Consider the following 456,715-nt stretch of genomic DNA (forward strand, 5'->3'; position numbering starts at 1 on the left):
CTATGGCGACATGGTCGAATACACCCAGCTTCGCCCGAACGAGCCGGTGCGGATCGAGTTCGAACGGGGAGGGCAGACGCTTTCGGTCGACACAGTGATCGGCGAGCGGCTCGAGAAGGACCGCTTCGGCAACGAATATCGCATCGGCCGGCTGGGCATCGGTCCCAGCGAGCCGGTCCATGAGTCCGTCGGGCTGCTCGAAGCGCCGATCGTCGGGCTCGATATGACCGGCGATGTCGTGCGGATGACGATCGACGGCCTGGGACAGATCATCACAGGTCGTCGTTCGGTGGCCGAACTCGGCGGGCCGCTCAAGATCGCCCAGGTTTCGGGCGAACGTCTCGCGATGGGACCTACAGAGTTTGTGTTCCTGATCGCGCTGATTTCGATTAATCTCGGATTCATCAACCTGTTGCCAGTCCCGGTGCTGGATGGCGGGCATCTTCTGTTCTACGCAGTAGAGGCCGTGCGCCGACGCCCGGTGGAGCCGCAGGTGATGGAATGGGCCTTCCGAGGCGGTCTGATCGCAATTCTTGCGCTGATGCTGCTGGTCACGTTGAATGATCTTGGCGGTTTCGGCGTGTGGAGGAACCTCGCCGGGTTGATCGGCTGATGCGGTTAAGGCAGGGGCGTACGTCCGGCGCCGCACGGGCAGCGGCAAAACTCGTAATCCGACTTTGGGGTGGGATGTGAATATCAAGGCAAATACTATCGGCGCACGCGCAACGGCGACGCTCCTGGCGGGCACAATGCTCTCGGGAATCGCGCATGCGCAGACCGCGCCCGCCCAGCCCGCGCCGACGGCTCCCGCCGCACCGACACAAGCGGCTCCTGCGACACCGGCACAAACGGTTCCCGTGGTGCCGGTGCCAGTGCAGGCGGCTCCCGTCCCTCCGCCGGCACAGGTGCGCACGATCCGCTCGCTGCGCGTGGAGGGCGCACAGCGCCTCGAGCCGGATACGGTGCTTTCCTACACCCGGTTGCGCACCGGCGAGACCTACACCAACGAGTCGGTCGACCAGGCGATCAAGGATCTGCTCGCGTCCGATCTGCTCGCGCAGGTGGAGATCGCAGGCGTAGAGACCGGCGATCTGGTAATCCGGATTCGCGAGAACCCGGTGATCAACCGCGTGATCTACGAGGGCAACAAGCGGCTCAAGCAGGACAAGATCAGCAAGGAAGTGAAGCTGGCGCCGCGTCAGATCTTCACGCGTACCGCGGTCCGCGCCGACGTGGCGCGCATCGTCGAGCTCTATCGCCGCCAGGGCCGCTTCGCCGCCACGGTCGAGCCCAAGATGGTGAGCCTCGATCAGAACCGCGTCGACGTGATCTTCGAGATCGACGAGGGGCCCAAGTCGAAGGTCCGCCAGATCAACATCATCGGCAACGAGATTTTCTCGGACGGCAAGCTGCGCGGCGAGATGGCGACCAAGACCTCCAGCCTGATGAACATCCTGAGCTCGAACACGAGCTATGACCAGGATCGCCTCGCCTATGACCAGCAGAAGCTGAAACAGTTCTATCTGACCGAGGGCTATGCCGATTTCCGCGTGATCAGCGCGATCGCCGAGCTGACGCCCGACAAGCGCGACTTCATCATCACCTACGTCGTCGAGGAAGGCCCGCGCTACAAGTTCGGCCCGGTCACCGTCGACAGCGCGATCCGTGACTTCGACGAGAAGCGCCTGGCCGCCGCGCTGCCGATCAAGGAAGGCGACTGGTACGACGCCAAGGCCGTCGAGGACACGATCGAGCAGCTGAGCGAGACTGCCGGAACCTTCGGCTATGCCTTCGCCGACGTGCGGCCGGAGTTCCAGCGCGATCGTGAGAACCTCACGATGTCGCTCGCCTTCAACATCGCCGAGACGAACCGCACCTATGTCGAGCGGATCGAGATCACCGGAAACCGCATCACCCAGGACAAGGTGATCCGCCGCGAGTTCCGCATCGCGGAAGGCGACGCCTTCAACACCTTCCTGGTCAAGCGCTCGCAGGACCGCATCAACAGCCTGGGCTATTTCCAGGACAAGTTCGAGATCGAGCGCAAGGAAGGCTCGACGCCCGACCGCATCGTGCTCGCGGCGAACGTCGAGGAGCGGCCCAGCGGCGAGCTGACGCTTTCGGCGGGCTTCTCGAGCCTCGAACGCTTCATCCTCCAGGCCGCGATCCGCCAGCGCAACTTCCGCGGCATGGGGCAGACGCTCTCGGCCTCGGTCGACTATTCGAGCTATTCGAAGTCGGTCGAGCTGGGCTTCACCGAGCCCTATCTGTTCGACAGCAATATCGCGCTCGGCGGCACGGTCTTCCGCCGCGACTACAACGCGTTCAACTATATCGGCAGCGATCGCAGCACGACCTACAGCCAGATCTCGACCGGCTTCCAGCTCGTCGCGGGCATGCCGCTCACCGAATATTGGACACTGTCGGGCCGCTACATCCTGACCCAGGATGACGTGACGCTCGACAGGTCGACCTTCTACACCGACACCAACGGCGACGGCATCCCCGATACCTGCGATCCCCTGCGGGCAGGCCGCTATTATTGCGAAGCGGTGGGCAATCGGCTGACTTCGCTGGTCGGCCTCTCGCTGATCTACGACAGCCTCAACAGCCGCCTGCGGCCGACCCGCGGCCAGCGCCTGAGCGTGGGCGTCGATTTCGCCGGGCTGGGCGGCGACGTGCGCTACCTGCGTGGTCGCGTCGACGGCGACAAATATTGGAACGTCGGCAGCGGCTTCATCTTCTCGGTCTCGGCCGAGGGCGGATATATCCATAGCCTGGAGGACGCGAGGACGCCGGGCAGCGATCCGGTGCGCATCACCGATCGCTTCTATCTGGGCGAGCCCCAGTTCCGCGGCTTCGACATCCGCGGCGTCGGCCCGCGCGTGCAGCGCATCGGCTATACCGGCGACCCCCGCGCAGGCACGCAGATGCTGATCACCGATCGCGACCAGATGATCGACGACGCGTTGGGCGGCAAGGCCTATTACCTCACCAAGGCCGAGCTCGAGATTCCGCTGGGCGCGGGCGCGGCCGAGATGGGTCTGCGGCCGTCGATCTTCGTCATGGCGGGTGCGCTGTTCGGCATCACCCAGCCGGCCAAGACGGTCGAGTTCGAGCAGCTCACCGACTCGAGCGGCAACCCGGTGTTCAATGCGGATGGCTCGCCGACGCTGCTCCCCAAGGACAATTTCATCAAGGACGCCGCGGGCAACCAGCTCTATCTCTATACCGATCCGACGACGCTCACGCAGTCGCTCACGCCTTGCCAGGTCGGCTTCGGCACGACATCGACCAGCTGCGTTGGCACCACGATCAACGCGATCGCCAACAACCCGACGTCGCCGTTCTTCGAGCGTTTCGTAGGCGACTCGGCAAAGCCGCGCCTTTCGATCGGCATCGGCGTCAATTGGAATTCGCCTTTCGGCCCTCTCCGCATCGACGTCGCCAGGGCGCTGATCACCGCGGAAGGCGACGATACCAAGCTCATCACTTTCAACGTAGGGACCCAGTTCTGATGATCACGAAGAAGCATCTTCTCCTGGCGCTGACGGCCGCTCCCGCGGCGCTCGCGCTTTCGATTCCTGTCCAGGCCCAGGTCGCCGGAATCGCCACCGCGAGCCCGACGCGCGTCGTTGCCGGCTCGAAGGCGTTCGCCGCCGCGCAGCAGCAAATCTCGACGACGTACAAGGCGGCGTTCGACCAGCTTGCGCAGCGTCGCCAGGCGCTCGCCAACGAGCTCAAGCCGCTGACCACGCAGCTCGACACCAACAAGGACGGCAATGTCTCCGACGCCGAGATCCAGGCCGCGGCGAACGCCAAGAACCCTGCGATCGACAAGATCCGCACTGCCCAGACCAATGCGCAGAACGACATCGCGCGGCTGGGCAACCCGGCGGCACGCGCCGAGCTGTTCGCGATCGAATCGGTGCTGCGCCAGTACGACGCCGCGCAGCTTCGCGTGATCAACGCGCGCAAGATCAACGTCGTGCTCTCGCCCGAGGCTTTCATGTACGCGCCCGATTCGGCCGACATCAGCCAGGCGATCACTGCGGAGATCGACAAGGTCGCGCCGACCGTGAGCATCCAGCCGCCGGCCGACTGGCAGCCTTCGCGCGACACGCTGGCGATCCAGCAGCAGCTTGCCCAGATCGCGCAGATGCGCGCCTATCAGCAGGCGGCCCAGCAGCAGCAGGGTCAGCCACAGCAGGGTCAGCAGCCGCCTGCGGCCGCGCCGGCGCAGCAGCCGGCAGCAAAGCCGGCGGAACCGCGTTGAGCGAGGAAGCTACGGGGGGCGCCGATATCGGGCCCCTCGACATCAAGCGCGTGATGGCGGCGCTGCCGCACCGATACCCGATGCTGCTCGTCGATCGCGTCGAGGAGCTGGTCCCGGACCAGCGAATCGTCGCGATCAAGGCGGTTTCGATGAACGAAGAGTTCTTCCAGGGGCATTTCCCCGGAAGGCCGATCATGCCCGGCGTGCTCCAGGTCGAAGCACTGGCGCAGGCTGCGGGCGTGCTCGCGGTGGAGAGCCTGGGCCTCGCCGGATCGGGCAAGCTCGTCTATTTCATGTCGATCGACGGCGTGAAGTTCCGCAAGCCCGTCGAGCCCGGCGTGCTGCTGCGGCTCGAGGTCGAGTTCGTCCAGAAGCGCGCGCGCGTCTGCAAGTTCGCGGGCCGGGCGCTGCTGAACGGTGAAGTCGCCACGGAGTGCGAGTTCACCGCGATGATCGCGGACCCACCCTCGGCCGGCTGAGCAGCACCGATCTTCTGGCCGGGCGCGGCCGAGGTTGCGCCGCGGCGCCCGCTCTGCTACGCGCCCGCGTCCGCTGCCGGTCGGAAACCGGCGGCATTTCCAAGGAATTTGACCGTGAAGAAAGACACGCATCCCGATTACCACATGATCAAGGTGCAGATGACCGACGGCACCGTGTTCGAGACTCGCTCCACCTGGGGCAAGGAAGGCGATCTGATGACGCTCGACATCGATCCGCTCGCCCACCCGGCCTGGATCGGCGGTCGCGGCCAGATGCTCGACCAGGGCGGCCAGGTCGCGCGCTTCAACAAGCGCTTCGGCGGCCTTTCGCTCGGCAAGAAGTAATCGGGCAGGGCCGCTCCGCTGCGAGCGGCGCCCTCGATACGCGAAAGAAGCGGGCCCTCCGGCAACGGAGCGGTCCGCTTCCTTTTTTGGATCTTTCTTTCCTATTCGATAGTTGCGTGATGGGCGCTAGTAAGTCATGCTGTGCGCCTTCGCTGAAGGGACCCAGTGATGCGCGCCGAGCCGTTCGCCTGCGCCATTTTGTTCGCGGTATCCCTCCCGGCACTCGCCGAGGAGCGCGATGGCGTTCCGATCAAGGCCGAAACGCGCGCGATCCTTCCCGAGGAAGTAGTGAGCCGCAAGGCGAGGGCTGCCCGGCCTGTGCCCTTCCAGCTTCCTGCCCGCGCAGTGCCGGCCGGGCGTCGCGCGCAGCCATTGCTCTCGACAGCGTCCGGCGCGACCGCGGCTTTCGACTTGCCGGCCGAAGGCGCGCCCTCGAGCAGACCCGCGGCCAACGCCGAGGGCGCGAGCCGCGCAGTGCGCGAAGCGCTCGACGATCACCGTAAGCCGCGTCAGCCGCGCTCGGTCTTCAGCACCGCGCTCGTGCTGCGCGTCGATGGAGATGGCGACAGCCCGTCGTTGAGCGTCGGCGGAGGCGGTGTGGCGAGCGCAGTCTGGGGCCTGTTTCCCCGCTGAGGAAGCGCGATCAGGCCGGAACGTAGCTCAGCCGGATCACATTCTCGTCGATCCGATCATGCGCCATCAGTCGGAGTGGCGGCCGGGGCCCGGCGAAATAGCGCGTGCCATGGCCGAGCACGACAGGGTGCAGGTAGATTCGATATTCATCGACCAGGCCGAGTTCGGTGAGGCTTCCCGCCAGGGTTGGGCCGGCAACTTCGATCTCTCCGTCACGCTCGGCCTTCAGCTGGCGGATCGCGTCCCCCAGATCGCCCTCGACAAGCGTGGCATTGGGGCCGACCGATTTCAACGTACGCGAGACGACCCATTTGTGCTGGCGCCGCCACGCCGCCGCGAAAGCGTGTTTGTCTGCATCCCACTCGGGATGATCCTCGTCCCAGTACTGCATGAGCTCATATACTTGACGGCCGTACACGCTGCCCGCCTGCTCCTGAGCCTCCTTGATGAAGTGGCGGAAGAGCGTGGGGCTCGGCCCAAACTCCATATGGTCGACATAGCCGTCCAGCGACTGGTTCATTCCGAACACGAGCTTGGCCATACCCGCTTCCTCTCCTCACGCGCGCGCGACGGGCTCCCCGGGCGGCGACATGGCGGGCCATGCCCGATGAAGATGAACACTACACCTAGTTTGTAGCGCTATGATAGGCGATTGGACTGGATTAGCCGTGAACCGTCTCGCTCCGCTCAAGCATGGCGACGAAATCGGCGATGCGCCTAGCGCGCGTCTCCGGCCTCTTTGCCGTGCTGATCCGGTAGAGGAGCGCATAGCGGTTCGCCCCTTTGAGGGTGGCGAAGAATGCGGCAGCTTCAGGAGAGACATCAAGCGCAGCCTGTAGATCGGGTGGCACTTGCGCGGTGCTCGCGGGCGCATAGGCCGCGTCCCATCTGCCGTCGGCCTTTGCCGCCTCTATTTCGGCCAAGCCGGCGGGGTGCATACGACCCTGCGCAATCAATTCCACAGCGCGCGTTCGGTTGACCTCAGACCATTTGCTTGCGCGCTTGCGCGGTGTGAATCGGACCAGCCAGTAAGCTTCGTCATACTTGTCGAGCTGACCGTCGATCCATCCGTGGCAGAGCGCCGCGTCGATTGCATCCGCTTTGGAAAGACTGGCGACCTTCGCGCTTTTCTTGGCAAGTTTCAGCCATAACCCTTTCGACGTTCTCGGCTCCGTCGCCAGCCAAGCGTCGAAGGCGTCCGGCTCCTCAAAGCCGATTATTGGCAGGCCCGATCGCATCTCCGCTTCCATCGGGCAGGACCATAATGCATCTGCCCTTTCCGGCAATGAGGTTGCGCTGTTCACTAAACGGCCGTTTGACGAACAATTGGTTCGCTGCTCGACGACGCGCGGTTGCGCGCGCTGAGAGACGCCGACGGCGCGCGACGGCACTTGGCGGAGAGGGTGGGATTCGAACCCACGGTGCGCTTGCACGCACGGCGGTTTTCAAGACCGCTGCCTTAAACCACTCGGCCACCTCTCCGCTGCATCTGCGCTATCGCGCCGAGCACGGCCCGCGCAAGGGGCATGCGCAGCAAAACCGCGCTCGGGCAGATTTTCTGGACCGGATGCCACGCAGGGGGTTCAGCCCCGGCTCCGGCTGTGGCACACCATCCGCATGTCGGTTTGGCGTCTCGCGTTTGGCAAGTTGGGGGCGATAGCGGTAACTCTGGCGGCGGCGTCGCCAGCCTGGGCTCCTGCGGTCGCGCAGGATGAAACCGGCTTCCAGGCCTATCTGCGCACGCTTGCGGCGCAGGCCCAGGCGCAGGGCGTATCGCGCCGCACGATCGACTCGGTGATCCCCACGCTCACCTACAACGCGCGCGTCGTCGAGCTCGACCGGCAGCAGCCCGAGACCAGGCCCAATGCGCCGATCCCCAGTTTCGAGCCCTATCGGCTGCGCCACGTCGATGCTTCGCGGATCACGCGCGGTAGGGCGGCCTATCAGCGCGTACGCCCGCAGCTCGCGCGGATCGAGCGCGAGACCGGCGTTCCCGAATCGATCATGGTCGCGATCTGGGGACACGAGACCAACTACGGCCGCATCATGGGCACCTTCGATTTGCCGCGCGCGCTGGCGAGCCTCGCCTATGAAGGGCGCCGCCGCGAGCTCTTCTCGAACGAGTTCATCGCGACGCTCAAGATGATCGATCGCGGCGTACCGCGACACAAGCTCGTCGGGAGCTGGGCCGGCGCGTTCGGCGGACCGCAGTTCCTGCCGAGCGTCTATCTGCGCCTCGCGGTCGACGGCGACGGCGACGGCATGGCCGATATCTGGACGAGCGAGACCGACACGCTCGCATCGATCGCCAACTACTTCGTCAACGCCGGTTGGCGCCCGGGGCAGCCCTGGGGCTTCGCAGTGACCGTGCCGGCCGGGCTCAACCGCAGCGCCCTGGCGAACCGCACCGTCGCGCCGCGCTGCCCGCGTGTTTACGAGCGTCACAGCGGCTGGAAGACGATGGCCGAATGGCGCGCGCTGGGCGTGGCGCCGCTCGACCGCCGCTGGCCCGCGGACAATGTCCTGGCGACGCTGATCGAGCCCGACGGGCCGGGAAAGAAGGGCTATCTGCTCACCGGCAATTATCGCGTGATCCTCGACTATAATTGCTCGAATTTCTACGCGCTATCGGTCGGGCTTCTGGCCGACGAAGTGGAGCGCTGAAGGCTTTCGCACGTCGGGCCTGCACAATCCCTTGCGAAACCTACTAATCGCTTCGTAAAGCAGGGTCAGGGCTCCCACACGCGCCAAGGCGCGGCGCAGGGGGGCATTGCCGTGAACTCGCGTAACCGGGGACCCCGAAGACCCATGAAGAAGCTGCTCGCCGCCTCGTTGCTCGCCATCGCCGTCGCTTTCCCGACGACCGCGGCCAATCCGCCGTTCGATACGCCGGCGCCGATCGCCTATATGGAAGACCTGTCCTCGGGCGCGGTCCTCTACGCCAAGGACGCCGATCGCCGCATCCCGCCCGCCTCGATGGCCAAGATGATGACGGTCTATGTCGCGTTCGATCTCATCAAGAAGGGCGACCTCAAGCTCGATCAGAAGTTTACCGTTCGCCCCGAAACCTGGCAGAAGTGGCACGGGCCCCAGGCGGGCTCGACCATGTTCCTGGAAACCGGCGAGCAGGTGAGCGTCAAGGACCTGCTCGACGGCATCGTGACGCTGTCGGGCAACGACGCCTGCGTGGTGCTGGCCGAGGGCATCGCCGGAACCGAGGAGGCCTTCGCCAACCTGATGAACCAGCAGGCGAAGAAGCTGGGGCTCGCCAACAGCCAGTTCGGCAATTCGAATGGCTGGCCCGATGAGGGCCGCACCTATGTGACTGCGCGCGACCTGGCGAAGCTCGCCAAGGCGACGATCCAGAATCATCCACAGCTCTACAAGCAATTCTACAGCCGCCACGATTACACCCGCACGCTCAGCGACGGGAAGGTGATCCGCCAGCAGAACCGCGATCCGCTGCTCGGCAAGGTCGCGGGCGCCGACGGGCTCAAGACCGGCCACACCGAAGAGGCCGGCTATGGCTTCACCGGATCGGCCGAGCAGAGCGGCCGCCGGCTGGTGATGGTGGTCGCCGGGCTCGACTCGTACAATGGCCGCGCCGCGGAATCGGTGCGCTTCATGGAATGGGGCTTCCGTGCGTGGAAGCCGCTGCCGATCGCGTCCAAGGGCCGCAAGATCGGCGACGTCGAAGTGCAGGGCGGCGGCGACGACAGCGTCGGCGTGATCGCGCCGCGCGACCTCAATGCCACCGTGCCCGCGGGCACTTCGCCCGAGATGCAGGGCAAGATCGTCTATCAGGGGCCGGTCAAGGCGCCGATCAAGGCCGGCGCACATATCGCCGATCTGGTCGTCGAGACTCCGGGGATGCCGACCCAGACGCTGCCGCTCATCGCCGAGAAGGACGTCGCTGAGGCAGGCTTCTTCCGCCGGATCTGGCTCGGCTTCTGGTCGCTGTTCGCGTGACCTTGAATCCTTCCCCGCCAGGGGAAGGTGGCAGCCGAAGGCTGACGGAGGGGGAGGATTCCCGAACCGTCGTGCTTCCGCCCCCTCCGCCGCGCCACGCGCGCCACCTCCCCGTGGCGGGGGAGGATTGGTACGGCCGCTCATGCGCCTGATCGGCAACGAACCCGCCCGCGAAGCGCTCGCGGCAGCCATGGCGAGCGGCGCCTTGCACCACGCCTGGCTCATCGCCGGGCCCGAAGGGGTGGGAAAGGGCAGTTTCGCCCGCGCCGCGGCGATGCGCATGCTCGCCGCGGCTGCCGAGCCCGACAAGCTCGCTCCCGGATGGGACGTTCCGGCCGACAGCCGCACCGCGCATCTGTTCGCGGCGGGCGCGCACCCCGACTATCGGGCGCTCGTCCGGCTGCCAAAGGATCCGGACAAGCCCGACGAGGCGTTGGCGCGATCGATCACCATTGCCCAGGTGCGAAGCCTCCAGCCGCTGTTCGCGACCAAGCCGTCGCTTTCCGAGCGGCGCGTGATCGTGATTGATTCGATCGACGATCTCGAACGTGGCGGCGCCAATGCGCTGCTCAAGAGCCTGGAGGAGCCGCCCGCGGGCACCATCTTCCTGCTGGTGAGCCACGCGCCGGGCCGGTTGCTGCCCACGATCCGCTCGCGCTGCCGGCTGCTGCGCTTCGAGCCGCTGACTGATGCGCAGGTCGGCGAGATCGTGCGCGGCGAGCTTCCAGAGGCTACGGCGAGCGAGATCGACGCGCTAGTGCGGGCAGGGGAGGGCTCGCCTGGCCGGGCGCTGCATTTCGCCGGGCTGGATCTGGCCGCACTCGAGGCGGAGATGGCGGCGCTCGCCGATAGCGGAGATCCTTCCAACGCGATCCGCGGCCGCCTCGCCAGGCTGCTCGGCGCCAAGGCGGCGCAGCCGCGCTATGAGGCGTTCCTGGAGCGTGCACCCAGCTTCATCGCCGAGCGGACGAGGAACCTGTCGGGCGAAGCGCTGCGCACCGCGCTCGACGCCTATGCCGCGGCGCGCGAGCTGGGCGGCGCGGCGATCGGGCTGTCGCTCGACGCGAGTGCGACGGTATTCGAGATGTCCGGCCTGATCGCCCGGCTCGCGCGGCGTTAGGCGGGGCCGTTCAGGCTCCCTTGCAATGTAGGATTTCGTCTGCTTGGCTTCGCGCGGCTTCGGCCCGCTCTTTCAAATCGCTGCCTTCGACTGCGCGTCGCACGCGCAATAATATTACGAGATCGAACGCGTTTCCGTGAAAAGAGTCAAAACTCGCCGGCACCGGCCTCCGGCTGGTGTCCGCAGGGGTGACGCGCCATCGCTGATCACCTAAAGCGCCCGCATGGCCGATCCCTTCTACATCACCACCGCGATCCATTATCCCAACGGCCGGCCGCATATCGGCCACGCCTATGAAATGATCGCCGCCGACGCGATCGCGCGCTTCCAGCGTCAGCACGGCCGCGACGTCTTCTTCCAGACCGGCACCGACGAGCATGGGCTGAAGATGGTGCAAACGGCGCGGGCACGCGGCGTGAGCGCGCGTGAACTTGCTGACGAAATGTCGAGCCATTTCCATGAAATGGCCGATAAACTTGATGTTTCGTGCGATCGCTTCATTCGCACTTCCGAGCCCGAGCATCATGCCGCCAGCCAGGCGATCTGGAGGGCGATGGCCGAGGCGGGCGATCTCTACCTCGACCGCTATGAGGGCTGGTATTCGGTGCGCGACGAAGCCTTCTACGAGGAGAAGGAACTGATCGAGGGGGAAGGGGGGCAGAAGCTCTCGCCCCAGGGCACGCCGGTCGAGTGGACCGCGGAGGAGACCTGGTTCTTCCGCCTCTCCAAATACCAGCAGCCGCTGCTCGATTTCTACGCCGCCAATCCGGACTTCATCCGCCCGGAGAGCCGCCGCAACGAGATCCTGCGCTTCGTTGAGGGCGGGCTGGTCGACCTTTCGGTGTCGCGCACCAGCTTCGACTGGGGCGTGCCGGTGCCCGACAGCCCGGGGCATGTGATGTATGTGTGGGTCGATGCGCTCACCAACTACATCACCGGTGCGGGCTATCCGAATGACCCGGAGCGCTTCGCGACCTGGTGGCCGGCGGATATCCATCTGATCGGCAAGGACATCGTCCGCTTCCACGCAGTCTATTGGCCGGCCTTCCTGATGTCGGCAAAGCTGCCTTTGCCGCGACAGGTCTTCGGCCACGGCTTCCTGCTCAACCGGGGCGAGAAGATGTCCAAGTCGGTGGGCAATGTCGTCGATCCGATGGCGCTCGCCGAACTCTATGGCGTCGATGCGCTCCGCTATTTCCTGCTGCGCGACGTGAGCTTCGGGCAGGACGGCACCTTCAGCGACGAAGCGATCGTCACCCGCGCCAACGCCGATCTCGCCAACAGCTTCGGCAACCTCGCCCAGCGCACGCTCGCCTTCATCGCCAAGAACTGCGACGGCCATGTCCCCGAGGGCCGCAGTGAGGAAGCGGACGCCGTGCTGCTGGCGGAAGTCGAGGTCGCCTGCGCGGCGTTCAGGGTGGCTTTCGAGGATCTTGCGCTGAGCCAGGGCGTGGAGGCGTGGATGGGCGGCGTGTTCGCGTGCAACCAGTATATCGATGCGCAGGCGCCCTGGGCACTGCGCAAGACCGATCCCGAGCGGATGAACGCCGTGCTGCGCACACTCGTCCGGGCGATCCGGCAACTGGCCGTCACGATCCTGCCGGTGATTCCGAGTTCTGCCTCGAAGCTGCTCGCCCAGCTGCCTTCGCAGGACGACGAAGACTTCCGCATCGCTCAGCCGACACCCATCTTCCCCAGGCTCGAACTCAAGGCGACGGAGGAAGCGTGAGACTGGCCGACAGCCATTGCCACCTGATCTACAAGGGGCTGGGCGAGCAGCAGCCGGAGGTGCTGGCGCGTGCTCGCGACGCCGGCGTGGTGGCGATGCTCAACATCTCGACGCGCGAGAACGAGTGGGACGATGTCATCGCCGTCGCCGAACGCGAGCCGGACGTCTGGGCATCGGTGGGCATCCACCCGCATGAGGCGGACCAGCATCCCGATGTGGACACCGCCAAGCTGGTCGAGCGCGCACAGCATCCGCGGGTGGTGGGCATCGGCGAGAGCGGGCTCGACTATTATTACGACCATAGCGACCGCGACCGGCAGCGCGCGAGCTTCCGCGCGCATCTGGCGGCATCGCGCGAGACGCAGCTTCCGATCATCGTCCATACCCGCGACGCCGAGGCCGACACCGCCGAGATATTGCGTGACGAAATGGGGAAGGGGGCCTTCCCCGGCGTGATCCATTGCTTCACCGCAAGCCGCGAGTTTGCCGAGATCGCGCTGGAACTCGGGCTCTACGTTTCGATCTCGGGAATCGTAACCTTCAAGAACGCCCGGGATCTACAGGAAACTGCGGCGAAACTGCCTCTCGACCGGCTGTTGATCGAGACCGACGCGCCTTTCCTTGCTCCCGTGCCGCACCGGGGCAAGACCGGCGAGCCGGCGTTTGTGGCGGACACCTGCCGCTTCCTCGCCGAACTGCGCGGCGAGGATCCCGAGGCGCTCGCCGAGGCAACGCGGCAGAATTTCCATAAGCTGTTCGCCAAGACGCTGGCGTGAAGATCCGGATCCTCGGATCGGGCACTTCGTCGGGGGTGCCGCGCATCGGCAACGACTGGGGCGACTGCGATCCCGCCGATCCGCGCAACCGCCGCACCCGCGCTTCGGTCCTGGTCTCGACCGACACGACGACGATACTGGTCGATACCAGCCCCGACATGCGCGAACAGCTGCTCGCCGCCGATGTGCGCGATGTCGATGCGGTGATCTGGACGCACGATCATGCCGATCACACCCACGGGATCGACGACCTGCGCCAGCTCATGCACTTGCGGGGAGGGGAGCCGGTGCGCGGCTTCGCGCGGCCGTTTACGCTCGAGCAGCTCCAGGTGAAATTCCATTATGCCTTCTTCGGCCGTGCGGGTTACCGGGCGACGATAGCGATTGCTCCGCTTCCCGATGTATTCGAGATCGGTGACATCCGTGTACGCGTGACGGACCAACCGCACGGCGGCATCACCTCGGCCGGGCTGCGCTTTGAGAACAACGGTAAAGCAGTAGGTTACTCAACAGATTTCAATGTGATGACGAACGAGATGCGCGAGCTCTATGCGGGGTTGGACGTGTGGGTGGTCGATGCGCTCCGCCGCGCGCCGCACCCCACACATCCGCATCTCGCCGACGTGCTGGGCTGGATTTCCGAATTCGGGCCCCGGCGTTCCGCACTTGTTCATATGGATCAATCCATGGATTATGCGACACTCGCCGCGGAGCTGCCGGCGGGCGTCGAGCCGGGCTATGACGGTCTGGAGATCACTGCATGAGCGAATGGCAGAGCATGGACCTGATCTGGCTGGTCGGGGTGCTCGTGCTGGTGGTGAGCGCCTTGTCGGTGCGGCGCCTGTCGCTGGGCCTCGTGGTCCGCTCGTTGGTGATCTGGGCGGCGATCATCCTGCTTGCCTTTCTCGCGGTCGCACATCGGCATGAGTTGAGCGCGCTCTTTGCTTCCGCGACAGCGAAGCTCGGGCTCGACGAGCAGCAGGTCGAGGGCCGCACGGTGCGCATCCGGATGAGCCCCGACGGGCATTTCTGGGCGCGCGTCACGCTCAACGGCGTCGAGCGGCGAATGCTGATCGACAGCGGGGCTACGATCACGGCCGTCTCCGATGCCACTGCCGCCGCAGCGGGCGTGAAGCCGAGCGGAGGGGTTCCGGCGATGATCGAGACTGCGAACGGCACCGTGGCGGCGCAACGCGGCCGTATCCAGCATCTGGCGATCGGGCCGCTCGAGACGGAAGATCTCGGCGTGGTGATATCGAGCAGCTTCGGCAACCTCGACGTGCTGGGAATGAACTTCCTATCGCGCCTGCACAGCTGGCGCGTTGAGAACAACACACTGGTGCTCGAACCGAAAGACGGAGCGCAGGACGACGGCAGCGATGCGACTACGTCGCCGTTGCCGGCAGAAGGCCGGAAGGACGGCCGTGGAGGCGGCAATCCCGGATGAGCATAGGATGCTGTTTCGCGACTTCTATTTAACATAATGCATATTATCGTTCTTACCGATTGTAAGCCCCAGATTGAAACGAGACGGCTCGACCATTTTGAAATGAGACTCGCCTCGTTCCGGCCCTTCGACCTGCATCCCGGATCTTGGACCGTCCAGAGCTGGAAAATTCCAGTTGATAATACTCCCGGTTGGAGCAACGCAGCTTTGGAAGACCCGCAGATCTTTGACTAGAGCATTGCCTATAGCTTCTCTGTCTGATTGATTTCCAAAATCAATAGGCCGTCCTAGCCCACTTACAACACTGTCAAGCACCCTGTTGTAGCTAGTGTCGCTATCACTGAGAGTTCCTGACATCCCTCTGGCCATTCCATTAAATGTGCCATTGATAGATGATACGATAGAAGCTCTCTCATTTGCGGGTAATGCATCTAACATTGATTGAACTTTTGATTGCTCTAAGCGAATAAGGAGAGCCGCAAGTTCCGGCCGAGGACCATCTTCTTCGACAAGGATCGCGGCGCCGAGCTTTTCCTGCGTGCCATCGGCGGGCGCTACGATCTGCTGCGCCCCGGCACCCCCTCCGGGCTCAACCCGCTCCAGATCGAAGACAGCCCTGCCAATCGCCAGTTCCTGATCGACTGGATCGCGCTGCTCGCAGGCAGCGCGGACATCGAAGAGACCGCGCAGATCAAGGATGCGATCGACGCCAATTTCGGCCAGCTGATCGAGCAGCGGCGCCTGCGCTACCTGGCCGAACTGTTCCGCGGCGGTCACCGCCCGCACGCCGCCGATCTCTGGTCGCGGCTCCGGCCCTGGTGGGGTGACGGCGAGCGCGCCTGGCTGTTCGACAATGCGCGCGACGAGACCGGCCTGACCGCAGAGACGGTCGGCTTCGACATGACGCAAATCCTCGATGAGGGGCGCCAAGTGGATTTTCGGCCCGCCTAGAGCCGACCTAGTCGGCTGTTCTCGTTGATAGCGATTTAGACCATGACCGGGCCCGCTGCTGTCGCAGCGGGTCCATTTGCCCACCCTACCCCGTTCAGTACCCGTGGAAGCCTCCATGCCACCACCGCCGCCAGCGCTTTGTATCCGCGCGTCGGTGGTGGCATGGAGGCGTCTCGAGGTTCTGCAACACGCGATGCTTCAGAGCCTCATCTCGAACTGGTTCAAAATGTCTCTTTTCAAACTGGCGCTAACACCGATTAAGGGGAGCACGAGAATGCGGTTGGACGGTACGGCGATGGCGGCGGTGGCACTCGTATCGACTGGAATCTCGTCCGCGATGGCGCAGGTGTGGCGGTCGGATCAGGGAGACGGCACATACCGCAATCCGGTCCTGTTCGCCGACTATCCCGATCCCGACATCATCCGGGTCGGCGAGGATTTCTATTTCGTCTCAACTACCTTCGTGAATTCCCCCGGCGTGGTGATCCTCCATTCGCGCGATTTGGTGAACTGGCGGTTGGCGACGCATGTCCAGCCGCGGCTGGACGGTAACCCGCGGTATGACCTGAAGGACGGCGGCGACTATCGCCGCGGCTTCTATGCCGCCAGCCTGCGACATCATCGCGGCATGTTCTACCTCACGGTGACACCCGTCGGCCAAAAGACGCGCATCTATCGCGCAAAGCATGTCACCGGTCCGTGGACCTACTCGGTCCTCGATCGGGAGGCATTCGACCCGGGGCTGTTCTTCGATGACGATGGCACGGGCTACATCGTCACGGCGGAGGGTTCCGACGGGACGGTGACGCTGCTGACTCTGACCGATGACTACAGCGCGGTTAGGGCCGCCAAGGTCGTCTATTACAATGAGGGTGCGGAAGGGTCGCATCTCATCAAGCGAGCAGGCTGGTATTATCTGTTCAACGCCATTCCCCGCCGGCTGTCGATGACGATCTCTCGCGCGCGCAGCTTGACCGGCCCATGGGAGACGCGGCCATCCATCAGCACGCGCGATCGGACCGGCGGCCACCAGGGAGCGCTGGTGGATCTTCCCGACGGCAGATGGTTCGGTTTCGTGATGTATGATGCCGGTCCGATCGGGCGGATGACCAACATCAGCCCCGTCCATTGGGTTGACGACTGGCCGGTCTGGGGCACGCCGGAAGCGCCAGGGCGGGTGCCCGATCGCGCCGCCAAGCCGATCCCGGGACAGCCTTTCGCCGAACCGGGCACGTCCGATGACTTCTCAAGTACCGTCCTTGGTCTGCAATGGCGCTGGAACCACAATCCCGATGACGACCGCTGGTCGCTTACCGCGCGTCCGGGATGGCTGAGGCTCCACGCCACGACGGCCGACAATATCTGGCTGGCCCGCAACACGCTGACGCAGAAGGCGCAAGGCCCAGCCTCCCGCGCGGTAGTGAAGCTCGATCTTGCAGGTATTCGACAGGGCGATGTTTGCGGCTTCGGTACCTTCGGCAAGATCAGCGCGCAGTTGTCCGTCCTTGGGCAGACGGGGACCGCCCGAGTACTGACGATGCGGGTCACCGATGCGACCGCGGATGGGCCCCAGGTCACCGTGCGCGAAGCCGCCGTTTCGATCGGGGGGACGCAGCTGTGGCTGCGTACCGATACCGATTTCGTGCGGAACATCGGTCGGGTCGCTTACAGCCTGGACGGGCAGCGCTGGCATGAGGTCGGGGGGCCCTTCCCGCTGGCCTTCGATTGGCGGACCGGTACCTTCCAGGGAGTGCAGCTCGCCATGTCCTGCTACAATCCACGACCAACCGCAGGGTATCTCGATGTGGACAGCTTCACTCTCACGGCGCTTCCAGCAGGCGGAGCACGCTGATCGTCGCACTTAGCCTGGCGCGACAGCCTCGGCATTGATGAAGAGCCTGACAATACGCCAACTGGGGCGGGTGCCAGTGCCGCACGCGAAGTCGACCTCCCCTACCCCCTCCCGGAGTTTAGAAGCACGCGTCGCTGAGCCATCCATGAGCTCGAGCGCGCGAAAGCGAACTACCATGACGCCCGGCTCCGCTGCGCCAAGCCTGCACATCTACGCGAGGATTTTAGCGCTTGCGAAATCTTTTGTGCAGCGCATCATGATCGCCGCACGAACGGAGGGTCGATGGCCTTTTTCGAGATGACCGATCGAGACGGTGCGGTGCGCCCCTGCTACGCCGAGGTGAAGCGCTGGATCGATGAGGTCGGCATCCAGGGCCTGGAAGCGCGGCTGAAGGAAGCCGAGACGATCTTCCGCCGGATCGGCATCACCTTCGCGGTTTATGGCGAGGGCGGCGACCCTGAGCGGCTTATTCCCTTCGATCTGCTGCCGCGCATCTTCTCCGCGGCCGAATGGCGTCTCCTGGATCGCGGCATCCGCCAGCGTGCACGAGCGCTCAACGCCTTCCTCTACGATGTATATCACCGCGGCGAGATCATCCGTGCCGGGATCATGCCCGGCGATCTGGTCTATCGCAACCGCGCCTTCGAGCCCCAGATGATCGGCTTCGATCCGCCAGGTGGAGTCTATAGCCATGTCGTTGGGATCGACATCATCCGCACTGGCGAGGCGGGTTTTCAGGTGCTCGAGGACAATTGTCGCACGCCGTCCGGCGTCAGCTACATGCTCGAGAACCGCGAGATCATGCAGCGCATGTTTCCGGCGCTGTTCGGCGCGACTCGTGTGGCACCGGTCGATTCCTACCCGAACGACTTGCTTGCCACGCTTAAGGAAGTCGCACCTGCCAAGGCCAGAGGCGATCCAACGGTCGTGGTGCTCACGCCGGGAGCGCTCAATTCGGCCTATTACGAGCACAGTTTCCTCGCCGATCTGATGGGCGTCGAGCTCGTCGAGCCGATGGATCTTTATGTTGATGACGACCGGGTGTGGATGAAAACCACCCAAGGACCGAAGCTTGTCGACGTGATCTACCGCCGCATCGACGATGATTATCTCGATCCCCTCGCCTTTCGGCCCGACTCGATGCTCGGCGTTCCCGGGCTGTTCGGCGCCTATCGCGCCGGCGGCGTCACGCTGTGCTCGGCCCCTGGAGCAGGGATCGCCGACGACAAGGCGATCTACCTCTTCGTCCCGGACATGATCCGCTTCTACCTGTCCGAGCAGCCGGTGCTCGAGAATGTGCCGACGTGGCGCTGCGCGATTCCCGGCGAATGCGCCTATGTGCTCGAGCATCTGAGCGAGTTGGTGGCCAAGGAAGTCCATGGCTCCGGTGGGTATGGCATGCTAATCGGCCCGCAGGCGACGCGCGCGGAGGTGGAAGCCTATGCCGAGCGAATCCGCGCCAACCCCGTGGATTTCATCGCACAGCCTACACTCGCGCTTTCCACTGCGCCGGTACTCGCCGGGGGCGTCGTCCCGCGCCATGTCGATTTCCGTCCCTATTGCCTGGTCGGAAAGCAGATGCGCCTCGCGCCGGGCGGCCTCACTCGCGTCGCACTCACCGAGGGCTCGCTCGTGGTCAATTCGTCACAAGGCGGCGGAGTCAAGGACACGTGGGTGCTGGATGAATAGAGGCGCTGGACGCGTGACATGCTGAGCCGCACCGCCGAGAATATCTTCTGGATGGCGCGCTACATCGAGCGGGCCGAAAGCACGGCGCGGCTGATCCAGATGGCACAGCGCATGGCGATCCTGCCTGGGCCGATCCACCGCGACGAGTGGCGTTCGGTGCTCCGGGTCACCGGCTGCGAGAATTTGGTGGACGGCGGGCGCAGCGTCGCCGAAGCCGATATCGTCCAACTGCTCCTGCTCGACGACAGCAACCCTTCGTCGATACGTTCCTGTCTGCTGCGCGCACGAAGCAATGGTCGCGCGGTGCGCACCGCGCTCACCCAGGATACTTGGGAGGCGCTCAACGAGGATTGGCGGCGGCTCGAGAGCCAGGATGTCGAGCGCGCGCGGCGCAACCTTCCCGAGTTGCTCGACTGGGTGAAGGTGCGTGCCTCCACCTTCAGAGGGGCGGTCGAGACCGGCCAGTTGCGCAACGAAGGGCATGATTTCCTGCGAATCGGCGGAGCGCTCGAGCGCGCGGAGATGACGCTTCGGCTGCTCGACGCCAAATATTATGTCCTGCTTCCCGACACCGCGGTGGTGGGCGGCGCGCGCGATCATTATCAATGGACCTCGGTGCTCCACGCGCTGTCGGCGGCGCGCGCCTATCACCATGTCTATGGCGGCGGTGACTATTCTCCCTGGCGGATCGCCGACCTGCTGATACTCAATCCCCAATTTCCGCGTTCGGTGTCGTTCTGCTTCGGCCAGATCGCATGGCACCTCGACCGACTCGCGCGCGTGCACGGGGCGCGCGGCGCGGCGCACGACACTGCCGGGATCATGCTCTCCGAGCTGCGCGGCCGCGAAAGCGGCGAGATCTTCGAAGGTGGCCTCCATGAGTTCGTCCAGAACGCGCTGATCGTTACCAACCAGCTGTCGCGAGAGATCGCGCAGGCCTATTGCTTCGGATGATGTTGCTGATCGTCCGCCATCTTACGCACATGCGGTATCCGCAGGGCGTCGCAGGGCTCGCGCTGCGACTCCGGCTGTTCCCGCAGAGCTTCGACGGCCAGCGTGTGATCGACTGGCAAGTCAGCGTTGACGGCCAGCTGATCGCGGCCACGATTCCAGGCGGCTATGGCGAGAACTTCGCCCAGTGGATCGATCGCGGCACGCGCGACGATCTGGAGATCGTCGCACAAGGGCAGGTCGAGACCGATGATCGGGCCGGGGTGGTGAAAGGTCTGCGTGGCATCTGCCCCCCGGCCCTCTTCTTGCGCGAGACCCCGCTCTCGCGCGCCGATGATGCAATCCGTGCGCTGGCCGAGGGTCTTGCGCTGGGTACCGGCGGGCTCGGCGGGCTCCACGCGCTCAGCCAGCGCGTGCGCGAGGCGATTCCCTATCTCTCCGGCGTTACCAGCAACGGCACTTCCGCCGCCGCCGCGCTCGCCGGCGAGGGAGGCGTGTGCCAGGACCATGCACATGTCTTCATAGCCGCGGCGCGCGCGTGCGGCATCCCTGCCCGCTACGTCGCCGGCTATCTGCTCGCGAGCGACGCGGCTCACCAGCAGCTCGAAACGCACGCTTGGGCGGAGGCGCACGTCGATGGCCTCGGCTGGGTCGGCTTCGACGTCACGAACGGCGTCTGCCCTACGGAGAATTACGTCCGCCTTTGCTCCGGGCTTGACGCCGACGACGCCGCCCCCGTACGCGGGATCGTCACCGGCGGCAGCGCCGGCTTCGTCTCGGCTGACGTCCGGATCGACCGCGGCGAAGGCGATATCGAAGTGATCCAGCAGCAACAGCAGCAATGACCCGGAGACGCATCTGACATGACTTACTGCGTCGCCGTCCGCGTCGCCGACGGGCTCGTGATGCTGTCGGACACGCGCACCAACGCCGGGGTCGACAACATCTCGCGCTTCGCCAAGATGTTCACTTGGGAAGTGTGCGACGAGCGCGCGATCGCGCTGATGACCTCGGGCAACCTCTCGATCACCCAGGGAGTGATCACTCGGCTGAACCAGGCAATCGAAAGGTCCGCCGAGGATCCCGGCGTCGAAACCATCCTCAACGCGGCGAGCATATACCGCGTCGCCGAGCTTGTGGGCGAGGCAATGCAGGGGCTGCAGGACCGGTATCGCCAGTCGATCCAGGCCGCCAGTGCCGGGGCCGACGCGACAATCCTCGTCGCCGGCCAGCGCAAGGGCGGGCCCCATGGTCTGTTCATGGTCTATTCTGCAGGCAACTTCGTCGAGGCGACGGAGGACACGACCTATTTCCAGATCGGCGAGCACAAATATGGCAAGCCGATCCTCGATCGCATCCTCGCGGTCGATACTCCTTTGGGCGAGGTAGTGAAGGCCGCGTGCATTTCGATGGATTCGACGCTGCGCTCGAACCTGTCGGTCGGCATGCCACTGGATCTCGCCGTGCTCCGCCGAGATGCCTTCTGCTTCGAGACGCGCCTGCGGATCGAGGCGGACGATCCCCGTTTCCAGGAGATCTCACAGCAATGGGGCGAGGCGTTACGCAGCGCCTTCGCCAGCCTGCCCGACATCGTCACCCCCTGAACGAATAGCTTTCGCCCGCGCCGAAGCCATCAGGCGCCGATCGCCGCAGGAAGGGCCTCTGCATAGCGCTTCACATCCTCTATCTTGCCGGTGGAAACGCGTGACCATTGCGCCCACTTGCCATAAGCGCCGCGAACCTGAATGCCCTTGGCCGCCATCGCCTTTTGCATGGCATTGGCATCAGGCACCTTCACATAAAGGAAGTTGGTCTGGCTCGGCAGGGCCTCGACGCCCGCCTTCTTCACGGCATTCAGGATGAGACCGCGCGCTTCGACGATGCGGTTCTTGGAGAAGCTCGTGAACGCGGTGTCGTTATAGGAGGCTATCGCCGCGGCAAGCCCTGCCGTATTGCCGCCGAAACTCATCTCATAGGAGCGGATCATCTTGATCGTCTCGGGCTGGCCGATGGCATAGCCGACGCGCAGTCCAGCCATGCCGTAAATCTTGGAGAAGGTACGGCAAACGACCAGATTCTGCCCCTCTTTCACGAGCGCCGCCACCGAGCTGTAATCCGGCCTGTCGGTCAGTTCCATATAGGCTTCGTCGACCAGCACCGTCGCTTTGGGACTCACAGCCCGGATGAATGCCCGCAATGCGTCGCCGTCGAGCAGTCGTCCGGTCGGGTTGTTCGGATTGCAGATGTGGACGAGCGCCACGTCAGGATCGACCGCGGCGGCCATGGCGTCGAGGTCCAGGTCCAAGTCCGGCTTCAGCGCCACCCGCTTGAGCTTCGCGCCCTTGGATTCAGCATAGAGCGCAGTGGTATCCCAGAACAGTTCGGGCGCGAGCGTGGCGCCCTTCGGCGCATAAGCGAGTGCGGCCGCGCTCAATATCTCGGTCGAGCCGCTTCCGATCGCGACATGATCAGGAGTCACGCCGAAACGTTCGGCGATCATGGAGATCAGCCGACGTGCTCCTCCGTCAGCGTAATAGCAGCCCTTGGTGGACCATTCGTTGATCGCCGCCAGAGCGCTGGGCGCCGGTCCATAGGGATTTTCGTTGCGCGAGAGCAACGCCACTCCTGCTGCGGGCCCGAACAACGGGGCCTCCGCGGTAGCGGCGGAAAGTCGCGGCGGAAAGGCGGCGCACGCCGCGGTTGCGGCACCCGCCGCGATCAGCCCACGTCTAGAAAGTGCAACCATGGCCGGTCCTCCTGTTTTACCCATGCAGTCCATTGCGGATCATGATGATCCCGATCGCGACGAGATAGATTCCGAAGATGCGCTTCAGCAGCGCCGGGCTCAGCGCGTGCGCGGCCGCGACGCCCCAGGGCGCCGAAATTAGCGTAGTCGATGTCACGATCAGTGCCGCCGGCACGTTGACAAAGCCCAGCGATCCATAGGGCAAGCCATGCGCACCCAGCCCGATCGCGATGAACCCGATTACGCCAGGGATCGCGATGATCGCCCCTATCCCTGACGCCGTGGCGATGGCCCGGTGAATCGACTTGCCGCACAGCGTCATGACGATGATGGCGATCGTGCCTCCCCCGATACCGAGCAGTGAGGAGAAGGCGCCCAGCCCGCCGGCGATCCCGACCCGGGCCGCGCCCACCGGCATTTCGCTCGCCAGTTGCCTTTGCCCCAGCAGCGGAAACAGGAAATGGAGCGCCATCAGGATCACGCCGGTTCCGAAGATGATTGCCAGACCTGGGCCAGGCACGCGAGACGCCAGCAGGACGCCCGCGCCCACCCCGGCGACGATCCACGGAGCCCAGCTCTTCAATATGCCGAAGTCCACGGCACCGCGCTTGGCGTGCGCATGGACCGATCGGATCGATGTGGCGACGATCGTCGCAAGCGATGTGCCGATGGCGACGTGCGCCAGCTCCGCTTTCTCGGCACCGAGCAGCGGCAGTACCGCGAACAGCGCCGGCACCACGACGAAGCCTCCGCCTATCCCGAACAATCCCCCCGCGAACCCAGCTGCGAGCCCCGCTGCAAGCATCGCCGCCAGCGGAACACTCCAGTCGAGGAGCGTGGACATCATGCATTGGGTCTCCGCCCGGAGGCGGCTCGGCAATCCTGCATGGAAATACCTCGGGACGAATGTGACGATTATGTGCCAACCCGTTACGGGCTTCGCCGGCATCCTTCCCAAAGGCGAGTATGCTGGTATTTCATTGCTGCGCAACATCTGATTGCGCAATTAACAAATACGCACGCCAGCTCCGTCGTTGCAATTATTGCAGTTGCGTGAAGATTTGGAGTATGAACGAATAACCGTTCTACTCGGCAAGACTGCGCCGCAGTGCGAAGCCGAGAACTGGAGCGGGATTCCCGATTGGCAGACAGCCGGTGCTGGCCGGCGCTGCAGGAAGTGGAGTCCGCTCTGAGCGAACGCATCGCGCCAACGATCCTGATGACGGATGCCTCCGTTCGGTCGGGGCTCGGCACGCCTACATCGACGCGATGGCCATATTGGTCGGCACGTCTCGAACGCCGCCTGTGGCGAAAACAGCACAAAGAACGAAAACCGTAAAAATTCGCAGCTCTCCACAATGAGAGAGTTGACGACGAACAAATCTACTTCATTCTCATAAAAATGTAACGAATCAAAATCGGAGTCGCAGATAGAAAATCATCTACGCAAAGAACTACCATCATTGTTCAACAGGGTTTTTGCGATTGTTGCTCGCAGGATATCTTAGCGCGAGCGATATTTAGGTAGATATACTTAAACTTTGGCGGACAGTCCAAGGAACTAGGGAGAGCAACCTGACGGCGACCCACTCTTGCCATGGGGAAAGCAGGAATGCCTCACCGTCCGACCTCGTTGATAGCCCTTGCCGTCGCCAGCATCTATTCGGCACCGGCGCTCGCCTCCTCGTCCGAGGATCCCACATCCGCAGTCACGGCCATTGCCGCCGATCCTGATCCAGCGACTGATCAGGGCCCTCAGGAGGAGGACCCGCCGTCGCAGCAGCAGGAAGTAGTTGTCATTGGTTCCCGCCGCACGGATCGAACGGTTGCCGAGAGTTCGGTTCCGATCGACGTGTTCTCCGAGGAGGTGCTCGAGAACCAGGCCTCGGGCGACATGAACCAGGTGCTGCGCAACCTGATGCCTTCGTTCAACGTCGGGCGCTTCGCCATCTCGGATGGTTCCACGTTCGTCCGCCCGCCGACGTTGCGCGGCCTGCCGCCCGACGAGATCCTCGTCCTTGTCAACGGCAAGCGCCGGCACCGCTCGGCGCTGGTTCAGCTGGGTGGCGGCAGCCTCGCCAGTGGCGCACAGGGGCCCGATCTTGCGCAGATCCCTACGATAGCAATCGACCGGATCGAGGTCCTGCGCGACGGTGCCGCCGCCCAATATGGCTCCGACGCGATCGCGGGCGTGATCAACTACAATTTGAAACGCGATCCAGGCTTCAAGGCGATCGCGCGCTATGGGCAATATTATGAAGGAGATGGTGAGAACTATCAGCTCGCTGCCAATGCCGGAGTCAAGCTCGGCGACAGCGGCTTTCTCAGCGTCAGCGGCGAATATCTGAACAGCGCGCAGACCAGCCGCGGCGGCCAGCGCTTCGGGGCCTATGCGCTCGGCGTTGCCCGGCCCGATTTGCTCCAGGGAATCCGAAATCCGGTACAGATTTTCGGCGATCCCGAGGTGGAGGCCTATCGCTTCTTCGCCAATAGCGCGATCGAGGCCGGGCCGGGCGAGTTCTACGTCTTCGGCAACTACGGCCATGCCGACCAGGCAGGTGACTTCAACTATCGCCAGTCGGTCACCGTCGCCCCGCCCTATCCAGCGGGGCTCGAGGATTGCAGCCGTGGCGCCTGCACCCGGAGCGGCGTGTTCAATACGATCTATCTCGATCGACTGCCCAACGGCACCTATGACGCCAACGGCGGCACCTTCAGCTACGCTTCGCTCTTCCCTTCGGGTTTCACGCCCCGGTTTATGGGGACGGTCACCGATTACTCGGCGGTTGGCGGCTATCGCGGCGCCTTCGAGATGGGGCTGACCTATGATCTCAGCGTCGGCTGGGGACGGAGCCAGATCGACTATTTCATGAACAACACGGTCAATCCATCGCTCGGCCCTGACTCTCCCACCGAATTCTTCCTCGGCTTCCTCCGCCAGACCGAGTTCAACATAAACCTCGACTTCACCATGCCGATCACGGTCGCCGGCGACACGCCGCTTACGCTCGCGTTCGGCGGCGAGCGGCGCGTCGAGGCGTACACGATCGGTCTCGGCGACGAGGCCGGCTATGCGATCGGGCCCTATGCCTTTCAGCAGCTTTCCAACGGATCGGTCGCCAGCCAGCCGATCGGCGCCAACGGCTTCCCTGGATATGGTCCCGATTCGGTCGTCCACGACAGTCGTGAGAGCTATGCTCTATATGTCGAGGCCGACGCCGATGCGACCGACGCGCTTACTCTCAGCTTCGCAGCGCGCTTCGAGCATTTCGAGGATTTCGGGGACACGCTGATCGGCAAGGTCACCGCGCGCTACGCATTTTCGGATGCCATCGCAATTCGCGGCGCCGCCAGCACTGGCTTCCGCGCGCCCACGCCCGGCCAACTCTTTACTACCAACGTCGCGACTCAGTTCCAAGGCTCGCAGCCGATCGAAACGGCGACCTATCCCGCCACCAATCCCGCGGCAGCTTTCTTCGGCGCCGAGGCGCTGGCCCCCGAAGAGTCGGCCAACCTCACCGCGGGCATGGTCCTCACCCCGGTGGACGGCCTCACGCTAACCGCTGATTACTACAACATCGAAGTCACCGACCGCATCGGCCTTTCGGGCAATTTCGACATCACCACCACGGCCCAGCGCGAAGCGCTGCGTGGGCTCGGCGTTGCGAACTGGGCTTCGCTCGGTCGCGTACGCTTCTTCACCAATGCCTTCGATACGCGAACCCAGGGCGTGGACCTGGTGGCCACATGGGTTGCAACCACGGGCTTCGGCCGGTTCAGCACCAGCGCGGCGTTCAACTGGAACGAGACCAAGGTCACTGATTTCGATCCCTCCATCATCTCGCGCGAGCGCAAGGGCGAGATCGAGAACCTCAATCCAAAATGGCGCGGCAACATCACCGAGACTTTCTCGTCGGGCGGGTTCGGACTCGTCGCGCGCGCCAACTATTATGGTCCGTTCACGTCCTATGCGACGACGGCAAACGGCGGCGATCTGCGTGTGGGGTCCGAATGGACCTTCGATCTCGAGGCGAGCTACGAGATTACCGAGAACTTCAAGCTCTCCGTCGGCGCCGAGAACCTCTTTGACAATTACCCCGATCTCAACATCCGCGCGCTCGGCGCTCCGAACTCCAACTGGTATCCGGTAACCGGCGCCACCGTCAGCGGTTCGCGCTACGTGGACGATTCGCCTTTCGGGTGGAACGGCGGCTTCTGGTACGCGCGGCTGGTCACCAGCTTCTAGTAGCTTCTCTCGCGCGCAAGGTGGCAGGGAGGATGCCGCCTTGCGCGTGGGATTGGCGGGCTAATGCTCGTTCAGGCTGGACAGCCTCAATTCCGCTTTGGCACCTCTACTGCATTGCCGGTGTAGCTGACCTCGGCGTCGAACGAATCCCCGGCCGCGGGCTTGCCGGCGGTGACCCATTTCACGCGAAGCGTACGCGTCGTGGGCATGCCCTGCCAGCCGGGGCCTTCGCGGCGGCCGAAGCGCACCGTTCCGGTCCGGTCATCGTAGCTGATCGGGATGCGCGAGAATGCACCCTCCTTATAGGCAGTCGACCGGCCGTCGTCCTCGTAGAGCGAGAAGCTGCCGTCGGCGCCGGTATAGACGACAACCGTCAGCGGCGCATCGCGGCGTTCGTCCACATATTGCGTGACCGGCCCCATCGGCACGATCGAGCCTGTACGCACGAAGAGCGGCATGTGCTCGAACGGCGCGTCCACCGTCGCCCTGGTGCCGCCGCGATAAACCCGGCCGGTGTCGAAGTCGTACCAGTCGCCATTGCCCGGGAAATAGACCGAGCGGCTGCGCGCCTTGTGTGCCGTTACTGGCGCGACGAGGAACGCCTTGCCGAACATATATTGGTCGTCGATCTTCCGCACCTGCGCATCAGCCGGGAAGTCGGCCGCGAGCGCGCGCATGATGCTGCCGTCCTTCATATAGGTGTCGGCGCCCAGCGTGTAGATATAGGGCATCAGCCGGTAGCGCAGCTCGGTGTAGCGGACCATCGAGGCGCGCATCGGCGAGCCCTCCGGGCTGATTTCGTAGATCTCGCGGTACGGGAACTCGCCGTGGCTGCGGAACAACGGACTGAACGCACCGAACTGGAACCAGCGCAGGTTGAGCTCGCGCCACTCCTCCAGGTCCGCAGCGGCCGGCGTCTTGGACGCGAAACGGTCCTCCAGCGCGAAGCCCCCGATGTCGTGCGTCCAGTTCGGGATGCCAGACATCGATGCATTGACGCCTGCCGAGATTTGCGCCCGGAAATCGAACCAGCGGCTGGCGATGTCGCCCGACCATATAGCCGCGCCGTAGCGCTGCAGCCCGGCAAAAGCAGAGCGCGTCAGAAGGAAGGGACGAACCGTCGGCTTGAACGCGGTCCAGCCATCATAGAAAGCCCGGGCGTTCAGCAGCGAATAGCTGTTGAAGAACTCGGCCGCCGGGCCCATCGCAGTGGGCCCCATGGTGTCGATCCGCTCCTCGATCGAGAGATTCGAGTGCATATCCGGTTCGGACGCGTCCGCCCACCAGGCATCGACTCCCAGCTTTGCCAGCCGATCCTCGATCTGCTTCCAGAAGATGCGGCGCCCCTCGGGCGAATAAGGATCGTAGAAGGTGTTGAGATAGCCCGGACCCACCCAATCCTTGTTCCCCTGGCGCAGATTGCCCTGATAGACCGCGCCCGCCGCGGCCAGTTCCTTGTAGGTATCGGTGGTCGGGTAGAATTTCGGCCAGACCGAGATCATGAAGTTCACATTGTCGGCATGGGCATCGGCGATCATCTTGGCCGGATCCGGAAAGCGCTCCGGATCGAAGCGGTGGCTGCCCCATTCCGGATCGCGCCAATAGCGCCAGTCGAGCACGATGTTGTCGAGCGGGATCTTGAGCTCGCGATATTTGTCGACCACCGCCGTCAGCTGGTCGGCAGTCTCGTAGCGCTGGCGCGACTGCCAAAAGCCATAGGCCCATTTGGGCAACATTTCGGACTTGCCGGTGATCTGACGATAGCCCGCGATCGCGCCGTCGATGCTGCCGCCCGGGATGAACCAATAGTCCTTGGCGCGGCCGACTTCGCTGGTGAACCAGATCGAGTGACGATCGGCATCTGGAAGCGGATCATTGTGGTAGAGCGCCATATAGCCGGCGTTCGGCTCCCACTCGATCCGGATCGCGACTGGCTTGCCCCCGGTCATCGGCAGATCGAAATTGGCGTACCAGGGATTCCAGTTCTGGCGCCAACGGTCGAGCACCAACTTCCCGTCGGCATAGAGTTTGAAATAGCTCGATGCGTAGAGCTGGAACTTGTGGGTGCCCGTGGCAGTCGACATCAGATCGCCAGTCCACACCACCGTCTGCTTCTGGACCGCATTACCTGCGGTATTCTGCCCGCCGGTCGCTGCGACCGTTTTCGCCTTCGCTGCCTCCGGCCAATTGGCCTGATCCTTGATGTACTGATAGTTGATCGTGGCTTCCTGACGGGTCAGCACCGGCTTGCCGTCGAGGAAATATTCGGCGCGCCATCCGGGCTTGCCGCCGCTCGTCACCTTCATGCCTTCGCCGACCATCCGATAGGGCTTGGGGTTGCCGAAGCGCGTGATCGAGTTGTTGTCCCAGAGCAGGCCGTAGCCGCGGGTGGACACGACGAACGGCACGCCGATGTCCATGTTGTGCTGGGCGAGCTCAACGTCCTCGCCGTTATAGTCCATCTGCGCATTCTGGTGCTGGCCCAGGCCGTGCAGCCCCTCGTCCGTCCCACGGTTGAACTGCTGCGAAACGCTCACATAGGGCTTGCCGTCGACACGGGTCGGCGCGAACTGGGCGGGTGCCGCCTCGGTCAGCAGCGGTTGACCAGCCGGATCGAGGAAGCGGACCTGGCCGGTGGCGAGGCTGATCTCGGCAGTCGCCTTGGCGGTCTTGACGCGCACCTGCCCTTGCGCCTCCGCGACGTCGAACGCGCCCGCAGCGGGTGGCTGGGCGACCATCAGACTCTCGGTGCGCGGGCCGCCGGCATCGCCCTTGGGCGTCGCCACGACGTGCATGATGCCGTCGCCATGCACCGTCAGCTCCAGGCTGGCCGCAGAACCGCTCGCAGGCGTGACCTTCACGCCCCCCTGGGTCCGCTCATAGGTTTGCGCATGCGCCGAAACCGTTGTGAGCCCGCTGCCAACCAGCAGCGCCACCGCAAATGCCTTCATCTTTTGCTCCAGTTCGTTTCTGCCAACATGCCCAGGATGATGCGTTGTCGGATCATTTGCCCTCCGCCGGATCGCCGTAAAACAAGCCGCGACCGTCGGTGCCAAGATAGACGCGGCCGGCCCGCCGGGGATCGCCCGAGATCACGCGGTAGCGCCCGCCCCAGCGATGCGCGTCGTCATCGATACGCGCCCAACTCTGCCCCAGATCGAGCGACCGCCAGACGCCGCGAACGCCGACCAGGGTGCCGACCGCGAACAGTGCGCCCTTGCCCAGCCCGAACAGCTCGACCGAGAGCGCTCCGCTCGCAGGCATGAAGGACGCCCCGCCATCGGTGCTGTGGAACAGCCGGTTGCCCGCCTGCAACCAGAGCGCGCCTTCCCGTCCGGGCTCAGCAAGCAACGCGCTCTGTGCCTCGCGGCCCTGCCGCCCGGCGGGCTTGAGGTCGGGCGGCAAGCCGCGCCCTTCCACCGGCGCAAAGCTCGCCGCTGCGTCGCGCGAGATGAGCAAGCGCCCGTTCGCCACGTCGACTGCATACCAGATATCCGGATTGACCTTGTCCGCCACCGCCCGCGTTCCGCCGGGCAGGCCACCGATCACCAACCAGCTTCGGCCTTTGTCGCGGGTAAGCTGTGGCACGGGCGTCGCCACCACCATGGTCGCGCCGTCTGCCGACACCGTGATCGGGTAGTCGCCGTTCAGATCTTCTCGCCGCGCGGGCTCGCCCATCGGCGGCACGTGCACCGGTGTCCAGGTTCGCCCGCCATCTTCCGATCGTCCGAGCGAAGCATCGCGGTGCCGATCGGCGTAGAGGCTGCCGCTGCGCACCAGCACATTCGGCGCGACGCCCGCATAGTCGAGATTGTTGGTGTTCGAGAGATACGGATTCACGAAACTCGGCTGCGGCGAGCGGTTCAGATCGTCATGGACGAAACCGGCCAGATCGCCAAAGCCTGAGATCAGCGGAGCACCGCCCGTCGGCGAGACCAGCGTGATGATCGCGGTCTGCTCGATGCCTTCCACCCAGGGCGCCCAGTCGACCGTGCCGGACTTGCGCAGCCCCCGCGTGGCATAGACGGTGGCGCCGGTCGTATAGACGACGTGGTTCGGATCGAAGGGGTCGATGGCGAGCCCCGAGATCCAATGGCCGAAGTCCGCGCCCTCGCCTTCGTGCAGCAGGAACGGAGTGGCGGAGACGTCGCGATGGCTGCGGGCCCCGACATCGTCCCAGCTCTGTCCGTCGTCGCGGCTGATCCACAGCGAGTCTCCGGCGCGATAGCGGTTGATCGTCGAGAGCGCGACGGTGCCCGGCGCCGAACGTGCCACTGCAACGCCGAAGAAGGCGCCCTCCGCACCGGTTTCGCGCCAGGCGGGCGGAGTCACGTCGCGCGCCCTCCCCTCCGGGCCATAGCGCCACACCGCGCCGGTCTTCACGCCACTCGGGCCGATGGCGCTGCCAAAGCCGACCCATAGCACGCCGCGCGTGTCGAGCACGCCCTTCGCCGCAAGCAGCTTCGGCCCTTCTACGGTTACCCAGCTCGCGCCGCCATCATCGGAGCGATAGACGGCTGCGGCACCGGGGTCGGCGACGCCGGCCCAAATGCGGCGCGAGGGCTGTCCGCGTATGCCGCCCGTCGGGTCGATCGCGACGAAGGAGACCCCACCATGCGTGGTCCGGCGCGCGGGCTTTTCGAGGCCCGCGACGGGAAACTGCGTCACCTTGCTCCAGGTCGCGCCGGCATCGTCGCTTCGCCACAATCCGTCGTGACGAGAGCCGAAGAACAGCCGCCGCGTATCGTTCGAGTCGACGGCGAGCCGCTCGCCCATGCCGCGGCCGTCCTCATTACCGCCCATGGCGAAAGGAACCGGCGTCACTCGCCACGTCCTGCCGCGATCGGCCGAACGCAGGATCGCCGCGGGCTGACCTGCGTTCATACCCGCGGCCATATAGACCACATCGGGGTCGCGCGGATCGGGCGCGATGCTCTCGATTCCCATATAGCTGGAGACGGCATTGTCGTCCTGCAGCGGAATCCAGCGCCGCGCCTTCGCGTCCCAGCGATACGCGCCGCCCATGTCGGTTCGCAGATAGGCCAGCCCGCGCTCGACCGGGCTGAACACGAGGTTGGGTGCGTATCCGCCGGCGCCGACCTTCACATTGGTCCAACGATACGGAGCCGCCTTCGGCCCAACCCTCTCCAGCGCTTGTGCATCGATCGCCCCGAGGGCGACCAGTGCGCCCGCGGCGGCCAGCATCCACGCTGTCACGAAGCCCGAACATTTCACAGTGAAGCCGCTCATGCCGCCCTGCTCGTCGGTGCCGCGCAGTGCCGCGCGATGAACTGCTCGTGCGTCGGCATGGCGGCTGCGGTCTTGCCGATCACGTCCCGGAGATGCGCCATGAAATGTCCGGTCTCCGTTGCCGGCAGGGCTGCGGCGAGTGGATCGAACCCTGCGGGCCGCAGTCGCTGCCCCAGCAGCACCGCGATCCAGCTATCCGGCGTGAAGAGTTCGCCCTGCTCGCGGAAGATGCGCGCATTGCCTGCCCAGAGCGCGAGCTTGGCAGCGAGAGAGGCTGGAATCTCCATCTCGCGGCAATGTTTCCAGAACGCGGAATCCGAACGCGACGTCGCATGATAGTGGAGGATGATGAAGTCGCGTACCTGCTCGTATTCGCGAAGCACCACGCGGTTATATTCGGCGATCTCGGCCGTATCGAAACCGCGATCCGGGAACAGCGTCATCAGCCGCACGATGCCCGATTGGATCAGGTGGATGCTGGTCGATTCGAGCGGCTCGAGGAAACCGCCCGCGAGCCCGATCGCAACGCAATTCTTCTCCCATAGTCGATCCCGTCGCCCCGCGATGAAGCGCAGTTGGCGAGGCTCGGCGAGCGCCTTCGCCTCTAGGCCGTCGAGGAGCATCTGCAGCGCCGCATCGTCGTCCAAATGTGCGCTCGAATAGACATGACCGTTGCCGACGCGATGCTGGAGCGGGAACCGCCAGCGCCAGCCGGCGGTTCCCGCGCTCGCCCGCGTATAGGGTGTGAGTGGTCCCTCGCGCTCGCTCGGAACGGCCCAGGCACGATCGCAGGGCAACCAGTGCTGCCAGCTCGTGAACGGCACTCCCAGCGTTTCGCCCAACAGCAGCGAGCGGAAACCGCTGCAATCGATGAAAAACTCGCCTTCGACGCGGTGCCCGTTGGCGAGTTGCACCGCCTGGATGAAGCCCGTCTTCGCATCCTGCTCGACCGAGGTGACGCGGCCATCGACGCGGACCACCCCATTCTCCTCGGCGAGCGAGCGGAGGAACCTGGCGTAGAGCCCGGCGTCGAAGTGAAACGCATAGGCTAGCGTCGAGAGCACCGCCTCGGGATTGACCACCGGCCGCGTGAAGCGGTCCAGCCGGGCCGCGACGGCCGAGAGGCAATAGTCGCTGATCGGGCCGGGATCGTCCGCGCCGCGGCCAAGGTTCGCCTGGCGCAGCCAGAGTTGATGGAAAGGCACGCCCGCCACGTCCCGGCCGTGGCTGCCGAACGGATGGATATATGCGTCGCCGATGTGGGCCCAGTCGCGGAACTCGATGCCCAGCTTGAACGTCGCCCCGGTCGCGCGGACGAACGCGTCTTCGTCGATGCCGAGCATGCGATTATAGTCGAGCAGCGTCGGGATCGTCGCCTCGCCCACGCCGACCGTGCCGATTTCTTCGGATTCCACCAGCGTCACCGAAACGCCGCCCACGACCAGCCGCGACAGCGCGGCCGCGGCCATCCAGCCCGCTGTGCCCCCACCGACAATGACGACCTTGGTGATGTTACGAGCGGGATCGATCATGCCGCTGCCGTCTTCGGGCCGAAACGGTGCTGCCTGGCATATTCCACCAGATCGCGGTTGGCCGGCAGGTTGGCAGCCGCATATTGGGCCTGGCGCCGGACCTCGGCAAAGGCGCGGCGCGCGTCGTCGTGGTAGCGCAGCGCCCCCGCCCGCCCGCTGAGGTCGGTTTTCCACCCCATGCCGTAGAGCACATATTGCCAGCTCGCCTCGGGGAAGATGTCCACGCCGGGATCGATGTCCAGTTCGTTGGGCGGACGGAAGCGCCAGCGATCGAGCATTTCGCGCAGGCTGTCGGGAACCGTCGCCTCTGCTGCATTGTCGCGCCAAAAGCCGGTGTCGCGACGAGCGGAGATGCAATAGTGCAGCTTGAGGAAATCGCGCGCCCGCTCGTAGCGGCGGCGCATGTTGGCGTTGAACTGGCGCGCCGAGGTCTCGTGCTCGCCGCTCCAGGGAAACAGATTGGCGATCAAGCCCGCGGCGACTTCCGCAAAGGCAATCCCCGTCGCCTCCAGCGGCTCGAAGAACCCGCTGGAAAGGCCGACCGCGACACAGTTCTTGTGCCAGTTGATCTCGCGGTATCCGGCGTCGAAGCGGAACTGGCGCACCTCGGCATTGCCGCCGGCGGGCCCCAGGTAGCGCCGCAGCGCCGTCTCGGCTTCCTCCTCGCTGCTGTGGTCCGAGGAATAGACATGGCCGATGCCGCGGCGCTGATCGAGACCGATGTCCCAGATCCAGCCTGCGTCCTGCGCCGTTGAGATAGTGAAGGACGCGATCGGATCGTGCGGGTCGGCGTAGGGCACCTGCGCGGCGATGGCGCGGTCGCAGAACAATATGTCGCGGCATGAGCGGAAGGGTATGCCGAGCGCCTTGCCGATCAGTTCGGCTCGGAAGCCTGTGCAGTCGATGTAGAGGTCGGCAGTCAGGGCGCCGTTGCGCTCGGTCTGCAGCTCGGCGATCGCGCCCTCGGCGTCGAGCCGCACCTCGCCTACCATGTCGATCAGGTGCCGCACGCCGTTCTTGACGGCCTGGTCGCGTAGCAAGCCCGCGAGCGCCACTGCGTCGAAGTGGAATGCGTAGTTGAGGGGGCCGACGTAGTCGGGATGCGTTGGCAGCTTGGGTGCCCGCCCCGCATCAGCCGTCTTCTTCTGCGGCGTGGCGACCTCGTCCCAATTCTCCGGGCCACCGAGTCCCAGCAGCCAATAGGGCAGCAACTCGATCCCGGTGCCGGTGTCCGCGACTTGGAACGGGTGCGAGAAATGATCGCGCGCGCCCTCCCCCGGCGCATCCCGCCAGCCGACGAACTTCACACCCTGCTTGAACGTAGCCCCGCACCGACGAACGAGTTCCGATTCGTCGACGCCGATCGTGGCGAGCGTCCGGCGGATGGTGGGGAACGTCCCCTCCCCCACACCGAGCACTCCGATCTCGCGCGATTCGACCAGGGTGATCGAAGCGCCTTCGGGGAGGTCAGCGCCCAGGCGCTTGGCCAGATAGCCGGCGGTCAGCCAGCCGGCCGTGCCGCCGCCAACGATCAGGACGCGCTTGCTCATGCGTACCCCATAAAGCGGGATGCCCGCCGGCGCACGGCCGGCGGGCACCAAAACTCAGAACGCCAGGTTGATCCCGGTGCTGATCCGCCGGTCGCTCTGGAACCAGCTGCGCCCGACCAGCTCGCCGCCCGGATAGCCGCCCATCACCGTGCGCTGGATCGAATTGGTCAGGTTGGTTCCCTGGATCCCGAACGAGAAGTTGTCGTTGACCTTGAACCGGATACCGGCGTCCAGCGAACCGTAGGCATCGCCGTAGACCGGCAGCGCGATCTGGATGGACTGGGTCGGTGCAGTTCCCGGCGCCGCATAGAAGCCGTAGCTCGGGTTGGTGCCGTTGCTGTTCGTCGACTGCAGATACCGCGACCGCCACGAATAGGCGATACGGGCGGAAATCGCCTTGCGCTCGTACAGCAGCGTCGCGTTGACGTTGTGCTTCGACAAGCCGACCAGCGGCGCATCATTGTGAATCACGCCGTTGATGTCGCGGTAGACGTCCCCGGGATTCTTGCTGTCGATGAAGGTGTAGTTGGCTTCGATGCCGAATCCGCTGAGCAGCCCGGGCAGCATGTCGAGGAAGGCGCGCCCGCCGATCTCGACGCCCTTGATCTCGGCCGCCTCCGACGAGTTGATATAGTCGGTCGCCGCTGCGGTGACCGTCTCGCTGGTCCCATCACCATATACCACCGTTACCTCGCGTTCGGTCAGCGAGAAGGTCGGGAGGTTCGTTATCCGTTTGTAGAAGGGCGCGATGTGGAATGCGGTGCCGGGCCGCGCATAATATTCGAACGACAGGTCGAAATTGCTCGACATCGCCGGCTTGAGCAGCGGATTGCCCGTGGACGCGGTAAAGTTGGTGAAGAACTCAGGCTCACCGGCGACGGGATTGTCGGTCGTCGCTACACCGACGGTTCCCGACGAGCGGAGTGCGTTGAAGGTCGGCAGGTCCATCGTGATGTTGAAGCCGGCGCGGATCTTCATCTTGTCCGTCGGCGCATAGTCGAAATTGATCGACGGAAGTACCCGCGTGAACTCCGCCTCGCCTCCGCGCGGCACCGCTGTGTCGGCCAGCGTCTGCTGCTGGCCATCGCGAATATAGGTCAGCGCATTCTGCTGGATGTAGCCGCTGCCTTCGTTGCGGATGTTGACGACGCGTACGCCGACATTGCCCGAGAGCCCTGGCGCATCAGTCGGGCCAAAGCGCGCCAACGCATAGCCTGCGATCGTGCGGGTCTTGTTGTCGACGCGGTCGATCGGAAGGATGAAGCCGGGCTGGCGAATGCCCGGCCGGCCGCCGTAGCCGGTGACCGGCAGCGGACCCGATGCAGAGCAGTTGGACTCGGTATCCACCGGGCAGAAACCCGCTGGCGGCGACGCAGTGAGCTGCTCGCGGTCGAAGCGCGAGGCGAGTTCCTCGGACGCGAACATCAGATTGCCGGGCAATGGGATCGCGCCGCGGAAGAAGTCCTTGAACGCATGATACTCGATGTCGCCCGGCGCCGCATTGGCATAGGTCAGCTGTGGATCGCCGTTCCAGCCGCGGCCGAGCGCCGCCCAGTTGTAGCCGTTGGCATAGTCGCGCTCGGTGCGCTCGGCGATGCGGCCGCCCGCCTTGATCGAGCGCAGGAAGCTGCCGTCGAACTCATATTCGAGATCGAGGTTCGCAGCGTCGAGGCGGCCCGTGTTGTCCTCGTTGTGCGGCATCGACGCCGACCAGAAATAATTCGCGGGATCGGCGAACGATGCCTGGGTTGCCGGCGACACGGTGATCTTCGGAAGATCGCCCGTCAGGTCCATGCCGAAGCTCTGGCCGAACGCGATGTCGCGGAAGATGTCGAGCCGGTCGTATTTCTGCGACGAATCCACGCGCTGCAGCGCAGCGCGGATCGACAGCGGGCCGTCCTCAGGCTCCCAGGCAAAGGAGAACGAATAGTCACGCGTGACTGTGTTGCTCTTCACGAAGCCCTTGTTGCCGCCGCTGTTCACGGGCGAAGCGCTGGGCAGGAAGGTCGATTGATCGCGATTGAACAGCGCATCTGTCCGCAGCAGCAATCCGTTCTCGTCGAATTCGCTGTTGGCCGGATCGACCGCAAGCGTCTGCGACGAGACCTGGGCGCCATAATCGCTCGACTGGCTCTTGTAGCGCGATTGGAAGAAGGTGCCGGTGAGAGTCAGCGAGTCCGAGGGCGCCCACTGCACCGCACCGTAGATGCCGTAGCGGCGGTACTGGAACGCTTCGTCGCCATAGGTGAAGCCGCCCGGAACATAATAGTCGCTGCCGTCGATCCGCGTCTTGAAATAGGGCTCGGTGCGGATGAACTGCGAGAGAGAGCTGAACTGGCTGTACGCGACGTCGGCAAGGATGCCGATGCGGCCGATGCCGGTTTCGAAGGTATCGGTCACCAGGATCGAACCGGCAGGGTCGGCCTTGTTCGCCATGTCGCCCACGCTGAGCTCGGCATTGGCCGCCACGTGGAAATCGCCGTTGAAGTCGAATGGCATCTTGGTGCGCAGATCGATCTGGCCACCCGTACCGCCTTCGATGAGGTCGGCCGTGGAGGCCTTGTAGACGTCGACGGCGGCCATCAGCTCGGGCGTGACGTCGCTCCAGAGCAGTGCCCGGCCGTTGTTGGCGCTGAAGATCTCGCGCCCGTTGAGGCGCGACGCGACGCCGGTGAGGCCGCGCACCTGCACGCCGGACCCTTGAACCGAGAAGTGATCGGGATCGCCCAGCGCGGCGAAGCGGACGATCGAGACGCCCGAAACACGCTGCAGCACTTCGGTGATGGAGTTGTCGGGCAGCTTGCCCGCATCGTCGGCGACCACTGAATTGATGATGGTTTCGCTGCGGCGCTTGCGCTCGTCCGCAGCCTCGAGTGCGGCGCGGCGACCGGTGACAACGATGTCATCATCGGGCGAAGCAACCTGCTGATCAACGGCTTCCTGTCCCGGGGCGGTAGCTTGGGTCGCATCGGGTGAGACCGCTTGCGCCCATGCGCTGCCGCTTGCGCCGGCGGCTAGGAGCGCGAGTATGGACACTCCAGCACGGGCGGTGATCAGGCTGCCATTGCGGGCACGCGTCGTCGACATTTTCGAGTTCATTCATCCTCCCCTACGCTGCGCGAAAGGCGCCAAGCTTCTGGAAACGCAGGATTCGAATGCCCTGCTAGCGCTAACATACAAGGAGGATTCGCAGGTCACAACTTTTTTGTAGGACTAATCCACATTCACTGTTGAAAATGAACCGATGAAATGGCGCGGCACTTGATCATTCTTGCTGCTAGGCCTGTGAAGAAAGCGGTTTCAGCAGCACTATTGCCGCTTGGAAATTAACTCAGACAACTTGAGTGTCGAGAGATGGTCCCCGCCTTCGCGTGCATCGCCGTCGTTGCCAACAGCAGCCGGTCCGCGCCGCCATATTAGTGGTGGTCGTTCGCGTGGGCAGATTGATAATCCAAATTGTTTGTTCTTTGGCTATGATAACTCCAAAGTAGACCATCATCGGTGGTGAATGGTGCGCTGTGGACGGCTGGATTACGCCGACTCGGCGCGGCGAACGGGAGAGGCAATCATGCACAGCTACACCGCGAATCGTCGCAGTTTCCTGGCCGGAACTGCAGCCCTCGGTACGACACTCTCTGCCGCCCCTCTTCACGCCGCGCCAATCGCCGGAGCTGCGACGCCCTCCCCTCCGGTGAATCGCTCGCCGCTCGCTCCCCAGCCCTTCTATCCCTTGCCGGTCGGAGCGATCCGTCCGGCCGGCTGGCTGCGTCGTCAGCTCGAGATCCAGGCCGCGGGCATGGGCGGCCGGATCGACGAGACCTGGCCCGATCTCGGCCCCGACAGCGGCTGGCTAGGCGGCAAGGGCGAGAGCTGGGAGCGCGGCCCCTATTTCCTGGACGGGCTCGTGCCGCTCGCATGGATGCTCGATTCCGCCCCCCTCAAGGCCAAGGCGCAGAAGTTCCTCGACTGGACGCTCGATAACGCTGCGCCCAGCGGCATGTTCGGGCCCCGCAGCAACGACGATTGGTGGCCGCGCATGGTGATGCTGAAAGTGCTCACCCAGTATCACGAGCTCACCGCCGACGCGCGCGTCATCCCGGTGATGACCGCCTATTTCCACCATCAGCTCGCCGAGATGCCGAAGCGGCCCTTGCGTGATTGGGGGCGCTTCCGCTGGCAGGACGAAGTCGTCCCGCTGCTCTGGCTCTACAATCGCACCGGCGATCCAAAGCTGCTCGAACTGGCGAGTCTGCTCAAGGATCAGGGTTTCGACTGGCAGGAGCTATTCGCTGGGGACTATCCCTATCGCGGGAAGACCGACAAGGTGGCAATCGGGCTCGACAAGCCCGATGTGCCCGGACAGATACCCAATGGATTGAAGGACCCGGCGCTTTCCGTCCACGGCGTCAACAATGCTCAGGGGCTCAAGGCCTCGCCGGTCTGGGCAGTCGTATCGGGCAAGAGTGAGGATCGCGAGGCGATCCATCGCCAGCTCGATACGCTCGATCGCTACCATGGCCTGCCGATCGGCATCTACGCTGCCGACGAGCACCTCGCCGGCCGCAGCCCCAGCCAGGGTGTCGAGCTCTGCGCGATCGTCGAAGCGATGTATTCGCTCGAGCTCGCGCTCGCGATCACCGGCGACGCCGCGCTCGGCGACCGGATCGAGCGGATCGCGTACAATGCGCTCCAGGCGACCTTCACCGATGATATGTGGGCACATCAATATGATCAGCAGCCCAACCAGATCCGCTGCGCGCATGAGAAGGGACCGTGGACGACCAATGGCCCCGAGGCGAACCTGTTCGGGCTCGAACCCAATTTCGGCTGCTGCACGGCCAATTTTCATCAGGGCTGGCCGAAGCTGGTCGCAAGCCTGTGGATGGCATCGGCTGAGGGTGGGCTCGCGGCGACTCTCTACGGCCCGTGCGAGGTGGCGACCACCGTTGCCGGCGTTCCCATCCGGCTGCGCGAGGAGACTGGCTATCCATTTCGCGAGCAGATCGTCATCCACGTCGATCCGGAGCGCCCCACTCGGTTCCCGATCGCGCTTCGCGTGCCGGGCTGGGCCACGGGCGCAAGCATCCGCGTCAACGGCGAGGCGATGCCCGACGGCAAACCCGGCGAGTTTGCCCGGATCGTTCGCGAATGGCGCGCAGGCGATCGTATCGAGCTTGCCTTCACGGCGCCGCCGCGACGCGTCTCGGCCCCCCATGGAAGTTACGTCGAGCAGGGGCCGCTCGTCTTCGTGCTGCCGATCGAAGAGAAATGGCAGAAGCTGCGCAAGCGGGGGCTGACGGCCGATTGGGCGGTGCTGCCGCAGAGCGAATGGCGATATGCGCTGGCAGATGGCGCCGCGATCCAGCGCCTGGAACGCCCGATAGGCCCAGTCCCCTTTTCCCGCCGCAGCCCGCCGGTGGTGCTGGTGACGCAGGGCTATCGCGTGACCAACTGGCCCGAGCAGGACAATGCCGCAGCCCCTCCGCCTGCGGAAGCGCACGTGGAGGGAGCACGCGAACGTCTGGTGCTGATGCCCTATGCCGCTCCCAAATTACGGATCACGGCATTTCCGCTGGCGAGTAGCAGCTGAGGCAGCGGGCGCTGGCGCCGTTGCGTCTCTTGGTGTGTTGTTCCTCTTTGCGAACCGTTCTGCCTGCGCTACAAGGCGCATTAATAATATATATTCAGGAGGGTGGCATGCACACGCGCCGGCGTCTGGGAGGGCTGGTGTGATCCGGGCCTGCGGTGTGATGACATCGACTGCCCCAGAGGCGGAGGCTCCGCCTCTGAAGCAGCCGGTGAGCCCGGCCAATGATACCGCAGATCGGTACCGTCCAGGAAGAAGGCCCGACAGCTCGGACGATGACCGTATGCGCGCGACGCTGGAAGCGTGGATGGCATCCCTCCCCCGCCATCGCCGGGCGTCCTGACCGATGGTTTTGGACAATATCGGCGCGTCGACCACGCGGACCGTCTCGTGGCGGCTGATGCCGCTGCTCGGCTTCGTCTATCTTATCGCCTATATCGACCGGCAGAACGTGTCCTACGCCAAGCTCCAGATGGCGGACGATTTGGGGATGAGCGAGGCGGTGTTCGGCCTTGGCGCGTCGCTCTTCTTCATCGGCTATTTCCTGTTCGAACTGCCCAGCAATCTGTTCCTCGCGCGGGTGGGCGCGCCGAAATGGTTCGCGCGGATCATGGTGAGCTGGGGGGCGGTCACCGTGCTCCTCGCGCTGACCCGCGATGCCACCACTTTCTATATCCTGCGCTTCCTGCTCGGCCTGGCCGAGGCGGGGCTGTTCCCTGGCGTGCTCTACGCATTGACGCTCTGGTATCCGCAGTCGCATCGTGCGCGGGCGGTGGGCATGTTCATGCTGGCCCAGCCGCTCGCCAATGCGACGGGCGCCACGATCGGGGGCGTCCTGCTCGACCTCGATGGCCTTTGGGGGCTCCACGGCTGGCAATGGCTGTTCGTCGTCACTGGCGTTCCCGCGGTGTTGATGGCGCCCGTGGTCCTCTGGCTGTTGCCGCGTGGCCCCGAAGTCGCGCCATGGCTCGCTCGGGAACAGAAGGCGTGGCTGGCGGACGAGCTCGGCCGCGAACGCGAAGCCGTGGCGCATCCGATTAGCGGCCATGCGCTACGCGCGGCGATCGATCCCCGCGTGCTGCTGCTTGCCCTCACCTTCATCGGCTTTCCGCTCGCCGCCTATGGCCTCAGCTATTGGCTGCCGACCGTGGTGCGCGACATGGGTGTCAGCAACACGGTCAATGGCCTGCTCAATGGCCTCCTTTGGCTGCTGGTCGGCGTGGCGCTGTGGCTGGTCCCGCGCGATGCCGCCCGGAGAAGCCACTCGCGCTGGCACGCCGTGGTGCCGCCGCTGATCGGGGCCGTCGCACTCGTCGCAAGCGTGCTGCTCCCGGGCGCGCCGCTCAAGTTCGCCGCGCTTGCGCTTGCGGCCTGCGCGATCTTCGCCGGGCAGCCGATCTTCTGGACGCTCCCTCCCCGCTTCCTGACCGGTGCCGGCGCGGCAGCCGGCTTCGCGGTCATCAACGCCACCGGCAACCTCGGCGGCTTCGTTGCGCAAGCTGTGGTGCCGCGCGTTGCGACTGCCACGGGCAATCCCTACGCGCCGATGCTGCTTCTCGCTGCCGGGCTGGTGGTGGTTGCCGCCGGCATCTTCCTGATCGAGCGGCGCCTTCCGGCGGGCGGACGAGGGCAGGTTTGATGCTCCCGCGATTTTTTGCGCCGGGCGGCTGGATTATTCTTCCCGGAATAGTCAGACATAATCGCGACGATTCACTGCAGGCCCGGGAAAGTCCGGGCAGGGCATCGCAGCATTGGAGAGGATGATGGCGCAACCAGTCGTGTCGCCAAATGTGACGACAACGGATTCGATTTCGAAGCGCGGCGTGGCCGCATACCGACCAGCGCTCACGCTGCTCGCCAGCCTGTTCTTCATGTGGGGGTTCATCACCGTCATCAACAACACGCTGCTGCCGCACCTGCGCAGCGTGTTCGACCTCAACTATACGCAGACGACCCTGATCGAGAGCGTGTGGTTCATCGCCTATTTCGTCGCGTCGATCCCTTCGGCAAAGCTGATCGAGCGGATCGGCTATCAGCGCTCGCTTGTCATCGGGCTTCTGATCATGGCTGCTGGCGCGCTCGGGATGATGCTGGCCGCGAGCTTGCCGTCCTATGGCGTCACGCTGGCGATGCTGTTCATCATCGCAAGTGGGATCACGCTGCTCCAGGTCGCAGCCAACCCCTATGTCGCGGTGATCGGCCCGCCGGAGACTGCTTCGTCGCGGCTCAATCTGGTCCAGGCGATGAACTCGGCGGGAACGATGCTCGCGCCGCTGTTCGGCGCCTATCTGATCCTCGGCCGCTCGAAGGGCGGCACGGCCGAGACCGGCACTGTCCTGACCCAGGCGGAGCGGCTCGCTGACGCGCAATCGGTGATTCTGCCCTATGGCCTGGTTGCTGTGGTGCTGGTGGTGCTCGCGATCGTCATCGCGCGTTTCCCCCTCCCATCGCTCGGATCGGCAACCAGCCGCGTCGCCAAAGAGGAACGCAAAAAGCATTCACTCTGGCGCCACCGTAATCTGGTGTTCGGCGTGCCGGCGATCTTCATCTATCTGATCGCCGAGATCGGTGTGGCCAACCTCTTCGTCAATTTCGTGGTCCAGCCGGACATCGCCAATGTCACAGCGGAGACAGCAGGCCGTTATCTCACCTTCCTCTGGGCCGGCATGATGGTGGGAAGGTTCGCGGGCTCCGCGCTGATGCAGCGTTTCGCCGCCGAGAGCGTGCTGGCAGCCTTTTCGATCGGTGCCTTCATCGTGATGTTAGTCACCGTCTTCACCAGCGGCCCCGTGGCCATGTGGTCGCTGATCCTGGTTGGACTGTTTCACTCGATCATGTTTCCCACGATCTTCACGCTCGGGATCAAGGGTCTCGGCCCGCTGACCGAGGAAGGCTCAGGGCTTTTGATCATGGCGATCGCCGGTGGTGCCCTGGTGGTGGTCCAGGGCTGGCTGGCGGACCGCTTCGGGCTTCAGCTCTCGTTCCTGCTGACGGCGGTCTGCGAACTCTACATCCTCTTCTATGCGCTGTGGGGCGCGAAGGTCACCGATCCTCTGCCCGAAGTGACGGCGGAGCCCTGAGCCTCCAAAACCGAAAGGCGCACTCCCGGGCAGCTGTAGGCACAGCGCCGGGAGTGCGCCTCGGAAGCGACTTATAGTTGGGATCAGGCGGCCAGTGCGGCGGCCCTCCCAGTGGCGCCCGTGAGCGCGACGCTCCCGCCACCCGCGCGGCGCCTGGTGCACCAATCGCGCAGCAGTTCCATGGAGGTATGGTCCACCGCCGAGCAGCGCGTGAAGTCGAGTACCACCGGAGCATCGTGGGGCACCGATTCCAGCCGGGCCGTCAGCTTCGGGAGCGTCACGAAGGTGGCAGCACCGTCCAGCGCGATAGTCCGGCCGCCCTCGCTCTCGCGCTCATCCACCTTCAGGCGCAGGCGCCGGAAGTGCGGGAGGAGTTCAAGGAGCGACAGCGCGATGCCTACGAGCACGCCGGTGAGTAGGTCCTCGGTCACCACCAGCAGGAGCGTGACCGCCCAGATTATCGCCGGAAGCGGCCCATAGTCCCTGAACAGGTGCTTGGCATGGCTGAAATTGACCAGCTTGGCGCCGGTGACGACGAGCACCGCGCCGAGCGCCGTCATCGGGATCTCGCGCAGCAGCCATGGAAGCAACGCTACGAAGGCGAGAATCCACGCGCCGTGAAGCATGGTCGAAAGCCGCGTGGTCGCGCCAGCCTGCACGTTGGCCGAGCTGCGAACGATCACGCCGGTCATCGGAAGCGAACCCGCCACACCGCACAGGAGATTGCCCACGCCCTGCGCCCGCAGTTCCTTGTTGTAGTTGGTGCGCACGCCGTCGTGCATGCGGTCGACTGCGGCGGCTGACAGCAGCGTCTCCGCGCTGGCGATGAACGCCACCGCGAGCGCGGCGGTCAGCACCGCGGGATCGAGCCAGCGCGCGAAGAAGCCGGTTCCCGGCAGCGTGATCGCGGAAGCAATGTTCTGGGGAACTTCTACTCGCGCGACGTTCACCCCCAGAGCATAGGCGATCGCGGTGCTTGCCACCACGCCGAGCAGCGCGCCAGGCACGAGCTTCATCGAGGTCGGGCGCAGCTTCTCCCAGCCGACCATGATCGCGATCGTCAGCACGCCGAGCAGAAGAGCGAGTTCGGTCGAGCGCATGTCGGAGGAAAGACCGAGCAGTCTTCCGGGCATCGCCATCAGATTCTCGAGCCCGTTAGAAAGCGGCTTGGCATCGAACAATACGTGGAACTGCCCAATGACGATCAGCACGCCGATGCCCGCGAGCATACCGTGGACAACGGCGGGCGAGATCGCGCGGAACCAGCCGCCGACCCGGAAGATGCCCGCCGCGACCTGAATGAGACCCGCGAGCACGAGGATCGGCCCAAGGCCGGAGATGCCCTGTTCACGGACCAGCTCGAAAACGATCACCGCCAGGCCAGCGGCGGGGCCGCTCACCTGAAGCGGCGAGCCCGCAAGCGCACCTACGACGAGGCCACCGACGATGCCGGTGACAAGGCCCTTCTCGGGCGGGACGCCCGAAGCGATCGCGATGCCCATGCAGAGCGGCATCGCGACAAGGAACACGACGATCGACGCCGCGAAATCCTTGACGATCCAGCCGCTCGCCTTGGTATCGGCGGCAGTCATTCCGCTGCCTCCAGTTTAGGCTGGTGCGCGAGGCGCGGCGCCGCGGCAAGCGCGACCGGGAGCGGACGCTCCTCGTTGATCGGGAAGAAGCGGCCGGTCTCACCGTCGAGCGCAAGTACTTCGCCGGCGCCGATGTCGAAGAACCAGCCGTGCAGCGCGATTTCGCCGCGCGCTATGCCCGCCGCCACCGCAGGGTGCGTGCGCAGATGGTTGAGCTGGGCGACGACATTCTCGAGGCTGATCGCCCGAACACGATCGGCGCTCTCCATTTCGGGATAGCTTTCGCTCACTACCTGCTCGGCGGCACAGCTGTGGCGCAGCCAGGCAGCGACGTTCGGCATTTTCTCCAGGCCCGCAGGGTTCGCAACCGCCTTCATCGCGCCGCAGTCGGAATGGCCACACACGATGATATCGTGGATGCCCAGCACCATCACGGCGTATTCGACCGTGGAGGTGACGCCGCCGTTCTGGTTGGCGTAAGGCGGCACGATGTTGCCCGCGTTGCGGCAAACGAACAGATCGCCGGGCTCGGCCTGCATTATATGTTCAGGAACGACGCGCGAATCGGCGCAGGAGATGATCAAAGCCTTGGGGCTCTGCCCGTGCGTCGCCAGCTTGGAATAGAGGTCGCTCTGGTTCGGAAACACTTGTTTCGCGAAGCCGTAGACACGTCCAATGAGCTCGTTCACGTTGCTTGCTCCATAACAGGACCGCGCAAGGGGGAGCGCGAGACCCGTCACAGGTAACGAGCGTGTTTTGCCGCAGCGCAGCGATAATGTAAGGAAGTATTGCTGCAGCGCCGAAGTGGTTCAGGCCGGCGGCAAGCGGATTTCGGCGCGAAGCCCGCCTTCCGGCCGGTTGGACAGGAGGAGCGTCGCCCCTTCCGCCTCGACTGCGCGCTTCACGATCGAAAGCCCGAGCCCGAGTCCCATCGTGTCACGCGCACGCGCATGATCGAGGCGGACGAACGGCTCGAGTACCTTGTCGAGCGCGTCTTCGGCAATACCCGGCCCGTCGTCCTCGATCCGGATTACCACTTCCCCTGCGCGCTCCTCGAGGCTGATCCATACATGTTTGCCATAGTGGAGGCCGTTCTCGACGAGATTGACCAGCGCACGCTTGAAGCCGACTGGTCGTAACTCACGTTCGAGATGCGCGGGCCCCGAATAGCGAACCTGCCGGTGACGGTCGCGGGCGTCGTCGGCAATCGTGGCGCAGATCACCGCCAGATCCACCGCCACTGGCGTCTCGCCGTTCGTTTCCCCGCCCAGATAGGCGAGCAGCGAGTCGATCATCGACTCCATTTCACCGATGTCGGCAGTCATCGCATCGACCGCGTCATTATCCCCCAGCGCATCGGCCCGGAGACGCAGCCGCGCCAGCGGCGTACGCATGTCATGACCGACCGCCGCCAGTGCCTGGGTACGATCCTCGATCAGCCGATGGATGCGCGCCTGCATGCGATTGAAGGCGGAGATCACGCGTCGCACCTCGCCCGGCCCTGCCTCCGGGACCACCTCCTGGTCCGCCGCTCCCACGCGTTCCGCAGCTTTCGCCAGTCGTCGCAGGGGCAAGAGCGTCTGTCGGACCAGCACACCGCCGATCAGGATGATCGCCACCGCAGGCGCGAGCGCGAGCAGGATACGCTCGGGCGAGAAGCTGAGATCATGGACCGGCTCGCGGGTTGTGAACCCCATCCAGCTACCGTCCGTGAGCGTGAGCCCGCCAGCGATAACCGCCTTGCGCGCCGGTCCGATCAGCCGCACACGCAGGTTGCTGGCCCGCAATGTCGGCTCCCAGTCGACGATCTGGCGATGGACTCGGTCGAGTGTGGCCGGAACCTGCAGCTTTGCAGGCAGGCCAGGACTCCACCAGATCTTGTAGCGGCTGGTCGTGAGGTCGACGGCCAGCGCACTGCGCTGATCGGACGGCTGCTCATCGAGCAGCTTGCGCGCGATCACCAGATGCTCCGCGAGCCGGCGGGCCTCGTCGTTGCGAACCGAGATCTGTTCCGCCCGCTCGTAGAAGAAGGTGCTCGCGCCGAATTCGATCAGGATCGCCAGCAGCAGGATCGCAAAGATTCGGCCGATCAGTCCGAGCGGCAGGCTCAGGACACGCTTCAAGTCCGCGTCACCGCAGCGCTGAGCATATAGCCGATGCCACGCACCGTAACGATCGGAGCCTCGACGCCGCCGCTCGAAAGCTTGCGGCGCAAGCGGCTCACGAGCACGTCGACGCTGCGGTCGGAGCTGTTGCCGAGGCGGGTGCGGGACAGCTCGATCAGCCGCTCGCGCGCAATCACGCGCCCGGCATGATCGCACAGGCTGACCAGCAGATCGAACTCGGCACCGGTGAGCTCCACCACGGCACCGCTCGGCGAAAGGAGTTGCCGACGCGGGAGATTGACCGTCCAGCCGTCGAAGCAGAGCATCCCTTGCGGTCGGTGTGCGCTTTCCTGTTCGTTGCCGCGCCGCCGGAGCACCGCCCGCACGCGGGCAATCAACTCGCGCGTGCCGAAGGGTTTGCTCAGATAATCGTCCGCGCCGAGTTCGAGCCCTACCACACGGTCGGTCTCACTGCCGCGTGCCGAGATGAAGATCACCGGAACCTGGCTCTTCTCGCGGATCATCCGGCACAGATCGATGCCGCTGGTCCCGGGCAGCATGATGTCGAGGATGATCAGGTCGACGGGGCCGTTCTCCAGCGCAAGCCACATCTCTGCACCCGTCGCGGCAGGGCGCACAGCGAAGCCGTGCTCCTGGAGCGCACGCGACGTGAGGGTCCGCAGTGGCGGATCGTCTTCGACCAGAACGATGGTGGGTGCTGTCATGCTGGACTGGTACTGGAACATTGGACACGAGCTAGGAGCGGTTTCAGCCCCTCGCAACGCTTGTACCGTAGCCGATAGCACCCGATGCACGCGAGCAACAATTTGTTACGAAGCCGGGCCGTCTCGCGAACACCGAATATCCCCGCTAATGCCACTGCCGAACACCGGCCATCACGAAGGATTTCCGCGCATGAGCATTGCCAACATCGATCGCCTGGTCTCGATCATGGCGCGGCTGCGCGATCCCGAGCGGGGCTGCGAATGGGACACGGTCCAGACCTTCGCCACGATCGCGCCCTACACGATCGAAGAAGCCTATGAGGTTGCTGACGCTTGCGAGCGCGGCGACATGGCCGAGCTCAAGGACGAGCTCGGCGATCTGCTGCTTCAAGTCGTGTTCCACAGCCGGATGGCGGAGGAAGCCGGTCACTTCGCGCTTCAAGATGTGATCGACGCGATCAGCGACAAGATGGAGCGCCGCCATCCCCATATCTTCCTCGGCGCGACCGAGGGCGGCCATGATCTTTGGGAGCAGATCAAGGCCGAGGAGCGTGGCGCAAAGGGCCATGAGAGCGCACTGGATGGAGTGGCGATCGGCCTTCCCGCCCTGCTCCGCGCCGGAAAGCTGCAGAAGCGCGCCGCCCGCACCGGATTCGACTGGCCCGATGCCGCTGGTCCGCGTGCCAAGATCGACGAGGAACTGGCTGAGGTTGAAGCGGCAAACTCCGATGCCGACCGTGAGGAGGAAATCGGCGATCTGCTGTTCGCGGTGGTCAATTGGGCGCGCAAGCTCGGTGTCGACGCCGAGGCCGCGCTCCGCGGCGCGAACACTAAATTCGAACACCGTTTCAAGATGATGGAAATAGAAGCTGACGACGGTTTCGAAGCGTTGGACCTCGAAGCCAAGGAAGCGCTGTGGCAGCGAGCCAAGAGCGTACTGGCCCAATGATCGGGATCGCGACAATAAGAGGTGCCGCGCTTGCGTTTGCGGCAATCCTGCTCGGCTCGACCGATCCGGCGACGGCTCGAACCGATGCCAAACTGACCGACACTCTCGCTGCCTGGAATGAGGACGAGCATCGCGATCTTCGCGCGGTGGTTGTCCTGCGGCACGGGCGGATCGTGGCTGAACGCTACTATGACGGCGAGAACGTCGACACGCTGCACGACGTCCGCTCAGCGGGGAAAAGCGTCACGGCACTGCTCGTCGGTATCGCGCGCGATCGCGGGCTGATCCGCAACGTCGGTGATGCGGTTGGCGCCTATTGGCCTGAGGCGCGCGGCAGCGCGATCGGGGACGTGAGCCTCGCAGACGTGCTGACGATGCGCTCCGGCTTGGCTGCCTTCGACGAGGATCCGGACTCCCCCGGTAATGAAGACAGACTCGACGCTGCGCCTGATCCGCTGGTCTTCACGCTGGGCGTCCCGCGCGCAGCTCTGCCGGGCAGTGTCTATCGCTACAATTCGCTCACCAGCTATGTCGCCGGCCTCGTAGTGACCAAAGCCGCGGGCCGCCCGATGGCCAATTTCGCGGACGAGGCGCTTTTCCGCCCGCTCGGCATAACTCGCTGGCGTTGGGCGTCCGATGCTGCAGGCATTACAAAGGGGCAAGGCAATTTGTGGCTCACTGCCCGCGGCTTTGCGGCGATCGGCCAGATGGTGCTGGGCGAAGGCGTTTATGGCGGCCACCGCGTGGTCAGCGCCGCTTGGCTGCGGGAGGCACTGACACCCAGAGTGACGATCTCCGGAAGCGATCCTTACGCCGATGGTTATGGCTACTTCTGGTACTCGAAGACCCACCGGGTCGGCGATGTTCCGGTGCCCGTGTCGTTCGCCTCAGGAAACGGCGGAAACAAGATCTATGTGATCCCGAGCAGGCATATGGTCATTGCGATTACCTCTAGCGCCTATGGCCAGGGCTATGGACAACGCCGATCCGAGGCCATCCTCAAGGCGCTGCTCGCTGCCGACGCCGGCCGCTAGCATCCTGTAGACGGTCAGCTCTGGCGCATCCCAAACCGCTCATAGTCGCGCGGGGCCATCCGCACTTCGTAGATCGCATTGTCGTCCTCGAGCCGCCGGTCGAGCACTTCGCCGTGCTGGTGAAGCCAGGCCGCTCCTGCCCCGTCGGCAGAGTCCAGCATGATCGTGTACCGCCTGTGGCCCTGGGTGAGCTTGGCGGCGACGGCGTCGATGAGCGCGTCCACACCCTCCCCGGTCACTGCCGAGATAGGCATCACGTCCGCGCGCCGCGCCGCCTCCTCCAGGACCTCCGCCCGGCGCTCCTGGTCGATCAGATCGATCTTGTTCCATGCCTCGAAGCGCGGAGTCGTCTCGGCCACACCGATCTCCCCCAGCACCTTCTCCACATCGGCACGCTGCGCCTCCGTGTCCGGGTGCGCAATGTCGCGGACGTGGATCAGCAGGTCAGCCGACACGACCTCTTCGAGCGTCGCCTTGAACGCAGCGACGAGCTGGGTTGGAAGCTCCGAGACGAAGCCCACCGTATCGGAGAGGATCGCCTTGTCGATGCCCGGCAGCGAGATCTGCCGCAGCGTCGGATCCAGCGTTGCGAAGAGCAGATTTTCCGCCATGACGTCAGCCCCGGTCAGGCGATTGAAAAGCGTGGATTTTCCGGCATTGGTATAGCCGACCAGCGCGATCACCGGCCATGGCGCGCGCTGGCGGCGGTCGCGGTGGAGCGTACGCGTGCGGCTCACCTGGTCGAGCTCCTTGCGCAGCCGCGCCATACGGTCGCGGATCAGCCGGCGGTCGGCCTCGATCTGCGTCTCGCCCGGACCGCCGAGGAAGCCGAAGCCGCCACGCTGGCGCTCGAGGTGAGTCCAGCTCCGCACGAGCCGGCCGGCCTGATAGTCGAGGTGCGCGAGCTCGACCTGGAGCCGGCCCTCGGCGGTGCGCGCGCGCTCGCCGAAAATCTCGAGGATCAATCCGGTGCGGTCGATCACCTTGCAGCCGAGCGCGGTCTCGAGGTTGCGCTGCTGCACGGGTGTGAGCGCCGCATCGAACACGGCAAGCTGAAGTTCCTCGTCGCGGACCGTCTCGGCCAGCGCCTCGACCTGGCCCGATCCGATCAGCGTTCCCGGTTTGGGCTGGCGCAGCTTGATGGCGACCTTCTCGCGCACGTCCACGCCGATCGCGGCGGCGAGGCCGGCGGTCTCTTCCAGGCGCGAGTCCGCGTCGCGCGAGCTGCCGCCCATCTCTGGATAGACGACGGCCGCCCTCGCCCCGCGCGCAAACTCGTCGGGATCGCGATCGAAACCCGTGCTCATGGACGCATCAATCGCCGTCGGAGGCGTTCGTTTCCTCGGCCAGGTTGAGCGGATGCGCAGGCTGGATCGTGGAGACGGCGTGCTTGTAGACCAGCTGCGCCATGCCTTCACGCTGGAGCAGCATGCAGAAGAGGTCGAACGCCGCGATCTGGCCCTGGAGCATGACGCCGTTCACCAGGAACATCGTCACATTCTCCTGCTGACGGCGTACTGCGTTCAGGAAAATCTCCTGCAATACCGGGTTCTTGGCCTGATGTTCTCCCACCGCTTCGATGAGCTGCTGGAGGTCCACCGGCCCCGACGGCATGATCGTGGAGATCGCATGCTTGTAGATGAGCTGCGACTGGCCATCGCGCCGCAGTAGCACCGAAAAATTGTCAAACCAGGTCACGATGCCTTGCAGCTTGACGCCCTTCACCAGGAACATCGTGACGGGCGCCTTCGAGCGCCGGAGTGAGTTGAGGAACAGGTCCTGGAGCGAGGTTTGCTTCTCTGCCATGCCTTTGCCTTCTATTCTTGGCGGGATCCTGTCCCGCGTCGCGCCGCTTTCCCGGCGTCGGAGTACCACGCCACCCCGGCGCGGATGGCCGGCATCTTAGGATTTCCGCGGCCGCGCGTCCAACCTATTCCTCGCGCGTATCGGTGATCCCGAGCAGCTTGAGCTTACGGTGCAGCGCCGAGCGCTCCATCCCGATGAAGTGCGCGGTGCGCGAAATGTTTCCCGAAAAACGCCGGATCTGGACACGCAGATACTCGCGCTCGAAGGTCTCGCGTGCTTCCTTGAGGGGCGTGCCCATGATTGCGCTCGCGCCCATGCCGTTGCCGAGATCGCCCTGTCGACCCAGCACTTCGGGAGGAAGCAGATCCAGGTCGATCCGGCCGATCCGGTCACCCGGCGCGAGGATCACCGTACGCTCGACCACGTTGCGCAGCTGGCGAACGTTGCCGGGCCATTCGTAGCTCTGGAGTGCGACCATCGCGTCGGGCGCGACCTCGGGCGTCGGTACGCGTCGTTCGCTCGCGTAATGGGCCACGAAATGCTCGACGAGGGCGGGAATGTCCTCGCGCCGTTCGGTGAGTGGCGGGATGTTCACCGGCACCACATTGAGCCGGTAATAGAGGTCCTCGCGGAAATGCCCCGCGGCGATTTCGGCCTGGAGATCGCGCGAGGTGGCTGAGACGACGCGCACGTCCACCTTCACCACGCGCGTGCCGCCGACCCGGTTGAAGCTCTGGTCGGTGAGCACGCGCAGGATCCGCGCCTGAGTCGCGATCGGCATGTCGGCGATCTCGTCGAGGAACAGCGTGCCGCCATGCGCCTGTTCGAACAGGCCCGGACGGACGAGATCCCCGCCCTCCTCCACGCCGAACAGCTCCTCCTCTACCCGCTCGGGCGTCATGCGCGCTGCACTGACGATCACGAAGGGCGCGGGAGAGCGTTGGCTCCAGCCGTGGAGAAGGCGTGCGGCGATCTCCTTGCCGACGCCGGGGCCGCCGGTGATCAGCACGCGGCTGCCCGTGGAGGCGACTCGCTTGAGCGTCGCGCGCACCGAATTGATCGCGCCGGAGGTGCCGGTGAGGTCAGCATCGCGCCCTGCCGAGGCACGGAGCGACGCGACTTCGCGCCGGAGCCGCTCGGTCTCGGTCGCGCGCTCGACCAGCAGAAGCAGCCGTTCGGCTTCGAAGGGCTTCTCGATGAAGTCCGAGGCGCCGCGCCGGATCGCCGCGACTGCGGTGTCGAGGTTACCATGGCCCGAGATCACCAGCACCGGTAGCGACGGATCGCGGCGCTTGATTTCGTCGAGCAGCTCGAGCCCGTCGAGGCGCGACCCGTGCAGCCAGACGTCGAGCAGGACCAGGCTGGGCCGGCGTTCGGCGATCGCCTCGAGCGCCGAATCGCTGTCGGCGGCGCCCCGCGTCGCATATCCCTCATCCTCGAGCACCCCCGCCACCAGCTCGCGAATGTCGCGCTCATCATCGACAACGAGGATATCGAGGCTCATTTCTTGGTTCCGGTTCTGGTCAGGGCGGCGGGCCGCGGCTCTTCTTCGGGTTGGCTGTCGCGCGCGGCCAGCGGGGCTAGCTGTTCGGTGTCGAAACAGAGCGTGACGATCGTCCCGCCGCCAGGCCGGTCGGCAAAACCGATCGTTCCGAAATGCTCCTCGACGATCTTCTTCACGATCGCGAGACCGAGGCCGGTACCGCGGCTGCGCGTGGTCATATAGGGCTCGACGATCCGATCGCGTTCCACGGGCAGGCCGATGCCGTTGTCTTCGACAGTCAGCAGGATGCGGCGTTCGTCCTCCACTTCGATCGTCATCACCACCTCGCCCTGCGGGAGCGCTTCCCCTTCCCCGCGCGCTTCGATCGCCTCGACGGCGTTCTTGACGACGTTGGTGAGCGCCTGGCCGATCTGGCGGCGGTCGCAGACGAGGCTCGGTATGGTTTCCGGCGCCTTGAGCTCGAAGCGGATCGTCGGATGCGCGACTTCGTGGAGAAAGAGCGCCTGCCGCGCGATATCGAACAGCGATTCCACCCGGAACAGCGGCTTGGGCATGCGCGCGAACGAAGAGAATTCGTCGACCATCCGTCGCAGATCGCCCACCTGGCGCACGATCGTCTCGGTGAGCTGCGCGAACACGCCTTCGCCGCCTTCGATCTGTTTCCCGTAACGCCGCTGGAGCCGTTCGGCGGCGAGCTGGATCGGAGTGAGCGGGTTCTTGATCTCGTGCGCGATCCGCCGCGCTACGTCCGACCATGCCGCGCGGCGCTGGTCGAGCAGCTGCTGGGTGATGTCGTCGAAGGTGAGGACCTTGCCCGCCTCGTCTGTGGTGATCTTCACCGCCAGCGTCCGCGCTTCGCCGCCGCTACCGATCTGGACAATCGACTCGCGCTCGGCACCGTCGAGCATTGCATCGAGCTCGGGTACGATATCCTCGAGCTTGCGGCCGACGGGATCGCCCCCTTCCTGACGCAGGAATGCGCGGGCCGATGCGTTCATCAGCCGCACGCGCCGCTCCGCATCGATCGAGATGACGCCCGCCGACACGCCGGACATCACTGCCTCGATCAGCGCGCTGCGGCTTTCGAGCTGGGCGTTCGCAGTGACGAGCGCGTTGCGCTGCGCCTCCAGCCGGCCGGTCATGCTGTTGAAGGCATTGCCGAGTGTACCGATCTCATCGAGCGTGTGCGGTTCGGGCACGCGTGCGCTAAGATCGCCCCCCGCGATGCGTCGAGCGGCTGTGACAAGCTGATCGACAGGACGCACCAGCCGATCCGCAACCGCGAGCGCGATCCAGGTGGCGATGCCAATGATCAACAGCGCCACGCCGAACAACAGCGCGTTGAACTGCAATTGCAGCGCCCGCGCTCGGGCACGCAATCCTTGGTAGTCGGCCACAACCTTACTCGCTGAGATACCCTGATTCCGTAGGAACTCAACGTCATTGGGAGTTGCCACGTACAGGAAAACGCCCCGCGTACGATCGACAGGTGTGACAACCCAAAGCACCTGCGCATCGAAATTGGAATAGACCTCGTCGTCCTTGAGGCTGAGCACCTGGCCAGTAACGCGTGATGCGAACGCGGTCGCTTCAGGCGCTTCATAGGCGTAGAGTACCTCGACGCGTTGGCCATCCACTGCTCGGAACAGCACCGACTGGAAGAGGTTGCGGTAGTAGGTCTGGCCGAGGAACTCCTCCTGGAACGCAGCGGACCGCTGCGGGAGCCCCGGGAATTTGTTGAGGAGATCGTCCGCCATGGTCCGCGCCTCCCCCGTCCAGCGCCTCAGCACCACGCGCTGACCCTCGCGTGCCAACTCCACCGTGGTATTGAATGCGCTCACCGCACGGTCCGAGCCCCATAGCTGGACGCCCGACTGAAACATCACCGAGGCTGCGATCACCGTCAGGACGATCGGCACGCTCGCCATCAAGGTGAACATCGCCACGAGCCGGACGTGCAGGCGACCGCCGCCCGCGAGTGCCGATTTCGACGCGCGATGGATTGCTATGCGTCGGCCGATCAGCACGATCAGGGCAACGAACGGCAAAAGGTTCGCCAGCAGCATAAGCGCTGCGTCCAGCGGGCTGAATAGCTGGTCGCGCGCGTTGGCGGCGCTGACGATAATGTAAGTCGCAATCGGCGTCCCAACTGCCAACGCCATTACGACGATTTCCAAGAGCCGGGCGCGCTTGGAAGAAAGATGCGCGGTCGGGCTTTCGAAGGATATCGTAGGCGTGATGCCGAACCGCCGCCGCTTGCGCGGTGCAGGTTCGGCAGTCTGCTCGGCTACGGCATCCATCGTTGCCGGGATACAACACAGACGTTGCCCGGAAAACACATAATATTCGTCAACCTGTCGCTATTCGGTACCGACCGGCCGGACGTCGCTCAAATCGATTCCCAGTGTATCAAGGCGCTTGCGCAGCGTATTCCGGTTGATGCCCAGCGCGCGTGCGGCGCGCAGCTGGTTATGGTGGTGCCGGGCGAGCATTGCCTCGATCAGCGGGCGCTCGACTTCGCCGATGATGCGATCGTAGATCGTGCCGTCGTCGAGGGCTTGTGGCTCTTCGATCGCGATGCGTTCGAGCCGGGCGCGCACGGCCGCCTCGATGCCGGCATCGCGAAAGGAAGGTTGTGCCGAGCTCGCCTCGCCCAGCGCGCGGCGGATCGTCTCTGCGTCGAGCCATTCGTCGCGCGAGAGTGCGGCGATGCGGCGCATGAGGTTCTCGAGCTCGCGCACGTTGCCGGGCCAGTCATAGCCCTTGAGAACGGCGATCGCGTCGCCATCCAGCTGCTTGTGCGGCAGGCCGGCCTCGGCAGCCCGGTCGAGGAAATGGCGCGCAAGCAACGGCACGTCCTCGCGCCGCTCGCGCAGCGCCGGCAACGTGACCGGCACGACGTTGAGCCGGTAGAACAGGTCCTCACGGAACTGGCCGGACTGGACGAGTTGGCTCAGGTCCTTGTTGGTCGCGGCCACGATCCGGACATCGGCCTTGATCGTACGCGCGCCACCCACGGTGGTGAACTCGCCGGACTGGAGCACGCGCAGCAGCCGTGTTTGTGCGTCCATCGGCATATCGCCGATCTCGTCGAGGAAGAGCGTGCCGCCTGCGGCCTGCTCGAACTTGCCTGCGACGCGCGCCGCCGCGCCGGTGAACGCGCCGCGCTCATGCCCGAACAGCTCGGCCTCGATCAGCTCGCGCGGGATCGCCGCCATATTGAGCGCCACGAAGGGCGCGCGGCGGCGTGGCCCCAGTTCGTGAATCGCCTTGGCAACCAGCTCCTTGCCCGTACCCGACTCGCCCGAAATCAGCACCGTCAGATCGTTGGAGACGACGCGGGCGATCACGCGATAGACTTCCTGCATCGCCGGCGAGCGGCCGATCAGTGAGGAGCCGCCCGAGGCTTCGGCAATCGGCAGGTCGGCAGGTTCACGGCGCCCGCGCGCCATCGCACCGCGTACTGCATGTGCCAGCACGTCGAGATCGAAAGGCTTGGGCAGATAGTCGAACGCGCCAACTTCGGTGGCGCGCACTGCGGTGGCCAGCGTGTTCTGTGCGGAGAAGACGATCACCGGCAAATGCGGATGATCGGCCGTGAGCGACGCCACCACATCGAGGCCGTTGCCGTCCGGAAGCACCACGTCGGTCACGAGCACGTCGGGGAGGCCGGCGTCGATTGCACGGCGCAGCTCGGCAATGCTCGCGGCCGTCGCGACGCGATGCCCCTCACGCTTGAGCGCGGCCGCGACCACGGTGCGGATCGCAGCGTCGTCGTCGACGATGAGTACTGAGCCGGTCATCCGGCCCTCGGCAGCAGGATGCGGAACACTGTCACTTCAGGCTCGCGCTCGCGGGCATATTGGACGATCCCGCCCATGTCGCGCACCAGCTTCTCGACCAGAGGCAGGCCGAGCCCCTTCCCCTCCGGCTTGCCGGAGACGAAAGGCTCGAACAGATGCTCGGCGATGTCGGCGGGCGCGCCCGGACCATTGTCCATCACGACGATCTCGATCGGCAGCGGTCGCCGCGGCCGCCCGGCGCCGGGGCTCACCGACATGCCGTGGCGATATGCCGTAGCGAGCGTGATCCGCGGCTGCGCGAGTCCTCCCAACGCTTCGGCAGCATTCTTGAGTAGGTTGAGCAGCACCTGGAGAAAGGCATCGGGATCGACCAGCACCGGCGGCAGCGAAGGATCGAACCGCTCTTCGATCACCATTCCGCGCGCAAATCCCGCGAGTGCTACCCGCCGCGCGTGGTCGAGCAGCGGGTAGACGTTGGTGGGGGCAAGCTTGAGCGGACGCGTGTCCGTGAAGTCCTGCATCCGATCGATCAGTGCCGCAATACGATCGACCTCGGTGGTGATGAGCTGCGTCAGCTCGGCATCCTCGCCGCTGCTGCGCAGCAGCTGGGCCGCGCCGCGAATCCCCGACAGAGGGTTCTTAATCTCGTGCGCGAGCATCGCCGCGGCTCCAACCGCAGCGCGCGCGCCCGCGGTGCGGTCGGCGCCCTGGGTCATCCGCCGCGCCTGAGGGGCGTGGTGAAGCGTCACGATCCGCCAGCCCGGACGATCCGCGATCTGGCTTTCGACGAAATCCACTCGGATGCGCGGGCCCCGGACTGCGGCAATCTCGATGTCGAACGCTGCGAAGCCGTGTCCGTCGCGGCGATCGGCATAATCGTCGGGCGGGAGCAGCACTGCATCATAGGGCTGCCCCGTCATCGCCTTTTCGCTGTGGTTGAGCAGCAGCTCGCAGGCGGCATTGGCGTGTGCGATGCGCCCATCGGGGTCGATCACGAGCACGGCGACGGGAAGCGCGGCGAACAGTTCGGCGAAGCTCGGACCCGCAGGCTCTGGTTTGAGGCGCTTCAGGCCGCCGCGCGCGAACGCCATGGCCCGTAGAATTCTGCGAGGAGATCGAGCACGCGGACCGGATCGGCGATCTGGTTCACCTTGTTGCGGAACTCGGCCGAGCCGGTGAGCCCCTTCGTGTACCAGCCGATGTGCTTGCGCATCATATTGACGCCGACCTCATTGCCATAATGCGCGAGAGTATCAACGTAATGTTCCGTAATAAGGCGATATTGTTCGTCGATCGAAGGATCAAGACGCTCGCCCTTGCCGGTGAGCGCGTCCATCACCTGGCGCAGGATCCAGGGCTTGCCATAGGCTCCGCGGCCGATCATCACGCCGTCCGCACCCGATTGGCGCAGCGCCTCGCGCGCGTCTTCCACTGTGCAGATGTCGCCGTTGGCGATCACCGGGATCGATACCGCGTCCTTCACCGTGCGGATGAAGCCCCAGTCCGCCGAGCCCTTGTACATCTGATTGCGGGTGCGGCCGTGGACGGTGATCATCTTCGCGCCGAGATCCTCGGCAATGCGCGCCAGCTCGGGCGCGTTGAGGCTGTCGTGGCACCACCCCATCCGCATCTTGACCGTGACAGGAACGCTGACCGCCTTGACGCAAGCCTCGATCAGCGACGCCGCGAGCTTGAGATCGCGCATCAGCGCCGAGCCGGCGTCGCCGCTGGTCACCTTGCGGACCGGGCAACCCATGTTGATGTCGACGATCGCGGCACCCCGATCTTCGCTGAGCTTGGCTGCCTCCGCCATCTCATGGGGCGTGCAGCCGACGAGCTGCATCGACACCGGGTCCTCGATCGGGTCCCACGCGAATTTCTGGATTGATTGGCGCGTCTCGCGGATCGCCGCCTGGCTCGCGACCATCTCCGTGACGTTGAGCCCCGAGCCGTAGCGGCGCACGACGCGGCGGAACGGCAGGTCCGTCACGCCCGTCATGGGCGCGAGCAGCACCGGCGCTTCGATCCGCACCGGACCGATCTGAATGGGGGCGAGTTCGCTCATGATCTGCCTGAAAAATAGGCATCGGCGCCTAGCCGCACAAGCGCCGATTGGCAAGGCAGGTGTTCCCCGCTAGGTCGCGCGGCCATGGGGCAGCCGAGAACCGCCGCACTGATCGTCGCCGCTGGACAGGGTATCCGCGCCAGCGGGGCCGTGCCCAAGCAGTTCGCGCCGCTTGCAGGCAAGCCGATGATCGCGCACAGCTATGACGTCCTGGCGTCGCACCCGGCAATCGACGAAGTGCTGGTGGTGATCGGTTCAGGCCAAGAGGCGGCGCTGGCAGCAGCCCTGGGCCCTGGGCGGTTCGTGCTCGGCGGAGCGACTCGCCGTGAGAGCGTGCGCAACGGGCTGGAAGCGTTGTCGGGCATAGACCGGGTGCTGATCCATGACGCCGCTCGTCCTTTCCTGTCCTCGACGATCATCGACGCGCTGATCGCAGCACTGGACACGCACGAGGGTGCCCTGCCCGCGCTCCCTGTCGCAGACACGCTGGCACGAGGAGGCGACACGCTGGGCGAGAATGTGCCTCGCGAAGGACTGATGCGCGTACAGACGCCGCAAGCTTTTCACCTTGAGACGCTCCTGATTGCCCACCACGCCTGGCCGGAGAACATGGAGGCGACCGACGACGCCCAGGTGGTACGCGCGCTGGGCCATGCAGTCGCGATCGTCGCTGGAGACCCCATGCTGGAAAAGATCACGCACCCCGCAGATTTCGCCGCCGCCGAGGCGCGGTATGCCGGGAACATGCGTGTGCGAACCGCCCAGGGGTTCGACGTGCATCGCTTCGGGGAGGGCGAGGAACTGTGGCTCGGCGGCATCCCGGTTCCCCATATCAAGCGGTTGTCCGGCCACAGCGATGCCGATGTGGCGCTTCATGCGATCACCGATGCGCTGCTCGGCACGATCGGCGCAGGCGACATCGGCATGCACTTCCCGCCGAGCGATCCGAAATGGCGCGGCGCCGCCTCTGCCCGCTTCCTCGAACATGCCGCGAGCCTCCTAGCAGCTCAGGGCGGAATCATCGACTTCATCGACCTCACGATCATCTGCGAAGCGCCCAAGATCAGTCCGCATCGCGTCGCGATCCGGGCGAGCATCGCCGCAATCCTCGGGCTTCCCGAATCCCGGATCAGCGTGAAGGCCACCACCACCGAGCGGCTGGGGTTCACCGGCCGCGGCGAGGGCATGGCCGCGCAGGCGATCGCGACGGTGCGCGTACCGGACGGCAACGGATGACTCGCATCCCGGAGCACATGATGGCAGAGGCCTGACCCCATGGACACGATTCTCCCGTCCCAGCTGGTCGACGCCGCACGCAAGGTCGTAGAGGCGAACCGCGCGATCGGCCGCCGAATCGCCGTTGCGGAGAGCTGCACCGGCGGCCTCGTCTCGGCCGCGATCACCGAAATCCCAGGCTCTTCGGACGTCTTCGACGCCGGGTTCGTCACCTATTCGAACGAAGCCAAGTCCGGCCTGCTCAAGGTGAGCACCGATGTGCTCGAAACCTTCGGCTCGGTGTCGATCGCCGTCGCCTGGAGCATGGCGCAGGGCGCACTCGCCAAGACCGAGGCGGACGTGACGGTGGCGATCACCGGAATCGCGGGTCCCGAGGGTGGCAGCGAGAAGAAGCCGGTCGGCACTGTGGTGTTCGCGCGCGCCGAGCGCGGCGCGGACCCCCAACACATCGTCGCCGACACACGCCAGCTCGCGGACACCGGCCGCGGCGGCGTTCGGCTTCAGGCGGCGCTGTGTGCGCTCGAGCTACTGATGCCCGGCGAGCCCGTGGCGGAGGAAGCGGTCAGCGAATCGCCGTAGAGCCGTGCGGCGCGCTCCTCGAACGCATTGATCATCTTGCGCAGCGCGCGATCGAACACCTGGCCAGCGAGCATCTCGAACACACGGTTCTTGAACGCGAAATCGACGCAGAAGTCCACCAGGCAGCCGCCCTTCCCGTCCGAACGGAACTTCCAGTCGTTGTTGAGGTGCTTGAGCGGCCCTTCGAGATAATCGACGCGGATGTGCCCCGGCCGCTGCTTCTCGACGCGCGACGTGAAGGTCTCGCGCAGTCCCTTGAACCCTACGATCATGTCCGCGACCATCTGGGTGTCGCTGTTAGACCGCACCCGGATCGCAGTCACCCAGGGCAGGAACTCGGGATAGCGCGCCACATCCGCCACCAGATCGAACATCTGCTCGGGCGTGTACGGTAGCGCCCGCGTTTCGGAATGCTTGGGCATCACGCCGTAGCCGTCGCCTTTGCCAGCTTGGCTTCGCGCGCTTCGCGCATCTTCTGAAAGTCGTCGCCGGCGTGGTAGCTCGAACGGGTGAGTGGCGAGGACGCGACCAGCAGGAAGCCCTTGGCGCGCGCGATCGCACCATAAGCCTGGAAGGCCTGGGGCGTGACGAACTCGGCTACCTTGGCGTGCTTGGGCGTCGGCTGGAGATACTGGCCCATGGTGAGGAAGTCGATGTCGGCCGAGCGCATGTCGTCCATCACCTGGTGCACCTCGAGCCGCTCCTCGCCGAGCCCGAGCATGATGCCCGACTTGGTGAAGATCGACGGATCGAGCTTCTTCACGGTCTCGAGCAGGCGGATCGACGCATAGTAGCGCGCCCCGGGACGGATCGTCGGGTAGAGCCGGGGGACGGTCTCGAGATTGTGGTTGTAGACGTCCGGCCGCGCCGCGACGATCATCTCGATCGCGGCCTCGTGCTTGTTGCGGAAATCAGGCGTCAGGATCTCGATCGTAGTGGTCGGGTTGGTGCGGCGGATCGCCTCGATCACCTTCACGAACTGCTTCGCGCCGCCATCGGGCAGGTCGTCGCGGTCGACCGAGGTAACGACGATGTGCTCCAGCCCCATCTGCGCACAGGCGTCGGCGACGTTCTGCGGCTCCATCGGGTCCACCGCGCGCGGCATCCCCGTCTTGACGTTGCAGAAGGCGCAGGCGCGCGTGCAGGTATCGCCCAGGATCATCACCGTCGCATGCTTCTTGGTCCAGCATTCGCCGATGTTGGGGCACGCGGCCTCCTCGCACACGGTGACGAGGTTCTTGGAACGCATCAGCGCACGCGTCTTCGCGAACCCTTCCGAAGTCGGCGCCTTGACGCGGATCCAGTCCGGCTTGCGGACGCGTTCGGGGCGGGGAAGCGGTGCCATCTCGTTCATGCAGCGCCAGATAGCGATCCGGCACTCGCGGCACAACAACCCGCGCGGCACTCGAGATTGCAGCGAACGAACGCAGTCGGGGGTTCGCAAATGCCACGGAAACAGTATGGAGCCGTCATGACCGAATTCAGCGACCTCCTCACCGGCTATCATCGCTTCCGCAGCAGCGGCTATCAGCACCAGCGCGAGCGCTGGACCGCGCTTTCCGAAGGCCAAGCGCCCAAGGTGATGGTGATTGCCTGTTCGGACAGCCGAGTCGATCCGGCGCAGATATTCGATACCTTGCCCGGCGAGATCTTCGTCGTGCGCAACATCGCCAATCTCGTCCCTCCCTTCGAACTCGGCGGAGGGCGCCACGGGGTGTCCGCCGCGCTCGAATTCGCTGTGACACAGCTCGAAGTGCCAGAGATCGTGGTGCTGGGCCATGGCGCCTGCGGCGGCGTCCATGCCGCACTCACGCGCCGTTTCCAGGGCAAGGCGCCCGGAGAGGGCGGGTTCATCGCCCACTGGGTCGACATGCTCGACGAAGCACGCGACCGCATCGTCGCCGAACATGGTGAGGGGGCCGAGGCAGTTCACGCGCTGGAGCTGGAAACGGTGCGCGTTTCGATCGCCAACCTGCGTACCTTCCCTTGCATCCCCGAACGTGAGGCGGCGGGAAAGCTCACCATCCACGGCGCCTATTTCGCGATCAGCGACGGCGTGCTCCACGTGATGGACGATAGCGGCAAGTTCGCCCCGGCCTTAGAGCCAAGTAGCCTATAGCTCGAGGGCCTTCTTCGCCACCTTCGCCACTTCAGGATCGAGCTCGGGCGGGTCTATCGGCACCTTGGCTTCCAGCGCATCTGCAATCGCTGTCAGCGCGGCGATGCGCGCCGACTTCTTGTTGTTACCGTCGATCACGATCCAGGGCGCGTGTTTCGTATCGGTACGTGCGAACATCTCGTGCATCGCGTCGAGATAGTCCGCGCGGCGGGCGCGGTTGCGGAAATCGTCCAGGCCTGTCTTCCAGCGCTTCCAAGGCTGTTCCAGCCGGTCGCGGAGCCGTTCGTCCTGCGTCTCCTGCGTCACATGAATGAACAGCTTGATCAGCGTCGCGCCATATTCGATGTGCTGCGCCTCGAAGGCGTTGATCTCGTCATAGCCGCGCTTCCATTCGTCCCTGGAGGCGTAGCCCTCAACGCGCTCGACGAGCACGCGGCCGTACCAGCTGCGATCGAACACCGCGATATTGTGCTGTGCGGGCAGCCGCCGCCAGAAGCGCCAGAGGAAGTGGTGGGCGCTTTCCTCGGGGGTAGGGGCCGCGATCGGCCATACCTCGAAATAGCGCGGGTCCCAATCCGCGGTCAGCCGCTTGATGATACCGCCCTTCCCCGCCGCGTCCCAGCCTTCGAACACGATGATCGCCCGCCGCTTGTGGATGATGTGTGCGGTCTGGATATGGCTCAGCCGCTTCTGCAGCTTTGCGAGCGCCTCGTCATAATCTCCATCGAACGGCTCGCCACTCTCATAATCCGAAAGGTCGATCGCCATGCGGGCCTCCTTCAGCGGGAAGATGCAATCAACCCGCTGCCGACCCGATTGGCAAGCGGCAGCCCGGCCTCCGCATCGGCGATGCTCCGCAGCGTGGTACGCGCGATCGCCTCCAGCGCCTCTTCGGTGAGGAATGCCTGGTGGCCGGTGATGAGGACGTTGGGAAAGGTCAGCAGCCGCTGGAAGACATCGTCGGAGATGATCTCGCTCGACAGGTCCTCGAAGAACAGGTCCGCCTCCTGTTCGTAGACGTCGAGCGCGACGGCAGCGACCTTGCGGCACTTCAGCCCCTCGATCAGCGCGGCCGTGTCGATCAGTGCACCGCGGCTGGTATTGACGACCGTCAGGCCGTCGCGCGCCGCCGTGATCGCTGCGGCATCGATCAGATGACGCGTCTCCGGCGTCAGCGGGCAATGGAGCGTGACGATCTCCGCCTCGGCGAGCAGCACCGCCCGCTCGACATAGCGGACGCCGATCCCCACGAGTTCCGGATCCGGAGTGAGGTCGTGCGCAAGCACCTCGCAGCCGAAGCCGAGCCTGAGCGCCCGCGCGACCAACGCGCCGATCTTGCCGGTACCGACCACACCTACGGTCCGACCGTGGAGATTGCGCCCGATCAGGCCATCGAGCGCGAAATTATTGTCGCGTACACGTGCCCAGGCGCGCGGGATCTGTCGCTCGACCGCAAGCAGCAGCCCGATCGTGAACTCGGCAACAGCATGCGGCGAATAGGTAGGCACGCGCACGACATCGATCCCCAGCCGTTCGGCCGCGGCAAGATCGACATTGTTGAACCCGGCGCACCGCAGCGCCACGACATGGGTACCGCCCTCGGCAAGCGTCTCCAGGACTTCCGAGTCTACGCGGTCGTTCACGAAGACGCACGCGGCGCCATACCCTGCCGCCAGCGGCGCCGTGGAAGTATCGAGGCGGGATTCGAAGAACTGAAGGTCGTGGCCGAACGCCTGGTTGGCGGCGCCGAGAAAGCGGCGATCATAGCCCTTGGTGCCGAACACGGCCACGCGCATACGCCTTCTCCGCAAGCTTGTTCCGCAATCGGATAGCGCGCCACCGGCGCCGCGTCAGCAGGCCACGACGTTCACTGCCAACCCGCCTTGCGCGGTTTCCTTGTATTTGGAGCGCATGTCCTCGCCGGTCTGGCGCATCGTCTCGATCACCGCGTCGAGGCTGACGATGTGGCTCCCGTCGCCGTGCATCGCCAGATAGGCGGCGTTGATCGCCTTGATCGCGCCCATCGTGTTGCGCTCGATGCAGGGGATCTGGACGAGTCCGCCGATCGGATCGCAGGTGAGCCCCAGATTGTGCTCCATGCCGATCTCGGCAGCATTTTCGATCTGGGCGTTGGTCGCGCCCAGCGCCGCCGCGAGCCCTGCGGCCGCCATCGAGCAGGCGACGCCCACCTCTCCCTGGCACCCCATCTCTGCAGCCGAGATCGACGCGCGCTTCTTGTAGAGGAAGCCGATCGCCGCCGCCGTGAGCAGGAAAGTGCGCGCGCCTGCTGGCGTGGGTGCGGCGCAGAAGGTCTCATAATAGCGCAGCACTGCGGGAATCACGCCTGCGGCCCCATTAGTGGGCGCTGTGACGACACGCCCGCCAGCGGCATTCTCCTCGTTCACGGCGAGTGCCCACAGGCTCACCCAGTCGAATACCAGCGAGGGATCGCTGCGCGGCCCGCGGGCTACCAGTCTGGTGTGGAGATCGCGCGCACGACGCTTGACCTTGAGCCCGCCGGGCAACTCCCCCTCGCCCCGGCAGCCGCGATCGATGCAGGCCGACATTGCCGCACGAAGCGAATCGAGAAAGGCGTCGGTCTCGGCGTCGTCGCGCCACGCGGATTCGTTGGCTCGAACGATGTCGGCGATCGACGCCCCCTGCCCCTCGGCGACGGCCAGCAGCTCGGCGGCGGAAGTGAAGGCGAAAGGCAGTTTGATATTGGTCTGCGGCGGCTCGCAGCTACCCTGAACCACGGCACCCCCGCCGATCGAATAGTAGAAGGTCTCCCAAGGCTCACCTTCCGCATAATGCGCGACGAAGCGCATCCCGTTGGGGTGCGAGGGCAGGAACTTGCCTTCATGGAAGATCAGGTTGCGGCCTTCGGCGAAAGGCACGGGCACCTGCCCGCCCAGCGCGAGCTGCTCTTCGGCGCGGATCGTCGCCACGATCGTCGACACGGCGTCAGGATCGACCGTTTCGGGCCGATGTCCAGTGAGGCCCAGCATCACCGCGGTATCGGTGGCATGGCCGCGTCCGGTCAGCGCGAGCGATCCGAACAACTCGCACGAAACCGCGGTCGGCACGCCACGGTCCAGCGCCGCCTCGGCGAAGGCGTGGGCTGCGCGCATCGGGCCCACCGTGTGCGAGCTCGACGGGCCGATGCCGATCGTGAACAGGTCGGCCAGTCCGATCGTAGCCTCCGCCCGGGCGCGGACTCGGGCGTTCGTATCGTCCAGCATCGTCTCTCCTGCCGCGGTTTCGCCGGTGCTGCTTTCCCTATTCGGCGGGAATCACACCCGGCGCCAGCCGGATATGGAGTTCCTTGAGCTGCTTGTCAGTCACCACCGACGGAGCACCCATCATCAGGTCTTCGGCCTTCTGCGTCATCGGGAAGGTGATGACCTCGCGGATATTGGGTTCGTCTGCCAGCAGCATCACGATACGGTCCACGCCCGGCGCCGAGCCCCCGTGCGGCGGCGCACCGAACTTGAAGGCATTGATCATGCCCGCGAAATTAGTGTCCACGTCCTGCTGCGTATAGCCGGCGATCTCGAACGCCTTGTACATGATCTCGGGCTTATGATTGCGGATCGCGCCCGACGACAGCTCGATGCCGTTGCAGACGATGTCGTACTGGTACGCAAGGATGTCGAGCGGGTCCTTGGTCTCCAGCGCCTCGAGCTCGCCCTGCGGCATGCTGAACGGATTGTGGCTGAAGTCGACCTTCTTCGCGTCCTCGTCATATTCGAACATCGGGAAATCGACGATCCAGCAGAATTCGAAGCGCTTCTTGTCGATCAGGTCGAGTTGCTCGGCCGCGCGAGTGCGCGCCAGGCCCGCCAGCTTGGCCGCCTGCGTTTCCTTGCCCGCGGCGAAGAAGATGCCGTCGTTGGGGCCAAGGCCCATCGCCTCCGCGATCGCCTTCATGCCCTCCTGCCCATGGTTGTTGGCGATCGGCCCGCCGAACACGCCATCCTTCTGGGTAGCATAGCCCAGGCCCGGGAAGCCCTCGGACTGCGCCCAGCTGTTCATGTCGTCGAAGAACTTGCGGCTCTTCTCGTGCGTGTTCGGCGCCGGAATCGCGCGGACGACGTCGCCACCCTCGACGATCGAGGCGAAGCGGCCGAAGCCCGAACCCTTGAAGAAGTCACTTACGTCAGTGATCAGCAGCGGATTGCGCAGGTCCGGCTTATCGTTGCCGTATTTGAGCATAGATTCCTTGTAGGGAATGCGCTTGAACGGCAACGCCGAGACGGAGCGCCCCATGCCTTCCCAGTCGGCGAACTCCTCGAACACGCCGTGCAGCACGGGCTCGATCGCTGCAAAAACATCGTCTTGCGTGACGAAGCTCATCTCAAAATCGAGCTGATAGAACTCGCCGGGGCTACGGTCTGCGCGTGCATCCTCGTCGCGGAAGCAAGGCGCGATCTGGAAATAGCGGTCGAAACCCGCGACCATCAGCAGCTGCTTGAACATCTGCGGCGCCTGCGGGAGCGCGTAGAACTTGCCGGGGTGCACGCGGCTCGGGACCAGATAATCTCGCGCGCCCTCGGGGCTGCTCGCGGTGAGGATCGGCGTCTGGAACTCGGTGAAGCCCTGATCGATCATCCGGCGGCGCAGCGAGGCGATCACCTGCGAACGCAGCATGATGTTCTTGTGGACCTTCTCGCGGCGCAGATCGAGAAAGCGGTAGCGCAGGCGGATGTCCTCGGGATATTCCTGATCGCCGAACACCGGCATCGGTAGTTCCTGGGCGTGGCTCTGGACCGTGACTTCTGCGGCGCGGACCTCGATCTCGCCGGTCGGCAGGTTCGGGTTCACCACGCTCGCGTCACGCGCGATCACCTTGCCGGTGACGGTGATCACCGCCTCGTTGCGCAGCGACTCGATCACCTGAAAGGCCGGGCCACTAACGTCGGTGACGATCTGCGTGATGCCGTAATGGTCCCGCAGGTCGATGAAGACCAGATCGCCATGGTCACGCTTGCGATGCACCCAGCCCGAGAGGCGGACTTCCTGACCGACATCTCCGGCGCGGAGCTCGGCGCAATTGTGCGTGCGATAGGCGTGCATGGGTTTCACTTTTTTGGTGAGTTTCAACAGACGCGTGCGCTTTCCCCTCACGCACTCTTTTGTCAACCCGAAGACAGGTATATGGCCCCCCGATGCACATCCATGGTCTGATCGAGGACAGCGCCGCCCTCGCCAATCTCTGCACTCGCCTCGCGCAATCCGACTTCGTCACGGTCGACACAGAATTCATGCGCGAGAACAGCTACTGGCCCGAGCTCTGCCTGATCCAGGTGGCGAACCAGGAGGAAGCCGCGGCGATCGACCCGATGGCCCCCGGCCTCGACCTCACGCCACTGCTCGAGCTGCTGGTCAACAATGAGGACGTGCTCAAGGTTTTCCACGCCGGCGGGCAGGATATCGAGATCGTCTACAATCTCACTGGGAAGACCCCTCACCCGCTGTTCGATACGCAGGTCGCGGCCATGGCGCTCGGCCAGGGCGAGCAGATCGGCTATTCCAACCTCGTCGACACCTATCTGGGCATCACCGTCGACAAGGGCGCGCGCTTCACCGACTGGAGCCGACGCCCGCTCGACAAGCGCCAGATCGATTACGCCATCTGCGACGTCACCTATCTCTCGCAGATATTCCCCAGAATGCTCGACAAGCTGATCAAGACCGGTCGCGGCGCCTGGCTCGATGAGGAAATGGAGCGGCTCGCCAACCCTGCCAACTACGTCAACGATCCCGATCTGGCCTGGCAGCGCGTGCGTGTGTCGAGCCGCAAGGCCGAGGTGCTTGGGCGCCTCAAGGCGCTCGCCCGTTGGCGCGAGCTCGAAGCGCAGGGCAAGGACCTGCCCCGCGGCCGCATCGTCAAGGACGAGACGCTGGCCGACCTGGCGGGCAACCCGCCGCGCAAGCAGGCGGACCTCGCGCGCGTGCGCGGGCTCTCTGCGGCCTGGGGCGGAAACGACATCGGTGCGCGGATGATGGCGGCGCTCGAGGCGGCGACGCCGATGTCGGCCGCCGAGATGCCCCCGCGCGACGAGCGCAAGCCCGGGCTCGGCAAGGACGGCGCGCTCGTCGCCGATCTGCTCAAGCTGCTGCTGAAGATCCGCGCCAAAGAGATCAACGTCGCGGCACGCCTGCTCGCGCGTTCGGAAGATCTGGAAGCCCTCGCCGCCGGCCAGCGCGATCGGCTGTCGATCCTTCAGGGTTGGCGCTTCGAGCAGTTCGGCAAGGATGCGCTGGCGCTGGTCGAGGGTCAGCTGGGGTTCACGGTTCGGGGCGGAAAGCTTAAGATGACTCGCACGGAGGAGCCGTCATGATCCGTATCGCCTTGCCGCTGATTGTCCTTGCCGCCGCTGGATGCCAGGAGGAACGCCCCGAACCTGCACCCCCCGCGCTGTCGGGTTCGTGCAAGAGCGAAGGCCTCGATTCGCTGATCGGAAAGACCCGCAGCGCAGAAAGCGAAGCCGAGGCGAAGCGGCTTTCGGGCGCGAAGACCTTCCGCTGGATCTCGCCCGGCATGGCAGTGACGATGGATTATCGCACCGATCGGCTGAATCTGGATCTCGATGCCCAGGGCAAGATCACGCGCGCACACTGCGGCTGAGCGGGCTCAGCCGTCCAGCACGGGCTCTCTGTCGAACGCGGCGGCAAGAGCCTTGTGGCGCTTCTCGACCGGTTCGCCATAGAGCGGCTCGTCGCGTTCCTCGATCACCAGCGTCACCGCATCTTCTTCCAGTACCAGCCGCGAGCGCTTGAGCGGCGCCGCCACACCGCCGCTCAGCCGCTGTCCCAGCCGGATCGCGAGCCCCCATCGCCGGGCGCGCTCGAGTGCCGCGGGATCGGCGAGCCTGGCAAGCGGATCGGGACACCCAACCCCACCGCCAAGCGCCGTGTAAAGCGCCTGGGCGAGCACGGCACGCCCAGCGGCGTCGATAGCCACCCAATTGCCATGAAGCGCAATCTCCATGCCTCGCTCGGCGCGGAACTCGGGATTTGCCCGCCAGCCCACATCCGCGAGCAGACAGGCCGCGTGCCGCAGCCGCGCAAGCTCGGCCGACTCGCCGGCGAAAAGCGGCGCGATCCACGCTTCCAGCAGATCGCCGTGCTCGGCGAAGCGCCCCAGCCGCTCACCCTCATCGCGTGCGGCGACGATCAGCGGATCCTCGCGGCGCTGCTTGGCGGTCAACCGTTGGAAAAGCAGCCCTTCCCGCAATCCATAGGCCGAAACCACTGCCCCGTTGCTGCCAAGGTGCTTGGCGACGCTGGCCAGTAGCGCAGTCGCATCGGGCAGCGTGGCAACGCGCGCGCTCGATACGTCGGGTATCGCCTTGAGCGCGCTGCGTGGCATCGTGTTCACCAGCTCGCGAAGCTCCGCGATCCGGGAGAGCGAGAGCGGATATTGGTGGACCACCGGCAGCGGATAGTCCGACTGGTGCATGTCGAGCCGGGCGAGCGCGCGCCACGACCCGCCCACCAGATAGAATGGCAGGTCCTTGCCTCGTCCCTTCCAGCCCGCCTCGTCGAGCAGCTTGCCGACGCGGCGATCCAGTGCGCCCTTCCCTTCCGCCCGGATCGCACCGATCCGCAGCACGCCCAGGGGAAAGGAAATGCGATCGGTGACGGTGCCCGCCACCACGCGCACCAGCTCCAGACTCCCGCCGCCGAGGTCGCCCACTATGCCATCGGCGTCCGGGATCCCGGAGAGCACGCCCATCCCGGCGGCCATAGCCTCTTCCTCGCCCGACAGCAGCTCGACCTCCAGTCCGAGTGCCGCCGCTGCTTCTATCAGCTTGTTGCCGTTCGAAGCATCACGCACCGCCGCGGTGGCTACCGTGCGCAATTCGCTCACCTGCATCTCTCGCGCCAGCAGCGCGAAGCGCGCCAGAGCGGCCCGGGCAGCAGCCAATGCACTCGGGTCAATCGCCCCGGTCTCGTTGAGCGCGCGGCCGAGGCCGGGCATCACCTTCTCGTTGAACAGGATCGCGGGAAGCCGCGCCGAGCCTTCGTAGACGACGAGGCGGACCGAGTTCGAACCGATGTCGATGATCGCGATGCGCGGCCGTGTCGGCGCGCCGGCGGTACGCGGCGCGCGTTCGAGCAGGGTCGCCATTTTCTCAGTCCTCCTTCTTGGGAGAACGCCGCCGCTTGAGCGACAGTTTCGGCACCGGCTTGCGCGCGTCGAGCGCGGCTCCCCGGCCCGACAGCGACGGATTGGTCATGAAGTAGCGATGAAGATTGAAGGACCGATCGCCGGGCTCGACGCGCACGTAGCGGCCATCGGGCTGAAGCAGCCAGCTCTGCTCGTTGTCGAGCAGGTTCGCGACCATCACCTGGTCCAGCACCTGATCGTGCACCGTCTTGTTAAGGATCGGCAGCATGAACTCGACGCGCCGATCAAAGTTGCGCGGCATCCAGTCCGCCGACGAGATGAACAGGCGCGCCCCGTCGCTGGGCAGGCCCTTGCCGTTGCCGAAAGCCCAGATGCGGCTGTGCTCGAGGAAACGCCCCACGATCGACTTGACCCGGATGTTCTCGCTCATCCCCGGCACACCCGGGCGCAGGCAGCAGATGCCGCGTATCACGAGGTCGATTTCGACCCCTGCCGTGCTCGCTTCATAGAGCTTCTCGATGATCGCCGGATCGACGATCGAATTCATCTTCGCCCAAACGGCTCCGGGGTGCCCCGCCCGTACATGGGCGATTTCGGCATCGATCATCTCCATCAGCTGTCTGCGAAGATCGCGCGGGCTGATGGCGAGGCATTCGAGACCGGCGGGTTCCACATAGCCCGTCACATAGTTGAAGATCTGAGTGGCATCGCGCCCGATTCGCGGGTCGGCGGTGAAGAAGCTGAGATCGGTGTAGATGCGGGCCGTGATCGGGTGGTAGTTGCCCGTCCCGAAATGACAGTAGGTGCGGTAGGCATTGCTCTCGCGCCGCACGACCATCGAGACCTTGGCGTGGGTCTTCCAGTCGATGAAGCCATAGACGACCTGGACGCCCGCACGCTCCAGCGCAGTAGCCCAATAGAGGTTCTGCTCCTCGTCGAAACGCGCCTTGAGCTCGACCACTGCGGTCACCGACTTGCCCGCCTCGGCCGCTGCAATCAGCGCATTGATAATGGCCGGCTGCTTGCCGGCGCGATAGAGCGTCTGCTTGATCGCCACCACGTCAGGGTCGGACGCCGCCTGCTGAAGGAAGGAGATGACGACGTCGAACGTCTCATACGGGTGATGGACGACGATGTCCTTGGCCCGGATCGCGGCGAAGCAATCGCCGCCATATTCGCGGATCCGCTCGGGAAAGCGCGCCGAGAAGGGCTGAAACTTGAGGTCGGGCCGGTCTTCGTCGACGAGCATCGCCAGATCGCCCACGCCCAGGAATCCACCGGTTTCGGTGAGCAGTGCTTCGCTGCCGCCCAACTCTTCCTTGAGCACCGCTTCGAGCGCAGGAGTGATCGATTCCTCCATTTCGAGGCGGATGACGCGCCCCCGCCGCCGCCGCTTGATCGCCGAACGGAAGGTGAGGACCAGATCCTCGGCCTCTTCCTCGATTTCGATATCGCTGTCGCGCAGCACGCGGAAAGCGGCGGACCCGCGCATTTCGTACCCGGGGAAGAGCAGGTTGGAGAAGTGCTTGAGCACCGTCTCCACCGCGACATAGCGGGCGGGCTTGCCTGGAAGCCGCACGAAGCGCGGCATCGTGGTGGGCAGCAGCACCAGCTCGCGGATCGGCGTGTGATCCGATTTGCGGACCAAGTCGAAGATCACGCTCGATCCCTGATTCGGAATGAACGGGAACGGATGCGCCGGATCGAGCGCCTGCGGCGTCAGGATCGGGAATATCTGCTCGCGGAAATGACTCTCCAGCCATTGCTCGGCCTCCCCCTCGATCGCGTCGGCGCCGAGCACATGGATATCCGCTTCGGCAAGCTCGGCGCGGATCGCGATCCACAGGCTCTGCTGCCCGTCTGCGAGCACCGCGGCCTCCTCCGAAATCGCCACGAGCTGCTGGCCGGGTGTCATCCCGTCCGCCGAACGCGCTTCGACCCGCTGGAGCTGCTGCCCCATCAGTCCGGCGACACGGACCATGAAGAATTCGTCGAAATTGGTGCCCGAGATCGAAAGGAAACGCAGCCGTTCGAGCAAGGGGTGCGCAGGGTTTGCCGCCTCCTCCATCACGCGGCGGTTGAAGGCGAGCCACGAAAGCTCGCGATTGAAGAAACGTTGCGCGGGTTCCTGCAATTGCGGCTCGATGGGCTGCTCGCTGCTGTTGGCTCGCTTGGTCATCGCACCCCGTCTTCGTCATTGTCGTTGATCAGGCCCGCTGCCGCCAAAGTGGACCGTACCACTGGGATCGACAATCGCGCGCCGGCATCGGGCTCGAGCGCGTCGGCGACCCGCAGGATCGCGACATGGCTGCGCTCGATCCGCTTCGCAATCCACGCGATCACATCGGGCTTCGCATGGAGTAGATGTTTGGCGAAGGCACGCTCGATCAGCTGTGGGATCAGCGCGTCGTCCGGAGGAAGGATCTCGAGCAGCGGCGAGGCGGCAAGGCGAGAGCGCAGGTCCGGCAGCCGCACATCCCATTGCGGCGGAGGCGCATCCGCCACGATCAGCAGCGGATGCCGCTCCTGCTGCGCACGGTTCCAGGCGTGAAAAATGTCAGGTTCGCGCACGCGCTCAGCATCGTCGATGATCGTGCCGCCGCTCTTGGCGGCGAAGATCCGCGCAAGCAGGCTGCGGCCCGACTTGCGCGGCCCCACGAGCAGCGCCGCCATCACTGGCCAGGTCGCCCAATGTTCCAGCTGGCGCACGGCACGCGCATTCGAATCGCTCACCAGAAATTCGGTCTCGCTCGCCTCGGGGAGTCCGAGCGGCAGACGAAGCTGGCTCATTGGGCTGCGGGGGCTTCCGCAGGCTGGGCGGCGGGAGTCGCGCCGCCGCGACGGATGCGCAGCACGCCGGGCCCTTCCTGCACCTGCCAGCCGCGCGCCTCCAGCGCAGCGCGGAGCGCGGGGATCGGTCCGTCATAGGAGACTCGCATGACCGAGATGCCGCCTAGCGCCAGGCTGGTCGTGGTCGCCGCCCGAACTCCCGGCACGCCACGGACCGATGCTTCGGAAGCAGTCAGAGCCGCCGCGCTCGGAGTCTCGATCTGTACCGTGTAGCTGGCGACCGCTGCCGAGGTTGCGTCGGGGATCGGGGTTGCAGCTGCGGCCGCCGCGGCGGCTGCCTCGGCCGCCCTCTCCGCCTCCGTCTTCGGCCTCGGCGGACGCATGGCGAGCAGCCGATCGGTGTTGAGCTGGCCGGTAGCCAGCGCATTCTGGAATGCCCGGTCGATCCGCTGGATTCCTGCGTCGAGCAGCGCGTCCAGCCCGTCGCCGTTGTCGACTCGCAGTGCGAAGCTCGTCACCGGCCGCCGGTCGGGCCCGTGGCTGCCCGAGAAGATTCCGACAATTGGGCCGCCGGGATAGTCTCGGCGGAGTTGCACTTCGGCGACAAGTACGTCGTTCGCGCCATATTGATCGAGCACGGTGCGCCACCAGTTGCGGCCGCGGCGCAGGATCTGGCCGGCGTTGACCAGCAGTGCGTCCGGACCGGTTCCGCGCAGCCGGACATAGTCGATCGTGCTGCCACCGCTGCGGAAGCGATTCCAGGCGCGCGCCCAGGCAGTCTCGCGCTCGAACACGCGCCCCACCCCGCCCGAGAATTCGAGCGGCACCAGCAGCATCGGCGGCGACTGGCTGACCGCAGTGGAGACGCCGAGGATCGATCCCGCCCTGACGCGATCGAACAGCACGCCGAGTCGCGCGACATAGCGCGTAGGGCCGATCTGCTCGCGTTCGACCACGATGCCGGTGACGAGCGAATCGAGCACCGAATCGGAGAGGCCGGACTTCTTGCCGGTGAGTCGCTGCGACAGCACCTCCCAGCCCTTGCGCTGCGCGATGCGCCAGCCGCCCTGACGCGCGGCATCGGCATTCTTGCCCTTCACATCGACTTCGACTCCGGAGATCTCGAAGCTTCCGGAAGGGTCGATCGGCACGGCGCTTCCGCCCGCGCTGCCCGATCCCTGCGCCATGACCATGCCTGCCGCGCCTGCAATCAGGAGCGCGCTGGTCAGCCCGGCGGTGAGGAAAATGCGTTTGCGGTGCATGCGGGCGCTCTTTTGGCGAAGCGGGCGTGGAAATCCAAGCGCGATCTGGCTAGGCGCACATCATGAGCGAACCCGAAGCCTATACTTACGCCCAGGCAGGCGTATCGATCGCAGCCGGAAACGCGCTGGTGCGCGCCATCGGCCCCCTCGCCAAATCGACTCGTCGTCCGGGCGCCGATGCCGATCTCGGCGGGTTCGGCGGGCTGTTCGATCTCAAGGCGGCGGGGTTCACCGATCCGCTGCTCGTCGCCGCCAACGACGGCGTCGGCACCAAGCTCAAGCTCGCGATCGAGCATGACGCGCACGACGGCGTCGGCGTCGATCTCGTCGCGATGTGCGCCAACGACCTGATCGTCCAGGGCGCCGAGCCGCTCTTCTTCCTCGACTATTACGCCAGCGGAAAGCTCGACAACAGCGTCGCCGAGCGCGTGATCGCTTCGATCGCCGAGGGTTGCCGCCAGGCCGGCTGCGCACTGATCGGCGGCGAGACCGCCGAGATGCCAGGCATGTACGCCGACGGCGACTATGATCTCGCCGGCTTCTGCGTGGGGGCGGTCGAGCGCGACAGACTGCTCGACGGGCGCGCGATCCGCCCGGACGACATATTGCTCGGCCTCGCCTCCACCGGCGTCCATTCCAACGGCTTCTCGCTCGTCCGCCGACTCGCCGCCGACAAGGGCTGGAAGCTCGACCGCCCGGCGCTGTTCGATCAGGATCGTCTCCTGATCGACGCGCTGATGACGCCGACGCGCATCTATGTGCGCAGCCTGTTGCCGCAGGTGCGCAAGGGCAGCATCCGCGGCCTCGCCCACATCACCGGCGGCGGCCTGCTCGAGAACATCCCGCGCGTGCTGCCCGAGGGCTGCCACGCCAAGGTCGATGCCGGTGCCTGGCCGCTGCCGCGGCTGATGGCCTTCCTGCAGGCGCAGGGGAACATCGAGCCCGAGGAAATGGCGCGCACGTTCAACTGCGGCGTCGGCATGGTCGCAGTGGTCGCGCCCGACCAGGCCGACGCAGTCGCGGCCGAGCTGGCGGAGGCCGGCGAAACCGTGTTCCGCATCGGCACGATCGAGGAAGGCACGCGCGGCTGCACCGTCTCCGGCGCTGCCGAAGTATGGAGCGCCCGTTCGGACTGGAGCGCGACGCATAATGGGTGAGGCTCTTGCGCTCCCCCTCCCGCTTGCGGGAGGGGGCCAGGGGGTGGACGCCCGACCTCTACGAGCGATCGGCGCCAGGATAGCGGGCGCCCACCCCCTTCCCCCTCCCGTAAGCGGGAGGGGGAAGAAGTGAAGAAGCGTCTCGGCATCCTCATCTCCGGCCGCGGATCGAACATGGCGGCACTGGTCGAAGCCTCGCGCGCGCCCGACTGCCCCTATGAGGTGGTGCTCGTCGCGAGCGACAAGCCCGAGGCCGCCGGTCTCGCCTGGGCCGCAGAGCAGGGCGTCCCCACCTTTGCGCAGAGCCCGAAGGGGATGCCCAAGGCCGAATATGAAGCGAAGATCGATTCCGCGCTGCGCGAAGCAGGCGCCGAGGCGATTGCGCTCGCCGGCTACATGCGCCTGCTCTCGGACGACTTCGTCGCGCGCTGGCGCGGCCGGATCCTCAACATCCACCCTTCGCTGCTCCCCCGATACAAGGGGCTCGATACGCATGCTCGCGCCATCGAAGCCGGCGACAGCCACGGCGGCGCATCGGTGCACATCGTCACCGAGGAGCTCGACGGTGGCGAGGTGCTCGGACAGGCCGAAGTCCCGATCTTGCCGGACGACACGCCTCAAAGCCTTGCCGAACGCGTGCTGAAGGAGGAACATCGGCTCTATCCACGGGTAGTAGCCGAGTTCCTATGCCGCTGAGTCCCGATCCCGATCCTGCCCTCGAACAGGTCCGCGCGCTTGCGCTGGCCTTGCCCGAGACCGAGGAGCGCATCAGCCACGGCCAGGCGACCTTCTTCGCCGCAGGCAAGATGTTCGCCCAGTTCCGCCACGATCATCATGGCGACGGGCAAACCATCGTTGCGGTTAAGACCGCCGACGCCGAGGAGGCCCGGATGCTGATCGAGGCGGCGCCGGACAACTATTCGCGCGTCGCCTATTTCCGCGCCGAATGGGTGGGTCTAGCGATCGGCACGCCGGATACCGACTGGGAACATGTCGGCGATCGGATCGCGCGCAGCTGGGAGCTCGCCGCACCGCGCCGCCTGCTCGAGGCCGGCGGCCGCTGAGGTCTGAAGTCCGCCCACCAAATTCTCCCTTCGCGGGGATATTTCCTGCCTTTGCCGGGTTGGAAATCCCAAGCTCCGCGCAGGGCCCTGCCATGATGCACTCTGCGCTAAAGGGAGAGCGCGATGCAGACCAGGATTTCGTCCGTAGCGCCGCAGCTGAGCGGCGGGGTCGCCACGGCGGAACAGGGAATGGTGATGCTCGACGGGCCGGACGGCGTCGCCATCTCAATGTCGCCGGAGGCAGCCGAGGCTACCGCCCGCAGCCTTCTCGTCGCCGCGGAGGAAGCGGCGAACCAGCGCGGCGCCGAGGCGCATCCGAGCTGACCCCCTTGCCCTTCCCCCACCCGCCCCGCGATAAGGGCGGGCAATGATCAAGGTCGCGAGCTACAATATGCGCAAGTCGATCGGCACCGATCGACGGCGGCGGCCCGAACGCACACTGCAAGTGCTCTGCGAGATCGACGCGGACGTGGTCGCCCTCCAGGAAGCGGATCGGCGCTTCGGCACGCGGGAGGCGGTGCTGACCGCCCATCTCCTCGGCGAGCACGGCGACTGGAAAGCGATACCGTTCGGAATGCGCGCGCGCTCGATGGGCTGGCACGGCAATGCGATGCTCGTGCGCAGGGACGCACAGATCCTTGGCTGCGAGGTGATCCACCTGCCCGCGCTAGAGCCCCGCGGCGCAGTGATGGCCGACATACGGGTGCGCGGCCAGATGCTGCGCATCGTCGGCATGCACCTCGATCTGTCGGGACTCTGGCGCCGTCGCCAGGCGCACGCGATCATCGCACATCTCGATTCGAGCGCAGAGCAGTTTCCCACCGTGCTGATGGGCGACCTAAACGAATGGAGCGCGCAGAGCGGCTGTCTGCGCGATTTCGCCCAGCATTTCGACTTTGCCGAAACCGGCAAGAGCTTCCACGCCCGCCGCCCGATGGCGCGGCTCGACCGGATCATGGCCACCCGCGACTTAAAGATCGCCGAAGCAGGCGTGCACGAGAGCCTGAGCGCGCGCACGGCATCGGATCACCTGCCCGTCTGGGCGACGGTCCAGCACGCCGGATGAGCGAAATCCGCGACAAGGAGCTGCGTCTCGCGCTGGTCTGCTACGGCGGGATCAGCCTAGCCATCTACATGCATGGCATCAGCAAGGAGATCTGGCGCCTCGCACGGGCGAGCTGCGCCGCTCGCGAGGGAGATCCTGCCGACGGCGTCTATCGCGAGCTTCTGGACGAAATTCGCGAGACCACCGGAATCAACGTGCGCGTGCTGGTGGACATCCTCTCCGGTGCGAGCGCAGGCGGGATCAACGCCATCTATCTCGCCCAGGCGATCAGCACCGGACAATCGCTCGACCCGCTCACGGAACTCTGGCTGCGGCATGGGGACGTAAAGGCGCTGCTCGATCCGCATCAAGCGCCCGCCCACCGTTTCCAGAAAATCTGGGCGACACCGATCGCCTGGGTCTTCGCCAACCGCAGCAAGACGATCGACCAGACGGTGGAGGCAGGCGCACGCGAGGAAGTGCGCCTCAAGCTCGAGCATTTCGTGCGTTCACGTTGGTTCGAGCCGCCGTTCGGCGGAAAGCGGCTGCTGCACACGCTGATCGATGCCTTCGATGCGATGGCGGAGGGACCGAGCTATCGGCGCCTGCTGCCGCCCGATCAGCCGCTGGACCTGTTCGTCACCGTCACCGATTTCCGCGGCCATGCGCAGACGCTGCGGCTCAATTCGCCCCCGCAGGTGAGCGAGACCGAGCACCGGCTGGTCTTCTCCTTCACCGATCACGGCAACGAGGAAGGGCTCGGCCATGCCGCCGGCCTCGCCTTCGCCGCGCGCGCGACATCGAGCTTTCCGGGCGCCTTTCCACCCTGCACCGTCGAGGAGCTCGACACTACGCTTGCCGAGCGCAAGCTGGACTGGCCCGGCCGTGACGCCTTCCTAGAACACATTCTCCCCGAGCAATGGGCCGGAAACCGCGCCGAGAAGGCGGTGCTGATCGACGGATCGGTCCTCGCCAACGCCCCCTTCCGGCCGGCGATGGAAGCACTGCGCGAGCGTCCGGCGCGACGCCAGGTCGATCGGCGCTTCGTGTTCATCGACCCCCAGCCGGGCCACCGCTTCGATTTCTATGGCAAGCCGCAGGAAAAGCCTGGCTTTTTCCAGACGATCATCGGCGCGCTGTCGGAGCTTCCGCGCCACCAGCCGATCCGCGACAATCTGGAAGCCATTGCCCGGCGATCGGACAAGATCGAGCGCATGCTTGCGATCGTCGCCGAGATCCGCGCCGAGGTGGAAACGCAGGTCGAGGCGCTGTTTGGCTATACGCTGTGGCTCGATTATCCGACGCCGAAGCGGCTCGCCGCATGGCGCCGCCGCGCCCAGGTAGTCGCGGCCGCCAAGGCAGGCTACGGCCATACCGCTTATGGCCTGCTCAAGGTCGACGGGACGATCGATCGCATCGCTCGGATGTTCTACGGGATCGGCGACCGTCACAGTCCCGAGCGGCTCCGGGAGATACGCGAAGCCGTGGCCCATGCCGTGCAGGCACGCGGCGCGGACCGGTTCGGCGCCACGCTGTCCCACGGCGCCACGCCGCAGACGCTCGACTTCCTGCGAACCCACGACCTGGGATTCCGCATCCGCCGCCTGCGGCTGCTCGCCCGGCGCCTCACCGAAATCGACCTGCCGAGCTCGCACGGCGAACTCATGCCGATGCGCGAAGCCATCTACGAATCGCTGGCCCCCTATCTCGAGCTCCAGCGATCGGACACCTTCGCCGATCTGCGCGAGGCGGTGCGCGCAATGACGGACGACGCCGGACCGCTGCTCGACCAGCTCGGCGAGCGCATGGGGCTGCGCGCGCTGGACGCAGCGACCGATGCGCGCCTCTCCGACGGCTTCAGCGCCTTGTCGAAGGAGCTGCGGCGTCCGATGCTGCTCGCGCATCTTGGTTTTCCATTCTTCGACATTGCCACCCTGCCGCTGCTCCAGGGTGAGGGGCTCGACGAGTTCGATCCAATCCGGGTCGACCGCATCGCCCCCGACGACGCCTCCGCGATCCGCTCGGGGGGCGCCAAGGAGACGCTCAAGGGCATTCAGTTCAACAGCTTCGGTGCCTTCTTCAGCCGCGCCTATCGCGAGAACGACTATCTCTGGGGCCGCCTCCACGGCGCGGACCGGCTGATCGATATCGTTCTTTCGACGCTCCCGCTCGAAGTGCGGCTGAGCGACGAACGCGTCGCCGCCATCAAGCGCCGCGCCTTCCATGCGATCCTCGACGAGGAGGAGCCCCGGCTCAAGGCAGTTCCCGGCCTGTTCAGGGAGCTGCGCGCGGAGATCGGCGAGCGCTGACCCGGCCATTGCGGTTCATGGGCCTGGACCCTAGAGTCGCTCGCGTCACGAACGGCCGGAAGGAGTAGGGATGCGGTTTCTAAAGGTGCTCGTCTGGCTTCTGCTCGGCGGCATCATCGCAGCCTTCGTCATCTATAATGGCGACGAGCGCGTCAGCATCCATCTCTGGGCCGGGCTGATCGCCGATGTCAGCCTCCCGCTGCTCCTGATCATCGTCTTCCTTGCCGGACTGCTGCCGCCGCTCGTCGCTTATCAGACGCTGCGCTGGCGGATGCGGCAGCGCTTCGCTAGCCTGGAGCGCGCGCTCGGCGACCTCCGCTCGGTCAACCCGCCCGCTCCCGCCGCCGAACAGCCCCCCGCAGCACCTGCCCCACCTGCCCCGCCGCTGTTCCCCGAGGCGCAGCCATGAGCTCGCCGATCTACGTCGCGCTCGACACTCCGGATTTCGAGCGCGCCCAGGCAATCGCCTCGCGGGTGCGCAATCATGTCGGGGGGATCAAGCTCGGGCTCGAGTTCTTCATGGCCAACGGGCGTCAGGGCGTGCGCGAGATGGCCGAGATTGGCCTGCCGATCTTCCTCGACCTCAAGTTCCACGACATCCCCAATACTGTCGCCAAGGCGATCCAGGCGCTGCGTCCGCTGGAGCCGTCGATCCTGACGGTTCACGCCGCCGGCGGCCGCGCGATGCTCGAGGATGCGAAGGCCGCAGCACCGATCGGCACCAAGGTCGTCGCAGTGACGATGCTCACCAGCCTCGACTCCAGCGATCTCGTCTCGGTCGGCCTAGGGCCCGATCCGCACGAGCAGGTGGTCCGCCTCGCCGAGCTGGCGAAGAGCGCGGGCGTGGATGGGATCGTCTGCTCGGGCGAGGAAGTCGCCATCGCCAAGAAAGCCTGGCACGACGGCTTCTTCGTCGTTCCTGGCGTGCGCCCTGCCAACGGCGCCGCCGGCGACCAGAAGCGCGTGGTCACTCCGCGCGCCGCGCTCGACGCGGGGGCATCGATCCTCGTCATCGGCCGCCCGATCACCCAGGCCGAGGACCCCGATCTCGCCGCCCGCGAAATCGAAGGCACGCTCTAGCTCGATGACACTCACTATCCGAACTGCCTCGCGGGATGATCTCCCGCGCCTCCATCCCGTGATCGAGCGCGCCTATCGCGGCGACGCGGCGCGCGGCGGCTGGACTCACGAAGCCGACCTGCTCGACGGCACACGCACCGACGCCGCGACGCTCGAAGCGATCGTGGACGATCCGCACCAGCGGCTGCTCATCGCCGAGCAGGATGGCCTCCCCGCCGGCTGTGTCCAGGTGACCGATCGCGGCGGCGGTCTCTGCTATCTGGGCCTGCTCTGCGTCGATCCGGCGCTGCAGGCGGGCGGCCTTGGCAAGCAGCTCATCGCTGCGGCGGAAGCAGCGGCGCGCGAGGACTTCGGCGCCACGCAGATGGAAATGACGGTAATCGACGTTCGCGCGGAGCTGATCGCTTATTACGAACGCCGCGGCTATCGCGTCTCGGGCGAGAAGCGCGATTTCCCGATCGCGCTCGACCCGCCCTTCTTCATGTCGGTACTGGTCAAGCCGCTCCGGTGATATAGGCCAGCGCTTCGCCCGCCTCGAACCCGGCTGCGAAAATGGCGATCGCCGAAAGGACCATCAGCAGCGCTTTCTCACCGCGGCTGCGGCGCTCGATAAAGCTGTACAGTTCGTTCATAATCCGCCTCCTCGCTCTCAGGTTACCTTCCTGGAGACGTTATCGGCAAGCGCACCGGTCGCACACCCCTATCGTCCTGTCGCTCGCCACGCTAAGCGCGACGCGATGGTCAGTGCCAAGATCTGCGGCCTTTCGACGCCGGAAACGCTCGATGCCGCCGTTCGCCACGGCGCAGCGCAGGTGGGTTTCGTCTTCTTCCCGCCCTCACCGCGAAGCCTGGGCTTCGATCGAGCTGCAGGACTGGCGGAGCGTGTGCCGGATATTGTCCGCAAGGTCGGCGTGTTCGTCGATCCCGACGACGCGCTGCTCGACGCGGCGATCGCCGCCGCGCGGCTCGATGCCGTCCAGCTCCACAAGACCGCGCCCGAGCGCATCGCTGTAATCCGGGCGCGCACCGGACGCGAGGTCTGGGCCGCGGTGCCGGTCAAGACGCGCGCCGATCTCGCCGCCGCCGCGAGCTTTGCGGGTGCGGCCGACCGCATCCTCTACGATGCAAAGACTCCAGAGGGCGCAGCGCTGCCCGGGGGCATGGGGCTGCGCTTCGACTGGACGCTGCTCCAGGCCCACCGACACCCGCTCCCCTGGGCGCTTTCCGGCGGGCTAGATCCGGCCAATGTCCCGGAGGCGATCCGCGTCACAGGCGCGACGATGGTCGATGTCTCGTCGGGGGTGGAGTCGGCGCCGGGCATCAAGGATGTGGACAAGATCGCCGCATTCCTTAAGGCGGTGAGCCTCTTATGACCGTGCCAAACTCCCTCCGCGCCCAGCCTGACGAGCGTGGGCATTTCGGCCAGTTCGGCGGCCGCTTCGTCGCCGAGACGCTGATGCCGCTGATCCTCGACCTCGAGCGCGAATATCGCGCGGCCAAGGCCGATCCCGCCTTCCAGGCGGAGTTCGACGATCTGCTCGAACATTATGTCGGCCGCCCCAGCCCGCTTTATTATGCCGAGCGGCTGACCGAGGCACTGCGCGAGAGCGCGCCCGCAGGGCATGGCGCCAAAATCTACTTCAAGCGCGAGGAACTGAACCACACCGGCGCACACAAGATCAACAACTGCATCGGCCAGATCCTGCTCGCCCGCCGCATGGGCAAGACGCGGATCATCGCCGAGACCGGCGCGGGCCAGCACGGCGTCGCCACCGCCACCGTCGCCGCGCGCTTCGGCCTGCCCTGCACGATCTTCATGGGCGCCAAGGACGTCGAGCGGCAGAAGCCCAACGTCTTCCGCATGAAGCTGCTCGGCGCCGAGGTGCATCCGGTCACTTCGGGCGCCCAGACGCTCAAGGACGCGATGAACGAGGCGCTGCGTGACTGGGTCGCCAACGTCCACGACACTTTCTACATCATTGGTACCGCCGCGGGCCCGCACCCTTATCCCGAGCTCGTCCGTGACTTCCAGAGCGTGATCGGCACCGAGACGCGCGCGCAGATCCTGAAAGCAGAGGGCCGTCTCCCCGACCTGCTGATCGCCGCGGTCGGCGGCGGATCGAACGCGATCGGGCTGTTCCACCCCTTCCTAGACGATCCTGACGTCGCGATGATCGGCGTCGAGGCAGCGGGCAAGGGTATCGACACCGGCGAGCATGCCGCGAGCCTCACCGGCGGCGCGCCCGGGATTCTCCATGGCAACCGCACCTATCTGCTCCAGGACGAGGACGGCCAGATCACCGAGGCACATTCGATCTCGGCGGGGCTCGACTATCCGGGTATCGGCCCCGAGCATAGCTGGCTCCACGAGAGCGGCCGCGTGGAATATGTGCCGATCACCGACACACAGGCGCTCGAAGCTTTCCAGCTCTGCTGCCGGCTGGAGGGGATCATCCCGGCACTCGAAAGCTCGCACGCACTCGCAGCTGTGCCTGCCAAGGCACGGGAAATACGGCAGGATCAGATCATCGTCGTCAACGTCTCCGGCCGCGGCGACAAGGACATCTTCACGGTCGCCGAAGCGCTGGGGGTGGAGCTGTGAGCGCGCTATATCTCTCCCCTCCCGCTTGCGAGAGGGGCCGGGGGTGGGCGCCCGCTCTCCACATGTCGATCGCTGGGAGGATGCCGGGCGCCCACCTCCCAGCCCCCTCCCGCTCGCGGGAGGGGGAGCGATGAGCCGCTTGTCCGTAGCCTTTGCGCATGCGGCCTCTGAGGGCCGCGCCGCACTCGTCACCTTCATCACCGCAGGCGACGGCCCCACCGCCGCAATCCTCGATGCGCTCGTCGCCGGCGGTGCCGACGTGATCGAGCTCGGCATGCCGTTCACCGATCCGATGGCCGACGGCCCCGCGATCCAGGCGGCGAACCTGCGCAGCCTCGGCGCCGGCACGCGCACCGCCGACGTGCTCGCGATCGCCGCTGCCTTCCGCCAGCGCCACCCGCACGTGCCGCTGGTATTGATGGGCTATGCCAATACGATGACGCGCCCGACACCCGCGGCCTTCGCGGCAAAAGCCGCCGAGGCAGGCGTGAACGGCATCATCTGCGTCGACATCCCCTCCGAGGAAGACGAGGAACTCGCCCCTTTCCGTGCGAACGGTCTCGACGTCATCCGCCTCGCCACCCCCACCACCGACGCCGCCCGCCTGCCCGCCGTGCTCGAAGGGGCGTCGGGCTTCCTCTACTATGTCTCGGTCGCCGGCATCACCGGCCTCCAGCAGGCCGCGCAGGCTTCGATCGAGGACGCCGTCGCCCGGCTCAAGGCCGCGACCGACCTCCCCGTTGCAGTCGGTTTCGGCGTGCGCACGCCCGAGCAGGCCGCCGCGATCGGCCGCGTCGCCGATGGCGTGGTGGTCGGTTCGGCAATCGTGGACCTGGTCGGCAAGCACGGCACGCAAGCGCCCGCCCACGTCCGCGCCTATATCCAATCCCTTTCCGCGGCGCTGACCGCCGCCCGCAAGGATGCTTTTGTGAAGGAGAATTGGGCATGAGCTGGATCAGCCGCGTCCGCAACGCCCTCGCCTATGTCACTACTCGGACCAACGAAACCCCCGACAACCTCTGGCACAAGTGCAAGGGATGCGGGACGATGGTGTTCACCAAGGAGCTGGAGGAGAACCTCCACGTCTGCCCGCATTGCGAGCATCACGAGCGGATCGGCCCGGCGCTGCGCTTCCAGTATCTGTTCGACGAGGGCAGCTACACCGTCCTGACCAGCCCGCGGGTCGTAGATGACCCGCTCAAGTTTCGCGACCAGAAGCCCTACCCCGCCCGGCTCAAGGCCGCGCGCGCTGCGACCGGCGAGCCCGATGCCTTCCTCAACGCGCGCGGTACGATCCTCGGCCGCACCGCGGTGATCGGCGTCCAGGACTTCGCCTTCATGGGCGGATCGATGGGCCAGGCCGTCGGCGAGGCGTTCATCGCCGGAGTCGAGGCGGCGATAGCGGCGCATGCGCCCTTTTGCGTCTTCACCGCATCGGGCGGCGCACGCATGCAGGAGGGCATATTGAGCCTGATGCAGATGCCGCGCACCACCGTCGCGATCGAGATGCTCCACGACGCCGGGCTGCCGTACATCGTCGTGCTCACCGATCCGACTTCGGGTGGCGTGATGGCCGCCTATGCGATGCTCGGCGACGTCCAGATTGCCGAGCCGCGCGCGACCCTCGCCTTCACCGGCCGGCGCGTGATCGAGAACACGATCCGCGAAAAGCTGCCCGACGATTTCCAGACCAGCGAATATTATCGCGACCACGGCCTGGTGGACATGGTCACGCACCGTAAGGAGCTCCGCGAGACCCTCGGCCAGCTCATCGGCCTGCTGTGCGCGGAGAAGAAGGCGGCGTGAGGCTTCTTCTCCCCCTCCCGCTAGCGGGAGGGGGCCGGGGGGTGGGCGCCCGGCCTGTATCAAGCAAGCCGCTTGTGGAGAGCGGGGGCCCACCCCGACCCCTCCCGCAAGCGGGAGGGGCTTAGTTTCCCATGCCCGATTTCGCCACCTCCACCAGCCCCACCGTCCAGCGCCAGCTGGACCGGCTCGCCGCGCTCTCGCCCGGCGCCGACATCCTCGGGCTCGAGCGCATCACCCGCCTGCTCGCGCGCGTCGGCGACCCGCACCTTCGCCTGCCGCCCGTGCTCCACGTCGCCGGCACCAACGGCAAGGGCTCGACCTGCGCCTTCCTCCGCGCCGCGATCGAGGCCGCGGGGCTCCGCGCGCACGTCTATTCGAGCCCGCACCTGGTCCGCTTCAACGAACGGATACGCCTCGCCGGGCAGCTGATCGACGACGCGCAGCTCGCCGTGTTGCTCGAAGAAGTGCTCGATGCAGGCGGAGACATTGGCGCGAGCTTCTTCGAAGTCACAACCGCCGCCGCCCTCCTCGCCTTCGCGCGCACCCCGGCGGACGCCTGTGTGGTCGAAGTCGGGCTCGGCGGCCGGCTCGACGCGACCAATGTCATCTCGTCTCCTGCGGCTACCGGGATCGCCCAGCTCGGCATCGATCACCAGGCGTTCCTGGGTGACAGCCTGGAAGCGATCGCCGCCGAAAAGGCGGGTATCGCCAAGCCCGGCGTGCCGCTCGTCACGATGCGCTACCCTGGGCCCATCGCCGCGGTCGTGGCTCAGGCCGCTCAATCAGCAGGCGCGCCGCTCTTCGTGCAGGATCAGGCTTGGCATTTCGAGGTCAAGGGCGACCGGCTCGAATACCGCGATTCCGCAGGCGAGCTCGTCACGCCGCTGCCCGCGCTCCACGGCTCGCATCAGCCCGCCAATCTCGCCCTCGCCGTTGCGATGCTGCGCCATCAGCGTGCACTTGCGATTTCCGATGCCGCGATTTCCGATGCGGCCAGCGCCGCGCGCTGGCCGGCGCGAATGCAGCGGCTTGATCCTGGCCCGCTAGTGCACCTGCTGCCGCCCGGTAGCGAAATCTGGCTGGACGGCGGCCACAACGCCAATGCCGCCGATGCAGTTGCCGCCGCGATCGCCGGGCTCGCGGGTTCGAGGCCGCTCCACGTCGTCCTCGGCATGCTCGACAACAAGGATGCCGGCGCAATGATCGCGCGCCTGGCACCGCTCGCACGGAGCCTCACCGGCGTTCCCGTGCCCGGCCACGGCTTCCACGCTCCGGCCCATCTCGCGCAACTGGCGGGCGCGATCGGCCGCGAGGCCCCCGATGTTCTCGCCGCGCTGGTGGCGATCGCTGCCAGGTCGCACGCCGCCGATCCTCCGGTGGTGCTCGTCTGCGGCTCGCTCTATCTCGCCGGTACGGTGCTGGAGGCGAACGGCGAGTTGCCCGACTGACGAGGTGATCCGATATATTGCGATTGACTCGCAATAGCGAACCCGCAAGACTTCTCTCCGTCACTGTTGCGGGAGTCGTCCATGTCCAATGCCAAGATCCTTGCCGCCGCGCTTCCTGCGCTCCAGCCCGACGATGCCGGCGCGCGGCTGCTGCTGTTCGGCATCCGGCAGATGGGCGCGAACGGACTTCATGATGCCTGTGCGGCGCACGCGTTCGTGACGGCGTTCGGAAAGGGTTTCCAGCGCCCGCTCGTGCTGTTGCGCGCGCTGATGGCGGAGATGTCTGCGGCAGCTGCGGGGCCGATCCAGATCGCGCCGTGGTGCTGCTCGCGGATGACCCGTGCCGAGGCGACCCTGCTCCAGGTGATCGGCCGAGCGCACGACAATCCCGTGGCGGCGGAGATGCTGCTTGCCGATCTGCTGGGCATCCGCGACGCGCGCAGCGTCGCCGCCACGGCACGCGCGCTCTCCGCAGCGTTCGCCGATCTGGCGCTCCCGCTCGACTAGTCCCGCTCGGGCGGCAGCTCGATCCCGACCAACTTCCACTCGATTCCGCGCAGCGCGAAGAGCAGCGCCCCGCCCTGCCCCTCACCACGCACCAGACGAAAGCGGCCGAGCGAATCGCGCCGCAGTTCCATCTTGCGCGCATCCAGCACCGCGGGGCGATCGCGCGCGGCGTCGACTGCGCCCGCCGCGAAGATCGCACGAATGCCCTCAGGCGTGATGCCGGCGTCGATGAGGCCGTCGGCAAGCCCGGTCGCCACCAGTGCGCCGAGCGCAGTGTCTCCGCCGACACCTGCCTGCGACGCGAAGCGCTCGCGAAGCTGGCTCTTCATGCTCTGGCGCACCGCCGGATAATCGACGTACGCCGACAGCGCCTCGGCGTCGCGAGCCTCGGCTGCCCTCTCCATCGCCCGCACCGCCAGATAAGGCGAACCCCAGAGCCAGCTCCCTGCAGCAACGACCGCGAGCAGCAGCAGGATGCCAAGCCAGCGGCGCATCAGCGCGCCGGCTCCTCGGCAACTGCACGCGCCTTGCGCACGCTCTCGACGACGAAGCCCTTCTTCCACAGCACCCAGAGCAGCAGCATGCCCGGGATCGCCACCACCGCGGTCATCACCCAGAAGCCCACCCAGCCGAGCTGCTCGGCCAGAATGCCCGCCGGGCTCGACAGCCAGGTTCGGCCTACGCCCGCCAGCGACGAGAGCAGCGCGAACTGAGTCGCGGTGTAGGCCAGGCTCGAAAGCCCCGAGAGGTAGGTCACGAAGATCGTCAGGCCCAGGCCGCTCGTCACCTGCTCGGTTGCGACCGCGATCGTGAGCCACAGCGTCGAATGGCCCTGGCTCGCGAGCACCGCGAAGGTGAGATTGCTCACCATCATCAGCGCGCCGGACACAAACAACGCACGGCCCATCCCCAGCCAGGCGAGCAGCGGCGCCGATAGCGCCGTGCCCACGATCAGGCCCCAGAAGCCGATCACCTTGTTGATCGCGATGAATTCGGTGTCGGAGAAGCCGAGCTCGACGATCATCGGATTGAGCATCGCCTGCCCCATCGCGTCGCCCAGCTTGTAGACCAGCACGAAGAGCAGGATCAGCGCCGCGCCGTGGCGCTGCAGGAACTCGCGGAACGGGCCGACCAGCGTCGTCTCCAGCCAGCGCCCGACGCCTTGCCACTGCTCGTTGCGGATCACCTGATCGTGCAGCCCCTTGCCCGCCCAGAGCGCCGCGAGCGCCCCCGGCAGCACGCAGAAGCCGGTGAGCCCATAGGCCATCGCCCATCCGAGCCCGAGCCCTTCGGACGAAGCGATCGCGATCGTCCCCACGCCGGCGAAAAATGCGCCGAGGCGATAGCCGAACTGATTGTTGGCCGTGCCGTGCGCCAGCTCATCCTCGGGCAGGATTTCGATGCGATAGGCGTCGATGATGATGTCCTGCGTGGCCCCCAGGAACGCAGTCGTGATCGCCCAGAAGGCGAATACGCCCAGGTGCAGCTCAGGCTGGCTCGCGCCGAGCATCCACACTGATGCGAAGAGCAGCGCCTGGACGAGGAACAGCCAGGCGCGTCGCTGCCCGAACAGGCCGGTCAGCACCGGCAGCCGCAGCCGGTCCACCAGCGGCGCCCATAGGAATTTGAGCGTGTAGGGCGTGGTCAGTCCGATCGCGAAGCCGATCGTCCGTTTCTCGATTCCCACCTTGGCGAGCCAGAAGGTCATCGTGCCGAGCAGCAGCGCGAGCGGAAAGCCGCTCGAGATACCGAGCAGCAGCGCCGCGATCGGCCGCGGGCGGAAATAGGGCGCCATCGTCGCGACGAATCCGCCCCGCGTCCCTTCTGCCAAGGTTCCTTCCGCCGCCATCCCTTGCTCCCGCTCGTGCTTCGCGCGACACTAGCCGAAAAGTTGCGGAGAGGAAGGATGAACGCGCGCACGCCGACCGAGGGCCAGCTCGCGCTGGCCGAAGCGCTCGCCCGCGGCGGATCGCGGGGCGAAGGCGCCATCGCGCATGTGGAGGCCGCCGCCTACACCAGTCCTGAACGCTATGCCGCCGAGCAGGCGCGGATCTTCGGCCGCGCACCGCTGGTGATCGCTCCCTCCGCGCTGCTCCCCGAGCCCAATATGGCCGTGCCGCACGACGGCTTCGGCAAGCCGCTGCTGATCGCGCGCGACCGGCATGGCCAGGCGCACGTCTTCCTCAACGTCTGCCGGCACCGGGGCACCCGGCTGGTTGAGGGCTGCCAGGCCGTGAAGGGGCCGCGCCTCGTCTGCCCCTATCACGCCTGGAGCTACGCGCTCGACGGTCACCTCCTCGGCCTTCCGCGGCCGGACAGCTTTCCCGGGCTCGACAAGTCCGAATACGGCCTCCGCCGCCTGCCCACGCACGAAGCCGGCGGGCTGATCTGGTTCGCCTTCGACGAAAGCGCCGACTTCGCCGAAGCCGACACGCTCGCGCAGGACTTCGAAGCCTTCGACCTCGCCGGCCAACATCTCTTCCGCCGCCGCACGCACGACGTGCGCGCCAACTGGAAGCTGATCATGGATGCCTTTCTGGAGGGCTATCACATCCAGCGCCTCCACGCCGGCACGATCGCGCCTTTCTTCAAGGACGGCATCTCGACCGCGGATGCGATCGGCCCGCACCAGCGATCGGCGGTGGGCCGCGAAGCCGCGCTTGCGGCGCTCTCGTCCGGAGACTGGGCGACGCTGCGGGCGGCGATCACCTACACCTACCAGATGTTTCCGGGTACCGTGCTCGTCGTCAGCCCCGACTACATCAACCTGATGGTGCTCATGCCCCAGACAACCGACCGCGTGCTTGTCGAGGATTTCATGCTGATCCCGGAAGCGCCTGCGACCGGAAAGGCACTCGCGCATTGGGAAAAGAGCTGGGAGCTGCTCGACGGCGGCGTGTTCGCGGCCGAGGATTTCCGCGCCTGCGAGCTCGGCCAGCAAGGCCTCGCCTCAGGCGCGATCGAGCGGGTGACGCTCGGCAGGCTCGAGCTCGGCATCCGCCAGTTCCACGATGCCGTCGAGGCGCATCTGCGCTGAACGACGGCTCAGGCCGGTGCGCCACCGAACAGGCTGAAGCTGCCGGGCAGCTTGCGCGGCCGCTTGCCTTCGATCACTGCCTCGATCGCCGTTATCGCCGCGAGCAGGTCGCGCTGGAGATAGGGTTTGGCTAGGCAGCCCACGGCGAACGCACGCGCGTCGCCCGGGCAGTCGCCCGTCACGAACAGCACACGGATGTCGCGTGCCCGTGCCGCCTGCGCCACCGTCACGCCGCTTCCGTCGGCCAGGTCGACGTCGACCAGCACCAGATCGACTGGGCCCTCCCCTTCGATCACGCGTAGCGCCTCCGCCACCGAATCCACTGTCGCAACGATCTCGAAGCCTTCGGAATGCAGGAAATGCTCGGTGTCGAACGCGATCAGCGGTTCGTCCTCGACTACGAGCACGCGCTGTATCCACCGCTTCTTTCGTCCGAAAAGCATCCGCTCGCCTCTCCCGGGAAGCCGCTCGCTCCCCTGTTTTTCGCCCTAACGCGCGAAACCCCTTCAGGCGCGCAATAATTTTTGCCCCCCGGGGCATAATCGCTATATCGCCGCGGTGCCCACCTCCAACCCCTCCAAGCCCGCGCGCGAGGCCCAGCGCATCGCAAAGCTGCTCGCCCGTGCCGGAATCGCGTCACGCCGCGAGATCGAGCGGATGATCGCCGAGGGGCGCATCGCGCTCGACGGCAGAGTCCTCGATACCCCCGCGACCCTGCTTACCTCGCTCCACGGCGTAACTGTGGACGGCAATCCCGTTGCCGCCCCCGCGCCCGCCCGGCTGTTCCGCTATCACAAGCCCGCCGGCCTGCTCACCACCGAGCGCGATCCGAAGGGCCGCCCGACGATCTACGATCGCCTGCCGCAGGGTCTGCCGCGGGTGATGCCGGTCGGCCGGCTCGACTTGAGCACGGAGGGGCTGCTGCTGCTCACCACCGACGGCGAGCTCAAGCGCGAGCTCGAGCTACCCGCCACTGGAGTCGAGCGCAGCTACCGCGCCCGCGCCTATGGCCAGGTCAGCCAGCCCCAGCTCGAGGAGCTGATGCTCGGCGTCGAGATCGAAGGCGTCCGCTACGGCCCGATCGACGCCAACATCGAGCGCCGCACCGGCGCCAACGTGTGGATCGAGCTGACGCTGACCGAGGGCAAAAACCGTGAGGTCCGCCGCGTGCTCGAATATCTCGGGCTCGAAGTGAACCGGCTGATCCGCACGCGCTACGGCCCCTTCTGGCTCGGCGATCTGCCACCTGGCGACGTCGACGAGATCCGCCAGCACGATCTGGTCACCTTCCGCACCGTGCTGTCCAAGCCCGGCGGCGGCAAGGCCGCGTCGAACCTGCAGTTCGCCGTGCGCGAGCGCGCTGTGGCGCCACCGCCCAAGGCCAAGCCGGTCGAGGAGCCCGATCGCCGCATGCGCCGGGCCCCGGTCAAACCCGCTCCCGCCGAACCGAAGCGACCGAGCTTCACCGCCCGCGCCACGCCCGCGGCGAAGCGCGCCGATCCCGCTCCCGTGGAAAGCAAGGGCCGGCGCGAGGCGCGCGGCACGGGCCGTGACACGCTCAAGCCGGTCAACCCGGCCCGGGCGGCGCGCGCCAAGGCGCACCGCGACGTACAGGGTCCGCGCGAAGGCGATCTCGTCGATCGGCCGCGCACGCCCCGGCCGCCGCACGGTCCGGCAGACGGCCGCGGCAAGCCCTCGCGGCCGGCACGCCCGCCGAGGACGCGGAAGTAATGCGCATCATCGCCGGCGAATGGCGCGGCCGCCCGCTCGTCGCGCCCAAGGGGGATACCACCCGCCCCACCGCCGATCGCACGCGCGAGGCGCTCTTCTCGATGCTCGCGTCGCGGCTCGGCAGCTTCGAAGGGCTCGCCGTCGCCGATCTTTTCGCCGGCTCGGGCGCGCTCGGGCTCGAGGCACTGTCGCGCGGCGCCGGCTCGTGCCTGTTCGTCGAGCAGGACCGGACCGCGCTCGATGCGCTCAAGGCCAATATCGCCAGGCTCGGCGCGAAGAATGCCGATGTCCGCCCCGGCTCGGTGCTGGTATTGGGCCCGGCGCCAAAGCCACTCGACCTGATCCTGATGGACCCGCCCTATGGCACCGGGGCGGGCGCAGTCGCACTCGACAAGCTGGCACGGCTCGGCTGGACCGGTCCCGGCACCTGGATCAGCATCGAGACTGCGCGCGACGAGACCCTCGAACCCGCGGGCTTCGAGGTCGACGTCAGCCGCGTCCACGGCAAGGCCCGGCTGACGCTCCTCCGCGCCGCCTGACTCGCTCAGCGGGGTAACAATGCCGCCGTCATCGGCCGCGGATCGAGGCGCGGGGCCTCCACTGGCTGCGCGGCGACAACCGGAATGCTCGCGACCGTTTCCTTGCCCGCGCTGCGCGCCAGCGCCTCAGCCAATCCGGCGAAGCTCAGGTCCGCACCGGTGAGCCGCCAGCGCGGCGCCGCCTGGATCGGGCGGCCGAACTTCGCGCCATCCTCGAACGCACGGTTGAACTGCTCCTCCAGGCCCGCACCGACGATCTCGCCGATCCGCCTGCCGGTGATCATCACTCCGCCCCAGGCGCAATGCGCTGTCACCGCATCGGTGAGGAAGCGGCCGACGTTGCCGGCAAGCACCGCCAGCCGGTCTGCCCGCGCGATCTCGGGAAAATGCTGCGTCCACAGCGGCGCCTCGACCGGAACGGTCAGCACCGTCTCCCACCGCGTCACCGGAACGCGCGGCTGGGCGAGCGCCTCCGCCAGCCGCCGATCGACCGCAGTCGCGGGCGCGAAGCCGCAATGGCCCATCTCGCTCTCGCTGATGCGCAAATTGCCCTCGCCGTCGGAATCGATCACCGCGAGCCCCACCCCGCGTTCGATGTTGACGATCAGCCAGCGATTGCGCGCAGCGAAGTCCGGCTTTCCGCCATGGCGCGAAACCGGGGCGAGCTGCATGCCGATGCCGCCCACCGCCGCCCAGCCCTTGGCCACGACATGGTTGATGATCGTCGGCGGCTTGCCCAGGATCGAGGCCAGCCCGGCGCGGCTGATCGTCCAGCGCCCGCGATGCAGCGAGATCGACTCGCCATAGGTCGCGCCATAGATCGCGATCGCCGCAGTCGCCTGCCACAGCGGCTGCCCGCTCTCGCTTTCGAAGCGCAGCATCGCCTCGATCAGCGTCGAAAATCGATCGAGCGGCCACAGCACCTCGTGCTGCACCAATCCGCTCGGCCCGATCCAGGCGAGGCGGACCTCCGCATCGTCGATCGCAACCGCAAGCCTGCGACTGTCCATTCCCCTCTCCCACCCTTCCAGTGATTGCGCCGGGGTGATGCGCCGGAGAGATTGAATTTCCCTTAGCAACCGGTGTCAGTGGCAGAAATCCGCCGCACTGGGATCAGCTCGCGATCATGTTCCTGCGCGAAACCAGCGCGAGCCCGACAAGGCTCAGCAGCCCCGCGCCGGCGAGATAATAGCCCACCAGCACCAGCCCGCCCTGCTGCACCAGCCCCTCGGCGATCAGCGGAGTCAGCCCGCCGCCGATAATCCCGCCTATGTTGAAGGTCACTGAGACGCCGGTATAGCGCACACGCGCCGGAAACAGGCTCGGCAGCCACCCGCCGAGCGGGCCGTAGACGAACCCCATGATGAACAGCGCGAAGGCGAGCCAGAAGAAGACCCGCGGCAGCGCTTCGGGCACCAGCAGCGCGGGCATCGCCAGCCCCACCACGACCGTGACCACGCAGCCGAATGCAAGCACCCGCGCCGCAGTGCTGCGATCGGCGCGATAGCCAGCGAGTCCGATCCCTGCGGCCATGAACAGGATCGCGATCAGCTCCGCGCCCAGGAACGCCTCGCGATCATAGCCGAGCGCCTTGGTCCCATATCCGATGATGAACACCGTCGAGATGTAGAAGAGCGCGAAGCAGGCGATCGTCCCCACCGTGCCGGCGAGCGTCGGCAGCCAATGGCCGCGCAGCAGCTCGCCGAGGGGAACGCGCGGCGGCGCCTCGGCTTCGCTCGCCGCGACGAAGGCAGGCGTCTCGGTCAGCCGCACGCGCACCCACAGGCCAAGCCCCACCAGCAGCGCGCTCGCCAGGAACGGCAGCCGCCATCCCCATTCGCGGAACTGGTCTTCGCTCAGCAGCGCGCCCAGGATCAGGAAGAAGCCGTTGGCGAAGATGAAGCCCACCGGCGCGCCCAGCGGCGGGAAGCTGCCGTAGCGATAGGCCCAGCCCTTCGGCGCATTCTCCACCGCGAGCAACGTCGCTCCGCCCCATTCGCCGCCCAACCCCAACCCCTGGCCGAAGCGCAGCAGCGTCAGCAGCACCGGCGCCACCACGCCGGCCATCGCATAGGTGGGCAGGAAGGCGATCAGCAGCGTCGAGATGCCCATCAGCATCAGCGATCCGACCAGCGTCGTCTTGCGCCCCATGCGATCGCCGAAATGGCCGAACACCACACCGCCCAGCGGGCGCGCGAAAAAGGCGACGCTGAAGCTCGCATAGGAGAAGAGCAGCCGCCATCCCTCCTCGATCCCGGCGAAGAACAGCGAAGGGAACACCAGCGCCGCCGCGGTCGCATAGATGTAGAAATCGTAGAACTCGACCGAAGTGCCCACCAGGCTCGCGAACAGGATGCGGCGGTGCGATGCAGGCGCAGATGCGGCGGTTGCAGCGGTCATTCAGGTCCCCTCTCCGCCGCTCTCCTAGCGAGGAAACCTGCCAAGCGGAATGGCCGCTGCAATCGTTCGAGAGGTTCGGTTCATCAGACGGGGCTGGAAAGCTTCATCAGCACCAGCCCGCCCACGATGAGCAATGCGGCAATCACGCGCATCGCCGTAACCGCCTCGCCCAGAATCGTGATGCCGACGATGAACGCCCCGACAGCGCCGATGCCCGTCCAGATGGTATAGGCCGTCCCGAGAGGGAGGGTTCGCATCGACCACGAAAGCAGACCGAAGCTCACGACCATCCCGACGACGGTGATGAGGCTCGGCCAAAGGCGCGAAAAGCCATACGACTGCTTCATCGCAGCCGCCCACACCACTTCGAAAAGTCCAGCGATAACAAGAATGATCCACGCCACAGCAGCCTCCATAAACGAGCTGCCGGGCCGTCCCGGTCTTGATAGCTGAAGGGCGGGAACGTGGTCGCCGCACCGAAAATATAGGGCACCAGCGCCGCGGATTCAACGCGGGCCAACTGCCACGCCAACGAGAGCGCGGCTCGAACGGCGTCGCTCCTCAGCTAAAACAACGTTACGCTGCCCGACGGGTAGAGGGGTAGCTATGGGCGCGGTGAACTTCGGAATACTGGTCGTGAGCGCCTTGACGACGGCGTTCGCGCTGGCGGCATGCGGCGGCGCGGATCGGTCCGCAACTCCTGCCGGCGTGGCGGAACGCACGACGATCGATTTCGCAAATGTCGCCAATTACTCGGCTCCAGCCCTCCCGGCCTATTTCGATCAGACCGTGACGGCGCTGGATAACAGCCCAGCCTCCAACATCATCGATGATCGGGTGGCGACGCTCGGGCGGGTGCTGTTCTACGATCTGCGATTGAGCACGAACGACAGGGCCTCATGTGCCTCCTGCCACCAGCAGGCGCTCGGCTTCACCGACTCGATGCGGTTCAGCAACGGGATCAGCGGCGCCGCGACCACCGACTTTCACGCGATGCGGCTCGGCAACCTTCGCTACTGGCAGCCCGGCTCCACCTTCTGGGATCGGCGCGCGGCGAGCGTGGAGGCGCAGGCGAGCCTTCCGATCCACAGCCTCGTCGAAATGGGCTGGGGCGGAGCCGCGGGAGGTTTCGATGCCCTGATCCTCAAGATGGGCAGGACCGGCTATTACCCGGATCTCTTCGCCTGGGCCTTCGGCGACAAGGCGATCACCGAGCCGCGCATCCAGCAGGCACTTGCTCAGTTCGTCCGCGCGATGATCTCGAGCTCGAGCCGCTGGGACGAAGGCTATGCAAAGGTCTTCTCGCCCACCGCCCCGAACCGCGCCCTCGACGTCGACCTGCCGAACTTCACGCCGCATGAAAATCGCGGGCGACACTTGTTCATGACGCGCATCGCCGAGGGTGGCGCCGGCTGCTCCTCCTGCCATCTTCCCCCGACCTTCGCTCTGGCAGCGAACGCGAAAAGCAACGGCCTGGATGCCGGCGAGACGCGCCTGTTCAAGGCTCCGTCGCTGCGCAATGTAGGCTTGACCGGCCCCTATATGCATGATGGTCGTTTCGAGACGCTGGCCGAGGTCGTCGCGTTCTACGACCACGGCATTCAAAGCGGCCCCGCGCTCGACGATCGCCTGCGGCGGGACGGCAGACCGCTGCGTCTGAACCTCAGCGCGGCCGATCGGGCAGCGCTGGTCGCCTTTTTGATGACCCTCAACGACCGCGCGCTCACGACCGATCCTCGCTTCAGCGACCCGTTCCGTCGCTGAAGCTCGGGAGCCTAAGCTCGAATCGAATAGAGCCTCGCGTTGCTGATCGCGATCACCGCGCCGTCCGCACCCACCAGCGTCGGCGTATAGGCCTGGCCGAGACCGGTGTTGAGCCTCAGGCTCTGTGTCAATGTGTTCGTCGTCAGGTCCCAGCGATACAGCACGCCGTCCTCGTTGTTCGCGAGGAGCGATCTTCGCAACGGGTCCGCGGCCATCGTATTGATGCACCATTCGCGGCGTCCCGCAGGGGAGACGCCGTCCGACGTGGGGCTCAGAATCGTCAGCACTTCGCGCATCACCTGGACGCTCGGCACAATGGGGTCCGCCTGGCTCGCCGTCGGGTCCAGCACGGCCATTCGGTTGCCCCCGTCGCCGGTGCCTACGCCGTAATAATTGTTGTATTTCTGCGCGAGCAGGTAAGTCGATGCGCCCGTATAGGATGGCACCATCGAAGCCGGGATCACGCTGGGCATCACGTCCCAGCCGAAGCTGCCCGGAACACCGGCCGGGTTGAGCAGCGAGTCGAACTGCAGCAGCCAGCCGCGGGCATTGTGCGTCGGGAACGTCGATTCCAGCACGCCGTAGAACACACGTCCGTCGGAGCCGATCACCGGCGAGGAGGTGCCATCGTCACTGACGCGCGCCGGCGTGAGCAGGTTCGGATCCGTCAGCACTGCCTTGCCGCGGGTCGCGAGCGTCACGCTGTCGAGTGCGAGCAGCAAGCCCGTTTGCACGGAGCCGGGCGCGCCCCTGTTCACCGCGATGTAAACCGTGCCGCCGTCGATCGAGATCGCGGGCGCGCAATTCATCGCCGGCTTCTGGATCGTGGGATCGCCTGCAGCGGTCGCCGCGCTGACCCAGGTGCCTGCGCCGTCCGGGGCGACACGCGCGATGCCACTGACCAGCCCTGCGGGATTGGTGCCGGTCACGTGAAAGCCGAAAAAGATGTTGCCCGTCGCGTCGGCCGTCAGCGGGGTGTTGATGAAGACGGTGGCGTCGAAGGCCGCGGGATTGGCGTTGTATGCGGCCGCACCGTAGAACAGATGCGGGGTGAAGGTGCCGCTGGCCGAATCGCCGTCGGTGCGCATCAGCAGCTTGCCGCCCGCTCCCGGCACATAGAGCCGCCCCTGCTGGGTGAGGAGCACGCTGTACGGCGGCAGCCAGTTGCGCGGAGGCATGACATAGTCGGTGGTGGTCTGCCAGATCAGCGCGCCTGTGGTGCCATCGCGGCCCTCGACGCGATACCCGCCGGTCGCAGCCGTCTTCACCGGGATCACCACCGTGTTGTTGGTCGTCACCACCGGCGATCCGTAATGCGTGAGCAGCGCACCGGAAGGCGTGTACTGCGGCGCAAGGTCGACTGCGGCCGACCAAGCGATGCGCCCGAGATCCTGCGACGCGATCGCGCTCACCGCCGTGTGCTGCGCATCGCGGCCGAAGCCGAACCACGCGGGTCCTGAAACCGGCGTGGGAGCCGGCGTTGGCGTGGGAGTGGGAGTTGGTGTCGGCGTCGGAGAAGGTGTGGGCGAACCGCCACCGCTGCTGCATGCGGCGGCGACGGCGGACGACGACAGCATTGCCAGCGCGCGGCGGCGCGAAAGGAGAGGCGAAGTCCGTGCATCGCCCGGAATAGAATGGTGGCTCATGGCCGCCAGCATACGCTACCGTTTGTCGCAATCCACTACCTGTAACGAACCCGTGCGCGCAGCCCCCCGTTCATCCCTCTGACAGTTTCGCTGTCGTAGCGAACGTCAACGCAACAGCGCCGGAAGAGGGAGAGTCGGGCGATGCGCGAGTCAGCGGGACGTCGGTTCGTGTTCGCAAGCCTGTTCGCCCTCGCGGCGGGTGCGCTGGTCGCGGTGTGGAACCCGGTCGATCATGTGAAGGCCGATCTGCGCGCCGACACCCAGGGCGTCCGCTTCAGCCTCGAGGTCGCGGCGAAGGCGATCGAGAGTTGCATCCGCAGCACCTGATCCAGCCGCAGCCTAGCGGCAGTGCGTCCGCGTGATCTTCACCACCTTGCCGCTCGCGTCCTTCTCCTCGTGCCGCCCGGGCTCGCAGGGCTTGGGGGTAGGTGCCTGGCTGGTGCGCCACGCCACCACCGCCGAGAAGATCGCGAGCGCCAGCACGAGCGCGAGGCGCAGCTTACGGTTCCGCCAGTTCATGCCGCCCCGTTAGGCGCTCCGCCGCCCGCCCGCAATCGCCTGCGCGGCCTCAGTCCATCCCCGGATAGGTCTGGAACTCGGGCAGCTCGTGCATCTGTGCCATCCAGGGCAGCCGCTCCTTGACCACGATATGCGCGCCCGGCGCGTTGCTGGCAGCATCGTCGAGCGTCCCCGACTGGATGTCGACGATCCCCGGCAGATAGGTCGGGTTGCGGTAGAAGAGCCCGGTGCCACACCGCCCGCAGAACTGGCGCACCGCGAGATCCGAGGATTTGTAGCTCTGCGGCTCGCCCTCGATCGTCACCTGCTCCTCCTTGAAGGCGATCCACCCCGCCATCGGGGCGCCGGACCAGCCGCGGCAATCGGTGCAATGGCACAGCGCATGGTGCTCGGGCGCTCCCTCCGCCGAATAGCGGATCGCGCCGCAGTGGCATTTGCCGGTGATCGCCATGGCCTCTTCTCCCTCTGTGATCCCTTTTTGTTCTATCTGGCTCCGGTCGCGCGGACAACCCCTTTTGTGTTGCCCTCCTCGCCTCCGTTCCCTACCTGTTCGCCGATGACTCTCCCTGCGGAATCCCAGGACGCACCCTATCTCCAGGGCCTCAACGCGCCCCAGCGCGAAGCCGTGCTCACCACCGAAGGCCCGGTGCTCGTCCTCGCCGGCGCCGGCACGGGCAAGACCGCCGCGCTCACCGCGCGCCTCGCCCACCTGCTCTGGACCCGCCGCGCCTATCCCAGCGAAATCCTCGCCGTCACCTTCACCAACAAGGCCGCACGCGAGATGCGCGAGCGCGTCGGCCGGCTCGTGGGGCAAGCGGTCGAGGGCGTGCCCTGGCTCGGCACCTTCCATGCGATCGGCGCGAAGATGCTCCGCCGCCACGCCGAGCTCGTCGGGCTCCAGTCCAACTTCACGATTCTCGACACCGACGACCAGCTCCGCCTGCTCAAGCAACTCATCACCGCCAACGATCTCGACGAAAAGCGCTGGCCCGCGCGCCAGCTCGCCGGGCTGATCGACCAGTGGAAGAACAAGGGCCTGAGCCCCGCCGACATCGATGCCGGCGAAAGCGAGGCCTATGCCAATGGCCGCGGCCAGTCGCTCTATGCGCAATATCAGGAGCGCCTGCGCACGCTCAACGCCTGCGACTTCGGCGACCTGCTCCTCCACATGCTGGTGATCCTCAAGACGCACCGCGATGTTTTGGAGAGCTATCAGAACCGCTTCCGCTATATTCTTGTCGACGAATATCAGGATACCAACAGCGTCCAGTATCTCTGGCTCCGCCTCCTCGCGCAGGAGCGCAAGAACATCTGCTGCGTCGGTGACGACGACCAGTCGATCTATTCGTGGCGTGGCGCGCAGGTCGAGAACATCCTCAAGTTCGAGAAGGATTTCCCCGGCGCCAAGGTGATCCGCCTCGAGCAGAATTACCGCAGCACGCCGCACATCCTCGCCGCCGCATCGGGCGTGATCGCCAACAACGGCGGCCGCCTCGGCAAGACCTTGTGGACCGAGAAGGACGCGGGCGAGAAGGTCAAGGTCCTCGGCGTCTGGGACGGGCCCGAGGAGGCGCGCCGCGTCGGCGAGGAGATCGAGAGCCTCCAGCGCGGCGGCCTCTCCCTCGACGACACCGCGATCCTCGTCCGCGCCCAGCACCAGACCCGCGAGTTCGAGGACCGGTTCATCGCGATCGGCCTCCCCTATCGCATCATCGGCGGCTTCCGCTTCTACGAGCGCCAGGAGATCCGCGACGCGCTCGCCTATCTGCGTGTCGTCGCCCAGCCGTCCGACGACCTCGCCTTCGAGCGCATCGTCAACGTCCCCAAGCGCGGCCTCGGCGACAAGGCCATCGCCAAGGTCCACCAGTTCGCCCGTGCGCAGGACCTTCCCCTCACCAGCGCCGGCGCGCGCATCCTCGATACCGATGAGCTCACCCCCCAGGCCCGCCGCAGCCTGGGCAATTTGATCGGTGACATCGCCCGCTGGCGCGCGATGGGCGACACCCTCCCCCACCCCGAGCTCGCGCGCATCATCCTCGACGAGAGCGGCTACACGGCGATGTGGCAGGCCGATCGCACCGCCGAAGCCGCGGGCCGGCTGGAGAACCTGGGCGAGCTCGTCCGCGCGATGGAGGAGTATGAAAGCCTCACGGCCTTCCTCGAGCATGTCTCCCTCGTGATGGACAACGAAGCGCAGGCCGACGAGCCCAAGGTGACGATCATGACGATCCACGCCGCCAAGGGGCTCGAGTTCGACACCGTGTTCCTCGCCGGCTGGGAGGAAGGCATCTTCCCCTCGCAGCGCGCGCTCGACGAAGGCGGGCTCGCCAGCCTGGAGGAGGAGCGCCGCCTCGCCTATGTCGCAATCACGCGTGCCCGCAGGCAGGCGACGATCCTCCACGCCGCCAACCGCCGCATCTACGGCCAATGGACGTCATCGCTCCCCAGCCGCTTCGTCGCCGAGCTGCCCCAGGAGCATGTCGAGAGCGAGACCACCATGTCGGGCGGCGAGAGCCTGTGGCGCGCCAACTGGTCCGAGCGCGCCGATCCCTTCGCCGATGTCGGCCGAGGCACCGGCCGCGGCCCCGGCTGGCAGCGCGCCGCGGGCGTCGACGCGAAGAACCCCGGCGGCAGCTTCACCCAGCGCACCTTCTCGCGCGAACCCGCCCGCGTGCTGGAGAGCCGCGCGTCTGCGGTGAGCTTCGGCGCCAAGCCCCGCGAGGACCTGTCATTGGGGATGCGCGTCTTCCACCAGAAGTTCGGCTACGGCGTGATCGCCGAGATCGAAGGCAACAAGCTCGAGATCGATTTTGAAGTGGCGGGGCGGAAGCGGGTTATGGATAGTTTTGTCACGGTGGGGTGAGTAAGAACGTCAATGCGAAAGGCCTGCCTTGATGCACTTCAAATTGGCGAAACCTATTTCCGCGTAGCCGAAGCACATATTCCTCCGGCACAATGGGTTCCGTGGGAGAACGCCTACAACTGGCGTTTCGTAGAAAAGCAGCCGCAGCAGGCGCTTTTGCAGAAGCTTGCACGGTCGATTACAGGGTTGAAGTGCATCGATTATCTTATAGCGAAGGGATTCTTGCAAGAAGTTGGACTTATGTTCCGCGTTCTCGATGAACTGTCGGAGGACATTTCATATATATCTCTCGCCATTGTGCATTCTAGATGGACGGATCAGCACGACGCGTACTTAGAATATTTTTGGCGTGAAGGAGAAGCTGACGGGCCTCCCCAGTTCGTCGGAAGAATATTCGAGCCTTCGTTCATCGTTGCGGTGGCCTAGATGACCCCTCAACTGCAGATCGAGCAGCTCGACAAATCCATCAGGCATATTCAGATTACATACACGGTCGGTCAGCGCCCATCATGGCTATGGTTCATGGACCACCACCGAAGTTTGACCTGGAAGGCATTACAGATCCTCTCGCCCGACGCGCCTACGTTGAGCAAGCGCCGAGCTATTTCTATAGAGTTCTGGTAAGCACATTCATGCTCATCAAGGTCTCGGCGCCGGTAGCGGTGGAGTCATGTTACCGTGACATCAAAGCCTGGGAGCAGGAAAACTCGGCACTGATCCTCTGAAATTATCAACCCACATTTGGCGGCACTGACATTATTCGATATCGTCACAGACATAGCCAGGAGCCCCGCCCCGCCATGGAACGCATCAACCTAGCCGACGCCAAGGCGCGCCTCAGCGAGATCGTCGATCGAGTCGAGGCGGGCGAGAGCATTGAGATCACCCGCCGCGGCAAGCCCGCCGCGCGGCTCGTGCCCCCGAAGAAGCAGCGCGAGCTCCGGCCAGTGGACGTCGAAGCACTCCGCAAGCTGCGCGAGACCATGCCCTATCAGCAGGAATCCGCGGCCGATCTCGTCCGCCGCATGCGCGACTCCGGCTATTGATGATCTATCTCGACGCGTCGCTCGCGGTCGCGCTGCTCACGCCCGAGGAACATAGCGAGCAGGCGGATGCATGGTTCGCGCGGCAGCCGGTTGGCTCGCTTTTCATCTCCGGCTGGGTCGTCACCGAAGTATCGAGCGCGCTCGCGCTCAAGGTCCGCAGCAACGCGCTCACGCTCGACAGGCGCGCAGCCGCGCTCGCGGCATGGAACGTGTTGCGCGAAGCCAGCTTCCTCACGCTCGCGGTCGAGGACGAGCATTTCGAGAAGGCTGCGCAGATCGCCGATCGCTATGATCTCGGCTTGCGTGGCGGCGATGCGCTGCACCTGGCGATCGCGCGCGACGCCGGGTGCCGGCTTGCAACCTTCGACAAGCGCATGGCGAATGCTGCGCTGGAGCTGGGCGTCCCCGTCGAGCGATTCTAGCGGCATCTTCCCGCCCCGACGCGCGTTACTCGCGAAACGCAAAGGGAAGACAAGCATGCTCACCATCACCCCCCTCTCCTCCCGCGCGATCGAGATCGTCGCCGAAGGCCGGTTCACCGCCGCCGATGTCGGACCCGCGCTCAATCGCCTCTGGGCGATCCTCGACGATATGCCCAAGCTCGACATCCTTGCCGATGTTCGCGGCTCGCCTTCGATCGCGCTTTCGGCGATCACCGAAGAATTGAAGCACCTCCCTAGCCTTTTCCGGCTGATCCGCCAGGTCGAGCGCGTCGCGATCGTCGCCGATGCGGGCTGGGTGCGCGCCGCGAGCCGGATCGAAAGCGCGCTGATCCCCGGCCTTCACTATGAAGTCTATGAGCGCCACGAAGCTGCGCACGCCCGCGAATGGCTGCTCCGCCACACCGATGTGGCGCACCCCTCGGCCTGAGGGCACCGCCCGCGTTCACGCAACTGCACCACGTCCCACGCGTTCTCCCGCCATGACCGACAAGCAAGCCCAGCCCAACAAGCCCGGCGGCGAGCTCAAGAAGGGCGGCGATCGCCCCGCCGAGGAGCTTCGCGCCGTCAAGAACCAGGCCAGCGTCTCGCCCGACGACTATCCCGAGGATGCCGACGGCAAGCCCGATTTCCGCAAGGATTGACCCGCACGCGCCGGCGTTCGTTGCCCCTTCCAATGTAGGATTTCGTCTGGGATAGACTCGTCGATGACCGAGTCGCCGCACCCCCGTGAGCCCTTCGCCGTCCCGAACGCTCCGCCCGAAGCCGAGGATGCCGATCTCCTCGCCTTCACGCCCGTTCCGCTGGGCCGTATCCAGCACAATGGCTGGTCGCCGCAGCGCCAGCGCAATTTCATTGCCGCGCTCGCTGCGATGGGCAGCGTGCTCCACGCCGCCCGCGCGGTGGGCATGACCAAGCAGTCCGCCTACAATCTCCGCAGCCGGCCCGGCGCGGAGAGCTTCGCGGCCGCGTGGAATCTGGCGCTCCATATGGGCTATGACGAGATGTTCGGGCACGCCATGGATCGCGCGCTCAACGGCGTCGTCACGCCGCGTTTCTACCGGGGCAAGCAGGTCGGCATGCGCCGCAGCTTCGACTATCGGCTCGCGTTCGCAGCACTCAACGGATCGCCGCCCCCACCCCTGCGTCCACGCAACAAAGTTGCGAGATGAATCGCGTTCTCGCCAAAAGAGTCAAAACTGGGTGCGCCCCCGTCAGGCCGCGGGCGGCTCCACCGCCATCAGCGTCTCGGCCTGGTACTTGTCGAGGCTGCGGTCGAACAGCGCGCTCACTGCGAATTCGCGTTCGAGCAAAGTCAGGTCCTTGAGGCCGTCGAGCTTGAAGCTCCCCACCTTCTCCTCGCGCGGGATCATTCCTTCGCGCGAAATGACCACGCCGTCGATGTAGAGCCCGCCGTTTCGGCCGTAGAGGATATGCGGCGCCAGGATCATCCGGGTGCGGTTGTACGTGATCGAGAGGCAGCGCAGGCGCACGATCGCCTCGAGCACGGTCGGGATCATCGTCTGGGGCGAAACGGGATCGGGTTCGAGGCTCAACTTCATCAATTCCATATGGCAACAATGCTGCATCGCAGCAAGACCGGCCGTAAACGCTTCCGGACCCGCTTGATCCCGCATCGGCCCGCGCGGCGCAAGATGGGGCTTCTCCCAGCCTCTATCCTCCCCCGCCAGAGGAAGGTGGCAGGCGCAGCCTGACGGAGGGGGAGGACGCAACGAACCAACAACCGCCTCCCCCAAATCTACGTTCAGCAAAGCTACAGCCGCCCTCGCCGAACACCAGCACGCCGGCCCATGGGCCCAGTAACCAGTCAGGAGCCATTCGATGAAGTCCCTCCTCCTCGCCGCGGCCGCTGCCGCCACCGTGGCCACCGCGATGCCCGCCGCAGCGCAGACGGCCTATCGCTACGAAAGCCGCTCGCAGGACGAGGAGGAGCGGTTCGAGGAGGCACAGCGCCGCTTCGATACCGAATATCGGGCATTCCAGGACGCGCTCGAACGCTATCGCCGCTATCAGGCCACCCGCATCGATGCGGGCGATGGCCGCTATGAAGAGCGCTACGACGATTCCGATTACGATCCGGCACGCGATTATCGTTCGGGCAATTATCAGGAGCGCGTGCTTGCGTCCGACGAGCGCGTCTATCGTGGCGACGACGGCCGCTATTACTGCCGCCGCAGCGACGGCACGACCGGTCTCATCGTCGGCGCGGCCGCCGGCGGGCTGTTCGGCAACGTGATCGCCGGGCGCCGGTCGAGCACGGTGGGAACGCTGCTCGGCGCGATCGCCGGCGGCGCGCTCGGCAGCCAGGTCGAGCGCAACCAGCAGCAGATCCGCTGCCGCTGATGGATGCAGGCCTGCGCGGGTTCAGCGGTCGGCGAGATAGGCGACCGACACGCGCAGGTCCACTTCCACGCCGTGGGCCGGGTAGCGGCGCTCGACCTTGCACCCGCCGATCAGGCCCATGTCGATCAGGCGCGTGCCGAAGCCGGTGTGGGTCGGCGGGGTGACCGGGGGGCCGCGATGCTCGCGCCAGCACAGCGCGAGCTCGTCGCCCCGCGGCGTCGGCTCGATCCGCCATTCGAGCTGGACCCGCCCCTCGGGCACCGAGAGCGCACCATATTTGGCCGCGTTGGTGGCAAGCTCGTGGAGGATGAGCGAGAGGCGCAGCGTGGCGGACGCGCCCAGCGCGACTTGGGGTCCCTTCACGTCGAAGCGGTCGCCGTGCATCGCGAGCAGCCCGTCGGCGAGCTCGCCCAGCGATGCGCTCTGCCAGCCGCCGCGGGCGAGCGCTTCATGCGCCTGCCCCATCGCGACGATCCGCTTCTCGAAGGTCTTGACCACCTCGCGGTCATCCAGCCCCTTGAGCGTTCGCCGCGCGAGCGACTGTACCATCGCCATGGTGTTCTTGAGCCGGTGGGCAAGCTCGTCGCGCAGCACCTCGCTCTCGCGGCGGGATCGGACGATTGCGGTGGTCTCCACCACCGTGTCGATCATCCCGCCCACCGTCCCATCGGCCAGTCGGACGGGGGAGTAGCAGAAGGTGAACCATGCCTTGTCGACCGCATCGCCGTCGCCCCGCGCCACGTCGAGCTCGAAATCCTCGAGGTAGGTCGCCTCTCCCGCAAGCGCACGCTCTACCATCGGGCCGATCAGCGGCCACGCCTCCTTCCAGATGTCTCGGAAGCTGTGGCCGAGCGACTCCGGCTTGCCGCCCAGAATCGGCAGGAAGGCATTGTTGGAGATGGTGGTAAGCCCCGGGCCCCAGACGAGCGCCATCGGAAAGTGCGATTCGAGGACGAGCGCCGCGGCAGTCTTGAGCTCCGGCGGCCAAGCGTCACGGGGACCTAGCGGCGTCGATGCCCAGTCGAAGGCACGCACCGCATCCCCCATTGTTCCCCCGCCAGGGGCGAACTGCGTCATCCTTGGCCCCCGTCCTGGCGGAGCGAGCCGCCAACTCGTTGAGTTTTATATTTGTTCGGCAATGTTGCATAGGTCCGATCCTAGGGGATGACACTAACCTGCATCGGTCATTCACCCTGATGATCGGGGGTGACAAACCCGATCCATGTTGCGTCCGCGGCGCAGCGGTGCCTAAGGCAGCGCCGATGGCCGCACATCCCTTCTCGGTTCCGAACTTCCGCGCCTATTGGATTGCCCGCCTCGCCGCCACGCTTGGCCAAATGGCAATGGTGATCGTGATCGGCTGGCAGGTCTACGACATCGCCCGCGCATCGATGGGCATCAAGGCCGCCGCCTTCCAGCTCGGGCTGATCGGCGTCGCCCAGTTCCTGCCGCTGCTGGCGTTGTCGCTCGTGGCAGGCTGGGTTGCAGACCGGGTTGATCGGCGCTGGATCGCGCGCGCCGCGCTCGCGCTCGAGGCGTTCTGTGCGCTGAGCCTCGCCTGGCTCACCTGGTCCGGCACCATCAGCCTTCCCGCGCTGTTCGGAATTGCCGCCTTGCTCGGCGTGGCGCGCGCCTTCGCCAGCCCCGCACTCCAGGCGCTAGCGCCCAATCTGGTGCCGAAGGAGATCCTTCCCACCGCAATCGCGCTCAGTGCGCTAGCTTGGCAGGCGGGCACGGTCGTAGGGCCGGCAATGGGCGGTTATCTCTACGCCGCCACAGCCTGGCTACCTTATGCCGTATCTGGCGGGCTCTTCGTGCTTTCATTTGTCATGCTGCTGCTGATCACGCCGGTGCCGCGGAGCGCTGCCAAGTTCCCCGGCAACCCCTGGTCGCAGATGGCCGACGGGCTGCGCTATGTGAAGCGCAATCGGCTGGTGTTCGGCGCGATCTCGCTCGATCTGTTCGCGGTGCTGCTCGGCGGCGCGACCGCGATGCTTCCGGTCTATGCGCGCGACATCCTCCACGTCGGCGCCGCTGGGCTCGGCCATCTGCGCGCCGCGCCGGCTCTAGGCGCCGTGGCGGTCGCGGTACTCTTCTCCTTCCGCCCGCTGAAACGCGAGGTAGGCAAGAAGATGCTGCTGGCGGTGGCGGCGTTCGGTCTGGCGACGGTGGTGTTCGGGGCGTCGGCGCCGCTGTTGCTGCCCATATTCGGTTCTGCGGCCGTCGGGCACGACCTCGCTCCTGCGGTGCTGGTATCGCTCGTCGCGCTCTTCGCACTGGGCGCTGCCGACATGGTCTCGGTCTACGTCCGCCAGTCGCTGATCCAGCTCTATACGCCGGACGAGATGCGCGGCCGCGTGGGCGCGGTCTCGACGCTGTTCGTCTCCGGCTCGAACGAGCTGGGCGAAGCGGAATCCGGCTTTCTGGCCGCGCTGATCGGGCCGGTGGCCGCGGTCGTCGGCGGCGGCATCGGCGCGATCCTTGTCACGATGCTATGGGCGAAGCTATTTCCTGAGCTCAGGCAGGCTCGCACCTTCGATCCTCCGGCCACACTCGAGTTCACGCCAAAGGAGACTTCGACATGAAGGCCAACACGATCCTGGAGACGATCGGCAACACGCCGCACATCCGGGTGCAGAAGCTATTCCCGGGCGCAGAGGTCTGGATCAAGTCCGAACGCTCCAATCCCGGCGGTTCGATCAAGGATCGTATCGCGCTCTCGATGGTCGAAGCGGCGGAGGCTTCGGGCCAGCTCCAGCCCGGCGGTACGATCGTCGAGCCCACCAGCGGCAACACCGGCGTGGGGCTCGCGATGGTCGCGGCGGTCAAGGGCTACAAGCTCGTCCTCGTCATGCCCGAGAGTATGTCGCTGGAGCGGCGCCGGCTGATGCTCGCCTATGGTGCCACATTCGACCTCACCCCGCGCGAAAAGGGGATGAAGGGCGCCATCGAACGCGCGATGGAACTGGTCGAGACTACGCCCGGCGCCTGGATGCCGCAGCAGTTCGAGAATCCCGCGAACGTCGAAGTCCATGTCCGCACGACGGCGCAAGAGATCCTGGACGATTTCCGCGACACTCCCATCGACGTCATCATCACTGGTGTCGGAACCGGAGGGCATATCACCGGCGTTTCGGAGATGCTGAAGAAGACCTGGCCAAACCTCAAGGTCTTCGCAGTCGAGCCCGAACTCTCGCCGGTCATCTCGGGCGGGCAGCCGGGACCGCATCCGATCCAGGGCATCGGCGCGGGCTTCGTGCCCAAGAACCTCCATACCGATGCGATCGACGGGGTGATCAAGGTCGGCGCGGACGTGGCGAAGGACATGGCGCGGCGCGCCGCCCGTGAGGAAGGCATGCTAGTGGGCATCAGCTCGGGTGCGACGCTCGCCGCGATCCTCCAGAAGCTGCCCGACCTGCCCGACGGGGTGCGCGTCCTCGGGTTCAACTATGACACGGGCGAGCGCTATCTGAGCGTTCCGGACTTCCTCCCGGAGAGTTGATCGCTCTGCCGCCGCCTCCCCGCCGAACCGACCGGGCGGGGACCGACCTCTCCATTGCGGCGTTCCGGCGCCGCAATGGTTCCCACGCGCATCCTTCTGCGTTAAGGGCGGCGACCCTCCCAAGGAGCCTTGCTTGCCCCTCGATCGTGCCTTTGTTTCCCGCATCTCGCGTCGCATCCGCCGGCTTGGCTGAGGCGAAGGCGGCACCATGTTGATGCAAGCGCCCAAGGTCGAAGTGCTGGCACCTGCGCCCGAGCCGCGGCGCGGGGCGGTGCTTCGGCTTCTGCTCGGCCTGATCGCACTCGCGGCGATCACCGTGCCGACGCTGATTGTGATCAATGCGCCGCGTCCCATAGTCCACAAGCGCCCGCCCGTGGTCATCTCCAAACGCGTCGTCCCCCAGGCCGAGCTGCCGCCGGTCGAGCCGCTCAAGCTCCAGGCCGTGGCACCCGAGGATGCGCGGGCGATCAACGCCGGCATTCCCTTCTCCACCGCACCCAATCCCGCAGCCCGTGCCTTCCGTCTGTACGGCAGCGGCGACAGTCAGGCGCGGGCAGTCGATTGCCTCGCTGCCGCCGTCTATTATGAGGCGGGCGATGATGCAGTGGGGCAGCGCGCGGTGGCCCAGGTGGTGATCAATCGAGTGCGCCACCCTGCCTTTCCCAAGACCGTGTGCGGTGTCGTCTTCCAGGGTGCCGAGCGCAGCACTGGCTGCCAGTTCACCTTTACCTGCGACGGCGCGATGCTGCGTTACGCCCCCAGCCCGGCTGTCTGGCAGAGAGCCCGGGATGTTGCCCGGCTGGCGCTGAACGGCTCGGTCTACAAGCCGGTGGGGCACGCGACGCACTATCACACCAACTGGGTGGTGCCCTATTGGAGCTCCAGCCTCGACAAGATCACCGCGGTGGACACCCACCTGTTCTTCCGCTGGGCAGGCTGGTGGGGAACCCCGCCGGCATTCAACCGCAGCTATGTGGCCTCTGAGCCCAATGTGCCCAAGATGGCGCGGCTGTCTCCGGCGCATCACGACGACGGCAGCACCGCGTTCGAAGCGCTCCAGGGCGACGGTTCGATCATCGACCCCGCGACCATTCCCGACAGCGCGGTGCCCCCGCCCGCCGGGACCGGACTCGACGCGAACCACTTTCTGGTCACGCTCGACCGCAAGATGAACCCGGATGCCTTTGCGGCGCTGGCGATCAAGACCTGCGGCGAACGGCTTTATTGCAAGTTCATGGCCTGGACCGATTCAGCACAGAAGCCTGCCAAGCTTCCTGCCACGCCGGCGCAGACGGCGGCGATGTCGTTCAGCTATCTGCGCGACACTGCCCAGGGCTATGCCAAGGCGCTGTGGAACTGCCAGCAGTTCAAGCGCCCTAGCCCGCTCCAGTGCATGCGCGTCCAGCCGCCTGTGGTGCAGCCGCTGATCGTCCCGAGCCCAACGCCTACGCCTGGCGCGGTGCCCGCCGCATCCGTAGGACCGGCGCCGCTGACGGGCGTCCGCCGCAAGGAAGCCCCAGTCGTCCTGACCCTTCCCGTCATCAAGCCAGCGCCTACCCCCGCCCCGCCGGCGGACCCCCGCTAGGCCGGCGCGTCACGCTGCCCGGAACATCTCCGGGTCCAGCGCCATCACGGTTTCGCTGCCAGCCTCGACCTTGCGGCGGAGCGCGCCGGCCTCGGGAAGGAAGCGTTCGGCGTAGAAGCGGGCGGTGACCAGCTTGGCTTCGAGGAACTTCGCGTTGTCACCGCCCTCGCCCAGCGCCCCGACCGCAGCGCTGGCCATGCGCAGCCACATGAGGCCGAGCGCCACCGTGCCGGTGAGCTGCATGTACGGATAGGCACCCGCGCCGACCTGGTTGGGGTTCTGGAAGCCGTTGGCCGCGAGCCACATCGTCGCGCCCTGCAGATGCCCTAGTGCCTTCTCCAGCGCCTCGGCGAAATCCTTGAGCTTCTCGTCGCCCTTAGCCGCGGCAACTTCTTCGCCGACCAGCTTGAAGAAAGCCTGGACGGCGCGGCCGCCGTTCATCGCGAGCTTACGCCCGACGAGGTCCATCGCCTGGACGCCGTTGGTGCCCTCGTAAATCATCGAGATGCGGGCATCGCGGACATACTGCTCCATGCCCCATTCGGCGATGTAGCCATGGCCGCCATAGACCTGCTGCGCGTCGGTCGCGACCTTGTAGCCGATATCGGTGCCGACGCCCTTGATGACCGGGGTGAGCAGTCCGACCAGATCGGCCGCGAGCTGGCGCTCCTCCTCGCTCGCGGCGGAATGTTCGAGATCGACCTGGAGCGCTCCCCACAGGCACAGCGCGCGCAAGCCTTCGGTCAGCGACTTGGCTTCCATCAGCATCCGGCGCACGTCGGGATGGACGAAGAGGGTATCGGCCTTCTCGCCGGGCTCGGCGGGCCCGGTGAGCGCGCGACCCTGGCGGCGGTCGCCGGCGTACTGGACGGCATTCTGGTACGCGGTCTCCCCGACTGCGAGCCCCTGAAGGCCCACGCCCAGCCGCGCCGCGTTCATCATGATGAACATCGCGGCGAGGCCCTTCATCTCCTCGCCGACGAGCCAGCCCTTCGCGCCGTCATAGTTCATGACGCAGGTCGAATTGCCGTGGATGCCCATCTTGTGCTCGATCGAGCCGCAGGAGACGGCGTTGCGCTCACCGAGCGAGCCGTCTTCGTTGACCAGGAACTTGGGGACCACGAACAGCGAAATGCCCTTGGTGCTCTCCGGCGCGCCGGGCGTCTTGGCGAGCACCAGATGAATGATGTTCTCGGTCAGGTCGTGCTCGCCGGAGGAGATGAAGATCTTGGTGCCGGTGATCGAATAGCTGCCGTCCGCCTGCGGCTCGGCGCGGGTGCGGATGAGGCCGAGATCGGTGCCGCATTGCGGCTCGGTGAGGTTCATCGTGCCGCCCCACTCGCCCGACACCATCTTGGGGACGTACTGCGCCTTCTGCTCCGCCGAGCCCTTGACCAGCAGCGCAGCGATCGCGCCGTGGGTGAGGCCCGGATACATGGCGAAAGCCATGTTGGCCGAGATCATATATTCCTGGAACGCCGTGGAGACGATGTGCGGCATCTCCTGCCCGCCGAACTCCGCCGGCGCGCTCAGCGTGCCCCAGCCGCTCTCGACGAACTGCCGGTACGCCTCCTTGAAGCCCGGAGGCGTGACGACGCTGCCATCGTCGCCCCGGGTGCAGCCATGCTGGTCTCCGACCTGGTTGAGCGGGAAAAGCACGTCGGCGACGAACTGGCCGCCCTGATCGAGCACGGCTTCCACGACATCGGGCGTCGCATTCTGGAAGCCCGGGAGATTGGCGTAGCGATCGAGCCCGATGACCCGATCCAGAATGAAGCGCGTGTCGCGGACGGGCGGAGTATATTGCGGCATTTCAGATCCTCATTGGACGTCGCGGCTTTTGATCAGCTCGACGAATTGCTGGAGCTCGGCGATCGCGGCATCGATGTCGCGCTTCTGGTTCTCGAGCAGTGCGATGCGATCGAGACAACGCTCGAGCGTCACCTGACGCTGCACACGGCGGCCGTCGCCGATGTCGTAGAGATCGATCATCTCCTTGATCTCGGCGAGGCTGAACCCGACACGCTTGCCGCGCAGGATCCAGGCAAGCCGGGCGCGATCGCGGTGCGAGTAGATGCGCTGCGTGCCGCGCCGCTCGGGCGAGATCAGCCCCTCATCCTCGTAGAAGCGGAGCGCGCGCGGGGTGACCGCAAATTCGGCGCAGAGATCGGTGATGGAAAAAGCGTCCTTGTCGGGACGCGCCTCGATTGGCGCCAGGGCCTCGACCGGAAAGGCAGTAGCGGACATGCTGCTTTCGTACTTTCCCTTTACGTGAACGTCAAGTAATTGACGCACCTACGCCGTAGCCCGGTCATCGAAGTTGCGAGCTGTTCGGTTGACTCCGTTGACTCGATATTGCGTTTTTTCGCCGAAGCGACAGGGAAGCGCCAGCGAAGCTACACTGACGCGCCACTTACGCGACACCAACGCGCCACCGACGCGCCACCCACGCTACAGTGAAGCGACGCCCACGCGCCACGCACGCTCCAGCCACGCGCCGCTGACGCTCCAGCTTCGCAACAACTACGCTCCGGCCGCGCGACGCCGATGCGGCCCGATGTGATCGAAGAGGATCTTGCTGCTTGCGCATATTCGAACGAAAGCAGAACAAATCCTATTTTGGAAGCCCTCTTCCAAGCCAATGCCAGCATCGAGCCAGCCAGTCCGCCCGCTAGCGGCCCGGCTCCTCACTGCGTTCGACACCGAGCATCAGCCGATCAGCCTGGCCAAGTGCAGGCATATCCCCGCAACGGAAGTCGCCAGGAGCGTCGTGATCACGCCGGCGCGCAACCCGATCACTGCGATAACCGCCCCCGCCGCGAGGGCCAGTGCCCAGGGATCGATGCTCGCGAGCACCGGCGCATCGAAGCCAATCGGTCCGAGGCGTATCGGCACCGTGGCGCGGAAGAGGGTGTGCAGCGCGAACCAGATCGCCAGATTGAGCACCACGCCAACCACCGCCGCGGTGATCGCCGAAAGCGCGCCCGATACCGCTGCGTTGCCGCGCAGCCGCTCGATGAACGGCGCACCGAAGAAGATCCACAGGAAGCAGGGCGTGAAGGTCACCCAGGTCGCCAGCAGGCCGCCGAGCGTCGCGGCGAGCAACGGATCGAGCCCCCCTGCGTCGCGATAGGCACCCAGGAAGCCGACGAACTGGAGCACCATGATCAGCGGCCCCGGAGTGGTCTCGGCCATTCCGAGCCCGTCGAGCATCTCCGTGGGTTGCAGCCAGTGGTAGTTCTCGACGGCTTGCTGCGCGACATAGGCGAGCACCGCATAGGCCCCGCCGAAGGTCACCACGGCCATCGTCGAGAAGAAGGTCGCGATGCGGCTGAACACGTGATCCGGCCCTAAGGTCACCACCAGCGCGACTACCGGCACCAGCCAGAGTGCCAGCCACAGCAAGGCCGTGCTCACCGTTGCGCGCCAGGTTGGGCGCGCGTGCGCGGGCAGCTCCTCTCCGAGCAGCGTATCGGCGTCCGCGACGATCGGCCCCTTGCCTGCACCATGTCCGCCGCCACCGCGAAAGGCAGCATGGCCTTTATGTCCGGCCCACCAGCCGATCAGCCCCGCCCCGAGCACGATCATCGGAAAGGGGACGCCGAGGAAGAAGATCAGCACGAAGGCGGCCACGGCCAGCGACCGGGCGGCGTTGGAGCGCAGCGCGCGGCTGCCTATCCGCACCACTGCCTGCAGCACCACTGCCAGCACCGCGGCCTTCAATCCGAAGAACAGCGCCGAGACGATCCCGAGCTTGCCGTAGAGGACATAGATCCAGCTGAGCGCCATGATCGAGATTGCGCCGGGCAGCACGAACAGCACACCCGCGAGGATGCCGCCCTTCGCGCGGTGCATCAGCCAGCCGACATAGGTGGCGAGCTGCTGCGCCTCTGGCCCCGGCAGGAGCATGCAATAGTTGAGCGCGTGGAGGAATCGCTGCTCGCCGATCCAGCGCTTCTCCTCGACCAGGATGCGGTGCATCACTGCGATCTGCCCGGCGGGGCCGCCGAACGAGAGCATTGCCACCCGTAGCCACACCCAGAAGGCCTGGCCGAGCGTCACCGGTTCGGGCCGCGTGGACGCGACCGCAGTATCCAGCGTCACGGTGCTCATGCCCGCACCTCGCGCGGCTTGTGCGAGGTCCAGTCGTGCGTCTCGCCGCGCGCGTCGCGGCACCAGCGATAGAGCGCGTCATAGACGAGCATGCCGGCATCGAGCTGCTCGAGATCGTCTGCGTACATGCGCGAAAGGCCGAGCGAGACCGCAAGCAGCCCCGCGGCCTCAGGCGCCAGCTCGGGCCGGGCGGTGTCCGCGCCGCGCACGACCGTGGCGAGATAGTCGATCGCAGGGAAGTCGCCGAGGCCGAACGCCTCGACCATGAGATCGAAAGTGCAGCGATCGCCGCGATGGCTCCAGAACACCGCGTCGTCGGCGACATCGAAAGCCGCCGCGTCGAGTTCCTTCGCTGTGCGAACCACATCGGCCGGCGGCACGTAGAGGAAGCGCGCGTTCGGATCGACGAAGCGCCGGATCAGCCACGGGCAGGCGATGCGATCGACCTTCGGCCGGGCGCGGGTGATCCAGAGCGTGCGGCCCTGTGCGTCCCGGCGCGGCAGCTTCGCGGTGTCGAGGAGCGGCAGCCCGGCAGCACGCCATGCCGCGTGCCCGCCCTCCAGGGCTTCGGCTGCGACTCCTTCGGTTCGGAGCCAGGCAGCTATGCCGTGCGCCGATGCCTGGCCGTCTTCATCGACGATGACGGCAGCGGAGCCGGCGAGCGCCGGTCCCCATTGCTCTACTGCCCTGGCGCTACGCTGGATGGCGCTTGGGATCAAATGAGGCATTTCGCCGGTCCGGACGTCGATCACGGCGGGCGACCCGGGAGTCCCGATCAGGCGTGCCAGCTTGTCAGGGGCGATACTGTTCAACGAGGGCATGAGGCGTCCTTCCATAAGAAGCAGGACGCGATTCTTTGGCTGTCGCCTCGTGGGGAGACCGCCGTCCCCATGCGAATAATAAGCATCGGCTTCAGGCGCGTGTCAATGGCGCGTTGAGGGTCAGCTTCCGCAGAGCCGGCGTCCGGCGGTGTCGCGCATCGCCCGGGCCTCGGCTGTCGATTCGCTCATCCGGGCGGCTTCGAGCCCGGCATAGGAGGCGCGACCGCGGCAGAAGGTTTTGCAGCCGTCCGGCAGCACGCCCGGGAAGCGGATATTGTCGCCGTCGAGGTGCGCGTCGAAGCTGCACGCCTCGCCGCTGCCGAAACGGACGCGGAGCCGGGCGCCGCTGCGGTGGAGCGTGCCGGTGGCGCTGCAGGCGATCCCGTCGCCGTAGTCGACATGCGCGCCGATCCGGTAGGCGTCGCCTTCGGGCACGATACACAGGCGATCAGCGTCACGGGCGTAGACGCCGGCGATGTCCCCCTCGGCAGGATCGCGGACGAGCCCGCGTTCTATCGCGGCGCTTTCGAGGTCCTGCGGCTGCTGCGCATTGCCCGGCGGCTGACCGCCCGAGCAGGCGGCGAGGAGCAGAGCTGCGAGCGGCGCCCCTGCCCTCATGCGTCGCGGACCAGCCTTCCATCTTCGATCCGGCGAAAGAAGCAGCTGCGCTCGCCGGTGTGGCAGGCGGGGCCGTGGGGCTCGACCTTGAGCCAGAGCGCGTCCTGATCGCAATCGATCCGCGCCTCGACCACGCGGAGCACATGGCCGGAGGTCTCGCCCTTCTTCCACAGGCGCGCGCGGCTGCGCGACCAGAAATGCGCTTCGCCGGTCTCGAGCGTTTTCGCCAGCGCCTCGGCATTCATGTGCGCGAGCATCAGCAGCTCGCCGGTGGCGGCATCGGTCGCGACCGCGGTGATCAGTCCGGCGGCGTCGTATTTGGGATCGAGGGCAAGCGTGCTATCGCGTTCGTCGGCCATCCGGCCGCTTTAGCCTGCCCACCACACCTGCGGAAGCCGTGGCTTGCCACAGCTTGCACATTGCCCCGCATCGGGCCATTGCCGCGCCGACTTTTGTTTATGACAACCCGGCGACAAATGCGCGCGGACGCACTATATGGCGCGCAAGAGTTCCCAACCCCTCGAGGGCTGATGCTTACCACGCACCCGTTCGATGACGACAAGCTGCACGAAGAGTGCGGCATTTTCGGAGTTTCCGGCTCCGAGGGCGCCGCCGCGCTCGTGGCGCTAGGGCTGCACGCGCTCCAGCACCGCGGGCAGGAGGCCGCCGGCATCACGAGCTGGGACGGACAACAGTTCCACACCCACCGCGCGATGGGCCATGTCGCGGGCAATTTCGACCGCGACGACGTGATCCGCGCGCTGCCGGGCACCACCGCCTGCGGCCATGTGCGCTATGCGACCACTGGCGGATCGGCGATCCGCAACGTCCAGCCCCTCTATGCCGAGTTGGCGAGCGGCGGCTTCGCGGTGGCGCACAACGGCAATATCTCCAACGCGATGCGGCTGCGGCGCGACCTCGTCCGCCGCGGCGCGATCTTCCAGTCGACTTCGGACACCGAGGTGATCATCCACCTCGTCGCCACCTCGCAGTATCGCACGCTGATCGATCGCTTCATCGATGCGCTCAAGCAGGTCGAGGGCGCCTATTCGCTGATCGTGATGACCCCCGAGGGCATGATCGCCTGCCGCGATCCGCTCGGGATCCGACCGCTGGTGATGGGCAAGCTCGACGATTCGGTGATCTTCGCGTCCGAGACGGTGGCGCTCGACGTGGTCGGTGCCGAATATGTCCGCGACGTCGAGCCGGGCGAGCTGGTGATCGTCAAGGGCACCGAGGTTTCGTCGCACAAGCCCTTCCCGCCGATGGCGGCGCGGCCGTGCATCTTCGAATATGTCTATTTCTCGCGCCCCGACTCGATCAACGAGAATCGCTCGGTCTATTCGGTGCGCAAGGCGATCGGCGCGCAGCTCGCGATCGAGTCGCCGGTCGAGGCTGACCTGGTCGTTCCCGTGCCCGATTCGGGCGTGCCGGCGGCGATCGGCTATGCCCAGCAGAGCGGCATCCCCTTCGAGCTGGGGATCATCCGCTCGCACTATGTGGGGCGCACCTTCATCCAGCCGGGCGACAAGGTCCGCCACCTGGGCGTCAAGCTCAAGCACAACGCCAACCGCGAGCTGATCCAGGGCAAGCGGATCGTGCTGATCGACGATTCGATCGTGCGCGGCACCACCAGCCTGAAGATCGTGCAGATGATGCGCGAGGCCGGCGCGGCGGAGGTGCATATGCGCATCGCCTCGCCGCCGACCCGCCACAGCTGCTTCTACGGCGTCGACACCCCCGAGCGCGCCAAGCTGCTGGCCGCCAAGCTGGACGTGAGCGGGATGACCGACTTCATCCATGCCGACAGCCTTTCGTTCGTGAGCATCGACGGGCTCTACAAAGCACTGGGCGAAGCGCGCCGCGCCGACATCCACCCGAAATATTGCGACGCCTGCTTCACCGGCGACTATCCCACCACGCTCACCGACCAGGACGAGCTCCAGCCGGTCGACCAGTTCGCGCTGCTGGAAGAGCGGATCGGCTGATCCAATCGTGAATTCCGTTCGGCCCCGGACCTGATCTGGGGTTGTCGAAGCATTGTTCTGCCTTATGGAGCGCGGGCAAGCTCAGGGCGAACGGAAGAAGGCGGATGACCAGCAAACCCCTCGACGGAAAGATCGCGCTCGTCACCGGCGCGAGCCGCGGCATCGGCGCCGCGACCGCCACCGTGCTGGGCGCGGCGGGCGCGCATGTGATCCTGACGGCGCGCACTGCCGGTGGGCTCGAGGAAATCGAGGAAGCGATCTTCGAGGCCGGCGGGTCGGCGACGATCGCGCCGATGGACCTGACCGAGAACGAAAGCGTGTCGCGCCTGGCGGGCGCCGTCGCCGAGCGCTGGCCCGCGCTCGACATGCTGGTGCTCAACGCCGCGGCGCTGGGCACGCTGAGCGCGGTACCGGCGATCGACTTCAAGGAGTTCGCCAAGGTGCTGACGCTCAACGTCACCGCCCAGGCGGCGATGCTCGCGGCGTTCGATCCGCTGCTCAAAGCGGCGAAGGAGGCGCGGGTGATCGGACTCACGTCCAGCGTGGGGCGGCAGCCGCGCGCCTATTGGGGCATGTATGGCGCGTCCAAGGCGGCATTCGAGAATCTGCTGCTCAGCTATGGCGAGGAAGTCCGCCACATCAGCGGCGTGCGCGTGAGGATCGTCGATCCCGGCGCGACGCGGACCAAGATGCGCGCGCGCGCCTATCCGGGCGAGGATCCGCAGAGCGTCAAGGCGCCCGAGGTGGTGGCCGAGCGGATCGCTGCGCTGATGGTCGCGGGGTTCGAGACGGGGCACTTCGAACGGGTCGAGTGAGGGCCTGCTCTCCCCTCCCCTAACCCCTCCCGCAAGCGGGAGGGGAACTCAGTTGGCCGCTGCCGCGAACAGCTTATCGAGGAACGCAGTCCGCGCGGCCGAATAGGCCTTGTCGGTCGCCTTGGGCGCAGCGGACGAGATGGCGATGACGGTGCGGGTCTTCGGATCTATGCGGATCGTCTGGCCGAAGATGCCCGATGCGCCAAAGCGGCCCTGCGGATAGGTCCACCATTGATAGCCATAGCCGTAACCCGGCTCGCCGATCGCGGCATGGCTGCGCGTGGCCTCGCGGAACCAGTCGGCCGGCACCACGCCCCTGCCTCCTTCGAGCGCGAACTGGCCGATGCGGGCATAGTCGCGCAGCGATACCGACAGGCAGCAGCCGCTGACTTCATGCCCCGAAGGATCGACCATCCAGAAGGCGTCGCGCTCCATGCCATAGGGCTGCCAGATCTTCTCGCTCAGGTACGTCGCCAGCGGCTTCTTCGTCGCGCGCATCACCAGCACGCCGATCAGATTGGTCTCGCCGGTCTTGTAGACCCATTTGCTGCCCGGCGCGGTCTCGCGCGGCAGCTTCTTCATGTAGAAGACGGTGGGGTCCTCGCCGCCAGGCACAGGCTCCAGGAACATGCGCGCCACGTCGGAGCGGGCATCGGTATAGTCCTCGTTCCACTTCACGCCCGAGGTCATCGTCAGCAGCTGCTCGATCGTGACCCCGTCATAGCCGCTGCCCGCCAGCTCGGGGATGTATCGGGTCACCGGATCGCCGAGCGACTTGATGAAGCCGTCCCTGATCGCTGCGCCGACCAGGCTGGAGGTGAAGGACTTGGCGACCGAGAAGCTGGTCCACCGGCCCTCGGGCCCGTAACCGCGGGCATAGCGCTCGAGCCGAACCTTGCCGTCCTGGATCACGATCAGCCCGGCAACGTTCTGCGCCTGTAGGAAGGCATCGATCTCGGCCGCATCCATGCCGAGAGGCTTGCCCTGCGGGAGCGCGCGTACCTTGCCGCCCGCCTTGACCACATGGCCGGGGAAGATCTTCTCCATGTGCGGAAAGTTCGCGTCGCGCTGCGCCTGGCTCCAGAAGAGCACCTCGGCGCCGACCTTGCGCAGCCCACTGGTGTCAGCGGGATCGATCTTCACTTCGGAGGAGGCAACTGCCTGCGCCGCCGCGGCACCTCCGGCGAATGTGCCCAGCGCGAGCGCGCCCGCGAGCAACCAAGCCTTGGCCATCTACCCCTCCCTGATCAGCGTGACTTGCAGCACGTCGATGCCGCCGCCCCGGAATCCACCCTCGCAATACATCAGATAATAGCGCCACAAGTCTATGAAGTTCGGATCGAATTGCGACGGCAACAAGCCTTGGTTCGCCGCGGCATCGAAGCTTTCGCGCCAGCGCCGCAGCGTCTCGGCATAATCGGCGCCGAACCGGACCTCGTCGCGCCAGGCGAGCCCGTTCGCGGCCGCCAGCTCGCGGAAGGCGCTCTCGGAGATCAGCAGGCCGCCGGGGAAGACATAGGCTTGGATGAAATCGACGTTCGACGCATAATCCTCGAACAGGGCATCGTCGAAGGTAATGATTTGCAGCGCGGCGCGGCCACCGGGTTTCAACGCGCGGGCGATCGCCGCGATGTAGGCCGGCCAATATTCCCGGCCCACGGCCTCCGCCATCTCGATGCTCGCCACCGCGTCATAGCTGCCGGCAACGTCGCGATAATCGGTGAGGCTGAAGCGACCCCCGGCGAGCCCGTCCGTGCGCGCCTCTACCCAGGCCTTCTGCTCGGTCGAGAGCGTGATGCCGTGCACCTTGCGGCCCGCGCGCAGCGCCAGCTCGGCGAAACTTCCCCAGCCGCAGCCGATCTCAAGGATCTCGTCGCCCACCCCTGTGCCGGTGCGATCGAGAATGGCCTGGAGCTTGGTATTCTGCGCGGTTTCGAGCGACTGGGCGGCATCGGCGAAGATCGCGCTCGAATAGGTCATGCCCGGATCGAGCCAGAGCCGGTAGAAATGGTTGCCGAGGTCATAGTGGAAGTGGATGTTGCGCCGCGCTCCCGAGCGGCTGTTGCGCCGGAGCCAATGGCCGAAGCGGCGGACCAGCAGCGAAAAGCCGCGGGCGCGCGCCTGCGGGGCGAGCGCCGCCCGGTTGCGGCTGAACAGCGCGAAGAGCTGGACCGGATCGGGGCTCGTCCACTCGCCTGCCGCCCAGGCCTCGTACCAGCCGGCCGAACCGCCGAGCGCGAGCCGGAGCAGCGCGCGCCAGCTGTGGAGGCGAACCACTGCCGCGGGCCCCGCGGCACGGCCGCCGAGAATGCGCGTCTCGCCCGTGGGAAGGCCAAGCTCGAGGCTGCCCTCGGCGATACCCCCGTCGATGCGATCGAGCTGGCGGTAGAAGACCCGCGCGAACAGCCCCAACAGGCCGCTTGCGCGCGCCTTTGGTTCCGCTCCCTGTTCCCGCGCCGGCGCGTTCATCCGGCCCTACATGCACGCGCCGAACGCCGGGGCAAGACCTATTGTCAGCCTATTGTCAGAGCGCGTGGGGCGCCTTGTCGACCATCCAGGTCTGCCCCTTGGCGACCAACTTCTGGAGATCGGGCGCCTTGCCTTCGCTCGCCGCCTTGTTCTGCGCGATGACTGCGCTCTCGAAGGTGGGCGCGGGATCGTCGTAGATCACGCCGAGCGTCATCGGGAACGGGCCGAACGGCATCTCGACCAGCATGTGCGCGATCGTCCGGTTGGTCTGGTCGTGAACCAGCACGCCCGAAGTGTCGCCGTCGACCACGTCCACCATCTTGAGCGTGAGTGTCGTCGTATCGAGTGCCAGTCCTCTGGCGCCGCCCGCGAACACCAGCGGCTTGCCGTGTTCAACCCAGAGCTGGTTGAGCGCTGCATTGGGCTTGGCAGCGAAGGGTTCGAACACTTCGTCGTTGTAGACGATGCAGTTCTGGAAAATCTCGACGAACGCCGCGCCCTGGTGGGCATGCGCGGCTTTGAGCACCGAAGGCAGGTTCTTGTGAACGTCGATCCCGCGTGCGACGAAGCGCGCGCCGCTGCCCAGTGCGAAGGCGCAGGGCTTGGCAGGGTGATCGACCGAGCCGAACGGCGTCGAGGGCGAGCGCGTACCTTCGCGGCTGGTGGGCGAATATTGGCCCTTGGTGAGACCGTAGATCTCATTGTTGAACAGCAGCACCTGGCAGTTCAGGTTGCGGCGGAGCAGGTGCATCGTGTGGTTGCCGCCGATCGACAGCGCGTCGCCGTCGCCGGTGATGATCCACACATCGAGATCGGGATTGGCCAGCTTGACACCCGTCGCCACCGCCGGCGCGCGGCCGTGGATCGTGTGGAAGCCGTAGGTTTCCATATAATAAGGGAACCGCGACGAGCAGCCGATGCCCGAGACGAACACGGTGTTCTCGGGCGTGGCGCCGATCTCTGGCATGGTGCGCTGCACGGCCTTGAGTACCGCATAGTCGCCGCAGCCGGGGCACCAGCGGACCTCCTGGTCTGTCTCCCAATCCTTGGGCGTGCTCGGCTTGATCGTCGTGATCTCGTTCATCGTCTCTTGCCTTCTACCCCTCTCCCATCGGGAGAGGGAGTTATGGATTCACCGCCTCCTGGCTCGGAAGCTGGCTGTCGTCGGATGGCAGTTCCTGATCGAAGTCGGCGCCGATATGCTCGGCGATCGCGGCCTCGATCTCGGCAATCCGGAAAGGCTGGCCCGAGACCTTGGTAAGCGACTTGGCATCGACGAGAAACTGGTCGCGCAGCACCGTCTTGAGCTGACCGGTGTTCATTTCCGGCACGAGGACATGCTCGTAACTCTTTAGCAGGTCGCCAAGATTCTTCGGCATCGGCCAGATGTGGCGGATATGGACATGGGCAACGTCAAACCCCTTGCGCCGCGCGCGGCGGACCGCCTGAGTGATCGGGCCATAGGTCGAGCCCCAGCCCACCACGACGAGCTTGCCGCCGGCCTGGCCCTGCTCGATCTGCTGATCGGGCACATCGATGCCGAGCACCTTGTCGCGCCGCGTGTCGGTCATCAGCTGGTGGTTCGCGGGCGAATAATCGATGTTGCCGGTGCCCGCCGCCTTCTCGATTCCGCCGATGCGGTGGAGCAAGCCGGGGGTGCCGGGCTTCACCCAGGGACGCGCGCCGCGCTCGTTGCGCGCGTAGGGCAGGAACTTCTCGCCTTCGGCCGGCACTTCGGTGTGATGCTTCACGGGAAAGGGCTGGTAGGTGCTCATATCGGGCACCTTCCACGGCTCTGCGGCATTCTGGAGATAGCCGTCGGTGAGGAGCATGACCGGAGTCATATATCGCGTGGCGATCCGCACCGCCTCAATCGCGACGTCGAAACAATCCGCGGCCGAGCGCGCGGCGAGCACGGGCAGCGGCGCATCGCCGTTACGCCCGTAGACCGCCTGATAGAGATCCGATTGCTCGGTCTTGGTCGGCAGCCCCGTCGAAGGGCCGCCGCGCTGCGCGTTGACGATGACGAGCGGCAACTCGGTCATGATCGCGAGCCCGATCGCCTCGCCCTTGAGCGCGATGCCCGGGCCCGACGAGCAGGTGACGCCAAGGCTTCCGGCATAGGAGGAGCCGAGCGCGGAAGCGACTGCGGCGATCTCATCCTCGGCCTGGAAGGTCGTGACGCGATATTCCTTGAAGCGCGAGAGCGCGTGGAGGATCGCCGACGCAGGCGTGATCGGATAGCCGCCGAAGAACATCGGCAGATCGGCGAGCTGCGCACCCGCGACGAGGCCGAGCGAGATCGCATCGGCGCCGGTGACGGTGCGATACAGCCCCGGCTCGGACGGGGCGGCGGGAACGCTGTGCTGGCTGATGCCCATCGCGCCGAGCTCGGCAGTCTCGCCATAGGCGTGGCCTGCGTTGAGCGCGGCAATGTTCGCCTCGGCCAGTTCGGGCGCCTTGGCGAACTTGGCCTTGAGCCAGTCGATCAGCGGCTGGCGGTCCCGGTCGAACATCCAGAGCGCCAGGCCGAGGGTCCACATGTTCTTGCAGCGCAGCGCTTCCTTGTTGCCGAGGCCGAAGGGCTTCACCGCATCGAGCGTGAGCTGCGAGATGTTGAGCTTGAGGAGCTGCCATTTGGCGAGACTGCCGTCCTCGAGCGGGTTCGACACGTATTTGGCCTTGTCGAGGTTACGCTGCGAGAACTCGCCTTCGTCGGCGATGATCAGGCCGCCGGGCTTCAGGGACTCGACGTTCACCTTGAGCGCGGCCGGGTTCATCGCGATCAGCACGTCGGGCTGATCGCCCGCGGTGTCGATCTGCGCCGAGCCGAAGTTGATCTGGAAGGCGGAGACGCCGAACAAGGTGCCCTGCGGCGCGCGGATCTCGGCCGGGAAATCGGGGAAGGTCGCCAGATCGTTGCCGGCGAGCGCGGTCGACAGCGTGAACTGGCCGCCGGTGAGCTGCATGCCGTCGCCGGAATCGCCCGCAAATCGGACGACTACGGCTTCGGGCTCGGGCTGGGCCGACGCCTCGCTCGGCGTGACCTCATGTGCAGCAGTGGCCATTAAACGATGATCCCGCGGTTTTTCCTTCGTGTCAGAGCGATCTACGCCTCGCGTGCACGCTTCCCAAGGTAGAAAATAACACCGTCTTTGCAACGCGCGCTTTGCCGCAAGGGTTGCCAGTCGCCGGTGACACGTCGCGAACGGGGAGCTAGGGAAGCGCCATGACCGACTTCGCCTCCCTGCCCTATCGTCCCTGCGCCGGCGTGATGCTGGTCAACCGTGAGGGCCGCGTGTTCGTGGGCCAGCGGCTGGATTCGAAGATCGAGGCCTGGCAGATGCCCCAGGGCGGGATCGATCCGGGCGAGGACCCGCTCGACGCGGCCTACCGCGAGCTGTGGGAGGAAACCGGCGTGGCACGCGAGCATGTCGAGCTGGTCGCCACGGCGCCCGACGAGCTGCAGTACGATCTCCCCGACGAGCTGATCGGCCAGGTGTGGAGGGGCAAATGGCGCGGCCAGCGGCAGCGGTGGTTCCTGTTCCGCTTTCTGGGCGAGGATAGTGACATCGATATCGCCACCGCCGAGCCCGAATTCCGCGCCTGGCGCTGGGCCGAGCCCGGCGATCTTCCCGAGCTGATCGTGCCGTTTAAGCGCGGCCTCTACCGCCAACTGCTCGACGTGTTTGCAGAACATCTCGACGCAGCTGCCTGAGGGCGCCCAGGCGGTTTCGACCCCCGCCCTTTTTGCGTCCCATTTATCGGATTAACGCCCCGCGATGCGTGCCCTGCTCCTTGCCCTGCCGCTGCTCCTGGCCAACACCGACCCGGAGCCCGTGATCCCGCCGGTGATCAAGACGATGCTCGATACCGCCATGGCATCGGGCAGCGAGGGTGACGTTGCGGTGATCGTGAAATACGCGAGGGAGGCCGATCCCGCGAGCGCGGACCTGGTGCAGAAGGTCGCGACCAACTGGCGCAACGATCGGTTCGCCAAGGCGCAGCGACGGATCCGCGAAGCCGATTTCTTCGATCTGGTGAAGGGCCGCGCCGAAGTGGGCGGATATCGGAGCACGGGCAACACCGACAACGTCGGCCTGAGCGCCGCGATCGACGTGAGGCGCGAGGCGCTCGAGTGGCGCCACAAGCTGCGCGTGCAGGCGGATTATCAGGAGAGCCTGGGCGAAGTGACGCGCGAACGCTACGTCGCCTCCTATGAGCCGAACTGGAAGTTTGACGATCGCGCATACCTCTACGGCGCCGCCCAATATGAAAGCGACCGCTTCTCGGGCTTCTACGATCGCGTCTCGCTGTCGAGCGGGGCCGGTTACAGCGCGATCAAGTCGCCGAGCATGACGCTCGATCTGGAGCTCGGGCCTGCGTATCGGCTGACACGATTCATCGACGAGCAGACCGAGAGCAACGTCGCCGCGCGCGGCAGTGTCGATTTCGGGTGGAAACTCTCGCCCACCATCTCGCTGACGCAGAACGCCTCGGCCTATCTGCAGGCAGCCAACAGCACGGTTTCGAGCCGTTCGGCGCTGCTCGCCAAGCTGTTCGGTCCCTTCTCGGCGCAATTCTCGTACACGCTCCAGTATGAAAGCACGCCGCCCGAGGGCCGCAAGACCACCGACACGACGAGCCGCGCGGCGCTGGTGGTGGATTTCTGAGGTAACGCGACCAAAGCCAAAAGCTATGGGACGTGCGCGGCGCGCGGGGTTCAACCGGGCGCACTTTGGCGCTACCAGCCCGTAATGACCGAGTTGACCCGAGACGAGCGCGCCGCCGTGGACCAGGTCGCCGCTGCGCCGATGCTCGCACGGACCGAGCAATGGGTCGCGATCAACAGCGGGACGCGAAATCTTGCGGGGCTTGCGCGCATGGCCGAAACGCTCGCCGATGCGTTCGCGGTGCTGCCGGGCGATCTTGCGCTGGTCGATCCCGAGCCGGTCGAGACAGTGACCGTGGACGGGCGCGTCGAATTGCTCGATCACGGGCGGCACCTGCACCTGACGGTGCGGCCGCAGGCGCCTGTGCAGATCCTGCTCACCGGCCACATGGACACGGTCTTCGGCGCCGACCACCCTTTCCAGCAAGGCCGCTGGCGCGAGGATGGCGCCCTCAATGCTCCAGGCGCAGCCGATATGAAGGGCGGGCTGGCGTTGATGCTCGCCGCGCTCGAAGCGCTCGAGGCGAACCCGATCGCGGGACGGCTGGGCTATGAGGTATTGATCAATTCGGACGAGGAGACGGGCTCGCTCTCTTCGCGCGGGCTGATCGCGCGGGCAGCGCAGGGCAAGCTCGCCGCGCTCACCTATGAGCCGGCTTTGCCCGACGGGACGCTGGCGGGTGCGCGCGGTGGGACGGGGAATTTCTCGCTGGCGGTGCGGGGGCGCAGTGCGCATGCCGGCCGTAATCCCGAGGAGGGCCGCAACGCGCTGGTCGCCGCCGCCGATCTGGCGGTGCGCCTCGCGCAGGCTAGGGCGCCGGGCCTCGCGGTCAACCCTGCGCGGATCGACGGTGGGGGCCCCAACAATGTCGTCCCCGAGCTCGCGATCCTGCGGGTCAACTTCCGGCCCAAGGACCAGCAGGCGATCGCAAACGCCCGCGCCGCGCTCGATGCCGCTGCGGCCGACGTCATGGCGTCGCACGAGGTGCAGGTTGAGGTCCACGGCAGCTTCAACCGCCCGCCCAAGCCGATCGACGAAGGCGCGGCGAAGCTGTTCGGAATCGTCAAGCAGGCAGGTGCCGACCTGGGCATTCCGGTCACCTGGCGCGACACGGGCGGGGTCTGCGACGGCAATAATATCGCGGCGTGCGGAGTCCCCGTCGTCGACACCATGGGCGCCCGCGGCGGCGCAATCCATTCAGCGGAGGAATTTCTGATCCCCGAATCGCTTCCCGAACGCGCGGCGCTTTCCGCGCTTACAATGCTCAGAATCGCCGAACGGGGGTGCCTGTGAGCTTCCGCATCCGCGCCGCGCGCGACGAGGATCTGCAGCCGCTCTACGAAATGGCCAAGCTCACCGGGGGCGGCTTCACCAACCTGCCGCCCGAGAAGGACGCGCTGCGCGCCAAGCTGCTGCGCAGCCACGCGGCTTTTTCACGCGAGACCGACGAGGAACTGATCGACGATCTGTTCGTGCTGATCCTGGAGAATGCCGAGACGGACGAAGTGCGCGGCACCTGCCAGATCTTCACGCGCGTGGGCCAGACCTGGCCTTTCTACAGCTATCGTATCGGCACGGTGACCAAGCACAGCCGCGAGCTCGAACGCACCTTCCGCGCCGAGATACTGAGCCTGGTCAACGATTTGGAGGGCTGCAGCGAAGTAGGCGGGCTGTTCCTCCACCCGTCTGAGCGGGCGGGCGGGCTCGGCATGCTGCTCGCGCGCAGCCGCTATCTGTTCATCCGGCGGCACCGCGCGCGCTTCGCCGAACGCGTGCTCGCCGAGCTGCGCGGTGTGATCGACGAAGCCGGCGGATCGCCCTTCTGGGACGGCGTGGCGGGGCGCTTCTTCGGGATGAACTTCCAGCAGGCCGACGAATTCAACGCCACCCACGGCAACCAGTTCATCGCCGATCTGATGCCCAAGCACCCGATCTATACCGCGATGCTGCAGGAGAGCGCACGATCGGTGATCGGCCTGCCCCACCCTTCGGGACGCGCCGCGATGCGGATGCTGGAGGCCGAGGGCTTCGCGTTCGAGAATTACATCGACATCTTCGACGGTGGCCCGACGATGACTGCGCGTACCGACCAGGTGAAGACGATCCGCGACTCGCAGGTGTCACACGTGCTCGCGATCGGCGAGGCGACGCAGCCTGCCATGCTTTCGGCAGGCCGGCTTGGCAGCTTCCGCGCAGCCTATGGCAGGGTGGCGCCGAGCGGCGACGGCGTGGTCGTCGATCCGAAGACCGCGGCGCTGCTCGACATCAAGGTGGGCGACGAGATCGTCCACGCCGAGCGTTGACGATGCTGACCGAGATCAACTTCGACGGGATCATCGGTCCGAGCCATAATTATGCGGGGCTTAGCCCGGGCAATCTTGCGGCGACTCGCAACCGCGGGCTGACTTCGCACCCGCGCGCGGCAGCGCTGCAGGGGATCGCGAAAATGCGCGCCAACCTGCGGCTGGGGCTGCGCCAGGGCGTGCTGCTGCCGCACGCGAGGCCCGATCACCGCTGGCTGGAGCGGCTAGCGGCGGACTATGCCACGGCATCCGCCCATCTGCAGGCGCAGGCGCTCTCGGCATCGGCAATGTGGGCAGCCAATGCAGCGACGGTGTCGCCAGCCCCCGATACCGGCGACGGGCGCTGCCACCTGACCGTCGCCAACCTCGTCACCATGCCGCATCGCAGCCACGAATGGCCGGGTACGCTAGCGCAGCTGCGCCTTGCGTTCGCGAGCGATGCCTTCGCGGTGCACGAGCCCGTCCCTGCTCCATTTGGCGACGAAGGCGCGGCGAACCACATGCGGCTGGCGGTGGCGCACGATGCTCCGGGAGTCGAAATATTCGTCTATGGCATGAGCGGCGGGCCCTTCCCTGCCCGCCAGCACCTCGAGGCGAGCCGTGTGGTCGCCCGGCGGCATCGGCTCGATCCGGCGCACACGCTGTTCGTCCAGCAGTCCGAGGAAGCGATCGCCGCGGGCGCGTTCCACAACGATGTGGTGGCAGTGGCGAACGGCAACGTGCTTTTCGCGCACGAGCAGGCCTTTGCGGACAAGCACCGCTTCTACGACGATCTGCGCGTGCTGCTGCCGAGCGTCGAGATCGTGGAAGTGCCCGCGGCGCGCGTGAGCCTGGCCGATGCGATCGCCTCCTATCTGTTCAACGCGCAGCTGGCGACCCTGCCTTCGGGCGAGATGGCGCTGGTACTGCCCGAAGAGGCGCGCGAGACCCCGAGCGTGTGGAACTGGCTGCAGGAGCATGTCGCCGGCAACGGGCCGATCCGGCGGCTGGAGGTGGTCGATGTCCGCCAGTCGATGGCGAACGGCGGCGGCCCGGCGTGCCTCCGGCTGCGGGTGGTGGCCGATCCCGCCAGCGTGGACCCGCGCTTCCTGGTCGACGAGGCAAAGCTCGACATGATCGCCGCAGTAATCGGGGCGCATTGGCCAGAGGCGATCGCGCCCGCGGACATTGCGGATTCCGCCCTGATGCGCCGCATCGAGGCGGCGCGCGCGGCGCTGCTGGAGACGCTCGGAACTGTCGAATAAATTGACAAGTAACCTGGTGGGTTGATTCATAACGGTAAGTCCGCCCGTTTTCCGTAGTTTTTGTACGTTCGCCGGGGCATTCTCCCATCTCAGGATAGCCGCATCTCCGAACGCTTTTTGACCTCGCACACGGCGGGGCGCTGGCGGAAAGCGTCTGAATGCAGCGGGCAAATTCTACCAAAACACGACAGGGTGGTGAACTGGACCGTGCTAGCCTAGCGGGCGAGAACGAGCATGGAAAAGCCGCCGAGCGTCCTGGCGGCCAAATTGGGACAGACCTTGCTCAACACGCGCCGGACGAGCGTCAACGCCCTTGCCCTGCCGGTACTCGGAGCACCGGGCGCAGCCGCCGAAAGCGTGTAGCGCCAGTCAAGCACCTGATATCCGCAGTCTTGCAAGGTCGCTATGGCGGTTTCCATGCTAAAATAATGAAGATGACCCACTGACGCGCGTGAGGTCATCGGCGTTCTCCGCAATACACCAATCACGTTCATGTCGAGTGGAATGTGGAATATCTTAAGAATTGCCAGTGAATTTATGCTCCGGAGAAATCCAAAATAGTCTTCTACGTGCTCGAATACGTCCAAGGCGAGCAGCACGTCATAACATCCAGGAGCATCGCACACATCGCGATGGTGGAATGTCAATGTATTCCTTTCACGAAGCTTGGCCAGCGAGATCGCCTGCGGGGAAATGTCGAAGCCTGAAAGTTTTGCCGCTGGATAGGTTTGCTGAAGTTGCTTGAGCACCTCCCCTGACACCCCGCGTCGGCAATCGTAGATGGACTGACTCTGTGCTTCGCAAGCAAATCGGACACCAGCCGCGCCTTCCATGGCCCATCCTCTACGTGCCATGTTTCGTTCCGCTCCAAATAGGCGCCAGAGTTGTAGATTGAGCTAGTCGGCTCAATCCTACCAGTCTCTGCGGAAATATCGGTTCCGAACATTGCCCCAGGTTAAAACAAAGCGATCCACAAGCGTATCCCTTATGAAAGGGCACTTGGGCGACCGTCGCGTCTATGTCCGAACTGAATGCATGTTAACTGGCGGAATTCGCTACGCTGCCACCTGCGTTGGCGCCAAGGTGAAAGTTTGTCTCAAGGTGCTGCTCTATCGGCCATCGCAGAAAGGCGCCGTCATACTCCGACACCTTCTCGAAACAGAAGAAGATGGAGAACCCCCAACTTGGGAGCAGATCGCAAATCGGGCGACCGAGCGACACTGGCAAGGGATACAGTTGCGATCCTCCGAATGCCGCCAGCTTATAGATCTCCCCTGAACAGCTGCGCATGAACTTGACCGTGTCAGCTTTGGAAAAGGGCCGAATATGGGCGCTGGCGAGTTGATGCTGCGTCGGATGGACACCGGCAAATGCGAGAAACCGGTTGTGCAGCGACAGCACATTAGGAACCCCGAAGATCACATGCCCGCCGACCTTGAGAGACCGGCTGATCTGGTCGAATATCCAGAACACCTCCTTCGTGTGTTCCAGAACCTGGTTGGCGAGGATCAAATCGACCGAGCCAGGGGAGAACGGCAGTGCGTCCCGCTCTATGTCGAGTTGGTGCATCTCATCCACTCGGCTCTTCAGGATCGCGCAGCATTCGCCGTTGGTCTCAACGGCAATAAGCGTTGCGGCGGGGTGAACGTCCCTGAGCAGAGAGAGGTCGTGCCCATGGGCCAACTACGCGCTCAACCTGACGGAAGATTCTTCTTCCTCATCCGGCATCGTGCGCAGGCCATACTGCCAGGGTGCGCTTTGCTACGAGTCCATTGGTGACCACGCCCAAGTACGAATACGAAGAATAGTGTTAAAGAGAATTCATTCTCGGAAGCTCACACAACTTGATCGATATGGCCAGCATTTTACGGACTAGAGTTTAGCAAAATGGGACACTTCCCTTGCCCAGCCTAAACTTCAGGCGTAATCGGGAGCTCAAGTTCAGCGCATAGATCTTCTTCCGAGCGATTCCGCCTGCGCCCGGACTTCATCATCAGACGCGGACCTCGACACGGCTCCCTGCTGGCCTGCCCGCTCGGCTGCCGGCGATAATGCGAGCGCATCGCCACGATGAAGCCGTGGCCGCACTCATGCCGCCACCCGCGCCAATCCGCGTCCGGCGGATGTCCAGTTGCTTCCGCCCCGAAGGGCAAGATCATGCGAGCTTCGGCCCTATCGAGTTTGAGCCGCAGAGCCCCGAGATGTCGGGTAAATTGACAGGTAACCAATCGCGTTAAGGCGAACTCACGCTATTCCGCACTTGGCCCGGTGCTTGCTTAACCCCGGGCATGGTCCACCGCATCCGCTCCCTCTTCACGATCAAGAACAAGTTCGAAGCCTATCTGATCATCTATGGGCTCGGCACGGGCGCGGTCGAGCGCGGAATGCACTATCTCGACCGTTTCCCCGGCTGGGCGGGATGGCTGATGTTCACTCTGTGCCCGATCGCGGTCTTCATGGCCGGCGCCAAGATCCTCGACACCTTCGACATCCCGGAGTGACGCGCGCGGCACGGTAGATGCTACCGGTGTCATCATTGCTTTGCTAAGCCGCTTCGCGAAAAGAGAATCGAGGAGACGGTGCATGGGGTGGCGGGTTTCGAAGATCGTCGGATGGGGATTGGGACTGCTCGCTGCGGCGAGTTTGACGACCCCCGTCGCCGCCGCTCCCGACAAGCGCAAGATCGAAGACACCATGAAGCGCGCGACCCGCTTCATGGTCGAGAAGGCCGCCATTAATGGCGGCTATGTCTGGTCGTACCTGCCCGATATGTCGCGGCGCTGGGGGGAGATGGAAGCCTTCCCCTCGATGATCTGGATCCAGCCCCCGGGCACCGCGACGATGGGGCATCTGTTCCTCGACGCCTATCATGCGACCGGCGACGAATATTATTATCAAGCCGCCGAAAAGACAGCTGCAGCGCTGATCGCGGTCCAACAGGACAATGGCGGCTGGCATTATTTCGGCGATTTCGCCGGCGAGGCCTCGACGCGGCGCTGGTATGACACGATCGGCAAGAATGCGTGGCGGCTGGAGGAATTCCAGCATTATTGGGGCAATGCGACTTTCGACGATGCGGGCACATCGGAAGCGATGCAGTTCCTGCTGCGGCTCTATGTCGAGAAGCACGATCCCGAATATCTGCCGGCGCTCAGGAAGGCGCTCGATTTCGTGCTCGACAGCCAATACCCGATCGGCGGCTGGCCGCAGCGCTGGCCGCTCAAGAGCGAGTTCTCGCACCACGGCAAGCCCGACTACACCAGCTTCATCACCTTCAACGACGACGTCGCAGGCGAGAACATCAACTTCCTGATCATGTGCTACCAGGCGCTGGGGGGCGACGCCCGCATCAAGGATGCCATCATCCGCGCGATGAACGTCTTCCTGGTGACGCAGCAGGGCCAGCCCCAGCCAGGCTGGGGACTGCAATACACACTGGATCTGAAGCCGGTGGGCGCGCGCACCTATGAGCCCGACGCGCTCGTGACCCATGCCACCGCGACCAATATCCGCCAGCTGATGCGCTTCTATCGACTGACCGGCGATACCAAGTTCCTCGCGCGCATCCCCGAGGCGCTCGACTGGCTGGAGTCGGTCAAGCTGCCTGCAGACAAGGTGAAGAACGGCCGCGCCTACCCGACCTTCATCGAGATCGGGACCAACAAGCCGCTCTACGTTCATCGCCGCGGCTCGAACGTGGTCAACGGCGAATATTATGTCGATCACGACCCCGCCAACACGATCACCCATTACAGCGCGACGCGGGCGATCGACGTCGCCGAGATGCGGCGCGAATATGAAGCGCTGAAAGCGTCCAATCCGGCCGAGATCTCCAAGGATTCGCCGCTGCTCGCGGGTGGCGGTAGCGCGCTGCCGCGCTATTTCCTGGTGGAGACGGTGGCGACTTCGGACCTCAACCTGGACGAGGGCGAACGTTCGCCCGAAGCGCTGGTGCGCTCGCTCAACGCCCAGGGCTGGTGGCCGACCCCGCTACGCGCGACGAGCAATCCCTATGCCGGAGATGGCTCCCCCACCCCCGCGCCGGGGGATTTCAGCCGGAGCCATGTGGGGGATGCGACCGACACCTCGCCCTACACCACCGACAAGCCTGTGACGGGAATCTCGACCGGGACCTATATCGAGAATATGAAGGTGCTGATCGCGGCGCTGCACCGCCCCTGAACCGACCGCGACGGGCGGCTAAGCCTGGGTTCAGCCGCCCGTTGCAAAACCTGCGGCACAAGGAGCAAGCCGATGCGCACTGCCACCATTGCCGCCCTGACTCTGACGACGCTCGCCGCGCTCCCTGCGCAGGCCCAGTCCGATGCCCAGCCTTATCGTGCGGCGGGGACCGAACCCTTCTGGTCGGTCACGATCGACAGCCGCACGGTCCGTTACCAACCGATGGAAGGTCGCGCGGTGACGGTTGCCAAGCCCAAGCCGCGCGTGACCTTCAACGGTGAACGCTATGTCACGCGCGACCTGACCGTGGACATCATGCATGTGCGGTGCAGCGACGGGATGAGCGATCGCCGCTATCCCGACACGGTGACGGTCACCGTCGGCCGCCGCACGCTCAAGGGGTGCGGCGGCGCGGCCGAGCGCCCCGGGCAGGTCGCTCCGCGTGTCGACGGAGACTGGATCGTCCGCACCATCGGCGGCCGTGCGCCCCTTCCCCGCACCAACCCGAGCGTCAGGTTCAGCGAAACGGCGATCAGCGGCACCACCGGCTGCAACAGCTTCCGAGGCAGCTATAGGATCGACGGCAATCGCCTGACGGCCGGTCCTCTCGCATCGACGAAGCGCGGCTGCACACCTCAGCTCAACCAGCAGGAGCAGCGGCTGCTCGGCCTGCTCGGCCAGCGGCTGACGGCGACCCGCACCCGCGACGGGCTGCTGGTGCTCACCAGCCGCGACGGACAGATGCTGGTGCTCGCGCCGCGACGCTGATTATCGGACTTGGCTGACTACTCGGCAGCCTCCGCCTCGGGGGGCTCCGGAAGCGCCTCGGGTTCGGGTAGGTCGGCCAGCGCTTCGCCGGCTGACGGCAGCAGATCGGCTGTCGGCGCTTTTGCGACGACATCGACGCTCTCGATGCTGTCGAGGCTCGCGTTGCCGGTATCGACGTTGAGCGCCTGGAAGCGCCGCGCCGAGACCAGCACCCGGCCTTCGAAGCTCGACACGAACTTGTTGTAGTTCTCGACCGCGCTGTTGAGCCCGCCGCCGACGCGCTTGAGATGGCTCGCCGCGGTGGCGAGCCGCTCGTACATCTCCTTGCCGAGCTTGCCGACTTCGCGGGCATCCTCGGTGAGCTTCTGCTGGCGCCACATCGAAGCGACGGTGCGCGCGAGCGGGAGGAAGGCAGATGGACCGGCGATGATCACGCGGTTGCGCGCGGCGCGCTCCCACAGCTCCATGTCGATCTCGAGCGCGCTCGACAGGAAATTGTCGCCCGGGATGTACATGATGACGAAGTCCGGCGCCTTCTCGAACTGCGCCCAATAGGCTTTCCGCGACAGTGCCTCGGCGTGATTGCGTACCGCCCGGGCATGCGCGACCAGCGCTGCCTGGCGTTCCTCGGCGGAGGTGGATTCGGCTGCCTGCAGATAGCCATCGAGCACGCACTTCACATCGACTATAAGCTGCTGATCGCCAGGCAACCGGATGATGAAGTCGGGTCGCAGCGTGCCGTCCTCTGTCGTCACCGACACTTCGGAGGCGAAATCGACATGGCCGTCGAGCCCGGCGAGCTCGATCAGGTTGCGGAACTGCTGCTCGCCCCAGCGTCCGCGCGTCTTGGGGGCGGCACGCAGCGCATTGACGAGCTTGGCGGTCTCGGTACGCGTCTCGCCCAGCTGCGCCTTCACTTCGGTGATGGCTTCGCGCAGCACGCCATAGCTGTCGTTGCGGTCCTTCTCGACGCGCTGGAGCCCTTCCTCATAGCGCTTGAGCGTGGATTCGACCGGCTGGAGCAGTGCCTTGAGCTTCTCCTCGTTCTTCTCGCCGGCCTGGTTGAAGCGAGCTTCGGCCCGTTCGAGGAACACCTTCTGCGTTTCGCCCAGCATCGTGCTGGCCAGCTCGCGGAACTGGCCCGCCATCATCTCACGCGCGCCCTTGAACTCGGTGAGCCGCTCCTCGAACGCGTCGGCCTTGGCGCGAAGCTCGGTCAGCTGGAGGCGGGCGACGTCGCGCTCGTCGCGCAGCGTCGCCATTTCCTCGCACAGCGCCGGCAGTTCACGCGCGCGCTCTTCGGCCACTGCCAGATCGCCGATCGCGGCCTTGAAATCGGCGGCATAGCGATCACGCTCGGCGCGCAGATCCGCAACGCCCCGCGACGCCAGCAGCCAACCCAGCGCGAGCCCGCCCAGCAGCGCGCCCAGGATCAACACTATCGCCAAGACTTCCACCGCCGCCTCCAAGAACAGAGCGCGAACCTACTCGGCGGCGGATTCGGGAGCAAGCGGAACATGGCGCGGGCGCGAACCGTTGGCCGCACAACCCCGTCAGGAGACCGATCAGGAGAGCGCCATGTCGATCGCAGAGATGATAAAGTCGCACCCGGACGTAGCCGGCAGCCTCAATGAGCCGCTCGCGCTCGCGGTGCGCCACGCGATGTTCTGCTCGGCCATCTGCACGAGCTGCGCCGACGCATGCCTGGCCGAAGACGATGTCGACATGCTCAAACAGTGCATTCGCACCGACCTAGACTGCGCCGACGTGTGCGACATGCTCTTCAAGGTGGCGACCCGCCGTACCGGTTCGAACGAGGCGCTGATCCAGTCTGCGCTTCGTCTGTGCATAAAGGCTTGCGAGCTCTGCGCCGACGAGTGCGCGCAGCACGAGCATGAGCACTGCCGGCGGTGCGCCGAGATGTGCCGCGAATGCGCAGACGATTGCCGCAAGGCGCTGGAGACCTTCCAGTGAAAGCCGGGTTCGCGATCCTGGGAAGCGCTGCTTTGGCCGCGTGTTCGCCGGCAACGGAAAGCGACGTGCTCGACAATGGGCTTGCCCAATCTCAGGCAGGTAACGAAGTGGCGCCCGGTGCCGCCATGCCGCCAGACCCAGCGGTGATTGAGAACCAGCAGCCGTTCAACGCCGAAGCCGCGGCGCCGGAGGGCGCAGCCGCGCGCTACGTCGGCCGCTGGGCGGCCAACGAGAAGCTGTGCGAGGACGGTGCGTGGCGCTTCGAGGAACGGCACCTTGCGACTGCCGGTGAAGTCTCGTGCGACTTCAGCCGGGTGACGCAAGTGGCGGGCGGATACGACATTCAGGCACAGTGCCTCGCCGAGGGCAACCGCAGCGACGAGGTGATCAAGATCCGTTTCGCCGAATCGGCAGGAGCAATGCTGGTCGAATCGAAGACCTTCCGCCCGGTGGGGCTGATCGCCTGCCCCAATTGATCAGGCCGCGGCCTTGCGTGCCTTCGCGAGCTTCTTGAGGATCATGTCGCGCTTCAGGCGCGAGAGATGGTCGATGAAGACGATACCCTCGAGATGGTCCATCTCGTGCTGGATGCAGGTGGCGAGCAGGCCCTCGAAGGTTTCATCATGTGCCTCGCCCTTCTCGTCGAGCCACTTCACCCGGCAGCGCGCGGGGCGCTCGATATCGGCGAACTGATCGGGGATCGACAGGCAGCCTTCGGTATAGACCGACTGCTCCTCGGCAGGTTCGAGGATCTCGGGATTGATGAAGACGCGCGGCTCGCGGATCGGCTTGCCTTCCTCATCCTCCTGCTCCTGCAGGTCCATCACGATCACGCGCTTGGGAACGCCTACCTGGATCGCGGCGAGGCCGATGCCGGGCGCGTCGTACATCGTGTCGAACATGTCGGCGATCAGTGCGCGCAGTTCGTCGTCCACCTTCTCCACGGGCTGGGAGATGAGGCGCAGGCGGGGATCAGGAACTTCGACAATCGGGAGTAGAGCCATGCGGCTAAAATAGTCTCCGACGCCTTTGGTCGCAAGCGTTGGACGGCATTTTGGTTTTCACGCCACCGGTCGTCGCGCTCGAAGCGCCTGGGCGAGCGTGCCTTCGTCGAGATAGTCGAGCTCGCCGCCCACCGGCAGGCCGTGCGCGAGCTGAGTGACGCGCACCGGATAGGCCTCGATCCGCTCGGCGATGTAATGCGCAGTAGTCTGCCCCTCCAGCGTGGCGTTCATCGCGAGCACAACCTCGTCGATCCCGCCCGCGGCGATGCGGCGGACGAGCCCGTCCACGCGCAGATCCTCGGGCCGAATGCCCTCCAGCGCCGAGAGGCGGCCGCCGAGGACATGGAAGCGCCCGGGGAAGAGCCGCGAGCGCTCGAGCGCCCAGAGGTCGGCGACTTCCTCGACTACGCAGAGCGAGCGCGCGTCGCGGCGCGGATCGGCACAGATAGCGCAGGGATCGGAGGTGTCGACGTTGCCGCAGGTGCTGCACGTCACGAGATTGCGGCTCACCGCGGCAAGCGCAGAGAGCAGCGGATCGAGCGCCGTCTCCCGCTTCTTGAGCAGATGGAGCACCGCGCGCCGCGCCGAACGCGGGCCGAGCCCAGGGAGACGCGACAGCGCCTGGGTGAGCGCTTCGATTTCGGGAGAAGCCATGGCGCGAGACATAGGGGCTTGCGCATGGCTCTGCCAAGCGGTTGAGGGAAAGGATGCGGATCGTCTTCATGGGAACCCCCGAATTTGCCGTGCCGGTGCTCGACGCGCTGGTGGTGGCAGGCCACAGCATCGTGGCAGCGTACAGCCAGCCCCCGCGGCGTGCGGGACGCGGCAAAGCGCTCACCCCCTCTCCTGTCCACGCCCGCGCCGAGGGGCTGGGTATCGAGGTGCGCACGCCGCTGACATTGCGCGACCCAGAGACGCAGGCCGCATTTTCCGCTCTGGAAGCAGATGCGGCAGTGGTCGCGGCCTATGGGCTGATCCTGCCGCGGCCGGTGCTCGACGCGCCGCGGCTCGGCTGTCTCAACGTCCATGCCTCGCTGCTGCCGCGCTGGCGAGGGGCAGCGCCGATCCAACGCGCGATCCTGACTGGGGACGCGGAGACCGGCGTGGGGATCATGCAGATGGGAGCAGGGCTCGACACCGGACCGGTGCGGATGGAGGGGCGCACGCCGATCGACGGCAAGACTGCGGGCGAACTGACCGCCGAGCTGAGCGCGATGGGTTCGCGGCTGATGGTCCAGGTGCTCGGTGATCCCGACGCTTATCCGCCGGTGCCGCAACCCGAGGAAGGCGTCACCTATGCGCCCAAGATCGACAAGGCCGAGGCGCGGCTCGATTTCACTCGGAGCGCAGTAGAGGTCGAGCGGCAGGTGCGTGCGTTCAATCCGGCACCGGGGGCGTTCTTCGAATTCGGTGGAGAGCGGATACGCGTGCATTCTGCCGAAGTCGTGGGCGGCTCCGGTGCTCCGGGCTTGGTATTGGATGGCGCACTGACGATCGCCTGCAATGAACGCGCGATCCACCCCCTGCTCGTCCAGCGCGCGGGGCGCGACGTCATGACGGCGGACGAGCTGCTGCGCGGCTTCGCGATCCCCGCAGGAACACAGCTTTGACGCGCTTCGCTCTCACCGTGGAATATGACGGCCGGCCCTTCATGGGCTGGCAGCGGCAAGATCATGGCCCGAGCGTTCAGCAGGCGATCGAGGAAGCGGCCTTCGCAGTCACCGGCGAGACGGTAGTGGTCCATGCCGCGGGGCGGACCGATGCGGGCGTCCATGCCACCGGCATGCGCGCGCATGTCGAGATCAAGCACGAGATCACGCCCTTCCGGCTGATGGAAGCGCTCAACGCGCGGCTGCGCCCCAATCCAGTGGCGATTCTCGATTGCGTGCCGGTGTCCGGCGACTGGCACGCCCGCTTCTCGTGCATCGCCCGGCACTATGAGTATCGTATCGTCAACCGGCGCGCGCCGCTCACGTGGGAGAAGGGGCTCGCATGGCAGATCGCGGTGCCGCTCGACGAAGCCGCGATGCAGGCCGGCGCCGAACTGCTGGTGGGCAAGCACGACTTCACCACCTTCCGTTCCGCCCATTGCCAATCGGAAAGCCCGATAAAGACGCTCGACCGGCTGGACGTGGTTCGCATCGGCGAGCGCGTGCTGGTGCGCGCCTCCGCACGCTCGTTCCTCCACCATCAGGTGCGCTCGATGGTCGGCTGCCTCGCAATGGTCGGGCGCGGGCAATGGTCGCCGGCGGATATCGGCTCGGCGCTCGAAGCCCGCGATCGCGCGGCGCTGGGGCTCAATGCACCGTCGGACGGGCTGTTTTTCCTGCGCGCGGATTATCCCTGACGGGTGAAGCGCGCGGCCAGCTCGATATGCGTCGACCAGCGGAACTGGCCCACCGGCTGGATCCAATCGAGCCCATAACCGCCCTTGCATAGTATCTCAGCATCCCGCGCGAACGTGCTGGGATTACAAGATACAAAGGCAATTACCGGAACCTGAGAGCCCGCCAGCTCGCTGACCTGCTCGCGCGCGCCGGCACGCGGCGGATCGAGCACCACCGCAGCGAAGTTGCCCAGATCGGCGCGTGAGACGGGGCGGCGGAACAGGTCCCTGTGATCGGCGAACACCGCGCGCTGAGCCAGCCCCGCAGCAGCCTTGAGCGACAGGAGCGAGTCGCGCGCGGCTTCGGCGGCATAGACACGGGCATGGGGTAGCGCGAAGGTGAAGGTGCCGAGCCCGGCGAACAGGTCCGCCACCGTGGAGACATTGCCCACGATCTCCCGCACCGCCGCGACCAGCGCGGCTTCGCCTTCGGGAGTCGCCTGGAGGAAGTTGGCCGGCGGAAACGGCACGGGTACGCCGCCGAGCGTGACGGTGACCGGCTCGGGTTCCCAGCGCGCCGTGGGCCCCAGCCCTTCGTCGAGCGCGAAGCGCGCGAGCTTGTGGCGGTGGGCGAAGGCGCTGATCGCCTCGGCGGCGGCGAGGCCTTCTGCCTCCATCCCGTCGATCAGCACGTCCGGCCCCTGATCGGTCATGACGAGATGGACGTTCACCCGGCGCGATCCCGGGAGCAGCGCCGCTAGCAGGCCTCGGAGCGGCGCGACGAGCGCGAACAGTTCGGGCGCGAGAATCCAGCATTCCTGCAGGTCGATCAGCCGATGGCTGCTCTGCTCGGTGAAGCCAAGATGGACCTGTCGTCCCCGCCGCTCGGCATGAAGCGTCGCGCGACGCCGCGTGTTGGGAGGCGACAGGGTCGGCTCGCGGATATCCGCTTTCAGCCCCTGTGCCGCGAGCGCGCCCGCGATGCGATCGACGATGAAGCGACTCCAGGCCCGATCATCGAGGTGCTGGAGCTGACAGCCGCCGCATTCGGGGAAATGCCGGCACGGCGGCTGCTGATGGTGCGGCCCGGGAACGACGCTGCCGTCGGCGCGCACCGTATCTCCTGGTGCTGCCAGCGGGACATGGCGCCCATCGTCAGTCACGCCATCGCCGCGCGCGGCGACGCGGAGGACTTGGGCTTCGTTCACAGACATTCGGCAAGTGCTTCCGGGATTTGATCGATGAGCTGATCGGCGATGAATGCCGGGCCGGCGAGCTGCGCAGCGCGGCCATGGAGCCAGGCGGCCGCCTCGGCAGGCGCACGTCCCTTTCCGCCCTGCGCGACCTGCGCCGCCAGCAGGCCCGCGAGCACATCACCGGTGCCGGCGGTCGAGAGCCAGGGCGATGCACCTGCCAGCACTCGCACCTCCCCCTCGGGCGTTGCGATGACGGTGTCGGCGCCCTTGTGGACGATCGTCGCGCGCGCCGCGGCTGCCGCAGCAAGCGTGCGCTCGATCTTGCTCCCCTCGCCCGCGAACATCCGGTCGAACTCGCCCGAATGCGGCGTCAACCATGTCGGTGCGCTGCGCGTCGAAAGCAGGCGTGGCGCGTCTTCGCCGAGCAGCGTGAGCGCGTCGCCGTCGAGGACCAGCGGCTTGGAAGCGGCCAAAGCGGCGCGAAGGAAGGTCTCGGCGCGGCGGTCGCGGCCCAGGCCCGGACCGAGCACGACTGCATCGACCCGGTCCCAGCCGAGGAACTCCGCCAGGTCCTCGCCGCTCTGCACCTCGCGGCGGACCAGTGCGTCGGGTCCGCTGCTCCACGGCCGCGCGACTGCGAGCACGACATAGCCCGCCCCGCCCGCCATCGCTGCGCGCGCCGAAAGCCGGGCCGCCCCCGGCATCGCGCCCTCGACCACGGCGACCAGGCCGCGGCTGTATTTGTGGCTCTGGACGCCCGGCCGCGCGAGCAGGGGCCGTGCCACGGTACGCCAGCGGGTCTGGACCGGGACGCCGATGTCCGCGAGCAGCAGACGACCGCACTTTTCCAATCCCGCACCCAGCAGATGGCCCGGCTTGAGCGCGCCGAGCGCCAGCGTGGCATCGATCCCGCGGGGCGCGCCCAGATCCTCGCCCGTGTCGGTCGCAATTCCCGACGGCAGGTCGATCGCGAGCGTGAACTCGGCGCCCGCGCGGAGCTCGGCGAACACGGCCACCAGCCCCCGCTCGAGCGGGCGCGTCATGCCGGTCCCGAACAGCCCGTCGACGAGCACGGGCCGCGGCCGCGCGGCATAGAGCGACGTCGTCGGCCCGTCCCACATCTCCGCCATCCGCGCCGCCGCGCCCGGCTTGGGCTCGCCGGCCGCGACGAGAGCGACGTCATGGCCCATCGCCTTGAGCAGCCGCGCAGTGACATAGGCGTCACCGCCGTTGTTGCCCGGGCCGGCGAGCAGCAGGATCGGACGGCGGAGCGCGAAGCGTGCGACCTCGCGCGCCACGGCCGCCCCTGCCCGCTCCATCAGCGCGTCCTGCGCCATGCCGGTGCGGAACACGGCCTGCTCGGCCACAACCATCTGGGCGGCAGTGACGATCGGGGCTCCTGAGGGCGTCATCGCGCCGGCCCCTGCCAGTTTCCGGCGGCGGCGGGAAGGCCGCACCCGATATCCTGCGACCTCGCGCTAGATGTCCGCGTAGACATGGTGTTCGGCGCTGGCTCCCGGATGGGTGACCGCGCCCTGATAGGCGGGTCCCACGTTCCGGGAATAGCGCCAGAGCGCGCCCGACTGATAGTCGTTGACGCGCGGCTGCCATTTGGCGCGGCGCTCGGCGAGCATGTCTTCGGCCACGGCGAGGTCGATCGTCCCCGCCTCGGCATCGATGCGGATGATGTCGCCGTCCTCAACGAGGGCGATCGGGCCGCCTTCGGCCGCTTCGGGGCCGACATGGCCGATGCAGAAACCACGCGTGGCGCCCGAGAAGCGTCCATCGGTGATCAGCGCCACCTTCTCGCCCATTCCGAGGCCATAGAGCGCAGCAGTGGTGGAAAGCATCTCGCGCATGCCCGGGCCGCCCTTGGGCCCTTCGTAGCGGATGATCACGACCTCGCCTTCGCGGATCTTGCGGTCTTCGACTGCCTGGAACGCATCCTCCTCGCAATCGAAGCAGCGCGCGGGCCCCTCGAACTGGAGGCGGTGCATGCCCGCAACCTTCACGATCGCGCCATTGGGCGCCAGGCTGCCGCGCAGCCCGACCACGCCGCCCGTGGGGGTGATCGGCGTTTTGACGTCGTAGATGACCTTCTGGTTCGGATTCCAGGTCACTTCGTCGATGTTCTCACCCAGCGTCTTGCCGGTGACGGTGATGCAGTTCCCGTCGAGCAGATCGTTGGTGAGCATCGTCTTCATCAGCATGTAGACGCCGCCGGCCTCGTACATGTCCTTGGCGACGTACTTACCGCCTGGTTTCAGGTCGGCAATGTAAGGCGTTGATTTAAATACTTCGGCCACGTCGAACAGGTCGAACTCGATCCCAGCTTCGCTCGCCATCGCGGGCAAATGGAGCGCGGCGTTGGTCGATCCGCCCGTCGCCGCCACCACGCGGGCTGCGTTGACGAACGCCTCGCGGGTGCAGATGTCACGCGGGCGCAAATTGCGCTCGAGCAGGTCCATCACCTGATAGCCTGCCGCCACTGCGATCTGCTCGCGGCTGGTGTAGGGGGCCGGCACCATGTTCGAATTGGGGAGCGACAGGCCGATCGCCTCGCCCACGCAGGCCATGGTGTTGGCGGTATATTGGCCGCCGCATGCGCCGTGCCCGGGGCACGCGACCTTCTCGAGCGCATGGACCTCGGAGAGCGGGCAGGCACCGGCGGCATATTTGCCCACCACTTCGAACACATCGACCACGGTGACGTCGCGGTCGTGGAAGCGGCCCGGCAGGATCGACCCGCCATAGACGAAGATCGACGGGATATTGAGGCGGAGCATCGCCATCATCATGCCCGGCAGCGACTTGTCGCAACCCGCGAAGCCGACCAGCGCGTCGTAGCAATGGCCGCGGACCGAGAGCTCGACCGAGTCCGCGATGACCTCGCGGCTGACCAGCGAGGACTTCATCCCCTGGTGCCCCATCGCGATCCCGTCGGTGACTGTGATCGTATTGAAGCGGCGCGGCATGCCGCCGTTCTGGATCACGCCCTTACGCGCGGCATCGGCCTGGGCGTCGAGCGTCGTGTTGCACGGGGCACTGTCGTTGCCGGCGCTGGCGAGCGCGACGAAGGGCTTGGCGATATCCTCCTCGGGGATGCCCATCGCATAATAATAGCTGCGATGGGGCGCGCGCTCGGGACCGACGGAGACGTGGCGGCTGGGAAGCTTGGATTTATCGAAGCGATTGGTCATGGCGCGACAGGCCATTGCGCAGATCAGCCCGGCTGCGCAAGACTATTGCGCAAAAATTCTGCCATTTCGGCGAGCACGTCTGTCCAGCGAGCCACGCCTTCCGCGTCGCGGATCAGATCGTTGCGGACCTCGATCGCGATCGAAGGGATGCCGTTGCCCTCGGCGTGGCGGTTGAGCGTCGCATTGAGCAGCCGGCCCGAATAGGGCTCGTTGTCACCGGTCACAAACCCCTGCGCCCGCAGGAATTCGATCGCGAGCCGGGCGGCGCGTGCGTCGCGGTTGTAGAGCACGCCCACCTGCCACGGCCGATCGGTGCCGCCATGTTCGAGTCGCGGGGTGAAGCTGTGGATAGAGAGGATCAGCCGCGGCCGCGGCCGCTGGCGCCCTATCCTTTGGGCGATCAGCCGATGATAGGGCGCATGGAAGCGCGCGATCCGCGCGGCGCGGTCGACCTGATCGTTGCCCGGAATCAGATGCCCGTCGCTGCGATGCGGGATCAGCCCGACATGATCGGACTCGCGGTGCAGATCGATCACCAGTCGCGAGACCGTCGCGAGGATCGCAGGCACGCCCAGCCGGGCGGCGAGTTGCCGCGTCAGCGGCTCGGCACCGATGTCGACGCCGATGTGGAGATCGAGCAGCTCGGGGGCGATCCCAAGATTTATATCGGGCGGCACCGCATTCGAGGCGTGATCGCAAAGGAGTAGGATATCCTGCTGTTCTCCTTCGATTATCTCTGCTGGAGCACTCATCGATATTCCGGCTTTCGGCGTTCGCGAAAGGCGCGGAGGCCCTCGGCAAACTCGGCACCCCCAAAGGCGTTGTCGAATGCAGCGTCGAGGCCCTGCTCCCCGGCAAGCGCACGCTTGAGCAGCCGCACCGCGTTTGGGGCATTGGACGCGATGGTGGCCGCGAGCGCATCCGCGGCAGCGCCGGCTTCACGCGCGCGCAGCTCGGCAAGGCCCACGCGCTTCGCCTCTTCGGCATTCAGCCGGTCACCGGTGAACAGCATCACCGAAGCCATGCCCCGTCCCACGAGTGCGGACAGCCGTGCGACGTCCTGCTCGGGGTAGCCAAGCCCCAGGCGCGCCGGCGTCGTGGCAAATTCGGCGCGGTCACCGGCGATGCGAAAGTCCGCGGCGAGCGCCAGCGCCACCGCCGCGCCGAAGCAGCCGCCGTCGATCGCGGCGATCACTGGCATCGGCAGCGCTGCGACCGCCTCGATCGCCCCGCGCATGGCAGCGCGGAAGCGGGGACGTAGGTCGGGATCGGTCCGAAGCTGCTCGAACGCGTGCACATCCGCCCCGGCCGAGAAGATGCCGGGCACGTCCGATCTGAGGATCACGACCCGCGCATCCGCCACGCTGCGCACAGCTTCGGCCAGCGCTTCCCAGGCCTCGGTAGCCATCGCGTTTCGGACCTCTGGGCGGTCGAGCGCGATCGAGGTGATGGCTCCATGGGTACGGACGCGGATCATGCCGCTGCCCTGCCCGAACGATCCGGTCGTGTCACGCCAGGCTGGTCTGCGCGCACCACCAGCCTGGCGCCATGGCGTCAGCCGCTTCCGCACGCGCCTCGATGCTGTCGAACAGCGCGAAGCAGGTCGCGCCCGAGCCCGACATGCGCGCGAGCAGCACGCCGCGTTGGCGCGCCAGCGCTTCGAGCACTTCGCCGATAACCGGGGCGATCCCCCGCGCAGGCGTCTCAAGGTCGTTGCGCCCGGAGCGCGCCACTTCGAGTAACGGCCCCTCCCCGATCGCGCCGCGGTCTATCCCGTCCCAGCGCGCGAACACCTGCGCCGTGGGGACGCCCACGCCTGGATTCACCAGCAATGCAGGCGCGCCCGGCATCCCCTCGATCGGGACGAGCTGTTCGCCCCTCCCGCGCCCGACCGCAGTCTTGCCGAGCAGGCACGCCGGGACGTCCGATCCCAGCGCCTCGGCGATTGCGAACAGGCGCGGGTCCTGCGGGTCTACCTCCTGCAATCGAGCGAGCGCGCGCAGCGTGGCTGCGGCGTCGGCAGAACCGCCACCGATCCCCGACGCCACGGGCAGATATTTTTCGAGTTCGATGAACCATGGCCCGCCGCCAAAGGCTTCACCGAAGCGGCGCGCGGCGCGCAGCACCAGATTGTCGCCCTCCGCCGCCAGCGCACCCGCGAAGGGCCCGCTCAAGGCGAGCTTCATCTCGTCCGCCGGCGCCACGCGCACCAGGTCGCCATGGTCGACGAAGGCGAACAGCGTCTCGATCTCATGATAGCCGTCGGGCCGGCGGGAACGAACATGGAGGACCAGGTTGATCTTGGCGCGGGCGGGTTCAACGATCACGGCGCAATCTTCGGCGCCAGCCCGCCGGCGAGCTTGGTCTGCAGCCGGTTGGCTGCCTCGGTATCGGCATGGAGCGCGGCGGCCCGCCAGGCGTAGCGCGCTTCATAATGCCGGCCGAGCCGCCAATAAACGTCGCCGAGATGTTCGTTGACGCGCGTCCCGCCCGGATCACCCTTCACTGCGCGTTCGAGCAGCGGCAGCGCGAGCGTCGTATCGCCGCGCTGGAAATAGGCCCAGGCGAGCGATGCGGCGATCTCGGAATCCTCAGGGTCGAGCTGCGCGGCGCGCTCGAGCAGTGCCGCTGCGCCAGCCGGATTCTCGCCGTGCGCAACCTGCGCATTGCCGAGATAGGTGAGCGCTTCGGGCTGCTCCGGCCCGAGCGCAACTGCGCGGCGGAGCGCTGCCAGCGCCTCGTCCCACTGGCCCGCCTTGTCGAGCGCCCGACCGCGAAGATAGTGGAGCTCCCAGCCGCCATCTCCTCCGGTACGCGCGAGCGCGGCAGCATAGGCCTGTGCCGCGCCCGCCTGGTCGCCCGTCTCGGCGAGGAGGTCGCCATAGGTCCGCGCATCGGCCGCGGTCGCACCGCGCGCCTCGGCCAGCGTTCTCGCCCGCTCGAGCGCTTCGGGAAGGCGTCCGGCGCGTTCCAGCGCAGCCACTTCCCCGACCGCGGCGCCGCTTGCGTAGGGGCTGTCAGGTTGCACTTCGGAGAGCATTGAGAGCGCCAGTGCGTCCGCGCCGTCGAGCGAAAGCGCCTCCGCAAGATAGAGCCGGGCGCGGTCATCGTTGGGATCGAGCAGCAGCGCCGCGCGCGTCAGCACCACCGAAAGCTCCGCCATGTCCTCGCCCGCTATCTCGACCGCCAGATCGAGCAAAATCCGAGAAACTCCGAAAGCCGCGCTGGGCTTGGGGCCTTTGCCGATCCGTTTGCGCAGCCGGTCGTAGCTGCTCCCGCTGGCATCGAGCAACCGGCGAGCCATTCGGCGCTCGCCCGTGCGCGCAAGGAGCTGCGCGGCGTCTATGCGCAGATCGGGATCCTCGCCGGTCGCGAGCAGCGACGAAAGCACGACCATCGCTTCGTCCGGACGCCGCTGAGCGATGAGCAGCAAGGCGCGGTGCCGCGTCGTGTAACGCCGGGCGAGCGTGTTCGACGGCCCAGCATCGAGCAGCGCGACTGCGTCCTCGCCACGATCGAACGCGAGCCAGGCGCGCATCGCCGGAGCGAGGAAGTCGAACGCTCCACGATTCAGCCGGTCGATCGCCTTGGCGGCACCGGCTGGATCGTCGGACTTGAGCGCGATGGCCAGGGCGAGCAGCGCGGTGTCGGGAGGCGCCGAGCCGGCCCGGACCAGCACCGCCGCGGCGCGCGAGGCGAGCACATAATCGCCCACCGCGAGCCCCTGCCGATAGGCACGCCGGGCAATGACAGGATCGTTCGGCGCCGCCGCCAGTGCACGCGCATAGCCTGCCGCGGCGATCCCCGACGCCCCTTCGGCATCGGCGGCGCGCGCACGGACATAGATCGCGGGATCATCGACCGGCTGGCCCCTCGACTGAGCCGCTGCTGGAAGCGCCGCGCCGAGTGCGAGCGCCAGGCTACATGTTCGGATAATTGGGGCCGCCCCCGCCTTCGGGAACCACCCAGTTGATGTTCTGCGTGGGGTCCTTGATGTCGCAGGTCTTGCAGTGCACGCAATTCTGCGCGTTGATCTGGAACCGCAGATCATCGCCTTCCCCTACGACCTCATACACACCCGCCGGACAGTAGCGCTGCGCCGGCTCGGCGTACACCGGGAGATTATAACCGATGGGGATGTCCGGATCCTTGAGCGTAAGGTGGATCGGCTGATCCTCCTCGTGATTGGTGTTCGAGATGAACACCGACGAGAGCCGGTCGAAGGTGAGCACGCCGTCCGGCTTGGGATAGTCGATCGGCCGGGCGGCGCTCGCGTGCCACAGGCTCTCGTGATCGGGATGGTGCTTCATCGTGAACGGCCAGCGCAACCCGATCAGTTCCATCCACATCGCTGCGCCCGACAGGAGCGTGCCCCAGGTGTCGCCGAACTTCTTGACGAGCGGCACGACGTTGCGGACGCCCCGCAGCTCCTTCTCCACCCAGCTCGTCCTGTAGGCTTCGGGATAGGCAGCGAGTTCATCGCTAGTGCGGCCAGCGGCGATCGCAGCGAACGCCGCTTCGGCCCCCATCATGCCGGACTTCATCGCTGTGTGCGTGCCCTTGATCCGCGGCACGTTGAGGAATCCGGCGGTGTCGCCGATCAGCGCCGCGCCCGGCATCACCAGCTTGGGCACTGACTGCCAGCCGCCGTCGCTGATCGCACGCGCGCCATAGGAGACGCGCTTGCCGCCTTCCAGCATCTCCGCGATCGCCGGATGAGTTTTCCAGCGCTGCATCTCGTGAAAGGGCGAGAGATACGGGTTCTTGTAGTTGAGCCAAACCACGAAACCGAGCGCGACCTGCCCGTCGGCCTGATGGTAGAGAAAGCCGCCGCCATTGGATTCGCCTTCCTTGAGCGGCCAGCCCTGGGTGTGGATCACCTTGCCCGGGACGTGCTTCGCCGGATCGATATCCCACAGCTCCTTGATGCCGATGCCATAGACCTGCGGCTGCACGTCACGGCACAGATCGAACTCGCGCTGGAGCTGCTTCGAGAGGTGCCCGCGCACCCCCTCGGCAAAGAAGGTGTATTTGGCGTGGAGCTCGAGCCCCGGCTGATAGTCGGGCTTGTGGGTGCCGTCGCGGGCAACGCCCATGTCGCCGGTCGCGACGCCTTTCACGCTGCCGTCGTCATTGTAGAGTATCTCGGCCGCGGCGAAGCCGGGAAAGATCTCTACGCCCAGCTCCTGTGCCTTGTCCGCCAGCCAGCGGCAGAGATTGCCGAGCGAGCCCGTATAGGTGCCCTTGTTGTGCAGATAAGGCGGCGTCAGGAATTCGGGGAAGCTCGACTTGCCCTTCTCGCTCAGCACCCAATGGTGGTTCTCGGTCACCGGAGTGCGCGCGAGCGGGCAGCCGTCATCGCGCCAGTTGGGCAGAAGCTCGTTGAGTGCGCGCGGATCGATCACCGCACCCGACAGAATGTGTGCGCCGACTTCGGAGCCTTTCTCGAGAATGCAGACCGAAAGCTCCTGCCCTGCCTCCCCTGCAAGCTGCTTGAGCCGGATCGCCGCGGCGAGCCCCGAAGGCCCCGCGCCGACGATCACGACGTCATAAGGCATAGACTCTCGTTCGCTCATCCTCTTAATCCCTTGCGAGTCTCTCTGGCGGACGTAGCGTCGCGCCCGTCGTCGCGTATCGGCAACGTCCTGTCCAACTGTCGATGAAGGCAGATTGACCGCGCCGTCAACTAGGATTCAAAGATCGGGTATGGGGGCGGAAACGGCTCAGGATTGGCAAAAGGCGGCGGCAAGCACGCTGGAATGGTGGTGCGACGCGGGTGTCGACGTGCTCGTGGAGGATGCGCCGCGCGACTGGTTGGCGCGGCCGGCCCCCCGGGCCCAGGCTTCCGCCGAGCAGAGCCCCTCCCCCCCTCCCCCGATCGCGGCCGAGGCGCTGCCCGACACGATCGAGGCATTCATCGAATGGCGCGTGAGCGATGCCGCGCCGGAGGCCGACTGGATGTCGCCGCGGGTTCGGCCGAGCGGTCCGGCTGATGCCGAGTGGACGGTGCTGATCGACATGCCGGAGGCCGAGGACAGCGACGTGCTGATGAGTGGCCCCGCGGGGCGGCTGCTCGATCGGATGCTTCTCGCCGTCGGGCTCAGCCGCCCGATGGTATATCTCGCTTCGCTAGCGGTGGCGCGGCCAGTCACCGGCCAGATCGCCGCCGAGCAGATGCCGCGCCTCATCGAGCTGGCGCAGCATCACCTGGCACTGGTGCGGCCGCGAAGGCTTTTGCTGCTCGGACAAGCGGCGAGCCGTGCCATTCCCGAGACGGACGGCACATTCACCGGCGACTTGCCCGTCGTGGTTAACCAATTTGGCCCAGATTGCACGGTAGTAGCTACGCGTCACCCGCGCTTCCTGCTGGAACATCCCGGCGCGAAACGCGAAGCGTGGAGGCACCTGCTGCTGTTGCATCGGGGGGGAACCGAGTGAGGATGCGCGTCTTTCTTGCCGCGGCGCTGATCATGTTACCAGCCGCGGCCAATGCCAAAGACGATGGCGCCGCGTCGGCCGCGGCGACCCCAGGTGCGCGTGCGACAGTCGCTGCTCCGGTTCGCGAAGGCGACGGCATCCCCGATCAGCTCGATGCCGATCAGCGCGCCGGATATCGCGCCGTGTTCGCCGCGATCCGTGCCGAGCGCTGGATCGACGCGCAGATTCAGCTCGACTCGATGAAGCCGGGCCCGCTCCACACGATTGCCCGCGCGGAGCTCTATACGGCGAAGAACTCTCCCCGCGTGGAAGGCGAACCGCTGATCGCGCTGCTGGCCGAGGCTCCCGAGCTTCCCCAGGCCGAGCAGCTGGTACGCCTCGCCAAGATGCGCGGCACGCTCGACACGCCTCCGCTCCCTCAGGCGCAGCGGCTGATCTGGTTCGATGCCGCTCCGGTACGCCAGCGCGCGCGCTCTATCCGTAGCGACACCGCCGCGACCGAAGTCGCGCTCGCGATCCACCCGTATGTCAAAGCGGACGACGGGGTGCAGGCCGAAGCCGTGGTTGAGAAGTTCGCGCCCGCTCTCACGCCCGAAGCGCTGACCGAATGGCAGCAGAAGGTCGCCTGGGTCTATTATATCGCCGGTGACGACGCCAACGCGCGCCGCGTGGCCGCCAAGGCGCAGGCGGGAATGGGCGACTGGGTCGGCCAGGCCGACTGGGTGCAGGGGCTCGCCGCCTGGCGTCAGCACGATTGCGACGCCGCAGCAGCCGCGTTCGACCGCGTCTCGACCCGGGCGGCGGACACCGAGCTGCGTTCGGCCGGCTTGTTCTGGGCTTCACGCGCCGACATGACCTGCGCGCGGCCCGAGAAGGTGAGCGTCAAGCTTCGCGCCGCCGCGCAATATGGCGAGACCTATTACGGCCTGCTCGCCCGCGCGGTGCTCGGCATCGAAGACAAACCTCTGGTCAGCGAACGTGTCGTCGCCGACGATTGGCGGACGCTGGAGCGGCGCCCGAACGTCCGCGTTGCCGCGGCACTTGCCGAAATCGGCGAGGATCGCCTCGCGAGCGATGTGCTGCGCCATCAGGCCAGATTCTGCACGCCCGACGAGCATGCCGCGCTCACTCGGCTCGCAGGCCGGCTCAATCTTGCCGCGGCGCAGCTCTGGCTGTCACATAACGGCCCGGCCGGCGCGCGTCCGCTCGTCCAGGCGCGCTATCCCGCGCCCAACTGGACCCCTGCGGGCGGCTGGCGCGTCGACAAGGCACTGGTCTTTGCCCACACGCTCCAGGAATCGCGCTTCAATGCGGAGATCCGCAGCGCGGCCGGCGCGATGGGGCTGATGCAGGTCAAGCAGGGCGCCGCGATCGACGTCGGCCGCCGTCACGGCGTGGCCTATGCCGCGGGTGACCTGACCAAGCCTTCGGTCAACATGGAGATCGGCCAGTCCTATCTGGAGCAACTTCGCGACCAGCCCTTCACGGGCGGGCTGCTGCCAAAGGTGATCGCCGCTTACAACGCCGGCCCGACGCCGGTGGCGGCGTGGAACGGCCTCACCCGCGACAATGGCGATCCCCTGCTCTACATCGAAAGCATCCCCTATTGGGAAACCCGCGGCTATGTGATGACCGTGCTGCGCAACTATTGGATGTACGAGCAGCAGGAAGGCCGCAAATCGGTGAGCCGCGCCGCTCTGGCGCAGGGCCTGTGGCCGCGCTTCCCCGGCCTTCCCGGCGCCCCGGCAGTGAAAGTCGGTGGCTATAAGGCTTCCGAGTCGACCCAGGTCGCCGGTGCCCATTGACCAGAGCGTCGCGTTCCGGCCTGTCCGGATCGCCGTTCTCACCATCTCCGACACGCGCACTTTCGCCGACGACAGGTCGGGCGATCGTCTGGTCGAACGACTGAGCGGCGCGGGACACGATCTCGCCGCTCGCGCGATCGTTCGCGATGACGCCGAGCTGATCGTCGCGCAGCTGAAAACCTGGATCGACGACCCGCAAGTCGATGTCGTCCTGACCGCCGGCGGCACCGGCGTCACCGGACGCGACGTGACGCCCGAGGCGCTCGCGCGCGTATGGGACAAGGAAATCCCGGGCTTCGGCGAGCTGTTCCGCTGGCTGAGCTACCAGACGATCGGCACCTCCACGATCCAGTCGCGCGCTACAGCGGGCGTGGCAGGCGGCACCTATATCTTCGCGCTGCCGGGTTCGACGGGCGCCGTCACCGATGCTTGGGACGGCATCCTCCGCGACCAGCTCGACATCCGTCACAAGCCCTGCAACTTCGTCGAGCTGATGCCGCGGCTCCGGGAACGCTAGCTCTCCTTCTTGGGGAGCTTGCCGTCTTCCTCGTCGAGGAACTTGGAAACCTCGCCGCTCATCACCGACCACCAGTCGATCGTGTCGGCAAAGTTCGCATAGGTCGTCTTCCCCAGCGTAGTGACGTCCATATAGGTCGCGAAATCGCCGTCCTTGTCGATCGCGGCCTTGATGAAGCGCTTCTCTGCGTTCCAGCGATTGACCAGTTCAACCGAATACCAGGGCTCTTTCTTGTACCAGGCGAAGAACTGCGCCGAGGTGCACACATCCTTCTCGCAGCCGTAGAATTCGATCGTGAAGCTGGAACCGTTCGCGGCGCTGAGGATGAAAGGATCGCCGTCATCGTTCTTCTTGATCTCGGCCTTGTATCCCTCCTCCAGAAGTACCTTCGCGACACCCTCGGGCGTCGAGATGTCCACGATCCGCTCCTGAGCAGCCGCAGGATCAATCAACAGCAACGCCGCACCCGCGGCCGACATCAGAAATCGCATCATCCCTCCCGTTCTCACAACGCTGCCCATACCACGCCTACTAGCATGGATCAGGTCCACGGCAACCTATATCTGTTCTTGATATGTTCTAGTTTCAGAGCTAGATTGCGGCAATGCCGAAGACTCGCCCCACGCGCGGCGCCACGATCAATCGAGAGAGCCTGCGCTTCAATCTTGTCGAGCGCGAAGCCGACGGCGATTGGCTGGACGGGCGCGAAGCCATTGACGGCGAGCAGCCGCCGCTACGCACGACGGTTACGGTCGAGAAGCCCAAGACGATCCTCACCCGCAACAGCTCGCCGGACATCGCGTTCGACCAGTCGGTAAATCCGTATCGCGGCTGCGAGCATGGCTGCATCTATTGCTTCGCGCGGCCGACCCACGCCTATCACGATCTGTCGCCCGGTCTCGACTTCGAGACCCGGCTGTTCGCCAAGCCGGACGCGCCGGCGCTGCTGCGGGAGGCGCTGGCGAAGCGCGGCTATTTGTGTAAGCCGATCGCCTTCGGAACCAACACCGATCCCTATCAGCCAATCGAGGCCAAATGGCGCATCACGCGCGGCTGCATCGAACTGCTCGCCGAATGCGATCATCCGGTCACCATCACCACCAAATCGGACCGGGTGACGCGCGACATCGATCTGCTCGCGCCGATGGCCGCGAAGGGGCTTGCCGCGGTGATGGTCTCGATCACTTCGCTCGATTCCCGGATCGCAATGACCGTCGAGCCGCGCGCCCCGCACCCGGAGCGGCGTTTGATGGCAGTACGCAAACTTAATGAGGCTGGCGTGCCGGTGTTCGTCTCGCTGGCGCCGGTCATTCCGCAGATCACCGATCACGAGCTCGAGCATATTCTGGAGCGTGCGGCGGAGGCGGGCGCGCGTGGTGCCTTCTTCCTGCCGGTACGTTTGCCGCACGAAGTCGCGCCGCTGTTCCGGGCATGGCTCGAGGCGCACTTCCCCGATCGCGCAGGCAAGGTGATGACGACGATCCAGTCGATCCGCGGGGGACGCGACAACGATCCCAATTTCCACACGCGGATGCGCGGCCAGGGGGCCTGGGCCGAGCTGCTCCGCACGCGATTCCAAATCGCTGCACGCCGCTATGGGCTCAATGGCGAACGGCTGCGGCTGCGGACCGATCTGTTCCACCCGCCGGCAGGGCCGCAGGGCGAGCTTTTCTGAGCTAGCGGCACATCGTGTCGAGCGACGGCAGCGCGGACCACGGGGGAGCGGCGAGCCCCCTTACCGCAAGCGCATCGTCAAGGCTCTGCGGCTGCAGGGTCATCGCGGGATTCACATCGGCGCGATAATGCGGATCGCGTTCCGCCTCCGCGACGCTCACAAAGCGGAAGCCCTTGCGCTTGTACAAGTCGAGGAGCTGCGGGAGCATGCGCGCGTCGAACGCGCCCAGATGCATCAGCAACACATAGGGAATATCGCGTCCGTAGAGCGCATGCGCCATCGCACGCGAACGATCGGCATTGACCGCAGCGCCTGCGAGCCACGCCTTCTCCATTTCGGCGATTGCCGCACGATCGCCTTTGACCGAGCAGCGGGCATAGGCGTCGTTATAGGCCCAGTCGCTGAAATCCATCGTCACGGACGCGACCTTATAGTCCTTGTCCGCCAGCAGCTGGCGTATGCGGGTGCGGCGTTGAGGGTCCTTGCCTTCCGATAGAAAGGGGTAGCGGAACCAGCGCCAGTCCGCGTTTCCCATCTTTCCAGCCAGCAGGGGCTCGTTCCGGGCGAGCTCCTCGGCGAACTGGGCGTCGGTCAGGTTATCGAGATTGGCGTGGCTCCAGCCGTGATTGCCGAGCGGCAGCCCCGCCGAGCGCCAACGATCGAGCAGCGCCGCCAGCCTCGGGTCCGCGTCTACCTGCGCTCCGTTGATGAAGCCCATCGCAGGGGCGCTGGATGTCTTGAGTGCTACGATGATCTGCTCGGCGACTTCCATCCGGGTCAAACCCGGCGGCAGCGCGGCGTGCGCGGGCAGATCGTCGAAGGTGATCGCTATTGCCGGGAGCGGCGGTGGTCCCTTCCCCTTGTCCCTGGACTTGGGAGAAAGCAGCGACAGCGGCACCGCATCGGCCATATGCTGATAGCCTGCGATCGAAGGATGAAGCCCATCGCCCGAATCGAGATCCGCACGGAGCCGCAGAGGATCGGCGGCATCGCGCAGTGCCACATCAAAATCTATCACCGCGTCGAAATTGCCGGGCGCGCGAATCCAGGCGTTGACCGCCTCCCGGTCCGCTTCGTTGGCAGCGTCGGGATGGTAATAGCCCGAGCCACCATAGGGCATGATCGTACCGCCGATCACCTTGATGCCGTGCGCGCGGGCGCGGGCGGCGATCTGGCGAAGGGCCCCGATCATCTCCTGCACCAATGCGCGATGCTGCCCGGGCGTAGCCGGCGCCTCGCGGGTGAGCGTCCCGAGATCGTTCACGCCGGCAATTACGATCAGGTGCGTGACTCCGGGCGCGGCGAGCACGTCACGGTCGAAACGCGCGAGTATGTTCGGCCCGATCCCGTCGAGCCGGAGGCGATTGCCCCCGATGCCCGCATTGAGCACACCGATCTTTCGAGTGGCGGGATCGCCCTGCATGCGCCGAAAGAGTGCGTCGCCCCAGCGGAGATAGGTGTCGGGCTGGACGCCATAGCCGTCGGTGATCGAATCGCCGAGCAATGCGACCGCCGAAGCGCCGGGCGCATCGACCTCCACACCGGCGATGACGAACCAGCGCGTCACAGTCTTTGCGCCTGCAAGCTCGGCCGCCGCCACCTTGTTGCCGTGGACCAGGAAGCTCGTCCCGCGCGCGCCGGGATGGCCGGTCTGGCGGTCGGGCGCCTGCGGAAGATGGATCGTGATCGCCAGATCGGCGCCGGCCTCCACAGGCAAGGGCACCGGGTCCGACCAATATTCGGCGCCCGCCGGTATTACCGCGCTCGGCTGACCACCGAAGCTGAGCGGCTGCAGCGTGGCAGCATCGATACGCGAGGTGCCGACGCTGCCTACGCGGGCCACGGTCGCAGCGCCGATCGCAAGGGGAACGTTGCCGAAGGCGTTGGACAGCCGGATACGGACCTGCTTGCCGGCGAGAGTCACGCGAACGATCTGGCGTAGTGTCGCGTCGGTCAGTTCCTCGGGCGGCAGCGCGTTATCGCCGGTGACGAGGATCTGCGAAGTCGTCCAGCCGGCAACCCAATGCGGCCGCTGCTGCGCCTGTGCCGGAACCGCTAGCCCGATGCACAGCAACACCGCTGCGACGAACGCGCTCACCCTCCCCATCCTCGCCTCCGCTATATCTTTGGTAGCGATACCATAGCGGAGGTGGGCGGAGTGGCAACGGTCATCACATCGGTGGGTTCACCACGACATACTGGACCGACGAGCCCATATATTGCGGCTGATACCAGACCGACCCGCAGCGCTGATAGGTGACGTTACCCACTATCGTGGCGGAGCAGCCCCCGGGAAGCCCGGTCACCACCGTTCCCGGCGAGACCACGACGGTCGTGTTGTTGTTGCTGTTCGCGGCAGCGCCGATGACTGCCCCCGTTGCAAGCCCTACGGCAGCGCCGACAGCGAAGTCGTGGTCATCATCCCAGTCGCACCCGTAGCAGCCGTGGCCGTAATAGCCGCCGCCGTGGACGTTCACGTTGCGGTTCACGTTCACGTTCGCATTGCGATTCACGTTCACATTGGCGTTACGATTGACCGTGTTGCGGCTGACGGTGCCCCGATTGACGTTGCCGCTCCGGTTCGCGTGGTTGACGCTGGTGTGCGATTTGTTGCGCACCGGCCTGCCCCCGGCGCTCGCGCGGCCTCCACCTCCACGGTTGCGTGCCTGCGTGGCATAAGCGGCAGCGGCGGTCGGGTCGGCAGGCGGCAAGTCCGCCGCGATCAACGTGATCGGCGCGAAGAGAATTGCGATGCTCATTGTCCGCCTCCATTGGCAGCAGCCACATTCCGGCCGAGTTCGATGCGCTTGGCGTTCGCCGCGGGCGTGAAGGCGAACTGCTGGTCGGTGAGCTGGCGCGGCGTCCAGGTGAAGGTCGATGTGGTCTGTGGCTGCGCGGGATCATCGGTGTTGACGATCACCAGCTTGCAGGGGAGCGCGGGGTCGGCCTTGCGAATCCAGAGCTGCCAGTCCGTACCCGGCTGGCGAAAAGCGTAATGGTCGCAGACATTCCCACCAATCCGGTCCGCGCCGGCATACATGGCACTGGTGATCTTGTCGGTATCCACCGCGCTTTCGCCCCATGCCATTAGATCGGCGAGCGGCGTCTCCAGCCCATAACGGTCTGAGACCCGGGTCAGCATCTCCCGCGTCGTCGCAGGCGCGTCGACCGTCGCATAATAGCCGGTGACCGGCCAATAAATGGTGACCTGCTTGCCGTCATAGTAGAATTGGCGCGCCTTGCGTTCGGAATCCAGATTGATCTGAAGCTTGTTCGGCCGGCGGACGAGCGCGGTCATCACGCCCGAGCTCTGCAGCTTCTGACCGGTGTCAAGCACATCCTCGGTGGTCATGTCCGCGCGAAGCTCGAAGCTTTGCATTGCCTTGAGCGCATTCGCCATGCGCCGGAGCGCGCCCTTGATTTCCGTATCTACCCCGGCTGGCGGCGGAGGCGGTGCAGGAGCCGTGCTAGTCTGGGCGAGCAACGGCGCGGCAGCGGTCACGGCGGCAAGGCTGCACAAGCCGGCTATTTTGGTTCTGAGGCGCATCACGATCTCCCCGAAGAGGCGCGCCGACTAAAGCCTCAAGGGAGGCGCAGCACTATCAGGGGGAACCCGTTAGCGTCCTCAGGATAACCCGCAGACTCGGGCGGTCGGGCAATCAGGCGGCCGCTAGCTTAAAGTCCTTGTACTGCTCGCGGATCGCGGTCTTGAGAAGCTTGCCGGTGGCGGTGTGCGGCAGCGATTCCACGAAATGGATCTCGTCGGGCAGCCACCATTTGGCGACGTGCTGCTCCAGATGCACGCGGATTGCCTCTGCGGTCACCTCCACCCCCGGCTTGCGCACTACCAGCAGGATCGGCCGCTCCTCCCAGCGCGGGTGATGGACGCCGATCGCCGCCGCCTCGGCCACGCCTACGCAGCCCACTGCGCAATTCTCGAGCTCGACCGAGCTGATCCATTCGCCGCCGGACTTGATAACGTCCTTTGCGCGATCGGTGATCTGCATCGTCCCGTCCGGATGCAGCACCGCGACGTCGCCCGTGTCGAACCAATTGTCGGCATCGACGCAAGGGCCGCTCGCGTCCTGGAAATACTGGCGGATCACCCAGGGCCCGCGCACCTGCAGCCGGCCCGAGCTCTTGCCGTCCCGGGGAAGGACATTGCCTTCGTCGTCGACAGTGCGCAGCTCGACGCCGAACGGCACCTTGCCCTGCTTGGAGACCTGATCGACCTGTTGCTCGAAACTCAGATCGTCCCAGTCCGGGCTCGGCGCGCCCATGGTGCCGATCGGCGAAGTCTCGGTCATGCCCCAGGCGTGATTGACGCGGATGCCCATCCCCATCAGCCGCTCGATCATCGCGCGCGGCGCGGCTGAACCCCCGATCGTGACGATCTTGAGATGTCTGGGCGCCTCTCCTGTTGCATCCATATGCTGGAACATGCCGAACCACACCGTGGGCACGCCGGCCGAATGCGTCACCTTTTCGCGGTTCATCAATTCGCAAAGCAATTTCGGCTCGTTGACCGCCGAGAAGACGAATTTCACCCCCACCGCCGCGCCGGCCCAGGGCAGTCCCCAGCCGACAGCGTGGAACATCGGCACGATCGGCATCGCCACCGATTGCGTGGAAAGATCGAACTCGGCAGGTTGGAGCTCGGTGATCGCGTGGATCACGGTCGAGCGGTGCGTGTAGAGCACCCCCTTGGGATTGCCTGTCGTGCCGCTGGTGTAGCAGAGCATCACCGGCTCTCGCTCATCTCCCTCGATCCACGCGTAATCGCCGTCTTCGCGATCGAGAAGCGCTTCGAACTCCCCGTGATCGAAGCAGACATAACGCTCGATCGTCTTCCATTGCGGCCGCATCTTCTCGACGATTGGCGCGAAAGCACGATCGTAGAGCAGCACCTTGTCCTCGGCGTGGTTGGCGATGAAGGCAAGCTGGTCGTCGAACAGCCGGGGATTGATCGTGTGGATGATCCCGCCCATCCCCGCCACGCCGTACCAGGCGACCAAATGGCGGGAATGGTTCATCGCCAAGGTCGCGACGCGCTCGCCCGGCTTCACTCCCAGACGTTCGAGCGCCTGGGCGAGCCGGCGCGCATCCCGGGCGATGCCCGCCCAAGTGGTGCGCGTCTCGCTGCCGTCTGCCCAGCGCGAGACGATCTCCTGCCGGCCGTGCTCGCGCTCGGCGTGGTCGAGCAGACGCATCACGCGCAGCTCGAAGTCCTGCATCCCTCCCAGCATCCTCTCTCTCCGCTCTATGGCTTAACGCATACGGTAACCCGTTGCGCGGCGACGAGTCGAGAGGCGGTCAGGCCGCGGCGGCGAGCATCGTCTGAGGACTGGCGAATTCGGCCGAGCGGATACCCGGCAGCGCGGCGATCCGTGCCACCAGTTCTTCGTCGAGCCGGAAGTTGCGGCCAAGCACCACTTCGGCACGGCCACCGGCACCGAGCGGCGCCCAGAGCCGTATGGTGCTGCGTCCGCCCCGCATCTCGCCCAGCATGCCGGCCAAACGGGAAAGCACCGCGCCGTCATCCACGACCAGGTCGAGCTGGAGGCGCGCAGTATCCGCCAGGCTCTCGAAGGGCTGCACGCGCTTGACGCTCACGCGCGGCGTGTCCTCGCCGGCGCGTTTGTCGAGCTCCACCGTCAGCACCGCGCACCCGCCGGTGCGCGCGGCGTCCTCCATGTCCTTGGCGGCGAATTCCTCGAAGCAGGTGGTGAGCACCTGCCCGCTCTGATCCGAGATCGTCGCCATTAGATAGCGGTTGCCGCGCGCCGATGTGCGCCAGCGCGCATCTTCGATCAGCGCCGCTATCGTGGCACCCACACGCGCGCCTTCGGGGATCGACATTTCGGCAAGGCTGGCGATCTCGCGTACACCCTGTGCCCTCGCGAGATGGGCATAGCGATCGAGCGGGTGCGAGGAGAAATAATAGCCGAAGGCGTCCTTCTCTGCCCCGATCTTGTCGGCGAGCGACCAGTGGGCGTCGCGAGGCAGCGTGACGGCGCCACCGCTCGGCTCGGCATCGCCGAACAGCCCGCCCTGCCCCGTCGCCCGGCTTTCGTGCGTCCGCTGCGCGACTGCCAGAATAGTCTCGGCTGCTGCGTGGACGCCGGCGCGGTTCGTCTCGATCGAGTCGAAAGCCCCGGCTCCGGCCAGCGTTTCGAGCTGGCGCTTGTTGAGCAGTCGCGGATCGACGCGTTTGGCGAAATCGTCGAGCGACTTGAAACGACCATTAGTTTCGCGTTCCTCGACGAGCAGCTCCATCGCGCGCTCGCCCACGCCCTTGAGCGCGCCGAGCGCATAGCGCACCGCCAGCCCCTCGCCCACCTTCTCGACGTGGAAGTCGGCGAGGCTCGCGTTGATATCCGGCGGCAGGCACTCGATCGACAGCCGGCGCATGTCATCCGCGAAGATTGCGAGCTTGTCGGTCTGGTGGATGTCGAACGCCATCGAGGCGGCGAAGAACTCGTGCGGATGGTGCGCCTTGAGCCACGCCGTCTGATAGGCGAGCAGCGCATAGGCGGCCGCGTGCGACTTGTTGAAGCCATAGCCGGCGAACTTGTCGATCAAGTCGAACAGCTCGTTGGCCTTCGCGGACGGGATCTTGTTGTGCTCGGCGCAGCCCTTCACGAAAGTCTCGCGCTGCGCGTCCATCTCGGCCTTGATCTTCTTGCCCATCGCGCGGCGGAGCATGTCGGCGCCGCCGAGCGTGTAGCCGGCAAGCACCTGCGCCGCCTGCATCACCTGCTCCTGATAGACGAAGATCCCGTAGGTCTCCTTCAGGATCGGTTCGAGCAGCGGGTGCGGATAGACGATCTCCTCGCGCCCTCCCTTGCGGTGGCCGAAGCTCGGGATGTTGTCCATCGGCCCCGGGCGATAGAGCGAGACGAGCGCGATGATGTCGCCGAAGTTGGTCGGGCGCACCGCAGTCAGCGTGCGGCGCATGCCCTCCGATTCCAGCTGGAACACGCCGACCGTGTCGCCGCGCTGGAGCAACTCGTACACTTCAGGATCGTCCCAGGCGAGCGTATCGAGATCGACTTCGATGCCGCGATCCGCGAGCAGCTCGACGGCCTTCTTGAGCACCGACAGCGTCTTGAGGCCGAGGAAGTCGAACTTCACCAGCCCCGCCGCCTCGACATATTTCATGTCGAACTGGGTGACCGGCATGTCCGAGCGCGGATCGCGGTAGAGCGGCACCAGTTGGGCGAGCGGGCGATCGCCGATCACCACACCCGCGGCATGGGTTGAGCTGTGCCGCGGCAGACCTTCGAGGCGCATCGACAGATCGACTAGACGGCGCACATCCTCGTGCTGCTTATACTCGGCGTGGAACTCGCTGACGCCGTTTAACGTGCGCTCGAGCGTCCACGGATCGGTCGGGTGGTTGGGGATCTGCTTGGCGAGCCGATCGACCTGGCCATAGCTCATCTGGAGCACGCGGCCCACGTCCTTGATTACCGCGCGCGCCTTCATCGTTCCGAAGGTGATGATCTGCGCCACCGTGTCGCGGCCATACTTCTGCTGGACGTAGCGGATCACTTCGCCACGCCGCGTTTCGCAAAAATCGATGTCGAAGTCGGGCATCGACACGCGCTCGGGATTGAGGAAGCGCTCGAACAGCAGGCCGAGCTTGAGCGGATCGAGATCGGTGATCGTGAGCACCCACGCCACCACCGAGCCTGCGCCCGAGCCGCGACCCGGCCCCACTGGGATGTCGTGCGCCTTGGCCCATTGGATAAAGTCGGCAACGATCAGGAAATAGCCCGGGAAGCCCATCTGGATGATGACGTCGAGCTCGAACTCGAGCCGCTTACGATAGGTCTCGACTTCGGCGGGATCGGTGATCCCGGCCTTCTCGAGCCGCTTCGCAAGTCCCGCGTGCGAAAGCTCGCGCAGCATCGCCGCCTCGCCTTCGCGATCACCGGCGAGGCTGGGAAGGATCGGCTTGCGCTTAGGCGCCGCCACTGCGCAGCGCTGTGCCACCACCAGCGTGTTGGCGATCGCTTCGGGCAGATCGGCGAAGAGCGACTGCATCGCGTCCGCCGGCTTCATCCAGTCGTGCGGCGAGCTGCGTGGGCGATCCTCGCTGGCGATGTAGGAGGAGTTGGCGATGCACAGCATCGCGTCGTGCGCCTGGTGGAAGCTGTCCTCGGCGAAGCAGCACGGGTTGGTCGCAACCAGCGGCAAGTCGCGCTCATAGGCAAGGTCGATCAGCTTCGCCTCGGCGCGCGTCTCGATATCGTTGTAGCGACGCGCGATTTCGACATAGAGGCGGCCGGGAAACAGCCGCTCGAGCATCTCGCCATAGACGCGAGCGGCGCTGTCCTGCCCTTCGGCATAGAGCCGCGCCAGCGCACCCTCGGCGCCTGCAGTCAGTGCGATCAGCCCGTCGGTACGACCTTCGAGCGTATCGATCGTGACGTGCGCCTCCTCTTCGATCGGCCGATCGAGATGCGCACGCGAAACCAGGTCACAGAGATTCTCATAGCCCTTCTCGTCCTGCGCATAGAGTGCGATCCAGTCGATCGGCGCAGTGACGCCGTCGGGCATGTTGGGGCGCTTGAGCGCAAGCAGCGTCCCAACGATCGGCTGGACGCCCGACTTGCGGCAGGCATCCGAGAAGGGCATCGCTGCATAGAGACCGTTGCGGTCGGCCACCGCGACCGCTGGAAAGCCGAGCTCGCGCGCGCGCTTGGCGATTGCCTTGGGCTCGATCGCGCCTTCCAGCATCGTGTAGGACGAGAAGACCCGAAGTGGAACGAACCCCGAATGCGCCATGGTAGGACCCTAGGCGCCGGTCAGACGATTCGCCAGCCGCGAGCCCGGACTATCAACAGGTTTGATGGCGCTAGAGCAGCGCTTCGACGTCTTTGGCGATGTCGGCCGGCGCGGTGGCCGGCGCATAGCGGTGCACGACCTGCCCCTGACGATCGACGAGGAACTTGGTGAAGTTCCACTTGATCGCCTTCGATCCGAGCAGGCCGGGCGCCTGGCGCTTGAGATGTTCAAACAACGGCGCCGCCTCCGCGCCGTTGACGTCGACTTTGGCGAAGACCGGGAACGTCACGTCGTAAGTGAGCGAACAGAAGTTCGCGATCTCCTCGGCATCACCCGGCTCCTGCGCGCCGAACTGGTTGCACGGGAAGGCCAGCACCACGAAGCCGCGATCCTTGTATCGGCGATAGAGTTCCTCGAGCCCGGCATATTGCGGGGTAAAGCCGCATTTGGACGCCGTGTTGACGATCAGCAGCACCTGGCCGGCATAAACGGAAAGATCGGCCTCACTGCCGTCCGCCTGGCGCACGGGAATCTGCGTGAGCGCAGTCATTCGAGCACGCCGTCGTGAAGCCGCACCACCCGATCCATCCGCGCCGCCAGCCGTTCGTTGTGCGTGGCGACCAGCGCGGCGGAGCCTTCGGTGCGCACCAGGCTGAGGAATTCGGCGAAGACACGGTCGGCGGTGGCTTCGTCCAGATTGCCGGTCGGCTCGTCGGCGAGCACCAGCGCGGGACGATTGGCGAGCGCGCGCGCCACGGCTACGCGCTGCTGCTCCCCTCCCGACAGCTGGTTGGGACGATGCGTGAGCCGCTCGCCCAAGCCCAATGCAGTAAGCAGCTGCGTGGCGCGTTCGTCCGCTTCCTTCCGCTCGGCGCCCCGGATCATCTGCGGCAGCACGACATTCTCGATCGCATTAAAGTCGGGCAGCAGATGGTGGAACTGGTAGACGAAGCCCAGGCTGTCACGCCGCACTTCGGTGCGTCCGCCCGCCGGAAGCTGTGAGGCCTCCTTGCCGGCGATCCGGATCGATCCCTCGAACCCGCCCTCGAGCAACCCCACCGCCTGGAGCAGCGTCGACTTACCCGATCCCGAGGGGCCGAGCAGCGCGACGATCTCGCCAGGCTGGACGTCTAGGTCGACGCCGCGCAGCACATGGATCTCGGCCTCGCCCTGCTTGAAGCTGCGCTTGAGGCCGCGCGTCTGGAGAATGGGATCACTCATAGCGCAGCACCTGCACGGGATCGGTGCTCGCCGCTTTCCACGCTGGATAGAGCGTCGCGAGGAAGCTGAAGAGCAATGCCATCACGCAGATTCCGATCGTCTCGAAGGGATCGGTCTTGGCCGGAAGCTCGGTGAGGAATCGCATCGACGGGTCCCATATCTGCTGCCCGGTCACCAGACCGATGAACTGCACCACCTGCGCGCGGAAGGTGATGAAGATGAAGCCGAGCACCGTACCTGCCGCCACGCCAAGCCCGCCGATCGTGGTCCCCACCGTCACGAAGATGCGCATCAGCCCGCCGCGCGTGGCGCCCATCGTCCGCAGCACCGCGATGTCGCGCATCTTGGAGCGCACCAGCATGATCAATGACGAGACGATGTTGAACGAGGCGACGACGAGGATGATCGACAGGATCGTGAACGAGACGACCCGGTCCACTGCCAGCGCTTCGAACAGTTCGCGGTTCATCTGACGCCAGTCGGTGACCTGGCCGCTGCGATCGACCTTGGGCACGAGCGGAGCCATGATCTGCTCGACACGATCGGGAGCCTCGGTGTCGATCTCGACCATGCTCACCGCGTCGCCGAGCAGCAGCAGCGTCTGCGCGTCCTCCATCGGCATCACGACGAAAATCTGGTCGAAGTCGTACACTCCGACCTCGAAGATCGCAGTCACGGTGTAGCCAACCGAACGGTACATGGTGCCGAAGGGCGTGGCGTTGCCCTGCGGGTTGATGATGGTGATCTTGCTGCCGACGGTGGCGCCGAGCTTCTCGGCGAGCCGCGATCCGATCGCGACCTGCTCCTGCCCGGGCTGGAGCCGGTCGAGCCTGCCGAGCACTTCCTTGCCCTTGAGCGCCGGGTTACTGCGGATGTCTTCGACGCGCATCCCGCGGACCTGGGCGAACTCGACCCTGCCGTTGAAGCTGGCGAACAGCGGCTGCTCGATCAGCGGTGTCGCGCTGGTGATACCCGGTGTCGCCTTGGCCTGTTCCACGACCTCGCGCCAATTGCGCAACTGGCCGCCATAGCCCTGGACCACGGCATGGCCGTTGAGCCCCGTGATCTTGTCGAAAAGCTCGGCGCGGAAGCCGTTCATCACGCTCATCACGACGATGAGCGCGGCGACGCCCAGCATCACTGCGACCAGGCTGAAACCCGCCACGACGGCGATGAACGCCTCGCTGCGGCCCGGCAGCAGATAGCGGCGGGCGATCATCCGCTCGTAGCGCGAAATTAGCATTGCGGGTGGTGCTGTCCTGACATGGATGCTCGTAGATGATCTAGGCAAGCCGCCGGTCGCTGGCAATGGCAAGGACGCCCCGCCCCGTGTTTCGCGCATGTTGCCGATTCGACACAGGGTCCGGCCAAACTGGAGTCATCCGCGGTTAATCCGGTGACAAAACAGGTCGTTCGACGTAGCAGGAAACCGTCGAAGCGCAGGCAGCAAATGGCCGTGGTTCGGGGAGGGCCTCAGCCCCGCTCGTAGGCAAGTACGAGCGTGCGGGCGGGGCCTTGACTAAGGGGGCTGACGAGCAGTCGTCACGCAGGCGCCCGGATCGGAAACGGTCCGGGCGTTTGCCGTTTCAGGACCTACTATTATTTCAGGCCCCACGAAGAAGGGAGGCGGTGCGGGCGCCGCCCCCCTTCCCCCAACGTGCCCCGGCCATGGCGGCACGCTAGCCTGTTCAGAAGGATGCGCTGACAGTCAAACCATAGGTACGCGGGTCTCCCGGCTGGCCGACGATCAGGCCGGTGCTCCCTGACTGGACCGACAGCAGCTCGAAATATCGCTCGTCGAAGGCGTTTCGGACCCAGGCGAAGACGTTGAACCCGTCCTCGCGGTAGCCGAGCCGGAAGTTGGACAGCGAATAGCCGTCGATCCAGGTGTAGGCGGAAGGCGACGGGTTCGACGAGAAGCGTGTGCGATAGCTGCCGTCATAGCCGAAATAGGCTTCACCGCTCGCTACGGGCAGATTGTATTCGCCGCCGTAGGAAAAGGCCCATTTCGAGATGCCCGGAAGCGTCTGCCCCGAGATGTCGCAGAAGGGCGGGCTCACCCCGCCGGGGCTGCCGGGTGCGCTGGGCGTGGCGCCTGTGCTGCCGCCGGCGAGTTCGGGGGGGCACGGCGCGTCGGGAAAGTCGACATATTCGGCATCGGTGTAAGCCGCGTTCACATAGAGGTTGATCCGTGAACTCGGCCGGAAGCTCGAGTCGAGCTCGACGCCGCGCACGCGCACCTTGCCGGCGTTGGCGAGATAGCCGCGGATCACTCCGAGCTGACCGTTGGTGACCGTCGCCTGATAATCCTCGACCTCGGTCCAATAGGCGGCGAGGTTGACGGTCGCCCGCCGGTCGAGGAACTGGGTCTTGAGCCCTACTTCCCAATGGTTGACCTTCTCGGGCTTCACCGTCGCGACGCTCAGGATCGGATTGTTGCTTGCGTCGAGCGGCAGCCCCGACAGGTTGATTCCGCCCGATTTGAAGCTGCGCGCATAGGTAGCGTAGCCATGGACATCCTCGCTGAAATCGTAGGAGACGGTGAAGTCGCCCGAGACGTTCCAGTCGCTGAACTCGGGATCGTAGCTCTGCGGCGCCAGCACGCCGCGCTGATCGCTGTTGAGCGTGGTGCTGCCGGTGCCTGTGGTCACCACCGCGAGATAGGAGCCGCTCTTCTTGTCATAGTTGCCTCGCAGGCCCGGCTGGATGTGCAGCCCCTCGATCACTTCCCAGTTGAGCTTGCCGAACACCGCGAAGCTGGTGTTGTCGAACCCGATCGTGTTGGTCGAGGTGAGCCCGTCCAGCACTGCCGGATTGTTCGCATTGGCGCTACTCGGATTGAGAAGCCAGCGGCTCGCGGCGGGTCCCTGGACCTGCGAGCCCTGCGTGTCGATGGTCTGGTGGAAGTAGAAGGCGCCCAGCGTGTACTGGAGCGGCCCTGAGCCGTTCGAGGCGATGCGGACTTCCTGTGAGAACTGCTCCTGCTGCGAAGGGTTCTGCGAGACAGTCGTGATCGGTAGGCCGATGAAATCGCGGTCGTTCGCCGGCTGCCAGTCCCAATAGCGCCATGCCGTTACAGAAGTGATCGTCGCACCGCCCACGTCCCAGTTCGCGACGAGCGACACGCCACCGATTTCCTGGCGGGAGTTGGAAGCGGCGTCGAGGTCGGTGACGCGGTCGAACGGGTCGGTGCTCGGCGGCGTGTAGCCGAACGCTGCGGCGAGTGCCGCATACTGGCGGTTGAGCGGGCGCTGGGTAGCGCCGGTGCGCGCATAATATTGCACGCAGCACAGCGGGTTCTGCCGATTGAAGTCTCCTGCCAGCGTGAAATCCAGATCGGGCGTCGCGTTCCACAGCAGCTGGCCGCGGACGCCCAGGTTGCGCAGCCGATGCTGATCGACGCCGGTGCGGATGTTCTGGATCGTCCCGTCGCGCGTCGTCCCCGACGTTGACAGGCGGAACGCCACCGTTTCGCCGAGCGGTGCCGAGACGGAGGACTTGGCCTGGAGGAATTCATAGTTGCCCAGGCTCACCTCGACGCTCGCCTCGGGCGTGAAGCTCGGCGCGCGCGTGGTGATATTGACCGCACCGGCAGTGGTGTTCTTGCCGTAGAGCGTGCCCTGCGGCCCGCGCAGCACCTCGACGCGCTCAACATCGACGAAGTCGAAGGTCGATGCCCCGACGCGGCCGATGTAGACGCCGTCGACGTAGAAGCCGACCCCCTGCTCGATGCCGTCGTTGGTCAGCCCGAACGGCGCGCCCAGGCCGCGGATGTTGATCGCCGAGTTGCGCGGGTTGCTCGAATAGAATTGCAGCGACGGTTGGAGCTGCTGGAGGCGATTGGTGTTGAACGCACCACTTTCGGCAAGCTGCTCGCCGTCGATTACGGAAACTGCGATCGGCACTTCCTGCACGCGCTCCTCGCGCCGGCGCGCAGTGACGACGACATCCTCGCTAGCCTGGGCCTGCTGACCGTCGTCGCCCTTCCCCGCTTCAACAGCCACCGGCGGATCCTCGCGTGCCGGCTGGGCAACCGCGATCGGCGAGGTTCCGATCAAAAGCGTCATCGTCAACGAAGCAAGGCTCATCTGCATCCCCCTTGAGGTGTCGCAGCTAATTTCCATCAAATTGATAGGTATTAGCCAGCAAGCGAATGTTTAGGGCGGACTAGCTCGCTTTGGCGGCTCCGCGGCACGCCTGGACGACTTGAAACAGTCACAAGTGAAACCAACATACGTGAAGCCACGGCGCCTGACGGGCTGTGGTCAGCGGCGCCGCGGGCTGCCGGGCGCCGAAGATGAGACGTTCAACTTGCTCATTGGAGGATTTGACATGCGTCAGTTCGATTTCACGCCCTTCCGCCGCTCGACCATCGGGTTCGACCGGCTGTTCGATCTGCTCGAGGCCAGCGCGCGCCAGGCGAGCAGCGAGAACTATCCCCCCTTCAACCTCGAGCGCCTCGCCGAGGATCGGTATCGGATCACGCTGGCGGTCGCGGGCTTCAAGCCCGACGAGATCGACGTGACCGCGCAGCAGAATCTGCTCCTGGTCGCCGGCAAGAAGGCAAACGAAAACGAGAACAACCAGGGCTCGTACCTGCACCTGGGCATTGCGAACCGCAGCTTCGAACGCCGTTTCGAGCTCGCGGACTTCGTGCGCGTCGAGAACGCGAACCTCGCCGATGGTCTGCTCACGATCGAGCTGGTGCGCGAAGTTCCGGAGGCGATGAAGCCGAAGAAGATCGCAGTGGGCACCGGCGGCAGCCAGCCCACGGCGCTGGAGCACAAGGACGCCGCCTGAGGTCAGGCAAGCGTTCGCGGCGCTTTGCTCCCTTTGGGCGCCGCAGCGGAGGGCGTTCGGACTATCGGTCCGGACGCCCTTTGCTTTGAGAATCCTCCCCCGCCAGGGGGAGGTGGCGCGCGAAGCGCGACGGAGGGGGAGGAAGCACGCCGGACGATGCGTTCTGGCATCCGCCCCCTCCGACAGCCTGCGGCTGCCACCTCCCCCTGGCGGGGGAGGATAGAGGAACTGGCGCTTTCGTTTCTAGCGCCGCGCGGGCAGCCCGAGCAGCCACGGCTTGGGCCCGCCGGTCGGCTTGGGCGCGCCGTCGATCCGCTCGGCGCGCAGAATTTTTACCGGCGGCTGGATCATCTGGCCGCGCATCGGCCCCCTGCCCCCGCCCGTCGGCTTGGCCAGGATGCGGCGGACCACGTCCATCCCCGCGACGACGCGGCCAAACGCAGCATAGCCACGCGAGGCGCCGCGCGCGTCGAGCGAGGGATTGTCGCCAACCATGATCGAGAAATTGCCCGTCGCCGAATCAGGGTTGCTGCCGTGCGCCATCGAAACCACACCGTCGGTGTGTCGGATCCCAGTGACGTTGGTCGGTTCGAGCGGGGGTGACGGAAGGATCCGGCGCGCATCGGTGCCGATCCCGCCCTGCACGAAGCCGAACTTCGGATCGGTCTTGCGCCGCGATGCCCGATAGAATTCGGTCCCGTCGAGCCGTCCGTCATCGACATAGGCGAGGAAGTTCGCCGTGGTCTTGGGCGCGCGTCGCGAATCGAGCGCGAGGGTGATGTTCCCCTTCGAAGTCACGATGCGCACGCGCACCATTCCGGCCGCGGGCCGCGACTGGGGCGGCGCCCAGGCCGCTCCCGTCAGGGCAACGAGCGCAAGCGCTCCCAGCAATGCACGCCACACCAGCATCGCCGGCGTCAGACCAGCCGCGACTGCTTTACCGCGGCTTCGATGAAGCTAGCGAACAGCGGATGCGGATCGAAGGGCTTGGACTTGAGCTCGGGGTGGAACTGCACACCCACGAACCAGGGATGATCCGGCCGCTCGACGATCTCGGGCAGCGCGCCATCCGGAGACATGCCGGAGAAGACCAGCCCGCCTTTTTCCAGGACCGGCTTGTAGTGGGTGTTGACCTCATAGCGATGGCGGTGACGCTCGCTGATCTCTTCCGTTCCGTAGATCGAAGCTACCACCGAATTGCCGCCGAGCTTCGCCGGATAGGCACCAAGCCGCATCGTGCCGCCCAGATCGCCGCCTTCCTCGCGCTTCTGGATGCCTTCGGCAGTCATCCATTCGGTGATCATGCCGACCACCGGTTCCTCGGTGGGGCCGAACTCGGTCGTCGAGGCGTCCCTCACGCCTTGCTCGCGCGCGCCTTCGATACAAGCCATCTGCATGCCGAGGCAGATGCCGAAGAACGGCACACCGCGCTCGCGTGCGAAGCGCACCCCGGCGATCTTGCCTTCGCTTCCGCGTTCGCCGAACCCGCCGGGCACGAGGATGCCGTGCATCGGCTCGAGCATTGCGGTGACTTCCTCGCTGTCGTCCTGCTCGAACAGCTCGGCGTCGAGCCAGCGGATATTCACCTTGACCCGGTTGGCGATGCCGCCATGGGTCAGCGCCTCGGTGAGCGATTTGTAGGCGTCAGGCACGCCCATGTATTTGCCCACCACGCCGATCGTCACTTCGCCTTCGGGATTGGTGATGCGCTCGACGATATCGTCCCAACGGCTGAGATCGGGCGCTGCGCCGGGCTCTATCCCGAACGCGCGGAGCACTTCGACGTCGAGCCCTTCGCGATGATACTGGAGCGGCACCGCATAGATGCTCTTCGCATCGAGCGCGGGAATCACTGCCTCGGGCCGCACGTTGCAGAACTGCGCGATCTTGGCGCGCTCGCCTGCGGGAAGGTCACGCTCCGAGCGGCAGACGAGCACATCGGGCTGGACACCGAGGGCGGCGAGCTCGCGCACCGAATGCTGGGTCGGCTTGGTCTTCAGCTCGCCCGCGGCCGCGATGTACGGCACCAGCGTGACATGGATGCTGACGCTCTGGCCGCGGCCCAGATCGTTGCGGAGCTGGCGGATCGCCTCGATGAACGGCAGCGACTCGATGTCGCCCACCGTGCCGCCGATCTCGCACAGCACGAAATCGAGGTCGTCGGTCTCGTCCTGGGCGAACGCCTTGATGGCATCGGTAACGTGCGGAATCACCTGGACCGTGGCGCCCAGATAATCGCCGCGGCGCTCGCGTTCGATGATCGTCTTGTAGATCCGCCCCGACGTGACGTTGTCCGACTGGCGCGATGCGACGCCGGTGAAACGCTCGTAATGGCCGAGGTCCAGATCGGTCTCCGCGCCGTCGTCGGTCACATAGACCTCACCATGCTGGTGCGGCGACATCGTGCCGGGATCGACGTTGAGGTAGGGATCGAACTTGCGGATGCGGACCCGATAGCCACGCGCCTGGAGCAGAGCCGCGAGGCTCGCTGCCATGAGACCCTTGCCTAGCGAGGAGACCACGCCGCCGGTGATGAAGATGTACCGCGCCATGGGAGATAACGCCTAACGTGTTTGGGCACGCGCCGACAAGCACCCGAATCCGGTGCGGCGCATAAATTTCAGTCAAGCCCCGGCGGAAACGGAGCGGCGATGCGCTTATTGCGCGAGCGGAACCTGCGCGTTTGCGGGCGTCGCGGCGTTGGCCGGAGCCGCTTCGCCGGAAGCCGCAGCCGGCGCCGTGGTGTTGCCGCCGATCGCGAACGGCACCGCGCCAGGAGCGGCGGTGGGCACCGCGGCCGGCGCCGTGGCGGGCGCGCGCTGGAGCGAGGTGTCGATCTCGGTCGAGTGGCGAGTCGCGGCAAGCACGGCGAGAAACACGCTCATCGCGATGAACAGCGTCGCCAGGATCGCCGTGAAGCGCGTCAGGAAGTCCGCGGCGCCACGCGCGGACATCAGGCCCGACGGGCTGCCGCCTGTGGTGAGACCGCCGCCCTCCGAGCGCTGCATGAGAATCACGGTCACCAGAAGCGCCGCGATGATGGCTTGGACGACAAGCAGGAAAGTGAACATCTATGCCGGACCTGTTGAGAAAGCGGCGACATAGGGTAGCCGGCCCCCGCGATCAACCGGAGTCTGGCCTGCCGCCACAAGGCACGCACATGCAGGCGCGCAAAACAAAGCTGTAACATTTCGCCATCGCACTGAAACCGGAAGCCCTCCGCTGCGTTTGTTGCGATGATCCCGGATATGTACGGGTCGCAGCGGGTGAGTTGAAGCCGTGAACGCGATGTTGGACCGGTCTCTTTCGTCCTGGAAGAACACGCTGATCGATTATGTGCGCTCGGGGGAGCCCGATCTCACCAATCGACAGATGGCGCTGCTGTTGCTCGTCTACCTCGATCCCGGCCCCCATACGGTGCGCGGACTCGCCCGCGCGCTCAACGTTTCCAAGCCTGTCGTCACGCGCGCCTTGAATCGGCTGGGCACGCTCGGCTATCTGCGCCGCCAACGCGACGATACCGACAAGCGGAACATCTTCGTCGCCCGCACACCTGAAGGGGCAGAATTTCTTGCAGAATTCGGGCATTTCCTCGCTGGCGACTCCATCGGGCAGCCAGCCGCCCGCCGGGCCAACGCGTAAGCGCTTCTCGCTCAAGGGACGTTCCGCGACTTTCGATCCGCGCGTAGACGCCGTTCGCCGTGATCTGGCCGACGTGCGCCTGGCGGAGCGCGTGTTTGCGCCGCATTACGCCGCGCCGATGCCGCGCACCCTCGCCCGTGCCGCAGCGCTTCGTGCCGGGCGCGCGCCGGATTCGGAAGTGCTTTCGCAGCTCGCTTCGGGCGATGCGTTCGAAGTGCTCGAGCTGGCGGGCAGCAATGCCTGGGGCGTGGCGCCGGGCTTGGGCCTGGTCGGCTATCTCGACGCCGATTCGCTGGCCGAGGCGACGCAATGACCGTGCGCGTCTTCATCGATGGTGCGGTGGGCACCACGGGGCTCGAGATTCGCGAGCGGCTGGAAGGTCGTGAGGGGATCGAGCAGATCATCCTGGGCGATGCCGACCGCAAGGATCCGAAGAAGCGCGAGGACGCGCTCAACTCGACCGACTTCGTGATTCTCTGCCTGCCGGACGACGCCGCGCGTGAAGCCGTGGCGATGATCCACAATGATCATGTCCGCGTGATCGACGCTTCGTCGGCGCATCGCACTGCGCCCGACTGGATCTATGGGTTCGCCGAGCTGGAGCCGGGCCAGATGGCGGCGATCGCCGAGGCCCCGCGGGTGAGCAACCCTGGCTGCTATCCCACCGGCTTCCTCGCGCTGGTGCGACCGCTGGTGCGCGCCGGCTTCGTGCCGCTCGACTACAACTTCACGGTGAACGCCGTCTCGGGCTATTCCGGCGGCGGCAAGTCGATGATCGCCGAGTTCGAGGATGCGGCTTCCGCGGGCTTCACCGCCACGGCATTTCGCACTTACGGACTCGGGCTTTCCCACAAGCACGTGCCCGAGATGCAGAAGCACGCGCGGATCGAGCATCCGCCGATCTTCCAGCCCGCGGTGGCGCGCACCTATCGGGGAATGATCGTTGAGGTGCCCCTGCCCCTGCATGCGTTCACGCGCCGCCCGTCGCTGGAGGCGCTCGAGAACACATTGCGTGAAGCCTATAAGGACTTCCCGTTGATCCGCGTACTTCCTGCCGAAGCGACCACGGTGTCGATAGAGGAAGACGCGGGCACCGATCGGCTGTCGCTCCGCGTGTTCGGCAATGCCGAAACCGGCCAGGCGCGCCTCGTCGCGACGCTCGACAATCTGGGTAAGGGCGCAGCGGGCGCCGCCGTGCAGAACCTCAACATCATGGCGGGGCTCGATCCCACCGCAGGGCTGGTCCTCTAGCACGCCGACACAGGTTCGGCGCGTCTTTGCGCGCCCTGTGGCTTGATCTTTGCCCGCCTTTCGTGTCTCGGACGGGACAAACAAATCGAGAGGCATGTGATGCACCAGCCCGTGGGCAAATTGCTGCTGTTCGGAGCGACCGGCGACCTTGCGCAGCGGATGCTGCTCCCGTCGCTTTATGCGCTCCATGCCGATGGGTTGCTGCCCCCGGGTCTGACGATCACGGGTACCGCGCGTTCCGAAAAGGGCGACGCATCGTACCGCGAATTCGCCCGCGGCGCGCTCGACCAGTTCCTTCCCGCTGATCGAAAGGACGACAGCGCTGTCGGTAGCTTTCTCGAACGATTGAACTATCAGGCGCTCGACGCCTCGGACACCGCGGGCTTCGCGGCGTTGAGGGAGAAGGTGGGCGACATTTCGGGCGGGCTCGCGATCTTCCTCTCGACTGCGCCCTGGTTGTTCGGGCCGACGATCGAGGGGCTCAAGAGCGCCGGCCTGGCGGGCGACAATGTCCGCATCAGCCTGGAGAAGCCGCTGGGCAAGGATCTCACCTCCAGCTGCGAGATCAACGACCTGGTCGCCGGTGCCTTCCCCGAGGAGCGCACCTTCCGGATCGATCACTATCTCGGCAAGGAGACGGTGCAGAACATCCTCGCGCTGCGCTTCGGCAACTCGCTGTTCGAGCCGGTGTGGAACGCACAAGGCATCGACCACGTCCAGATCACCGTTTCCGAGACGGTAGGGCTCGAAGGCCGCGCGGGCTTCTATGACGAGACCGGCGCGCTTCGCGACATGGTGCAGAACCACATGCTCCAGCTGCTCGCGCTGATCGCGATGGAACCCCCTGCCCGCTTCGACGGCACTGCGATCCGCGACGAGAAGGTCAAGGTGCTCCGCTCGCTGCGCAAGATTCCGGCCGCCGACGCGCCGCATCTGACGGTGACCGGCCAATATGGCGGCGGCGCAGTGAAGGGCGAGATCGTCCGCGACTATGACAGCGATCTGGGCGGGGACTCCAACACCGAGACCTTCGTCGCGATCAAGGCGCACGTCGACAACTGGCGCTGGCACGGCGTGCCCTTCTATCTGCGCACTGGCAAGCGGATGGCCGAGCGCCGATCGGAGATCGTGATCCAGTTCAAGCCGGTCCCCCACTCGATCTTTCAGGAGCGCGGCGGCCACCTTCATCCGAACACGCTGGTGATCCGCCTCCAGCCCGAGGAATATGTCCGGCTGCTGGTGATGGCGAAGCAGCCCGGGCTCGACCGCGAAGGCGTGCGGCTGCGCGAAGTGCCGCTCAACTTGTCGCTCGACACCGAATTCGCCGGCACCCGACGCCGCATCGCCTATGAGCGGTTGCTGCTCGATCTGATCGAGGGCGATCCGACTCTGTTCGTTCGCCGCGACGAAGTGGAGGCGCAATGGGAGTGGATCGATGCGATCCGCGCCGGCTGGAACGCCCAGGACATGAAGCCGCGCCCCTATGCATCGGGTAGCTGGGGACCCTCCGCCGCGATCGCGCTCACCGAGCGCGACGGCGTGACGTGGAACGAATAGCCCTCCGCCCCCATATCCATCTTACGCAACCCACCGATAACAGGAGCAACAATGACGACCGAGATCGAATGGTGGGACTATGAGAACGCCGACGAGATGGCCGAGGCCGTAGCCGGCGATATCCAGTTCATCATCGAAAGCGCGATCGACGCGCGCGGTGCTGCCGTGATCGCGCTCGCGGGCGGCAAGACCCCGCTCCCGATCTATGAGAAGCTCGCAAGCGCCAAGCTCGACTGGAAGCGCGTGACGATCATCCCGGGCGACGATCGCATCGTCCCGCTCGGCGATCCGCTCTCGAACGTCACCGCGATCGGCAAGGTCTTCATCCCCAAGGGTGCGCGCGTCATCCCGCTCGTGAGCGACAAGGCGGAGGATTATAAGGCCGCAGGCCGTGCGGCCGATGCCCGGCTTCAGGATTTCCATTGGCCGCTCGACCTCTGCCTGCTCGGCGTGGGCGGCGACGGCCACTGCGCGTCGATCTTCCCAGGTCCCGACTATGACGAGGCGCTCAACGGCCCTCGCGAGCGCCGCGCGCTCGGCGTGCTGCCCGATCCGCTGCCGCCCGAAGCCCCGGTCGCGCGCGTGACGCTGAGCCGCGCCGCGATCGTCTCTGCCCGTGCGCTGATGATCGCCGTAACCGGTCAGGCCAAGCGCGACGTGCTCGAGGCCGCAATCGAGCAGGGTGCATCGTCCAACTACCCGGTCGGCCGCGTCCTCGCGGACGTCGAGCTGCCGGTCGACATCCATTGGGCTGCGTGAATTGATGTTTGTTTCCGTCCGCCCTGAGCTTGTCGAAGGGCACTTCGACAAGCTCGGCGCGAACGGGCGAGGTAAGAGATATGGTTAAGCTTCATTCCGAAATCGCCGCAGTCACCGATCGCGTGATCGAGCGCTCGAAGGAGCGCCGCGCCGCCTATCTCGAGCTGATCCGCCGTGAGCGGGAGTCAGGTGCCGACCGGCCCAAGCTCGGCTGCGCCAACCTTGCCCACGCTTATGCGGGCACCGACGAGCAGCGCGATCTGATGAAACCGGCGAACCGGATGAACATCGGCATCGTCACTTCGTACAACGACATGCTCTCGGCGCACGCGACCTATTATCGCTACCCCGAGCAGATGAAGGTCTGGGCACTCGAGGCTGGCGCCACCGCGCAGGTTGCAGGCGGCGTGCCCGCGATGTGCGACGGCGTCACCCAGGGCTATGCCGGCATGGAGCTCTCGCTCTTCAGCCGTGACACGATCGCGCTGTCGACTGCCATCGCGCTGTCGCACCGCGTGTTCGAAGGCGCCGCGCTGCTCGGCATCTGCGACAAGATCGTACCGGGGCTGCTGATGGGCGCACTGCGTTTCGGACATCTGCCGATGGTGATGATTCCCGGCGGGCCGATGCGTTCGGGTCTCGCCAACAAGGACAAGGCCGCGGTGCGCGAGCGCTATGCCGAGGGCAAGGCCACGCGCGACGAACTGCTCGAGGCCGAGATCGCCGCCTATCACGGCAAGGGCACCTGCACCTTCTACGGCACGGCGAACTCGAACCAGATGATGATGGAGGCAATGGGCCTTCACATCCCGGGCGCCGCTTTCGCCAATCCCGGCACCAAGCTGCGCCAGGAGCTCACCCGCGCAGCGGTCCACCGGCTCGCGGACCTCGGCTGGAACGGCAACGATTATCGCCCGATCGGACACGTCGTCGACGAGAAGGCGATCGTCAACGCCGCGATCGCACTTCTCGCGACCGGTGGCTCGACCAACCATCTGATCCACGTCCCCGCCTTTGCGCGCGCTGCCGGCATCGTGATCGACTGGGACGATTTCGATCGCCTCTCGGGCGTGATTCCGCTGCTCACGCGCGTCTATCCGAACGGCTCGGCCGACGTGAACGGGTTCGAGGATGCGGGCGGTCCTCCGTTCGTGATCCGTGAGTTGCTGCGCGGCGGACTGATGCATGCGGACACGCTGACGATCGCCGAAGGTGGCATGGCCGAATATGGTCGCAAGCCGCAGATCGATGACGACGCGCTCGTCTGGAAGGACCTGCCTGCAGAGAGCGGCGACGACACGATCGTCCGCACCATTGACGCCCCCTTCTCGCCCGAAGGCGGCTTCCGAATCCTCAAGGGCAATATTGGCCGCGCTTGCATCAAGGTTTCGGCGGTCGAGCGCGACCGTTGGACGATCGAGGCTCCTGCTCGTGTCTTCTCGGACCAGCAGCAGGTCCAGGACGCGTTCAAGGCGGGCGAGCTCGATCGCGACGTGGTGGTCGTGGTCCGCTTTCAGGGGCCCAAGGCGAATGGCATGCCCGAGCTGCACAAGCTCACACCCCCGCTCGGCGTGCTCCAGAATCGCGGCTACCGCGTTGCGCTGGTCACCGACGGGCGGATGTCCGGCGCCTCGGGCAAGGTGCCGGCGGCGATCCACCTCTCCCCTGAGGCGCTGGGCGGCGGCCCGATCGGAAAGGTGCGCGATGGCGACATCATCCACCTTGATGCCGACGCGGGTGTACTCGAAGCACTGGTCGATCCCGCCGAATGGGCCGCGCGCGAGCTGGCCGCGGCTCCGCCCGCTCCGATGGGCACGGGCCGCGAGCTGTTCGCGATGATGCGCCACGCCGACGAGGCCGAACTCGGCGCATCGGCGATGCTGGCGGAGGCCGGCCTTTAGGCCCGGCCGGTTCATCGAAACCGCGCCTTTACAACCGCGGCGGTTCCGCGGAGAAGGGCCGCGCACGCGCCTGCCAACGTTGACAGGCGACGGCTCGGGGAGGTTCAGGAGCGTTCATGGAAGTCGTCGCAGTCGATATCGGAGGAACCCACGCGCGCTTCGCGGTAGCCGAGGTGGCGGAGGGCCGTGTCGTCTCGATGAGCGAGCCGGTGACCCAGAAGGTCGCCGAGCACCCCAGCCTCCAGCTCGCTTGGCAGGCCTTCGGCGAGACGCTCGGCCGCCCGATGCCAAAGGCGGCCGCGATCGCCGTGGCATCACCCGTCGGCGGCGAAGTGATCAAGCTCACCAATAATCCCTGGATCATCCGCCCTGCTCTGATCCCCGACCGGCTCGGCGCCGACACCTGGACGATGGTCAATGACTTCGCCGCGATCGGCCACGCGGTCGCGCAGTTCGGCGACGAATCCTTTCTGCACCTCTGCGGGCCCGACGTGGCACTGCCCGGTGCCGGCTCGATCACTGTCTGCGGCCCGGGCACCGGTCTGGGGGTTGCGCAGGTCTTCCGCCACCGCGCCGGCTATCATGTGATCGCCACCGAGGGCGGCCACTCGGACTTCGCGCCGCTCGATCCGATCGAGGACGCACTCGTGAAGCGGCTGCGCAAGACCTACACCCGCGTCTCGAAAGAGCGCGTCGTCGCCGGCCCCGCGATCGTCTCGATCTACGAAACGCTGGCCGAGATCGAGGGGCGCGCGGTCCAGCGGCTCGACGACAAGCAGATCTGGAGCCTCGCGTTCGAAGGCAAGGACAGCCTTGCCCACGCCGCGCTCGATCGCTTCTGCCTGAGCCTCGGCGCGGTCGCCGGGGACCTCGCGCTCGAACATGGCCCCACCGGCGTGGTGATCGCGGGCGGACTGGGCTTGCGTCTCAAGGACCATTTGCTGCAATCGGGCTTCGGCGAGCGCTTCGTTGCTAAGGGCCGGTTCCGGAACCTGATGGCGTCGATCCCCGTCAAACTGATCACGCACCCGCAGCCGGGCCTTTATGGCGCCGCGGCGGCCTTTGCCCAGGAGCACGCCCAGTGAACATCGAAGCCATCATGCGCACCGCGCCCGTCATCCCCGTGCTGGTGATCGAGGATGCGGCCACGGCGCGCCCGCTGGCCGAGGCGCTGGTGAAGGGCGGGCTGCGTGTGCTCGAAGTGACGCTGCGCACCGGCGCGGCGCTCGAGGCGATTGCGGAGATGAAGAAGGTCGAAGGCGCGATCGTCGGTGCGGGCACCGTGGTGAATACCGACCAGTTCAAGCAGGTCATGGACGCCGATGTCGAGTTCATCGTCTCGCCCGGCCTTACCGAGCGCCTCGCCGATCCGGTCATCGCCAGCGGCGTGCCCTTCCTCCCTGGCACCGCCACTGCCGGCGACATCATGCGCGGGCTCGATCTCGGGCTGACCCACTTCAAATTCTTCCCCGCCGAGACTTCGGGCGGGCTCAAGGCGCTCAAGGCGCTCGCCGCGCCCTTCTACCAGGCGAAATTCTGCCCCACCGGCGGCATCACCGCCGCCACCGCCCCCGAATGGCTCGAGTTCGATCCGATCCTGTGCGTCGGCGGCAGCTGGGTAACGCCCAAGGGCGCCAGCATGGAGCAGGTCGAGGCTTTGTCCCGCGAGGCAGCTGGGCTGGCGCGCTAATTCCCTCCCCCTCGCGGGGGAGAGCCCGATCACATCTCCCCGCGCGCGCGGCGGATCGCGTACCATTTCTGCACGTTCGCATTGTGCTGTTCGAGCGTATCGGCGAACACATGCCCGCCCTTGCCGTCCGCCACGAAGTAAAGCGCGCTCGACTGCGCCGGATCGAGCACCGCGTCGATCGAGGCGCGGCCCGGGTTGGCGATCGGGCCGATCGGCAGGCCGGTCATCGCATAGGTGTTGTAATCGTTCCTCGCCTGCACCTCGCTCCTGAGGATGCGGCGCCCCAGCGGCTTGCCCTTGGTGATCGGGTAGATGATCGTCGGATCGGCCTGGAGCGGCATCCCGCGCTTCAGCCGGTTCGAATAAACCGCCGCCACCGTCCGGCGCTCCTCGGGCTTGCCGGTCTCCTTCTCGACGATCGAGGCGAGGATCAGCGCTTCCTGCGGCGTCTTGACTGCGATCCCCGGCTTGCGCTTCGCCCAGGCCTTGGCGAGATAGTCGCTCATCGCCTTCTGCATCCGGCTCAGGATCGCCTGGCGCATGTCGCCGCGGTTATAGGCATAGCTGTCGGGCAGCACCGAGCCTTCCGCCGGCACCTCGATCCTCCCGCTCAGCACGGGCGCTTTCATCAGCGTCTCATGGACGATGATCGAAGGCGTACCCTCTGGGATACGCACGAAGCGCTGGAGCGTGCGCCCTTCCTGCATCAGTTCGAGGATGCCCGACTGGCTCAGCCCCGCCGGAATGCGATACTCACCCGCCTTGATCGCGGCGCCCCCGCCCAGTAGCTTCGAGAGCAGCACGAACTCGCGCGCAGAGCGGATCGCCCCCGTCTTCTCGAGCTCGTTCGCGGCCCGGGTCAGGCTCGCGCCTTCGGGAACCAGCACGGTCAGGTTGCCGCGCGCCGGCCCTCCGCCGCCCCAGAGCTGGAGCACGCCCAGAACCAGCGCGAGCACCAGCAGCCCCGCGACGAGGATCGCGCAGCCCCCTGCCCGCCCGCGCCGCGGACGGCGCTCGGCGGAAGTGTCAGACAGACTTCATCACCAGGCTGGCGTTGGTGCCGCCGAAGCCGAAGCTGTTGTTGAGCACGGCCTTGACCTTGCGCTCCTTGGCCTTGTGCGGGACCAGGTCGACGCCTGCGCAATTTTCGCTCGGATTGTCGAGGTTGAGCGTCGGCGGGACGATCTGGTCGCGCATCGCCAGGATGCAGAAGATGCTCTCCACCGCGCCGGCGCCGCCGAGCAGGTGCCCGATCGCCGATTTGGTCGACGACATCGAGAGCTCGCCGATGTTGTTGCCGAACAGCTTGCGCACCGCGCCCAGCTCGAGCTCGTCGCCGAGCGGCGTCGAGGTGCCGTGCGCGTTGATGTAATCGATGTCGCCAAGGTCGAGCCCCGACTTCTTCATTGCCATCTGCATCGAACGGAACGCACCCGAACCCTCCGGGTGCGGCGCGGTGACGTGATAGGCATCGCCCGACAGGCCATAGCCGATCACTTCGGCATAGATCTTGGCGCCGCGCTTCTTGGCGTGCTCATATTCTTCGAGGACCACCACGCCCGCACCCTCGCCCATCACGAAGCCGTCGCGGTCGACGTCATAGGGCCTGCTGCCACGCCACGGTTCGTCGCGGAACGCTGTCGAGAGCGCACGCGCCTGGCCGAAGCCGGCGATGCCGATCGGGCAGATCGCGCCCTCGGCGCCGCCCGCGAGCATCACATCGGCGTCGTCCATCGCGATCATCCGCGCCGCGTCGCCGATCGAATGTGCGCCGGTCGAGCAGGCGGTCACCACCGCATGGTTCGGCCCCATCAGCCCATATTTGATCGAGACCTGACCCGAAATGAGATTGATCAGCCGGCCATGGACGAAGTGCGGCGAAACGCGCTTGGGGCCCTTCTCCGCGAGCACCAGTGATTCGCTCTCGATCCCCGGCAGGCCGCCGATGCCCGATCCGATCGAGCAGCCGGCACGCAGCCGCGCTTCATCGCTCATGTCGAGCAGGCCCGCGTCCTCGATCGCCTGGCCGGCGGCGTCGATCCCGTAGATGATGAACGGATCGACCTGGCGCTGCACCTTGTGATCGACCCGCTTGTTGGGATCGAAGCCATATTCATGGTCTGCAGGCTTCACTTCGCACGCGTAGTTGCTGTGGAAATCGGTCGCATCGAAGCGCGTGATCGTCCCCGCGCCCGATTTGGCAGCGATGATGTTCTTCCAGGCGGTCTCGACATCGGCACCCAGGGGGGTGACGAGCCCAAGGCCGGTCACGACTACGCGGCGCATGGCGTTCTCTCCGTCAATTCTTCACTAGCGTTATGCACGATCGGGCCCGCAAATCGCAAAACCCACCGCGCCGAAAAACGAAACGGCTCCCCGTCCTCTCTTGCGAGCCCGGACGGGAAGCCGCTCAATGGCATCGTCGGCCCATCAGGCCGCGTCGCCGGAAAGGCGATCAGCCTTCCTGATGCTCGTTGATGTACGAGATCGCGTCGCCCACGGTGGTGATCTTCTCCGCCGCGTCGTCGGGGATCTCGACGCCAAATTCTTCCTCGAAAGCCATGACCAACTCGACGATGTCGAGACTGTCTGCGCCCAGATCGTCGATGAAGCTTGCTTCGGGCTTCACTTCGCCGGCATCGACGCCGAGGTGGTCGACGACGAGCGCGGTCACGCGCTGGGTGATCTCTTCCTGAGTGGCCATGGTCCCTGTTATCCTTTGTGACTGGGGCTCTGATTTGTTGAAACGCACCTAGAATGCCGCAGGTGCCGTTGCAAGAGGGTGGCGTGATGCCTGCCGGGCGTCAGCCCGCGGAGAAATCGAAAGCAGCGTACTGGATCGTGCCGAGAAAGGCGAAATACTCACCGAGCAATTCCGCATTCTCACGAGTCTGCTGCGCTTCCTCGGTCACGGCGTCTCGCACGAGCCCCTGGTTCTCCTCGGCCGTGAGCGGGCGGTTGCGCGCCTCCTCGGGAAGCGTCTGAAACCGGTCTTCGAGCTCCGCCGGATCGAATCCGTGTTCGCCGACGACGCGCTGCGCGACCGGCAGGCCGATCTTCGCAAGGGCATAGAGCCCAGCTGCCTTGGCGGCCGCGGCCGACCAGCCATGCTCCTTCGCACAGCCGGCAGCCGCAGTCCGCAGGCCGTTGCCGACGCTCGGATCATAGCTCGGCCGCTTGCCGCTCTCGCCCAAATTCCGCGCAGCATCGGCTTCGATCTGCGCGCGGACCGCCGCATCGAGCTTCTGCCCGACGCAGTCGATCGTTCCTAAGTCCGCGGCGTGCGCGGAGCCTGTCCACGCCAGCAGCACCGCGGCTGCCAGTCCCGCTCCCCGCATCGATCGTCTCCTGCTGCTCAGAGCATCGCCATCCCGCCGTTGACGTGGATCGTCTGGCCGGTGACGTAGCTCGCTTCCTTGCTCGCGAGATACACGACCGCGGCGGCGATGTCCTCGCCCTCGCCGAGCTTCCCCGCAGGAATCCGTCCGAGCAGCGCGTCCTTCTGCGCATCGGGTAGCACATCGGTCATCGCCGAGCGGATGAAGCCCGGAGCGACGCAGTTGACAGTGATGTTCCGGCTCGCGAGTTCCTGCGCCAGCGCCTTCGACATGCCGACGAGGCCGGCCTTGGACGCGGCATAATTCGCCTGGCCGGGATTGCCGGTGGCGCCGACCACCGAAGTGATCGAGATCACGCGGCCGAAGCGTGCCTTCATCATCGGCTTGGCGGCGGCGCGGATCAGGCGGAACGCGGCCTCCAGGTTCACCTTGATGACCTGCTCCCACTCCTCGTCCTTCATCCGCATCGCCAGATTGTCGCGCGTGACGCCGGCGTTGTTGACCAGAATGTCGAGCTTCCCGCCCAGCGCCTCGACCGCCTGCGGCACGAGAGCGTCCACCGCGGCGCTGTCCGAGAGGTTGCACACCAGCGGAACATGATCCCCGCCGAGCTCGGCGCGGAAAGCCTCCAGCTTCTCGGCATTGGACCCCGAAACCGCCAACCGCGCCCCCTGCGCCGCAAGGCCCTTCGCGATAGCCGAACCGATCCCGCCCGAAGCGCCAGTGACGAGGGCGGTCATGCCTGTGAGGTCGAACATTCAATCGCTCCAGTTCTTTTTGTTCACGCGGAGGCGCGGAGGCGCGGAGGGACGGTAGTCGTTCACCACGCGTTTCAGTCCCTCAATCAGCGTTTCCCCGCCGAAGTTGATCAGCAGCCCTACGGGCTGTTTGGTAAGACGCAAATAGGTGAGCAACTGCTTGCCGTGTACGGGGTTCAGCCGCTCGACCGACTTGATCTCAATGAGCAAGCTCCCTGCAACGAGCAGATCGATCCGGAATGCCGCCGGAAACTCCATACCGTCATAATGAATGTCGACCGGGTGCTGCCTCGCCACCGCGTAGCCGAGCTTCGCCAGCTTGCTGGCGAGAAGCATCTCATAAACGCTCTCCAGCAAGCCTGGTCCAAGTTCGCGATGAAGCGCGATCGCAACGTCAATGACGTCCCCGCTGATCGCCTCAAGGTCCTGCAAATCTCCGCGCCTCCGCGCCTCCGCGTGAACCGCCTTTATCTACGACTCAAAGCGTCTTCGCCAGCGCCTCGATGTCTTCCATCGTCACCACGCTTATCGTATTCACATCGGGTGCGATGCGCTTGACCATGCCGCCCAGCACCTTGCCGCCGAACTCGACGAACTCGGTCACACCCGCCTCGGTCATCGCCAGCACCGATTCGCGCCAGCGGACCATTCCGGTCACCTGATCGACCAGCAGCCCGCGGATCATGTCCGGGTCGGCCACGGGCGCCGCCGTCACGTTCGCATAAAGCGGAACCAGCGGCGCCTGGATCGCTACCGCCGCAAGCGCCTCGGCCATCGCATCGGCGGCGGGCTGCATCAGCGGGCAATGAAAGGGCGCCGAGACCGGCAGCAGCAGCGCCCGCTTGGCGCCCATTTCCTTGGCGAGCGGGATCGCGCGCTCGATCGCCTCGCGATGGCCCGATATCACCACCTGCGACGGATCATTGTCGTTCGCGACGGTGCAGACCTGCCCCTCCGCGGCGGCATCGGCGATCGCCTGTGCCTTCCCGCGGTCTGCGCCCAGGATCGCAGCCATCGCGCCGACGCCCACGGGCACCGCCGCCTGCATCGCATCGCCGCGCTTGCGGAGCAGCCGCGCGGTGGTCGCAAGGTCGAAGGCCCCGGCGGCGCACAGCGCGCTATATTCGCCCAGCGAATGGCCCGCGACGAAGTCTGCCTTGTCCGCAAGGCGGATGCCGCCTTCCCGCTCGAGCACGCGCAGCACCGCAAGGGCGTTCGCCATGATCGCCGGCTGCGCGTTGGCGGTGAGCGTCAGCTGGTCCTCGGGTCCCTCGGCCATGAGTTGCGAGAGCTTCTGGCCGAGCGCGTCGTCGACTTCCTGGAGCACTTCGCGGGCGTAACGGCTGGCCGCGGCCAGCGCGCTGCCCATGCCCACTGCCTGGCTGCCCTGCCCCGGGAAGATGAATGCGCGCATTGCCCCTCTCCATTCACGTTAGGGGGCGCGCGTTAGAACCCTTGGCGTATCGGGGCAAGTCCAAGCCGCCTTGCGACAATTCGCGACCATTTCGCCATCGAACCGGGACCAGGCTGCGACAAGCGACTCCTAGATAGTTCTCAACGCCGGCAACGGCGCGTTTGAGGAGTAGAAATCATGATGAAGAAGATCTTTCTGGGCCTGGCTGCAGCTTCTGTCGCCATCGCGCCGATGGCGGCCTCGGCCGCCCCCGCCCCGCAGCATCGCGGCTATGAGACGCAGCGCACCGTCGTGAAGCACCGCCCGAACGGCACGGTGGTCGTCAAGCAGAAGGCGCAGCGCGGGCAGCAGTATCGCAACTGGCATCGCGGCGAGCGCTTCGATACGCGCTATGCCCGCAACTATCGCCAGATCGATTATCGCCAGTATCGCGGCCTGAATGCCCCGCCGCGCGGCTATCGCTACGTTCAGTCGGGCAATGATGCGGTGCTGGTCGGCATCGCCAGCGGGGTCATCGCCGCGGTCTTCGCGAACATGATCCGCTAAGCCGGCAAAAAAACTCAACCGAACGGTTGAGCATCGGGCGGGGAGTCAACCTCCCCGCCCTTTTTATCGTGCTTCAGTATTCGTGCTTTCAATGTAGGATTTCATGTGTTTATGCTTCTCTTCGCAGAGAGGATGTAAACGCGCGCCTGCCGCTGAAAACATCAAACCGAGTCAAGCAAGTTAACCAATCGGATGTTCGGCGCTTGCCTTTTGCACCAGCACGGCGTAGGGGCGCACCGTTGAGCGGCAGCTTCGGCTGGCCGCTTTTCGTATTTCGGACGACAGCCGGAGGGGCGTTGCACATGGGGTGCACGTCAGCGATCGGCCAACAGTGAGAAGAACGCATGGCTCTTTACGAGCACGTGTTCCTTGCGCGCCAAGATCTGGCACAGGCGCAAGTGGACGCTCTGGCGGAAGCCGCCACCAAGATCGTCGAGGACAATCAGGGCAAGGTCGTCAAGACCGAGACCTGGGGCCTTCGCAGCCTCGCCTATCGCATCGCCAAGAACCGCAAGGCGCACTATGTGATGCTCGAGATCGACGCGCCTGCAGGCGTGGTCGCCGAGCTCGAGCGCCAGACGCAGATCAACGAGGACGTCATCCGCTACATGACCGTCAAGGTCGACGCGCATGAGCAGGGTCCGACGGTGATGATGCGCAAGGGTGCCGACCGTGAGCGTGGCCGTGGCCGTCGCGATCGCGACGATGCCGGCAGCACCGGTTTCGGTGGCGAGTAAGGAGCTTAGAGAATCATGGCACGACCCTTTTTCCGCCGTCGCAAGAGCTGCCCCTTCTCCGCGAAGGACGCTCCCCGGATCGACTATAAGGACGTCCGTCTGCTTCAGGGCTTCGTCTCTGAGCGCGGCAAGATCGTCCCCTCGCGCATCACTTCGGTGAGCGCGAAGAAGCAGCGCGAGCTGGCCCAGGCCATCAAGCGCGCCCGCCACCTGGGCCTGCTGCCCTACATCGTTAAGTAAGGAGCGCACCCCATGGATGTTATTCTGCTTGAGCGCGTCGAAAAGCTCGGCGGCATCGGCGATGTGGTGAAGGTGAAGGACGGCTTCGCCCGCAACTACCTGCTCCCGAACAAGAAGGCCCTGCGCGCCAACGAAGCCAACCGCAAGGTCTTCGAGGCCAATCGTGCTCGCATCGAGTCCGAGAACGCCTCGCGTCGCAGCGACGCCGAGAAGGAAGCCGGCAACTTCAAGGACGTGTCGGTCACGCTGATCCGCCAAGCCTCGAATACCGGCCAGCTCTATGGTTCGGTCGCGGTGCGCGATCTGGTCGATGCGCTCATCGCCGACGGCCACAAGGTCAACAAGGCGCAGATCGTGCTCGACCGTCCGATCAAGGCGATCGGCGTGTACGACGTGAAGGTTGCGCTGCACCCCGAGGTATCGGTGACCGTCAAGGTCAACGTCGCCCGCTCGCCGGAAGAGGCCGAAATGCAGTCGCAGGGCGTCGATGTAATGTCGGCGATGTTCGAGAAGGACGAAGCCGGCTTCACCGAGGACCGCGATCCGAACCTCGAACCGGGCGAAATCGCCGCCGAGGAGGCTCCGGCTGCCGAGGGCGAGAACGCCTGAAGCCGACGAGGGCCAAAGGAAAATGGGCCGCTCCGGAATGCCGGGGTGGCCCTTTTCTTTGTTGGGGCCGGAGGCGGTTCGGGTTGCGTTAAGGCGAAGCAGCCAATCACCCGGAACGCGCATCGTGCGCCGACCGTGTGGGGGAGTTCATGTTTGGCCTGAGCCGTTTGGTCATCGCGCTTGGCGCGTGCTGCAGCTTACTGGTCGTCGGCGATGCGCAAGGACGCGATCGGGCTATCGAGGCGGAGGTGCTTGCCGAGATAAACTTCGCTCGCCAGAATCCGCAGGCTTATGCCGACGATCTTCGCGAGTATCGCAGCTATTTCGACGGCCGGCTGGTTTTCCTGCCCGGCGACGAGAACGGCATGATCACGAGCGAAGGCACCCGCGCGGTGGACGAGGCTATCGCCTTCCTCGAACGCCAGAGGCCCTTGCCACCCCTCGATTTCGGCGATGTGCTGGCGCTGGCCGCCGCGGACCATGTCGCAGCGCAAGGGCCGGCGGGTGCTCTAGGGCATAGTTCGCGCGCCGGGAATTCGCCGGGCGAACGCGTGCGGCGGCGCGGCGGCGACATCTATGTCGGCGAAGGCATTTCCTATGGCTACTCGCACCCGCAGGAAGTGGTGCGTCAGCTCATCGTCGACGACGGCGTACCCAACCGCGGCCACCGCGCGCTGCTGTTCAACAGGATGTTCCGCTATGCCGGCGTCGGCTGCGGCACCCACCGCAGCTATCGCTACATGTGCGTGGTGGACATGAGCAGTACGGCGGACGGGAAGCCGGCGTTGCCGCAACAAGCGAGTCCCGAAAACCCGCGCCGAACGCGCGCTATCGGCAGCGGGCGGCGATGATCACCTGCCGTTCGCGGTTATTCCAAACCGTTTGAGCCCGGGCGCGACTGGGGGCGGTTCCGGAACGCGTCATTGTTACGATCATCCTGCTCCCCGATCGCCTTCCACTCCTCGCGGGTGTGGCACACCGACTTCGCCCTGATCGATCCGGTGGTCATTTCGCGCCGGCAGATCTTTTTCTCCTTAGAGTCGGCAGAATTGCTTTTCTCCGCGGTCTGTGCCGCTGCCGGAAGTGCAACCAAAGTAGCCGCAAGCACAAACGAAAGCCGTATTGACATAGATATCTCCGAGCGAATGGCTTTTCGTATCATCCAAATGCGGAAACGCAATCTGCTCGACCGAAGGAAAGCGCGACTAAGTCATTCCGTACTATTATAGGTCACTTCCGCCCAAACAGCTTCTCGATGTCGCCGTGCGCTAGCTTCACCCAGGTGGGGCGGCCGTGGTTGCACTGGCCCGAATGCGGGGTCGCCTCCATCTCGCGAAGCAGCGCGTTCATCTCGGCCACCGACAGGATGCGGCCCGCACGCACCGAGCCGTGGCAGGCCATCGTCGCAGCGACATGATCGAGCCGTTCCTTGAGCGACAGGGCCTCGTCGAAACTGGCCAGTTCGTCTGCGAGATCGGTGACGAGGCCGTGCACATCCCCCTGCCCCAGCGCCGCCGGTGTCGCACGGACCAGCATCGCACGCGGGCCGAAGCGCTCGAGCTCGAGCCCGAACTGGCCCAATTCCGCCACGCGCGCCTCGAGCCGATCGCACGCCGGCTCATCGAGCTCGACGACCTCGGGAAGCAACAGCGCTTGCGCGGCGACACCTCCGCCCTGCATCGCGCGGCGCATCCGCTCGAGCACGAGCCGTTCGTGCGCGGCGTGCTGATCGACCAGCACGAGACCGTCCTCGGCCTCGGCGACGATATAGGTCTTGGCCACCTGCCCGCGGGCAACGCCTAGCGGGAAATCGGCCGTGCCCGGCACCGGCGCATGCGCCGGCTCGGCGCGCGCCTGCGGCGGCGGAGTGAAGAAGGTCGCGCGGCGATCGTGGAGCGCACCCGAATGGCGTGCGAACGCCAAGGGCGGAACATAGCCGGCGCCGCCGTCCGCCGCGATTTCAACGGCTGGGTTTTCGCCGTTCAGATATCCCGGCTGCCACATTCCCAGCGCGGCCTCGCTCGGCCGCTGCGCGCTGCGGTGCCCCGCCTCGTCGAGCGCGCGCCGGAGCCCCGAGACGATCAGTCCACGTGCCAGCGCCGGATCGCGGAAGCGAACCTCGGTCTTGGCAGGGTGGACGTTCACGTCGACGGCCTCCGCGGGCACGTCGAGAAACAGCGCCACAACCGGATGCCGATCGCGCGCGAGCATTTCGGCATAGGCCCCGCGCACGGCACCGGCCAGCAGCCGGTCCTTCACCGGACGGCCGTTCACGAAGAGATATTGGTGGTCCGCAACACCGCGGTTGAACGTAGGCAGCCCGGCCACGCCGCCTAGCACATGACCTTCGCGCTCCAGATCCACCGCGACGCTGTTCTCCGCGAGATCGCGATCGGTGAGCGCGGCAACGCGCTGCGGCCGCGTCTCGCCTCCCTGGACCGACAGCACCTTGCGGCCGTCGTGCTCGACGGAGAAGGCGATGTCGGGCCGCGCCATCGCGAGCCGCTTCACCACGTCGAGGCTCGCGGCATATTCGGCGCGCGCCGAGCGGAGGAACTTGCGCCTTGCCGGAACGCGCGCGAACAGGTTTTCGACCCGGACGCGCGTTCCCGGCGGCAGGGCCGCGGGACCCTCTGTCGATCGCTCCCCATTATCCACTGTCAGCGCCCAGCCATCGCCGCCGCGGACCCGGCTTTCGAGCGTCAGCCGCGCGACACTGGCGATCGACGGAAGCGCCTCGCCGCGAAAGCCCAGCGTGGTGACCTGCTCGATTGCCCCTTCATCCCACAAAGCTTCGGGCAGCTTGGAGGTGGCATGACGCTCGAGCGCGAGCGTCATTTCGGCGGGCTGCATGCCGCAACCGTCGTCGATGACTTCGATCAGCTCGGTCCCGCCCGCCGCGAGCCTGACTGCGATCCGCGTTGCACCTGCGTCGACAGCGTTTTCGACCAGCTCCTTGAGCGCGCTTGCGGGGCGTTCGACCACCTCGCCGGCTGCAATTCGGTTGACAAGATGCTCGGGGAGACGGCGTATTGACATGGCAGTCTGTCTAGCCCAACGGGCGGCTTCCCGCGACCCGCAACCGCATGGCACCGAGCCGGATTTTTTCGATCCGTCCCGGAAGGGTCCGGAATAAATCTGGTGCGAACAGCCGACGGCGGGCGCGCGGCGGTAGGACGGAACAACGAATGGCTTTCTCCCGCTTTTTCAAATTCATGTCACACGATATGGCGATCGACCTGGGTACGGCGAATACCGTCGTCTACCTGCGCGGCCGCGGCGTCGTGCTCAACGAACCGTCGGTGGTGGCGGTCGAGACGCTCAATGGCGTGAAGAAGGTCAAGGCAGTCGGCGACGACGCCAAGCTGATGATGGGCAAGACCCCCGGCTCGATCGAGGCGATTCGGCCGCTGCGTGACGGTGTTATCGCCGACATCGACGTCGCCGAGCAGATGATCAAGCACTTCATCCAGAAGGTGCACGGGCAGCGCCGCTTCATGCGCTGGCCGCAGATCGTGATCTGCGTGCCTTCGGGTTCGACTTCGGTCGAGCGCCGCGCTATCCGCGACGCCGCTTCGAACGCCGGCGCGAGCCAGGTATGGCTGATCGAGGAGCCGATGGCCGCCGCGATCGGCGCCGATATGCCCGTCACCGAGCCGATCGGCTCGATGGTGGTCGACATCGGCGGCGGCACCACCGAAGTCGCGGTGCTCTCGCTGCGCGGCCTCGCCTACTCCACCTCAGTCCGCGTCGGCGGCGACAAGATGGACGAGGCGATCGTCTCCTACGTGCGGCGCAACCACAACCTCCTCATCGGCGAAGCCACCGCTGAGCGGATCAAGCAGGAAGTCGGCGTTGCCAAGCCGCCCGCGGACGGCATCGGCCAGACGATCCACATCAAGGGCCGCGACCTCGTCAACGGCGTGCCCAAGGAAATCCAGATCAACCAGGGCCAGATCGCCGAGGCGCTCAGCGAACCGGTCGGCACGATCGTCGAGGGCGTGCGGATCGCGCTCGAGAACACCGCGCCCGAGCTCGCCGCCGACATCGTCGACCAGGGCATCGTCCTCACCGGTGGCGGCGCGCTGCTCCAGGGGCTGGACGAGGTGCTTCGCGACGAGACGGGCCTGCCCGTGACGGTCGCTGAGGATCCGTTGACCTGCGTCGCGCTTGGTACGGGGCGCGCGCTCGAGGATCCGATGTTCCGCGGCGTGCTCATCCAGGTCTAAGGAGCGCGAGGGGACATGGCGCCGCCACGCAACCGGCGCCCCGGATTTTCGCGGCGGGCGCAATACGGGCTCTTCCTCGGCTATGTAGGCGCGATCGGCGGTGCGCTGATCGCGGTTTGCCTGCTGCTGCTCTCGACCTTCAACCCGTCTGCCTATTCCGCCGTGCGCCGCACCGTCGCCGAAGTCACCACGCCGATATCCTCCGGGCTTGCATGGGCCTGGGACGGGATCGCCGGAGTGCCGCAGGGGATCGGCAGCTACCTCAATGTCCGCACTGAAAATGCACGGCTGAAGCAGCAGCTCGAGGCCGACAAGCATCTGGTCGTGCGGGCGCAGACGCTCACGCAGGAAAACCAGCGGCTGCGCGCCATGCTCAAGCTGCGCGATGTGGCAACTGACGCAGTGGTGATCGCCCGGCTGGTCAATAGCACGTCGTCAAGCACGCGACGCTTCGCCACGCTCAATGCGGGCTCCTGGCAGGGCGTGAAGCGCGGCCAGCCGGTGCGCGAGGCCGCCGGGCTCATCGGCCAGGTGATCGAGACCGGTCCCAATACGGCGCGCGTGCTGCTGATCGTCGACCCCGAAAGCATTGTGCCGGTGCGCCGGGTCCGCGACGGACTGCCGGCGATCGCCTCAGGCCGCGGCGACGGATTGATCGACATCCGCTCGGCGAGCGTAGCCGGGCTCACTTTCCAGCCCGGCGACAGCTTCGTCACCTCGGGAACCGGGGGAGTTTTCCCGCCCGACATTCCTCTGGGCCGGGTGATCCGTACCACCGGCGATATTGCGATCGCGCAGCCCGCCGCCAATCCGGACGCGCTCGATTTCGCCATGGTGCAGCAGAGTTTCCTACAGCCTCCGACGCCGGCGCCCGTTGCACCGCCGGGCGAACAGCCCAAGACGGCACAGTGAGCGCGATGCAGATCCTGCCGCTCGGGCATTCGGAGAAGCGCCCCCGCGCTACATGGCTCGCCCCCACATCGGTCATGCTCGGGTCGCTGATGACGCTGCTGCCGGTGATCGCAGTCGTGCCGGTCCTGCCGCCCTTCGGGCTGCTGCTGCTGCTGGGGTGGCGCATGACGCGCGGCGATTCGATGCGCGTATGGGCAGCGGTGCCGCTGGGCCTGTTCGACGATCTGGTGAGCGGGCAGCCGATGGGAAGCGCAATGCTTCTGTGGACGCTGTGCGTGCTGGTGATCGACGTACTGGACACGCGCCTCGTATGGCGCGATTTCTGGCAGGACTGGCTGATCGCGTCGGGCGCCATAGGCTTCTGCCTGATCGGCGGCCGGCTGATCGCCACCGATTTCGGCGCGCACGTCGATACGGCGGTGCTGGTTCAGGGAGCGATCGCCTGTGCATTGTTTCCACTGGTTTCCCGGCTCTGCGCGTGGATGGACCGCGACGTGAAGAAGGTCTGACGTGGCGAGGATCAGCGACGCAGCCCAGACCTACAGTTTCTCGCGGCGCGCAGTGATGCTCGGCGGCGTGCAGGGTGCGGTGGCGCTCGTGCTCGCCGGACGGATGACTTGGCTCTCGGTCTATGAGAACGAACGCTATCGGCTGATGGCCGAAAGCAATCGCGTGAACCTGACGCTCACGCCGCCCCGGCGCGGCTGGCTGGTCGATCGCAACAACATCCCGCTCGCCAACAACCGCACCGATTTCCGCGTCGACCTGATCCCCGACCGGATGGAGGAGAGGGATAAGACGCTCGCCGCGCTTCAGCAGATCCTGCGCCTCACGCCCGAGGACATGGACCGGATCAAGACCGACCTGAAGCGCGCTTCCGGCTTCCGCCCGGTGCCGGTGATCGAGAATCTCGACTGGGAGCGGTTCGCGGCGGTGAGCGTGCGGCTGCCCGAGTTGCCTGGCGTCTCGCCGACGCGGGGCTTTGCGCGCAACTATCCATTGGGTGCGGCCGTGGGCCATCTGATCGGCTATGTCGGCGCAGCCTCGGCCGAACAATATCAGAAGGAGAAGGACCCGCTCCTCGTTACTCCCGGTTTCAAGCTGGGCAAGGACGGGCTCGAGAAAGTGCTCGAAAACCGGCTCCGCGGCACGCCGGGCGCCAAGCGTGTGGAAGTGACCGCGCGCGGCAAGCTGGTGCGCGAGCTCGCGACGCGTCCGGATCGTCCGGGCGAGACGGTGAAGCTCACCATCGACGCCGGCCTCCAGGAATATGCCGCCCGCCGGCTGGGCCCTGAATCGGGTTCGGCAGTGGTGGTGGATCTCATGACTGGCGGGCTGGTCGCGCTCTGCTCGATGCCTGCCTATGATCCCAACAGCTTTTCCGACGGGATCAGCCGCACCGAATGGGCGATGCTGTCCGAGGATGATCACATCCCGCTGATGAACAAGGCGCTCCAGGGCCTCTACCCGCCCGGCTCGACCTTCAAGCCCGCAACCGCGTTGGCGGCCCTGGGCGCCGGGATCGACGCCAACCGGGTGGTTTATTGTAATGGCGGCTACACGCTCGGCAACCGCCGCTTCGGCTGCCTGGGCCGGCATGGGCCGATGACGCTGCACACGGCGATCGCGCGTAGCTGCAACACCTATTTCTACACCGTCGGCCGCGACGTTGGGATCGAGGCGATCGCTGCTGCTGCACGAAAGCTGGGGCTGGGCGCCGAATATCCGCTTCCCCTTCCCTCACAGCGCTATGGCACGGTGCCCGACGCGGGGTGGAAGCAACGGCGGCACAAGCAGAGCTGGACCGCCGCGGACACGCTCAACGTGTCGATCGGCCAAGGCTATCTGCTCGTGAGCCCGCTGCAGCTCGCGGTGTTCGCGGCGCGCGTGGCGTCTGGACGGGCGATCATGCCGTCATTGCTCGCCGGAAACACCGCCGTCGCCCAGCCGCTGGATTTTCCGGCGGAGCATCTCGCCGCAGTGCGTTCGGGAATGGACGAAGTGGTGAACGGCCATGGCACCGCGGGCCGCAGCAAGCTTCCCTTCCCCGACATCCGCATGGGCGGAAAGACCGGCACCGCGCAGGTGCGCCGGATCAGCGGGGGCGCACGCGGCGGGCTCAACGTGCCGTGGAAATATCGCGATCACGGCCTGTTCATCTGCTTCGCGCCGGTTGATAATCCACGCTACGCCGCTGCAGTGGTGATCGAGCATGGCATGTCGGGTTCGGGTGCGGCCGCACCGGTAGCGCGTGACCTGCTCACCTTTCTGTTCGACCGGTCCCGCGCGATGGAGACGCTTGCGGCGCTCGAGAGAGGCTGGGGTGGGGATTATCGCACGCGCATGGCGGCGCAGGCGGACGCGTTCCGCGCCGCGCAACAGGCGCCGCCTGCCCCTCCGCCCGAAGACGCTTCCGCGGCGGTGACCAACGCCGCAGAGGCCGCCGCGAACGCAACCGGCGTGCCGGCGGTCGACGCGGGCGAAAGGATCGTACCGGAGGACGCAGAATGAGCCGCCTCGATTCCTCCTCGGCTACGACGCGCAGCTTCGTCCCCGCCCCGCTCGCGCAGTTTCCCTGGCGCGTGATCCTGCTGGTGATCGCGATCGGCGGCTTCGGGCTGATCGTCCTCTATTCGGCGGCGGGAGGAAGCCTTGAACCCTGGGCCTTCTCGCAGGGCGTCCGCTTCGCGGTTTTCCTGGTGATGGCGCTGGTGCTTTCCCGCGTTCCCGAGAGCTTCTGGGCGCTTGCCGCCCTTCCCCTCTACGCGGTGATCCTGCTCATGCTGATTGGGGTCGAGGCGCTCGGCGCGGTCGCTGGCGGCAGCCAGCGCTGGCTCGACCTGGGCGTGATCCGGATCCAGCCTTCCGAGTTGATGAAGCCCGCGATCGTGCTCGCGCTGGCGCGCTTCTACGAGATGCTGCCCGTCGGCGAGATCCGCAAGTTCGGCGCGATATGGCCGGCGGGAGTGCTCATCGGGCTTCCAGCCGGACTGGTGATGCTGCAGCCGGACCTCGGGACTGCGCTGATGATCACGTTCGGCGGGCTCACCGTGATGTTCCTCGCCGGCATCCCACTCCGCTTGTTCATCGGCGGAGCGCTGGGGGTCGCGATCATGATACCCATCGCGGTCAACTTCCTGCTGCACGAGTATCAGCGCAACCGCGTGCTCATCTTCCTCAATCCCGAAAGCGACCCACTCGGCACCGGCTATCACATCAGCCAGTCCAAGATCGCGATCGGCTCCGGCGGCATTTTCGGCAAGGGGTTCCTCAACGGCACGCAGAGCCACCTCGATTACCTGCCCGAGGGGCATACCGACTTCGCCCTGGCCACGATGATGGAGGAATGGGGGCTGCTCGGCGGGCTGTTCGTGATCATCGCCTTCGCGATCCTGATCGGCTGGGGGATCAACGTGGGGGTGCGTGCCAAGAGCCGGTTCGGGCGGCTCACCGCGGCGGCGCTATCGGCGACGATCTTTTTCTACTGCGCGATCAACATGGGAATGGTGATGGGCCTCGCACCGGTGGTGGGCATTCCGCTGCCGATGATCAGCTTCGGCGGGACCGCACTGATGACGGTGATGATCTGCTTCGGAATCCTGATGTCGATCGACCGCCAGAGTCGACAGGTCCAGCGCTGGTAGGCCCGCGGCAAGATTTGCAATTTTAGGGTTTACAACGCGCGAAACCGGGTGCTAACGGCGCCCCTCCAAACGCGGCGGCGCAGACACCATATGCGCCTCAAGCAGCCCGGAATGGACGCATAGCTCAGTTGGTAGAGCAGCTGACTCTTAATCAGCGGGTCCTAGGTTCGAGCCCTAGTGCGTCCACCACTTTCTGTTGTAACTTCAAATAGATAGCGAAGACTCCACGCTTGTCGAGGCAGGTACGTGCACGCTCGTAAGGCGGTCGTAAGTATGCGCCGGACATGCACGGAAGTGCTTTCCCGTCTTCAGGCGTTTCGCTACCTTTACCGCGCCAGCCGATTCCGGTAAGAACAGACTGAGAACGCTTGTCGTAGGGGAACTGACCATGCTCACATCGCTCGAACTCTGCGCGGGCGCCGGGGGTCAAGCGCTTGGCCTTGAGCAAGCCGGTTTCGAGCACGAGGGGCTAGTCGAGATCGACAGCCATTGTTGCGAGACTCTTCGCCAGAATCGACCTTCGTGGTCAGTCTACGAGGAGGACCTGCGGCTGTTCAAGGCGAGAGCTGCTAACTTCAAAGGGGTCGATCTGGTTGCCGGTGGCTTGCCCTGCCCGCCATTCTCTGTCGCGGGCAAGCAGCTGGGACCGCGGGATGAGCGAAACCTATTCCCCGATGCTTTGGACATCATCGACGCCGTGCGCCCCAAGGCTGTGATGATCGAGAACGTGCGCGGATTTCTAAGTGCCGTATTTCAGGACTACCGAGAGGGGTTGAAGAAGCAGCTTAAGCAGTTGGGCTACACTACCGACTGGCGCCTTCTGAACGCTTCCGACTTCGGAGTTCCGCAGCTTCGGCCACGCGTGGTCATAGTAGCCGTCCAGAGCAGCCTATCTGAGAACTTTGAGTGGCCGGATGCGGACCATCATAATCCACCCTCCGTCGGGTCTGTGCTATTCGATCAAATTGCTGCACGCGGTTGGATCGGTGCGAAGCGGTGGCGTGACCAGGCTGACGAAATTGCTCCGACGCTGGTTGGGGGTTCTAAGAAGCATGGTGGTCCAGACCTGGGTCCGACGCGGGCGAAGCAGGCCTGGGCGTCGCTGGGGGTGAACGGCCTGAGCTTGGCCAACGAGGCGCCAGACCCCGACTTTGTGGGTATGCCGCGGCTGACGGTTCCGATGGTCGCGCGGCTCCAAGGCTTCCCCGACGATTGGAAATTTTCAGGGAAGAAGACTGCTGCCTATCGTCAGGTCGGCAACGCTTTTCCGCCCCCGGTCGCTCGCGCTGTGGCTCAGCGATTGGTTGAAGCACTTACGGCCCGTCGTGTGAATCGACTGCGGGCCTAACGACCTTCCAAAGTCGGGTTAGGTAGCCCATCATCTCCTCGCGAATCGGGGAGATGGCTCAACCTTGCGTACCAACATTCCGGCGAGCGTTTGTTCCGTTGGCCACACCTACTTCGACCAGCTCAGCGCGATTAGGAACGAACTCCTCAGTCGCGGTGGCGGACTCGCCAACATCCAGCGAGAGATTCCGCAGCTTCTGCGCGAAACCATCGACGATGTGATTCAGACCTCACGGACTGGTCGGCGGTCTTATGAGGAGCTGGAGAAGACCGAGAAGACTTACATTGGCACGCGGGTAGAGATCATGATTCGATCGTTCTTCCGCCTGCCGAAAGGTCGCCTCGACCTCCAAATCCTGGGGGCTGACGCCGACGTGAAGTTCACCATCGGCAACAATTGGATGATGCCCCGCGAGGTGATCGGGCACCCCTGCCTATTGCTGGCAGCGGATGAGGAACGTTCCCGTTGCTACTTCGGGCTATTCATCGCTGACGATTTATACCTCTCGACGAGCAGCAATCAGGACAAGAAAAAGAGCATCTCCGCTGCCGGTTTTGCGCACATCATGTGGCTGCTGAACGCGCATCCTCTCCCTCCGAACTTTTGGCGCTCGATCCCGCCGAAAGCCGCAAGCACTATCGCAGGGCAACCGACTGGCAACGAGCGCGTCATGGCCCTCTTCCGCGAGGTGCAGGACCGACCCATTCCGCGAGATGTCATCGAGGCAACTGCTAGGCAAAAGGATTTCATGCGCCGTATCCGCGCAGATGGAGGGAGGGGCACGCGCGATAACCTCGCTCGGGAAGGCATCCTGCTTATGTCAGGTAAGTATGACGCCCTCCTGATTAGAGCCTTGGGGCTTGAAGCTGTGGGGTCGAGTGAGTTTATTTCTCACACCCCAAGCACTGACGAAGAGCGCGCAATAGCACAGCGGTACGGGATTAGGCTTGGTGGCGGATAAGATAACGCCCGAGCGCCGCAGCGAGAATATGCGACGCATCCGTTCAAAGGATACCAAGCCCGAGTTAGTCGTCCGCAGGATCCTCTACAGCGCGGGGTATCGCTATCGGCTTCATGGCAAGGGGCTGCCTGGCAAGCCCGACGTCGTATTTTCGGCGCGCCGAAAAGTGATCTTTATTCACGGTTGCTTCTGGCACCAGCACGAGGAGGCCGCGTGCTTGGATGGTCGGAAGCCGAAATCAAACACTGCCTATTGGCATTCCAAGCTCGCTCGCAATGTCGATCGTGACCTCCTGCGGGTCCGGCAACTCGAAGCACTTGGCTGGGAGGTTCTAACCGTGTGGGACTGCGAGACTCGTGACCGCGACAAGCTAGCTAAGCGGCTAGGCTCTTTCCTCGGGGCACCGCGTCTTATGAGGCACTGACCACACGGATCGGTACCGCGGGATTAGCGAGCTACTACAGGCGATTAGCTCGCGGAACCGACTGATTTGGATTTTGAAGTTGCCCGGCCAAAAAAAAGACGGCCCTAGGGGCCGCCTTAGTGTGGCTATCGCACGCCTCGGTCTTCAATCGTAGGCACCGATGGATATGAACCGGTACAGCATCTGGTGTCTCTGTTGCCGCCCGCTGCCCGTGGTTAGGAACTCATTCGGTGGTGTGTCTCGCCTCGGCTAGTGCTTGTGGTTGCGGTTAGTGCTTGGTCGGATCGACCAGGCGGTAGCCCATACCGGGGCTTCGGCGTAGGCGGTAGCGGTTCACCGCGAGTGACGGTGCGTTCGCTGCCAGTGCTACCACCACGCGGTCCGACCTGCTCATACTGACCAGAACGGGGCGCGGTTTGGCCGGGCTTAAAAGTCTTGCTCATGTTTCCTCCTTTCTCGCCGCTGACCACAACCTATAGTGGCGGGGTCAGCGAGTGGACACATCATGAGCCGTTCCAGTCGCCGCGCAAGAGAGTTAACGACGTAGGAACAAAAGAGATACGAACTGTGATATTGAGGTCACAGGTGGCGACCTCAGCGCGACCGAAGAGATGAGGCGCTCACGCACCTCGGCGGCGATGGGGTGGGCCGCCCGCGCGTTGATCGGCCCGGTGAACAGGTTGTCCACGCTCGTCTTGCGCTCGCCGCTCGCCGCCACGGTCAGCAGGTACAGCGTGGACGGCCCGACTAGGTTGGCGTTGCGGCGCACGCCGAAGCGGGTCTGCACGGCGGTAGAGACGGCAGCCAGGGCGCTCGCCGCGATCAGCGCGACCGGAGCCTGCACGTAGCTGGCGACCTCCCGCACGGCGTCGCGGATCAACACGGGTAAGGCCGTGAGCGGGTAAGGGTCGCTCTGCTCGGCCTCGGTCAGGGGCCTCGGCGTCGGGAGTACGACGGGCTTCCCGAAGTCTGCGAAGTCGGGGACGACCGGCCTGGCGAAGTCTGCGAGTTCAACCACGGTGCGATCCTCCCGACACGGGTGCAGGACACGGGTTCACTTGCGCGGCGGTGCCGCGGGCTGGTACAAGGTGCATGGCTTCATGGGCCTCTGATTGAAGCGGTGGGGTGTGGTTAGAGTCCACTCCGCCGCTTCTTCGTTGGGGGTCTTCCGGTCGTCTTCCGACACGGACGGGGCGCACGAGATCAGCCGCTGGATCAGCGACTTACTGCGGCCGGACGCCTGACTGCTGATCCGGCGTTCGCTTGGGCGGCGGGGCTGTACGCGCTGGTGCTGCTGAACTTGCGCGCGTCTCGCCACGCGATCACGTCTGCTTGGTCGTAGGCGACGCCCGACTGCGGGGAATCCCCGAGTTTGATGAACGCGGGTCCGCGTCCTTTGTGGCGCCAGAGCTTCAGCGTGTTGCGCGAGATGCCGAGCAGGGCAGCTGTCTGCACCGTATCGAGCAGACGCATTTGTGGTGAACTGGTCATCGGTTTCGAGGCCTCCGTATGAAAGGGGCCTCGACAACTCCGCCGAGGTATTCACCCGCGACCGGCCGAACCGATGGCTTACTCAGCGCGCTGATCGCGGGCCGAAACGGGCGTCGCGGCGACGTGCCGCTGGTGACCCCAAGCGGGGTCGCAGGTGTTGTTAGGTTATCGCTTTTGCATCTAGCAAGCACTTATTTTCGTTGGATTTTAAGAGGCGTCCAGGGCCGAAAAGGCCGCTCCGCTACCCAGGTAGCCGGGCACGTGCAGAAGCGCTGGACGCCCCCTTCCTGGTCGCTGGCGCTACGGCCGGAGCGCCACCACGTTGGCAACGCGCGTCATCCGCCTCTTTGACAGTACAATGGCGGCCCCTGACAACGGCACGCCGCTAAGGTAACATGTCGAATGAGCAGCGCTCCTGACCCTAACGAACAGGCCGAACGGGACGAGTTCGACATACACTACAAGAAGTTTTTCGAGCTGATCGGCCATTGCGTGACGCTGTACCAATCGGTCGAGGACTATCTTGATGACGTATTTGGTGCAGCGCTTGGTGGCAACCAAGCCCGCGCTGCTGCGATCTTCGCCGTAGCGCGGGGCTTGGAGGCCAAGCTGAATGTCATCACGGCGGCGCTGATCGGACGCGACGATGATCTTGCAACGCTCTGGCCTGGACTGTTGGCCCGCGTGGCCAACGCAGCAAAGGCTCGCAATGAGATTGCACACGCGAGTCCACTCAAGCGAGGCGGTACCATCAAGGTCGTGCTGGACCGCGAGCAGAGGAAGACTGTCAGCGTCGAGCGAACAGAGAAGGATCGCATGGAACTGCGAAAACGCACGAAGAACGGGGAAACGACACGGCTTCTTGATGATTTATTCGACGAGTACCACCGCACTGAAAAGGTGTTCCACAACCTTATCGGCTTCGTAAAGCTTCTCCGCGGCGAGGCGCCAGCCGCCCACCTCTTGGAAGGCCTGACGCCCTAGATGTCGCCTCAGGCTCGCAGCGCCACCACGTTGGCACCGCTGGCCTGCGCCGCTGCGACCTGCCCCTGCTGCTCGATCCAGTCGCCGATCTTCTGCACGTCGGGTTGCAGCCAGCCCAGGTTCGTGAGGTCGAGGTAGTTGCGGGCGGTCACATCCTCCTGCGCGGGCTTGTGGCCGGTCAGTAGGTCCGTGGCGAACTTCTCCAGACGACACTCGCGCATCGCGTAGTTCGTAAAGGAGCGGCGCAGGTCATGCAGGCTGAGGTGCCGACCGGCGACTTCGCTCACCGTCTCCATCGCGCTCCGCGCGTCCATGATCCGGCCCGCCTTTGACCAGCTCGGGAAGACGTAGGGGCTGCGGTCCGCGCCGGTGTCCGCCGCCAGCTTGTCGGCACGCGCCATGCGGTCGCGGAGCAGCGCCGCGGCCTGGGAAGCCAGCGGCAGCGTGATGGGCTCACCACGCTTGCGCTGGTCGAGGTGCCAGGAGCACTCGGCAGGGTCGTCGGACAGGTGCACACGGTCCCAGGTCAGCGCCGCGCCCTCGTCGCGCCGCGCGCCCGTGAGCAGGAGGAATATGGTCAGGTCGATCCCTGCCAGCGCGTCCCGGCTGCGCGGATTCTCCCGCGCCTCATGCAGCGTGTTCCACACCGCGCCTACCCTGCCCCGGTCCACGTAGCGCTCAGTGCGGCTCCCCAGCTTGGCCCAGTGGTGCTTGAGCGCGCCGACCGGATTGTGGGTGATGAGCGGCGACCCGTCCGCGCGCCGGTACTCGTCCATGGCGAAGTTGAACAGGATGCGCAGGGTGACCATCGCCGCGTTCGCACTGGCGGGCGCGGCCCGCTTGCCGTCCAGCCCGCCCCTCATCATCTCAGCGTGGCGATCCTTCACCATGTCGCGCGTGATGCCGGCGATTGGCTTGTCCCGCCAGGAGGCGAACACCTGCTCGATGTGGCGACGGTACTCCGCGGCAGTCGAGGCGCGCAGCTTGCCGGGGCGGCCGACGTAGGCGTCCAGCACCGTCTGGAGCGTGACTTGGGTTGCCTTCTGTTCGCGCGCCACCTCGCGCGGGTCGATGCCCTGCTCGAACTGGTGGCGGTACTCGTCGGCCTTGCGCCGCGCCTCGTCTACGGTCCAGGCCCCGTAGCTGCCGATGGTGACCCGCACGTCCGTGTTGGTGCCCCGGACGCGGCCCTGCGCGATGAACTTGGCCAGTCCGGTGGGCGTGACGCGCAGGCCGAAGCCCTTGGCATCCTTGTCCCAGTAGAGCACGTCCGACTTGCGACCCGGCTTGGCCACGCGGTCGATGTTCGTCTTGGTCAGCTTGAGCTGCGGCATGAGTAAGCGCTCCATAAGTTACCCGTAAGTTGATGGGCAGAACTTACGATACGCTCTATCTGCTGACCGATGAGAAAAATGGCCGGATTCTGCGCCTGGCGCGGGCCAATGAGCATCCGCGCGACAAAATCCATAGCCGCGTTGACCATTCCATGGTCCCTGCCCCAGATCTTAACGCGTTAGCATTTGATCAAGACGCGTTTGCCAGGTTTGCAGGCCCTGTTTGTCTCAAACCTTTCCTGCCAGACTCCACCACGACCACCGAAAGCATTGACGAGTTTGTGAAAAACGGGCGGACCTACACCAGCTGCATGTCCAAAAAGATCGAAGCACAACGTCGAAAATCGCGCGGGCTGCTGCAGCGCGCGCAAAAGTTGGATGAGGTCGAGGCGATGGCCAGGGAAAGGAACGAGTTCGCTGGTGCGCTGGCGACCTACGAACCATCACCCTAGTTCGGTTGGAGAATGTTGCCGTTCTCGCGCAGCAGGCATTTGCATCCAGGAACCGATAGATTACAGATGTAGTCGTTCTTTGGGAGCGCTCCGGATGAAGCGGTTGGCGGCGATTATGCTGTGGGTTCTGGCAGCGCCCACAGGAGCGCACGAACCACAAGATGGCCAGCAGGTCAAAGCAGCCGACATCGATGCTCTGTTCAATCGGTGGAAAGAACCCGGCAGCCCCGGCTGCGCAGTCTCGGTGACGCAGCGGCAACATCTGCTATTCAAGGGCGGCTATGGCAGCGCCATCCTTGAGGCCCCAACGCCCAATACCCCGGCCACGATCTTTCACATCGCCTCCACCTCCAAGCAGTTCACGGCGTTTGCGATCTATCTGCTCCAGGCAGATGGCAAGCTGTCGGTCGAGGACGATGTACGCAAATACGTCCCTGAGCTGCACGATTTCGGCCATCCGATCAGGCTTGCCGACCTGCTCCATCACAGGAGCGGCCTGCGCGATCAATGGAGCCTGCTGGCGTTGGCCGGGCGACGCCTGGAGGACGTGATCACCCAGGAGGACGTGATCCGCGCAATCCTTGCCCAGCGCGAGCTCAACTTCCCGACCGGAAGCCGGTTCGCCTATTCCAATTCCAACTATACCTTGCTCGCGTTGGTGGTGGAGCGGGTATCCGGGCAATCGTTCGGCGAATTTATGGCCAGGCGGGTGTTCGAACCGCTCGGGATGGCAAGCACCTGGGTACAGGATGATTTTCGGCGCGTGCGCACCGGCCGCGCCCAGCCCTATGCCCCTGGATCCAAAGGGTTTGAGCGTCGCTCGCTGCCTTATTCGAGCTATGGCGCGACGAGCATACAGACCAATGTCGAGGATATGGCGCGCTGGGCGATGAATCTCGATCAGCCAAGGATCGGAACGCGGGCGATGATCGACGCCATGCTCACCACACCGCAGGACGGCACGCGTCGGGCGGCTGCCTATGCGTCAGGCTTCGAGATCGGGCGCTACCGCGGCGCCGTGACGGTCGAGCATAGCGGAACCGATCCCGGCTATGTCGCTGATTTCCTGATGCTGCCGGAACATCATCTGGCGATCAGCCTCCTGTGCAACACCGAGGGGCTGAACCCGGTCGAACTCACCCGTAAGATCGCCGATCTCTACCTTGGCGACACCCTCGCACCTCAGGCAAAGATCAAGCGGGAACCGGTAGCGCTCGATGCGCAGCACCTTGCCGGCTTCGCCGGCACTTATAAGGAGGAGCCGGGGGTCCTGTTCGCCGTCGCGCTGCGAGGCGGCAAGCTCTTCATGCAGGAGCGGGACGAGATGACCGCGTTCGGCCAACGCGATTTCTTCCTGGCGAATGCGCCGGTGACCTTCAGCTTTCCTGACGAAGCGACGCTCATCATCCATGAGCCCGATCATGACCGGATCGCCAGGCGCGTCGCCACGACCGCGGTTCCCGATCTGACGCCGGCACGCATGCAAGACTATGTCGGCAGTTACTACAGCCCGGAGCTCAGGACGATCTACACCGTGTCCATTCGCGGCAGCCAGATGTGGCTGAGCGGGCCGGGAAACGAAACCGCCATCCGCCAACGCGAAGCACCCTTGCGCGAAGCCGACGCATTCTACACCGACTCCGTGGTCGGGTCCTTGCAGTTCCGGCGAGACAGCCGGGGAAAGATCAGCGAACTGGCCCTGTCGAACGGCCGCGTCATCAATTTGCGCTTCGTGAAGCTTCACGACGGTCTGCCGACTCTTCGAAGCTGATGTTGCGGTCGCAACATCCATCGACCGTGTCTCCATGAGAGTCCGTTGTCCAGCGTCTGCAAGTGCGGGCTATCGGCATGGCCGCTTGCTGTCCCGCAACTTTCAACAGTTATCGCGGGATAGCCGCCGAACACGCCGGCGGAGGCTCTGACCGATTGCATTACCGCTGGAATGGGATCGCTGGCAGACGCACGCTGTCCACAGCAATCGGTCGGTCACGCAGGAAGTCGCGTAGCAGGGGCTGGATGTCGGGATTGCCAAAGAGGTCGAACTGGTGCGCGCCGTTTTCGACTACGATCACCTTCGAACGTGGCAGGTCCGCGGCAATCTCTTGAGCGTTCTCGACGGGCGTGCGTACATCGAGGTCTCCAACGAGAAGGAGCGCCGGCACGCCGCTGCGCACTGGCTCGCGAAAGCCGGGCCCGAGATCCGCATCGGGCCAAGTCTCCCGTAGATCCATCATTGGAAAATTCATCGCATTGCCCAGCAGTGCATCGCGGGCCTCCCGCCGGATCCGGTTCAAGCGCGCCGGGCTGGCATATGATGCGAGATCCATCATATATTTCATCGCCGACCCAAGTCGCCATTGCGTGCGCATTGCCAGCGCGATCGGCCCGATGCGGCTAAAGTCGCCGGCGGCCATTTCCCGATACGCGATCGGCAGCGTCGCCAGTGCTCGCGGATCGCCGAGCGCCTGCGCGGTCAGCCATTGCAGGTCGAACGACCCGATCGTAACCTTGTGCTGCACGCCGCCCGGACCGGCGACCGTCACCGTCACTGGCGCCCGGTAAAGCCGCTCGAAGACTGTGCGCATGTTAGCGGGCAGCTCGGGAACGCCCGCCCGTTCGCCGATGCGACGGATCACGGCATCCGTTTGCGAGGGCAGCTTGAACGTGTGATCCGTGCCTTCGGGACTGACCAATATAAGTCGCGCGACGCTGTTAGGGTGACGTCGGACTGTCGCGAGCGCGAGATGCGAGCCATAGCTGCGACCCCATAGATTCATGGTGGAATAGCCGAATGCGCGCCGGACGGCGTCGACATCATCGGCACTTTCTACGGTCGTATAGGAGGGGAGCCGTATGCCGTCCGCGGCGAAACGCCCTGCAGCAACCCGGGAAGCGCGCTCCATCAGCGGCAACCATGTCGAAATGGAGCCGGGTGCATCAAGCGGAAGCAGCGTCGGCGCGGCTAGCGCAAGGCTCGGCCGCGACCGCCCGGCGCCGCGCTGGTCGAAACTCATCACATCCCCGCCCGTCAAATCGAGCAAGGTAGCAGCCTCCCGTTCGGACAAGGCCGACACCAGCCGAGTGCCTGAATCGCCGGGACCGCCTGCGAGCAGCGTGTTCACGGTCGCTTCCGCCGCTCCCGCCCAGCGCAGCCGGATGACCGCCAGATCGATCCTTCGTGCGTGCGCTTCGGCGCCCGTTCGCTGCTCGGGGACGCTTACGAAGCCAGTCGTGATTTCCATCGCACGCCCATCCGGAGCGGCGATCTTGCGGATTTGGGCCTGCCGAATAGCGGGCTCCGTCGATCGGGCATGCACTGGAGCCGCGACCATTACTGCGGCGATCGTCAGCACGGCGCCAAGCAGCCGGCGCGCGCTCATCGTGCGCCTCCAGCGCGAAGGGCCTCGAGCTCACGTCTGCGATCCGTCAGCGCCACCAGTCGCGCGCGGGCGCGCGCAAGCAGCATCGCGGAGACGGCGACAAGCGCGAGCCCAAGCCCGCCGGCGGCGAGACCCGCTGGCGCATTTGTCGTAATCCAAATCGCAAATGCGCCGGCTGCGAAGACCGACGTGAAGATCACCGCCAGCCATCCGGCAATGACGCGCTGACGCGCGAAAAGCACCCGGCGCTGTGTGAACACCCACGCCGCATAACCAGTCCAGACCGCGCCGATGGTTGCTAACACCGTCAAGGCAATGCGGGTGCGCAGCGGCAAGTCCGGCTCCGTCAGCAAAAGCGCGGTGAGGATCACGGTCATCGCTAGCGCTGCCGCGAGCAACGCGCCATGCGTTATGCGCGAGCGCGGCGAAAGCTCGATCTTGGCTATCCGCCGGGCGTTGTCGACCGCCTCAGCATCCCGGGTCACGTTCACATCAAGTCCCCTTTTCTCAATTCGCGGCGCAGCAGGCGCCTCGCGCGGTGCAGCCGTGATTTGACCGTGCCAGCGGGTATCGAAAGCGCATTGGCGGTTTCTTCGATCGTCAGCTCCTGCAAATAGAACAGCGTCAGAATTTCACGTTCTATTGGCGGAAGCCGCGCCAGTTCGATCTCCATGCTTTCGAGATCACCGTAATCGTCCTGGAGTTCGTCGTTAACTGCGTGATCGGCATCGTCACCGAGCGATGTAAACGCCTGGTATCGGCGGCGAATCGTGTCGATGAAAGCCCGGTGCGCGATGCCAAATAGCCAGGAGCGAAACCGGCTTGGGTCGTGGAGACGAGCGATTCCGCGAAGGACCCGTAACCAAATATCCTGCGTCAGTTCAGCCGCCGCGTCCCGGTTCTCCGACACGTGCACGGCGTAATTGGCGACAGGACCTGCCCACCGCGCGACCAGTTCATCGAACGCGTGGCGCTCACGCAGTTGGCAGCGGATGACGAGCAGCTCGTCGTCAATCTGTATCTCTTCACTAGCGCCAGTTCGACCCATCGTTCACCCCTCGGTTCGTCTTTGTAGTCGGGGCTTGGCGAAAAAGGTTCACGGTGTTGACAGAACTCCAGTCATACCCCGAAGAGTGGATGTCGACTGTCGCCGGATCGGCCGCACAAGCGGCTGCTTTTGGCCGATTAACCTTTGAAGCTGTACGGCGACTCTTGGGGCGCATTCCCGTCCGGCAGCTTGCGCCACGACCTTACCAGCGTTCGTGGACTCACCAGAATGGCGGCTTGCGCTGGCGCGTTAGGCGAAAGCAGACGTCATGCGGCCGTGGAGCAGAATAGCGCCGTGCCATCGCCGATACCAAGGACCCCATGTTCAGTGCTCGCGGGCCCAGTAATGGGAATTGTTGCAGGCCTCGATGCCAACGAGGCATGGTGGCAGCTTCGCGAAGAATGGCAGCATCCTTGCTCGCGTCAGCCGACGGCGGATCAGAACCTCGCCATCCGCGCCCACCCCATGCACCTGGAACACCGACTTCGCGATATCCAGACCGATCGTCGCAATCTTCTCCATCGTGGCTCTCCTTCCAGCTCAACCCCGCGATACTACCGCAAGGGGGGTGGAGAGCCGTCCACAGCATCAGATGCGGACAGGCGGCTTACAGGAGAGGCGCGCAAAGAGCGGACTTGCAAAGCACTCCTTCACAAAGGAGCAGCAAACGCCCTGAATCGATGTCCATCTATCAGAATCCATAGAGCATCGTTGCTATTTTAGTAATATCGTGATTTTTGGTGCCGCATTGAAAAGTGGCGAGGGCGAAATGTTCAGGAACGACCGCTGCCGGATTGGCGCTATCGCGCTGGCTGCGATCGTGGCGGTCCTTTGCCGGCCTCTCTCTGCCAACGAATTGGAGACCGGCTTCGCCTCGCCTCCGCGAGATGCCCGGCCGCTCGGCTGGTGGCACTGGATCAACGGTAATGTCACCATCGAAGGTATCGATGCCGATCTCAAGGCCGCAAAAACGGCGGGAATGGGTGGCGTTCAGATGTTCGACGTCGAAATCTATGCGCCGCCGGGCCCTGTACGCTACGGCTCTGACGTGTGGTTCGCGCATGTCCGCCACGCGATCCGGCGGGCGGCTGCGCTCGGACTTGAATTCCATGTGATGAACACCCCCGGCTGGTCGGCGAGCGGTGGGCCGTGGGTCACACCGCAGCTCTCGATGAAGCGGCTAGTGTGGAGCGAGACCAATATCGCCGGCGGCACGGTGTCGGCATCACTTCCGCGTCCGGAACTTACCCTCGCCTATCCTGAGCGTGCGGTATCGACGCAGCCCTTCTACGCGGATGTGGCCGTCATTGCGGTGCCCGCCACCACGCCGCGTGTGAGGGATATCGAAAAGAAGATCGGCTGGGGGCGCAAGCCCGTCACACGGGACATGCAGGTGCTGGCCGGGATTCCCGCGGATCGGGTTATCATTCTTTCGGGCAAGATGGATTCTGCCGGGCGGCTCAAAGCAAAGCTGCCGCGCGGCAATTGGACGATCCTGCGCTTCGGCTACACCACTACCGGCAAGACCAACCATCCGGCGCAACCCGAAGGTCACGGGCTGGAGATCGACAAGTTCGACGCAGAGGCGGTCGCCTTTCAGTTCGATCGCTCGATCGGCCGGATGATCCGCGAAGCCGGTCCCCTCGCCGGGACCACGTTCAACGCGATCCTGTTCGACAGTTTCGAAGGCGGGTACCAGAACTGGACCGCTGCGATGCTGGCGGAATTCTCCCGGCTGAAGGGCTATTCGCTGCTACGCTGGCTGCCCGTGCTGACCGGACGCGTGGTGGAATCCTCAGCCGCGAGTGAGGCGGTGCTGTGGGACTTCCGCCAGGTGATCGAGGAGCTGATCGCCGAGAATTATTTCGGTACGATGCACCGCCTCGCCGCACGTCATGGGATGAAGATCTATTCCGAATCCCAGGGGGGCCCCGTCACGCCGATGTCCGCCAACCGGCATGTCGACGTGCCGATGAACGAGTTCTGGATGCCCGACGCCGCGCCTCGGGCCGCCAGCATCCGGATGACGACCTCTGCGGCTACCTTCCTCGGCCGAAAAATGGTGGCCGCTGAGGCGTTCACCGCCACGCCGGAGAATGGCCGCTTTCAGAACACCCCCGCCACCCTCAAGCGTGCGGGCGATCATGCCTTCGCGCTTGGGCTGAACCGGTTCGCCTTTCACAGCTTTACCCACCAGCCAGTGACGGCGGCCGCGCCGGGCTTCGGCCTTGGCCGCTATGGCACCCATTTCGGACGGCTCAACACCTGGTGGCCCTATGCCAGCGCCTGGATCGAATATCTGTCGCGCAGCCAGTTCCTGCTTCAACAGGGGACCCGCGTCGCCGATGTCTGCTTCTTGGTTGACGAGGATCTTGGGTACGCACTGCCCAAGTCGATCGTGGGTTCGCTGCCGGGCCATGATTTCGAAGTGGCTTACCCGGCGGACGTGCGTGCCATGTCGGTCGAGCGCGGCGTGCTCAAGCATCCTCGCGGTGCCGCATTCCGCCTGCTCGTCACGCCCGAGCCGCAGACCTCCCAAGGCTGGGTCGCGGAGATCGCGACGCTCCGCAAGCTGGTGTCGCTAGTCCGTGCGGGCGCGACACTCGCCGGCCCGGCGCCGGCCGCGCCCGCCGGGTTCAACGATGTGAAGCGCAGGGACGAGTTCGACCGGCTCGTCAACGCGCTGTGGCGCGGACTGCCCGCGCGCGGCTTCAAGCGGGTGGGTGCGGGTAAGGTCTATGCAGGCCTCACTCCGGCGGAGATTCTGCGCACCGAGCAAGTCGCGCCCGACCTGCAGTGGGACGCACCAATGGCGGAACTTCGCTATCTTCATCGCCGAACGGACGGCGCCGACATCTACTATGTGTTCAACTATTCGGACCAACCGCGGCGGGCGCGGATCGTCCTGCGCACCCCGGATCGCGTGCCCGAGATCTGGGACGCAATGCGCGGCACGCGGGCCGATGCGCCGATCTTCGAGCGGACCGCGACCGGCATATCGGTACCCATGCAGTTCGAGCCATGGGGCTCGAAGTTCGTGGTTCTCCGCAGGCCTTTAGGCACGCGCTGGGTCGGTGACGCGAGTGCGGCCAGCCTCAACATACTGGACAAGCCCGGCATGCTGCTGGCGCAGGCGCGATCGGCTCGGCTGAAGCTGTCGGATGGATCAGTCCGCGACGTCCGCCTGCCGGCACTCCCCGCGCCGGTGACGATCGATCGGAACTGGCGAATCGAGTTCCCGGCGCTCGCTGCGGCGGGAGCATCCCGGCCCCTCGATCGACTCGCCTCTTGGGCAGAGAGCGCCGATCCGGCCATCCGCTATCATTCGGGGACGGGAATCTACCGCACCCGCATCGAGCTCCCCGCGATGCGCGGCGGAATGGTCGCGATGCTCGACCTCGGCCGCGTGGCGGACATCGCCCGCGTCCGCATGAACGGACACGATGCCGGGATCGCGTGGAGCCCGCCCTTCCGCCTCGACGTCACCCCCTATCTGCGGGCGGGGACCAATATGCTCGAAATCCATGTCGCGAACCGCTGGGTCAATCGCCTGATCGGCGACGAGGCGATCCCGGTGAACGTGGAGTATCAGAAGAACGGAAGCCGCTTCACCGACGGGCGGATCGCCAGCCTTCCCGCTTGGCTCTATCGCCCCAATGGCCGTCACGAATGGCCGCGGCACAGCTTCACCACCTGGAAACACTATGACGCGGATTCGCCGCTGCTGCCTGCGGGGTTGTTGGGACCAGTGAAAATCGAATGGTGGCATGCGATTCTTACTGCTGCAGATTAAATTGCTTTTATAGTCACATTACTGGATATCCTTTAGTCGCGACCGGCTGCTCAAGCCGGCGCGAACTGGAGGAGAGGAATATGACCAAGCGTGCCAAACTGCTCGTGGCCGGCGGGGTGTGCCTGACCGGCGCCGCGCTCGCATCCTCTGTATCTATGATAGCGTCAAATAATGCTGCCGGTTCGGGCAGAATCGAAATCACACCTTCGCAACCAGAAGCGACCGCACTTAGTTCGGCGCCGACAAACTCGGCGGTGTCGATGTCCACAGCCAGCCTCGCGGCGCCGACGCTTCAAATTCCCAGCGGGTCGCCAATTGAGACTTTCCACGACTCCGCAGTCGACAAATGCGGAACGGCGGAAATCCGGCAGGACGGGCCAGTGCGCGTGTTCGAGGATCAGTTCAACGTCATCCATATGACGGTCTCGAACGCGCAGGCGGCCGCGTATCAATGGACCGGATCGGTGACCGGCTTCACCAACAATCCCAAAACCGCCGCGCTCGACTGCACGCCGGTGATGCTTGGCTATGTCAACAACAGCGACGTCAGCAAGTTCGACGAGAAGACATGGATTCAGGGCTTCCACTTCGACGGTACGACTGCCTGGGCCTATGGTCATCAGGATCATTGGGGGGGCCTGCCGCGTTTCAACAACACCAACTGCCACAAATCGGGCGACACCTATGAGGATCCGGACGGTGCCGGTCCCCTGCCCGCCCCGGAACGCCGTCCCGGCTGCTGGTATGCATCGATTGCGACCTGGAAGGCGAACCCGGTGTCGAGCGCGGACCGGCACCTGAACTTCACGCGCAACGGCGCGGCGCCGAACCACACCGCCATCTATCCCCATGTCCAGTACCCGGGCGATCTGCAAACGCCGAAATCCGGTTGGATCGGCTATGGCGCACCCTCCAACATCTTCCGCGGCCGGAATCAGGACGGCACCACCGACGGCTATTGGTATATGTTCGCCTATACCAATTCCGGATTCGCGAGCCAGCCCAAGGGCGTGTGCCTGTTCCGCAGCAACAATCCGGCCGACCAGACGAGCTGGCGGGCATGGAACGGCAACACCACCACGCCGGGCTTCACCCAAGTGATGGGCAATCCCTACACCACCACCAACTCGCCCTGCGCGGTGGTGCAGCCGGTGCTGTTCAACACCTATGTCCGCAGCGTCGTGTGGCACAAGCCGTCGCGCCACTACATCGCGATCTACCGCGTCGGCGCCACCGGGGTCTATTGGGCGACCTCGCCCGACATGCTCAACTGGACCCAGGGCGGGGAGTTGCTGGCTTCGGACAGCGACGCCGCGAGCTATCCGGTACTGATCGATTTCGACGGCGGCGACTGGGGCGACAGCAATTTCGACCGCGCCTATGACAATGGCAAGCTCTACCTCTTCTATCGCAAAAAGGTCTCGGGCGCCGTCCGCATCACACGGCGGCTGGTCGATGTGACCAACTATCCGGCCGATCCGCCCAGCTCGAGCAATCCCGGCTGATCAGTCAAATACCCGGATACCCGCGCCGTCAGTGGCGCGGGTGTTTGGGATAGAGCAGGTCCAGCGGCACCGCATCCGCCATCGCTCGATACCCGGCGGGGCCCGGGTGCAGGCGGTCGCCGCTGTCATAAGCGGGACGCAACGCCAGCGGATCGGCGGGATCGGCGCCGATCCGGTCGAAGTCGATCACTGCGTCATAGAGCTGGCTTGTGCGGATGAAACGGTTGAGCGCGGCGCGTACTCCCTCGCGCTCGGCAGTGAATCCCTGGCGGCGCGTGGGCAGCAGCGTCGCACCAATCACGCGCAGTCCGCGCAGCTTGGCGCGGACTGCGAGCTGGGCATGTGCCTGAATCAACGCCTCGGCGCGGATCCGGGTGCCGTAGATGTCGTTGACCCCCTCGAACAGCACGAGCGTGTGCACACCGGGAAGCATCGCGATATCGCGATCGAAGCGCGCGAGCGCGTTCTCGCCCGCACCCGGGCGCTGCGCGGTGATCCGGTTGCCTGAGATGCCGAGATTGGCGAGGCCCAGTGGCAAGGCGCCGGACCTCGCCGCCACACGCCGCGCGAGGAAATCGACCCAGCCCAAATAGCCGCCACGCGGTTCGGCGCCGCTATCGGTGATTGAATCGCCCAGAAAGGCGACGGTTCCCGCGTTGGTCCCCTCCCCGATCAGGGCGTCGAGGAAGAACCAGTGCGGCACACGCGTGGGGAACGCTCCCGCATCCTCGGTGGCGCCGAAGTCTCCCGGCGCGGATAACCAGGACCAATCCTTCGGGCGCAAATGGCCGGTGACCGCCGATAGCGTTCCGCGCACCGCGATACTGACCAGGAGATCGGCGCCGGCAGCAATCCGAAACGCGACCGGATCGCTGACCACGCTCGCTCCCGCCGGAATCGAGATCGAATCTCGCCCCCCGAACGCGAGCTCGCGATTCGTGCCCCACCGCACCGCCGCGCCCGAGTCCCTGAGCCCGAGATATGACGAGACGATCTCGAGCGGTTCGCTGCCGAAGGCGTTGCTGATCCTGATGCGCGCGGTTGGCGCACTGGCGGTGGCGCGCAAGGCGACCCGTATCGTCTGGTCGGCGATCGAATAGTCGAGCCGGTCGACCGCTGCCGCCCATAGCGTGAAGGGAGACAGTCTGGCTGAAGAGGGCGCGCGCGCGACGGCCGCGACGGGAATGGCCGCCGTGATCGCGAGCAACGATCGCCGGCCGATCATTGCGGCGGCTGACCGACCGCCTGCCAGGCTGCGACAATCGCCCGGGCGCGCTCGCCGGTTTCGGGGACCGACTGGCCTGGGCGGTAGAGCGCGGTGCCGATGCCGAAGCCGCTCGCCCCTGCCTCGACAAAGGCCCGATAATCTTCCTCCGAGATGCCGCCGACAGCATAGACGGGCATGCCTCGGGGCAACACGGCACGCCATGCGGCCAGCGTCGCCGCACCGAGCGGACCCGCTGGAAACAGCTTGAGCGCGGTCGCGCCGGCGTCGATCGCGGCAAAGGCTTCGCTGGCGGTGGCGACGCCCGGCATCACGGCGAGACCGAGCGATGCGCCGCGCGCGATCACGTCGGGGTTCGTGTTGGGCGCGAGGATCAGCGTAGCGCCCGCACCCGCAGCGCGCTCGACCGAGGCTATGTCCACCACCGTCCCGGCGCCGATCACCGCGCGATCGCCGAATGCGTCGGCGAGCGCGGCGATGCTCGCAAAGGATTCGGGCGAATTGAGCGGCACCTCGATCATCGTGAATCCCGAGTCGAGCAGCACTGCACCGGTCTCGATCACCGCGTCCGGCGTGATCCCCCGCAGGATCGGGATCAACGGCAGTCGCGCGCTCGCCTGGCGGAACGATTGCGTCATCGCATCACCGGCGGGTGATTCCCGCCCCGCCGTCGATCCCGACCACGGTACCGGTGATCCATGCGGAAGCATCGGAGGAAAGGAACAGGATCAGGTCGGCGACATCCTCGGCCGTGCCGAGCCGGCCCAGCGGGTGCCTGCGCACATTCGCCGCGCGCGCCGCAGCGGGATCCGGCGCACGATCGAAGGAGGCACGCAGCATCGGCGTATCGACCGAAGCGGGCGCAACGCCATTGGCGCGAATCCCGGTTTCGGCGACTTCGAGCGCAAAGGTCTTGAGGAAGGTTTCGAGCGCACCCTTCGATGCGGCATAGGCGGCCAACCCCGGCGCCCCCATCCGCGCGTTGATCGACGAGACGAAGGTGAACACCCCTCTCCCCGCCCGCTGCATGTCCGGCGCGAAGGCCTGCACCAGGCGAAGCGCGCCGCCGACATTGACATCATAGACGCGCAGGAACGCCCCGGATGACGATTGTAGCGTTCCAGCAAACTCGGTCGCCGCCGCGGCATGGACGACGATCGTCGGCGCACCGAACTGACTGCGCACCGCGTCAGCCGCTGCCGTTACGGCGGCGTCATCCGCGAGATCGCAGGCGAACCCGACATCGCCGATCGCCGGCGCCACGAGATCAAGCGCGACGACCCGCGCGCCGGCCGCGGCGAACCGCTCGCATACCGCTGCGCCAATGCCGCCGGCGGCGCCGGTCACCACCGCAATCTCACCGTCAAGCCGCATCGGCGTCCTCCCAACTGAGCGCACCACCCCATGCGACGCTGCTTATGGGCCGCGCATCCGCCGTGAACAGCGTCGCCTCGATCCGTGTTTGCCTGCGTTCGCCGGGTGCAAGCGTGACTGCCGTACCGCGTGCGAGGGCATCCGCTACGGACGGCAAGTCGCAGCAGGGCTCGAGCGCCAGCATCGTCCGCGCGCCATACCAGGGATAGTCGTCGCCGCCACCCAACAGGCGCCAATAGCCAAGCAGCGGAAAGAGCGCCTTGTCCCAGCGTAACGCAACCCCGGCGCCGCGCCGCGGGTTGCGAACCGCGAACCAGCCGCTCGCCAGGTCCTCGCATCGCACGAAGTCCTGCGCATTATCGCGGTCGGCCGGAATGACCGACAGGTCCTGATCCGCGAGCATCGGCCAGGCTGCGCGCACGCCGGGCCGAAGCGTCGCTGCAGGGGGCGGCGTCTCGGCGGTGGCAATGGTGCAGGCGGGGAGGTCCACCTTGCTGCCCGCCTCGATCAGCGGCGCACCGAAGGTCGGATGATGACCCCACAGCATTTCGAGCGCGTGCGCGGCCTCGCTCGTGACCACTTCGTCGATGACCAGCGTGGCGCCTGCCTCATCGAGCGCGATGCGCCGCTCGATCACCAGCGGCGTCCGCCGGAGCCGCGTCCAGGCGCGGATCGCCACGCCCGCCGGATCGTCGCGCTCAATGGCATAGTCCCAAGGCAGGAAGGTCGCTTCGCCGTGCTGGCCGTAGCTGGCACCACGATGCTCGCACGGACCCGGGCCGTTAGGCAGCATGACATACCAGCCGCCAGGAAACTGGTCGCGGAAGGCACCGAGCGCGAGCGACGACGAAGCGATGGTCCCCGGCGGCGCGAGCCCCGCCGGCGCCTGGTGAAGCGTTTCGGTGTCGCTCGGCTTGTGCGTGAGCTCGACAAGGTCGCAACCTTTGTCCAGCACGAAGACCGCGCGGAGTTGCGCATTCTCGAGGCTGACACAGCGATGGCCGCGCCACAGGTACTCACGCAGCCGGGCGCCGTGGTTGCGGTGGGGACCGATCATTGGCCCGACTCTACGGGTTTGCCCGCGGTCGCGCGGGCTACCAGCCAGCCGATCGGATGGAGCGTCGCCATCACGAGGAAGACGGTGCCATAGTCACGCGTCGCGGCGAAGGCGCCGACGAGCTGAGTCGAGATGATCCCGCCGATCCCGCTGCCCGCGGCGATCAGTCCAAAGATCGTTGCCACCCGCGCCTGCGGAAAGCGATCCACGGCGAGCGTCGTGAGGTTGCCAAGGAACATCATGTGCGACAGCGCGACGAGCGCGGCGAGTGCATAGGTGACCGGAAGCGAAGGCTGCAGCGCGATCAGCGCCCCCAGCGGCGCGAGGCAGGCGCCCATCCCCATCACCTTGAGGCGCGATGTGATCGGTGCGGCGCCACGGCGAACAAAACGGCCCGACAGCAGCCCACCGCCAACGCTGCCGATATCCGCCGCGAGGTACACGAGCCACGCGGTGGCAGCGATCGCGGCGAGCGAGAGCCCGCGCGCATCACCCAGATATTTGGGGAACCAGAACAGGTAGAAATACCAGACCGGATCGGTGATCGTCCGCGCAAGTGCGAGACCCCAGACCGACTTGTCGCTGAGGATCGCCCCGATCGAGGGCTTCTCGACGGCGGCGCCGGCCACCGCCTCGCTGGGCTGACCGTGGCGCAGCGCAAGCCACGCCGCGATCCACACGAACCCTAGCGCGCCGGTCGCCATGAACGCGGCGCGCCAGCCATAGCTGAGCGCAAGCCAGCCGATCAGCGGCGGCGCGATCGTCGCGCCCACCATTGCCCCGGCGGTATAGACGCCGACCGCGAACCCGCGTTCGTGCGGCGCATAATGTTCGGAAACCGCCTTGGGCGCGGCGACATAGTTGCCGGCCTCACCGAGCCCGAGCGTGAAACGTGCCGCGCCGAGTTGGCCGGCACTATGGACCAGCCCCGTCACCATATTAGCGATCGACCACCAGCCGACGAACAGCGCCAGCGCGACCTTCGAACCGAGGCGATCGGTGATCCAGCCTACGACGAAGTATGCGAGTGTGTAGGCGATCAGGAAAAGCTGGACGACGTGGGCATAGCCGATGTCGTCGATTCCCAGATCCGCCTGGATCGTGGTCGCCAGGATCGAGAGCGTCTGGCGATCGACATAGTTGAGGACGGTCGAGAAGAAGAGCAGCGCGAGGATCGCCCAGCGCACCTTCGCGCGCGGCATGACGCCCGCGGTCACGCCGGCACCCGTTGCGCATGCCCGGCGAGCGCGGCGAGTCCAGCCAGGCTGGCGGCGTGGGCATCGCCCATCGCATGGGCAATCCCCAGTCGATCGAGCACGGCCGCATAGAGCGGCGAGAGCGCCGGGGCGCCGATCAGCGCGACATGATCCACCGCTTCGCCCGCCGCCGCCAACGCCGCGATAGCGTCACGCACCTCGCACCCGATCAGCAGGCCGGAAAGATAGGGCCGCGCGGCGTCGGGCGACAGTGCGCCGGTGACGAGCAGGCTGCGCGCCGAGAACACTGCATGCTCGAACGCGAGCCGCGTGTCAGACACTGCCGTCTCGACGCCTCGAACGAAGGCGGGATCGTCCGCCGCGATCACACTGCCCGGCGCGGCTTGCGCCATGCCGCGCCCGACCAGGCTGTGCGCGACCAGGATCTCGAACATCTCGCCGGTCATACTGGTGAAGAAGCGCGTGACTCGATCACCGGCGACGCTGCACCATTTGGCGTGGGTGCCGGGGAGGCACAGCGTGCGGCGCCCCTCGCCAGGGGCGTCCTCCAACCATCCGAAGACCTGCGCCTCCTCACCGCGCATCACGTCCGGCAAGCCGAAGATGTTGATGCAGGAAATGCCTGGAACGATCGCGATCTGCACGCCGCGCGCCTCGAACCGGGTCATCCCGGCCGCGAGATCGTCGCGGCTCGCGGGGCACGGCGCATAGGGGCAATCGATCCAGCCGACGTTGGAACCCACCATCCCCGCGAGCACCACCGGCAGCGGACCTTCGCGCTCGATCCAGAGACTGGCGACGTCAAAAAAGGCAGCTTCGGGATCGTCACAGAATTTGATGCCCGGACCGTTCGCCGTCTCAAGCACGCGCGCGGGCGCGCCGTCCTCACACAGGTGCAGCCGCATGACACTGGAGCCCCAATCACCCGCAATAAAACGCCCACTCGCCACGCAAACCTCCCCGCGCACACTGGCACCTGAGCCGAGACCTCCATCTAAAATGTTGCGGATTTAGCGACAAGTCAATCCGGACCTGTCATAGTCAATTGCGCTTGGCAGTCGCATGGATCATGTCGTGTCGAACGAGCGACCATCAGAGGAATGCCTGCAGTGCGGCCCAAACCCAATGCCCAACCGAACCAGAGCCTGATCGACGGCATCGCGACGCTTCAGGCGCTCGCCGTCTCCCCGGAGCCGGTCGGCAATCGCGAGCTCGCGCGCAAGCTGGGCTTCAACCCGACGCGGGTCAATCGGCTGCTCAAGACGCTGGCCTATCTCGGCATCGCGCGACAGACCGCGAACCGCAAATACACCGCCGGTCCCGGCATGCATGTCCTTGCCGCGCAGAGTCTGTTCGCGTCGCGCTTCGTGCAGAACGCGATGCCGGCGCTCGAGGAGCTGCGCCGCTTCGAGCTGACCATCGCGATGGGCGTGCTGTGGAACCATGATGTGAGCTACCTTTTCCACGCCCCGCCGGGCATGGAGACCGCGCAGGCGCTCGGCCGCATCGGCCTGCTCCCCGCGAGCGAGAACGGCATTGGCGTCGCGCTGCTCGCAGAGTTCGACGAGGCGCATCTGATCGAGCTCTATGAAGGTGAGAATGTCCCAGGTTATCCGGGCGGCGTGAACGACCTGCTGAACGTCCTGCGCGAAACGCGAGCGCAGGGCTACGCGCGCGTCCGCGTGGGAGAGAACCAGGACCGGCATACCATCGCGATCGGCGTCTCCAACCCCGCCTTCGCCGCGATCGGCATGTCGGGCTGGATTCCCGAGGAAGCGACCTCCGAGATCGTCGCCGCGCTGCGAGCCGCAGCCGCCAAGATCGCCGAATGATCGGGGCAATTGTTGCGGCAACTGAAACATTTTTTATTGCTAAATTAGCAATGTTATGGTTGGACATCCCAGCGCTTCGATGGCGCGCGTGATGAGGGGATGAACATGTCGACGATCAACGGCGCCTTTCCGGTCCTTCCGACCATCTTCACCGACAAAGGTGCGATCGACGAAGCTGGCATCTGCGCCGTTACCGACTGGGCGATCGGCTGCGGAGTCGATGGCGTCGTCTTTCCAGGCCTGGCCAGCGAGTACGACCATCTCACGCTCGACGAGCGTCTCCATCTGATTTCGCTCATCGGCGAGCGCGTCACGGGTCGCGCCGCCTTCGTGTGCGGCGGCGGCGGCAAGAGCGATGAGGAGAGTGAGACGGTAATCGTCGCCGCCGCGCGCGCCGGCGCTAGTGCGGCGATGGTGGTGACGCCCGGCCGCTACGCCGACGACATGGACGGCCTTGCCGGCTTCTATCGACGCCTTTCCGCCACTGCTGACGTGCCGATCATGCTTCAGAACGCGCCCAAGCCGATGGGCCTCGGCCTCTCCCCCGCCGCGGTGCTCGACATCGTCCGCGCGGCGCCGAGCATCCGCTATGTGAAGGAGGAGACCGTTCCGTGCGGCCAGCGCATCACCGCGCTGCGCGAACAGGGCGATGGCCTGCTCGACGGCATGTTCGGGGGGGCCGGCGGCCGCTACATCACCGACGAACTTGCGCGGGGCGCAATCGGCACCATGCCCGCGGTCGAGATCGCCGATCTCCATGTCCAGCTTGTCGCGGCACACCGGGCAGGCGACTGGGAGCGCGTGCGCTGGCTGTTTGAGCGCACGCTGCCGCTGCTCAACATGCAGGCGATCTATCGCTGGCGGTTGACCAAGGAAGTGCTCCGCCGCCGCGGGCTGATCGCGAGCGCCTTCGTCCGTGCGCCAGGACCGGCGCTCGACAAGCATGATTTGCGCGAGCTCGACGAGCTGCTCGAAAGCCTGGCGGACTTGTTGACGCCCGTCGAGGCGATCGCCCAACGTCGCGCAGGCTGACCCGAGGAAGACACAGATGGACGACCGGATCGAGCGCATCGAAGCTTTCGTGGTCACCATTCCGCGCGACACGCCCTATCTCGGGCCGCTCGGCGCGGGCGAGCAAGTCAACGCGCGTGGCTATTTCGTGCGCAAGTCCAACCGCACCATCTATCCCACGCAGGACCGTTCGGTCGTTGTCCGTGTCACCACGCGCGACGGCGTGGTGGGCTGGGGCGAGACCTATGGCCTTACTGCGCCGCAGGTGATCGGCACTTTCATCGACGATCTGATTGCGCCGATCGCCACCGGCCGCGACCCGTTCGACGTCGCAGTGCTGTGGGAAGATCTCTACGACATCCTGCGCGTGCGCGGCTATGGCGGGGGTTTCTATCTCGACGCGGTCGCCGCAGTCGACATCGCGCTGTGGGACATTTGCGGCCGCATCGCGGGGCTTCCGGTCCGCAAGTTGCTCGGCGGCGAGCGGCGCCAGGCGATCCCGGCCTATGTCTCCGGACTCCCGCGCGCGACGCTCGATGAGCGCGTTACGCTAGCGAAGGGCTTTGCCGACAAGGGTTTCACCGCGTTCAAGATCGCCGCGGCAGTGAGCTGGGACGGGCTCCACCGCGAGCTCGGCGCGCTGCGCGAGGCATTGGGCCCCGAGGCGCGGCTGATGGTGGATTTCCACTGGATGCACAGCCGCGGCGACGCCGCCCAGCTGATTCGCCGACTCGAACGCCATGACCTCGCCTTCGCCGAAGCGCCGCTGAAGACGGAAGACGTGGCGGGGCTCGCCCATGTCGCGCGTTCAGTCACGACGCCGATCGCTGCGGGCGAGGAGTGGCGGACCGTCTATGATGCCGAACCGCGGCTGACGGCCGGAGCGGTCGCGATCGTGCAGCCCGAGATGGGCCACACGGGCATCACGCAATTCATGCGCATCGCGCAGCTCGCCGGCGCACATCACATCCCGACGATCCCGCATGCGACGATCGGTACCGGCATCTTTCTCGCCGCCAGCCTCCAGGCCTCGGCGGCGATCCTCGACCTGCCAATGCACGAATATCAGCATTCGATCTTCGACCGGAACGCCGCGCTGCTCGACGGCACGCTGGCGTGCGAGGCCGGAGCCTATCGCCTGCCGGAAGGCCCTGGGCTGGGCGTCACGCCAGGCGAAGGTTTCTGGCGCTACGCCGAAGCAATCTGAGGCGGCAGAACCTTGGGCTCGTCCTGGCCCCCATCCTGATCCGCCCTCGCCAGGGGGAGGTGGCGTGCGAAGCGCGTCGGAGGGAGAGGACTTCCAAACGTCCGTTCTGGCATCCGCCCCCTCCGTCAGCCTACGCATTCGCGGGGACTGACACCTCACCCTGGTGGAGGAGGATAGGTTCCCTAGCCTCAATCGGTACCGATATTGCCTACCGCCCCAGCACGCCGCGGCTCGCCTCGCGGCTGCCGTCAGCGCCTTCGGCCGAAAGCTCGAAGTCGAAGCCCTCGTTGCCCAGCCCTTCGACCGTGAACTCGAACGGATAGGCCGTGTCGGTCAGCTGCCGGCGCTCGCCGCCGGCATCGCGGTACGACAGCGTGACGCTGCGCACCTTGCTGTCGTCGTCGCGGCAATAGACGAACGCCCGCCGGCCGAGATCGCCGAAGCCGAGCAGCGCACCGCGCGCGTCGCATGCGGCGAGCGCGACATGATCGTTGGGAATGCGCTCGGCTTTGGCGAGTAGCTTCTTCTGGAAGGCGACCCTGGGCTGTGCGCCCTCGATTTTCAGCGCCGTGATCCCGCCCGCGGGAACCACGACCTCGAAGCCGCCCGCCTTCGATGCAGCCTCCCCCTCGGATGAGAGCTTGACCACCCTGCCCCCTGCGGACACCCGTGCGGGATCGAGCGTGACGCGGCTGCGAACCGCCACCTGCGACTGGTTGGTGAAGGCGAGGTAGAGCGTGTCGCCGCGATAGCTGGCGACATGGTTGAGTTCGACCGAATCAGGGCGAACCAGCCCCTTGGGCATCCACAGCTGCACGCCTTCATCGCCATAGAAACGACCCGGGCGGTGCCCGTAGAAACCGTTCTGCAGATAGGCATAGCCCTCGATATACTCGGCCGGGAAATCGATCTGCCCGCGCGAGCGGACATGCGCATCGCTCACCAGATAGTCGAGCAGCATCGTCGCCATCGGCCAGATGTGGTTGTAGTGGAACGAGTTGACGCTCAGCTCCTCGTGGCGATGCAGCGGATAATCGGCGCGCTCGTAGATGTTCGTGCGCGCGGTATTGATGTGATAGCCGGGAAAGCTGCGGTAGCGCCCGATCGTGGCCGCCTTTGCCACTTGCTGCAGGAAGGCATCACCGGTCGCCGCGCCGATGCGCAGCATCCAAGGCGCATAATTGGTCATGAAGATGCCGCGATGCCCGCTCGCCGTGCCCGAGGATTCAGGCGTAAGGCCGATCTCGGACAGACGCCAGGCGGGCACCTGCTCCTCGGGCGCCGTCATCGGCTTGAACCCCTTGGACTTGAGATACCAATAGACCGGCGCCTTGCCGCCCGGATTGACCGTGACGTTTTCGTCGGGGATCCGCGGCGCCATCCAGGTGAACATGGTGTAGCGGCGCGCGGCGATTTGCGCGGCCTCGAGATAGCGCCGCTCCTTCGTCGCCTCGTACAGCCGGTAGAGATTGATGAAGTCCGGCACGAAGCCGGTCCAAAAGAACTGCGCCGGCCCGTCGAACGATTTGGAAAGCGTATCGACGCGCTCCTTGAGGTAGGCGTCGGCGCCGGCGGTCGCGGCATCGAGATAGCGCTTCTCGTCAGTGGCAAGATAGAGGCTGAGCGCGTTCTGCCAGCGGTCTCCCCGCTCGGCCACGTCGAGGTTGCGCACCCGCGTCTGGCCATAGGCTTCGCGCGCAAGATCGAGGAATAGCGGGTTCGCGCGGCCGAAGATGTTGTACAGCGCGGTGAGCTCGGAGAGCGGCGCCGCCGGTCCTTTGAGGGCGCGCGACGGGTCCTGAATCTTCTGCTTGGGATCGAGGCTGAACAGGAATTTCTCGCGCGAGAGCTGGTACTCGATCACCGGCGCCGCGCGTCCCTCGAACAGCTCGGGCCGGTCCGTGACCAGCGCCAGTTCAAGCGGATTGAGGCTGCTGACATTCTTCACCGCGCCGGGCACATCGGTCGAATAGGACGGCCCCTTCAGCTCGGCGATCCAGTTGGCGTACTCGGTGAGCGAATAATCGACGATATTGTCGAACGCGGTGTTGAGCGAGGCGATCGAATTGTGGCGATAGTCGCGGAAGCCATAGATGTCGCGGGCAAGCTTCTCATAGGTCCGGGTGATGTCGCTCGCGCGTTCGGTCACCGTATAGAAGCTGAAGCTGGTCGTCTCGCCCGGCTTGAGCTGCGATCCCGCGCCACCGAGCACCGGGGCGAAGATCGTCGGCTGGGCGCGCCCGTCCTCGCCGCGCACGGCGATGCCGAAGCGGCTGTTGTCGGCAAGCGGCAATGGCTGGAAGGGAAATTCCTCGGCCGCGGCGAGCGCGCCATAGACGCGGTCGCCCTTGCGGACGAGCGCGGTCGGCAACGTCGCCTGATAGGCGAGCGTCAGATAGCTGTTCGTCGGCATCCGGCGCTCCTGCCAGACCAGCGACTGCCACACCTCGTCGGCCGCGGCCGCGTCATGCGCCGGCGCGCCGACATACCCCACTGAGAAATAGCCCGGCTTCTTCGCCTTCAGCCGGTAGCGGATCAGCGGATAGGGCTTGTCCGAGGTGACCAGCTCCGCCTCGAGCGTGAAGCGCGGATCTTCCGGGAAGGCCAGCGTCCAGCCCTGCGTAGTCCGTGTGACGCTGCTGGGCTTGAGGCGGACTTGTTCTCCGCTGTTGAAATAGTTTGCTGTCCGCGCCTCGGCCGACGCGTTGAGGATGCGGTCGTCGAAACCGTCGCCCTGCGTGGCGGCGGCGCGGTTGACCTCGGTCAGATCGGCACGCGCCGGATCCTGCGCCAGCCAGGTGGCGACATTGTAAGGCGTCCGGGGAATCCCTGCCGGACGCAACGCCACCTTGGGATCGGTCTCGCGATAGAACACAACGAATTCGAGCTCGAACTCACCTAGCGGCGGTGCCTCCTGGGTGGCATCCGGGCGCGGGCTCGCTTGGAGCGGAGTAAAGGCGTGAAACATCGACACCGCGGCCACGCCCGCCGCCAACAGACCCAGAGTACGCAGCATCACTTACAATCCTCGGAAGAACGCCGCGGCGCCACGAAGCGCCGCGGTAGAGAGACTTTACTTGCCGAAACGCACGCGGAGGCCGGCGGTGAAGGTTCGCCCGCTGAGCCGGTAGGTCTGCGTCGCTTCCTCGAACACGCTGTAGCGGCGGTTCGGCGTGTTGGTGAGGTTGGTCGCCTCGAAATAGAATTTCACATTCTCGTTGAGGTCGAAGTTCATCGACGCCGAGAGGCTGTCGTAGGCGCGGTAATAGCTGCCGCTGCCGCCGGTCGAGATGCTGGAGAGATATTTGCTCCGCCAGTTCCAGGCCAGGCGCACGCCGATCGGGCCCTTCTCGAAATAGCCGACGAGGTTGACGTTGTATTTCGAAAGCCCCTGCAGCGGCAGGTCTTCCCCGGTCCGCACGTCGAGAATGCCCGTGCTGCTGTCGACATAGGTGAAGGTGGCGTTGACCCCCAGCCCGTCGAGCGGGCCGGGCAGGAAGTTCAATGGTTGGCTCATCTGGGCTTCGACGCCCTTGATCTTGCCGCCCTGTCCGTTGACCGTCCGCGTGACCGCGAACAGGCCGTCCGGATTGTTCACCGGATCCGGAGTGAAGCCTGGAATCTCCTCGAAGAAGACGCGCCGGTAGAGGAAGGTCTCCACGTCCTTGTAGAAGGCGGCGATTGAGTAGATCGCACCCTTTGAGGGGTAGAATTCAAGCGATGCGTCGAGCGAGTTGACGCGGAACGGCTCGAGCGCCGGGTTGCCGGCCGTGGCGACGCCAGTGGATTCGACGACCGAGAAGGACGGGGTCAGGTCGGTCGTGTCGGCGCGTGCCATGCTCCGCGCCGCGCCGAGGCGCAGCAGCATGCGCGGCGCGACCTCGAACCGCAGCGACACGCTGGGAAGCCAGTCGTCATAGCGCACGAACTGGTTGTTCGGCCGCACGCTGTCCGGATCGTAGCGGACGCCGGCCCAGCCGAACGCATCGACCTTATTGTGCACATAGCGCAGGCCGACATTGCCGGAGAAGGGGATGCCGAACAGCGACGAACGGAAATCCGCCTGGCCATAGGCGGCATAGGTGGTCTCGATGAGCTGGTACGACGATGTCGGATCGAACTCCTCGGGCGCGCAGGTCGGGACGATCGCCTCGCACACATAGTCCGACGTGCCGAGCGGCACGCCGATCATATAGGCGCGCGGGAAATTGCCCTCCACGCCTTCGAGGAAATCGGGATATTCCGCTACGCGCCAGTTGCCCGGGAAATTGGTCACCGGGGCCGAGGTGCCGGAGAAGACCACTTGGTTGCGATAAGTGCCGCGATCGGAATTGACCCGATTGTAGCGCACGCCAAGCTTCAGGTTGCGCACGAAACCGTCCAGCTCCTGGACGATATCGAGCTTCCCCGACACTTCTTTCGACGCATAGTCGAAGAAATTGTCGAACGAGGTGTTGAACACAAAGTTCGCCGGGTTGGTGAGGTCGAGCCCGTTAGGGAAGGTGACCGCGGGCACCAGCGCATCGCGGAAATCGAAGGCGACGACCTGCTGGGTGCGTGTCTTGGTGCTCAGATAGGACTGGGTATAGTCCTGCTGTGCCTTGGAATAGGCGAACTCGCCCGAGAGGGTCAGCCGGTCGGTCACATCCCAGCTTCCGCCAATCGCGCCCGAATAGATGTTGGTGGGAAGCCGGATAACCTCGCCATTCCCCTGCACGTTGGTGGCGCGGAAGGTGCCGGCGATCAGGTTCTCGTTCTCGTCGACCGTGAGCTGCGTATAGGCGCTGCCGGTCGGCGACAGCGGGATCGACAGCCAGTTGCGCTCACGTTCGGTGTTGGCGCGCGCGTAGAGGAAGTCGAAATAGCCGCGGAAGCGCGACGACGGTGTCCAGTTGACGCTCGCCACCAAGCCCAGCTTCTCGCGCTCTTCCTCGAGCACCTGGAAACGCAAATCGTTGATCCAGTGGATCGGCGATCCATCGCCGTTCGGATCGAGCGGGATGCCGGCGGGATTGTTGTTGAAGCGGCTGTCGAACGGCCGGAAGCCCGAGGCGCTGTCGAACGAATCGGTGCGGATATTGAGCCGCTGATAGTTGATGCCCAGCGACACGCCGAGCGTGCCGTCGAACAGCGATTTGGAGATCAGCGCGGTGCCGCGGCCCGAGAGCTTGCCCGACTTGTCCTTGTACACGCCCTCGATCGAGGCGCCGAAGAAGAACGGCCGGCTCGCCGAAGGACGGCGCGTCATGATGTTGACCGTGCCGCCGATCGACCCCTCGATGTTCGACGCCGCGGGCGACTTGGTCACGTCCATCCGGCCGACCAGCTCGGACGGGATCAGCGTCAGCACACTGTACGCGCCTTCATCCGGACCGTCGGCGCCGCGGCCATAGGGGCTGACCAGCGTCCGGCCGTTGAACTCGAGCCGGTTCTGGCGAAGACCGCGGATCGAGATCTCCTTGGCCTCGTCGATCCCTTGTTCAACCTGCACACCCGACACGCGCGACAGCGATTCAGCAACGTTGCGGTCGGGGAGCTTGCCGATGTCCTCGGCGACGATCGAATCGACGATCTGGTCGGAATTGCGCTTGATGTCGATACTCTGGGCCAAGCTCTCGCGGATCCCGGTGACGATCACCTCCTGCTCAGCGTCTCCGCCCTCGGGCGGCGCTGTGGATTCGCCAGCCTGTGGAGCGGTCTGCGCATAGCACAGGGTCGACGTCGAGCTCAGCGCCACCCCCAGCACACCCAACGCAACTACGCGGCTCATCGCCATTCAAGCCTCCCCAATCATGGCAGGTGGTCCTGCTAGTTGCCGCGTTAATGTTGCTAATTTAGCTATTTGTCAATCGCGAAGCATCGGCAATCCCAGCATCGCGCGACCCCATGCAGATCTTATCCCGCGCCCAGACGTCAAGGACACCCAAAGCATGCAGGTCAACACATCCAAACTCGATGGTGTGACTAATATAGCATTCCATATGCCGGGAATAGGATCGCGACCCGTAGGGCCGGTGGCAAGAAAGCGGTTGGGACAGGGTTCAAGAACCTCCAGCATATCTCGCTGGATCGCCGCACAAATCTGCCGCTCATGACGTGTGCAAATGCGCGCGCGGCATCAATTGGCGTCCTCCGACGGCAGCTAATGCCTCCGTTAGCGGCCGCCAAATCGCCTGACCTAACGTCGGCTCTTGGGGTCGGCGGAAGACGGGCTGAATGTCCGAAATTGGGGCGCAGAGCTGCCGGCCTTCGAAGCGATGTCGATGACGCTGAGGCGTCTGCACCAGTATGACATGATAGCCATCATAGGGCTCTTTGGCTGGCGAATTCGCACCGATTATGGGAACGAGCGCGAGGCCGATCGACATATTGCGCAGCGCGCGGCCGTTCACTCCTCATACCGCGGCTGGTAGCGTTCGCGCGGCGTGCGCCACGCGCGAAAGAAGTTGAGCGGGTCATTCGAGCCTAGAAATTCCCGGGCGAGCGCCAACCGCTCGAGCACCACCGCCCTCTCCTCTTCCGCCAAAGCGCCAGCACGATCCTCGACACCCTGGAAGAAGCGCTCGACTTCCACCACGCGCGACCATTGCGTTATGACGTCACCAAGAGCCTCACGGCTGTCCTGAACCAACTTTTCTACCTGCCGGCGATCGTCGCTCCGACGCCACTGTTCCTGCTGCGCGAGCCATTTCGCCCGTTCGATCTCGGCGAGACGATCGACCTCCTCCAATTTGGCAACCAGCTCGCGCGCCTCGCGGGATACCGCGTTGACGATCGCCTCGATCGGGAGGATGCCGGCTTTTTCCTTCGCTTCCTGCCAACTCCGCGACCAGGCGACCCGCCCATAGGGAGAATAGGCGACGACGCGGAGGCGGCCCGAGGGAACGTCCTGGGTGGTCGTCCAGCTGTCATGGCGCGAACGCAACATTCTCGCCGCTAACTCGCGGGTATCGCGGACGTACTTGCCGTTCACGTAGCGAAGCGTTGCGCGCTCGGACATCTCGATCACGCAAAGGCCAAAGGCGCCGTGCCGATCGAAACGATGGTAGGACGATCCGGCGACCATAGCGCGGGATAAGGGCCGTGCTGCCGGTGGGGGCCACCCGCCTCGCGCTCCTCAATCGTTGCTCGGCGCATTCCAGAGTTCGGCGGTGCCAGCGCGACATGGTGGCCGGCCGCCTCGAACCCGTTGAACAACGCGTTCGCGAGAAGCAGCGCTCTGTCGAGACAGGGCTGCGAGGTCGTGATATCGACCAGTCGCCGCTTGAACGGTCGTAACAGAGCGCCTTCGTCGACGGGTCGGCTATGGAGGATCATGGCCTTTGCGCCGCTGAGCAGAGGGTGCATCGCCGGCAAGGATGGCCGACCGGCCGCACGCCGGACCGGCGCCTTCGGCAGAGCCGGCTTCGCCCGCGGAACCGGCGTACCGTCCCGCGACCAGCCAAGCGCGGCGCCCGCCTTGGGCTCCGGTAGTGGCGGGGCTGGCGCGGCTTTGCCGACGGCCAGCTTCGCCCAGTAACCACGCGGCGGTCTTGGCACAGCAAGCGTCTCGCAGACCCGGGCCAAATAACTTCCCGAGACCTCGAACCGGCCAGCGATCCTTGTCATCGGCTCGGCCCAGACCAGCCGATAGAGTTCCTCACGCAGGATCATGTCAGCCAGTTCGCCGAATCCCTTTTCGGTAGCGGCCCGCTCCTAACACCTCCGGCAAATCCGTCGCCTGTTTTTGCTTCGGCGGCCCTGCAGAACTCGACGGCTGATACCTCTAGGGCCTACGCATATCTTGAGTGACGCCTGGGGGTGATATTGGGACGTTACCCTTTGTCGCTTATGGTGATTAGGCAGTGGCTATTGTTAAGAATAATTATGCACGAATGCAGACAAGTAGCTGATTATACTACATTATAGCCGACTCTTAATCAGCGGGTCCTAGGTTCGAGCCCTAGTGCGTTCACCAAACTTTCCAATAAATCAACGACTTAGAAGAGTTGCCAAGGTCACTTGACGGGCCCTTTCTCAAGTGTGCAGCAAACTGTGCAGCAGATTTGATGTGATGCGAGGTTTCCGGCCATGCGCATGCGTTCTGCCAAACAGGGAGAAAGGACGGGGAAGTTTATAGGAATTTGCTTAGGAACGGCCGGATTTGGGCCGGGAGCGGACAGGCTGTTTTCGGGAGCTGCGCTCCGGATAGCTGCCATTCAGGCGCAGACCTGGAACAACAGCTCAAGTCACTAAGTGCTAGCTGATCGATGAAGTTGAGCAGCAAGTTTCCTACGATATTGCAGTCTCGCCAATTGCGGTTCGATCCTTTGCTCAATCTAAGCATCGCCGATATCGTTCCCGACGCTGTGTTCGGCGCGATCTACTTCGCGTTTCCCGCCGGTGCACTTGCCCTGTCGCGGAAATGACCAATGTCGGGCCGGGGCGGGCCGCGCGCGCGCCTATGCCGAGATCGGCATCGAACCCATGGTGGTTATCCCGACGAAGACCGCCGCTCGACGGCGGGCGCCCAGATCTCTTCCTTGGCCATTGCGAGGCTCTGGCGGCAGTTGCACGCGATCTGCTCCAGCCGCGCGACATCGAGGACTTCGATCGCGCCCCGGCCGCTACGGATGATCCCTTCCCGCTGCAATTTGGCAATGCACGCCGACACGGAGGTCCGCTGCGCTCCGAGCATCTGGGCCAGCGCCTCCTGAGTGAGCGGCAACACGTCGGCGAGGCAACTGCGATCGAGCGCATCGAGGATCGAGCGGCCCAGACGGCTTTCGATCGAATGGAGAGCGTTGCAGGCCATGAGCTGACGAGCCTCGGTCACCGCCATCTCGAGATGCTGTTCTACCGCGCATTGGAGCCCCGCGGACGAATGCAACATCTCGCGGTAGCGCGCGACGCCCACACGCAGCGCGGTGCCGGGAATTTGCACCTCGCCTCGGCACCGGAAGCGCCCGCTGCCGAACGCTTCCAGCACGCCCACACCGCCATTGCACCCGACCATGCCAGTCTGCACACTCTCACCATCAATGGTCTGGGTCAGGATCGCGACCAGTCCGGTCAGCGGGAAGTGGACCCAATCGGTCAATTGACCATCGCTGTGAAGCGTGGAGCCGCGACGCAGCTCGACCTGCTGAAAGAAAGGGCGAAATCGGGCGCGCCCAGCGGGCTCAAGTGCCGCCAGGAGCGCGTTCGACTCGAAACTGGCCTCCGCCATTTCAATGCCTCCTCGCTGCAAGCGGTCGCAGCGAACGAGGCATGCCCTATTCCCAGGCGCCAAAGGATCATCCGCAACCAATCAACGCAGCCAATAACAAGTGACCAATGGTCTACCTGTCGAAACGCGATAGAAGCTACCTGGTTCCCGACGATAAAGCGCAGCATGCGCCATGTCTATCATTCATGTAACGTACAGATTTGATCATAGACTCGGGCTAGTTATGCAATTCACCCGAGATTTTAATTGCCATTATCTACAGAGATTATTTATATATTATGGATTACCTATCTATTACGCCAAGATGATATGATATTCTTGATTTTTAAGATCATTGGACTTACCGCAGTTCCCTTAGCTGATCGTCATTCCGCGAAACGCGGCGATCGCCGGTATCGGCTCCAGCTCCGCCTCATGTAGCGGCGAAACTGGCCCACCTTGACGCTGTTGGGGTATTCTAGAGCGACGGACCATCTTCAGCCCTGAGCATACGCCGTACCAGCGCGCCCAGGGCATCCATCGAGTACGGCTTGCGCAGCAACTCGACGTCGCTCGCGTCCTCGTCGATCAGAACCTCGCTGTATCCGCTTGTCAGAACCACCGGGAGCGCAGGATGCGTCCGCGCCAGCGTCCGTGCCAGATCGAGGCCGCTCATGCCACCGGGCATGACGACGTCGCTCAGCACCAGATCGAAAGACTCTCCTGCTTTCTCGAGGATTTCGATCGCGCTTGCGGCATCCGGTGCGCGGACCGTCTCATAGCCCATATCGCTGAGCAGTTGCGCCGCGTGCTCGCCGACATTCTCATTGTCCTCGACCACCAGGATCCGGCCGCTTCCGTTTGCATCGATTGCCTCGACGACCGGCTCGGGCTGGGGATCGAGCTCGGCGTCCGACGCCCTAGGGAGATAGAGGGTGAACGTCGCCCCCTCGCCGGGCGCGCTTTCGACGCGCACATCGCCGCCGGACTGCTTGGCAAAGCCGTAAACCTGGCTGAGCCCCAGCCCAGTGCCCTTGCCCACCGCCTTGGTAGTGTAAAAGGGTTCGAAGATCCGCGCGATCTGGTCCCGCCCCATGCCGACGCCGCTGTCGGCGATGCTGACCGTGACGAAGGCGCCCGGCAACGCCGGGTCGGCGCGGGTTGCCGGAATTTCCCGGCATACGTCCACCGTCAACGTGATCGAGCCCTCGCCATTCATCGCGTCGCGCGCATTCACCGCCATGTTTACCAGCGCCGTCTCGAACTGAATGAGGTCCGCCTTCACGGGCGCGGGCGAGAGCCTGAAATCGGTCTTGAGTGTGATCCGCGAGCCGACGACGGTTCGCAGCATCTCCACGATACGGCTGACGTTGTCGGCCGCATCGAAAACCGTCTGGCGAAGCGGTTGGCGCCTGGAAAAGGCGAGCAGCTGGGCAGTGAGCTTCGCCGCCCGTTCCGCCGTTTCAGCGATCGCATTGATGTAGCGGGACCGGCGCTCCTCGCTCAGATCGGCGCGGCGCAGCGCATCCACGCCCGAAAGAATCACGGTGAGCAAATTGTTGAAGTCGTGCGCCACGCCACCGGTCAGCTGCCCGATCGCTTCCATCTTCTGCGACTGCCGCAGCGCATCCTCGACCCGCTCGCGCTCCGCCGCCTCTTCTTCCAGACGCGTCAAAGCGCGTTGCAGATCGTCGGTCCGCTCCGCCACACGCGCTTCGAGAGCGGCCTCCACTTCGCGTTGCTCGGTGATATCGGCATGCGTTCCGCACCAGCGGAAGATCTGCCCGGTCTCATCGCGGATCGGAACGATGCGGCACAGGAAATCGCGGAACACGGCGTCATGGCGCCGGAGCGGGAAGATCATCTGAAATCCCTCGCCGGTGCGCAGAGCATGCTGCCAGCGGGCGCGTACCTCGGGAAGCATCTGCGGATCGTGCGCAGATTCCCAACCGAAGTCTTCGTCTGCGCCGGCGCCGGTAAATTCATACCAGCGCAGATTGTACCAGAAGATGGTGCCGTCCGCGTAGGCCAGCCAGCACAGCGACGAGATGTTATCGGCGAGCGTGACGAACTCGTCGCGCTGGCGCTGCAGCTCGGCCTCGGCCCTGCGGCGTTCCTCGAGCTCGCGCTGCTCGGCAAGGAACAGGCGGACATTGTCGATCGACGTCGCTGCCTGGCCGGCCACGCCGACCATGATCCGTTCCGCAGCCTCGCCGAAGACATCGGGCTTGGAGTGCCCGAAGAACAACCCTCCCAGCACCTCGCCGTTGCGCGAGATCACCGGAACGGCGAGATAGCTGCACACCGGAAGATGCCCCTTCGGCATGCCCGCATAGGGCGCGTTCTGCCCGTAGCGCGGATCGCGGGTGATGTCGGGCGAACGCACCACGCCCTCACCGACAAAGGTGGGCCCGAACACCGCCGTGTTGCGGGGCATCGGGAAGTTTTCGAACTTGCTCCGCGGCACCCCAGCGAGCGTGTAGAGCGTGTAGGATTCGCCTGCCTGATCGACGACGTTGTAGAAGAACGCCCCGAACTCGGCGCCGGTCAGCGCGACGCCCGCATCGGTGATCGCCTGGACCACGCGTTCGAGATCGAGCTCGGCGCTCAGCCTCGCCCCGAGCGCGTTGAGGATGCCGAGCGTGCGCGTCTCTTCGGCAAGCGCGCGGCGCATGCGCAATTGCTCCGCGACCTGCTCCCCGGCTTCGAACTGCCGCAGTCGCGCCCGTCGCGCCGAGCTGACAGCCGAGATCAATGTCGTCTGATTGATCGGTCGCTCGAGCACCGTCACGTTGCCCAGCGAAGCGACGATCTGCGCGTCGATCATTCCGCCACGATGCGACAGGAGGACGAACGGGAAGTCCGACCAGCTCGGCTGAGCCTTCACCCAAGCCTCGATCGCCGGCACGTCGGTGTCCACCAGGCCTTCTTGCGCCACGACCGCACCAACAGCGGCGTCCAAGCCAAGCAGGAGCTCGTCGACACCGCTACACTGGCGGCTCGCAATCCCGGCGCCAGTGAGGAGCCGCTCGATGACGGCACCGTCCCGTCCGAACGGCGCCCAGATCAAAACCGCGGGCACATCAGGCACGCGCAGCGGGCTCATCCAAAAGGTTGGATTCCACGCCAGTGTAAGTCGGGACCCCAGTCAGCACGCCGTGAAACTCGGTCAACGCCCTGCCCACGGCCACTCCGCGCGAGCTGATCCGATACTCGCGGATGGTCTCCTCATGATGGCCGGTGCGCTTCTTCAAGACAGACAGTGCGCGCCTGAGCTTGCCGCCCGATTCAAAGAAGCGAAGCATGATGACCGAGTCGCTGAGATAGGTCAGATCGACCGGGCTCGCCATCTGCCCCACCATGCCGTGCTGGGCGAGCACGAGGATCGTCACCACCCCTCGCTGGTTCAGGTACGAGAGCATCTCGTGCATCTGCAGCATCATGAAATGCTCTTCGGGCATGGCGTTCAGATAGCCGCTGAGACTGTCGAGCACGACGACACGGGCGCCGTGTCCTTCGACCGCTTCGCGGACATTGGCGGTGAGCTCGCCCGGCGTCAGCTCGGCCGGATCGATCTGCCGCAGGTGCAGCAGTCCTTGGTCGAGGAACGGGCTCAGATCGAAGCCCATTCCCTGGGCGCGCCGAAGAAACACGCTTCGCACCTCGTCGAACACGAGCATGAGGACGGGCTCGCCCCGCTCCAGCGCGGCATAGACGAACTGCAGCGAAAGCGACGATTTGCCCGATCCCGACGGGCCGATGAGCAGCGTACTGGTGCCGCGGTCGAGGCCACCGCCGACGAGCGCATCAAGCTCCGGCACTCCGCTGCTCACGACGCCGGCGTCGAAATCCACGCGGTGATCGGCTGCGACCAGCCGCGGATGGACGCGCAGTCCGCCGCGTTCGATCGTGAAATCATGGTATCCGCCGCGAAACTTGACCGCGCGCATCTTGATGCAGCGCAAGCGCCTGCGCGCGGCGCCATAGAGCGCTGCGATCTGCTCGAGGCGAAGCACGCCATGGCTGATGCTGTGGAGATTGAGGTCGTCCTGCTCGGACGTGAGGTCGTCGAGCATCAGCACGGTGCAGCCCATCTTCAGGAAGAAGTGCTTGAGCGCGAGGACCTGACGCCGGTAGCGAAGCGATCCCTGCGACAGCAGCCGGATCTCCGAGAGGCTGTCGAACACCAGCCGCTTGGGCTTGACCCGCTCCACCTCGGCCATGACCATGCGGACGGTCTCTCCCAACTCCAGCTCGGAGGAATAGAGCACCGTCTGCTGCGAATTGGGGTCAAGCGAGAGCTCGGGCGGGACCATCTCGAAAATCTCGATGCCGTCGAACGTCCAGCCGTGGCTGGCGGCGACCGCGTAGAGCTCTGCCTTGGTTTCGGACAGCGTGACGTAGAGGCCCAGCTCCCCCTGCTTCGCCCCATCCATCAGGAACTGGAGCGCCATGCTGGTCTTGCCGGACCCCGGCTGCCCCTCCACCAGATGGACACGGTTCTCCGCATATCCGCCGCCAACGATCGGGTCGAGGCCGGGCACGCCCGTCGAAATCAGCGGGGTGGAACGATATTCGAAGACCATGGAGGCGTCCCTTGAAAGCAAGGGCAGCGCTATAGGCCGCAACGTCCGGTCGTTGTGTATGTTACCAGACAGAAGGCCGCGATCGGATCAAACAGCTTGAGAGATCGCGCAGCATTGCGTCGCTTCGCCTGCCGCCGCCGCGACGATGCTAACCAAGGTCGTTGGAGGCCGTGCGTCCGATATTCTGAATGGCGCTCCTGCGCGCCTGCTCGATCGCGAGATCCGCGGCTGCGACCAGCCGCCGGGCGGTCTCGGTGGCCGCTTCCGGCTGCAGCGCGATTGCAACGCGCGGCCCGGTCATGACCACCTCGCCATTGAGCACATCCACCTTGAGCGGGTGCTCCTCCGCGTTGAGAGTCATGCTCGGCATCTCCGGAAGTGCAGCGTGGGCGTCATCGCATAACAGCCCGTGAGCGGAGCCAGTTCCAAACCCTTCATTTCGATTCGGACAAAACGGCCGAGCTGATGTACCCGAACATGATCCGGACTCGCTCCGGGCGCGCGAGGACCAAATGACATTCAATCCCAAAAACGACATTCTCGCTCAGATCGAACCCGCGGTGGCCCTCAGGTTCGCGCGGCACATCGAGCGGGTGGAACTCAGCCGCGGCGAAGCCCTCCAGGAAACCGGAGCGCCAGTGCATTGGGTATGGTTTCCCGAGAACGCACTGATCTGCATGGCGTCTGAGAGTGTCGAAGGGGAAAGCGTCAGCGGCGGAATGGTCGGCCGTAACGGGGCATTCGGCGCTTTCGAGGCCTGTGGCAGCAGACTGAGCTACTGCCGCGCGCTGGTGCAGATCGGAGGCGAGGCGTGGCGCATCCGCGACTCGCATTATCGCGAGTTGTTCGATCAATCGTCGAACTTGCGCGTGGCGATCCACAAGCACATCGAAGCGCTGCTGGTCGAAGCGCGCCAGCTCGTCGCCTGCACTGCCATCCACAAGGTTGAAAACCGGATGTGCCGGGTCTTGCTCGATGCCTCGGCGCGCAGCCATCGCGGCAGCCATCTGTCGCTGACTCAGGAAGAGCTGGCCAACATCCTCGGAGTCCAGCGCTCGACGATCGCAGTCACCTCGTCGGCGCTCCAGCGCGCGGGCCTGATCCGCAGCCGTCGCGGCAGCATCGACATCCTCGACTTCGAGCGTCTCGAAGCCGCTGCTTGCTCGTGCCGCCGGACGATCGCATTCGCGCAGGAGGAGATACTCGAAACCCCCGACGAGGTGTGCGAAGGTTAGGGCCAAGCCGCGTCTCCGCAGCTTGCGGCCGCTTTCTGCGCCTGACCCACCGAAACAGAGTTGCCCAGATCAATCGGAGCGCGCGTAGAATATCGGCATGGGAGTGCACGTTTTCAGCAGGATGCGCCGGAAGCCACGGCTGACCGCTGTCCTGGGGTTCATCCTCGTGGCGGGCGCCACAGCGACGCTGGGCATCACCAGCTCGAAACCGGCTTCGCCCGATGAACATGCGATGCCCCTCGAGAAGGGTCAGCCGGCTGACCCCGCTTCCGATGGCGGACCGTCGCGCGTCGACTATCGGCGACTGGAAGAGCGGATCGCACGGCTCATGCAGGAGCCGGAGATGGTCGGCCTGGCAGTGGGGACAGTGGAGCGCGGCCAGATACGCTTTCTCCGGGGCTATGGTGAGACGCTTACCGGCTCGCACGAGCCGGTCACCCCCGATACCGTGTTCCGCTGGGCATCGCTGTCCAAGAGCGTCGCATCCGCCCTGATCACCGCTCTGGCAGCGGAGGGAAGGCTGTCGCTCGACACTCCGCTGGCGACGATGGGTACGACGCTCACGCTTCCCGGCGGCGTCGGGCGGGCCACGGTGGCCGATCTCCTCTCCCACCGCTTGGGTCTGGTTCGCAACGCCTGGGACGATCGGCTTGAAGCGGGCGAGGATCCGAAACTGCTCCGCGCCGCGCTCGGCACGCTGCCCGCCTATTGCCCGCCCGCGAGCTTCTACGCCTATCAGAACATTGCCTACGATGCCGCAACCGAGGTCGTCGAACGCGTAACAGGGCAGGGCTATGCACGCGTTGCCCAGGCGAGGCTGTTCGCACCCCTGGGCATGACCAGCGCGAGCGTGGGGCGCGCGGGACTGGAGGGCTCGGCGAGCTGGGCGCGGCCGCACCATCACGGCAAGACGCCGACGACCGTGGACGACAGCTATTATCGGGTGCCTGCAGCGGGCGGCGTCAACTCGTCGATCCGCGACCTTGTTCTTTGGATGCGGGCGCAGCTGGGCGAAGCGCCCCAGGTGCTGTCGGCCCAGGCGCTCGAGGTGATGCACCGCCCCAGGGTGTCGACCCCGCCGCGCGGGAGGCGCGGATCGATGGATCTGGCGCTGACGAACGCCGCTTACGGCTTGGGCTGGCGCAGCTTCACCTATACCGGTCACGCGCTGGTCGGGCATCGCGGATCGGTGAACGGCTATGGCTCGCTGATCCTGTTCGTTCCGGCGGACAAGAGCGGCATCGTGATGCTTTGGAACAGCAACCAGTATAAGGCCGCGCGACTGCAACTCGAGTTCTTCGACATGCTCTACGGCTTGCCGGCGAAGGACTGGCTGGAACTACAGACGCCACCCGTCGCCCGGGATACGGCTGCTGCTGAAGCCGGCGGGCGGGAAAAGACGCGATGACCCGTGGCCGGGGTCGGACCGGGCGTCGCATGCAGCGCTATGACTTGAACCCAGGCTCCCGCCGCGCTTTTAGGAACAGATGATCTCTGCCACCTTCATGCCGCACCTGCTGCGGAGCGCAGCGGGCGCGGCGTTGCTCGTTGCCAGCCTGACCTCCGCGCCAGCCCATGCCGCCGATCCTGCTCCGTTCGACCTGCCCGGACCGGGATTGCGCGTGACGGTGACGCGCGACGGCGTCACCCTGCCGATCGCGCAGGTTCCCGATCTCGCCGCCGGCGACAGGCTGGTCATCCATGCCGAACTGCCCGAGGACCAGCGTGTGCGGTTCCTTCTGGTCTCGGCGTTCCTCAGCGGCGCGACCAATCCACCGCCCAAGAAATGGATCGCCACTGCAGAGACGTGGAAGCGCAAGGACAAGGACCGCGCGCTCACCCTCACCGTGCCGGAGGGCGCGAGGCAGCTCGTCGTCTTCCTGGTGCCCGAAACAGGTGGCGCGACCGACAGCATCGCCGACGCCGTACGCGCCAGGCCCGGCGAGTTCGTGCGCTCGATCCAGGCAATCAACCAGGTCTCGCTCGACCGCGCGCGCCTCGATGCCTTCATCGCAGCAATTCGCGCTCAGCAGAACAGCGATCCCGAGCATCTGAAGAGCGTCGCTCCCACGCTGGCGCGGAGCCTTTCGATAAAGTTGAATGCCGCGTGCCTCGCGAAGGTCGTCGAGCTCCAGGCCGCCTGCCTCCTCGAAAACCGCGAATCGCTGGTCCTCGCCGACATGCACAGCAACTCGGTTGCGACGACGCTCGCGGGCGCCTCGACCGATCTTGCCCTTCAGCTCAGCTACACGCGCGAGGCGGGCTTTGGCTATTACAGCCAGTATATCGCCGTGGCCCGCGACATCGCCCGGTTGTTCGGCGCGTTCAGCAATCCGCAGTTTCGCTACCTGCCGGCGTTGAGCCTGCGCGAGGGCGAGCATGTCTCGCTCCTTCTCAACACCCCACCGTCTTTCGCCAAGCCGCGTTCGGTGCTCGTGGCCTCGATGCCGGCAATCGGATCGGACAGCCGGCCACGGCTGCGCGCCAGCAACGCCGCCCACCTATGCGGGGCCGATCCGGGGCTGACGCTTCCCGTCGAAGGCGCGCCGCTGATCTACGCGACCGAATATGCGCGCAGCATGGTGCTGCGGCTCAACGGCGTGGACGTACCGCTGGAGGCTCGTCCCGACCGTGGCGGCTATGTGCTGCGTACGCCGCTCGACCTGAAAGGCTTTCGAGGCAGCGTCGACGGCCGTTTGCACGGCATGTGGGGATATCACGCCTTCGAAGGACCCGGCTTCCGGCTCCAGTTCCCCGGAACAGAGGCATGGAAGGCGGGAAGCGATGGAACCAGCCTGGTGATCGGGCGAGAGAACAAGCTGGTCCTCACCGGCCCGGCACCTGCCTGCGTGTCGCGCGTCACCATGCGGGTGGGTGATGCCGCGCCCCAGCAGGTGGCGTTCACGACCGAAGGCGACAACGGCCTGGCGCTGACGCTGCCGTTGAACAATGCACAGCCGGGCGACGTGGCGATCGAAATCCACCAGGCCGGTCGGGCCGCGCCGGCCACCCTCTCCCTTCGCGCCTATCGACAGGCGAGCAGCGTGAGCGAACTCGCGTTCCATTCCGGCGATAGCTGGGGTCAACTCACCGGTCAGCGGCTCGACCAAGTAGCGAGCGTCCAGCTCGGGGACCTCAGGCTTCGGCCCGATGGCCTTGTCCGCGACGGGGCCGTCGACCGGCTGCGGCTCACAGGCGAAGGAGAAGGCCCGCAGCGCGGCGACGCGATGGCGCGAGTGACACTGGTCGACGGCCGCACGCTCACCCTTCCGATGACGGTGCGCCCGCCCCGCGTCCGCGTCGAGCTGCTCGACAAGAGTGTGATCGCGACCGAGGCGGCGATGCGCCAACGCCTGCTGACGCCGGAGGAGACGATGCTCCCCGACACCGCCCGCCTGATATTCTCGATCCGCGCTTCGAACGCCACCCTGTCGCCTCAGGACGCAATCGAGATCGCCGGACCTGTCGGGCAGCCGCTGCGGCTTGCCGTCGGTCCGAACCTCCAGCTTCAGGGCCAGGACGTGCTGGTCGCCACGGTGGACCCGACGGTGTTCGGTCCCTCCGCGTTCGGCCCGCTGCGCTTCCGGCTCGCACGCGAAGGCGAGGCCAGCGACTGGCAGCTCCTCACCACGCGCGTGCGGCTCCCGAAGATCACGGGCGTGGAGTGCAGCACGGCCGACGGCTGCGTGCTGACTGGCGAGTCACTGTTCCTGATCGAAAGCGTCGCGGCCACACCGGCGTTCGACAAGCCGGTGCCGGTACCGCAAGGCTATACCGACCGCTCGCTCAGGATTCCCGCTCCACAGGATGACAAGCTCTACTTCAAGCTGCGCGATGCCCCGGGACGGATCGTGGCGCTGCAGACGGCGGACTGACCCTCTCTTGCCCCATCGTGTGAGTGAGATTCGAGGAAACAGAACGAGCGGGTCTTTAGATCGTCACCGGCGCAACCATTTAGGCATGCCGAACACATATTTGTCCGTGGATTTTTTACGTCGGGCAGGCGATTCAACTCCTCTTCGGGAGCGTGATGCGTTTATGCGAATACTGCTCGGCTAGTATGCCGATGCGGCTATGGCTGCGCACTTCGGCCGCAATAACTCACCACTACCCTGAGCCCGCATCTAGTGACAGCTTTCAGGGTTTCGCCGAGCGCCGGCGGCGGATCTCCGAAGTGCGCGGTGTGACCGGTTTTGCCCTCAAAATCAGCTGGTCGGCATAGGGCGCCAGATGTTTCACCGACATATGCGCATAGCGGCGCACCATCGACTCCGATTTCCAGCCGCCTAGCTCCCGCAGCACCCATGCGAGCACGTTGTTCTGCCGTAGCCAGCCAGTTCTTAGATCTCCCGTCATCCGCGAGGGCATTGACAGGAAGGCGCTGTCGCGATCGAAGAAATCGCAAGGGACGCAAGCATTGAGGCTTTGGTTACGTCGAGCATATGTATTTCCTTGAGCCTGTGGGGACCGAGGCTTGGCATGTCAGAGCGAATGCGCGCCGTGCCGGACAGGCGGGGTCGATCCCTCCCCGTCCAGCGCGAACTGCGCGCCGGTCAGCGCCTTGGACTCCTCCCAAAGGCGCGCGGCGACGCCCCAGTCGAGCGCCTGTGGGGGTATCTTCGCTACCGTTGGATACCCGCGCAGGCCGCCCAACCCGTCAGGACCGTAATAGCGCCCCGGCTCAGCCTCGGGCGAAGTTGCCGCGTACAGCGTCGGCAGCGCGCCGCGGGCAGCAGGCTGGAAAAGGAACGGCAGATAGGAGCGGAGTCGCCCGGGCATGCTGCTCGGACCGGCGCCATTGTGGATGAGGTCGGTACGGGAGACGCCCGGATGCGCCGCGATGCTCGCCACGCCCCAGCCATTTGCCTCGCTTCGCCTTTGCAGCTCGAAGGCGAACATCAGGTTCGCGAGCTTGGACTGCGCATAGGCAGCCATCGGCACGTAGCTCTTCTCGGCGTTGAGATCGTCGAAATCGATGACCCCGCGCGGCGCCGCGATGCTGGATACAGATACCACGCGCGCGGCCTCGCTCCGGTGCAGCAGTGGCAGGAGCCGTGCCGTCAGAGCGAAGTGGCCGAGGTGATTGGTTCCGAGCTGCAGCTCGAAGCCGTCGACGGTGACCCGCCGATCCGGCGGCACCATCACCGCGGCGTTGTTGATGAGGAGGTCGAGGCGGTCGAGCTGGCGTGTCAGGCGCTCGGCACAAGCGGCCACCGATGCGAGATCGGCCAGATCGAGCAGCTCGAACCGCACCTGTGCGGCAGGCACCTGCAAACGGATTTTCTCGATCGCCTCGGCGCCCTTGCGCGGGTTACGGCCGGCAATGATGGTTTCGCAGCCTGCGCGGGCGAGCGCGAGGGCATCCTCAAAGCCCAGCCCGCCAGTACCCGTCACGACGGCGACACGACCGTTCTGCGGGGGAATATCGGACGCTGTCCAACGTGTCATGAAGTTCGCCTTTGCCGAAGAAGTTGTCCTTGCATTCTTCGACAAAGGTACGTCTGCGACGGCCAGGCTCCATGCCCGAACCGGGAAGTTACTTGCCCAATCCTCCTATCCGCAACAGGCCTGCTGCTGCGCCGCCTGATTATCGCGGTGTTGCCTGGGCAAGAAGCGCCTTGAAGTTCGTAACGTCGCGTTTGGGCGCCACGCCGAACGAACGTGTATACTCACGGCTGAACTGCGACGCGCTCTCGTATCCGACCTGATAAGCGGCTTCGGAAACATTGGCTGCATCCGAGAGCATCAGCCGTCGCGCCTCGAGAAGTCGCAGCTGCTTTTGATATTGCACCGGCGTCATAGACGTCATCGTCTTGAAATGGTGATGGAAGGAGGACGGGCTCATCCGCGCGATCTCGGCCAATTGCTCGACCCGGAGCGGCTCGTTGAAATGATCCCGCACGAAGTTGATGGCGCTGGCGACGCGCTCGGCATGCGTTTCGGGCAGCGCCAGCTTGGCGATCTCGGGCCCATAGGGGCCAGTCAACAGCCAATAGTAGAGTTCGCGCATGATCGCCGGAAACAGGACGGGGATGGCCTCGACGTTCTGCATCAGACGAACCAGGCGGGTCAGGCACTCCGTCAGCGGCTCATCCACCTTGCCCACGAACACACACGAACTCGAAGCAGTGCTCGGCACTGGTGGCGACGCAAGCTGCTGCATGACGTCGCGCAGGATGGCCGTGTCGAACTCGATCGTCATGCCGAGATAAGGCGAGCTTGGCGTTGCCCCGACCATGCGGCCGATCGCCGGGATCTCGACGCTGACGATCAGGCATTCCATTTCGGTGTAGTTGAGCGTCGTTCCCCCGAAGAGGATCTCCTTTGCGCCCTTGAAGACGACGCACAGCGAGGGCCGATACATGTTCGGGACCGGCATGATCGTCTGGAACGAGCGCACGAGATTGACGCCCGGCATGCCGGTGTCGAACCGGCCTTGCCCCCCGCCCCGCGCTTCGACGAGGTCCATGACCGCCGACATCAAGGCCGGCGGCGTCTGCACGCGAGGTCCATCGACTCCGCCTGCAGGAAAAGGCAAGATTTCTGCGGTATTCGGCATTCTGGTCATGGACCGATCCTTCTAGCTTGAGCGTGCCAGATCAAGCCAAGGTACGCGAATTATGCCGCACATGCCCCAGACGTCAAGAGGTGAAATCAGCTCGTTTGCTAGTAGTTCTCAGCAATCGGCGAGCAATATCCCAGCAACATGGCGGCTGATCTTCATTTATCCGCGCTTCTTCTTGCTATCTCCTTTCTTTGACGTCGCGAGCACTCGCTTTTTTGCATCGTAATCATCGCACGAATCACGAGAGCAAATCGCAACTGAATTGGGATGCAAATGCACCCGTCACCGGTTTGCTATCCTATGCGCTGGACAGCACCGTCAATGGGCCGACCGCGCTCGGAAAAGGCTGAATTCCTAGGGCTGGCGAGGCGCCAGCCCAACGCCTCCCCGATCAGCAAGGCGCCGACGCAGCCCCGCGGCGTCCTGGTCACCGTGGACGACTGCGCCCCCAACAGCCGTCCACGGTGGCCCCCACTCGTATCAGAAGGACAAATGACGATGCGCCTGTTGCTTCGTATGACCATTGCCTGTGGCGCATTCCTGCCCGGTTTCGCAGTCGCGCAGGAAGTGCCCGCCGACGATGGCTCTCCCCGCGGCCAGATTGGATTGGGCGCCGGCGTAGCGGCCGAATATGACGGGTCCGACAATCTCCGCGCCATACCCTTCCTGGTCGGCGACATTCGGTACCGCGGAGTGACCCTCGAACTTCGAGGTCTTCGCGGTCGCATCGACTTGGCGTCGGATCCGCGTCTTTCGATCGGGCCGGTGATTGGTGCCCGGCTGCACCGGCAGGACGTCGACGGACCCGTGGGCGCCTTGCCGGACATCGACGTCGCCGTCGAGGCGGGTGGCTTCGTCGGGTACCGGTTCGGCGGCGACCAGCTTGGCCAGGGTTCGGTGGTGACGGAACTCTCGCTCGTTCACGATGTCTCGCGAACGTATGATGGGCTCCTCGCGACGGCGAGTGCCAGCTACGCCGCGGTACGCAAGGCGGACACGTTCCTGTCGTTCGATGTGCAGACGACCTGGGCGAATGCCGACTATATGCGTACCTATTTCGGGATCGCGCCGGCTGATGCGATTCGAAGCGGCCTGCCCGCATATCGGCCCGGATCGGGATTTCGCGATGTCGGTGCAGGTCTCAGCGCCGGCTATTCTTTCACACGACACTGGGGCGTGATTGGGCGGCTCGGCGCCAATTACCTCGTCGGAGGCGCAGCCGACAGCCCGATCACCGATCAAGGCAGCCGTTGGCAGCCGCTGGGCGGCCTGACCCTCTCCTATCACTTCTAAACGCCCATGGAGAACACCACTTCCAACCGGAGAGGCGTGACCAGCACAGACGCGGACCTGCAGGATCGGGCAAGTCTTCTGAAGGATCCGGCGTTCCCGTTCCGGCCGGCTCCGCCATACTGTCTTGGTCATTCTCCTTTGAATAGAGTTTGCGATGGCCTTCAATCTGCATGTGAATGGACGGACGCACCAGGTCGACGATGACGGCCAGACGCCGTTGCTTTGGGTGCTTCGCGACACGCTCGGACTGACGGGCACGAAATATGGCTGCGGCATCGCCCAATGCGGGGCCTGTACGGTGCATATCGATGAGCAGCCGATGCGATCCTGCTCGCTGCCGCTCGAGATCGCCGCAGCGTCCAGGATCATTACCATCGAGGCAGTTGCGGGACCTGAGGCGGAAGCGGTGCGCACCGCCTGGCTGGCGCGGGACGTGCCGCAGTGCGGTTTCTGCCAGTCGGGGCAGATCATGAGCGCCGTCGCACTGCTGCGCGCCAAACCGAACCCGACGGACGAGGACATCGATATCGCGATGAGCGGCAACATCTGCCGCTGTGCCACCTACAATCGCATTCGTGCCGCGATCCACGACGCCGCCGCGTCCCCCGCGGGAAAGACTAAAGCCGCATGAGCTGGTGGCGGCGATCCCGCGCCGACGAGCCGCGGCGGCGCCGCTTCCGGCTTGGCTGCCTGCCACTCGCCGCGCTTGTCGTGGCGGCACTGCTGCTCGCCCTGGCGATCGCGTTCCGACCGCGCACTCTGCCGGAGCCGCAATCCATACAGGCGGCACCGAAGCGGACGGAACTGACCCATCTGCGGCCGGTGGCATCGTTTTCCACGATCCCGGATCTGCAAGCGCGCTCGGTTGCGTTGTTCCAAGAGGCGGGCCGGGTGATTCAGCATCCGCGCTGCATGAACTGCCATCCCCGCACCGATCGGCCCACCCAGACCGATGCCATGCGGCCGCACCTCCCCTCGGTGTCGCGCGGCCCCGACGATGCCGGCGAGGTCACGCTGCGCTGCTCGACGTGCCACCGCGACAAGAACTTCGAAGCCTCCGGCGTGCCCGGGAGTCCCAAGTGGAAGCTCGCGCCGACCGAGATGGCCTGGCAGGGCAAGACGCTCGGCGAGATCTGCCGCCAGATACTCGACCCCAACCGCTCGCACATGACCCGCGAACAGCTACTTCATCACATGGCGCAGGACGAGCTGGTGAGTTGGGCATGGCATCCCGGCGGCAAGCGCACTCCCGCCCCGGGCACCCAGGCAGAGTTCGGCGCCATCATCGCAGCCTGGCTCAAAACGGGTGCGCAATGCCCAGCCTGAGCCCCCCGCCACACAGGAGCGTCGCATGACCGAGCAATCGCCGCCCAAGGCGCGTCTTCAGATGACGCGCCGTCGCATGATCCTGGGGAGTTCGCTGGTCGGAGGCGCGCTCGTCGTCGGCTATGCGGCGACGCACCCGATGGAGCTTGGCGGCGTACTTCTGAGCGGCGGCGGGACAGATCCCGAGCCGAGCGCTTTCGGCTCCTTCATCCGCATCACACCCGACGGCTGGGTCACGATCGTGAACAAGCAGCAGGAACTGGGCCAGGGCATCCATGCCGGCATCGCCGCACTGATCGCCGAAGAGCTCGATGCCGACTGGGACCGGGTGCGCGTGATCGATGCGCGCAGCAACTTCCGCGCCTATGGCATGCAGATAACCGCCGGTTCCCGGTCACTGTCTTCAAACTGGGACGAGATGCGCACGGCGGGCGCGGCGGCGCGCGCGATGTTCGTTGAGGCGGCAGCACTGCGCTGGCAGGTGCCGCCGCGGTTGATCGAGGTGCGTGACGGCATCGTCTCGCACCCCGCCTCGAATCGTACCGCGCCTTTTGCCGATCTGCTGGCCGATGCCGCGCGCCGAACACCGCCGCAGTCGCCGATGCTCAAGCAGGCGAAGGACTATCGGCTGATCGGCACCGATCGCGTACGGCGCAAGGACGTGCTGCCCAAGATCACCGGCGCCCAGGTCTATACGCAGGACGTCCGACGCCCCGGACTCCTCGTCGCGATGGTTGCGCACAGCCCGCGCTTTGGCGGGCGGCTCGCGCGGTTCGACATATCCGACGCGCGAAAAGTCAAAGGTGTTGTCGACGCCTTCGCAATTGAGACCGGGGTTGCAGTGATCGCCGAGAACAGCTTCCCGGCGAAGCGAGGGCGCGACGCGCTGCGTATCGAATGGGACGACAGCAAGGCGGAGACGCGGTCGACCCCGGAGATCGTCCGCCACTATCACGAGATCGCGGCAGGGCGCACCGATCTCGAGCCCGCCGACTTCGCAATGAAGGGCGAGGATGCAGCTATGCCCTTCACAGGTGCGATAGCCGAGTTCGCGTTCGACTTTCCCTATCTCGCACACGTGCCGATGGAGACGCTCGATTGCGTGGCCCAGGTAGAGGGCTGGAATGTGTCGATCACCTCGGGTGCGCATCTGCCCACCGTCGACCAGGTCTATGCCGCCGGGATCGCGAGAACCATTCCGGGTAAGGTCGATCTCGAGGTGGTGCCGGCGGGCGGCTCGTTCGGACGGCGCGGCGGGCCAACCTCGGACTATGTCGTCGAAGCGGTGCGGATCGCCAGGCGGACGAGCGGGCGCCCGATCAAACTGATCTGGACGCGCGAGGACGAGATGGCGGGCGGCTATTACCGGCCGATGTCGCATCATCGTGCCTCGGTGCAGCTGGGCGCCGACGGACTTCCCGCGCGCTGGCGCTTCCGCAGCGTTTGTCAGGCGCTCGTGCCCTTCGGTGGCAATCCGCAGGCGGTCGAGGGTATCGCCAATTCGCCCTATCTGGCGAGCGCATCGAGCGTAGACGGCAAGCTCTTCAGCCCCAGCTTTCCGGTCCCGGTCTCGTTCTGGCGCTCGGTCGGCCATTCGTACACCGCGATGGTGATGGAGCACATCATCGACCAGCTCGCCCGGCGAGCGGGGCGCGACCCTGCGGAATACCGCCGTGCGCTCTATCGAAAGGCCGGGGCGACGCGGCAAATCGCGGTGCTCGACGCGCTGTGCCGGAAGGCCGGCTGGGGCACCCCGCTGGAACCGGGCTGGGCACGAGGGCTTGCCGTCCATGAAACCTTCGGGACCGTCATTGGTCAGGTTGCGGAGGTGCGCCTCGACCAGGGTCGCCCGACGGTTCGGCGCGTGATCGCCGTCGTCGATTGCGGTATCGCCGTGTCGCCGGACCAGATTGCGGCGCAGATGGAGGGCGGGATCGGCTTCGGCCTGTCTGCGGCGCTTTACGGGGTGATGACGCTCGACAAAGGCGTCGTTCAGGAAACCAACTTCGACACGCATCCCGTTCTCCGAATGAACGAGATGCCGGCCGTCGAGACACACGTTATCCGATCCGCCAGCCGCCCCAGCGGCATGGGAGAGCCTGGCGTGCCACCGATCGCGCCCGCCGTCGCCAATGCGCTCCTCACCTTGACCGGCAGGGCGACACGATCGCTGCCGTTCCTACCGGCAGGCGATATAAGCAAAGCTGGCCAATCGTCGACAGGTCCAGCCACTTGACGCGTTTTGCACCAAGCCTTCCAGCAACCACGCTCGATGACTGCGTCCCGGCAGATCGTCGTCCCGGAGGCGGGCGTCACCTGTGCAAAGGCGACGCGGTGAACCCATCGGCGCTTCTGCCGGCTGCACATTGGCGAAAGGGTTCGTAGCATGCCCACCTCTCGGTCCAGAACTAAAGACGGCTCGCTGAGCCGCCTCATCTTTCCGGGCCTCGCCCCCTTATATCGCGCTGGCGAGCAAGCCGCCTACGCGCTGCTTCGGCTCGCTTTCGGGCTAACCATGGTAACGCACGGAATTCCGAAGCTCACCGGCACTCCGCACGGTTCGATGGCCGATCCGCTGCAAGGTTCGACCAGCCTGATCGCCAACGTGCTGGGGCTGCCCTTTGCCCCCGAGCTCGCCTGGTGCGTAACTATTTTGGAGGCCTTCGGCGGGATTGCGCTCGCTCTTGGGTTCGCAACCCGCTTCGTCGCCCCGATGTTCGCGATCCAGGCAGCCGCGATCTGCATCGCGCTCGCACCGACCTATCCATGGATAGATCGCGGCATCGAATATCCCTTGATCCTCGGCTTCGTTGCGCTGTTCATTGCCATGCGCGGGGGCGGCTGCATGTCGATCGACGCGCGGCTTGGGCGTGAGTTGTGATGGCCTGGGTGGGCAAGTCGTCTCCGAACAGTACCCGGCACCGCGACCGGGATGACCCCCTGGTTCAGGTTGTCCTTTCAGCGTCGGCACCTACTCGCCCGGCTCGCCTGACGGCGGCTGGCGATTCGCCGGCCCACAGCTTGAATGCCCGCCCGAACGCCGCTCCCGAGCGATAGCCAGCGAGCTTCGCGATCTCCTTGAGCGACAAACGGGCTTCACCGAGGTGTCCGGCCGCCACGAACATGCGCCAGTCGCGGAGATATTCGATCGGACCCCGGCCGACGAGCAGGCTGAAGCGCTCGGCAAATTGCGAGCGGGACGCTCCGACTTCGGCCGCGAGCACGCCGACCGTCCAGGGGCGCGCCGGCTCCGCGTGCATGAGCGACAGCGCGCGACCGACCACGGGGTCACTGAGCCCTTGCAGCCACCCTGCATCCTCGCGCCCGCTGCAGGCGAGGCGTTCGCGCACCGCTTCGATGAACAAATAGTCGGCAAGCCGCGCAGCCACCAGGCGAGCGCCGGGCGCGCCCGCCTCGATCTCGTGATCGATCGTCTTCGCTATGGCCTTGATCGTGTCCCGTGTGCGGTCGGTCGTACCACGCAGGATCAACAGGTCTGGAAGCGCCGAGAGCAGCGGATTTCGCCGGCGGTCGGTGAACTCGAATATGCCGGACAACAATCGCGTGACCGCCGGGCCCGCCGGCCCAAAACGGAGGATGTGGGGCTTGATGTGGATGCCCGGCCGCCAGTTCGGCAAGCCCATGTCGGAGGCGAGCCGATGGAAGGGCGCAGCTTCAGCGTCCGGCGCCGAGAGAAGCAGGTGAGCCTCACCGCGCGGCAGGATGGCCATCTCGCCAGCGCTCAGTCGCACGAGGTCGCCCTCGTCGTGACCGACCCACGCTTCCCCCTCGAGTACGAAGTGAAATGGGGCGCCACCGAGGCAGTCCTTCGCGAAGCCCCAGCCCTCGGTGAGCTCCATGCGGGAGAATACCGAGCTACGCAGCTTCAGACCCTCGAGCACCTGATCGATCGCGTCCAAGTCAGCCTCATTCAACACATCGCCCGCCGGGCGCATCTTCAAAGGCGCCACCCTAGCGGAGGCGCTTGCCGCGTCGATGTTAAGACTACTGTCGCCGGACGATCGCGACAAACTTCCGGACGACGCGACATATCCCGTCCAGCAGCCTGAATAGCTATGTCATACGCAGGAGGATGATCCATGAATCAGGCCGACGACGACACATCTCCTCATGCTCATTTGCATCTCGATGCACTCACCGTAAGTCGCCGTGACGCTCTGCAGGGGGGTGTCGTACTTGCGCTTGCACCGCTTGCTCCCGCGCCGGCGGCGGCGCAGGACAGCGGCCAGCCAGGCGGAGCGCCCGCGTTGCCCGTCGTCCATCGCCTTCGGCTCAGCACCACCGTGAACGCCAAGCCCTTCGAAGCGGAAATTGATGCCCGTTCATCGCTGCTTGATCTGCTGCGCGAGCGGCTGGGTCTCACCGGCACGAAAAAAGGCTGCGACCATGGCCAGTGCGGCGCCTGCACCGTGCATGTCGACGGCCGGCGCGTCGCTTCCTGCCTGACGCTCGCGGCAAAGGTGCAGGACCGCGAAGTGCTTACCATCGAAGGCTTGTCCGACGGCGAGCAACTGCACCCGATGCAGCAGGCATTCATCGATCATGATGCGCTCCAGTGCGGCTATTGCACGCCCGGCCAGATCATGGCTGCCGTCGCACTGGTGCAGGAGGGTAACGCGACCTCGAAGGAGCGGATCCGCGAATATATGAGCGGAAATATCTGCCGCTGCGGCGCATATGTCGGCATCGTTGGCGCAATCGAGGACGCCGCCCGCAAGATGCGGAGGTCCTGATGCAGCCGTTCAGCTATGCAAGCCCACGGACTGTCGAGGAAGCGATCGCCGCCTTCGGGCGTGTCGGCCCTGGCGCGAGCTATATCGCGGGCGGAACTTCGCTTTACGACATGATGAAGCTCGACATTGCTCGCCCGCGCCACCTTATCGACGTAACCCGGATCGAGGGGCTCGACCGGATCGAGACCGGCGGCGAGGTGCTGCGTTTCGGCGCGCTCACACCGATGAGTGTGGTTGCAGCGGACCGAACCGTCTCGCGTGACTATCCCGTGCTCACGGAATCGCTCTGGAAGGCAGCGTCGCAGCAATTGCGTAACATGGCCACGGTGGGCGGCAATCTGCTCCAGCGCACGCGATGCATCTACTTCAGGAATGGAACCGGCAACCCCTCCGCCGTCGGCGTCTATCCCTGCAACAAGCGCGATCCGGGCAGCGGCTGTGCGGCGATCGATGGGCTCGACCGCGGCCAGGCGGTGCTGGGTCAGAGCCAGGCGTGCACCGCGGTCAGCCCGGGCGACTGGCCCGTCGCGCTAACGGCGCTTGATGCGTCGGTCGAACTCTTTGGTTCGGCTGGAGCGCGAACGGTTCCGGTTGCCGAGCTCTACCGGCCTCCGGGCGATACGCCGCATCTGGAATTCACACTTCAGCCGGACGAGATCATCACCGCAATCCTGGTGCACAAGACTCCCGCCGGGCGCCGCTCGACCTATCACAAGATCCGCGATCGCGAGAGCTACGCCTTCGCGCTCGCGTCCGCGGCGGTAGCACTCGACATGGACGGCGAGCGAGTTCGACGGGCGCATGTCGCGCTGGGCGGCGTCGCCACCCGTCCCTGGCGCGCTGCCGAAGCAGAGCGGTTGCTCGCCGGCCAGCAGCTGACACGCGAAACCGCGCTCGCTGCCGGGCGCGCCGCATTCAGCGGCGCGCGCCGGGGCCGGCACAATGGTTTCAAGCTCGAGCTCGGCGCGCGCACCGTCGCCGATGCACTAATGATTGCCGCGGAAAGGACCGCCTGATGCCCGCCGCTCCCTTTGAAGATCGCGCCCGCTTCGACGCGCGCGACAAGGTCATCGGACGCACCGTCTATAGCGCAGACGTCCAATTGCCGAACATGCTCTATGCAATGGCGGTGCCGGCGACGATCGCCAGGGGCCGGATCGTCGAGGTCTCGACCGACGACGCGCTGCAGGTGCCGGGCGTCGTCCGGGTGTTGACGGCGGCCGATTTCGGCAAGCCGGCGCCACCGCCGCCCGGCGCGCAGGGCTTGGGTGCGGCGCCCGCCACACCGACGATCGTGCCCGAGATCGCCTATCGCGGCGCACCGATCGCGCTGGTGGTCGCCGAATCGATCGAGGCCGCAATCGAGGGCGCCGAGGCGATCCGCGCCCGATACGCGGCCGCGCCGTCCTTCTCCCCGACGATCACCAGCACCGGTGCGGTGCACCAGCCGGTCGAGCCGACCGAAGCCGGCAATGCCAAAGCCGCGATGCAGCGCGCTACGACTATCGTCGAGGTCGAGTATGACTGCCCGGCGCAGCATCACAATGCGATCGAACTGCTTTCGACCGTCGCGGTCTGGTCCGGCGGGCGGCTGACCATCTACGAAGCGGCACAGGGCGCACAGGTGGTGAAGGCGAACGTCGCCAAGGCACTCGCGATCGATCCCGCCGCCATCGACGTGAAGTCGATCTATATCGGCGGTGGCTTTGGCCAGAAAGGCACCCCGCAGCGACAGGCTCCACTGGTCGCGCGAGCAGCGATGTTGCTCGGGCGGCCGGTCAAGCTGGTGATGCCACGCGGACAGGTGTTCCACAATGCGTCGTTCCGCCCGCGCAGCCGCCACAAGATCAGGATCGGCGCCGACGCGGGCGGCAAGATGATCGCGGTGGAATATGACGCCGACCACCAGCAATCCCGCTTCGGCCATTTTCCGCCCGAATATCATGAGTCCCAGCCGCAGATGTACGGCATCGCCGACTATCACGGAACCGCGGCGAATGTGCGGATCGACACCCAGAACCCGGGTTATATGCGTGCGCCGTTCCCGCATCCCGCGTCCTTCGCATTCGAAGGTGCAGTGGACGAACTGGCATACAAGCTGGGCGAGGATCCCGTCGCTTTCCGCCTGGCACATGACGCGACCGTGGACCCGATCAACGGCAACCCGCTATCGTCGCGGTTCCTTAATGAGTGCATCGCGGAAGGCGCGCGACGCTTCGGCTGGAGCCGAAGGAGCCCCGAGCCGGGTTCGATGGTGCTGCCCGACGGAACGCTGGTGGGCCTTGGTGTCGGCTGCGGCGCCTATCCGGCGATCACTAGCGCCAATATGGCGAAGCTGAGGGTCGCGGCGGATGGCACCACGCGCTTCTCGGTATCCGCGCATGAAATGGGCCAGGGTATTCGCACGGTGATTGCCGCCGCGCTGCTGCGTGCGCTCGACATCGATCCGGACAAGATCGACCTGCGGATCGGCGATACCGCGGCAATTCCGCAGCACCTCACCGCTGGCTCTTGGGGCACCGCCAGCGTGCTTCCCGCAGTCGACGCCGCGGCGGCGAAGCTGAAGGCCGCCTTTGCCGAACTGCTCGCCGGGCGGCAGATCCGCGGCAACCTGCATCGCCAGCTCGCGGCTGTTCGGCGGCCGTATATCGAGGTCGAGGTGGCGACTCTCGCTCCCGGCCAAGACTCGAAGGTGCTGGAGGGACTGCGTGGCTATGGCTACGCGCTGGCCGGACCCGAATATCCGAAATTCACCACTTTCAGCTATATCGCCCATTTCGCGGAAGTTCATGTCGAGCCGCGGACCCGGCGGGTGAGAGTACCGCGGGTGGTCAGCGTGGTCGACTGCGGCCGTGTGATCTCCCCGCGCACCGCGGAAAGCCAGGTTCGCGGCGGCGTGATATGGGGCATCGGATCGGCACTGCGCGAGGAAACGGAAGTCGACCCGAGATACGGTGGCTGGCTAAACAATGACCTCGCCGATTACGTCGTCCCGGTGAACGCAGATGTCGGCGAGATCGAGGTCGCCTTCATCGATCGGCCCGATCCGCTCCTCAACGCAACAGGGGCCAAAGGCTTGGGTGAGGTGGCCCTGGCTGGGGCGTCCGGCGCGATCGCGAATGCCATCTTTCATGCCACTGGGAAGCGTATCCGCCGCATGCCCGTCCGTATCGAGCATCTGCTGTAGAACTCGTCCTGGGAGCACCTGCAACGCGCAGCCATGAACAGGCGACAGGCCTCGGTTCGAAAGGCTCGGGCGGTCGGCCCGGCGCCCGTCAGGAGATCGTTTTTGAGACCCGCACCCGGGCAAGCTCCCGCCCTCCGGCGGTCAGAGAGTCGGAATCATTTGAGCGAGGACCACATGACGCTCGCCGCTGCGCGTCGTCCCGGCGTCGCCCTGCCGGGGAGCCGTACGCCGCAGGCGTTGGCGCTTTCGGTGCTTGCCGAGATCGCCATCGAGTATGAGCGCCTTCATTCCATCGGCTGACTGAACTCGTGCACGATCGAAACTCGCGCCGCTATCCCTCTGGGCGTGCCCACCCCTGTCGCTGGTCGCAGAACAAAGTTCAGCATCAAACGGGGGCTACCCTCCAGCCAGGCAAGCAGGCTTGCTCTGACGTCAGCCGTCAACTCCAATTGGGCAGGGGCGCCCGGTCTTCTGTTGAATAACGATCGCCCTGGTCCTGATATCGGCTCCGGAAACAAGCTCGCCGATCTTGATCTTCATCAGATTTGCAGCCTCGCAACTTGCTGTCGATTGCAATCGTGGGCATCCTCACGCCTCAAACGTAAGCGAGTTCGTTGGCGCTCGGCTGCCGGCCGCGTGACTCCTCGCATCGCAACCAAAAGACGGGCGGAGTCGTCCTGACCGGAGCTCGGGGGCGTTGCCCCGGGCTCCGGTGCAGCTCCAAGATAAGGATCAGAAGCGCGTGCGGACGCTCACCGCATAGATGCTGTCGTCCGTCCGCGTGTCTCGCCAGAGGTACTCGTTGTTGATGTAGCTCTGATAGCGCGAACGCAGGATGTTGCTGCCCTCGGCGGTGACGGTGATGTTCGGGGTCACGTCGTAACCGATGCTGAAGTCGAGCCGGCCGTTCGGGCGAACATAGTTGAGCCACACGGGTGTCCCGACCGGGCGAACGTCGCCAGCGCCGGTCCGATCTTCATCGAAGTAGCTCGATCGGTGCGTGTAGACGACGCGCGCCGAGATGCCCGAACGATCGTAGAGCAGGCCGGCGTTGAAGTTATACTTGGAGACGCCCTGGAGGCTGTAGCCCGCCAGCGGATCGTCGCCGCCCACTTCGGAATCGGCGAGTGTGAAGTTGCCGAAGGCGCCAAAACCGGCGAGCGCGCCGGGAAGGAAGGAGAAGAAGGTCTGCGCGCTAACCTCAATGCCCTTCAGCTTGGCGCTACCGACGTTGCGCGGACGCGAGATGTTGTAGACGATCCCGTCGATCGTTTCCGCAGTCACGCCGTTGATCACGCGATCGGTGATCTCGCGGTAATAGCCGGCAACGGCGAAATAGCCGTCCTTCCAGTAATATTCCATCGTTGCATCGAAGCTGTCGGACTTCTGGGGACGGAGATCCGGATTGCCGCCCGAACCGCTGTTGCGGATATTCGGGTTGGTGGAGACGAGATAGTTCAGGCCCGGGTTGAGCGATCCGAACGAGGGACGGGATAGCGTGCGGGCATAGGTCGCGCGGAACTGCAGGCCGCCGCCGAGCTGCAGGCGGGCGCTGGCATTGGGAAGCCAATCCGAATCGCTCTTGGACGCCGTGGTGGTGACCGGGTTGCCGCTGACCACGCCGGTGCCCGTGATGTCGCGATCGGTGCGCGTGTAGCGAACGCCGACGCGGCCATCGAGCACAACCGGGCCGTCGCCGAACGGGACTTCGTAGCCGCCCTGGATATAGCCTGCGTAGCTCTTCTCGGCGACGTCGAAGCGACGCGTGGGATCGAACGGCGGCCGGCCGTCCGGAGCGCCGAACAGCGCGCGGATCGCCGACTGGCCTTCACCCGAGAGGAGATAGTCGCGCGACGGCAGGATGAACGGCGCCCCCAGGTTGATCTGCGGAATGCCGGGCGCGAATTCGGTCGGCAGGCTGCCGATCGAGGTGGCGAACGAGCCGCCTGGAGGCGCGATGCCAAGCTGCACTTGCTCGAAGAGCGCGGTCCGGTTCGCGAAACGGCCGCCGACTTCGATGGTCTTCAGGAATCCGCCAACCTCGTAGGTTGCATCGCCCTTGACCGCGAACAGGCCACCGCTGGAACGGACATAATCCTGGAAGAGCCCGTTGACATAGGTGAAGCCGTTAACGTTCGCCATCGGATTGCCGGGAGCGGTGATCGCGGGCGTGTTGTCGGCATTGGACAGCGCCAGCGTCGCCTGGGGCACGCGCTTGCCGATATCTACGATGAAGTTCTCATTGTTGACGATCGAGCGTTCGTAGCTGACGTCGACATTGGCCTTGAAGCGATCCCGGTCGAAACGGAACCCTCCTGCGGCAAGCCAGGTGTCGGTGCGATTGTTATGCGCCTGCGTCGACGTGAACGACTCGAGATTGTTGAACGTAGCTGAAGTGAAGTCGCACAGGTTCTGCTGTGTGATCAGCGCCGGGTCCGTGGCTGCGTTGGGATTGAACCCGTCGGGTCCGACGTTCGCAGTGAAGCAATTATCGCCGACGGTCACGCCGGTGATGCTCGACGCCGTGCCCAGGCGGTATTCGTAGAATCCGGTGGTGAATTTGCTGCGATAAGCCGAATAGAGCCCATCGACATAGATCTCGAGGCTCGGCGTCGCCTGCCACTGGATTGAGCCGTTCGCCTGCGGCCGCTGGTAGCGTCCGAACTCATTGAGGCCGCCGGTCGAGATCGGCAGCAGGAGGCCGGCCGCGCCTGGCGCCGCAGCATTGCCGGAGCGACGCTCCGCTACATAGTTATACGGCCGGTTGAACGGCATGTCGTACCACGACACGTTGATCAGCGCGCCGATCTCACCGATCCCGGTGTCCCACCGATCCGTGGCCAGGAAGCTCGCTTGAGGGCCCAGCTTTTCGACGTTCGACGGATAGTTCAGCTTCCCGCTGAGCGCGATCGTGGGCTTGGTGTAGTTGAAAGGCTTGTTGAGGCGCAGATCGATCGTACCTGCTACGCCACCTTCGATCAGATTGGCCGTGTTGGACTTGTAGACGTCGACGCGCGCGATCGCTTCCGCCGGAAGATCCTGAAACGCGAAGCCGCGCCCTTCAGCGGTGAAGATCTCGCGCCCGTCGAGGGTCGTCAGAATGTCGGACAGACCCCGGACCAAGGGGTTCACGATCTCGTTGTTACCGCCGACGGTGACCTGCACGCCGGGTACGCGCTGGAGCGCGGCGGCGGTGGTCGGGTCAGGAAACTTGCCGATGTCCTGCGCGACGATGGAATCGACGACCTGTGGCGCGTCCCGCTTGATTTCAGCGGCACGGGCAAGGCTGGCGCGTATCCCGGTGACGATGATTTCTTCGGACTCTTCAGGGACTGTTTCAGGTTGAGCCGTTTCAGCTTCCGCGGCCGGCTGGGCCTGGCCATCAGTCGGCATCGATGCATTCTGGACGGTCTGCGCGAAGGCCGGAGCGGGAACCGCAAGGACGGCCGCCGAAAGCAAGAGCGAACTACGCATGGTATACTCCCCATAATGACGACTCTCCTAACTTTGGAAGGTCGATCGGTTGTGGAGCTGCTGCTACTCTCAGCGCCGAAAGTGATCAATCATATAAATATGCTTGCAGCCCGGTCGCGCGGTGTCCTGCTGGGTTCACACACCCCTAATCAGGATCGTCTGGGTCTCGTTCATGTCATCACTTCCCATTCAGGAATTACCCTCCCAATGCCCGCCGGCATGCGATCAGGTTGCGGGCTGTCTGCGCCTCGGCTTCGGCCAGGCTCGCGCGTGCGGCGAGCAGATCCCGGTCGGCCTGGAGCACTTCGATCAGGCTGACCTCACCGATGCGCCAGGCCTGCTCGGCGAGCGCGCGGGCTTCACGTGCGGCGGCAACCTGGCGGATAAGTGAGGTCTGGCGCTCCCGCTGCCGGGCGAAGGCTGCAAAGCTCGTCTCGACGTCCTCAGCCGCGCGCAGCACCGCCTGCCGATACGCAGCCAGCGCCTCGCGCTCCGCACCGCGCGCGGCGGCTACCTCGGCATCGATCCGTGCAAAGTCGAACAGGCGCCAGCGGAGCCCGGCCGCGCCCTGGACGACATTGGCTCCGCCCGAGAACAAGGCGTTTCCCGAATTGGCTTGGAAGCCGAAGAGCCCGGACAACGAAAAGCGGGGATAATATTCGGCGAGGGCGGATCCGATCCGTGCATGCGCGGCGGCGAGCCGCCGCTCCGCTGCGATCAGATCGGGGCGCCGGCGGACAAGATCGGAGGGAGTCCCGGCACCATCCAGCGCCGCCACCGGGATGACGCCGGGCAGGTCGAGCGCGAGCCGGTCGGCTTGAGGTGCGCGGCCGAGCAGCACGGCGACGCGGTTCAGCTGCGCTTCGATCCCTGCATCGAGCGGGGGAATCACTGCGCGCGCGGCCTCCGCCGCGCCTTCGGCCTGCACCACTTCGCGCCGCGATGCCTCGCCGACACGCGCGCGATCGCGCACCAGCCCTGCGAGCCGCCCCGCCGCATGCGCCTGTTCGCGCGCGATGCCGTGCTGGACCTGAAACGCACGAAGCTGGACATAGGCATCGGCCACTTCGCCCGCGATCGTCAGCCGCATCGCCGCGCCGCTCGCCTGCGCGGCCTCCATTTCGTAGACGGCGGCCTCGCGTCCGCGTCGCAGTCCGCCCGCCAGGTCGAGCTCCCACGTCGCACTGGCAGCGAGATCATATTGGCTGATGGCGCGATCGAAGCCAGGAGCGACGCCGGCGAGCCGGCCAATGCCGCTCTCGGTCGACTGGCGGACCCGCGCGGCGCTCGCTTCAACCGTGCCGGAGGGAAGCAGCGACGCTCCCGAAGCGCGGAGCGCTGCCCGCGCCTGATCGACTCGCGCCAGCACCTGCTCGATGTCGAGATTCTGCGCGAGCGCGGTCGCGATCAGCCGTTCTAGCAACGGGTCGTTAAAACTCTCCCACCACGCCTTCTCCGTCGAGGAAGAGGCGAACGGAGGGCCACGCCATGCCGGCGCGATCTCCACCAAGGGCGGACGATAATCGGTACCTGCCGTGCAGGCGCCGAGAGACAGGAGCAAGGCGGATACGAAATGGCGTTTCATGCAGGCTTCTCCTCCCTGCGGCCAGCGAGCAGCAGGTACATGACCGGCGTGGCGATCCGGGACAGGAGAGTGGAGGAGACGAGCCCCCCGATGATGGCGATCGCAAGCGGGGAATAGAGTCCCGACCCTTCGATCGCGAGCGGCAGCAGGCCGCCGATCGCCGTCACCGAAGTGAGCAGCACCGGCAGGAAGCGCACCTCACCGGCGCGTTCGATCGCTTCGCGCATGCCCAAACCCTCCACGCGGAGCTGTTCGGTGAAATCGACGAGCAGAATCGAATTCTTGATCTCGATTCCGATCAGCGCGACCAGCCCGATCGTAGCGGTGAACGACAGCGAATAGCCGGTGAGCCAAAGCGCCGTCACCGCCCCGAACAGCCCGAGCGGGATGATGCCGGCGACCACCGCTACGGTGCGGAACCGCCCGAACTCGAGCACGAGCACGGCGAGGATGCCCAGGATCGCGATCACGATCGCTGCACCGAGCCCGGCGAAGCTTTCGGACTGTTCCTCCGCCTCGCCGCCGAGCGAAAGCCGGTAACCGGGCGGGAGGGTCAAGGCGCGCTCGGCTCGCTGGCGCGCGTCCTCGGTGACCCGCGACGTGAGAAAGCCCGGCTGGACATAGGCGGTCACTGTGACCATCCGATCGCGGTTGAGCCGATCGATCCGTGGCGGTCCGCCCGCCGTGGCCGGAGCTGCGATCGCCGCGAGCGGTACCGCCGCGCCGTCCCGGCCCGGCGCATAGATCCGCTCGAGCACCGCCAGCTCGTTGCGTGCTTCCATCGGCAGGCGCACGGTAACGGGATAATCGTCGCCATCGCCGTCGCGGAACCGCGCAACCTGCTCGCCGCTCAGCGCCAGCCGCGCAATCCGTCGTGCATCGCCTGCCGGCACGCCCAGCGCCGCCGCCTTGGTCTCGTCGATACCGAGCGTCAGGTCGGTACGATCGAGCCGCAGCGGGTTTCCGACGTCGCGCAGCCCAGGTGTCGCCTGCAGCGCGCTTTCCGCCGATCGGGCCAGCCTTTTGAGGGTGGAGAGATCCGGACCGCTGATCCGGATCGCCACGGGTGCATCGGTCTGCGCGCCCTGCTCGAACACGTGCACGCTGATCCGCGCGCCCGGATAGGCTGCGAGTTCGCGGCGCAACTGCGCGATCCGCCCGCCGCTTTCACCTGGATGCCACTCGGGAAAGGCAGCCGCCACTTCGCCGAAGTTGGGCGCGGGCTCCTGCTGGGCGGTATTGTAGTAGAGCTGCGGATTGCCGCGCCCGCTGTTGGCCGCGTACCAGGCCAGGCCGGGCTCGCGCGCGAGCCGCTTCTCGACATGCGCCACCGCGCGGTCCGTTGCGGCAAGCGAACTGCCTTCGGGGGTCTCGACGCGGATCAGGAACTGCGGCGTCTCGGCCGGCGGGAACAGGCTGGTGCCGATCGCACCGAGCATCGGCACGCTGAGCAGGCAAAGGGCCAGGATCGCGACGAGCGTCCGCCGCGGCCGCTCCAGCCCGTAATGGAGCATGGGACGGTAGAGGCGGTGGATCGCCCGGTTGATCGCCCGGAGCAGGCGATTGCCCTCCGGATCGTGCGATGGCGAGAGGAGCCGGCTGGCGACGAAGGGGACGATGGTCATCGAGACGATGAAGGACGCCGCCACGGTCGCGAGCACGGCGACCGGCAGCGAGCGGATGAAGGTGCCGGGTCCGCCGGGCAGCATCATCAGCGGCAGGAATGCCAGCAGCAGGCAGCCGGTGCAGCCGATGACCGCCAGCGCAATCTGCCCCGTCCCGCGCTCGGCCGCCTCGCTCCGCGTCTCGCCTTCGCGAAGCCGGCGGGCGATATTCTCGGTCACCACGATCGAATCGTCGACGAGCAGTCCCAGCGACAGGACGAAGCCTGCGATCGACAGCTGATTGAGGCTGAACCCAAAGGCGTGGATCAGCGCCAGCCCCATGAGCAGCGACAAGGGAATCGACACCATCACCACGCCCGCGGCGCGCCAGCCGAGCGGCAACAGCGTGATCGCGACGATGATGAGCGCAAGCACGAAGTCGCGCGTGAGCCCGCCCAGGCGATGGCTGACATTGTCGGCCTGGAAAAAGGCGCGCTCGAGCTTCACTCCGCCGGGGAGAGTCTTCTCGAAGGCGTCGAGCGTGCGGCGAAGGTCGCGCGTGATCGCGGTGACGTCCGCCCCCTGCTTCTGGTTCGCAGACAGCAGCACCGCGCGCTTGCCGCCGAAGCGCGTGATGTGCTGCGCTTCGACCGTTTCCCACGTCACGCGAGCGACGTCGCGGACATGAACTACCCGGCCATCGCGACTGGCGACCGGCACCGATTCGACTGCTGCGATGCTGCCGAATGCGCCGCCCTGCCGCACCGTCAACCGCCGCTCCCCGGCATGCACCACACCGATCGGCGCTTCGGCCCCGGCCCGGGTCAGCGCGTCGGCTACGGTGCTGGCGGGCAGGCGCAGCTGCGCCAGCCGCCCGAGATCGAGCGCGACGCCCATCTCGGAGGGCGGCACGCCCCAATAGTTGGCGTCACGCACCCCGGGCACGCGCTGGATCGCCTCGCGCAATCGGTCCGCGACTTTTTCGAGGCGGCGCATCGGCAGCTGCTCGCTCACCAGCGCGACTTGCATGATCGACACTTCGATCGTGCGCGCACGCTGCACGTCCATCCGCGTGACGCCGGCGGGAAGGCGCGAGCGGAGCGCCGTCACCTCGCGCACCACCTCGTCATATTTGCGGTCCGAGTTGACGCCCCAGATGAACTCGACGCGGACCTGCGACGTGCCGTCGCCGCTGGTCGAGCGCACTTCCTGGACATCGTCGAGGCCGTCGAGCGCATCCTCGATCGGCCTTGAGACGAGTTGCTCCATCTCCAGCGGCGTCGCGCCCGGCATCACGGTGCGAACGGTCATGAAGGCTGCGGGAAATTGCGGATCCTCGGTGCGGGGGATCGCGCGGAAGGCATTGAGCCCAAGCAGCACGAACAGCGCAAAGAGCACCAGCGTGAACTGCCAGCGCCGGACAAAGAAAGCCGCGGGATTGAAACGCATCAGCGCGCACCTCCCGTCACGCGGACGCGCTGGCCGTCGGCCGCGAAGCCGGCGCCCGTCGTCACGACCTGCGCGTCAAGGGGCACGCCCGCGACCAGCGCTTCCTCGCCCGCAAAGCCCATGAAACGTACCTCGCGGCGACGGACGCGCTGCGCCTTGGGCTCGTAGAGGAAGATCGCGGCGCGCGGTCCCCTCGCTTCAAGAACCGCCTCGGCCGGTAAGGCGACTGCGCTGGCGGCGCCCGCGCCGGTGGCGATCGTGACCGTGCCAGTCATTCCGCTGACCAGGCCGGCGGTTGTGGACAAGCGCACCTCGACTTCGGCGGTGCCGGTCTGCGGGTCGATGCGCGCGCCGGTGCGGGCCACGGTCCCGGCCACCGGCTCGGCCCGCCCGGCGATCGTCAAACGGGCAGGCGCACCGATCCGCACGCGGCCGATCTGCGCTTCGGGCACGGGCACGCGAACCAACAAAGGGCTTGTCCTGTCCGCAACCCGCAACACGGCTTGCCCGGCCGCGACGGTTTCGCCCGCCTGCGCGATCCGCTCGAGCACCACTCCGGAGGCCGGCGCGACAAGCCGCGCGGAGCTGCGATCGAACGCCGCCGCGCGCAGCGCCGCGCGGTGCTGTTCGAGCGCGGTGCGCTCATCCTCGTAGCTGGCCCGGGCGACGGCGCCGGTTTCGTTCAGCGCCGCATAGCGCGCGAGCGCGCGTTCGGAGCGGCGAACGTCCCCCTCGGCATGGGCCACGCGCGCCGCCAGATCGCGCGCGTCCAGCTCGGCGAGTGTCTCGCCGCGCGCGATGCTGTCGCCGATGTCGGTGCCGAGCCTGGCGATCGTCCCCGGCACGCGAAAGGCGAGCACCATCTCGCGCTGATGGGCGATCCGGCCCACCGCCGCGATGGCGCCCTCAGTGGCGCCGGGCCGGGCCGCCACCACTTCGACGGGGAGTGGCTCGGGCTCGGTGATCTCCTGCGTCGCTGCGCCGCACCCCGCGAGCAGGGCAGCGAGTGGCGCGGCGAAGGCGCATGACTTCAGCAACGTCATCTTTGGGTCTGTTCCTCTGGGCTGGATTGCCGTGCCGAGCACAGGCAGGTGCCGTACCAGCCGATTGCGCAGGCGATCAGCGCCAGCCCGGCGAGGGCGAGCATCAGACGTTTGCCGCGCGACATCGGCCCATCCCCGGTTTCAGAAACGATAGGTCAGCGCGATTCCGCCCGCGGCCTGGTGACGCGAGCCTTCGTCGCGAACGATCGGGCTGTCGGCGGCGTCGCCGACGAGATAGGTCCAGCCGATCCTGCCGATCAGCCCCCATCGTCGATCGAATTGATAGCCGAGCGTCGCGCCTGCACCTACGTCGCGGAACGACGCTTCGGGACGATAGGCAGCAAGACCGGAGCGCGCGGACTCGCCGGGGGTGACGCCGAAATAGGTGCGCGTGTAGGCCGCATCACCCCAGGTCGCCTGGGTGTCGAGCGACAGCGAGAATTGCGGGCCGCGCAAGGCGACATACCCTGCCGTGGCGGAGACGAGCACGCCATCATGCACGCCCGCCACGTCGGCCATGGCGGTGAGGTCGAGCAGGACCTGTCCCTGGCCGCGTGCATCGCCGCCGAGCCGGAGCCCGACGAATCCGCCGAGCTCGACGGCGGTGTCGATTCGGTCGAGCAGCCCGACGCGACCGTCCACGTCGTCGTCGCGTCCCAGCCGGACACCGGCGAGCGGCCCCAGTGCCAATATCTCGTCCGGGATCAGGTCCGCGCGGAGCCGTGCTCCCTGAAAATCCACCGAGACGCCGCCCCGCCGGATCGTGCCGATCGCGAAGGGAAGCAGGCGATAGTCGCTAGACCCCTCGTAACGCGGGAGCAGGCCAGGTCCCAAGCCGACGAAGCCAGTCAACTCCGATTCGCTTGTCCGGCCGGGCGCTTCCTCCTCCGCTGCGATTTGCGCGATGGCGTTGTGGGGGATAGCCGCCGAGGCGAACAGCACCAGGATCGGCATCGAGATTCTACGCAGCATGATCAGCTCCCGCTCTTGGAAAGGGCGGTGCCGGTTAGCCGCGGCAGGTTTTCGGTTGCGAACCGAACTACGCGGTTGCGTCGATTGGTTCGTGAATTTACACCGTAAGCGCGACAGCCGGAGCATTGCCGATGCGTGATTTCGCCGTTTCGCCACTTCCCGCCTGGGTCGAACGGCTATGGGCCGAAGTGGGACTCGCCGTAGTGCTGGGCCTGGTGCTGGCGACGCTCGGCCCGTTCAGGACCTTCGAGAGCGATCCGCTGCAGCGCATGGGCTTCTGGATCGGACTGTCGGCGGTCTGGTTCGTGCTGGTGTTGGTGGTCGATTCGCTGCTCGATTGCAGCCCTCTGGCAGACCGGATCGGGCGCGGGCAGCGGCTGGTCTTCAAGGTCGCGCTCGCCGCGCTGCCGATGCTGTTCTTCGTCGCGGCCGCCGTGCAGACGCTGTTCGCGTTCGTTCCCGCGATCGAAAAGTTCGCTCATCTTTATCTGAAGACGCTCCTGATCGGCGGGGGCCTGACGCTGATCTCCACGGCGCTGCTCAGCGGACCGCGCCGCTCGATTCCGGCTCCGCTGCCTGGGGCAGACCTCGTATCTTCGCCGCCGGTGGCAGTTGCCGGACCGGCGCTTCCCATTCGTGCCGCGGCCGAACCGCATGCCCTGCTCGAGCGACTTCCCAGGCATCTGCACGGGCCGATCCTCTGCCTCCAGACCGAGGACCATTATGTGCGCGTGCATACCCCGCACGGATCGGCGCTAGTGCTGATGCGGATGCGGGACGCCATAGCGATGATGGGTGACGATGCAGGCATGCGCGTCCATCGCTGCTGGTGGATCGCGCGCGCGGCGGTCCAGTCCTGGGGGCGCAGCGGCCGGACGCTGCGGGTCGAGCTCGCCAACGGCCTCGTCGTGCCTGTCTCGCAACCCTATGCGCAGGCCACGCGCGAGGCGCTGGCGGGTAGATGACCACAGCGGCGCACCCGGGCTGGGCGGGACCCGACGACGCCCGGCGCAAGCTGCGCGAGGCGGCCTTGCGGCAGGTCCGCGAAAGCGGCGCGCGCAACCTCAGCATGCGGGGGCTCGCCGCGACGCTCGGCATCAGCGCAATGACCGCCTATCGCTATTATCCCGACAAGCTCGCGCTGTTCAAAGACTTGAAGACCGAGATTTCCGCCGACTTCGCGCAGGCGCTTCAGGCCGCATTCGCCGAGGCGGATGCAGATCCGGCCCGCCGGCTGATCGCCATGGCCGTGGCCTATCTGGAGTTCGCCATCGCCAACGAGCATGCGTATCGCCTGATGTTCGACGAATGGTTGGGCGAGCGGGAGACTGACCGGGAGGGACCACCACCGGACGCGCCAAGCTGGAAGCTGCTGCTGACGTTGCTGGCGCAATTGCTGCCGAATGCGGATGCGCCTCAACTGGCGGATAAGGCCCATCTCCTGTGGGCTACGGTACATGGGATGGCGATGCTGCATCTCGCCGGGCGAGTACCTCTGGGTTCACCGATCGGCGGTGCAGTACAGCCACAATTGCAGGCGCTACTGATGGCACTTCGGAACTGATACTGATGAGGGACGACTAACCCCGGTGAGCGCGAAGTGGTGTTCGTCGATCCACGCGACGGCGAAGCCTCTCGATCATGCTGATCGACAAAAAATACCGGATTGCCGCGAACCTCAATTACAACGAAACGGGTTCCCACGCGTATAATAATATGGAGAGCAACGCGGCCAACTATGGTCGGCTCTACACTGCGAATGCCCCTCCGTGCCTTCTCGCCGGTGAACGGTACGTTCCGTCGCTCGACGACTGGACGGCATCGTTCAACAGCTTTGGCTCCCCGTCTGCTGCCCATGCGGCGCTTACTACCAGTGGCGCTTCGCGATTCCGGCTCGATGAAATCACCTGTCGGCACGCGAGCTTCCTCCGACGCACTGAATCCCCGCCAGTTGCTCGTGCAGTCTGGCCAGAGATCCATGCACAGCCACCCGGATGGCGTCGCTCGCCTCTTCCCGCTTCTCCACCGCATCGGGCGAGAAAGGCAGATCTCTCGCCTTGGCGTTCCGATCGGAGACGCTCGCCATCGCCGAGCGCTGCATTTCAGACAGATCGATTCCGAAATGCGGCGCAATTCGCGCAGCAACCGCGTCCGGACACTCGGCGTAGTCAACTGCCAGCCCCTCGCCCGCTTGCAATGCAAAGAATGCAGCCTGGTGGAACTGCGTCAATATCCGCGCGCACAGCTGCTCTGGCTCGGCCGGCGACACCCCGTCCAGCGCGTACAGACCCGCTGGCATCACCTCCGGGACTGTCTGATAACCTCGCATCCGCATATGGGAGACGAGCACCTCGACCGGCTCGCGGAATAGATAGACCCAAGGTACATTCGGAAAGGCAGCGCGGAACAGCGGCAGCGCGAGAATGTGCCAGCTGTCCAGCTTGATCACCGCCCTCAGCTCGCCACCGCGTCGCCGCGTCAACGCCGCCACAATGGCGCGCATCGCTGCAATGGCCCGTTCACGCGGGATCTCGGCACGGATCGCCAGCCGCACCACGGCGTCCAACGGCCCAGGTTCGGAGAGCGAGACGGTTCCGGGCAACGCCGCGAACATCTGCGACACCAGTGTCGAACCGCAGCGTGACATGTGAAAGACGAACCCCGCCAATCGGGCTGCCTCGTGCGGACGCGTGCAGGCTATCAGGTCGTCCAGTCGCGTGGCGTGACGGAATAACCTGTTGAACGGGCGTGCGACTGCCCGCGCGACTGCGTCATGATAGAAGCTATCATCGAGCAGGCGATCACCGAAGTATGCCCAATCGACAATGGGGCCCTGCTCGCTCTCATGGATTTGAGCCGGCAGCCAGCCGGGAGGCGCCCATTCGCGGTGCAGTGCAAAGGCTGGTGAAGGTCGACGCACGCCTGGCCGAAGCTGATCCGGCGGGATTTCCCACCCTGCAGCCGCTACCTCCACCGCAGTGGCGAAATCCTCAGGCAAGATGCCGCAATCGAGCCGCCGTTGCAGCGCCGGATCAGCCATCACCCGCGCATGAAATGCTTCGAACTGGTCGGTCACGGCATCTGCCCTTCGCTCCATAGGATGGCAGTTTGGCGGCGCCCTTTGCAACCCGGCCATCGGTGGATACGCTGTAACAGCAAGGGGGAGAGGTGATGCGGATAGCGACCGGCGAGAACCATGGCGACCGTATCCGCCTGCCGTTCGCCTTTGATCCCGTCCGGCTCGCGGCCGATCTAGAGGCGCTCGCCGACACCGAATGGACTCCGCACTTCGTCACGTGCAATTATCAAGGCGAGTGGAGCGCTATGCCGCTCCGGGCGCCCGCGGGCGCCGAGCATCCGATCCTGATGATCACCGCGCATCCCGGCGTCACGGATTTCGTGGACGCGCCCCCGCTCGCTCGCGCACCCTATCTGCAGCAGGTGATCGCGGCTTTCGATTGCCCGTTGCGATCGGCCCGGCTGATGCGGCTGACGCCCGGTTCCGTGATCCTCGAGCACAGCGATCCAGGGATGGCCGCGGAGGAAGGCAGCGTCCGGCTCCACCTTCCCATCGTCACCAACGCACAGGTCGAGTTCAACGTGAACCGCCGCCCTGTGCCGATGGCGCCCGGAGAGGTCTGGTATCTCCGCCTCTCCGACCCGCACAGCGTTGCGAACCGCGGCCCGACCGATCGCGTCCATCTGGTGATCGATGCGGAGGTGAACGACTGGCTCGCCGATCAACTGGCTGCGGGAACCAGTTAATCGCGAAGCGCGCGGCGCATCCGCTTGTGCGTCGGCCAGTCACTGGGCATCTCGACATAGCGGAGCCGACGGTACAGTGCTCCGGCGCGCCCATTGGCGATGGTGACGTGGAGATCGACTGCCTCTGCACCAGCCGCAGTGGCTGCCGCATGCAGCCATTGGATCAGCGAAGTTCCGATGCCGATGCCCTGCAAGGCGGGAAGCAGCGCGATTTCGAGGAGCCGCCATGCGGATGCCGAGCGATCGAGGTAGAGCCGGCCTATCGGCTCCGGCCCGAGCGGCGGGGCGCTGCGTTCGATGATCAGCCGTTCCGCCTTCGCCTCGCGATCGAAGTGCAGCGACTGTAGCCGGAACTGCTCGTCTAGAAAGTGTGCCCTGTCCACCTCGCTCCACGAAGTGAGCAGAAGGTCCTCGGCGCGCTGGGTACCGTAAAGGCGACGCAGGAACGCGTGATCGCTCGACTCTTCGCTTCGCAGCCCGATTCCCTGTCCGGTCAGAGTTTCGGGAAGCGCAGGGAACGACACAGCTCCGCGTTTGCTCCCCCGCACGTGCACCGCCCGCTTCACATCGCCCCTCCGCACTGGCAATCTGGCGCTACCACAATGAATCGCAAGGTCGGGGGGTCATGTCGCATGCAGTTGCTCAAACCGGAAGATTTTGATCCCTGGGTTGGCCGCAAGATTCGTATCAACACGCTTCCCGAACCGGTCGAAATCACGCTCGAGCGAATCCAGCGCCGGCCGAAGCTGGTCCGGGAGCTTGATTTCCGCGAGCCCTTTTCGCTGTTCTTCGAAGCCCCGGCGCATGTCTATCTGATGGATACGACGTACGAATTCGATTGCGGTAAGGGCGGGCCGCACCAGATCTACATTACCCAACTTCAGCCTTCAGCCAACGCGCGGCACTATCAGGCGGTGTTCGCCTGAACATCGTGCGTGGTGCGGGATCCGGTCACGCCCATAGCACGGCCGGATTTGCGCATCCCAATCAGTTTCGCGACGGGAAAATCCCATCCAGCGCGATGACGGTCGTAATGCCGAGATAGGGTTGCATGATCGAAAAAGGAGTGCTGCCGCCGCTCGACGCTACGGTGACATTGCCTGTCGGGGTAAACTCTCCGCCCGACACCGCGATGCCCCCGAGGTTGACCGGCGTCCCGGTCGTGCCCGCAGGAACGAAGATCTTGACCGGTTGCGGGCCGATATTGGCAGGCTGCGAGAGCATCGCCCCTTCGGTCGGCACGTTGGTCTGGGTGGTGGCACCGGTCATCACCGACAGCGTGGCGGTCGCGGTGGGCGTGGCCGCATTGCCCGCGAAAGCTGCCGCATGCGTGTGCATGGGCATGTTGGCCGTGGTGAGCGTCATATTCTCGGTGCCCGCCATCTGGCCTATATCGTAAGTCCCGCCGCCGGGACGCTGGCCTGTGCCGACGAACGCCCGGCCACGCGCATCAGGGATGCCGAAGGTCGTCTGTCCGTTGCCGCCAAAGGTAGTGCCCAGAAGCGAGAACAGTGCGCTCTGCTGCGCTATACTCAGGAGCTGACCCTGGCATGTCGTCCAGCCGCGCGGCGCGAAGCTGAAGCCGACTTGCATAATCTCACCGAGAAAAGGTTCAGCCATCTTGGTCACTCCCCCATGACGAAAAGGGCATGTTGTAGCAAATGCCGAAGCCACGCCCCCACCAGCGGCATTGTTAGAATGGTGCAATTTTCTACTTTTTTGCAAGGAAACTATTTTCTTCGATTCTAACCATTTCCGAAGAATCTCCAAAATCCGAGACGTGCCGGCGGCACATCCTACCAGACCATAATGTCTCCAGATCGTATCCGATTACCGTATTCGTCGGCCGATCTTAGTTAACTTCGTAGGTACTTATATTGACTTGATCCGAAATGAATTTTCGCCGATTTTCAAGTCGGGGCGAGTCGTTCTGCGCCCTCTGTCTGCGTAAAGGGTAATCAATTCAGGGTGCCGTCCTGCGGTGCCCGCGTTCGCTCGCGCGAATGATCGTAATCGCGTCGATTTTGGGGGTATCGACATGGTTTGGGGGCTTGAGACCGCACTGCGGCATCGCAGCGAGTGGCGCGGCGTGGCAGGGCTCGATGCCATCAAAGACGGGCGGGGCGATCCGGCACCCACTCCGCTAACGCCCGACACGAGCCGACCGCTTCCCCGATCGTTGTCCAGACTCGCGCTGGCGGCACTCGCCGGCTGCCTGCTATTCGCTCCCGGCATTGCGCATGCTCAGCTCTCGCAGGCGTGCCAGAACGTCAACAGCAACACGGGCTTCGACTTTGTTTCTCCTAATCCGCCGGCACAACTCAGCAAGACCTACACCTACATCGACGGGAACACCCTTGGTGAACAATCCTATGTGGGTGGATCTTTCAATGACGGCGAGCGGGTAAGCTACAGCTACTCCTCATCGGGCGGCGCAGCCGTCTATCTCGGTGGCTTGGGCGTGGCCGCGGTACATACCAATCCAGGTTCGGGCTCGGGTTCCGGTGTGTTCACCATCCCCGCCGAGTTCTCCGCGGGCGGAGACTTCCTCTATCTCGGCGTCGTCCCGGCCGGCCCCTCCGGCGGAACGTCGACGTCGGGGGCCACTGCGACTTTCACTGTGTCCTGCGTGGGCCCAGCAGCCACGCTGGCGGTGTCCATGACGCACAGCGGCAACGGCGCACAGGGCCAGACCCTCGCCTATACTGTGACGCCGAGCACCACTGTGGGACCGACCACTACGGCCACCGTTACCGCCGCCTTCACGCTGCCGACCGGCATGACCTATGCCAGTGCCTCCGGCACAGGCTGGAGCTGCAGCGGCTCGGGCCAGTCGGGATCGTGCACGCGCACCATAGCGTTCGGCACCGGCAACGGTCCCCCGATCACGCTTAACGTCCAGTTCACGAGCACGGCCGGAACGCCGCTCGTACCGAGCGTGCAGTTGTCGGGCGGCGGCGCGAGCAACACCGCGAGCGCCAGCGATTCAACGATCGTCCAGCAGGCGCCCACGGTAACGGGGCTCTCCCCTACCGTGGGGACTACCGCCGGCGGCACGTCCGTCACGATCACGGGCACGAATTTCACTGGTGTCAGCGCCGTGACGTTCGGCGCTACGGCGGCAAGCTTCACGGCCAATAGCGCGACGCAGATCACCGCGACCTCACCGCCCCAGGCGGCAGGCACGGTCAACGTCCGCGTCACCACCCCGGCCGGCACAAGCGCTACCGCGGCCGCCAACCAGTTCACCTTCGACACGCCGCCCCTCGCGCCCGTCGTCACCGCACCCGCAAACGGCGCGACCATAGGATCAACCACGCCGACCTATGCGGGCACCGCCCCCGCCGGCGTGACGATCACGGTCTATGTCGACGGCTCGGCGATCGGCACCACGACGTCCGACGCTGGGGGCAATTGGACACGGATTCAACCGACCCCGCTCGGCGCCGGACCGCATACCGTTCGCGCCACCGCGACCAGCGCCGCCGGACTTGTGAGCCCCGATTCGAACACCAACAGCTTCACCATCACGCTGCCCCCGGTCGCGAACCCCTTCACCGCCTCCGCGGCCTCGTACAACAGCGGCAGCGCCACGGCGACGACGTTCAGCGCTGCGTCGCACGCGACCAACAGCCCCACAAGCTATGCGGTGAGCTCATCGACCACGGCGAACGGCGGAACGGTCTCGATCGATAGCGCCGGCCTGATCAGCTACACTCCACCGGTAAGCTTCCGCGGCAACGACAGCTTCACCTACACCGCCACCAACGCTGGCGGCACCTCGTCTCCGGCCACGGTAACGGTCCCGGTCAGCAATCCGGTGCTGTCGATCAGCCTCGCCGGCAGCGGCGTGCGCGGCACACCGCTCGCGGACGTCCAGATCGTCGTTAGCGGCGGGACCCCCACCTATAGTTGCAGCAGCCCCGCGGGCCTTCCGGCGGGTGTTGCGCTCGCTTCGGACTGCACGTTGAGCGGCACGCCCGCGGCAAGCGGCAGTTTCAGCTTCACTACCAGCGTCACCGACAGCTCGACGGGTGCCGGGCCTTTCACCCAGGCGAGCGGCACGCTCGTTCTCAATATCGCCGGACCTGCGCTGTCGATCGCGCCCGCGCCAAGCGCGCTGCCAGGGGGCTCGGCCGGGGCTGCCTATTCGCAGACGCTGAGCGCCAGCGGCGGCAGCAGCCCCTACACCTATGCCGTAACCGGCGGAACGCTGCCGGCAGGCATCACGCTTTCAACCGGCGGCACGCTTTCAGGCACCGCGACGGCGGTGGGGAATTTCGCGTTCACCGTCACCGCCACGGACAGCTCCAGCGCAGGCAGCGGCGGGCCCTATACCGTCGCGGCCGGCTACACACTGACAGTCGGCGCACCGACGATCGCGCTTTCGCCGGCGACGCTCGCAGATCCGGAAATCGGCGTTTCCTATTCAGCGAGCGTTTCGGCGAGCGGCGGTACCGGCAGCTACGTCTATGGCGTGGTGGGTTCGCTACCGCCGGGACTGTCGCTCGACAGCACGAGCGGCGCCATCACCGGGGCACCCACCAGCGGCGGCAGCTTCACCTTCACGATCCGTGCCGAAGACAGCACCACCGGCCCCGGCGCGCCGTACAGCGGCAGCAGGAGCTATACCGTGAGCGTCGGCGCGCCCACCATCGTGCTGAGCCCCGCAACACTCGCCAACGCCACAGTGGGCCAGAGCTATAGTGCGACGATCACCGCCAATGGTGGCACGCCCGGCTACACCTATTCCTCCTCGTCGCTTCCCCCTGGTCTTACGCTCGCAACCAACGGCACGCTATCGGGCGTACCGACCGCCGGGGGCACCTTCACCTTCGACGTGACGGCGACCGACAGCTCGGGCGGCAGCGGGCCCTTCACCGGTCCGCGCAGCTATACGCTGATCATCGGCGCACCCACGGTCATGCTGAGCCCGGCGAGCCTCACTAACCCGACCGCGGGCGTTGCCTACAGCGCGACGCTGACCGCCAGCGGCGGCACCGCAGGCTACAGCTTTGCGGTGACGTCGGGCGCGCTACCCGCCGGCCTTTCGGTCTCGGGCAATGCGATCACCGGCACGCCGACGGCCGGCGGCACCTTCAACTTCACGATCACGGCGACCGACAGTTCCACCGGCACCGGCGCTCCCTACACGGGCAGCCGTGCCTACACGCTGACGGTCAGCGCCGCGACGATCCAGATCACGCCGGCCACGCTGCCGAACGGTTCGGCCGGCGCCATGTACAGCCAGACGCTGACGGCGTCCGGAGGCAACGGCACCTATAACTACGCCGTCACGGCGGGCGCATTGCCGCCAGGCTGGAATCTTTCGTCGGGAGGCGTGCTCTCAGGCACAGCCACCGCCACCGGTTCGTTCAATTTCACTATCACGGCTACGGATCAGTCGACCGGTGCAGGCGCCCCATATAGCGGCAGCCGTGCCTATTCGGTGATCGTGGGCTCGCCGAACTTCACGCTCACGACACCGACACTCTCGGCTACCTCCGGCCAGGCCTATTCGGGCAACTTCGTCGCCGGCGGCGGCACTGCACCTTACACCTATTCGGTCGTAAATCCTGCGCTGTTGCCACCGGGGCTTACCATGGCCACGGACGGCACGCTTTCCGGCACCCCGACCACAGCAGGCACGTTCGGCTTCACCGTTATTGCGCGCGACAGCACGACCGGACCGGGCTCACCCTTTGCCGTGGCAAGCTTCTACACCTTTGTCGTCGGCGCGCCCACTGCGCCGGTGGCGGGCAATGTCAGCGCTACCGTGGCCTACAACTCCAATGCCAACCCGATCACGCTTGCCTTTTCAGGCGCCGCGGCAACCAGTGTGGCAGTGGCTTCACCGCCATCGCACGGCAGCACCAACGCGACCGGCACCGACATCGTCTACACTCCCGCTTCGGGCTATTTCGGCGCCGACAGTTTCACCTATACTGCCACCAATGCGGGCGGCACCTCGGCCCCGGCCACGGTCCGCATCACCGTCTCGCCCCCCGCTGCGCCAACCGTCTCGAATGTCAGCGGCGTCGCAGTTCCCTATGAGAGCGGCGGTACCGCGATCGATCTCTCGGGCTCGATCACCAGCGTTCATGCCAGCATCGCCGTCGCCACCGCCCCCGCGCACGGCACGGTGAGCGTCGCTGGCGATGTTGTGACCTATACGCCAGCAGCCGGTTATTTCGGCGCCGACAGCTTCACCTACACCGCCACCGGTCCGGGCGGCACCTCGGCGCCCGCTACGGTGACTCTCACCGTGGCAACGCCGTCCGCGCCGGTCGTCGCGAACCTCAGCGGCGTCGCAGTCCCCTACGCAAGCAGCGGCACCGCGATCGACCTCTCGGGCTCGATCACCGGCGTTCATGCCAGCATCGCCGTCGCCACCACCCCCGCGCACGGCACGGTGAGCGTCGCTGGCGATGTTGTGACCTATACGCCAGTCGCTGGCTATTTCGGCGCCGACAGCTTCACCTACACCGCCACCGGCCCGGGCGGCACCTCGGCGCCCGCTACGGTGACTCTCAGCGTGGCCACGCCCTCCGCGCCGGTCGTCGCGAACCTCAGCGGCGTCGCAGTCCCCTATGCGAGCAGCGGCACCGCGATCGACCTCTCGGGCTCGATCACCGGCGTTCATGCCAGCATGGCCGTCGCTACCGCCCCCGCGCACGGCACGGTGAGCGTCGCCGGCAATGTGGTGACCTATACGCCAGCAGCCGGTTATTTCGGCGCCGACAGCTTTACCTATACCGCCACCGGCCCGGGCGGCACCTCGGCGCCCGCGACCGTGAGCCTCAGCGTCGCCACCCCCGCCGCACCGACTGCCGCGAACCTGAGCGGCGTCGCCATACCCTATGGGAGCGGCGGAACCGCGATCGACCTCTCGAGTTCGATCAGCGGCGTGCACACCGGCATCGCCGTCGCCACGGCCCCCGCGCACGGCACGGTGAGCATCGGCGGCGACGTGATCACCTACACGCCGGCAGCCAGCTACTTCGGCGCCGACAGCTTCACCTACACTGCCACCGGCCCAGGCGGCACCTCGGCGGCGGCCACGGTCACGCTCACGGTCGGCCTGCCGCCGGCTCCCACCGCTGCGAACCACAGCGGAACGACCGTGCTTTACGCCAGTACGGGCACGGCGATCGACCTATCCGGATCGGTGGCGGGCGTGCACACCGGGATCGCGGTCGCTGCTCCCCCGGCGCACGGCACGGCGACGGCGCAGGGCTATACCGTCACCTATGTTCCGGCGGCGGGCTATTTCGGCGCCGACAGCTTCACTTTCACCGTGACCGGCCCCGGTGGTACCTCGGCAGCCGCGACGGTGTCGCTCACTGTCAGCGTGCCGCCCGCGCCGGTGGCGGCGAACCTCGGCGATGTTGCCGTCGCCCACAACAGCGGCGGCACGACCATCGATCTGACGAGCGCTATCAGCGGCGTTTACACCAGTGTGGCAGTCGGGACGGCGCCGGCGCACGGCACGACCAGCGTCGCCGGCTCGGTGGTCACTTACACGCCGGCTACCGACTATTATGGCGCCGACAGCTTCACCTACACTGCGGCCGGTCCCGGCGGCACCTCGGCGGCAGCCACGGTCACGCTTGCGGTTGCGCTACCGCCGCCGCCAGTCGCGCGTTCGACGGATGTCTCGACTCCTGGATCGACCACGGTTGCCAACAGCCGCCTCGAGATCGACCTTTCCGCGCTGGTCGACGGCAACGCCACCAGCGTCCAGATCGAGACCCAGCCGGCGCACGGCATGGTCGAACTTCTTACTGGCGGAAACGCGCAGACCGCGCTTACGGCCGCACCTGCTCAGGCGCTGGGCGTCGTGACTGCGGTGTATACGCCGCAGCCCGGCTTCCACGGGCAGGACAGCTTCCGCTTCGTCGCGGTGGGTCCGGGCGGCACGTCCCCGCCAGCGGCGGTGAACATCACCGTGGTCGGCGTGGGTCCTGTCGCGCTGGACAAGACTGCCGCGGCAGGCGACGGCGAAACGGTGAGCGTCGATCTGACCGAGGGTGCCACGGGCGGCCCGTTCACCGGCGCCACGGTGGTCTCGGTCTCCCCGGCAAGCTCCGCGACGACGGAAGTCGTGGCGAGCGGCGCCGGCGCAATGCGCAGCTACGCACTCCGGATCACCCCGGCCGCACGCTTCGACGGCGCGATTGTCATCCGCTACACGCTCAGCAACGAGTTCGGTGTCTCGGCTCCGGCGACGATCACTGTCAATGTCGAGGCGCGGCCGGATCCGACCGCGGATCCGACTGTCCGCGCCGTAAGCGACGCCCAGGCAGAGAGCACGCGCCGCTTCGCCCAGTCGCAGATCGAGAACTTCATGCAGCGTACCGAATCGCTCCACAACGGCGGCGGTAGCAGCGATCCGAACATGGGCGTGCGGCTCCAGGCGCTCGATGCAAGCAGGACCTTCGTCGAGCCCGATCGCTACGGCGAGCAGGCGACGCTGGCGCTCAACAACCGCATTCGCGGCATGGGCGGCGACGGTCGCGCCGTGGACGGGATCGCGGCGATGCGCGGCATGGCGATGCCGGAAAGCGCGCGCACCTCGGCCGCGACCGGTCCCGCCGCACGGGCCAAATCCTCCGACGATGCACCGGGCGACGGCGAACGGCGCGTGGGTTCCTTCGCACTTTGGGCGGGCGGCGCGATCGAGATCGGCACGCAGGACCGCACGACCGGCCGCTCGAAGATCAGCGCCACCAGCAGCGGCCTGAGCGGTGGCGCGGACATCAAGCTCACCGAGAATCTGGTGCTCGGCATCGGCGGCGGCTGGGGAATCGATCGCAGCGACATCGACGGCGACGTGGCCCATGTCCGGTCCGAGAACAGCATCGTGGCCGCCTATGGCAGCTTCGCGCCCGTCCGCGGCTTGTTCGTCGACGGCGTGATCGCCACCGGCGATCTCGATTTCAGCACCCAGCGCATCGTGGCGGAGACGGGCATGATCGCGCGCGGCGTTCGCGACGGTTCGATGACTTTCGCCGCGCTGTCGCTGGGCATCGATCGCGGCGATGGCGATCTGCGCTGGTCGGCCTATGGCCGCGGCGAGTGGCTTACCGCCCAGCTCGGCACCTATGCGGAAACCGGGGCCGGGCGCATGAACCTCCGGTTCGACGAGCGCGACGTCAAGTCGCTGAGCGGTGTGCTCGGAGCCCGGTTCGACTTCACGCGCAAGACCGAGTTCGCCTCGGTGACGCCGCGCGTGCGGGCCGAGTGGCGGCACGAGTTCGAGGATACCGGCATCCAGTTCCTCGACTATGCCGACATTCCGGGACCGTCCCAGTACAGCATCGGCACCAATGGCTGGCAGCGCGACCAGTTCGAGCTTTCGCTGGGCAGCATGCTCAAACTGCCGAGCGCCTGGGTGTTCGACCTCGAGATGGCGTTGCGCGGCGCAAGCGGTGAGCGTTCGGGAACGCTGCGGGCGAAAGTGTCCAAGGAGTTCTGACGCTGCCGTTCTAGGTGCGTGCCATTCTCTCCGCTCGCGCGACTTAAGGAGAACAAACGCGATCCTTATCCCAGCAGGTTACCGAAATGCGGTCATCTACGTGGGATCGGATTGTGCTGTGGCAGACTGGAATTTCCGAAGGGGGTGGTGTCACCTGAGCGCCGGGCAAGAAACGTGCGACGTCCGCGATTTCAAAAGAATGCCAGAGCGCGAGGGAGCAGCCGTCGGTGAGGGAAATTGATCCCATCCGACATGTGAGCTGATCCCAGGCGCGTCAGTTCCCGATGCGGTCAGGCTCCTTCCACCACGACAGCGTGTAAACGTCATGCGATGTCGTCCACACGCCCTCCTGCGTATATCGCAGGGCTCCGCTGCCGGTCCCCTTTCCGACCCGCGCGCGAATGGCAAGCGTTTGAGGATCGACCACGACGAACGTCTGGCCGGCAGTAGTGCGCAGCCAGATCTTGCCGCCGCCCGCGTCGATATCCCCATATTTCAACGTCTCGTCGACCTTCACGCGGCCGGTGACGTCTCCAGTCTCGGGGTTGATCCGGGCCAATGTCCCGTCTCCCTGCTCCTGAACCCAGACCGCGCCCTCGCCGGCGACGAGGAAGCCCGGCTCCCGGCCCAACGCCGTTCGCCTGACGATTGCGTTGGTCTGCGGGTCGATCTTCTGGAGGCTCTGATGGCTGGAACTGACGGCCCACAGCGATCCGAGACCGAATGTCAGATAATAGGTGCCGGGATCGACCTGAATCGAGTTTGTCACACTGTTGCTGGCCGGGTCGACGCGGGCGATGATCCCCTTTTCGTCGCTCGCCACCCAGACCGATCCGGCTCCGGCCACGACATTAAGTTCGCCTTTGGGATTGGCGATACCGGTGGTGATCACGGCCGTTTTCCGCGCCGTCTTGAGATCGATCCGGTTGAGGGTCCGCTCCTTGCAGTCGGCGACCCACAAGGAGCCGAAGGCAACGGCCATTGCGCCGCAGGGGTGCGTCATCGCGACTTCCGCGAGCTTGCGCCTGTTAGACCAGCGCTCGACCCGTCCTCTGTTTGTAGTCCAGACCGATGATCCGTCGACGGCGAGGAAATCGGCGAATCCTGGAACGTTAAGTACGCGCTCCTCCTGGGCGGAGGCGGCGGAGGCAAATACCAGCGCAAGGCCTCCTGCCATCGTCATGACAATCCGGTTCCTGTTCAAACATCCGCGCATGATCATCAGGGAAACGCCTCCAGTAGAAATCAAAAAGAGCGGGCGGCAACGCGCCGAATCCATCCGCGTGAGCCCGGTTGGCCGCAGTCTAGGCGTAGCCTCGTCTCGCCCTGATCCTCGCGATCATCGGCTGGAACGGGAAGAGCATTTGCTCGCGGATCGACAGGCGCCGGCGTTCGTCCTGACCCACCAGCTCGGCCTCTCCGTCGCGATAGGTGCCGAAGACGCGATCGAGCAGGATCAGCGAGTTCGCGTAATTGCAGCGCGTCTCCTCATAGCCCACCGAATGGTGGAGGCTGTGGTTCCGGATGGTCGTGAAGAAGAACGCATACCACCGAGGCGGATCGCACCGCGTATTCGCGTGGGCGAACGTCGATACCACCGAGAGGACGTGGAAGCCGCAGAAAATGGCAGCCAGCGGCAGATCGAACAGCGCGACTACGCTGAGGCTGATCAGGAAGAGTTCGATCGGATTGCCGACTGCCCCCTTCATCGCATTCAACTGGGTGATGTGATGGTGCGGCGCGTGCGTCAGCCAGAAAGGCATATAGTTGTGCATCAGCCGGTGCATCCAATACTGACCGAATTCGACCAGGAAGACGACCAGCGCGACCTGCACGACGAAGGGCAGATGCATGGCCCATTCCGTAGTGATGCCCAGTGCGTGCTTCGCTGCGATTAACGGCTCTTCCGCCAGTCTGGCGGTGATCCACGCGATCGCGGTCATGCTCAACACCATGTAGAAAAGGTCGGTGAAGAATTCCTTCTTCGTCAAGCGCCAGCTGGCATGCCGCTCGTTGAGCCATTCGAGCGCCAGAACGACCAGCGTCGTGAGCGATATGCCTATGGTGAGCGTCCAGGCGTTCTCGATCCACGCTTTGGGAACGAATGCCCAGAAGAACAGGATCGCCACGACCATCGCGGGCTGTACGCAGTTGACCAGGATCTTCTTCATACCACTTGCTCCGGTCACGTCAGCGATAGGAGGGCTCTCGGCATCGCGGATAGCGTGAGCCGACTGCCTGCAAGGCGTTTACGATCAGCCATACGTGCCCCCGTGTGACCCCTTTAGGATGGCGTCCCGGGAGGCACAGGTGGCCGAATAAACTAGTCTCTCGCGTCCCGGCGATGTCGCCGGCCCATGCTTCGATCACAAGCAAATTGCTGTCGACGGGCATGGGCCGGCCCCCGTTACTTAGTAGTGAAAGCGGAAGTCGATGCCCACGCGCCGCGGCGTCAGCACGCCGCGTGCGTAATAGCGCTCGACCACATCGGTGCGGACCTGATTGTAGGACGAGATATCGTTGCTGATCGCAGTCACTGCATATTTGTCGAAGATATTGTCTGCGAACAGCCCTATCTCGAAACGCTCGCCGATGTAGTTCAGCGATGCGCCGTGCGTGACGTAGCTCGGGATTTTCTCGCCATTGCCGCGAAGCCCCACGCGCGAATAGATGTCGCCGCGATATATGGTAGCCCAGGTCGCCTCGATCTTGCGTCCGTCGCCCAGCGGATAGCTGTAGATGAGCTGGCCGCTGGCCGAATTCTTCGCCGATCCGGGCAGCCTGTCACCCGCCGAGGCGTCATAGCGAACGCCCTGGCTGACCACCAGTCCCACCACATCCTCGGTCAAGTGCGCGTCGACATAGGAATAGGTGCCGAGCAGGCTGAGGTTCGGCGTGATCTTGAGCGCGCCTTGGAAATCGAAACCCCTAGAGACGGCATTGGCGCCGTTCACCGTGATGCCGATTGCGCCGTTCACTGTCTGGCTCGGCACCTGCACGCCGTTCCATCTGATATGATAGCCGTTGAGCGTCAGCTGGAGCCGCTTGTCGAACAGGCTGGCGCGCACGCCCAGCTCGATGTTGCGCGTCTTGTCCGGCCCATAGACCAGCTCATTGGGCAGCGCGCAGAGATTCTGGCCTGGCGCCAGCACCGGGGGACAAGGCACCACCCGGTTGACCCCGCCGATGCGATAGCCCGTCGAATAAGTGAAATAGGTCAGCAGATCGTCGCTGAACTTGTAGGAGGTGTTCGCCTTCCAGACCACGCCGTCCTTGCTCGTCGATCCGGTCCGGATCCGGTTCGGAAGGATCGTCGTCGACGGATAGGGGCCGATGCCGCTCCCCAAAAGCGGCAGCGCGGATCCACCGGCGACATCCGCGTCATATTTGAAATAGCGAATGCCGCCCGTCACTTGCCACTCTTTAGTCAAGTGCAGCGTGCCCTCGCCATAAACCGCCTTCTCGACGTTCTTGCTGTCGACGGTGGCGATATATTCGAGGTTGTCCGGACGATCTACGCCCCAATATACAGACGATTCGGAAAAACCGGGCGTATATTCGCGCCGATCGGAAGTAAACTCCAGGCGGTTGTAGAACCCGCCGATGACCCAGTTGAATGGACCGCCATGGGTAGAGACGAGACGCACCTCCTGATTGAGCTGCTTATACTCCCGCTTGTTGTTAGCGTAGGAAGAAAACTCGGGAAATGCTTCGTAACCATAGTTAAGATCGAGAAGCAGATCGGTATTGTCGTCCGTGTTGTCGATGGTCTGCTTCGTATAGGCCGTGGTGCTGACAAGCTGCGCTATGTTGAAGAGATTGACGTAGATCTCGGCCGAGAAGAGATCCGACTTGCGATCGAACGGCTCGAGATAGCGCCAAGGTCCTTCATATTTCCCGGTGCCGAGCACGCCGGCGCCATTGGCCTGGCGACCACCGCTCTTGGTGGTCTGGTGGGCGTAGGTAAGATACGCCCTGATATTGGGATTATATTCGAGCAGCAGCTGGTTCCGCGTGGTGAACGTATGCTCATAGTTCACGTCTTCGGCGCGCTTGAAATTGGCAAGATAGTCGATCGGGCCGCCAAGGGAGCCGGTCGATCCCCCCGACGCGCGGACCGGCTGAGGATCGGAGACGCCCGGCTGCTTCAGCAGGTAATTATAATCGATGAAGCCAGCGTTGCTGTAATAGCCCGTCGCGGTCCGGAACGCGATATGATCCTTCCAGATCGGCACATTGACGGCGATATCGCCGATGCCGCCGAAATCATCCGAATGCGATTGTGCGTAACCGCGGCCATGCACGTCGACAGAGAAGCGGTCCGTATCGGGCCGGTTGGGGATGTAGCGCACCGCGCCTGCGAGCGTGCCGAGGCCATAGAGCGTGCCCTGCGGCCCTTGCAGCACTTCCACGCGGCTGATGTCGATCAGCTTGAAGTCCAGATAGAGCGGAACCTCGCCGAGATAGACGCCGACCGCATCATTGGCATTGGAGCCATTGACGCTGGTGTCGCCGGACGAAATGCCGCGCAGGATAATCTCGCCCGTCGATGCCGGTCCAGTATCGGCTATCGTGACACCCGGCGTGAAGTTGCCGAGCGCGCGGATGTCGTCGAGCCGCAGATTTTCAATCGTATCGCCCGATACCGCGCTGATGTTGATCGGGGCATCCTGGAGCGTGGTCCGTCGGCGGCTGCCCGTCACCACGATCTCGTTCGAAGTGGCGGCGGAGTCGGAAGATGCTTCCTGCTCCGGAACGGACGCCTCCTGCGCCAGCGCCGGGGCGGCGGCGACGCTCACGAGCGCAGTCGCGCAAAGCAAGCTCGTGCGAGAAAGTCGTCCCATCTTCTACCCCCTTGGCTTTTTTTGTGATCCCGAGCGTCTCCTCTCGACATCCTTCCCAAGCGTCAGCTTCCTCGGAGCCTTCGCGTATTACAAATACGCTAAACGATAATAACAACCCTGTGACATGGGGCGTTTGACGTAAGCCGATCCGCAAGGAGTGCACCCTACGTCAAACTGCCCATTCCGCAGTGCAGCAGGGGTTCGTATCCGCGTGAGATGCTTGCTCCCGCTCAGGTTCGGCCCGCATCAAGGATCGCCTGCCTCGTCCTGGCTCTCGCGATAGCTGCGACTCCCGAGACCGCGATCGCCGCGCCAAAGGCACGTCTGGTCCATTGCGGAGATGCTACCTGTCTCCGCATCTCCGGCCGTCGCGCCCATGCCGCAGTGACAATCCGGATCGCGGGCCGCCCCCTCATGGTCGAGGGCAATCGCTCCTGGCGCGCGACGGTGCCGTTGGCGACGGCACGCGGCTGGGCGGGTGCCCATAGCGACGCGCTGACTGTGACCCTGGCCGACACGCGCACGGGGGGCGAAAGCACCGAAGTCGTCGCGCTGCCGCCCGGCGCACTCGGCAAGCGGATCGAACTCTCCAGCCTGATAGTAAGTGCATACTGATCTTCTATTTAGTAATATTCGTCATTATACTTGCAACTACTGCCGGCCAGCATTAATTGGTCATCACCTGATCGCCGGAGAGCGTCGGGGCAGGACAGACGCAGGAGATGATGATGAAGATCGGCATAGTGGCGCTCGCCGCGCTGATGGTGGCAGCGCCTGCCTTCGCGGCACCCGGCGACAATCCTTTTTCGGCAGACAGCGCAGTGCTCGACTTGCGGGGGCTCGATCTCACCAGCGTCGAGGGCCAGCAGCGTCTCGCGATCCGGATGGATCAGGCGGCAAATGCGGTTTGCGGCGTGGGAATGAGTTCCATCCATCTCGCACTCGGCGCCCAGGCGCGTGCCTGTCACGCGGACGTAATCGCCGACATTCGCCTGCGCATCGCGGCTGCGACGGCCTCCGCCAAGGACACGAAGGCAAACCAGCTGGCAATGCGCTGAGGCCATTCCCGTCAGGTCAGGGCCGGTGCCTGATTGCAGGTGCCGGCCTGACGACCGATGAACGGGTTCAATCGACGCCGATGCCTTGCGCCTCCAGCCAGGCGCGCACCGGCTCCAGCGCGGCAGCATGCTTCCGCCAGCGTGCCACCGAATCCCGGTAGATCGGGCGACGGACCTGTGCGGCGCTCGGCGTCGATACCGCACCGGAATAAGCGTGAAAATTCAGGCATTCTTCCGACCAGTCGAGCCCGCAATGGGCCAACAGCCGCCGCGTCTCCCCTTCCTGATCCTCGACCAGCCCCTCGTAGCTGAGATCGAGGATGCGGCCGGGCAGCGCCTCGCGCCAGAACGCCATCAGCCGATCGAATCGCGCATAATAAGCAGCGATGTCGAGAAGATCGTAACTATAGTCATAGTAACGCGATCCGATCGCGAACAAATTTCGGAAGTTGGCGAGAATTGTATCCATCGGGTTCCGCCGCAGACAGACGATCGCCGCGTTCGGCAGCGCGCACGCCGCGATTCCCGCATAGAAGAAGTTGCCCGGGAACTTGTCGACGAAGCGCAGCGTCGGGGTCCGCCGGTGGTGGGCCGCGCGCGCCAGATAATCGCGACCGATCGCGCCCGCATCGCGCCCGGCCGCGGCCAGGATCGTCTCGGGATCCAGGACGGTGCGGCTGCGCGTTTGCGCCGCCGCCTTGACCGCTAGCGGCAGGGCCTGAAGCTCGCCGACACTCTCGACCCCGGGATGCGATGCCAGGATACGGTCGACCAAAGTCGTGCCGGTGCGCGGCATGCCGATCACGAAGATCGGCGCCTCGGTTGCGCCCTCCCCCATCGGCGCGTGCGCGACGAGAGGCCACGCCGCCTCGACCGCATCGAAGATCGCGGCATCCCGCGCGAAATCATAAGCGAGCGCGGCGCGGTGCGCGCTGTTGATCGTGACGAGGCGCTCGAGCGCCTCCTCCGAATCACCGATGTCCTCGAGCTCCTTCACCAGCGCATAGCCGGTCAGCAAACGATCGCGCCCCGGCGACGCGCGATCATGCACGGTGCGAAGCCGCGCCACATGGTTGCGCGCGGGAGTCTGCTTCCGCAGTCCGGCCAGCAGATGATGGGCCCTAGCGTCGTTCGGCGCGCGGCCGAGGATCAATTCGAGCACCGCTTCGGCTTCCTCGTTCCGGCCTAGGAAGCTCAACGTCGCCGCATGATTGTAACGGAACTGGTCGTTTTCCGGCGCGAGATCGACCGCGGCAACGAAATGCGGAAGCGCCGCCAGGTGATCGCCCAGGCGCGCATAGACGCATGCCATCGTATCGCGCCCGAGCGCATCAGCCGGCGGCGAGGCCTCGGCCGCGCGGAGCGTGGCCGCGGCATCGCCGTCGCGACGGACGAGCGTATAGAGCCGCGCGAGCTGCGCGCGATATTCGCCATGCGGCGCGATCGCGACCGCCTGCTCGATCTGGCGAATCCCGTCCTGCACGCGGCCGGCTTCGGCATCGGCGACACCGAGCAGGAAATATGCTTCGGCCTTGCCAGAGGCTTCCGACATGCGAACCGCGGCCAGGCGGCGTGCCCCGGCGAAATCGCCCTTCTCCAGCGCGGCGCGCCCCGCCGCGCTCAGGGGTTCTCCCATGCTCTGCAGCGCTCTCGTCATGATCTATTGCGACAGCGTGCTGACCGCGATCGCGGTGGCAGAAGCACGATTCTCCACGCCCATCTTCTCGAAGATCTGCTCCAGGTGCTTGTTCACGGTACGCGGGCTGATGTGCAGGATCTCGCTGATCTCCCGATTCTGCTTGCCGCGGCTGATCCAGACCAGAACCTCGGCCTCGCGCGACGTCAGGCCATGACGCTCGGCAAGTAACCGTTCGGCGTCCCCCTCCCGCCGCTCGGTCAGCCGGAACAGCCATTCGTCGGCGTTGCTCTGGCGCAGGAACGTGCATTCCACCGCACTCTGATCGATCTTGAACGAAGCCTGGGCTCCGGGCGGCACCCCGGGCTGCTGCAGGGGTCTCACCGTGGCGGCAAGCTGTTCCGGCAACCGACCGTCGCGCGGTGCCCAGCCGGGGAACAGCCGCTCGATAGTGGCAGTCGCCAATGGCGTCAGCCAGATGGTCGCGCCGGCAGCGTCGATCGCGAAGGACGGTCGGCCGGCGGTGTCGAGCGCGAGCTGGCTGCCCTGCGCGACGCGCGCATTGGCAAGATGCACCGACACGCGCGCCAGCAATTCATCGACCACGATCGGCTTGTGGACATAATCGACTCCGCCTGCCTCCAGCCCGTGCACGACATGCTCGGTCTCGGTCAGTCCGGTCATGAAGATCACCGGCAAATGGTGGAAGCGGCTGTCCGACTTTATCCTGCGCGTGGTCTTGAAGCCGTCCAGACCGGGCATCACGGCATCCATCAGTACCAGATCGGGCGTGACATGTTCGAGCAGCTCGAGCGCGGCGAGGCCGTCGACCGCGATTAAGACGGTCATGCCGGCATGCTCGAGCGTGCTGGTCAGAAAGTGCAGCGATTCAGGCGTGTCGTCGACGACGAGAATCGTCGCGCGCGTTCCGCTTCCCGGGCTAGTCGCCATTGCCGAGCCTCCGGGCAAGCCCGCGCAGATCGAAATCGTCCAGATGGCGCCGCATCTCGGCGACCGCCCCGGCGCTGTCCGGCACTTCAGCCTCGAGCTCGGCGAGGAGCTTTTCGATGCCGCGGACATGGCCGGTTTTGACATGGTGCCGCAGGCTCATGAGATAGGGCTCAGCCTCCGGGGGAAGCGAGCCGGGAGACTGGCTCGCCTGGCGACTGGCCTCACCGTCACCGGACGCGATCCAATTGATGCCGAGCTGGCGGCCGATCGTATCCAGCAGCGCATCGAGATCGACCGGTTTGGAAAGGAAGGCGCCATGGTGGCTCTGACCATCTCCGCCCGCGCGATACTCATGGGCATTGGCAGAGACCATGACGATCCGCAGCAACGGCCCGAACCTCGTGCGCAACTGCGCGGCGACCTCCCATCCGCTGCAGCCCGGCATCTGGATGTCGAGCAGGACCAGATCCGGAGCGCAACTCTCGGCCAGCGCAAACCCCTCGGCGCCGCTCGTCGCCGCGAAAACGACGAAGTCCAGCGGCCGCAGCAGGCGCTGCACGACGATGAGCTGAGAGGGATCGTCGTCTATGATCAGGATCGTCTTCCGATCGCCGTTGTAGCCGGTCACGCGATCATGGGCGGGCGTGCCCGTTGGGGCGGCCATTGGTTCAGGCAATAGCATCTGGAGGCGAAAGCTGCTGCCGCGGCCCACCTCGCTCGACACCGTCACCTCCCCGCCGAGTATCCGCGCGAGAACACGGGTGATGGCCAGGCCGAGGCCGATCCCGGGCTGCATCGCTGAATCGGGCAAAATGCAGCGCTCGAACGGCTCGAAGATTCTCTCCAGATCCTCGGGCGCGATTCCGATGCCGGTGTCGGTGACGTCGATCTGGGCCATTTGACTGCGATACCGAATCGTCAGCGTCGCGCCGCCCTTGTCGGTATATTTTATGGCGTTGGAGAGCAGATTGATGAGAACCTGCCGCAGCCTTTTCTCATCGGTGCGGACGAACGGCGGCAACCGGCCTTCGATCTTATATTCGAGCGAAAGGCCCTTGGCCGCCGCCTGCATGCGGAACATGTCGACCACCTGATCGAGAAGAGCCGGCAGGCGAACGATGTCCTGCCTGAGCTTAAGCACACCGCTCTCGATCCGCGATATATCCAGCAGCCCTTCGACGAGGTTGGTGAGATGCTCAGCGGACCGTCGGATCACGCTGCCGGCTTCAACCGGCGGGATCGGGTCTTCGCGCTCGAGAAGCTGGGCATAACCATAGATGGCATTGAGCGGCGAACGGATTTCGTGACTCACCGCGACAAGGTAGCGGGTTTTCGCGGCGTTGGCAGCCTCTGCCGCCTCCTTCGCGCGGGCGAGTTCGCCTAGGGTCAGCCGATGAGCGGCGATCTCATCCTGCAGAATTTGTGTCTGGCGCAGACGCTCCCGCCGCGCTTTTTGGCGCGCGCCGCGTGCCATGATGAACATCGTCACGATCAGACCGACGACGGCGACTGCCGCACCTAATAATATCCCTCGGAACGCATGTGCCATCGCTCAGCCTATACTCGGTCTCGCCGAAGATCAGGCCTGTTCTTCGCCCCCTGCAGCCTGGCACGAGCATGATCGGCGCGTATCGCCACCCGATGCCCCGACGGCGCGGTTCTCTGCTGGATATCGGGAGCCGACCAAGCCGCAAAGCCATCTCGGATGGTGCGCAAATGACGCATTGCAGCATCATAAAATGAGGTGGCACGTCTCATGGGCTCGATATATATTTTATTACCGGATTGCGCAAACGTAATATCGTAGGCAGTGTACACCCTACGATTTCCGAGCGTTTCGGGGCGCGCGGCGCGGAGCAAAGGGAAGAACATGGCAAACTGGATGTCAAAAACGGGTTTGGCGATGGCAACCTTGGCCATGCTTCTCACCACCTCATGCGGTGGCGGTGCACAACAGGATGCTGCACCGCGGAATGACTTCTCGATCGGATGGTCGATCTATGCCGGCTGGATGCCGTGGCCCTATGCCCAGAAAGCCGGCATCGTGAAGAAGTGGGCGGACAAATACGGCGTCAAGATCAACTTCGTGCAGGTCAACGACTACGTCGAGTCGGTGAACCAGTTCAGCGCCGGCAAGCTCGACGGCGTCACCGTTACCAACATGGACGCGCTCACCATCCCCGCCGCCGGCGGCAAGGACACGAGTGCGATCATTCTGGGCGACTATTCGGACGGCAATGACGGCATCGTCCTGAAGAACGCATCGAGCCTGGCCGACATCAAGGGACGTACCGTCTATCTCGTCGAACTATCGGTTTCGCACTATCTGCTGGCACGCGCGCTCTCCACCGCCGGGCTGCAGCTTTCCGACGTGAAGACCGTGAACACGTCCGATGCCGATATCGTCGGCGCCTTCGCCAATTCCGCCACCAACGCTGCGGTCACCTGGAACCCGCAGCTCACCGAACTCGCCAGGATGCCGAATGCGAAGTTGGTCTTCGATTCGCATCAGGTGCCCGCCGAAATCCTCGACCTGCTCGCCGTCGACACTGCCACCCTCAAGGCCAATCCCAATCTTGGCAAGGCGCTGGCCGGCATTTGGTACGAGACGATCACGCTGATGCACCGGAAGGATGCTGCGGGCGCCGCGGCCCGTGCCGAGATGGCGAAGATGGCCGGATCGACTCCGCAGGCGTTCGACGCGCAGCTAACCACCACGCACTTCTACGATACGCCGCAGAATGCCGTGGCCGCGCTCAAATCGCCTGTCCTCGCCGATACGATGATCAAGGTGCGTGACTTCAGCTTCTCGAAGGGCCTGTTCGGCACCGGCGCCAAATCGGCCGACACGGTCGGCATCAGCCTGCCGGACGGAAAGACACTCGGCGATCCGAACAATGTGAAGCTGCGCTTCGATCCAAGCTTCATGGAACAGGCCGCGGCGGGCAAGCTCTGAGCTCGCCACGATGCGCTGGGTAAACATCAAGCCAAACCGCCGCACCGCGGTCCTGCTCGGAACATTGCCGCTGCTTGTGGCCCTGATCGGATATCTGATCGCTTCGGCGACCCGCCACGCCGCCAATGCCTCGGACAAGGTGCTGCCCACGCCCGCGGCGATGGCGGACGCGATGCGCGGCCTGCTCTTCGAGGCGGATCCGCTGAGCGGCCGGGTCATCTTCTGGGCGGACACGGCCGCGAGCCTTGAGCGGCTCTTTCTCGGACTCGGCATCTGCGCACTGTCGGCGCTGCTCGTCGGCATGGTACTGGGCGTCCTGCCGGCCGCGCGCGCGACCTTCGGGGCATTCGTCACGACCGTCGCGGTGATCCCGCCTATCGCGCTCCTGCCGATCCTCTTCATCGCCTTCGGGCTCGGCGAGACGGCGAAAGTCGCGCTGATCGTGATCGGCGTCGCCCCCTTCCTGATCCGCGACCTCGCCAGCCATGTCGCGGCACTCCCGCAGGAGCAATTGGTCAAGGCACAAACGCTGGGCGCGAGCAGCTGGCAGCTCGCATTGCGTGTCGCCCTCCCGCAGGCGCTCCCACGCCTGATTGCGGGACTTCGCCTGTCGCTGGGACCGGCCTGGGTCTACCTCATCTCGGCCGAGGCGATCGCGTCCGACGTCGGGCTCGGATACCGGATCTTCCTCGTCCGCCGCTATCTCTCGATGGATGTCATCATTCCCTATGTCGCCTGGATTTCGCTGCTCGCGATCCTGACGGATGTACTGCTCCTGCAGCTGAGCCGCCGCGCCTTCGCATGGGCGCATCAGGGCCAGCGATGAGCGACCTCCTCGCCTTCCAAAATGTCTGGCTCGAATATGGCGAGAAGATCGTGCTCGAGCGCGTGAATCTCGGCATCGCCGAGCGCAGCTTCGTCTCCATCGTCGGACCATCCGGCTCGGGTAAGAGCAGCTTCCTGCGCCTCGCGCTGGGTCAGGAAACCGCCAGCCGTGGCAACATCCTGCTCGACGGCAAGATCCTCACGCCCGAATGCGGGCCCGATCGCGGCGTGGTCTTCCAGCGCTATTCGGTGTTTCCGCACCTGACCGCGCTGCGCAACGTGATGTTCGGACGGGAGTGCGCGAAGGCGCCCTTTACCGCGCGTCTCTTCGGTGCCGCCCGGCGCCGCGCGGCCGAGGAAGCCGAGGCGATGCTGATCGAAGTGGGTCTCGGCGATTCGCTCGATCTGTATCCGTCGCAACTTTCGGGCGGCATGCAGCAACGCCTCGCGATCGCCCAGGCGCTGATGGCGCGGCCGCGCGCGCTGCTGCTCGACGAGCCGTTCGGCGCGCTCGATCCCGGCATCCGGCAGGACATGCACCGGCTCATCCTGCGGCTGTGGGAGGAACATGGGCTCACGGTGCTGATGGTGACGCACGACATCGTCGAAGCCTTCAAACTCGGCACGCGCGTACTGGCATTCGACAAGCGCCGCATCGATCCGCACGCGCCGCACCGCTTCGGCGCGACCGCGGTCTACGACCTGCCGCTCACGAACAAACTGCCGCTCGACACGCCCGAAGAATCGGTGTCAATTATTACGATTGACAGAATCGGTAATAACTTTGAGGGTTAAATCCGTGAACGACACCCCTCCCTCCAGTCTGGCCCGGCTCAGCATGAGCCTGCCTGCCGAACTCTCCCGCCAGCTTGACCTGATGGTGGAGGAGCGCGGCTTGCCCTCGCGTTCCCAGCTGATCGCGGAGCTGATCCGCAACGAACTTGCCCAGCACGGCGCCACCATGCGGCCGGAGGACATGCTCGCCGGCACGATCACGCTGGTCTATCGCGGCGACATGGGGCGCGTGCGCCACCAGCTCGCGCAGACCCAGGCCGAATATCTCAAGGAAGTGATCTCCTCGCAGCACGTCTTCCTCGAGGACGACCAGTCGCTCGAGGTGCTGCTCGTGCAGGGCCCGGCGGTCCGGCTGCGCGATCTGTGCGACGCGCTGCGCAAGGTACGCGGCGTGCAGCAGCTCCGGCTCTTCACCACCACAGCGCTTCTGCCGCCGCTCCACGAGCAGGAGCGCGGCGCGCCACGAACGGGGGACAAGGCGGCATGAGCGCAACGCTTGCCGATCCCAATGCCGCGCGCGCGCACGCCCGTGCCATGGAGGGCACCGTCGTCGAGGCGATGCCGATCCTGCCGCCCCGCGCCGACGATCTGCCGGCGGGCGTCGCGTCCGGCGACCTGCTCTGGGAAGAGACGATCGCGGGAGGCGGCTATGCCTCCCGAGTCCTCGCGCGGGGCACGCGACTGCGGCTGATCGATCTCGAGGGCGATGCCTGCGCGTCGCTGCTGCTGTTCAACGCCGCCACGCCGACCGAGCGGCTCAACATCGCCGATACCGTCAAGGTGCAATGGGATGCCTATCCCTCGGCAGGCAGCCTGCTGCTGTCGGACATGGGCCGCGTCCTCGCCAGTATCGAGCAGGACGATGCCGGTACCCATGATGCCTTTTGCGGCGCTTCCAGCGAAGCGTCGAACCGGCGCCATTATGGCGACGGGCGCAACTCCGGCGCCCATCCCAATGCGCGCGACCGGCTGCTGCTCGGTGCCGCGAAACATGGGCTGGGCCGCCGCGACGTCCATCCCTGCATCAATCTGTTCAAGGGGGTGCGGATCGCCGCCGACGGCGCCATCGTGCCGGAACTCGGCCCCTTCGCACCGGGCCGCTCGCTCGTCCTGCGCGCCGAGATGGACCTGATCCTGGTCATCGCCAACTGCCCGCATGTTCTCGACCGACGGCCGTGGCGCATCACGCCGCTGCGCGCCACCGCCTGGCGCGGCCCGGTCACCGATGCGGACGACCCGATCCGCAATGCGACGCCCGAACGGCGACGTGCCTTCCTCAACACCGAAGATCTGTATCGCCGCTGATGGAAAACGATCCGCATTTCGCCGGCCTTGCCGGCCAGCTCGTCCACGACGAAATCGTGGCCGCCCGTGCTCCCTGGATGCATCGCGTCCGTGCCGGGGAAACGCTCCGCATCATCGACCTGGAGGGCAATCAGGCAGTCGATTTCCTGCTCTACGCCACCGATGACGATGCCGAGCGCTACAGCGCGCAGGACACGGTCGCGGCGCAGGCCAACATCTTCCTGCGTACCGGCAGCGTGCTGCTTTCCAGCGAAGGCCGGCCGATGATGACGATCACCGGTACCTCGGTCGAATATCACGACACGATCGGCGGCGCCTGCTCGTGCGAGTCCAACAGCCTGCGCTACGGTCATCACACCAAAGCGCAGCACAGCTGCGTCGACAATTTCCTCGAAGCCAATCTGCGCGAGGGCCGCGGCAAGCGCGACATGGTTTCGAACGTCAATTTCTTCATGAACGTGCCGGTCGAGGCGGACGGGGCGCTCGGTATCGTCGACGGAATTTCCGCACCGGGCCTTTCCGTCGACCTTCGCGCCGAAATGGACGTGACCGTCGTCGTGTCGAACTGCCCGCAGATCAACAATCCCTGCAACGGCTTCAATCCCACCCCCGTCCGCATGATCGTGACCGCATGAGCTTCGGCACCGTCCTGATCGCCAATCGCGGGGCGATCGCCTGCCGGATCATCCGCACGCTGCGCAATATGGGCATTCGCTCGGTCGCCGTCTTCTCCGACGCCGACGAGGCTTCGCGCCATGTCGCCGAAGCCGATATCGCCGTGCGGATCGGCCCCGGCCCGGCAGCGGAAAGCTATCTTGACATGGCACGCATTCTCGCCGCCGCGCGCGAGACGGGCGCCGACGCGATCCATCCCGGCTATGGCTTCCTCTCGGAGAATGCCGACTTTGCCGAGGCTTGTGCCGCCGCCGGCATCGCCTTTATCGGGCCGCAGCCGGACAATATCCGCGCCTTCGGCCTGAAGCACAGCGCCCGCGCCCTGGCCGAGGCCGAAGGCGTGCCACTGGCGCCCGGCACCGGGCTGCTGGCGGATGCAGAGGCGGCAATCGAGGCCGCGGCGCGGATCGGCTATCCCGTGATGCTCAAGGCGACCGCCGGCGGCGGCGGCATCGGCATGCGCGTATGCGCCGATGCCGCGGCGGTGCGCGAGGGCTATGCCGCGGTGGCGCGGCTCGGCGCCGGCAATTTCGGCGATGCCGGCCTCTTCCTCGAACGCTTCGTGCCCCGCGCCCGGCATGTCGAAGTCCAGATCTTCGGCGACGGCACGGGCCGCGTCGTCGCACTCGGCGAGCGCGATTGCTCGCTCCAGCGCCGCAACCAGAAAGTGATCGAGGAGGCCCCTGCCCCCAATCTTCCCGAACATGTCCGCGTCGCGCTGACCGAAGCGGCGGTGCGGCTGGGGGCAGCCGCCCGCTATCGCTCGGCCGGGACGGTCGAATTCCTCTACGATGCAGAGCGGCAGGACTGGTTCTTCCTCGAGGTCAACACGCGGCTTCAGGTCGAGCACGGCGTGACCGAAGAAGTGACCGGCATCGACCTGGTCGAGTGGATGGTCCGAGGCGCGGCCGGCGACTACGCCTTTCTCGACGCCCCCGTCCCGGCCCCGCGCGGCTGGGCGATACAGGCGCGGCTCTATGCCGAGGACCCTGCGGTCGATTTCCGGCCCGCCGCGGGCTTGCTCACCGAAGCCGCCTTCCCGAACGAGACCCGGATCGAGACCTGGGTCGAGAGCGGGGCGAAGGTCTCGCCCTTCTACGATCCGATGATCGCCAAGCTGATCGTGCATGGGAAGGATCGCGACGCCGCGGTCACGGCGATGCAGGCGGCGCTCGACGCGACGCGCTTGGCCGGTATCGAGACGAACCTGCGCTGGCTGCGCGACGTAGCGCGCGCCGACGATTTCGTGTCGGGCGACGTCTCCACGCGCTCGCTCGAGCAGGTTGAGCATCATCCGCGCAGCATCTCGGTGCGCTCGGCCGGCACGCTCACGACCGTACAGGATTTTCCGGGGCGGATCGGGCTGTGGGATGTCGGCGTGCCGCCATCCGGACCGATGGACGCCCGCGCCTTCCGGCTCGGCAATGCGCTGCTCGGGAACGATGCGGCGGCCACTGGGCTCGAGATCACGGTTACGGGCCCCACGCTCCAGTTCAACACGCCGACGCGCATCTGCCTGACCGGGGCCGAGTTCGACGCCACGCTCGACGGCAAGCCGGTGCCGCGCAACCAGGCGCTCACGGTCGACAAGGGCCAGCTCCTGGCGCTCGGCCGCGTCCGCGGCGGCGGCATGCGTGGCTACATCCTGTTCGCCGGCGGCCTCGACATTCCCGCCTATCTCGGCAGCGGCAGCACCTTCGATCTGGGTGAGTTCGGCGGGCACGGCGGCCGCAGGCTGCTCGCGGGCGACACGCTTCATCTGGCGCCGCACCCGCCCGCCGTTATCCCCGGGCCCCGAATGGTCGAGCAGCCGGCGTTCGGCCCGGACTGGACGATCCGCGTACTCTACGGTCCGCACGGCGCACCCGATTTCTTCGCCCCCGAGGACATCGAGACGTTCCTGACGGCCGATTGGCGCGTCCATTACAACAGCAACCGTACCGGCGTCCGCCTCGTCGGGCCCAAGCCGCACTGGGCACGCCGGGACGGGGGCGAGGCGGGGCTCCATCCGTCCAACATCCACGACAATCCCTATGCGATCGGCGCGCTCGACTTCACGGGCGACATGCCGATCATTCTCGGCCCCGACGGCCCCTCGCTCGGCGGGTTCGTCTGCCCGTTCGTGGTGATCGCGGCCGATCTCTGGAAAATCGGCCAACTCGCACCGGGCGACAGCATCCGGTTCCAAGACGTCAGGCTCGCCGATGCCGATGCCGCGAGCGCGGCCGAAGAGGAATGGATCGAGGGCCGCCCCGCCCGCTCCTCCGCGAAGACCGCCGGCGGCGGATCGGACGCGATCCTGGCCGAGATCGCGCCGCAGGGTCGCAGTCCACGCGTCCTGTATCGCCGGCAGGGCGACCGTAACCTGCTCGTCGAATATGGCCCCATCACGCTGGATCTCGAGCTGCGCCTGCGGGTCCATGCCGCCACGACGGCGCTTGCCGCGTTGGATCTGCCCGGCATCCTCGACATCGTACCCGGCATCCGTTCCTTCCAGGTCCATATCGACGGCGTGCGCATCCGGGAGGACGAACTCCTCGATCGGCTGATGGCCATCGAACGAGAGCTCGGCGAACTCGACGACTTCGCGATCCCCTCGCGCATCGTGCATCTCCCGCTGAGCTGGGACGATCCCGCCATTCACGAGACGATCGAGCGCTACATGGCCGTGGTGCGCGACGACGCACCCTGGTGCCCGGACAATATCGAATTCATCCGTCGCGCCAACGGGCTGGAAAGCGCGGACGACGTCTATCGCACGGTCTTCGACGCGAGCTACCTCGTCTATGGGCTCGGGGACGTCTACCTGGGCGCGCCGGTGGCGACACCGATCGATCCGCGCCACCGGCTGGTGACGACCAAGTACAATCCGGCGCGCACCTGGACGCCACCCAATGTCGTCGGCATCGGCGGCGCCTATATGTGCATCTACGGGATGGAGGGCCCGGGCGGTTATCAGCTGTTCGGCCGCACCATCCAGGTGTGGAACACCTGGCGGCAGGGCGGCGCCTTCTCCGAAGGCAAGCCCTGGCTGCTGCGCTTCTTCGACCAAATCCGGTTCTTTCCCGTCAGCCACGAGGAGCTTACCGAGTGGCGCCGTGATTTCCCGCTCGGCCGCCGCACGATCGAGATCGAGGAGACAGAGTTTCGCCTCGCCGACTATCGCGCCTTCCTCGCCGAGAATGCGGAGTCGATCACGGCGTTCGAAGCGCGCCGCAATGCTGCTTTTGCCGCCGAGCGCGCCGAATGGGAGCGGCGCGGCGAGTTCGATCGCATCGCCAGCCTTACCGAAGCGGTCGATGACAAGCCCGCCGACGTCATCACGCTTCCCGAAGGTGCGGAGCTGGTCGAGGCGCCCTTTGGCGGCAGTATTTGGAAGTTGATGAAAGCACCCGGCGACCTTGTCGCTGCCGGTGAGACCATCGCCGTGATGGAGGCGATGAAGACCGAATTTCCGCTCGTAAGCCCGGCCGCGGGGACGGTGGCGGCCCTCTATGTCGCGGAGCGGCAAAGCGTCATGCCCGGCGCGCCGATGCTGGCGCTGATCCGCACATGACCGCGCTCGATCGCCTGTCCGCCGAAGCCATCGCCGCCGACGTGCGGTCGGGGCGCCGCACCGCCGCCGACGTGATGGAAGAAGTCCTCCGGCGCCTCGACTGCTATGATGCCGTGCAGTCCACGGTCTGGATATCCCGCTTCGATGCCGTCGCGCTCCGTGCCGTCGCAGCCGCAGTCGACGAGCGGGTCACCGGCGGCGAAGCGCTGCCGCTTGCCGGCGTGCCGTTCGCGGTGAAGGACAATATCGACGTCGCCGGCCTCGATACGACGGCCGCCTGTCCCGCCTTCACCTACACGCCGCCACGATCGGCGACGGTGGTCGAGCGCCTGGTTGCCGCCGGAGCCATTCCCGTCGGCAAGACCAATCTCGACCAGTTCGCCACCGGCCTCAACGGCACCCGCAGCCCCTATGGCATTCCGCGCAACGCCTATAACCGGGCATGGGTGAGCGGCGGATCGAGTTCGGGCTCGGCGGTCGCGGTGGCAGCCGGGCTGGTCGCCTTCGCGCTCGGCACCGACACTGCGGGATCGGGCCGCGTGCCCGCAGCCTTCAATCACCTGATCGGTTTCAAGCCGACGCGGGGACGGTGGAGCAGCCGCGGGCTCGTCCCCGCCTGCCGCACGCTCGATTGCATCACGGTCTTCGCCGGGACGGCCGAGGATGCTGGGCTCGTCGATGCCATCGTCGCCGGCTTCGATCGCGAGGACAGCTTCTCGCGCGCGTTCGACGACGTGCCGCGCGCGCGCCGCCGGATCGGCGCCCCGCGCGTCGACCAGCGCCCCTGGTTCGGCGATATCGAGTCCGGCTTCCTCTACGACGCGGCGCTGGCCGGCCTCGATGCCGAGCTGGTCGAGATCGATATGACGCCGCTCAACGAAGCGGCGCGGCTGCTCTATAACGGCCCCTGGATCGCCGAGCGGACCGCCGCGCTTCACGACCTGCTTCGGGATGATCCGGATGCGATTCATCCGGTGGTCCGCAGCATCGTCGAGGAGGGGCTGGCCTGCAGCGCAGTCGATGCCTTCGCGGCAAGCTACCGGCTCGCCGACCTAGCCCGGGCGGCGGAGGAAATGTGGGCGACGGTCGACCTGCTCGCCTTGCCGACGGCCCCGACCAGCTATCGCGTGGCCGAGATGCTCGCCGCGCCGATCGCGCTCAACGCGAGCCTCGGTGCGTATACCAATTTCGTCAATCTGCTCGACATGGCCGCGATCGCGGTCCCGGCGGGCCGGTATCACAGCGGCGTCGGCTTCGGCGTCACGCTGATGGGCCCCGCCGGCAGCGATCGCAGCCTGATCGATATGGCGAAGACTCTTTTCCCCGCGCCGGCCGCCCTGCCGCAGCTCGACCTGGAGGGACGCATGGAGACCGTGAAGCTGGCCGTCGTGGGCGCACACCTGAAGGACATGCCGTTGCACTGGCAACTGACCTCCCGCGACGCGCGCTTCATCGGCGAGGCCCGTACTGCCCCCGCCTACCGTCTCTATGCGATGGCGGACAGCGTGCCTCCCAAGCCGGCGCTCGTGCACAGCGGCGATGGCGCCGCGATCGCGCTCGAAATCTATGAGCTCGACATGGCGGCGTTCGGCAGCTTCGTCGCCGAGGTCCCGCCTCCCCTCGCGATCGGCACCGTGACGCTGGAGGACGGCAGTCTGGTCAAGGGTTTCGTCGCCGAACCACGCGCGACCGTCAATGCCGAGGACATCACCGCGCTGGGCGGATGGCGGCGCTATCTCCAGCGATAGAGGCCCTCCCGGATGCACCGAAAATCAACCCGCGGCGCTCTGGCCGGAGCGCGTCCCAATGCATGGAGTAATGAGAGCATGACCGAAGCGAGGATCCAGCTGCATGTCGTGGATCTGGCGGGCGGAACCCGTGAGATCGAGGGCGCGATCGGCCATTCGCTGATGGAGATCATCCGGTCGGCCGGGATCGATGACATTCCGGCCTTTTGTGGCGGCTGCTGTTCCTGTGCGAGCTGCCATGTCCACGTCGATCCGGCCTTCGTCTCGATGCTGCCCCCGATGTCGCCGGACGAGAACGATTTGCTGGACGGCTCGGAGCATCGCGCGGCCGGTTCACGCCTATCGTGCCAAATTCCGGCCTCGGCGGCGCTGAGTGGCATCCGGCTGACGATCGCCCCGCAGGAGTGATCGCACAGGCGACATCCTCAAGGTGGGTTAGGATCGCAAAGCTTCGGGTCGGCTTCCACCGAACAAGTGATTGATGAAAACGAACATATACGTCCGATGACGTATGCCGCCGCTGCGGAGACCCCGATATTCTAGAGCCGACACTCGGTATCGCGGGGACAAGATGGACGGAATTCGCGTCGGCAAAAGAGTGATCGGGGCACAGGCGCCGGTAACCATAGGCTGGGAGAACATCCCCAGGGTGGAAGGCGGGCCGGTGAAGCAGTTCGTCTTCACCTGGTTTCAGCCCACCATGTTGTTCGCGCTGATCGCGTTCTGGTACTACGCGCCCAATTCCATCGCCAAGGCATCGACCGCTATCGGCATCGGCATCGGCTTCAAGGTGCTGCTGCTGGGGCTCGAATGGGTGAACCCGCGCTACGCGAGCTGGCGCCTGACGTGGAAGGAACTGGTCACCGACCTGTTCTATGTTGGGCTCGGCTATACGCTACTCCGCCTGGTAGACAGCTATATTGGCGATGGAGCCATGATCGAAGCCATTCAGCAGTCCTTCGACTGGGACAAGTTCGCGTGGTTCATCGGGCTGCCGCTCCTGATGCAGGCCTTCCTGATCTCGTTTATCTTCGATTTCGGCCAGTACTGGATGCATCGCGGCATGCACAATTGGCATCCGCTGTGGCTGACCCACGCGCCACACCACTACATCACCCAATTGAACGTCAACAAAGGCGCAGTTGGCAACCCGATCGAGCTGTTCCTGATCGGACTCGGTGTCGGCGGATTCTTCGATTTCCTTCCCCGGGCCGCCTTGCTCGCCGGCTCCCTCGGCTTGGCGGTCGGCACCTACCAGCACATCAATGTCCGCTTCAACACGCCGCGCTGGTGGCGCTTCCTGTTCAACACTACCGAGCACCATAGCCTGCACCATTCGCAGGACTACGAGGCTAGCCGCAGCAATTATGCCAGTACCTGGATCATCATAGACCGCATGTTCGGCACATGCGTCGACGGCGAGGCAGAGCTGCTCGGCATGGAGGGCGGGCGACGGATGTCGGTCGGCGAGACGATGATCTATCCCTTCACCGAGGGCTGGAAGGCGCTCAAGGAACGATTTGGCCGGCCGGTGGCGGCTCCGATGCCCGCCGAGTGAGCGAACTGCTCCGCCTCCACGAGATTCCCTCTGCCCATTGGTAATGCTCTCAAAAGGAGATGATGTGAGCCCGCGTTTCATCGACTGGATCTGGCGGGTCAGGGGCAGCCTGGCGCTTGCTCCCGGGCAATCGGGCGACGATGCCTTTGACAAGCTCGCCCCCCTATTCCGCCAGACCGGCACCAGCCACGAACGGACAAACGATACGCTGACCTTCCGCAAGAAGGGCCAGGCGGCCCAGGACAAGATGTCCGTTTTTGATGGTGGCGTCCTGCAGATTGAAAAGAGCGCGGCCGGCTCTGTGCTGCGCTACCAGCTGACCAGTCGGGCGTTGATGTTCTGCTTTCTGGCGCCGCTGCTGTTTCTGGGCACCGCGCGGCTAACCGTAGCCGTCGCTGAGCTCCAAGAGTCCTCAATCGAAGCCTCGGACAAATCTGGGAAAATATCAGATACTTCGAAGAAGCCCGCCAAAAAGGATGCTGTTACGCCGATGAATCCGATAGACAAGTTTCTCGGCGCGCCCGCACCCGAAAAGCCTAAAAAGGAAGGCAAGGACAAGGAGACAGAAGGTAAGAAGCCGTCGCCAACGCCAGCCTATGTCTTTGCTGCAATCTTCGCTGCCCTCTATGTCGTCGGACGGATTCTAGAGGGGAGGTTGGTCAAGGTGCTATTTAAAAGGAGCTTGCTGAGCTCATAACCCTCCCCGTTCCAGCAGTTCTTGGTCAGTAGCACCGGTTTGTGGTATATCGGAGCCACCGATCCGTACGGATGCAGCCAAGCACCTGATAATGCTTCCCAGTGCTAGGACGACGGCGCCGCTCTTAATCAGCAGGCAGGTTCAATCCCAGTGTGCCCACCGGCTCAAGTCTCGTCTTTGCTTGCGCAGATCGTCAAGAAAGCTCACGATTCAGCAAGTGAACAATGGGGATTGGAGCGATGTCGCTGCTTTCTAAACTCTTTGGCCGACAAAAGCCCAACGTCCTGAATCGCGAGCAATTTGCTGACCATTATGTGAAGGTGTTCGCGGAGAAGGCCCCGGAATTGTCAGCCGAGCGGGACGGCGTCGATATTCGTATGCGCCGGGCTGATGGGGGGACAATCAACCTGTTCCTGGGCAATGCCCATGCGCAGTACCGCAATGAGCCGGAAGTGCTGGAAGCGTTGATCGAGGCGCATCTTGCTTCGGCTCGTGCATCAGCGGCACCGCAAGCACCGCTCGATCTCAACCTCGTCCTGCCTCTCATCAAATCTCGCTCGTGGCTAGCGACGGCCGCCGCTCAGATCGGCGACGACGTCGATTTGGTGATCCGCCCCTTTGTCTCCGACCTGATCATTGTGCCCGTTCAGGACCTGCCTTCGACGATGGCCTTTGTGAAACGCCAGCATCTGGAGGGCGTGTGCGACGAAGCACAGTTGTTCGCCCGAGCGATGTCCAACCTGGCGGGTCGCGCAGCCGGACTGCAGGCGATCGGCGGCAACGGTCGATATCGGATCGAGCTCGACGGCTTCTTTGACGCCAGCCTCATTCTCGTTGCAGCCGATTGGATCGGGCAACTCGATCTGGAAGGCGATCCCGTGTTCGCGATACCGTGCCGTGATCAATTGATGGTTTGTGGCTCCGATGATGCCGAGGCGGTGGCTGAACTGGCGGAAATCGCGCCTCAGATCGCTACGGCCGAAGCTTATGACATATCGGCCGAATTGCTGACGCTGAAGGGCGGAAAAATCGAAATTGTATGATCGAATGAGAGATCAGTTGCAGCCGATCGCCGCGCTTTGAGGCCGAGTTGCCGGATTCAGAATCCCCGTCCCGTTCGCTTCGCCTCACTTACGGCCAGCTTCGTATTGACGGTCAGACCCACCAAGCGGAGGCTGGTCGGGTCGGCTGCCTCGCGGTTGGAGAGAAGCAACGGTGAGGAACAGATTGCGCAGCGTCATGACCATCGCCTCCTCCCCTTTCAGCGTCAAGGTCACCACCACCCGCCGGTGATCCGCGGAATCATGGGAGCGGCGAAGCAACTCGGCGGCTTCGAGACGATCAATACGCCGAAGCGCGCTCGTCGATGTTTCCCCAGAAGTCAGGACGAGCTCCTTGACGCAGACGGCCCGGTTTTCCCGTCCCGCAACAAACAGTTCGAGCACCATGTCCCACGCCGAATCTCGGAATACGTTTCTTGGAAACAGCTTCGCCATTCTTGCGCGCATCAGCTGCATCTTCCGAGCAAGATCGAGGAGCGAATACTCCTGGTCACCCTCCCCTTCCGTTAACGATGAATCGACCCCTTGCAAATCTGCACTAAAATTGGACGCAGGATACTTATACATGCTCACATCCCGTCATGTAGTGCGCTAATCCAAACCACAGATATTCTCATGCTGTTCTATAGATCTATAAAAACTCCTATCTCTCGCGCAGCGCTTCGCGTGCCCGGTTGAGCGGCTTCAGCAAGTACTGCAGAACCGTTTTGCTGCCGGTGTGGATATCCACAGTTGCCACCATTCCAGGAACGATCGGGAAACGGCCGCCGGCTTTGTTGAATAGTGCGTCTGATCGCGTGCGCACGAACACTCGGTAATAATAAACTTCGGGATTCACCTCGTCGCGGATAGTATCTGGCGAGATACTGCTGACATCACCCTCGAGCCCACCGAATATCGAATAGTCATATGCCGTAATCTTGACGCTGGCCTGTTGGCCGGGGTGGATGAAAGCGATGTCACGAGGCGAAATACGCGCCTCCACCAGCAGACGCTCATCCAACGGCACGATCTCCATAATCTTGCCGTTCGGCGGAACGACACCGCCTATCGTCGAGATTTCGATGTTCTTGACGATACCTCGGACGGGCGAACGCAAAGTGAGGCGCTGCAGCGTGTCAGAACGCCCGCGAACGACCGGTGCCAGCGCTTCGACCTCCTCGCTCACCTTGGCAAGATCCTGGCGCGCCTCGACCAGATACTGCGAGCGAAGATCCGACTTCTTGAGATCGAGATCGGCGCGCTGACGCTTGAGCCGCAGCACCTCGACATTGCTGGCGGCACCGACGGAGATCAGCGACTCGCCGATCGCCACTTCGCGATTGATCAGGGAACGGGATTCGTCGATCAGGGCCACCGAGTTCTGCAGGCTCCGCCGCCGGGCATCGAAGAGCCGCTGCTGCTCCGCCTTGAGCTCAGGGTAGCTGTCGAGCGCCTCGGGAAAGCGAAGTGGCGTGCCCTCGACTTCAGCCTGGAGCCGGGCCTGGCTCGCGAGGGCGGCGCGATATTTGGCAGCGCTCTCCTCGACAGTCGAGCCCGCCTGCGTCGGATCCAGTTGGGCGAGCACCTGGCCAGGATTCACGATATCGTCCTGCCGCACCATCAGCTTGGCCAGAATGCCACCCTCCAGCGATTGCAGCACCTGCTCTCGGCTGGTTGGCACGACGCGGCCGGCGCCGGTCGCGACTTCGTCCAGCGTCGCCACCCAAGCCCAGCCGAATGCGACGGTGAACAACGCCACGAGTACCCACAGCAAACGTCTTGCGTGTCGAAAATGACCATTGCCTTCGTCGTCGAGGGCCGAAGCGCCGCTCGCTTCGCGCGCTGTCATGCTGCCTGCCCCTTGGCATTGCGCATGGCATCGAGCGCTGTCTGCTTGGGCTGGTCGAGCAGGATCGCCCCTTGATCGATCACCAGGACGCGGTCGACGAGCTCCAGCACCCGCATCCGGTGCGTGGCGATGATCACGGTGCGATCACGGCTCCACTCGCGGAATCGATCGATGAAGTGGCGCTCCGTGATCTCGTCCATAGCCGCGGTCGGCTCGTCGAGCAGCACGACCGTAGGCTGGCGCAGCAGCAGCCGGGCAAGGAGCAGCGACTGGATCTGCCCGCCCGACAGGCCCAGGCCGCCCTCGAGCACGACATGCTCCAGCCCGTCGCTCAAGCGCCGTACGAAGTCCACCGCACCGGCGATAGCCAATGCGGAGAAGATTTCCTCGCTGCTTGCATGCGGCGCCCCCATCGTCAGGTTCTCGCGCAGCGTGCCGTGAAATAGCCGACTGTTCTGGGTGAGCAGACCAACGTCCCGTCGCACGTCCGCCGGGTCGATCTGATGCATCGCGAGACCGTCGAGCAGCACTTCACCCGAAATGGGCTGCAGCATGCCCGAAAGCCCCTGAAGCAGCGTCGATTTTCCTGCGCCGTTGCGGCCGAGCAGCGCCACCTTTTCACCGGCCGCAATCTCGAGGCCGGCGACGGACAGCGCGGGCGGAGCGTCGGGATTGTAGGAAAATACGGCGGAACGCAGCGTAAAACTTCCGGTGACCGCCGGGAGGGGAATCCGGTGCTCGGCGTCGGGGCTGTCGACCGGCAGTGCCATGATCTGATTGAGACTCTGCACCGCAAGCCGCGCGTGCTGATAGCGGCCGAGAAGTGCGGAAATCTGTGCCATCGGCGCCATCATCCGCGAGGCGAGCATCGACGCCGCAATGAGGGTACCCGTCGTTATGTCGCTCGCGATGACCATCGGCGCGCCGACGAAGATCACCGTGGCATAGACAGCGCTCTGAATGCTCTGCGACCAGGTTGCGAGGCTGTTGGTGAGCCCGCGCAGCCGCAGCTGCGCTTCCCCCGCCACGGCGTTATAGTGGTTCCACTGGCGCTGGAACCGTTCCTCGGCCTGGAGTGCCTTAACGTCCTCGATGCCTTGCACCGCTTCGACCAACAGCGCGTTGCGCAGGGAGGTCTCACGCATCGATTCACTGGCAAGCGCACGCAACCGGCGTTGAGCAAGCAGGCTCGGCAGTAGTAGAGCGACGAGGGCCACGAGCGGCACCAGGGCGAGCACGCCACCGATGTAAGCGAGAATAGCCAGGAATAGCAGGAAGAACGGAAGATCTGCCACTGCGGCAACCGTGGTTGAGGTCAGCATGTCGCGAACCTGATCGAGGTCGCGCAGCTGAGCGATGAAAGTCCCCGTCGAAGTCGGGCGGGCGCGATTGCGCACGCGCAGCGCATGGCCGAAGACCAGATCCGAAAGGCGCAGGTCGGCGCGCTTGCCGAGAATATCGGTGATGCTGACACGCAGGCGCCGCAGCAGGAAATCGAAGCCTATCGCCAACAGCACGCCCAGGAACAGGATGACCAAGGTGGGCATCGACTTGGCCGGGACGACGCGGTCGTAGACCTGCATCGAGAACAGGGCTCCTGCCAGCCCGAGCAGATTGGTGACGACGGAAGCAACCGCGACATGGCCGTAGGCCGATGCATCGCGCAGCACGATGCGTCGCAGCCAGTGCTCCTCGAAAGGCCGGATATAGGCGTCGACGCGCGTATCGGCGGCCGATCGGATCGGCCGGGGTACAACGATATGGATGCTGGCGCCGATCAGTTCCGCCAAGGGGCTGCGCGATTGCAGCCCGGCGTCGCCGGCCATGGTGAAGACCGCTTTGCCCTCGAGATCGATGGCAGTCACCAGGGCGAGCTCGCCGCTGCGAAGGCAGGCAATTGCGGGGAGCCGCCAACTCGTCAAACGTGAGGCTTGCGGCTCGACGAAGCGGATGGCGAGCCCGGTCGCCCGTGCAATCTTGCGGATCCGGTCCCTCTCGTTTCCCGCGGAGCTCCACAGGGCTGCCAATCGCACTTCCTGCGCGGAGGAAGGCAGCCGATAGTGGCGCGCTGCCTGGCCGAGAATGTCGAGCCACGCCTCGGCATCCGAGGGGGCTGCTGGTGCGGTTGACGGTGCCGCATTCACAATGTGACGCCTTGGGCACGCGTGCCAGCGAGGCCGAAGGCGTCACGAGAGCGCCCCGAATAATATAGGCAGTCTAGTTCAAGCCGGCGCAGGTCGTGCGCCGTGTTGATCGCATCGAACCTGGCCTGCTGCAGTTCCTGCTCGGCATTGAGCAGATCCACCAGGGTTCGCGTGCCCATTTCCAGATATTGGAGGCGGTAGAGCTTGCCCGTCTCCGCCATGTCCGCCTGGCGCGCCAATAGCGTTTCGAGCAATCGGTTCAGGCTGGCGATCTGCTGTTGAGCTTCCGCCAAGCGCTGGCTCGCCTCGTTGCGGGCCTGCTGCGCCGCCGCCTCTGCGGCGGCCAGTGCATAGTCGGCGCTACGCACGCGTGCCCTTGTGGCATTGCCGCCGAAGACGTTGCTGGTGACGCTGAGGCCGAAGCTGTACGTGCTGCGGCTGGAGAAAGGCCCGACGACATCCGGTGCGGCATCTCCGGAAAGCGTCACCGTCGGAAGGCGGTCGGCGCGGCTACGCCGCAATTCGGCAGTCGCTCGTTCACGTTGCGCGTCCGCCCGCATGACCGTGGGAACATTGGCCCAGTCACCGACGCCATGCGTGCAGCTCTGCATCAGCCATTCAGGGACCTCGGCGGTCACATCAATGACATCGTTCTCCATTCCCAGCAGAAATTGGAGATTGCTCATCCACCGTCTTTGTTCGGCATCGATCTGCGCCAGCGTGGCTTCCGCAGCCGCCACGCGCGATTGCGCCTGCAGCGTGTCCGAACGCGTCGTCGCGCCTTTGGCGAAGCGATGCCCCACCAGCGTGCTGATCTCCCGGATGCGGACTAGCTGCTCCTCCGCCGTCTGGCGGATCGCGGCGTTTCGTTGCACCTCTACAATGGCGTAGCCGGTCTCGCGAATGAGCAAGTCGATGGCGAGCAGCAGATCGGCTCGGCCGACACGGGTGCCGGCACGCGCGGCATCGACGGCGCTGCCGACCTTGCCGAAATCATAGAGCATCTGGGACGCAGAGAGCTGTGGGCGAGGTCGCCAGTTCGAGCCCAGCCTGTTGTCATACCCGGTGCCCACGCCGACATTGACCTGCGGAAGGTAGCCCGCGCGGGCAGCATTGACGTCCTCGCTGCGGGCGTCGAGCGTTGCAGCAGCCGCCGTGATGTTCGGATGCCAAGCTACCACCTTGCGGACGGCGCTCTCTATCGACAACACGGCATCCTCTCGCGCCTCGACGCCACCGCCGAAAACTCCAGCGGCCACTCCGAGCGCTATGACACGCGCAGCCTTTCCGAGCTGCGCGTGCCGCAACACTATCGCCACGCGATACGCCCCCCACGCACTGATCTACTTATCTATCTTAAGTAATTATCCTGAGATCATCCGCATTTTCTTCAATTAAATCCGTTTTCGGAGTTAATAATCATGCCGCATGTGTCATGATTGCCCGCTCGTCCTCGATTTGGCTCGGCGATACGAGATAGCCGAACGGATCTTCAGGGAGAGCCAGAGCAGAGGTCTCCGGAGACGAAAACTGCGTATCGGATGAGGCATTCAGCGATTCCTGCTGGTCAGTCAGAAAACCACCAAGCATGCTCTCCAACGTATCCTGCTCCTCGATCAGGCTGATCGGGATCTGATCTTCAGAGGATGCTAGCAGTGGTGCATTGGTCGTCTCGGTCGAGAAGATCGCGAGCGGCACCACATCTGCCAGCATGCTTGTCATGTCCGGCGCCTCAGCGATGGCGGCCGTAGGTGCAGCTCCGTTGTTGATATCGACCACGATGTCGAGCTGCGCGGTTGCAATCTCACCATTGGGCTGCACCAGCTGATAGGTGAAGCTGTCGATCGGGTCGCTGCTCGAATATGTGAGCGCTCCACTCGGCTGGTAGCTATACTCGCCAGCTTCGTTCACGGTCAGCGTGCCGTAGGTCCCCACGATTATGAGCGGGGCATCGCCCACTTCGACGAAGCTGCCCCCTGATTGCATCCGGAGCGTCACAAAGTCGGTTCCCGGAGCGTCGTTCTCCAGCAAACTCCCTTCGGCGGCGATAGTACCCGTCAGCGTGTGCTGGTCCAAATGGGTCACGGTCTGCCCCACATAGACGGTGCTGGTGTATCCGGTGCCCAGCAGATTGGTGCTCGTCACTGTGTAGCTATAGGTGCCCGCCGGAAGATCCTGCATCGTCAGCGACACTCCGCTGCCGAGCGGCAAGCCGATAATCGCAGTCTGCGAGAGCGTGCCGACTTCCTGGCCCTGATCATTGGTGACCGTGATCGTGTAGTTGGGCAGCACAGACAGCAGGCCCTGGAAGACGGCCGAAAGCGTCACATCGGCCGTGCTGTTCGGATCGACGACAAAGCTGTCAGTTACAGAGCCTGTCTCTGCCCCGGTCAGAAGCAACGCGGTTGGCGTATTGAAGCTCGAGTCCACGGCTGCCGGCGAGCTCGTGACGACATTCTCGAAAGTCGCCGTGGCGATTCCCGTGTCGTTTCCGGCGACCGGCGATGCTGAAACGTCCGGGCTACTGATCGTGACGGTGAGCGTCGCACTTTCCAGCTCGCCGTCGCTGCCGTCCACGAGCGTGTAGGTAAACGTGTCGGATTGGCCGATCGCCGCCGAATTCGCATCGGGTGTATAAGTATAGCTGCCGTCGCGATTGATGACCAGCGTGCCCCAGGAGCCGTCGACGACTGTACCATCGGCTGCAATCACGGTGGTCACGCCGTTCACCGTCACGCTCTGCAGGGTCGTTTGCGGGCTCGCCAAGTCGACTGCGCCGCCAGCGCCCGCATCGGTGATGACATTGCCCGACACCGCGCTCGGCACCACGGCTGCAATATCGGTGTAATCGTTGTCGACGCCGGTCACGTCGAGGCCGCCGAGCAACCCGACACCCGCCGCGCCATCGAAAGTGACGAATGCGCGATACTCGCCCGGGCCCAAGGTTTCGGTGGCAACGAGATCGCCGTTGAGCAGCCCGAGCTCCAGCAGGGAGCTGTTGCCTTGTCCGTTGATCGCCACCCAGTTCGCGCCATCGAAGCGCTGAACAACAACCGAGTAGCCGCTCAGCACGCCGATACTGAGCGTGGCATCATAGGTGAAGGTGGCATCGAGCACATGCCCGGCCTCCACTGTGAACTGCACATTGGGAGTCGCAAGCACCTGTGCATCGAGGTCCAGCAGACCCAGTGAGACGAGCACCAGATAGTTCGCGCTTCCGAAATCTTCGTCAGTCGTCGTCGGAACGAGGTCGATCGAGGCCACCGCACTATTGTCGAACGCGTCGATATCGAAAGGCGCAGTGAGTGGTACCGCGCCGGACTGATTGCCGGCGGGATCGCGTTGCGAGACGCTCAATGCCTCGCCTGCCGTCTGAGGATCGTTGAGAGGGACCGTGAAGCTGCCGTTGGCAGCCACGGTGGCGGTCCCAATCACATTGCCACCAGCATCGCGCACTTCGACGGTCGCGCCAGGCTCGCCCGATCCCGTCACGACCACGCCATTGCCATCGATCGCCACGCCGGAAGGCGGAGCTGGCGCCGTGATATCGGGCGCGGTCACGATGGTGGAAGGTGATACGTTGCCGGCAGCGTCGACCTGGGTTGCGCCGAGCGTCTCGCCATTGGCCTGGGGAGTCGTCAGCGTGGCGGAATAAGTGCCATCGCCGGCGACGATCGCCGTGCCGATCACGGTTCCTGCCGGATCGCGAACCTCCACGGTGGCACCCGGCTCGCCTTGTCCGGTGACGACGGTGCCGTCGCCGCTCACGGCTGCAGTCGGTGCGGCGGGTGCGGTGAGGTCAGGTGCAATCGCAGCCGTGGGCGGCGAGACATTGCCCGCTGCATCGGCCTGAGTGACCGCGAGTGCCTCACCATTGAGCTGCGGCGTCGACAGGCTCACGGCATAGCTGCCGTTCGCAGCTACCGTGGCGGTGCCGAGCACGGTGCCGTTGGCATCGGCAACCCGCACAGTAGCCCCGGGCTCGCCGGTGCCGGTCACGACCGTGCCGGTCGCATCGACCGTGGCGGTCGGCGCGGCGGGCGCAGTGAGGTCCGGTGCGATCGCAGTCGCCGGCGGCGACACATCGCCCTCGGCGTCCGCCTGGGTGACACGCAGCGTCTCGCCGTTCACCTGCGGCGTCGAGAGGATCGCGGTATAGGCCCCGGTGCCGTCGACGGTTGCAGTGCCGAGGACCGCCCCGTCCGGACCCCGCACGGTCACGGTGGCACCCACCTGCCCGGTTCCGAACACCGTCGCACCATCGGCACCCACAGTGGCGGTGGGCGCTGCAGGCGAGTCGTTGGGAATCAGGTCGGGCGCCGTGGCGGTCCCCTCGGGCGAAACATTGCCGGCTGCATCGGCCTGGGTCAGGCTGAGCAGCTCGCCGTTGGTTTGCGGAGGTGTGAGCGTTGCAGTGAAGCTGCCGTCCGCACCAGCCGTGGCGGTGCCGATGACCACACCGACCGGATCCCTTATGGTGACGGTCGCCCCCGCTTCACCCGTCCCGGTGATCGAAGCGCCGTCCGCCGCCACGGTTCCAGCCGGTGCCGGAGGCGCAGTGAGGTCGGGTGCGACGAGCGAAGCCGGCGGCGAGACGTTCCCGGCCGCGTCGGCCTGCGTCACGCTCAGCTGCTGGCTGTTGATCTGCGGCGCCGTCAGGACGATCGAGAAATTGCCCTGCCCATCAACCACGCCGCTGCCGATCACGGTTCCTGCCGGATCGCGAACCTCCACGGTGGCACCCGGCTCGCCTTGTCCGGTGACGACGGTGCCGTCGCCGCTCACGGCTGCAGTCGGTGCGGCGGGTGCGGTGAGGTCAGGTGCAATCGCAGCCGTGGGCGGCGAGACATTGCCCGCTGCATCGGCCTGAGTGACCGCGAGTGCCTCACCATTGAGCTGCGGCGTCGACAGGCTCACGGCATAGCTGCCGTTCGCAGCTACCGTGGCGGTGCCGAGCACGGTGCCGTTGGCATCGGCAACCCGCACAGTAGCCCCGGGCTCGCCGGTGCCGGTCACGACCGTGCCGGTCGCATCGACCGTGGCGGTCGGCGCGGCGGGCGCAGTGAGGTCCGGTGCGATCGCAGTCGCCGGCGGCGACACATCGCCCTCGGCGTCCGCCTGGGTGACACGCAGCGTCTCGCCGTTCACCTGCGGCGTCGAGAGGATCGCGGTATAGGCCCCGGTGCCGTCGACGGTTGCAGTGCCGAGGACCGCCCCGTCCGGACCCCGCACGGTCACGGTGGCACCCACCTGCCCGGTTCCGAACACCGTCGCACCATCGGCACCCACAGTGGCGGTGGGCGCTGCAGGCGAGTCGTTGGGAATCAGGTCGGGCGCCGTGGCGGTCCCCTCGGGCGAAACATTGCCGGCTGCATCGGCCTGGGTCAGGCTGAGCAGCTCGCCGTTGGTTTGCGGAGGTGTGAGCGTTGCAGTGAAGCTGCCGTCCGCACCAGCCGTGGCGGTGCCGATGACCACACCGACCGGATCCCTTATGGTGACGGTCGCCCCCGCTTCACCCGTCCCGGTGATCGAAGCGCCGTCCGCCGCCACGGTTCCAGCCGGTGCCGGAGGCGCAGTGAGGTCGGGTGCGACGAGCGAAGCCGGCGGCGAGACGTTCCCGGCCGCGTCGGCCTGCGTCACGCTCAGCTGCTGGCTGTTGATCTGCGGCGCCGTCAGGACGATCGAGAAATTGCCCTGCCCATCAACCACGCCGCTGCCGATCACGGTTCCTGCCGGATCGCGAACCTCCACGGTGGCACCCGGCTCGCCCGTGCCCGTTACTACCGAGCCTGTGGCATCCAGCGTTGCGGCAGGGGCCGACGGCGCCGTGATATCCGGCGCCGTCGCAATAGCCGGCGGCGAAACGTTGCCGGCCGCATCCGACTGCGTCGCGCGGATGGTCTCGCCATTCGCCTGGGCCGGATTCAGCACCACCGAATAGCTGCCGTCCGCACCGACTGCTCCGGTCCCGAGGACGGTGCCGGTGGCATCGGTCACGGTGACGGTGGCACCGGGCTCGCCACTGCCGGTTGCCGAGACTCCGTCCGGGCTCACGACAACCGTAGGCGCTGCCGGTGCGGTGATATCGGGCGCCAGCGCCGAAGTCGGCGGCGACACGTTACCGGCGGCATCAGCCTGAGTGACCTGAAGCGTTTCGCCGTTCAGCTGCGCCGGGGAAAGCGGGACCGTATAACTGCCATCGGCTGCCACGATCGCCGTTCCGATCGGCACGCCGCCCGGGCCGGCAATAGTCACTGTAGCGCCCGGTTCACCCGTGCCGGTAACGGCGGTGCCGTCCGGAGTCACAATGGCTGTCGGCGCACCGGGCGCGACGAGGTCCGGAGTGGTGACCACCGTCGCAGGCGAGGTGTTGCCTGCCGTATCGGTCTGCGTGACGCTCAGCGAATCCCCATCCGCAACGCCTGGCGCGAGCGGAACCGTATAGCTGCCATTCGCACCGACCTGCGCAGTGCCAACGGGTACACCGTCCGGGTCAGTCACCGTGACTATAGCGCCCGGTTCACCCGTGCCGGTGACGGCGGTGCCGTCCGGCGTCACAACGGCCGTCGGCGCGCCGGGCGCGACGAGGTCGGGAGTGGTGATCACCGTCGCAGGTGAGGTGTTGCCCGCAGTATCGGTCTGCGTAACGCTCAGCGAACCCCCATCCGCCACGCCGGGTGCGAGTGGAACCGTGTAGGTGCCATTCGCACCGACCTGCACAGTGCCAACGAGTACACCGTCCGAATCAGTCACCCTGACTGTCGCGCCGGGCTCGCCCGTGCCGGTGACGGTGGTGCCGTCCGGCGCAACGGTCGCCGTCGGGGCATTGGGGGCCGTCAGGTCCGGGCTGACTGCGGTGGTCGGTCCCGACGTATTGCCCGCAGCGTCGGTCTGCGTCACCGTGACGCTTTGTCCATTGGTCTGCGGCTGCGTCAACGTGACAGAGTAGCTGCCGTTTGCGCCGACCGTGCCGGTGCCGATCACCGCGCCCGCTGCGTCACGGACCTGCACCGTCGCGCCAGCTTCGCCTGTGCCGCTGACACCCGTGCCTTGACCGTTCACAGACGCGGAAGGAGGGTTGGGAGCTGTTGTGTCGGGCGCCGGGTTCGGGCCGTTACCGCCACTACCCGAGCCTCCTCCGCCGGAGCCGACCGCAGCCGCCAAGCCCGCAGCACCGGCCACACCGAGCAGCGCCGGAAGCAGCACACCGCCGCCACTAGCTTCTTCGACCAATCCCTCCAATCCCTGAAGAGCAGAGAAGCGGGGAGGTCCATTGGCCGAGCTGGACAACCAGAGGCTATTATCGGCTTCGCGCACGACAAGATCGCTCGCGACCCCGTTCTCCTGAAGATAGAAATTGGATATCCGGATAACCCCGCCGTCAGCCAATTGGACTACGAGATCGTTACCCTGCCGTTCTAAACTTGTGATTTTGGAACGGTCCATGTCAAGGCGGATGACGCTAGGGTCGTCGATATTGATGATGTTTCCATCCACACTGGTCACATTACCCGTGGACTTATTTATCACATCGACCTTCATGTCCCACCTCCGCCCTGCGCCTAAATTACCTCAAACAGTTTTTATTTGGACGACGTCCGTAATGGCGGATGCTAACTTACTTTACTTGAACTAGGCAAGAAGCTGAGAAAGTCGATTTTGGGTGTGCAGGCCTACAATAGCTCCGAAACCGGAGTCGATTTTTGAAGTATCTTTCCTACGGATGCAGTTTTCTGCATACGTCCATCAGCCCTACTGGAGCTTGCTAGCGACACTCTGTTCCTGGATGCAGGCTGCCACGATCCATTCGACAGATGCGCCGGAGCGGATGATTCATCGCGCTCCTCCTCGCAACTGGCGTTACTCTTGAGCTCCGGTCCCCCGCGGGGCGTGGAGAGCCTCACGATTGAGCCGGGCTGAACGGCGATCTAGGTGGGGATAGTGCGGGCGCGACGAGCACCGCACGTCCTCAGCCAAACGCCTGAGTGTCTGAATAAAGTAATTATTTTTCCAAGAATAATTAAAGCGTCATTTTAAGCGGCCAAGGCCCCCCGGTCGCCTTTCGGCGGCCCAAAATTCAGAGGGGTCCATGCTCAAAAACATTCTCGCTAGCACCGCATTTGCCGCCCTTTGCGCGGGCGCTGCCAAGCCCGCTTTCGCGCAAACCACAGCTCAAGGGCAAACCGATGGCACACCGCCCGCATCCGCGAGCGACGGCGCCGAAGACGCGCCGAGCGACATCATCATCACCGGCTCAACCCGCGCGCAGCGCCGCTTCGACGCATCCTATGCGATCAACACGATTTCGACCGCCGACGTCGAGAAGATCGCCCCCGTCAACTTCGCCGACCTGATCGGCCAGCTTCCCGGCTTCCAGACCGAGATCACCGGCGGCGAGGTGCAGAACATCTACCGTATCCGCGGCCTGCCGAACGACGGCGGGTTCGTGAGCTTCCAGCAGGACGGGCTGCCGCTGTTCCACGAGAACGACGGGGTGTTCTTCCGCGGCGATGCGATCCTCAAGCAGGACCTGATGACCGACCGCGTGGAAGTGGTGCGCGGCGGCCCTGCGCCGGTCTATGCGAGCTATTCGGGGGCGATCATCAATGCCATCACCGTGACCGGCAGCGACACCCCGCGCGGCAAGGCGCAGGTCGCGCTGGGCGACACCGGCCTCTATCGCCTCGAAGCCTATCAGGCCGGGCCGATCAGCGAAGACACCTATTACGCGATCGGCGGCTTCATCCGCTATCACGACGGCTACCGTGACAACGGCTTCCCCAACGACAAGGGCGGCCAGATCCGCGCGAACCTGAAGCACGACTTCGAGAACGGCTCGATCAAGCTCAACTTCAACTACGTCAACGATCACAACGTCTTCTATCTGCCGATCCCGATCGCGGATCCGACAGACCCAAGCGTCTCGCTCGACCCGTACATCGACTATTTCACCGGTACGATGAACTCGCCGGCGCTGCGCAACGTCAACTTGATGTGGCGCGACGGCACGGGGCAGATCCAGAGCCGCACCAGCGACCTGTCTGACGGGCGGCACATGCAGATGGTGAACTTCGGCGCCCAGTACGAAGGCGATTTCGACGGCTGGCTGGTCCAGGCCAAAGGTGGTTACACCCAGGGTAAGCTCGATTTCACCGCCTTTTACTCGACGACCAACCCGGCCGATGCGACCAGCTTCGCCAACGGCTTTCGGGATCGATCACGCACGGCATTCGGCGACGTAGCTTCGTTCGGCTATGTGCTGGCCGGTACGACTACCGCTTATGATCCCTATGCCGCTTCGGGCCTGGTGATGCAGGGTCAGTATCGCGACATTCACTCGAAGTTCTATTCGGCGCAGGGCAATCTGTCGGTCGCCAAGCGCTTCGACACCCCGGTCGGCAGCCACGACCTCAAGCTCGGCCTCTACGCCAGCGCCTATGGGGAGGACAGCCGGACCACCTACCAGAATTATCTGATCGAAGTGGCGGGCAAGCCGCGCACCCTGGACCTGGTGGCCTATTCGCCCACGGGCGCCGAACTCGGCCGTGTCACCGACAATGGCGTGCTCAGCTATGCCGCCACGCTCAACCAGGGCGATTCGGACGCGACAATGTACGCGATCTACGCCAACGACACCTGGGAGATCGTGCGCGGCCTGCGCATCGATGCGGGCATCCGTCACGAGCGCTACAGCTACAAGGGCTGGGGCGCGCTGACCGAGCAGGCGAACCTCGGCGATACGACCACGCTGGCGGACGACACCACGCGTGCTTTCACCGGCGTGATCGTCAACCAAAAGCTCAAGCCCCACGTCACCAACTGGACCGTCGGCGCGAACTACGACTTCTCCAGCAATATCGGGATCTACGGACGCGCCTCGCACCTCGAGACGCCGCCCAACATCCAGTCGGTGATGAACATCAACCCGACGATCCTGACCACTGTCGCCGATCAGTTTGAAGTGGGGCTCAAGCTCGCGTCGGGACGTTCGTACCTCTACGTCACCGGCTTTTACACCAACTTCGATCCGCTCAACGCGTCGTTCCTGGCGTACGACCCGACCACCGGGCGCAACGACGTCAACGTGCCCTTCATCGGCGAGGCACAGGTCAAGGGCGTGGAGTTCGATGGCGCCTGGGCGGTCACGCCGTGGTTCACGCTCAACGGTGCGCTGACCGTCAGCGATCCCAAGTACAAGAACTTCGAGAGCTCGACGGGCGCCGATCCCGAGCAGGCCGAAGGCAACCAGATCGTGCGCCAGCCCAAGATATACGGCAACATCCGCCCGAGCTTCGACTTCAGGACGGGCGAAACCGACATCTCGATCTACGGCCGCTACACATACATGGGCAAGCGCTACGTCGACCTCTACAACAACACCGCGCTCCCGGCCTATGGGACGACCGGCGCGGGCGTGACGGTGCGCCACGGGAGCTGGCAGGTGCAGCTCGTGGGCGACAATCTGTTCAACGCCCATGGCCTGACCGAAGGCAATACCCGCACCGACTCGCTGAGCGGCCAGGGCAGCGCCGAGGCGATCTATGGGCGTCCGATCTTCGGCCGCAACTTCCGCCTCGTCATCGGCAAGTCCTGGTGATGGGGCGGCGGGTGAAACTGCTGGCCGTGGCGCTCGCGGCCGCCGCTTCTCCCCTCGCGACCGTCCCGGCTCACGCCGGGGCGGACCGCACTGCCGAGGTGCAAGCGGAAACGGTGCAAGACCGGCTGGCCGACGCGTTGTCGCAGCGACTGTTTCCGTTGCTCAGCGGAGCGGTGCAGCGCGGCGGCACCGCCGCACTGGCGGGCGAGCCTGAGCTCGCTCGAGTGCTGGCCGACCGCGCGGCGCGGCGCATGATCTGCGACAAGGATGCGACCTGCACGGCAAAGGCGATGTTGTGGAGCGATGCCGAGGCCGCCGCGCTGGCAGCTGCCTTCGGCACGCTCCCGGACGCGCGCTCCGCGTCGCTTCCCGAGGACGACCTGGCGGCAGGGATCGGGCGTGAGGTGCAGGGTATCAACGTCGTCATCAACACCTATGCATTGGGCGGCGTCCCGCCCTATCCGGCGATCGACGGTTCCGGCATCCCGGCCGACGGCGCGGAATCGCAGACCCGCCGCAAGGCCGCGCTCGCGCTGGCGAATACGCCGCGCGCAGGATCGCTGCAGGCGCTGGACCCGTCGATCGAGTTCGCGATCGCCCTGCTCGACACCAACGATCGCACCGACGCGATCGGCTTCGAACCACTTTCTTCCGGCCTCAACGCAGCGGCGATGGCGCGCGCGAAGACGCTCGACTGGAAACGATACCGCTACAGCGCAATGATCGTCACCGGGGTGGGCCCCGAAACCCCGGACATGCCGCTGAGCCCGCTGGGCAAGCTCCACCTGCGCCTCGCGGCCAACCGGTTCGCGCAGGGCGATGTGCCCTTCATCATCGTCACCGGGGGCCGGGCGCACCCCCGCGCGACGCGCTTCACCGAAGCCGAGGAGATGCGCAAGGCGCTGATCGAGCGGCACGGCGTGCCTGCCGAGGCGATCGTGATCGAACCCTATGCCCGGCACACGACCACCAACCTGCGAAACGCCGCACGGCTGCTCATGATGATGGGCGCCCCGCTCGACAAGGATACGCTGATCGTCTGCAACCCGGTGCAGAGCGCCAATATCGAGAGTCCCGCCTTCGTCGCGCGGAATCAGAGGGAGCTTGGCTATATGCCCGGCAAAGTCGGCAAGCGCCTGTCGCCGACCGAGCTCGAATTTCGTCCGTCGGCCCTTTCCGCGCGCGTCGATCCGCGCGACCCGCTCGACCCCTGAGATGCCAACGCAAATTGCACGCGAATCGGTCGTCCCCTTCCTTTTCGGCGCAAATTCCCTATATCCAAGGGGCTGACGTCGCATGCGACGGATATCGGGCCGCTTCGGCTGCTCCCTTTGTCCCTTTCTAGCTAACCGAAGCCGGGATGCGCCGCCATTGGCGCATGCCCGTCATGCATGGGACAAAGGATACCCATATGATCACCGGAACCGTGAAATTCTTCAACAATGACAAGGGCTATGGCTTCATCGCGCCGGAAGGCGGCGGTGGCGACGCCTTCGTCCATATCTCTGCCGTCGAGCGCGCAGGCATGCATACGCTCGATAAGGACCAGCGCGTCTCGTACGAGCTGGAGACGGACAACCGCGGCAAGACCTCGGCAGTCAATCTCCAGGCCGCTTGAGGCTGAACTGATCGGGCGGGCCTCCAAAGGGCCCGCCCGGTTACGTGCAGACCACCCGGCCAATCGCGCCGCCGCTAAACCGGAGTACCCTATGTCCAGAGCGATCAACATCGATGCCACGAAAGACCATGTTCTAGCCACCTGCGCCAAGCGCAAGGTTCCGATCAGCGCCATCGAAGCGCTCCATTCCGGCGGCACACGCGTCGTGATGAACAACGCCGACGACGCCGCGCTCATCGCCAAGGTTTACGGCAAGAAGGTCATCACCAGCGCCGTGACGCGCACCCCCACGCGGCTCGGCTTCGCTTAAGGCCGCGCGGGCGCGCGTCTGCGCCCCGTATCGAAAGCACGAGGGCTCGCAGCGCGTCAGGGAGAATAGCGGGCCTGGCCTTCGGAGTCAGACCGTGACAAGCGATGACGGCCAGTCGACCGCCTGACCGCTATCCATCGCCTGTTCGCCCAACAACGATGCCACACTCGCCCAATAGGCTTGGCGCAGCATGCCGGGCACCGGGGTGCCGCTGCGGACCGCCTCGCCGAACGCCTCGAACTGCAGCATCGTCTCGTCATATTCGCCCCAGCCGAGCGACTCGCCGGGCGTAGTCACCGGCAGTTCGGGGAACCAGGTCGCGCCGCCGATCGGCACGGGGCGCTTCTGGCCCTGCTTCACATCTTCCGTCATCTTCCGAAGCGCGCGGACGCCAGGCGGATTTTCCTTGAAGATCCGGCCCAGCTCAGGCTCGATCGTGCCCTTGCTTCCCTGAATCTGCTCCTCGCAACCGTAGCGGGCATTGTTCAGCAGCGAGGTCCAGACGAGCTTCCTGCCGCCTGTATAGTCATAGACCAGCGCGGCATGATCATAGACTTCGCGGCCATCCTTCCAGAAGCAGATGCTTCCCGATCCGATCACGCGGGTCGGTGCGGCCTCGAGGAACCAGTTCGCGACCTGGAGCTGATGGGTGGCGAGTTCGGTCATAAGCCCGGCAGAGCTTTCGCGGTACAATCGCCAGTTGATCCTGCGCTCGAGATCGCTCCCAGCGGGAATCGGACGGCGCCAGCTGTTGTTGCGATGCCAGCTCGCCCGGATCTGGGTGATCGGACCGATCTCACCCGCCTTCACGCGCTGAAGCGCGTTCAGATAGGTCGGGTTGAACATCCGCTGATGCCCGATCTGCAGCACCTTGCGGCTTCGCTGGCTCCCCCTCACCATCGCGCTGCAATCGTCGATCGTCCGCGCCATTGCCTTCTCGCACCACACGTGCAGCCCGGCGTCGAACGCGTCGAGGCTCTGCCGCGCGTGGACATGGAGCGGCGTCGCGATGACCACGGCATCGAGCCCGCCAGCATCCAGCATCGCGCGATGATCGGCAAAGGCGCGCGTGGCGGGATCGAGCAATGCGCGGCCCCGCGCCAGATGCGGCTCATAATTGTCGCAGATCGCCGCCACCGTGCAGTTGCGGGTCTTGGCGATGTTCCGGATCAGTGTCCGGCCGCGGTCACCCGTACCGATCACGCCGAGGCGCACACGATCGGCTCCCGCCGGCTGGGCGCGGGCGGCAAAGGCAGCCCATGGGGCGGCAGTGGCCATTCCCGTAGCCGCAGATGCCGTCAGCACACGATCGATGAAGGCCCGTCGCGAGAGGTCAAATTCCTTGTCGATCATTGAATAGCGGTCCTCGCTGGCGAAAGGCGCGTCGCCGCCTCACGGGTGAAATCAAACAGGAAACAGCGCGGCTGCGCATCGAGCAGGCGGCTCGCCTGCTCGTCGTCGGCGACGAGTAAGGCAGTGCTCATCGCCTCCGCCTGTGCGCCGCTGCGCTGCACGGCAATAGTAGTGCGCCGGTCGGTAACGATCGTGCTGTCGGTCGGGCGGATCATCGCGGCGCGATCCGGAGCATTGGTCCCCGCACCAACCGTAGACGAGAAGGACAGCGCTTCGTCCCTCAACTCCAGCTCAAGGAGGGTCCGGTCGGGCCGCAGCGGATCCGGGATCGCGAACGGCCATCCGCCGCCCAGGGGATGCTCGCCGACGACCGCAATCGAGCTCTCCCCTGCCGACAATAGCACCGATCCGGCGCCTGCACTTCGCAAGACATCGCACGCCCGATCGAGCGCAAAACCCTTGCCGAAGCCACCGAAATCGAGTGCGACGGGCCGCGAGGCCCGGATGCGGGCATTGCCGCGATCGAATGCGATCGCGCCCCACCCTGCTCCTGCCAGGCGGACATCGGCCGCGGGATCGAACAAGCCTTGCGTCAGCGCGTGCGCTTCTTCGATCTCGACCAGCGCATCGAGCAGCAGCGGGTCGTCGATGGCCGCTTCCCGGCCATTCATCAGACTCTTGTTGAGCGCAGTCGTTGCGGAAGGACGATGAATCGTCAGCGTGTCGTCGACCGCCTCGATCGCGCGCCGCGCTTCGATCAGCGCACCGTCATCCGACGCGCCGAATCGATGCAATTCGATCCGGGTACCCATTGCGACGAACCGCTCGACCTGCGTCGTGATTGGCGCGGGCGTCAGGCCTTGACCTCCCAGCCTGGCTCATAGTCGACCGACCACAGCTTCATGCCCTCCGGGCTCGAGGGCCTGCCCGTCTTCGCATCCAGCGACAGCGTCGTGCCGGTGCGATATGCTATGTTGCCCAGATGGCAGAGCGACGTGCTGATATGCCCCTCCTCGATCGGCGAAGCGAGTGCCTTTGCCCGGCCGCGGATCACATCGGCCAGATTGCCGGTGTGATAGACGTCGAGCGCGCCTTCGCCAACCGTCCCTGTGGTTTCCGAGCTCGCCGCCGCAGCCACCTGTCGAAGCTGCTTGCCCGCCAGATCGAACAACTCGAAACCGTTGCGGTCGACGATCGCCGATCCCTTGGTGCCCAGCAGCAGCACGCCGCGGCCGCGGCCATAGCGCTGCATGGCGTTGCAGCTGTGCCCGTCCCAACGGATCCTCCGGTTGTCCGGATAGGCCAGATCGAGCGCAAGCGTATCGTACATCTCCCAGTCGTCGCCGCGGAAGAACTGCCTCGATCCGCGCGCCGTGACTGTAGTGGGATAGGTCAGCCCCATCAGCCAGCGCGCTACATCCAGCTCGTGCATCGCATTGTTGCAGAGCTCGCCGGTGCCGTACTTCCAGAACCAGTGCCAATTGTAGTGCACCAGGTTCGAGCGATAAGGGCCGCGGGGGCGCGGCCCCTGCCATAGATCCCAGTCGAGATGCGCCGGGGGCGGAACTTCCTGCCCGCGGCCGATCGAAACGCGATTGTTGGCGTACCAGGTCTGCGCCTCGTACACGTCGCCCAGCTCGCCTGCGCGGATCAGGTCCGCCAGCTGGTGCGTCTCCTGGCTCGATCGCTGCTGGTTGCCCACCTGCAGATGCCGCCCAGTGCGCCGTTGCACGGCGATCAGCGCTTCGCCTTCTGCCGGCGCCATGCCGATCGGCTTCTCGATATAGACGTGCCTGCCGGCGTCCATCGCATCGATCGCCAGCTTGGCGTGCGAATGGTCCGGCGTGGCGACCGTCACGACATCCGCCGACTTGCTGTCGAGCAGCCGGCGATAGTCGCGCTCGGTCTTCGGCGCGGCATGTCCCTTGGCCGCGAACTCCCCCGCACGCTTGGCAAGCACCTGCGAATCGACATCCACCAGATGGGTTATCTCGACGTTCGGCAGCTTGGAAAAGGCGCTCATATGCGCCTGTCCCCGGCCATTCACGCCGATGACCGCGACGTTCAGGCGATCGTTAGCGCCCTTGATCCGGGCGTAGCTGCGTGCGCTGATCGTCACGCTCAGCGCCGCGCCTGCGCCCTTGATCATCGTCCGGCGGTCCAGCATCGATTCCGGTCCCTTCACAGTTCGCGCAGCTTGATCGAGCGGAAGTCCACGCGGTTGCCGTGATCCTGGAGCAGGATAGGGCCGGTCTCCCATTCGCCGAACTTCGGCCATTTGGCATATTTGCTCTGGGCGACGAGCGCGCGGAATTCGGGCGATCCGCGCTCATATTCCACCACCTTGAAGCCGTTCAGCCAGTGCTCGACGCGGCGGCCGCGGACCAGGATCACGGCGCGATTCCACTCGCCGGGCGGGTTGAACCTTTTGTTGGGACTGGCCGGATCGGACAGGTTCCGCGCAGTGATGAGGTCGTAAAGCGATCCCAGCGTCCGGTTGCCGTCGCGGCCCATCTTGGCGTCTGGGTGGCGCGCGTCGTCGAGCAGCTGATATTCCAGCCCGATCGCCGACCCCTCGCCTTTCAGCAGATCGGGATCGACGAAATATTTGATCCCGCTGTTGGCGCCGGGCGTGAGCCGGAAATCGACCGACAGCTCGAAATTCCGATACTCGTGCGTCGTGATGATGTCGCCGCCATTGGTCGATTCGGCGCCGTCCGCCCCATCGACCGAGAGCACGCCGTCGCGGATCGACCAGCCCTTGCTCGGAAATTCCTGTGCCTTGGCGCTGCGCCAGCCGCTGGTCGTCCTGCCGTCCCACAGCAGCTTCCAGCCGGCGCGCTGCTCGGCATCGGTCAGCTGGTTGGCCAGCCACCCCTGCTGCTCCAGCCCGGTGGACGGCGAAGCGAAACGAGCCGGCGCATCGGTGATGACGTGGATGTTGCGGAAGCGCACTTCGGGGCCCCGGCTCGCTTCCGCATCGGAGATGGCGTGGACCTGGAACGCGATGAAACCGCGCGCGTCGGTATCATCGGCGATGTCGGCTGCCGGCACCCCGTTCACGAAGGTTCGCAGACGATTGCCGATCGCTTCGATCCGGTAGCGGTTCCAGTCACCCGAACGGAAAGCCCGCCGTGCGGCATCGTTGCGGCCGAGCGTGTAGAGCCACTGACGGCGCTGCTCGTCGTAGATGCCTCCGCTCCAGCCACGCGCCGACGGATCGATCTCGGCCTGATATCCGTGGACAACGCCGTTGCGATAGTCAGGCCTGCTCTGCCCGCGGATCATTACTCCGGAATTGAGCATCGGATCCGTCCTGGCTTCGAATTCGAGGATGAAGTCGCCGTATAGCGCGTCCGACACTAGCCAGCTGTTGGCGGAGCCCGGCGCCGCGCGCCCTATGACTTCGCCATTCGTGACGGTGAAAGTGGCGTTTCCGCCAGTGGCGTGCCAGCCGGCCAAATCGGCGCGCGGGGTTATGTCGCGCCATTGCGCCTGGGCCTGGGCAGCGGCCGGAATGGGAGCCGCGGCGACGAGCGGCGCTGCGACCAGGGCCAGAAAAGCGAATCCTCGAGCCATGGCGTTTTCCTCACCCCTTGTTCCGAGAGCAGATCGGCGAACCCTTGACGCTCTCGTGTTATGTGCCGCTCGTCGTAGCCGCCGGCGGCCTCTCCTGCTTCTCCAATAGATGGTGGTCGGACCACGTGCAATAGGATGTCAGGCAATTTATCAGGGAACTTGAAGACAAACCGCGCGGAGCAAAGTAGGATGGGCCCATCATGGGAATCTCTGGCGGGCAGGACGCTCCGCCGATCGATGGGGGATGAAATGCGAGCGGCTGAACGCGGTGGCAAACTGTATCGCAAGATCGTGCAGGCCATCATCACCGATATCTCCAACGGCCTTTTCCCCGTGGGATCGCGCCTTCCCGCCGAGCGCGACCTCACCGAGCGGTTCAAGGTCAGTCGCCCGACGATCCGGGAAGCGATGATCGCGCTGGAGATGCAGGGCATCGTCGAAGCGCGAAAGGGGTCCGGAGTGTTCGTGCTCGCCTCCTCTACCGCCGAGGTGGATGAGGAACTCGATATCGGCGCGTTCGAGATCACCGAGGCGAGACGGCTTCTGGAGGGCGAAGTCGCGGCGGTTGCTGCGACGGAGATCGACGAGAAGCAATTGGAAGAATTACGTATTTTGCTAGCGCAGATGGCGCAGGAAGATACCGTTATCGCCGAGGCAGCCGATCGCCGCTTTCACATCGCCATTGCCGAAGCGACCGGCAACGCAGTCATCATCTCGGCCGTAACCGACTTCTGGGACCTGCGCTTCCGCTCGCCGCTGGCGCGCGAAGTGCTGTTGAAGGCAGGGAGTCTGGGAACGGAGAATCGCATGGCCGAGCACGGCCGCATCCTGAGCGCGCTGGAAGCCCGATCGCCGGTCGACGCCCGCAACGCGATGCGCGACCACCTCACTCGCGTCATCGATCATCTTCTCGACGTGACCGAAACCGAGGCAGTCGAACGCGCGCGTGCGGAAACCGATCAACGGCGGCGCGCGCTGGCCCGTCGCTCGGTCTGATACCGGAATCGCCCCTCGGGCAACGAGAGGTCCCGTCCTTCTTAATTCCCAAAGGCGACAGCGAACCTCACCAAGGTAAGTCAAGTGCTGCTCGCGCCGAATTTGGCCTGACCCGCTCCCGCAACATGTCAGGCACTATTGTCATATATAATTGGCGATGATACCTGCTTCTCTAGCTGGCCAATAAAAGCAACCTGTCAGCTACCGTCCTGGACAGATCTCCAGGGCCTGGGCCTATTGGGAGAGGCGATATGAGCTGCAACGGCTGCAACAAGCGTGGGCTGCTGATTTCGACGAGTTTCATGAGCCTCTTGCTGGCGTCACCCGCCGCAGGACAAACGGGCGAGCAAACCCCCGCGCCGGAAGCCGCTCAGACGGACGAAGAGAACTCCGTCGCCCCACCGCAAGCCGATACGCCTCCGCAGGAATCGGAAATCATCGTTACCGGCTTCCGAGCCTCGCTGAACAGCGCGCTCAATCTGAAACGGCAGGAGACTGCGGCGGTCGACAGTATCGTCGCGGAAGACATCGGCAAATTCCCGGATTCCAACCTGGCGGAATCCATGCAGCGCGTTCCCGGTGTGGCACTGTCGCGCGGCGACGGCGGCGAAGGCCGGAACATTTCGGTGCGCGGACTCGGTGCGCAGTTTACCCGCGTGCGGATCAACGGGATGGAAGGCGTCTCGCAGGTCAGCGGTAGCGACATTCGCGGCGGAGTCAGCTCGGGCCGCTCGTTCGATTTCATCACCTTCCCAACCGAGATCTTCTCGTCGCTCTCGGTGCGCAAGACGACCTCCGCAGACGTGGAGGAAGGATCGCTGGGCGCGACGGTCGACCTGCGTGCGCCCAAGCCGTTCGACCAGAAGGAAGATTTCACCTTCTCCGGCACCGCGCGCGGTATCTACAACGACATCAGCAAGAAGGCCGACCCGCGCCTGTCCGCGCTGGTGGCGAAGAAGTTCGGCGACACGTTCGGCGTGCTCGGCAGCATCGCCTATTCGAAGCGGCATATCGAAGAATATGCCTATTCGGCAGTCGATATCCTGCCGACCTATGTTGCCGGCCAGTCCCAGTCGGTCCTGCTGCCGGGCCAGACGACCGCGACCTCGATCATCTTTCCGTTCTGTACCCCGATCGGTTACACCTATCAGGGCGTCGCCGTCACCAGTCCCGGCCCGAATAACACGGTCGGCAACCCGGGCGTTTCGGTCGGCGCCGACGCGAACAATTGCAGCACCGGCAATCCGCGCACCAGCACCAAGGAGGCATATGACTATATCATGAGCCGCACCGGCGTGTCGGGGCGGCCCGGTGGCGGCGTGTTCCTTCCGCGCCTGCCGCGCCCGGTCAAGTCGAGCCAGGAGCAGGAGCGTATCGCAGGATCGCTGACGCTGCAGTGGAAGCCGAGCGACCGCACCGACATCTCGATCGACGGCCTTTATTCCCGGTTCAAGGTCGATCGCCTCGATACGATGCTGGACGCACGCTCGATGGGCCGCACCTTGTCGAACGGTGGGCAGCCCATGATGTCGATCAAGGACATCGAAGTCGACGACCAGGGTTCGCTGATCTACGGTTTGTGGGATGGCGTCGATCTGCGCTCGGAAATGCAGAACGAGAAATTTACCTCCACCTTCCGCCAGATCAACCTCAACTTCGATCACCGGTTTTCCGACAGCTTCCGTGTCTACGGTCTCGCCGGCATTTCGGATTCGATATTGCAGGTCAACAAGTTGCAAGTGGCGATGGACGCCAATGACACCGACAACTTCTCGATCGACTTCCGCGACAATCCCGAAACTCCGAAGCTGAGCTACGGCGTAGACCCAACCGACGCATCGATCTTTTCCTATGGACCACCGCTGCCGGACGGCAATCAGCGCGGCCAGATCTCCAGCTTCGATCGTCGTAATACGATCGTCAGCAAGACGTTTGAACTCAACACCGAATGGGAAGCCGCACCTGGCTTCACGCTGCAGGCCGGCGGCCAGTATCGCACAGGCGACTATACCCAACGCCAATATGACCTGATCCCGTCCCAGCGCTTGCCCCAGACGTTACCGGCCGGTGTTTCGCTGAGCGACCTGACCTTCATCACCAGCGGAGTCGCCGACAATCTGGGCGGCAACATGCAGGATTTTGCCGCGATCGATCCCGACAAGTTCCGCAGAGCGGTGGATTTCGACAACACCTATAAATACTGCGGCATCGAATGCGGCAGCGGCTATGGCAAGGTCGAGGAGAAATATACCTCGGGCTATCTGATGGTGAAATTCAGCACCGAGGATACCCTGCCGATCGCGATCCGCGGCGACGCCGGCGTCCGCTACGTTCGTACCGAGCTGCACACCGAGGGGACGATTCCGGTCAACGCACCGGCCGGATCGCCCTATCCGACGCTGGGCGTCCTCACCACCGTCGAGCGCTCCTATGAGGACTGGCTGCCCTCAGTCAACGTCGCGGTCGACCTGACGTCCAACCTGATCGGCCGCCTGTCCGCGGCGCGTGTGATGTCACGCCCCTCCTACGGCCAGCTGATCCCGAGCGCGAGCGTCAACGCCGTCATCCGTACCGGATCGGCCAGCAACCCGTTCCTAGATCCGATCCGCGCCAATACCTTCGACGCGGCGCTCGAATGGTATTTTGCGCCGGGCTCGCTGCTGTCGGTCGCCTATTTCCACAAGGACATCGAGACCTACATCCAGAACACGAACCAGCTGGTGCCGTTCAGCGCGCTCAATCTGCCGCTCTCGCTGCTCTCGGGCAGCACCGCGAGCCCGGACGAACTGTTCAACTTCTCGCGCAGCAACAACACGCCCGGCGGTCCGCTGCGCGGGTTCGAAGTGAACCTGCAACTGCCGTTGCGCTTCCTGCCCGGCTTCCTCAGCAACCTGGGCGTGCTCGGCAACTTCACCCGGGTACGGTCGAACATCAACTACATCCTGCAAACCGACCCCGCCACCGGCCAACCGACGCTGACCGTGACCGCGCCCCTCGTCGGCCTGTCGCCGGAAACGGCCAGCGGTACGGTTTATTATGAGGATGATCGCTTCAGCATCCGCTCGACCGTCAACTATCGTGCCGGCTATCTCACTGGCATCCCGGGACCGCAGGACAGCGACGCAAACGGCGCGACGAGCTCGATCTTCGTCGATGCGTCGGCCTCGTACAACCTCAGCGAGAACATCAAGCTGATCGCCGAGGTGTCCAACATCACCAACGAGCAGAACAACCTCTATACCGACACCACGCGGCAGGACCCGCTCTACACTTCCTATTTCGGCCGCACGTTCGCACTGGCGGTGAACTTCCAGTTCTAGAAAATCGCGGGAACGGGCCGGGCGGGCACTTCGTTCTGGAGGCAACTTCGGAAGGGAGACCGCCATGGCCGATACGATCGAGCCGGCACTCGCGGATGATGCTCCGCTTGCCGCCTCCAAGCATCAATCCGCGGCAGTAGATGCCGCCACTGATGCTTTGGTCGAGAACAGAGGCGACACGCTCGTCGGGCGGAGCGTCACGATAAGCCGCCCCCGCAGCGAGCTTTTCGCCTTCTGGCGCGATTTTGCCAATCTCGCGCGCTTCATGGAGAATGTCGAACGCGTCGATGTGCTCGACAGGAAGCGTTCGCATTGGGTAGTCAAGGCGCCCGCCGGGAAGACCGTCGAGTGGACCGCGACCATCACCGACGAGCAGGAAGGCGCGTTCATCGCCTGGGCATCCGACAAGGGCGCAGACGTTCCCAACAGCGGGCGGATCGAGTTCCGCGACGCGCAGGGGGATCGCGGCACGATCGTAACCGCGACGATCCTCTATGATCCGCCCGCGGGGATCATCGGCAAGGTGATCGCGAAGATGTTCCAGCGCGAGCCCGCGATCCAGGCCCGCCGCGATCTTCGCCGCTTCAAGCAGCTGATGGAAACCGGGGAAATCGCCACCGGCGCGCGCAATCGCCGCCTCCAGGAAGAAGGGAAGAACTGATGCGCGCCCTGGCCTGGCACGGGAAGCACGACGTGCGCGTCGATACCGTCGACGATCCCGAAATCCTCAACCCGCGCGACGCGATCATCAAGGTGACTTCCACCGCAATCTGCGGCTCCGACCTGCATCTGTACGACGGCTATATCCCTACGATGATGGCGGGCGACATATTAGGCCACGAGTTCATGGGCGAGGTGGTCGAGGTGGGCCCCAAGTCGACGCTCCGGAGGGGGCAACGCGTGGTGGTGCCTTTCACAATCTCGTGCGGCGCCTGTTATCATTGCGGGAAGCACCAATATTCGGCGTGCGAGAACAGCCTGCCCGCCGACAATCAGGACATCGCGATGGAGCTTTACGGCACTCCGATGTCCGGCCTGTTCGGCTACAGCCACATGACCGGCGGCTATTCGGGCGGCCAAGCCGAATATGTCCGAGTGCCGTTCAGCGACGTGGGGCCGATCGTGATCCCGGACGGCATCGAAGACGAGAAAGTGCTGTTCCTTTCGGACATCCTGCCCACCGGCTGGATGGCCGCGGAGAACGCCGAGATCGAGCCGGGAGACACGGTGGCGGTATGGGGCTGCGGCCCGGTGGGTCTGTTCGCGGTCCAGTCGGCGTTCCTGATGGGCGCCGAGCGGGTGATCGCGATCGATCATTTCCCGAACCGGCTGGAGCTCGCGAGGAAGTTCGGCGCCGAGACGATCAACTTCGAGGAGACCAAGACCTACGAAGCGCTGATGGAGATGACCGGCGGAATCGGCCCAGATGCGTGCATCGACGCAGTGGGGCTCGAGGCACATGGACTGTTCGTCGACAATGTCATCGACCAGATCAAGGCATCGACCTTCCTCGGCACGGACCGCCCGCATTCGATCCGCCAGGCGATCATCGCATGCCGCAAGGGCGGGCGCGTATCGATGCCCGCCGTCTATGGCGGCTTTGTCGACAAATTCCCGCTGGGTGCGTTGATGGAGAAGGGGCTGACGCTCAAGACCGGCCAGACCCACGTCCAGCATTACATGCCCGGGCTGCTCAACGCGATCACGGAGGGGAAGATCGATACCACCTTCCTGATCAGCCACACGCTTCCGCTGGAGGAGGCGCCCAGGGGCTACAAGATGTTCCACGACAACCAGAACGAAGTGACGAAGGTGGTTCTCAAGCCCGACCTCGCGCTGGCGGCGGAGTAAGGCGCGATGGCCAACAAGCTGGCAATGGTCACCGGCGCCTCGACCGGCATAGGGTTCGAGCTCGCCTCGCTGGCAGCCAAACAAGGCTATGACCTGGTGGTGGTCGCGAACGAGCCGCTGATCGACGCAGCGGCGCGGGACTTCGAACAGTTCGGCGTGCAGGTCACCCCGGTCGAGGCCGATCTGGCGACGTTCGAGGGCGTCGATCGACTACTGGATGCGGCCGGCGGGCGGCATATTGACCTGCTGTTCGCCAATGCGGGCACCGGGACCGGCCGCGCCTTCCTGGACCAGGAAGTATCGGTGTGGCGCCACGCGGTGGACACCAACATCACCGGCACCCTCTATCTGCTGCAAAAGGTGCTGAGGCAGATGGTGGCGCGGGGGGACGGCAAGATCCTGGTGACCGGTTCGATCGCGGGCTACATCCCCGGCACCTTCAACGCTGTCTACAACGCGACCAAGGCATTCCTCGACAATTTCACCGAAGCGCTGCGGAACGAGATCAAGGACGTGGAGGGCGTCACCCTCACCACGCTGATGCCGGGCCCGACCGATACCGAATTCTTCGCCCGCGCCGATATGCTCGACACCGCGGTCGGCCAGAGCGAGCACAAGGCCGATCCGGCGAAGGTTGCAAAGGACGGCTGGAACGCGCTGATGGCCGGCAAGGGCCATATCGTCTCCGGCCTCAGCAACAAGCTCCAGGTTGCCGGATCGGGGGTCGTTCCCCAATCGGTGCTCGCCGAGATGCACCGCGGCATGGCCGAGCCCGGCAGCGGCAAGGAATAGAGACGCCCCGTACCCTCAGACCGTTACACCTGCCGGGGCTACAGCGTTCCGGCGCGCGAAGAGCGCAAAGGCGAGAATGACTGCAAAGGCCGCGGCGGGCACCAGCATCGCCGTGGCGATGCTCGTCCGGTCCGAGGTCCAGCCCATCAACGCAGTGAGCGCCGCGCCGCCGATGATCGCCATGATGATGAGCGAGGACCCCCATTTGCGCAGCGGGCCGAGCCCCTCCACCCCGAGCGCGAAGATCGTCGGGAACTGGATCGACATGAAGAAGCTGAGCGCCACCAGCGCGTAGAGGCCGGTCGCGCCGCCCGCCGCCGCCAAGACGGCGAGCAGGAGCGAGATCGTCGCGAACACCGCCAGCAGCACCGCGGGACGCACCCGCGCCATCAGCGCAGTGCCGATGAAGCGCCCGAGCGCGAACAGCAGCAGCGACACGAACAGCATGTCGGCCGCGGCCTTCTCCCCCATGCCCGGCACGTTCGCCTGCGCATAGCGGATCGTGTAGCTCCACACGCCGACCTGCGCGCCGACGTAGAAGAACTGGGCGCACGTGGCGAAGAGCAGGCGCGGCTTGGCGAACAATTCGGAGAAGCGGTGGCCGCCACTCCCCTCCTCCATGTGTGCCGTCTCTCCAGTGGGGAAGCGGATCAGCATCGCCGCGAGCGCGAAGCACAGCACGAGGGCGCCGAGGAACAAATACGGCCCCTGCACCGCAAGCACTTCCATCTGATAATAAGCGGTCCGCTCGGCGGCCGGCATTGCGGCGATCGCCGCCTCATCATGCTGGATGCCGGAAAGGATGAAATTGCGGCCGATCAGGATGCCGGTGATCGCGCCGAGCGGGTTGGCGGCCTGCGCCCAGTTAAGCCGCCGCGCCGCGCCCGCGGAATCGCCGAGTTCGGTCATCAGCGGGTTGGCCGATGTCTCGAGGAACGCGAGTCCCGACGCGATGACGAACAGCGCGAGCAGGAACAGCAGATATTGTTGCGCTGCCGCCGCCGGATAAAAGAGCAGCGCGCCCGCGCCATACAGCAGCAGCCCGGTGATGATCGCGGCTTTGTACCCATGGCGGCGCATCAGGAACGAGGCTGGAATCGCGAGCAGGAAATAGCCGAGATAGAAGACCTGCTGGACGAAGCTGGTGCCGAAATCCGAGAGAACGAACGCCTTTTTGAATTGGGCGATCAGGATATCGTTGAGATTGTTGGCGACACCCCAGAGGAAGAAGAGGCTTATGGTGAGGACGATCGCCGGCACATAGGAAGGCGTCCGGGACTCCGCCCCGGCGACCATTGCTTTCGATGCCATCCTCGCTCTCCCATCTTCTTTTATTCGTTTCCGTCGAGCGCGCGATCGAGGTGCGTGTATCCCCCGTCGACGAACACCCATTGGCCGGTCGTGTGGCTCGCGCGCGACGAGAGCAGGAATACCACCGTATCGGCGATCTCGCGCGGGCTCGTCATGCGATGACCCAGCGGTATGCTCTTCAGGATCGATTGCAGCGCGGCATCGGGATCATCGAAACGCTGGAGATGGCGCTCGTAGGAAGCCGTCATCACTTCGGCGGGAACGACTGCGTTGACGCGGACCCCGTCCTTGGCGAGCGCCGCCGCCCATTCGCGGGTGAGCCCCAGCACACCGGCCTTGGCAGCGACATAGCCGCTGGTTCCGCCCTGCCCGGTCACTGCCGTTTTGGAGGCGATGCCGACGATTGCGCCGCGCGACCGGCGCAGGTGCGGTAGGCAATGGTGCGTCATCGCATAATGCGACGAGAGATTGCGCAGTACCGATTGCGAGAACTCGGCGGTGCCCGCGTCGAGCCCGATATGATCGTTGCCGCCGGCGTTATTCACCAGCCCGTCGATCCGGCCGAACCGCCTGGCGGTCTGGCCCACGGCATCGGCACAGGCGGCATCGTCGCTCACGTCGACTTCGAAGAACACCGCGGTGCTCGCGGCCAAATCCGAACCCGGCGCCTCGCGGTCGAGGATCACCGGGATTGCGCCCTCCTCTGCTACGACATTCGAAATCGCCGCGCCGATGCCCCGCGCGCCGCCGGTGATGATCACCACCTTGTCGGCGAGATCCAGGTTCATGCGAAATGCTCCGGTCGCGTCACAGCACCGTCCATCCGCCGTCGATCACTGCCGTGGTGCCGGTGACGAACGCGCTCTCGTCGGAGGCGAGATAAACCGCGAGCGAGGCGATCTCCTCCGGCCGCGCGAGCCGCCCGGCAGGCTGGCGCGACGCAAATGCCTGATAGGTTTCGTCATAGCTCGCGCCCGAGCGCTCCGCCTGCTCGCGCACGCGCTCCAGCAGCGACGGAGTCTCGACTGTGCCGGGACAGATCGCGTTGCAGCGCACCCCCTGCGCGACGAAATCGGCCGCGATCGCCTTCGTCATGCCGATCACGGCGCCCTTGGAAGCGCCATAGGCGAATCGGTTGGGCACGCCGATGATCGACGAGGCGACCGAGGCGATATTGACGATCGAACCGCCGCCGCGCTCCACCATTGCCGGGAGATACGCCCGGGCGAGCTCGAACATCGCGGTGACGTTCAGCGCGAAGGCGGCATCCCAATCGGAGCGGGTACAATCGAGCACGGTGCCGGCATGCACCATGCCTGCCGCGTTGACGAGAATATCCACGGGGCCGGTCTGCGCGAAAATCGCCTCTGCTGCGTCCTTTGCAGTCAGGTCTTGGACGATCGCATGATCGAAAGACTCGAGCAGCGCCGCGTCCCGATCTACGGCGAAAACCGAAGCGCCCTGCACCAGAAAAGCCTCAGCGATTGCCCGCCCGATCCCCTGCCCCGCGGCGGTCACGAGTGCGCGCTTGGACGTCAGCCTGGTCACGAACGCCTCTCCTCTGGCTGTTGATCGGAAAAGCGGCAGCACCTCGCAACTATTTTCATATGTGGAACGTACTTGCACACGAAAAGCGGCGCAAGTGCGTAGCAGTGCTAGCGCTGGGTGAATGCAAACCGGTCGCGGACGCGCCGGTTGAAATAGCCGCCCTTGGAGGTGGCCTTCCGCATTCCCTGCGCGATCCGCGGCGGGACCTGATGATAGCTGTAGCGCTTGCCGCTGACGAAAGTGATGTCGAGGCGGTGGGCGGCCTCGTCATATTGCCAGTCGCGGATCACGCTGGAGGGCATGTCCGGCTAAACGCACGACCCGTCTCAGCTGCTCCCGCTTGCGCGGCGTTCGCGCGCCTGCAATGGTCCCCGCAATGCGCGATCTCGACGCTTTCATCACCGGCCTGCCCAAGGCCGAGCTCCACCTCCACATCGAAGGCAGTCTGGAGCCCGAGCAGATGTTCGCCTTCGCGCGGCGCAATGGCGTGGAGATTCCGTTCGCCTCGGTGGAGGAAGTGCGCGCCGCCTATAATTTCTCGAACCTGCAGGACTTTCTCGACATCTATTATGCCGGCGCCGACGTGCTTCGCACCGAGGAGGATTTCCGCGATCTCGCCCTTGCCTATTTCGAGCGCGCCGCCGCGGATGGCGTCGTGCATGCCGAGATCTTCTTCGATCCCCAGACCCACACGCACCGCGGCGTTCCCTTCGGCGTCGTCGCCAACGGGCTGCTCGCCGGCATGGCGGAGGCAGAGGCGCGGCACGGGATCACCTCGAAGTTGATCCTCTGCTTCCTGCGCCACCTCGACGAAGAGGATGCGTTCCGGACGCTGAGCCAGGCGCAGCCCTGGCTCGACAGGATAGAGGCGGTCGGTCTCGACTCCTCGGAGCTGGGGCATCCGCCTGCCAAGTTCGAACGCGTATTCGCAGCCGCCGCAGCGATGGGGCTCAAGCGCGTCGCCCATGCGGGCGAGGAGGGGCCGCCGGAATATGTCCGCGACGCGCTCGACCTGCTCCAGGTCGATCGGCTGGACCATGGCAACCGCTGTCTGGAAGACCCGGAGCTCGTCGCCCGCCTGGCGCGATCGGCGATGACACTCACCGTGTGCCCACTCTCCAATCTCAAGCTCTGCGTCGTCGACGCGATCGAGGAGCATCCGATCGACCGGATGCTCGCACTGGGTCTGCGCGCCACGATCAATTCGGACGATCCGGCCTATTTCGGGGGCTATGTCGCGGATAACTATCGCGCGGTGGCGCGCGGGCGAGGGCTCGGGCGCGGCGAGCTGGTGACGCTGGCGCGCAACAGCTTTCTCGGCTCCTTCCTCCCGGACGAGGCAGTCGCGGCGCATCTCGGCAGGCTGGATGCCTATGCGGAGATGCACCGGTGAGCGACATCGTCTTCACGCATTTCACCCACGACGAGATGGTGGAAGGTATCCATGCGTTGGCTGCGGCGATGGAAGCCGACGAATGGCGACCGACATTGCTGGTGGGCGTGGGTCGCGGAGGACTGGCGCCCGCGGTCTATTTCTCGCATCGGATGGACCTGCCGCTGGTTTCGATCGACCATTCGGCGCGCATCGCCCAGTTCGGCGAGGAGCTGATCGCGGTGCTCGCCCAGCGCAGCCTTCAGGGCGACCGGCTGCTGTTCGTCGAGGACATCAACGACAGCGGCCGCACGATTGGTGAGCTTCGGCAGGCGCTGGTGGAGCGTGGCGCTGAGATGGCGAATGTTCGCTTCGCGGTGCTGCTCGACAATATTCGTTCGGCTGAGCGCGTCGACTATCGATTCCGCGCCATCGACCGTCTCGTGACCAAGGACTGGTTCATCTTTCCCTGGGAAGCGATGGTCCGACGGGAGAAACTCATCGAAGAAGCGACGGAGGTGCCGGAACGGCTCGGCTAAGCAGTTGTTCAGCCTCGGTCAATCGATGATCGAGCACAGTTCATCGTGTCCCCGCTCATGAACATTCCGGTGTTCGCGCGCGTTCGACTGGCGATAGGCACCCTGCCCCTCGTCTAAATATCGGAGGAATCATGCTGAAAGGCATCATCAAGCGTTCACGCCTGGCGGCGCTCGCTGCAGCCCTGGCGGGAAGCGCGGCGCTCGCGGGCTGCATGACTGCTACGCCCTACCAGCCGGCGACCAATTCGTCGCGGATGGGCTATTCGGAAGAGCAGATCGAATCCAACCGCTTCCGCGTCAGCTTCGCCGGCAACACCATCACCTCGCGCGAGACGGTGGAGCGCTACCTGCTCTATCGTGCTGCCGAGCTGACCGTGCAGCAGGGCTTCGATCACTTCATCCTGGCCGACCGCGACACCGAGGCCAAGACCGAGATCCGGCGCACCCCCAGCGCCTATGGCCCCGGACCCTGGGGCTATTGGAGCCCCTATTGGCGCTATTATCGCCCGCGCTGGGGCTGGCGGACCTGGGATCCGTTCTGGGACGATCCCTTCTGGAACGACCGCGACTTCGACTATCGCACCGTCCGCCAATATGAGGCAGTCGCCGAGATCGTGATGGGACGCGGGCCCAAGCCCGACAACGTCCGCGCGTTCGATGCCCGCGACGTGCTCAACCGGCTTGGACCCCAGATCCAGCGCCCCACCCAGCGCTGATCCGAAACCAATCGTTCGAAACACCTCCCCGAGCCCCGCTCGGGGAGGTGTTTTCGTTCAGGCGGTCAGTGCGCCGTGGCAGTGCTTGTATTTGCGGCCCGATCCGCAGGGGCACGGCGCGTTGCGGCTCACTCGGCCTTCCCATTGCGCCGGATCGTCGCCCACGTCCTCCAGCGACGGCCGCGGGATGGCCATCGGCGGAAGATTGGCCGCAACCAGCCCGGCCGCGCCGCCATCATAGTCGCCGCTGTTGTCCTCGCCGGTCAGCGGATCGATGTGCGTCGTCAGGAAGTCCGGCAGCTCGGGAAGCTCGGGCGGCGGCGCCATGCGGAACTGCGCGTGCGCCAGCGTGCGCGTCACATCCTCGCGGATGTTCGACAGCATGCGCTCGAACAGCGCGAACGCTTCCTGCTTATACTCGTTGATCGGCGTCTTCTGCGCATAGGCGCGCAGGTGGATCACCTGGCGCAGCGCGTCGAGCATCGAAAGATGCTCCTTCCAGTGATGATCGAGGTTCTGGAGCAGGATCGACTTCTCGATCTGAGTCCAGGTCTCGGGATCGAGGTCATCGGACTTGGCGGTCACCAGCGCGTCTGCCGCGGCGCGGATGCGCTCCTCGACGGTTTCGGGCTCGAGGCCGTCCTCGGCCGCCACCCATTCGTCCACCGGCGCTTCGACGCCCAGCGTCGCGAGCACCTTCTCCTTGAGCCCGGCAATATCCCACTGCTCGGGATAGCTGTTCGGGGGGCAGGCCTCGCCGACGATCGCGTTGACCGTCTCGTGGCGCATGTCCTCGACGACCTCGCCCACCGTATCGGCATCCATGATGTCGGCGCGCTGCTCGTAGATGACCTTGCGCTGATCGTTCATCACATCGTCGTATTCGACGACCTGCTTGCGGATGTCATAGTTGCGCGCCTCGACCTTCTTCTGGGCAGTCTCGATCGCCTTCGAAAGCCACTTGGAGCCGATCGCTTCACCATCCTCGATATTGCTGCGCATCATCTTGGCGAACAGCGTGTTCGAACCGAAGATGCGCAGCAGATCGTCGTCGAGGCTCAGATAGAAGCGGCTGAGGCCGGGATCGCCCTGACGGCCCGAACGACCGCGCAGCTGATTGTCGATACGGCGGCTCTCGTGACGCTCGGTGCCGAGCACGAACAGGCCGCCGGCTTCCTTCACGCGCTCCTTCTCGGCGGCGATCTCGGCCTTGATCTGCTCGATCGCCTGATCGCGCGCCGGGCCTTCCTCCATACCCTCCAGCTCGTCGTGGATGCGGAACTCGAGGTTGCCGCCGAGCTGGATGTCGGTGCCGCGGCCCGCCATATTGGTGGCGATCGTCACGGCGCCCAGTCGGCCCGCCTGCGCGACGATGCCCGCTTCCAGCTCATGGTGGCGGGCATTGAGCACGGCGTGCTCGACGCCTTCCTTCTTGAGGAATTCGGAAAGCAGCTCGCTCTTCTCGATCGAGACCGTGCCGACGAGCACCGGCTGGCCCTTCGCCGAATGCTCGCGGATCTTCTTCGCGATCGCCGCGAACTTCTCCTGCGTCGTCTTGTAGAATTCGTCTTCCTCGTCGACGCGCGCAACCGGCAGGTTGGTCGGGATGGTGACGACGTTCATCTTGTAGATGTCGAAGAACTCCGGCGCCTCGGTCGCCGCGGTGCCGGTCATGCCCGAGAGCTTGGGGTACATGCGGAAATAGTTCTGGAAGGTGATCGAGGCGAGCGTCTGGTTCTCGGGCTCGATCCGCACGCCTTCCTTTGCCTCGACCGCCTGGTGCAGGCCATCCGACCAGCGGCGCCCGTCCATCATGCGGCCGGTGAACTCGTCGATGATGATGACCTTGTCGTCCTTCACGATGTAATCGATGTCGCGCTTGAACATCACGTTCGCGCGCAGCGCCTGATTGAGGTGGTGGACGACCTGGGTGTTCTCGAAATCATAGAGGTTGGCGCCGACGAGCAGCCCTGCGGTCTCGAGGATCCGTTCGACCTTTTCGGTGCCGTCTTCGGTGAGGACGACGGTGCGCTGCTTCTCGTCCTTTTCGTAATCCTCCGGAACGAGCTGCTTCACGACGGCATCGACGCCCATGTAGAGCTCGGACTTGTCGTCGGTGGGGCCCGAGATGATCAGCGGAGTCCGCGCCTCGTCGATCAGGATCGAATCGACTTCGTCCACGATCGCGAAATTGAACGGGCGCTGCACCATCGAGGCGCGCTCGTACTTCATGTTGTCGCGCAGATAATCGAAGCCGAACTCGTTGTTCGTGCCGTAGGTGATGTCCGCAGCATAGGCGTCGCGGCGCTGCTGATCGGTGAGGTTGGGGATGATCACGCCGGTGGTGAGGCCGAGGAAGCCATAGATCTGGCTCATCCATTCGGCGTCGCGCTTGGCGAGATAATCGTTCACGGTCACGACGTGCACACCCTGCCCTGGCAGCGCGTTCAGATAGGTGGCGAGCGTGGCGACCAGCGTCTTGCCCTCACCAGTGCGCATCTCGGCGATCTCGCCGCGGTGGAGGACGATGCCGCCGATCATCTGCACGTCGAAGTGGCGCATGCCGAGCACACGCACCGCCGCCTCGCGCACCGTGGCGAAAGCTTCGGGAAGCAGATTGTCGAGCTTCTCGCCGTTCGCGAGCCGCTCCCGGAACAGCACGGTTTGATTTGCGAGCGTCGCGTCGTCCATTGCCGAGATGGCAGGCTCGAACGCGTTGATCTTCTGGACGATGCTGCCGAGCGACTTGACGTAGCGCTCGTTGGAGGAGCCGAATAGAGTCTTGGCCAGGCCGCCGAACATGGAATTTTCCTGTCGTATCTGAATGTTGGTCAAGCAGGCACGGCATCGGCCGCTGCCCGCATCATGCGCAATTAGGAAAGGCGCGCTACATCGGCGCGCCGCGCACTGCAGCTATTCGAGCCGACGCTCGAAAGGCAGATGGGTCGCTGCAAGCGGCGCCGTGCGAGTCTGCGGAAGCAGCTTGCGCTGCTGAGTAGCGCGGCCTTCACGGATCACCGAAGGAAGCGCGCGCTGCGCGGGATCGACCGCGACCTGCACCGCCTCGGCCGCGCGGGCCACGGCGACACCCTGCACCTGACGCAGCGCACGATCGCCCGAACCGCCACCGGTCAGGCTCGCGAACAACGCAGTCAGGAGAAGCAGCAGGTTCAAATCGGCCCTCTCACAGCAGGAGGCAGCGACATAGTGCGCCGTATGGCGTTCGTCTAATCAAAAGCTCCGTCCGCGAGACGTTTTCGCCGGGATTTCCGTTCCAAGCGCGCCGAGAAGGCGATGACGGACCTGGTGCGGGCCGAGGCGGGGGCGGGGCGCCACGCGCTCGATCTGGTTTGGCCGGAACTTGACACTAGCTTGACACGATAAGGCGTTTTTCTCCGGACGCGACAGGGAAGCGCCGACAAAGCGGCAGCGAAGCTACAGCAAAGCGGCACCGACACGGCACTGACGCTACACCCACGCTACGGTGACGCTACAGTGACGCGGCACCCACGCTACAACGACGCGACAGCTACGCAGCACCGATGCGCCACTCACGCGGCACCTAAGCGGCAGGAAAGCCGCACTGACGCGGCGGCGAGGCGCCACCCACGCTGCAGTGGCGGGGACGCGGCGCTGGCCGACCCGGTGAGAGAGTAGCAACTTGCCCATATCAGAACAAAAGCAGATCAAATCCTACTTTGCCAGCGCTATGTCGAGCGAATGCGGGATGTGGCGCAGCGCCAAGCGCGGGAGGCGTAGACACTCATGTGTCCGCCCAAAACTTCCTCTCCCCTTGATAGGGGAGAGGATACCGGAGCTAGGCACTTCAGCGCCTAGCGGAGGTTGGAGAGGGGCAGAGCGGAGCGAAGCTCCGCGCGGCTGCTGTGCAGCCGCTCACCCCTCCCAGCTCCGACTAAGGCCTTGCTTCGCAAGACCTAAGTCTGCGCAACCCTCTCCCCTCCTCCGGAGGGGCGAGGGAAGATCTTGCCGAACGTTGATGCGGCCTAACCATATCTCGCCCGCCAACGCGCCGGGGGCTACCGCCGATCACTTCGGCCGAGGCGCCGCCAAAATCATTGATCTTTGCCCCCCGTTGCCCGAAGCGGACGCACCCTATCAGCAGGCAAGACCATGTCCATCGAACGCTCTCCCCTCGCCCCCGCCTCCTTCCCCACCCTGCCGGCGATTCCCGGCGTGACGCTCCGCGTGGCGCGGGCGCGGTACAAGGCGTGGGACCGGTGCGACCTGACCTTCGTCGCACTCGACGAAGGCACCAGCGTCGCGGGCGTGCTGACGCAGAGCCGCTGCCCCTCGCCCGAGGTCGAATGGTGCCGCAAGGCGCTGGTGCTCGGCCGGGCGCGTGCGCTGGTGGTCAATGCCGGCAACTCGAATGCCTTCACCGGCGATCGGGGCCGCGCCGCGGTGGAGAATCTCGCCGCGCGCACAGCACAGCATCTGGGTTGCGAGCCCTCCGACGTGTTCCTGGCCTCGACGGGCGTGATCGGGGTACCGCTGCCGATCGACAAGAGCGAAGCCGGGCTCGCCGCCGCCTTCGCCGCCGAGCCGTGCGGCTGGGAAGACGCCGCGGCGACGATCATGACCACCGACACCTTCGCCAAGGCTGCAGTGACGCAGGCGGTGGTGGACGGGCGCACCGTCAACCTCGTCGGGATCATCAAGGGTTCGGGGATGATCGCGCCCGACATGGCGACGATGCTGGGGTTCGTCTTCACCGATGCGGCAGTTGCACCCGAGTTTCTACAACGTGCGCTAAGCGATGCTAACACAAAGACTTTCTCGTGCATCACCGTGGACGGGGACACGTCGACCAGCGACACCGTGCTCGCCTTCGCCACGGGCAAGGCAGGGAACGCGCCGCTGGCGAGCGACGACGATGCCGGTGCCGATGCCTTCCGCGCCGCGCTTGCCGACCTCTGCCACCAGCTCGCGCTGCTGGTGGTGCGCGACGGCGAAGGCGCACAGAAGCTGATCGAGATCACCGTCGAAGGCGCCGAGAGCGACCGCAGCGCCCACCGCATCGCCATGTCGATCGCCAATTCACCACTGGTGAAGACTGCGATCGCGGGCGAGGATGCCAACTGGGGCCGGGTGGTGATGGCGGTCGGCAAGGCCGGCGAGCCTGCCGAACGCGACAAGCTGGCGATCCGCTTCGGCACGACGCAGGTCGCGCAGGGCGGACTGGCGGTCGAGGGCTATGACGAAGCGCCGGTCGCCGCGCATCTGAAAGGGCGAGAGATCGAGATCGGAGTGGACCTGGGGATCGGCGAGGGCCGCGCGACCGTTTGGACCTGCGATCTCACCCACGGGTATATCTCGATCAACGCCGATTATCGGAGCTGAAGCGAAAGGGAGCGGGCATGGAAGGCGGGTGCCTCTGCGGCAAGGTGCGCTATCGGCTGCTGTCCGGGCCTTTCGACGCCGGCTGGTGCCATTGCAGAACCTGCCAACTGAGCTCGGGAAGCCCGGCGATGGCCTTTGCCACGGTGCCGATCGGGGATTTCGTGTTCGTCGAAGGCGCCGAGCTGGTGGGCACCGTGGTGTCGAGCGACTTCGGGCATCGGCGGTTCTGCACCGGGTGCGGGACGCCTTTCCTGATGCAGGTGCAGCACCAGCCGGAGACGGTGGACTTCTCTATCGCGACGCTGGACGCTCCGGACGCTGTCGTTCCGGGGTTCCACATCTTCTACGCGAGCCGGATCGGCTGGGCAGAGGCGTGTGACGAACTGCCGCGGCACGAGAAGTTTCGGCCGGATACGCGGGGGTTGGATTAGAGGGGCGTCATCTCGTGCATCTCGTCGACCAGCACGAGCCCGTGGCTCATCCCGAGATGTCCGTATCCCATGGCCTCCGGCCTATCCTGATCGCGCGATGCACGACCAAGAAAACGCACGCGATATAGCTGCTGACTGGGTTCGCGCCGCCACGCCTTCGGCATCCGGCTCTCGTCGTCGATTTCGAGCCAGACCCGCTTACCTTGGTCAAAACCAGGCAGCGCGCTGGTGTCGCGAACGCCTTCGACAAATCGAGAGCCCTCGAATTCATCGATCCAAATGCCCGTGAATTCGCGCGGAGCGGCGAAATCCACGCACTGGCGATCCGGGCTTCTATCGACAACAGTGAACTCGCCCTCGCGTCTCTCGCGCGTCGGACAGCGGCGAATTTCGTCCTTAAAGCTTTGCGGTAGATTTGGATTAGCCAGCGCGGCCCGATCCATCTCTGACAGATTCTCGGCCGCGTTCGGCACACATGCGGCAAGGCAGGCGAGCAGCGTGATCGCGCTCGCCTGTCCCGAACGGATCAAAGCTCGCGTTCGATCCACTGCTTGATGCCGTTCTTGGGCAGCGCGCCGACCTGAGTCGCGGCGGGCTGGCCGTTCTTGAACAGGATCATCGTGGGGATGCCGCGGACGCCGTACTTGGTCGGCGCGTCGGGGTTCTCGTCGATGTCGATCTTGACGATGTTCACCTTCTCGCCGAGCTCTGCGGCAAGCTCTTCGAGCGCGGGGGCGATCATGCGGCACGGCCCGCACCACTCGGCCCAGAAATCGACGAGCACGGGCTTTTCGGCCTGCAGCACATCCGCATCGAAGCTCGCGTCGGTAACAGCCTGAGTGGCCATGGCGTTGTTCTCCTGAATAGGTCTTGGAACTTACTTATGTGCGCCGGGCGTGTGGCTCAAGCGCCTGGGGCCAAGCTTTGCTCCGCGGCCGCGTAGCCGGGCTTGTGCGCGGCGAGCAGCGCGTCCGGGAGCAGGTGGAGCACGGGCCCCGCGGTGTAGAGCAGCCCGGCCTCGATCGCGCGGCCGGGAAACACGACCTCCAGCGCCGCCGCATAGGCCGCCATCTGGCGCAAATGATAGGGCGGAATGTCTTCGATCGAAGCGGGGGCGCGGCGGCCGGTCTTGAAATCGACCACGCGGATGCGATCAGGCAGCACCACCAGCCGATCGACGGTGCCCGAGACGACGTGCCCGCCCTGGACCACCGCGGCGATCGGCGCCTCGGCGAGTGCCTGCCGGCCGAACAGCTCGGCAAAGCGCGCGTCCTCGGTCACGGCGAGGGCGTCGGCGATGATTGCGGCGCGGAGCTGCGGGTCGGCGACACCCCCTGCGCCTGCCAGCCATCGCTCCGCGGCGCCGGGGCGGGCGGCGGGCTCGATCGCGGGAAGCCGCTCGAACAATGCGTGGAGCAGCCGGCCGCGCTCCGCTGCCTGGCGCATCGCGGGCGTGGGGGGCGGATCGGCGACCAGGTCCTCGCCGAGCGACGAAGGCGCAAGCGGCCGCGGCGGGCGCGCCTCAGCCGGCGCGGGGCGGCTCGCCCACGCGGGGAGCGCCGGCCCTGCTTCCGCGGCGATCCGGATCTCGCCCGAGCGCACGATCGGGGCGGCGGGCGTGCGCCCGCGGAACTCGCGTACGCCCTCGCCTTCGGGCACGCCGAGCGCGTCCAGCGCCGCTGCACTCGCGGCGTACCAGCTGTTGCGCGGCGGCACGCCCCTGGCCTGGGGACCGAGCGCGCCTGCGACCACCAGCCGCTCTTCGGCACGCGTGGCGGCGACGTAGAAGAGCCGCCAATGCTCCTCGAGCTCGCGCGCGTCCTGTCCGGCCACCGCCGCGTCGAGCGGACCGCCGCGCTCGGCTGCGCGGGGCCGGAAGATCGGAAAGGCGGGCCCATCGTGACGCTCGGGGCCCCAGAGCAGGAAATCGCGCGGACTTCGCGTCGGGTCCACGGTCGCGTCGGCGAGGATCACCAGCGGCGCCTGGAGCCCCTTGGCGCCGTGCGCGGTCATCACCCGCACCGCCGCCTGCGGCTGGGCGGCATCGCGGACGATCTCGACGTCGCCGCGATCGAACCAGTCGAGGAAGCGCTGGAGCGAGGGCGTGGCGAGTTTCTCGAAGTTGAGTGCGGCGCCCAGCAGCTCCTCGATCGGATCGCGGGCTTCCTCGCCGAGCCGGAGCAGCAGCTTGCGGCGCCCCTGCATCGGGCCCGAGAGGATTTCCTCTAGGAAGCGATAGGGCGTGGCGATGTCGGCGCGGCGGAGCAGCGCATGGAGCGGCTCCAGCCGTTCCTCCGGCTGGGTGGCGCGCAGGTGGCGCCACAGCCCGCCCTTGTCCCGCACCGCCGCGGCCATCAGCGCATCCTGGCTCCAGCCGATCAGCGGCGATACGAGCAGCGCCGCGAGCGACAGATCATCCTCGGGCTGGAGCGCAAAGCGAATTGCGGCAAGCAGGTCCTGCACCGCAAGCGGGGCGTTGAGGCGGAGCCGGTCGACACCCGCGACGGGCACCCCCTCGGCATAGAGCCGCGCGACGATCAGCGAAGCGAGCTCACCACGGCGCTTGACCAGGATCATCACGTCCTCGGGCCGGAGCGCCCTGCCCTTGCTCTCGAGCATCAGCCCGTCGTCGAGCCAGGTCTTGATCGCTTTGGCGATGTCGCCCGCCAGCTTGCGGGTGGCGTCTCCTACCCAGCTTTCCTCTTCTTCGTCGCTGCCGCCCTCGATCACCGGCGGCCATAGCGTGACCGTGCCGGGGCCCGGCACTTCGCTCGCATGTTCCTCGGCATCGCTGAACTGGCCCATGCCGGGCTCGGGCAAGGCCCCAACCGCGGCATCAACGAATTCGAGCACGGGGCGCGTCGAGCGAAAGCTGTGGGTGAGCGAAAGCGATTCGAGCCCGTGCGCATCGACTTCATATTCCGCCCGCACCTGCGCGCGTTCGCGGAACCGCTCGAAAGCGGCGCGGAAATAGATAGGATCGGTGCCCTGGAAGCCGAAGATCGCCTGCTTGTAATCTCCGACGGTGAAGAGCGTGCGTACGGCATCGCCCCGCGCGCCTTCGCCCGCGAAGAATTCGTCCGCGATCGCGCCGACGATCGCCCATTGCTGCGGATTGGTATCCTGGGCCTCGTCTATCAGCACATGTTCGGTCGCCTGATCGAGTTTGAAGCGCACCCAATCGCCCATCCCCGGCTCTGCGAGCAGCGCGACGGTACGGCGGATCAGGTCGTTGAAATCCACTGCACCGGTGCGGCGCTTGGCGCGGGCATACGTCTCCGCATAGGCGCGGCCAGCCTCCAGCGCCCGCGCGAGCAGGTCGGCAAAGTCGGCGCGGATCTTCATCGCCAGCAGCTCGCCGCAGCGGGTGTGGAGCCGCATCGCAAGATCGGCATAGCCCGCGTCCTGCGGCGCCTGCCCCTTGCCGAAGGAGCGTGGGTCGCCCTTGGCCGTCGCCCAGACCGAATGAAGATCGGCCAGCCGCAACGCGCGCCTGCCCGGCGGCAGGGTGAGCCACATCGCGATCTCCTCCGCGCGCGCCAGCCCCGATTTGGTCCCCCATGCCGCGTTCATCATGGCGATTTCGCGCAAGGCCTGGCAGTCGAATGCATCGTCGGCGCAGCAGCGCTCGATCTCTGCGTCGATGTCGCCCGAAGGAAGGTCGAGCGCACGGCGCAGGAAGGGCTGGACGCCGCTCGGCAGCGCCTCCATCGCCTCCGAAGCATTGGCGCAGGCTTTGAGGAATCCCTCCGCCTTGCCCTCGCCGAGCCGGAGGCTCAGCGCACCGACGGCGTCGATCAGCTGACTGCGCCCCTCGCGCTCAGCGGCGACCAGCATCTCGGCTAGCGCCTCGCGCGCCAGCACCGCCTCCTCGCGCTGGTCGAGCGGGCGGAAGCCGGGCACCAGCCCCGCCTCGACCGGGAAGGCGGCGAGCAGCGACTGGCAGAAGCTGTGGATCGTCTGGATGCGGATGCCCCCGCCCGGCGCATCGAGCACCTTGGCGAACAGGGTACGGGCGCGATCCTGCGCGGCGGGCCCCGAGTCCTCGCCGAGCGCTTCGAGATCGGCGAACAGCTCCTCGGGCTTGGCTCGCACCCAGCGGGCCAGCCGGCCGGTGATCCGCTCGGACATCTCGGCGGCACCCGCCTTGGTGAAGGTGAGGCACAGGATCGCGCCGGGATCGACGCCCGCGAGCAGCAGCCGCCACACGCGCGCGGCGAGCACCTGCGTCTTGCCGGTGCCGGCCGACGCCGAGAGCCAGACGTGGCGCGATGGATCGCTCGCCCGGCGCTGGTTGCCCTTGAGTGGATGGAGGGGGCGGACCTCACTCACGACCGTACCATTCGTCGCGGCGCATCAGCTGGTCATATTCGGCATAGGGTGCGAAATCGGGGTGGAGCTTGGCGGTGAAGGGCTCGTTTCCAGTCAGCCACTTATGCGCAGCCCCTTCGAACGCGCGCATTGCGGCGGCGACGAAATCGTCGGCGGGCAGATGGTCGCGCCGCCTGGGATCGCAGGGGCTCTCGACATAGCCGAAGCCGCCGCTGCGATTGCGCGAGAGCGACCAATATTCGAAGCCTTTCGCCTCTCCCTCGATCCCGTCGAAGCCGCCGCGCTCGGCGATCAATCCGAGCAGCCAGAGCTGGAGGCTGAATCCCTCGCGCACCGCAGCGAGCGACGGCGGCTTGCCGGTCTTGTAGTCGACGATCGCGAGGCTGCCATCCGCGAGCCGGTCGATCCGATCGAAGGTGCCGCTTAGCTCGACGCCTGCGAAATCGATCACGCCGCGCCTTTCGACCGCGAGCACTTTGCGGGCGGGGTCGGACGCGATCTCGGCGGCGATCCAGTCGATCGCTTCCATCAGCCGCGGCTGCCACAGCGCGCGCATCATCGGATGGGTGCGCTCGTCGGCCAGCATGGCCTCGGCACGCGCGCGGAGCCGATCGGGCGCGCAATCGTCGAGTTCGAACCATTTCTGAAGAACGGCGTGTACCGCCGTGCCGCGCCACGCCGCGCTCGGATCGGCGTCGACCGGATCGAGCGGCATAAGCCGGAGCATCCGCCGGGCATAGAAGGCGTAAGGATCGGCCTTTAGGCGATCGACTTCTGTGACAGAGATCGCCTTGGGTCGCGCCGCGACAGGGGGTGCCGGCGCCGGCCGCTCGCTCGGCGCGAAATCGCCCGGATCATCGACCGCCCGCAGCCAGGCCTCGAGCTCGGTGGCGCGTTCGAGTCCCCCCGACAGGGCCTGAAGCCGCAGCCAGAAGCGCGATGCGATCGTGGGCGCAGTCCCGTCGCGGCGGGCGCGCGTGAGCAACACTTCGGGCGCTCCGAGCGCGCCCGCCAGATCGTGCGCCGAGAGCCCGATCCGGCGTTCGAGCCCCGGCAGGCCCAGCTCGACGCGAATGCGGGGCGCAAGCCACGGATCGGGCGCGGGAAGCCCGGGCCAGATCCCTTCGTTGAGCCCCCCCAGGATCATCAGATCGGCCGTTTGCAGCTGTGCCTCGATCAAGCCGAGGATCGCTAGCCGCGGATGGCCGCCCTGTGGCGGGCGCACTGCGGCTTCGTCCATCAGCGCCCGCAGCATCGGCGCGAGCGCGGCAGGCTCTGCAAGCGGCGGGCCGAGCTGCGCCTCCTGCTCCAGCGAATCGAGGAGATCGGCCGCGGCACGGCCTTCGGCACGGCTCCACAGCGCATCGCCACCCAGCGCCTGCGATGCCTCGCGCAGCGCTACGAGCAGGTCCGCTATCGACTGCGCTCCGCCGCCGAACACGGCTTCGAGGGGAGCGAGCCGTTCGCGCGCCTCCGGCCACCAGCGCGCGGCGGCGCGCCGTACCGGACCGTCGCGCCCCTCCTGCTCGGCGAGATGCCGGTCGATCCCGGCGAGCCCGGTTGCCGGCCGCGGGCCGCGAAGTGCTCGGTCGAGGGCGCGGACGCCCTCCAGCCATTGGGGCCGAGTGTCCGGCATCACCAGCGGGTGCTTGAGGAGCGCGAGCAGCGGCAGCGGCGCGAAACCCTGCGCTGCGGCGTCGGCGATCGCGAGCAGCAGCGTGCCGGGAGGGAGCACCGAGAGCGGCTGGCCGGCAGTGTCGTCCACCGCGAGCCCCCAGCGCACGCAATGCGCCGCCACTCGCCGCGCGAGCGCACGATCGGGCGTCACCAGCGCGGCGGTGCGGCCGGGAGTCTCGAGTGCCTCGCGCAGCGCGAGTGCGATGGCCTGGGCCTCCTCGGCGGGGGTCGCGACTTCGAGCGCACGGACCTTGTCGAGCCGGCGTTCGGCTGCGGGCAGCGCAGTCCAGCCATGGGTGAGCTCGGGCGGCGCCATCGCCGAAGCGATCGCCTTGCTGCGCGCGGGCGGCGCATCATGCTCGCTGGCCGCGCGCCACGGATCGAACTCGCTACGGTGGACTCCCATGCGATCGAGCAGCAGCTTGAGATGGAACTGCGGATGCGTCTCGATGCTGCGCCGGCGGCGGCCGGTGACGGGATCGGGGGCGTGCGGACCCAGCAGGCCCCACTCGGCATCGGAAATGCCGGTGGCGAGGCCGGGCAGCACGACCATTCCCTGCGGAAGCCCGGCGACGGTGCGGAGCAGCCGCGCGACTGCGGGCGCCGAAGTGGTGATGCCGGCCGCGCAGACGAAGCCCTCGGGCGGCTGCTGCTTCCAGCGCGCCGCCACCTTATCGAGCAGGTGCCGGCGGCGCTCGGCGAGGTCGATCCGGCCGAGCCGATCGAGCTCGCGCGGCCAGCGATCGAGCACGACTTCGAACAGCTTGAGCGAGCGCTCCCAATGCGCCGAAAGCTCGCTGCCGAGCTCCAGCTCGCGCAATCGGCGCGGTGCGACTTCCTCGACCAGGAGCTGATCGAGCGTGCGCCCCAGCTCGCCTGCGAGCCGCACGGCTTCGGCAGCGTCGACCGGTGCGCCGGCATCCTGGATCAGCCGCGCGAGGATCATCCGGCGCTGGAGCGGCGGCACTGCCGGCGGCACGGGATCGGGATCGTCGGCCGGATCGAACGCTGCGCCCGCCGCTTCGTCGAGCTCGGGATCGCCCACTGCGACCAGCCGCGGCAGCAGCAGCCCGCCCCCGCTCGCGCGCACGAACGCTTCCTGCATCGCCCGCCGCGCGCGGTTGTTAGGGAGCAGCACCAGCCCGCGCGCGAGCCGCAGCGGATCGCCTCCGAAGCGCCGGATCAGCCCGATCGCCAGCGCATCGGCAAAGGCGCGATGCGGCGGGATGGTGTAGAGATGGAGGCGTTCGGGCATCTAAAACTCGCTCCCCTCCCTAAAAGGGAGGGGCCGGGGGTGGGTGGCGAGCGTAGCGAGCCCTGCAACACTTCCGCAAGGGCGGCGTCTGCGGCATCGAGCCGCAGGCGCCGCCACCCACCCCTAACCCCTCCCTTTCAGGGAGGAGAACTTGTCCGTCACATCTGCGCCAGCACGGCCTCGGTCGCCTTGATCGCTTCGGGGGAGCCGACGTCGAACCACAGCCCCTGGTGGACTGCTCCCCAGAGGCGGCCCTGCTCCATTGCGCGCGTCCAGAAGAGGTTGGTCGAGAATGGCCCCTCGGGCCAGTCGCGGATCACGCGCGGCGACAGGATCTGCACGCCGGTATAGACGAAGGGCGCGAGGCGGCCGGGCTTGCGCCGCTCGGTGATCCGCCCGAGCGCGTCGAGGCGGAAATCACCCTGGCCGCGATGGCAATAGGCACGCGCCAGCGGGATGAGCAGCAGCAGCGCGTCCATGCGATCGTCGTCCCATTGCTCGGCGAGCTGGCGAATCGCGTCGATCGGCCCGTCGATCCAGAGATTGTCGCTGTTGACGCAGACGAAGGGCTTGTCGCCGATCAGTTCGCGCGCCTGGACGAGCCCCCCACCCGTCTCCATCAGCTGCCTGCGCTCGTCCGAAACCAGCACGTCGATGTCCCTGACGCGCGCCTTGAGGTGCGCCTCCATCTGGTCGGCGAGGTAATGGACGTTGACCACCGCGCGTTTCACCCCCGCGCTGCGCAGATGATCGAAGACGTGATCGATCAATGGCTTGCTGGCTACTTCTACGAGTGGCTTTGGACGCGTGGCAGTGAGCGGGCGCATGCGCTTGCCGAGGCCTGCCGCCATCACCATCGCCGTCTCGGGCGCTGCTGCGGCGGGTTGCGGACGCAGCGAATAGGTGGCGCTGCTGCTCATTCGCCCGCGATCGTCATCGGGTCGCCGCGCATCTCTGCAGGCACATGGGCATCGAACCAGTCCGCCACAGGCTTGAGCGCAGGGTGGGCAAGGTCGCGTTCCAGATAGGTCCAGACGCGCGGGCAAAGCCCCGGGTAGCGCGGCTTGCCGTCGCGCTTCCACAGCCGAGTGAAGATGCCGATGATCTTGGCGTTCCGCTGCGCGCCGAGCAGATGATAGGCGACGTCGAAGCCGTCGCCCGCGCCGGTAATCCGCTTGTAGCGATCGAGCATCGCCGTCTCGAGCGCCGCCGGAACGTCGCGCCGCGCGTCCTGCAGCAGCGAGACGAGGTCATAGGCGGGATGCCCCGCCAGCGCGTCCTGGAAGTCGAGCAGGCCCAAGCTCTCGCTGCCCTCGATCAGCATGATGTTCTCGGCGTGGTAGTCGCGCAGCACCGTGACGGGCGTGTGACTGTCGAGCGCGGGCGCGAGCGCCTTGCTCCAGGCATCGGCATAGCCCTGCACGTCGGCGTCGATCCCGACGGCGGGGCAATACCATTCGGGGAGCAGCGCCGCCTCGCGCTGATATTCGGTGAGATCATAGCCGCGCAGGTCCGCCGCGGGGTGCTCGCGCAGGCGAATGAGCAGATCGACGGCGGCCTCGTAGAGCCGGAGCTCGCTTTCGGGCGCCGCGTCCACCGTCTCGCGCATCCGGGCGTCGCCGAAGTCCTGGAGCAAAACCAGGCCATGATCGAGGTTCTCGTGGAATATCTCCGGTGCCGCAAAGCCGCGCTCGGTGAGCCAGCGGGCGACCTTGATGAAGGGGCGCGGGTCTTCGTGCGGCGGCGGCGCATCCATCAGGATCGCGCTGCGATCGTGGTGAACGACGCGGAAATAGCGCCGGAAGGAAGCGTCGCCGGCGAGCGGCCGGATCTCGGCTCCCTCCCATCCGGCGGCAATCAGGAAGTCGGGCGCCGCTGCGGGCGGATTCATGTCGGGAACCATCGATCCCTCCATGCCGCGGGCACCTTGGCTGTCAAGCTGCGCGCGCCATCCGGCAGCACTTCCAGGCTCAGCCACAGGGCATCGCGCCAATACGCCTCGCCCAATCGCTCGGGCCATTCGACGAGCAGCAGCGAATCGGCGCGTGCTTCGTCGAGCCCCAGTTCCTCGGCCTCTCCCGGATCCTCGATCCGGTAGAGGTCGACGTGGAGCACCGGCAGGCGCACCTCGGGCGGGGCATAGGGCTGGACGATCGCGAAGCTGGGGCTCGGCGCCTCGTCCTCGAGCCCGAGCGCCGCGAGCAGCCCGCGCGCGATGCTGGTCTTCCCCGCTCCGAGCGGTCCCGACAGCGCAATGACATCGCCGGGCTGCGCGAGCGCCGCGAGCCGCGCCCCGAGCGCGAGATTGTCCTCAACGGTGCCGAGCCGCATCATTTGCGCGGCAGCTCCACCCGGACGAGCGTTCCCTCGCCCGGCTCGGAGATCAGCTCGATCCGGCCGCCGTGCGCCTCGACGAACTGCTTGGCGAGCGGAAGGCCGAGACCCAGCGCACGCTCACCCTTGCGGGTGATTCCAGCCTGGGCAAAGCGATCGAACGCCTTGGCAACCGCTTCCTTGCTCATCCCGGGGCCGTCGTCCGAAACGATGATCCGCGCCATATCCGGGGTGCCGTCGAGGTGGAGCAGCACCCTGCCCTTCTCCGGCGTCGCCGCGACGGCGTGGCGCAGAAGATGCTCGATCGCCTGACGCAGGCGGCGGGGATCGCCGAGCACGCTGCCCGCATTGCCCGTGTCCTCCACCACCAGCTCGATCGCCTTGGCCTTGGCGAGCGGTGCGATCGCCTCTGCGGCACTGTTCGCGCCGAGCTCCAGGTCCACCTGCACGCGATCGATCGGGGCGCCTTCGCTCTGGGTGAGGTCGAGCACGTCGTCGACCAGCCCGCTCAGCCGGTCGACCGAGGCCAGGATCGCCTCGGCATATTCGCAGCCACTCGGCGTGAGCTCGCCCGCGAAGCCGCCATGCAACATCTCGGTGAAGCCCTTGATCGATGTAAGCGGGGTGCGCAACTCATAGCTCATGTTGGCGACGAAGGCGGTCTTCACGCGGTCTGCAGCCTCCAGCGCCTCGTTGCGGTCCCTGAGGGCGCGTTCGGCACGGTGGTGGTCGGTCGTGTCGAGCATCGTCACCAGCGCATTGCCGTCGGGCAGCGGCACCGCGTTGACGTCGAAATGGCGCCCGTCCCTGAACGCAATGCTCGATCCGCGCTGCTGCCGATCCTTGGCAGCAAGCCGGATCAGATCGCCCAGCACGTCGGCGCGCGACGGATTGGCAAGGCGCGGCCCCACTTCCTTGACCAGCGAGGCGATCTGCGGATGACCGTCGAGGAACCCATCCTCGAAACCCCAGACCTGGCGGAACTTGCGGTTCCACAGCTGGAGCCGGCCCTTGCCGAATACGGCGACCGCCTCGGCTAGGCTCTCCAGCGTGGCGGTGCGCACCTGCTGCATCTCGCCGTGCTCGCGCTGCAGCTCGAACTGCTGGGTACGATCCTCGAACATCAGCAGCAGCCCGCCTTCGGGCAGCGGCTGGGCCACGACGCGAAGATGCGTGCCGGCGACGGTCCAGGTCTCTTCGACTGCGTCGGGCGCGGTGAACCAGTCGCGCCGCTCGGCCTTCCAGGCGGGAAAGTCCCGCACCTCGGGCAGCCGGTTGGCCTCGCGCATGCGATCGAGCACGCGATCGAACTCCGGCCGATCTGCGACCCATTCGGACTTCAGCGCGAACATCCGCCGGAAGGGCTGGTTCGAGAAGACGAGGCTGCGATCCGCGGCGAACTGCGCCACGCCCGCCGAGACCCGATCGAGCATCGCGCGCTGCGCCTTGACGAAGCGCCGAAGGCCGCCGCGGGCCTGCTCCAGATCCTCAATGTCGATCGCGAAGCCGGCGACACCGCCCGTGGGGAGCGGCACGTCGTGAAGGCGCAGCATCCGCCGCGCGCCGCCCACCGTGGCGGGCATCGCAGCGATCTGGGGCTCGCCGGTGTCGCGGGCGATCGCCGCGTTAGCGAGCGGACCGCCCATTCCGGCGCCCTCGACCAGCTCGAGCCCGCGCGCCACCACGTCCTCGCTGTCCCTGCCCTCCACTGCCTCGACATAGCAGCTGTTGACCATCAGCAGCCTGAGGTCGGGTCCGCGGTACCACATCGGCATCGGCGCGGCCTCGATCAGCGCAGTGAGTGCATCGAAGGCGGCGCGAAGCCGCATCGCCTCCCGCTGGAGGACCGCGATTTCGCTCTGGCTCTCGGTTGCGTCGAGGAACCACAGCAGCACGCCACCCGGCGCGCGCACGGCATCGGGTGCACGCTCGCCGATCACCAGCAGCGCGCGCTCCGATCCCTTGGGCCGCACTGCAAGCCGGAAGGGCTGGCCGGCCTTCTGGGCGGCAGTCACGTGATCCGACAGAATTTCGAAGTCTTCGGCGACCAGCCCGACCTCGTCGCCGACGAGATCATCGAGCTCCTTGGGCAGCTCGGGCAGCCCCAGCCAGTCCCCCAGCCGGCGCGAAAGCTCGACACGACGGTCGGCGCGCACCACCATCGCCTGGGCGGGGCAAGTCTGGACGAGGGTGGCGAGGCGAGAGTCGCGCTCGGCAAGCGCACGGCCCGCAGCGCGCGCGCGCAGCCCCGCGAACAGCGCCCAGGCCGCAGCGATCAACAGCAGCGCGATTGCCGCACCGGCCATCACCGCCGCAGACTGCGGAATCTCAATCAAGCCGCCCCTCCGCGGCCGCGATGCGCCATCATCCCTAACCCTTAGGGAAAGCGCGGGCGATCGGGAAGCCGATAGCGACGCGGTCAGGCACGGACCTGCCGGGCAGTTCGCCCCAGCAAACGCCGGACCAGCGAACGGCGGCGAGGCGTGGCATGGGGCTCGGCGCGCCGTGCGGCCGCCTGCGGCTCGAGCGGTTCGATCGACAGATGGAGCATGAGCCGCCGGGTTTCATCTTCCAGAGGGGCATTTTCGACGCCGTCCCACGCCTGACGCAGCGCCGCCCCTACCCGTTGGCAGGCACCGCTCGGGTCGAAATCAGGAAGAGGCTCGGGCGCGGCCGCCATTGCTCACCGCTCGAACGCCGCGCGCTGCAGCAGCCCGGTGTCGGGCGAAGCCAGCCACGAAGTCTCCGCCGCGAAGTCGATCGGCCGGACTTGGGATGCTTTCGCGGTCCAGGCCCGCTCGCTCGCTGCACGATAGAAATGGAACGAGCCCGAATCGGCATAGTTGGCAAGCGCCAGCCCCATCAGGCTGCCACCTATGAATATTCCGGCACTTCCCAGCGCCAGCCTGGCCATGAGCTCGCGTCGCATCCTCTCGTCTCCCTGTCGCAAGCAACAACGAGCCGCGTCCGCGCGACGTTCCGGTTAGAGCCTTGAGCCGAAACGAAAAAGGGCCCGGTTGTTGCCGGGCCCTTCTTTGTGCCTCGATCCGAGCTCAGAAGATGTTGGCCTTAGCGCCCAGGAAGAAGGAGCGGCCGACGGCGCTGACCGGATAAGCGACGGCGCCTACGTCCGGCTTCATGTCGAACAGGTTATTGATGCCTGCATAGAAGGTGAAGCGGTCATCCACGTCGTGGCTGATGTAGAGCTCGTGCTCCCATTTTTCCTTGTACCAGATATACTCGGGCGCGACGTAATCGGGATTAGCGCGTTCCTCCTCCCGAGTGACGCGGCGCGTCCGCGACCACCAGTTGATACCATAGTTGATCGTCGTACCACCCTTGGCCCAGGTCAGATCGAACATCGCGCTGTATTTCGGCGCGGGATAGTCCCACGATGCGAGCTCGTTCTCAGGATCGGCACCGGCCGTGGGCACGAACTGCAGCTTGTTCAGGTAGTTGCCCTGAAGGCTGACGTTGAACGTACCGGCATCGTCGAACGGCTCGAAGCGATAGTTGAGCGTCACGTCAAGGCCCGCAGTCTCGAACGATGCCACGTTCTCCGGAATGATCGTGTAATAGGAGACATAGCCAGTAGTCGGGCTGCGCTCAACGACGCTGCAGTAGATGTTGTCCAGATCGGGCTGGTCAACGCACAGATCGACGATGTCCTGCGCAGTCGAATATTGGATCGCCTGCTTCAGGCGGATGTCGTACCAGTCCGCCGTGAGGGTGAACCCGGGAGCGAAGCTCGGGCGCAGCACGACACCGGCAGTCCAAGTCTTCGCAGTTTCCTCGTTGAGCGTCGGGTTACCGCCCTGGAAGCCCAGAAGGCTGCTGTTCGCAGGCGAGGTGAAGTCGTCGGCAGGATTGAAGGTTGCAGGATCAATGCCCAGAGCGCCTAGCGCCGCGGCGCAGTTCGCCTGCCGATATTGCGTGCCCTGGGTAATGTGATCGATATCGCAAGGGTCATCGATGAACTCGTAGGTGCCGCTGCCGCCGGCGAACAGCTCGGTGATGTTCGGAGCGCGTACGGCTTCCGAATAGGTTCCACGGAAAGTGATGTCCCGGACTGGCGAATAGCTACCGTTGACGTTCCACGTCGTTGTGCCCCCGATCGTCGAATAATCCGACAGGCGGATGGCGCCGCCGATCGACAGATTTTCGGCGAACGGCATATCGGCCAGGATCGGCAGGTTGACCTCGGCATAGGCTTCCTTGACATCGAAGCTACCTTCGTCGACCCGCGCCGGCGCATCGTCCATCAGCGCGCCCGCGAGGCTGTAGTCCGACGGGACGAAGCGGCTCTTCTCCTTGCGGTACTCGGCGCCGACCGCGAAGCCGACCGGCCCGCCAGGCAGATTCAAGAACGAGCCGGTGTTGCCCGACAGCACTGCAGAGACGACGTGCTGCTGGATGCGCGCCCAGCTGGTATGATCGACGGTAACGAAATCAAGCGCGGCCTGCGAAGGCGATCCCTGGCCGAGTATGTTGAGCGGCACGCACTGGCCTGGCGTGAAAGTAGTCGGCGCACCGTTAAATATCGGCTGGCCGCCATAGTTATTGCCTTGGACCATGGTCTGGCCCGGCAGGTTGATTCGGCAGGTGATACCGTCCGCGCCATCATATACGGCGTCGATCGCGGCATAATAGCGCTCGGTGATGCGGTCGTTGCGATTGGTCGCCTCCTGCGTCGACTGGCCGAAAACGTAGGATACGTCATAGTCGAGATTCTGCGCGACCTCGCCCTTCGCGCCCACGACGGTGCGGAACAATTCGCGTTCCATTTCATAGCGACGGATGCCGAAGTCGAAATGGTCCCGACTGAAGACCGCGCCGTTCGCAGCATCGGCACCGAAGCGGTCTTGCAGATAGGCATTGTCAGGCGCAAGCTCGGTCAGGAAGTCATAGGTCGGCTGGGCGAAGGTGAAAGCCTTCGAGCGGACGTACTTGCCCTCGGCGTACAGTTCGAATGCGGGGCTGAACTCGTAGCGTGCCATCACATTGGCGATGTGGCGCTCCGAAAAGGGCGTGAAGTCACCGTAATAGCTTTCGCGCGGCGTGCTCGATCCGCCGATCGTGAAGGCCGACCCGGGAAGATAGGTGCCCAGATCATAGATGCCGCCTTCGCCAGTGCGATCGGGCGTGAAGTCTCCGTCTAGGTCGATAGCTCCGCCGGGCGAGCTGTCTGCCCAGCGAAGGTTGGTGTAAAGGATACGATCGGGAATACCGTCGTTGTCGGACGGACCATCAGGATCGTCGAGGTTGCGCACGAACGCCCAGGATGGGCCCGTCTGCCCATAGTTCAGGCGATCGCGCTGGCTGAACCGATCCTGCTTGTTATACTCATAGGCGACAGTGACATTTCCGCGCCCGTCCGCGAAGTTCTTGCCGGCGGTCGCCGCAATGAAATACTCACCCGCATCGCCGCGCTCGGAGATGCTGGTTTGACCGCGCACGCGCAGCCCATCGAAATCCTTCTTGAGGATGAAATTGACCACGCCCGAAACGCCGTCCGCGCCATAGATGGCCGAGGCGCCACCGGTCAGGATATCGACCTTCTCGACCAGATCGGTCGGGATAGTGTTGATGTCGACCGCGGCGCTGCCGGGGTAGCCGGCCACGTGACGGCGGCCGTCCACGAGCACCAGCGTGCGGCTCTCGCCGAGATTGCGCAGGTCGAGATTGTTCACGCCGACGTTCTGTGCGCCGCCCAAAAGATTCGAGCCGGCAGCAACGATATTGGTCTGCGAGCCGAGCAATGCCGGGCTGTTGACCAGGAAGTCAGTCAAATTGGTCTTGCCAGACTGCTCGATCGTCTCGGCAGAAAGGACCTGCACAGGATTGGGCAAGGACAGCTCGGGACGCGCGATGCGCGAGCCGGTGACGACGACTTCCTCCTGCGGGTCCTGAGCGGCTGGATCAACGGCGCTGTCGTCGGTCTGGGCAGGTTCGGCAGTCTGTGCCGAAGCCGGAGAAGCGAGCTGCGCGAGTGCCAGCGCGGCGAGCGAAGCGGTGAGCAATCCGCGACCGCGGACGACAGAGTACGCCATGACAGTTTCCCTCTTTTGGATACCAGCGGCGTCGAGTCATAACCTTTCTGTGGCGTTTCCGTCGCCTTTGCGGTGTAGCATCGGTTCATTTTGCGCTCTTGGTGTCACATTGAAGCAACACACTAGGCCACGCTCATGAAAAAGGCCGCGCCTCCGGGAAAGCGCGGCCTTCGATTTCGGAGCCCAAAGGCTCAGTAGCGATAGTGGTCCGGCTTGAACGGCCCTTCGACCGGCACGCCGATGTAATCGGCCTGCTTCTTGGTGAGCTTGGAGAGCTTCACGCCCAGCTTCTCGAGGTGGAGCGCCGCGACCTTTTCGTCGAGGTGCTTCGGCAGGACATAGACCTGGTTCGCGTAGTTCTCACCCTTGGTCCACAGCTCGATCTGCGCGAGCACCTGGTTGGTGAACGACGAGGACATCACGAACGACGGGTGGCCGGTCGCGCAGCCGAGGTTCACGAGACGGCCCTTGGCGAGGATGATGATCTGCTTGCCGTCGGGGAACTTCACCAGATCGGTGCCGGGCTTCACTTCGTCCCACTCATAGTTCGACAGCGCCGAGATCTGGATCTCGCTGTCGAAGTGGCCGATGTTGCAGACGATCGCCATCGGCTTCATCGCCTTCATGTGATCGGCGGTGATCACATCGGCATTGCCGGTCGCCGTCACGAAGATGTCGGCGCGCTTGACCGCCTCTTCCATCGTCACGACCTCGAAGCCCTCCATCGCCGCCTGCAGCGCGCAGATCGGATCGATCTCGGTGACGAGCACGCGCGCGCCGCCGTTGCGAAGCGATTGAGCGCTGCCCTTGCCGACGTCGCCGAAGCCGGCGACACAGGCGACCTTGCCGGCCAGCATCACGTCGGTGGCGCGGCGGATAGCGTCGACCAGCGATTCCTTGCAGCCATAGAGATTGTCGAACTTCGACTTGGTGACGCTGTCGTTGACGTTGATCGCCGGGAACGGCAGCTCGCCCTTCTTGGCGATCTCGTACAGGCGGTGGACGCCGGTGGTGGTCTCTTCCGAAACGCCCTTCAGGTTCTTGACGGTCTCGGTCAGATAGCCCGGATACTTGGCGATGAACGCCTTGAGCGCGCGCTGGAACTCGACTTCCTCGTCATTCTCCGGTTCGCCCAGCGTCGCGCCGGCTTCGAGCTTGGCGCCCCACAGCGCGAACATCGTCGCGTCGCCGCCGTCATCGAGGATGATGTTGGCCGTGGTGCCGTCACCGTCGGCGCCCCAGTTGAAGATGTCGCCGACATAGTCCCAATATTCGGCGAGGCTCTCGCCCTTCACGGCGAACACGGGGATGCCCGCCGCGGCGATGGCGGCGGCGGCGTGGTCCTGCGTCGAGAAGATGTTGCAGGTCGCCCAGCGGACCTGCGCGCCGAGCGCGACCAGCGTCTCGATCAGCACTGCGGTCTGGATCGTCATGTGGAGCGAGCCGGTGATGCGGGCGCCCTTCAATGGCTGCGATGCGCCGAACTCGTCGCGCAGCGCCATCAGGCCGGGCATCTCGGTCTCGGCGATCTCGATTTCCTTGCGGCCGAAATCGGCGAGGGCGATGTCCTTGATGACGTAGTCGTTCTTGTCGAGCACGGTAGCCACGGGCTTGTCTCCAGCGTGTGTATCGATTTGCGCGCCGGAATCACCGGCCGCGATACCTGCGCCCTAATCGCTCAGCGCTCACTGCGCAACCCAGATATAAAGATATCTTTATATGTAAGTGCAGCTCAGGCCGTTCCGGCGCTGCTCGCGAGCAGCCGCGGGTCGATGCCCGCGCAGGAGAAGCCCCTGCTCCAGCGCTCGGGCGCCGAGACTTCGTAGAGCAGCCGCATGTCGCCGTCTGTGTTGAACCAGCCGTGGTGCCTCAGTTCCTCGTCGAGCTGCCCCTCTCCCCAGCCGGCATAGCCGAGCGCGACCAGCCACTGGCTGGGCCCGCTGTGCTCGGCGATCGCGCGCAGCACGTCGATCGTCCCCGAAAGCGACCAGCGGCCGCCGACACTGATCGTGTCCTGCCCGCCCCAATCGGGCGAATGGAGCACGAAGCCGCGGCGCGGCTCGACCGGACCGCCGAAATGCACCGGCGCGTCGGGCGCATCCTCGGGATCGATCTCGAACTGCCGGAGGAGATCGTGGAAGCTCAGCCCCTCGATCGTCTCGCCGATGCCGATGCCGAGCGCACCCGCCTCGTCATGCGCGCACATCGCGATCACGGCGCGCTCGAAGCGCGGATCGCCGATTCCGGGCATCGCCAAGAGGAACTGGCCGGTGAGATACTGCGTCGAATCCATGCCCGATCAACATACCGGCGCGGCTGCGGCTCCGCCACGCTTGAAAATCGAGCGGCATTCTTGCCGTTCGCCCTGAGCTTGTCGAAGGGGCGCACATCTTCTACCGCACCGCCTGGCCCAAAGCAGGCCTTCGACAAGCTCAGGCCGAACGGATCAGGAGAAAACACGATGACCATCCAGGTTGGCGACCGCATTCCCACCACCAGCTTCACCAAGGTCACCGAAAGCGGCCCCGAGCAGGTCAGCTCGGACGATTTCTTCGCCGGACGCAAGGTCGCGCTCTTCTCCGTCCCCGGCGCCTTCACTCCCACCTGCTCGGCCAAGCACCTGCCGGGCTTCGTCGAGAAGGCCGATGAGCTCAAGGCCAAGGGCGTCGACGAAATCGCCTGCACCGCCGTCAACGACGCCTTCGTGATGGGCGCCTGGGGCAAGACATCGGGTGTGGATGACAAGGTGACGATGCTCGCCGACGGCAACGGCACCTTCGCCAAGGCAGTCGGGCTCGAGATGGACGGCAGCGGATTCGGCCTGGGCACTCGCGGCAAGCGTTATTCGATGGTCGTCAACGACGGCGTCGTCGAGCAGCTTCATGTCGAGGCACCGGGCCAGTTCGAAGTCAGCTCGGCGGATTATCTGCTTGCCCGGCTGTGACGACGGGGCCGTAACGGAACTCGCGATGCGGCATGGAGTTGAATCCCTGCATTTTCAGAGAGGAACCGTTATGGCCGACACCAGCAACACTTCGAGCAGCAGCAGCCAGGCGCAGAGCCAAGGTTCGAGCAAGTCCTTCATCGCTTCGGCGCAGGAAACGCTCGGCGGGGCATTCGACGCGACCGTCGGCGCCGCCAAGGAACACCCTGTGGCTGCGGCGGCGATCGCGGCTGGAACCGCGGCGGCTGTCGGCGGCGCAGTCTATGCCGCGACGCAGAAGCGTGGCGGCAACGGCTCTTCGCGCTCGTCCAAGAAATAACCTCGCTTGCCCCTCCCGCGCGGGAGGGGCATTCGGCGCGGCCGGTCTTGCCAGCGTCATCTTGGCGCATTAGCGCTCCAAGATGACCCAAGCATCCGACATCGTTGCCGAACTGGACCGGCTGTATCGCGCCTCGGTCGAACGCCTGCAGGCCGCCCTCACCCGCTATCTCACCGACGGCACGCCGCCCGATCCCAAGACCCGCACCGACGGCTCCTTCGCCTATCCCGAGATTCTCATCCGCTACGACGGCGGCCCCGGCCGCCCCGTTCCGCGCCGATCGTTCGGGCGCCTGGTCGAGCCGGGTGAATATCGCATCAGCGTGACCAAGCCGGCGATGTTCGCCGACTATCTGACCGAGCAGCTCACCTTCCTGACCGAGGATTATGACGTCGAGGTCGAGGCGCGCGAGGGACGGCAGGAGATTCCCTTCGCCTATGTGCTCGATCCAGGCCATGCGCTGAGCCTCGACCAGGTCTCGGTCGCCGATCTCGCGCGCCATTTCCCGGCGACCGAGCTCGCGCACATCGGCGACGAGATCGCCGACGGGCTGTGGGTGTCGCACGACGGCACCCGCCCGCTCGCGCTGTTCGACGGGCTGCGCACCGACTTTTCGCTCGCGCGGCTGCGCCACTACACCGGCACGCCGACCGAGCACGTCCAGCAATATATCCTGTTCACCAACTATCACCGCTATGTGGACGAGTTCGTTCGCTGGGCCTGCGCCCAGCTCGGGCCGGACAGCCGCTTCACCGGCGTCTCCGGCGCGGGCGGTATCGTCGTCGAGGATGCCGCGGACATGGACCGGCTGATCTCGGACAGCGCCTGGCGCCGCCATCAGATGCCCGCCTATCACCTGATGGCGCCGGGCCGCACCGGCATCACGCTGGTCAACATCGGCGTAGGCCCTTCCAACGCCAAGACGATCACCGACCATCTCGCGGTGCTCCGCCCCGAGGCATGGCTGATGATCGGGCATTGCGGCGGGCTGCGCCCCAGCCAGCGGATCGGCGACTATGTGCTGGCACACGCCTATCTGCGCGACGACCATATCATGGACGACGTGCTGCCGCCCGAAATCCCGATCCCCGCGATCGCCGAGGTCCAGCTGGCGCTCGCCCGCGCCGCCGAGACGGTGTCGGGCCAGTCGGGCGACGAATTGAAGCAGCGGCTGCGCACCGGCACGATCGTCACCACCGACGATCGCAACTGGGAGCTGCGCTATTCGACCACGGCGCTGCGCTTCTCGCTGAGCCGCGCAGTGGGCGTCGACATGGAGAGCGCCACGCTGGCGGCGCAGGGCTATCGCTTCCGTGTGCCCTATGGGACTTTGCTCTGCGTCTCGGACAAGCCGCTCCACGGCGAGCTCAAACTGCCGGGCCAGGCCAACCGCTTCTACGAGCGCGCGATCGCCGAGCATCTGAAGATCGGCATCGAGACAGTGGAGGAGCTGCGGCGTGAGGGCGCCAAGCTCCACAGCCGGAAGCTCCGCGCGTTCAACGAGCCGCCGTTCCGCTGACCGGGAAACCCGCGCCATCACCGGCGTTCTCCCTCGTGAAGGAGAGCGCCGATGACCGATCCCGAAAAGCCGGAGCTGGAGACCGAGGAAGGTGCACATGCGCACCAGCCCGACGGCACCGACAGCTCGGCCCAGCTCGACGCGAACATCGCCGACGAGAACATGATTCCGGACGAGATTCCCGAATAGCCGGCAGGACGGCGCATGGGCGCGGTTGCCTCCGGTTGACTCGATAATGTGCTTTTTGGCCGGAAGCGGCAGGTACGCAGCAGCAACGCAGCGCCCAGGCGGCAGTGACGCAGCACCGCGCGGCGGCAGCGCCGCACCCACGCGGGTTCGCGGCGGCCACGCGCGCCAAGGCTGCGCTATGCGATATGCGTGGATCCCTGTACGCGCCCATGGCGAGAACAAGCAGATCAAATCCTATTTCGCCAGCGGATTTGCGGTGTCTGTTTTTGTTCCAGTTCAGCGACGGACGCGGCGGAAGGGAACGGTCAGCGTGTCTTGCTCCTTGTCGCCTTCCATGTTCAGAAAATAAACGGTGTAGGTGTCTTCGTCGGTTCGGATGAAGCTGATGCGGTCGAAGAAGAGGTTACCGCCTTCGATCGCCAGAAGCGGGCGTTCGATGGGTCCCGATCGATCCTCCCAGCCGATCTGGTCGGGCGTGAAGTGCCGCAGCCTGATGAAGATCGTGCCGCCCCGTTCGACGAACGCCGAAATCTCGTAGAAGACGATCCCCTTGTCGCTCAGAGCCCGGACGAAGGACGGCATTTGATTGGCCGCCGGCGGCAGATAATATTGCTCGACCGGCCCCTCCGGCATCTTCCCGATCCAATAGCCTTCGAGCCATCGGACATCGTCGATCGAGGCGGAGACCGGCTCGGAGCCGGCATGATGCCGGCGAACGAAGGAGCGCGGATCGGCATCCTGCGCGGCCGCCGCGCTGGAGATCAGGAGTAGAATCGCTCCCAGCGTGCGAACAATTGGCCTGGCCAAGATCTTCTCCTCTTCACGCCGTAATTGCCCCAACGACAAGAATTATCTGACATGATCGTGTGTCCCGATCTGGCGGTGGAGCTTGAGCACGCCGCCGGGCATGCGTTTCCACAGCCGCAGGCCGCCGCCCTTCACCACGCCCGATTGGCCCGGCATGCTCCATTCGACGCGGAATTTCGGATATTCCAGGATAAAGTCCCCGTGACTCTCGAAGCCGACGTTCCACACCCGGACCGAATCGAAAGTGACGCCGGCTCCTGCACGGGTGTAGGGCACGAGATGTGCGCGGATCTCGCCGATCCCGACCTTGTTGGTGTCCGCGAAAGGCATGTAGACGGCGTCGTCGGTATAGTCGGCGATCTTCGCTTCGGTATCTCTGGTCATCACGGCCCGCGCCATGGCCCGATTTCGAGTGTCCAGCTCCGCCGCCAGTCGGCGGGCGCCTGGGGCCTGATCCGACGAAACGGGGACGGCTTCCGGCATGTCGACGAGGAACGCCGCGGGGTCGGAAAGCGGGCGGAAGAAGCCCCAGACATCGGACCGCAGCCGCAACGAACCATCGGGCTCCTCCGCCCAGACATGCGCGAACTTTCCCCGCTCCTCTTCGATCGCGCCGTTGGCGAGCCTCCAGGTGACGGCGAAAGTGCCGATCTCGAGCGCGATGCCATCCAGATCGAATATCTCGGTGGTCACCGGGATATAGTCGATCACGCGGCGCCGGCCCGCCATCGCGCGGTGATAAGCGGAGATCTGCTCCAGGCCGTATAGCGCCGGCTGATATTCGGGCATGCTCATCGCATCGGACCGGTACAGCCGCAGTCGTGCGTCGACATCGTGGGTAATCATCGCATCACGAAGCCTTCCGTGCGCGGCGACCACACGGTCCTGAAGGCGCACCGGCGGCCCGAACAGCAGGTGCCGTGCGAAGAAGGGCAGCATTTCTGTGAAGAAGCGCCCCTGCTCGCCCCAGTGCCGATCGCGGAAGCCGCCGCCATGCTCCTCTGCCTCGTGCGGAACGCCGAACTCGTCGAGCCGATGCGCGAAGGCCTGGTTGCCGACGACATGGTCGACGATCGTGTCGGCGCGGCCCCAATCGAACTTGAAACCGCGCAGCGATTTGAGATTCTCCGCATGATCGGGAATCTGGCCGGACAGGCTCATACCCTCATGAAGCCGTGCCACGACGCGAGCATCGGCCACCGCTCTTCTCTCGACCAGACGCGCCGAGGGATCGAAGAACAGCGGCGGCCGCTCCGGGTTGGGCGTGAATGCCTGGTAAATCGAGGTGAAGATGCGCGAGAAGATATCCGCCTCGCCCAGCTCGTCGAACGATCGGACCTCCGCCAGCCGCTTCCAGTCCGGGCGGCTGTAGGTGGTCTGCACGCCGGGCCCGGTACCCACCGGCTGCATCGCATAGACCGCACCGAACAACTCGGGGTGGCGCATCCCGAAGCGCATCGCGCCATAACCACCCACCCCGTCACCCGCGATGCCGCGCGAATCCCGGCTCGCCAGCGTCCGATACGTCGCATCGACATGAGGCACGAGCTCGCGCACCATGAAGTCTTCCCAGTTTCCGGTCACCGGCGAATTGACGTACCAGGAGCTGCCGGCTGGCGTGGAGAAGTCGGCGACGACGACGATGATGTCGCCGATAACCCCCTCGGCCACGGCCTTGTCCAGCAGCGTCTTGGCACCGTGGCTGGCAAAGGGCTCTCGGTGATCCTCGAAGAAATGGTTGAGGAAATACAGAACCGGGAAGCGCCTGCCCTGCTCGGCGTAACGGGGCGGTAGATAGATTGTAAGGTTGCGTACCGGCGAGATGCCGATCCGGCTGCCGGCGAAGCTCGCGGAGCGGATCTGCTCCGTCACCAGCCTGCCTTCCGCTTGCGCCGCCGGTGCGCCGAACAGCGTTGCTGCGAGCGTCACGATCAATCCGTATCTCCACCGCATTAGCAAACCTCCCCTTGTGCATCGGGAGAGTCGGCGTGCAGGGCGCTATCGAGCAACGCGCGTTCGCCAAGCGGGACCCCTGAATCGCCGGACGGGATCAGCGCGCGAGATAGGCGTCTATCGGCTCGCGATACCGCCGGCTGAACCTGAGCTCCGTGCCACACGCCAGCCGGACGAGGCCGTCGCCGTGCTTTCCGGCCCGGACCTCGACGAGCCGGTCTAGCCTGACGATCGCGGATCGATGGATGCGCGCGAACTCAGGCCTGGGCAGCCGCGCCTCGAGCGATGCCATCGATTCATGGAGCAGCAGCGCACGGCCGCCGGCGTGCACTTCGGCATAGTCGCCGGCCGCGACGATCCAGTCGATCTCGGCGAGCCGGATCAACTGGGCGACGCCCCTGCCCCGCGCCACCAGCGGCGCATGGCTTCCCAACATCGATCGCAGCCGGTCGCGGTGGTCGTCGCCCGCGCCGATCTGCCGCCGCACTCGTTGGAGCACGCGCGCGAAGCGCTGGTCATCGAAAGGCTTGAGCAGATAGTCGAGCGCCTGCGCTTCGAACGCTCGCACCGCGTAGCCGTCGAACGCTGTCACGAAAACGGTGAGCGGCATCATCTCGACACCTGTCGCCTCGATCACCGCGAAGCCGTCCATCTCCGGCATTTGCACGTCCAGGAACACCAGATCGGGCCGCAGTGCCTCGATCGCCGCTACGGCTTCCGTCCCGTGCCCCGCCTCGCCCACGATCGCGAAGTCAGCCTGGTCCTCCAGCGGCTTGCGCACCGCACGGCGGGCGAGCGGCTCGTCGTCGACGATCAGCGTCCGGATCACCGCGGCACCAGGATGGTGACGCCGAAGCCCCGGCCCGGCGCCGTCTCGATCGCGAAGATGTGACGCTCGCCATGGAGCTGGCGCAAACGCTGGCGTGCATTGCCGAGGCCGACGCCTTCGACGATCGCGGCCGCTCCCTTTCCGTCGTCCGAGATCCCGATCCGCAGCATATCGCCGACCGGGCCCGCTTCGATCGTCAACGTGCCGCCCGCGACCAGCGGCGCGATTCCGTGCCGCACGGCGTTCTCCACCAGCGGCTGGAGCAGCAAAGTCGGCACCTGCACGTTGAGGACTTCCGGCGCGATGCGGCGCACGATCTTCAGCCGATCCCCCAATCTAGCTTCTTCGATCGCCAGAAAGGCATTGGTGAAGTCGAGCTCGTCGGCGAGCGCGCTTCGTTGCGACCGGTGCTGATCGATCGACAGCCGCAGCAGATCGCCCAGACGGGCGAGCAATCGCTGTGCGGTCACGGGATCGTCGGGCACCAGCGCCGAGATCGCGTTGAGCGTGTTGAACAGGAAGTGCGGCTGTAGCTGGGCGCGCAGCGCCGCGGTCTTAGCTTCGAAGAGCTGGGTCTCGAGCCGGGCCGCGGCTACCTCGCGGTCCCGCAAGGTCCGATAGGCCCGCGCGCCGAGCACGATCGCGACGATGATCGCGTAGATCATCAGATGGACGTGGATGCTGGTCGCCAGCTTTTGCAGCAGCAGGTCGCCGCTCCACGGCGCCCACGCCGTCCTCCCATAGATCATCGCGTTCATCGCTGCGTAGAGCGTTACGTGCAGCAGGGCGAAGACGAGCCCGAAGGCCAGATGAACTGCGAGCAGCCGCCCCAGCCGCCGTTCGTCGGCAAACGCCCGTGCCACCGCTACTACTCCCGGTGTCAGCAGCGCCCAGCCCGAATACCAGATCAGCCCATTGACCAGCGCCTGCCCCAGCGCGAGCTGCGGTCCCCCCGCAAAGCCCGCGACATAGGTTTGAAGCGCCGTGACCAGCGCCACTGCGAGCCAGGCCGCCCAGATGCCCAGGTAGCGAAGCAATGTCTGTCGACGGACCGCGGCCATGACCAATGATGCACGATCGGTCCGCATTGAACAGCCATGCTTGCGCGAAATACGAACGGTGGGCCTTCGACCAGATCAAACACCCCGCGCCATCTATCCTGCCAGTCTGGGCCATGGCAGCAGTGGTAGCCGCACCATGGCCCAGAAGGGCGGGAAGCCTAGAAGTTGATCGTTGCTCCCAGGGCGATCTGGCGGCCGAGCGAATCATACCGCGCGGAGAGCGTGTTGCTGCGCGACAGACCGTAATTGTACGAATTCGGCAGGATCGGCGGCGTCTTGTCGAACAGGTTGTTCGCCGAGATCCGGAACGAATAGGCCTTGTTGACGCGGAAGCTGAGCGCCAGGTCGATATAGTCGTAGGGGTCGATCCGGTAGAAGGTCGCCCGCTCACCTGCCTCGGTCCAGCCAAGCGCCGGATCGCCCGAATTCGTCACGTTGGTGAGCGGCCCCAAGTGGCGCCAGTTCACCGAGGCGCTGAAGAACTGGTCGGCAGTGGTATAGGTGGTGCGGAGCGCATGGGTCCATTTCGGAATCAGCTGGCCGCAGCCGCCGCCATAATAGCCGGCGCAGTTGTACTTCAGCAGGATCGGCGAATCCTGGCCGCCCGCCAGGGTGGTCAGCGAGCCCATGAAGTCGAAGTCGAGCCGGCCCGCGCCGCCCAGCGGAAGCGCATACTGGCCCTGGAAATCCCAGCCGTGCGACTTGCTCTTGTAGTAGTTGGTCGTGCCGCCCCGGAGATAGCCGGTGGCCGGATTGCCGGCCGGCGCGCTGTAGAGCGTGCCATCGGCATTGCGCACGAACATACTGCAGAAGAACTCGTTGCCGGCGGCGAGGCACCCGTTCGAGAAATAGTCGTAATCGTTATAGCCGATCGAATCGTTCAGATCGATCATGAAGCGGTCGACCGACACCGTCAGGCCCGGCAGGAACTGCGGCCGCAGCACGATACCGAAGGTCTTGGTATAAGCCGTTTCCGGATCGACGGTGAAGCCGCCGCGGCGCACCGTGCAGCCGACGTCGGTGGGGCAGAGAAGCGTGGGGCTGCCGTAGAGGTTGTCGGCCAGCCCCGTAGCGGCGCACACAGCTTGCGATGCCTGGGGAGCACCATAGACCGGAACCTGCTGGCCCGTGTTGGGGTCGGTCGTGGTCCCGAGCCGGGTCGGCGCGCAGATGTCGTTATAGGCCGTCGTAATGCGATCGTAGCTGATGTTGCTGCCCTGATACGCCTCGACCACGGTCGGAGCACGCTGGGCGCGGTTTATCGAAGCGCGGAAGGTGATGTCCGGGATCGGAGCCCATAGCGCTTCCGCCTTCCAGGTCGAGAAGGTGTTCGGATTGCTGCTATACTTCGAAAGGCGAAAGGCGCCGTTGAACTGCAGCAGGTCCGCGAACGGCTTGTGCTCCGCGATCGGGACCTGGAGCTCGACATTGCCTTCCCAGGCGTGCTGCGAAAGGCTCTGGTCGGTTCCGCCCATATTTTCGCGCCAGAGCTGGTCGGCAAAGCCCTCGAGCTGGTCTTCGCGGAATTCCGCACCGAAGGCGATCGCCACGCCCTGCTCCGCCCATGGGCTTTTGATACCATAGGTGCCCAGGTCGCCCTGCACCGTCGCGATGACGTTGTAGAGCTTGTTGATGGTGGTCTGGGTGCCGTAGCTGTCGCGCGTCAGATAATCGAACACTGCCCTATTGTTGACGGGCGAGCGCGAGCTGAACGGATCGAGCGGAAGGCAGCCATCGGCTGCGCCCGAGGCGCAGGCCGGCACGCCGCCCACGCTGACGACGTTCAGCGCATTGTTGACGAGATCGATGGACGGAAACGACCAGCTCCATTCCTGCTTGTTGCGCGCATAGACGCCGCCGACATCGTAGCTCCAGCCCTCGGCGAAATCACCGCGGACGCCGCCGGTGATGCGCAGCCCCTCGTTCAGATAGCGGTCCTCGAGGTCCGGCACGCCCGTAAAGCGATAGCGCAGCTCGATCGGCACCATTGCGCCGGTCCCTGCCTGCGCGCCGCAGATCACCTGCGCCTGCGAAGCGGACAGGAACGGGTTGTTGCAGTTCACCTGATAGGGCGTCGAACCAAGGGCGGTATAGCTATAGAGCCGCGCGGGGAAGCCGTTGGCCGATTTGTCGCGGAACCACATGCCGCTGGCATAAAGTTCCGCCGCGTCCGAGATCTCGAACGACGCGAAACCGCCGGCGTTCCAGCGCTCGTTCTTCCGCTGGAAGGAATAGTCGGTGTACGGGTTAGCTGCGACAGCGTCCGAATAGGGAATGAAGCTGCGGCTTCCGTCCGGATTGTTCACATATTGGTTGCCGTTGTTGGCGCCGGTACGGGGCGACACATATCCGTCGTAGGTATAGGTCGAGACCGAGCAGCTCAGCGGGCCGTCCTTGACGCTCTCGACCAGCTGACAGCCCGAGGTTTCACGCGCCGAATAGGGCACGAGCTCGCCCCGGCGATAATTGACATAGCCGGAAACGCGGAAGCGCTCGTCAAACAGCCTGGTGCCTGCGGTCAGCGACAGATCGATGCGACCGCCGTCGGTTGCCGAACCCTGGCTGGGTTGCGGGAAGCTGTATTGACGCGCGATCTGCGAAACGAGACCCGGCTGGTTCTCATGGGCATAGAAATTGTAGTTCGCGTTGAGCTGAACGCCCCGAAAATCGTTGTTCATGATGAAGTTGACAACGCCGGCGACCGCGTCCGAACCATATACGGCCGAGGCGCCGCCGGTCAGTACGTCGACGCGCTGGATCAGCGAGGTCGGGATCATGTTGACATCGCTGCCGTTCATCGTGCCGATGCGCTTGCCGTCGATCAGGATCAGCGTGCGCTCGAAACCGAGATTGCGCAGCTTGATGCGCTGTCGGCCGTCCGAATCCTGATAATTCTGCTGGCTGTCGGGCGCGATCTGCGGAACGCGGTTTAGCACTTCCTCGACGTTCACTGCCGCCTGGGCGCGAATCGATTCGGAAGTGACCGAGGTGATCGGAGCCGCGGCCGTCATGTTCGGACGGGTGATGCGGCTGCCGGTGACGATGATGTCACCGCTTTCGGTCTCGCCGGCGCCCTCGTCCTGTGCAGTCGTGGCGCTGGTCGGGGTGTCGGTTTCCTGCGCCATCGCGGGCACAGCGAACATGCCGGCAAAACAGGTCGTGCTCAGCAGCAATCGATTCAAGCGTGACATCCGGTGACCCCTTTTTATTGATCCGTTGTCGATGTGCGTCGCTTCCTCGCGGCACGCCGTTTTCGGCACCAACCGCAGGGTACGAAGTCCCTGTTTCGGCCATTTGCAGCCGAATTCGAACGTATCGGGCTGGCATTCGCCTTGCGCCGGCGCAGGCCAATGCCGCGGTCACCGCGGCTTTCCCCAGCCTTGAGCCTTTCGCCGCGACGAGGTGCCTTCATTGGCACGGCCCTGATACTCAGGCGCGCTCTTCAACCGCCCCGGGTGCAACCGGCATCGTCGTACGCACGCACCGGCAACGCAATGAAGTTGTCATATATGAAATGGCACTTCAATACCAAAAATCACTTTGGTGCTATCCTTTCCGAGGAACAAGCATACCAAACAGATATCTGGGCGCGGCGGATCGAACCCGCGCAGCGACGCGCCGGTTTGTAATCTCAAGGCCCTCAAAACGACGTTCGCAGCGAATCAACGCGGGGCGATGAACCCGCCTATGCCGGCTATCGCAAGCCGCGCGGCCGGCACCGCCGGTTCGGAAAAGGTCAATCGCAGGAAGCGCGCGGATCGAATCTTCGCAAAGGCGATCCGCTGCGTGGACAAGGCATAGGCGATATTCGAGAACTCGCCGCTGGCGCCAGGTTCCCAATTGGTGCCGTCCCGGCTCGTTTCGGCGATATAACCTTTGGGCGGTGCCGCACCCGTCATCACCTGGCGAGGGGGTGTGAGGCTGAACCCCGCCAGAAGCGTATCCGCGCCCAGATCGACGGTCACGCGGGCCGGTGTTCCGGGCGTCGGGCTTGGCTGGATCCAGATGCTCGCCGCCTCGTTGTCGAGCAGCTTTTCCGCGCCGGACGCGCTGGCCGACACGATCGTCCATCTGGTCACGTCGAGAACGCTGGGATCAGTCGACACGATCGCCGGCACCGGCACCGGCGCGACTGCCCGGAACAACGCGAATTCGCCGATCGCGGGGCAGACCGGTGCCTCCACCACACGCAGCCGGACGCGCCGTGGTGCGATCGGCACGTCGAGCCGGATGACGCGCTGGGCGGAAATACACTCATGCTCGCCCAGCGTCCGCCAACCCCCGTCGAACTCCGCGTCCACTGCAAAGCGCGTCACGCGGACTCCCAGCGGCAGATATTCGCGCAGACGGATCACATCGAAGTGCGTGCCCGGCTTCAGGTCGAGCGTCAGCGTCGGACTGGTCACGCCGTCGGGAGCCGCCCAATAGCTCTCGCGGTTGCCGTCGAGCACGCGCGCCGGCTCGAAGCCCGGGCCGCGGCTGTGGCTGGCATGCGCGACTGCACCCTGCGCGAGATCGCGCGCGAAGGTCGCACGGATCGCGTCGCCGAAGGACTTGAGGATCTTGACGTCCTGATCGGGGATCCGGCCCCGGCGATCGGGGGGAATGTTGAGATTGAGGTTGGTCCCCCGCCCCACCGACTCGTCGTACAGCCGGATCAGCCGCTCGGGGCCCTTCACCTTCGAATCCTCGTCGGCGTGGTAGAACCAGCCCGGCCGGATCGACACGTCGGTCTCCGCGGGCCACCAGATCGCGCCGCCGCGCACGCCGGAATTGCCTTCTTTCTGGTCATAGGGCTTGTTCGGCATGGTCGGCCAGCACGGGTCCCCCGCGATGCCGTCCTCATTGCCCACCCAGCGGATATCGGCGCCCAGCGGATCGAAGGTGCAGGCATTCGGCTGGAGCCTGTGGACCAACGCGACGATCGACGGCCAGTCATAGTAACGCGGCGCATCGATCTTCCGCGCCTCGCGCGCGCCGCCATAATAGCCGTCGCCGCCATTGGCGCCATCGAACCACACCTCGAACAATTCGCCGTAGCGCGTGCACAATTCGGTCAGCTGGGCGCGGAAATATTCGACATAGGCCGGGCGGCCATATTCGGGATGGTTGCGGTCCCAGGGCGACAGATAGACGCCGAAAGGCATCTTCGCGCGGCGGCAGGCATCCGCCATCTCGCGCACGATATCGCCCTTGCCGTCCTTGTAGGGGCTGTTGCGGATGCAATGCTCGGTGCGCGTGGTCGGCCACAGGCAGAAGCCGTCATGGTGCTTGGCAGTGAGGATCAGCCCTTCGAGTCCGCCTGCCTTGGCGGCGGCGACGATCTGGTCGGCGTCGAAATCGCTGGGGTCGAACAGCTTGGGGTCTTCGTCGCCAAAGCCCCATTCCTTGTCGGTGAAGGTGTTGATCGAAAAATGGACGAAGGCGTATTGCTCGCGGCCGTGCCACCGCCACTGCCGAGGGCTCGGAACGGCGCCATAAGGCTTTGGCGCCGCGCCCGTACGTGCCAAAGCCGGGATCGCGGGAACCGTGCTCACCGCCAGGCTGGTGGCGATCAGGCTGCGACGGGAAAGCTCGGTCATGCGGATCCTCTCCGGTATCGGGTTTCGGCCGGTTCGCTATTTCGGCAGTTCGAGCGCGTCTCCGCCCAGCGTGAAGTCGGCCCATTGGCCGGTTGCGGCGCCGGGCTGACCGCCGCCTACCCAGAGCCGATAGGCGCCGGGCACCACGCGGCGCGTGCCATCGCGAGCGACGGTACTGATGCTGCGCGGATCGAGCGTGAAGCGCAGCGTCTGCGTCTTGCCCGGAGCGAGCGCCACACGGCGGAAGCCGACCAGCTGGCGCTGGAGCACCGGTGTAGTCAGCGTCACGCCGCCCTTCGCCGCTGGGGGCAACAGATAGGCCTGTACGACTTCCTCGCCCGCCCGCGCGCCGCTGTTGCGCACCGTCACGCGCACCTCGACCGGCACCGCGGTGCTCGCGCCCTTCGCCTCCAGCCCGCCATAAGCGAAACTGGTATAGCTCAGCCCGTGGCCGAAACCCCAGAGCGGGGTGCCGGTGAAGAAGCGATAGGTGCGTTCCTTCATTCCGTAATCGACGAAAGCAGGCAGGTCTGACGTGGCCTTGTAGAAAGTGACCGGCAGGCGCCCTGACGGGTTGTTGAGCCCCGCCAGCGTCTCGGCGATCGCGGTGCCGCCCGCCTCGCCTGGATACCAGGCGGTGAGGATCGCATCGGCCATCGCCGGATCGACTGCCACCGCGCTCCCGCTGGTCAGCACCAGCACCACCGGCTTGCCGGTGTCGCGCAGCGCCTGGAGCAGCCGCTGTTGCGCCAGCGGCAATGCGATGTCGGTCCGGTCACCTCCGACGAAGCCGGGCACGCTCACCTGCAGTGCCTCGCCCTCGAGATCCGGCGATAGGCCAAGCACGGCGACTACCACGTCCGAATCGCGCGCTACCGCTACTGCCTGTTTGAGCAGTGGCTCGGCCGGAGGAAGCCAGAGCAGCCTGATGCCTTCGTCCTCGCCGTAGTGGTCGAGCTCAAGGCGGAAATCGTGACGCCGCCCATCGCTGGCGAGCGGGACCTCGACTCGCGCCTTGCCGAGCGGGCCCTGATGGAGCGGCTTGCCGTCGATCCACAGCCGTATGGCATCGTGCTTGGTGCAATCCTTCCAGCAGGCCGGAATGTCGATCGCCAGCGTGTAGCCGCCCGGGCCGGGCGGCACGAGCTCGCCGGCCCAGCGGACAGCGAAGCCCTTGGCGTCGAGCTCGGGCAGGGGCGCGGCGCGGGTATAGTTGAAATCGATCCGACGATCCTGCCGCACGGCCACAGGCGCACCGGTCACAATGGGGCCCGCGAAATACTCCGCCTTCAGCCCCGGCTTGCCCTCTGCCGCGAACGCGGTCTCGGGCACTACCACTGGCGCACCATCGGCCAGTACCGACCCCTGCGCATAGCGCACATTGGCCGCGCCGAATTGGCGGCGGATGCCCTCCAGCGGGGTCACGGGATCGACGGCGGTACCGTGATAATTGGCTTCGAGTATGTTGAGGTCATCGGCATCGGCGCCGATCACCGCGATGCGGCTATCCTTGGCGAGCGGAAGCCGGTCGGCATCGTTCTTGAGCAGCACGATCGCCTTGCGCGCCGCCTCGAGCGCCAGCGCGCGATGCGCGGGCGTGCCGACTTCGCTCGGCGCGATCCGGTTCCACGGGCTTTCCGCGCCGAACAAGGTGCCGAGCGCCTGCCGGGCCGAAAGCGCACGGGTCAGCGCAGTGTCTATCTCCGCCTCGCTCACCAGCCCGCGCTTCACCGCTTGAGGCAAAGTGGCATAAGCCGAACCGCAATTGAGGTCGTTGCCGCCCTTGAGCGCCGCCGCCGCCGCCGCCGCGCCGTCCAGCCGGTAATGGTGGAACAGATGGATGTTGGCGACGGCATCGCAATCCGAGACGGTAAACCCACGAAAACCCCAATTTCCGCGCAGCCGATCGATCATCAGCGAGGGCAACGCGCAGACCGGCACACCATGGATCGAATTATACGCGCACATCACCGAGCGCGCCTTGCCCTCGGTCACGGCGAGGCGGAACGCGGGCAGATAAGTCGATTCCAGATCTTGCGGACTCGGGTCGACGTCGAAGCCGTCCCGCCCACCCTCGGGGCCGCTGTGCACCGCGAGATGCTTGGGGGTGGCGATCACCTTGGGGTGCGCCGGGTCGGGACCCTGCAGCCCCTGGATGAAGGCGACGCCGAGATGCCCCGTCAGATACGGGTCCTCGCCATAAGTCTCCTGCCCCCTGCCCCAGCGCGGATCGCGGAAGATGTTGATGTTGGGCGACCAGATCGTCAGCCCCTCGTAAATCCGCCGGTCGGCGCCAATTGGACGCGCGTTGAACTTGGCCCGTGCTTCGGTAGCCACCACGTCGCCGACGCGCCGCATCAGGGTGGTGTCCCAGGTCGCCGCCAGCCCGATCGCCTGGGGGAAGACAGTCGCATGGCCGTTGCGCGCCAACCCGTGCAACCCCTCGCTCCACCAGTCATAGGCCGGGATGCCGGCTTCGTGGTCCGCAGGCGCGGTGCTCTGGAGCTGCGCTGCCTTTTCCTCGACAGTCATCGTCGCGATCGCCCTGGCCACGGCGTCCGGATCGGGTTCGGCGGCAGCAAGCAGGATAAGGGGGATCATCGTTGGAATCCTATGAACGGAGCGTGCCTGCATGCCAGCCGGCCGAGGCATTCGAGTGGGCGCCGTCTCGCACGCCGCCACCTGGGTGGCGATGTCGCCCGCGGGCGCAGCCAGCGGAGCGACCGAACCTCTTCATTTCGAGGCTTCCTGCAACACCGCCCGCTCGACCGCATAATAGGGATCCGACAGCGGCGAAGTGAACTGGAAGCAGAGATCCTCGTCGCCTGGCAGCTTGGGAAGCGCGCCCGAGAAGCTGAACCGCGTCGGCGCGGTCGCCGGATCGGGCAGCGGAAAAGTCGCGACGACGATCGGCTCGACCTTCTTGTCCTTCGCGGCGGAAATGCAGCGTGCGACGACCATCAGCTCGCCATGCGCCGTCACGCTGTAGTGCTCGCGCAATGCCTTGGCCTCGTGCGCCAGGCCATAGTGCCGCGGCAGTCGTGCGACGTCGACGGTGAAGCTCCGCGCCACGTCGAGCGGCGCGGACGGATAGGCGCTGCACGTATCGAACGGGTTGACGTTGAACGCCGGGGCGTTCTCGGTCGCCTCCGAGGTCAGCGGCACTCGCAGACCGAAGGCACCGCGTGGACAGGCGGCCAGCTCCGAGCTGGTGCGAGTGAGTAGCGCGTTCCGGCGGGTGTCGAAGCTTCGCGGCCGGGCAGTGGCGTTGCCCGCCCGATCGAACGCGGCGGCGCGGATCGTCACTCCGGGCTTCAATTCGAGCGGCGCTTTATATGCGGGTGATTTGGCAGTGGGGATCCTGCCGTCGAGCGTATATCGGATCGTGCCGTAGGGCGCCTGGGTGGCAAGCGCGACGCGTACTAGGTCCGCGCGCAACGCGTCGCCGCGCGCCCCCTCAAGATGGAAGCCCACGGCAAAGGCGCTGTCCGCCACTTCCATTCCCGAGCGCCGCCAGCGCTGGATCTGCGGATCGAGCCGAGCAAGGAAACTTGCGAAGTCGCGCTTCTCCTTCGCCGACCAGGTGATCTCGGCGAGCGCGGCGGCGCGCGGAAAAATCATATGCTGCACCTGGTAGGGCGTGACGAGATATTCGCTCCAGGCATTTGCCTGCGCACCGAGCACATGCTTGGCCTTCTCGGCCTCGATACCGGGGGGCATCGGCTCATATTTGTAGACGTCGGCGAGCGTCTGGATCGACATTCGTCCTGGCGGCTCGTCGGCGAGGTCGCTCTGGAGGCTGTCGAGGTACAGCGTCGGTGCGGGGCTCAACACGACGTCATGGTTCTGGTTGGCCGCTTCGACGGCCCCCTTCTCGCCGCGCCACGACATCACCGAGGCGGAGGGAGGCAGTCCGCCCTCGAGGATCTCGTCCCAGCCGATCAGCCGTCGGCCTTTGGCCGCCAGATAGGTGCCGAACTCGTCGATCAGCCAGCTCTGTAACGCGTCCTCATCCTTGAGACCCAGCGCCTTGATTTGCGCCTGCACCTCCGGCGAACGCTGCCACTGGTCCTTGATCGCCTCGTCGCCTCCCAGATGGATGTAAGTGCCCGGAAACACCGCAATCAGCTCGTCAAGCACCTCCTTTACGAAGGCAACGCCCCTGGGCCCGGGATTGAGCAGATAGGGATTGACCCCCCAGTCGTGCGATACTTCGGGCCGGTCGCCGAACACGCCGAATTCGGGATAGGCGGCGACAAGCGCCTGAGCGTGGCCGGGCAGATCGATTTCGGGAACGATCGCGACGCCCCGCTCGGAGGCATAGGCGACAAGCGCGCGGAGCTGCTCCTGGGTGTAGAAGCCGCCCACCTTGGCGCCGGGCGCGCCGCCCATCGACGGCGGCGTTCGCCACGCACCTATTTGCGTGAGCTTCGGATAGCGTTTCACCTCGAAGCGCCAGCCCTGGTCATCAGTCAGGTGCAGATGAAGGGTGTTGAGCTTCACCGACGCCATCTGATCGACCACCGCGAAGATCGATTCGATGGGCTGATAATGACGCGCTACGTCGACCATCAGCCCGCGCCAGGCGAAGCGCGGCATATCCTCGATGGTCATTGCAGGGACTTTCACCGGCTTGCCGAAGGCGCGGTCGGGGCTCAGAAGCTGCGCGATCGTCATAGCGCCATAAATCAGGCCGCGGTCGCCCGAAGCACTGACGCGGATGCCCTGGGTGTTCACTAGGAGGCGATAGGCCTCCTCCCCGCGCACAGATGCGTCACGGACGAACGTGATCGCGCCATCGCCCTCGCGCGGCACCAACCTAAGCCCGCGCTCGATCTTCACATGCGCTGCCAACAGGCGCGCCGCAGCCGCAACGCCGGCGTCGCCCGATGTCACGCCGATTGCCGCATCGTCCCGTATCGTGATGCTACCCGGCCCTCGCACGATCGATTGGGGAATCGGCGTTAGCGCGATCGGATCAGCCGATTGCGCCAGTACCGCGGAGCTCCACAGCAAAGTCGCCCAACCGAGATGACATGCCCGACGCACCCCGATAACCTGCATCGCCTGTTCTCCCGCTCCGCGTCTGGAGGAAGCTGATCCCCCTGGATGTAACCAATATAAGTCCTGTGGCACAATAGGCGTGCTCCCAGACAGCCGGTCAGACGGGCGCAGCGGAACCGCGGCCAATTTCACGGGAGTTGATCAAAATACCAATTTGAATCCATACCACGCCATTGCCTGATCGGACGTGTTGCGATAGCGTCACGCTACCCGGGGCAATTGCCGCAAGGGCGGCCACAGGGGAGGATTGATGGCTTTTTCGGATCAGATTGGGCGTTTTCGCGCGGACAATCGGTCCCCGCTTTATCTTCAGCTTCAACAGCTCATCCGCGATGCGATCAGCTCCAATATCTTGACCCCTGGTGACGCGATTCCTCCCGAACGCGATCTCGCCAGCGAATATGATGTGGCACGCATCACAGTGCGCAAGGCGATCGTCGGCCTAGTCGAGGAAGGCCTGCTGACGCGCCGCCGCGGCGCCGGCACCTTTGTCGTCGGTCGCGTCGAGAAGAGCTTCTCCAAGCTCTCGTCGTTCACTGAGGACATGGCGGCGCGCGGCCGCAAGGCAAGCAGTAGCTGGATCTCGCGCGCACCGGGCAAGGTGAACCCGGAAGAAGCAATGATGCTGGGGCTCTCCCCCGGGGCGCCCGTGCTGCGCTTTGCACGCATCCGCTATGCCGATGACGAGCCAATGGCGCTCGAGTTCTCGACGATCGCGGGTTATTGCCTCGAGTCAGTCGATGTCGTCCAAGACTCGTTATACACCGCACTCGAAAGGGTCGGTAATCGGCCGGTGCGCGCGCTGCAGCGGCTCCGGGCGGTGCCCTTCGGAGGCGAACATGCCCGGATGCTTGGCGTCGATCCCGGCCATGCCGGCCTGCTGATCGAGCGGCGCGCCTTTCTGCGCGATGGTCGCCCGGCTGAGGTCACCCGCTCCTACTATCGTGGCGACGCCTATGATTTCGTCGCCGAGCTCAGCGACATCTAGGGTCTGTACCCAATAGGCGTTCAATCCCGCGCGCTTTCCCAAGCGCGGCTTGCTCGCTCAAAAATCCTCCGCTCGCTTCAGCTGCCTCGTTGGAGAGAGGGAGGCGCGGCATGATGCCGTTCGCCCTCAGATAGTACCTTTTACCGTCCAAGGGACAACCGCGTGTTCGTTCGCCCCCCGGCCTTGAAGCTAGCCATATGCGACAGTTGCCCTCTTTCATGCGACACATCGAAACAAAACCGTCAAACAAATGATATGAATTGGTCTTATCAATTGGTACGCCTTGATCGCTTCGCCCCGCGATCCCAACAGAGCGGGCAAAGCCGTCGCGCGATCGTCAGCGCAGAAATTCGATGTCCAGCGGTGCCTCAGGCTCCGCTAATGAATGGGGATGCTATGATGCGTTTGCGACGGACGGTCTTTTTGTGCTCGGCTTTCACCGGCTTCGCTGCTGCTGCCCAGGCCCAGGAAGCTCCTGTGGCGCCCAGCCCGGCACCGCAGAGCGAAGCCGCGACCCAATCCGGAGCCGGCGAGGAGGAAGTGGTCGTCACCGGCTATGCCGGAAGCCTTCGCGAGGCGATCGAGGTTAAGCGCAACGCGAACGCCGTCGTGGACGCGATCTCCGCCGAGGACATCGGCAAGTTCCCCGACCGCAACGTCGCAGAATCGCTGTCGCACATTCCGGGCGTGTCCATCGATCGGCGGTTTGGTGAAGGCGAGAAGGTCGCGATCCTGGGCACCGATCCTGCGCTCAACCGTATGCTGCTGGACGGACACGGTCTCGCTTCCGCGGATTGGGGCGGGAACGACAATGATCCCAGCAGCCGCACCTTCAATTATTCGCTGCTCGCGCCCGAGTTGGTCGACCGGCTGGAGGTCTACAAGTCGCCGGAAGCGCGGATCGAGGAGGGCAGCCTCGGCGGCACCGTGATCGTTCGCACGCGCCGGCCGCTCGAGCTGGACGCGCATTCGATCTTCGCGTCGGGCGGCTATTCGTACAATGATCGTGCCGAAAAGGGGAGCATCCGCGGCTCCGGCCTCTACAGCTGGAAGAACGACGCCGAGACCTTCGGCGTTCTGATCGCCGCCACCTACGACAAGCAGAACCTGGTGCGCTCGGGCGTCGAATTTTTCGGATACGACAACGCAGACGGTTCCGGCAGCCCCTTTATGACGACGAACGCCGCGGGCGAGCGCGTACTCAAAAACCCAAATGCGGTGATCACCGGCGGCACGCTCGCCGATCTGGACCAAGCGGCCTCGCCCTTCGGGATCAACTATGCCTACTTCCAGCAGCAGCGCGAACGCGCCAGCGTCGCCGGCGCGATCCAGCTGCGGCCGACGAGCGACCTGACCCTCACCCTCAACGGGCTGCACATCGAGGGCAATTACAACAATTACAGCCAGTCGATGTACACGATCCCCGGCGCCTGGACGGGGGACGTGCTCCAGTCCGCCACGATTGCCAACGGGGTGGTCACCGACGCCAGCTTCGGCGCTGCCACCGGCCAGAGCGCGCAGCTCGACACGCTCGTTCGCCACACCAAGCTCAAGACCGACAACCTCAACTTCCTCGCCGAGTGGGAAGGCGACGACGGCGCCAAGCTGTCCTTCGTCGGCGGCTGGAGCAAGGCGACCGGCGGACGCAATCCCGAATATCTTTTCAACGTCCAGACCCGTCTGCCGTTCAGCTATTCGATCAGTCCGACCTCGGCGGACGTGAACTTCGTCGGCGACCTCACCAGTCCCGCCAACTATTTCACCAATCCGAACAATAATCCTGCGACGATCGAGGGCAGCCCGGTGATCGTCAATGGGACGCCGCTCGTCGCTGCGCAGATCGGCGGCCTGGATTACAGCATCACCACCGACACTGACGTGTTCGTGGGCTTCGACGCGACTGTTCCCGTCGGCGGCTTCTTCACTCAGCTGCGCATCGGCAGCCGGTTCACCGACCATGTCAACCGCGTCGATGCGCGCGGCGTCAATAGCTACCTCCAGCAATCGCTGCTCGGTTCGCAGCTGAATGTCGAAACGCTCACGACTCCCGAGGGCGTCTTCAGCGGAACGGGAGGTAGCGGCAACGCGACGCGATATCTGAACCTGCCCGAGCAATCGGTCATCGACATCCTAGCCAACGCGATCAATTCACCGCTCGTGGAGAAGGTTGGCGCCTCGACCCGAGTGAAGGAGACGATCGTGGCGAGCTACGCCCAGCTCGATTTCGAACATGGTGGTCTGCGGGGCAATATCGGCGGACGGCTCGTCTATACCGAGGACCTGTCGCAATATGCCCTGTCGCTGCCGACGCCGGCGAATCCCAACCCGCAGCCGGTGCCGACCAGCACTTCGAACGATTACCTGAAATTCCTGCCATCGCTCAACATCGTCTATGAGGCCAGCCCCAAACTGATCTTCCGCGGCGCGGTGGCGAAGGTGATCTCCCGTCCGCGCTATCAGGATTTGGCGGCTTCGATCACGCAGAACGACGTCACCTATGATGCGGGGGGCGGCAATCCCAATCTTAAGCCCTATGAATCGACCAATTACGAGATCACCGCGGAATATTATCCGGCGCCGGGTGCGCTGCTTTCGCTCGAACTCTATCGCCGCGAAATTTCCAACTATATCGTCAACACCCGCCGTGAAGGCGTCGCGCTCTTCAACTCGCTGACCGGGCAACTCGAAAGCCGCTACAGCGTGTCGCAGCCGGTCAATGGCGGCGAGGCGAAGGTGAACGGCGTGCTCGTGAGCGGGCAAGCGGAAATCTGGGGCGGGTTCGGGCTCCAGGCGAATTATGCGTATCAGGACAGCAGCACCTCGACGACGCTCGACACGACCGAGGTCCTCAACCTTCCTTATCTTTCGAAGCACACTGTCAACGTCATTCCCTATTTCGAGAAGGGCCCGTTCCAGGCGCGCCTGAGCTACAGTTATCGCTCTTCCTATTTCCGGACGATCGGGCGCCTCGGCTCGCAGGAAATGGTCGGGCCGTACAACCAGCTCGATGCCTCGGTCGCGTTCAAGCTGAACGACAACGTCACCCTCTCCGCTCAAGCGCAGAACCTGCTCGACGAGACCTATCTGCAGTATAGCGGCACGCCCGATCGGCCCTCGGCCTTCTACAAGAACGGGCGTACCTTTGTGGGCAGCCTTTCATTTCGCATGTAGCGTGCCGGCATGCGACTCGGAGGCCTCGTATTTCCGGGCCTTTTACCAGAGGGGGCGATGAACCCGTTCGTCGCCTTCCTCCTGGCAGGGGAGGACCGAACGACCGCAGCTGCCCGGTTCGCCCAGGGTCACCAGCCCTGGGGCTGGCCCCTGTTCTGCTCGTCGAGCCATTGTTTGAGCGGCGCGAAATATTCGGCCATGGCCTTGCCCGACATTTCGCGCGTTCCCGTGAATTCCTGGAGCGCGTCGGGCCAGGGCTTGGACGCGCCCATTTCCAGCATCTTGTTCAGCCGCGCGCCGACTTGCTTGTCCCCATAGAAGGAGCAGCGGTGGAGCGGGCCTTTCCAGCCGGCCTGGTCGCATGCCGCCTTGTAGAATTGGAACTGGAGCACGCGCGCGAGGAAGTAGCGCGTGTAGGGCGTGGTCGCCGGGATGTGGAACTTGGCGCCAGGATCGAACCTGCTCTCGTCGCGCGCCACCGGCGGCACGATGCCCTGATACTGGAGGCGCAGCTTGTCCCAGCCGGCCTGGTAGCCGTTCGCCGGGATCTGGCCCGAGAAGACGCCCCAACGCCATTTGTCGACGAGCAGGCCGAAGGGCAGGAACGCCACCTTGTCCATCGCCTGGCGTAGCAGCAGACCGATGTCCTTGTCGGCGCTCGGCACCTGCGCCTTGTCGAGCAGGCCGATCTGGACGAGGTAATCGGGCGTGATCGAGAGCGCGACGAAATCGCCGATCGCTTCGTGGAAGCCGTCGTTCGCGCCGTCGAGATAGAGCGGTGACTGCTTGTTGTAGGCACGCTGATAGTAGTTGTGGCCGAGCTCGTGGTGGATCGTCACGAAATCATCGGCATTGACCTTGATGCACATCTTGATGCGCAGATCGTCGACATTGTCGATGTCCCAGGCCGAGGCGTGGCACACGACTTCGCGATCCGCCGGCTTCACGAACTGCGAACGCTGCCAGAAGCTCTCAGGCAGGGGCGCGAAGCCGAGCGAGCTGTAGAAGCCCTCGCCCGCTCGGACCATCTTCAGATGGTCATAGCTCTTGGCCTTGAGCAGCTCGCCGACGTCGTAGCCGATGCTGCCCGCGCCCGGCGGGGCGACGACGTCGTAGATGTTACCCCATTCCTGCGCCCACATGTTGCCGAGCAGATCGGCGCGGATCGGGCCTTTCGCGGGCTGGACGGCGTCGCCGTATTTGGCATTGAGCTTGTGGCGCACATAGGTGTGCAGCGCGAGGTAGAGCGGCTTGAGATCGTCCCAGATCCTGTCGGTCATGCCTGCAAAGGCATCGGGGTCCATGTCGTAGCCCGAGCGCCACATCGCGCCGACGTCGGCATAGCCGAGGCCCTTCGCGCCTTCGTTGGCGATGCCGACGAGCTTAGCGTAGTCACCGCGCATCGGGGTGCCGACATTGTCGTGCCAGCTGACCCACATCTCCTTGAGCTTGGCGGGATCGCGGATCTCGCCCATCGCGGCCTCGATGTCGCTGCCGTTGATCGGCTTGCCCTCGAGCGTTCCCCTGCCCGCGCCGTAGATGCCGGTGATCTTCGCGGAGAGCCCGGCCAGTTCGTCCGCCGCGCCGGCGCGGACGGGCGCGGGCAGCACGATCTTGTTGCGGAGCATGCCGAGCTTGCGCGCGGTGTCGTAATCGAGGCCGGGAACATTGGCGAACTTCGCCGCCGCTAGCGCCAGATCGACCTGCAGCTTGGTGAGCGCGGCATTCTCGCGTGAGGTGAGCGCTTCGGTGTCCGGTGTGATGTAGGTCTCGTAGACCCAACCCGCACGGGCAGCGACGACGCCCTGGGCGAAAAGCTTCGCTTCGGCATCGGCGACGAAGGCCTTGGCCTGGGCAGCGGTGTGGGCGGTCTGGACGACTTCGCCGTCGCGATCGCGCGCGCCCAGCGGCGCCGCGGCGAGCAACGAGGCGAGCGCGAGCATCGAAATGCCGGTGCGGATCATATTCTGGGAACCCCTGAGACCTTGGATGGCGCGACAGTCGCGCGGGGTTCCCGAGCCGTCAAGCGGAGAGAAACTCCGCTATCGCGTCGCCGAGCTCGGGCCGCATCACTGCGCTCATGTGGTTGCCGGGGATCTCGACGAAGCGGCCGTCGGGGAGCAGATCGGCGACTTCCTGCGCCGATCCGTTGTCGAAATCCTCGGCACCGGTGACGACCAGTGTCGGGATGTGGATCGCGGCGATCTCGGCCTCGGGCGTATCGACGAAAGTCTGGAGGATGAGCAGCAGCGCCTCGGGATCGCCCTTGGTGGTCTTGAGGAAAGCCTCCGTCATCCATTCGCTGGTACCGCGCTCGAAGGTGCCGAGGTTGGTGAGCACGCGCTTGAAATAGGTGCCGCGCCCGCGGGTGTCGGTGAGCCCCGCCAGGCCCATGCCGCACAGCACCGCGCGGCGGGGTTTCGCGCCGTTGACCAGCATACGAAGCGTCGTCCGCCCGCCAAGCGAATAGCCGCCGAGATCGTAATCGACGAGGCCGAGATGCTCGATCAGCGCGAAGCCGTCACGCATCAGCACGTCGGGCGGATAGGCGGCGGGATCGTGCGGCCTGGCGCTCTGCCCGTGGCCGCGCAGGTCCGGCAGGATGACGCGGAAGCCAAGCGCGGCAAGCTTCGCGGCATGGCCGTATTTGATCCAGTTGACCTCGGCCGTGGAGAAATAGCCGTGGATGAGCACTACGGGGCGGCCCGAGGGCTCCCCCATCTCGTGCCAGGCGAGCTCGACGCCGTCGAAGCTCTGGAAGCGGTGCATTTCAATCGGGGAGTTTGCCAACGGCGTCCATCCAGCGTTTGACCATGTTCGGGTTCTCGTCGGTCCGTGAGGCGGGCAAGTGGCTGGTGTCAAGCCAGTCGCGGTGCCAGCTCTCGCAGCCCGAGTGCTCGACGGGGTGGAAGCGATACGGATCGTCGAAGCTGCCGAGCGTCAGGTCCATCCTGTCATGGCCATGCGCTTCATAGGTGAGCGGCGTGCCGCAGGCGGCGCAGAAGCCGCGCTGCGCGATCGGCGAGGATTGGTAGCGATCGGGCTCGCGCTCCCAGCGCACCACGGCCCTGGGCAGGTTCTTGAACGCAATCGAGACGCCGCCGGTCGCGCGCTGGCACATGCGGCAGTGGCAGAGATAGCCGTCGTCGTCCTCGATCGTCGCGCGATAGCGGATGCGGCCGCACTGGCACCCGCCCGTCACTTCCTCAGCCATGTTGCTCTCCTTGCAATTGCTGCGTCGCAATATGCATTCAGGTCCTCAATTGCTATTTATAAGCCTGCTTATTATGTGCGCGCTATGACCGAAACCCTGGGCTTTCTGATGAGCGATGTGTCGCGCCTGATGCGCCGCCGCTTCGACGAGCGCGCGCGCAAGAGCGGCGCGACCGGCCCGCAGTGGCGCACGCTCAAGATCCTAGAACGGCGCGAGGGACTCAACCAAGGACAGCTCGCCGAGTTGCTCGAGGTCGAGCCGATCACCTGCTGCCGGATGATCGATCGGCTTGAGGAAGCCGGGCTCGTCGAGCGCCGCCGCGATCCCGCTGATCGGCGCGCGTGGCGCATCTATCTGACCGACAAGGCGCGGCCGGTGCTGGACGAGCTGCACGGCATCGCCGGCGAGATGATCGAGCAGGCGCTGCAGGGGCTGGATGCCCGCCAGCGCACCGAACTGATCGAATCGCTCAACACGATCCGATCCAACATGACTCAGGGACACGAGAGCAAAGAGGCGGCCAATGGCTGACGCAGACCCCAAGATCCAAAAGAACGAAGCCATCGAGATCGAGCGCGCCGAGGCAACGCCCGCGGCCCCGCCGGCAGAAACCGCTGCTGCGGCGGAAGCCGAGCCGCGCGCCAAGCGCAGGTGGCTGCGCCCACTGCTGATGTTCGGCGTGCCACTGATCATCGTCGCGATCGTCGGCTATTTCTGGCTGACCTCGGGCGGCAGCGTGTCGACCGACAATGCCTATGTCCAGCAGGACAAGACCTCGGTCTCCGCCGATGTCGCGGGGCGCATCGTCCAGGTCGGCGTGAAGGAGAACCAGGTCGTCAAGGCCGGCGACCTGCTCTTCCGGATCGACCCCGAGCCCTATCGCATCGCCGTGGCGCAGGCGCAGGCGGCGATCGCGGCCGCGCAGGTCCAGCTCAACACCGATCGGGTGAGCTATCAGGGCACCGGCGCCGACATCCAGGCCGCGCAGGACCGGATCGCGCAGGCGACCGAGGACTATGACCGCCAGGCTGCGCTGATGCAGCGGGGCTTCACCACGCGCGCCAACTTCCAGGCCGCGCAGCACGCGCTCGAGCAGGCGCGCGCGCAGCTCCAGAACGCGCAGTCGGAAGCCGCGGAGGCGCGCGCCAAGCTCGCCACCGGCGCTGCGGTGCCCGGCGAGAATCCCGCGATCGCAGCGGCGCGCGTCCAGCTCGCCAAGGCGCAGCTCGACCTGCAGCGCACGACCGTGCTGGCGCCGGTAAGCGGCACCGTCAGCCAGACCAAGAGTCTGCAAGTAGGCCAGCAGATGATCACGGGTATGCCGGCAGTGACGATCGTTTCCGACCGCCCGGCGTGGATCGAGGCGAACTTCAAAGAGACCGACCTCGACAAGATGCGCCCCGGGCAATGCGCGGTGGTGACCTTCGACGCCTATCCCGGGCTCAAGCTCAAGGGGCATGTCGAATCGATCGGCGCGGGCACCGGATCCGAATTCTCGGTGCTCCCTGCGCAGAACGCCAACGGCAACTGGGTGAAGGTCACCCAGCGCGTGCCGGTCCGCATCGCGATCGACGGCAAGAGCCCGCGCGAGATGATCGCCGGCCTCTCGGCCGACGTCGAGGTGGTGTTCAACGGAGCCTGCGACTGAGATGGCGACGGCAGCCCCCGGCCGCGCCAGCCGGGCGGGTGAGGCGCCTCCCTCGCCTCCCCGCCCGGATACAGGCGGCGCCGCCCTCCCGGTGAAGTACAAGGGCCTCCTCACGCTGGGCGTGATGATGGCCACGATCATGCAGATCCTGGATACAACGATCGCAAACGTCGCGATCCCGCATATGCAGGCGGCGCTGGGAGCGACGCGCGACACGATCAACTGGGTACTGACCAGCTATATCGTCGCTTCGGCCATCGCGATCCCGATCACCGGCTGGCTCTCGGACCGGATCGGCTCGCGCAACCTGTTCCTGCTCGCGACGATCGGCTTCATCGTCGCCTCGGCGCTGTGCGGGGCTGCCCAGACGCTCGAGGAAATGGTGCTCTTCCGCATCATCCAGGGCATCTCGGCGGCCTTCCTCAATCCGCTGAGTCAGACGGTGATGCTCGACATCAACAAGCCCGAGGACCAGGGCCGGGCGATGTCGATCTGGGGCATGGGCATCATGGTCGGCCCGATCATGGGCCCGCTGATCGGCGGCTATCTGACCGACAATTTCGACTGGCGCTGGGTGTTCTACGTCAACCTGCCCGTGGGCGTGGTCTGCTTCGCGATCCTGTGGTGGCTGCTGCCCAGCCGGCCGATCCGCAAGCGGCAGTTTGACGTTTTCGGCTTCAGCCTGCTCGCGATCGCCATCGCCTCGCTCCAGCTGATGCTCGACCGCGGCCAAGATCAGGACTGGTTCTCTTCGACCGAGATCTGGGTGGAGATGCTGGTGGCGATCATCGCCTTCTGGATGTTCTTCGTCCACCTGTTCACGGGCAAGAACCCGATGTTCGAGCGCGAGCTGTGGAAGCATCGCAACCTGGTCACCGGAATCTTCTTCATGCTGGTAATCGGCCTGGTGATGATGGCGACGATGGCACTGCTGCCGCCGATGCTGCAGAATCTATACGGCTATTCGGTGTTCGACACCGGGCTGCTGCTGATGCCGCGCGGCGTGGGCGTGGTGCTCACCATGTTCGTGGGCGCGCAGCTGATCCAGCGCGGCTGGCTCGATCCGCGCTGGTCGGTGGGGATCGGGCTGGCGATCGCAGCGGCTTCGCTGTGGGAGATGTCCGGCTGGACGCTGATGATGGGCAGCACGCCGTTCATCCTCTCGGGCTTCATCCAGGGGCTCGGCCTCGGCCTGGTCTTCATGCCGCTCAACGGCCTGGCCTTTGCGGGTCTTCCCCCGCATTTCCGCACCGAGGGATCGAGCCTGCTCAACCTGACGCGCAACATCGGCGCGTCGGTGGGCATCTCGGCGGTCAGCGCGATCCTCGCGCAGAGCATCCAGCGTAGCCACCAGTATCTGGGCGAGCACGTCACTGCGACGACGATGAACGGCGTCGCGGGCGCAGCGCAGGCCATGGGCGCCTCGGCGACGACGGTGACTGCGATGATGGACGCCGAGGTGAACCGCCAGGCATCGATGATCGCCTATCTCAACGACTTCTGGCTGATGGCGATCGTCACCGCGATCAGCGTGCCACTGGTAGTGCTGCTCCAGAAGCCGCGCGGGCGCGTGGAGAACGATCCCGCGGCCGCGGGGCACTGAATCGGAAAAGGCCCCGGATCGCTCCGGGGCCTGTGCCATTCGAGCCTCCTCCGGCGATCGCCGTCAGGCCGCCTTCTTGAGATGCCGGCGGCCGAGCAGCTCGGCGATCTGCACTGCGTTGAGCGCGGCGCCCTTGCGGAGGTTGTCCGAAACGCACCACAGCGAAAGGCCGCTCTCGACGGTCGGGTCCTCCCGGACGCGGCTGACGAAGGTGGCGTATTCGCCAACGCATTCGATCGGCGTGACGTATCCGCCGTCCTCATGCTTATCGATGAGCATCACCCCGGGCGCCTCGCGCAGGATGCTCTTCGCCTTGGCCGCCGAGATCTCGTCCTCGAACTCGATGTTGATCGCTTCCGAATGGCCGACGAACACGGGGACGCGTACGCAGGTCGCGGTCACCTTGATCTTGGGATCGAGGATCTTCTTGGTCTCGACCACCATCTTCCACTCTTCCTTGGTCGAGCCGTCGTCGAGGAAGCTGTCGATGTGCGGGATCACGTTGAAGGCGATCTGCTTGGTGAACTTGCTCGGCGTGGCGGGATCGCCGACGAAGATGTTGCGGCTCTGCTCGAACAGCTCGTCCATCCCCGCCTTGCCCGCGCCGGAAACCGACTGATAGGTCGCGACGACGACGCGCTTGATCTTCGCAGCGTCATGGAGCGGCTTCAGCGCTACCACCATCTGCGCGGTCGAGCAGTTGGGGTTCGCGATGATGTTGCGCTTGGTATAGCCGTCGATCGCCTCGGGATTCACTTCGGGGACGATCAGCGGCACGTCCGGATCCATGCGGTAGAGCGACGCATTGTCGATCACGGTGCAGCCCGCCGCGGCGAAGCGCGGAGCGTGCAGCTTCGAGCCTTCCGAGCCGATCGCGAACAGCGCCATGTCCCAGCCCTTGGGATCGAAATTCTCGATGTTCTGGACCTTGAACTTCTTGCCGGTCTCGCCGAAATCGATCTCGTCGCCCTGGCTGCGCGCGGAGGCGAGCACGGCGAGTTCGTCGATCGGAAATTCTCGCTCGGCGAGGATGTTCAGCATTTCACGCCCGACATTGCCGGTGGCGCCTGCGACCACGACACGGTAGCCCATTTTCGTCCTTCCATCAGGATCGTCGCACGTGTGGCGACGAACGGTTCATTTGGTGGTGGATGTTGCGGAATGCCAGCGCATTCCCGTTGCTTCGAAGCAAAGCGCTGCTTTGCACGCGCCTGAGCTCAGGCGCGGGTGATAATTCGCGGAGTAGTTCGCGAAGTAGTTCGCGGTTTTCGAAGCATGCGGCGCCGGTAGCAGAACAAATGCTGCGTGGCGAGGGCCGAATTGGATAATTTTCGGAAAGTCTCTTCGGAGGCGTTTTCCCTATCCTCCCCCGCCAGGGGGAGGTGGCGCCAAAGGCGACGGAGGGGGCGGATGCCAGAACATGAGCGGCGTGCTTCCTCCCCCTCCGTCATGCTTCGCATGCCACCTCCCCCTGGCGGGGGAGGATAGATGGAGTCACTTCTTGCCGTTGCTCCCCGTCTGGCGATCGAGGAAATCCAGGATCGTCGTCCACAGATGCTCGCTGACTCCCGGTCCGCCGACGCGGTGGGTGTGGCCCGGATAGAGCATCATCTCGAACGGCACCTTCTGCTGCTGGAGCGTGGCGGCCATCGAGGTGGTGTGCTCGAGCACGACATTGTCGTCGGCCATGCCGTGGATGATGAGCAGCGGATCGACGATCTTCGCCGCGTCTCCGATCGTGTCCGATGCCCTGTACGCCTCGGGAACCTTGGTCGGATCGCCCATGTAGCGCTCGGTGTAATGGGTGTCGTAGAGCTCCCATTTGCTCACCGGCGCGCCCGCGATACCCGCCGCGAACGTGCCGGGCGCTTTTTCGAGCATCTTGAGCGTCATGTAGCCGCCGTAGGACCAGCCATAGGTGACGATCTTCGCGGGATCGACGAAGTCGAGCGTCTTGAGATAATTGGCGCCTGCCACCTGGTCCTCGACCTCGACGCTGCCCATCGCGTGCCAGATCGCGTCCTCGAACGCCTTGCCGCGATTGGCCGAGCCGCGGTTGTCGATCTGGAACCAGATATAGCCGCGGTCGACGATATATTGCTGGAGCGCCCCGCCCCAGGCGTGGCTCACCTTCTGCGAGTGCGGACCGCCATAATGTTCGAAGAACACCGGGTAGCGCTTGCCGGGCTCGAGCTCGGGAGTGACCATCTCCCAGTTGAGCGTCGTGCCGTCCGGGCCCTTGATCGTGCCGAAGCTGCGCTGGCGATGGCCGGCGACATAGGGGTGATAGGGATGGTCCGCCGACGCGACCGAATTCTCGCTCACCCAGGCAAGGCGCTTGCCCGCAGTGTCGGCCAGATAGACCTGCGTCGGCTGGCTCACGTTCGAGCGGGTGACGATAGCACGGGTGCCGCTGTCGTCGATCACGGCGCTGTTCCACCAGCCCGCCTCGGTCAGCCGCGTGACTGCGCCGGGCCTGGCGTAGCTCGCCGAATAGAGGTGCCGTTCGAGCACCCCGTCCTTGTTGCCGAGAAAGAAGACGCGCTGGCCATCGCGATCGACGCCGATCATCTCGGGCGCGACTTCCCAATCGCCTTTGGTGAGTTGGGTCCATTTGCCCTTGGCGAAGCGATAGAGATGGCCGTGGCCGTTGCGCTCGGACCACCAGATCAGGCTGCCATCATCGAGCGGGGTGAGCGCGTTGGACAGGTTGACCCAGCTCTTCGGCCCGGACTTTTCGCTGAACAGGACACTGGACTTGCCCGTCGCCGGATCGACCGCGAGCACGTCGAGCACGGTCTGGTCGCGGTTCTGGCGCTGGACGTAGAGGGTCTTGCCGTCGCGCGACCAATTCACGCGCGCCAGATAGATGTCCGGGTCCGTGCCCAGATCCACCTTCACGCGATTGCCACCGTCGGGGTCCATCACATGGAGCTCGACCAGCACGTTCGGCGTCCCCGCCTTGGGGTAGCGCTGCTGGTAGAGGTTGGTGCCCTCGGCCCCGATCGCGGCGCGCGAGACGATACCCACCGGCGCCTCGTCGAAGCGCTCGACCGCGACTCGGCTGTCGTCGTGCGACCACCAGAAGCCAGTCGTGCGGCCCATTTCCTCCTGCGCGACGAACTCGGCCTCGCCCCAATGCACCGTTCCGGCACCGTCCTGCGTGACGCGGCGTGCGGTGCCCGATGCGAGTTCCATCACGACCAGGTTCTGGTCCTGGACATAGCTGGCGTAGCGGCCGGCCTGGCTGACGACGGCGTTGAGCTTGGGGCCGGCGGCTGCGGGGAGCCTGGAAGCCTGGCCGTCGAGCGTAGCCAGGTAGAGCTCGCCGTCGAGCGGCACGAGGATCGACTTGCCGTCCGGCGACCAGTCGTAAGCGACGATGCCCTTGGTGCCGCCGATGCGGGCGCGCTCGCGCTGCATCTTCTCGGCCTCGGACAGCTCGGCGCCGGTGCCGAGCTTCTTCGAATCGACGAGCATCCGCCACTCGCCGGTGCGCGTGTCCATAGCCCAGAGATCGAAACGTTCCTTCTCGTCGGCGCGGTTACGCAGCAGCGTGACCCAGCGGCCGTCGGGCGAGAGCTTGAGCTTGCGCGGCGTCGGGCCGCTGAGCTCGGGGCTGGCGAACACGCGCTCGAGCGTGAGACCTTGGGTCTGCGCCACCGCACGATCAGCCGTCACAGCCACCCCCGACGAAAGCAAAGCAAGGCCCAGCAACCATTTGCGCATTCCCGATTCTCCGGAAGACCCGTTCCGCCGGACGGCGGATGAAAGCGTGCGTTATTGCGGGAGCGCGGCGTCGGGTAAAGACTTGGGTGCTAATCGGCCGACCTGGGGCGGAACCTCAGTGCATCGGTGTCGGCTGATGCCCCACCGGCAGGTGATGCATCACGGCGTAAATGTCGCGCCGATCGATGAACTGAGCGCACATCGGGCAGCGCTCGAAATGCGTCAGCTCGTCGCGGAGCATCTGCGCTGCGTCGCGGCGACTGAGGGTCCAGGGCTGGGAAATCGTCGCATCGAACACGGGCTCGCCTTTCGTTAGCATCTTATTCACCATTATAGATGCATTTGCAGAGGCTGGCGGATCGCGAGGCGATTCTTTGCGCTCCCGGCGAAAATTGCGCGTTCGAGCGCCCAGCCGCATCTCTCCCCCATTCGGTTTCCGGCCGTTCCCCGCACTTGGCGACGGCCACCGCGTCCCGGCTGAATCTGCAACGCATGCGAAAAGGGGCGCGGTAGCCTGGCCACCGCGCCCCTTCGATTTGCCCCGCTCGAAAGCTTATTCGGCGGCTGCGACCTCTTCCGTCGGGCGCACGTCGCGGCGCTCGGCGATACGGGCCGACTTGCCGGTGCGGCCGCGCAGATAATAGAGCTTGGCGCGACGCACGACACCGCGGCGAACGACTTCGATCGACTCGATGTTCGGCGAATAGAGCGGGAAGACGCGCTCGACGCCCTCGCCGAACGAAATCTTGCGGACCGTGAAGCTCGAACCCATGCCCTTGTTGGCGCGGGCGATGCACACGCCCTCATAGTTCTGCACGCGGGTGCGCTCGCCTTCGACGACCTTCACGCCGACCTTCAGCGTGTCGCCGGGGCGGAATTCCGGAATCTTCTTCGCCTCGTTGAACTTGGCGATCTGCTCGGCTTCGAGCGTCTGGATCAGGTTCATTGGTCTTCGTCCTGTCTACGTCGCCGCGCGCCAGAGGGAGGTTGGACCCGAGCGCCCTCATGGCGCTCCCAAAGATCCGGCCTCCGTAGCCGTGTATCGATCTCCGCCTGTGCTCTTCGCCAGGTCTCGATCTTCGCATGATCCCCCGATCGCAGCACTTCGGGGATCGTGCGCCCTTCCCATTCGACAGGTCGGGTATATTGCGGATATTCGAGCAGCCCCGTTTCGAAGCTCTCGTCCATGCCGCTGGAAGGCGCGCCCATTACTCCGGGAACGAGCCGAATGCAAGCGTCGAGCAGCGTCAGCGCTGCCATCTCGCCGCCCGAGAGGATATAGTCGCCGATCGACACCTGCTCGATCTCGCGGCCCTCGAACAGGCGCTCGTCGATCCCCTCGAACCGGCCGCACAGGATCGTCACCCCGGGCCCTGCCGCGAGTTCGCGCACGCGGGCCTGGGCAAGCGGCTTGCCGCGAGGGGTCATCGCGAGAACCGGACGGCCCGCAGGAACGCTGTCGAGAGCCGAGGCGAGCACGTCCGCGCGCATCACCATCCCTGCCCCGCCCCCTGCCGGCGTATCGTCGACCGAGCGGTGCTTGTCGGTCGCGAAATCGCGGATCTGCACCGTCTCGAGGCTCCACAGCCCCTCGCGAAGCGCGCGACCGGCGAGCGAGACGCCGAGCGGGCCCGGAAACATCTCCGGATATAGCGTGAGGACGGTGGCGGCGAAGGTCACGATCAGACGGTCCAATCCTCGATGCGAAGCCCGGGCACGTCCCGGAAGTCGCGCGTGTTGCAGGTGATCAGCGTCGCGTCCAGCGCGAGGGCATGCGCGGCTATCAGCCGGTCGAACCCGCCGCGCGCCTTGGCCGCTGCCGGAAAAGCATGCGCCGCGGCGAGATCGAACGGCATGACGGCCAGGCTATCGAGGAGCGCGCCGAGCGACGCAAGCGCTTCACCGCCCCGCCGGGCCGCGCCCCGGGCGATCTCCGCGCAGACGATTGTGGACACCGCCACCGTTCCCGCCGGCTGCCGCCGCACCCGGAGGGCGACGTGGCAATCCGCATTTCGCATCATGCGAATGCAGATGTTCGCGTCGAGCATATAGCGCGGAACCCCGGACAAGGTCATCGGGCCGCAATAGGCGCGATGAGCCTCGGACGGAACCCGGCGCCCCTCCGAGCGGTTCGCCGCCCCTATGGACGATTGCATCATCATCGGCGCGGGGCCGGCGGGGCTGACCGCCGCGATCTACTTGGCGCGCTTCCTGCTCAAGATCCGATTGTTCGACAGCGGCAGCAGCCGCGCGGCGCTGATCCCACGTACGAACAACCACGCCGGCTATCCCGACGGGATCGCGGGCAAGGACCTGCTCGCGCTGATGCTGGCGCAGGCGGAGAAATTCGGCGCGGTGCGCGAGCTGGCCGAAGTCACCGGTCTGCGCTGCACCGACGACGGCTTCATCGTGCGGGTCGGCGAGCGCGACTATCCGGCGCGGGCGGTGCTGCTCGCGACGGGCGTGGTGAACCACCGCCCGGAAATGGCAGAGGGCATCCACGACGAAGCGCTGGCGCGCGGACTGATCCGCTACTGCCCGATCTGCGACGGCTATGAAGTCACCGACAAGCGTATCGGCGTCGTGGGCAGCGAGGGCCATGGCGCGCGGGAGGCGCTGTTCCTGCGCGGCTACACCGCCGACGTGACGCTGATCGCGCCCGAGGGCGGGCACGCACTGGACGAAGCGATCGTCGCCGAGCTCGACGACGCGGGGATAGTGCGCGTCGACGGCCCCTGCGGCGATTTCCGCATCGAAGGCGATCGGATCAGCGTCAACACCGCCGATAGCCGGCTCGCCTTCGACAGCATCTATCCCGCACTCGGATCACGCATCCGATCGGGACTGGCAATCCAGGCAGGCGCGCGCGCAGCCGAGGACGGGTGCCTGGAGATCGACGATCATCAGCGGACTTCGGTGCCGGGCCTGTTCGCCGCGGGCGACGTCACCAAGGGGCTCGACCAAATCAGCCATGCGATGGGCGAGGCCAGCGTCGCCGCGACTGCGATCCGCAACATGCTGGACGAGCAGCGGCCGATCCGGCGTTGATTGGGGGGCGAAATTCAGTTCTCCGGCGATTGTATCGATTGTAGATGCGAGATGCGGGGCGTCTCGGCAGCAAATCTATCCTCCCCCGCCAGAGGGAGGTGGCACGCGCAGCGTGACGGAGGGGGCGGACGGCGATAAATCATCGTCGTGCTTCCTCCCCCTCCGTCGCCTTCGGCGCCACCTCCCCCTGGCGGGGGAGGATCTAGAAGCTCGCGTGCCATCGATCCAATCGCGAATCCTGAGTAGCGAACCATGACCGGGGCTGCCTCAGCTCCCCACCCTGCCGGTGGCAAGCGCCTGTGCCCAGTCCTGCCGTCCCTCGCGCTCGGCCTTGGTCGCCGCAGCGGCGTGGTCATAAGCCACCCGGTGGAAGCTCAACTCGCCCCCTTCGAGTACTGCGTATCGCGCGCGCGGATCGCCCAGCTCGACGACATAGCGGAAGGGATGATCGTCGTGGAACGCCTGGAGCCCGACACTGCCGGGATTGGCGACGATGCGCCCGTCCGCGAGCGCGCGCTGCCCCGGACGGTGCGAATGACCGCAAAGCGTCAGCGCTTCGGAGCGTTCGCCGAGCCGCTCCGATATCTCGGCGTCAGTCGCCTCGCGGAGACCCGACGGCTCGATGGTTTCGAGGAAATGCTCCAGATCGCTGCGCGGCGTGCCGTGACAGAGGAATACGCTTTCGAGCGCGAGCACGGGTGGCAACGCCGCCATCCAGCCGAGATGCGCATCCGATAGCTGCGCGCGGGTGAACGCGTCGGTCTGGTTCATCCGCTCGGGCGGGAGCGTCAGCACCTGGCGCTCGTGGTTGCCCGCGATCGTGGGCCATTCCCGCGCCATCAGGAAATTCGCAGTCTCGGCCGGCCAAAGCGGCCCGGAGAGAATATCGCCCAGGTTGAGGACGCGCGTGCAGCCCCGCGCCTCGGCGTCCGCAATGACTGCCTCGAGCGCGGCGAGGTTGCCGTGTATGTCCGAGAGGATGGCGGTCTTCATGGCTGGGCAGGAACCGCGCGAAAGCCCAACGACTGAATGGTGGGCGGGTTCGTAGGCGCGAGCAGGATCATTCCGTCGAGCATTCCCTTGTCGCAATGCCAGCGAAACGAGACCGACATCGCGCTGTTGACGTGGAGCGGCTCGGTCTTGCCCGCGCATGCGCCGAGCTGGCCGCGCAGCGTAGCGAGCTCCGCCTTCCAGTCCTCAGCGTCGCGGTCCATCAGGAAGTTCATCGCGAGGCTCGATTGCGCGGCAGTTACGTCGCCTTTAGCGTAGATCGTCCGAACCGCCTCGTGCGCCTGCGTCAGCCATGCATTAGGCGGGGCCGCGGGCCGGGAGCTCCCCACGCGCCGGAGCAGCATCGCCGCGTCCCACACGACACCGGCGGCGCCGGTATAGGTGCGGTTGGTGAAGGCGAAGATGCCGATGCCGCGATCGGGAAGCAGCAGCACATGGCTGCCATAGCCCGGATAACCGCCGCCATGGCTCATCGTCAGGCCGAGCTCGCAATCCTCGGCGATGCGGAAGCCCATGCCATAGGCCCGCGCCTGAAGGCACGCCCCCTCCCCCGTGCTTCCCGCGCGCCGCTCGGTACGGACGAAGTTGGAGCCCTGGGTGAGCTCGCGCACGCTGGAACGCCGGACCGGGCCTGTCTCGGGATCGTCGCGCGGTGGCCAGGCGGAGAGCAGGAAGGCGATCCATTTGGCATAATCATTAGCGCTGACCTGGAGCCCGCCCATCGCGCCGAAAGCGCCGTGGCGCATCGTCGGCTCTTCCTTCCAGCGATCGCCTTCCCAGCGATAGCCGATCGCGCGGCGCTCGAGCGGCCACTCGCTCACTTCATAGCCGCTAGAGGTCATTCCGAGCGGGCCGAGGATCGTCCGCTCGACATAGCTGCGATAGGGCATGCCCGAGACATTCTGGATGATGCGCCCCAGCAGCGCATAGCCGAAGTTCGAATATTCATGCGCCATGCCCGGCGTGCGGCTGAACGGCACGCCGGCTGCGAGCATGCGGGTGAACTCAGCGTCGGGCATCGGTGTCTGGCGGTCGCCCCAGGGATCGTCGGTGACGAAGCCGGCGGTGTGCGTGAGGAGATCGCGGATTCGGATGCGCGGACTGTCTGCTGTCGGATATTTCCAGTTCCGCATCTCCGGCACATGTTTCTCGGCGAGATCGTCGAGCGAGAGCTTGCCGGCGTCACGGAGCGACAGGATCGAGAGCGCGGTGAACGCCTTGGTCATCGAGGCGATGCGGAACAGGGTGCCCGGCGTGACGGTGCGTTTGGAGACCGGGTCCTGAACGCCGAAGCCGCGAACATGGACGAGCCGCCCGTCGGCGACGATGCCGTAGACGAGCCCGGGCGTAGGTGTCTCCACCTGGAACTTGGCGAACAGCGCGTCGATCTGGGCGGTCTTGGCCTCGATCGCAGTGGCTGGCGGCAAAGGCGTGGTCTGCGCCATGGTGGGCGCCGCGGTGAACACGATTGCAGTCGCAATCGCGGCTAAGAACCGGGCCATTCCATCTATCCCCCGAATGCGGAGAGCCGTTCCGACCGCATTACATTGGCGGATTTGATCGATTCAGGCAGCACTGACAAGTATATCCGCGCGCGGTCTGGGCGCCGCGGGTTCAGCTCTCGATGAAGGCTTCGGCCACCACCAGCCGCTCTGCACCCCATTCCGGCACTGCTTCGGGCCGCATTGGCACCATGAAGCGCTTGCCGCCCGGGCGTTCGATCTCGAGCACGTCGCCGGCGCCGAAATTGTCGACGGCGATGACTTGGCCCAGCGCTTCGTCCGCGGTCGAGAACGCAGGAAGGCCAATCAGGTCGACGTGGTAATATTCACCCTCTGCCAACGGCGGCAGTGCCGAACGCGGAACGGTGAGCTCGGTGCCGCGCAACGCCTCGGCAGCATTGCGATCGGCGATCTCGGCGAAGCGCGCGATCACGCCGTTGGAACCGGGGCGTAGGCTCTTGAGCGTGAGCGCGCCGGCGTTGAACGATTTGTAGCTGGAAAGATCGTCTGCGAAGACCTTGAGGCGCACCTCACCGGTGATGCCGTGCGCGCCGATGATCACCGCGAGCGTGACGGGCTTATCTCCCCTCCCGCTTGCGGGTGGGCTCGGGGGAGGGCTTGTCACAGGCAAGAACCTTTCGAGCCTTCCCCTCCCCTGGCCCCTCCCGCAAGCGGGAGGGGAGCAGGATCACCCCTCAGGAGAGCCCGGCTGCTGCGACGGCGTATCGTCGTCGCCCTCCGCCGGCGCATCCGTAGGTACGCCGCCGGGGTTGGTCCGGGTGGTGCCGGGGTCTTCACGATCCTGCTCGTCCGGACCGGTTTCGGGTTTGCTGGCCATCATGCGCTCCTCGGGACATGGTTTGTCCGGGAGAACGCACGATGGCCGGCAAGTGCTTCAGCCTTCCGACTTTTCTTCGGCAGCTTCGGCCGGAGCCTCGGCAGCGGCTTCTTCGGTTGCAGGAGCAGCTTCCTCGGCTGCGGGAGCAACTTCCTCGGTCGCTTCGACGGCCGGAGCCTCCTCGGCAACGACTTCCTCGACGATGGGCGCTTCTTCGACGACCGGCTCGGGAGCCGGCGCGGCAGCGGCCTCGGCGGCAGCTTCCTCGGCAGCCTTCAGCTTGTCGGCACGCTCCTCGGCGCGCTCCTTGGCCTTCTCGCCCGGCTCGGCCTTCTTCGGGTTGTTGCGCGCCGCACGCTCCTTGACGCCCAGGACATCGAGGAAGCGCAGCACGCGATCGGTCGGCTGCGCGCCGACGCTCAGCCAATGCTTGGCGCGATCGGCGTCGAGCTTGATGCGCTCGGGCGAATCCTTGGCGAGAAGCGGGTTATAGGTGCCGATCTTCTCGATGAACTTGCCGTCACGCGGGCTGCGCGCATCGGCGACCACGATCCGGTAATAAGGGCGCTTCTTCGAACCGCCGCGCGAAAGACGCATAGAGAGAGCCATTACTTCACTTCCTTCTTATCAATTCGGTTGTAAGTTACTTTTTCTTCAGAAAATTCTCGAAACCCGGGGGGAGGTTCGGCGCGCCCGGCAAGCCGGGGAGCCCCCCGCCGGGACCGCCCATCTTGCCCATCATGTCGCCGAGCTCGGGGCCGCCGATCGCATTGCCGACACCGCCCATGCCGCCGCCGGGGCCACCCTTGCCGAGCATGCCCAGCATGCCCTTCAGGCCGCCCATCTTCTTGAGCCGCTTCATCGCTGTCTGCATTTCCTGGTGCATCTTGAGGAGCTTGTTGACCTCCTGCACCGTGGTGCCGCTGCCGTTGGCGATGCGGATCTTGCGCTTGGCGTTGAGCAGCTCGGGCTTGGTGCGCTCCTTGGGCGTCATCGACGAGATCATCGCGTCCATGCGCAGCAGCACCTTGTCGCCGCCCGCCTGATCGACCGCGGCCTGCGCCTTCTTCATGCCCGGGAGCATGCCGGCGAGCGCCCCGAGGCCGCCCATCCGACGCATCTGCGCGAGCTGGCTGCGCAGGTCGTTCATGTCGAACTGACCCTTGGCGAGCCGCGACGCCATTTTCTCGGCGTCTTCCTGTTCGATCGACGCTGCCGCCTTTTCGACCAGCGACACCACGTCGCCCATGCCGAGGATGCGGCCGGCGACGCGTTTGGGATGGAAAGGCTCGATCGCGTCGAGCTTTTCGCCCATGCCGGCGAACTTGATCGGCTTACCGGTGACCGCACGCATCGACAGCGCAGCGCCGCCGCGGGCATCGCCGTCCATGCGGGTCAGGATCACGCCGGTGAGCGGCACCTGCTCGGAGAAGCTCGACGCGACGTTGACTGCGTCCTGGCCAGTGAGGCTGTCGACGACGAGCAGGATTTCCTGCGGCTTCGCGATTTCCGCGACTGCCTTCATCTCGTCCATCAGCGCCTGATCGACGTGGAGGCGGCCGGCAGTGTCGAGCATCAGCACGTCGAAGCCCTGGAGCTTCGCCGACTGGAGCGCACGCCTGGCGATCTCGACCGGCTGCTGACCGGTGACGATCGGCAGCGTATTCACTTCGGTCTGGGTGCCGAGAACCGCGAGCTGCTCCTGCGCAGCGGGACGATTCACGTCCAGCGACGCCATCATCACCTTCTTGCCCTGCTTCTTGAGCAGCTTCGCAAGCTTGGCGGTGGTGGTCGTCTTGCCCGAGCCCTGGAGGCCGACGAGCATAATCACCGCGGGCGGGGTGACGTCGATCGCGAGCTCGGCAGTGTCGGGGCCGAGCATGTCCACGAGCGCGTCGTGGACGATCTTGACGACCTGCTGGCCCGGGGTGACCGAACGCAGCACCTGATGCCCCACGGCCTGTTCGGTGACCTTGTCGACGAAATCGCGCGCGACGGGCAATGCGACGTCGGCTTCGAGCAGCGCGATCCGCACTTCGCGCATCGCGGTGCGGACGTCGGCCTCGGACAGCGCGCCACGCCCGCGCAGGCGCTCGAAAACGCCGCCTAGCCGATCGCTCAGACTCTCGAACATGGGACCAACATCACTCCAATCCGACCCCACCCGCCAAACGCAAAACGCGCCGGCGGACGAAACCTCGTCGGCCGGCGTCACCCCTGGGGGCGGCAATGTCTCGCGTTCGATGAAGAACGGTCGGGCGGGCACATAGCGGCGAAAGCGGACTTGCGCAACCACCCGGCAACTTTTGCCGCCTCAAGGTGCGCAACTTAACTCGATCTACACTCTCTGGGTGCCAGATCTCCCGATACATAGAGGGAGCTCGTCCCGGCAATGAAGCTGGAGCAGGACATCCATGATCTGGAATCACCGAAGCGGCCGAATCTGATTGCGGGGGCGGTCATCGTCGCTGCGATCCTGTTGTTCGTCGGAACGGGAAGCGCGGTGCTGTCGCAGACACTTCAGCATTATTTCGGCGGCGGACGACCGGCGGAGCAGACACTTGTCACTGCCCTGCTGCTCAACGTCGCGCTGATCCTGTTCGGCTGGCGCCGCCAGCGCGAGCTGAGCCGCGAGCTGCGGATCCGCACCGCGGCCGAGGAGCGCGCGCACGAGCTGGCCGCGCGCGATCCGCTCACTGCCTTCCTCAACCGCCGCAGCCTGGCCGAGGAAGGCGCGGCAATGTTCGAGCGCGCCCGACGGCGCCGCAAGGCAATGGCGATGCTGATGCTCGACCTCGATCATTTCAAGATGATCAACGACATGCACGGCCATGCCGTGGGCGACGCGCTGCTCCGCAACGTCGCGGCCGAAGTTGCCGCCGCGATGCCGCCGGTCGCGCTCACCGCGCGGCTGGGCGGCGACGAATTCGCCTGCGCCTTCCTGTTCGATCCAGCCGAGCCGGGCACGGTGGAGCGAGTCGCCGAGAAGCTGGTGAGCCGCATGGCGCAGCCGTTCGACGCCGAGGGCCTCAAGGTCCATGTCAGCTGCTCGCTCGGCATCGCCCGATCCGACTTCGACTGCGCGAGCATCGAGGCACTGATGCGCTCCGCCGACATCGCGATGTATCAGGCCAAGAAGACCGGCCGGAACCGCTTCGCCTGGTTCGATCGCTCGATGGAGCGCGAGCTGCAGGAGCGCAACGAACTCGAGACCGGACTGCGGCTCGCGATCCCGCGCCAGGAGATCGTCCCCTATTTCGAGCAGCAGGTGGACCTTTCCACCGGCCGGCTCGACGGCTTCGAAGTGCTCGCGCGCTGGGAGCACCCGCACCGGGGACTGGTGAGCCCCGATGTCTTCATCCCGATCGCCGAGGAGACCGGAATGATCTCCGATCTCTCGTTGTCGATCATGCGCCAGGCCTTCGCCGTCGCCCGCGACTGGGACCCGCAGCTCAGCCTTTCGATCAACATCTCGCCGTGGCAGCTGCGCGACGCCTGGCTCGCACAGAAGATCATCAAGCTGCTCACCGAGACCGGCTTCCCCGCGAGCCGGCTGGAAGTGGAGATCACCGAAAGCGCGCTGTTCCAGAACCTCGCGCTCGCCCAGTCGATCGTGGGCAGCCTCAAGAACCAGGGCGTCCGCCTCGCGCTCGACGATTTCGGCACCGGCTATTCGTCGCTCGCGCACCTGCGCGCGCTGCCGTTCGACCGGATCAAGATCGACAAGAGCTTCGTCATCTCGGTCAACGACAACATGGATTCGGCGGCGATCGTGAACGCGATCGTGCGGCTGGGCGAAAGTCTCAACCTGCCGATCACTGCGGAAGGCGTCGAAGACCGGGCGATCGAAGAGCGGCTCCGCGCGATCGGCTGTGCCAAGGCGCAGGGCTGGTATTACGGCAAGCCCATGTCGATCAGCAGCGTGCGCCGCCTGCTCGCCGAGCGACGCCTGCTCCAGTCGGCGGAGTCGGCCGCGCCGCAGCCCGCGGCCCAGCGGCTCGCCGGGTAAACCGGTCCAGGCATTCAACTCCCCTCCCTTCAGGGAGGGGATTAAGGGGTGGGTAGCTTCAGGTGAGGCTCGATGCCTCGCCTGGAGCTTTCATCAGTCGCGAGTTCGAGTCTTTTGGGCGCGCGGACGCGCGCACCCACCCCGTCCCCTCCCTGCAAGCAGGGAGGGGAGATTGAACACTGCCTAGCCCGGCTCCGAGGAACTAGCGGCAGGGCGTAGCACACTTGCAATCTCGGTGACGTGCCGCAGATCGCCTCCGCAGCACGCGCCGAACAGGTTAAGCCAGGGCATGCGCGCGTGGAGCTGTGCGTAGAGCTGGCCCAGTTCCTTCGGATCCCCCGCGTCCAGCTCGGGCGCTTCGTCGAGCTCGGCATGGCTCCTGCGTGAGGCGTTCGCGCGGATACCGCGGATTCGGCGCGCCCAGTCCTCGTCGCGAAGCTGTTCCGAGAAGTGATCCGGGTGCGCGCAATTGACCATGAAATAGGCCGCCGCGCCGCCGGTCTGCGCGTCGACCGACCGGATCGCATCGCCAAGCGACTGTCCGTCCGGAAGGCGGCCGTCGGTTTCGACCGTGAACGAAATCGCGACCGGCAGGCCGAGCTTGGTCGCGGCCTGAACAAGGCCGGCCGCCTCGCTCGACTGATTGAAGGTCAGGCCCGTCACCATGTCTACGTCGGTATCCGCCAGCCAGCCGAGCTGCTCGGAGTAATAAACCGCGGCTTCGGCCGCCGCGATCTTGCGTTCGGGGCGGTAGGCATCGCCCCGCGGGCCGATCACGGCATTGATGACGATCGGAGCCTCGCCCTCAAAACGCACGCGCAGAGCGCTCGCGAGATCGACCGCCGCCTCGTTCGCGATACGCAGCTCCTCGATGTCCTGTCCCAGATCGCCGGCCCAGTGCCGGTGCGCCTTCCAGGTCACCGTGTCGAGAACGAACCCCGCCCCCGTCTCGCGGGCGAGCTCCAGAAATCCCGTGAAATAGCGCTCCAGTGCCGCTCGACCGGCCGCCTCGGGAAGAAGCGTGTGCGCTGCGAATTCGCGTATCTCGATTCCGCGATTGAAGATCAGGTCGGTTTCCAGCCCGGCATCGGTCAGGAACAGATCGCCGCCGAGCTGCGGCAGCGCGTGTCTATACTTGGGCATCGCAAGCTCTCCCCCCGCTGACGACGGGAAGCTTCTACCACATGGATCGACAAGAAGAGATCGAAATCGGGGGAAGCGCTGCCGCCGCGCTCACCAGCCCACGCCGGGCTGGCTGAGATAGACGCGCTCTTCCGATGTCGACTCGCGTCCAAGCGCAGCGTTGCGCGTCGGGAAGCGTCCGAAGCGGGCGATCACTTCGGCATGCTCGCGCGCGTAATCGAGCCCCTGCTCGAGCCCCGGCTGGTCGAAGCATTTGAGGCAGAGCGTCTGCAGCTCCGGGTCTTCGGCGTGCATCAGCGGCATATATAGGAACTGGCGCTGCTGGACGGTGAGCCGCTCGTCCCAGCCGCGATCGATCGCGAGGCAGGTGAGCTCCTGTGCCAATGCGTCGGCGGCGAATGCCGTGCCCTCGCCGCGATGGATGTTGCGCGAGAACTGGTCGAGCGCGATGATCGCGGCGAGCAGCGTCTCGGGATCGTCGCGCCAGCCCTCCGCCTGGCTCGCCAGCAGCTCGGCCGGCAGGGTCTCGAAGCGCTCGCGGATTGCCGCATCGACGGATTCCGAATGCGCGAACCATTGCTCGGGCATCAGTCCTTCGAACCAGAAGCCGAGGACTTCCTGTGCCTTCGCGTGGACTTCCGCCGCCGTCGACCCTAGATCGCCCGCCAATGGCTCTCTCCTCGCCTCATGTCATCAACCTCGGCTGCCGGCTCAACCTGGCCGAGGGGGAAACGATCCGCACCTTGCTGGCGGATCGAGACACGATCGTGGTGAACAGTTGTGCAGTAACCAACGAGGCCGTCAAGCAGACGCGCCAGGCGATCCGCCGTGCCCGGCGCGAACGTCCGGACGCCGAGCTGGTCGTCACCGGTTGCGCGGCGCAGATCGACCCCGCCGCGTTCGCCGCCATGCCGGAGGTCGACCGAGTGATCGGCAATGCCGAGAAGCTCAGAGCGGAAGCTTGGGAAGCTTACGCTCCACCCGTCCTCGTCCAGGATATCATGGCTGTGCGCGAGACCGCGCCGCACCTCGCCGCAAGCTTTTCGACACATGCCCGAGCCTTCGTGGAGGTGCAGAACGGCTGCGACCACCGCTGCACCTTCTGCGCGATCCCCTTCGGCCGCGGCAACAGCCGCTCGGTGCCTGCAGGCGCCGTGGTGGACCGCGTGGCGCAGCTGGTGGACGCGGGTCATGCCGAGGTGGTGCTGACCGGTGTGGACCTCACCAGCTACGGTCCCGACCTGCCGGGAGCACCGACGCTCGGCCAGCTCGTCGAACGCATTCTGCGGCATGTATCCGGCCTGCGGCGGCTGCGGCTGTCCTCGCTCGACGGTATCGAAGTGGACGACCGGCTGTTCGCGCTGCTCACCCAGGAGCCGCGCGTGATGCCGCACGTCCATCTCTCCTTCCAGGCGGGCGACGACATGGTGCTCAAGCGGATGAAGCGCCGCCACAGCCGCGCGCAATCGCTGGCGCTGGTCGAGCGGCTGAAGGCTGCGCGGCCCGGGATCGCAATCGGAGCGGACCTGATCGCGGGCTTTCCCACCGAGACCGAGGCGATGTTCGCCAACACGCTGGCGCTGATCGACGATTGCGACATCGTCCATGCGCACATCTTTCCCTACAGCCCACGCGCCGGTACGCCCGCCGCGCGGATGCCGCAGACAGAGCCCGAGGTCGTGAAGGCGCGGGCCACTCGGCTGCGCACGGCGGCGGAGAGGCGGCGCACGGAATGGCTGCAGAGCCTCGTCGGCAGCACGCAGCAAGTGCTGGTAGAGCGTCCCGGCGACCGCGGCCATGCGCCGAACTTCGCGGAAGTGCGGTTCGCTCCTCCCCCTCCGCCGTGCGCCCTGAGCTTGTCGAAGGGCGGTTTTTCCTCTTTGGACGCCGGAGAGCGTGACAATGCCCCTTCGACAAGCGCAGGGCCAAGGGTTGGAGACGTTGTGAAGGTCAGGATCGACAAGGTGCAGGACGGCAAGCTGATCGGAACCACGGCATGAGCACCAATCCCTCCTGGCACGAACGACTGCTCGGCGGCTTCCGCAAGACCTCGGACCGGCTACTCGGCAACCTTGCCGGCCTTTCCGCGGCGCGGCTCGATGACGCGACGCTCGACGAGATCGAGGAAGCGCTGATCGCCTCCGACCTGGGCCCGGAAACCGCGGCGCGCGTGCGTGCCCGGCTCGCCGAGGGTCAATATGAGCGCAACATGGAGGAGCTGGGCATCCGGCTCGTCGTGGCGGAGGAGATCGAGAAGGTGCTGGCGAAGGTCGCCAAGCCGCTCGAGATTGAGGCCTTCCCGCGCCCGCAGGTGATCCTCGTCATCGGCGTCAACGGATCGGGAAAGACGACGACGATCGCCAAGCTCGCCAACCGCCTGCTCGAGCAGGATTATGGCGTGATGCTCGCTGCGGGCGACACCTTTCGCGCGGCCGCGATCGGTCAGCTCAGGACCTGGGCGGAGCGGATCGGCGTGCCGATCGTCACGGGCCCGGAGGGCGGCGACGCTGCGGGCATCGTGTTCGAAGCGGTCAAGCAGGCGACCGACAAGGGTATCGACGTGCTGATCGTCGACACTGCCGGGCGGCTCCAGAACAAGCGCGAGCTGATGGACGAGCTCGCCAAGATCCGGCGTGTGCTCGGCCGGATCAACCCGGCGGCGCCGCACGATGTGGTGCTCGTGCTCGACGCGACCACCGGCCAGAACGCGCTTAACCAGATCGAAGTCTTCAAGGAAGTCGCGGGCGTAACCGGGCTGGTGATGACTAAGCTCGACGGCACCGCGCGCGGGGGCGTGCTGGTCGCGGCTGCCGAGAAATACGGCCTGCCGATCCACGCAATCGGCGTGGGCGAGAAGGTAGACGATCTCAGGCCCTTCGATGCACATGAGGTTGCGCGTATTATTGCCGGGGTTGCGGAACTCACCTCTCCCCGTTCGGCCTGAGCTTGTCGAAGGCCGTTTTGTCACTTTATCCCTCGCGAGAAGAAGGACTGCCCTTCGACGAGCTCAGGGCGAACGGAATTTGAAATGAGTCAACCAGCCTCGCGCACTCCCCTCTCCCCCGGCATGCGGATGCTGATCGATTTCGGTCCGCTGGCCGTGTTCTTCGCGGTCAACAGCTTCGCGCCGGGGATCCAGATCCAGCGAGTCATCACCGCGACCGCGGCATTCATGGTTGCGATGGTCGTGGCGATGCTGCTCTCGTGGTGGAAGGCGAAGCATATCTCGCCGATGCTCTGGATCACGGCCGCGCTGGTCCTGCCTTTCGGTGCGCTGACGATCTATTTCCACGACCAGACCTTCATCCAGGTCAAGCCGACGATCGTCTATACGATGTTCGCGGTGATCCTCGGCTATGGGTTGATCGCGGGCAAGCCGCTCCTCCAGATGCTGCTCGAACAGGCGTACCCGGGGCTTTCGGCCCGGGGCTGGCGGCTGCTGACAATCAACTGGGCCGGGTTCTTCGTGGCGATGGCGGTGCTTAACGAAGCGATGCGTCAGGTGCTCGACTGGGACGCCTGGGTGACGTTCAAGACCTGGGCTGTGATCCCGCTGACGCTCGTCTTCGCGATGCTGAACATTCCCATGCTGCTCAAGCACGGCCTCCAGCTCGACAAGCCCGAGGATACGCCGCTCCCGCCCGAGGGCTGAGGGCACTCGATCAGAAGCCCGGGCCCATCAGCGCATATCCGAGCAGGAGCGCCGAAAGTAGGCAGGCTGCGGTACGTACATGGTTCCACGGCTGCCAGCGCCGGTAAAAGTCGGGCCAGTCGATCGTCGAGGCCATGAGCGCGTTGTTGAGCGGAACGTTGCCGAGCATCGTCACGCCGACGCAGCCGAATGCATAGACCGCCGCGCCGAGCTGGAGCGGCCAGGATGCCTGGCCGCCGACCGTCGCGAGCACCGCCAGCACGGCGGCCGCCACGGCAGTGCCGAAGAGCGGAATCATGAACCAGGGCGTGAAGACCGTGACGTTGATCGAGCGCATGGTGTCGGCGGCGGCCACGGCTCCCTGACGGTCGAGCCCCTGCATCACGAAAGTGGAAAAGGCGAAGAAGACACCGCCGCAAAGCGCCGCGCAGACGCAGATGATCAGGATGGAAAGATCGATCATCGCATGGCTCCCAAAGGAGCGTTCATCATCCCGCTTTGCGCGAGCGAAGGCAATCATCGGCAGAAGACAGAATAAAGGGCGCCGGACATGCATCCGGCGCCCTCCCCAAGCTTGATCGATGCTCAGCCCTGATCGGCGCGGCTGGTGCCGGCTCCGTCCAGATTCTGCGCTACGAATTCCCAGTTGATCAGATTGTTGAGCACGGTGTCGACGAACACCGGGCGGGCGTTGCGATAGTCGATGTAATAGGCGTGCTCCCACACGTCGATCGTGAGCAGCGGTGTCATGCCGTGCGCCACCGGCGAGTCGCCGTCGTGGAGCGAAGTGACTCCGAGCTTGCCGTTGTTGAGCACCAGCCAGCCCCAGCCGCTGGCGAAGTGACCCACCGACTCGGCCTTGAGCTTCTCGACCAGCGCCTCGTGGCTGCCGAAACCTTCGTTGATGAGGTCGGCGAGCTTGCCGGTCGGCGCCTGCTTCTCGGGGCTCAGGCACTGCCAGAAGAAGCTGTGGTTCCACACCTGCGAGCTGTTGTTGAACAGCCCCTTGTTGCCGCTCTCCTTGGCATATTTGATCACGTCGGAGAGCTTGGCACCCGAAAGGTCCGGCAGGTCGGCAACCAGCTTGTTGGTGTTGTCGACATACGCCTTGTGGTGCTTGCCGTGGTGGAATTCGAGCGTCTCGGCCGACATGTGCGGCGCGAGGGCGTCCTGGGCGTAGGGAAGTGCGGGAAGTTCGAAGGCCATGTCTTCCTCCTCTTTAGGGGTGTTTCGCTCCGCCCGCCTAACGCATGGAGGGGGCCGGCGCCGCAACAATTTTTATTGGGTCGTGATCGAGCGAAACGATCGAGCGGTCAGCCGCCGGCGCCGAGCAGCTCGTGGCGCTTCAACGCGTGGCGAAGCTGGTCGTAGGTGAGCCCCAGCGCCTCTGCGGTCGAGCGCTGGTTGAAGCGATGCTCCGCTAGCGCCCGCGTGAGGAGCTGGCGCTCGAACGCGGAGACGCGCGACTTGAAGTCTCCCCCGCTTTCGAATGCAGGTGAAGGTGCGGACGGTTGCTCCGCCGCTGCTGGCTCGGTGTCCCTCGCGGCGCTCGGCATCGGTCGCGGACGATAGGGCGAGTTGAACGGATCAATCTCGATATAGTCGATCGGCCCCGCCTGCTCCCAGCGATAGACTGCGCGCTCCACGACGTTGCGCAACTCGCGGACATTGCCCGGCCAATCGTAGTTGTTGAGCGTGTCCAGCGCGTTGGGACCCCAGCCCGGCCAGTCGGCCAGACCGATCTCGGAAGCCATGCGGCGCCCGAAGAATTCGGCGAGCACTTCGATGTCGCTGCGCCGCGCGCGGAGCGGCGGGAGCGTGACGACCTCGAACGAGAGCCGGTCAAGCAGGTCGGCGCGGAAGGTTCCCTTCTCCACGCGATCGGGCAGGTGCTCGTTGGTCGCTGCGACGATGCGCACATCGACCTGGAGCGGGCGCGACGAGCCGATCCGCGTCACCTCGCCATATTCCACCGCGCGCAGCAGCCGGTCCTGCGCGGCCATCGAAAGCGTGCCGAGCTCGTCGAGGAACAGCGTGCCGCCGTGCGCTTCCTCGAAGCGTCCCGGGCGCACCTTGGTCGCGCCGGTGAACGCCCCCGCCTCATGGCCGAACAGCTCGGCTTCGATCAGCGTCTCGGGAAGCGCGGCGCAGTTCATGATCACCAGCGGCTGGTCCCAGCGCGGGCTCAGGCGGTGGAGGCGTTCGGCGACCAGCTCCTTGCCGGTGCCGCGCTCGCCGATCACCAGCACCGGCCGGTCGAGTGCCGCCGCGCGACTAGCGCGTTCGAGCGCATCGAGAAAGGCGCCCGACTGGCCGATGACTTGGGTTGCGCGCTCCATGCCGAATGCTTGGCGTATTTTCCCAACTCTTGGCAAGACACCAAAAGCATCTCAACCGCTTTTCTGCGTAAAAATCGGCAGAAATCAGTCGTTTTTCCGATTTGGCACGCATCCTGCTGAGACATGGGCAAGCCCGGCAGCCGGGCAGGACGCAACACCAAGGTTCAGGGAAACGGAACAATGACCATGAATTTTCGCAACGCCTTTATCTCCGGCGCTTTCGCCCTCCTCGCCACCGCGACGCTCATGGCGTCGACCGCCGCCATCCTGGCCGGCGCGGCCGGAGCGACGATCGCCTGAGACCACGAAGTCTCCCCGCTCGCCGTTCCCCGGTGAGCGGAAACCCGCCGGGAGGGTTCGCCCCCTAGCTCCCTCCCGGCGGATCCCAATACGAAGGAGTGTTAGAATGGGTATCTTCTCTCGGACTCGCGACATCATCGCCGCCAACGTCACCGATTTGCTCGACAAGGCCGAAGACCCGGCCAAGATGATCCGCATGATCATCCTCGAGATGGAGGAGACGCTGGTGGAGGTCCGGGCTTCGGCCGCGCGCACCATCGCCGACCAGAAGGAAATGCGCCGCCACATCGCCAAGCTCGAGAAGCTCCAGGAGAGCTGGATCGAGAAGGCGGAGCTGGCGCTCTCCAAGGGCCGCGAGGACCTCGCCAAGGCCGCGCTGGTCGAGAAGCAGAAAGCTTCGGACATGTGCGAGCAGCTGACGCAGGAGATCGCCGTGCTCGACGAGACGCTCAAGGCGTCCGAAGAGGACATCAACAAGCTCCAGAACAAGCTGCGCGAGGCGCGCACCCGCCAGAACTCGATCGTCGCCCGGCTGGAAAGCGCGAACAATCGCGTTCGGCTCCGCGAGATGACCAACGGCGGCAAGATGCAGGACGCCTTCTCGCGCTTCGACATCCTCGAACGCCGCGTCGATCTGGCCGAGGGCCGCGCCGACGCAGCGGGTCTGGGCGGCGAGCCCAGGACGCTGGAGGAAGAGATCGCCGAGCTGCGCTCGTCCGAGAAGGTCGACGCGGAGCTGGAAGCGCTCAAGGCGCGCCTGAGCAAGGGAGCCTGATCCGATGGAGGAAGTATTCCTTCCGATCGTCATCGTCGGGATCCTGTTCGTGGGACTTCCCTGGGTGATCATGCACTACATCACCCGGTGGAAGACCGCGGCCACGATCACCGGCGAGGACGAGAAGCTCCTAGACGAGCTCTACTATACCGCCCGGCAGCTCGAGGAGCGCCTGGTCACCGTCGAGCGGATCATCGCCGCCGACAACCCCGATTTCCGCCCGGTCTCGGCGCAGCGCCAGGAACCGAGCCCCTACGATCTCTCCAGGAGGAACTGAGATGTCCGGCCGTACCAAATTCTACCTCAACAAGCAGGACGGCAAGGTCCTCGGGGTTTGCTCCGGTCTGGCCGATTACACCGGCATCGAAGCGATCTGGTTGCGGGTGGGCATGGTTTTCCTTGCTTTCGCGACCAGCGGAACCTCGGTCTTCATCTACTTCCTGATCGCCTGGCTCGCGCCCAACAAGCCGGCCGGCCTCTATCAGGGACCCGAGGAGGAGAAGTTCTGGCAAGGCGTGCGCTCGAACCCGAGCCGCTCGACCGCCGAGGTTCGTTCGAAGTTCCGCGACATCGATCGCCGGCTCGCCGACATCGAGATGTTCTACACGAGCCGCAACACGCGCCTCGCCGACGAAATCGACAGCCTGCGCTGAACCCAGCGTAGGGAAGAGGGAGCAAAAACAATGAACTGGGGTGGACCTGGCTTCGTCCTCGCGATCATCGCGATCTCGACCGCCGGCTGGCTCATCAGCACCTGGATCCGCGCGAAGCACGGATATCCGGTGGAGAACGAGTGGTCCGGCACGGCCAACAAGAGAGACGCGAGCGTCGAACGCAAGATCGAGCTCCTCTCTTCGGAGAACGAGCGGCTGACCGGCCAGATCTCACGCCTCGAGGAGCGGATCGCAGTGCTCGAACGGATCGCCACCGATCCCGCCGAGCGCACCGCCCGCGAAATCGACAGACTGCGCTGAGCCACTCAGGAAGGGGAAGCAAGATGGAATTCGTACAAGTGATCAACAACATGGCCCCGCTGGTCGTCACGATCGTAGTGATCGGCACCGTGGGCTGGATGTTCACCACCTGGCTCAGGGTCAAGAACGGCTATCCGCTCGAGGGCGGCTGGGGCCAGGCGGTCTACCCGATCAACAACGACGAGGCGATGGAGCGCATCAAGCTCCTGAGCCAGGAGAATGCCCAGCTCCGCGCCGAGATGGGCGCGGTCAAGGATCGGCTCGCCAACGTCGAGCGGATCGTGACCGACAGCGCCGTCTCGCTCGACCGTGAGATCGAGCAGCTCCGCGGCAAGAGCAACTGAGGAGGTAGCGATGAGCGGACCGTTCGTACTCGCTTTCTTCGGAATCGTGGTGGGCCTGCCCGTGATCCTGGGCATCGGCGCCGACATGTTCCGCCGCTGGCTAAAGCACAAGGAAGCCATGGCTAAGGCGCTGACCGCTGAGACTGCCGAGAAGGCCGCACAATATGCGGCGCAGACTGAGCGTCTGGAACAACGGGTCCGAGTGCTCGAAAGGATCGTCACCGACCGCGGCGTCGATGTCGCGGATGAAATCGAAAAGCTGCGCGACGCGCCGCTCAACTAAACCCGCTGCGCAAGGCGCAGCTACGACTGAGGACCGCTGAAATGATGATTGTAGTATTCGCAGTGCTGACGGCACTGTGCGGGGCAGCTATTGCCCTCGCCGAAGCCCGGGACCGCCCAGTTCGCCGCGCGGAAAAGCTAGCCCGGCAGCAGGAACTCGGCGCCTGAGGCGCCACCAAGGGGAGTAAAGGGATGAACTCGCTCGAAATGGTTGTCGCGATCGTTGCCATCGTGATGATCGCCAGCGTCCTCAAGGCGCGCTACGGCATCCACAAGGACAAGGACGCCAACACCGTCCACCGCGGCGATGCCGCTGCAACCGCCGAGAACGCCCGGCTTCGCGACGAGCTGCGCGCGCTCAAGGAGCGGGTCCAGGTCCTCGAGCGAGTCATCACCGACAGCAACGCCAGCAGCGCCCAGCTCGAACGCGAGATCGAAGCGCTGCGGGACAGGAAATAACGTCTGACCACGGGAGGCATGACGTGACCATCGATCCCAACCTCTATATCACGCTTTCGGTCTCTGGCCTTGCCGGGCTGGCGATGGTGACCACCGCGGGTCTCTCCGGATGGCGCGGCTGGCTGGAGCTGAAGCGGCAGGAACTCGATCGCCGCAGCGGCGCCGAAGGCACTACGGAAAGCGCTCCGCCGCCCTCCGCCGCCTCGCGCATCGAGATCGCGGATCTCAAGGAACGCATCCGCAAGCTCGAAGCGATCGCCGCCGGAGTGGACCTGTAAGCCAACCCCTCGCTGCCGGCAGGCGTGCGAGGCAGTTGGAAAGTGGCCGAAGCGCGCTATAGCGCCGCCCATGACCAGCCTCGCCGACCTGCAGGAGGAATATGAGTTCCTCGACGCCGACGACCGCTACCGCCTGCTGATCGATCTCGGCCGCGGGCTGGAGCCGATGCCGGAAGCCCTCAAGACCGACGCCACTCTGGTCCGCGGCTGCTCGGCATCGGTATGGGTCTATCCCACCCGCACCGAAAGCGGGACGCTCCACTTCCTGGCCGATTCCAACGCCGCGATCACCAAGGGCATCATCGCGCTCGTGCTGCTGACGGTGCAGGATCGCACGCCGGCCGAGATCCTGCCCACCGACATCGAAGCCGCGCTCGCCCCCTTCGACCTGCGCAACCAGCTCAGCTCGAACCGTACGCAGGGCATCCCCAACATGATCGCGCTGATCCGCGAAACCGCGCAGCGCTACGCCTAGCCGGGGCTGCGGAGCCTCGGAACAAGTTCCACCAAATTGGACTATTTCCGCCGCTATCGATCTTGCCCGCGCGATGACCCGGCTTAGCATCCACACGCCAGTCGCGAGGACGCCATGCTGAGTCTGCTATTTTTCTCGCTTGTCGCGTCCCAACAGGGGTGCAGTCTGCCAGACTATAACGAGCAGCGTTATGAGCGACCACTCCAAGCGTCGGGTGAAGGCCTCTGGATTGACGGAGTGAGATTCGAAAACGCCGACCTCATCTCGATAGAGCCGGTTCTGGACGAGCTTCTGCGCGAGCAATGGGCACTCCGAAGCCGCTTCACCCGGACCGGCGACAAGAAATTTCGCAGCGCGCAACGATGTGGCGTGGGCAGGTTCATGGAAGTGAGCTTTGATCGCAAGGTCATCGCGCGCCCAACCCTCTACGAACCGCTCACCGGAGGCGTCATGTACCTCATGGCTGGCCGGAACACACAGAGAGAGGCCGAAGCGTTCGCGTCGCGAATTCGCAGCGCCCGTTAGACCAAATCTACTGAAAATCCCAGCTCGGTTGCCACCGAATCCAGATCCGCCCTCTATCCAGATCCGCCCTTCCCGGCACGATGAGCCACTCGCGGCTTTGCGCACCATTAATGATAGTAAACCGTTCACTTCTTGTCCGGCCCCTCGTCTCCCGATGGGCCCGGAACAAGTCCGGAGTGACGGGTAAGTAGGGACCGATCCGACGCGCTTTAACCTGAATGTCGATACGCCCTAGCCGTGGCTGATCAGCGCATAGGGTATGGTGGTCTTGTCCCACCGGTCGCCATAGAAGCGCTTCGCCTGATCGACTGCCGAGGTGATGAAGCTGGTCCACTGTGTCGGATGGATCGTCTGGCAACCGAGGCTCGATGTCGTCCGCCAGCCGCCATTGTGGATGTTGATCCCGAAAAGGCCGGTATCCGGATAATCCTCCGCCACCGAGCTGCCGTCGCGCGTTACTGTCACGGGTCCCGCACGCTGGCAGAGCGCCAGATACTTGCCCTTGTGCCGATCGAAGCGATGCACCCGCCAAAGTCCCGGGTTCAGCGATGCCATGCCCTTGGCCGCGCCGGTGCCCCTGCCTCCACGCCGTGTCGAAGGATCAGTATTGCCGTTGTAGCTGCCGAAAAAGGCCTCGGAGACGAGGAAGATCGCGTCGTCGTAGATCCCGCGGTCGTTCAGCCCCGCCGCGCCCATCGTATCGCGATAATAGCCGCGAACCCCGGCGACAAAGACCTTATCCCTGCTCGGGTCCAGTCCGAGCGGAGACACTTTGGCGACCAGTTCGCCATAGCTCATCCGGGGCTTGGTCGCCGGTACGAAATCTACCATGCCTACCTCCCATCGATGCAAATTGTCATAGTCGCCCAAGCGAAAATTAAAGCTCTCGCTCGATCACCTATTAATAACCAACTTCGTTCGAATAGGATAATGCAAAAAATAAGACTGAAAGATCAGTCTTTAATTTCTCTGTCTTCAGAAGAAAAGAGCTTCTTAGCAACTAGATCGACATCGGTGCGCTCGGGAATGAGCAGCCACTCTCGCGAAGCCGCGCCGTTCACAACCGTCACCGCACCACGCGGACACACCCCGAGGCACTTGACTTCGACGATCCCCGCCGCGCCCTTGCGCCCCTTCTTGAGCCCGAGCTGCTTGCGGAGCGCCTTGGCGAGCGGAGTCTTGCCTTTGGGCCCGAAGCCGCCGCCCAGCTTCTTCGAACATTTCGCGCAGACCAGGATCGTGTCGGACCAGTTCGATCGAACTGTCTTCAATCGGGCTTCCACGTCCGCCGTTCTTCCGCCGCCTTGAGCACGTCATAGGCGGCCTGAATCGCCTGAAAGCGCTTCGCCGCTTCGGGATCATTGGGTTTGACGTCGGGATGGCTGGCCTTGGCGAGCCGGCGCCAGGCGAGGCGCACCGTCTCGAAATCGGCATCGGACTCGAGATCGAGCACTTCGAGCGCGCGCATCTCGTCACGCGAGCGGCTGCCGTCGCCGGGCCCCGCCCAGCCATAGTGCGATGCCTCCGCAAAGCCGTTCGCCTCGCGGCGCTCCTGCGCCTCGCGCGCGGCGGCTTCCTCGGCGTTCAGCCCCTCGAAATAGTTCCAGTTGCGATTGTATTCGGCGGCGTGCGCCTCGCAAAAATACCAGCGTTCGGGGCTGTTGGGCGATTTGGGCGCGGGGCGGTCGCCGGGCTCCTCACAGCCGTGCCGATCGCACAGCCGCACCTTCACTGCCTCGCGCTCGGCGCCATAGCTGCGCCAGCGCGGGAAGCCCCAGTCGGTCGATCGGGTCTGACGTGCCATAGATGCTCGCAGATAAGGAGGCGGGCGCGATTACGCCAGCCGGATCAAAAATATGCCAGAGGGTCTGTAAGCCGGGTTCTGTCCTCGCCTTTCGGCGATGTGCGACCATTCCTCTAGGCGGTGGATCGCTCCGCCGCTCAAGCAACCAACCCGGACGACGGGCCGGAACGAGGCCCATGTGCCGTCCCTATTCGGTCTTGCTCCCGGTGGGGTTTACCATGCCGCTTCCGTTGCCGGTCGCGCGGTGCGCTCTTGCCGCACCCTTTCACCCTTGCCGGCCCCGAAGGGCTTAGGCGGTCTGCTCTCTGTGGCACTTTCCCTGGGGTCGCCCCCGCCGGGCGTTACCCGGCACCGTTGTTCCGTGGAGCCCGGACTTTCCTCGGTGGCGCCGAAGCACCAACGCGGCCGCCCGACCCTCTGGCCGTGCCGATGTAGAGCAGCAAACGCTGAGAGCAAGGGCTATTCGGCTTCCTCGGCCTCATCCGGCTCGGCAGCTTCGCGCACCGCAGTGCCCCAGGCCTGGACCTCGACGAGCACCTGCGGCGTCAGCCCGGCGGCGAGCATCGTGCGGCGATAGTCGGATCCGACCCGCACCACGCCGTCAGCACCCGTAACCCGCGCCGTGCGATGAAGCGCGGCAGTGGCCTCCGCCACATTGGGTGCGTTGACCGAGGCGACTTGGTTGCCCGCTTCGTCGAGCCGCGCATGGCCCGCCAGGTGCACGCGCATCGTGCCGAGCTCGACCATGGATTGCCGGATACCGTTGCTGGACATGCATTTCCTCCGGTCCGGGACGGTAGCGCGCGGATGCTGACCGGATGTCACCAGCATTGCTGAACGCGGCGCACACCTTCTTTCCCGTGCAGCCGCGTCAATCCTCGCCCTGGGGCTTGGGCAGCAGCAGCGCGAGGAGCAAGCAGCGGCATTCCATGTCGATCTCGCCGTCGACGAGCTCGGGGCGAAACCGCCGCTGGAACGCCGTGACCGCGGCTCGCCGATCGCTCACGTCATAGCCGAAGCGCTCGAGGGCGAGCATGAAGCCGGCGTCCGGCCAGCCCGGATCGACAAGGTTCCTCGTCGGCCGCGGCAGCGCGAGCCGCAGCCGCGCGAGGGCATGCCAGTCGAACAGCTCACCCGGGTCCTGCTTGCGCGCGGGTGCCACGTCCGAATGGCCCACGACGTTGCCACGCGTGATGCCGTGGCGCTCCTTGATCTCCGCCACGAGCGGGATCAGCGAGCTCATCTGGGCAGCGGGGAACGGCCGATAGCCGAATTCATGCCCCGGATTGACGATCTCGATCCCGATAGAGGCCGAATTGACGTCGGTGACCCCGCGCCAATGTGAGCGGCCTGCGTGCCAGGCACGCTTGTCCTCGTCGACCATCCGCAGGATCGCGCCGTCCTCATCGACCAGGTAGTGCGCCGATACCTTCGCCTCGGGATCGCGGAGCCGGTCGATCGCCGCCTGGGCAGTCTCCATACCCGTGTAGTGAAGCACGATCATCGAGACCGGCAGCGCGCGCGCGTCGAAATTGGGCGAAGGCGCGTCGATCATGGGCAGGGCACTCGGCATCGCGGCGACCCTATGAAGGCCCGCTGCCCGCGGCAAGCGCGCGGTTCAGCGTAGTGCAGCGCGCCGCGGCGGGGCCTTGGGATCGACCGCCCGATAAAAGCCGCGCAGCCGATCGCACGGCACGAAATCTTCGGTCAGGCCAATCACGGTCTCGCCCGCACCCAGCACCAGCACGCCGCCGGGGCGGATCGCCGCGGCCAGCGTCTCGAACACCTGCCGCCGCAGCTGCAGCGAGAAATAGAGCAGCACGTTGCGGCACAGGATGATGTCGAACTTGCCCGGCGGCGGCGCGTCGCCGGTCAGGTTGTGCTGGCGGAACTGGACGCGGCGGACGAGCTCGGGCTTGGCGACCCAGTCGCCTCCCGCGGCGTCGAACCACAGCATCATCCGGCGCACGGGCAGCCCGCGCTGGATCTCGAACTGCGAATAGCGCCCGGCACGCGCACGAGTGAGCGCCGCGGGCGAGACGTCGCTGGCCAGGATTTCAGGCAGGGCGTTCTTCTCGGCGAAGAGCATCGCGAGCGAGAGCGGCTCCTGTCCGGTCGAGCATCCCGCGGACCATATCCGCAGCTTGCGCTCAGGATGGGCGGCCTGCATCTCCAGCGCGGCATCGGCGATGGTATCGAGCACTGCCGCGTCGCGGAAGAAGCTCGTCTCCTGATTGAGTAGCGCGTCCACCACTTGATCCGCCAGCTCCCCTGTTCGTGCGGCGATAAGTTGGCCCACCAACGCATCGAGCGTGGCGAGGCCGCGCGCCCGCATCAACGGCTTGACCGCCGTCTCGATGCGCCAGGCGCGGTTTGCCGCAATCTGTTGACCGGTGCGCTGTTCAAGCAGCGCAGCGATCATGTTCATCGCACCCGAATTGCCGCCCGGGCTCGACGTATCGAGAAGGGTCATGCGTCCCTCCGCCGGCGGGCGATCAGCCGGCCGATCTCGTCTGGCGGCAGCACTGCGCTGGCATGGCCGGCGTTCGCCACCGATCCCGGCATTCCCCACACTACCGACGAATCGCGATCCTGCACGAAGATGCGCGCGCCTGCGTCCGCCAGGCGGCTCGCCCCTTCGGTTCCGTCGCGCCCCATCCCGCTCAGCACCACGCCGAGCGCGCGGCTGCCGAACACTTCGGCCACCGATTCGAACATCGGATCGACCGAAGGCACGCAGCCGCTGGTGCACTTCTCGTGCGTCAGCCGAATCCCCACACCTTCGGCCGTCCGCATCACCCGGATATGCGCGTCGCCGGGCGCGACGATGATCCGCCCCGGCTGAATCCGCATCCGATCGCTGGCCACCGCGCAAGGGCGCGATCCCAGAACCGCGAGCTGCGCCGCGAAATAGGGCATGAAGGCAGGCGGCAGATGCTGCGTCACAAGAACGGGCACTGTGAAGCTCGCTGGGATCGCGCGCAGCAGCTGGCTCAGCGCATGGATGCCGCCGGTCGAGGCACCGATCGCGACTATTTCGAAGTCGCCGGGTGCCGCGACAGTGCCGAGACTCGTCGACAGCCCGGGATGCGGCACAGGTTCGGCCGGCGGCTCGACCAATCGCGAGAGCCGGTCCTCCAGCACTTCGGCGAAGCGGCCGCCGAACGCGCCGATGCCGGGCTTCACGAGCGTATCCGCCGCGCCCAGGGCAAGTGCCTGCACCGTCACCGCCGCACCTTCATCCGCCGCCGAGGAGACGACGAGCACCTTGGCCCCGCCACCCGCCGCAAGCACATCCGGAAGGCCCGTGAGGCCATCGATCCCCGGCATGTCGATATCGAGCAGCACCACATCGACCCGGTGCGTCTGCAGATATTCGAGTGCAGTGCGCACATCGGGCAGTGCGGCCGCCACGCGGAAGCGGCGCGTCCCCTCCACCATCCGCCCGAGCACCGATCGCGCGACGATCGAATCGTCGACGATCAGCACCTGCGCGGGTGCGGGCGGCACCTTGCCCGTCCCCGGGTCCTTCAGGGCTGCGGTGCGCACCATCGCGAGAGGCTCAGGCGACTCCGACGATCTGCAGCTTGCTTTCCAGCGTCTCGCGATCGAAGGGCTTCATCACATATTCGTCCGCGCCCGCCTCGATCGCTGCGCGGATATAGGCGGTGCCATTCTCGGTGGTGCAGAACACCACCTTCGGCTTCTGCGGCAGGTCCGACTCGTGAAGCGCGCGCAGGAAATCCATCCCGCTCATCACCGGCATGTTCCAGTCGAGCAGGATCACGTCCGGCGGAGTCGCCAGGCACGAATCAAGCGCCTCGCGCCCGTCGCCCGCTTCGCGGACTTCGAAGTCGAGCGTCTCTAGAATGTGCCTGGCGACCTTGCGGATCACCTTGGAGTCGTCGACGACGAGACAAGTCTTCATTTTTTGCGTTCCCCGATTGCCAGCGGCCTGGTCGGATCATCCTGCACGCAAAGACGTAAGCTTCGCGTTAATTGGCAGCGGCTTGCGTCAGCGACGCGGTGGGCACGAGCGATGCCAGGTCGATCGCGAGGATCGGCTCCCCGTCGCGCTCGACGATCCCGCGGCCGGCATTCTCCCACACCGAATCGAGCGAAACACCCGCCGCCATGGGCAGCAGCTCGAACGGCGCCACATCGTCGAGCGTGTCGACGAGCATTGCATAATGATGGCCGTCCACCAGCGTGATCACCGCCCGCTTCGCCTGCGCGGCCGCTTCCATGCCGAGCGCCGCCTGCGTGTCGACCACGGTAACCACCCGGCTGCGAAGCGCTGCCAGCCCGCGAACATGCGCACAGGCGCGCGGCACGGCGGTCACCTCGCCGATATCGACCACCGATTCGACCTGCTCGGAATCGATCGCGACGGCACGCCCCGCCACCTGCGCGATCAGATAAAGATGCGACATCAGCGGCCTCCCCGACCCAACACCCGGGCCTCCAGTGCAGAGAGCAGCCCCACACGATCGTAGCGATAGACGCTGTCGTCCCCTTCCCCATTCGCAGCGCGGCGCCGGCGGAGCCGCACCACGGGCGCCCTCTCGCTGAGCTCGGCCGGAGTCTCTTCGGCCGAGAGGACCACCGCAGGCGTCTCCCCGGGCGCGAGCTGCGCGACCACGCGATAGCCCGCCGATTCGAGCAACGGCCGGACGAACGATGCCATCCACCCGTCCTGGCTGTCCGCCACCAGGCAGACAGGCGCATCGGCGCCTTCCTCTTCCTCGCGGTCGACATGCTCGTCGAACACCCAGAAAACGTCGATCAGTTCGATCTGCTCGCCGTCGACCAGCGCTACGCCCGCCACCGGCCCCGGATCGCGGGCGGAAACGACTTCTTCGGGCAGCAGGATGATGTCGAGCGCTTCGTCGATCGCGTAGCTGACCTCGGTCGCACCGTCCTTGAGCCGCAGCACATTGAGCCGCTCACGCGCGCCGATGTCGCCCTGCGCCGCAAGCGGCAGGATCCGCCCGTCGATCGTGACGCGGAACCGGCCACCGGCGAAATGCACCGCCTTGGCACCGACCTGCTCGACACGGTCGACCGCCACCAGCGGCACCGCGCGCCGCTTGCCGTCGAGATCGCGGAACAGCAGCGCCGGCGTGCCGGTCTCTTCCTGCTGGGACTCCTGCTCGTCGAAGCCCTGGTTCGCGTCGCGATTGAAGTCGAGCCCGGCGACGCTCGCCATGCCCGCGCAATCGAGCAGCAGCATCGGCAACCCGCTGTCCGGCAGCGTCTGGCCGGCGTAGAGACCCGTAGACATCACCGCGGGGGATGCCGGCTTGATCACCAGTTCCTCGTTATCGAGCACGGAATCCACCGCCAGCGCATAGCTGCCGCCGCTCACGCTCACGATCGCAAGCATCTGTCCGCCATCGCCCCCGCCGCGTCGGAGACCCAGCAGATCCGCGAGGTCGATCACGGGCATGCGCCGCTCGCGCACCGTGGCAATCCGGGTTGCGCCCAGCGTGTCGATGCGGATGGCATCGCTGCGATCGGTGACGATCTCCTCGATCGCCTGGCGCGGAATGGCGAAGCGCTGGCTGCCGCCCACGCCGACGACGATCGCCGAGATGATCGAAAGCGTGAGCGGAACGTGGATCGCGATCCGCAGCCCCTTGCCCGGCGTGCTGTCGAGCTCGACGCGACCGCCGATCTGCTCGATCGAGGCGCGGACCACGTCCATTCCCACGCCACGCCCTGAGACTTCGCTGACTTCGTCCTTGCTCGAAAGCCCTGGCTGGAAAATGAGGTCGAGCTTGCCCCGTTCGGAAAGCGCGTTGAGCTCGCGCTCCGAGCGCCCGCTCACCGCAGCAAACTTCCGGATCAGCTTGGCGGTGTCGATGCCACGGCCGTCGTCGGCGATCTCGATGATGATCTGGTTGCCCGATTGGCGCGCTGAGACGCTGAGCCGCCCCGCCTCGCGCTTGCCGGCCGCACGGCGCTCGACTGCGGATTCGATACCATGGTCGATCGCATTTCGCACGATGTGCACCAGCGGATCGCGCATCGTTTCGATCATCTCGCGATCGAGCTCGACGTCGGCGCCCTCGACGTGGAGCTGCACCGTCTTGCCGAGCCCGGCCGCCGTATCGCGCACCATCCGCGGAAGTGCAGAGAAAAGCGCATCGATCTTCTGCATCCGCGTGCGGGTGACCGTATCGCGCATCTCGCTCACGGTGAGCGACAGACGCTCGAGCGCGGCTTCGATCGCCGGATCGATGTCGCCGTTGCGCAGCCGGCGCGCGAGCTCGTTGCGGGCGAGCACCATGTCCGACATTCCGGACATCATCCGATCGAGCAGGTCGACGTTCAGGCGGACGCTGCGCGCGGCGGTGCGCTGGATTCCGGCCGCTCCGCCCTGGACGATCTCCTCCGCCCCTTCTTCGAGTGCGGCGATCAGCAGCTCGTCGCCACTGTCGTCGAGGCTGGTGCCCGCATCGATCGCCTCCACCAGCTCGCCGATCCGATCGACGACCGCGAGCACGGCGTTTACCAGAGAGCGATCGGGCTCGCGCTCACCGCCGCGGACCTGCGCAAGCACATCCTCGGCGGCGTGGCTCAACCGGCCCAGGCGCGGCAGATCGAGGAAGCCACAGCTTCCCTTCACCGTATGCACGAAGCGGAAAATGGCATCGAGCCGCGCCCGATCCGCGGGTTCGGCTTCCCAGGCGACGATCTCGCCCGAAAGCGCCTCGAGCGTCTCGCGCGTCTCGGCGATGAATTCCTGAATCAGGTCGTCCATGGGGCCCCGGTGCGAATTTGCGCCGGCACCATGCACGCACGAGGGTTAAGAGGGCGTTTAGCCCGGCCTTGCCAAACCCGGCCGCTGCTACCGAAACCTTTCGGAGCCCCCGCGCATTCCCCTAGCATTGACCCCTAGGGGAGAAAGATGATGCGCGCACTTGCACTGGGCCTCACGGCCGCCGCGGCGCTCGCCGGATGCACCGACTATGACAGCGGCACCTATGGCAGCGGATACGGCTACTCGAATTACGACTGGAATCGGCCCGATCCGTCCTACGGCGGCTATTATGCCGACCGTTATTACCGCGACGACCGTCGCTACGACGAGCGCCGCCTCTCGCGGAACGATCGAATCTATCGCGGGCAGGACGGGCGCTATTATTGCCGCCGGCCCGACGGCACCACCGGCCTGATCGTCGGCGGCATCGCGGGCGGCGTGCTGGGGAACATCATCGCCCCCGGCCGTTCGGAGACGCTCGGAACGCTGCTGGGCGCAGCGGCAGGCGCGGCAGCCGGTGCGGCGATCGAGCGCAACAGCGGCAACGTCCGCTGCCGTTGAACGCGGAGACAGGTTGATAATGGCGGTGCGGCACCCATTTCGGTGCCGCACCGATTCTCGTCCCAAGGGGAACAGCAATGACGACGCGTACCGCGACTGCCCGCTACGAAGGCTTCGGCAAGGAAGGCAAAGGGAAGCTGACCGCCCCCTCCGGCGTGCTCGACGGCACGCCCTACAGCTTCAACACGCGCTTTGGCGACGAGAAGGGCACCAATCCCGAAGAGCTGATCGCCGCTGCCCACGCCGGCTGCTTCACCATGGCGCTGAGCTTCGCACTGGCCCGCGCAGGCTTCTCCGAAGGCAGCCTCGAGACGACCGCCAAGGTCAAGCTCGAGCAACAGGGTGAGGGCTTCGCAGTCACGCGTTCGGATCTGGTGCTCGAGGCCAATGTGCCCGGCATCTCGCCCGATCAGTTCGCCGAGCTCGCGGCGGGGGCCAAGGCCAACTGCCCGATCTCGAAGCTGCTCAACGCCGAAATCACGCTCGAGCACAATCTCGCCTGATAGCAGGGCGTTTACCGTTTGATGGGCGGCGCTACCGCGCAGGCGTTTAGCGCCGCCCGATAACGCGCCCGATCCCCATGTGGCGCGGATCTTCCCGGCCGTATTCCTGCTCCAGCCGCTCGCGGATCGCGATCAGATCGACTTCGGCGAGATGCTCGATTCCGATGAAGGCGTTGCGTGCATCCACTGCGGCGCGGATCAGCTCGTCGAGTTTGGCCTGGATGGCGGCAGCGTCGCGATTCTGCGCGTTCTGGATCAGGAAGACCATCAGGAAGGTCACGATCGTAGTGCCCGTGTTGATCACGAGCTGCCAAGTGTCGGACCAGGCGAAAAGCGGACCAGTCACTCCCCAGACGAGCACGACCGCAAAGGCGAGAATGAATGCCGGCGGCCGCCCTGCCCAGCCCGCGACTCCCTGCGCAAAACGTTCGAACACACTGCCCATCCGGCTCCTCCCTATCGATGAGGCGATTGCTAGCGGGGAAAGTCGGCGTGGTCACCGGGGAGAGCCAATAGATCGAAAATCCGCCCTGTGGCTACGGCATCACGGCAGCACGGCATCGTCCGGAATGCAAAAGGGGGCCGGCATTGCTGCCAGCCCCCGTGTCGCCGGACTACGGCCCTAGATCCGGGAAGACCCTGGGACCTGGTTTCGGCGGCATGCTCGGCCCGCGCCGGCAAGGGCATGCGGGCTTTCGCGTCGGTCACCGGGGCCGGAAACACACAGTTCCTGAAGAACATGCGCGGAATTCCGGCCCTCGGCGGCCCGCTTCGCCAGACCACTGCAGGAGCAGTGCGACAAAGCCTTGCTGGATGCTTTGGCGATATCCGAACCCGCTTGCCGCTTGCGCGGTAGCCAAGCCCATCCTTCGCCCGTCGAGCGCGACCCTGGTGCCGTCTCGCCGCTCGCGCGGCATCGAGCATCGGGATCGTTCCCGGACCTTCCCCCGCCTTCACCCCGCGCTCTCGCACCGGATGCGGGCAGTGGAACAGTCGAACTCCTGCGTCTTTCGAAAACGCTGCGACGCTGGCGCCGCCTTGCTTTCGCGACCACGGGAACCCTTACATCCCCGTATCGTCCGGCTTACGGTTTCCCGAAGGCACCAGCTCGCCGATCGATCCGTGTAAGCTCTTGATCCTGCTTTGGTTTCCCTCCGCCGAACCGCCTTCTTACAAGTTGGATCGTCTCATCGATCCCGAGTCGCGCAAAGGACGAAATGGCCCTTTCGGGCTGTTGATAACGTGGATAACGGGGACAACCCGGATCAGCCGGTGACCGGCGACCAGGCGGGCGGTGCAAGTTCGAATCCTTCGAACTGGAAGCCGGGGATCACCACGCAGCTGACCAGCGCCCAGCCGGACCGCGCCTCGGTTGATTGCCAGCGATTCGCCGGCACCAGCGAATGGGGCGCATAGCCGCGGGTCACGTCGCCGCCAAGCGCGATCGTGCAAGTCGCCTTCGAATCCGCATCGGCGATCAGAAGATCGAGCGGGCTTCCGGCATGCCAGAGCCAGAGTTCGTCGGCATCGACCCGGTGCCAGTGCGACCGCTGCCCCGCTTCGAGAAGGAAATAGATCGCCGTTCCCCCCGCCCGGATGCCCTCCGGCGCAGCCTTTCGCCACGTCTCGCGATACCATCCGCCTTCCGGATGCGGCGAAAGTCCCAGCGTTTCAATGACCTGCCTTGCAGCGTCGTCCAAAGCTTTCCTCCCGATGACCGGCACGTAATTTTCAGTTCATGCAACCCCGGTTATCCGGGGCACGTTTCGGTACCGTCCCGTGTGTCACGATAGAAATGGAGTTTGTCATGCGTAACCTTTTCCTGACGATCGGCGCTATGTCGCTGGCGATCCCCACTGTCGCGGTGCTCCCGGCGCCGACGGCCGAAGCCAAGGCCTATTCGTACAAGGACAGCGATCAGCGCCGCCGCCATTCCTATCGCGAGTGGCGCGGCCGCGACGGCCGCATGTACTGCCGCAAGTCCGACGGTACCACGGGCCTGGTGATCGGCGGCGTCGCCGGCGCACTGGTCGGCCGCACGATCGACACCCGCGGCGACCGGACGGCCGGTACGGTGCTGGGCGCCGTGGTCGGCGGCCTGGCCGGCCGCGAGCTCGAGCGCCGCGATAGCCCGCGCCGCTGCCGCTAAATTCTGCCCGACGCGCGGGGTGCGAGCTTCCGAACGGATCTCGCACCCCGCTTCCTTTGAAGCGCTTCCCTCGTCCATCGGAACGCATGCCTTCCTCCTCCGTTCGACTCGACAAGCGGGTGACGGAGACGAGAAGATGGATGACCGCAGAGAGAAGCCGATCGTCACCCGCGATGCGGAGGCGAGCGACTTTCCCCATACCGGCGTGGCGCCGCAAGGCCCGAAGCCCGACGCAGATCCTGACGCGTGCGACGGGGACACCGAACTCGACATCATCTTCGAGTTCGAAGCCCTTCCCAATGGTCCGAATTGACCCTGCACAGCGCGGCGAAAGGGCCGCACGTTGACATGTATCACGCTTTGCCGCGACACTTGTGATGTTCATCGCGGAGAAGATGCAGATGGCTGACAAGAAAAAGGCGGCAAAAGACGACGGCGCCAAGGGTTTCCGGCTTCCCAAGAGCATCGCCGGTGCCAAGCTTCCCAAGGAAGCGCGGCGCAAGCTGAGCGATCTCGCCAAGCATCCGATCGTCGCCGATATCCTCGCCGCCGGGCTCGTCGCGCTTGCGGTCAAGCTCAAGAACAACCCCAAGGTGAAGAAGGCCGTGGCCGACGCCGGCGATGCTGCCAAGGATGCAGGCGCGCAAGTCGCCGAAGCTACCACGGTGATCGCCAAGCCCGTCGTCAAGCGCGTGCGCAAGCCGTCGAGCACCACGGCCACCCCGCGCCGATCGGCTGCCAAACCCGCGGCTGCGGCCATCACCGCCGCCAAGCCCGCCCGCAAGGCCAAGGCGGCCGAAACTGCACCGGCCAAGCCGCGCGCCAGCCGGCGCGCCACGCCCAAGGCGCCGAAGCCGCCCAAGGCGCCCGCCAAGCCCGAATAGGCGCAACCTGCCGCCGCGGCCGTCCGTTATGGTCGCGACAGCAGGAGCAACGCCGATGGCAGACCCACAGACGGGCACCGACCCGCAGAACCTTTCGACCGAGCATCAGAAGGAGGGCGACGCCAAGCGCCCCAAGGACACGCTCGATAGTCCGAACGATGCCGCGCGATGGGCCAAGGACTTCGATCCGGGCGAAGATGCCGGCCAGGCGCGGCCGAGCGGGAATCCCGCCGACTGACGGGCGGCCCGCGACTCGCTTTCCGTTCGAAGAAGACCCGCCGAATGGCGGATCGGGTGTGGCTGGTCGGGGCGACAGGATTCGAACCTGCGACCCCCACACCCCCAGTGTGATGCGCTACCAGGCTGCGCTACGCCCCGACCGAGGGAGCGCCACTTAGGCGGGTCCGACGCGGGATGCAAGCCACTGTGACAATAGTTGCACGCACCCGTAACGCATGATAGCCCGCGCCGCTTGAACGGGGCCATTCCGCGCCCCGCCATCCAGGCAATCGGGAACCCATGTTCGCCACCCCAGCATATGCACAAGCCGCAGGCGCGGCAGCCCAGGGCGGAGGCGCCGGCGGCGCGATCGTTTCGCTGCTGCCGCTCGTCCTCATCTTCGTCGTATTCTACTTCCTGATGATCCGCCCGCAGCAGAAGCGGATGAAGGATCTCCAGAATGCAGTGGCGGCAGTCAAGAAGGGCGACACCGTGGTCACCGCGGGCGGCCTGATCGGCAAGGTCACCAAGGTCGAGGACCATGAAGTCGAGCTCGAGCTCGGCCCGAACGTCAAGGTCCGCGCGATCAAGGCCACCCTCACCGAGGTCCGCCCGCTCGGCGGCGCCAAGCCCGCGAACGACTGATGCTCGATTTCCCGCGCTGGAAGATCTGGCTGGTCATCGCGACGATCGTCGTCTGCACGGCGCTCGCGGTTCCCACCTTCCTTCCCGATAACGTCCGCCGCACGATCCCGAGCTGGGTCCCCCAGCCGGTCGTGAACCTGGGTCTCGACCTCGCCGGCGGCAGCTATCTGCTGCTTGAGGCCGACACCAGGGACGTGGCGGCCCAGCGGCTCGACAATATGCGCGAGTCGGTGCGCTCGGTGATGCGGCGCGATCCGCGCATCGAGATCGGCGACATCTCGGTTCAGGGCGGCAAGCTGAGCTTCATGGTCCGCGACCCGTCCAAGGTCGATGCGGCGCGCGAACGGCTGCTCGAAGTGACCGGTAGCGGCGCGGGCCTGACCGGGCAGCGCGAATGGGACATCGCCGTCGTCGATTCGAGCCGCTTCGTGCTCACGCCCACACAGGCGGGGCTCGAACAGGCAGTCGAGCGCGCGATGAACGACGCGCGCGAAGTCGTCGATCGCCGCATCAACGAATTCGGCACCCGCGAGCCCACCGTGGTCCGTCAGGGCAGCAACCGCATTCTGGTCCAGGTCCCGGGCCTGCAGGACCCGCAGGCGCTGAAGGCGCTGCTCGGCCGCACCGCGCGGCTCGAGTTCAAGTTGGTCGACACCGTCACCAGCGGCAATCCGATCGCGATGCAGCAGAACACGCCGCCGGTCGGGACCCAGATCCTTCCCTATCCCGAAGGCGGCGGCAGGATCGCCGTGTTCCAGACCGCGATGATCACCGGCGACATGCTGGTCGACGCGCGCCAGGAATATGATCCGGAAAACGGCCAGCCGATCGTCTCGATCCAGCTCGACGGCGTCGGCTCGCGCCGCTTCGCCAAGGTAACGCAGGAGAACAGCGGCAAGCCCTTCGCGATCATCGTCGACAATGAGGTGATTTCCGCGCCGAACATCAACGAGCCGATCCTCGGCGGCGCGGCCCGCATCAGCGGCGGCTTCACCGTCAAGAGCGCCAACGAGCTCGCCGTGGCGCTGCGCTCGGGCAAGCTTCCGGTCGACCTCAACGTGGTCGAAGAACGCACCGTCTCAGCGGAGCTCGGCCAGGATTCGATCGACAAAGGCGTGCTCGCCGGCATCGTCGGCACCGCGGCGCTGATCTTCTTCATGCTGCTCACCTACGCCCGCTTCGGCGTCTACACGACGCTGGCGCTACTGGTGAACGGCGTGATGATCCTGGGCATCATGGCGCTGTTCAACGCCACACTCACTTTGCCCGGCATTGCCGGCTTCGTGCTCACGATCGGCGCGGCGGTGGACGCCAACGTGCTGATCAACGAGCGCATCCGCGAGGAACAGCGTGTGCGGGGCCGCAACGCCCTGGCGTCGGTGGAGTTCGGCTACAAGGAAGCCTCGACCGCGATCTTCGACGCGAACATCACCAACGTGATCTCGGCCGTCATCATGTTCTCGATCGGCTCCGGTCCGATCCGGGGCTTCGCGGTCGTCCTTGCGATCGGCATCGTCACTTCGGTCTTCACCGGCGTCACCTTCACCCGTCTGCTCGTCCGCGACTGGCTGAAGCGCAACCGCCCGAAGACGATCAACATCTGAGGCCGCCCGCACATGCGCCCGCTCAAGCTTGTCCCTGACAACACCAACATCCCGTTCCTGAAGTACAGGAACATCGCGATGACGCTGTCGATCCTGCTGATCGTCGCCTCGATCGCCCTGTGCGTCGTGCGCGGCTTCAATCTCGGCATCGATTTCGTCGGCGGCCAGACCGTGCGCGCTCATTTCACGCAGGCGGTTCCGATCGAAGAGCTGCGCGAGAAGATGAGCGAGCTCGGCTTCACCGATGTGACGATCCAGGAATATGGCAGCGCCAACGAGATCGGCATTCGCACGCCGGTCCCCGGAGAAGGCGACACCGCGGCGGAAGAAGCCGCGACCAAGATGCGCGCGGCCATTGAAGGCAACTTCCCCGGCGCGAAAGTGACCGGCGTCGAGAGCGTCTCCAGCAAGGTCTCGGGCGAGCTGTTCCGCACCGGTGCCTGGGCGCTCAGCATCGCGATGATCGCGATCGCGCTCTACATCTGGCTGCGCTTCGAATGGCAGTTCGGCGTGGGTGCGCTGTTCGCGCTGTTCCACGACGTCGCGCTGACGCTGGGCTTCTTCGCGCTCACCCAGCTCGAATTCGATCTCAACGTCGTCGCGGCGATCCTCACCATTGTCGGCTATTCGCTCAACGACACGATCGTGGTGTACGACCGTATCCGCGAAAACATGCGCAAATACCGCAAGATGGACATGGCCGGGCTGCTCGACCTGTCGATCAACGAGACGCTGTCGCGCACCGTCGTCACCAGCCTTTCGATCGGCATCGTGCTCACCGTTCTGCTGGTGCTGGGCCCAGACGTGATCTTCGGCTTCACTGCATCGATGCTGCTCGGCATCGTGATCGGCACCTTCTCGTCGGTCTATGTCTCCGCCGCGATCCTGCTGTGGCTGCGCCTGAAGCCGGACAGCTTCGTGCAGAAGGCGGTCGGCGGCGGCGGCGAGAACGCCGAACGCGTGGGACCTCGCGAAGGATGAAGATGGAACGTCGCAGCGCCGAGGGGCCGGTAATCTCCGGCTTCTCGGGGCGCGGCTTCAAGGTGGACGAGAATGTCTACGAGGGGCTGCTGATCACGCCGCTCCGCGCCGACGGCTGGTCCCCTCCCCCGATCGCCGAGCTGACCGAAGCCGATCTTGCGCCGCTGCTCGCGCTCGATCCCAGGCCTGAATTCCTGCTCATCGGCACCGGCGATACGCTGGTGCGTCCGCCGCTGGCGCTCACCCGTGCGCTGGGCGAGCGCGGCATCGGAATCGAGGCGATGGACAGCCGCGCCGCCGCGCGCGCCTGGGGCGTGCTGCGCGCCGAGCTGCGCTGGGTCGCTGGCGCGCTCTACCCGTTGGGCTGAACCGCGGCGGCGGGGTTTGCACCGCCGCCAAAGCCGCCCCATATGCGCCGCGATGAGCGACAATCCCAACGCGTGGCACGGCACGACCATTCTCTCCGTGCGCAAATCGGGCAAGGTAGTGATCGCAGGCGACGGCCAGGTCTCGGCCGGGCCGACGATCATGAAGCCCAACGCCCGCAAGGTCCGGCCGCTCGGCGACGGATCGGTGATCGCAGGCTTCGCCGGCGCGACTGCCGATGCTTTCACCCTGTTCGAGCGGCTCGAAGCCAAGCTCGAGCGCCACAACGGCCATCTGATGCGCGCCGCGGTCGAGCTCGCCAAGGACTGGCGGACCGACAAATACCTCCGCAACCTGGAGGCGATGCTGATCGTCGCCGACAAGGAGGCGACGCTGGTGATCACCGGCAACGGCGACGTGCTCGAGCCCGAGGGCGGCGTGGCGGCGATCGGCTCGGGCGGCAACTTCGCGCTCGCGGCAGCACGCGCGCTGGTCGATTACGAGACCGACGCCGAGAAGATCGCGCGGCATGCGATGAAGATCGCCGGCGACCTGTGCGTCTACACCAACGATCGGCTGACGGTGGAGACGCTGGACAGCGAGAACTGACCCAAATTCCCCTCCCGCTTGCGGGAGAGGTCAGGGGAGGGCATGACCGAGGTCGTGCGCGCAACACAGCCCCTCCCCCAGCCCCTCCCGCAAGCGGGAGGGGAGCTAGTTTTTCCGCGCCGCCAATTACTCGGCGCCGCAGCCGCACTCGCGCTTCCGGCATGCCAGCCGCCACGCCCGAATACGCTGGGGAGCGGCCGCACCTGCCTCACCCCCGCCAACATCTCCCCCGCCCGCGTCATCCGCACCATCGCGGGCCTGCGCCCCTATCGCACCTCGGGCTTCGTAGTTCGCGCGGACGCGTTCGGGGCCACGCGCCTCGTCCACAACTACGGCCACGGTGGCGCGGGCATCACCTTGAGCTGGGGCACGTCGCGCCTCGCGCTCGATCTCGGGTTGCCCGGACACTCCGGCCCGGTCGCGGTGCTCGGATCGGGGATCGTCGGTCTCACCACCGCGCGTCTGGTTCAGGAGTCGGGATTCCCCGTCACCCTCTACGCCGCCGCGCTACCGCCGCACACCACTTCGAACATCGCGGGCGGGCAATGGCACCCGGCGAGCCTTTATGAGGCCGATCAGGTAACCCCCGAATGGATCGCGCAATTCAAGGCCGCGCTGGATTACAGCTGGCGCCGCTTCCAGATCATGACCGGCGACGAATACGGCATTCGCTGGCTGCCCACCTATCTGCAGATGCGCGACGATCCGGCCGAAGACGGCGGCTCCGGCCTCTCCGACGCCTACGAAGCCGATGTCGCGATCCTGGGACCCGGTGAACACCCTTTCCCGGTCGCGCGCGTGCGGCGCTTCACCACCATGTACGCCGAGACCGGCCAGCTGCTCCGCCAGCTGATGCGCGACATCCAGATTGCCGGCGGCAAGTTCGTCGTTCGCGAATTCGCTTCCCCGGCCGAGCTCCAGGCGCTGCCTGAGAATCTGATCTTCAATTGCACGGGTCTGGGCGCCGGCAAATTGTTCGGCGACACGCAGATGGAGCCTGCCCGCGGCCAGCTGGCGGTGCTGCTTCCCCAGCCCGAGGTGAACTACGCCTTCGCGGGCCGGATGGGCTATATGTTCCCGCGCGACGACGGGATAATCTGCGGCGGCACCTTCGAACGCGGCGTGTGGGATGCCACGCCCGATCCGCGATCGATCGCCCGTATCGTCGCTAGCCACCAGCGCTTCTTCGCCGGCTTTCGCTGCACGGCTTGAAGCGCAGGCCCCGCCCCCACATCTAGGGCGAAACGAACCAGAGAACCCAAATCCCCCTAATGAACGAAAAGCTCACGCCCAAGGCGATCGTCGCCGCGCTCGACGCGCACATCATTGGTCAGCAGGATGCCAAGAAGGCGGTCGCGGTGGCGCTCCGCAACCGCTGGCGCCGGCAGCAGCTCGCCCCCGAGCTGCGCGACGAAGTCACGCCCAAGAACATTCTGATGATCGGGCCGACCGGGTGCGGCAAGACCGAGATCAGCCGCCGTCTCGCCAAGCTCGCCGACGCGCCGTTCGTAAAGGTCGAGGCGACCAAGTTCACCGAGGTTGGCTATGTCGGCCGCGACGTCGAGCAGATCGCGCGCGACCTGGTCGAGGAAGCGATCCGGCTCGAGAAGGAGCGCCGCCGCGCCGCGGTGAAGGACAAGGCCGAGGACGCGGCGATGAACCGCCTGCTCGATGCCCTCACCGGCAAGGATTCGAGCACCGCCACGCGCGAGGCGTTCAAGCAGCGCTTCAACGACGGTGTGCTCGACAACACCGAAATCGAGATCGAGCTCGAACAGGCGCCGCAGATGCCGTTCGAGATTCCCGGCGGCGGCGCGCAGATGATCAACCTGTCCGAGATGATGAAGGGCCTGGCCGGCACGCCGCTCAAGCGCCGCAAGCTCAACGTCCGCTCGGCATGGGACAAGCTGGTCGAGGAAGAAGCCGACAAGCGGCTCGATCAAGACGAGGTCAGTCGCGTCGCGCTGGCCGATGCGGAGGCCAACGGCATCGTCTTCCTCGACGAGATCGACAAGATCGCGGTGAGCGACGTGCGCGGCGGATCGGTGAGCCGCGAGGGCGTGCAGCGCGACCTGCTGCCGCTGATCGAGGGCACCACCGTCGCGACCAAATACGGGCCGATGAAGACCGATCACATCCTCTTCATCGCGAGCGGCGCGTTCCATGTCGCCAAGCCTTCGGACCTGCTGCCCGAGCTGCAGGGGCGCCTCCCCATCCGCGTCGAGCTCAAGGCACTGACCGAGGCCGATTTCGTCGCGATCCTCTCGGACACCAAGGCCAGCCTGGTGCAGCAATATGCCGCGCTGCTGGGGACCGAGGGAGTGACGATAGACTTTACCGAAGACGGTATCCGCGCGGTCGCAAAAATAGCCGCAGAGGTTAACGGTGAGATCGAGAACATCGGCGCGCGCAGGCTCCAGACGGTGATGGAGAAGCTGCTCGAGGAAGTGAGCTTCGATGCCGAGGACCGCGCCGGGCAGAAGCTCGCGATCGACGCCGATTATGTCGAGAAGCAGCTCGCGGTGGTGGCGCGCAACACCGATCTCAGCCGCTACGTCCTCTGATCGGCCGCTTCCCGGGCGGCGTCCGGGGAGAACCGCGGCTCACTTCCTGGTATAGGGCGTGAACTTGCCGAGCAGGCAATAGGGGCCGGGGATCCGCGAGCCTGGATCGATGGTCCGGAACCGGTCGTTGCGGCAAATTTGCGAGCCGTGGACCTCGAGGATGATAGTGTCGAACGGCGAAAGGCCCGGGCATTCGGCCGCGAGCTCGTTGCGCCACACGCGGCCGCCGTCCCGGTAGAGGATCGTGTTCCGGTCAATGATCTGCGGGCCATCGAGGCTCATATTGCTGACGCAGTCGGTGGGTTCGCCAGGAACCCGGTCCTTGATCGCGTCGGCCAGCTCGCGATCGGCCCGCGCCTGCTGCGATTGCTGGACTTCGCTGTTCGCCGCGCATCCCGCCAGCGCCAGCGCGCCCAGGCCCGTGATGATTGCCAGCCGCATCCTCTGTCTCCTTACGGCGCAACTCTATCACGTTTCAGCCGCGAAAAGCATCCTTGGCAGCGCGGCGCTCGGCGAGCACCGCGACACTCTCCGCGCGGAGAAACGGATTGGTTGCCAGCTCCTCGCCGATCGTGGTCGGCACGGTCGCCTCGCCCGCGGCCCTTGCGCGCTCGACCGCTTCCGTCCGGGCGGCGATCGCTGCGTTGGCAGGCTCGGCGACGCGCGCGTATCGGGCGTTCGACAGCGTATATTCGTGCGCGCAATAGACCTGCGTCTCCGGCGGCAATTCCGCCAGTCGCTGCATGTTGGCGAACATCTGCTCCGCCGTCCCTTCGAACAGCCGCCCGCATCCCATGGCGAACAGCGTGTCGCCGACGAAGATCACGCCGTCGTCGGCAAAGTGATAGGCGATGTGCCCGGCAGTATGCGCCGGCACTTCCAGCACCCGCGCGACATGCCCGCCGAGCCGCACTTCGTCGCCTTCTTGCACCCCGATATCGAGCGTCGGAATTCGGGCGGCCTCGGCGGCGGGCGCGATCACGGTCGCGCCGGTAGCCTCCTTTATCTCGGCGTTGCCGCCGGTGTGGTCGGGATGCCAGTGCGTGTTCCAGATCGCCGAGATATGCCAGCCGCGCCGCTCCGCCTCGGCGAGCACCGGCTCCGCCTGCGCCGGATCGACCACCATCGTCTCGCCGCTGTCCGGCGCATGGACCAGCCAGATATAGTTGTCGCTGAGCGCGGGAATGCGGACGATTTCGAGCTCTGCCATCAGTCTTCCTCCTGAAAGAGCGAACGAGTCAGCGCCTCGGCCGGCATTGGGCGCACTCGGGCCGCGCCTGCTCCCGCCCATAGTGGCGAATAATCACCCCTGCCCTCGGTCTCCGCCCTGGTCCTGAGCGGTGCGAGCGCATTCGAAGCATAGGGGAAGGTGGGCACTTCGTCGCGCATCGATCCGAGCTCGCGCATCAGCCGGTTGCGAATGCCGCGCGCCTCGCGACCCGAGAGCAGATTGGTGAACGCAGCGTCCGCCGCGGCCGGAGTACCGAGCAGTGCGCGGAAAGCGGGGGAGATGCGGCTCTCGGGCGTCGCCAGATAGGCAGTGCCGACCTGAACCCCCGCCGCGCCCGCCTCCAGCGCCGCCGCAACGCCAGCCGCATCCACGATCCCGCCCGCGGCGATCACGGGCAGATCGACCGCAGCCAACACCCGCGACAATAGCTCAGCCAGCGGCATCGGCCGGTGCCGATCGATGAACCACCCCGCGTGCCCGCCCGCCTCCGCGCCCTGCACGATCACCGCGTCGCAGCCGCGCTCTGCGAGCCAGCGTGCCTCTTCAGCCTTGGTGGCGTTGCCGAACACCTTCGCACCCGCCGCCTTCACGCGCGCCAGCAGCGCAGGTTCGGGAAGCCCGAAATGGAAGCTCACCACCTCCGGCGGCACTTCCTCGACCAGCGCGCACATCGCCGTGTCGAACGGCCGCCGAAGCGGTGCCGGCGCGCCTGCCGTGACACCTTCCTCCGCGTAATAAGGCGCCAACAGCGCATGCCACTCGGTCTCGTCGGGCGGATCGGGAAGCGAATGGCAGAAGAAGTTGAGGTTGAGGGGGCCGCGTACCTGCGTGCGCACCTCTTCCACCTGCACCCGCACCTGTTCCGGCGAAAGCATCGCGCACGGCAGCGATCCGAGCGCCCCCGCGCGGATTGCCGCCACAGCCAGCTCGACGCCCGCGGCACCCGCCATCGGCGCCTGCACGATCGGCAGCGCCGCGCCGGTCAGCGCGCGCAGCCGGCCGTCCATGCCGCTCACCAGCTCCCGGTGTTGGGCATCGAAGCCCAGGGCTCGGCCGGCGGCAGCGGATCGCCCGCCTGGAGCAGCTCGATCGAGATGAGGTCGGGCGTGCGGACGAACGCCATATGGCCGTCGCGCGGCGGACGGTTGATCGTCACGCCGCTATCCATCAGCCGCTGGCAGGTCTCGTAGATATTGTCGACACGATAGGCGAGATGGCCGAAGTTGCGCCCACCCGAATAATGCTCGGGCGCGCTGCCGTCCTCCGGTGGCCAATTGTAGGTGAGCTCGACTTCGGCATTGGCCCGCGCGCCGAGCGCGTTCATGTCCTCGGGCGCCGCCATGAAGATCAGCGTGAAGCGCGCCTTTTCATTCTCCATCCGCCGCACTTCCTTGAGCCCGAGCAACTCGAAGAAACGCACCGTCGCGTCCGGATCGAAGACGCGGATCATGGTGTGGAGATATTGCATCAGGGACTCCGCTGAAGGGTTACGGGGTCCAGATAGGTCGCGGACGGTGCCCGTGCCAGCCTGTCGCGTCGCTATTGCGCTGCGGGCTCGAACTGCTGGAGCGCCTTGCTCGCCGCGGCGGCGACCGGCTTGCCGGGGGCAAGCTCGGCTGCCTTGGACCAGCCCGCCTTCGCGCCCGCCTCATCCCCCGCCGCGGCGGCGATATTCCCAGCTTCCAGATGCACCGAAGCATCGTCGGGTGAGCGCTTGAGCGCTTCCTCGATATCGCGGCGCGCGCGCGTCAGGTCGCCGGTGCGCCGCGCAAGCGTCGCGGAGAGCAGCCACGCCAGCGGATCATCCGAAGCATCCGCAAGCGCGCGGTCCAGATCGTCGCGCGCGCCCTCCACCTCTCCTTGCGCGACCAGCGCGCGGGCACGGTCGAGCCGCGCCTCACCCAGCGCCAGGCCAGAGAGCGCGCCACTCGCCAGTGCCGCATCGATCGCGGTCCGCGCCTTCGCGGGTTCGCCGGCCGCGAGCCACGCATTGCCGGCCTGCGCCCAGTAATTGGCGCCGCGCGGATCGCCGATGCGCTCGGCCTCGCGCGCCGCTTCCTCGAACGCTCCGCCGGCTGAAGCCCAGCGCTGCTGGTTCGCATAGGCGACACCCAGGCACTGCCGCGCCCACATGCCCCCGCCTTCGAGCCGCCAGCGGTTGGCGCTCTCCACCCCCGCCGAAGGATCGCTGGTCGCCAGGTCCATGCACTCGGCATAGCGCGGCGGCTCGACCGGTGCCGGCTTGGGCGTCGCAGGCGCGGCCTGCTGGAGGCTCAGGATCAGGAGCGAGAAGAGCATAGCACCAGGACTTCCTCGACGGCCCGAAGGATCAGCGCGATATCGGAATCGCGCGAGAGCCGATGATCGCCGTCCTTGACGAGCCAAGTCTGCACTGCGTCTGAACGGAAGAGCTCGGCGAGCGTCGGCGCGCGCAGCCAAGGCACTTCCTTGTCCCGCTGCCCCTGTAGTAGGCGGACCGGGCCGTCATAGGCGATCGGGCCGATCATCACCCGGTTGGCCTCGCCCGATTCCCAGAACGCGCGCGTGGTGACCGTCGGCTGGTCCGAATAGTCCGAAGGCTGTTCGAGCCGCCCGCGCTGGAGCAGCTCCAGCTTCTCCTCCTGCGTGAATCCCCAATCGGTAAAGTCCGGCGCCGCGGCGATGCCCACCAGCCCCTCGACCTGCTCGGGCCGCGCCTTGGCGACCAGCAGCATGATCCACCCGCCCATCGACGAGCCGACGAGCACCACCGGCCCGTCCACCACCTGATCGATGATCCGCAGCGCATCGTCGCGCCAGCCGTCGAGCGTCTGCTCCTCGAACGCGCCGTCACTCTCGCCGCACCCAGCATAATCGAAGCGCAGGAACGCCTGCCCGGTGCGCCCGGCCCATTCCTCCAGCGCCAGCGCCTTGGTCCCTTTCATGTCCGACGCATAGCCGCACAGGAAGACGATGGTCGGGCCGCGGCCGGGCGTATGGCGATAGGCGAGCCGGGGGCGTTCGTCGGTCATACCCAACGATTAGATGGCGGTACGCTCCAAGGGAAGCATCCTCAGAAGCGGAAGCCGTCCTTCCAATCCGCCTTGGGACGCCCGCGACAGATGTCCCGCAAAGCCTTCCACTGCGCGGCGTCGACTGCCGGCACGGGCTTCCCCTTCGCGCTCGCCGCGAAGCGCTTCTCGCGTTCGGACGATGTCGGATGGCTCGCGAGATAACCCATCAGCGCGGCGGGGCCCTCTGTTCTTCCTTCCACTTTCGCCATACGCTGGAAGAATCCGGCGGCTCCCATCGGCGAAATCCGCGCGCGCGTCAGCGTATCGATCGCATAGCCATCGGCTTCGGCCTCGGCCGAGCGCGAATAGCTCGCCGAAAGCAGCGCGTTGGTATAGCCGCCGACGTTGCCGTCGAGCCCGCCCAGCACCACGCTCAAGCCGGCCTGACGGACCAGCGCCTGCATCACGTGGCGATGCTCGACATGCCCCATCTCATGCGCCAGCACCCCGGCGACTTCGTCGGGGGATTTCGCCGCGGCGAGCAGCCCACGGAAGATGAGGACATGCCCGCCGGGCAACGCGACCGCATTGACCATTGGAACATCGACGACCCGCACGTCAGCCGCCGGCATGTCTCCGCCCAGCCGCGCCTTGAGCGCCGCGAGCGCCGCGTCGCCTCCAGGCGTGGAGCATGTGCGCCCGCCGAAATCGCCGACCATGAGCTGGCCCAACCGCGCTTCGGTCGATCGCGGTATCATGCGCGCGACCATCGCCGGAGCCACCCACAGCCCGAGCAGTACAAGCGCGGAAAGCGCGGCGAACCCACCCACCGCCGGCCACAGGCCGATACGATCGATCAGGCCACCATAGCGTTTCGTACCCGGAAGCCGGTCGGCGATCGTTGCAGGCGGCGCCTCGCTGAATCCGATGCGCCAGCCCGGCCGGCCCCGCAGCCCGAATTGCAGGTCGCCCCCCACGGCCCCCAGCGCAGTCAGATCGGCAAAGGCATGGGGCCCGTCGCTGCGATCGCCTTCGACCAGCAGGAAGCCGTCTCCCTCGACGACAAGGACGGGCAGGCGGCGGATGCCCCTCTGCCCGTCATAGTGCCATACAGTCGCCCGGTCAGAATGCTCCGACATCGAAGGCATCCAGCAGCCCCTCACCCTGCGTCGGCGCGCGCGTGGTCGACTGGGTGAACTCGTCCAGGTCCAGCGTGCCATAGGCGTGCATGTGACGAATGAAGAACGCCCAGTGGCGATAGCCCAGGAAGATCGATCCGATCCCCAGCGTGCACACTACCAGCGCGATGTTGCCGAGCATCAGCTTGATCCAGTCCATCGTCCGCACGGTGAACCCGAATTCGAGATGGCCGAGTGAGAGGTGGCCCACCACTTCGCGGAAATAGGCCGCGTAGAAAGCCAGCGCGATCAGCCCGAGCAGCACGAAGAACAGGACATAGCCGACGACCGCGCCGATAAGCACCTTCGCCTGGACGTCCTCGACCGAACTGCTGGTGTCAGAACTCACCGCCGCGAGAACGACCAAGCCAATAACCATGACGATCGGAAGCAGGTAATAGAGAAGATAGCGCTTCATGAGCGGGCCCGAGTCGCCGCCTGCCACGAACTGGTGCGGGCCGAAGCTCATCGCATTCCACCGGTCCTTCCAGAGCGACACCAGCGACCAGGGAACCATCAGCCCGAATACCAGCGAACCGACGATCGTCTTCCACAGATAGGAAAATCCGAAGGCGAAGCCCTGATCGTCGCTTCCGCCGCGAATGCCGTGCCAATAGGTGCGGCTCAGCCGGTAGCGTAGCGCGCGGAAGACCGCGATTCCGACGAGATAGAACAGCAGTAGGTAGAGCCCGAAAACGAGCAGCACCGCCGCGCCGACATGACCGCGGATCGCCAGCGCCTGGAGCGCGAACTGCAATCCGGCCAGCGGAAGCGCGAAGAGCACCACTGCCAGCACATAGCCGATGAACAGCTCGAGCCCGGTGCCGGTCCATTCGAGCCGATCGTCGATAAAGCGCGTCTGGTTCCATAGATACTGCCGCTCGCGCGTCTTGGCCCAGAAGGTGTAGACTCCGAGCGTCACGATCGACAGCAGCAGATTGGTGAAGGCGATCGGCGCGAACTCACGCCAGTTGCCGTCGAATTCGAACGCGCGCGCGCTCGTCGTCTCGGTATCCATGAATAGTTCCCCCTACCCCGTTCCCAAGCTCAGCTGAACGGAGGGGGTTGGTCAAGCAGGAGAACGTTAAATATTGCTGTGCCTTCCCGGGATTATTGTGCGCCCTCGAAAGTGTTGCACGTCGCCGGGTCGCCCGATTCCAGTCCGCGCCGCAGCCATTCCATCCGCTGCGCCGAGCTGCCGTGGGTGAAGCTGTCCGGCACCACTGTTCCCTGCCCCTGGCGCTGGAGCGTGTCGTCGCCGATCGCGTTGGCGGCGGCCATACCTTCTTCGATGTCGCCTGCCTCCAGCCTGCCGCTGCGCTTGGCCCAGACGCCCGCATAGCAGTCCGCCTGAAGTTCCAGCAGCACCGAGAGCCGGTTGCCTTCGCTCTTGCTGGCGCGGGCCTGCGCTTGCGACACCTGACGCGAGGTGCCTTCGAGATTCTGGATATGATGCCCCACCTCGTGCCCCACCACATAGGCGCGCGCGAAGTCGCCCTTGGCGCCGAAGCGCTGGTCGAGCTCGGCGAAGAAGGACGTGTCGAGGTACACGCCCTGATCGCCCGGGCAGTAGAAGGGGCCGACCGCAGTCGAAGCCTGGCCGCACGCCGATTGGACGCTGTTCTGGAAGAAGTTGATCGTCGGCGGGTCGTAACGCCCGCCATGCTCGGCGAAGACCTGATTCCACACCTGCTCGGTGCTGGTCATCACGCGGCACGCGAACAGCTCGTCCTGCGTGTCGCAGGCCTTGTTGCCGCCCGCCTGACCCTGCTGCTGCCCGGGCTGCACTTGCTGCCCGCCACCGCTCAGCAGCCCGCCGCCGCCCATCGAGAAGAAGATCAGCGCGACGATGCCCAGCAGCACGATCCCGCCGCAGCCCATGCCGCGGCCGAAAAGCAGGGGTAGCAGCCCCAGCAGCGGAAACCCGCCGCCGCCGCCGCCGAAGCCTCCCGATCCCAGGTCGCGCGCATTATCGGTGGGATCGAGATCGTCGAGACGCATTGCGGGTTCCTCTTCGTTCGTGTCCGCAACAATGCCTCATCGCCCGCGGCGTTGCATCCCGATATTTCGCGACGCCTTGCCACTGCCCCGCCGGTCCAGCAAACCCCCACGCATGGCCGATGCCGAGTCGAAACCGCCGCGCCGCGCGCGCAGCATGCCGCTGCCCGATTGCGTGGCGCTAGTTCTGCAGGGGGGCGGCGCGCTCGGCAGCTATCAGGCGGGCGTGATCGATGCGCTTGCCGAGGCCGAGATCGAAGTCGATTGGGTCGCCGGAATCTCGATCGGCGCGATCAATGCCGCGATCTTCGCAGGCAATCCGCCCGAGCGGCGGATCGAACGACTCCGCCAGTTCTGGGACAGGCTTGCGAGCGCGCTCCCTTCGATACCGATCCCGCTCGAGGACCAGGCGCGCGAATGGGTTCATGAGGCATCGGCTGCCTGGGTGCTCTGGTCGGGCGTGCCCGGCTTCTTCGCGCCGCGCCCCTGCCTGCCCGGCCTGGCCCTTCCGGGCACGCCCGAGGCGCTGAGCTTCTACGATACGGCGGCGCTTCGTCGCACGCTGGATGAGCTGATCGACTGGGAGCTGCTAAACCACGGCCCCGTCCGCCTCGCGGTGGGCGCAGTCGACGTGGAGAGCGGCAATTTCCGCTATTTCGACACCAGCCAGATGCGGCTCGACGCACGCCATATCATGGCCTCGGGCGCATTGCCGCCGGGGCTCCCGCCGGTGGAGATCGACGGGCGCTTCTATTGGGACGGCGGGCTCGTCTCTAACACGCCGCTCACGCATGTGCTCGACAATCAACGGGAGCCTATGCTGGTCTTCCAGGTCGACCTCTTCCCAGCCGTCGGCGAACGTCCCCGCACGATCACCGACGTCTTCGCGCGCGAGAAGGAAATCCGTTTCTCCAGCCGCACCCGAACGGTCACCGACGAGCGCATGCGGCTCCGCTGCGAGCGCGAGACGATCCGGAAGGTGCTCGCCAAGCTGCCGCCCGAGCTGACAAACGACGCCGATGTTCGCGAGCTCGAAGCGATGTCCGCCGAGCAGCCGCTGTCGCTCGTGCACCTCATCTATCGTGCGAACGCCTGGGAAGGCGGCGCGCGCGACTTCGAATTCTCCGAGCTGTCGATGCGCGAGCACTGGCAGGCAGGCCGCGCGGCAGTGGCCGAGACCATGGCCAATGCCCGGCTCGTGGCCAGCAATATCCTCGACGGCAAGACCGCCGCCTTCGACCTCACTCGACGCTAAGGGAGTATCGCATGTTCCTGAAAGGCAAGACCGCGATCGTAACCGGCTCCACCTCCGGGATCGGCCTCGCCTATGCCAAGGCATTCGCCGCAGAGGGCGCGAACGTGGTGATCAACGGCTTCGGCGACGCCGCAGCGATCGAGACCGAGCGCGCTGCACTCGAGGCGGCGAGCGGCGCCCGGGCGCTCTACGACGCGGCGGACATGACCAAGCCCGATCAGATCGCCGCGATGGTTGCGCGCGCGGCGGACGCGCTCGGCTCGGTCGACATCATCGTCAACAACGCCGGCATCCAGCACGTCGCCCCGATCGAAGAGTTTCCGGTCGAGAAATATGACGCGATCATCGCCATCAACCTCTCCTCGGCCTGGCACATGACCCGTGCCGCTGTCCCGCACATGAAGGCGCGCGGCTGGGGCCGCGTGATCAACACCGCCTCGGCGCACAGCATGGTCGCGAGCCCGAACAAATCCGCCTATGTGATGGCCAAGCACGGCATCGCCGGCCTCACCAAGACCGTCGCGCTCGAAGTCGCCACCCACGGCATCACCGTTAACTGCATCTCGCCAGGCTATGTCTGGACTCCGCTCGTGGAGAACCAGATCCCGGATACGATGAAGACCCGCGGCATGACGCGCGAGCAGGTGATCAACGACGTGCTGCTCGATGCCCAGCCCACCAAGGAATTCGTCCTGCCGGAACAAGTGGCGGCACTTGCGCTATTCCTCTGCCGGAACGAAGCCGCTTCGATTACAGGGGCCAATTACGCGATGGACGGCGGCTGGACGGCGGCATGATGGAGAGAAGAAGATGAACCGCACGCTGCCGGCGCTGGCCCTGTTGGCGATCGGCCTTGCCGGCTGCAGCGTCTATCGCGAGGCGACCTCGCCGGAGCTCCCGAGCGGCCTCAACTGGCAGCGCGTCGCCACCGATAGCGACCGCTCGCGGATGCGACACTGGCGCACCGCCTGGGACGAGGCGCTCCCGCGCGCCCGCAAGGCAGACGCGGCCTCGCTCGCCGCCGACCCGCTGCTCTTCAATCCCGATCGCGCACTCTCGGGTGCGACCCCGGTCGCCGGCCGCTATCGCTGCCGCACCTTCAAGCTCGGCGCCGCCGGCCCGGGCATGCGCGACTTCACTGCCTATCCGTGGTTCGAGTGCCGCATCGCCGACGAAGGCGAAGTCAAGAGCCTCCACAAGCGCAGCGGATCGCAGCGCCCCACCGGCCTCATCTTCCCGCACAGCGACACGCGCGCGATCTTCCTCGGCACGCTGGTCCTCGGCGACGAGAACGCCCCGCTGCGCTACGGGATCGACGATACGCGCGACATGATCGGCTATATCGAACGGATCGACGACAAGCGCTGGCGGCTGGTCTTCCCGCGTCCGCGCTTCGAATCGATCCTGGACGTTGTCGAGCTGATCCCGGAGTAGCTCAGGAAGCGCTATTCAGCTCTGGCGATGCAACGCAATCCTCCCCCGCCAGGGGGAGGTAGCGCCGAAGGCGACGGAGGGGGAGGAATCCCTACCGAAGTTCTGGCATCCGCCCCCTCCACCAGCTTCGCTGGTTCCCCTCCCCCTGGCCCTGGCGGGGGAGGATTGGATCGGACCCCTCAATACCCGTCGTGCGCGAGATCGCTGAACTTGGTGAACTGGCGATCGAAGCGCATGTGGACCGATCCGGTGGCGCCGTGGCGCTGCTTGGCGATGATCACCGTCGCCTTGTTCGCCACTTCGAGCTGCTTGGCCTGCCATGTCTCGTACGCCACCCGCTCCTCGGCGGTCTCGGTGCCGTCGGGCACCTTCGTGGGCGCCTTGAAGTCGTGATAATATTCGTCGCGGTAGACGAACAGCACGATGTCCGCGTCCTGCTCGATCGAGCCCGATTCGCGCAGGTCCGAAAGCTGCGGTCGCTTGTCCTCGCGGCTTTCGACTGCACGGCTCAGCTGCGAGAGTGCCAGCACGGGCACGTTCAATTCCTTGGCGAGCGTCTTGAGCCCGCGGCTGATCTCCGAGATTTCCTGCACGCGCCCGTCGCCCGACGCCTTGGCGCTGCCCTGGAGCAGCTGGAGATAGTCGACGATCACCATGCCGATCTTGTGCTGGCGCTTCATTCGCCGCGCGCGGGTGCGCAGCGCCGCGATCGTCAGGCCCGGCGTGTCGTCGATGAAGAGCGGCAGCCGCTCGAGATCGCCCGCCGCGCGCGCGAACTTCTGGAACTCGGCGTGGCTGATCTGCCCGGTGCGCAGCTTCTCCGACACGACTTCGGCCTGTTCGGACAGGATACGCATCGCCAGCTGGTCGGCCGACATTTCGAGGCTGAAGAACGCCACCGGCGCGCCGATCGACTTCTCCTCGGGGATGCCCGCCTCCAGATCGTCGGCCCAGCGCTTCGCGGCATTGAACGCGATGTTGGTCGCGAGCGAGGTCTTTCCCATGCCGGGACGGCCGGCGAGGATCAGCAGGTCGGACCGGTTGAACCCGCCGGTCGCGGCGTTGAGGTCGGTCAGCCCGGTGGTCACGCCCGAGATGCCGCCGCCCGAGTTCATCGCCTTCTCGGCCTGCCGCACCGCCAGCGTCGCCGCGCGCGTGAACGACTTCAATCCGCTGTCCGACTCGCCCTTCTCGGCGACTTCGTACAGCTTCATCTCGGCCTGCTCGATCTGCTTGGCCGGGTTGATGTCCTGGCTGGTGTCGAGCGCGCCGTCGACCAGGTCGCGGCCCACCGTCACCAGCGCGCGCAGCATCGCCAGGTCGTAGATCTGGTCGGCGAACGAGCGCGCGCCGATCAGGCTGGCAGGGTTGCCGGTGAGCTGCGCCAGATAGGCGGGCCCGCCCAGCTCCTTCATCGCCGGATCGGCGGCGAACAGCGGGCGCAGCGTCACCGGCGTCGCCAGCCGGTTGTCACCGACCATCGCCGCGATCGCCTCATAGACCCGCCCGTGCAGCGGTTCGAAGAAATGCTCGGGGCGCAGCTTCTGGAGCACGTCCTCGGCGACGCGGTTGTCGATCATCATCGCGCCGAGCAGCGCGGCCTCGGCCTCGACATTGGCAGGAAGGTGAACGCCCTCGGACTGCTCCGGGGCGGGAAACGGGATCGGCTGTGCCATGCCCCCTTCTCGCGCAAGCGCGCCTCCGCGGCAACTCCATAGCCTTGTGGATAACGGGCATGAGCGGATAGGAGCCATGCATGGCGGATCCGCGGATCATCGATGTCACGCTGGACGAGCGCACCATATTGTGGCGCTCGGCGGACATCGAGCAGGAACGCCGCATCGCGATCTTCGATCTGCTCGAGGATAACCAATTCGCCCCTCTGCGCGCCCATGCCGACGGCTACGCAGGCCCCTACAAGCTCCACCTGAGCGTCCAGGAGGGCCGGCTGGTGCTGGAGATCCGCCGCGCCGACGGGTCGCACCTTGAGACGATCATCCTCGGCCTCGGCCGCTTCCGGCGTCCGATCCGCGACTACTTCGCGATCTGCGACAGCTATTATCAGGCGATCCGCAGCGCGACCCCGCAGCAGATCGAGACCGTCGACATGGCCCGCCGCGGCATCCACAACCAGGCGGCCGAGCTTCTCAAGGAACGGCTGGAGGGGAAGATCGATATCGATTTCGACACCGCACGCCGCCTCTTCACGTTGCTGTGCGTGCTCCACATCAAGGGATAGGCTGCGGTTCCTCGAAAGGCGGAGTGCCGTGTTGGGGGACCGATCGCGATCCGATTGCTAGCCGCCGCCCCCTTTTGCGGTCAGCGCTTGCTATCGACTGCAATCCAGTTCGTTTCCCAAGTTGCCCCGCCATCAGCCGAAAGCGCCTGTTCGAAACGCGCGGAATTCGGCGTGACGTCCGAGATCACGAAGCGCACCAGGACCGTACGGTCATCGACGGTATCCAACCCGTAGAAGGTGCCCCTGCCCTTTTCATCGAAGCTGCCTGTGACCGGAGGTGTGAGAAGGCCACTTCTGACGCTCGCGAAGTTGAGCGTCCACTGACGCGCCTTTGGATTGTAGAGCCGGAGCGATACGCCCTCGATCCGTCCGGAAGGCCCTTGGACCGAGAGTTCGACGACGTTGGCGCGGCCGCCCAAGAGGGCGCGTACCTCGCTTGTACCTCTATACTCCACCCACCGGGTCGATCCGGTCAACGGCTCGGACAGATATCGTAACTGCGTCGTCCAGCTTCCGATCTCCCAGTCGAAATCGCGGCTGCCATCGCGCGCTTGCGCAGCTGGCGCTGCCACCTGTCCGAAGACCGGACCGGGGCCGGCGATCGAGAGAGCAACCAATGCGATCCCGGTCGCTTTGCGTAGCCGGATCTTCATGAGGCGCACTCCTTGCCGTGAGCGTACGCTACGTTGCAGCGGTCCAGCATCCGCATCCCTTTGGTTGTCACGCAATCTGCAACCGGCATAGGTTCATAATCCGGCGGCGTCTGCAACCGGATCGAAAGCGCGGGGCGGATTCAATGCGCGAGGGAACGACTTCCGACGCCCGGATTTGAAGTGAGGCACGTCACGAAGCCGAGACGCCGGGCGAGCGCCGAGGCGCAAAACCCTCGATCCGTGGAGCATCGCCATCGCCGACCCAAGACCCAGCGACCGCCGCCTCGGGCGCGCAGCGATCCTCATCCTCGTGCTCGTGGTGGCGATCGTCCTCACGATCTTCGTCACCTTCAACATCTCGCACCATCGCGCGATGGAGAATGAAGTGGAAGCGGCGAACGGAGCCAATCAGGCGCGCTGACCGGTTCGCGACTGGCCCCTCCCCCGCGGATGTGGCAGGCGGCAGCTTCTGCCGCAGCCGCGGCGCAGGGACCGGAACGATGAGCAACGAAGGCGCAAAGGCACTGATCGGGGCAGCGCGCGAGGCGGCGAAGAACGCCTACGCCCCCTATTCCAACTTCGCCGTGGGCGCCGCGGTGCTGCTGAGCGACGGAACCGTGGTGACGGGCGCCAATTTCGAGAATGCCAGCTACGGCCTCTCGCTCTGCGCCGAGACGGTGGCGCTCGCCACTGCCAGCGCTCAGGGCCGGTTGCGCGAGGTGGTGGCGATCGGCGTCATCGGCGGCCGGATCGGCCATGCCGATGCGACGCCGGTGAACCCCTGCGGCCGCTGCCGCCAGATCATCAACGAAGCCGCCCAGCTCGGTGGACGCGACATTGCCGTCTATTGCGGAAGCGCCGCGGGCGACTCCATCATCGAATATACGCTGTCCCAGCTGCTTCCCGACGCGTTCGGCCCACGGGATCTGGGCCTACGCTGACGCGTCAGCCGATGCCGCTTCGAACCATAAAAGGAACGGGCGCCGGGTACTCCTTCGGCGCCCGTTTCTATATGCGCGGCCAGCCTTTCCGCTTGCCATCGCCGCCGTTCCTCTGCTTGTTACCGCTAACGGAGAAGAGGTCATGCAGAAATCCTGGATGTGGGCGGCAGCGCTGCTGCCGATGACGATCGCTGTGCCCGGCTGGGCCCAAACCGCGGCGCCCCTGCTCCATCCGATGTTTCAGGATCATGGCGTGCTCCAGCGCGATCGGCCGATCGCAGTGTGGGGCGATGCGCAGCCGGGCGAGCGGCTCGAAATTTCCCTTGGCGAGCGCAAGGTGCAGGCGCGCGCGGATAAGGACGGGCGTTGGCGCGCCAAGCTTCCGGCAATGCCCGCGGGCGGCCCCTATGCGCTTGCCGTCACCACGCGCAGCGGCGCGAGCGCGCGTGCCGAGGATGTGATGATCGGCGACGTCTGGCTCTGCTCGGGCCAGTCGAACATGGAATATCCGGTGAGCGGCGTGCTCGGTGCGGCGGGCGAGATCGCCAGGGCTAACGATCCCGAGCTGCGGCTGCTCACGGTCGAGAAGAAGACCAGCCTCGTTCCGGAGCGCCAGTTTGCGACACCGGTCGCTTGGCAGCGGACCACGCCCGATACGGTGCGCGAATTCTCCGCCGCCTGCTACTTCATGGCCCGCGACCTGCGTGCTTCGCAGAAGGTGCCGATGGGGCTGATCGACGCGACCTGGGGCGGCACTGCGATCGATGCCTGGCGGCCCGAGGACGCGTTGGCAAAGGATCCCGCAGCGCAGGCCGATCTCGCACTGCTCCGCACCTATCGCACCGATCCCGCGCGGGCGAGCGCGCAGTTCGGCGAACGCTGGATGGCTTGGTATCGCAGCAAGTCGGGCGATGCTGCCGGCGCCGAGCCCTGGCAGGCCGACGCGCCGGGTGACTGGCGCACCCTGCCCTCGTTCGAGGCTTGGGAGAAATGGGGCGTGGCCGAGCTCGCCCAATACAACGGCATGCTCTGGTACCGCACCGAAGTGATCCTCACGCCCGAGCAGGCAGCCAAGGGCGCGACGCTCGCGCTCGGCCCTGCCGACGACATGGATGCGAGCTTCGTCAATGGCGTACCGGTGGGCGTCACTTATGCCTGGGGGGAGCCGCGGCGCTATGCGCTCGCGCCGGGCACGCTCAAGGCCGGCCGGAACGTCATCGCCGTGGGCGTGGTCGATACCTGGGGCGAAGGCGGTCTCACGGGAAGCGCCGACCAGCGCGCGATCCGCTTTGCCGATGGCACCAGCATGCCGCTGCCCGGGCCGGAGGGGTGGCGCTGGCGCAGTGCGCCTGCCGGGATCGGCGAGCCGCCGCATGCGCCATGGGAGGCGATCGCGGGCTTCTCGGGCATCTACAACGCGATGGTCGCGCCGATCGGCCCCTATGGGCTGCGCGGCGCCGCCTGGTATCAGGGCGAGGCCAATGCTGGTGCTCCGGACGGCTATGCCGGGAAGCTCGCGAGCATGATCGCCGGGTGGCGCGCCCAGTTCGGCAATTCCCAGATGCCCTTCCTCGTCGCCCAGCTTTCCGGCTGGGGGCCGCGCGTGCCCGCGCCGGTCGAGAGCGGTTTCGCGCAGATCCGCGACGAGCAGCGTCGCGCCGTCGCCGCCGATCCGCACGCCGCGCTGGCAGTGACGATCGATCTCGGCGATGTCGTCGACATCCACCCGGCCAACAAGCTCGATGTCGGCCACCGCCTCGCGCGCGGGGCCGAGGCGCTCACTTATGGGGGCAAGCTCTTCCCTTCGGGGCCATGGCCCGTCGAGGCGCGGCGCGAGGGGAGCGCGATCCGCATCCGCTTCACCGGAGCCGAAAAGGGCCTCGTCGCCTATAGCGCCGCTCAGCCGATCGGCTTCGAGCTGTGCGGCACCGCCAAGGCGAGCTGCCGCTTCGTTGCCGCGCGCATCCAAGGCAACGATGTGCTGATCGAGCCCGGTACCGGCGCTGCCGATCGCGTCCGCTTCTGCTGGGGCGACAGCCCGATCTGCAATCTCTACGACGGCACCGGCCTCCCGGCCACACCGTTCGAGCTCGCGGTTCGTTAGAGTCTGTTTCAGCAGAGCTGAAATAGTACGGCGCCGGCCCGCTTCAGCGAAGCTGAAAACGACTCTAGGCCTTGCGGAGCGCCGTGCTTCCCGCGAAACGAGTGTCCCACCTCGTCCGGAGCCCCGAATGATCCTTTCCGACCGCTGGATTCGCGAACAGGCCCGCAACCACGCCATGATCGAGCCCTTCGTGGAGGCGCAGCGCCGCGAAGGCTGCATCAGCTACGGCCTCTCCTCCTATGGCTATGACGCGCGCGTCGCCGACGAGTTCAAGATCTTCACCAACGTCGATTCGGCGACGGTTGACCCTAAGGATTTCGCGTCGAACAGCTTCGTCGATCGCAAGACCGACGTATGCATCATCCCGCCCAACAGCTTCGCGCTCGCGCGCACCGTCGAATATTTCCGCGTGCCGCGCGACGTGCTGGTCATCTGCCTCGGCAAATCGACCTATGCGCGCTGCGGGATCATCGTGAACGTCACCCCGCTGGAGCCCGAATGGGAGGGGCATGTGACGCTCGAATTTTCGAACACCACGCCGCTACCAGCCAAGATCTACGCCAACGAAGGCGCGTGCCAGTTCCTGTTCCTCCAGGGGAACGAGCCCTGCGAGACGAGCTACGCCGACCGCGCGGGCAAATATATGGGCCAGCGCGGGGTGACCCTCCCGCGGCTCTGAGCCTCCGCATCATACGCAAACGGCTGCGAACGCATCCGCGTCCGCAGCCGTTTTGCCGTCCATGCCGCCGAAGCGGACCGGACTAGCGTGGGAAGTTCAGCGTGCGCTGAACTGAACCGCCTGGAGCCGCTGGAGCCCCTTCTGCGCGATCGCGTGCGAGCTCGCGGTGCGCTGCGAGGCGAGGTCCATCAGCACCGCGTCCTGCGACAGCACCTTGGAATAAAGCGCGCGCGCTTCACCCGAGCGCCCGGTCTTCGAATAGACCGCGGCGAGGTTGAGCAGCGTCTCGGGCTGGTCGGGGTTGCTGCGCAGCTCGGCGAGCAGCTTCGCTTCGGCCTTGTCATAGGCGCCGCCTACGATCGCGGTGGAAGCGGCATCGCTCTGCGCCTGCGCCGGCAAAGCCAGCGCGAGCGGTGCGGCGGCGAGTAGGACGAGAGCAATACGCATCGACACCTCCTAAGACTCATTACGTCACGATTTCATTTTCGTGACAGTTTGATGACTCTTGGATGTCACTTTCGTTGCACACAGGCAAGTGCGAAGGTTGCATCTTGCAACGCGGCACAAAAAAGAGGCGACCCGAAGGCCGCCTCTTCAACTTTCCGCAGCAGCTGCGCCGAAGCGCGGCCGGATCAGAAGTCGTTGCGATACTGCTCGTTGCCGACGAAGCCGAGCTTGGTCACATTCGCGCGCTTCACGATCGCGAGCACGCCGTCCACGACTTCGTAGCGGGCGTTCGGATCGGGCTGGAAGTGCAGTTCCGGTTCCGGATCGCGGGCGAGCGACGCGTCGAGATACTGACGCAGGGTCAGCTCGTCGATCTGCACGCTGTTCCAGAAGATCTTGCCCTCGGCGTCGATGTAGAGCTTGTTCTTCTCCGGCTCGATCGGCGACGCATTTTCCGGGTTCGGCTGCGGAAGATCCACCTTCACGGCGTGAGTCTGGATCGGAATGGTGATAATCAGCATGACGAGGAGCACGAGCATGACGTCGATAAGCGGCGTCGTGTTCATTTCCATCATCGGTTCGCCGTCGCTTTGGCCAGCGCTCATTGCCATCTAACTAAACTCCTCGAAATCCGCGGCGCCTACGACGCCGGCACCGAACCCGGCAGGGGCTCGGAAATGAAGCCGACCTTGACGAAACCAGCCATCTGCATCGTGTAGATGGTTCCGCCGATGCAGCGGTACGGCGTGTTCACATCGCCGCGAATATGCACCTCGGGCAGCTCGAGCCCGGCAGCGTTGGGGCCGCCCTGGCGCTCGATCTCCGCCTCGAGCTTCTTGACGCTCCGATCGAGCAGTTCCTTGCTCGAGACCGGAGTTATCCCCCAGTAGACTTGGCACTTGCCGTCGGCGCCCGTCACTGAGAGCGAAACGTTCTCCGGCTTGGTCTCGGTCGGTTCGTACGCCACCTTCGGCAGCGCGAGATCTACCGACTGGATCGCCACCGGTACCGCGATCAGGAAGATGATCAGGAGCACCAGCATGACGTCCACGAGGGGCGTCGTATTGATGTCCGACATCGGCTTTTCCGTGGAGGAATCTCCACCTACGCTCATCGCCATTGCGGCTAATCCTATTCCTTGCCTGCCGCCGGCAGATCTTCACCGGCGTTTGGGGCCCGCCCGGAGGCGGGCCCGATCACATGCTTACGGGCGAGTCTGCGCGCCACCGACCTGGCCGGCAGTGGTGGTCGCCGGCTTGGCGGTGGTCGCCGCGGTCGGCGTCTTTGCGGCGGTCGCCGGGCGGACGCGGCCGTCCGAGGCGAGATAGCCGAGCACGTCGTTCGAGAAGGCGCTGAGGTTCTCCGCGATCGACTTGTTGCGGCGCTGCAGCCAGTTGTACGCCATAACTGCGGGAACCGCGACCACCAGGCCGAGTGCGGTCATGATGAGCGCCTCACCGACCGGACCTGCGACGGTACCGATCGAAGCCTGACCTTCCGCACCGATCTTGATCAGCGCGCGGAAGATGCCGACGACGGTACCGAACAGACCGATGAACGGCGCAGTCGAACCAACGGTCGCGAGGAAGGCGAGACCGCCGCCGAGCACCGAGTTGATCGCTGCTTCCGAACGAGCCAGCGAACCGTGCAGCCAGTCATGCGCCTCGACCGGATCGGTCAGCTTGCCATGCTCTTCCTGCGCGGCGAGACCGTCCTCGACGATCTGACGATAGGCCGAGTTCTTCTCGAGCTTCGCGGCACCCTCACGCAGGTTGCCCGAGTTCCAGAAGGACGCGCTGACGCGCTTGGACTGGTTGATGATCTTCTGCTGCTCGAACAGCTTGGTGAACAGGATGTAGAGCGAGAAGAAGAGCATCAGGGTGAGGATGATGGCCGTCGCCCAGGAGATGAAACCACCCTCATTCAGCGAGTGCAGAATGTCGAAGCTCGGGGGCGGAGCGCCGGCCCCGGCGGCGAGAATGGTCGTGAGCATTGTTGGTTCTTTCCCTATACAAGATTGCTGTCAAAAGTGGCTCTTCGCCAGATGATTAGCCTTTACTGCTCGATCTGCCACCGGAAGCGGAGCGACTTGCGACCGCCATGGGTGGGCTTGCCGCCTGCGTCGAGCGCCGGCGAATAACGACCGCGGCGCGTGACCAGTCGGCACGTCGCGTCGTCGAGCGTCGATGAGCCGGACGAGGACGTGACTCGGCAGTTTTCGATGCGGCCCTGGGCATTCACTTCGAACGTGATGCCGGTCGAGCCTTCCTCCTCGTTGCGAAGCGCCGAGGGCGGATAGTCGTCGCGGGTCACCCACTCGCCGGGATTGCCCTTTGCGGCAGCGGCCTTGCTGATCACAGGGGCCGGAGGCGCGGGGGGAGCCGGAGGCGCGGGAGGCGCGGGAGGCGTGATAGGCGGCGGCGGCGGGATCACCGTCGTCGTCTGCATCGGAGGCGAAGGTACCTGCACCTGCACCTGCGCCGGCGGGGTCACGACCTGCGTCGGCGGCGGCGGCACCGGGCTATCCGGCGGCGGCGGCGGGGGCGGAACTTCTTCGGGCGGGGGCGGCGGTTCCTCGACCTCGAAGGTCTTCAGTTCCTCCGCCTTTTTCTTGATATACTGGTATGCCAGACCCGTGACGAAGGCATAACCCATGCCAGCAACGATTATTGCGACCAGGATGATCGCAACAAATCGGCTGCCACTTGTATTCCGGTCAGCGTAAGCCATTCGGCGACGTCACTCCTCTAAAACCTGCGACCCTGGGCGGCGGAATGACCACGCGCACAAGCCCGCCTACCGTGCGCCTGCTGCGCGTTGGTCGGCAGAGCGCGAGTCTCTATCGTGGCGATCCAGCCTACGCAAACCCTTTGTCAGACATTCAAGCCCTATAGGTGCCTGATGACGGAATTATTTCTGTATAAACCGGGGTGGATGGGGTAACGATAAGCTATGAACCGCGTACCCATCGTGGCGTTTTGTTGCGCATTGTCGTTAACCACGCCTCCAGTTTTCGCCCAAGAATCAACGCAAATCTCGGCCGGCAGCCAAACTGTATTACCCAGCTATGCCACTATTGCCGGGCAGGTCATTACGGCCCCGACGATCATCGACGCGCGCGTTCGCGATGCCACCCGGATCAAGGGTGCGGAGGCTGCCGATCTCGCTGCGGACCGGGCCCGATTCTATGTCGAGGCCGATGTCCTCGCACTGATTCGCAGCGCGAATCCCCTCCCCGCCCGCGTCGGCTATCTGGTGGACGTGCCGCTCACGGCGAAGGGCCGGGCGCCCAAGCTCAGGAAGCAGCGGGTGCTGCTCTTCGCCCGTCCGGTCGCCGGCCGGGCGGACCAGGTGCAGCTCAACGGGCTCGATGCGCAGCGCGAATGGTCGCCCGCGCTCGACGCGCAGGTGCGCGAGATCGCGCGCCAGGTGATGGCGGCAGACGCGCCGCCGACGATCACCGGCATCGGAAACGCCTTCCATGTGCCCGGCACGCTCCCGGGCGAAGGCGAGACTCAGATCTTCCTGCAAACCGCCAACAATGCCCCCGTCTCGCTCCAGATCCTGCGGCGCCCGGGCGAAACGCCGCGCTGGTCTGTCTCACTAGGGGACTTTGTGGACGATTCGGCCGGCCCGCCAGCACGCGACACCTTGCTCTGGTATCGCCTCGCCTGCGGCCTGCCGCGCGAGCTCCCGGCCCAAAGCGTCGAATCGGCCGACGCGGCCAACGCCGCCATCGCACGCGAGGATTATGCGATGGTGCTCAAAGCGCTCGGCCCCTGCAGCTGACGCATCAACCCTCTCCCGCTTGCGGTGGAGGGTTTTCGCATCTTCTCAGCGTCGGTGCCGCACCAGCGTCACGCCGATCGATTCGCCGCGCTCGGCGATCGCCAGCTTGACGATCCGCACCTCCACGCGCTGGACGCGCGGGTCCGATACGAACAGCGTATCGCAGATATGCTCGGCCACGGCCTCGATCAGCGTGAAGTGTACGTCCCTGGGCAGCGCGGTCGTCGCGGCGTGCTTGAGGTCGATATAGCTCTTGGAGGCGCTGAGCGGCGTGTCGGGGTCGAAGCGCTCGGGCATGTCGATGTCGGCGGACACCGAGATGCGCAGCGGCTGCGGCAGGTGCGTCTCCTCCGAATAGATGCCGGTGAGGACTTCGACCTCGAGGTCATGGACCTGGAGCTGGAGGAGATCGCGCAAAACGGAGAGCCTTTCGTGGGAACCGGCGCGCCATAGCAGAAGCCGCAGCGCGGGAAAGCCGCCTGTGTGGTGAGGCCTTCCTGGAAGCGGGGACAATCTGCCGCCCTGGGGGAGGTGGCATGCGAAGCATGACGGAGGGGGCGGATGCCAGAACCTGCCGGCTGGAGTGCTTCCGCCCCCTCCGTCGCCTTCGGCGCCACCTTCCCTTGGCAGGGGAGGATTGGGGAAGCTTCAGCCCGCCCTCGAAGGACCGAATCCTTCGCGCGACGCTACTCCCTCGCGATTCGCCTCATCCGATTCGCTCTTGCGTTGCGCCGCATCGGCTATAAAGCGCGCGGCCCCGGCAGCGCCGCCGGGAGTTTGCTCGGGGAATGGATGAGGTGATCGCACTGGTGCCGCTCGCAGATGTCGCCGCCGAGGCCGTCGAGACGCTTCTCGACCGCGCTTTCGGGCCCGGCCGAC

Annotated in this window: 412 protein-coding genes, 3 tRNA genes, 1 other RNA gene and 3 pseudogenes (2 of these 419 running past the window's edge); 201 read left to right on the forward strand and 218 right to left on the reverse strand. The window is 65.6% G+C overall.

Annotated elements, in window-relative coordinates:
* From ACMGDH_RS08050 to ACMGDH_RS08075, 6 genes are all read left to right on the forward strand, one after another.
* A protein-coding gene (locus tag ACMGDH_RS08050) for a M50 family metallopeptidase (RefSeq protein WP_436827430.1) crosses the window boundary here: on the forward strand, positions 1-613 show its 3' portion. 521 nt of this gene lie to the left of the window's left edge; the window shows 613 of its 1,134 coding nt (coding positions 522-1,134); its start codon lies off the left edge, out of view; the stop codon is at positions 611-613.
* 136 nt (positions 614-749) lie between these two features.
* Positions 750-3,518, forward strand: a complete 2,769-nt coding sequence (gene bamA, locus ACMGDH_RS08055) for an outer membrane protein assembly factor BamA (RefSeq protein ID WP_436828220.1) — start codon at positions 750-752, stop codon at positions 3,516-3,518.
* Positions 3,518-4,276, forward strand: a complete 759-nt coding sequence (locus tag ACMGDH_RS08060) for an OmpH/Skp family outer membrane protein (protein ID WP_436827431.1) — start codon at positions 3,518-3,520, stop codon at positions 4,274-4,276. The genes bamA and ACMGDH_RS08060 overlap by 1 nt, the downstream gene beginning before the upstream one ends.
* The gene (gene fabZ / locus ACMGDH_RS08065; protein WP_436827432.1) at positions 4,273-4,755 is read left to right on the forward strand and encodes a 3-hydroxyacyl-ACP dehydratase FabZ; all 483 of its coding nucleotides are present in this window, start codon (positions 4,273-4,275) and stop codon (positions 4,753-4,755) included. Before ACMGDH_RS08060 ends, fabZ begins: the two co-directional genes overlap by 4 nt.
* Positions 4,756-4,869: 114 nt before the next feature.
* The gene (gene rpmE / locus ACMGDH_RS08070; RefSeq protein ID WP_436827433.1) at positions 4,870-5,100 is read left to right on the forward strand and encodes a 50S ribosomal protein L31; all 231 of its coding nucleotides are present in this window, start codon (positions 4,870-4,872) and stop codon (positions 5,098-5,100) included.
* 168 nt (positions 5,101-5,268) lie between these two features.
* The gene (locus ACMGDH_RS08075; protein WP_436827434.1) at positions 5,269-5,733 is read left to right on the forward strand and encodes a hypothetical protein; all 465 of its coding nucleotides are present in this window, start codon (positions 5,269-5,271) and stop codon (positions 5,731-5,733) included.
* A gap of 10 nt (positions 5,734-5,743) precedes the next feature.
* On the opposite strand, the gene ACMGDH_RS08080 is transcribed toward ACMGDH_RS08075, so the two are convergent.
* The 3 genes from ACMGDH_RS08080 to ACMGDH_RS08090 form a co-directional block, all read right to left on the reverse strand.
* The gene (locus ACMGDH_RS08080; protein ID WP_436827435.1) at positions 5,744-6,274 is read right to left on the reverse strand and encodes a dihydrofolate reductase family protein; all 531 of its coding nucleotides are present in this window, start codon (positions 6,272-6,274) and stop codon (positions 5,744-5,746) included.
* Between the two features lie 121 nt (positions 6,275-6,395).
* A complete protein-coding gene (locus tag ACMGDH_RS08085) occupies positions 6,396-6,971 on the reverse strand; it encodes a YdeI/OmpD-associated family protein (RefSeq protein ID WP_436827436.1) in 576 nt (191 codons plus the stop codon).
* A gap of 154 nt (positions 6,972-7,125) precedes the next feature.
* Positions 7,126-7,215 (reverse strand) — tRNA-Ser (locus ACMGDH_RS08090).
* 135 nt (positions 7,216-7,350) lie between these two features.
* Between ACMGDH_RS08090 and ACMGDH_RS08095 the strand changes: the two genes are divergently transcribed.
* The 13 genes and pseudogenes from ACMGDH_RS08095 (at position 7,351) to ACMGDH_RS08155 (ending at position 21,821) form a co-directional block, all read left to right on the forward strand.
* Positions 7,351-8,397, forward strand: a complete 1,047-nt coding sequence (locus tag ACMGDH_RS08095; protein ID WP_436827437.1) for a lytic murein transglycosylase — start codon at positions 7,351-7,353, stop codon at positions 8,395-8,397.
* Between the two features lie 144 nt (positions 8,398-8,541).
* Complete coding sequence (locus tag ACMGDH_RS08100; protein ID WP_436827438.1) at positions 8,542-9,702, forward strand: D-alanyl-D-alanine carboxypeptidase family protein; 1,161 nt, start codon at positions 8,542-8,544, stop codon at positions 9,700-9,702.
* Positions 9,703-9,844: 142 nt separating this feature from the next.
* Positions 9,845-10,822: a DNA polymerase III delta subunit-related protein gene (locus tag ACMGDH_RS08105; RefSeq protein WP_436828221.1), complete on the forward strand. Its 978-nt coding sequence runs from the start codon at positions 9,845-9,847 to the stop codon at positions 10,820-10,822.
* A 223-nt stretch (positions 10,823-11,045) separates the two neighbouring features.
* Positions 11,046-12,551, forward strand: coding sequence for a methionine--tRNA ligase (gene metG, locus ACMGDH_RS08110; protein WP_436827439.1), 1,506 nt, complete (start codon positions 11,046-11,048; stop codon positions 12,549-12,551).
* Positions 12,548-13,327 (forward strand): TatD family hydrolase, encoded by a 780-nt coding sequence (locus ACMGDH_RS08115; RefSeq protein ID WP_436827440.1) that lies wholly within the window; start codon positions 12,548-12,550, stop codon positions 13,325-13,327. The genes metG and ACMGDH_RS08115 overlap by 4 nt, the downstream gene beginning before the upstream one ends.
* Positions 13,324-14,091, forward strand: coding sequence for an MBL fold metallo-hydrolase (locus ACMGDH_RS08120; RefSeq protein ID WP_436827441.1), 768 nt, complete (start codon positions 13,324-13,326; stop codon positions 14,089-14,091). Before ACMGDH_RS08115 ends, ACMGDH_RS08120 begins: the two co-directional genes overlap by 4 nt.
* Positions 14,088-14,774 (forward strand): retropepsin-like aspartic protease family protein, encoded by a 687-nt coding sequence (locus ACMGDH_RS08125; protein WP_436827442.1) that lies wholly within the window; start codon positions 14,088-14,090, stop codon positions 14,772-14,774. Before ACMGDH_RS08120 ends, ACMGDH_RS08125 begins: the two co-directional genes overlap by 4 nt.
* Before the next feature lie 471 nt (positions 14,775-15,245).
* Positions 15,246-15,695, forward strand: a pseudogene (locus tag ACMGDH_RS08130) (VirB4 family type IV secretion/conjugal transfer ATPase); the annotation flags it as partial.
* Positions 15,696-15,999: 304 nt separating this feature from the next.
* Positions 16,000-17,577 (forward strand): glycoside hydrolase family 43 protein, encoded by a 1,578-nt coding sequence (locus ACMGDH_RS08135; RefSeq protein WP_436827443.1) that lies wholly within the window; start codon positions 16,000-16,002, stop codon positions 17,575-17,577.
* Between the two features lie 282 nt (positions 17,578-17,859).
* On the forward strand, positions 17,860-19,266 hold the full coding sequence (locus tag ACMGDH_RS08140) for a circularly permuted type 2 ATP-grasp protein (RefSeq protein ID WP_436827444.1): 1,407 nt from the start codon (positions 17,860-17,862) through the stop codon (positions 19,264-19,266).
* An 18-nt stretch (positions 19,267-19,284) separates the two neighbouring features.
* A complete protein-coding gene (locus ACMGDH_RS08145; protein ID WP_436827445.1) occupies positions 19,285-20,220 on the forward strand; it encodes an alpha-E domain-containing protein in 936 nt (311 codons plus the stop codon).
* Positions 20,220-21,062, forward strand: a complete 843-nt coding sequence (locus tag ACMGDH_RS08150; RefSeq protein WP_436827446.1) for a transglutaminase family protein — start codon at positions 20,220-20,222, stop codon at positions 21,060-21,062. The genes ACMGDH_RS08145 and ACMGDH_RS08150 overlap by 1 nt, the downstream gene beginning before the upstream one ends.
* 18 nt (positions 21,063-21,080) lie before the next feature.
* A complete protein-coding gene (locus ACMGDH_RS08155) occupies positions 21,081-21,821 on the forward strand; it encodes a proteasome-type protease (protein ID WP_436827447.1) in 741 nt (246 codons plus the stop codon).
* Between the two features lie 29 nt (positions 21,822-21,850).
* Here the strand turns inward: ACMGDH_RS08155 and ACMGDH_RS08160 are convergent, their stop codons facing one another.
* Both ACMGDH_RS08160 and ACMGDH_RS08165 read right to left on the reverse strand, forming a co-directional pair.
* Entirely contained in the window at positions 21,851-22,963 is a 1,113-nt protein-coding gene (locus ACMGDH_RS08160) for a pyridoxal phosphate-dependent aminotransferase (RefSeq protein ID WP_436827448.1), read from the reverse strand.
* A 16-nt stretch (positions 22,964-22,979) separates the two neighbouring features.
* Positions 22,980-23,810 carry a sulfite exporter TauE/SafE family protein gene (locus ACMGDH_RS08165; RefSeq protein ID WP_436827449.1) on the reverse strand — a complete coding sequence of 277 codons (831 nt, stop codon included), beginning with the start codon at positions 23,808-23,810 and terminating at the stop codon, positions 22,980-22,982.
* 765 nt (positions 23,811-24,575) lie between these two features.
* Between ACMGDH_RS08165 and ACMGDH_RS08170 the strand changes: the two genes are divergently transcribed.
* A complete protein-coding gene (locus ACMGDH_RS08170) occupies positions 24,576-27,209 on the forward strand; it encodes a TonB-dependent receptor plug domain-containing protein (RefSeq protein WP_436827450.1) in 2,634 nt (877 codons plus the stop codon).
* 86 nt (positions 27,210-27,295) lie between these two features.
* On the opposite strand, the gene ACMGDH_RS08175 is transcribed toward ACMGDH_RS08170, so the two are convergent.
* The 5 genes from ACMGDH_RS08175 to ACMGDH_RS08195 are packed head-to-tail and all read right to left on the reverse strand — an operon-like array spanning position 27,296 to position 38,640.
* Positions 27,296-30,160 carry a TIM-barrel domain-containing protein gene (locus tag ACMGDH_RS08175; RefSeq protein WP_436827451.1) on the reverse strand — a complete coding sequence of 955 codons (2,865 nt, stop codon included), beginning with the start codon at positions 30,158-30,160 and terminating at the stop codon, positions 27,296-27,298.
* Between the two features lie 52 nt (positions 30,161-30,212).
* Positions 30,213-32,459, reverse strand: coding sequence for a beta propeller repeat protein (locus ACMGDH_RS08180; RefSeq protein WP_436827452.1), 2,247 nt, complete (start codon positions 32,457-32,459; stop codon positions 30,213-30,215).
* On the reverse strand, positions 32,456-33,991 hold the full coding sequence (locus ACMGDH_RS08185) for a tryptophan halogenase family protein (RefSeq protein ID WP_436827453.1): 1,536 nt from the start codon (positions 33,989-33,991) through the stop codon (positions 32,456-32,458). The genes ACMGDH_RS08180 and ACMGDH_RS08185 overlap by 4 nt, the downstream gene beginning before the upstream one ends.
* Positions 33,988-35,541: a tryptophan halogenase family protein gene (locus ACMGDH_RS08190; RefSeq protein WP_436827454.1), complete on the reverse strand. Its 1,554-nt coding sequence runs from the start codon at positions 35,539-35,541 to the stop codon at positions 33,988-33,990. Before ACMGDH_RS08190 ends, ACMGDH_RS08185 begins: the two co-directional genes overlap by 4 nt.
* 54 nt (positions 35,542-35,595) lie before the next feature.
* Positions 35,596-38,640, reverse strand: coding sequence for a TonB-dependent receptor (locus ACMGDH_RS08195; protein ID WP_436827455.1), 3,045 nt, complete (start codon positions 38,638-38,640; stop codon positions 35,596-35,598).
* Positions 38,641-39,109: 469 nt separating this feature from the next.
* Between ACMGDH_RS08195 and ACMGDH_RS08200 the strand changes: the two genes are divergently transcribed.
* The 3 genes from ACMGDH_RS08200 (at position 39,110) to ACMGDH_RS08210 (ending at position 44,208) form a co-directional block, all read left to right on the forward strand.
* Positions 39,110-41,131 carry a beta-L-arabinofuranosidase domain-containing protein gene (locus ACMGDH_RS08200; protein WP_436827456.1) on the forward strand — a complete coding sequence of 674 codons (2,022 nt, stop codon included), beginning with the start codon at positions 39,110-39,112 and terminating at the stop codon, positions 41,129-41,131.
* Positions 41,132-41,474: 343 nt separating this feature from the next.
* Positions 41,475-42,767 carry an MFS transporter gene (locus ACMGDH_RS08205; RefSeq protein WP_436827457.1) on the forward strand — a complete coding sequence of 431 codons (1,293 nt, stop codon included), beginning with the start codon at positions 41,475-41,477 and terminating at the stop codon, positions 42,765-42,767.
* A 124-nt stretch (positions 42,768-42,891) separates the two neighbouring features.
* Complete coding sequence (locus tag ACMGDH_RS08210; RefSeq protein WP_436827458.1) at positions 42,892-44,208, forward strand: sugar MFS transporter; 1,317 nt, start codon at positions 42,892-42,894, stop codon at positions 44,206-44,208.
* Positions 44,209-44,291: 83 nt separating this feature from the next.
* Here ACMGDH_RS08210 and ACMGDH_RS08215 read toward each other — a convergent pair whose 3' ends face one another.
* From ACMGDH_RS08215 to ACMGDH_RS08230, 4 genes are all read right to left on the reverse strand, one after another.
* Positions 44,292-45,800 (reverse strand): SulP family inorganic anion transporter, encoded by a 1,509-nt coding sequence (locus tag ACMGDH_RS08215; protein ID WP_436827459.1) that lies wholly within the window; start codon positions 45,798-45,800, stop codon positions 44,292-44,294.
* Positions 45,797-46,489 (reverse strand): carbonic anhydrase, encoded by a 693-nt coding sequence (locus tag ACMGDH_RS08220; protein ID WP_436827460.1) that lies wholly within the window; start codon positions 46,487-46,489, stop codon positions 45,797-45,799. Before ACMGDH_RS08220 ends, ACMGDH_RS08215 begins: the two co-directional genes overlap by 4 nt.
* A 120-nt stretch (positions 46,490-46,609) precedes the next feature.
* Positions 46,610-47,923 (reverse strand): ATP-binding protein, encoded by a 1,314-nt coding sequence (locus tag ACMGDH_RS08225; protein WP_436827461.1) that lies wholly within the window; start codon positions 47,921-47,923, stop codon positions 46,610-46,612.
* Complete coding sequence (locus tag ACMGDH_RS08230; protein WP_436827462.1) at positions 47,920-48,630, reverse strand: response regulator transcription factor; 711 nt, start codon at positions 48,628-48,630, stop codon at positions 47,920-47,922. The genes ACMGDH_RS08225 and ACMGDH_RS08230 overlap by 4 nt, the downstream gene beginning before the upstream one ends.
* Positions 48,631-48,820: 190 nt before the next feature.
* Here ACMGDH_RS08230 and mazG point away from each other — a divergent pair, with 190 nt between their 5' ends.
* Together mazG and ACMGDH_RS08240 are read left to right on the forward strand one after the other, a co-directional pair.
* Positions 48,821-49,579, forward strand: coding sequence for a nucleoside triphosphate pyrophosphohydrolase (gene mazG / locus ACMGDH_RS08235; RefSeq protein ID WP_436827463.1), 759 nt, complete (start codon positions 48,821-48,823; stop codon positions 49,577-49,579).
* Positions 49,576-50,613, forward strand: coding sequence for a serine hydrolase domain-containing protein (locus ACMGDH_RS08240; RefSeq protein WP_436827464.1), 1,038 nt, complete (start codon positions 49,576-49,578; stop codon positions 50,611-50,613). Before mazG ends, ACMGDH_RS08240 begins: the two co-directional genes overlap by 4 nt.
* A 14-nt stretch (positions 50,614-50,627) precedes the next feature.
* On the opposite strand, the gene hflX is transcribed toward ACMGDH_RS08240, so the two are convergent.
* The 7 genes from hflX to dusB all read right to left on the reverse strand — a co-directional run bounded on the left by hflX (position 50,628) and on the right by dusB (position 59,791).
* Complete coding sequence (gene hflX, locus ACMGDH_RS08245; protein WP_436827465.1) at positions 50,628-51,920, reverse strand: GTPase HflX; 1,293 nt, start codon at positions 51,918-51,920, stop codon at positions 50,628-50,630.
* 7 nt (positions 51,921-51,927) lie between these two features.
* Positions 51,928-52,446, reverse strand: a complete 519-nt coding sequence (hfq, locus tag ACMGDH_RS08250; RefSeq protein ID WP_436828222.1) for an RNA chaperone Hfq — start codon at positions 52,444-52,446, stop codon at positions 51,928-51,930.
* A 97-nt stretch (positions 52,447-52,543) separates the two neighbouring features.
* The gene (gene ntrX / locus ACMGDH_RS08255; RefSeq protein WP_436827466.1) at positions 52,544-53,923 is read right to left on the reverse strand and encodes a nitrogen assimilation response regulator NtrX; all 1,380 of its coding nucleotides are present in this window, start codon (positions 53,921-53,923) and stop codon (positions 52,544-52,546) included.
* Positions 53,920-56,223, reverse strand: coding sequence for a sensor histidine kinase NtrY-like (locus tag ACMGDH_RS08260; protein ID WP_436827467.1), 2,304 nt, complete (start codon positions 56,221-56,223; stop codon positions 53,920-53,922). Before ACMGDH_RS08260 ends, ntrX begins: the two co-directional genes overlap by 4 nt.
* Positions 56,224-56,283: 60 nt before the next feature.
* Positions 56,284-57,726, reverse strand: coding sequence for a nitrogen regulation protein NR(I) (gene ntrC / locus ACMGDH_RS08265; protein WP_436827468.1), 1,443 nt, complete (start codon positions 57,724-57,726; stop codon positions 56,284-56,286).
* Positions 57,723-58,817: a two-component system sensor histidine kinase NtrB gene (locus ACMGDH_RS08270; protein ID WP_436827469.1), complete on the reverse strand. Its 1,095-nt coding sequence runs from the start codon at positions 58,815-58,817 to the stop codon at positions 57,723-57,725. Before ACMGDH_RS08270 ends, ntrC begins: the two co-directional genes overlap by 4 nt.
* Positions 58,793-59,791, reverse strand: a complete 999-nt coding sequence (dusB, locus tag ACMGDH_RS08275) for a tRNA dihydrouridine synthase DusB (RefSeq protein ID WP_436827470.1) — start codon at positions 59,789-59,791, stop codon at positions 58,793-58,795. The genes ACMGDH_RS08270 and dusB overlap by 25 nt, the downstream gene beginning before the upstream one ends.
* Before the next feature lie 84 nt (positions 59,792-59,875).
* Between dusB and ACMGDH_RS08280 the strand changes: the two genes are divergently transcribed.
* Together ACMGDH_RS08280 and ACMGDH_RS08285 are read left to right on the forward strand one after the other, a co-directional pair.
* Positions 59,876-61,027 (forward strand): bifunctional 2-C-methyl-D-erythritol 4-phosphate cytidylyltransferase/2-C-methyl-D-erythritol 2,4-cyclodiphosphate synthase, encoded by a 1,152-nt coding sequence (locus ACMGDH_RS08280; protein WP_436827471.1) that lies wholly within the window; start codon positions 59,876-59,878, stop codon positions 61,025-61,027.
* 39 nt (positions 61,028-61,066) lie between these two features.
* The gene (locus ACMGDH_RS08285; RefSeq protein ID WP_436827472.1) at positions 61,067-61,606 is read left to right on the forward strand and encodes a CinA family protein; all 540 of its coding nucleotides are present in this window, start codon (positions 61,067-61,069) and stop codon (positions 61,604-61,606) included.
* On the opposite strand, the gene ACMGDH_RS08290 is transcribed toward ACMGDH_RS08285, so the two are convergent.
* A complete protein-coding gene (locus tag ACMGDH_RS08290; protein WP_436827473.1) occupies positions 61,528-62,028 on the reverse strand; it encodes a type II toxin-antitoxin system RatA family toxin in 501 nt (166 codons plus the stop codon). The two genes, ACMGDH_RS08285 and ACMGDH_RS08290, sit on opposite strands and share 79 nt — an antisense overlap.
* Positions 62,028-62,960, reverse strand: coding sequence for a lipoyl synthase (gene lipA / locus ACMGDH_RS08295; RefSeq protein ID WP_436827474.1), 933 nt, complete (start codon positions 62,958-62,960; stop codon positions 62,028-62,030). The genes ACMGDH_RS08290 and lipA overlap by 1 nt, the downstream gene beginning before the upstream one ends.
* Before the next feature lie 117 nt (positions 62,961-63,077).
* Here lipA and ACMGDH_RS08300 point away from each other — a divergent pair, with 117 nt between their 5' ends.
* The gene (locus tag ACMGDH_RS08300) at positions 63,078-63,725 is read left to right on the forward strand and encodes a carbonic anhydrase (protein ID WP_436827475.1); all 648 of its coding nucleotides are present in this window, start codon (positions 63,078-63,080) and stop codon (positions 63,723-63,725) included.
* Here ACMGDH_RS08300 and ACMGDH_RS08305 read toward each other — a convergent pair.
* From ACMGDH_RS08305 to aspS, 4 genes are read right to left on the reverse strand one after another with little or no spacing between them, the layout of a single operon-like run.
* Positions 63,720-64,493: a polyphosphate kinase 2 family protein gene (locus ACMGDH_RS08305; protein WP_436827476.1), complete on the reverse strand. Its 774-nt coding sequence runs from the start codon at positions 64,491-64,493 to the stop codon at positions 63,720-63,722. The two genes, ACMGDH_RS08300 and ACMGDH_RS08305, sit on opposite strands and share 6 nt — an antisense overlap.
* Positions 64,494-64,504: 11 nt before the next feature.
* Positions 64,505-65,521, reverse strand: a complete 1,017-nt coding sequence (locus ACMGDH_RS08310) for a 2-hydroxyacid dehydrogenase (RefSeq protein ID WP_436827477.1) — start codon at positions 65,519-65,521, stop codon at positions 64,505-64,507.
* A 54-nt stretch (positions 65,522-65,575) separates the two neighbouring features.
* Positions 65,576-66,967, reverse strand: a complete 1,392-nt coding sequence (locus tag ACMGDH_RS08315; RefSeq protein WP_436827478.1) for an L-serine ammonia-lyase — start codon at positions 66,965-66,967, stop codon at positions 65,576-65,578.
* A gap of 37 nt (positions 66,968-67,004) precedes the next feature.
* Positions 67,005-68,801: an aspartate--tRNA ligase gene (gene aspS, locus ACMGDH_RS08320; protein ID WP_436827479.1), complete on the reverse strand. Its 1,797-nt coding sequence runs from the start codon at positions 68,799-68,801 to the stop codon at positions 67,005-67,007.
* 92 nt (positions 68,802-68,893) lie between these two features.
* Between aspS and rnd the strand changes: the two genes are divergently transcribed.
* The gene (gene rnd / locus ACMGDH_RS08325; protein WP_436827480.1) at positions 68,894-70,069 is read left to right on the forward strand and encodes a ribonuclease D; all 1,176 of its coding nucleotides are present in this window, start codon (positions 68,894-68,896) and stop codon (positions 70,067-70,069) included.
* Positions 70,066-70,356 carry an I78 family peptidase inhibitor gene (locus ACMGDH_RS08330; RefSeq protein WP_436827481.1) on the forward strand — a complete coding sequence of 97 codons (291 nt, stop codon included), beginning with the start codon at positions 70,066-70,068 and terminating at the stop codon, positions 70,354-70,356. The genes rnd and ACMGDH_RS08330 overlap by 4 nt, the downstream gene beginning before the upstream one ends.
* Positions 70,357-70,362: 6 nt before the next feature.
* On the opposite strand, the gene ACMGDH_RS08335 is transcribed toward ACMGDH_RS08330, so the two are convergent.
* From ACMGDH_RS08335 to ACMGDH_RS08350, 4 genes are read right to left on the reverse strand one after another with little or no spacing between them, the layout of a single operon-like run.
* Positions 70,363-71,862 carry a Ppx/GppA phosphatase family protein gene (locus ACMGDH_RS08335; RefSeq protein WP_436827482.1) on the reverse strand — a complete coding sequence of 500 codons (1,500 nt, stop codon included), beginning with the start codon at positions 71,860-71,862 and terminating at the stop codon, positions 70,363-70,365.
* A 4-nt stretch (positions 71,863-71,866) separates the two neighbouring features.
* Positions 71,867-74,041, reverse strand: a complete 2,175-nt coding sequence (locus tag ACMGDH_RS08340) for an RNA degradosome polyphosphate kinase (protein WP_436827483.1) — start codon at positions 74,039-74,041, stop codon at positions 71,867-71,869.
* On the reverse strand, positions 74,038-74,652 hold the full coding sequence (locus ACMGDH_RS08345; protein ID WP_436827484.1) for a P-loop NTPase family protein: 615 nt from the start codon (positions 74,650-74,652) through the stop codon (positions 74,038-74,040). The genes ACMGDH_RS08340 and ACMGDH_RS08345 overlap by 4 nt, the downstream gene beginning before the upstream one ends.
* A complete protein-coding gene (locus ACMGDH_RS08350; protein WP_436827485.1) occupies positions 74,649-75,914 on the reverse strand; it encodes a heavy-metal-associated domain-containing protein in 1,266 nt (421 codons plus the stop codon). The genes ACMGDH_RS08345 and ACMGDH_RS08350 overlap by 4 nt, the downstream gene beginning before the upstream one ends.
* A 62-nt stretch (positions 75,915-75,976) precedes the next feature.
* Between ACMGDH_RS08350 and purM the strand changes: the two genes are divergently transcribed.
* The 9 genes from purM (at position 75,977) to ACMGDH_RS08395 (ending at position 83,080) form a co-directional block, all read left to right on the forward strand.
* Positions 75,977-77,071, forward strand: a complete 1,095-nt coding sequence (gene purM / locus ACMGDH_RS08355) for a phosphoribosylformylglycinamidine cyclo-ligase (protein ID WP_436827486.1) — start codon at positions 75,977-75,979, stop codon at positions 77,069-77,071.
* 174 nt (positions 77,072-77,245) lie between these two features.
* On the forward strand, positions 77,246-77,767 hold the full coding sequence (purN, locus tag ACMGDH_RS08360) for a phosphoribosylglycinamide formyltransferase (protein WP_436828223.1): 522 nt from the start codon (positions 77,246-77,248) through the stop codon (positions 77,765-77,767).
* Positions 77,758-78,135 (forward strand): MmcQ/YjbR family DNA-binding protein, encoded by a 378-nt coding sequence (locus tag ACMGDH_RS08365; RefSeq protein ID WP_436827487.1) that lies wholly within the window; start codon positions 77,758-77,760, stop codon positions 78,133-78,135. The genes purN and ACMGDH_RS08365 overlap by 10 nt, the downstream gene beginning before the upstream one ends.
* Before the next feature lie 123 nt (positions 78,136-78,258).
* Entirely contained in the window at positions 78,259-78,459 is a 201-nt protein-coding gene (locus ACMGDH_RS08370) for a hypothetical protein (protein WP_436827488.1), read from the forward strand.
* Between the two features lie 43 nt (positions 78,460-78,502).
* Entirely contained in the window at positions 78,503-79,201 is a 699-nt protein-coding gene (locus ACMGDH_RS08375) for an endonuclease/exonuclease/phosphatase family protein (protein ID WP_436827489.1), read from the forward strand.
* Positions 79,198-81,489, forward strand: coding sequence for a patatin-like protein (locus ACMGDH_RS08380; RefSeq protein WP_436827490.1), 2,292 nt, complete (start codon positions 79,198-79,200; stop codon positions 81,487-81,489). Before ACMGDH_RS08375 ends, ACMGDH_RS08380 begins: the two co-directional genes overlap by 4 nt.
* A 70-nt stretch (positions 81,490-81,559) precedes the next feature.
* Positions 81,560-81,898 carry a LapA family protein gene (locus ACMGDH_RS08385; RefSeq protein ID WP_436827491.1) on the forward strand — a complete coding sequence of 113 codons (339 nt, stop codon included), beginning with the start codon at positions 81,560-81,562 and terminating at the stop codon, positions 81,896-81,898.
* Positions 81,895-82,569: an orotidine-5'-phosphate decarboxylase gene (pyrF, locus tag ACMGDH_RS08390; protein ID WP_436827492.1), complete on the forward strand. Its 675-nt coding sequence runs from the start codon at positions 81,895-81,897 to the stop codon at positions 82,567-82,569. The genes ACMGDH_RS08385 and pyrF overlap by 4 nt, the downstream gene beginning before the upstream one ends.
* A 4-nt stretch (positions 82,570-82,573) precedes the next feature.
* Positions 82,574-83,080, forward strand: coding sequence for a GNAT family N-acetyltransferase (locus ACMGDH_RS08395; RefSeq protein ID WP_436827493.1), 507 nt, complete (start codon positions 82,574-82,576; stop codon positions 83,078-83,080).
* Here ACMGDH_RS08395 and ACMGDH_RS08400 read toward each other — a convergent pair.
* A complete protein-coding gene (locus ACMGDH_RS08400; RefSeq protein WP_436827494.1) occupies positions 83,064-83,201 on the reverse strand; it encodes a hypothetical protein in 138 nt (45 codons plus the stop codon). The genes ACMGDH_RS08395 and ACMGDH_RS08400 overlap by 17 nt on opposite strands.
* 105 nt (positions 83,202-83,306) lie before the next feature.
* Between ACMGDH_RS08400 and ACMGDH_RS08405 the strand changes: the two genes are divergently transcribed.
* The 6 genes from ACMGDH_RS08405 (at position 83,307) to ACMGDH_RS08430 (ending at position 88,932) form a co-directional block, all read left to right on the forward strand.
* Positions 83,307-83,942: a phosphoribosylanthranilate isomerase gene (locus ACMGDH_RS08405; RefSeq protein ID WP_436827495.1), complete on the forward strand. Its 636-nt coding sequence runs from the start codon at positions 83,307-83,309 to the stop codon at positions 83,940-83,942.
* Positions 83,939-85,171 carry a tryptophan synthase subunit beta gene (gene trpB / locus ACMGDH_RS08410; protein WP_436827496.1) on the forward strand — a complete coding sequence of 411 codons (1,233 nt, stop codon included), beginning with the start codon at positions 83,939-83,941 and terminating at the stop codon, positions 85,169-85,171. Before ACMGDH_RS08405 ends, trpB begins: the two co-directional genes overlap by 4 nt.
* A 130-nt stretch (positions 85,172-85,301) precedes the next feature.
* Positions 85,302-86,120 (forward strand): tryptophan synthase subunit alpha, encoded by an 819-nt coding sequence (gene trpA / locus ACMGDH_RS08415; protein WP_436827497.1) that lies wholly within the window; start codon positions 85,302-85,304, stop codon positions 86,118-86,120.
* Positions 86,117-86,977 carry an acetyl-CoA carboxylase, carboxyltransferase subunit beta gene (gene accD, locus ACMGDH_RS08420; RefSeq protein ID WP_436827498.1) on the forward strand — a complete coding sequence of 287 codons (861 nt, stop codon included), beginning with the start codon at positions 86,117-86,119 and terminating at the stop codon, positions 86,975-86,977. Before trpA ends, accD begins: the two co-directional genes overlap by 4 nt.
* 131 nt (positions 86,978-87,108) lie before the next feature.
* Complete coding sequence (locus ACMGDH_RS08425) at positions 87,109-88,425, forward strand: bifunctional folylpolyglutamate synthase/dihydrofolate synthase (protein WP_436827499.1); 1,317 nt, start codon at positions 87,109-87,111, stop codon at positions 88,423-88,425.
* A gap of 81 nt (positions 88,426-88,506) precedes the next feature.
* The gene (locus ACMGDH_RS08430; RefSeq protein ID WP_436827500.1) at positions 88,507-88,932 is read left to right on the forward strand and encodes a DUF6628 family protein; all 426 of its coding nucleotides are present in this window, start codon (positions 88,507-88,509) and stop codon (positions 88,930-88,932) included.
* Here ACMGDH_RS08430 and ACMGDH_RS08435 read toward each other — a convergent pair.
* Both ACMGDH_RS08435 and ACMGDH_RS08440 read right to left on the reverse strand, forming a co-directional pair.
* Positions 88,929-89,426 (reverse strand): DUF2939 domain-containing protein, encoded by a 498-nt coding sequence (locus ACMGDH_RS08435; protein WP_436827501.1) that lies wholly within the window; start codon positions 89,424-89,426, stop codon positions 88,929-88,931. The genes ACMGDH_RS08430 and ACMGDH_RS08435 overlap by 4 nt on opposite strands.
* On the reverse strand, positions 89,426-90,781 hold the full coding sequence (locus ACMGDH_RS08440) for an AmpG family muropeptide MFS transporter (RefSeq protein WP_436827502.1): 1,356 nt from the start codon (positions 90,779-90,781) through the stop codon (positions 89,426-89,428). Before ACMGDH_RS08440 ends, ACMGDH_RS08435 begins: the two co-directional genes overlap by 1 nt.
* A gap of 57 nt (positions 90,782-90,838) precedes the next feature.
* Between ACMGDH_RS08440 and ACMGDH_RS08445 the strand changes: the two genes are divergently transcribed.
* The gene (locus ACMGDH_RS08445; protein WP_436827503.1) at positions 90,839-91,969 is read left to right on the forward strand and encodes an aromatic ring-hydroxylating oxygenase subunit alpha; all 1,131 of its coding nucleotides are present in this window, start codon (positions 90,839-90,841) and stop codon (positions 91,967-91,969) included.
* An 8-nt stretch (positions 91,970-91,977) separates the two neighbouring features.
* Here the strand turns inward: ACMGDH_RS08445 and ACMGDH_RS08450 are convergent, their stop codons facing one another.
* On the reverse strand, positions 91,978-92,412 hold the full coding sequence (locus ACMGDH_RS08450; protein ID WP_436827504.1) for a response regulator: 435 nt from the start codon (positions 92,410-92,412) through the stop codon (positions 91,978-91,980).
* A gap of 115 nt (positions 92,413-92,527) precedes the next feature.
* Between ACMGDH_RS08450 and ACMGDH_RS08455 the strand changes: the two genes are divergently transcribed.
* Both ACMGDH_RS08455 and rsmD read left to right on the forward strand, forming a co-directional pair.
* Positions 92,528-93,700 (forward strand): pseudouridine synthase, encoded by a 1,173-nt coding sequence (locus tag ACMGDH_RS08455; RefSeq protein ID WP_436827505.1) that lies wholly within the window; start codon positions 92,528-92,530, stop codon positions 93,698-93,700.
* Positions 93,700-94,239: a 16S rRNA (guanine(966)-N(2))-methyltransferase RsmD gene (rsmD, locus tag ACMGDH_RS08460; RefSeq protein ID WP_436827506.1), complete on the forward strand. Its 540-nt coding sequence runs from the start codon at positions 93,700-93,702 to the stop codon at positions 94,237-94,239. Before ACMGDH_RS08455 ends, rsmD begins: the two co-directional genes overlap by 1 nt.
* Positions 94,240-94,244: 5 nt before the next feature.
* Here rsmD and ACMGDH_RS08465 read toward each other — a convergent pair whose 3' ends face one another.
* The 3 genes from ACMGDH_RS08465 to sugE form a co-directional block, all read right to left on the reverse strand.
* Positions 94,245-95,249 carry a glucokinase gene (locus ACMGDH_RS08465; RefSeq protein WP_436827507.1) on the reverse strand — a complete coding sequence of 335 codons (1,005 nt, stop codon included), beginning with the start codon at positions 95,247-95,249 and terminating at the stop codon, positions 94,245-94,247.
* A gap of 103 nt (positions 95,250-95,352) precedes the next feature.
* A complete protein-coding gene (locus ACMGDH_RS08470) occupies positions 95,353-96,639 on the reverse strand; it encodes an MFS transporter (RefSeq protein WP_436827508.1) in 1,287 nt (428 codons plus the stop codon).
* 83 nt (positions 96,640-96,722) lie between these two features.
* Positions 96,723-97,043, reverse strand: coding sequence for a quaternary ammonium compound efflux SMR transporter SugE (sugE, locus tag ACMGDH_RS08475; RefSeq protein WP_436827509.1), 321 nt, complete (start codon positions 97,041-97,043; stop codon positions 96,723-96,725).
* Positions 97,044-97,275: 232 nt separating this feature from the next.
* Here sugE and ACMGDH_RS08480 point away from each other — a divergent pair, with 232 nt between their 5' ends.
* Positions 97,276-98,403 (forward strand): cytochrome-c peroxidase, encoded by a 1,128-nt coding sequence (locus ACMGDH_RS08480; RefSeq protein WP_436827510.1) that lies wholly within the window; start codon positions 97,276-97,278, stop codon positions 98,401-98,403.
* Positions 98,404-98,414: 11 nt separating this feature from the next.
* Here the strand turns inward: ACMGDH_RS08480 and ACMGDH_RS08485 are convergent, their stop codons facing one another.
* Positions 98,415-100,049 carry a hypothetical protein gene (locus ACMGDH_RS08485; RefSeq protein ID WP_436827511.1) on the reverse strand — a complete coding sequence of 545 codons (1,635 nt, stop codon included), beginning with the start codon at positions 100,047-100,049 and terminating at the stop codon, positions 98,415-98,417.
* Positions 100,050-100,190: 141 nt separating this feature from the next.
* Between ACMGDH_RS08485 and ACMGDH_RS08490 the strand changes: the two genes are divergently transcribed.
* Positions 100,191-100,376, forward strand: a complete 186-nt coding sequence (locus tag ACMGDH_RS08490; protein WP_436827512.1) for a hypothetical protein — start codon at positions 100,191-100,193, stop codon at positions 100,374-100,376.
* Positions 100,377-100,388: 12 nt separating this feature from the next.
* On the opposite strand, the gene ACMGDH_RS08495 is transcribed toward ACMGDH_RS08490, so the two are convergent.
* Positions 100,389-100,568 carry a hypothetical protein gene (locus ACMGDH_RS08495; RefSeq protein ID WP_436827513.1) on the reverse strand — a complete coding sequence of 60 codons (180 nt, stop codon included), beginning with the start codon at positions 100,566-100,568 and terminating at the stop codon, positions 100,389-100,391.
* Between the two features lie 49 nt (positions 100,569-100,617).
* Positions 100,618-101,019, reverse strand: coding sequence for a GFA family protein (locus tag ACMGDH_RS08500; protein ID WP_436827514.1), 402 nt, complete (start codon positions 101,017-101,019; stop codon positions 100,618-100,620).
* A 105-nt stretch (positions 101,020-101,124) separates the two neighbouring features.
* Here ACMGDH_RS08500 and ACMGDH_RS08505 point away from each other — a divergent pair, with 105 nt between their 5' ends.
* The 7 genes from ACMGDH_RS08505 (at position 101,125) to ACMGDH_RS08535 (ending at position 106,089) form a co-directional block, all read left to right on the forward strand.
* Complete coding sequence (locus ACMGDH_RS08505) at positions 101,125-103,431, forward strand: ATP-dependent helicase (RefSeq protein ID WP_436827515.1); 2,307 nt, start codon at positions 101,125-101,127, stop codon at positions 103,429-103,431.
* A 12-nt stretch (positions 103,432-103,443) separates the two neighbouring features.
* Entirely contained in the window at positions 103,444-103,857 is a 414-nt protein-coding gene (locus tag ACMGDH_RS08510; protein WP_436827516.1) for a hypothetical protein, read from the forward strand.
* A 374-nt stretch (positions 103,858-104,231) separates the two neighbouring features.
* Positions 104,232-104,477, forward strand: coding sequence for a type II toxin-antitoxin system Phd/YefM family antitoxin (locus ACMGDH_RS08515; RefSeq protein ID WP_436827517.1), 246 nt, complete (start codon positions 104,232-104,234; stop codon positions 104,475-104,477).
* Positions 104,477-104,899, forward strand: coding sequence for a type II toxin-antitoxin system VapC family toxin (locus ACMGDH_RS08520; protein WP_436827518.1), 423 nt, complete (start codon positions 104,477-104,479; stop codon positions 104,897-104,899). The genes ACMGDH_RS08515 and ACMGDH_RS08520 overlap by 1 nt, the downstream gene beginning before the upstream one ends.
* Before the next feature lie 55 nt (positions 104,900-104,954).
* Positions 104,955-105,347, forward strand: a complete 393-nt coding sequence (locus tag ACMGDH_RS08525) for a SpoIIAA family protein (RefSeq protein ID WP_436827519.1) — start codon at positions 104,955-104,957, stop codon at positions 105,345-105,347.
* Positions 105,348-105,399: 52 nt separating this feature from the next.
* The gene (locus tag ACMGDH_RS08530; RefSeq protein WP_436827520.1) at positions 105,400-105,561 is read left to right on the forward strand and encodes a hypothetical protein; all 162 of its coding nucleotides are present in this window, start codon (positions 105,400-105,402) and stop codon (positions 105,559-105,561) included.
* Positions 105,562-105,624: 63 nt separating this feature from the next.
* Positions 105,625-106,089, forward strand: coding sequence for a hypothetical protein (locus ACMGDH_RS08535; RefSeq protein WP_436827521.1), 465 nt, complete (start codon positions 105,625-105,627; stop codon positions 106,087-106,089).
* Positions 106,090-106,131: 42 nt separating this feature from the next.
* Here the strand turns inward: ACMGDH_RS08535 and ACMGDH_RS08540 are convergent, their stop codons facing one another.
* Entirely contained in the window at positions 106,132-106,479 is a 348-nt protein-coding gene (locus ACMGDH_RS08540; protein ID WP_436827522.1) for a hypothetical protein, read from the reverse strand.
* Between the two features lie 280 nt (positions 106,480-106,759).
* Here ACMGDH_RS08540 and ACMGDH_RS08545 point away from each other — a divergent pair, with 280 nt between their 5' ends.
* Positions 106,760-107,281 (forward strand): glycine zipper 2TM domain-containing protein, encoded by a 522-nt coding sequence (locus tag ACMGDH_RS08545; RefSeq protein ID WP_436827523.1) that lies wholly within the window; start codon positions 106,760-106,762, stop codon positions 107,279-107,281.
* A 21-nt stretch (positions 107,282-107,302) separates the two neighbouring features.
* Here the strand turns inward: ACMGDH_RS08545 and ACMGDH_RS08550 are convergent, their stop codons facing one another.
* On the reverse strand, positions 107,303-108,358 hold the full coding sequence (locus ACMGDH_RS08550; protein ID WP_436827524.1) for a sensor histidine kinase: 1,056 nt from the start codon (positions 108,356-108,358) through the stop codon (positions 107,303-107,305).
* Positions 108,359-108,543: 185 nt separating this feature from the next.
* Here ACMGDH_RS08550 and ACMGDH_RS08555 point away from each other — a divergent pair, with 185 nt between their 5' ends.
* From ACMGDH_RS08555 to ACMGDH_RS08565, 3 genes are all read left to right on the forward strand, one after another.
* Complete coding sequence (locus ACMGDH_RS08555; RefSeq protein WP_436827525.1) at positions 108,544-109,866, forward strand: MFS transporter; 1,323 nt, start codon at positions 108,544-108,546, stop codon at positions 109,864-109,866.
* The gene (gene cysK / locus ACMGDH_RS08560) at positions 109,863-110,783 is read left to right on the forward strand and encodes a cysteine synthase A (RefSeq protein WP_436827526.1); all 921 of its coding nucleotides are present in this window, start codon (positions 109,863-109,865) and stop codon (positions 110,781-110,783) included. The genes ACMGDH_RS08555 and cysK overlap by 4 nt, the downstream gene beginning before the upstream one ends.
* 214 nt (positions 110,784-110,997) lie before the next feature.
* On the forward strand, positions 110,998-112,368 hold the full coding sequence (locus ACMGDH_RS08565) for a cell wall hydrolase (protein WP_436828224.1): 1,371 nt from the start codon (positions 110,998-111,000) through the stop codon (positions 112,366-112,368).
* 9 nt (positions 112,369-112,377) lie between these two features.
* Here ACMGDH_RS08565 and ACMGDH_RS08570 read toward each other — a convergent pair whose 3' ends face one another.
* The 6 genes from ACMGDH_RS08570 to hisI all read right to left on the reverse strand — a co-directional run bounded on the left by ACMGDH_RS08570 (position 112,378) and on the right by hisI (position 118,279).
* The gene (locus tag ACMGDH_RS08570) at positions 112,378-114,180 is read right to left on the reverse strand and encodes an acyl-CoA dehydrogenase C-terminal domain-containing protein (RefSeq protein WP_436827527.1); all 1,803 of its coding nucleotides are present in this window, start codon (positions 114,178-114,180) and stop codon (positions 112,378-112,380) included.
* Between the two features lie 9 nt (positions 114,181-114,189).
* Positions 114,190-114,615 carry a MerR family transcriptional regulator gene (locus ACMGDH_RS08575; RefSeq protein ID WP_436827528.1) on the reverse strand — a complete coding sequence of 142 codons (426 nt, stop codon included), beginning with the start codon at positions 114,613-114,615 and terminating at the stop codon, positions 114,190-114,192.
* A 462-nt stretch (positions 114,616-115,077) separates the two neighbouring features.
* Complete coding sequence (chrA, locus tag ACMGDH_RS08580) at positions 115,078-116,481, reverse strand: chromate efflux transporter (RefSeq protein ID WP_436827529.1); 1,404 nt, start codon at positions 116,479-116,481, stop codon at positions 115,078-115,080.
* Positions 116,478-117,302 (reverse strand): chromate resistance protein ChrB domain-containing protein, encoded by an 825-nt coding sequence (locus tag ACMGDH_RS08585; RefSeq protein ID WP_436827530.1) that lies wholly within the window; start codon positions 117,300-117,302, stop codon positions 116,478-116,480. Before ACMGDH_RS08585 ends, chrA begins: the two co-directional genes overlap by 4 nt.
* 120 nt (positions 117,303-117,422) lie before the next feature.
* On the reverse strand, positions 117,423-117,920 hold the full coding sequence (locus ACMGDH_RS08590; RefSeq protein ID WP_436827531.1) for a hypothetical protein: 498 nt from the start codon (positions 117,918-117,920) through the stop codon (positions 117,423-117,425).
* A complete protein-coding gene (gene hisI, locus ACMGDH_RS08595) occupies positions 117,917-118,279 on the reverse strand; it encodes a phosphoribosyl-AMP cyclohydrolase (RefSeq protein WP_436827532.1) in 363 nt (120 codons plus the stop codon). Before hisI ends, ACMGDH_RS08590 begins: the two co-directional genes overlap by 4 nt.
* A 171-nt stretch (positions 118,280-118,450) precedes the next feature.
* Here hisI and purF point away from each other — a divergent pair, with 171 nt between their 5' ends.
* Complete coding sequence (gene purF / locus ACMGDH_RS08600; protein ID WP_436827533.1) at positions 118,451-119,908, forward strand: amidophosphoribosyltransferase; 1,458 nt, start codon at positions 118,451-118,453, stop codon at positions 119,906-119,908.
* Between the two features lie 104 nt (positions 119,909-120,012).
* Positions 120,013-120,723, forward strand: a complete 711-nt coding sequence (locus tag ACMGDH_RS08605; protein ID WP_436827534.1) for an SDR family NAD(P)-dependent oxidoreductase — start codon at positions 120,013-120,015, stop codon at positions 120,721-120,723.
* 48 nt (positions 120,724-120,771) lie between these two features.
* Here ACMGDH_RS08605 and ACMGDH_RS08610 read toward each other — a convergent pair whose 3' ends face one another.
* The 4 genes from ACMGDH_RS08610 to ACMGDH_RS08625 are packed head-to-tail and all read right to left on the reverse strand — an operon-like array spanning position 120,772 to position 126,260.
* Complete coding sequence (locus ACMGDH_RS08610) at positions 120,772-121,956, reverse strand: serine hydrolase domain-containing protein (protein ID WP_436827535.1); 1,185 nt, start codon at positions 121,954-121,956, stop codon at positions 120,772-120,774.
* Positions 121,957-123,192: a class I SAM-dependent methyltransferase gene (locus tag ACMGDH_RS08615; RefSeq protein WP_436827536.1), complete on the reverse strand. Its 1,236-nt coding sequence runs from the start codon at positions 123,190-123,192 to the stop codon at positions 121,957-121,959.
* 55 nt (positions 123,193-123,247) lie between these two features.
* On the reverse strand, positions 123,248-124,276 hold the full coding sequence (locus tag ACMGDH_RS08620; protein WP_436827537.1) for a 2-oxoacid:ferredoxin oxidoreductase subunit beta: 1,029 nt from the start codon (positions 124,274-124,276) through the stop codon (positions 123,248-123,250).
* 40 nt (positions 124,277-124,316) lie between these two features.
* Positions 124,317-126,260, reverse strand: a complete 1,944-nt coding sequence (locus ACMGDH_RS08625) for a 2-oxoacid:acceptor oxidoreductase subunit alpha (protein WP_436827538.1) — start codon at positions 126,258-126,260, stop codon at positions 124,317-124,319.
* 161 nt (positions 126,261-126,421) lie between these two features.
* Here ACMGDH_RS08625 and ACMGDH_RS08630 point away from each other — a divergent pair, with 161 nt between their 5' ends.
* From ACMGDH_RS08630 to ACMGDH_RS08650, 5 genes are all read left to right on the forward strand, one after another.
* Positions 126,422-126,910, forward strand: coding sequence for an RNA pyrophosphohydrolase (locus ACMGDH_RS08630; RefSeq protein ID WP_436827539.1), 489 nt, complete (start codon positions 126,422-126,424; stop codon positions 126,908-126,910).
* Positions 126,911-126,974: 64 nt separating this feature from the next.
* Entirely contained in the window at positions 126,975-127,865 is an 891-nt protein-coding gene (locus ACMGDH_RS08635; RefSeq protein WP_436827540.1) for a DUF481 domain-containing protein, read from the forward strand.
* Positions 127,866-127,949: 84 nt separating this feature from the next.
* Entirely contained in the window at positions 127,950-129,158 is a 1,209-nt protein-coding gene (locus ACMGDH_RS08640) for a hydrolase (protein WP_436827541.1), read from the forward strand.
* A complete protein-coding gene (locus ACMGDH_RS08645) occupies positions 129,155-130,168 on the forward strand; it encodes an arginine N-succinyltransferase (protein WP_436827542.1) in 1,014 nt (337 codons plus the stop codon). Before ACMGDH_RS08640 ends, ACMGDH_RS08645 begins: the two co-directional genes overlap by 4 nt.
* A 2-nt stretch (positions 130,169-130,170) precedes the next feature.
* Complete coding sequence (locus tag ACMGDH_RS08650) at positions 130,171-131,412, forward strand: N-succinylarginine dihydrolase (protein WP_436827543.1); 1,242 nt, start codon at positions 130,171-130,173, stop codon at positions 131,410-131,412.
* Positions 131,413-131,627: 215 nt separating this feature from the next.
* Here the strand turns inward: ACMGDH_RS08650 and ACMGDH_RS08655 are convergent, their stop codons facing one another.
* Together ACMGDH_RS08655 and ACMGDH_RS08660 are read right to left on the reverse strand one after the other, a co-directional pair.
* A complete protein-coding gene (locus ACMGDH_RS08655; protein ID WP_436827544.1) occupies positions 131,628-132,245 on the reverse strand; it encodes a class I SAM-dependent methyltransferase in 618 nt (205 codons plus the stop codon).
* Positions 132,246-132,450: 205 nt separating this feature from the next.
* On the reverse strand, positions 132,451-133,095 hold the full coding sequence (locus ACMGDH_RS08660; RefSeq protein ID WP_436827545.1) for a class I SAM-dependent methyltransferase: 645 nt from the start codon (positions 133,093-133,095) through the stop codon (positions 132,451-132,453).
* A 605-nt stretch (positions 133,096-133,700) separates the two neighbouring features.
* On the opposite strand from ACMGDH_RS08660, the gene ACMGDH_RS08665 reads away from it, so the two are divergent.
* The 3 genes from ACMGDH_RS08665 (at position 133,701) to ACMGDH_RS08675 (ending at position 136,362) form a co-directional block, all read left to right on the forward strand.
* Entirely contained in the window at positions 133,701-133,913 is a 213-nt protein-coding gene (locus ACMGDH_RS08665; protein ID WP_436827546.1) for a hypothetical protein, read from the forward strand.
* A gap of 82 nt (positions 133,914-133,995) precedes the next feature.
* The gene (locus ACMGDH_RS08670; protein ID WP_436827547.1) at positions 133,996-135,594 is read left to right on the forward strand and encodes a pectate lyase; all 1,599 of its coding nucleotides are present in this window, start codon (positions 133,996-133,998) and stop codon (positions 135,592-135,594) included.
* Positions 135,595-135,666: 72 nt separating this feature from the next.
* Positions 135,667-136,362: an META domain-containing protein gene (locus ACMGDH_RS08675; protein WP_436827548.1), complete on the forward strand. Its 696-nt coding sequence runs from the start codon at positions 135,667-135,669 to the stop codon at positions 136,360-136,362.
* A 17-nt stretch (positions 136,363-136,379) separates the two neighbouring features.
* Here ACMGDH_RS08675 and ACMGDH_RS08680 read toward each other — a convergent pair whose 3' ends face one another.
* A complete protein-coding gene (locus ACMGDH_RS08680; protein WP_436827549.1) occupies positions 136,380-137,819 on the reverse strand; it encodes a DNA recombination protein RmuC in 1,440 nt (479 codons plus the stop codon).
* A 121-nt stretch (positions 137,820-137,940) separates the two neighbouring features.
* Here ACMGDH_RS08680 and ACMGDH_RS08685 point away from each other — a divergent pair, with 121 nt between their 5' ends.
* Positions 137,941-138,336: a four-helix bundle copper-binding protein gene (locus tag ACMGDH_RS08685; protein WP_436827550.1), complete on the forward strand. Its 396-nt coding sequence runs from the start codon at positions 137,941-137,943 to the stop codon at positions 138,334-138,336.
* Positions 138,333-138,812: a hypothetical protein gene (locus ACMGDH_RS08690; RefSeq protein WP_436827551.1), complete on the forward strand. Its 480-nt coding sequence runs from the start codon at positions 138,333-138,335 to the stop codon at positions 138,810-138,812. The genes ACMGDH_RS08685 and ACMGDH_RS08690 overlap by 4 nt, the downstream gene beginning before the upstream one ends.
* Here ACMGDH_RS08690 and def read toward each other — a convergent pair whose 3' ends face one another.
* Positions 138,813-139,340 carry a peptide deformylase gene (gene def / locus ACMGDH_RS08695; protein WP_436827552.1) on the reverse strand — a complete coding sequence of 176 codons (528 nt, stop codon included), beginning with the start codon at positions 139,338-139,340 and terminating at the stop codon, positions 138,813-138,815.
* A 57-nt stretch (positions 139,341-139,397) separates the two neighbouring features.
* Entirely contained in the window at positions 139,398-139,994 is a 597-nt protein-coding gene (gene recR / locus ACMGDH_RS08700) for a recombination mediator RecR (protein WP_436827553.1), read from the reverse strand.
* Between the two features lie 53 nt (positions 139,995-140,047).
* Here recR and fmt point away from each other — a divergent pair, with 53 nt between their 5' ends.
* Together fmt and truA are read left to right on the forward strand one after the other, a co-directional pair.
* On the forward strand, positions 140,048-140,950 hold the full coding sequence (gene fmt, locus ACMGDH_RS08705) for a methionyl-tRNA formyltransferase (protein ID WP_436827554.1): 903 nt from the start codon (positions 140,048-140,050) through the stop codon (positions 140,948-140,950).
* Complete coding sequence (gene truA / locus ACMGDH_RS08710; protein ID WP_436827555.1) at positions 140,947-141,687, forward strand: tRNA pseudouridine(38-40) synthase TruA; 741 nt, start codon at positions 140,947-140,949, stop codon at positions 141,685-141,687. The genes fmt and truA overlap by 4 nt, the downstream gene beginning before the upstream one ends.
* Here the strand turns inward: truA and ACMGDH_RS08715 are convergent.
* The 8 genes from ACMGDH_RS08715 to ACMGDH_RS08750 all read right to left on the reverse strand — a co-directional run bounded on the left by ACMGDH_RS08715 (position 141,678) and on the right by ACMGDH_RS08750 (position 151,638).
* Positions 141,678-142,880 (reverse strand): class I SAM-dependent RNA methyltransferase, encoded by a 1,203-nt coding sequence (locus tag ACMGDH_RS08715; protein ID WP_436827556.1) that lies wholly within the window; start codon positions 142,878-142,880, stop codon positions 141,678-141,680. The genes truA and ACMGDH_RS08715 overlap by 10 nt on opposite strands.
* Positions 142,871-144,274 carry an NAD(P)H-hydrate dehydratase gene (locus ACMGDH_RS08720; RefSeq protein ID WP_436827557.1) on the reverse strand — a complete coding sequence of 468 codons (1,404 nt, stop codon included), beginning with the start codon at positions 144,272-144,274 and terminating at the stop codon, positions 142,871-142,873. Before ACMGDH_RS08720 ends, ACMGDH_RS08715 begins: the two co-directional genes overlap by 10 nt.
* A gap of 66 nt (positions 144,275-144,340) precedes the next feature.
* A complete protein-coding gene (ilvD, locus tag ACMGDH_RS08725; RefSeq protein WP_436827558.1) occupies positions 144,341-146,062 on the reverse strand; it encodes a dihydroxy-acid dehydratase in 1,722 nt (573 codons plus the stop codon).
* A gap of 23 nt (positions 146,063-146,085) precedes the next feature.
* Positions 146,086-146,814, reverse strand: a complete 729-nt coding sequence (locus ACMGDH_RS08730; protein ID WP_436827559.1) for an N-formylglutamate amidohydrolase — start codon at positions 146,812-146,814, stop codon at positions 146,086-146,088.
* Positions 146,811-147,539, reverse strand: a complete 729-nt coding sequence (locus tag ACMGDH_RS08735; RefSeq protein WP_436827560.1) for an enoyl-CoA hydratase/isomerase family protein — start codon at positions 147,537-147,539, stop codon at positions 146,811-146,813. The genes ACMGDH_RS08730 and ACMGDH_RS08735 overlap by 4 nt, the downstream gene beginning before the upstream one ends.
* A gap of 31 nt (positions 147,540-147,570) precedes the next feature.
* Entirely contained in the window at positions 147,571-148,389 is an 819-nt protein-coding gene (locus tag ACMGDH_RS08740) for a 4-(cytidine 5'-diphospho)-2-C-methyl-D-erythritol kinase (protein WP_436827561.1), read from the reverse strand.
* Positions 148,386-149,777: a tetratricopeptide repeat protein gene (locus ACMGDH_RS08745; RefSeq protein WP_436827562.1), complete on the reverse strand. Its 1,392-nt coding sequence runs from the start codon at positions 149,775-149,777 to the stop codon at positions 148,386-148,388. The genes ACMGDH_RS08740 and ACMGDH_RS08745 overlap by 4 nt, the downstream gene beginning before the upstream one ends.
* 205 nt (positions 149,778-149,982) lie before the next feature.
* Complete coding sequence (locus tag ACMGDH_RS08750; protein WP_436827563.1) at positions 149,983-151,638, reverse strand: electron transfer flavoprotein-ubiquinone oxidoreductase; 1,656 nt, start codon at positions 151,636-151,638, stop codon at positions 149,983-149,985.
* A gap of 130 nt (positions 151,639-151,768) precedes the next feature.
* Here ACMGDH_RS08750 and ACMGDH_RS08755 point away from each other — a divergent pair, with 130 nt between their 5' ends.
* Genes ACMGDH_RS08755 through moaB form a run of 3 tightly spaced genes read left to right on the forward strand, consistent with a single transcriptional unit; the run spans position 151,769 to position 154,822 of the window.
* Positions 151,769-152,500: a uracil-DNA glycosylase family protein gene (locus tag ACMGDH_RS08755; protein ID WP_436827564.1), complete on the forward strand. Its 732-nt coding sequence runs from the start codon at positions 151,769-151,771 to the stop codon at positions 152,498-152,500.
* A 2-nt stretch (positions 152,501-152,502) separates the two neighbouring features.
* On the forward strand, positions 152,503-154,305 hold the full coding sequence (locus ACMGDH_RS08760) for a lytic transglycosylase domain-containing protein (protein WP_436827565.1): 1,803 nt from the start codon (positions 152,503-152,505) through the stop codon (positions 154,303-154,305).
* Entirely contained in the window at positions 154,295-154,822 is a 528-nt protein-coding gene (moaB, locus tag ACMGDH_RS08765) for a molybdenum cofactor biosynthesis protein B (protein ID WP_436827566.1), read from the forward strand. The genes ACMGDH_RS08760 and moaB overlap by 11 nt, the downstream gene beginning before the upstream one ends.
* Here the strand turns inward: moaB and ACMGDH_RS08770 are convergent.
* Entirely contained in the window at positions 154,819-155,313 is a 495-nt protein-coding gene (locus ACMGDH_RS08770) for a YbjN domain-containing protein (protein ID WP_436827567.1), read from the reverse strand. The two genes, moaB and ACMGDH_RS08770, sit on opposite strands and share 4 nt — an antisense overlap.
* 113 nt (positions 155,314-155,426) lie before the next feature.
* Here ACMGDH_RS08770 and ACMGDH_RS08775 point away from each other — a divergent pair, with 113 nt between their 5' ends.
* Positions 155,427-156,497: a PA0069 family radical SAM protein gene (locus ACMGDH_RS08775; RefSeq protein WP_436827568.1), complete on the forward strand. Its 1,071-nt coding sequence runs from the start codon at positions 155,427-155,429 to the stop codon at positions 156,495-156,497.
* Between the two features lies 1 nt (position 156,498).
* On the opposite strand, the gene ACMGDH_RS08780 is transcribed toward ACMGDH_RS08775, so the two are convergent.
* The 9 genes from ACMGDH_RS08780 to ACMGDH_RS08820 all read right to left on the reverse strand — a co-directional run bounded on the left by ACMGDH_RS08780 (position 156,499) and on the right by ACMGDH_RS08820 (position 170,599).
* Positions 156,499-158,595: a GDSL-type esterase/lipase family protein gene (locus ACMGDH_RS08780; RefSeq protein ID WP_436827569.1), complete on the reverse strand. Its 2,097-nt coding sequence runs from the start codon at positions 158,593-158,595 to the stop codon at positions 156,499-156,501.
* Positions 158,596-158,668: 73 nt separating this feature from the next.
* On the reverse strand, positions 158,669-159,256 hold the full coding sequence (locus ACMGDH_RS08785) for a hypothetical protein (RefSeq protein ID WP_436827570.1): 588 nt from the start codon (positions 159,254-159,256) through the stop codon (positions 158,669-158,671).
* Positions 159,253-160,044, reverse strand: a complete 792-nt coding sequence (locus tag ACMGDH_RS08790) for a DUF2092 domain-containing protein (RefSeq protein WP_436827571.1) — start codon at positions 160,042-160,044, stop codon at positions 159,253-159,255. The genes ACMGDH_RS08785 and ACMGDH_RS08790 overlap by 4 nt, the downstream gene beginning before the upstream one ends.
* Positions 160,045-160,156: 112 nt before the next feature.
* Entirely contained in the window at positions 160,157-161,743 is a 1,587-nt protein-coding gene (locus ACMGDH_RS08795; protein ID WP_436827572.1) for a long-chain fatty acid--CoA ligase, read from the reverse strand.
* Between the two features lie 67 nt (positions 161,744-161,810).
* A complete protein-coding gene (gene dnaE, locus ACMGDH_RS08800; RefSeq protein WP_436827573.1) occupies positions 161,811-165,290 on the reverse strand; it encodes a DNA polymerase III subunit alpha in 3,480 nt (1,159 codons plus the stop codon).
* Positions 165,291-165,360: 70 nt separating this feature from the next.
* Positions 165,361-165,840, reverse strand: a complete 480-nt coding sequence (locus ACMGDH_RS08805; protein WP_436827574.1) for a glutathione peroxidase — start codon at positions 165,838-165,840, stop codon at positions 165,361-165,363.
* Complete coding sequence (locus ACMGDH_RS08810; protein WP_436827575.1) at positions 165,837-166,511, reverse strand: ABC transporter ATP-binding protein; 675 nt, start codon at positions 166,509-166,511, stop codon at positions 165,837-165,839. The genes ACMGDH_RS08805 and ACMGDH_RS08810 overlap by 4 nt, the downstream gene beginning before the upstream one ends.
* Positions 166,504-167,754, reverse strand: a complete 1,251-nt coding sequence (locus tag ACMGDH_RS08815; RefSeq protein WP_436827576.1) for a lipoprotein-releasing ABC transporter permease subunit — start codon at positions 167,752-167,754, stop codon at positions 166,504-166,506. The genes ACMGDH_RS08810 and ACMGDH_RS08815 overlap by 8 nt, the downstream gene beginning before the upstream one ends.
* 445 nt (positions 167,755-168,199) lie before the next feature.
* Positions 168,200-170,599, reverse strand: coding sequence for a TonB-dependent receptor (locus ACMGDH_RS08820; RefSeq protein ID WP_436827577.1), 2,400 nt, complete (start codon positions 170,597-170,599; stop codon positions 168,200-168,202).
* Positions 170,600-170,843: 244 nt separating this feature from the next.
* On the opposite strand from ACMGDH_RS08820, the gene ACMGDH_RS08825 reads away from it, so the two are divergent.
* Entirely contained in the window at positions 170,844-171,311 is a 468-nt protein-coding gene (locus tag ACMGDH_RS08825) for an Hsp20 family protein (RefSeq protein ID WP_436827578.1), read from the forward strand.
* Positions 171,312-171,554: 243 nt separating this feature from the next.
* Here the strand turns inward: ACMGDH_RS08825 and ACMGDH_RS08830 are convergent, their stop codons facing one another.
* The 3 genes from ACMGDH_RS08830 to secG form a co-directional block, all read right to left on the reverse strand.
* Positions 171,555-172,220 (reverse strand): peptidylprolyl isomerase, encoded by a 666-nt coding sequence (locus tag ACMGDH_RS08830; RefSeq protein ID WP_436827579.1) that lies wholly within the window; start codon positions 172,218-172,220, stop codon positions 171,555-171,557.
* A gap of 8 nt (positions 172,221-172,228) precedes the next feature.
* A complete protein-coding gene (pyrG, locus tag ACMGDH_RS08835; protein ID WP_436827580.1) occupies positions 172,229-173,863 on the reverse strand; it encodes a CTP synthase in 1,635 nt (544 codons plus the stop codon).
* 105 nt (positions 173,864-173,968) lie between these two features.
* On the reverse strand, positions 173,969-174,382 hold the full coding sequence (secG, locus tag ACMGDH_RS08840) for a preprotein translocase subunit SecG (RefSeq protein WP_436827581.1): 414 nt from the start codon (positions 174,380-174,382) through the stop codon (positions 173,969-173,971).
* A 217-nt stretch (positions 174,383-174,599) separates the two neighbouring features.
* On the opposite strand from secG, the gene ACMGDH_RS08845 reads away from it, so the two are divergent.
* The 8 genes from ACMGDH_RS08845 to eda all read left to right on the forward strand — a co-directional run bounded on the left by ACMGDH_RS08845 (position 174,600) and on the right by eda (position 182,111).
* Positions 174,600-174,953, forward strand: a complete 354-nt coding sequence (locus tag ACMGDH_RS08845; protein WP_436828225.1) for a MarR family transcriptional regulator — start codon at positions 174,600-174,602, stop codon at positions 174,951-174,953.
* On the forward strand, positions 174,883-175,266 hold the full coding sequence (locus tag ACMGDH_RS08850; protein ID WP_436827582.1) for an SH3 domain-containing protein: 384 nt from the start codon (positions 174,883-174,885) through the stop codon (positions 175,264-175,266). Before ACMGDH_RS08845 ends, ACMGDH_RS08850 begins: the two co-directional genes overlap by 71 nt.
* Positions 175,263-176,204 (forward strand): N-acetyl-gamma-glutamyl-phosphate reductase, encoded by a 942-nt coding sequence (gene argC, locus ACMGDH_RS08855; protein ID WP_436827583.1) that lies wholly within the window; start codon positions 175,263-175,265, stop codon positions 176,202-176,204. Before ACMGDH_RS08850 ends, argC begins: the two co-directional genes overlap by 4 nt.
* 99 nt (positions 176,205-176,303) lie before the next feature.
* A complete protein-coding gene (zwf, locus tag ACMGDH_RS08860; RefSeq protein WP_436827584.1) occupies positions 176,304-177,761 on the forward strand; it encodes a glucose-6-phosphate dehydrogenase in 1,458 nt (485 codons plus the stop codon).
* A 51-nt stretch (positions 177,762-177,812) separates the two neighbouring features.
* Positions 177,813-178,520 (forward strand): 6-phosphogluconolactonase, encoded by a 708-nt coding sequence (gene pgl, locus ACMGDH_RS08865; protein ID WP_436827585.1) that lies wholly within the window; start codon positions 177,813-177,815, stop codon positions 178,518-178,520.
* Between the two features lie 80 nt (positions 178,521-178,600).
* Positions 178,601-180,421 carry a phosphogluconate dehydratase gene (edd, locus tag ACMGDH_RS08870; protein ID WP_436827586.1) on the forward strand — a complete coding sequence of 607 codons (1,821 nt, stop codon included), beginning with the start codon at positions 178,601-178,603 and terminating at the stop codon, positions 180,419-180,421.
* Positions 180,422-180,537: 116 nt separating this feature from the next.
* Entirely contained in the window at positions 180,538-181,506 is a 969-nt protein-coding gene (glk, locus tag ACMGDH_RS08875; protein ID WP_436827587.1) for a glucokinase, read from the forward strand.
* A gap of 14 nt (positions 181,507-181,520) precedes the next feature.
* Positions 181,521-182,111, forward strand: a complete 591-nt coding sequence (gene eda, locus ACMGDH_RS08880; protein WP_436828226.1) for a bifunctional 4-hydroxy-2-oxoglutarate aldolase/2-dehydro-3-deoxy-phosphogluconate aldolase — start codon at positions 181,521-181,523, stop codon at positions 182,109-182,111.
* A 29-nt stretch (positions 182,112-182,140) separates the two neighbouring features.
* On the opposite strand, the gene mltG is transcribed toward eda, so the two are convergent.
* From mltG to fabD, 7 genes are all read right to left on the reverse strand, one after another.
* Positions 182,141-183,067, reverse strand: a complete 927-nt coding sequence (mltG, locus tag ACMGDH_RS08885; protein ID WP_436827588.1) for an endolytic transglycosylase MltG — start codon at positions 183,065-183,067, stop codon at positions 182,141-182,143.
* 70 nt (positions 183,068-183,137) lie between these two features.
* Entirely contained in the window at positions 183,138-184,397 is a 1,260-nt protein-coding gene (gene fabF / locus ACMGDH_RS08890) for a beta-ketoacyl-ACP synthase II (protein WP_436827589.1), read from the reverse strand.
* Positions 184,398-184,566: 169 nt separating this feature from the next.
* Complete coding sequence (locus ACMGDH_RS08895; RefSeq protein WP_436827590.1) at positions 184,567-184,815, reverse strand: acyl carrier protein; 249 nt, start codon at positions 184,813-184,815, stop codon at positions 184,567-184,569.
* Between the two features lie 100 nt (positions 184,816-184,915).
* Positions 184,916-185,449, reverse strand: coding sequence for a hypothetical protein (locus tag ACMGDH_RS08900; protein ID WP_436827591.1), 534 nt, complete (start codon positions 185,447-185,449; stop codon positions 184,916-184,918).
* 17 nt (positions 185,450-185,466) lie between these two features.
* Complete coding sequence (gene fabG / locus ACMGDH_RS08905; RefSeq protein WP_436827592.1) at positions 185,467-186,207, reverse strand: 3-oxoacyl-[acyl-carrier-protein] reductase; 741 nt, start codon at positions 186,205-186,207, stop codon at positions 185,467-185,469.
* Positions 186,208-186,639, reverse strand: a complete 432-nt coding sequence (locus tag ACMGDH_RS08910; RefSeq protein ID WP_436827593.1) for a GxxExxY protein — start codon at positions 186,637-186,639, stop codon at positions 186,208-186,210.
* 46 nt (positions 186,640-186,685) lie between these two features.
* Positions 186,686-187,621: an ACP S-malonyltransferase gene (fabD, locus tag ACMGDH_RS08915; RefSeq protein ID WP_436827594.1), complete on the reverse strand. Its 936-nt coding sequence runs from the start codon at positions 187,619-187,621 to the stop codon at positions 186,686-186,688.
* A 177-nt stretch (positions 187,622-187,798) separates the two neighbouring features.
* Here fabD and ACMGDH_RS08920 point away from each other — a divergent pair, with 177 nt between their 5' ends.
* The 5 genes from ACMGDH_RS08920 (at position 187,799) to ACMGDH_RS08940 (ending at position 190,604) form a co-directional block, all read left to right on the forward strand.
* Positions 187,799-188,167, forward strand: coding sequence for an RcnB family protein (locus ACMGDH_RS08920; RefSeq protein ID WP_436827595.1), 369 nt, complete (start codon positions 187,799-187,801; stop codon positions 188,165-188,167).
* Positions 188,168-188,511: 344 nt separating this feature from the next.
* Positions 188,512-188,904, forward strand: a complete 393-nt coding sequence (rpsF, locus tag ACMGDH_RS08925; protein WP_436827596.1) for a 30S ribosomal protein S6 — start codon at positions 188,512-188,514, stop codon at positions 188,902-188,904.
* 15 nt (positions 188,905-188,919) lie between these two features.
* The gene (rpsR, locus tag ACMGDH_RS08930) at positions 188,920-189,144 is read left to right on the forward strand and encodes a 30S ribosomal protein S18 (RefSeq protein ID WP_010543816.1); all 225 of its coding nucleotides are present in this window, start codon (positions 188,920-188,922) and stop codon (positions 189,142-189,144) included.
* A gap of 12 nt (positions 189,145-189,156) precedes the next feature.
* Positions 189,157-189,753 (forward strand): 50S ribosomal protein L9, encoded by a 597-nt coding sequence (rplI, locus tag ACMGDH_RS08935; protein ID WP_436827597.1) that lies wholly within the window; start codon positions 189,157-189,159, stop codon positions 189,751-189,753.
* Positions 189,754-189,902: 149 nt separating this feature from the next.
* A complete protein-coding gene (locus ACMGDH_RS08940; protein WP_436827598.1) occupies positions 189,903-190,604 on the forward strand; it encodes a CAP domain-containing protein in 702 nt (233 codons plus the stop codon).
* A 379-nt stretch (positions 190,605-190,983) separates the two neighbouring features.
* On the opposite strand, the gene mutL is transcribed toward ACMGDH_RS08940, so the two are convergent.
* Complete coding sequence (mutL, locus tag ACMGDH_RS08945; protein WP_436827599.1) at positions 190,984-192,792, reverse strand: DNA mismatch repair endonuclease MutL; 1,809 nt, start codon at positions 192,790-192,792, stop codon at positions 190,984-190,986.
* A 149-nt stretch (positions 192,793-192,941) separates the two neighbouring features.
* Here mutL and ACMGDH_RS08950 point away from each other — a divergent pair, with 149 nt between their 5' ends.
* The 9 genes from ACMGDH_RS08950 to ACMGDH_RS08990 all read left to right on the forward strand — a co-directional run bounded on the left by ACMGDH_RS08950 (position 192,942) and on the right by ACMGDH_RS08990 (position 201,271).
* Positions 192,942-193,982: a rod shape-determining protein gene (locus tag ACMGDH_RS08950; protein WP_436827600.1), complete on the forward strand. Its 1,041-nt coding sequence runs from the start codon at positions 192,942-192,944 to the stop codon at positions 193,980-193,982.
* Between the two features lie 15 nt (positions 193,983-193,997).
* A complete protein-coding gene (gene mreC, locus ACMGDH_RS08955) occupies positions 193,998-194,894 on the forward strand; it encodes a rod shape-determining protein MreC (protein ID WP_436827601.1) in 897 nt (298 codons plus the stop codon).
* Between the two features lie 5 nt (positions 194,895-194,899).
* Positions 194,900-195,403 (forward strand): rod shape-determining protein MreD, encoded by a 504-nt coding sequence (gene mreD / locus ACMGDH_RS08960; protein WP_436828227.1) that lies wholly within the window; start codon positions 194,900-194,902, stop codon positions 195,401-195,403.
* Between the two features lie 55 nt (positions 195,404-195,458).
* Complete coding sequence (gene mrdA / locus ACMGDH_RS08965; RefSeq protein WP_436828228.1) at positions 195,459-197,405, forward strand: penicillin-binding protein 2; 1,947 nt, start codon at positions 195,459-195,461, stop codon at positions 197,403-197,405.
* Complete coding sequence (rodA, locus tag ACMGDH_RS08970; RefSeq protein ID WP_436827602.1) at positions 197,402-198,538, forward strand: rod shape-determining protein RodA; 1,137 nt, start codon at positions 197,402-197,404, stop codon at positions 198,536-198,538. The genes mrdA and rodA overlap by 4 nt, the downstream gene beginning before the upstream one ends.
* A gap of 113 nt (positions 198,539-198,651) precedes the next feature.
* Positions 198,652-198,727, forward strand: a tRNA-Lys gene (locus ACMGDH_RS08975).
* 199 nt (positions 198,728-198,926) lie between these two features.
* Positions 198,927-199,886, forward strand: a complete 960-nt coding sequence (locus ACMGDH_RS08980; protein ID WP_436827603.1) for a DNA cytosine methyltransferase — start codon at positions 198,927-198,929, stop codon at positions 199,884-199,886.
* 64 nt (positions 199,887-199,950) lie between these two features.
* The gene (locus ACMGDH_RS08985) at positions 199,951-200,847 is read left to right on the forward strand and encodes a NaeI family type II restriction endonuclease (RefSeq protein WP_436827604.1); all 897 of its coding nucleotides are present in this window, start codon (positions 199,951-199,953) and stop codon (positions 200,845-200,847) included.
* Positions 200,848-200,875: 28 nt separating this feature from the next.
* Positions 200,876-201,271: a very short patch repair endonuclease gene (locus tag ACMGDH_RS08990; protein WP_436828229.1), complete on the forward strand. Its 396-nt coding sequence runs from the start codon at positions 200,876-200,878 to the stop codon at positions 201,269-201,271.
* Between the two features lie 215 nt (positions 201,272-201,486).
* On the opposite strand, the gene ACMGDH_RS08995 is transcribed toward ACMGDH_RS08990, so the two are convergent.
* The 3 genes from ACMGDH_RS08995 to ACMGDH_RS09005 all read right to left on the reverse strand — a co-directional run bounded on the left by ACMGDH_RS08995 (position 201,487) and on the right by ACMGDH_RS09005 (position 202,762).
* Positions 201,487-201,714 carry a YjzC family protein gene (locus tag ACMGDH_RS08995; protein WP_436827605.1) on the reverse strand — a complete coding sequence of 76 codons (228 nt, stop codon included), beginning with the start codon at positions 201,712-201,714 and terminating at the stop codon, positions 201,487-201,489.
* A gap of 92 nt (positions 201,715-201,806) precedes the next feature.
* Complete coding sequence (locus tag ACMGDH_RS09000) at positions 201,807-202,289, reverse strand: DUF3987 domain-containing protein (RefSeq protein ID WP_436827606.1); 483 nt, start codon at positions 202,287-202,289, stop codon at positions 201,807-201,809.
* Between the two features lie 197 nt (positions 202,290-202,486).
* Positions 202,487-202,762 carry a helix-turn-helix transcriptional regulator gene (locus ACMGDH_RS09005; RefSeq protein WP_197420713.1) on the reverse strand — a complete coding sequence of 92 codons (276 nt, stop codon included), beginning with the start codon at positions 202,760-202,762 and terminating at the stop codon, positions 202,487-202,489.
* 402 nt (positions 202,763-203,164) lie between these two features.
* Here ACMGDH_RS09005 and ACMGDH_RS09010 point away from each other — a divergent pair, with 402 nt between their 5' ends.
* Positions 203,165-203,746 carry a hypothetical protein gene (locus ACMGDH_RS09010; RefSeq protein WP_436827607.1) on the forward strand — a complete coding sequence of 194 codons (582 nt, stop codon included), beginning with the start codon at positions 203,165-203,167 and terminating at the stop codon, positions 203,744-203,746.
* A gap of 8 nt (positions 203,747-203,754) precedes the next feature.
* On the opposite strand, the gene ACMGDH_RS09015 is transcribed toward ACMGDH_RS09010, so the two are convergent.
* Complete coding sequence (locus ACMGDH_RS09015; protein ID WP_436827608.1) at positions 203,755-205,080, reverse strand: tyrosine-type recombinase/integrase; 1,326 nt, start codon at positions 205,078-205,080, stop codon at positions 203,755-203,757.
* Positions 205,081-205,112: 32 nt separating this feature from the next.
* On the opposite strand from ACMGDH_RS09015, the gene ACMGDH_RS09020 reads away from it, so the two are divergent.
* Together ACMGDH_RS09020 and ACMGDH_RS09025 are read left to right on the forward strand one after the other, a co-directional pair.
* A complete protein-coding gene (locus ACMGDH_RS09020; RefSeq protein ID WP_436827609.1) occupies positions 205,113-205,532 on the forward strand; it encodes a hypothetical protein in 420 nt (139 codons plus the stop codon).
* A 94-nt stretch (positions 205,533-205,626) separates the two neighbouring features.
* Positions 205,627-207,303, forward strand: a complete 1,677-nt coding sequence (locus ACMGDH_RS09025) for a serine hydrolase (protein WP_436827610.1) — start codon at positions 205,627-205,629, stop codon at positions 207,301-207,303.
* A gap of 160 nt (positions 207,304-207,463) precedes the next feature.
* Here ACMGDH_RS09025 and ACMGDH_RS09030 read toward each other — a convergent pair whose 3' ends face one another.
* The 4 genes and pseudogenes from ACMGDH_RS09030 to ACMGDH_RS09045 all read right to left on the reverse strand — a co-directional run.
* Complete coding sequence (locus ACMGDH_RS09030) at positions 207,464-208,912, reverse strand: alpha/beta fold hydrolase (RefSeq protein WP_436827611.1); 1,449 nt, start codon at positions 208,910-208,912, stop codon at positions 207,464-207,466.
* Positions 208,909-209,403 (reverse strand): hypothetical protein, encoded by a 495-nt coding sequence (locus tag ACMGDH_RS09035; RefSeq protein ID WP_436827612.1) that lies wholly within the window; start codon positions 209,401-209,403, stop codon positions 208,909-208,911. The genes ACMGDH_RS09030 and ACMGDH_RS09035 overlap by 4 nt, the downstream gene beginning before the upstream one ends.
* Positions 209,400-209,960, reverse strand: a complete 561-nt coding sequence (locus ACMGDH_RS09040) for an RNA polymerase sigma factor (RefSeq protein WP_436827613.1) — start codon at positions 209,958-209,960, stop codon at positions 209,400-209,402. The genes ACMGDH_RS09035 and ACMGDH_RS09040 overlap by 4 nt, the downstream gene beginning before the upstream one ends.
* A 330-nt stretch (positions 209,961-210,290) precedes the next feature.
* Positions 210,291-210,482: pseudogene (locus tag ACMGDH_RS09045) on the reverse strand (IS110 family transposase); the annotation flags it as partial.
* A gap of 247 nt (positions 210,483-210,729) precedes the next feature.
* Here ACMGDH_RS09045 and ACMGDH_RS09050 point away from each other — a divergent pair.
* Positions 210,730-213,753 (forward strand): glycosyl hydrolase, encoded by a 3,024-nt coding sequence (locus ACMGDH_RS09050; RefSeq protein ID WP_436827614.1) that lies wholly within the window; start codon positions 210,730-210,732, stop codon positions 213,751-213,753.
* A 13-nt stretch (positions 213,754-213,766) separates the two neighbouring features.
* On the opposite strand, the gene ACMGDH_RS09055 is transcribed toward ACMGDH_RS09050, so the two are convergent.
* On the reverse strand, positions 213,767-214,021 hold the full coding sequence (locus ACMGDH_RS09055) for a hypothetical protein (protein ID WP_436827615.1): 255 nt from the start codon (positions 214,019-214,021) through the stop codon (positions 213,767-213,769).
* Between ACMGDH_RS09055 and ACMGDH_RS09060 the strand changes: the two genes are divergently transcribed.
* The gene (locus ACMGDH_RS09060; protein ID WP_436827616.1) at positions 214,014-215,258 is read left to right on the forward strand and encodes a glycoside hydrolase family protein; all 1,245 of its coding nucleotides are present in this window, start codon (positions 214,014-214,016) and stop codon (positions 215,256-215,258) included. The two genes, ACMGDH_RS09055 and ACMGDH_RS09060, sit on opposite strands and share 8 nt — an antisense overlap.
* A gap of 28 nt (positions 215,259-215,286) precedes the next feature.
* Here the strand turns inward: ACMGDH_RS09060 and ACMGDH_RS09065 are convergent, their stop codons facing one another.
* The 6 genes from ACMGDH_RS09065 to ACMGDH_RS09090 are packed head-to-tail and all read right to left on the reverse strand — an operon-like array spanning position 215,287 to position 221,099.
* Positions 215,287-216,483 (reverse strand): GDSL-type esterase/lipase family protein, encoded by a 1,197-nt coding sequence (locus ACMGDH_RS09065; RefSeq protein ID WP_436827617.1) that lies wholly within the window; start codon positions 216,481-216,483, stop codon positions 215,287-215,289.
* Positions 216,480-217,121 (reverse strand): 2-dehydro-3-deoxy-6-phosphogalactonate aldolase, encoded by a 642-nt coding sequence (locus ACMGDH_RS09070; protein WP_436827618.1) that lies wholly within the window; start codon positions 217,119-217,121, stop codon positions 216,480-216,482. The genes ACMGDH_RS09065 and ACMGDH_RS09070 overlap by 4 nt, the downstream gene beginning before the upstream one ends.
* A gap of 4 nt (positions 217,122-217,125) precedes the next feature.
* On the reverse strand, positions 217,126-217,857 hold the full coding sequence (locus ACMGDH_RS09075) for an SDR family NAD(P)-dependent oxidoreductase (protein ID WP_436827619.1): 732 nt from the start codon (positions 217,855-217,857) through the stop codon (positions 217,126-217,128).
* Positions 217,847-218,914 carry a DUF4432 family protein gene (locus tag ACMGDH_RS09080; protein ID WP_436827620.1) on the reverse strand — a complete coding sequence of 356 codons (1,068 nt, stop codon included), beginning with the start codon at positions 218,912-218,914 and terminating at the stop codon, positions 217,847-217,849. Before ACMGDH_RS09080 ends, ACMGDH_RS09075 begins: the two co-directional genes overlap by 11 nt.
* The gene (locus tag ACMGDH_RS09085) at positions 218,911-220,131 is read right to left on the reverse strand and encodes an MFS transporter (protein WP_436827621.1); all 1,221 of its coding nucleotides are present in this window, start codon (positions 220,129-220,131) and stop codon (positions 218,911-218,913) included. Before ACMGDH_RS09085 ends, ACMGDH_RS09080 begins: the two co-directional genes overlap by 4 nt.
* The gene (locus ACMGDH_RS09090; protein ID WP_436827622.1) at positions 220,128-221,099 is read right to left on the reverse strand and encodes a 2-dehydro-3-deoxygalactonokinase; all 972 of its coding nucleotides are present in this window, start codon (positions 221,097-221,099) and stop codon (positions 220,128-220,130) included. Before ACMGDH_RS09090 ends, ACMGDH_RS09085 begins: the two co-directional genes overlap by 4 nt.
* 132 nt (positions 221,100-221,231) lie before the next feature.
* Here ACMGDH_RS09090 and ACMGDH_RS09095 point away from each other — a divergent pair, with 132 nt between their 5' ends.
* The 3 genes from ACMGDH_RS09095 to ACMGDH_RS09105 all read left to right on the forward strand — a co-directional run bounded on the left by ACMGDH_RS09095 (position 221,232) and on the right by ACMGDH_RS09105 (position 224,181).
* Entirely contained in the window at positions 221,232-221,963 is a 732-nt protein-coding gene (locus ACMGDH_RS09095) for an IclR family transcriptional regulator (protein WP_436827623.1), read from the forward strand.
* Between the two features lie 105 nt (positions 221,964-222,068).
* Complete coding sequence (locus ACMGDH_RS09100; RefSeq protein ID WP_436827624.1) at positions 222,069-222,995, forward strand: dihydrodipicolinate synthase family protein; 927 nt, start codon at positions 222,069-222,071, stop codon at positions 222,993-222,995.
* Between the two features lie 16 nt (positions 222,996-223,011).
* The gene (locus ACMGDH_RS09105; protein ID WP_436827625.1) at positions 223,012-224,181 is read left to right on the forward strand and encodes a mandelate racemase/muconate lactonizing enzyme family protein; all 1,170 of its coding nucleotides are present in this window, start codon (positions 223,012-223,014) and stop codon (positions 224,179-224,181) included.
* Between the two features lie 208 nt (positions 224,182-224,389).
* Here ACMGDH_RS09105 and ACMGDH_RS09110 read toward each other — a convergent pair whose 3' ends face one another.
* From ACMGDH_RS09110 to ACMGDH_RS09145, 8 genes are all read right to left on the reverse strand, one after another.
* Positions 224,390-227,197: a hypothetical protein gene (locus tag ACMGDH_RS09110; protein WP_436827626.1), complete on the reverse strand. Its 2,808-nt coding sequence runs from the start codon at positions 227,195-227,197 to the stop codon at positions 224,390-224,392.
* A gap of 57 nt (positions 227,198-227,254) precedes the next feature.
* Positions 227,255-229,957, reverse strand: coding sequence for a TonB-dependent receptor (locus ACMGDH_RS09115; RefSeq protein WP_436827627.1), 2,703 nt, complete (start codon positions 229,955-229,957; stop codon positions 227,255-227,257).
* Between the two features lie 612 nt (positions 229,958-230,569).
* Entirely contained in the window at positions 230,570-231,190 is a 621-nt protein-coding gene (locus ACMGDH_RS09120; RefSeq protein ID WP_436827628.1) for a hypothetical protein, read from the reverse strand.
* Entirely contained in the window at positions 231,187-231,834 is a 648-nt protein-coding gene (locus ACMGDH_RS09125) for a hypothetical protein (RefSeq protein ID WP_436827629.1), read from the reverse strand. Before ACMGDH_RS09125 ends, ACMGDH_RS09120 begins: the two co-directional genes overlap by 4 nt.
* An 820-nt stretch (positions 231,835-232,654) precedes the next feature.
* The gene (locus ACMGDH_RS09130; RefSeq protein WP_436827630.1) at positions 232,655-233,389 is read right to left on the reverse strand and encodes a Crp/Fnr family transcriptional regulator; all 735 of its coding nucleotides are present in this window, start codon (positions 233,387-233,389) and stop codon (positions 232,655-232,657) included.
* A gap of 457 nt (positions 233,390-233,846) precedes the next feature.
* Positions 233,847-236,474: a GAF domain-containing hybrid sensor histidine kinase/response regulator gene (locus ACMGDH_RS09135; protein WP_436827631.1), complete on the reverse strand. Its 2,628-nt coding sequence runs from the start codon at positions 236,472-236,474 to the stop codon at positions 233,847-233,849.
* A complete protein-coding gene (locus tag ACMGDH_RS09140) occupies positions 236,452-237,954 on the reverse strand; it encodes an ATPase domain-containing protein (protein ID WP_436827632.1) in 1,503 nt (500 codons plus the stop codon). Before ACMGDH_RS09140 ends, ACMGDH_RS09135 begins: the two co-directional genes overlap by 23 nt.
* Before the next feature lie 148 nt (positions 237,955-238,102).
* Complete coding sequence (locus ACMGDH_RS09145) at positions 238,103-238,315, reverse strand: hypothetical protein (RefSeq protein WP_436827633.1); 213 nt, start codon at positions 238,313-238,315, stop codon at positions 238,103-238,105.
* A 151-nt stretch (positions 238,316-238,466) separates the two neighbouring features.
* On the opposite strand from ACMGDH_RS09145, the gene ACMGDH_RS09150 reads away from it, so the two are divergent.
* The 3 genes from ACMGDH_RS09150 (at position 238,467) to ACMGDH_RS09160 (ending at position 243,064) form a co-directional block, all read left to right on the forward strand.
* On the forward strand, positions 238,467-239,189 hold the full coding sequence (locus tag ACMGDH_RS09150; RefSeq protein ID WP_436827634.1) for a Crp/Fnr family transcriptional regulator: 723 nt from the start codon (positions 238,467-238,469) through the stop codon (positions 239,187-239,189).
* 97 nt (positions 239,190-239,286) lie between these two features.
* Positions 239,287-240,597, forward strand: coding sequence for a serine hydrolase domain-containing protein (locus tag ACMGDH_RS09155; RefSeq protein WP_436827635.1), 1,311 nt, complete (start codon positions 239,287-239,289; stop codon positions 240,595-240,597).
* 79 nt (positions 240,598-240,676) lie between these two features.
* Positions 240,677-243,064: a hypothetical protein gene (locus ACMGDH_RS09160; protein ID WP_436827636.1), complete on the forward strand. Its 2,388-nt coding sequence runs from the start codon at positions 240,677-240,679 to the stop codon at positions 243,062-243,064.
* A gap of 262 nt (positions 243,065-243,326) precedes the next feature.
* Here the strand turns inward: ACMGDH_RS09160 and ACMGDH_RS09165 are convergent, their stop codons facing one another.
* The 3 genes from ACMGDH_RS09165 to ACMGDH_RS09175 all read right to left on the reverse strand — a co-directional run bounded on the left by ACMGDH_RS09165 (position 243,327) and on the right by ACMGDH_RS09175 (position 245,757).
* Positions 243,327-243,503, reverse strand: coding sequence for a hypothetical protein (locus ACMGDH_RS09165; RefSeq protein WP_436827637.1), 177 nt, complete (start codon positions 243,501-243,503; stop codon positions 243,327-243,329).
* Positions 243,504-243,671: 168 nt separating this feature from the next.
* The gene (locus tag ACMGDH_RS09170) at positions 243,672-244,682 is read right to left on the reverse strand and encodes an oxidoreductase (protein ID WP_436827638.1); all 1,011 of its coding nucleotides are present in this window, start codon (positions 244,680-244,682) and stop codon (positions 243,672-243,674) included.
* A 94-nt stretch (positions 244,683-244,776) separates the two neighbouring features.
* Complete coding sequence (locus tag ACMGDH_RS09175) at positions 244,777-245,757, reverse strand: AraC family transcriptional regulator (protein ID WP_436827639.1); 981 nt, start codon at positions 245,755-245,757, stop codon at positions 244,777-244,779.
* 495 nt (positions 245,758-246,252) lie between these two features.
* Between ACMGDH_RS09175 and ACMGDH_RS09180 the strand changes: the two genes are divergently transcribed.
* The 5 genes from ACMGDH_RS09180 to ACMGDH_RS09200 all read left to right on the forward strand — a co-directional run bounded on the left by ACMGDH_RS09180 (position 246,253) and on the right by ACMGDH_RS09200 (position 251,254).
* Complete coding sequence (locus ACMGDH_RS09180) at positions 246,253-247,047, forward strand: MipA/OmpV family protein (protein ID WP_436827640.1); 795 nt, start codon at positions 246,253-246,255, stop codon at positions 247,045-247,047.
* 154 nt (positions 247,048-247,201) lie between these two features.
* On the forward strand, positions 247,202-247,678 hold the full coding sequence (locus ACMGDH_RS09185) for a (2Fe-2S)-binding protein (RefSeq protein WP_436827641.1): 477 nt from the start codon (positions 247,202-247,204) through the stop codon (positions 247,676-247,678).
* Positions 247,675-248,373 (forward strand): Isoquinoline 1-oxidoreductase subunit, encoded by a 699-nt coding sequence (locus tag ACMGDH_RS09190; RefSeq protein ID WP_436827642.1) that lies wholly within the window; start codon positions 247,675-247,677, stop codon positions 248,371-248,373. The genes ACMGDH_RS09185 and ACMGDH_RS09190 overlap by 4 nt, the downstream gene beginning before the upstream one ends.
* Positions 248,374-248,398: 25 nt before the next feature.
* The gene (locus ACMGDH_RS09195; RefSeq protein WP_436827643.1) at positions 248,399-250,609 is read left to right on the forward strand and encodes a xanthine dehydrogenase family protein molybdopterin-binding subunit; all 2,211 of its coding nucleotides are present in this window, start codon (positions 248,399-248,401) and stop codon (positions 250,607-250,609) included.
* A 150-nt stretch (positions 250,610-250,759) separates the two neighbouring features.
* Positions 250,760-251,254, forward strand: a complete 495-nt coding sequence (locus ACMGDH_RS09200; protein WP_436827644.1) for a DoxX family protein — start codon at positions 250,760-250,762, stop codon at positions 251,252-251,254.
* A 64-nt stretch (positions 251,255-251,318) separates the two neighbouring features.
* Here the strand turns inward: ACMGDH_RS09200 and ACMGDH_RS09205 are convergent, their stop codons facing one another.
* The gene (locus ACMGDH_RS09205) at positions 251,319-252,293 is read right to left on the reverse strand and encodes an AraC family transcriptional regulator (protein WP_436827645.1); all 975 of its coding nucleotides are present in this window, start codon (positions 252,291-252,293) and stop codon (positions 251,319-251,321) included.
* A gap of 180 nt (positions 252,294-252,473) precedes the next feature.
* Here ACMGDH_RS09205 and ACMGDH_RS09210 point away from each other — a divergent pair, with 180 nt between their 5' ends.
* The 4 genes from ACMGDH_RS09210 to ACMGDH_RS09225 all read left to right on the forward strand — a co-directional run bounded on the left by ACMGDH_RS09210 (position 252,474) and on the right by ACMGDH_RS09225 (position 256,614).
* On the forward strand, positions 252,474-253,127 hold the full coding sequence (locus ACMGDH_RS09210; protein WP_436827646.1) for a (2Fe-2S)-binding protein: 654 nt from the start codon (positions 252,474-252,476) through the stop codon (positions 253,125-253,127).
* Entirely contained in the window at positions 253,127-254,143 is a 1,017-nt protein-coding gene (locus tag ACMGDH_RS09215) for an FAD binding domain-containing protein (RefSeq protein ID WP_436827647.1), read from the forward strand. Before ACMGDH_RS09210 ends, ACMGDH_RS09215 begins: the two co-directional genes overlap by 1 nt.
* Entirely contained in the window at positions 254,143-256,314 is a 2,172-nt protein-coding gene (locus tag ACMGDH_RS09220; protein WP_436827648.1) for a xanthine dehydrogenase family protein molybdopterin-binding subunit, read from the forward strand. The genes ACMGDH_RS09215 and ACMGDH_RS09220 overlap by 1 nt, the downstream gene beginning before the upstream one ends.
* A 174-nt stretch (positions 256,315-256,488) precedes the next feature.
* Positions 256,489-256,614, forward strand: coding sequence for a hypothetical protein (locus ACMGDH_RS09225; protein ID WP_436827649.1), 126 nt, complete (start codon positions 256,489-256,491; stop codon positions 256,612-256,614).
* Positions 256,615-256,715: 101 nt separating this feature from the next.
* Here the strand turns inward: ACMGDH_RS09225 and ACMGDH_RS09230 are convergent.
* The 7 genes and pseudogenes from ACMGDH_RS09230 to ACMGDH_RS09260 all read right to left on the reverse strand — a co-directional run.
* Positions 256,716-256,891: pseudogene (locus tag ACMGDH_RS09230) on the reverse strand (integrase); the annotation flags it as partial.
* A 155-nt stretch (positions 256,892-257,046) separates the two neighbouring features.
* Positions 257,047-259,788, reverse strand: coding sequence for a TonB-dependent receptor (locus ACMGDH_RS09235; RefSeq protein WP_436827650.1), 2,742 nt, complete (start codon positions 259,786-259,788; stop codon positions 257,047-257,049).
* 196 nt (positions 259,789-259,984) lie between these two features.
* Positions 259,985-261,373: an efflux transporter outer membrane subunit gene (locus tag ACMGDH_RS09240; protein WP_436827651.1), complete on the reverse strand. Its 1,389-nt coding sequence runs from the start codon at positions 261,371-261,373 to the stop codon at positions 259,985-259,987.
* Entirely contained in the window at positions 261,370-264,426 is a 3,057-nt protein-coding gene (locus ACMGDH_RS09245; protein WP_436827652.1) for an efflux RND transporter permease subunit, read from the reverse strand. The genes ACMGDH_RS09240 and ACMGDH_RS09245 overlap by 4 nt, the downstream gene beginning before the upstream one ends.
* Positions 264,426-265,469, reverse strand: coding sequence for an efflux RND transporter periplasmic adaptor subunit (locus ACMGDH_RS09250; RefSeq protein ID WP_436827653.1), 1,044 nt, complete (start codon positions 265,467-265,469; stop codon positions 264,426-264,428). Before ACMGDH_RS09250 ends, ACMGDH_RS09245 begins: the two co-directional genes overlap by 1 nt.
* A complete protein-coding gene (locus ACMGDH_RS09255; protein ID WP_436827654.1) occupies positions 265,466-265,594 on the reverse strand; it encodes a hypothetical protein in 129 nt (42 codons plus the stop codon). Before ACMGDH_RS09255 ends, ACMGDH_RS09250 begins: the two co-directional genes overlap by 4 nt.
* Before the next feature lie 16 nt (positions 265,595-265,610).
* On the reverse strand, positions 265,611-266,441 hold the full coding sequence (locus tag ACMGDH_RS09260) for a MipA/OmpV family protein (RefSeq protein WP_436827655.1): 831 nt from the start codon (positions 266,439-266,441) through the stop codon (positions 265,611-265,613).
* A 131-nt stretch (positions 266,442-266,572) separates the two neighbouring features.
* On the opposite strand from ACMGDH_RS09260, the gene ACMGDH_RS09265 reads away from it, so the two are divergent.
* Positions 266,573-267,406: a LytTR family DNA-binding domain-containing protein gene (locus ACMGDH_RS09265; protein WP_436827656.1), complete on the forward strand. Its 834-nt coding sequence runs from the start codon at positions 266,573-266,575 to the stop codon at positions 267,404-267,406.
* Positions 267,403-268,005, forward strand: coding sequence for a TetR/AcrR family transcriptional regulator (locus ACMGDH_RS09270; protein ID WP_436827657.1), 603 nt, complete (start codon positions 267,403-267,405; stop codon positions 268,003-268,005). The genes ACMGDH_RS09265 and ACMGDH_RS09270 overlap by 4 nt, the downstream gene beginning before the upstream one ends.
* Before the next feature lie 339 nt (positions 268,006-268,344).
* On the opposite strand, the gene ACMGDH_RS09275 is transcribed toward ACMGDH_RS09270, so the two are convergent.
* On the reverse strand, positions 268,345-269,517 hold the full coding sequence (locus ACMGDH_RS09275) for a hypothetical protein (RefSeq protein ID WP_436827658.1): 1,173 nt from the start codon (positions 269,515-269,517) through the stop codon (positions 268,345-268,347).
* Positions 269,518-269,612: 95 nt separating this feature from the next.
* Here ACMGDH_RS09275 and ACMGDH_RS09280 point away from each other — a divergent pair, with 95 nt between their 5' ends.
* The gene (locus ACMGDH_RS09280) at positions 269,613-270,206 is read left to right on the forward strand and encodes an aspartyl/asparaginyl beta-hydroxylase domain-containing protein (RefSeq protein WP_436827659.1); all 594 of its coding nucleotides are present in this window, start codon (positions 269,613-269,615) and stop codon (positions 270,204-270,206) included.
* Here the strand turns inward: ACMGDH_RS09280 and ACMGDH_RS09285 are convergent.
* The gene (locus tag ACMGDH_RS09285) at positions 270,203-270,730 is read right to left on the reverse strand and encodes a GNAT family N-acetyltransferase (RefSeq protein WP_436827660.1); all 528 of its coding nucleotides are present in this window, start codon (positions 270,728-270,730) and stop codon (positions 270,203-270,205) included. The genes ACMGDH_RS09280 and ACMGDH_RS09285 overlap by 4 nt on opposite strands.
* Positions 270,731-270,838: 108 nt before the next feature.
* Between ACMGDH_RS09285 and ACMGDH_RS09290 the strand changes: the two genes are divergently transcribed.
* Positions 270,839-271,132, forward strand: a complete 294-nt coding sequence (locus ACMGDH_RS09290) for a DUF6916 family protein (protein WP_436827661.1) — start codon at positions 270,839-270,841, stop codon at positions 271,130-271,132.
* Between the two features lie 61 nt (positions 271,133-271,193).
* On the opposite strand, the gene ACMGDH_RS09295 is transcribed toward ACMGDH_RS09290, so the two are convergent.
* Positions 271,194-271,826: a phage tail protein gene (locus tag ACMGDH_RS09295; protein ID WP_436827662.1), complete on the reverse strand. Its 633-nt coding sequence runs from the start codon at positions 271,824-271,826 to the stop codon at positions 271,194-271,196.
* 418 nt (positions 271,827-272,244) lie between these two features.
* On the opposite strand from ACMGDH_RS09295, the gene ACMGDH_RS09300 reads away from it, so the two are divergent.
* Positions 272,245-279,684 (forward strand): Ig-like domain-containing protein, encoded by a 7,440-nt coding sequence (locus tag ACMGDH_RS09300; protein ID WP_436827663.1) that lies wholly within the window; start codon positions 272,245-272,247, stop codon positions 279,682-279,684.
* Between the two features lie 274 nt (positions 279,685-279,958).
* Here ACMGDH_RS09300 and ACMGDH_RS09305 read toward each other — a convergent pair whose 3' ends face one another.
* The 3 genes from ACMGDH_RS09305 to ACMGDH_RS09315 all read right to left on the reverse strand — a co-directional run bounded on the left by ACMGDH_RS09305 (position 279,959) and on the right by ACMGDH_RS09315 (position 284,528).
* The gene (locus ACMGDH_RS09305) at positions 279,959-280,906 is read right to left on the reverse strand and encodes a Vgb family protein (RefSeq protein ID WP_436827664.1); all 948 of its coding nucleotides are present in this window, start codon (positions 280,904-280,906) and stop codon (positions 279,959-279,961) included.
* A gap of 82 nt (positions 280,907-280,988) precedes the next feature.
* Positions 280,989-281,855 (reverse strand): sterol desaturase family protein, encoded by an 867-nt coding sequence (locus tag ACMGDH_RS09310; protein WP_436827665.1) that lies wholly within the window; start codon positions 281,853-281,855, stop codon positions 280,989-280,991.
* 240 nt (positions 281,856-282,095) lie between these two features.
* Positions 282,096-284,528, reverse strand: a complete 2,433-nt coding sequence (locus tag ACMGDH_RS09315; RefSeq protein ID WP_436827666.1) for a TonB-dependent receptor — start codon at positions 284,526-284,528, stop codon at positions 282,096-282,098.
* A gap of 216 nt (positions 284,529-284,744) precedes the next feature.
* Between ACMGDH_RS09315 and ACMGDH_RS09320 the strand changes: the two genes are divergently transcribed.
* Positions 284,745-285,143, forward strand: a complete 399-nt coding sequence (locus tag ACMGDH_RS09320) for a hypothetical protein (RefSeq protein ID WP_436827667.1) — start codon at positions 284,745-284,747, stop codon at positions 285,141-285,143.
* A gap of 113 nt (positions 285,144-285,256) precedes the next feature.
* A complete protein-coding gene (locus tag ACMGDH_RS09325; protein ID WP_436827668.1) occupies positions 285,257-285,586 on the forward strand; it encodes a UrcA family protein in 330 nt (109 codons plus the stop codon).
* A gap of 67 nt (positions 285,587-285,653) precedes the next feature.
* On the opposite strand, the gene ACMGDH_RS09330 is transcribed toward ACMGDH_RS09325, so the two are convergent.
* From ACMGDH_RS09330 to ACMGDH_RS09340, 3 genes are read right to left on the reverse strand one after another with little or no spacing between them, the layout of a single operon-like run.
* The gene (locus tag ACMGDH_RS09330; RefSeq protein WP_436827669.1) at positions 285,654-287,222 is read right to left on the reverse strand and encodes a sulfotransferase family protein; all 1,569 of its coding nucleotides are present in this window, start codon (positions 287,220-287,222) and stop codon (positions 285,654-285,656) included.
* A gap of 24 nt (positions 287,223-287,246) precedes the next feature.
* On the reverse strand, positions 287,247-288,173 hold the full coding sequence (locus ACMGDH_RS09335) for a response regulator (protein WP_436827670.1): 927 nt from the start codon (positions 288,171-288,173) through the stop codon (positions 287,247-287,249).
* Positions 288,163-289,722, reverse strand: a complete 1,560-nt coding sequence (locus ACMGDH_RS09340; protein ID WP_436827671.1) for an ATP-binding response regulator — start codon at positions 289,720-289,722, stop codon at positions 288,163-288,165. Before ACMGDH_RS09340 ends, ACMGDH_RS09335 begins: the two co-directional genes overlap by 11 nt.
* Positions 289,723-290,076: 354 nt before the next feature.
* Between ACMGDH_RS09340 and ACMGDH_RS09345 the strand changes: the two genes are divergently transcribed.
* The 12 genes from ACMGDH_RS09345 (at position 290,077) to ACMGDH_RS09400 (ending at position 303,331) form a co-directional block, all read left to right on the forward strand.
* The gene (locus ACMGDH_RS09345) at positions 290,077-291,129 is read left to right on the forward strand and encodes a putative urea ABC transporter substrate-binding protein (RefSeq protein WP_436827672.1); all 1,053 of its coding nucleotides are present in this window, start codon (positions 290,077-290,079) and stop codon (positions 291,127-291,129) included.
* A gap of 10 nt (positions 291,130-291,139) precedes the next feature.
* Positions 291,140-291,955, forward strand: coding sequence for an ABC transporter permease (locus ACMGDH_RS09350; protein WP_436827673.1), 816 nt, complete (start codon positions 291,140-291,142; stop codon positions 291,953-291,955).
* A complete protein-coding gene (locus tag ACMGDH_RS09355; protein ID WP_436827674.1) occupies positions 291,952-292,749 on the forward strand; it encodes an ATP-binding cassette domain-containing protein in 798 nt (265 codons plus the stop codon). Before ACMGDH_RS09350 ends, ACMGDH_RS09355 begins: the two co-directional genes overlap by 4 nt.
* A 43-nt stretch (positions 292,750-292,792) precedes the next feature.
* On the forward strand, positions 292,793-293,236 hold the full coding sequence (locus ACMGDH_RS09360; RefSeq protein WP_436828230.1) for a CopG family ribbon-helix-helix protein: 444 nt from the start codon (positions 292,793-292,795) through the stop codon (positions 293,234-293,236).
* The gene (locus ACMGDH_RS09365) at positions 293,233-294,054 is read left to right on the forward strand and encodes an urea amidolyase associated protein UAAP1 (protein WP_436827675.1); all 822 of its coding nucleotides are present in this window, start codon (positions 293,233-293,235) and stop codon (positions 294,052-294,054) included. The genes ACMGDH_RS09360 and ACMGDH_RS09365 overlap by 4 nt, the downstream gene beginning before the upstream one ends.
* Complete coding sequence (locus tag ACMGDH_RS09370; protein WP_436827676.1) at positions 294,054-294,689, forward strand: urea amidolyase associated protein UAAP2; 636 nt, start codon at positions 294,054-294,056, stop codon at positions 294,687-294,689. The genes ACMGDH_RS09365 and ACMGDH_RS09370 overlap by 1 nt, the downstream gene beginning before the upstream one ends.
* Complete coding sequence (uca, locus tag ACMGDH_RS09375; protein WP_436827677.1) at positions 294,686-298,285, forward strand: urea carboxylase; 3,600 nt, start codon at positions 294,686-294,688, stop codon at positions 298,283-298,285. The genes ACMGDH_RS09370 and uca overlap by 4 nt, the downstream gene beginning before the upstream one ends.
* The gene (gene atzF / locus ACMGDH_RS09380; RefSeq protein ID WP_436827678.1) at positions 298,282-300,033 is read left to right on the forward strand and encodes an allophanate hydrolase; all 1,752 of its coding nucleotides are present in this window, start codon (positions 298,282-298,284) and stop codon (positions 300,031-300,033) included. Before uca ends, atzF begins: the two co-directional genes overlap by 4 nt.
* A 78-nt stretch (positions 300,034-300,111) precedes the next feature.
* Positions 300,112-300,441 (forward strand): 2Fe-2S iron-sulfur cluster-binding protein, encoded by a 330-nt coding sequence (locus ACMGDH_RS09385; protein ID WP_436827679.1) that lies wholly within the window; start codon positions 300,112-300,114, stop codon positions 300,439-300,441.
* A gap of 163 nt (positions 300,442-300,604) precedes the next feature.
* Positions 300,605-301,591, forward strand: a complete 987-nt coding sequence (locus ACMGDH_RS09390) for a sterol desaturase family protein (RefSeq protein ID WP_436827680.1) — start codon at positions 300,605-300,607, stop codon at positions 301,589-301,591.
* A gap of 64 nt (positions 301,592-301,655) precedes the next feature.
* Entirely contained in the window at positions 301,656-302,288 is a 633-nt protein-coding gene (locus ACMGDH_RS09395) for a hypothetical protein (RefSeq protein WP_436827681.1), read from the forward strand.
* A 239-nt stretch (positions 302,289-302,527) separates the two neighbouring features.
* A complete protein-coding gene (locus ACMGDH_RS09400; protein WP_436827682.1) occupies positions 302,528-303,331 on the forward strand; it encodes a DUF1444 domain-containing protein in 804 nt (267 codons plus the stop codon).
* 84 nt (positions 303,332-303,415) lie between these two features.
* Here ACMGDH_RS09400 and ACMGDH_RS09405 read toward each other — a convergent pair whose 3' ends face one another.
* From ACMGDH_RS09405 to ACMGDH_RS09425, 5 genes are all read right to left on the reverse strand, one after another.
* Positions 303,416-303,916, reverse strand: a complete 501-nt coding sequence (locus tag ACMGDH_RS09405; RefSeq protein WP_436827683.1) for a winged helix DNA-binding protein — start codon at positions 303,914-303,916, stop codon at positions 303,416-303,418.
* A 76-nt stretch (positions 303,917-303,992) separates the two neighbouring features.
* On the reverse strand, positions 303,993-305,180 hold the full coding sequence (locus ACMGDH_RS09410) for a beta-barrel domain-containing protein (protein WP_436827684.1): 1,188 nt from the start codon (positions 305,178-305,180) through the stop codon (positions 303,993-303,995).
* Positions 305,177-307,324 carry a type I secretion system permease/ATPase gene (locus ACMGDH_RS09415; protein WP_436827685.1) on the reverse strand — a complete coding sequence of 716 codons (2,148 nt, stop codon included), beginning with the start codon at positions 307,322-307,324 and terminating at the stop codon, positions 305,177-305,179. Before ACMGDH_RS09415 ends, ACMGDH_RS09410 begins: the two co-directional genes overlap by 4 nt.
* Positions 307,321-308,631, reverse strand: a complete 1,311-nt coding sequence (locus ACMGDH_RS09420) for a TolC family protein (protein WP_436827686.1) — start codon at positions 308,629-308,631, stop codon at positions 307,321-307,323. The genes ACMGDH_RS09415 and ACMGDH_RS09420 overlap by 4 nt, the downstream gene beginning before the upstream one ends.
* Positions 308,632-308,743: 112 nt before the next feature.
* Entirely contained in the window at positions 308,744-314,866 is a 6,123-nt protein-coding gene (locus tag ACMGDH_RS09425) for a BapA/Bap/LapF family large adhesin (RefSeq protein ID WP_436827687.1), read from the reverse strand.
* Positions 314,867-315,413: 547 nt separating this feature from the next.
* Here ACMGDH_RS09425 and ACMGDH_RS09430 point away from each other — a divergent pair.
* The 4 genes from ACMGDH_RS09430 to ACMGDH_RS09445 all read left to right on the forward strand — a co-directional run bounded on the left by ACMGDH_RS09430 (position 315,414) and on the right by ACMGDH_RS09445 (position 319,849).
* Positions 315,414-317,921 carry a TonB-dependent receptor gene (locus tag ACMGDH_RS09430; RefSeq protein ID WP_436827688.1) on the forward strand — a complete coding sequence of 836 codons (2,508 nt, stop codon included), beginning with the start codon at positions 315,414-315,416 and terminating at the stop codon, positions 317,919-317,921.
* Positions 317,922-317,932: 11 nt separating this feature from the next.
* The gene (locus ACMGDH_RS09435; protein ID WP_436827689.1) at positions 317,933-319,135 is read left to right on the forward strand and encodes a YdcF family protein; all 1,203 of its coding nucleotides are present in this window, start codon (positions 317,933-317,935) and stop codon (positions 319,133-319,135) included.
* Positions 319,136-319,332: 197 nt separating this feature from the next.
* Entirely contained in the window at positions 319,333-319,539 is a 207-nt protein-coding gene (locus ACMGDH_RS09440) for a cold-shock protein (RefSeq protein WP_436827690.1), read from the forward strand.
* A gap of 91 nt (positions 319,540-319,630) precedes the next feature.
* A complete protein-coding gene (locus tag ACMGDH_RS09445; protein ID WP_436827691.1) occupies positions 319,631-319,849 on the forward strand; it encodes a hypothetical protein in 219 nt (72 codons plus the stop codon).
* 87 nt (positions 319,850-319,936) lie between these two features.
* Here the strand turns inward: ACMGDH_RS09445 and ACMGDH_RS09450 are convergent, their stop codons facing one another.
* Genes ACMGDH_RS09450 through ACMGDH_RS09465 form a run of 4 tightly spaced genes read right to left on the reverse strand, consistent with a single transcriptional unit; the run spans position 319,937 to position 324,781 of the window.
* Positions 319,937-321,202: a Gfo/Idh/MocA family protein gene (locus ACMGDH_RS09450; protein ID WP_436827692.1), complete on the reverse strand. Its 1,266-nt coding sequence runs from the start codon at positions 321,200-321,202 to the stop codon at positions 319,937-319,939.
* Complete coding sequence (locus tag ACMGDH_RS09455; protein WP_436827693.1) at positions 321,199-322,014, reverse strand: FAD:protein FMN transferase; 816 nt, start codon at positions 322,012-322,014, stop codon at positions 321,199-321,201. Before ACMGDH_RS09455 ends, ACMGDH_RS09450 begins: the two co-directional genes overlap by 4 nt.
* 41 nt (positions 322,015-322,055) lie before the next feature.
* Positions 322,056-323,369: a Gfo/Idh/MocA family protein gene (locus ACMGDH_RS09460; protein ID WP_436827694.1), complete on the reverse strand. Its 1,314-nt coding sequence runs from the start codon at positions 323,367-323,369 to the stop codon at positions 322,056-322,058.
* 14 nt (positions 323,370-323,383) lie between these two features.
* The gene (locus ACMGDH_RS09465) at positions 323,384-324,781 is read right to left on the reverse strand and encodes a 3-keto-disaccharide hydrolase (RefSeq protein ID WP_436827695.1); all 1,398 of its coding nucleotides are present in this window, start codon (positions 324,779-324,781) and stop codon (positions 323,384-323,386) included.
* A gap of 237 nt (positions 324,782-325,018) precedes the next feature.
* Between ACMGDH_RS09465 and ACMGDH_RS09470 the strand changes: the two genes are divergently transcribed.
* From ACMGDH_RS09470 to ACMGDH_RS09490, 5 genes are all read left to right on the forward strand, one after another.
* Positions 325,019-325,777 (forward strand): FadR/GntR family transcriptional regulator, encoded by a 759-nt coding sequence (locus ACMGDH_RS09470; RefSeq protein ID WP_436827696.1) that lies wholly within the window; start codon positions 325,019-325,021, stop codon positions 325,775-325,777.
* A 251-nt stretch (positions 325,778-326,028) separates the two neighbouring features.
* Positions 326,029-329,097: a TonB-dependent receptor gene (locus ACMGDH_RS09475; protein ID WP_436827697.1), complete on the forward strand. Its 3,069-nt coding sequence runs from the start codon at positions 326,029-326,031 to the stop codon at positions 329,095-329,097.
* 64 nt (positions 329,098-329,161) lie between these two features.
* The gene (locus ACMGDH_RS09480) at positions 329,162-329,758 is read left to right on the forward strand and encodes an SRPBCC family protein (RefSeq protein WP_436827698.1); all 597 of its coding nucleotides are present in this window, start codon (positions 329,162-329,164) and stop codon (positions 329,756-329,758) included.
* On the forward strand, positions 329,758-330,948 hold the full coding sequence (locus ACMGDH_RS09485) for a zinc-dependent alcohol dehydrogenase (RefSeq protein WP_436827699.1): 1,191 nt from the start codon (positions 329,758-329,760) through the stop codon (positions 330,946-330,948). The genes ACMGDH_RS09480 and ACMGDH_RS09485 overlap by 1 nt, the downstream gene beginning before the upstream one ends.
* Before the next feature lie 6 nt (positions 330,949-330,954).
* Positions 330,955-331,740 (forward strand): SDR family NAD(P)-dependent oxidoreductase, encoded by a 786-nt coding sequence (locus ACMGDH_RS09490; protein ID WP_436827700.1) that lies wholly within the window; start codon positions 330,955-330,957, stop codon positions 331,738-331,740.
* A gap of 15 nt (positions 331,741-331,755) precedes the next feature.
* Here the strand turns inward: ACMGDH_RS09490 and fucP are convergent, their stop codons facing one another.
* The 4 genes from fucP to ACMGDH_RS09510 form a co-directional block, all read right to left on the reverse strand.
* Complete coding sequence (gene fucP, locus ACMGDH_RS09495) at positions 331,756-333,051, reverse strand: L-fucose:H+ symporter permease (protein WP_436827701.1); 1,296 nt, start codon at positions 333,049-333,051, stop codon at positions 331,756-331,758.
* Positions 333,052-333,071: 20 nt separating this feature from the next.
* Positions 333,072-333,839: an SDR family oxidoreductase gene (locus ACMGDH_RS09500; RefSeq protein WP_436827702.1), complete on the reverse strand. Its 768-nt coding sequence runs from the start codon at positions 333,837-333,839 to the stop codon at positions 333,072-333,074.
* Between the two features lie 19 nt (positions 333,840-333,858).
* Positions 333,859-334,599, reverse strand: coding sequence for an SDR family oxidoreductase (locus tag ACMGDH_RS09505; RefSeq protein WP_436827703.1), 741 nt, complete (start codon positions 334,597-334,599; stop codon positions 333,859-333,861).
* A 107-nt stretch (positions 334,600-334,706) separates the two neighbouring features.
* Positions 334,707-334,901: a KTSC domain-containing protein gene (locus tag ACMGDH_RS09510; protein ID WP_436827704.1), complete on the reverse strand. Its 195-nt coding sequence runs from the start codon at positions 334,899-334,901 to the stop codon at positions 334,707-334,709.
* Between the two features lie 74 nt (positions 334,902-334,975).
* Between ACMGDH_RS09510 and ACMGDH_RS09515 the strand changes: the two genes are divergently transcribed.
* From ACMGDH_RS09515 to ACMGDH_RS09525, 3 genes are all read left to right on the forward strand, one after another.
* Positions 334,976-335,992: an adenosine deaminase gene (locus ACMGDH_RS09515; protein WP_436827705.1), complete on the forward strand. Its 1,017-nt coding sequence runs from the start codon at positions 334,976-334,978 to the stop codon at positions 335,990-335,992.
* Entirely contained in the window at positions 335,989-336,510 is a 522-nt protein-coding gene (locus ACMGDH_RS09520) for a phosphoribosyltransferase (RefSeq protein WP_436827706.1), read from the forward strand. The genes ACMGDH_RS09515 and ACMGDH_RS09520 overlap by 4 nt, the downstream gene beginning before the upstream one ends.
* Before the next feature lie 131 nt (positions 336,511-336,641).
* Entirely contained in the window at positions 336,642-337,226 is a 585-nt protein-coding gene (locus ACMGDH_RS09525) for a CC0125/CC1285 family lipoprotein (protein WP_436827707.1), read from the forward strand.
* 57 nt (positions 337,227-337,283) lie between these two features.
* Here ACMGDH_RS09525 and secA read toward each other — a convergent pair whose 3' ends face one another.
* Both secA and ACMGDH_RS09535 read right to left on the reverse strand, forming a co-directional pair.
* Positions 337,284-340,028 carry a preprotein translocase subunit SecA gene (gene secA, locus ACMGDH_RS09530; RefSeq protein WP_436827708.1) on the reverse strand — a complete coding sequence of 915 codons (2,745 nt, stop codon included), beginning with the start codon at positions 340,026-340,028 and terminating at the stop codon, positions 337,284-337,286.
* 111 nt (positions 340,029-340,139) lie between these two features.
* Entirely contained in the window at positions 340,140-340,400 is a 261-nt protein-coding gene (locus tag ACMGDH_RS09535; protein WP_436827709.1) for a hypothetical protein, read from the reverse strand.
* A gap of 957 nt (positions 340,401-341,357) precedes the next feature.
* Between ACMGDH_RS09535 and argJ the strand changes: the two genes are divergently transcribed.
* Positions 341,358-342,587 carry a bifunctional glutamate N-acetyltransferase/amino-acid acetyltransferase ArgJ gene (argJ, locus tag ACMGDH_RS09540; protein ID WP_436827710.1) on the forward strand — a complete coding sequence of 410 codons (1,230 nt, stop codon included), beginning with the start codon at positions 341,358-341,360 and terminating at the stop codon, positions 342,585-342,587.
* A 17-nt stretch (positions 342,588-342,604) separates the two neighbouring features.
* Positions 342,605-343,018, forward strand: coding sequence for a GFA family protein (locus tag ACMGDH_RS09545; RefSeq protein ID WP_436827711.1), 414 nt, complete (start codon positions 342,605-342,607; stop codon positions 343,016-343,018).
* Here the strand turns inward: ACMGDH_RS09545 and ACMGDH_RS09550 are convergent.
* The 13 genes from ACMGDH_RS09550 to ACMGDH_RS09610 form a co-directional block, all read right to left on the reverse strand.
* Positions 343,015-343,548 (reverse strand): hypothetical protein, encoded by a 534-nt coding sequence (locus ACMGDH_RS09550; protein ID WP_436827712.1) that lies wholly within the window; start codon positions 343,546-343,548, stop codon positions 343,015-343,017. The genes ACMGDH_RS09545 and ACMGDH_RS09550 overlap by 4 nt on opposite strands.
* Entirely contained in the window at positions 343,545-343,865 is a 321-nt protein-coding gene (gene trxA / locus ACMGDH_RS09555) for a thioredoxin (RefSeq protein ID WP_436827713.1), read from the reverse strand. Before trxA ends, ACMGDH_RS09550 begins: the two co-directional genes overlap by 4 nt.
* 56 nt (positions 343,866-343,921) lie before the next feature.
* Positions 343,922-347,350 (reverse strand): double-strand break repair helicase AddA, encoded by a 3,429-nt coding sequence (gene addA / locus ACMGDH_RS09560; RefSeq protein ID WP_436827714.1) that lies wholly within the window; start codon positions 347,348-347,350, stop codon positions 343,922-343,924.
* Positions 347,343-350,282, reverse strand: coding sequence for a double-strand break repair protein AddB (addB, locus tag ACMGDH_RS09565; protein ID WP_436827715.1), 2,940 nt, complete (start codon positions 350,280-350,282; stop codon positions 347,343-347,345). Before addB ends, addA begins: the two co-directional genes overlap by 8 nt.
* 158 nt (positions 350,283-350,440) lie before the next feature.
* Entirely contained in the window at positions 350,441-351,202 is a 762-nt protein-coding gene (locus ACMGDH_RS09570; protein ID WP_436827716.1) for a nucleotidyltransferase family protein, read from the reverse strand.
* Positions 351,199-352,173 carry an aminoglycoside phosphotransferase family protein gene (locus ACMGDH_RS09575; protein WP_436828231.1) on the reverse strand — a complete coding sequence of 325 codons (975 nt, stop codon included), beginning with the start codon at positions 352,171-352,173 and terminating at the stop codon, positions 351,199-351,201. Before ACMGDH_RS09575 ends, ACMGDH_RS09570 begins: the two co-directional genes overlap by 4 nt.
* Positions 352,170-352,613 (reverse strand): tRNA (adenosine(37)-N6)-threonylcarbamoyltransferase complex ATPase subunit type 1 TsaE, encoded by a 444-nt coding sequence (gene tsaE / locus ACMGDH_RS09580; protein ID WP_436828232.1) that lies wholly within the window; start codon positions 352,611-352,613, stop codon positions 352,170-352,172. The genes ACMGDH_RS09575 and tsaE overlap by 4 nt, the downstream gene beginning before the upstream one ends.
* A complete protein-coding gene (locus ACMGDH_RS09585) occupies positions 352,613-354,952 on the reverse strand; it encodes a sensor histidine kinase (protein WP_436827717.1) in 2,340 nt (779 codons plus the stop codon). The genes tsaE and ACMGDH_RS09585 overlap by 1 nt, the downstream gene beginning before the upstream one ends.
* Positions 354,953-355,035: 83 nt before the next feature.
* Positions 355,036-355,296, reverse strand: a complete 261-nt coding sequence (locus tag ACMGDH_RS09590; protein ID WP_436827718.1) for a hypothetical protein — start codon at positions 355,294-355,296, stop codon at positions 355,036-355,038.
* Positions 355,297-355,299: 3 nt separating this feature from the next.
* The gene (locus ACMGDH_RS09595; RefSeq protein WP_436827719.1) at positions 355,300-355,545 is read right to left on the reverse strand and encodes a hypothetical protein; all 246 of its coding nucleotides are present in this window, start codon (positions 355,543-355,545) and stop codon (positions 355,300-355,302) included.
* 124 nt (positions 355,546-355,669) lie between these two features.
* Positions 355,670-358,666, reverse strand: coding sequence for a TonB-dependent receptor plug domain-containing protein (locus ACMGDH_RS09600; RefSeq protein WP_436827720.1), 2,997 nt, complete (start codon positions 358,664-358,666; stop codon positions 355,670-355,672).
* Positions 358,667-358,857: 191 nt separating this feature from the next.
* The gene (gene ahcY / locus ACMGDH_RS09605; protein WP_436827721.1) at positions 358,858-360,273 is read right to left on the reverse strand and encodes an adenosylhomocysteinase; all 1,416 of its coding nucleotides are present in this window, start codon (positions 360,271-360,273) and stop codon (positions 358,858-358,860) included.
* 125 nt (positions 360,274-360,398) lie between these two features.
* Positions 360,399-360,959: a YqgE/AlgH family protein gene (locus tag ACMGDH_RS09610; protein ID WP_436827722.1), complete on the reverse strand. Its 561-nt coding sequence runs from the start codon at positions 360,957-360,959 to the stop codon at positions 360,399-360,401.
* 168 nt (positions 360,960-361,127) lie between these two features.
* Between ACMGDH_RS09610 and ACMGDH_RS09615 the strand changes: the two genes are divergently transcribed.
* The 4 genes from ACMGDH_RS09615 to ACMGDH_RS09630 all read left to right on the forward strand — a co-directional run bounded on the left by ACMGDH_RS09615 (position 361,128) and on the right by ACMGDH_RS09630 (position 363,637).
* Positions 361,128-361,610, forward strand: coding sequence for a peroxiredoxin (locus ACMGDH_RS09615; protein ID WP_436827723.1), 483 nt, complete (start codon positions 361,128-361,130; stop codon positions 361,608-361,610).
* 70 nt (positions 361,611-361,680) lie between these two features.
* The gene (locus tag ACMGDH_RS09620) at positions 361,681-361,929 is read left to right on the forward strand and encodes a hypothetical protein (RefSeq protein ID WP_436827724.1); all 249 of its coding nucleotides are present in this window, start codon (positions 361,681-361,683) and stop codon (positions 361,927-361,929) included.
* 82 nt (positions 361,930-362,011) lie between these two features.
* Positions 362,012-363,448 carry an AMP nucleosidase gene (locus ACMGDH_RS09625; protein WP_436827725.1) on the forward strand — a complete coding sequence of 479 codons (1,437 nt, stop codon included), beginning with the start codon at positions 362,012-362,014 and terminating at the stop codon, positions 363,446-363,448.
* 51 nt (positions 363,449-363,499) lie between these two features.
* Complete coding sequence (locus tag ACMGDH_RS09630) at positions 363,500-363,637, forward strand: hypothetical protein (RefSeq protein ID WP_436827726.1); 138 nt, start codon at positions 363,500-363,502, stop codon at positions 363,635-363,637.
* Between the two features lie 276 nt (positions 363,638-363,913).
* Here the strand turns inward: ACMGDH_RS09630 and ACMGDH_RS09635 are convergent, their stop codons facing one another.
* The 9 genes from ACMGDH_RS09635 to ACMGDH_RS09675 form a co-directional block, all read right to left on the reverse strand.
* Positions 363,914-364,444: a DUF6265 family protein gene (locus ACMGDH_RS09635; RefSeq protein ID WP_436827727.1), complete on the reverse strand. Its 531-nt coding sequence runs from the start codon at positions 364,442-364,444 to the stop codon at positions 363,914-363,916.
* Between the two features lie 42 nt (positions 364,445-364,486).
* Positions 364,487-366,373: an alpha/beta hydrolase-fold protein gene (locus ACMGDH_RS09640; RefSeq protein WP_436827728.1), complete on the reverse strand. Its 1,887-nt coding sequence runs from the start codon at positions 366,371-366,373 to the stop codon at positions 364,487-364,489.
* Positions 366,374-366,494: 121 nt separating this feature from the next.
* Entirely contained in the window at positions 366,495-367,226 is a 732-nt protein-coding gene (locus tag ACMGDH_RS09645) for a LytR/AlgR family response regulator transcription factor (RefSeq protein WP_436827729.1), read from the reverse strand.
* Positions 367,223-368,314 carry a sensor histidine kinase gene (locus tag ACMGDH_RS09650; protein ID WP_436827730.1) on the reverse strand — a complete coding sequence of 364 codons (1,092 nt, stop codon included), beginning with the start codon at positions 368,312-368,314 and terminating at the stop codon, positions 367,223-367,225. Before ACMGDH_RS09650 ends, ACMGDH_RS09645 begins: the two co-directional genes overlap by 4 nt.
* Positions 368,315-368,445: 131 nt before the next feature.
* A complete protein-coding gene (locus tag ACMGDH_RS09655; protein WP_436827731.1) occupies positions 368,446-371,478 on the reverse strand; it encodes a TonB-dependent receptor domain-containing protein in 3,033 nt (1,010 codons plus the stop codon).
* Positions 371,479-371,949: 471 nt separating this feature from the next.
* Entirely contained in the window at positions 371,950-373,869 is a 1,920-nt protein-coding gene (locus ACMGDH_RS09660) for an alpha-L-fucosidase (RefSeq protein ID WP_436827732.1), read from the reverse strand.
* Positions 373,870-373,905: 36 nt separating this feature from the next.
* Positions 373,906-376,470 carry a glycoside hydrolase family 3 C-terminal domain-containing protein gene (locus ACMGDH_RS09665; protein ID WP_436827733.1) on the reverse strand — a complete coding sequence of 855 codons (2,565 nt, stop codon included), beginning with the start codon at positions 376,468-376,470 and terminating at the stop codon, positions 373,906-373,908.
* 132 nt (positions 376,471-376,602) lie between these two features.
* Entirely contained in the window at positions 376,603-378,933 is a 2,331-nt protein-coding gene (locus ACMGDH_RS09670; RefSeq protein WP_436827734.1) for a beta-N-acetylhexosaminidase, read from the reverse strand.
* Positions 378,934-379,030: 97 nt separating this feature from the next.
* Positions 379,031-379,252, reverse strand: coding sequence for a hypothetical protein (locus ACMGDH_RS09675; RefSeq protein WP_436828253.1), 222 nt, complete (start codon positions 379,250-379,252; stop codon positions 379,031-379,033).
* On the opposite strand from ACMGDH_RS09675, the gene ACMGDH_RS09680 reads away from it, so the two are divergent.
* Complete coding sequence (locus ACMGDH_RS09680) at positions 379,184-379,921, forward strand: GntR family transcriptional regulator (RefSeq protein WP_436827735.1); 738 nt, start codon at positions 379,184-379,186, stop codon at positions 379,919-379,921. The two genes, ACMGDH_RS09675 and ACMGDH_RS09680, sit on opposite strands and share 69 nt — an antisense overlap.
* 477 nt (positions 379,922-380,398) lie before the next feature.
* Positions 380,399-383,092 carry a TonB-dependent receptor gene (locus ACMGDH_RS09685; protein WP_436827736.1) on the forward strand — a complete coding sequence of 898 codons (2,694 nt, stop codon included), beginning with the start codon at positions 380,399-380,401 and terminating at the stop codon, positions 383,090-383,092.
* A gap of 128 nt (positions 383,093-383,220) precedes the next feature.
* Here ACMGDH_RS09685 and ACMGDH_RS09690 read toward each other — a convergent pair whose 3' ends face one another.
* Genes ACMGDH_RS09690 through ACMGDH_RS09700 form a run of 3 tightly spaced genes read right to left on the reverse strand, consistent with a single transcriptional unit; the run spans position 383,221 to position 386,306 of the window.
* Positions 383,221-385,056: a M2 family metallopeptidase gene (locus ACMGDH_RS09690; RefSeq protein ID WP_436827737.1), complete on the reverse strand. Its 1,836-nt coding sequence runs from the start codon at positions 385,054-385,056 to the stop codon at positions 383,221-383,223.
* A gap of 58 nt (positions 385,057-385,114) precedes the next feature.
* Positions 385,115-385,882: an alpha/beta fold hydrolase gene (locus tag ACMGDH_RS09695; protein ID WP_436827738.1), complete on the reverse strand. Its 768-nt coding sequence runs from the start codon at positions 385,880-385,882 to the stop codon at positions 385,115-385,117.
* A complete protein-coding gene (locus ACMGDH_RS09700; protein ID WP_436827739.1) occupies positions 385,863-386,306 on the reverse strand; it encodes a GFA family protein in 444 nt (147 codons plus the stop codon). The genes ACMGDH_RS09695 and ACMGDH_RS09700 overlap by 20 nt, the downstream gene beginning before the upstream one ends.
* An 84-nt stretch (positions 386,307-386,390) precedes the next feature.
* On the opposite strand from ACMGDH_RS09700, the gene ACMGDH_RS09705 reads away from it, so the two are divergent.
* From ACMGDH_RS09705 to ACMGDH_RS09715, 3 genes are read left to right on the forward strand one after another with little or no spacing between them, the layout of a single operon-like run.
* A complete protein-coding gene (locus tag ACMGDH_RS09705) occupies positions 386,391-386,837 on the forward strand; it encodes a MarR family winged helix-turn-helix transcriptional regulator (RefSeq protein WP_436827740.1) in 447 nt (148 codons plus the stop codon).
* A complete protein-coding gene (locus ACMGDH_RS09710; RefSeq protein WP_436827741.1) occupies positions 386,830-387,954 on the forward strand; it encodes an HlyD family secretion protein in 1,125 nt (374 codons plus the stop codon). The genes ACMGDH_RS09705 and ACMGDH_RS09710 overlap by 8 nt, the downstream gene beginning before the upstream one ends.
* 1 nt (position 387,955) lies before the next feature.
* On the forward strand, positions 387,956-389,557 hold the full coding sequence (locus tag ACMGDH_RS09715) for a DHA2 family efflux MFS transporter permease subunit (protein WP_436827742.1): 1,602 nt from the start codon (positions 387,956-387,958) through the stop codon (positions 389,555-389,557).
* Positions 389,558-389,620: 63 nt separating this feature from the next.
* On the opposite strand, the gene ACMGDH_RS09720 is transcribed toward ACMGDH_RS09715, so the two are convergent.
* The 6 genes from ACMGDH_RS09720 to ACMGDH_RS09745 form a co-directional block, all read right to left on the reverse strand.
* A complete protein-coding gene (locus ACMGDH_RS09720; protein ID WP_436827743.1) occupies positions 389,621-390,649 on the reverse strand; it encodes an aspartate-semialdehyde dehydrogenase in 1,029 nt (342 codons plus the stop codon).
* A 402-nt stretch (positions 390,650-391,051) separates the two neighbouring features.
* Positions 391,052-393,286: a S9 family peptidase gene (locus ACMGDH_RS09725; RefSeq protein ID WP_436827744.1), complete on the reverse strand. Its 2,235-nt coding sequence runs from the start codon at positions 393,284-393,286 to the stop codon at positions 391,052-391,054.
* A gap of 115 nt (positions 393,287-393,401) precedes the next feature.
* Positions 393,402-393,605 (reverse strand): hypothetical protein, encoded by a 204-nt coding sequence (locus tag ACMGDH_RS09730; RefSeq protein ID WP_436827745.1) that lies wholly within the window; start codon positions 393,603-393,605, stop codon positions 393,402-393,404.
* Positions 393,606-393,839: 234 nt separating this feature from the next.
* On the reverse strand, positions 393,840-394,232 hold the full coding sequence (gene rplS, locus ACMGDH_RS09735; RefSeq protein ID WP_436827746.1) for a 50S ribosomal protein L19: 393 nt from the start codon (positions 394,230-394,232) through the stop codon (positions 393,840-393,842).
* On the reverse strand, positions 394,229-394,966 hold the full coding sequence (trmD, locus tag ACMGDH_RS09740; RefSeq protein ID WP_436828233.1) for a tRNA (guanosine(37)-N1)-methyltransferase TrmD: 738 nt from the start codon (positions 394,964-394,966) through the stop codon (positions 394,229-394,231). The genes rplS and trmD overlap by 4 nt, the downstream gene beginning before the upstream one ends.
* 2 nt (positions 394,967-394,968) lie before the next feature.
* Positions 394,969-395,334, reverse strand: coding sequence for a type II toxin-antitoxin system VapC family toxin (locus tag ACMGDH_RS09745; RefSeq protein WP_436827747.1), 366 nt, complete (start codon positions 395,332-395,334; stop codon positions 394,969-394,971).
* A 94-nt stretch (positions 395,335-395,428) separates the two neighbouring features.
* Between ACMGDH_RS09745 and ACMGDH_RS09750 the strand changes: the two genes are divergently transcribed.
* Positions 395,429-396,334 carry an NAD(P)/FAD-dependent oxidoreductase gene (locus ACMGDH_RS09750; protein ID WP_436827748.1) on the forward strand — a complete coding sequence of 302 codons (906 nt, stop codon included), beginning with the start codon at positions 395,429-395,431 and terminating at the stop codon, positions 396,332-396,334.
* 267 nt (positions 396,335-396,601) lie between these two features.
* On the opposite strand, the gene ACMGDH_RS09755 is transcribed toward ACMGDH_RS09750, so the two are convergent.
* The 6 genes from ACMGDH_RS09755 to ffh all read right to left on the reverse strand — a co-directional run bounded on the left by ACMGDH_RS09755 (position 396,602) and on the right by ffh (position 401,819).
* Positions 396,602-397,327, reverse strand: a complete 726-nt coding sequence (locus tag ACMGDH_RS09755) for a metallophosphoesterase family protein (RefSeq protein WP_436827749.1) — start codon at positions 397,325-397,327, stop codon at positions 396,602-396,604.
* Positions 397,324-398,847 carry a serine hydrolase domain-containing protein gene (locus ACMGDH_RS09760; protein WP_436827750.1) on the reverse strand — a complete coding sequence of 508 codons (1,524 nt, stop codon included), beginning with the start codon at positions 398,845-398,847 and terminating at the stop codon, positions 397,324-397,326. The genes ACMGDH_RS09755 and ACMGDH_RS09760 overlap by 4 nt, the downstream gene beginning before the upstream one ends.
* 112 nt (positions 398,848-398,959) lie before the next feature.
* Positions 398,960-399,472, reverse strand: coding sequence for a ribosome maturation factor RimM (gene rimM / locus ACMGDH_RS09765; protein WP_436827751.1), 513 nt, complete (start codon positions 399,470-399,472; stop codon positions 398,960-398,962).
* A gap of 63 nt (positions 399,473-399,535) precedes the next feature.
* The gene (locus tag ACMGDH_RS09770) at positions 399,536-399,688 is read right to left on the reverse strand and encodes a hypothetical protein (RefSeq protein ID WP_436827752.1); all 153 of its coding nucleotides are present in this window, start codon (positions 399,686-399,688) and stop codon (positions 399,536-399,538) included.
* A gap of 54 nt (positions 399,689-399,742) precedes the next feature.
* Positions 399,743-400,294 (reverse strand): 30S ribosomal protein S16, encoded by a 552-nt coding sequence (rpsP, locus tag ACMGDH_RS09775; protein WP_436827753.1) that lies wholly within the window; start codon positions 400,292-400,294, stop codon positions 399,743-399,745.
* Between the two features lie 34 nt (positions 400,295-400,328).
* Entirely contained in the window at positions 400,329-401,819 is a 1,491-nt protein-coding gene (ffh, locus tag ACMGDH_RS09780; protein ID WP_436827754.1) for a signal recognition particle protein, read from the reverse strand.
* 258 nt (positions 401,820-402,077) lie between these two features.
* Between ffh and ACMGDH_RS09785 the strand changes: the two genes are divergently transcribed.
* Positions 402,078-403,694: a putative bifunctional diguanylate cyclase/phosphodiesterase gene (locus ACMGDH_RS09785; RefSeq protein WP_436827755.1), complete on the forward strand. Its 1,617-nt coding sequence runs from the start codon at positions 402,078-402,080 to the stop codon at positions 403,692-403,694.
* A gap of 183 nt (positions 403,695-403,877) precedes the next feature.
* Here ACMGDH_RS09785 and ACMGDH_RS09790 read toward each other — a convergent pair whose 3' ends face one another.
* Positions 403,878-404,837, reverse strand: coding sequence for a homocysteine S-methyltransferase family protein (locus tag ACMGDH_RS09790; RefSeq protein ID WP_436827756.1), 960 nt, complete (start codon positions 404,835-404,837; stop codon positions 403,878-403,880).
* Positions 404,838-404,927: 90 nt separating this feature from the next.
* Complete coding sequence (locus tag ACMGDH_RS09795) at positions 404,928-405,506, reverse strand: DUF924 family protein (protein ID WP_436827757.1); 579 nt, start codon at positions 405,504-405,506, stop codon at positions 404,928-404,930.
* On the opposite strand from ACMGDH_RS09795, the gene mtaB reads away from it, so the two are divergent.
* From mtaB to ispZ, 3 genes are all read left to right on the forward strand, one after another.
* The gene (gene mtaB / locus ACMGDH_RS09800; RefSeq protein WP_436827758.1) at positions 405,506-406,837 is read left to right on the forward strand and encodes a tRNA (N(6)-L-threonylcarbamoyladenosine(37)-C(2))-methylthiotransferase MtaB; all 1,332 of its coding nucleotides are present in this window, start codon (positions 405,506-405,508) and stop codon (positions 406,835-406,837) included. The two genes, ACMGDH_RS09795 and mtaB, sit on opposite strands and share 1 nt — an antisense overlap.
* Positions 406,834-407,781: a signal recognition particle-docking protein FtsY gene (gene ftsY / locus ACMGDH_RS09805; protein ID WP_436827759.1), complete on the forward strand. Its 948-nt coding sequence runs from the start codon at positions 406,834-406,836 to the stop codon at positions 407,779-407,781. Before mtaB ends, ftsY begins: the two co-directional genes overlap by 4 nt.
* Before the next feature lie 84 nt (positions 407,782-407,865).
* A complete protein-coding gene (ispZ, locus tag ACMGDH_RS09810; protein ID WP_436827760.1) occupies positions 407,866-408,489 on the forward strand; it encodes a septation protein IspZ in 624 nt (207 codons plus the stop codon).
* A gap of 10 nt (positions 408,490-408,499) precedes the next feature.
* Here ispZ and ACMGDH_RS09815 read toward each other — a convergent pair whose 3' ends face one another.
* The 3 genes from ACMGDH_RS09815 to pspF form a co-directional block, all read right to left on the reverse strand.
* Positions 408,500-408,952, reverse strand: coding sequence for an anthrone oxygenase family protein (locus ACMGDH_RS09815; protein WP_436827761.1), 453 nt, complete (start codon positions 408,950-408,952; stop codon positions 408,500-408,502).
* Between the two features lie 122 nt (positions 408,953-409,074).
* Positions 409,075-409,695 carry a superoxide dismutase gene (locus tag ACMGDH_RS09820; RefSeq protein WP_436827762.1) on the reverse strand — a complete coding sequence of 207 codons (621 nt, stop codon included), beginning with the start codon at positions 409,693-409,695 and terminating at the stop codon, positions 409,075-409,077.
* A gap of 107 nt (positions 409,696-409,802) precedes the next feature.
* A complete protein-coding gene (gene pspF, locus ACMGDH_RS09825; RefSeq protein ID WP_436827763.1) occupies positions 409,803-410,828 on the reverse strand; it encodes a phage shock protein operon transcriptional activator in 1,026 nt (341 codons plus the stop codon).
* A 406-nt stretch (positions 410,829-411,234) separates the two neighbouring features.
* Between pspF and pspA the strand changes: the two genes are divergently transcribed.
* The 10 genes from pspA to ACMGDH_RS09875 all read left to right on the forward strand — a co-directional run bounded on the left by pspA (position 411,235) and on the right by ACMGDH_RS09875 (position 415,240).
* Positions 411,235-411,903, forward strand: a complete 669-nt coding sequence (pspA, locus tag ACMGDH_RS09830; protein WP_436827764.1) for a phage shock protein PspA — start codon at positions 411,235-411,237, stop codon at positions 411,901-411,903.
* Between the two features lie 4 nt (positions 411,904-411,907).
* Positions 411,908-412,180: an envelope stress response membrane protein PspB gene (pspB, locus tag ACMGDH_RS09835; RefSeq protein WP_436827765.1), complete on the forward strand. Its 273-nt coding sequence runs from the start codon at positions 411,908-411,910 to the stop codon at positions 412,178-412,180.
* Position 412,181: 1 nt separating this feature from the next.
* Positions 412,182-412,556 carry an envelope stress response membrane protein PspC gene (pspC, locus tag ACMGDH_RS09840; RefSeq protein ID WP_436827766.1) on the forward strand — a complete coding sequence of 125 codons (375 nt, stop codon included), beginning with the start codon at positions 412,182-412,184 and terminating at the stop codon, positions 412,554-412,556.
* 30 nt (positions 412,557-412,586) lie between these two features.
* The gene (locus tag ACMGDH_RS09845) at positions 412,587-412,877 is read left to right on the forward strand and encodes a hypothetical protein (protein WP_436827767.1); all 291 of its coding nucleotides are present in this window, start codon (positions 412,587-412,589) and stop codon (positions 412,875-412,877) included.
* 50 nt (positions 412,878-412,927) lie between these two features.
* Positions 412,928-413,221: a hypothetical protein gene (locus ACMGDH_RS09850; protein ID WP_436828234.1), complete on the forward strand. Its 294-nt coding sequence runs from the start codon at positions 412,928-412,930 to the stop codon at positions 413,219-413,221.
* A 10-nt stretch (positions 413,222-413,231) separates the two neighbouring features.
* Entirely contained in the window at positions 413,232-413,504 is a 273-nt protein-coding gene (locus ACMGDH_RS09855; protein ID WP_436827768.1) for a hypothetical protein, read from the forward strand.
* A gap of 191 nt (positions 413,505-413,695) precedes the next feature.
* Positions 413,696-413,962: a hypothetical protein gene (locus ACMGDH_RS09860; RefSeq protein ID WP_436827769.1), complete on the forward strand. Its 267-nt coding sequence runs from the start codon at positions 413,696-413,698 to the stop codon at positions 413,960-413,962.
* 83 nt (positions 413,963-414,045) lie between these two features.
* On the forward strand, positions 414,046-414,240 hold the full coding sequence (locus tag ACMGDH_RS09865) for a hypothetical protein (protein ID WP_436828235.1): 195 nt from the start codon (positions 414,046-414,048) through the stop codon (positions 414,238-414,240).
* Positions 414,241-414,310: 70 nt separating this feature from the next.
* Entirely contained in the window at positions 414,311-414,715 is a 405-nt protein-coding gene (locus ACMGDH_RS09870; protein WP_436827770.1) for a SufE family protein, read from the forward strand.
* A gap of 237 nt (positions 414,716-414,952) precedes the next feature.
* Positions 414,953-415,240, forward strand: a complete 288-nt coding sequence (locus tag ACMGDH_RS09875) for a SecDF P1 head subdomain-containing protein (RefSeq protein WP_436827771.1) — start codon at positions 414,953-414,955, stop codon at positions 415,238-415,240.
* A 231-nt stretch (positions 415,241-415,471) separates the two neighbouring features.
* Here the strand turns inward: ACMGDH_RS09875 and ACMGDH_RS09880 are convergent, their stop codons facing one another.
* From ACMGDH_RS09880 to ACMGDH_RS09930, 11 genes are all read right to left on the reverse strand, one after another.
* The gene (locus tag ACMGDH_RS09880; protein ID WP_436827772.1) at positions 415,472-416,071 is read right to left on the reverse strand and encodes a hypothetical protein; all 600 of its coding nucleotides are present in this window, start codon (positions 416,069-416,071) and stop codon (positions 415,472-415,474) included.
* A 122-nt stretch (positions 416,072-416,193) separates the two neighbouring features.
* Positions 416,194-416,511, reverse strand: a complete 318-nt coding sequence (locus tag ACMGDH_RS09885) for a hypothetical protein (protein ID WP_436828236.1) — start codon at positions 416,509-416,511, stop codon at positions 416,194-416,196.
* Positions 416,508-417,044: a J domain-containing protein gene (locus tag ACMGDH_RS09890; RefSeq protein ID WP_436827773.1), complete on the reverse strand. Its 537-nt coding sequence runs from the start codon at positions 417,042-417,044 to the stop codon at positions 416,508-416,510. Before ACMGDH_RS09890 ends, ACMGDH_RS09885 begins: the two co-directional genes overlap by 4 nt.
* A gap of 51 nt (positions 417,045-417,095) precedes the next feature.
* Positions 417,096-417,465: RNase P RNA component class A (gene rnpB, locus ACMGDH_RS09895), an RNA gene on the reverse strand.
* A gap of 38 nt (positions 417,466-417,503) precedes the next feature.
* Positions 417,504-417,818 (reverse strand): hypothetical protein, encoded by a 315-nt coding sequence (locus ACMGDH_RS09900; RefSeq protein WP_436827774.1) that lies wholly within the window; start codon positions 417,816-417,818, stop codon positions 417,504-417,506.
* A gap of 97 nt (positions 417,819-417,915) precedes the next feature.
* Positions 417,916-418,617: an N-acetylmuramoyl-L-alanine amidase gene (locus tag ACMGDH_RS09905; protein WP_436827775.1), complete on the reverse strand. Its 702-nt coding sequence runs from the start codon at positions 418,615-418,617 to the stop codon at positions 417,916-417,918.
* Positions 418,618-418,662: 45 nt separating this feature from the next.
* A complete protein-coding gene (locus ACMGDH_RS09910) occupies positions 418,663-419,517 on the reverse strand; it encodes a CheR family methyltransferase (protein WP_436827776.1) in 855 nt (284 codons plus the stop codon).
* Positions 419,514-420,596 (reverse strand): chemotaxis protein CheB, encoded by a 1,083-nt coding sequence (locus ACMGDH_RS09915; protein WP_436827777.1) that lies wholly within the window; start codon positions 420,594-420,596, stop codon positions 419,514-419,516. The genes ACMGDH_RS09910 and ACMGDH_RS09915 overlap by 4 nt, the downstream gene beginning before the upstream one ends.
* 10 nt (positions 420,597-420,606) lie before the next feature.
* The gene (locus ACMGDH_RS09920) at positions 420,607-420,972 is read right to left on the reverse strand and encodes a response regulator (RefSeq protein ID WP_436827778.1); all 366 of its coding nucleotides are present in this window, start codon (positions 420,970-420,972) and stop codon (positions 420,607-420,609) included.
* Positions 420,973-421,039: 67 nt separating this feature from the next.
* Positions 421,040-421,477 (reverse strand): chemotaxis protein CheW, encoded by a 438-nt coding sequence (locus tag ACMGDH_RS09925; RefSeq protein ID WP_436827779.1) that lies wholly within the window; start codon positions 421,475-421,477, stop codon positions 421,040-421,042.
* Complete coding sequence (locus tag ACMGDH_RS09930) at positions 421,477-423,810, reverse strand: chemotaxis protein CheA (protein ID WP_436827780.1); 2,334 nt, start codon at positions 423,808-423,810, stop codon at positions 421,477-421,479. The genes ACMGDH_RS09925 and ACMGDH_RS09930 overlap by 1 nt, the downstream gene beginning before the upstream one ends.
* Positions 423,811-423,960: 150 nt before the next feature.
* Here ACMGDH_RS09930 and ACMGDH_RS09935 point away from each other — a divergent pair, with 150 nt between their 5' ends.
* Together ACMGDH_RS09935 and ACMGDH_RS09940 are read left to right on the forward strand one after the other, a co-directional pair.
* On the forward strand, positions 423,961-424,371 hold the full coding sequence (locus ACMGDH_RS09935; protein ID WP_436827781.1) for a glycine zipper 2TM domain-containing protein: 411 nt from the start codon (positions 423,961-423,963) through the stop codon (positions 424,369-424,371).
* 77 nt (positions 424,372-424,448) lie between these two features.
* Entirely contained in the window at positions 424,449-424,874 is a 426-nt protein-coding gene (locus tag ACMGDH_RS09940; RefSeq protein ID WP_436827782.1) for an OsmC family protein, read from the forward strand.
* Positions 424,875-424,920: 46 nt separating this feature from the next.
* Here the strand turns inward: ACMGDH_RS09940 and ACMGDH_RS09945 are convergent, their stop codons facing one another.
* Both ACMGDH_RS09945 and ACMGDH_RS09950 read right to left on the reverse strand, forming a co-directional pair.
* Positions 424,921-425,319, reverse strand: a complete 399-nt coding sequence (locus tag ACMGDH_RS09945; RefSeq protein ID WP_436827783.1) for a low affinity iron permease family protein — start codon at positions 425,317-425,319, stop codon at positions 424,921-424,923.
* An 820-nt stretch (positions 425,320-426,139) separates the two neighbouring features.
* Positions 426,140-426,574: a cupin domain-containing protein gene (locus ACMGDH_RS09950; RefSeq protein WP_436827784.1), complete on the reverse strand. Its 435-nt coding sequence runs from the start codon at positions 426,572-426,574 to the stop codon at positions 426,140-426,142.
* Between the two features lie 107 nt (positions 426,575-426,681).
* Here ACMGDH_RS09950 and ACMGDH_RS09955 point away from each other — a divergent pair, with 107 nt between their 5' ends.
* The 4 genes from ACMGDH_RS09955 (at position 426,682) to ACMGDH_RS09970 (ending at position 428,145) form a co-directional block, all read left to right on the forward strand.
* Positions 426,682-427,023: a glycine zipper 2TM domain-containing protein gene (locus tag ACMGDH_RS09955; RefSeq protein WP_436827785.1), complete on the forward strand. Its 342-nt coding sequence runs from the start codon at positions 426,682-426,684 to the stop codon at positions 427,021-427,023.
* A 136-nt stretch (positions 427,024-427,159) separates the two neighbouring features.
* Positions 427,160-427,336 carry a hypothetical protein gene (locus tag ACMGDH_RS09960; protein ID WP_436827786.1) on the forward strand — a complete coding sequence of 59 codons (177 nt, stop codon included), beginning with the start codon at positions 427,160-427,162 and terminating at the stop codon, positions 427,334-427,336.
* Between the two features lie 88 nt (positions 427,337-427,424).
* On the forward strand, positions 427,425-427,907 hold the full coding sequence (locus ACMGDH_RS09965) for a hypothetical protein (protein WP_436827787.1): 483 nt from the start codon (positions 427,425-427,427) through the stop codon (positions 427,905-427,907).
* A gap of 55 nt (positions 427,908-427,962) precedes the next feature.
* Positions 427,963-428,145 carry a hypothetical protein gene (locus ACMGDH_RS09970; RefSeq protein WP_436827788.1) on the forward strand — a complete coding sequence of 61 codons (183 nt, stop codon included), beginning with the start codon at positions 427,963-427,965 and terminating at the stop codon, positions 428,143-428,145.
* A gap of 63 nt (positions 428,146-428,208) precedes the next feature.
* Here ACMGDH_RS09970 and ACMGDH_RS09975 read toward each other — a convergent pair.
* Positions 428,209-428,285, reverse strand: a tRNA-Pro gene (locus ACMGDH_RS09975).
* Positions 428,286-428,426: 141 nt separating this feature from the next.
* Here ACMGDH_RS09975 and yajC point away from each other — a divergent pair.
* The 7 genes from yajC to hslU are packed head-to-tail and all read left to right on the forward strand — an operon-like array spanning position 428,427 to position 434,895.
* Positions 428,427-428,771, forward strand: a complete 345-nt coding sequence (gene yajC, locus ACMGDH_RS09980; RefSeq protein WP_436827789.1) for a preprotein translocase subunit YajC — start codon at positions 428,427-428,429, stop codon at positions 428,769-428,771.
* A complete protein-coding gene (secD, locus tag ACMGDH_RS09985) occupies positions 428,771-430,375 on the forward strand; it encodes a protein translocase subunit SecD (RefSeq protein WP_436827790.1) in 1,605 nt (534 codons plus the stop codon). Before yajC ends, secD begins: the two co-directional genes overlap by 1 nt.
* A gap of 12 nt (positions 430,376-430,387) precedes the next feature.
* Positions 430,388-431,356 (forward strand): protein translocase subunit SecF, encoded by a 969-nt coding sequence (secF, locus tag ACMGDH_RS09990; RefSeq protein WP_436827791.1) that lies wholly within the window; start codon positions 430,388-430,390, stop codon positions 431,354-431,356.
* A complete protein-coding gene (locus tag ACMGDH_RS09995) occupies positions 431,353-431,724 on the forward strand; it encodes an Mth938-like domain-containing protein (RefSeq protein WP_436827792.1) in 372 nt (123 codons plus the stop codon). The genes secF and ACMGDH_RS09995 overlap by 4 nt, the downstream gene beginning before the upstream one ends.
* A 52-nt stretch (positions 431,725-431,776) precedes the next feature.
* A complete protein-coding gene (gene hslV, locus ACMGDH_RS10000) occupies positions 431,777-432,331 on the forward strand; it encodes an ATP-dependent protease subunit HslV (RefSeq protein WP_436827793.1) in 555 nt (184 codons plus the stop codon).
* A 42-nt stretch (positions 432,332-432,373) separates the two neighbouring features.
* Entirely contained in the window at positions 432,374-433,543 is a 1,170-nt protein-coding gene (locus ACMGDH_RS10005) for an FAD-dependent oxidoreductase (protein WP_436827794.1), read from the forward strand.
* 59 nt (positions 433,544-433,602) lie between these two features.
* Positions 433,603-434,895: an ATP-dependent protease ATPase subunit HslU gene (gene hslU, locus ACMGDH_RS10010; protein ID WP_436827795.1), complete on the forward strand. Its 1,293-nt coding sequence runs from the start codon at positions 433,603-433,605 to the stop codon at positions 434,893-434,895.
* A 39-nt stretch (positions 434,896-434,934) separates the two neighbouring features.
* Here the strand turns inward: hslU and ACMGDH_RS10015 are convergent, their stop codons facing one another.
* From ACMGDH_RS10015 to ypfJ, 9 genes are all read right to left on the reverse strand, one after another.
* Positions 434,935-435,336: a DUF6491 family protein gene (locus ACMGDH_RS10015; RefSeq protein WP_436827796.1), complete on the reverse strand. Its 402-nt coding sequence runs from the start codon at positions 435,334-435,336 to the stop codon at positions 434,935-434,937.
* A gap of 34 nt (positions 435,337-435,370) precedes the next feature.
* A complete protein-coding gene (gloB, locus tag ACMGDH_RS10020) occupies positions 435,371-436,105 on the reverse strand; it encodes a hydroxyacylglutathione hydrolase (RefSeq protein WP_436827797.1) in 735 nt (244 codons plus the stop codon).
* Entirely contained in the window at positions 436,105-437,133 is a 1,029-nt protein-coding gene (locus ACMGDH_RS10025) for an NAD(P)H-dependent flavin oxidoreductase (protein ID WP_436828237.1), read from the reverse strand. Before ACMGDH_RS10025 ends, gloB begins: the two co-directional genes overlap by 1 nt.
* Before the next feature lie 5 nt (positions 437,134-437,138).
* Positions 437,139-437,594 carry a VOC family protein gene (locus tag ACMGDH_RS10030; RefSeq protein WP_436827798.1) on the reverse strand — a complete coding sequence of 152 codons (456 nt, stop codon included), beginning with the start codon at positions 437,592-437,594 and terminating at the stop codon, positions 437,139-437,141.
* Positions 437,595-437,665: 71 nt separating this feature from the next.
* Positions 437,666-438,424, reverse strand: a complete 759-nt coding sequence (locus tag ACMGDH_RS10035; RefSeq protein WP_436827799.1) for a tetratricopeptide repeat protein — start codon at positions 438,422-438,424, stop codon at positions 437,666-437,668.
* Positions 438,406-439,137, reverse strand: a complete 732-nt coding sequence (locus tag ACMGDH_RS10040) for an alpha/beta fold hydrolase (RefSeq protein ID WP_436827800.1) — start codon at positions 439,135-439,137, stop codon at positions 438,406-438,408. The genes ACMGDH_RS10035 and ACMGDH_RS10040 overlap by 19 nt, the downstream gene beginning before the upstream one ends.
* Before the next feature lie 41 nt (positions 439,138-439,178).
* On the reverse strand, positions 439,179-440,258 hold the full coding sequence (locus ACMGDH_RS10045) for a M48 family metallopeptidase (RefSeq protein ID WP_436827801.1): 1,080 nt from the start codon (positions 440,256-440,258) through the stop codon (positions 439,179-439,181).
* Complete coding sequence (locus tag ACMGDH_RS10050) at positions 440,242-441,315, reverse strand: YjgN family protein (protein WP_436827802.1); 1,074 nt, start codon at positions 441,313-441,315, stop codon at positions 440,242-440,244. Before ACMGDH_RS10050 ends, ACMGDH_RS10045 begins: the two co-directional genes overlap by 17 nt.
* Positions 441,316-441,407: 92 nt before the next feature.
* The gene (ypfJ, locus tag ACMGDH_RS10055) at positions 441,408-442,298 is read right to left on the reverse strand and encodes a KPN_02809 family neutral zinc metallopeptidase (protein WP_436827803.1); all 891 of its coding nucleotides are present in this window, start codon (positions 442,296-442,298) and stop codon (positions 441,408-441,410) included.
* Between the two features lie 112 nt (positions 442,299-442,410).
* Between ypfJ and ACMGDH_RS10060 the strand changes: the two genes are divergently transcribed.
* The 3 genes from ACMGDH_RS10060 to ACMGDH_RS10070 are packed head-to-tail and all read left to right on the forward strand — an operon-like array spanning position 442,411 to position 444,984.
* Positions 442,411-443,550: a patatin-like phospholipase family protein gene (locus ACMGDH_RS10060; protein ID WP_436827804.1), complete on the forward strand. Its 1,140-nt coding sequence runs from the start codon at positions 442,411-442,413 to the stop codon at positions 443,548-443,550.
* A gap of 11 nt (positions 443,551-443,561) precedes the next feature.
* The gene (locus ACMGDH_RS10065; RefSeq protein ID WP_436827805.1) at positions 443,562-444,347 is read left to right on the forward strand and encodes a 3-hydroxybutyrate dehydrogenase; all 786 of its coding nucleotides are present in this window, start codon (positions 443,562-443,564) and stop codon (positions 444,345-444,347) included.
* Positions 444,348-444,360: 13 nt separating this feature from the next.
* Complete coding sequence (locus ACMGDH_RS10070) at positions 444,361-444,984, forward strand: DUF4893 domain-containing protein (protein ID WP_436827806.1); 624 nt, start codon at positions 444,361-444,363, stop codon at positions 444,982-444,984.
* A 179-nt stretch (positions 444,985-445,163) separates the two neighbouring features.
* On the opposite strand, the gene ACMGDH_RS10075 is transcribed toward ACMGDH_RS10070, so the two are convergent.
* Positions 445,164-446,660, reverse strand: a complete 1,497-nt coding sequence (locus tag ACMGDH_RS10075) for a replicative DNA helicase (protein ID WP_436827807.1) — start codon at positions 446,658-446,660, stop codon at positions 445,164-445,166.
* 80 nt (positions 446,661-446,740) lie between these two features.
* Between ACMGDH_RS10075 and ACMGDH_RS10080 the strand changes: the two genes are divergently transcribed.
* Positions 446,741-447,223, forward strand: coding sequence for a UPF0262 family protein (locus ACMGDH_RS10080; protein ID WP_436827808.1), 483 nt, complete (start codon positions 446,741-446,743; stop codon positions 447,221-447,223).
* A gap of 80 nt (positions 447,224-447,303) precedes the next feature.
* On the opposite strand, the gene ACMGDH_RS10085 is transcribed toward ACMGDH_RS10080, so the two are convergent.
* Entirely contained in the window at positions 447,304-447,876 is a 573-nt protein-coding gene (locus ACMGDH_RS10085) for a hypothetical protein (protein ID WP_436827809.1), read from the reverse strand.
* A gap of 500 nt (positions 447,877-448,376) precedes the next feature.
* Here ACMGDH_RS10085 and ACMGDH_RS10090 point away from each other — a divergent pair, with 500 nt between their 5' ends.
* From ACMGDH_RS10090 to dcd, 3 genes are all read left to right on the forward strand, one after another.
* Positions 448,377-448,817 carry a cytidine deaminase gene (locus ACMGDH_RS10090; protein WP_436827810.1) on the forward strand — a complete coding sequence of 147 codons (441 nt, stop codon included), beginning with the start codon at positions 448,377-448,379 and terminating at the stop codon, positions 448,815-448,817.
* 142 nt (positions 448,818-448,959) lie between these two features.
* Positions 448,960-450,921 (forward strand): sialate O-acetylesterase, encoded by a 1,962-nt coding sequence (locus ACMGDH_RS10095; RefSeq protein WP_436827811.1) that lies wholly within the window; start codon positions 448,960-448,962, stop codon positions 450,919-450,921.
* Between the two features lie 127 nt (positions 450,922-451,048).
* Positions 451,049-451,600, forward strand: a complete 552-nt coding sequence (gene dcd / locus ACMGDH_RS10100; protein WP_436827812.1) for a dCTP deaminase — start codon at positions 451,049-451,051, stop codon at positions 451,598-451,600.
* Between the two features lie 96 nt (positions 451,601-451,696).
* Here dcd and ACMGDH_RS10105 read toward each other — a convergent pair whose 3' ends face one another.
* From ACMGDH_RS10105 to ACMGDH_RS10125, 5 genes are all read right to left on the reverse strand, one after another.
* Positions 451,697-452,047: a tetratricopeptide repeat protein gene (locus ACMGDH_RS10105; RefSeq protein ID WP_436827813.1), complete on the reverse strand. Its 351-nt coding sequence runs from the start codon at positions 452,045-452,047 to the stop codon at positions 451,697-451,699.
* 185 nt (positions 452,048-452,232) lie between these two features.
* Positions 452,233-452,658 (reverse strand): ExbD/TolR family protein, encoded by a 426-nt coding sequence (locus tag ACMGDH_RS10110; protein ID WP_436827814.1) that lies wholly within the window; start codon positions 452,656-452,658, stop codon positions 452,233-452,235.
* A gap of 29 nt (positions 452,659-452,687) precedes the next feature.
* Positions 452,688-453,167, reverse strand: coding sequence for an ExbD/TolR family protein (locus tag ACMGDH_RS10115; protein WP_436827815.1), 480 nt, complete (start codon positions 453,165-453,167; stop codon positions 452,688-452,690).
* 84 nt (positions 453,168-453,251) lie between these two features.
* Positions 453,252-454,040, reverse strand: coding sequence for a MotA/TolQ/ExbB proton channel family protein (locus ACMGDH_RS10120; protein WP_436827816.1), 789 nt, complete (start codon positions 454,038-454,040; stop codon positions 453,252-453,254).
* A gap of 62 nt (positions 454,041-454,102) precedes the next feature.
* Complete coding sequence (locus tag ACMGDH_RS10125) at positions 454,103-454,777, reverse strand: energy transducer TonB (RefSeq protein WP_436827817.1); 675 nt, start codon at positions 454,775-454,777, stop codon at positions 454,103-454,105.
* Positions 454,778-454,999: 222 nt separating this feature from the next.
* Between ACMGDH_RS10125 and ACMGDH_RS10130 the strand changes: the two genes are divergently transcribed.
* Positions 455,000-455,836 (forward strand): hypothetical protein, encoded by an 837-nt coding sequence (locus ACMGDH_RS10130; RefSeq protein WP_436827818.1) that lies wholly within the window; start codon positions 455,000-455,002, stop codon positions 455,834-455,836.
* 45 nt (positions 455,837-455,881) lie between these two features.
* Here ACMGDH_RS10130 and ACMGDH_RS10135 read toward each other — a convergent pair whose 3' ends face one another.
* Positions 455,882-456,253 (reverse strand): dihydroneopterin aldolase, encoded by a 372-nt coding sequence (locus tag ACMGDH_RS10135; protein ID WP_436827819.1) that lies wholly within the window; start codon positions 456,251-456,253, stop codon positions 455,882-455,884.
* Between the two features lie 380 nt (positions 456,254-456,633).
* Between ACMGDH_RS10135 and ACMGDH_RS10140 the strand changes: the two genes are divergently transcribed.
* Positions 456,634-456,715: the beginning of a GNAT family N-acetyltransferase gene (locus ACMGDH_RS10140; protein ID WP_436828238.1), read on the forward strand. Its footprint extends 443 nt past the window's final position; only the first 82 of its 525 coding nucleotides appear in the window; the start codon lies at positions 456,634-456,636; the stop codon falls past the right edge of the window.

Source organism: Sphingomonas radicis (genome assembly GCF_051400635.1).
Taxonomy (GTDB): domain Bacteria; phylum Pseudomonadota; class Alphaproteobacteria; order Sphingomonadales; family Sphingomonadaceae; genus Sphingomonas.

Bases quoted from the DNA above. Each gene is read 5' to 3' on its own strand.
- bamA (WP_436828220.1), top strand. From the start codon at position 750: ATGCTCTCGGGAATCGCGCATGCGCAGACCGCGCCCGCCCAGCCCGCG.
- ACMGDH_RS08060 (WP_436827431.1), top strand. From the start codon at position 3,518: ATGATCACGAAGAAGCATCTTCTCCTGGCGCTGACGGCCGCTCCCGCG.
- ACMGDH_RS08075 (WP_436827434.1), top strand. From the start codon at position 5,269: ATGCGCGCCGAGCCGTTCGCCTGCGCCATTTTGTTCGCGGTATCCCTC.
- ACMGDH_RS08080 (WP_436827435.1), bottom strand. From the start codon at position 6,274: ATGGCCAAGCTCGTGTTCGGAATGAACCAGTCGCTGGACGGCTATGTC.
- ACMGDH_RS08085 (WP_436827436.1), bottom strand. From the start codon at position 6,971: ATGCGATCGGGCCTGCCAATAATCGGCTTTGAGGAGCCGGACGCCTTC.
- ACMGDH_RS08095 (WP_436827437.1), top strand. From the start codon at position 7,351: ATGTCGGTTTGGCGTCTCGCGTTTGGCAAGTTGGGGGCGATAGCGGTA.
- ACMGDH_RS08100 (WP_436827438.1), top strand. From the start codon at position 8,542: ATGAAGAAGCTGCTCGCCGCCTCGTTGCTCGCCATCGCCGTCGCTTTC.
- ACMGDH_RS08105 (WP_436828221.1), top strand. From the start codon at position 9,845: ATGCGCCTGATCGGCAACGAACCCGCCCGCGAAGCGCTCGCGGCAGCC.
- metG (WP_436827439.1), top strand. From the start codon at position 11,046: ATGGCCGATCCCTTCTACATCACCACCGCGATCCATTATCCCAACGGC.
- ACMGDH_RS08125 (WP_436827442.1), top strand. From the start codon at position 14,088: ATGAGCGAATGGCAGAGCATGGACCTGATCTGGCTGGTCGGGGTGCTC.
- ACMGDH_RS08135 (WP_436827443.1), top strand. From the start codon at position 16,000: ATGCGGTTGGACGGTACGGCGATGGCGGCGGTGGCACTCGTATCGACT.
- ACMGDH_RS08140 (WP_436827444.1), top strand. From the start codon at position 17,860: ATGGCCTTTTTCGAGATGACCGATCGAGACGGTGCGGTGCGCCCCTGC.
- ACMGDH_RS08145 (WP_436827445.1), top strand. From the start codon at position 19,285: ATGCTGAGCCGCACCGCCGAGAATATCTTCTGGATGGCGCGCTACATC.
- ACMGDH_RS08150 (WP_436827446.1), top strand. From the start codon at position 20,220: ATGTTGCTGATCGTCCGCCATCTTACGCACATGCGGTATCCGCAGGGC.
- ACMGDH_RS08155 (WP_436827447.1), top strand. From the start codon at position 21,081: ATGACTTACTGCGTCGCCGTCCGCGTCGCCGACGGGCTCGTGATGCTG.
- ACMGDH_RS08160 (WP_436827448.1), bottom strand. From the start codon at position 22,963: ATGGTTGCACTTTCTAGACGTGGGCTGATCGCGGCGGGTGCCGCAACC.
- ACMGDH_RS08165 (WP_436827449.1), bottom strand. From the start codon at position 23,810: ATGATGTCCACGCTCCTCGACTGGAGTGTTCCGCTGGCGGCGATGCTT.
- ACMGDH_RS08170 (WP_436827450.1), top strand. From the start codon at position 24,576: ATGCCTCACCGTCCGACCTCGTTGATAGCCCTTGCCGTCGCCAGCATC.
- ACMGDH_RS08175 (WP_436827451.1), bottom strand. From the start codon at position 30,160: ATGAAGGCATTTGCGGTGGCGCTGCTGGTTGGCAGCGGGCTCACAACG.
- ACMGDH_RS08180 (WP_436827452.1), bottom strand. From the start codon at position 32,459: ATGAGCGGCTTCACTGTGAAATGTTCGGGCTTCGTGACAGCGTGGATG.
- ACMGDH_RS08185 (WP_436827453.1), bottom strand. From the start codon at position 33,991: ATGATCGATCCCGCTCGTAACATCACCAAGGTCGTCATTGTCGGTGGG.
- ACMGDH_RS08190 (WP_436827454.1), bottom strand. From the start codon at position 35,541: ATGAGCAAGCGCGTCCTGATCGTTGGCGGCGGCACGGCCGGCTGGCTG.
- ACMGDH_RS08195 (WP_436827455.1), bottom strand. From the start codon at position 38,640: ATGAACTCGAAAATGTCGACGACGCGTGCCCGCAATGGCAGCCTGATC.
- ACMGDH_RS08200 (WP_436827456.1), top strand. From the start codon at position 39,110: ATGCACAGCTACACCGCGAATCGTCGCAGTTTCCTGGCCGGAACTGCA.
- ACMGDH_RS08205 (WP_436827457.1), top strand. From the start codon at position 41,475: ATGGTTTTGGACAATATCGGCGCGTCGACCACGCGGACCGTCTCGTGG.
- ACMGDH_RS08210 (WP_436827458.1), top strand. From the start codon at position 42,892: ATGGCGCAACCAGTCGTGTCGCCAAATGTGACGACAACGGATTCGATT.
- ACMGDH_RS08215 (WP_436827459.1), bottom strand. From the start codon at position 45,800: ATGACTGCCGCCGATACCAAGGCGAGCGGCTGGATCGTCAAGGATTTC.
- ACMGDH_RS08230 (WP_436827462.1), bottom strand. From the start codon at position 48,630: ATGACAGCACCCACCATCGTTCTGGTCGAAGACGATCCGCCACTGCGG.
- mazG (WP_436827463.1), top strand. From the start codon at position 48,821: ATGAGCATTGCCAACATCGATCGCCTGGTCTCGATCATGGCGCGGCTG.
- ACMGDH_RS08240 (WP_436827464.1), top strand. From the start codon at position 49,576: ATGATCGGGATCGCGACAATAAGAGGTGCCGCGCTTGCGTTTGCGGCA.
- hflX (WP_436827465.1), bottom strand. From the start codon at position 51,920: ATGAGCACGGGTTTCGATCGCGATCCCGACGAGTTTGCGCGCGGGGCG.
- ntrX (WP_436827466.1), bottom strand. From the start codon at position 53,923: ATGAGCCTCGATATCCTCGTTGTCGATGATGAGCGCGACATTCGCGAG.
- ACMGDH_RS08260 (WP_436827467.1), bottom strand. From the start codon at position 56,223: ATGGATGCCGTAGCCGAGCAGACTGCCGAACCTGCACCGCGCAAGCGG.
- ntrC (WP_436827468.1), bottom strand. From the start codon at position 57,726: ATGACCGGCTCAGTACTCATCGTCGACGACGACGCTGCGATCCGCACC.
- ACMGDH_RS08270 (WP_436827469.1), bottom strand. From the start codon at position 58,817: ATGGCGTTCGCGCGCGGCGGCCTGAAGCGCCTCAAACCAGAGCCTGCG.
- dusB (WP_436827470.1), bottom strand. From the start codon at position 59,791: ATGAGCGAACTCGCCCCCATTCAGATCGGTCCGGTGCGGATCGAAGCG.
- ACMGDH_RS08280 (WP_436827471.1), top strand. From the start codon at position 59,876: ATGGGGCAGCCGAGAACCGCCGCACTGATCGTCGCCGCTGGACAGGGT.
- ACMGDH_RS08285 (WP_436827472.1), top strand. From the start codon at position 61,067: ATGGACACGATTCTCCCGTCCCAGCTGGTCGACGCCGCACGCAAGGTC.
- ACMGDH_RS08290 (WP_436827473.1), bottom strand. From the start codon at position 62,028: ATGCCCAAGCATTCCGAAACGCGGGCGCTACCGTACACGCCCGAGCAG.
- lipA (WP_436827474.1), bottom strand. From the start codon at position 62,960: ATGAACGAGATGGCACCGCTTCCCCGCCCCGAACGCGTCCGCAAGCCG.
- ACMGDH_RS08300 (WP_436827475.1), top strand. From the start codon at position 63,078: ATGACCGAATTCAGCGACCTCCTCACCGGCTATCATCGCTTCCGCAGC.
- ACMGDH_RS08305 (WP_436827476.1), bottom strand. From the start codon at position 64,493: ATGGCGATCGACCTTTCGGATTATGAGAGTGGCGAGCCGTTCGATGGA.
- ACMGDH_RS08310 (WP_436827477.1), bottom strand. From the start codon at position 65,521: ATGCGCGTGGCCGTGTTCGGCACCAAGGGCTATGATCGCCGCTTTCTC.
- ACMGDH_RS08315 (WP_436827478.1), bottom strand. From the start codon at position 66,967: ATGCTGGACGATACGAACGCCCGAGTCCGCGCCCGGGCGGAGGCTACG.
- aspS (WP_436827479.1), bottom strand. From the start codon at position 68,801: ATGCACGCCTATCGCACGCACAATTGCGCCGAGCTCCGCGCCGGAGAT.
- rnd (WP_436827480.1), top strand. From the start codon at position 68,894: ATGCACATCCATGGTCTGATCGAGGACAGCGCCGCCCTCGCCAATCTC.
- ACMGDH_RS08330 (WP_436827481.1), top strand. From the start codon at position 70,066: ATGATCCGTATCGCCTTGCCGCTGATTGTCCTTGCCGCCGCTGGATGC.
- ACMGDH_RS08335 (WP_436827482.1), bottom strand. From the start codon at position 71,862: ATGGCGACCCTGCTCGAACGCGCGCCGCGTACCGCCGGCGCGCCGACA.
- ACMGDH_RS08340 (WP_436827483.1), bottom strand. From the start codon at position 74,041: ATGACCAAGCGAGCCAACAGCAGCGAGCAGCCCATCGAGCCGCAATTG.
- ACMGDH_RS08345 (WP_436827484.1), bottom strand. From the start codon at position 74,652: ATGAGCCAGCTTCGTCTGCCGCTCGGACTCCCCGAGGCGAGCGAGACC.
- ACMGDH_RS08350 (WP_436827485.1), bottom strand. From the start codon at position 75,914: ATGCACCGCAAACGCATTTTCCTCACCGCCGGGCTGACCAGCGCGCTC.
- purM (WP_436827486.1), top strand. From the start codon at position 75,977: ATGAGCGAACCCGAAGCCTATACTTACGCCCAGGCAGGCGTATCGATC.
- purN (WP_436828223.1), top strand. From the start codon at position 77,246: ATGGCGGCACTGGTCGAAGCCTCGCGCGCGCCCGACTGCCCCTATGAG.
- ACMGDH_RS08365 (WP_436827487.1), top strand. From the start codon at position 77,758: ATGCCGCTGAGTCCCGATCCCGATCCTGCCCTCGAACAGGTCCGCGCG.
- ACMGDH_RS08370 (WP_436827488.1), top strand. From the start codon at position 78,259: ATGCAGACCAGGATTTCGTCCGTAGCGCCGCAGCTGAGCGGCGGGGTC.
- ACMGDH_RS08375 (WP_436827489.1), top strand. From the start codon at position 78,503: ATGATCAAGGTCGCGAGCTACAATATGCGCAAGTCGATCGGCACCGAT.
- ACMGDH_RS08380 (WP_436827490.1), top strand. From the start codon at position 79,198: ATGAGCGAAATCCGCGACAAGGAGCTGCGTCTCGCGCTGGTCTGCTAC.
- ACMGDH_RS08385 (WP_436827491.1), top strand. From the start codon at position 81,560: ATGCGGTTTCTAAAGGTGCTCGTCTGGCTTCTGCTCGGCGGCATCATC.
- pyrF (WP_436827492.1), top strand. From the start codon at position 81,895: ATGAGCTCGCCGATCTACGTCGCGCTCGACACTCCGGATTTCGAGCGC.
- ACMGDH_RS08395 (WP_436827493.1), top strand. From the start codon at position 82,574: ATGACACTCACTATCCGAACTGCCTCGCGGGATGATCTCCCGCGCCTC.
- ACMGDH_RS08400 (WP_436827494.1), bottom strand. From the start codon at position 83,201: ATGAACGAACTGTACAGCTTTATCGAGCGCCGCAGCCGCGGTGAGAAA.
- ACMGDH_RS08405 (WP_436827495.1), top strand. From the start codon at position 83,307: ATGGTCAGTGCCAAGATCTGCGGCCTTTCGACGCCGGAAACGCTCGAT.
- trpB (WP_436827496.1), top strand. From the start codon at position 83,939: ATGACCGTGCCAAACTCCCTCCGCGCCCAGCCTGACGAGCGTGGGCAT.
- trpA (WP_436827497.1), top strand. From the start codon at position 85,302: ATGAGCCGCTTGTCCGTAGCCTTTGCGCATGCGGCCTCTGAGGGCCGC.
- accD (WP_436827498.1), top strand. From the start codon at position 86,117: ATGAGCTGGATCAGCCGCGTCCGCAACGCCCTCGCCTATGTCACTACT.
- ACMGDH_RS08425 (WP_436827499.1), top strand. From the start codon at position 87,109: ATGCCCGATTTCGCCACCTCCACCAGCCCCACCGTCCAGCGCCAGCTG.
- ACMGDH_RS08430 (WP_436827500.1), top strand. From the start codon at position 88,507: ATGTCCAATGCCAAGATCCTTGCCGCCGCGCTTCCTGCGCTCCAGCCC.
- ACMGDH_RS08435 (WP_436827501.1), bottom strand. From the start codon at position 89,426: ATGCGCCGCTGGCTTGGCATCCTGCTGCTGCTCGCGGTCGTTGCTGCA.
- ACMGDH_RS08440 (WP_436827502.1), bottom strand. From the start codon at position 90,781: ATGGCGGCGGAAGGAACCTTGGCAGAAGGGACGCGGGGCGGATTCGTC.
- ACMGDH_RS08445 (WP_436827503.1), top strand. From the start codon at position 90,839: ATGAACGCGCGCACGCCGACCGAGGGCCAGCTCGCGCTGGCCGAAGCG.
- ACMGDH_RS08450 (WP_436827504.1), bottom strand. From the start codon at position 92,412: ATGCTTTTCGGACGAAAGAAGCGGTGGATACAGCGCGTGCTCGTAGTC.
- rsmD (WP_436827506.1), top strand. From the start codon at position 93,700: ATGCGCATCATCGCCGGCGAATGGCGCGGCCGCCCGCTCGTCGCGCCC.
- ACMGDH_RS08465 (WP_436827507.1), bottom strand. From the start codon at position 95,249: ATGGACAGTCGCAGGCTTGCGGTTGCGATCGACGATGCGGAGGTCCGC.
- ACMGDH_RS08470 (WP_436827508.1), bottom strand. From the start codon at position 96,639: ATGACCGCTGCAACCGCCGCATCTGCGCCTGCATCGCACCGCCGCATC.
- ACMGDH_RS08485 (WP_436827511.1), bottom strand. From the start codon at position 100,049: ATGAGCCACCATTCTATTCCGGGCGATGCACGGACTTCGCCTCTCCTT.
- ACMGDH_RS08490 (WP_436827512.1), top strand. From the start codon at position 100,191: ATGCGCGAGTCAGCGGGACGTCGGTTCGTGTTCGCAAGCCTGTTCGCC.
- ACMGDH_RS08495 (WP_436827513.1), bottom strand. From the start codon at position 100,568: ATGAACTGGCGGAACCGTAAGCTGCGCCTCGCGCTCGTGCTGGCGCTC.
- ACMGDH_RS08500 (WP_436827514.1), bottom strand. From the start codon at position 101,019: ATGGCGATCACCGGCAAATGCCACTGCGGCGCGATCCGCTATTCGGCG.
- ACMGDH_RS08505 (WP_436827515.1), top strand. From the start codon at position 101,125: ATGACTCTCCCTGCGGAATCCCAGGACGCACCCTATCTCCAGGGCCTC.
- ACMGDH_RS08510 (WP_436827516.1), top strand. From the start codon at position 103,444: ATGCGAAAGGCCTGCCTTGATGCACTTCAAATTGGCGAAACCTATTTC.
- ACMGDH_RS08515 (WP_436827517.1), top strand. From the start codon at position 104,232: ATGGAACGCATCAACCTAGCCGACGCCAAGGCGCGCCTCAGCGAGATC.
- ACMGDH_RS08520 (WP_436827518.1), top strand. From the start codon at position 104,477: ATGATCTATCTCGACGCGTCGCTCGCGGTCGCGCTGCTCACGCCCGAG.
- ACMGDH_RS08525 (WP_436827519.1), top strand. From the start codon at position 104,955: ATGCTCACCATCACCCCCCTCTCCTCCCGCGCGATCGAGATCGTCGCC.
- ACMGDH_RS08530 (WP_436827520.1), top strand. From the start codon at position 105,400: ATGACCGACAAGCAAGCCCAGCCCAACAAGCCCGGCGGCGAGCTCAAG.
- ACMGDH_RS08535 (WP_436827521.1), top strand. From the start codon at position 105,625: ATGACCGAGTCGCCGCACCCCCGTGAGCCCTTCGCCGTCCCGAACGCT.
- ACMGDH_RS08540 (WP_436827522.1), bottom strand. From the start codon at position 106,479: ATGAAGTTGAGCCTCGAACCCGATCCCGTTTCGCCCCAGACGATGATC.
- ACMGDH_RS08545 (WP_436827523.1), top strand. From the start codon at position 106,760: ATGAAGTCCCTCCTCCTCGCCGCGGCCGCTGCCGCCACCGTGGCCACC.
- ACMGDH_RS08550 (WP_436827524.1), bottom strand. From the start codon at position 108,358: ATGACGCAGTTCGCCCCTGGCGGGGGAACAATGGGGGATGCGGTGCGT.
- ACMGDH_RS08555 (WP_436827525.1), top strand. From the start codon at position 108,544: ATGGCCGCACATCCCTTCTCGGTTCCGAACTTCCGCGCCTATTGGATT.
- cysK (WP_436827526.1), top strand. From the start codon at position 109,863: ATGAAGGCCAACACGATCCTGGAGACGATCGGCAACACGCCGCACATC.
- ACMGDH_RS08565 (WP_436828224.1), top strand. From the start codon at position 110,998: ATGCAAGCGCCCAAGGTCGAAGTGCTGGCACCTGCGCCCGAGCCGCGG.
- ACMGDH_RS08570 (WP_436827527.1), bottom strand. From the start codon at position 114,180: ATGCCGCAATATACTCCGCCCGTCCGCGACACGCGCTTCATTCTGGAT.
- ACMGDH_RS08575 (WP_436827528.1), bottom strand. From the start codon at position 114,615: ATGTCCGCTACTGCCTTTCCGGTCGAGGCCCTGGCGCCAATCGAGGCG.
- chrA (WP_436827529.1), bottom strand. From the start codon at position 116,481: ATGAGCACCGTGACGCTGGATACTGCGGTCGCGTCCACGCGGCCCGAA.
- ACMGDH_RS08585 (WP_436827530.1), bottom strand. From the start codon at position 117,302: ATGCCCTCGTTGAACAGTATCGCCCCTGACAAGCTGGCACGCCTGATC.
- ACMGDH_RS08590 (WP_436827531.1), bottom strand. From the start codon at position 117,920: ATGAGGGCAGGGGCGCCGCTCGCAGCTCTGCTCCTCGCCGCCTGCTCG.
- hisI (WP_436827532.1), bottom strand. From the start codon at position 118,279: ATGGCCGACGAACGCGATAGCACGCTTGCCCTCGATCCCAAATACGAC.
- purF (WP_436827533.1), top strand. From the start codon at position 118,451: ATGCTTACCACGCACCCGTTCGATGACGACAAGCTGCACGAAGAGTGC.
- ACMGDH_RS08605 (WP_436827534.1), top strand. From the start codon at position 120,013: ATGACCAGCAAACCCCTCGACGGAAAGATCGCGCTCGTCACCGGCGCG.
- ACMGDH_RS08610 (WP_436827535.1), bottom strand. From the start codon at position 121,956: ATGGCCAAGGCTTGGTTGCTCGCGGGCGCGCTCGCGCTGGGCACATTC.
- ACMGDH_RS08615 (WP_436827536.1), bottom strand. From the start codon at position 123,192: ATGAACGCGCCGGCGCGGGAACAGGGAGCGGAACCAAAGGCGCGCGCA.
- ACMGDH_RS08620 (WP_436827537.1), bottom strand. From the start codon at position 124,276: ATGAACGAGATCACGACGATCAAGCCGAGCACGCCCAAGGATTGGGAG.
- ACMGDH_RS08625 (WP_436827538.1), bottom strand. From the start codon at position 126,260: ATGGCCACTGCTGCACATGAGGTCACGCCGAGCGAGGCGTCGGCCCAG.
- ACMGDH_RS08630 (WP_436827539.1), top strand. From the start codon at position 126,422: ATGACCGACTTCGCCTCCCTGCCCTATCGTCCCTGCGCCGGCGTGATG.
- ACMGDH_RS08635 (WP_436827540.1), top strand. From the start codon at position 126,975: ATGCGTGCCCTGCTCCTTGCCCTGCCGCTGCTCCTGGCCAACACCGAC.
- ACMGDH_RS08640 (WP_436827541.1), top strand. From the start codon at position 127,950: ATGACCGAGTTGACCCGAGACGAGCGCGCCGCCGTGGACCAGGTCGCC.
- ACMGDH_RS08650 (WP_436827543.1), top strand. From the start codon at position 130,171: ATGCTGACCGAGATCAACTTCGACGGGATCATCGGTCCGAGCCATAAT.
- ACMGDH_RS08655 (WP_436827544.1), bottom strand. From the start codon at position 132,245: ATGGAAGGCGCGGCTGGTGTCCGATTTGCTTGCGAAGCACAGAGTCAG.
- ACMGDH_RS08665 (WP_436827546.1), top strand. From the start codon at position 133,701: ATGGTCCACCGCATCCGCTCCCTCTTCACGATCAAGAACAAGTTCGAA.
- ACMGDH_RS08670 (WP_436827547.1), top strand. From the start codon at position 133,996: ATGGGGTGGCGGGTTTCGAAGATCGTCGGATGGGGATTGGGACTGCTC.
- ACMGDH_RS08675 (WP_436827548.1), top strand. From the start codon at position 135,667: ATGCGCACTGCCACCATTGCCGCCCTGACTCTGACGACGCTCGCCGCG.
- ACMGDH_RS08685 (WP_436827550.1), top strand. From the start codon at position 137,941: ATGTCGATCGCAGAGATGATAAAGTCGCACCCGGACGTAGCCGGCAGC.
- def (WP_436827552.1), bottom strand. From the start codon at position 139,340: ATGGCTCTACTCCCGATTGTCGAAGTTCCTGATCCCCGCCTGCGCCTC.
- recR (WP_436827553.1), bottom strand. From the start codon at position 139,994: ATGGCTTCTCCCGAAATCGAAGCGCTCACCCAGGCGCTGTCGCGTCTC.
- fmt (WP_436827554.1), top strand. From the start codon at position 140,048: ATGCGGATCGTCTTCATGGGAACCCCCGAATTTGCCGTGCCGGTGCTC.
- ACMGDH_RS08715 (WP_436827556.1), bottom strand. From the start codon at position 142,880: ATGTCTGTGAACGAAGCCCAAGTCCTCCGCGTCGCCGCGCGCGGCGAT.
- ACMGDH_RS08720 (WP_436827557.1), bottom strand. From the start codon at position 144,274: ATGACGCCCTCAGGAGCCCCGATCGTCACTGCCGCCCAGATGGTTGTG.
- ilvD (WP_436827558.1), bottom strand. From the start codon at position 146,062: ATGACCAATCGCTTCGATAAATCCAAGCTTCCCAGCCGCCACGTCTCC.
- ACMGDH_RS08730 (WP_436827559.1), bottom strand. From the start codon at position 146,814: ATGAGTGCTCCAGCAGAGATAATCGAAGGAGAACAGCAGGATATCCTA.
- ACMGDH_RS08735 (WP_436827560.1), bottom strand. From the start codon at position 147,539: ATGATCCGCGTCCGTACCCATGGAGCCATCACCTCGATCGCGCTCGAC.
- ACMGDH_RS08750 (WP_436827563.1), bottom strand. From the start codon at position 151,638: ATGAGCGAACGAGAGTCTATGCCTTATGACGTCGTGATCGTCGGCGCG.
- ACMGDH_RS08755 (WP_436827564.1), top strand. From the start codon at position 151,769: ATGGGGGCGGAAACGGCTCAGGATTGGCAAAAGGCGGCGGCAAGCACG.
- ACMGDH_RS08760 (WP_436827565.1), top strand. From the start codon at position 152,503: ATGCGCGTCTTTCTTGCCGCGGCGCTGATCATGTTACCAGCCGCGGCC.
- ACMGDH_RS08770 (WP_436827567.1), bottom strand. From the start codon at position 155,313: ATGCGATTTCTGATGTCGGCCGCGGGTGCGGCGTTGCTGTTGATTGAT.
- ACMGDH_RS08775 (WP_436827568.1), top strand. From the start codon at position 155,427: ATGCCGAAGACTCGCCCCACGCGCGGCGCCACGATCAATCGAGAGAGC.
- ACMGDH_RS08785 (WP_436827570.1), bottom strand. From the start codon at position 159,256: ATGAGCATCGCAATTCTCTTCGCGCCGATCACGTTGATCGCGGCGGAC.
- ACMGDH_RS08790 (WP_436827571.1), bottom strand. From the start codon at position 160,044: ATGCGCCTCAGAACCAAAATAGCCGGCTTGTGCAGCCTTGCCGCCGTG.
- ACMGDH_RS08795 (WP_436827572.1), bottom strand. From the start codon at position 161,743: ATGCTGGGAGGGATGCAGGACTTCGAGCTGCGCGTGATGCGTCTGCTC.
- dnaE (WP_436827573.1), bottom strand. From the start codon at position 165,290: ATGGCGCATTCGGGGTTCGTTCCACTTCGGGTCTTCTCGTCCTACACG.
- ACMGDH_RS08805 (WP_436827574.1), bottom strand. From the start codon at position 165,840: ATGACTGCGCTCACGCAGATTCCCGTGCGCCAGGCGGACGGCAGTGAG.
- ACMGDH_RS08810 (WP_436827575.1), bottom strand. From the start codon at position 166,511: ATGAGTGATCCCATTCTCCAGACGCGCGGCCTCAAGCGCAGCTTCAAG.
- ACMGDH_RS08815 (WP_436827576.1), bottom strand. From the start codon at position 167,754: ATGCTAATTTCGCGCTACGAGCGGATGATCGCCCGCCGCTATCTGCTG.
- ACMGDH_RS08820 (WP_436827577.1), bottom strand. From the start codon at position 170,599: ATGAGCCTTGCTTCGTTGACGATGACGCTTTTGATCGGAACCTCGCCG.
- ACMGDH_RS08825 (WP_436827578.1), top strand. From the start codon at position 170,844: ATGCGTCAGTTCGATTTCACGCCCTTCCGCCGCTCGACCATCGGGTTC.
- ACMGDH_RS08830 (WP_436827579.1), bottom strand. From the start codon at position 172,220: ATGCTGGTGTGGCGTGCATTGCTGGGAGCGCTTGCGCTCGTTGCCCTG.
- pyrG (WP_436827580.1), bottom strand. From the start codon at position 173,863: ATGGCGCGGTACATCTTCATCACCGGCGGCGTGGTCTCCTCGCTAGGC.
- secG (WP_436827581.1), bottom strand. From the start codon at position 174,382: ATGTTCACTTTCCTGCTTGTCGTCCAAGCCATCATCGCGGCGCTTCTG.
- ACMGDH_RS08845 (WP_436828225.1), top strand. From the start codon at position 174,600: ATGTTGGACCGGTCTCTTTCGTCCTGGAAGAACACGCTGATCGATTAT.
- argC (WP_436827583.1), top strand. From the start codon at position 175,263: ATGACCGTGCGCGTCTTCATCGATGGTGCGGTGGGCACCACGGGGCTC.
- zwf (WP_436827584.1), top strand. From the start codon at position 176,304: ATGCACCAGCCCGTGGGCAAATTGCTGCTGTTCGGAGCGACCGGCGAC.
- pgl (WP_436827585.1), top strand. From the start codon at position 177,813: ATGACGACCGAGATCGAATGGTGGGACTATGAGAACGCCGACGAGATG.
- edd (WP_436827586.1), top strand. From the start codon at position 178,601: ATGGTTAAGCTTCATTCCGAAATCGCCGCAGTCACCGATCGCGTGATC.
- glk (WP_436827587.1), top strand. From the start codon at position 180,538: ATGGAAGTCGTCGCAGTCGATATCGGAGGAACCCACGCGCGCTTCGCG.
- eda (WP_436828226.1), top strand. From the start codon at position 181,521: ATGCGCACCGCGCCCGTCATCCCCGTGCTGGTGATCGAGGATGCGGCC.
- fabF (WP_436827589.1), bottom strand. From the start codon at position 184,397: ATGCGCCGCGTAGTCGTGACCGGCCTTGGGCTCGTCACCCCCCTGGGT.
- ACMGDH_RS08895 (WP_436827590.1), bottom strand. From the start codon at position 184,815: ATGGCCACTCAGGAAGAGATCACCCAGCGCGTGACCGCGCTCGTCGTC.
- ACMGDH_RS08900 (WP_436827591.1), bottom strand. From the start codon at position 185,449: ATGCGGGGAGCGGGACTGGCAGCCGCGGTGCTGCTGGCGTGGACAGGC.
- fabG (WP_436827592.1), bottom strand. From the start codon at position 186,207: ATGTTCGACCTCACAGGCATGACCGCCCTCGTCACTGGCGCTTCGGGC.
- fabD (WP_436827594.1), bottom strand. From the start codon at position 187,621: ATGCGCGCATTCATCTTCCCGGGGCAGGGCAGCCAGGCAGTGGGCATG.
- ACMGDH_RS08920 (WP_436827595.1), top strand. From the start codon at position 187,799: ATGATGAAGAAGATCTTTCTGGGCCTGGCTGCAGCTTCTGTCGCCATC.
- rpsF (WP_436827596.1), top strand. From the start codon at position 188,512: ATGGCTCTTTACGAGCACGTGTTCCTTGCGCGCCAAGATCTGGCACAG.
- rpsR (WP_010543816.1), top strand. From the start codon at position 188,920: ATGGCACGACCCTTTTTCCGCCGTCGCAAGAGCTGCCCCTTCTCCGCG.
- rplI (WP_436827597.1), top strand. From the start codon at position 189,157: ATGGATGTTATTCTGCTTGAGCGCGTCGAAAAGCTCGGCGGCATCGGC.
- ACMGDH_RS08940 (WP_436827598.1), top strand. From the start codon at position 189,903: ATGTTTGGCCTGAGCCGTTTGGTCATCGCGCTTGGCGCGTGCTGCAGC.
- mutL (WP_436827599.1), bottom strand. From the start codon at position 192,792: ATGTCAATACGCCGTCTCCCCGAGCATCTTGTCAACCGAATTGCAGCC.
- ACMGDH_RS08950 (WP_436827600.1), top strand. From the start codon at position 192,942: ATGGCTTTCTCCCGCTTTTTCAAATTCATGTCACACGATATGGCGATC.
- mreC (WP_436827601.1), top strand. From the start codon at position 193,998: ATGGCGCCGCCACGCAACCGGCGCCCCGGATTTTCGCGGCGGGCGCAA.
- mreD (WP_436828227.1), top strand. From the start codon at position 194,900: ATGCAGATCCTGCCGCTCGGGCATTCGGAGAAGCGCCCCCGCGCTACA.
- mrdA (WP_436828228.1), top strand. From the start codon at position 195,459: ATGCTCGGCGGCGTGCAGGGTGCGGTGGCGCTCGTGCTCGCCGGACGG.
- rodA (WP_436827602.1), top strand. From the start codon at position 197,402: ATGAGCCGCCTCGATTCCTCCTCGGCTACGACGCGCAGCTTCGTCCCC.
- ACMGDH_RS08980 (WP_436827603.1), top strand. From the start codon at position 198,927: ATGCTCACATCGCTCGAACTCTGCGCGGGCGCCGGGGGTCAAGCGCTT.
- ACMGDH_RS08990 (WP_436828229.1), top strand. From the start codon at position 200,876: ATGCGACGCATCCGTTCAAAGGATACCAAGCCCGAGTTAGTCGTCCGC.
- ACMGDH_RS08995 (WP_436827605.1), bottom strand. From the start codon at position 201,714: ATGAGCAAGACTTTTAAGCCCGGCCAAACCGCGCCCCGTTCTGGTCAG.
- ACMGDH_RS09005 (WP_197420713.1), bottom strand. From the start codon at position 202,762: ATGACCAGTTCACCACAAATGCGTCTGCTCGATACGGTGCAGACAGCT.
- ACMGDH_RS09010 (WP_436827607.1), top strand. From the start codon at position 203,165: ATGAGCAGCGCTCCTGACCCTAACGAACAGGCCGAACGGGACGAGTTC.
- ACMGDH_RS09015 (WP_436827608.1), bottom strand. From the start codon at position 205,080: ATGCCGCAGCTCAAGCTGACCAAGACGAACATCGACCGCGTGGCCAAG.
- ACMGDH_RS09020 (WP_436827609.1), top strand. From the start codon at position 205,113: ATGGGCAGAACTTACGATACGCTCTATCTGCTGACCGATGAGAAAAAT.
- ACMGDH_RS09025 (WP_436827610.1), top strand. From the start codon at position 205,627: ATGAAGCGGTTGGCGGCGATTATGCTGTGGGTTCTGGCAGCGCCCACA.
- ACMGDH_RS09030 (WP_436827611.1), bottom strand. From the start codon at position 208,912: ATGAGCGCGCGCCGGCTGCTTGGCGCCGTGCTGACGATCGCCGCAGTA.
- ACMGDH_RS09040 (WP_436827613.1), bottom strand. From the start codon at position 209,960: ATGGGTCGAACTGGCGCTAGTGAAGAGATACAGATTGACGACGAGCTG.
- ACMGDH_RS09050 (WP_436827614.1), top strand. From the start codon at position 210,730: ATGTTCAGGAACGACCGCTGCCGGATTGGCGCTATCGCGCTGGCTGCG.
- ACMGDH_RS09060 (WP_436827616.1), top strand. From the start codon at position 214,014: ATGTCCACAGCCAGCCTCGCGGCGCCGACGCTTCAAATTCCCAGCGGG.
- ACMGDH_RS09065 (WP_436827617.1), bottom strand. From the start codon at position 216,483: ATGATCGGCCGGCGATCGTTGCTCGCGATCACGGCGGCCATTCCCGTC.
- ACMGDH_RS09070 (WP_436827618.1), bottom strand. From the start codon at position 217,121: ATGACGCAATCGTTCCGCCAGGCGAGCGCGCGACTGCCGTTGATCCCG.
- ACMGDH_RS09075 (WP_436827619.1), bottom strand. From the start codon at position 217,857: ATGCGGCTTGACGGTGAGATTGCGGTGGTGACCGGCGCCGCCGGCGGC.
- ACMGDH_RS09080 (WP_436827620.1), bottom strand. From the start codon at position 218,914: ATGATCGGTCCCCACCGCAACCACGGCGCCCGGCTGCGTGAGTACCTG.
- ACMGDH_RS09095 (WP_436827623.1), top strand. From the start codon at position 221,232: ATGCCTGCAGTGCGGCCCAAACCCAATGCCCAACCGAACCAGAGCCTG.
- ACMGDH_RS09100 (WP_436827624.1), top strand. From the start codon at position 222,069: ATGTCGACGATCAACGGCGCCTTTCCGGTCCTTCCGACCATCTTCACC.
- ACMGDH_RS09105 (WP_436827625.1), top strand. From the start codon at position 223,012: ATGGACGACCGGATCGAGCGCATCGAAGCTTTCGTGGTCACCATTCCG.
- ACMGDH_RS09110 (WP_436827626.1), bottom strand. From the start codon at position 227,197: ATGCTGCGTACTCTGGGTCTGTTGGCGGCGGGCGTGGCCGCGGTGTCG.
- ACMGDH_RS09115 (WP_436827627.1), bottom strand. From the start codon at position 229,957: ATGGCGATGAGCCGCGTAGTTGCGTTGGGTGTGCTGGGGGTGGCGCTG.
- ACMGDH_RS09125 (WP_436827629.1), bottom strand. From the start codon at position 231,834: ATGATCCTGCGTGAGGAACTCTATCGGCTGGTCTGGGCCGAGCCGATG.
- ACMGDH_RS09130 (WP_436827630.1), bottom strand. From the start codon at position 233,389: ATGGCGGAGGCCAGTTTCGAGTCGAACGCGCTCCTGGCGGCACTTGAG.
- ACMGDH_RS09135 (WP_436827631.1), bottom strand. From the start codon at position 236,474: ATGAGCCCGCTGCGCGTGCCTGATGTGCCCGCGGTTTTGATCTGGGCG.
- ACMGDH_RS09140 (WP_436827632.1), bottom strand. From the start codon at position 237,954: ATGGTCTTCGAATATCGTTCCACCCCGCTGATTTCGACGGGCGTGCCC.
- ACMGDH_RS09145 (WP_436827633.1), bottom strand. From the start codon at position 238,315: ATGACTCTCAACGCGGAGGAGCACCCGCTCAAGGTGGATGTGCTCAAT.
- ACMGDH_RS09150 (WP_436827634.1), top strand. From the start codon at position 238,467: ATGACATTCAATCCCAAAAACGACATTCTCGCTCAGATCGAACCCGCG.
- ACMGDH_RS09155 (WP_436827635.1), top strand. From the start codon at position 239,287: ATGGGAGTGCACGTTTTCAGCAGGATGCGCCGGAAGCCACGGCTGACC.
- ACMGDH_RS09160 (WP_436827636.1), top strand. From the start codon at position 240,677: ATGATCTCTGCCACCTTCATGCCGCACCTGCTGCGGAGCGCAGCGGGC.
- ACMGDH_RS09175 (WP_436827639.1), bottom strand. From the start codon at position 245,757: ATGACCAGAATGCCGAATACCGCAGAAATCTTGCCTTTTCCTGCAGGC.
- ACMGDH_RS09180 (WP_436827640.1), top strand. From the start codon at position 246,253: ATGCGCCTGTTGCTTCGTATGACCATTGCCTGTGGCGCATTCCTGCCC.
- ACMGDH_RS09185 (WP_436827641.1), top strand. From the start codon at position 247,202: ATGGCCTTCAATCTGCATGTGAATGGACGGACGCACCAGGTCGACGAT.
- ACMGDH_RS09190 (WP_436827642.1), top strand. From the start codon at position 247,675: ATGAGCTGGTGGCGGCGATCCCGCGCCGACGAGCCGCGGCGGCGCCGC.
- ACMGDH_RS09195 (WP_436827643.1), top strand. From the start codon at position 248,399: ATGACCGAGCAATCGCCGCCCAAGGCGCGTCTTCAGATGACGCGCCGT.
- ACMGDH_RS09200 (WP_436827644.1), top strand. From the start codon at position 250,760: ATGCCCACCTCTCGGTCCAGAACTAAAGACGGCTCGCTGAGCCGCCTC.
- ACMGDH_RS09210 (WP_436827646.1), top strand. From the start codon at position 252,474: ATGAATCAGGCCGACGACGACACATCTCCTCATGCTCATTTGCATCTC.
- ACMGDH_RS09215 (WP_436827647.1), top strand. From the start codon at position 253,127: ATGCAGCCGTTCAGCTATGCAAGCCCACGGACTGTCGAGGAAGCGATC.
- ACMGDH_RS09220 (WP_436827648.1), top strand. From the start codon at position 254,143: ATGCCCGCCGCTCCCTTTGAAGATCGCGCCCGCTTCGACGCGCGCGAC.
- ACMGDH_RS09225 (WP_436827649.1), top strand. From the start codon at position 256,489: ATGACGCTCGCCGCTGCGCGTCGTCCCGGCGTCGCCCTGCCGGGGAGC.
- ACMGDH_RS09235 (WP_436827650.1), bottom strand. From the start codon at position 259,788: ATGCGTAGTTCGCTCTTGCTTTCGGCGGCCGTCCTTGCGGTTCCCGCT.
- ACMGDH_RS09240 (WP_436827651.1), bottom strand. From the start codon at position 261,373: ATGAAACGCCATTTCGTATCCGCCTTGCTCCTGTCTCTCGGCGCCTGC.
- ACMGDH_RS09245 (WP_436827652.1), bottom strand. From the start codon at position 264,426: ATGCGTTTCAATCCCGCGGCTTTCTTTGTCCGGCGCTGGCAGTTCACG.
- ACMGDH_RS09250 (WP_436827653.1), bottom strand. From the start codon at position 265,469: ATGACGTTGCTGAAGTCATGCGCCTTCGCCGCGCCACTCGCTGCCCTG.
- ACMGDH_RS09255 (WP_436827654.1), bottom strand. From the start codon at position 265,594: ATGTCGCGCGGCAAACGTCTGATGCTCGCCCTCGCCGGGCTGGCGCTG.
- ACMGDH_RS09260 (WP_436827655.1), bottom strand. From the start codon at position 266,441: ATGCTGCGTAGAATCTCGATGCCGATCCTGGTGCTGTTCGCCTCGGCG.
- ACMGDH_RS09265 (WP_436827656.1), top strand. From the start codon at position 266,573: ATGCGTGATTTCGCCGTTTCGCCACTTCCCGCCTGGGTCGAACGGCTA.
- ACMGDH_RS09270 (WP_436827657.1), top strand. From the start codon at position 267,403: ATGACCACAGCGGCGCACCCGGGCTGGGCGGGACCCGACGACGCCCGG.
- ACMGDH_RS09280 (WP_436827659.1), top strand. From the start codon at position 269,613: ATGCGGATAGCGACCGGCGAGAACCATGGCGACCGTATCCGCCTGCCG.
- ACMGDH_RS09290 (WP_436827661.1), top strand. From the start codon at position 270,839: ATGCAGTTGCTCAAACCGGAAGATTTTGATCCCTGGGTTGGCCGCAAG.
- ACMGDH_RS09295 (WP_436827662.1), bottom strand. From the start codon at position 271,826: ATGGCTGAACCTTTTCTCGGTGAGATTATGCAAGTCGGCTTCAGCTTC.
- ACMGDH_RS09300 (WP_436827663.1), top strand. From the start codon at position 272,245: ATGGTTTGGGGGCTTGAGACCGCACTGCGGCATCGCAGCGAGTGGCGC.
- ACMGDH_RS09305 (WP_436827664.1), bottom strand. From the start codon at position 280,906: ATGATCATGCGCGGATGTTTGAACAGGAACCGGATTGTCATGACGATG.
- ACMGDH_RS09310 (WP_436827665.1), bottom strand. From the start codon at position 281,855: ATGAAGAAGATCCTGGTCAACTGCGTACAGCCCGCGATGGTCGTGGCG.
- ACMGDH_RS09315 (WP_436827666.1), bottom strand. From the start codon at position 284,528: ATGGGACGACTTTCTCGCACGAGCTTGCTTTGCGCGACTGCGCTCGTG.
- ACMGDH_RS09320 (WP_436827667.1), top strand. From the start codon at position 284,745: ATGCTTGCTCCCGCTCAGGTTCGGCCCGCATCAAGGATCGCCTGCCTC.
- ACMGDH_RS09325 (WP_436827668.1), top strand. From the start codon at position 285,257: ATGAAGATCGGCATAGTGGCGCTCGCCGCGCTGATGGTGGCAGCGCCT.
- ACMGDH_RS09330 (WP_436827669.1), bottom strand. From the start codon at position 287,222: ATGGGAGAACCCCTGAGCGCGGCGGGGCGCGCCGCGCTGGAGAAGGGC.
- ACMGDH_RS09335 (WP_436827670.1), bottom strand. From the start codon at position 288,173: ATGGCGACTAGCCCGGGAAGCGGAACGCGCGCGACGATTCTCGTCGTC.
- ACMGDH_RS09340 (WP_436827671.1), bottom strand. From the start codon at position 289,722: ATGGCACATGCGTTCCGAGGGATATTATTAGGTGCGGCAGTCGCCGTC.
- ACMGDH_RS09345 (WP_436827672.1), top strand. From the start codon at position 290,077: ATGGCAACCTTGGCCATGCTTCTCACCACCTCATGCGGTGGCGGTGCA.
- ACMGDH_RS09350 (WP_436827673.1), top strand. From the start codon at position 291,140: ATGCGCTGGGTAAACATCAAGCCAAACCGCCGCACCGCGGTCCTGCTC.
- ACMGDH_RS09355 (WP_436827674.1), top strand. From the start codon at position 291,952: ATGAGCGACCTCCTCGCCTTCCAAAATGTCTGGCTCGAATATGGCGAG.
- ACMGDH_RS09360 (WP_436828230.1), top strand. From the start codon at position 292,793: ATGAGCCTGCCTGCCGAACTCTCCCGCCAGCTTGACCTGATGGTGGAG.
- ACMGDH_RS09365 (WP_436827675.1), top strand. From the start codon at position 293,233: ATGAGCGCAACGCTTGCCGATCCCAATGCCGCGCGCGCGCACGCCCGT.
- ACMGDH_RS09370 (WP_436827676.1), top strand. From the start codon at position 294,054: ATGGAAAACGATCCGCATTTCGCCGGCCTTGCCGGCCAGCTCGTCCAC.
- uca (WP_436827677.1), top strand. From the start codon at position 294,686: ATGAGCTTCGGCACCGTCCTGATCGCCAATCGCGGGGCGATCGCCTGC.
- atzF (WP_436827678.1), top strand. From the start codon at position 298,282: ATGACCGCGCTCGATCGCCTGTCCGCCGAAGCCATCGCCGCCGACGTG.
- ACMGDH_RS09385 (WP_436827679.1), top strand. From the start codon at position 300,112: ATGACCGAAGCGAGGATCCAGCTGCATGTCGTGGATCTGGCGGGCGGA.
- ACMGDH_RS09390 (WP_436827680.1), top strand. From the start codon at position 300,605: ATGGACGGAATTCGCGTCGGCAAAAGAGTGATCGGGGCACAGGCGCCG.
- ACMGDH_RS09400 (WP_436827682.1), top strand. From the start codon at position 302,528: ATGTCGCTGCTTTCTAAACTCTTTGGCCGACAAAAGCCCAACGTCCTG.
- ACMGDH_RS09405 (WP_436827683.1), bottom strand. From the start codon at position 303,916: ATGTATAAGTATCCTGCGTCCAATTTTAGTGCAGATTTGCAAGGGGTC.
- ACMGDH_RS09410 (WP_436827684.1), bottom strand. From the start codon at position 305,180: ATGACAGCGCGCGAAGCGAGCGGCGCTTCGGCCCTCGACGACGAAGGC.
- ACMGDH_RS09425 (WP_436827687.1), bottom strand. From the start codon at position 314,866: ATGAAGGTCGATGTGATAAATAAGTCCACGGGTAATGTGACCAGTGTG.
- ACMGDH_RS09430 (WP_436827688.1), top strand. From the start codon at position 315,414: ATGCTCAAAAACATTCTCGCTAGCACCGCATTTGCCGCCCTTTGCGCG.
- ACMGDH_RS09440 (WP_436827690.1), top strand. From the start codon at position 319,333: ATGATCACCGGAACCGTGAAATTCTTCAACAATGACAAGGGCTATGGC.
- ACMGDH_RS09445 (WP_436827691.1), top strand. From the start codon at position 319,631: ATGTCCAGAGCGATCAACATCGATGCCACGAAAGACCATGTTCTAGCC.
- ACMGDH_RS09450 (WP_436827692.1), bottom strand. From the start codon at position 321,202: ATGATCGACAAGGAATTTGACCTCTCGCGACGGGCCTTCATCGATCGT.
- ACMGDH_RS09455 (WP_436827693.1), bottom strand. From the start codon at position 322,014: ATGGGTACCCGGATCGAATTGCATCGATTCGGCGCGTCGGATGACGGT.
- ACMGDH_RS09460 (WP_436827694.1), bottom strand. From the start codon at position 323,369: ATGCTGGACCGCCGGACGATGATCAAGGGCGCAGGCGCGGCGCTGAGC.
- ACMGDH_RS09465 (WP_436827695.1), bottom strand. From the start codon at position 324,781: ATGGCTCGAGGATTCGCTTTTCTGGCCCTGGTCGCAGCGCCGCTCGTC.
- ACMGDH_RS09470 (WP_436827696.1), top strand. From the start codon at position 325,019: ATGGGGGATGAAATGCGAGCGGCTGAACGCGGTGGCAAACTGTATCGC.
- ACMGDH_RS09475 (WP_436827697.1), top strand. From the start codon at position 326,029: ATGAGCTGCAACGGCTGCAACAAGCGTGGGCTGCTGATTTCGACGAGT.
- ACMGDH_RS09480 (WP_436827698.1), top strand. From the start codon at position 329,162: ATGGCCGATACGATCGAGCCGGCACTCGCGGATGATGCTCCGCTTGCC.
- ACMGDH_RS09485 (WP_436827699.1), top strand. From the start codon at position 329,758: ATGCGCGCCCTGGCCTGGCACGGGAAGCACGACGTGCGCGTCGATACC.
- ACMGDH_RS09490 (WP_436827700.1), top strand. From the start codon at position 330,955: ATGGCCAACAAGCTGGCAATGGTCACCGGCGCCTCGACCGGCATAGGG.
- fucP (WP_436827701.1), bottom strand. From the start codon at position 333,051: ATGGCATCGAAAGCAATGGTCGCCGGGGCGGAGTCCCGGACGCCTTCC.
- ACMGDH_RS09500 (WP_436827702.1), bottom strand. From the start codon at position 333,839: ATGAACCTGGATCTCGCCGACAAGGTGGTGATCATCACCGGCGGCGCG.
- ACMGDH_RS09510 (WP_436827704.1), bottom strand. From the start codon at position 334,901: ATGCCCTCCAGCGTGATCCGCGACTGGCAATATGACGAGGCCGCCCAC.
- ACMGDH_RS09515 (WP_436827705.1), top strand. From the start codon at position 334,976: ATGCGCGATCTCGACGCTTTCATCACCGGCCTGCCCAAGGCCGAGCTC.
- ACMGDH_RS09525 (WP_436827707.1), top strand. From the start codon at position 336,642: ATGCTGAAAGGCATCATCAAGCGTTCACGCCTGGCGGCGCTCGCTGCA.
- secA (WP_436827708.1), bottom strand. From the start codon at position 340,028: ATGTTCGGCGGCCTGGCCAAGACTCTATTCGGCTCCTCCAACGAGCGC.
- argJ (WP_436827710.1), top strand. From the start codon at position 341,358: ATGTCCATCGAACGCTCTCCCCTCGCCCCCGCCTCCTTCCCCACCCTG.
- ACMGDH_RS09545 (WP_436827711.1), top strand. From the start codon at position 342,605: ATGGAAGGCGGGTGCCTCTGCGGCAAGGTGCGCTATCGGCTGCTGTCC.
- trxA (WP_436827713.1), bottom strand. From the start codon at position 343,865: ATGGCCACTCAGGCTGTTACCGACGCGAGCTTCGATGCGGATGTGCTG.
- addB (WP_436827715.1), bottom strand. From the start codon at position 350,282: ATGCCCGAACGCCTCCATCTCTACACCATCCCGCCGCATCGCGCCTTT.
- ACMGDH_RS09570 (WP_436827716.1), bottom strand. From the start codon at position 351,202: ATGAGCAGCAGCGCCACCTATTCGCTGCGTCCGCAACCCGCCGCAGCA.
- ACMGDH_RS09575 (WP_436828231.1), bottom strand. From the start codon at position 352,173: ATGAATCCGCCCGCAGCGGCGCCCGACTTCCTGATTGCCGCCGGATGG.
- tsaE (WP_436828232.1), bottom strand. From the start codon at position 352,613: ATGCGGCTCGGCACCGTTGAGGACAATCTCGCGCTCGGGGCGCGGCTC.
- ACMGDH_RS09590 (WP_436827718.1), bottom strand. From the start codon at position 355,296: ATGGCGGCCGCGCCCGAGCCTCTTCCTGATTTCGACCCGAGCGGTGCC.
- ACMGDH_RS09595 (WP_436827719.1), bottom strand. From the start codon at position 355,545: ATGCGACGCGAGCTCATGGCCAGGCTGGCGCTGGGAAGTGCCGGAATA.
- ACMGDH_RS09600 (WP_436827720.1), bottom strand. From the start codon at position 358,666: ATGGCGTACTCTGTCGTCCGCGGTCGCGGATTGCTCACCGCTTCGCTC.
- ACMGDH_RS09610 (WP_436827722.1), bottom strand. From the start codon at position 360,959: ATGGATTCGACGCAGTATCTCACCGGCCAGTTCCTCTTGGCGATGCCC.
- ACMGDH_RS09615 (WP_436827723.1), top strand. From the start codon at position 361,128: ATGACCATCCAGGTTGGCGACCGCATTCCCACCACCAGCTTCACCAAG.
- ACMGDH_RS09620 (WP_436827724.1), top strand. From the start codon at position 361,681: ATGGCCGACACCAGCAACACTTCGAGCAGCAGCAGCCAGGCGCAGAGC.
- ACMGDH_RS09625 (WP_436827725.1), top strand. From the start codon at position 362,012: ATGACCCAAGCATCCGACATCGTTGCCGAACTGGACCGGCTGTATCGC.
- ACMGDH_RS09630 (WP_436827726.1), top strand. From the start codon at position 363,500: ATGACCGATCCCGAAAAGCCGGAGCTGGAGACCGAGGAAGGTGCACAT.
- ACMGDH_RS09650 (WP_436827730.1), bottom strand. From the start codon at position 368,314: ATGCGGACCGATCGTGCATCATTGGTCATGGCCGCGGTCCGTCGACAG.
- ACMGDH_RS09655 (WP_436827731.1), bottom strand. From the start codon at position 371,478: ATGTCACGCTTGAATCGATTGCTGCTGAGCACGACCTGTTTTGCCGGC.
- ACMGDH_RS09660 (WP_436827732.1), bottom strand. From the start codon at position 373,869: ATGACCGAGCTTTCCCGTCGCAGCCTGATCGCCACCAGCCTGGCGGTG.
- ACMGDH_RS09665 (WP_436827733.1), bottom strand. From the start codon at position 376,470: ATGATCCCCCTTATCCTGCTTGCTGCCGCCGAACCCGATCCGGACGCC.
- ACMGDH_RS09670 (WP_436827734.1), bottom strand. From the start codon at position 378,933: ATGCAGGTTATCGGGGTGCGTCGGGCATGTCATCTCGGTTGGGCGACT.
- ACMGDH_RS09680 (WP_436827735.1), top strand. From the start codon at position 379,184: ATGGCTTTTTCGGATCAGATTGGGCGTTTTCGCGCGGACAATCGGTCC.
- ACMGDH_RS09690 (WP_436827737.1), bottom strand. From the start codon at position 385,056: ATGATCCGCACCGGCATTTCGATGCTCGCGCTCGCCTCGTTGCTCGCC.
- ACMGDH_RS09700 (WP_436827739.1), bottom strand. From the start codon at position 386,306: ATGGCTGAGGAAGTGACGGGCGGGTGCCAGTGCGGCCGCATCCGCTAT.
- ACMGDH_RS09705 (WP_436827740.1), top strand. From the start codon at position 386,391: ATGACCGAAACCCTGGGCTTTCTGATGAGCGATGTGTCGCGCCTGATG.
- ACMGDH_RS09710 (WP_436827741.1), top strand. From the start codon at position 386,830: ATGGCTGACGCAGACCCCAAGATCCAAAAGAACGAAGCCATCGAGATC.
- ACMGDH_RS09715 (WP_436827742.1), top strand. From the start codon at position 387,956: ATGGCGACGGCAGCCCCCGGCCGCGCCAGCCGGGCGGGTGAGGCGCCT.
- ACMGDH_RS09720 (WP_436827743.1), bottom strand. From the start codon at position 390,649: ATGGGCTACCGTGTCGTGGTCGCAGGCGCCACCGGCAATGTCGGGCGT.
- ACMGDH_RS09725 (WP_436827744.1), bottom strand. From the start codon at position 393,286: ATGCGCAAATGGTTGCTGGGCCTTGCTTTGCTTTCGTCGGGGGTGGCT.
- ACMGDH_RS09730 (WP_436827745.1), bottom strand. From the start codon at position 393,605: ATGCTAACGAAAGGCGAGCCCGTGTTCGATGCGACGATTTCCCAGCCC.
- rplS (WP_436827746.1), bottom strand. From the start codon at position 394,232: ATGAACCTGATCCAGACGCTCGAAGCCGAGCAGATCGCCAAGTTCAAC.
- ACMGDH_RS09745 (WP_436827747.1), bottom strand. From the start codon at position 395,334: ATGCTCGACGCGAACATCTGCATTCGCATGATGCGAAATGCGGATTGC.
- ACMGDH_RS09750 (WP_436827748.1), top strand. From the start codon at position 395,429: ATGGACGATTGCATCATCATCGGCGCGGGGCCGGCGGGGCTGACCGCC.
- ACMGDH_RS09755 (WP_436827749.1), bottom strand. From the start codon at position 397,327: ATGAAGACCGCCATCCTCTCGGACATACACGGCAACCTCGCCGCGCTC.
- ACMGDH_RS09760 (WP_436827750.1), bottom strand. From the start codon at position 398,847: ATGGCCCGGTTCTTAGCCGCGATTGCGACTGCAATCGTGTTCACCGCG.
- ACMGDH_RS09770 (WP_436827752.1), bottom strand. From the start codon at position 399,688: ATGATGGCCAGCAAACCCGAAACCGGTCCGGACGAGCAGGATCGTGAA.
- rpsP (WP_436827753.1), bottom strand. From the start codon at position 400,294: ATGGCTCTCTCTATGCGTCTTTCGCGCGGCGGTTCGAAGAAGCGCCCT.
- ffh (WP_436827754.1), bottom strand. From the start codon at position 401,819: ATGTTCGAGAGTCTGAGCGATCGGCTAGGCGGCGTTTTCGAGCGCCTG.
- ACMGDH_RS09785 (WP_436827755.1), top strand. From the start codon at position 402,078: ATGAAGCTGGAGCAGGACATCCATGATCTGGAATCACCGAAGCGGCCG.
- ACMGDH_RS09790 (WP_436827756.1), bottom strand. From the start codon at position 404,837: ATGCCCAAGTATAGACACGCGCTGCCGCAGCTCGGCGGCGATCTGTTC.
- mtaB (WP_436827758.1), top strand. From the start codon at position 405,506: ATGGCTCTCTCCTCGCCTCATGTCATCAACCTCGGCTGCCGGCTCAAC.
- ftsY (WP_436827759.1), top strand. From the start codon at position 406,834: ATGAGCACCAATCCCTCCTGGCACGAACGACTGCTCGGCGGCTTCCGC.
- ispZ (WP_436827760.1), top strand. From the start codon at position 407,866: ATGAGTCAACCAGCCTCGCGCACTCCCCTCTCCCCCGGCATGCGGATG.
- ACMGDH_RS09815 (WP_436827761.1), bottom strand. From the start codon at position 408,952: ATGATCGATCTTTCCATCCTGATCATCTGCGTCTGCGCGGCGCTTTGC.
- ACMGDH_RS09820 (WP_436827762.1), bottom strand. From the start codon at position 409,695: ATGGCCTTCGAACTTCCCGCACTTCCCTACGCCCAGGACGCCCTCGCG.
- pspF (WP_436827763.1), bottom strand. From the start codon at position 410,828: ATGGAGCGCGCAACCCAAGTCATCGGCCAGTCGGGCGCCTTTCTCGAT.
- pspA (WP_436827764.1), top strand. From the start codon at position 411,235: ATGGGTATCTTCTCTCGGACTCGCGACATCATCGCCGCCAACGTCACC.
- pspB (WP_436827765.1), top strand. From the start codon at position 411,908: ATGGAGGAAGTATTCCTTCCGATCGTCATCGTCGGGATCCTGTTCGTG.
- pspC (WP_436827766.1), top strand. From the start codon at position 412,182: ATGTCCGGCCGTACCAAATTCTACCTCAACAAGCAGGACGGCAAGGTC.
- ACMGDH_RS09845 (WP_436827767.1), top strand. From the start codon at position 412,587: ATGAACTGGGGTGGACCTGGCTTCGTCCTCGCGATCATCGCGATCTCG.
- ACMGDH_RS09850 (WP_436828234.1), top strand. From the start codon at position 412,928: ATGGCCCCGCTGGTCGTCACGATCGTAGTGATCGGCACCGTGGGCTGG.
- ACMGDH_RS09855 (WP_436827768.1), top strand. From the start codon at position 413,232: ATGAGCGGACCGTTCGTACTCGCTTTCTTCGGAATCGTGGTGGGCCTG.
- ACMGDH_RS09860 (WP_436827769.1), top strand. From the start codon at position 413,696: ATGAACTCGCTCGAAATGGTTGTCGCGATCGTTGCCATCGTGATGATC.
- ACMGDH_RS09865 (WP_436828235.1), top strand. From the start codon at position 414,046: ATGGTGACCACCGCGGGTCTCTCCGGATGGCGCGGCTGGCTGGAGCTG.
- ACMGDH_RS09870 (WP_436827770.1), top strand. From the start codon at position 414,311: ATGACCAGCCTCGCCGACCTGCAGGAGGAATATGAGTTCCTCGACGCC.
- ACMGDH_RS09880 (WP_436827772.1), bottom strand. From the start codon at position 416,071: ATGGTAGATTTCGTACCGGCGACCAAGCCCCGGATGAGCTATGGCGAA.
- ACMGDH_RS09890 (WP_436827773.1), bottom strand. From the start codon at position 417,044: ATGGCACGTCAGACCCGATCGACCGACTGGGGCTTCCCGCGCTGGCGC.
- ACMGDH_RS09900 (WP_436827774.1), bottom strand. From the start codon at position 417,818: ATGTCCAGCAACGGTATCCGGCAATCCATGGTCGAGCTCGGCACGATG.
- ACMGDH_RS09905 (WP_436827775.1), bottom strand. From the start codon at position 418,617: ATGCCGAGTGCCCTGCCCATGATCGACGCGCCTTCGCCCAATTTCGAC.
- ACMGDH_RS09910 (WP_436827776.1), bottom strand. From the start codon at position 419,517: ATGACCCTTCTCGATACGTCGAGCCCGGGCGGCAATTCGGGTGCGATG.
- ACMGDH_RS09915 (WP_436827777.1), bottom strand. From the start codon at position 420,596: ATGGTGCGCACCGCAGCCCTGAAGGACCCGGGGACGGGCAAGGTGCCG.
- ACMGDH_RS09920 (WP_436827778.1), bottom strand. From the start codon at position 420,972: ATGAAGACTTGTCTCGTCGTCGACGACTCCAAGGTGATCCGCAAGGTC.
- ACMGDH_RS09925 (WP_436827779.1), bottom strand. From the start codon at position 421,477: ATGTCGCATCTTTATCTGATCGCGCAGGTGGCGGGGCGTGCCGTCGCG.
- ACMGDH_RS09930 (WP_436827780.1), bottom strand. From the start codon at position 423,810: ATGGACGACCTGATTCAGGAATTCATCGCCGAGACGCGCGAGACGCTC.
- ACMGDH_RS09935 (WP_436827781.1), top strand. From the start codon at position 423,961: ATGCGCGCACTTGCACTGGGCCTCACGGCCGCCGCGGCGCTCGCCGGA.
- ACMGDH_RS09940 (WP_436827782.1), top strand. From the start codon at position 424,449: ATGACGACGCGTACCGCGACTGCCCGCTACGAAGGCTTCGGCAAGGAA.
- ACMGDH_RS09945 (WP_436827783.1), bottom strand. From the start codon at position 425,319: ATGGGCAGTGTGTTCGAACGTTTTGCGCAGGGAGTCGCGGGCTGGGCA.
- ACMGDH_RS09955 (WP_436827785.1), top strand. From the start codon at position 426,682: ATGCGTAACCTTTTCCTGACGATCGGCGCTATGTCGCTGGCGATCCCC.
- ACMGDH_RS09960 (WP_436827786.1), top strand. From the start codon at position 427,160: ATGGATGACCGCAGAGAGAAGCCGATCGTCACCCGCGATGCGGAGGCG.
- ACMGDH_RS09965 (WP_436827787.1), top strand. From the start codon at position 427,425: ATGGCTGACAAGAAAAAGGCGGCAAAAGACGACGGCGCCAAGGGTTTC.
- ACMGDH_RS09970 (WP_436827788.1), top strand. From the start codon at position 427,963: ATGGCAGACCCACAGACGGGCACCGACCCGCAGAACCTTTCGACCGAG.
- yajC (WP_436827789.1), top strand. From the start codon at position 428,427: ATGTTCGCCACCCCAGCATATGCACAAGCCGCAGGCGCGGCAGCCCAG.
- secD (WP_436827790.1), top strand. From the start codon at position 428,771: ATGCTCGATTTCCCGCGCTGGAAGATCTGGCTGGTCATCGCGACGATC.
- secF (WP_436827791.1), top strand. From the start codon at position 430,388: ATGCGCCCGCTCAAGCTTGTCCCTGACAACACCAACATCCCGTTCCTG.
- ACMGDH_RS09995 (WP_436827792.1), top strand. From the start codon at position 431,353: ATGAAGATGGAACGTCGCAGCGCCGAGGGGCCGGTAATCTCCGGCTTC.
- hslV (WP_436827793.1), top strand. From the start codon at position 431,777: ATGAGCGACAATCCCAACGCGTGGCACGGCACGACCATTCTCTCCGTG.
- ACMGDH_RS10005 (WP_436827794.1), top strand. From the start codon at position 432,374: ATGACCGAGGTCGTGCGCGCAACACAGCCCCTCCCCCAGCCCCTCCCG.
- hslU (WP_436827795.1), top strand. From the start codon at position 433,603: ATGAACGAAAAGCTCACGCCCAAGGCGATCGTCGCCGCGCTCGACGCG.
- ACMGDH_RS10015 (WP_436827796.1), bottom strand. From the start codon at position 435,336: ATGCGGCTGGCAATCATCACGGGCCTGGGCGCGCTGGCGCTGGCGGGA.
- gloB (WP_436827797.1), bottom strand. From the start codon at position 436,105: ATGGCAGAGCTCGAAATCGTCCGCATTCCCGCGCTCAGCGACAACTAT.
- ACMGDH_RS10025 (WP_436828237.1), bottom strand. From the start codon at position 437,133: ATGGACGGCCGGCTGCGCGCGCTGACCGGCGCGGCGCTGCCGATCGTG.
- ACMGDH_RS10030 (WP_436827798.1), bottom strand. From the start codon at position 437,594: ATGCAATATCTCCACACCATGATCCGCGTCTTCGATCCGGACGCGACG.
- ACMGDH_RS10035 (WP_436827799.1), bottom strand. From the start codon at position 438,424: ATGCTCTTCTCGCTCCTGATCCTGAGCCTCCAGCAGGCCGCGCCTGCG.
- ACMGDH_RS10040 (WP_436827800.1), bottom strand. From the start codon at position 439,137: ATGACCGACGAACGCCCCCGGCTCGCCTATCGCCATACGCCCGGCCGC.
- ACMGDH_RS10045 (WP_436827801.1), bottom strand. From the start codon at position 440,258: ATGTCGGAGCATTCTGACCGGGCGACTGTATGGCACTATGACGGGCAG.
- ACMGDH_RS10050 (WP_436827802.1), bottom strand. From the start codon at position 441,315: ATGGATACCGAGACGACGAGCGCGCGCGCGTTCGAATTCGACGGCAAC.
- ypfJ (WP_436827803.1), bottom strand. From the start codon at position 442,298: ATGCGTCTCGACGATCTCGATCCCACCGATAATGCGCGCGACCTGGGA.
- ACMGDH_RS10060 (WP_436827804.1), top strand. From the start codon at position 442,411: ATGGCCGATGCCGAGTCGAAACCGCCGCGCCGCGCGCGCAGCATGCCG.
- ACMGDH_RS10065 (WP_436827805.1), top strand. From the start codon at position 443,562: ATGTTCCTGAAAGGCAAGACCGCGATCGTAACCGGCTCCACCTCCGGG.
- ACMGDH_RS10070 (WP_436827806.1), top strand. From the start codon at position 444,361: ATGAACCGCACGCTGCCGGCGCTGGCCCTGTTGGCGATCGGCCTTGCC.
- ACMGDH_RS10075 (WP_436827807.1), bottom strand. From the start codon at position 446,660: ATGGCACAGCCGATCCCGTTTCCCGCCCCGGAGCAGTCCGAGGGCGTT.
- ACMGDH_RS10080 (WP_436827808.1), top strand. From the start codon at position 446,741: ATGGCGGATCCGCGGATCATCGATGTCACGCTGGACGAGCGCACCATA.
- ACMGDH_RS10085 (WP_436827809.1), bottom strand. From the start codon at position 447,876: ATGAAGATCCGGCTACGCAAAGCGACCGGGATCGCATTGGTTGCTCTC.
- ACMGDH_RS10090 (WP_436827810.1), top strand. From the start codon at position 448,377: ATGAGCAACGAAGGCGCAAAGGCACTGATCGGGGCAGCGCGCGAGGCG.
- ACMGDH_RS10095 (WP_436827811.1), top strand. From the start codon at position 448,960: ATGCAGAAATCCTGGATGTGGGCGGCAGCGCTGCTGCCGATGACGATC.
- dcd (WP_436827812.1), top strand. From the start codon at position 451,049: ATGATCCTTTCCGACCGCTGGATTCGCGAACAGGCCCGCAACCACGCC.
- ACMGDH_RS10105 (WP_436827813.1), bottom strand. From the start codon at position 452,047: ATGCGTATTGCTCTCGTCCTACTCGCCGCCGCACCGCTCGCGCTGGCT.
- ACMGDH_RS10110 (WP_436827814.1), bottom strand. From the start codon at position 452,658: ATGGCAATGAGCGCTGGCCAAAGCGACGGCGAACCGATGATGGAAATG.
- ACMGDH_RS10115 (WP_436827815.1), bottom strand. From the start codon at position 453,167: ATGGCGATGAGCGTAGGTGGAGATTCCTCCACGGAAAAGCCGATGTCG.
- ACMGDH_RS10120 (WP_436827816.1), bottom strand. From the start codon at position 454,040: ATGCTCACGACCATTCTCGCCGCCGGGGCCGGCGCTCCGCCCCCGAGC.
- ACMGDH_RS10125 (WP_436827817.1), bottom strand. From the start codon at position 454,777: ATGGCTTACGCTGACCGGAATACAAGTGGCAGCCGATTTGTTGCGATC.
- ACMGDH_RS10130 (WP_436827818.1), top strand. From the start codon at position 455,000: ATGAACCGCGTACCCATCGTGGCGTTTTGTTGCGCATTGTCGTTAACC.